The following is a 399242-nucleotide window of genomic DNA, read 5'->3' on the forward strand; positions in this document are numbered from 1 at the left end:
TCTTCAATCGTGATATGGTCGTAGCGCGATCCCATGTGAAAAATCTCCGTGGACGTAAGTCCATAAAAACCCTCACAAATCGCACTTCAAAATAGAATCCGCCCGGCTACAAACATTTATCGTCTAAGATATATTATCAGAAATAACGATGCAGCCGCGACGACCAAATCCCGAACCTCGGCTTCCTATGCCGTGTTTGATCTGGGAAAGTCACCTGGTCGGTTCGCTCGGTTAGATTGGCGCCATGCTCAACAAGGCCACACAGATGGACTTCATCCGTATCCTCCGCTCGCTGGAGGAATTTCTCTACGAGGTGATGACCTGGCTGGTGTTCTATCCTCGCACGCTCCTGCGCACGGCGCTGCGGCCGATCGAGGTTCTGGAGTACTCGCGCACGGAGATGCGCAAACCCGAGGAAGAACAGTTCCAGGACGCCTTGAGCGCGCCGCTCTTTCTGATGCTGACCCTGGTGATCTCGCATTCGGTCGAGTTGGCCATCACGCCCAACGCCTTTCCGGTTGCGACGAAAGCTGGAACTCAACTTTTTGGCTCCTATCAGAATCTCGTCCTTCTGCGGTCGCTGATGTTCGCCGCCTTTCCGCTGATGTTCGCCCTGCAGCAGGTCAAGGACGCGGGACAGTCGCTGACCAGGCAGACGCTGCGCGGGCCCTTCTTCGGCGAATGCTATCCGGCGGCTGTGTTCTGCCTGGTGTTCGGGATCGGCGGCTCGCTGGCCCAGACCTATCCGCATCATCGCCCCGTCGGCCTGGCGATGATGGCCGTTGCGATCGTCTGGTACTTCGCCGTTCAGGTGGTCTGGCTCAAGCGCTTCAACGACCGCTGGAGCCGCGCGGCGCTGATGGCCGCCGCAGCGTTCCTCAAGGCGACGCTGGTGATGCTGACCGTCGCTGTATGCGTCGCTCTGGCCATCAAGGATTAGGGGCCAGCGCGCGGGCGCCGGCCCCTAGTCTGTTCTAGAATTTCCGATCGCCGTCCAGCGGGTCGCACGAGCCGCTGAACTTGGTCAGGCCGTCCAGATTGATGTGGCCGCTACGACGGTCGATCATCAGCTTGGGCCGGTTCATGCCGTTCAGCTTGAACTCGCCGCGGATGATGTCGCGCGAGACCGAGAGGTTGGCGATGTCGTACCAGCCGGCGTCGTTGTCGCCATGGATCGGCGGGACCATGTTCTTGGCCGGACGGATGCGGCCGCGGCCGCCGTCGATCTCGACCGTGACCGAGGTGTCGTAGTCCTGGCGGGTGTATTCGATGCCGCTCTTGGGAACGTAGCGTCGCTTGTCGGTGTCCCACTCGTAGCCGGACCTGTACTGGCTGCCCAGGCGCTGGCCCTCGCCGTAGCAGATCAGGGCGATGTGCTCGCGGTAACCGCCGCCGCGATTGTCCTGGCCATAACCGAACTCGGGCGGGCGATAGCCCCCTCCTCCGTTTCCGCGGTCGCCGCTTCGCTGGCAATCCGGCGCGGGGGTGGAGGCGATCGAGTCGTAGCGGCCGTCGACGGTCGCCACCGACAGGCAGACGCTGCGGCTCTCATTCCACCAGTAGGTCCACTTGCGATCGTCGCCGGTCTGGCCGCCGACATTGACGTAGCCGCGCGAGGCCAGTTCGGCCTCGCCACTGGAGCCACGGGCTCCGACCAGGTCGCGCACGTCCGACGGGGTGACCTGGGCCAGGGCCTGGCCGCCCAGCAGGGCGCCGCCCGCGACGATCAACGAGACCAGAACTGCGCTTCGCATGAGGGGCTCCGTGAGGCTTGCGGCGAGATCGCCGTCCGACAGCTTGACCACGCCTAGGTGACAATCGATGTGCGAAAAAGTCGAGTTCGGCGTCGAGCGCTGCTTTTCGTTGATCGCGGCGCTGTCGTAGTCCAAGGCTCGGCCAGGCTGCGGAGCGATACGGCATGAGCGCCAAGACCAGCGGACGCTTCTGGTTCGAATATGCGGGCGACGACCTGCCGTTCTACGATGGTGAGCCGACGGCTCTCTCGCCGGCCCGGTGGGGACTGGTGCTGGTCGCCGTGGCGCTGGGCTTCGCCGCTCTGATCGCGCCGATACCGCGCCTGCAGGCCGGGCTGGCGGGCTTCGCGCCGGCGCTGTTGTTCTTCGCCATTCCCCTGACCGCGCTGGCGATCGTTGCGCCGCGCGGCTGGACGCGTCTCTTTCGCCGGATTCAGCCGCGCGACGTCTTCTGGATGGTCGCCTTCGCGGTCCTGAACATCGCCATCACCTTCGCGATCGGCTACGCGGTCCAGAAATTCCTGGGCGCCGGCGCCAATCCGATGATCGAGCGGCTGCCGGCCCTGTCGACGCCCGACCGCCTGCTGTTCTTCGCCCGTACGATCCCGCAGCTCTTCGGCGAGGAGGTGCTGACGATCCTGCCGTTCCTGGCGATCGTGACCTGGCTCCATCGCAGCGCGGGGGCCTCGCGGCGATGGGCGATCTTCGGCGCCTGGATCCTGTCGGCGGCCCTGTTCGGGATGGCCCACCTGCCGACCTACGACTGGAATTTGGCCCAGTGCCTGCTGATCATCGGCGGCGCGCGCCTGGTGCTCACCCTGCCCTACGTGATGAGCAAGAACATCTGGGTCTCGACGGGCGCCCATATCGTCAACGACTGGGCGCTGTTTGGCGCGGCGGCGCTTATAGCAGGCCGCCACTAGGCCTCAGCATGCGAAGCGCTGTCAGGTCCCGCAATAGGCGGCGATCACGCCTGAGCACGGATCGTACGGCGCGGCGGTGACCGTCGGCGCGCCGCCGGTGTTGCGCCCTGCCCCGGTGTCGCCCGATGACGTGCTGGCCGCAGCAGACAGATTGGTCAGAACCGTGGCGCCTGTTCCGCCCTCGGTCGAGGCTGTCGTGATGTTCGTCACAGCCGCCTGCGTCGTCGCGCCTGGCGCGTCGCCCCACACCAGAGCGTAGTTGGCCAGCCCCGCCTCCACGGCCGTAGAGACCTGCGCGGCATCCCCGGGCGCAACCCGAACCACGGCGGCAGCCACCTGCCCCGCGACGGATGGATTGGCGAAAGCCACGGCCCCCGCCACCTGCGCCGCCCTGTCGGGAGCGACCTGAACGATGGCGGCTGCGATCTGCGCAGTCGCTGCAGGAGCCGCAACGGCGACCGCCTCCGCGACTGCCGCTGCAGCAGACTGGTCGGCCTGAACCACGGCGACAGCGAGCCGCGTGGCGTTGGCTGGGGACGCCTGGGCGACGGCGGCGACGGCCGCCAGGGCGCCGGACAGGTCGATCCGAGCAGCAGCGACGACCATCTCCTGAGCTGCTCCGGGAGAAACCTGAGCCACGGCGGCGATTACCGACGCCGTCATCTGGGGATTGATCTGCGCGACAGCGGCGCCGGCCACGTTCGCAGGGACGCCGCCGCTCGCAACGGCCTGACTCATGGCGGCCACGACCACCTCTTCCGAGGCACCGGACTCTGCAATGGCGGCCGAGACGGCGGCGGCAATGGCTTGCTGGGCTGCAGCTTCCTGGTCGACGGGATTGTAGCCTTGGGCGGCGGCCTCGGCTGCTGCCTTGGCGCCGACGTTCGCAGCCTGCGCCGCAGCGACCGCCTTGGCGATGGCCGCCTGCAAGGTGCTGGCGGTGACCGGAGCCTGGACTGCCGCAGGCGGCGCGGCGACCGTGTTCTGGGCCCAGACGGCGCCGGCGCCGACGACCGCGAGGGTGGCGGCCAGACCTGTGGCCATGCGATGAGCGCGATGAGAAATCATGGTTGGCTCCAAGTTTTGGCGCTCTTGCTTGAGGTGCCCCGCGCCGATCCCTGAACCTCGTCTAGGCTGTGGAGCTTGATCGCCGCATCCCCCAGTTGGGCGACGCCGTTACAGCGAGAGCTCGCCGCGGGCATACAGCGCCAGCAACTCGCCACGGCTGGAGACGCCGGCCTTGGCGTGGATCGACTTGATCTGGCTACGTACGGTCTCCAGCGCCGAACCGCGGGCGCTGGCGATCTCGGTGACTGCCCTGCCCTCGATCAGAAAGGCCAGGACCGCCCGCTCCGCCGGCGTCAGCAGGTGGGCCAAGGTGCTTTGGGCCACGACCAGGGCCGACGCTCCCATCACCGGCAGGCCCAGGCGCTCGGGCAGCGGCGTCAAGGTCAGGAGCGTCGCGGGACCCGGCGCCTCCCGGCGAATGAACACTTGGCGGCTGGCTTGGGCGGTGACCGGGTAACGCCGCACCGCCGCGCCGATGGCCGCCTGCAACTGGGCGTCATTGCCAGCCTCGCGGGCGTTGAGTCGGCCATTGGCGAGGCGCAGCCCCCGGTCGGCGGCCAGATGTTCGGGCGTCTTGGCGCTAGCGGCGATCACGCGACCGAAGCCGTCGAGCACGAAGGCGGCGGCCTTGACCGCTTCCAGTCCGGAGACCAGCAGGCGCGCGCCGTCTTCTCCGATCACCCTCGCCAGCTGGACGGCTCGGTTGGCTGAAACCAGCGCAGCGTCGAAGGCGCGGCGCCGCTCGGGGTCGACACCGCCCTGGCGGCGGGTGCGCATGACATTCAGCGTCAGCAGGTTGGAGTCGCGGGCCCAGACCTTGCCGCTGCAGACGTGGGGCATGTCGTACTTGGGATGGACGTAGGCCCACAGGTCGGAATGCCGACGCACATGGTCGGAAACGACCTCGTCCGAGGCGATGCTCGACATGATGCGGCTGGTCAGGGAGGCGGCGATCAGCGGGTTGGCCAGGGTCGCGCCTCCGGCCGCCAGCCAGTCGGTGAAGATGGCGTCGTCGACATTGAGCATCATCACCGATGGGATGTGCTCGCCGACCCAGCCGGCCCACTGCACCGAGCAGGCGTCGGTCAGCTCGGCGACGGTCGCCATCGCGGCCGACCATGCCGTCGGATCGAAGGGAGCGGCGGTCATGCTCTGCTCGAACCTGTCCAGCAGAGATGTGAGGTCTGAAGACATGCGAGCGACAGGATCCGAGAGACCAGGCCACGGCGAGAAACCCAGATTTCCTCCCCGAAAACGCGCTTAGAGGCAGCTGGCGGCTTGGTCGTCCCTCAAATGAGGGATGCGCAGCGCGCGCCCGCCAGTGGGGCGCCTGTTTCGCGTCCCGTGATCGTTCTGCGGGAGGCAGAATGCGGCAAGGCTTCATCGCGGTTTTGCCACCCCTTGCTCTGGCCGCGGCGTCTCTCTAATGGGCGTTTGGGGGACCGGCGTTATGCAACGTTTGAGCCGTGAGGCGATCTACGAAGCCGCCTATGACGACGAGGTGTTTCAGGCGCTGCCAGACTTGATCCGGCAGGCTCACGACGCCCGTTCGGTGGTGATGCATTTCGTCGATGCAGGCGGGCTGCACCTGAGCATGGCCCACACCGGGCAATGGAGCGACGACCAGGTCGCGCTGTACGGTAGCCTCGCCGAGAAGGACATCCTGCAGCAGGCCACCGCGCAGATGGGCCGGATGAACCGGTTCTGGAACATCACCGATGACCTGGTGTCGCCGCTGCGCCTGAAGAATTCGGAGATCTACAGCCGCTTTTATCGCCCGATCGGCGACGACACCCGCCACGTGCTTGGCGTCTCCTTCCAGACGCCGTGGGGCGTCGGCGCCATCGGCGTCCACCGTGGGGACCATACCTCGGCTTTCGGTCAAGCAGACGTCGACGCCTTGCAGGATGTCGCCGTCGACCTTCGGCGAATGCTCACCATCCGCAGCCGGCTGATGCTGAGCGCCCAGCGCGAGGCCCAGGCCAAGGCTGTGCTCGATCGCTTCAGCCTGGCCATCTTCCAGGTCGACGCCGAGGCTCGCATCCACGACGCCAACGCCCAGGCCCGGCAATTGATCGATTGGGCTGGGGCGGGCCTGGTCCGAGGCGGCGTTCTGCAGCTGGAGGAGCCGGACATGGGGGCGCTGCGCTGGGCGATCCGTCGCGCCACACGCACGCGTGCGCCGGAAGCCAACATGGTGCGCCTCGCCGCCGGCCAGTTCGCGGGCTGGACGTTGACCGTCACGCCGATGCCGACCATGGGCGGGGCTCGCGCCCTGGTCCTGGTCAAGAGCCTGACGGCGGAACAGGATCTGGCGCAACGCCTCCAAGCCCTGTTCGGCCTGAGTCTGGCCGAGGCTCTGGTTGCGATCGCGCTTTCGCAAGGCGAAGCGACACGGGATATCGCCGTAGCGCGCGGCGTCACGGAACATACGGTGCGCAGCCAGATCAAGTCGCTGATGGCCAAGACCGGGTGTCGCCGCCAGGGGCAGCTGGTGTCGCTGATCGCCAGCCTTCCACCGGTCGCGTTCCGCTGAAGACGGCGCGCCGGCGCAGAAGCTCAAGCGGGACGAGCGTGGATTCCCGTAGGAAATCCACGTTACAGGCTTGGTCGTAAAGGCGCAGTCTGTCCCGTATGTAGAGGCTGGCTATCGCGCTTCGGCGACGCGTTGGGCATAGCGTCGGGCGCTGGGTTTCGGCGTTCGGACGAAGGTTTCGCGGTCCACGGCGACCAGGCCGAACGGCCGCGAATAGCCATGCAGCCATTCGTAGCAATCCAGCAGGCTCCAGTGGAAATAGCCTCGCACGTCGGCGCCGGCCTTGCGCGCCCGCGCCAGGGCGTCCAGAGCCCGGTCGATATAGGCCACCCGGCGCGCGTCGTCGTGCGCCGCGACGCCGTTCTCGGTGACGTAGATCGGCTTGCCGGAAACGCGGGCGGCATAGGCGATCGTCGCCTCCAGCGCCTCGGGATAGAACTCGTATTGCGCTGCGGTCAGCTCCGCGCCCGGCGGCGGCGGCAGGTTGCCCCTTGGGCCGACCAGGGCGCGGGTATAGGTCTGGACGCCCACGAAGTCGCCATGCTCCGCCGCGAGGCGCAGCCAGGGTTCGTAAACCTCGGACTTCTTCCGTTCGGCCAGGTTTCCTTCGCCTACGCCCTGCTCGTCGCCCATGGCCAGACTGATGCCGACAGGGTAGCGGCCCGGGCCCGCCTTCAGCGCCTGAACGCCCAGGGCATGCGCGCGCATGATGGTCGGGTGCAGCGTCTGCATGTCGCCGTACAGGAACGTGCTGAACTTGTCGGAGCCACAGGCGCGGGCCGCCGACTGCAGCATGGCGTTGAACACCGCCATGGTCCGCGCATCCAGGTCATAGCCGGTCGGGGACCAGGTCACCTGCTGGACGACATTGGGCTCGTTGAAGGTCACCGCCCCGGCCAGGCGGTCGCCCAGCGCCTTTCCGACCCGCTCGGCATAGGCGGCGTAGCGATCCGCCGTCTCCATGACCTCGAAGCCGCCCTGCGCGGCCAGCCAGCGTGGCGAGGCGAAGTGATGCAGCGTCAAGAACGGCGCCAGGCCTCGCTCCAGCGCGTAATCGACGATGCGTTCGTAATGGTCGAGCGCGGCTTGGGAGAAAAGGCCTGGTTCAGGCTCGATCCGCGCCCATTCGACGCCCATGCGCCAGGCGTTCAGCCCCAGATCCGCGGTGATGCCGATATCCTCGCGATAGCGATGATAGGCGTCGCAGGCGTCGCCGGACGGTTCGGCGAAGACGGTCGGCTTCACAGTCTCCAGCAGCCAGATGTCCGACCCGACATTGCCGCCCTCGACCTGATGGCCGGCCGTGGCTACGCCCCACAGGAAGGGGGCGGCCTGGCCGGAGGCCGGACGCGGCTTGGCGCGGCTTTCCGCCTGGGCGCCGGTCGGCGCGAGCGCCGCTAGCAGGGTCGCGCCCCCAAGAGCTTGCCGACGGGAAAGGGCCGTATTCGGGATCATTTGCCGGCTCCCTTGACGTGAGGGCCGGCGATGGCGACGGGGTTGGGCCGCGAGCCGCCGGGGAATGGGCTGACGACGAAGCTGTTGCCGAAGATGTTCGGCGCGAAGGGATAGTCGGTCGAGACGATCTGGGCGCCGCTGGCCAGGGCGGCGTCGCGGCGGGCGACGTCGTTGGTCCGGGCCTCACCGGTGTCGATGTCCGACCGCGTCCGCACCAGATAGCCGCGCGAGACCAGATCGCGGATCTCGGCCCCACGGGTCAGGGCGTTGTCGAGCATGACGAAAGCCGCATGGGGCATGCCGGGCCGCCCCTGCACGAAGGCCAGGCGGCCCTCCAGGTTCGGCCGCCCTTGCATGTAGGGCGTAAAGGTCGCGAGGTTCAGGCCCGGCACAATCATCAGGAAGACGATCTTCCCCTTGGCCGCTTCGAGCGTCGGCCAGTTGCCCGCCAGGGCGGCGGCTTCCAGCGTCGGATACGAGCCGCGCAGGTCGTCGGGCGCGATCACCCGGTCGCGGCCGATGATCTCGGCGATCGAAGCGTCCATTTCCGCAAAGGCGCGAGCGTCGAACGGATCGAGCGGCGTCGCCCCCGGGGCCGCGGCGGCCAGGCTCTGGAACTTGGGCTCCAGCAGGATGAAGACCGGCGAATGGCCCGGATTGGCGTCGGACCAGGTCTTCACCTGGCGCAGGCAGATGCGGAAGGTCGGGCAATGGCTGCGGAAATCCACGTCGACGGCGTGCATGACCTTCAGGCCCGGCTCCGCCATGGCGTCCGAGTAGATCGGCGCCAGGTCGCGTTCGCCCTGCTCGCGCAGCAGACGATAGGGCAACGGGTTCAGGAACCGGCCGCCCTCGTGGTCGACGTTCAGGTCGAACTCCAGGCTGCGCAGCCCGCCGCGCAGTTGCGCTTCGATCGGAGGATGAATGTATTCCAGCCCGGCTTGGAGATTTTCGAAGACGCTGTTCGGATGTTCTTCGCGCAGGATGCTCATCACCTCCGGCGGCAAGGTCGTAAGCATCTTGTCCAGCGTGGGCTGCAGCAGCGGCGTCATCACCTTGAAGACCCGGGCATCGGCCGGCTGACTGTAGCTGTTGTGAGTGCCGATCACCTGGATCTGGTTCAGGCGCGGCTGCGGCGGTTCCGCGGCGGTTGCGGGGGCCGTGGCGGCCAGAACCGCGGCGAGCGCCGCGGTCCCTTTCAGAATGGCGTTCATGCGGCTCACCCCTGGATCCGGAAGCGCACGCCGAAGAAGCGCGGATTGGCGCGGATCGCGGTCGGCACGTTGAAGCTCTTGCCGCCGTTGCCCACGTCGCGGACCCAGTTCTGATCCAGCAAGTTCTCGCCGTAGAGCTCGATGCGCAGACCATCCGAGCGTTCGACGCCCAGGCGCAGGTCAAGCAGGCCGAAGGCCTTCTGCATCTCGGTCTCGAGGTTGTCGTTGTTCATGTAGAACTTCGACCGCCAGGCGTAGTTGGTGTTGGCGAACATCTCCCAGTCGTTGGCGACGGCCTTGCGCCAGTCGGCGCCCAGCGAGACCGTATGCTTGGGCGCCATGCGGAAGACATTGCCCGAGCGATCGGTCAGGACGCCGCCCACGACCTCGTAGAACTCGTCGTACTGGCTGTGCAGGAAGGCGTGGGCCGCCGTCAGCTTCAGATCGGGCGAAACCCGCCAGGTCGCGCTGGTTTCCAGGCCGTAGGCCGAAGCCTTGCCGGCGTTGACGGTGCCGACGGTGAGGTCGATGGCCCGGGTCTGGAAGTTGCTGTAGTCGTACGTGAAGGCGGCCGCCTCGATATACAGGTTGCGGCCCAGCATGCCCTTGGCGCCGATCTCGTAGTTGACGATCTCCTCGGTCTTCAGTTCGCTGAACACGGGGCGGGGCGAGCCGCTGACGGGCGCGTTGAACGTCACCTGCGGATAGCCCGAGCGCAGACCGCGCGAGACCCCGGCATAGACGTTCAGGCCGTCGTTCAGCTTCCACATCACCGACGCGCGCGGCTGGATCAGGTCGTACGTGCCGGTGTTGGAGAACTCCTGGCCCAGCGAGTTGCCCAGGCCGTTCGGCAAGGCGATCGGCGCCACGCCGTCGATCGTCGACACCTTGGACCAGTTGCTGACCGTAGCCTTGTCGTGGGTGTAGCGCAGGCCGACGTCCAGGGTCAGGCGCGAAGCGAGATCGTAGCTGATGTTGCCGTAGGCCGACCAGCTGTCGCGATCGTTACGGGTCGAGTTGAGGTTGTTGACCCCTTTGGTCACCGGTCGGAAGACGCCCGGCGCAACCTGGAACTGGGTGACCGGCGTCGTGACGCGCGGGAATCCGGCCAGCAGCAGCTGCTCGTTCAGGGTCAGGTCGACAAGGTTGAAGGTCTTGTCATTGTAGTAGCTGGCGCCGAATGCGGTGCGGAACCGCCCGCCGTCGTCGTAGTTCAGGCGGAACTCCTGACTGAGGATCTTCTGGTCGTCCGCCAGGTTCTTGCCGATGGCGAACTCGTACGACGTGCCGTCGATGTCCCAGGATTCCGCGAAGTCGACCTTGCGCCACGCGCTGATCGAGCGGGCGCTCCAGGCGTCGTTGAGGGTCCACTCGCCGATCAGGGTCGCGCCGGTCTGCTTCCGGCTCTGGGGCGGGTCGTAATAGTTCTGGGCGGCGTCGCTGAACGGACTTCTGTCGCCGCCGGGCGAAGCGATGTTGATCGCCTTGGTCATCGCGGCCGTGTCGGCGTCGGCCTGGTGGTCGACGATCAGGTCGATGGTCGCGTTCGGCGCGGCCTGCCAGCGCAAGGAGGCCCGCGCCGCCCACAGGTCGTCGTCATTGAGCATGCGGCCGTCGACCAGGTTGCGCGCATAGCCGTCGCGGTCACGGCGGCGCACGGCGACACGCAGGCCCAGCTCATCCTTCACGACCGGCACGTTCACCACGCCGGTCACGCTGTAGAGGTTGTAGTTCCCGGCCTGCCCTTCCAGCGACCAGAAGGTCTCCGACGTGTTGGCGCGCTTGGTGTAGACGGCGATGGCGCCGGTCTGGGAGCCGCGGCCATAGAGGGCGCCCTGGGGGCCCTTGGCGATCTCGACCCGCTCGATGTCGAACAGCTCTTTCAGGGCGCCGCGCGAGCGGCTGGTGTCGACGTCGTTGAGGAAGAACGAGATGCCCGGTTCCGACGCGGCGCCGGCGCTGGCCGCCTCGACGCCGCGCATGACGAAGCTGGCCGAGCTGTCGGTCTGCTGCTGCACGAAGAAGCCGGGCGTCCGCAGGGACAGCCGCTCGAAGTCCGTAAGGTTTTCGCGGTCCAGCGCCTCGGCGCCGAAGGCCACGATCGAGATCGGCACGTCGCTGAGGCGTTGCTCGCGCTTCTGGGCCGTGACGAGAACCTCGTCCACGATGCTGACCTGGTTGGCGCTCTGAGCGAACGCTTGTTCAGCCGCCAGAAGGCTGACGCCGCACATGAGAATGAGGCGTGAAGCCGACGAAACTAGGCGAAAAGACACAGGTGAGCCCCTCTGATCGTGTTCGACGCGGAGGCTTATGGCCGTCATTGATGACGGTCGCATAACACATGTGCAAAATCCCATCCCAGCCAAGCCTGGCGCGTCCAAAGGCTGGATAACGATTGTTCAGTTTCTGAGTTTTCTCGAGATCCAACCGCTGAGCTCGGGGGAGATGACCCCGCCCAGACCGCTCAAGGCCCCTGCCCCGGTCATCACCAGCGCTGCGACCTGTCCGTCGAGGTCGTCGATATGGGTGCAGCCATCCTCTCGAAGCGTGTGGACATAGTTCTCACCGCGGAGGCGGCGCAGATCGATCGAATGCTCCACCAGCGTCCTGTCTCTCGCAGCGGCCAGGGCGATGGACAGCGTGCCGCGCACCACGACGGCCGCGCGCCGCTCGTAGGAATCGGGCGCGGGGGCCGGCGATCTTCCCTGGGCGACGAGATAGACCATGGCCAAGGCCGCACGCATCAGGTCCGGGGCGGCGCGGAAATGGTAGGCGACCGTCGATGGCGGAATGCCGGCTCGGTCACCGACCGCGCGATGGGTGACCCCGTCGATCCCCTCATCCAGCAGCACGCCGCAGGCCGCCAAGGCGATGTCGTGACGACGTCCGGCCAGTTGCAGGTCGGAAACCGCGTCCCGGCCCGGGAGATCCATCCTGGGGTTCAGGCGCTCGACGAGCCGCGCAAACGCGCCATCAACGCCCCCGCGTTGCATGGGATCCAGTTGCCGAGACAGACGATCCGCCGCCATGCGGCGCAGCAGCCGGTAGTCGGGATTGTCGCCGAGGGCCAAGCTGTGAACGCCCTCGTCGGCTGTGAAGGCCCAGAGCGCCATGCTCCACATCGAGGCGTCTTCGATGCGTCCGTCCAGCAGGCGGATCCAGAACGCTTCTCGTTCTCGCAGCCAGGGCTGCATCAGCGCCTTGACCTCCTCGTCCTGAGGCGCGCGCAGCATCAGATCCGTCCAGATCAGTTGCGTCAGCCGAGCGTCATCGCGCGAGATGGCTTCCAGATAGTGCTCCAGCAGGGCGGCCAGAGCCTGGGCGTCCAGTCGATCGAGCGGAGCGAACCGCTCCAGCCAGGCCTCGTGCCAGGTACGGTCGCGCGCGCGCTCCCCCGCCACCACATCCGCCAGGATCTGGGCCTTGGCGCCGAGATGGTAGGTCAGTGCGCCGGAGGTGGCGCCCGCCGCTTCGCCCAACCGGCGAAAGCTCATCGAGCGCAGCCCCCCGGACGCCAGCTCGCGACGCGCGACGTCGATCAATCGCTCCGATGAAGGAAGCCCCGGAGGAGTGTTCGAGTCTGAAGCCGACGCCATGTTTTCCGCCACAAGTCAGTGCGCAAGGTAACGAACCGCGACGGTTATTAGGCGGCGAAGGGCGGCCGCGCAAAGACCTGCCGGTTCACGGTGCGGGACGCTCCCGCCAGAACAGCGCGATCCCGGCGCAGGCCAGGGCGCCCAGAATGGGAAACCCCGATATCAACAGGATCAAGCCGTCGCTGCCGGTCGCGCGGTAGTCGAACTGTCCAAGCAAGACCCCAAGGCCCAGACCGCTCACGGCCGGCGCTGTCTTCGAGACGGCTGTGAAGACGCCGTAGATCAAGCCGACCTGCTCGCGTCCCCGCGCAGCCGCCTCGTCAGCCACCGTCGACCAGATCAGCATGTTCAGTCCGCCGCTGGCCACGCCGATGAGGCCCGCCGCGATAGTCGCCTTCCAGGCGGTCTGCGCCGACAATCCAAACACAACGGCGCTGGCCAGGAGGGCGAAGCTCAGACAGATGAAGGCCCACCGCCGTCCAAGACGTCGCAACACGCGCCCCCAGGCCAGTTGCGATAGGAGCACGCCCGACGAGCCGGCGATCGCCAGGGCGCCGGCCCAGACCGGTGAAGCCAGCACATAGGCGACGTAGTAGGGCTCGAGCTTGGCGAAGGCCGACATGGCGAAGGGGAACGCGAACGCGATGCCGTAGAGGGGAAGCAGTTCGACCATCGGGGCCCCCGCCCTCGCCGCCTTCGGGTCGACGGGCGACTGCGCCTTGGACGGCGAGACGTGTTCCAGATCCACGCGCGACAGCGCCCATCTCAGCCAGATCGCCGTGCAAAGTCCGATCATGGCCATGGCGCCGCCCAGCGCTACGAACAGCATAATGCGCTGGCGCGGCGCGGAGAACGCGCCGGAAGCCAGCAAAGGCAGCACGCCCGCCGCCAGGATCAGGGCCGCAAGGCCGCTGACAGCCACCCTCAGAGCGGCCACGCGAGATCGTGACGAGGAATCATGCGTGGCCAGCGTCATCAGGGCGTTCTGAGGCGTGTCGTAGACGCTGTAGCTGACGCGCAGGGCCAGCAGAGCCGCCAGCACCCAGCCAAAACGCAGCGCGGCAGGCGCCAGCGGCGCGGCGAATAGGCCCAGCAGCGCCAGGCTGACGAAGATGCAGCCCCAAACCTGCAAACTTCCGGCCGACAGAGGGTGTGACAGTCGCCGGTGCAGCAGGCGGCCGATGATCACGTCGGTAGCGGCGCTGAGCAACAGGCTGCCGGCCAGCACCGCGCCCATGGCCAGCGGCGACAGGCCCGCGACCTCGGTCAGGAAAAAGGCCAGCAGCAGCGTGCCGCAATTCCAGAACAGGCTTTTGCCGAAGTGCGCTGCGCCGTAGGCCAAGGTCAGATCGCGATGCCGACCGAGAGAGATCGGCGCCGCCGACATGTTCACGCCCCACCCAAGGCTGGTTTCGGAGAACCGCAAGTGGGCGCAGTTACCCCATGGGCGTGATGGGCTCGTGACAGCCCATTATGAACCCGGACGGACGCCGCGGTCAGATCCCGAGATAGGCCCGAGCCAGGGTTTCATCGCCGGCGAGGTCGGCCGCTGCGCCCTGGGCGACGACCTGGCCGTCGGCGATGACGTAGGCGCGGTCGGACACCGACAGCGCCTGCCCCGCCATCTGGTCGACGATCAGCAGGGTCATGCCCTCGTCGCGCAGCCGCCGGAAGGACGCGAACATCTCGGCGATGACCTTGGGCGCCAGACCCAGGGACGGCTCGTCCAGCAACAGGATGCGGGGCTGGCTCATCAGCGCACGGGCCAGGGCCAGCATCTGTTGCTCGCCGCCGGACAGCAGGCCAGCGCGACGGTCCAGCAGCGTGGCCAGCTTCGGAAAGCGCTCCAGCACGGCGGTCTTACGGACCTCCAGGTCGCGACCGTCCAGGAAGGCGCCCAGGCGGATATTGTCGGCCACGGTCAGTTCGGGAAACACCTGCCGCCCCTCGGGCGACAGCACCACACCCTTGCGCACCCGGTCATCGGGCGCGAGGTCGTTGATCACGACGCCCTCGAACACGACCTGGCCGGCGCCGGCCGGATGCAGGCCGCTGACGACCTTCATCAGGGTGGACTTGCCGGCGCCGTTGGCGCCCAGCAGGGCCACGGCCTCGCCTTGGCGCACCTCCAGCTCGACGCCGTTCAGCACCGGCGCGGCGCCATAGCCCGCCCCCAGGCCGACGACGCGCAGGGCGTCGCGGCCACGCGGTCCACGCGGAGCCTCGTGCGCCGCGGCAACCGCTGGGGCGGCGCCGAGATAGGCCTCGCGGACCCGCTCGTCGGCCTGCACCGCCGCCGGCGCGCCCTCGGCGATCCGGGCCCCGGCGCTCAGCACCACGACATGGTCGGAGACCCCCATGACCAGGCCCATGTCGTGCTCGATCAAGCCGACGGCGATCCCGCAGTCGGCCACGGCGCGCAACAACTGACCTAGCCTGGCCTTGTCGGCCTTGGACAGGCCAGCGGCGGGTTCGTCCAGCAGCAGGACGTCAGGATCGGCGGCCAGGGCCCGGGCGATCTCGACCAGGCGACGATCGACATGGGCCAGCCCGGCCGCCAGCGCGCATGGATCGCCCGCGAAGCCGCAGGCGGCCAGCAGGTCGCGGGCAAGCGCGCGTTCGGCCGCCAGGCGCTTTGGTCCGTCCAGCACGCCGCCCAACTGCCCCTTGCGGCAGGCAATGGCGACATTGTCCTCGACGCTGAGACCCTCGAACACCTGCGATGTCTGATAGGTGCGCGCCACCCCGGCCCGGGCCACCTGGCAGGCTGCGCCAGCAGGCAGCGCCGCGCCGCCCAGCAGCGCCCTGCCCTGCGTCGGCGCATAGAAGCCGCTCAGCATGTTCATCACGGTCGACTTGCCTGCGCCGTTCGGACCGATCAGGGCGGTCACACGGCCCGGCGGCAGGATGAAACTGACGCCGTCGACCGCCTTCACGCCGCCGAACGCCATGCCCAGCCCCTCCGCCTCCAAAGCGCGGCGTGAGCGTACGGACAGAACCTCCGCCAGAGGGCGACCGCTGTCGATCGGCTCACCCGCCTGGGGCTTGGCGCCCCACAGGCCGACCAGACCCTCCGCCGCCAGCCACAGGACCACCAGCAGCAGCGCGCCGAACACCAGGATCCGGTAGGCCTCGAACGACGACAACAGCTCCGGCAGCAGCCCGACCACGATCGCGCCGAGGATCGGCCCCAGCCGCGAGCCGGTCCCGCCGATCACCACGACCAGCACGAACAGGATCGATTGGGTCAGGCCAAAGGTCTGGGGCGTCACGAAGCCGGCCATCGGCGCGAACAGCCCGCCCGCCAGGCCTGCCAAGCCTGCGGAGACCGCGAAGGCCGTCGTGCGCACTACGGTGGCGTCGATGCCGATCGAGGCGGCGGCGACTTCGCTGTCGCGCACCGCACGCAGGCCCGCGCCCCAGGGGCCGGCCGACAGCGCGGCGTAGGCGACGTACAGCACACCGGCCACGGCGACCCCCAGCATGGCCAGGCCCCGCCCGTCGAGGACGATCGGCCCAAGGTGCGGAGCGGCGATGTCGAGGATGCCGTTCTGTCCGCCGGTCAAGCCCTTCAGCTCGACGAGGCCGTGCTCGACGATCAGGCCGAAGGCGATGGTGACCATGGCCAGATAGGGGCCCTTCAGGCGCAGGGCCGGCACCGCCAGCAGGGCTCCGACCGCAGCGGCGGCGACCGCGCCCAGCGGCCAGGCGATCCAGAAGCTCAGGCCCAGGCGAGCCGTCAGGATCGCGACGGCGTAGGCGCCCAGGGCGTAGAGGCCGGCATGGCCGAACGACATCTGGCCGCTGAGGCCGATCAGCACGTTCAGGCCGATGCCGACGATGGCCAGCAGCGCGATCTGGCCCAGTACGAAGGCGTAGTAGCTGTTGACCATGGCGGCGGCGGCCATGGCGGCGGCGACTGCCGCCAGCACCGGCAGAAGCGACGAAATCCGGCTCATACCTTCCTCACCTCAGCCTTGCCCAGAAGGCCATTGGGGCGCACCGCCAGGGCCAGGATCACCAGGGCGAAGGTCAGCATCTGCGTGTAGCCGGAGCCAAGGCTCATCGTGATCGTCGACTCTGCGACGCCAAACAGCAGGCCGGCGATCATCACGCCCCAGGCGTTGCGCAGTCCGCCCAGGATGGCGACGGCGAAGGCTTTCAGGCCCAGCACGACGCCCATGTCGGACTGCACGTTGAACAGGGGCGCGACCATGATTCCCGCTGCGCCCGCCAGGGCCGACGAGGCGGCGAAGGCCCCGGCCACCATGGCTGAGACCGGTATGCCCATCAGGCTGGCGGCGTCGCGGTTCTGGGCCGTCGCCAGCATGGCCACGCCCCACAGGGATCGGCGGCTCAACAGGTGCAGTGCGCCAGCGATAGCCAGGGCCACGACTGGGACCAGCAGGTGCAGCTGATAGACGCCCAGCCCTACCCCGCCGATCGTCACCGACGACTGCACCAGAGGCGAGCTCATCGCCCGGGGCTCGCTGCCAAACAGGAACAGGGCGGCGTTGTCGGTGATCAGGCCCAGCGCGACCGTGGCCATCAGCCAGGCGTCGGACCGGCGCGCCAGGAACGGCCGCACCGCAGCCCGCTCGACCACCAGGCCATAAAGCCCACACAGGAAGATGGCGACCGGGATCGCTGCGGCCGAAGGCAGACCCGCCTGTCGCAGGGCCAAGGTCAGCACCGCGCCCAGCATGGCGCTGCTCCCCTGGGCGAAGTTCAGCGCGCCGCAGACCGAAAAGGTGAGATGGAAGCCCAGCGCGATCAGTCCGTACAGACTGCCCAGCGCCAGGCCGCTGATCAGGGCCGGCAACAGGTCCATGGCCGCCTAGACGCGCGAGGGCGAGGCGAGGACGATGTGATCGCCTTCGAACTGCGCCCAGACATAGTCCTGCTGACCCAGAGCATCATGGCTGGTCGCGAACGGTCTTTCGTAGCGCTTGATCAGGCCATCATAGACCTCCACGCCGGCATAGCCGCGCCGGACGGCGTCGCCGTCGGTCGAGCCGGCCTTGGCGATGGCCAGGGCGGTCAGGTGCATGGCGTCGTAGGCGTTGGCCACGCCGACCGCCGGCGTGACGTCGGCCGGCCCCTTGATGTCGGCGTACTTGGCCTTCAGCGCGGTCATCACCCGGTCGCGGATGGGGCTGGAGGGACCGGCGAAGCTGTAGGTCTGGACGAACTTGACGCGGCCAGCGTTCGGCCCCGCCAGCTCGCCGAAGCGTCCGCCGGCGGGCCCCCAGTGCGAGACGACGGGGACGGTCCAGCCCATGCGATCCAGAGATTTCACGACCTGGGCCGAGGGGCCGACCGTGCCGACCAGCAGCAGGGCGTCCGCGCCCGCCGCCCGCAAGCGGCCCAGTTGCGGCGTGACATCGATGTCCGAGGCTTCGAAGCGTTCCGAGCCGGCCGGCGACAGGCCCGTGGCGGAAAGCGCCGCCTGCAGGCCCTTTTCGTTCGACTCGCCCCAGGGGTTGTTCAGCATGATCAAGCCGGGCTTGCGGGCGCTGAACACCTCACGGGCGTAGGCGACCATGGCCTTGTCGACCTCCTCGTCGACGGCCGAGACGCGGAACACGAAGTTGGGGTCGGCGCCGTTGTGGGTGATGGCGGTGCCCGCCGCCCAAGGCACCATGAACGGGGTCTTGGCCTGGGTGGCGATCGGCACGATGGCGCGGGCCACCGGGGTGTCGAGACCACCGACCAGCACCGCGACCTTTTCCTTGAAGATCAGCTCGCGCGCGGCGGTAACGCCCTTGGCGGGGCTGCTCTCGTCGTCGCGGCGGATCAGCTCGACCTGCCGCCCGCCCAGCAGGCCGCCGGCGGCGTTGATCTCGTCGATGGCCACGGTCAGGCCGCGGGAGATCGCCTCGCCCGAGCGAGCCGATTGGCCCGACAGCGCAGTGATCAGGCCGATCTTGATCGGCTCGCCGCCGCCGGGGCGCTTGAGCGCGATCGCCGCCCCGCCCAGGGCCATGACGGCGCCGCCGCCAATCAGAAGAGTACGTCGGGAGGGTTGCGGCATGGGCGCACCTCTAGGATCAGGGCCATACGCCCCTCGCGGCGGCGTCTGACCCCAGCTAAGTCGGCGGTCGACGCAAGATCGATCGCAAAATCGTCGACGATATGAAGATTTATTGGTCGACAGTTGATGTGTGCAAAAAGTCGACAAAAGTCGTTGTCAGATTGCTCGCCATCACGGCAATCTGCGGTCAACGACGTCAGGACGTATCGGTTGGCGCTTGCGCTGAACGCAACCTGGCGGGCCTACAACCCCATCTTCGTTTACCGGCTTACGTCATGACCAAGCAAACCGCATCCGCCGCGCCCCGCAAGTCCGCCGCCAGCGGCAGAGGCAAGGCCACGCGCGGCCCCGCCAAGACCGACATGGGCGGCATCGCGCCGGTCGACGGAAGCGGCGACGTCGAGCAGCGTATCTATCAGTCGGTGTTCGACGGCGTTCTGAATCAACGCCTGCCGCCGGGAACCAAGCTGCCCGAGCCGGCGCTCTGCGACCTGTTCGGCGTCAGTCGCGCCGTGGTGCGCAAGGTGCTGCAGCGCCTGGAACATGACCACATCATCGAGCTGCGCCCCAACCGCGGGGCGGTGATCGCCGCTCCGACGCCGGAAGAGACCCGCAAGATCTTCGAAGCCCGCCGGGCCTTGGAGGCGGCCCTGGTCGAGCTGGCGGTCAAGCGCCACAGCGGCAAGGACATCGACGAACTTCACGCCCTGCTCCGGCAGGAGGAAGAGGCGATGAGCAACGCCTACCAGCCGGCCTGGGCCCAGACCGCGCGCAACTTCCACCTGCGGGTGGCGGCATTGGGCGGCAATCCGATCCTGCTGGGCTATCTGACCGAACTGATCTCGCGCTGCTCGCTGATCGTCGCCCTGTACGAACCGGCCGGCAACGCCGCCTGCGAGCATGAGGAGCATTGCGACATCGTCGACGCCATCTCCAAGGGCGACGCAGCGCGGGCCGTGGCGGCGATGAACGCCCACCTGGTCGGGTTGGAGGATCGCATCTGCCTGGAGCGGCCATCCTCGGTGAAGACCCTGGCCCAGATGCTCAACCTGGCGTGATCGCCGCCCTCCCCTCCAGCCGGACGGTCGCCATGCACGTCGATTTCGCCAAGCTGACCGCCTATCAACGCTACAAGCTGATGGCGAGCCTGATCGTCCCTCGGCCGATCGCCCTGGTCACCACCGTCAACGCCGACGGCGTGGTCAACGCCGCGCCCTTCAGCATGTTCAACATGCTGGGCGAGGATCCGCCGCTGGTGATGATCAGCGTCAACATGCTGGCCGACGGCGCGCTGAAGGACACCGCCGCCAACATCACCGCCACGGGCCAGTTCGTGGTCCATCTGACCGACGAAGCCATCGCGGCCAAGATGCATGCCTGTGGAGAGGCCATTCCCTCACACGAGAGCGAGCTGGACCTGGTCGGCCTGACGTCGGCCCCGTCGGTCGAGGTGGCACCGCCGCGCATCGCCGAGGCGCCCGTCGCCTTCGAATGCGCCCTGTGGGAGACCGTCCGCACCGAGAGCCGACTGATCTTCTTCGGCAAGGTGCTGCACCTGCACGCCCGCGAGGGGCTGGTCGATTCCACAACCTGGCGTGTTAGCCTGCAGGACTATTTCCCGGTCGGCCGCTTCGGGGCCAGCTTCTACGTCACGACTCGCGACCGCTTCTCGTTGGAAGGTGGCGCAGAGAAGGTCCGCGAGACCGAGATCGACCGTCTGTAGTCGACACGACTGCGACCTGATCGTCGACGATCTGTCGCCCTTCCGGCGACCTTCCCTGCCCTTTCAAACCCTCAAAACCGCTTCCGGGCGCCGCTGTTGCAAGCATCAGCCGTTCTCGGGCGCTAAAAATCCGGCAGACATTAACGTCGACGTCATATATTCAAATCGTCGACGATTTAATTTTAGATCATCGACGAAACCTCTGGCTCCCTAAGGACGCGCCCAGGGCGGGCGGTCGGCGAGGCCGGCCCCGCTCCAGGGCGACCGCCGCGTGGGGATACGCGGATCGGACTCGCACAGAGGGGATTTGGCGATGTCGTTTTCAAGAAGGCTTGCGTCCAGCGTCGCGTTCGGGGTGATCGCGATGGCCGTGGCGTCCGCACCGATGGTGGTTCGCGCCCAGGTGATCACCGGCGCCATCCAGGGGCGCCTGACCGACGAGGCTGGCGCGCCGCTGGCCGGTGTCCCGGTCACCATCGTCCACGCCCCGTCGGACACCACGACCAATACGACCACCAATGCCGACGGCGGCTTCTCGGCCCGCAACCTGCGTCCGGGCGGTCCCTACGTCGTGACGGCGAAATCCAGCCAGTACGGCGCCAAGTCCGTCCAGGTCCCGTCGATCAATACCGGCGACGCCTTCCAGCTGAACTTCGCTCTGGAGACCGGCTCGGTCGACGCCGTGGTCGTCACCGCCGCTTCCGTGGGCGCCAAGGACCTGAAGACCGGCCCCAGCTCCAACTTCAGCGCCGCCGAGATCCAGCTGGCCCCCTCCATCAGTCGCGACCTGAAGGACGTGGCGCGGATGAACCCGTTCGTGGCCATCGACTCGACCAACAACAAGGCGCTGATCTGCGGCGGGGCCAACAACCGCTCCAACTCGCTGACCATCGACGGCGTGCGCCAGAACGACGATTTCGGCCTACAGGCCAACGGCTATCCGACCCAGCGCTCGCCCGTCTCGATGGACATCGTCGAGACCCTGGGCGTCGAGATTGCGCCCTACGACGTCAACTACGGCTCGTTCGGCGGTTGCACGCTGAACGCCACCACCAAGTCCGGCGGCAACGCCTTCCACGGCGCGGCCTTCTTCGAGAACACCAACCAGAACCTGCAGGGCAAGAAGTTCCAGTACACCGACTTCCAGGACGGCTCGCTGCAGCGACGCACCCTGGGCGGCAAGTTCTCCGAGAAGACCTGGGGCGTCACCCTGACCGGCCCGATCATCAAGGACCGGCTGTTCTTCACCTTCAACTACGAGAAGTTCGAGCACCTGGAGCCGTCGCTGACCGGCCCGACCGGCTCGGGCATGCCCAACGAGGTGCCTGGCGTCACCGTCGCCCAGGCCGAACAGGTCCGCGAGATCATCAAGTCGGTCTACGGCTATGATCCGCTTGGCTACACCGCCTCAGAGTTCCCGAACCGCGACGAGAAGTGGTTTGGGAAGCTGGACTGGAACATCAACGACCGCCACCGCGCGACGGTGTCCTACCAGCGCACCTATGGCTCCAGCCTCAGCGCCTCGGGCAACACCCTGACCGGCAGTTCCACCTCGCTGGGCTTGCTGTCCAAATACATCGAGCGCGAGAACAATCTCGACGTCTACAAGGCGCAGCTGTTCTCGAACTGGACCGAGAACTTCACCACCGAGCTCAGCGCCTCTTACAAGAAGATGGACAACCCCTCGACGCCGCTCGCGGGAACCGATTACGCCCAGTTCCGGGTCTATCTGAATGGCGCGACCACGGGCCCCAGCATCTATGCCGGCACCGACGCCTCGTACCAGGCCAACGAGCTGACCACCTATCTGCAGCAGTACCGCGCCAAAGGCATCTACACCCTGGGCAATCACAGGATCACCGGCGGCTACGAGCGCGAGGCCCTGAAGATCTGGGACCTGTTCGTCCAGAACGCCAACGGCGCCTATGTCTTCAACTCGATCGCCGACCTGCAGGCGCGCCAGGCCTCATCGCTGGCCTATGCCAACGCCGGCGACAACAACAAGGCTCACGGCGGGGCGACCATCCACTCGACCATGAACACCGCCTATCTGCAGGACGAATGGTCGGTCCTGCCGAACCTGACCCTGAAGGCCGGCCTGCGCTACGACTGGTTCGAGCAGAGCGACAGGCCGCAGAGCAACCCGGTGGTCATGGCCCGCTACGGTCTGGACAACGGCGCCAACCTGGGCGGCAAGCATCTCCTGCAGCCGCGCATCGGCTTCAACTGGCAGCCCGATCCGACCCTGACCGTCTATGGCGGCGTCGGTCTGTTTGGCGGCGGCTCGCCCACCGTCTGGACGGCCAACACCTTCTACAACACCGGCATCGTGCTCGGGAACGTCAACTGCAGCCGCACGGCCACCGCCAGCGCCGCCTGCGTGACCGCCCTGAACAATGTCGACGCCAAGACCGTCAACGCCACCGTCCAGGCCCTCAACACCCAGAGCGCCGCCACCGGCCAGGGCATCACCAACATCCTGGATCCGGACTTCAAGCCGCAGTCGTCGTGGAAGGCCTCGATCGGCGTCCAGAAGAGCTTCGATCTCGGCCGCTATGGCGGCGACGACTGGCGGGTCAGCGCCGAATATATCCGAACCGAGGTCAACGACGCGGTGACCTGGGAGGACCTCTACAGCAAGGCCAATCCCGGCCCCGCCGCGCCGGATGGCCGTCCGACCTTCCTGCGCAACCGCGACAACCGTTACGACATCTTCGTCACCAACACCGGCAAGGGTCACGCCGACCAGCTGGGTCTCGCGGTGGGCAAGCACTGGTCCGGCGGCCTGCTGGACGGCCTCGACGCCCAGCTGTCGCACACCTACATCAACTCCAAGGACGTCAATCCAGGGGTCAGCACGGTCGCGGCCGCAAACTACAACGGCGTGGCCACCGACAATCCCAACAACCCGTCGCTGGCGACCTCGAACTACGAGTTCCGCCATCTGAGCAAGCTGGCGCTGAACTATCGCCACGAGTTCTTCACCGGTTACCGCACGGGCATCACGCTGTTCGCCCAGCGCCGCTCGGGCCTGCCGTTCAGCTACAGCTTCGATGTCGGGGCCAACGCGTCTCAGGCGGCCGACGTGCTGGTCGGCGAGAACGGCGCGAACGCCTCGCGCAACCGCCAGCTGCTGTATGTGCCCAAGACCTCGAACGGCGCGGTCACCGCGACCAGCGATCCGATCATCACCTATGCGCCCGGCTTCGACTTCGCGGCGTTCAACGCCTTCCTGAAGACGACCGGCCTGATCGACTATGCCGGCAAGATCACGCCTCGCAACGCCTTCAAGTCGCCCGAGGTCACCACCGTCGACATCCGCATCAGCCAGGAGGCTCCGGCCTTCTTCCCCCATGCGGCCAAGGCCGAGATCTATGTCGACGTCGAGAACCTGGGGAACATGATCAACAACAAGTGGGGCGTGATCCAGCAGGTCCCCAGCCCCTACGTCTCGTCCAACATCGTCGCGCGCAACTGCCAGTTCACCGGCGTGGGCTGTTCGGCGGGGACAGGCAATTTCTATCAGTACGACCGCTTCACCTCGAAGGCCGCTTCCAGCTTCAACGCCCAGTCCGTCTGGCAGGTGAAGCTGGGCGTCCGCTACAAGTTCTAGAGGCCGACATGACCAACCAGAGCGAACCCATGACTCCTGATCTCTCGCGCCGGGCCCTGCTCGGCGCCGGCGGCCTCGCGGCCGGTGCGCTGGGCCTGGCGGCGACGACCTCCGGCCAGGCGCGCGCGGAGGCCAAGCCCGCCCCGGCCAGCGCCTACTACCTGCGCAACGTCAAGCTGGAGACGGGCTACGAGCGCGAGGGCGACGAGGTGATCGCCACCCGCACCGAGCTGAAGACCCTCAAGATCGACAAGGGTGTGATCGCCGCGATCCTGCCGGCCGGCCAGGCGATCCCGCCCGGCGCGACCGTCTACGACGCTGGCGGCCTGCTGATGCTGCCGTCGTTCCGCGACATGCACATCCACCTGGACAAGACCTTCTACGGCGGTCCGTGGCGCGCGCCTCGCAAGCGCAAGGGCGGCATCGCCGGCCAGATCCAGCTGGAGCATACCCTGCTGCCCCAGATGCTGCCGACGCTGGAGCCCCGCGCAGAAGCCCTGGTGGCGCTGTTGCAAGGGAACGGCACGACCTTCGCGCGCAGCCAGTGCAACGTCGACAAGGTGGTCGGGACCCAGCATGTCGAAAAGCTGAGGGCGGCGCTGGAGCGTCACAACGCCGACTTCGGCCACGAGATCGTCGCCTTCCCGCAGCATGGCCTCGTCAGCATCGGGCTGGAGCAGACGATGCGCCAAGCCATCCGCGCCGGCGCCACCCATGTCGGCGGCATCGACCCCACCGCCGTCGATGGCGGCATGGAGAAGTCGGTCGACACCATGATGCAGATCGCTCTCGACGAGAAAGCCGGGGTCGACATCCACATCCATGAACCAGGCGAGAGCGGCGTCGCCGCGATCAACCGGATCACCGACATCACGGCCAAGAACCCGGTGCTGAAGGATCGCGTCACGATCAGCCACGCCTTCTCGCTGATGTCGCTGGACAAGGGCGCCGCCGCCGACATGGCCCAGCGCTTGAACGCGGCCGGAGTCTCGATCGCCTCGACCGTGCCGTTCGGCGGTCGGGTCATGCCGATCCCGACCCTGCAGGCGGCGGGCGTGAAGGTGTTCACGGGCACCGACAGCGTCGTCGACCACTGGGTCCGTGTTCGGCAGCGGCGACGTACTGGAAAAGGCCAAGCTGGCTTGCCAGCTCTACGGCTGGTCCGACGAGCTGAGCCTCGGCCAGGCCCTGAAGATCCCGACGGGCGGGATCACGCCGCTGTCGCCGTCCGGCGAACAGCTGTGGCCCAAGGTCGGCGACCCGGCCGACTGCGTGCTGGTCGACGCCGCCTGTTCGGCCGAGACCGTGGCGCGGCTGCCCAGGCGCCAGACGGTGCTGCACCGAGGCGTCTTGGCGGCCGGCCAATTCCCGAAGCGGGCCTAGCGCAGGAAGGCGTGGCGACGAGTCGTCGTCACTCCAGCTCGCAGCGGAAGCTGGCGGCGCTGTCCGTGGAGCCCTTGCCGTCCCAACGGGCGGTTTTGGGATAGGCGCACAGCGGCCGCGTCCGCAAGGTCTTGGCCGGCATGCCCAGGAGTTCGGCATAGTCGTTGTCGGTCTTGGCCGCGATGACCTGGTTCGGCGCGGCGCCGCCCTCGACCCAGGCATCCAGCGTCGCCAGCATGTCGAAGCTGTTGGGTCCTGGTCCGCCGAAGCAATGCGACATGCCCGGAACCATGAAGAGCCGAGAAAACGCGTCGGCTGACTTCACCCCCATCTTGCCACGCACGGCGTCGTAGTACTGGATCGTGGCCAGCGGCGTGATCGCCGCGTCCGACCAGCCGTGGAACAGGATCAGCTTGCCGCCCCGCGCCTTGAAGGCCGAGAGGTCGGGATTGTCGGACGCCACCACGGGCGCGATCGCCTTGGCGGCCTTCAGGTCCTTGTCGAGGTTCAGCTGGGCCAGCTGCCAGCCGGTGTCGGAATAGACGAAGTTGGCGAAGAACGAGCGGGCGAAGGACGGGTGCTGGGCTTTCTCGCCGCTGATCCACAGCGGCCAGGCGCCGGGCGTGGCCTCGCCGCCGGCTGGGAAGCCGGGCAGGATCGACTTGCCCCGGGCGTCGCGCGGCCCCTGATACAGCTTGCGCAGGCCCGCGACCTGGGCCGACGTCAGGCAGTCCTTGGTCTGGCCGTCCTGGCATTGGACCACGACGGGATCGAAGCGGCAGCGGCGGGGATCCTCGATGACGCCGTCGACGACGCCGTCCAGCTTGTCGCACTGGGCCAGCGCCGCCTTCTGGACGATAGCCAGGCTGGCGTCGGGAATGCGGCTGGCCGGGTCCTCGTGCACGGCTTTCCAGCTCCAGGCGAAGCTGGCCATCAGCCGGGTCCAGGCGTTGGCCGGCGCGCCAGCGACGATCCCGTCGAAGTCGCCCGGATAGCGCTGGGCCTCCATCAACGCCTCGCGGCCGCCATCCGAGCAGCCGGTGAAATAGGCCCGCCGCGGACCCTGGCCATAGTGCGCGGCGATCAGAGCCTTGGCGAAGAGGGCCGTCTCGTGATTGGCGCGATGGCCCCAGTCGGCGATCTTCTCGGGCTGGTTCAGCGCCCAGTCGGCCGAGCCGCCAGCGCCGTCCTCGGTGTGGCCCATGTCGGTCCCGGCCACGGCGTAGCCGGCCTTGACCGCCGGACGCATGGCCAGGCGCGGCCCACCCAGCGTGCCGCCATATCCGCCGTTGCCGGTGGCCATGAACTTGCCGTTCCAGGTTTCCTGCGGCGGCAGCCAGACCTCGACCTGGATCGACGACGCCGGCGTCGGCTTCAGGGTGGCGTTGACCCGGCAATAGGCGGCGCTGGTCGGCAGCGGGGGGATGCCGAAGACCTCGATCGCCTGCAGCGCGCCGACGCCCATGGCCTTGACCGCGGTGATGGTCGCGCCGGGGATCTTGATGTCGGCGAGGTCATCGCACGGCGTGGCGGCATGGGCCTGGCCGGCCAGCGCCAGCGTTCCCAGAATGGCCAGAGGAGCGGCCAGGTAAGCGGCGCGGTTCATTGGATCACCGTCTCTTGCAGCGAAAGCTTGGTGGGGGCGACCGGCGCATCGGCCGAGCGGGCGGCGATCTCGGCCACCATGGTCTCGTGCGACGCGCGGGTGATGGGGTAGAAGGCGATCAGTCCGGCCGAGGCCAGGCCGCCGGCCAGCGGGATCCAGAACATCATCGCCTTGATGCCGGCCAGGGTCTCGGGACTCTGCGCGGCGTTCGGCACATAGCCGACATGGGTCAGGGCGATGCCGAGGAACCCTGCGCCCAGGCCTAGCGCTGCCTTCTGCCCCAGCACGACCAGGCCGAAGACCAGCGACTCGGTGCGCACGCCGGTGCGCCATTCGCCGTACTCGACGGTGTCGGGCAGCATGCCCCAGAAGCAGACGACATAGGACGCCAGGCCCATGGCCTGCAGGGCCACGGCGGCGAACAACAGGGTCACGCCCTGCCCGTCCGCCAGATGCCACAGCACCAACCCGGCCAGGCCTGGGATTGCGCCGATCAGCCAGGCGGCGCGCTTGCCCGCCAGACGCACCACGACCGCGAAGGCTGGCACGCAGATCGCCGCCGTCAGGGCGCCGATGGCCAGGGCGGCGCTGCCGAGCTTGGCGTCGCCGACCACATACTTGAAATAATACAGCAGGTTCTTGGAGAACATCGTGCCGGCGAAAGCGCTCAGAACCACGGCGCCCAGCACCAGCAGAAGGGCGCGATTGGCGGCCAGGCTGCGCAGGACGTCGCGGACCGGGCGCGGCGGCGGCGCGGCCTCCTCGGCTGTGTCCAGACCGCGCGCGGCCCAGGCGACGGCCAGCAGGCACAGGGCGGCTATGACACCGTAGAGCGCCGAGAGGATCAGCCAGCCCCGGCGCGGCGCTTCGGGCGTCGACAGGGCCTGGGCCAGCGGCAGGGTCAGGGCGGCCACGGCGATCGCCGCCAGGGTGCCGAACACCATGCGCACGCCGGCCATGTCGCCCCGCTGGGTGCTGTCGCGGGTGATGCGGGCGAACAGCGCCGCATAAGGGATCGAAACCACGGCATAGAGGGTGCGGAACAGCAGGTGCGTCAGGGCCGCGAACACGACCGCGCCCCTGGCCGGCCAGACCGGTCCGGCGAACACCGCCACGAACCCGAGCGCCAGCGGCGCTCCCCCCAAAAGCAAATAGGGCCGGTAACGCCCCATGCGCGTGCGGGTGCGATCGACCACCACGCCCAGGACCGGATCCAGCGCTGCGTCCCAGATCAGGGCGGCCATGTAGATGAAGCCGGCGGTCGCCGCCGGCAGGTCCAGCACGTCGGTATAGAAGAACAGCAGGTAGAGCCCGGCCGTCTGCCAATACAGATTGAAGCCGAAGTCCCCGATCCCGATCGCCGCCTTCCGGACAGCCGTCAGCCGAGGGGCGTCGCCCCCCAACGCGCTTACAGCCACGCTTGGCATTCCCTGATCGCCTCCCCCGTTCGGGGCTGGACCAATCGGCGCGCCCCGTTTATTCACCACTTGTATAACGAAACAGACAATGCCTTTGGGGGAGCGGAATGTCAAAGCCGTCTATCGATGTTCTTGGAAGCCGGTTCGTCGACGCGCACGGGCGTCATGCGATCCTGCGCGGGGTCAATCTGGGCGGCGACTGCAAGGTCCCCTGGCCCGACGGCGGCACCGACCGGCCCAGCGACTTTTCCGACCATCGCACGGTCAGCTTCGTGGGCCGCCCCTTCCCGCTCGAGGACGCGGACGAGCACCTGGGCCGCCTCGCCCGCTGGGGTTTCAACACCCTGCGTCTGCTGACCACCTGGGAGGCGGTCGAGCATGCGGGGCCGGGCCAATATGACGAGGCCTATCTCGACTATTTCACCGCCGTCGTGGAGCGGGCCAAGGCTTACGGCCTGTTCGTCTTCGTGGATTTCCACCAGGACGTCTGGAGCCGGATGAGCGGCGGCGACGGCGCGCCCGGCTGGGCGTTCGAGGCGCTGGGCCTGGACTTCACCAAGTTCGACGCCGCCGACGCCGCCCACGTCATGCAGCACCGCTATGACTACGCCAGCGAGGACCGGCGGCAGGAAGACCGCTATCCGATGATGAGCTGGCCGACCAACTACCGGCTGGCTGCGAACTGTATCGCCTGGACCGCCTTCTTCGCCGGCGAGCTCTTGACCCCCGACTGGATGGTCGAGGGCCGCAACGTTCAGTGCTATTTGCAGGACCACTATCTGGGGGCCATGGCCGCCGTGGCGCGGCGGGTGGCGCACCTGGACAACGTCATCGGCTTCGACACCTTCAACGAGCCGGGCCTCGGCTGGGTGGGGCTGCCGACCAGCCAACCGCGCCTGCGCGCGACGCCGGAAGATCCCCTGCCCGTCTGGCCGGGTCCAAGCTGGACGCCGCTGGACGGCCTGCGCGCCGCCCGTGGCCGTAACGTCGAGGTCGCCCGCCTGGGCTGGAGCGATGAGCGCGGCGTTCTGCAGGTGATCGGCCACGATCCGGCCAACGAAGCCGGCGTGTCGATCTGGCTGGACCATGGCCCCGATCCGTTCGAGCAGGCCGGTGCCTGGCGTTGCGACGCGGCCGGCGACGTGGTGCTGGACGAGGACTTCTTCCGGGTGCGCGACGGCAAGGTCATCGACCATGAGGCGGAATGCATGGCGCCGTTCTTCGCCCGGGTGGCCGAGACCATCCGCGCCGTGCGTCCCGACTGGCTGGTCTTCGCCGAACTGTGCCCCTACCTCGTCGGCACAGGCCGGATGTTCCCCGAGGCCATGCCGGCCCGCAGCGTCAACGCCAGCCACTGGTACGACGTCGACATCCTGCGCAAGAAGCGCTTCGACCCTGACCAGCCCACCGATCCGCTGAAGGCCAAGTACTTCAACCAGATGGCCTATATCGCCTGGCTGGGCACGCGCTTCGGCGACGCCGGCGCCCCGACCCTGATCGGCGAGTTCGGCATCCCGTACGATCTGAACCACGGCGACGCCTTCGGGGCCTGGGCCCAGGGAGAGCGCGGCGAGCAGGTCTGGACCGCCCACGCTCAGGCGCTGTCGCTGATGTACGACGCCCTGGACGCCCTGAAGCTGTCTTCGACCCAGTGGAACTACACCGCCGACAACCGCAACGACCTGCGGATCGGCGACGGCTGGAACCAGGAGGATCTGTCGATCTATTCGCCCGACCAGGCTGCCGGCGTCGCGCCGAATGACCCGGACGCCGGGGCGCGAGCGCTGCTGGGCTTCTGCAGGCCCTATGCGCCGCTGGTCCAGGGCGTGATCGAGACCGTGCGCTACGCCGATGATCGCCTGGATCTGGTGATTGAGGCCGACCCGACGATCGATGCTCCAACCGAGATCTTCGTGCCGGAGGTCCGCTTCCCGAACGGCGTCTCGGTCGAGGCCTCGCAAGGCGACGCCAAATGGCGTCACGACCGCGCCGCTCAGAAGCTGCTGGTCTGGGCCGCCGGGGCTGGCCCGTTGTCGATCTCCGTCCAGCCCGCCTAGCCACAAAAAGAAGGCCGGAGGGACGAACCCTCCGGCCATGGGCGCGGCGTGTCGAGCAGGAGGAAACGCGCCATCCGACCCGGCTGCCCGATGGGGAGGGCCCCGGGCCGTCGCCGAACTCAGTACCGAACGTTCAAGGTCACCCCGTAACGGCGGAAGGCGTCGCCGGTCAGGACCTGACTGTAGTCCCCCAGTCCACCGAACGGCGTAGCGAACAGCGCGCTGGGATAGCGTTTGTCCGTCAGGTTCTTGCCCCATACCGCCAGGCGCCAGCGATCGTTCTCGGCCCCGAGCCCCAGGGTCGCGCCCAGGACGCCATAGCTTCTGATCCGGGTGGCGGCCGTGCCGGTGGCGGCGGCGTTCTGCGCGTCGCGCCAGCCATAGTCGGCCGAGGCGTTCAGCTGCAGGCCGTGACCGATCGGACGCTCATAGACCGCCGCCAAGCTGGTCTTCCACTTGGACACTCCGCCCAGCCGCTTGCCCGAGGCGTTGAAGCCGTAGATGCCCGGCGCGATCAGCACGCAGCCCACCGGCGTCGAGATCGGATCGCACGACAGCGGCGCGAACGTGCCGTACTTGGCGTCGATATACGCCGCCGAGGCCATGACCAGCAGGCCTGGGGCCAGGACGGCGGTCAGGTCGCCCTCGAAGCCCTTGGTCTTGAGATCGCCGGCGTTGATCGTGCGGAAGGCCGGCGGGGTCAGGCTGAAGTCGACGGTTTGAGCCTGATAGTCCTCGAACTTGGTCGAGAACGCCGCCAGGTTCAGCACCGCCAGCCCGCCCAGCAGGGTCGTCTTGACGCCGACCTCGTAGCTGGTCGGGATCTCGGGGCCGACCGCCTGCTTGGTCGTGGCGTTGGAGACGCCGGTCTGGTTGAAGCCCGGACCCTTGTAGCCACGCGAGATCGTCGCGTAGCCCATCGCCCGCTGCGCCAGCTGGTACTGGGCGCCGATCTTCCAGGAAAGGTTGGTTTCCTTGGCCGTGTCGTCGAAGACGACGGTTGGGTTGATGCCGATGAAGCCCGGGCGGGTGAACTGGTTGAAGTCCAGGCTGACCTTGTCGTGTGTCAGACGCGCCCCGCCGATCAGCGACAGCTTGTCGGTCAGCTGGAAGCTGGTCTGGCCGAAGGCGGCGTAGCTCTCGGCATCGACCAGGCTGCGGATCGTCGAATTGACGATCGGGATCGGCGTGACGCCGAACGTGCCGCGCTGGTCGGTCACCTGATCGGTCTTCTGGCGGTAGTAATAGAGGCCCGCCACGTACTCCAACCGCTCGCCGGCGGGCGAAGCCAGACGCAGTTCCTGGCTGACCTGGCGCAGGTCCTGGTTGGAGATGTTGGTGTTGAGGATGTTCAGCGGCAGGCTGTCGGAGTCGCCCTCGCTGAAGTCGAAGGCGCGGCGGCCGGCGGTGATCGAGGTCAGGGTCAGGCCGCCCGGCAGGCTCCAGTCGACCTGGGCCGAGAAGCCGTAGTTCTCACGGTCCTTGTACTGTGGGCCGTCGATGCAGATGTCGGTGTTCTGCGGCGAGGCCTTCACCCCGCAGGCCGCCAGGGCCAGGCTCATCAGGCCAAGGCCGGTGCTGTAGGGCGACCAGGCGATCGACTGGTCCTGCTTGGCGTAGTCGGCGGTGATCAGCACGTCGACCCTGTCCGAAGGCCGCCACAGCAGCTTGGCGCGGCCGCCCCATTCGTCGTTGCCATTGAAGCTGCGGCCGTCTCGGGGATTGTGGATCACGCCGTCCAGCTTGTTGACGAAACCGACCACACGCAGGGCGGCCTTGTCGCCCAGCGGCAGGTTCGCGGTCAGGTCGGACTTGTTGTAGCCGTCGCCGCCCAGATTGACGTTGGCGATGGCCTCGACGCGGCCCAGCTTGGGCGCGTTGGTGGTGATGCTGACCAGGCCCGCGGAGGCGTTCTTGCCGAACAGCATGCCCTGCGGTCCGCGCAGGATCTCGACCCGGGACACGTCATAGAAGCTGCCCAGCGCCATTTCCGGCCGGCTCAAAACCACGCCGTCCAGCACGGTCGAGACCGTCGGCTCGATCGAGGTCGAGAAGGTCGAGGTGCCGACGCCGCGCACCGACACGCCGAAGGATGTCGCCTCGAAACTGGGCACAACGAGCTTCAGCTGGTCGATATTGCCGATGTTGCGCCGCTGCAGGTCGGCCTCCCCGACCACGCTGACGGCCACCGGCACGTCCTGCAGCTTCTCCTCGCGCTTCTGGGCGGTGACGACCACCTCCGTGATGGTCAGCGCCTCGGCCGCCTTGCTCTCCTGAGCCTGGGCCTGGCCGGCGGCCAGGGCCGCCAGCGAGCTCCCCAGCGCCAGCGCCGTCTTCAAATGTCTCATGGTACCCCTCCCCTTTTCTTTGTTGGTCTTTGTCAGCGCGCCGGGCTGTCCCGAAGGGCTCCCAGGGCCTTGATGCGCTCTGGCGTCGCCGCCATCGCCATGCCGTCGTTGGTGACGGTCATTCTCTGATCGGTCGCCAGGGCGTTGCGGGCCCAGCCCGGATCGCCGGTCTTGGCGAAGGCGACCCAGGCGTCGGCCCAGCTCTTGGCCATCGCCTGGTCGGCGGCGGTCGGTGGGTCCTTCAGCTTGTCCAAGGTGTCGAAGGCGTAGCCGAGGTCGCTGGAGTGCGGTGCGCCGCGCCAATCCTTGCGCTTGGCCTGGGCCACATAGCCGAAGCTGTAGCTCCAGACCGGCTGGCCGCTCTTGGTCGCCCGTTGCGCCAGGGCATGGGCTGGCTCGACGAAGGTGGCGTCGCCTGGCAGGTCGTTGTTGAGCGCAGACTTCGATCCGTAGATCGCCAGCAGCTTGTCTTCCGGCAGGCCCAACTGGGCGATCGTCCGGCCCGCGAACATGCCCTTCAGGAAGCCGGGGATGATGCCCAGCTCGTCGCTGTTGGCCCCGACCAGCAGCGGGACCTTGGCCTGGCGGCCGGCCGTGAAGCCCTCCACCGCCGAGCCGGTGACCAGTCGGCCGTCGATCACGGGGCCGGAGAAGATCGCCTCCTCCATGTTCAGAAGATCGAGCTTGCCCAGCAGCTTGGCGGCCGGCAGGGCGCGCAGGGTCGCGGCGTCGGCGGCCTTCGCATTCGCTTTCTCCGCGAAGGCGACGCCAATAGCCTCGGCGGAGGCCTTGCCCGGGCGGTCGGCGGCCAGCAGCGGCCAGACATCCCGCCCGCCGCCCGACTGGACGATGGCCTGCTGGAAGAGATCGCGCGCACCGGGGATCAGCATCATCTGAGCGACAGACCCGCCGCCGGCCGACTGGCCGAAGATCGTCACCCGTTTGGGATCCCCGCCCAGCGCCGCGATATTGGCCCTCACCCAAGCCAGGGCGGCCATCTGGTCCATGAAACCGTAATTGGCCTTGGGGTCGTCGGCGTGTTCGGCGCTCAAGGCCGGATGGGCGAAGAATCCGAAGCGGCCCAGGCGGTAGTTGAAGGTCACCACCACGACGCCGCGCCGGGCCAGGGCCGCGCCGTCAAACACCGGCTGGCTGCCCGAGCCCATGACGAAGCCGCCGCCGTGGATCCAGACCATGACCGGCGCCCGCTTCGCGCCTTCCGGCGTCCAGACGTTCAGGGTCAGGCAGTCCTCGCTGACCGGCAGCTTGGTCTGGGTGTCATCCCATCCGACCCGGTTCTGCATGCAATCTGGCCCAAAGGCCTGGGCGTCACGCACGCCGGTCCAGGCCTGGGCGGCCTGCGGCGGCCGCCAGCGCAGGTCGCCGACAGGGGGCAGCGCGTAGGGCACGCCCTTGAAAATCCGCACGCCGTCGTCGACAGAACCGCGCAAGGCCCCTTCTTGCACGCTGACCTCGACCGGCGTCAGCGGAGCCGGCGGCGTCTGGCTCTGTGCGCCGCAGGCGGCGAGTGAGGCGGCAATCGCCAGAAGCGGCGCGACGCGGTGGCGTGTTCGGCTCAGGTCGAGCATGGCGTTTCCCTCGGACTCTGTCGGCCCGTCTCGAGCAACACGTTATGCAGTTGCATAATGAAATGTCGAGACTGATTCACCGATTGGTGAACCAATTTCCATTCCCATGCGACTGTTGCTAGTCTCGCGGCTCTTCGCTTCGAGCCCTCCCACAAGGAAGCCCACTTGAATCTTCGCGCGCGTCAGAAGGCCGCCACCCAGGCCAGCATCCTCCAGGCGGCGCTGGAGATCTTCTCCGAGCAGGGCTTCGAAGGGGCCTCGACACGGGAGATCGCCGCCAAGGCCGGTGTCCACCACGCGCTGATCAAGTACCACTTCGACAACAAGGACGCCCTGTGGCGCTCGGCGGTGACCTATCTGTTTCAGCGTCAGGCCGAGGAGATGGAGCTGCCGGCCCCCGACGATCCGGCCTATCGTTCGTATCGCGACTTCGCCAAGGCGGTGATCCGTTCGGTGGTGCTCTATTCCGCGCGTCATCCCGAGCATGCCCGGCTGATGGTCCAGGAGAGCGTGCGCGACAGCGAGCGCTTCCGATGGGCGGCCGAGGAGTTCATCGTCGAGACCCGCAAGGCCGCCGAAAGCTTCATCTTGCTGTGCCAGCGCGAGGGCATCCTGCCCAAGGTGTCTGTGGCGGCCAGCGTCTACATCTTCGTCGGCGCGGCCCAGCTCTTCTACACCCTGGCGCCTGAGGTGCGGCAGGTCTGGGGCTTGGATCCATCAGATCCCGAGGTGATCGAGGCTCATGCCGAGGCGCTTTCGGCGATTCTTGTTCGCTGACCCCTCGACTTTCGTTATGCACCTGCATAACGTGAACGGCGATAACCGACGCGGCCAGGATGGGCGAAAGCGTCGGGATCGGGGAGAGTAACCATGAAGCGTATGATGTCGGCCGGCTTGATCGCCGCCGCCCTTTGCCTGGCGCCGCTGAGCCTTGCCCAAGCTCGCGAGACGACGCCCGCCCAGCCGCACTACACGCTGGACACCAAGATTGCTGACATCTTCGCCGACCCCAAGGCCCGCGACGTGTTCGGCGAATTCTTCCGCAAGCGCGGCGAGGCCGCTGGCCAGCCCGAAGCCTCGCCTGAGGACCAGGCCAACACCGCCCAGATCATCAAGAACTTCACCCCCCGCCAACTGGCGACCTTTCCGCAGGCCAATCTCGACGAGGACGCCTTGAAGGCGCTGAGCGAGGCCCTGGCCAAGGTCCCTGCCCCGGCCCAGCACGCCGCGCACTGATCCCGTCATGACCGGCCCGACCCGACGCGACGCTCTTTCCGGGGCGGCGGCCCTGGCCGCATGCCTGGCCGCGTCCTCGCGAGCGGCGGCGTCAGTCCTCCCCTTGCCTTCCGCCCTGACCAGCGAGCACGGCGTCGGCCTGATCGGGCTGGAAGCGCCCCGCCCTCGCCTGGCCTGGACGCCGCCGGTCACGCGCCAGAGCGCCTGGCGCGTGCAGGTCGCCGCCTCCGAGGCCGACCTGCTGGCCGGCCGTCTGACCTGGGATAGCGGCAAGATCGTCGACCCTCTGGCGGCGGAGGCGGTCTATGACGGTCCTCCGCTGTCCTCTCGCGCCCGCCGGGTGTGGCGCGTGCGGCTGTGGGACGCCGCCGGCCAGCCCGGCGCCTGGAGCGGGCCGGCTCACTTCGAGATGGGGCTGCTGGCGTCCGAGGACTGGGGCGACGCGGCCTGGATCGGCCGCTATGCCGAGCCGCCGCGCGGCTGGGCCGACCTGACGCTGGATGTCGACTTCACCCTGAAGGGCCGGTTCTTCGACGTCCTGTTCCGCGCCCGTCCCGAAGGCAAGACCTATGGCGAGGCCTATGTCCTGCGCGTCGGTCAGGTCGACGACAAGCCGTCGCTGATGCTGCAGGTCCGGCAGTATCCAGGCGGAACGAGCCCGCAGGTCAAGCTGCGCCGGCTGCAGGTGTGGCCGCTGCCGATCGATCCGAAGGGCCAGCGCCATCGCCTGACCGTTGAGGCCATGGGCGCGTCGTTGCGCTTCAGCCTGGACGGACAGCTGGTCGGCGCGTTGGAGGACGCGACCCAGGCCGAGGGCACGTTCGGCTTCCTGGCGCCGGAGGCTGAAGCCGCCACGATCCATGCCGTCGCTCTGAAGGCCCCTGACCGCTCCGGCTTCGAGAGCCGTTTTGAGGGGGGCGACAATCCCTTTACCGGCGGCGATGTCGGTGCGGACGGGCTGATCCTGGCCTCGGGCGTGCCGGGCAAGGACATCGTCGTCCCGCTGGTCCATCCCGCGCCGCTGCTGCGTCGCGCCTTCGCTGTTCAGGGCGAGATCGCCAGCGCCCGGCTCTACGTCGCGGCCGGCGGCTTCGCAGCGTTGAGCCTGAACGGCGAACCGCTGGGTGAGAGCGCGCTGGCCACCGGCTGGACGGCCTATGACAAGCGCGTGCTCTACCAGGCGCTGGACGTTACCGCCCAGCTGAAGGCCGGCGACAACCTACTGGCCGCCGAGCTGGCGCGCGGCTGGTACGGCGTCGCCGAGCCCAATGAATGGTACTTCCACAAGGCCCCGTGGACCGCCGAGCCGGTGCTGAAGGCGCGGCTGGAGATCGTGCTGACCGACGGTTCGACCCAGGTTCTGGTCACCGACACGACCTGGCGCACCGCCGACGGCCCATGCCTATGGGACTCGATCTATGCCGGCGAACGGCGCGACGCTCGCCGCGATCCGGTCGTCTGGGACGCCGCGCGGGTGGCTCGAGGCCCGACCGGCCGTCTGGTCGCAGCCGTCCACGAGCCGATCGCCCCGCTCGCCCGCCACGCCGCTGTCTCGGTCAAGGAAGTGAAGCCGGACGTCTGGCTGTTCGACTTTGGCCGCATCCGCACAGGCATCCCCGAGCTGTCGGTTACGGGTCCTTCCGGCCGCACCGTGTCGATGGTGCTGGCGGAGAAGCTGCGCAAGGACGGCGCGATCCAGGTCGCCAGCGGCCTGATCGACGCCCAGCTGATGACCTGGCGCTACACCCTGGCCGGCAAGGGGCGCGAGATCTGGCGCCCGGCCTTCGGTTATGGCGGCTTCCGCTATGTTCAAGTCACCGGACTGGACGGGACACCGCCAGCGGACACGATCACCGCCGTGGAGATCCACTCGGCCGTCGCCTCGATTGGCCGGTTCGAGTGCAGCGAGCCCTTGGTCAACGATATCCACGACGCCGCCCGCCAGGCCTTGCTCAACAACCTGCACGCCGCCCAGACCGATACGCCCAGCCTGGAGAAGAACGGCTGGACCGGCGACGCCCAGGCCTCTGCGACGGCCGCGGCGCTGAACTTCGACGTCGTCCGCAGCTGGGAGAAGTGGCTGAACGACTTCGTCGACGCCCAGGCTCCTAGCGGCGAGCTGCCCGAGATCGTGCCCTCGACGCCGCTCTACGGGTTCGAGAACACGCCGGGCTGGAACTATATCTGGGGCCCGACACCAGCCTGGGACGTGGCCGCCTTCATCCTGCCCGAAGAACTGGAACTGCGGTTCGGCGTCAGCGCGTCGGCGCCGGTCCGTGAGATGCAGAAGCGCCTGGCCGACTACACCGCCGGCTTCCTGAAAGCGCCCGAATACCGCTACGACCACGGCCTGGGCGAGTACGCCGCCGCAGGGCCAACCGGTCCGATTGACGCCACTTCGACGGCTTATGTCTTCCACATGCTGAAGGCCACGGGCCAGGCCGAACTGGCCGCCAAGGTCCGCGCCGCCTACAACGCCCGCTACTGGGATGCCGCCGCCCGCCGCTACGTCGCACCGCCCGAGGGCGGCAAACCCGCGCCCTATATCCAGACCATGAACGTGCTGCCGGTGGCGCTGGGCCTCGTCCCGGACGGCCAGGCCAAGGCGGTGATCGATGGCCTGGCCGCCGACATCGTCGCCAAGGGCTACCGGCTGGACGTCGGCGTTTATGCGCTGCGCTATCTGCCGTTGCTGCTTAGCGACCATGGCCACGGCGAGATCGTGTGGAATTTGGTCACCCGCACCGACGAGCCCAGCTGGGGCTTCTGGCTGAAGAACGACCTGCGCAGCATGCCGGAGGGCTGGGGCCTTTCCGCGCGGTCGTGGAACCACCACTACTTCGCCTCGATCAGCAGCTGGTTCTACGAAGGCCTGGCAGGCCTTCGGTCCACTGCGCCGGGCTATGCCGCGCTCCAGGTGCGTCCGGTGATGCCCAAGGGGCTCAACGGCGCCAGGGGGGCGCTACAGACGCCGCGGGGCGAGGCGCGGTCGCGATGGGTGCGAGCGAAGGGCGCGGTCACGCTGGAGGTCGGCATTCCTGGCGCCTGCCAGGCCGAGGTCTGGCTGCCCAACGGCGGAGAGCGCCTGGCCCGTCCACCGTCTGGCGCTCGCTGGCTGGGCCGTCGCGAAGACCATGCCGTGTATGGCGTCGGCCCGGGGACCTGGACCTTCAGCCTGTAGACGTCGTCACAAAACGAACGGGAATGGCGACAGCGATTTGCTGCTCTCCTCGACCAGCAGGGTGCGGTTGATCGGCGCCGCCGCGCGCTGCGGACAGGCCGGGCGCTCGCAGATCCGGCACGAGGGGCCGATCTCGACGGTGATCGGCGCGCCCATGTCCAGGCCGCGCGCATGGACCAGCTTGCCAGCGTACTTCAGCTCGCAGCCCAGGCCGACGACCAGTTCGTCCTCCAGGCCCGAATGCAGGCCCGAGACGCGACGCACGGTGCGCGACAGCGTGAAATAGCGAGCAGCGTCCGGCGTCTCGATCACTTGGGTGACAATGCGGCCCGGGGTCTTGAAGCTGTCGTGAACGTTCCAGCGCGGACAGGCGCCGCCGAAGCGCGAGAACGGGAAGGGGCCGGCGGCAAAGCGCTTGGAGATGTTCCCCGCCGCGTCCAGCCGCATCATGAAGAACGGCACGCCGCGCGCGCCCGCGCGGCCCAGGGTCGTCAGGCGCTGAGCGGCCTGCTCGTAGGACACGCCAAAGCGCGGCCGGACCCGCTCGATGTCGTAGCCGCTGGCTTCCATGGCGCTGAGGAACGGCTCATACGGCATCATGATCGCGGCGGCCAGATAGCCGTCCAGGAACACTTTGAGCAGTTGACGGGTGGCGCGGTCCGGCGCCTTGAAGCGGTCGGTCAGGTCCGACAGCACCGCCTCGCCTTCCATCAGGCCGAGCTGGTAGCACATGCCGAAGAGGCGGCTGGCCGGGGCCAGGGTCTCCGACAGCATCAGGCGCTTGCGGTGATGATCGTAGCGGCGCAGCGAGCCGGTCATCACCTCGACGGGCATGATCCGGGTCTGGACGCTGAACTTGGTCAACAGGCGCTCGCGCACAGCCGGTCCCAGATCCTGCGGATCGGCCTTCAACTGGGCGACGATAGCCTCGGCCAGGGTTTCCAGCTCGGCGAAATGGTTGCGCTGGGCGCCGACCAGGTCGCGGACCCAGTCGGTCGGAGACTGGTCGGAGGCCCCTGCCCCGTCCGGTCGCTCGAAGACGCCCAGATCGATCAGCCGGCCGCGGTCCAGATAGGCGCGATAGAGCCGGCTCATGGCCTCGGCCAGGCCCGGCGACAGCTCGGCGACCTCGGCCGCTTCGTGGCGCGAGACGCCCAGGTCGGCGAACATCTTGTCGGCCAGCACCTCTTCCAGCCCCGCGCCGCCGCCCGGATCGTCGGCCGACAGGCTGCGCAGGTCCAGGTCATAGGCGTCGGCCAGGCGCAGCAGGATCTGAGCCGTCACCGGCCGCTGGTTGCGTTCCAGGAGGTTGAGATAGCTGGCGGAGACGCCCAGTTCCTCAGCCATGCGGGCCTGAGTTACGCCCAGGTCGCGTCGGAGGCGCTTGAGGCGTCCACCGAGGAACAGTTTCTTGTCGTTCTGTTTCTTGTCGAGCACGGCCATTCCGTCAATTTGTCACGACTTTACAGAAATTACAAAGTCGATCTTTGACAAATTGCCTTCAATAGGTTCGACCGCTCCCGCAGTGCAGCGTTAGCTCCATCCCAACGAACTTCCTCTGGGATTGAACAAGATGACGCAGCGCAAAACCTACGCCGAACACCGCGACACCCTGCTGGCGCGCTATCCCGACGGTGTCGCGCCCGGCGGCGTGGACATCGACGCGATTATCCAGCTGAAGCTGCAGAACACCTTCCCGACCCACCTGGACATCGCTCGCGCCATGGCCCCGGTCATGCGCGCCGACATGGCCGCCTATGACGCCGACAGCAGCAAGTTCACCCAGTCGCTGGGTTGCTGGTCGGGTTTCCATGCCCAGCAGATGATCAAGTCGGTCAAGCGCCTGCGCGGCACGACCAAGGGCGCCTACGTCTATCTGTCGGGGTGGATGGTCGCCGGCCTGCGCAATCGCTTCGGTCACCTGCCCGACCAGTCGATGCACGAGAAGACCTCGGTCGTCGACCTGATCGAAGAGATCTACGTCTCGCTGCGCCAGGCCGACGAGGTGGCCATCAACGATCTCTTCAAGACCCTGGACAGCGCTCGCAAGGCCGGCGACCAGGTCGCCGAACAGGCCGCGATCAAGGCGATCGACAACTTCGAGACCCACGTCGTGCCGATCATCGCCGACATCGACGCCGGCTTTGGCAACGAGCACGCGACCTATCTGCTGGCCAAGGAGATGATCAAGGCCGGCGCCTGCTGCCTGCAGATCGAGAACCAGGTCAGCGACGCCAAGCAGTGCGGCCACCAGGACGGCAAGGTCACCGTGCCGCGCGAAGACTTCATCGAGAAGCTGCGCGCCTGCCGCCTGGCCTTCGAGGAACTGGGCGTCGACGACGGCGTCATCGTCGCTCGCACCGACAGCCTGGGCGCTGGCCTGACCCAGAAAATCCCGGTCAGCCAGGGCGAAGGCGACCTGGCCGCGGACTACATCAAGTGGCTGAAGACGGAAGAGATCACCGCAGAGAACCCGCTGAAGGACGGCGAGCTGGCGATCATGAAGGACGGCGCGTTTCACAAGCCCGTGCGCATGGCCAACGGCCTGTTCGCCTTCCAGGACGGCACCGGCCGCGCTCGGGTCATCGAGGACTGCATCGCCAACCTGACGCAAGGCGGCGCCGACCTGCTGTGGATCGAGACCGACACGCCCAACGTCGACGAGATCGCCTCGATGGTCGCCGAGGTGCGCAAGGCCGTGCCGAACGCCAAGCTGACCTACAACAATTCGCCGTCGTTCAACTGGACGCTCAATCTGCGCAAGCAGGTGCGCGAGCAGTGGATCGCCGAGGGCAAGATCCACGCCGACAGCTATCCGGACGGCAATGTCCTGATGTCGGCCGAGTTCGACGGCAGCGACCTGGGCCGCGAGGCCGACGAGCGCCTGGCGCGCTTCCAGGTCGACATCGCCGCCCGCGCGGGCGTGTTCCACAACCTGATCACCCTGCCGACCTTCCACCTGACGGCCAAGAGCATGGACGAGCTCTCGCGCGGCTATTTCGGCGACGACCGGATGAAGGCCTACGTCAATTCGGTGCAGCGCGAGGAGATCCGCCGCGGCGTCTCGGCCGTCAAGCACCAGCACGAGGTCGGCTCGGACCTGGGCGACACCTTCAAGGAGATGGTCGCCGGCGAGCGCGCCCTGAAGGCGGGCGGCCATGCCAACACCATGAACCAGTTCGCCGCCGAATAGCCCCCTACCCCACGCAAGCAAGGAGTAAGTCGATGTCTGTCACGCCATTCGCTCCCGCCTCGATGCCGGACTCCGCCGCCAAGGATCGCGCCGTCGATCGCGTCGCCGAGGCCTCCCACCGTCTGAACGAGGCTGTGCGCCGCGCCATTGAGGCCGGCTACTCGGTCGAGCTGGTCCGCGCCTCGCGCCACCACGACGGAACGGGTAATTGGGGCGACCAGATCGTCCCGACCGTCCGCCCGACCAACGGCGCCGCCTAAGAGCGCCTCGCTACAATAACCGACCAGAGTCCCGACGACGGCTCCCCGGATCTTCCGGGGAGCCGATCTCACCGCCAGGAAAGCTTCCCATGCCGCTCGACATCGCCGCCAACATCCAGGTCACCGGTCCCGTTGAAGGCCGCGCGGTGGAGGTGCTTACTCCTCAGGCCCTGGACTTCGTCGCCGATCTGCACCGCCGCTTCGACGCCCGCCGTCGCGAGCTGCTGCAGGCCCGTCAGGCGCGGCAGGCCCGGTTCGACGCCGGCGAGCTGCCGGACTTTCTGAGCGGGACCGCCCACGTCCGCGCCGCCGACTGGAGCGTCGCGCCGGTCCCCGCCGATCTTCTGGACCGCCGCGTCGAGATCACCGGCCCGGTCGATCGCAAGATGATCATCAACGCCCTGAACTGCGGGGCCAAGGTGTTCATGGCCGACTTCGAGGACGCCACGGCCCCGACCTGGGCGAACGTCGTCGAAGGGCAGGTCAATCTGAAGGACCGCTGGTCCGGCCAACTGACCCATGTCGACGCCAAGTCTGGCAAGTCGTACGCCATGGGCGCGACCCCAGCCGTGCTGAAGATCCGTCCGCGCGGCTGGCACCTGATGGAGCGCCACCTGGAGGTCGACGGCCAGGCCGTGGCCGGGGCGCTGTTCGACTTCGGCCTCTATGCCTTCCACAACGCCAAGGCGACGCTGGAGCAAGGCTCAGGCCCCTACTTCTACCTGCCCAAGCTGGAGAGCCACCTCGAAGCGCGGTTGTGGAACGACGTCTTCGTCCGCGCCCAGGAATCCCTGGGCCTGCCGGTCGGGACGATCAAGGCCACGGTGCTGATCGAGACCATCCCGGCCGCCTTCGAAATGGATGAGATCCTGTTCGAGCTGAAAGACCACATCGTCGGCCTGAACTGCGGCCGCTGGGACTACATCTTCTCGTTCATCAAGCGCCTGGGCCGCACACCGGCGTTCCTGACCCCGGACCGTTCGGCCATGGTCATGGGCAAGGCGTTCCTGGGCGCCTATTCGCTCAAGCTGATCCAGACCTGCCACCGCCGCGGCGCCTTCGCCATGGGGGGCATGGCGGCCCAGATCCCGGTCAAGGGCGACGACGTCGCCAACCAGGCCGCTTTCGCCAAGGTAAAGGCCGACAAGGAGCGCGAGGCCGGGGCCGGCCACGACGGCACCTGGGTCGCCCACCCCGACCTCGTTCCGGTGGCCATGGAGGTCTTCGACCGCCTGATGCCGACCGCTAATCAGCGCGACAAGACGCTGGAAGGCCTGGAGATCACCGCCAGCCAGATGCTGGAGCTGCACGAGGGCGTGCGCACCGAGGCGGGCGTTCGCGAGAACATCCGCGTCGGCGTTCGCTACACCCAGGCCTGGCTGGAAGGCCGCGGCGCCGTGCCGCTCTACAACCTGATGGAAGACGCCGCGACGGCCGAGATCTGCCGCACGCAGCTGTGGCAGTGGATCCGGCTGGGCGCCGAGTTGGACGACGGCCGCGTGCTGACTTCTGAGCTCTTCGTCAGCCTGTTCACCCAGGAGATGGAGGCCTTGCGCCGTGACTTCGGCTCGCCGCGCCTGGAATCCGCCGCGGAACTCTTCACGCGGATGGTGCTGGCCGACGGTCTGGAAGAGTTCCTGACCCTGCCTGCTTATGAAATGATCTGAATGACGTCCCCGGGTCGCCCTAGGCGGCGATCCGGGCGTCCAACGCGGCCAGCTTGACCAGGATCCGGTCCAGGGTCGAGCGCTTCACCGGCTTGCCGTCGCGCAGCTTGGTCCAGGTCGTCTCGCTGATCGCGTAGCAATCGAACAGGTGCTCGCGCGTGATGGCGGGCAGCCGCGAACGCAGGCGCTGGAAGATCTCGCGGGAGATGGTGACGGTTTCAGCCATGACGATCGATGGGGTTAAGGCGGGCGGCGCGGCTTGTACCGCGCTCCTGTGACGATGCTGTTATCCTGTCACGATTTTCGTTCGTTTTTGTGTCCGACGCCAGACAAGTCTTTGATACAACTTCAGAATGCGAAACGCATGCCATCATAGGCCGGCTCAACGCCCGCCGGCAGGCGTGCGGACAGGGCGTTGAAGTCCAGGTCGATGTGCAGGTTGGTGAGGATGGCCCGGCGCGGCTTGGCCTTGGCGATCCACTCCAGAGCCAGCTCGACATGGGCGTGGGTCGGATGCGGCGTCCAACGCAGGGCGTCGACGATCCAGACGTCCAGGTCGGCCAGATCCTTCCAGCTATCGTCGGGAATGGCCCGAACATCGGGGGTATAGGCCACGCCGCCGAAGCGGTAGCCGACGGCGCGTATCTCGCCGTGGTCGACGTCGAAGGTGTGGACGGGGATCTCGCCCGAGGGGCCGTCGATGGCGAAGCCCTCGCCCAGCGGCGGGATCAGGCGCGGTTCCAGGATGGCCGGATAGCCGCCGCGGGTCTCGAAGATGTAGTTGAACCGCGTCAGCAGGCCATCGTGCGTCGCCTGGTCCATCCAGGTCGGGATGCGCTGACGCTGATTGAGGAAGAACGGCCGAAGGTCGTCGATGCCGTGGGCCTGGTCGGCGTGATCGTGGGTGAACAGCGCCGCATCGACCCGCTTCACCCCCGCCATCGCCGTCTGCAGACGCAGGTCGGGCGAGGTGTCGACCACGACCGTCGTATCGTGCAGCGAACCCCCCTGCCCCTTGCGCTGGACCAGCAGTGAACAGCGCGAGCGATGGTTCTTGGGCTCGGCCGGATCGCAGTCGCCCCAATTGCCGTCGGCGCGCGGCACGCCGCCGGACGAGCCGGAGCCCAGGATGGTGAACTCCAGCGGTCCGGTCATGGCCTGGGGATCCGATCGAACAGGTTGAAGAAGGCGTCTTCGGTCCGCTGCTCGGTGTCCGCCCGGCTCCAGCCGCGGATCTCGGCCAGCTTGTCGTAGATGTGCGGCAGATAGGCCGGCTCGTTGCGGCGGCCGCGCATCGGCACGGGCGCCAGATAGGGGCAGTCGGTCTCGACGATAATCCGGTCGGCCGGCATCCCGCGGATGATTTCGCGCACGTCCTCGGCCGCCTTGAAGGTGGCGATGCCCGAGACCGAGAACCACGCGCCCAGCGCCGCGGCGCGTGCGGCCAGCTCGGCGCCGCTGGTGTAGCAGTGCATCAGGATCTTGAACGGTCCGGCCGCGTGTTCCTCTTCCAGGATCTGGCCCATGATCTCGTCGGCCTCGCGGGTGTGGACCACCAGCGGCAAACCGCTTTCACGCGCGGCGATGCAGTGCTGGCGGAACACCTGGGCCTGAACCTCGCGCGGCGAGAAATCGTAGTGGAAGTCCAGACCGCATTCGCCGATTCCGATGACACGCGGACGACCGGCCAGCTCGACCAGGCGCGCGGCGGTCAGCTCGGGGTCTTCCTTGGCCTCGTGCGGGTGCGTGCCGACCGTGCACCAGATGTCGGGCTCGGCCATGGCGATTTCGTGGACCGCCTCGAAGGACGAGACCTTGTCGCAGATGGTGACCATCAGGGCGATTCCGGCTTCGCGGGCGCGGGCGATGACGGCGTCCTTGTCCTCGGCGAACTGGGGCGCGTGCAGATTCACGTGGCTGTCGATGAGCATGCCGCTCAAATCGCCGTCTTGGCCGCCGCGCGCAAGTCCGAGATCACGCTCCAGAAGACATCGGCGCGATCCAGGTTCACGGCTTCAGCCTCACCGGGCCAGCGCGACAGCCGTTCCCAGGCCGCGGCCCAGCGGTCCAGGCCGGGCGAGTTCTTGCCGTCGGCGGCCACCTGGGTGGCGAAGATCCGCACCTGGTCGGCCAGGCGGTCCATCAGCAGCTCGAACCGCGCCGCGCCCTCAGCGCCGCGGAAGGTGTCGGCCATGGCCAGCAGCGCACCCTCATCCAGCTTAGGCAGGCCGCGCAGGATCTCGTTGGCCGCGTCGTCCATCTCCAGGGCCTTGGCGGCGGCCAGCTGCAGCGCCTTGCCCGGCGCGCCATGGGCCATGCGGGCCAGACGTTCGGCGTCGCGGCCGGAGATGTCGGCCATGCGCTCGACCATGTCGGCGGCAGCCGCGATGCCCGGGGCTGGCACGGCCAGGCGGCGGCAGCGCGAGCGGATGGTCGGCAGAAGCTTGCCCGGGGCATGGCTGATCAGGAAGATCACCCCACGCGGCGGCGGCTCCTCCAGCGTCTTCAGCACGGCGTTGGCGGCGTTGACGTTCAGGTCGTCGGCGGCGTCGATGATCGCCACCCGATAGGGCGAGACGGCCGGGGTCGTGGCGAAGAACTCTGGCAGTTGGCGGGCCTCGTCGACCGGGATCGACTTGCGGGCCTTGCCGTCGTCGGTCAGCCGCTCCAGCACCATCAGATCGGGATGCGAGCGCGCGGCGACCTGCCGGCTGACGCTATCGGACGGGGCGGCGCCCAGCAGGCCCATGGACGGCTCGGGCCGCGCGCCGAGCAGGCGGCGGGCCATGCGATAGGCCAGGGTCGCCTTGCCGACGCCTTCGGGGCCGGTCAGCAGCCAGGCGTGGTGCAGCCGGCCGCGCTCCAGAGCGTCGAGGAACGCGGCCTCGGCGGCCGTCTGGCCGTCCAGCCCGTAGACGTCGCGCGGATGGGCCGGGGTATGCATCAGAGGTTCAGCCGCTGGGCGACAGCCGCCCAGATGGCGTCGGTCACGGCGTCCAGCGCGGCGTCGGCGCCGATGACGACGCAGCGCTCGGGCTCCTGGCGGGCGATCTCCAGATAGCCGGCGCGCAGGCGCTCGTGGAATGGCAGGCCCTTGGACTCGAACCGCGCCGCCCCGCCGCGGGCCTCGGCGCGGGCCAGGCCGACCTCGGCGGGCAGATCCAGGATCAGGGTCAGGCCCGGAACCGTACCGGCCAGCACATGGTCCTCCAGCGCCGCGATCAGTGAAGCCGGCGCATCTCCGCCAGCGCCCTGATAGGCCCGGGTCGAGTCGGCGAAGCGATCGCACAGCACGAACTTGCCTTCGGCCAAGGCCGGACGGATCACCCGCTCCACGTGATCGCGGCGGGCGGCGTACATCAGGAGGGTCTCGGTGACGGGCGACCAGCGGTCGGCCTCGCCATTGACCAGCAGTTCGCGGATCGCCTCTGCGCCGGAGCTGCCGCCCGGTTCGCGGGTGACGACGACGTCATGGCCTGCGGTCTGAAGCCGCTCGGCCAGACGGCGGATCTGGGTGGACTTTCCAGCCCCCTCGCCGCCTTCGAAACTGATGAAAGAGCCTTGGGTCACCCGCTTCCATTCGGCTGGAACGCGGGCGATGTCTAGGGCCGAAGGACGGTCGCTCCCTGATATCCCAAGGCTTCGACGCGCTGGCGCAGGCTCCAGGCCTCGCCCTCGGTCTGGCCGGCCGAAACCGTGACGCGATAGAGCGTGCCGCTGGCCCGTTCGATCGTGTCGATCGCGGCCTGGCCGGAACCGGAAAGCTGGCGCACGGCCTTCTCGGCGTTCTCACGGCTGGAGAACGAACCGGCCTGGACGCGATACGCCGACTTGCCGGCGGCGGCGAACACACGGTCGGGCGGATTGATCGACGGCGCAGCGCCCCAGTCCGGCTTCGGCTCGGCGCGCGGCGGCAGGACCTGGACGCGCTGAGTCGGTTCCTGGATGTCGTCGAAGCTACGCGGGGCGTTACGAACCGGCGCGGGCGGCGGTGCGGAGCGTGGCGCCGTGGCGTATTGGCGCGGGGCGTCGAACACCGCCTTGGGCGCAGGGCCCACATACTTCACGCGGACCTTGGCCACGCCGGCGCGGCGATAGCCCAACTGGTCGGCGGCGGCCTTTGACAGGTCGATGATGCGGTCGCCGACGAACGGCCCGCGATCATTGACCCGGAGAATCATCTTCTGTCCGTTGTCGAGGTTGGTCACCTCCACGAGGCTGGGCAGAGGCAGTGTCTTGTGCGCTGCGGACGGGATGTTCATGTCGAACATCTCGCCATTTGCGGTGCGACGATTGTGGAACTGCTCGCCATACCACGAGCCGATCCCGACCACATTGTAGTCGGGGTCTTCCTTCGGATAGTACCATATGCCGTTGATTTGATACGGCTTTGCGGTTCCTCGCAGCGGCTTTCCGTCGCGCCCCACGGTCGAACCGGCGCGTGGCGCGGCGCCCCGGGTCGTGTCGTTGCGGGCCGTGGCGGTGTAGCCGGACTTGCCGGTGCCGTACTTGGGCGTGGCGCAGGCGGCCAGACTGCCGGCGGCCAGAACCATCAGGCCCGCCACCCGCACATTCCGCCACGCCGTGTTGAAGCGCTGGTTCATCCGCTCGCCGTTCAGAGTCTTTCGAGCAGAGATGGTCACTGATTTGTTTTGAAGTCTGGTTAAGGACCTAGAGCGCTGATATAGCCGCCTGCTCCGGACAGGTGGCCGAGTGGTTTAAGGCAGCGGTCTTGAAAACCGCCGTAGGTGGAAGCCTACCGTGGGTTCGAATCCCACCCTGTCCGCCACTCCCTTTTAGCGAAGCGCTGACGCCGTCAGGCGCGTGAGCGCTTCGCGGCTCTGGGTAGGCTGGCCAGCAAGACCTCGTCTGTTTCGTTGCGACTATCGGTGACCAGGACGCGATAGCGGCCGTCGGCGTCGACGCGCACCACCACGTGGCCCTCGACGATCTTTACGCCTGGCAGGAACCGCCCGTTGACGGCCCGGCTCTCGGGCGCGAGGCGCGTGATGTAGACATCGCGGCGGGCGCGTCCTGGCCAGTCGTCGAGCAGCCTCTGCAGCGTCGCCATAGCCGGATGGGTCGCATGCCAAGCCTGGACGACATAGGCGTCGGCGTTCAGCGCGCGGACGAACTGCGGGCCAGTGGCGTCGAAATAGCCGTGGTGATCGGCCGTGGCCACGTCGACTGGGCCGGCGGCCTGAACGATCGGCGTCTCGACGTCGAGCCAAGGATAGGCCCCGTCCTGGGTGTCGGCCATCAGGTCGCCGCCCGTGAAGTAGCGGAACGGACCGAAGGCCAGCACCATGGCGATCGACAGGTGGTTTTCCTCGAGCCTGGCGCCGGCGGTCCGCGCCGATGGCGGCGGATAGAGCGCGCGCGACGCCTCGCCGTCGCCGGTCCAGACCCGGCCGTTGCCGCCGACGAACCGGACCGCGAAAGCCCCTTCGCGGCGAGCCTTGAGCTGCCGAACCGAGCCGACAGCGACCCGCTCGACCCGCCGTCCGGCGCGCAGCCGCGCCTCCAGCCAGGCGCGATGGTTCGCCGCGAACGGCGCCGATATCAGCGGAAGCGGATCGTAGTCTGGATAACCGCGATCGATGACAGTCGTCGCCGGCATCATGGCGTCGACCTCGCTCAGACCCGTCAGCACAACGCCGTCCGCGGCCTTGGGATCGCCCGGCAGCGGTGAGCCGATGTGGTCGGGGTGCACGTGCGTCGCGACCATGTAGTCGAGGGTGTCGCGGCCGGCGGCGCGGGCGTGACGCAGAGCGTAGCGGGCGACCGCCTCCCCGGCCGACCGCGCGCCGTCCGGGCGCAACTCTGTGGATGCGGGCGGCCCGCCGCGCGTGGCGCCGCAATCGATCAGGATGGTCGAGCCATCGGGCGCGAGAATGAAGGTCGCATTGCCCACACCGGTGTCGATGTGGTGGATGTCCAGCGTTCCGGGTGTCCAGGGCGGCAGCGGGCCCAGGCTGGCCAAGGCGCGACCGGGCGCGAGCATCAGGCCGCCCAGCAATCCTCCGATCAGGTCCCGCCGGGGAAGTTGGAAGCTCATGGCGTCTCCAGAGTCGTTGAGGCGGCGCATGCGAAGTTGGCGGCGTCGTTGCTGTCGCCCGCGCCCCTGTAGCGCGGCGCCAGTGGGTAGGCGCAGATCGGCCGGGTCATGGTCTTGGACGGATCCAGCAGAGCGTTGCCCGCACCGATGAATTGCCTGGGCGCGACGTCGTTCTCGACCCAACGTTCGAGCGCCAGAACCAAGTCGTATTGCGGATCTGCGGCGGCCATATCGATAGGCGCAATCGTGGTAGGCCCATCGCCGCCATAACAGTGGCCCATTCCGGGAACCAGGAACAGACGATAGAAGCTGTCGACAGCCTCGGGCCCGGCGTTCCGCGGATCGGGATACTGGGCCATGAACCCCGCCACGGCGTCATGGTACTGGATCGATCGTTCGGCCGGCATGAGGCCGTCCGCCCAGCCATGGTAGTGGATCAGCTTGCCGCCACGGGCGCGGAACGAGCGCAAGTCAGGGCTGGTGGCGTCCACCATCGGCGCGCTCTTGCGGTCGGAAACCGCGATGTCGCGGTCGAAGTCCAGCGTGCGGAAATCCCAGTCGGGCCGCTCGAACACGACCTGGCCGAAATAGCTGGCGCCATAGGAAAACGCGCCCGGCTGCACCGGCGCGATGAGCGCGCCTTCGACGCCGGGCGGATGGCCGGGATAGATTTGCTCCCCCGTGCGCGGATTGCGAGGGCCCTGGTACAGCTTCCTCAGTGTCGCCACCTGGTCGGCGGTGAGGCAGTCGGCTCGCTCGGCGCCGCCGCAAAGCAGGACCGCGGGATCGAAGCGGCAGGCTCTGGGATCAGTGATCAGGCCGTCCACGACGCCGTCGATCCCATCGCAAGCGGCCATGACCGCGCTCTGGATGATCGAGCGTTTTGTCGTCGGGATGACGCCAGGCGCGTCGGCCAACTGAGCCTGCTGCGCCCAGACCAGTCCCGCGCCCCAGCGTGACCAGTCGTTGCCCGGATTGCCGGCCAGAACGCCGTCGAAGGCGTCAGGAAACCGCTGCGCCACCATCAGTGCCTCGCGACCGCCGTCCGAGCAGCCGACGAAGTACGACCTCGCCGCCTCGCGCCCATAGAAGGCCTGGATCACCGCCAGAGCCACGTCGTGCGTCTGGCTGAGCGCACGATAGCCGAAGTCGATCAGCTTCTCGGGATGGCCGATCGCGAACGCCGCCGACCGGACGCCGCGGCCGTCGTCGGTGAGCCCGCCCGTGTGTCCGTTGTCGGTGGCGGCGGCGGCGTAGCCGCGCCGCAGCGCGTCGGCCAAGGGCGCGTGATGAATGGCGCCGGCCCAACCGCCATTGCCGACCTGCTGGTACTTGCCGTTCCAGCCTTCGACGGGCAGCCAGATCTCGATCCCGATCTCGGAATCCCGTGTGGGGCGCGCCACCGCGTTGACCCGGCAATGGGCGGCCAGGGTGACGGTCTGCCGGCTCGAGACCGTGGGCGCGGCGCTGACCTCCTGGCCGGCCGGCGCCAGGACCGCCGACGTGATCTCGACCTTCGCCAGACGCAGACCCGTCAGTCGCGCGCAGTCCGGTCGGCCGGGTTGAGCCTTGGAAGACGCCATCGCCTGGCCGGGAAGCATGGCGGCGGCGCACAGGATCAGAGCGCCAAGGAGACCAGTCCTGCGGAAGCGGTTGTCCATGTCACTCTCCTTCGAAGGGCGGACCGGCCAGGCCGATCCGCCGCATCGTGATCCTATTGATATCTATAGCTGAGCCGCAGGCCGAACGTCCGCGGCGGAGCCAGCCATTCGGCGTTGACCGAATAGTTCGAGATGATCAGCGGGTACTGCTCATTGGTCAGGTTGCGGCCCCACAGGATCAGACGCCAGCGCTCGTCCAGCGCACCGACGCCGACCTGGGCGTTCAGCAGGCCCGTCGCGGGGATCGCCTGCGGGAGCGTGGCGCTGGGGCGATAGCTGTCCTTGTGGGAATAGGACGCGCTGGCCAGCAGTCGACCCCACGCCATCGGCTGGTCCAGATCGGCCGACAGTGAATAGGTGTAGCGCGGCGAGTTGCCCAGCGGGTTGCCAGTCGCCGCCGCCGCGCCCGGGATGACGAACTGATCGTACTCGCCGTGCAGATAGGCGAATGTGCCGCTGAAGGTCAGGGCTCGGATGGGACTGTAGGCGATGTCCGCCTCGACGCCCCGCGCGCTGGCCTGGGCGGCGTTGATGATGTTGCCGACGAAGGTCAGGTTGTTGAAGACGAACTCCTGCTTGTCCTTGTACTTGGTCGAGAAGGCCGCGACGTTGAAGCGCCCTCGCCCCTCGGCGAAGCGCGACTTCAGGCCAAGCTCGAAGGACGCCGAGCGCTCGGGATTGAAATAGGCCCGAAAGGCGCCGATCACGTCGGCCTCGGTGTTGAAGCCGCCGGCCGTGAAGCCCGTCGCATAGCTGCCGTAGAGCGTGACGTCGCGCGTCGGACGCCAGGTCGCCACGCCGCGATAGGTGACCTCAGACCAGCTTTGCGATGCGATCCCGGTGAAGCTGGTGGCCGGCGCGGTCTTGCTGGTCAGCACCTCGCGCGCGTCCTTGTCCTCGTAGGTGTAGCGCACCCCGCCGGTCAGATCGAAGCGGTCGGTGACGTGCCAGGTGGCGTCGGCGAACGGCGCGGCGCTGGTGGTGCGGACATCCTGGTCGTAGAAGTTGTCCATCGTGATTGCGCCGGTGCGCGCGTTGAGGCGGTACTTGCGGAAGCCGCGCTCGGAGTCCTCGTTGAAATAGAAGACGCCGGCGATCAGGCTAAGCGCCTCGCCGTCATAGGTGAGCCGCCCTTCCTGGCTGAAGGCCGAGTCGCGTTCGCGCTCCTCGCCGATCTCCTGAAAGCCGCTGGCCAGGCTCAGATAGCTGAGGCCCGAGCGCGAGAAGATCTCGAAGGTGTCCGAGTAGCGGTAGCCGGTGATCGAGGTCAGCTTGATCGGACCGTCGCCGTAGTCGATCCGCACCGATCCGCCGGCCATGTCGCGTTCGAAGGTCTGGACGACGCCCAGCTGTGACGTGCGCCGATCGGTGTCGCTGCCGGTCAGCGCCGACAGCGCGCGGCCGCCGTTCTTGTCGCGCCCGTAGTCGGCCGAGAGCTGCAGCTTGAAGGCGTCATTGGGCTTGAACAGGAACTTGCCCCGGGCGGCCCAGGTATCGGCGTCGTCTTCGTCGCGGCCCGTCAGCAGGTCCTTGCCGAAGCCGTCGCGCTGCTCGCGATTGACCGAGAGCGACACGGCGGTCTCATCCGAGAGCGGGGTGCTGACATAGCCGGAGAACTCTCGCAGACCGTAGTTGCCGACGCCGGCGCGAGCGTTGGCCTCGACGCCCTGCAGCGACGGTTCTCGGGTCTGCACCAGGATGGCGCCGGCGGTGACGTTGCGGCCAAACAGCGTGCCTTGCGGGCCCTTCAGGACCGATACCGACTGCACGTCCGACAGCGTGATGTTCGAGGCCGAGAAGCGCGGAATATAGACTTCGTCGATGAAGACGCCGACCGGCTTGGTCGCGCCGGCGGCGGAGAAGGTGTTTTCCGCGCCGCGAATGGCGAAGATCGGCTTGCCGTAGCTGAATTGAGCGGCGTTGAAGCCCGGCGTGAACCGCGACAGGTCGCTGACCTGCTCGATATTGCGCCTTTCCAGGTCGCGCGCGCCAAACGCGGTCAGGGTGATCGGCACGTTCTGGGCGTTTTCCGAACGCTTCTGCGCCGTCACCACCACCTCGTCCAGCACCGAGGCCGGCTGCTCGGTCCCGCCGTCCGCCGAGATGCGGGTCGGCGTCGCCGCGCGGCGCAGGATGATGGTCGCGCCATTGTCGCTGGCCACCTCGAGGCCGGTTCCGGTCAGGAGTTTGGCAAGGGCCGAGCGGACGTCCTGCTGGCCGGTGATGGCCGGCGTGCGACGCCCGCGCAGCTCGGACACTGGCGCAGTGATCTGCACCCCGGCCTGGCGCGCGAACTCGGGAATGGACTTCGCCGCTTCTTCGGACGGAACGTTGAACTGCCGCGTCTGTGCGGCGACGGCCGTGGCCGCCAGCAGCGCCATGGTCGCGACGGATGCGCCAAGCCAGCGCTTCGAACCCTTAGTCATCGGTAGCCCCCTGCAGGTCGCGCCCTCCCCTTGAAGAGCGTTCGGGCCTAGACGGGGAGAGGAAGCGGCTTCCTCCGCCTTTTGACCGTGAAATTTCGATGACGGTCAGCGATAGACCCGCACCTCGCCCTCGGAGACTTGCGCATGGGCCCCTAGCGAGAGGGCGATCGACTGGGCGAAGCCGATCGGATCGGTCGCCTGGTAGAGGCCAGCGATCTCCTCGCGAGCGAGTTGGGGGTCGTCGACAATGATCCGGGTGTCGCTGTAACGGGAGAAGGCGCCAGCGGCGACGGCCAGGGTTTCGCCTTCGAAGGCCAGCTGGCCGCCGCGCCAGGCCAGCGCCCTCTGAAGCTCAGGCTCCGAGATCTGAGTCACCGACACGGGATTCCTGGTCGCAGCCGTGACTGCGCCAGCGGTGCTGACGGCCCGCATGTTGACGGCCAGGCGCTGAACCGGTTTGCTGGCGACATCCTCTCGGCGCACCTCGACAACGCCTTCGCGGACCAGGACCTGCACCGCCTCACCGGGCAGGCGTCGCACCGTGAAACTGGTTCCGACGGCGACGGCTTCCGTCTCGCCGGCGCGTACGACGAAGGGGCGAGACTTGTCATGCGCGACGTCGAACAAGGCCTCCCCCTGCAGCAGTCGGAGCTCGCGGCGCTGGTCGCTGAAGCGCACGTGCAGCACGCTGTCGGTGTTGAGCGTCACGGCCGAGCCGTCGCGCAACGCCAGTTGCCGCACCTCGCCTTTTCGCGTCCGGTAGCGATCGCCACGCCACAGAGGCAGGCCTGCCACGGTCGCGGCCGCACACGCCGCCACAAGCCCGCCGCCCGCCAGCAGCAGGCGACGACGCGAGGGCTCCCGATCAGAGGTTTCGGCGAAATCCTGCGGTGTGAACGACGGGCCCAGGGCGACGGCTCGCTCGGTCTGCAAGGCCGTGGCGCGCATGATCGCAAACGCGCCCGTGCGGCGGATGTCGCCCGCCAGCCAGCCGTCCAGGTCGAGCTGCTCCGCCGGAGAAAGGCCGCGATCAACCCTCGCCGCCCAGTCGGCGGCTTCCCGGTCAATCTCCTGTGCGGTCTGCCGTGTCATCCTCAACCCGTTCGGCCTCGACTCGGCCCTTAGACGCAACAACCCTACGGCTTCCTCCGCGACCCAGGAGGACGGACATCTGAAAAATGGCCCGGCTCACATGTTTTTCGACCGTGCTCTCGGGCATCCGCAGCCGCTGGGCGATCTCGCGCTGGGGCAATTGCTCCACCCGTCTGAGCCTGAAGATGGTGCGGGTGGGCTCGGGCAAGGCTGCGATGCCGCGCGCAAGCCGTTGAAGTTCCTGGCGGTCTGAAAGCACGATCTCGGCCGACGGGTCGCTTCCGGCTATGTCGAGAATGTCGGTGTCCGACACCGTGATCGCGACGACCTTGCGGCTGCGCAGGTGGCTGGCGACCACCGACTTGGCGACCTGGAACAGATAGGTCCGCGGATCGCGAATGCCGTCGACGCTGGCCATGCCGACCAGTTTGGCGAAGGCTTCCTGGATGACGTCGTCGGGCTCCAGATCGCCCAACGGTCGCCGCGACAGCCAGGCGCGCAGCTCGGCCCGGTGCGGCAGCACATGCCGCCCCAGCCAGATCGCCCGCTCGTCCGAAACCTTGGTCATGAGCGGCTAAAGAGCTTGGCGCACCGTGTCTGGCAAGGGGGAGGCCTCGCGTCCCTCGACTTAAGGTGTTGTTGAAGGCTTCTTTTTGCTTATGAGCGGGTGAGGCGAAGCACGGCTGGACAGGGCGTACGCGATGGAGTGGTTGCTTATCCTGGGCCTGGGCGTCTGGGTCTATCGACAGGGCCAGGCCATCCGGAGGCTGGAACGGCGGCTGGGCGCGATGGATCCGCTCGAGCAACCCATCCGCGTCCCCGCCGAATCCCCTGCTTCGGCGCCTGCGCGGGAACCCCCTGCGCCGGTCACGGCAGCCGCCTTGTCCGAGCCGCTGGAAGCCGCCCTCGCGCCCAAACCCGAGCCGGTCTTTACGCCGCCGCCAGAGACGATGCGCCCCGAGCGGGTTCTCACGCGGGCTTCGATCGCGACCTGGCTCTCGGAGAATGGTCTCGCCTGGATCGGTGGTGGCGGCCTGGCCCTGGGCGGCCTGCTGCTGGTGGGCTACGCAGCCCAGCGCGGGCTCTTTACCCCCGAGTTGCGCATCGCCCTGGCGGTCATCCTGGGCGGGCTGATGCTGGGCGCCAGCGAGTGGATCCTGCGCCTGAAGCCTTCGATCGCAGGCGGACGTCACCTGCTGGCCGCCGCAGTCTCGGCCGGTGCAGGCGCCGTCACGCTCTATGGCGCCGTCTGCGCGGCGCAGGGCCTCTATCACATGATCCCCTTCGGCGTAGCTGCGGTGCTGGCCGCGAGCATTTCGCTGGGTCTGCTGGCGCTGTCGTTGCGACATGGTCAGGCGCTGGCCCTGGTGGCCATCATCGGCGCCTTGCTGACGCCATCGTTCACGGGGCTGGCAGAGTGGTCGACCCACGCCCTGACCGCTTACGCCATGCTGATCGGGGTGACGGGCTTCTCGATCTTCGCCTTGCGGATGTGGGACAAGGTCGGCGGCGCCACGATGGTCGGCCTGCTGCTACTGAGCGCAGCGCCGCTGGTCGGTCATCACACGCTCTCGACGGTCCTCATCCAGACGCTGGCGGCGATCGGCCCGTTCGCCGGCGTGCTGTGGCGGCGACGCTTCCACGCGAGCGATGATGTCGAGCCGGCCGGGCGGGCGTTCCGCGACCTCCCCGGCAGCGCCCTGATCCTGACCTGCCTGGCTTCTTTCCTCCCGTGGTTCGCTGGACAGACGGACGGCGGGCAACTGCCGTTCGCGGTCGCCTTGTCGGGACTGCTCGTGGTCCTTGGCGCGACCATGGCGGCTCGGGAGGTGATCAGACCGCTGGTGTTCGCCGCCCCGGTCGGCGTGGCCATCGCCTGTGAGCTGGTGGTCATGGCGCTGGGCGCGCGCCTGCCGCCTTTCCCGTCCTGGCAACCCTGGCTTTACACCCTCACCGGCCTGATCCCGGCCGCCGCCCTGTGGGCGGCCCTACGCTTGCCGGCGACTGGCCGCACCCACGTCCTGGCGATCGGCGGTCTGGGCGTCGCCATTCTGGCCAGCCTGACCTGGCCGATCCTGCACGCGGCGGACCGCCAGTTGGGCTGGGCGCCGGCCGCGGCGCTGGCGATCGCCCTTTTCGCGTTATCGCCCCTGATAGCGCGCCGCGTCGAGGACGCCGCCGCCGACCGGGGCCTGTCGCTGTGGCTGGCGGCGGCGGCCGAGCTGGCGTTCCTCGCGATCCATGCAGCGAGCGATCCTCGTTTCGAACCGCTCGCCTTCGCCCTGGCCGCTTTTGCCTTGGCGATCGCCGCCTGGCGCTTGCCCTGGCTCGGCTTGGCCGCCGCCAGCGTCGTTGGCGGTCTGATCGCCTTCGTCGCCATGCTGCGCCCGGAATTCATCGGGGCGACCCTGGAAGGCCGTCTGCACCTTCTGTCGATGCTGGCGCTCAGCGCGACCGCCGCCGCCCTGCTGGCCGGCGCAGCGCGGTTGATCTGGAGAGGCGGCGGCGAGACGGCGCGCCATGAGGCCGAGGCCCAGCGCGCCACCGCCCTGCTGATCGTGCTGCTGGCGGTCTTCGCGGCCGTCCACGTCATCTTTGCCGGCCCGCGCGGACAAGCCGAGGAAGGACTCCTGCAGGCCTCGCTGCGCACCCTGGTCCTGCTCAGCGCGGGCTTGCTGCTGGTTCTGCGCCAGCGCGCCGACGATGGCCCGATCACCCGCTACCGCACCGTGGTGATCGTCACCTTGGGCGTCGCCCACGGCCTTCTGCTGCAGGGACTGGTCTGGAACCCCTGGTGGGGCGCCGGTCAGGCGCCGGCGGGCCCGCCGCTGCTGAACACCCTGATCCTGTCCTATCTCGCGCCAGCTGGATTGGTGACGGCGATCGCCTGCCGGCGCAAACCTGCGGACGACCTCTGGAGGCGGGGCTGGATCATTGCCGCGCCGGTCTTCGCCTTCCTTTGGGCCTTGCTTGCTTTACGTCACGTGTTCCATGGCGCGGCGATCTCGGTTGGCGAGGTCGGGCGCGCGGAAGGCGCGGCCTACGCCATCCTGGCCCTGATCGTCACCCGCGCGCTGCGGTCGCCGCGCCTGGCCCAACTTTCCAGCACCGGCTGGCTGGTGCGCGCTGCGCCGGCTTGCGGATGGATCGCTCTGGCCTCGGCCGCTCTGGTGTTCGGCTTCCGCGCCAGCCCCTGGTGGGGGCCCTTCACCCAGCCGCTCGCGTCCACGGGCGCGGCGGTCCTGCTGTTTGCGCTGTATGGCGCAGCCGTGGTCGCCATGCTTCATCTTCGCCGCGGCGAGACACTCTTTGATCGCGTCGCGCTGGCCGCGGCGGTCGGCACGCTGTTTGCGCTGCTGACCCTGCTGATCCGCTATGCCTTCCACGGCGCGGACATGCACACCGCGACGCCGGGCGGCGGCCTGGAAACCTGGACCTTCTCGGCGCTTTGGGCGGTGTTCGGGCTGGCGGTCCTCAGTCTGGGCGCGGCGCGCAAGGACATGGTGCTGCGATGGGCGGGCCTGGCGGCGCTGCTGTTCACGGCGGCCAAGGTGATCCTGTTCGACCTGGCGCGTCTGGAAGGCGTCACGCGGGCTGCCTCGTTCCTGGCTGTCGGCGCGCTGTTCATGGGCGGCGCCCTGCTGGCCCGGCGCTTGAACGCCAGGCACAGGCCGCCGTCCGAACCGGAGGACGAAATCAGCGCCGAGCGATGACGTCGATGCTCAGTGAGGCGCCGCCGGCGGCGATCTCCAGCAGGCGGTCGATATTCGGATGGGCGCCCGGGCGGTTGCGGGCATCGATCGTGTGCTCGGCGAACACCAGCAGGCCATGTTCGGCCGCCTTGGCGTCCAGAGCGCCGAAATGCTGCTGCAGATACTGATAGACGGCCAGCGAGCCCTGCTTACCCGGCTGGTTCTCGATGCTGGCGACCACGCCGCCGGCGGCGTCCGCCAGATCGATGCGGTCGACGCCGTCGATGGCCGGCAGCTGCTGGAGGTTGTCCTTGAACGTCGCGCTCGGGTGAATCATCGCCAGCTCTTCTTGAATGCCTGAGGTCGTGGCGCGGGCCTGTAGCACCCTCTGCGAACGCTCGCCATGAAACACGCGTCCCTTCACGCGGCGCCGGCTTTTGCGCTAATGACGCCGCTCGAGGACGTTTCGGTCCATTTTTCAACAGACGGCGGACTTACCCCGCCACGCGTTTTCAGCGCCAAAGCTCTTTCAGGACCAGCATGTCGGCTACTCGCACCGCGCTCTACGGCCAGGCCGATCATGATCTGGCGCCCGCCGCGCCGGACGCCGTGCAGCTATCGCCGACCCAAGTCGGCTCGACCGATATCGCATCGCTGGCCGACGAGTCCGTGAGCGCCGTAACCGTCCGCGCGCCCGCGGGCGCGGTCGAGCGACGCTATGTGCTGGCCCAGGCGCTGCGCATCCTGGCTCCGAACGGTCGCCTGACCGCCTTCGCTCCGAAGGACCGAGGCGGCCTGCGCCTGAAGAAGGAGCTGGAGGCCCTGGGCTGCGAGGTCGGCGAAAGCGCCCGCCGTCACAACCGCATCTGCCTGGTCGTGCGTCCGGTCGAAACCAAAGCCTTCGCCGAGGCCATCGCCGCCGGCGCGCCGCGCCAGATTTCCGAGAACGGCCTGTGGACCCAGCCGGGTGTGTTCAGCTGGGATCGCCTGGACGCTGGCACCAACGCCCTGCTGCAGGTGCTGCCCGAATTCTCCGGCGCCGGCGCCGACTTCGGCGCGGGCATTGGCCTGCTGGCGCTGAACGTCCTGGCCGCGCCGAAGGTCACCAAGCTGACCCTGGTCGAGCTGGACCGCCGCGCTGTCGACGTCGCCAAGCGCAATGTCACCGATCCACGCGCCGCGTTCGTGTGGGGCGACGTGCGCCAGACGGACCTGAAGGATCTCGACTTCATCGTCAGCAACCCGCCGTTCCACGAGGGCGGCGGCGAGAACAAGACGCTGGGCCAGGCCTTTATCGCCTCGGCGGCGGCGGCCCTGCGCAAGAGCGGCGTCCTGTGGATGGTCGCCAACCGCCACCTGCCCTACGAGGCGATCCTGGGCGAGAGCTTCAGCAAGGTGCGACTGGTCGCGGAAGGCGGCGGTTACAAGGTGTTCGAGGCGCGCAAGTAATGAGCAAGGCCATGATGGCCCGCCTGGATCGGCTGCTGGCCAATCTGGGCTATGGCAGCCGCAAGGATGTCCAGGCCCTGGTTGCGTCCGGCAAGGTGATGCTGGACGGCAAGGTGCTGAAGGACTCCGGCGCCCGCATCGCCGTCGACGCGACCCTGCCCGAGCGCATGACGATCCGGGGCTTGCCGGTCGATCCGCCCGCCCCGCTGGTGCTGATCATGCACAAGCCGCTGGGCGTGGTGTGCTCGCACAAGGAGGACGGCGAGAAGATCTACGACCTGCTGCCGCGCCGCTGGCGGCTGCGCGATCCGGGCCTGTCGACCGTGGGGCGGCTGGACAAGGACACCAGTGGTCTGATCCTGATCACCGACGATGGCGACTTTCTGCACCGGGTGATCTCGCCCAAGCGCCATGTGCCGAAGACTTACCTTGCGACGCTGGACCGGCCGCTGGCTGGTACGGAGGCGGAGGTATTCGCCGCCGGAACCCTGATGCTGGACGGCGAGGAAAAGCCGCTGCTGCCGGCGCAGTTGGACGTGGTGGATGAGAGGACCGCGCGGCTGACCATCACCGAGGGCCGCTATCATCAGGTGCGCCGGATGTTCGCCGCCGTGGGCAACCATGTGGTCGGCCTGCACCGCGAGCGTATCGGCGGCCTGATCCTGCCTGCTGACCTCGAGCCCGGCCAGCACCGCATCCTGTCAGCCGAAGAGGCTGAGGGAGTCTTTGCTGATGTCTGAGCAGATCCTCGTCGACGCCCGCGGCCATCACTGCCCCGTCCCGACCCTGAAGCTGCGCAAGGCTCACGAGGCCGCGGCGCCGGGCTCGGAACTGGTCCTGCTGGCCACCGATCCGATGGCGCGGATCGACGTGCCGCACTTCGCCGGTCAGATCGGCGCCAGCGTGCTGGAGATCGCCGACCAGGACGGCGGCGTGATCAGGTTCCGTATTCTGAAGGCGGCTTGAGCGCCACGGGGCGCGGGCCTTCCAAGAGGGCCTGAGGTCGCTCGTCCAGGGCGATCTCGACCTCGGTGGCCAGGGCGCCGCCGAAGAAGATCGCGTTCACGCTCCACGACAGCCAGATCAGGAAGATGATCACCGCCGAGATCGAGCCGTAGGTCGCGCCGAGGTGAACGACCTTCTCGACATAGAAGGCGCTGGCCCACGACATGAACACGCACAGCGCCGCCGCCGCCGCGCCGCCGGCGATCGAAGCGCGCCAGCCGACCGTCTCGCGCGACATGGCGTAGCGATAAACGAGGCTCATGCCGATCACGATGCCGAGGCTTGCCCAGGTCCACTCGCTCTGGATCCACGACACGCCCTCCAGCGGCCGCAGGTCGACCGCCGAAGCCAGCAACCGCAGGGCCAGGAAGACGCCCGACATCACGAAGAGCAGGCCGAAGGCGGCGATCAGCACCAGCAGGGCCATGATGTTGAAGCCGAAGAAGCCGCGCTGGTTTTCCTCGTCGTGGATGAACGACAGGCCCGCCAGCAAGGCCTTGAAGCCCCGGTGCGCGGCGTAGCCGCCGACGATCAGCACGACGCCGCTCTGCAGCGAGATGGCGCCGCCCGAGGCCTGGGCCAGATGGCCGAACTCGTCCTGGAACATCGAGCGCGCCCCGGCCGGCGCCAGTTCGGCCAGCTTGGCGGCCTGGCGCGCGGCGGTCTCGGGCGTGAGGAAGAAGCTGTAGAGGCCGATCAGAATCGCCAGGCCGGGAAATACCGCCAGCAGGGCGAAGAACGAGACCCCGCCAACATAGAGCATGACGTCCCGGCCCCACAGACGAGACAGCGCCAGACCCAGCACGCGCAGGATTTCACGGGTCCAGTGGAGCGGGTCTAGGTCGAGGTCGCGCCAGCGGATGCGGTGCAGCGGGTCTTGCATCCGGCGGACCATGAGGGCGCCCGCCTTTAGAGTCAAAGACGCGCCGCCCAGGAAAGGACGGCGCGTCTCCGCAGGACGGGCCTGTGTATCGATCGCCACATCGAGGGACGGATGGCGCAGCGACCGATCGACCCTCGCAACCTAAGACCCGCCGCCTGAACCGCACCTGAACGCGGCGCTCATCCTTCTAGAGGGCGCCGGACGCCTTCAAGCCGGCGATGGCCTCGCTGGAAAAGCCCCAGTCGGCCAGGGCCTCGTCGTTGTGGGCGCCGATCTTCGGCGGCGCGCCCTGGATCGCGCCGGGCGTCGCCGAAAAGCGCGGCGCGGGAGCCGGCTGGGTGACGCCGCCGATCTCCACGAAGGTCTCGCGGGCGGCGTTGTGGGCGTGCTTGGGGGCCTCGTCCATGCTCAGGACCGGAGCGAAGCAGACGTCGGTGGCGTCCATGATCGCGCACCAGTCGTCACGGGTCTTGGTCTTGATGACCACGGCCAGCTTCTCGCGCAGCTCCGGCCACTCCTCGCGGCTCATCTGGTGCTGGAACTGCGGGTCCGTGATGCCGGTCTTCTCCAGCAGCAGCAGATAGAATTGCGGCTCGATCGAGCCGATCGAGATCCACTTGCCGTCCGAGCACTCGTAGGTGTCGTAGAAGTGCGCGCCGCCGTCGAGCAGGTTGGTGCGGCGGCCTTCGTTCCACATGCCGCCAGCCTTGAAGCCGTAGAACATGGCCATCAGCGAGGCCGCGCCGTCGCTCATGGCGCAGTCGATCACCTGTCCCTGGCCCGTCGACCGCGCATGGATCACGCCGGCCAGCAGGCCGAAGGCCAGATAGAGCGCCCCGCCCCCGAAGTCGCCCACCAGGTTCAGCGGCGGCACGGGCTTGGCCTCGGTGCCGATGGCGTGCAGCGCGCCGGTGATGGCGATGTAGTTCATGTCGTGGCCCGCGGCCTTGGCGTAGGGACCGGTCTGGCCCCAGCCGGTCATGCGGCCGAAAACCAGCTTGGGATTGCGCGCCAGCACGACGTCGGGACCCAGGCCCAGGCGCTCCATCACGCCCGGCCGGAAGCCCTCGATCAGGCCGTCGGCGCTTTCCAAGAGCTTGAGGCAGGTTTCGATCGCCTCGGGGTTCTTGAGGTCCAGCGCCACCGAGCGACGACCGCGGGCGGTGATGTCGGCCGGCGACGACCGCCCCTGCCCCTTGCGGTCGATGCGGATCACGTCGGCGCCCAGGTCCGACAGCAGCATGCCGCAGAACGGCCCCGGACCGATGCCGGCGAACTCGACGATCTTCAGTCCCGAAAGCGGCCCCTGGCCCATGATCCATATCTCCCTGTCGGCTCTTCGACGCGGCCGGTCTCGCACACTAGAACGCCCCTGACGTTCGGTCAGGCAAGCCCTTGCTGTTTACCCCCAGCCTGCGGCGTTCCGTACCTTTGACCGCGCCAAGCCTCTGCTATGTTGCCGTGTCGAATCTCGGCGGTCTTTGCATGACCGGTCAGGCGAGCGTTCGGGCGGAGGTTGGTTTGGCGGTTGACGCCCGGATCCTGATCGTGGCGCGCGACGATGTTCGCGCCGGACCGCTGGCCGAAGGGCTGGACCGGTTGGGCTGGCGCACCATCACCGCCCGCGGCCCCTATGCCGCCCTCGCCGCCTTGGGCGACCTGCCGATCGAAGCGGTGATCGTCGATCTGGCCAGCGCCGGTCCCGAGACCCAGACCCTTGCTCGACGCCTGAAGGCCGCCGTCGCCCCGCGTCGCCTGCCGGTCATCGCCATCGGCGAGCCCGAAGGCGACTATCGCAATCAGGCCTTCGATCTGACCCTATCGCCGCCGCTGCACCCGTCGCAGGCCGCTCTGCGGCTGGAGACCCTGGTCCGCACCGCCATCGCCGAGGAAGAGTTCGAGTTGCGGCTCGAGACCTTCGGCGATCGCGGCCGCCGGCTGGAGCAGCCCGAGCCGGACAGCGCGCCCTATCGCATCCTGGCGGTCGGCGAGCCGGCCCCGCAGTTCCTGGCCCTGTCCAACGCCCTGCAGGCCAGCGGCGCGGAAGTAGTCGGCGCGTTCACCGCCTATACGGCCTTCGACTATCTGCACGAGCGGGCCTTCGACTCCGTGGTGCTGTGGGCCGGCGACAGCCAGCAGGAAGCCCTGTCGATCGCGGCCGGCATGCGCCGCAACACCCGCCTCTTCCACATCCCGGCCCTGCTGTATCTGAAGGCCGAGAGCTATGTGACCATGTCAGAGGCGTTCCATCGCGGCGTGTCCGACGTGGCCTCGCCCGAGACGCCCGAAGTCGAGACCGCCCTGCGCGTCATGGAGCTGGCCCGCAGCTTCCGGCGCGGCGAGGCCATTCGTGGCGCCCTGGAGAAGGCTCGCAGCTCAGGTCTGATGGACGCCGCCACCGGCCTGTTCACCCGCGACCTGTTCGCCGCCCATCTGGCGCGACTGTCTTCCGCGGCGCGCGAACGCGCTCGGCCGCTGTCGATCTGCGTGCTGCGCATCGCCGAGAAGCCCGAGACCACCTGGGCCCGTCAGAATGGGTGGCTGGACCGCGCCATTCCGCAGATCGGCTCGATGGTCGGCCGCCTGGTGCGCGTCGAGGACACCCCGGCCCGCCTGGCCACCGAGGTCTTCGCCCTGGCTCTGCCGGCCACCAATCTGAACGCCGCCCGCGCGGCGGCCGAGCGGATCGCGGCCGTGATCGGTTGCACGGCCTTTGACGCCGGCGAAGACCGCCCGCCGTTCGTCTGCGAGTTCGACATCGGCGTCGCCGAGGTCCAGCCCGGCGAAGGCGCGGTCAAGGCCCTGGAGCGAGCCGCCTCCAGCGCGCTCAAACGCGACGCCGGCTGACGTTCCCCGATCGGGCGCCTATATGGAACCCGTCCAGTCGCGTTCCCGAGGAGACCCACGTGAGCCAGCCCCAACCCATGCTCGTCGACGTCGTCGCCGATGTGGTCTGCCCGTGGTGTTATCTCGGCTGGCGACGACTGAAGTCCGCCCTCGCCTTGCGTCCCGACGTTCCGGCCCAGCTCATCTGGCGCGCCTATCAGCTGGATCCGTCGATCCCTGAAGAGGGCGTGGACCGCAAGGAATACATGGCCAACAAGTTCAAGGACCCCGAGCGCCTGAAGGCCGTACACGCGGCCCTGGTCGAGGGCGGGGCTGAGGAAGGCATCGCCTTCGACTTCGAGGCCATCCAGTTCTCGCCCAACACCAACGCCGCCCATCGCCTGATCCGTTGGGGGCTGTCTGCCGGCGTGCAGGACCAAGTCGTCGAGGCGCTGTTCAAGGCCTATTTCGAGCAGGGCCTGGATATCGGCGATCCGATGGTGCTGGGCGACATCGCCGAGGCCGCCGGCATGGAGCGCCTGGTGGTGCTGCAACTGTTGTCCGAAGGCGCGGACAAAGAGGCCGTGGCCCGCGAGCACGCCATGGCGGTTCAGGGGGGCGTGACCGGCGTGCCGTTCGCCATCTTCGCGGGCAAGGTCGCGGTCGTCGGCGCCGAAACGCCCGAACGCATCGTCGAGGCGATTGACCAGGCCCTGGCTTCCGGGGCCTGATCCTCGTCACACCAGAGTCGTCGGGGGACGCATCGTGGATCATTCGAAACAGCAGATGATCAGCTACGCCATCACCGGCGTCGTGATCGGTCTCGTTCTCTTCTTTCGCATACGCCGCCTGAACCAGGAACGGCGGCTGAAGCTGGAATGGATGTGGGTGCTGCCCGCGGTGATGGTCGCGGCGACGGTGGCTCTGCTGATGCAGTTTCCGCCGCACGGCCTGGACTGGTTGTGGCTAGCCCTGGTGTTCGCGGTCGGCGCGGGCATCGGCTGGATGCGCGGCAAGCTGGTCCCGATCAGCATCGATCCCGAGACGCACCTGCTGAACACCAAGCCGTCGCCGGCCGCCCTGCTCTTCCTGCTGGGCCTGTTCGTGGTGCGTTTCGCGGCTCGCGCCTATCTGGAGAGCAACGCCGCCGCCCTGCACATCAGCATCGGCCTGCTGACCGACGGCTTCGTGGTGCTGGCCGTGGGTCTGTTCGGCGTCTCGCGGCTTGAGATGGCCTTGCGCGCCTGGGGCCTGCTGAAGGCGGCCCGGGCGGCGAAGGCGGCGGCTTAGGCTGTGCGTCCTTCGAGGCTCGGCTTCGCCTCACACCTCAGGATGAGGAACTACAGATAACCTCATCCTGAGGCGCCCGCGCAGCGGGCCTCGAAGGACGCACACAGCTTCCGTCAGGCCTTCGCCAGCCGCGCCAGCACCGTCAGGATTTTCTCGGCCGCGTCCAACCGCTGAGCCGGCGTGTCCCACTCGCCCTTGACCACGACCTTCTGGTCCGGGCGGACCTTCCAGATCAGGTGGTTCTTGGCGACGTGCTGCATCAGCCCGAGCGGATTGGCGTAGGTGTCGTTGCGGAAGCTGGCCACCGCACCCTTGGGGCCGACGTCGATCTTGGCGACATTGGCCTCGCGGCACAGGCCCTTGATGGCGACGACCTTGAGCAGGCTGTCGGTCTCGGGCGGCAGCGGGCCGAAGCGGTCGATCATCTCGGCGGCCAGGGCTTCACGGTCGTTGGCCTGTTCGGCGTCGGACAGGCGGCGATAGAGCGACAGGCGCACGTTCAGGTCGGGCACGTACTCGTCGGGGATCATCACGGCCGCGCCGGTGTTGATCTGCGGCGACCAGCCCCGGTCTTCCAGCAGAGCCTCCTGGCCCTGACGCTGACGCAGCTCGGCGACCGCGTCTTCCAGCATCTGCTGATAGAGCTCGACGCCGATCTCCTTGATGTGGCCGCTCTGCTCGTCGCCCAACAGGTTGCCGCCGCCGCGCTGGTCCAGGTCGTGGCTGGCCAGTTGGAAGCCGGCCCCCAGGCTGTCCAGGGACTGCAGCACCTGCAGGCGCTTCTCGGCCGACAGGGTCAGGGTCTTTTCGACCGGCGTGGTCAGATAGGCATAGGCGCGGGCCTTGGACCGGCCGACGCGGCCCCGGATCTGATAGAGCTGGGCCAGGCCGAACATGTCTGCGCGGTGGACGATCAGGGTGTTGGCCGACGGGATGTCCAGGCCGCTCTCGACGATGGTGGTCGCCAGCAGCACGTCGTACTGGCCCTCGTAGAAGGCCGTCATCACGTCTTCCAGCTGGGTGGCCGCCATCTGGCCGTGGCCGACGACGTACTTCACCTCGGGCACCTGGGTGCGGAGGAACTTCTCGATGTCCTCCAGGTCCTTGATGCGCGGCACGACGTAGTAGGACTGACCGCCGCGGTACTTCTCGCGCAGCAGGGCTTCGCGCAGGGTCACCGGGTCGAACGGGCTGATATAGGTGCGCACCGCCAGGCGATCGACCGGCGGGGTGGCGATGATCGACATCTCGCGGATGCCCGACAGCGCCATCTGCAAGGTGCGCGGGATCGGCGTCGCGGTCAGGGTCAGCATGTGCACGTCGGCGCGAAGCTCTTTGAGCTTCTCCTTGTGCTTGACCCCGAAGTGCTGCTCCTCGTCGACGATCACCAGGCCCAGGTCCTTGAACGCGACCTGCTTGGACAGCACCGCGTGGGTGCCGACCACGATCTCGAACTGACCATTGGCCAGGCCCTCGCGGGTCTCGGCGGCTTCCTTGCCGGTGACCAGGCGCGACAGGCGCGTGACCTTGATCGGCCAGCCCTGGAAACGGTCCTTGAAGGTCTTGTAGTGCTGGCGGGCCAGCAGGGTCGTCGGGCAGACAACCGCGACCTGCTTGCCGCTCATCGCCACCACGAAGGCCGCGCGCAGGGCGACCTCGGTCTTGCCGAAGCCGACGTCGCCGCAGATCAGGCGGTCCATCGGCTTGCCCGAGCCCAGGTCCTCGAGAATGTCCTGGATGGCGCTGAGCTGGTCGTCCGTCTCCTCGTAGGGGAAGCGGGCGCAGAACTCGTCGAACACGCCCTGGGGCGCGTCGGTCTCCTCGACGGACTTCAGCGAGCGGGCGGCGGCGATCTGGATCAGGCCCTCGGCCATGACCCGCAGGCGCTCCTTCGCCTTGGCCTTGCGGCCCTGCCAGGCCGCGCCACCCAGTTTGTCCAGCTGGACGCTGTCGGGGTCGGACGCGCCGTAGCGGGTCAGCAGGTCGATGTTCTCGACGGGCAGATACAGCTTGGCCTCGCCGCCGTACATCAGGTCGAGGCAGTCGTGCGGCGCGCCCTGGACGTCCAGGGTCTTCAGGCCCTCATAGCGACCAATGCCGTGGTCGATGTGGACGACCAGATCGCCCGGCGTCAGCGCGGATGCTTCGGCCAGGAAGTTGGCGGCGCGGCGCTTCTTACGCGGGCGGGCCAGGCGGTCGCCCAGGATGTCGGTCTCGGAGATCACCGCCAGCTGGTCGGTCTCAAAGCCGTGGTCCAGCGGCAGCACGACGCGTTGCGGGGCTTTCGGATCGTTGGCCTTGGCCGCCTGCCAGTAGCCGGCATAGGGGATCTTCTTCAGGCCATGGTCGGCCAGCATGGTCCCCAGGCGTTCGGACGAGCCCTCGGACCACGAGGCGAACAGGACGCGCTTGCCCTCCCCGGCCAGCTTTTTCGCATGGTCGGCAGTCGCCTCGAACAGGTTGACGCTGTCCTGCGCCCGCTCGGCGGCGAACACTCGGCCCAGCTTGGCGCCGAGGTCGACGACGTCCAGGCCCTGGGGCTGGAACGGTGTGAACAGGCGGTGCGTGCGGTCGGTGAGCTCGCGGTCCCACTCGGCGGCGGTCAGGTACAGCGCCTCGGGCGCCAGGGGGCGATAGGCCGATTTGCGGTCGGCGCTGGCGCGGGCCTCGTAGGCGTCCTGGATCATGGCCAGGCGCTCGTCGCGAGCCTCGGCGGCTTGGTGATCGACGCCGATCAGCGCGCCGTCCGGCAGGTAATCGAACAGGGTCGACATTCGCTCGTAGAACAGCGGCAGCCAATGCTCGAGACCGGCGCGGCGGCCGCCCTCGCTGACGGCGGCGTACAGCGGATCATCGCCCGGTGCGCCGAACTCCGCGACATAGCCCTTGCGGAACCGCGAGATGCCGTCGGCGTCCAGCAGCGCCTCGCTGACCGGCAGCAGGTCGATTTCCTTCAGCTGCTTGGTCGAGCGCTGGGTCTCGGGATCGAAGGCGCGGATGCTTTCCAGCGTGTCGCCGAACAGATCGAGGCGCACAGGCTCCTCGGCGGCCGGCGGATAGACGTCGATGACGCCGCCGCGAATGGCGAACTCGCCGCGCTCGGAGACGGTGGAGGCGCGGGTGTAGCCGTTGACGGCGAAATAGCGCTCCAGGTCCTTGATATCGACGCTGTTGCCGACCTTGGCGCTGTAGCTGGCGCGCAGCAGCACGTCCTTGGTCGGCACGCGCTGCAGCAGGGCCGGCGCGGCGATGACCAGGATGGCGGCCTTCTTGTCGCCGAGGCCTCGGGCCAGGCGCGATAAGGTCGCCATCCGAGTGGCCGACACGCCCGATGACGGGCCGATGCGGTCGTAGGGCAGGCAGTCCCACGAGGGCAGCAGCACCGCCTCGATCTCGGGGGCGAAGAACTTCAAGGCGTCGATGAACGCGCCGGCGCGGGCCGTGTCTCGGGCCACGAAGGCGGTCAGGCCGCCGCGCGCTCGGGCGATGTCGGCCATCACCAGGGCGTCGAAGCCCTCCGGCGCGCCGGCCAGGGTCAGGCCGCCGGCGGCCTTGGCGATCTGTTTGGCGTCGTAGGCCATGACGTCTCTTCTAAGTGTGCTTTAGGCGCCGTCGCCGATCGGACGCGCGGCGTGCGCTTCGAACCTGAACGCGCGGATCATCGCCAGGACGTCGGTCTCGAACGTTTCGGGCGTCTCTTCCTGGCCGACGATCCAGGCATAGATCTCGCGATCCGGCTGTTCCAGCAGGGTTTCCAAGGTGTCGAACTGCTCGGGGGTGAGGTTCGGGCCATGGACGTCCGCAAACGGACCCAGGATCAGGTCCGCTTCCCGGAAGCCGCGATGCCAGGCGCGAAAACGAAGGCGCTTGAGGCGGGAGTCGTGATCGATAGTCATGTGTCGGCGGATATAGAGCGGTGCTCGCCCAGGCGCCAGCGTCACGGATGCTCGAACATGTCAGCAGAGATCCTGTGCCCTTGCAGAGATTGACTTTGCCGACTTTCGGCCTATTTATCCCCACCTTCGGAGCAGGTCTGGCGAATCCGCGCCGCCCGCTCGCCCAAGCACGGGCGGCTCCGTCAGACCAGCGTGTACATGACCGAATTTACCGACCTCGGGCTTTCGCCCACGACCCTGCAGGCGGTCGCCGACACCGGCTATACCACTGCGACCCCCATTCAAGCCCAGGCCATTCCGGTCGCCCTCGCGGGCCAGGACGTGCTCGGCATCGCCCAAACGGGCACCGGCAAGACCGCCGCCTTCACCCTGCCGCTGATCGACAAGCTGCAGTCGGGCCGCGCCAAGGCTCGCATGCCGCGCGCCCTGGTCATCGCCCCGACCCGCGAGCTGGCCGACCAGGTCGCCTCCAGCTTCGAGAAGTACGCCAAGGGCACCAAGCTCTCGTGGGCGCTGCTGATCGGCGGCGTCTCGTTCGGCGACCAGGAAAAGAAGCTGGACCGCGGCGTCGACGTGCTGATCGCCACGCCGGGCCGTCTGCTCGACCATTTCGAACGCGGCAAACTGCTGATGACCGGCGTCCAGTTCCTGGTCGTCGACGAAGCCGACCGCATGCTGGACATGGGCTTCATCCCGGACATCGAGCGCATCTTCAAGATGACGCCGCCCAAGAAGCAGACCCTGTTCTTCTCGGCGACCATGCCGCCGGAAATCACGCGCCTGACCAAGCAGTTCCTGAAAGACCCTGTCAGGATTGAAGTGGCCAAGCCGGCGACGACCAACGCCAACATCACCCAGCTGCTGGTCAAGGTGCCCTCCTCCGACCCCAAGGCCAAGCGCCTGGCGCTGCGGGCCCTGGTCGAGAAGGCCAACATCGAAACCGGCATCGTGTTCTGCAATCGCAAGACCGAAGTCGACATCGTCGCCAAGTCGCTGAAGGTGCACGGCTTCGACGCCGCCCCGATCCATGGCGACCTGGACCAGAGCCAGCGCACCAAGACCCTGGCGGACTTCCGTTCGGGCGCGCTGAAGATCCTGGTGGCCTCGGACGTCGCCGCCCGCGGGCTGGACATTCCGGCCGTCAGCCACGTCTTCAACTACGACGTCCCGCACCACGCCGACGACTATGTCCACCGCATCGGCCGCACCGGCCGCGCCGGGCGCACGGGCGTGACCTACATGCTGGTGACCCCGGCCGACGACAAGGGCTTCGACAAGGTCATCAAGCTGATCGGCATGACGCCGGACGAAGAGAAGCTCGAGCTCGACTACTCCAACGCCGTGACGGTCAAGCGCGAGGGCGACCGCGATCGCAAGCGCGGCGCTCGTGACCGCGACAAGGATCGTGACCGCAGCGAGCGTCCGGGCGGCCGTGGCCGCAACCGCGGCCGCGCCTCGGAAGAGGCCGCCGCCGAAACTCCGGCCGAGGCCGAAGTTGTCGAAACGCCGGAAGCCGCGCCCGTCGAGGAGCGTCCCGCCCGCGAACGCAAGCCGCGCCGCGAGCGTGAACCGCGTCCGACCGCCCCGGCCTCGACCATCGAAGCCGCCGAGCGTCCCGCACGTCCGGAACGCACCGAGCGTGCGGAACGCCCTGAGCGCGCCGAACGTCAGGATCGCCCTGAACGTCCCGAGCGTCCGGTGCGTGGCGTTCAGCCGATCCGCGACCGCGATGACGACGACCGTCGCGTCGTCGGCTTCGGCAATGATGTGCCGGCCTTCCTGGCGCGTCCGCCCCGCGGCAAGTAACGCTCCACGATCGCAAGATCTTGAAAGGCGCCGGACCCGTCCGGCGCCTTTCTCGTTTGCGGACACGGCCGATGGTCGCGCTTGCGGAACGGTGTTATTCTGAGCTCGTTCTCGGCTTGATCGCGCCGGAGCCCGGCCGGTCGCCCAACGAATGGGAGGACTGCCCATGACCGTCATCGACTTCAACACCGCCAAGGCGCCTGACCCGGCGAAGGAAGCCGACCTGATCGCGCACGAGAAGACCTATCACGGCTTCAACATGCTTCTACGCTGGTCAATGCTGGCGCTCGCGGCCGGGATCAGCGGCCTGACCGTGGCGTTCGCAACGCCCGGCGGCTTCTGGGGCGGCGCGATCGTCTTCGCGCTGGTCTGGGTAGCGGGCTATTACGGCATGGTCCGCCGCGAGGAGAAGCAGCCGCTGGACCCCTGGGTTCCGGGCCGCAAGGGCATCCTATAGCGCCTCGTCGACGAACCGCAGCAGGTCGTCCAGCCGCGGCCGATAAGCGAACCTGAACCCACGGCGCAGTTGGGCCATCGGCGGCGTCCGCCAGCGCGGGATCGGCGAAGCGCAGACATAGCCGCGCCAGTCGACGCCGACCTGGCGGCAGGCCGCCCTCACCCATTGGCTGGTGAAGTTGGTCGGTTGGACTTCCACCACCCGCGCGTCGCGGGGCAGGAAGACGGCGTTGGCCAGGGCCGCGCCGCTGGCGCCGACCACGACCTCGGCGTCGCGCATCAGGGCGATCTGTTCGGCGGCGCTGAGGGTTTCGGGGCTCACGATGACGAAGCCGCGCTTGGCCAAGGCCCGCTCGAACGCCGCCTCGCCGACCATGACCCGCATCGACTGACCGCGCCGCGAGAGATAGACGCGTCGCGCGCCTTGCCCGGCCGGCGCCCGCGCCAGCACGCGCTCGGCGACCTCGGCCAGCAGCGCATTGGGATGGTGCAGGAAGTGATCCATGCAGGTGGCGTAGGTCACCCGGCCCAGGCGCACGGACGGCGCATCGACCTCGGTGATCTCCAGATCCGGAAAGGCCATGGCGATCAGGTCACGCTGCCAGGCCGTCAACGGCGGCGCCAGCACCGGCGTCCCGTCCAGCAGGCCCGCCTTCTCCAGCGCCAGCAGCGACGTCAGGGCGTCGATGACGAAGTGGCCGTAGTTGAACGTGCCGCCCCAGGGCAGGAACACCGCGCCAGCCTCGATGAACGGCGCGTCGACCGGCGGCGTGAAGCGCGCGGCGTTATCGGTGACGCCGGTCAGCGCCGAGAGGTCCGGCGAACCCTGCCGCGCCTCGACGATGGTCGCGTTGTAGAGCGCGCCGTCGGTTCCGATCAGCCCGCCGAAGCGCGGGAACCACCAGGCCTCCCCGATCGCGCACAAGGCTGGCGCGTTGACCGGCGGCGGGGCGTCGATGTCATGCGGCCAGACGCTGGCCTGCGGACCGCCAATCCGTCCGGCCGGCGCGCCGTCTGAGGCGTCGGCCGCCGGCAGCCAGGCGACGCCGCTCTCGCCTTGGACGAAGCGCTCGCGCAGGGCGTCCAGCAGCAGCGGCGGCAGGTCCTGGGCTTCGACGATCAGGCGCAAGGGCAGCGGCGCGGTCATGCGCCGCTTGGAGCATGCCGCGCCCGAGAAATCAAAGCGACCCGACTACTTCTTGATCTGGCCGGCCAGGTACTTGCGGATCCCCTCCCCGTACGGCGGGCGCAGGCCCAGCATCGGGGCGATGTCCTTCTTCAGCTGATGGAAGACCGCCTTGCGGTGGCTGAACTCCAGGAAGCCGTCATGACCGTGATAGGCGCCCATGCCAGCCGGACCGACGCCGCCGAACGGCAGGTCCTCCTGAGCGACGTGGAAAATCACGTCGTTGACCGTCACCCCGCCACTGGTGGTGCGGCTCAGTACCCGCTCCTTCTCGGCATCGTCGGTCCCGAACCAGTAGAGCGCCAACGGCCGGTCGTGGGCGTTCACATAGTCCACGGCCTCGTCGAGCGTCTTGTAGGTCTTCACCGGCAGGACGGGCCCGAAGATCTCTTCCTGCATCACCTTCATGTCGTCGGTGGGGTCCAGGATCAGGGTCGGGGCGATCTTGCGGTGCTCCTGCTGCGAGAGATCCTCGCCGCCGGGATTGATCTCGATGACCCGTGCGCCCTTGGCCCGGGCGTCGTCGACATAGCCCTTGACCCGGTCATAGTGCCGCTGGGCGACCAGGGCCGTATAGTCGGGATTGTCTTTCAGGGTCGGGAAGTAACGGCCGACAGCGGCCTGAGCTTCCGCGACGAAGGTCTCCACCTCTTCCTGGGGCGCCAGGACGTAGTCGGGCGCCAGGCAGATCTGGCCGGCGTTGAGGGTCTTGCCGTTCATGATCCGCGCCGCGGCCGTGGCCATGTCGGCCCCGCGCGACAGGATCACCGGGCTCTTGCCGCCCAGCTCCAGGGTCACTGGCACCAGGTTCTCCGCCGCCGCGCGCATCACGTGCCGGGCCACGGAAGTCGCGCCGGTGAACACCAGGTGGTCGAAGGCCAGACCCGAGAACGCCTCGCCCACTTCGGGCCCGCCGACGAACACCGCGACCTCATCCTCGGAGAAGACCTTGGCGAACATGACCTTGAGCAGCTCGGAGGTCGCCGGGGTGTATTCCGACGGTTTGATCATGGTGCGGTTGCCCGCTGCGAAGATCCCCGCCAGCGGCGCGAAGGTCAGATTGACCGGGAAGTTCCAGGGACTGATCACGCCCACGACGCCCTTGGGCTGATACTGGATGCCGGCCTTGGCCCCGAACAGGCCCAGGATGGCGGGGGTGGTCTTGCGCTTCTGCGGCTTCATCCACTTGGCGACGTTCTCGCGGGCGAATTTCAGCGGACCGATCGAGCCGGCGACGTCGGTCAGGGCCGTGGCTTCGGGCGAGCGCGAGCCGAAATCGGCGTTGATGGCGCGGGCGATCTCTGTCTGGTGGCCGACCAAGAGGTCGATCGAGCGGTTAATCCACTCGATCCGGGTTTCGACGCTAGGCGGACCGTCCCGAAGACTTGCGGCTTTCTGACGCTGAAGAACGACGTTCATGCTGGCGCGATGCGCCTCGGACCCAAGATTCACCGGTGCATTCATAGTCTTAGCTCCCTCCGCCCGAGTGGCGCTGGCCGTGCCGCGCTCATCTTATCGGCGATCACCATGGGCGAGGGAAAGAGCCCGCGCAAGCGAACGTTGTTCGCGCTTAACGCCTCGTAAGACTCTTCTGACTACGGTGTGGCTCCAAGCGATCGGTCTTTCCGTACGGGAAAGTCGAGCCGGGGAAGAAAGATGTCGGACGTCGAAACCATCCTGCGCGGTCCTGAAGCCTACCGGATCGCCTCGCGCGCGGTGGAACTGATGGAGCGCCACCAGGTGTGGCCGACCGCCTTGAATTTCGAGCTATGGACGCACTACGTCGCCGACCCCGACGGGGCCCTGGCGCGTGAGCTGACCCGTCTGATCTCGCTGGGCGAACCGATGACCGAGCTGGTCAGCGAGGAGCTGGCCGCGCACTACCTGCCCAAGGCGCGCCTGAACGAACAGATCCGCGACGCCGGCGACATCCTCTCGAAGGAACTGGAAGCGGTCTCCAAGGCCATCCAGAACGCCCAGAAGACCAACGCCGCCTTCGGCCAGCAGCTGGCCGGCGCCAGCAAGAGCCTGGATGGTTCGACCGACGTCGAGGCGATCAAGACCGTCGTCACCCATCTGGCCGACGCCACTCGCCGCGTCCACAAGGAGAACCAGTCGCTGGAATCGCGTCTGGCCGAATCGACCTCCGAGGTCGAACGCCTGCGCGAGCACCTGGAACAGGTCCGCCGCGACGCCACCACCGACGGCCTGACCAACTTGGCCAACCGCAAGGCCTTCGACGACGAGCTGGACCGCGCCTGTTCGGACGCCGACGAGCAAGGCTCCAGCATCTGCCTGGCTGTGCTCGACATCGACCATTTCAAGGGCTTCAACGACACCTGGGGCCACCAGACGGGCGACCAGGTCATCCGTTACGTCGCCTCGGTGATTGGCCGCGTGGCCGCCCCGCCGCGCTTTGCCGCGCGTTACGGCGGCGAAGAGTTCGCGATGATCTTCCCGCGCGAGGCCGCTTCGATCGTGGCCACGACCCTGGAAGAAATCCGCGTCGAAGTGTCATCGCGCATGCTCAAGCGTCGCTCGACCAACGAGGACCTGGGCGCCATCACCGTGTCGTCGGGCTTTGCCGACCGTCGCCCGGGCGAAACCGGCCACTCGCTCATGGAGCGCGCCGATGCGGCGCTCTACGCCTCCAAGCGCGGCGGCCGTAATCGGGTCACGGCCGCGGAGTCGATGCCGGCCTCGGCCAACGCCGCCTAAGCAAGCTTCAGCAGAAGACCTACCTGTCGCGCCGCTGGTCTCACGATCGGCGGCGTTTCCTTTTTGAAATTTCCGCTAGCCTTCCCAAGCGGCAAAGGCGCCTAGAGTCTCCCCAACGAACAGAGATGGGAGCCCAGGCCGTGGACTATCAGAAGATCCGTGTCTCGACGGAAGGCGGCGTCGCCACCGTCACCCTCGCCGATCCGTCGACGCTGAACGCGGCCAGCCTGGAGATCGCCCGCGAGCTGATCCACGCCTTCTCGGCCATCGCCCACGGCCGTGAAGCCCGCGCAGTGATCCTGACCGGCGAAGGCCGCGGCTTCTGCTCGGGCGCCAATCTGTCGGGCGGCGGCGCGGCCGGGCGCGAGCTCGATGTTGACGGCAAGCCCGACGCCGGCTCGGCGCTGGAAAGCACCTACAACCCGCTGATGACCCTGCTGCGCGATTTCCCGCTGCCGATCGTGACGGCGGTGAACGGTCCGGCGGCCGGCGTCGGCTGCTCGATCGCGCTGATGGGCGACATCATCGTGGCCGCCGACAGCGCCTATTTCCTGCAGGCCTTCCGCCGCATCGGCCTGGTCCCCGACGGCGGCTCGACCTATCTGCTGCCGCGCCTGATCGGCAAGGCGCGCGCGATGGAGATGATGCTGCTGGGCGACAAGATCCCTGCCGCAACGGCTCTGCAGTGGGGCCTGGTCAACCGCGTCGTGGCGGACGCCGACCTGATCCCGACCGCTCACGCCCTAGCGCTCGAACTGGCCCAGGGCCCAGCGGCGCTTGGCACGATCCGCAAGCTGGTCTGGGACAGTCTGGACAGCGACTGGACCGGCCAGTTGCACGCCGAGCGCAAGGCTCAGAAGGTCGCCGGCAAGACCGAGGACTTCCTCGAAGGCGTCAGCGCCTTCCTCCAGAAACGCGCGGCGGCCTTCAAGGGGCGGTAGCGGCGGCCTGCAGATTCAACAGGATTCGAACTGCTTCGTCAGCGCGATCCAGTGGCACGAAAACATGGTCGTGGTTCAGCGCCGCGACCATGTTGCAGGCGATGTTGGTCTTGGCCAGCGCCGAGGCGACGGCGGCGGTCAGGCCCACGCCGTCGAGGGCCGAATAGACGTTCAGCGTGATCAGAGCCATCGGCGCATCGACGGGAAAGCCCGCCGCTGCGGCGGCGTCGCGCTCCAGGATCAGGCTGATCCCTTCTGACTCACGGAACATGGCTAGCGGGTCCAGGGCAGCTCAGTCGCGGTCGCCGGCCGCGCAGAACACGTAGGCTCCAGGCATCAGCTGGGGCGTCATGCCGGCGACCATCTCGCGGGCGCCGCTAACAAGCTGCGTCACTTCTCGGGAACCGCCAGATAGGGCCGGTAGCTCTTTTCCTCGATGATCTCCGAGCCCGCGGCCTCGTTGATCGCCCGCTTGATGGCGGCGCGCTGGTCGTTGTCGATATAGACGCGGCGGGCCAGGGCGACGAAGTCGGGACCAAAATCCTGGCGGCGCTCGCAGTCGCGCTTGCCGTCCTCGATGTCCCAGAGGGCGGCGTTGACGGTCATGAGCGCGTCGGTCAGCCGGGCGATCTCGGCATTGTCGGGCAGGTGCTCGCGGGCGGTGGCCTCCAGCAGAGCCAGCTCCTTGCGAACATTGGCCTCCTTGACCGGATCGCCGATGCGCTGGGCCTTAACCCTCAGGATGGTGATCTTGTCGACCAGTTCGCCCGCCGAGATCGGCGCGAGGATGGACATTCAGGACGCTCCGGAGACCAATTTCTGCAGCGCCAGCCAAGCCGCATCGACCGGCAGAGCGCCCATGCCGCTTCCGTAGTCTTCCGCGACCAGTAGCTCAAGCCGCTCCGCCGCCGGACGGAATTTCACCGACTTGCGACGGTCCTGCTGCAGCGACAGCAGAGGCGCGCCGCCAGCGGCCAGCATGTGACCGGGACCGGCGTCGTTAGCCACGCCAGCCGCCAGGCGTCCGGCCAGGGCGATGACCAGCAGCGGCCCCTTCACCGCGCTGAAGTCGTCGGTGCGGTTGCGCTCGGGCTGGAGGGCCTGAGGAACCTCCCGCGCGGCGATGGCGGCGTCCTCGGCCTCGTCGGGGCCAAAGAAGAACACCGGCGCCCAACCGTTGGCTGCGATCCGGCGGGCCAGCTCCAGATAGTTCTCAAGCGGCCAGCGCTTATCCTGGCCGCCGGCGCCGGGCGCCAAGCCGACAAAGGTAGGGCCGGCTGGCAGCAAGGCCTGCGCGGCCTTCAAGGCGTCGGGATTGTTCAGCGTCAGAGGGCGAGGCGCACCCTGCCCGTCCGTGGCGAGACTCAACAGTCGCGCCAGACGGTCGGTGACGGCGACGGGCCAGTCCTTGCTTCGCGCCTGATGAGCGGCCGAGACGAACCGACCGCTGGCGCCGCGCTTGGCGACGCCGCTACGGCCGACATGCTCCTGGGTGTCTATGACGAGATCGAACTTGCGACCGCAGAACGGCCGGTTCCACGGCAGCATGTCCAGCGGTGCGCCGCCGTTGCGACCTTCCAGGATGAGCTCGTCGATATAGCCCGCCACCACGCTCTTCAGCGGGCCGGCGTAGACGGTTTCGACCTTGGCGGCGCACCAGCTGATGCGAGCGTCCGGGAACGCCGCGCGCAGGCCGGCGATGAAGGGCAGCTTGATCAGGCCGTCGCCGATCACCTCGCCCATCGAATAGATCAGGACTGTCTGGACCATGGCCGTGTGTCGCCGCCTCGCTCGTCACGGTCAATCACGGAAATGTAAGTGAACACTCACTTGCATATTCTGGGCGTTGTGAGAGGGTCTGGCCATGAGCGCCAAGCCCCGCATCGAACGCGCCGCCCTGGAGGCCTTCGTCACCGAAGGCGTCGACGCGGCCACGACCAAGACCATCGCCGCCCGCGCCGGCGTCTCCGAGGGGGCGATCTATCGTCACTGGAAGAGCAAGGACGCTCTGGCCGTGGGCCTGTTCATGGACTGCCACCGGCGCCTGTCGACCTTGATCGGGGGTGAGGCCAACGCCGTCCAAGGCATCGAGGCCAAGGCCGAGGCTGTGGTTCGGGCCTATTGCGCGGTTGCCGACGAGGACTGGCTGCTGTTCTCCTTCCATCTGCTGCAGCTGCACCATTTCCTGCCCTACTACCAGGAGGACGGGCGCGACCCGGTCACCCTGGTCGAGGACATCATCAAGCGCGCCATGATGGATATGCAGCTGCCGCCGGCCGATCCCCGGGTGCTGGCGGCCATGGCCATCGGGGTCATCACCCAGACCGCGCAGAACAAGGCTTATGGCCGCCTGGGCGACGACGCCCTGTCGGTCCATGCTCCCCTGATGACCGCGGCCGTCAAGGCCGTGCTCTTCGCCCGCTAACGAGGTCCCGAATTCATGCGCAGCGCGCTGTTCAACGCCTACTACTGGGTCCTGTCGATCTTCTACGGCCTGTCGGCGGCGCTGGCCGCGTTGGCGCCGGGCCGTGACGCGGTGACCTTCGTGCTGCGGCTCTACAGCAAGCGCATGCTGGCGACGCTGGACACGCTGGCCGGTGTGAAGGTGCAGTTGAAGGGGCTTGAGAACCTGCCGGCCGGCCCCTGCATCATCGCTGCCAAGCACCACAGCTGGGGCGACGGCTTCGTGATGTTCGCTCATGTCGACAACTTGAGCTTCGTGACCGGCGACCACCTGGAGAAGTTTCCGCTGGTCGGGGCGATCCTGAAGAAGTTCGGGGCCATCGTCGTCGACAGCTGCGGCGGCCCAGAAGCCCGCGCCGCCCTCTCCAAGAGCGCCGCCCAGGTCGCGTCGGAAGGTCGTCGGATCCTGATCTATCCCGAGGGCCACCTGGCAGCGCCGGGCGAGCGGTTCCGTTATCGGTCGGGCGTGTACTTCATGAGCAAGGACTTCGACCTGCCTGTCGTGCCGGTGGCGACGAACCTGGGCTGCTTCTGGCGGCAGACCGAGAAGAAGAAGACACCCGGGACCGCCACCGTAGAGTTCCTGCCCGCCCTGCCCCAGGGCCTGGAGAAGGACGACTTCATGGCGCTGATGGAAGCGACCATTGAGGGCCGCACCAACGAACTCATCGCTCAGGCGCGCGGCGAACCTGTCCGATCGTCAGTGTTGGTGGAATGGAACGGTCGAGAGAACGTGGCCAAGGCCGAGCCGGCGCGGGCCTAGACCTCGACGGGGCACTCCGCCGGAACGCCTGCGAATGTGCCTTCAGCCCGGCGTTTGGCGAAATGGGTCTGGGCGCAGCCGCTGGAACACAGCAGGCCGGTGTCGGACCAGTAGAGCGGCGCATCGTCCTCGTGCTTGAAGCGCGGCGCGCCCCACGGCAGGCCACATTCGACGCAGGACGGGGTCTTGGCCAGCATCAGTCCTGAACCTCGGCCGCCGGCTGGATCGTCACGCTCTCGCCGCAGCCGCAGGCGTCGGTTTCGTTCGGGTTGTTGAACACGAACTTCGACGACAGCTTGGTGGTCTCGTAGTCGATCTCGGTCCCGATCAGGAACAGCACCGCCTTGGCGTCGATCAGGATGGTGACGTCCTTGTCCTCGACCACCTCGTCCAGCGGGGCCTTCTCGGCGGCGTATTCGAAGATGTACTCCGACCCCGCGCAGCCGCCGTTCTTCACGCCGACTCGCAGGCCGGCATAGGGCTTGTCGGCCCGGGCCATGATCTCCTTCACGCGCGCGGCCGCGGCGTCGGTCAGGGTGACGACCTTGGGGCGCGGGCGGCGGGGACGTGCGGTGATCGCGGTTTCCATGGCTTTCGAACCGATCAGAACATGTTCAGTTGCAGCTTGGCTTCGTCGCTCATCCGCGAGGAATCCCACGGCGGCTCGAACACCAGCTCGACATTGCACGACTTCAGCCCGGGGATCTCCATGACCGCGTCGCGGACCCAGCCCGGCATTTCCCCCGCCACCGGGCAGCCCGGCGCGGTCAGGGTCATGTCGATGGCCACATCCTTGTCGTCGCTGACATCGACCTTGTAGATCAGGCCCAGCTCATAGATGTCGACCGGGATTTCCGGGTCGTAGACGGACTTCAGCTTCTCGATCAGCAGGTCCGTCAGGCGGTTCAACTCGTCTTTCGACAGGGCCGAAACGGGTTCCGGAGAGGCGGCGGCGTCGGTCATCGTCAGGCTCAACTAAAGAAACTGCGGGCCTTGGCCAGCGCGTCCACGAACGCGTCGGCCTCGGCCTCTGTGTTATATAGGGCGAAGGAGGCGCGCGCGCTCGACGTTACGCCGAAACGGCGCATCAGCGGCTCCGCGCAATGGGTTCCGGCGCGGACGGCGACACCGTAGCGGTCCAGAACCTGGGCGATATCGTGGGCGTGAGCGCCCTCGACCGTGAACGACAGCACCGCGCCCTTGCCGGGGGCCTCGCCCAGGATCCGCACGCCGTTGACGCCGCGCAACTGCTCGGCGACGCGCTCATAGAGGGCGTGCTCATGGGCGAAGATGGCGTCGCGATCCAGGCCGTTCAGCCACTCGATCGCCGCGCCCAGGCCGACGGCCTCCAGAATCGCCGGGGTGCCGGCCTCGAAGCGATGCGGCGGATCGGCATAGGTGATGCGATCCATCGACACCGAGCCGATCATCTCGCCGCCGCCCTGATAAGGCGGCAGGGCCGCCAGGCGCTCGGCCTTGCCGTAGAGCACGCCGATCCCCGTGGGGCCGTACAGCTTGTGGCCGGAGAAGACGTAGAAGTCGACGTCCAGGGCTTTGACGTCGACCTTGGCGTGGACGATGGCCTGGCAACCGTCCAGCAGCACCGGCGCGCCGGCCGCATGGGCCAGGCGGACGATCTCGGCCACGTCGTTGACCGTGCCCAGCACGTTCGACATGTGGGTGACGGCGACCATCTTGGTCTTCGCCGACAGCAGGCCCTTGAAGGCCTCCATGTCGAGGCGGCCGTCGTCGAGCACCGGAATGAACCTCAGCACCACGCCCTTGCGCTCACGCAGGAAGTGCCACGGCACGATGTTGGCGTGGTGCTCCATCTCGGAGATCACGATCTCGTCGCCGGCTTCCAGCGACTGGCCGAACGACGACGCGACCAGGTTCACCGCCTCGGTGGCGCTCTTGGTCCAGACGACTTCATTGGTGTCGGCGTTGATGAAGCGCGCAACGGTTTCGCGCGCCTTTTCATAGGCTTCCGTCGTTTCGTTGGCCAACGTGTGCAGGCCGCGGTGGACGTTGGCGTACGAAGTGCGAGCCAGGCCGACCATGGTGTCCAGCACCACGTCCGGCTTCTGGGCGCTGGCGGCGCTGTCCAGATAGATCAGCGGCTTACCGTGCACGGTGCGCTGCAGGATCGGGAACTGGGCGCGGATCGCCGCGATATCCAGAGCCATCAGCGGACACCGCCCAGCTTGTGCGCGACCCAGGCGGCGGCGATCTCGCGCGCGCCCTCGTGCTCGATGCGGTCGACCACTTCACCGACGAAGGCTTCGGTCAGCATGGCCTTGGCCTCGACCTCGGGGATGCCGCGCTGTTCGGCGTAGAACAGGGCGTTCTCGTCCAGGGCGCCGATCGTGTTGCCGTGCGCACAGGAGACGTCGTCGGCGAAGATCAGAAGCTCGGGCTTGGCGTCGATCTCGGCCTTGTCCGACAGGATCAGGGCATGGTGGCCCATGCGCGCGTCAGTCTGGTCAGCGCCCTGCGCCACCACGATGCGGCCCTGGAAGACGCCGCGGGCCTGGTCGGCAGCCATGCCCTTGGTCAGCTGGCTGGTAATCCCGTCGACGCCGGCGTGGGTGACGACCGTGGTCTGGTCGGCGTGGCGCTGGCCATCCAGCAGATAGACGCCGTCCAGTCGAACCTGCGCATGGGCGCCGGGATGGTTGACGCGGGTCTCGATCCGTTGGCGACGCGCGCCGCCGGTCAGGACGGTCTGGGCGTAGCGAGCGCCGGGCGCGAGCACGACTTCGGCGGTGACGACATTGACCGCCTCGGCGTCGTCCTCGACTAACACGATGCGCTCGACGAAGGCGCCTTCGCCCACGGCGATGTCCAGCAGGACGTCCGACACGTAACCCGAGGCGCGGCCTTCGTGGCTTTCCAGCAAGACCAGGGTCTCGCCGGCCTTGACGACCAGGCTATGGCTCGCGCCCTGCGAGGCCTTGTCGGCCAGGGCGACGAAACGCAGCGCCACGACGCCCGAAGCGGCTTCGGCGTCCGCGACACGGCGGCCGTTGACGAACAGGGTCTCGGTCTCGGCCAGGCCCGCGAACGGACTAGCCGGGATCTTGCCGTCATGCGCCGGCGCGGCGGGCGGCAGCGTCCGCAGCAGCCCGCGCAGGTCGGTCCAGCGCCAGTCCTCGTCGCGCCGCGAGGGCAGCGCGGTCAGGTCGCCGGTCTTGAGGGCGGTCGAAAGGGTCAAGCCGCCACTCCGACGTAGCGGTCGTAACCCTCGGCTTCCAGCTGCAGGGCCAGTTCCGGACCGCCCGAGGCGACGATGCGGCCCGCGGCCAGGACGTGCACCTTGTCGGGTTTGATGTAGTCCAGCAGGCGCTGATAGTGGGTGATCACCAGCATGCCGCGCTCAGGGCTGCGCAGGGCGTTGACGCCTTCGGAGACGATCTTCAGGGCGTCGATGTCCAGGCCGCTGTCGGTCTCGTCCAGGATCAGGAACTTGGGCGACAGCATGGACATCTGGAAGATCTCCATCCGCTTCTTCTCGCCGCCCGAGAAGCCGACGTTCAGGCCGCGCTTGAGCATGTCGAAGTCGATCTTCAGCGCCGCCGCCTTCTCCTTGGCCAGCTTCAGGAAGGCTGGGGCGGCGATCTCGTCCTCGCCGCGCGCGCGGCGCTGGGCGTTCAGCGCGGTGCGGATGAAGGTCAGGGCCGGAACGCCAGGGATTTCAAGCGGATACTGGAAAGATAGAAACAAGCCCTTCGCGGCCCGTTCGTTCGGCTCCAGCGCCAGCAGATCATCGCCGTTCAGCGCCGCCGAGCCCTCGGTGACCTCATAGCCGCCACGGCCGCTGAGCACGTAGGACAGGGTGGACTTGCCGGCCCCGTTCGGGCCCATGATCGCATGGACCTCGCCCGCCGGAACGTCCAGCGTGACGCCCTTCAGGATCGGCTTGTCCTCGACGCGGGCGTGCAGGTTGTTGATAGAAAGCATTTAACCGACGGATCCTTCGAGAGAAATCGCCACGAGCTTCTGGGCCTCGACGGCGAACTCCATGGGCAGTTGTTGCAGCACGTCCTTGACGAAGCCGTTGACCAGCAGGGCCACGGCCTCCTCCTGGGAGAGGCCGCGTTGCTGGCAGTAGAACAGCTGGTCGTCGGACAGGCGCGTGGTGGTGGCCTCGTGCTCGAACACCGACTGGCCATTGCGGGCCTCGATGTAGGGCACGGTGTGGGCCGCGCAGGTCTTGCCGATGAGCAGGCTGTCGCACTGGGTGAAGTTGCGCGCGCCCTTGGCCTTGGGATGGGCCGAGACCAGGCCGCGATAGGTGCTGGTCGACTTGCCGGCGCTGATGCCCTTGGCGACGATCCGCGACTTGGTGTTGGCGCCCAGGTGGATCATCTTGGTGCCGGTGTCGGCCTGCTGATGGCCGTTGGTCACGGCGATCGAATAGAACTCGCCCGACGAGCCCTCGCCGCGCAGCACGCAGGACGGATATTTCCAGGTGATGGCCGAGCCGGTCTCGACCTGGGTCCACGACACCTTGGAGCGGTCGCCGCGGCAGTCGGCGCGTTTGGTGACGAAGTTGTAGATGCCGCCCTTGCCGGTCTCCGGATCGCCCGGGTACCAGTTCTGGACGGTGGAATACTTGATCTCGGCATCATCCAGCAGGACCAGCTCGACCACGGCCGCGTGCAGCTGGTTCTCGTCGCGCATCGGGGCTGTGCAGCCCTCGAGGTAAGAGCAGTAGGCGCCCTTGTCGGCGATGATCAGGGTGCGCTCGAACTGGCCGCTGTCCTTGGCGTTGATGCGAAAATAGGTCGACAGCTCCATCGGGCAGCGCACGCCCGGCGGGATGTAGACGAACGAGCCGTCCGAGAAGACCGCGCTGTTGAGGCAGGCGAAATAGTTGTCCGAGGTCGGCACCACGCTGCCCAGGTACTGGCGCACCAGTTCCGGGTGCTCGCGGATGGCCTCGCTCATCGAGCAGAAGATGACGCCGACGGCGGCCAGCTCCTTCTTGAAGGTGGTGACGACGCTGACGCTGTCGAACACCGCGTCGACAGCGTAGCGGGGCGCGCCCTCGACGCCGGCCAGGACTTCCTGCTCCTTCAGCGGGATGCCCAGCTTGGCGTAGACGGCCAACAGCTCGGGATCGACCTCGTCGAGGCTTTTGGGGCCTTCCTTGGTCTTGGGCGCGGCGTAGTAATAGCTGTCCTGGTAGTCGATCTTGGGGAAGTCGACCTTGGCCCAGTTGGGCTCATCCAGCTCCAGCCAGCGGCGATAGGCCTCCAGACGCCATCCCAGCATCCATTCCGGCTCTTCCTTCTTGGCCGAGATGAAGCGCACGATGTCCTCGGAGAGGCCCTTGGGGGCGAACTCCTGATCGATCTCGGTGGTAAAGCCGTGCTCGTACTTCTCGAGCGCCGCTACGGTATCAACAGTCTCTTTGACCGCGGCCACTACGCCACCTCCCGGCGCCGGGCGCCGATACGCTTCCAGGCGGCGAGCCAGGCGTCGCCACACTTTATCCAATCCGCTTCGGTGCTGGCCCATCCGCCGCTCACTCTGAGAGCGTAAGGAGCCAGATCCGAGCGGCCCATGGCCTCGACCACACGGCTGGCCTTGACCTTGCCCGACGAGCAGGCGCTGCCGGCGCTGACCATCACGCCCGCCAGATCCAGGTTCATGACCTGCACCTCGGAGCCGAAGCCTTCGCCGGCGAAACAGAGGGTTTGGGGCAGGCGTTGCGCGCCCTCCCCGAGCACGACCGCGCCTTCCGCCTTGAGCCGGAAGGCCAAGGCGTCGCGCCAGTGGCCCTGTTCGGCCAGGGAGGCAAGGCCTTCTGGGGCGGCGAGCGCGGCCGCGCCGAAGGCGGCGATGCCCGCCACGTTCTCGGTGCCGGCCCGGCGACCACGTTCCTGGCCGCCGCCATGTTGGCGACGGGTGACGGCGGCGCGCGTGCCGGCGACCAGGGCGCCGACGCCTTGAGGGCCGCCCAGCTTGTGCGCCGACAGCGCCATGGTGTCGGCGCCGAGGCCGGAGAAATCGATGGCGATCTTGCCGGCCGCCTGGACGGCGTCGACATGCAGCCAGCTCTCGTGGGCGCGGACCAGGGCCGAAGCCTCAGCCACCGGCTGGATGACGCCCGTCTCGTTGTTGGCCAGCATCAGGCAGACCAGGGCCTTGCCGGGCGTTTCGAGCGCTTGGGCCAGCCAGGCGAGATCGGCCACGCCATTGCTGTCGACGGGCAGGATCTCGACCGGCAAGCCGGAAACCTTGGCGGTCTCGACCACGGCGTCGTGCTCGACGGCGCTGATGATGATGCGCTGAACGCCTGCGGCCTTGGCGCTGTCGATGGCCAGGGCGTTGGCCTCGGTGCCGCCGCTGACGAAGGTCACAGAACCGGCCGGCACGCCGACCAAGGCGCCGACCTGGGCGCGGGCGCGTTCGACGACATCACGCGCGGCGCGGCCGGCGGCGTGGACGGACGAGGGATTGGCCGGGCTCTCCAGGGCGCGCAGCAGCGCCTCACGCGCTTCCGGCCTCAAAGGGGCCGTGGCGTTATAGTCGAGATAGACCGATGTGCGGTTGATGCTCACTCGGCCGCCATCTCCATGGGGCGACCGCCGATGGCGCCTTGCGGGCGCAGTTCGCCCTTCAGCACATCGGCGACCGACACGCTGGCCAGGTAGCCGTGGATCTGCCGGCCCATCTCTTCCCACAGGTCGTGGGTCATGCAGCGTTCGCCGCCGGCCATGCAGCCCTTGGCCTGGTTCTTCGACAGGCCGCAGCGGGTGGCGCGCAGGGGTTCGTCGACCGCCAGCACGATGTCGGCGATGAAGGTCTCGGTGGCCTTGCGGGCCAGGCGATAGCCGCCGCCGGGGCCGCGGGCGCTGATCACCAGGCCCTTGCGGCGCAGGCGCGCGAACAGCTGCTCCAGATAGGAGAGCGAGATTTGCTGGCGCGCGGCGATCTCGGCCAGGGCCACGGCCCGGCCCTCGCTTTCGTCCTGGCGCTTGGCCAGGTCGGTCATCGCCATGACCGCGTAACGTCCCTTGGTGCTCAGGCGCATCGCCTTACCCCTTGCAGATTCCGCGCGCATCGGCTTTTGCGTGTGCTACAAGCCGCGACTTCGCGCGCGGGCCCTCCAGCCCGCGAACTGGTTGCGATCTAGGAAGACCAAGCGCAGTAGTCAAGTATTCGACGACCCAAATCGTCGGACGACGGACCGCTGACGAGCTCAAGGGAACGACATGCCTGATGTGATTTTGACCGGCGCGTCTGGGCGGATCGAAGGCCGCTATTCTCCGGGCAAGACCGAGACGGCGCCGATCGCGCTGATCCTGCACCCGCACCCCAAGGCCGGCGGTCACATGAACCACCCGGTTTCTGTGCAGCTGTATCACCTGTTCATGAAGCGCGGTTTCGCGACCCTGCGCTTCAATTTCCGCGGCGTCGGCCGTAGCCAGGGTGAGTTCGACGCCGGCATCGGCGAGCTGGCCGACGCAGCCACGGCGCTGGACTGGCTGCAGACTTCCAACCCGGCCGCCAGCCAGACCTGGGTCGCCGGCTTCGACTTCGGCGCCTATATCGGCATGCAGCTGCTGATGCGCCGTCCGGAAACGGACGGCTTCATCTCGGTGTCGCCGCCGACCAATATGTACGACTTCAGCTTCCTGGCCCCCTGCCCGGCCTCGGGCCTGTTCCTCACGGGCTCGGCCGACACCATCACCCCGCCCGTCGAGGTGGAGCGCGTGGTCACCAAGCTGCGGACCCAGAAGGGCATCACGATCGACTACGAGGTCATCGACAAGGCCACCCACTTCTGGGCCGAACACCTGCCCAGCGTCGAGAAGAGCGTCAGCGACTATCTCGACAAGCGCCTGGCGGAAAACCCGATCTAGACGACGTTTTGAAGGCCTCCCTCCGGGGAGGCCTTTTTCATTGTGCGGTGCAGAACAAGCCCCTGGCGTAACGTCGATCTCGCGCCTATGTTTTCATCGATTGATGAATATCAAGCGAGGCGGTGATGCACTACGACATCGTCATCGTCGGCGGGGGCGCCGGCGGACTGGAACTGGCCTCGCGGCTCGGCCGCAAGTTGGGTGGCCGAAATGGCAAGCGGCGCGTGCTCTTGATCGACCGCTCCAGCTTCCACATCTGGAAGCCAACGCTGCACGAGGTAGCCGCCGGCACGCTGGACGTCCACCAAGAGGGCATTTCCTATTCGATCCTGGGCCGCTCGAACGGCTTCAACTTCCTGCTAGGCGAACTGGCGACCTTCGATCCGGCCGCCAAGCGCCTGACGCTGAAGGCGATCCTGGCCGAGGACGGCCAAGTCCTGGCGCCCGAGCGCGCGATCACCTTCACCTATGGCGTGCTGGCGATCGGCTCGGGCTCGAACCTCTTCGGCACGCCGGGCGCGGAAAAGGCGCACCTGCTGGAGCGTACCGAGGACGCCGAAGCCTTCCATGTCCGCCTGCTGGCGGCCTTCACCAAGGCCTCGTTCTCGGCCGACAAGATCATGCGCGTGGCCATCGTCGGCGGCGGGGCGACCGGGGTCGAGCTGTCGGCCGAACTGATCGAGGCCCATCGCGAACTGCTCGGCAGTCTCGGCGACGAGCAGCGCTTCCGCCTGGACGTCACGGTGGTCGAGGCCGGGCCGCGCATCCTCAACGGCCTGCCGCAGAAGATCGCCGACAAGGCTGCGCTGGCTCTGGAGCGCAAGGGCGTCGCCGTCCGCACCGACGCCAAGGTGCTGGCCGTCCATGCCGACCGTCTGGAGACCAGTCAGGGCGACATCCCGGCCGACCTGATCGTCTGGGCGGCCGGGATCAAGGCCGCCGACGCCAACGCCAGCTTTGGCCTGGAGACCAATCGCGGCAACCAGTTCGTGGTCAACGATCGGCTGGAGACCTCTGCGCCGGACGTCTGGGCCTTGGGCGACTGCGCCGCCGCGCCGTGGAAGGACGGTCGCACTGTCCCGGCCCGCGCCCAGGCCGCTCACCAGCAGGCCAGCTATCTGGAAAAGGCCCTGCTGGCGCGCCTGCGCCAGGGCCGGGTCACCGAGCCGTTCGTCTATCGCGATTTCGGCTCGCTGGTGTCGCTGGGCGACGACAAGGGCGTCGGGGCGCTGATGGGCGGTCTGGGAGGGCCGAACTTCTTCGTCGAGGGCCTGATCGCCAAGTGGGCCTACATGTCGCTGCACCTGGACCACCACCGGGCGATCCTGGGCGTGGGCCGCACCGCGACGCTAGCCCTGGCGCGGCTGCTGCAGCAGCGAGTGTCAGGCCGACTGAAGCTGCACTAGGGCTTGGCGATCCGCCCGCCGGTCATCGGCGCTGTCACGCCCGTGGTGCCAGGGAAGCTGATCGGCAGGCCTCTCGCCGTCCGCGCCGCCAGATAGGCGAAGGCTTCGGCCTCGATGGCGTCGCCGCGCCAGCCATAGGCCTCGGCGGCCTTGACCGGCACAGGCGCGCGGTCGGCCAGGGTCTTCATGATCGCCGGATTGTGCCGGCCGCCACCGCAGACAATCAGGGCGCTGGGCGTCTCGCCGCCTTGGCTGAAGGCCCGGAATACGCCTGCGGCCGTGAAGGCCACCAGCGTCGCGGCGGCGTCCTCGGGCGACAGGTGCGCAACCGGGGCCAGGGAGAAGTCGTAGCGGTCGAGCGACTTGGGAACCGGGGCGTCGAAATACGGGCTGGAGAGCAGCGCGTTCAGGGCCAGTTCGTCGACGCGGCCGACCGAGGCCAGCTTGCCGTCCTGATCGAAGCGGGCGATGCCGCGCTCCTGCAGCATCAGGTCGATCATGCCGTTGCCGGGGCCGGTGTCGAAGGCCAGCAGCGATCCATCCGCCCCGATCAGGGTGATGTTGGCCACCCCGCCGATGTTCAGCGCCGCGACCGGCGCGGCCAGGCCCGAAGCCCGCGCGCGGGCGGCGTGGTAGATCGGGGCTAGCGGAGCGCCCTCCCCGCCGGCCGCGACGTCGGCGGTGCGGAAGTCGTAGGCCACCGGACGGCCGCAGGCCTTGGCCAGGCGTTCTGCGTCCAGCAACTGAACGGTGCGACCTACGCGCTCGGCGGTCGGGCGCTCGTGCAGCACCGTCTGACCGTGGACGCCCAGGAGATCGAAGTCGGCCCAGGAAAGGCCGTGCTCCTCCAGGAAGCTCGTTGCGGCATGGAAATGCTCGTCGGCGACGGCTTTGCGAGCCTCGTCGAAGATCGCCGGTTCGGGCTCGCCGCGTGGCCAGGCGCGGGCGATGTCGGTGGTCTTCAGCAGCAGATCGCGGGTCGCCTCGCGCAGCTTGCGCTCGCCCGCCGGGCCGAAGCCCTGGATCTCTTCGCCGTCGGTCTCCAGCACCGCCATGTCGACCGCGTCGAGCGAGGTGCCGGTCATGAATCCCAGGATCTTCATGCGACGTTGACTGCCACGCCCGCCCCGCTGTAGCTAGGCCCCATGATCGACGCTTTCGTCCTGGCTCGCCCTTATTACCGCCCGCTGCCATAGCGGGAGGCCGACCAGACACGTCGCCGCCCCGCCTTGCCGGGGTCGCTCTTTTTCCAGTCGATCATGCGCTCCGGCCCCTCCCCGGAGTATGAAATGAAACCCTCACATTCGGACCCCGCCGTGCTAGACGGCGCCCCATCGCAATCAGAGAGTCGAGCCATGTCCGCCGCCGCGTCCTTCAAGTCGGATTTCCTGCGCACCATGCAGGCGCGCGGCTACATCCATCAGATCACTCATCCGGATGAGCTGGACGCCGCCGCGGCCGCCGGAACGATCGTGGCCTACATCGGCTTCGACGCCACCGCCGCCAGCCTGCACGTCGGTCACCTGATTCAGATCATGATGCTGCGCCGCCTCCAGAAGGCCGGTCACAAGCCGATCGTCCTGATGGGCGGCGGCACGACCCGCGTCGGCGATCCCAGCTTCAAGGACACCCAGCGCCCGCTGCTGACCGACGAGCAGATCCAGGCCAACATCGCCGGCATCAAGCAGGTCTTCACCAACTTCCTGACCTTCGGCGACGGCCCGACCGACGCTGTGATGGTCGACAACGACGAGTGGCTGAGCAAGCTGGGCTACGTGCAGTTCCTGCGCGACTACGGCGTGCACTTCACCATCAATCGGATGCTGACCTTCGACTCGGTCAAGCTGCGGCTCGAGCGCGAGCAGCCGATGACCTTCCTCGAATTCAACTACATGCTGATGCAGGCCACCGACTTCCTGGAGCTGAACCGCAAGTACGGCTGCGTGCTGCAGATGGGCGGCTCGGACCAGTGGGGCAACATCCTGAACGGCGTCGAACTGACCCGCCGCGTCGACCAGAAGGCCGCCTTCGGCCTGACCACGCCGCTGTTGACCACGGCCTCGGGCGCCAAGATGGGCAAGACCATGTCGGGCGCAGTGTGGCTGAACGCCGACCAACTGAGCTCGTACGACTACTGGCAGTTCTGGCGAAACACCGAAGACGCCGACGTCGGCCGCTTCCTGAAGCTGTTTACCGACCTGCCGCTTGAAAAGATCGCCGAACTGGAAGCCTTGGAAGGCGCCCAGATCAACGAAGCCAAGAAGGTGCTGGCCGACGAGGCCACGACCCTGGTCCACGGCGCGGACGAGGCTCGCAAGGCGCGTGAAACCGCCGAGAAGGCCTTCGAACAAGGCGTGCTGTCGGCCGACCTGCCGACCTTCGAGGTTGCGGCTGCGGATCTGGAAGCCGGCATCGTGCTGGCGGCCCTGTTCACCGACGCTGGTCTGGCCGCGTCGCGCGGCGAGGCGCGTCGCCTGGCCCAGGGCGGCGGCGTGAAGGTCAATGACGCGGCCGAGGCCGACGCCAATCGCACGATCACCTCGGCCGACCTCGTCGAGGGCGTGGTCAAGCTGGCCGCCGGCAAGAAGAAGATCGTGTTGGTGAAGCCCGTTTAGTTATCTAGTTTCCCTTGCGGGATATCTGGTTGATTGTCGTCCCGGCAGCGGCTTAGCCAAGGATTCGCGTCCTGGCGGCGCCCGGCCGGGACGGCCGTTCATGTGGAGACGCGTTCGATGCTGCAACCCGGCGACAAGGCCCCCGACTTCGACCTGCCGACCGACACCGGCCGGGTCAGCCTGGCGGGCCTGAAGGGCAAGAACGTCGTGCTCTATTTCTATCCGAAGGACGACACCGCCGGCTGCACGTCCGAGGCTCTGCAGTTCTCGTCGGAAGTCGAGGAGTTCCAGAAGCTGGGCGCGGTGATCGTGGGCGTGTCCAAGGACAGCGCCGCCTCGCACGCCAAGTTCCGCAAGAAGCACGACCTGACCATCGAACTGGCCGCCGACCCGCTGGGCGACATCGTCGAGGCCTATGGCGCCTGGGTCGAGAAGAGCATGTACGGCCGCAAGTACATGGGCATCGATCGCTCGACCTTCCTGATCGACCGCGAGGGCGTCGTCCGCGAGGTCTGGCGCAAGGTTAAGGTGCCGGGGCACATCAAGGCGGTGATGAACGCCGCCAAGGCCATCAAGTAAGCTTCACACAATAAATTCGCCTGGCGCGGGAACCTTCGCTCGCCATCTGTGTTGTATCTCAGCCTCTACCTGTGACCTTTCGGCAGAGCCTCACGCTTAACGCGTGGTCTTGGCGGTTAGGATTCATTAAGAAATGGGGCGCAAGGTGCTATTTCGCGACTCGCGCTCACTTGGGGCGCTAAGAGTCTTGCGCCTTTCCGCTTTCTCGTAGCATATCCCCCAGACCTGAAACGGGGGGTTTCCTGGTACGATGGCGATCAAGCGCTTCAAGCGGCTGCGGCATTCTCTGGAAGCGCTGTTTCCCGAGCGACACATCTATATCCGCTCCGGCGGCGAGATGCGTGGGTACGTCTTTTCCACCACCAAACAGCTTTTGGGCGCGACCTGCGTCGCCGCCGGCGCGCTGTGGATGGGGGTCTGCACCGCTTCGATGATGGTCAACGCCCTGGCGGTCAGCTCGACCGACCAGCAGGTCATCCGCCAAAAGGCCTATTACGAGCGCCTCAACGCCGATCGCCAGGCCCGCCTGAACAGCGCCGTGGCCCAGCTGTCGGCCACCAACGGCTCGCTGGACGATCTGGCCAGCTCGGTCGAGAAGCGCCACGCCGCCCTCGCTATCCTGGTCTCCGACTTCAAGGGCGTGCCCGGCGCCGCCGACGCTCTGAAGGTCGCCAAGCCGCGCCTGCTGGCCGCCAGCCCGGTCCAGCGCATCCAGGCCACGCGCATGGACCAAGAACGCCTGATCGACGCCGCCGAAGGCTTCGCCAAGAGCCGCGCCGAGCGCCTGCGCCTGGCCATGAAGATGGCGGGCCTGGACGCCGGCAACTTCACCAATCGCGGCGCTTCGCTGGGCGGTCCGCTGATCGAGGCCAAGGACCCGCGCGCCCTGGCCGCCGTGCTGGACGTCGACGAAGAGTTCGCCACCCGCATTCAACGCGCCGCCAACGACATGTCGGACATGCGCTCGCTGGGCGCGGCGACCAAGAAGCTGCCGCTGTATCGTCCGACCAGCAATCCGGCCCTGTCGTCCAGCTACGGCGTCCGGTTCGACCCGTTCACGCGCCGGCCGGCCTTCCATTCGGGCCTGGACTTCCCGGGCGCCTTCTACACTCCGATCATGGCCACCGCGCCGGGCGTCGTGTCGTTCACGGGCGTACGTTCGGGCTACGGCAACACGGTCGAGATCGACCACGGCAACGGCTTCAAGACCCGCTACGCCCACCTGGCCACCATCGGCGTCCGCGTCGGCCAGCGCGTGGCGATCGGCAACCGGATCGCCGCCATGGGCTCGACCGGCCGTTCGACCGGTCCGCACCTGCACTACGAAGTCTGGGTCAACGGTAAGGCCCAGAACCCCAATCGTTTCTTGAAGGCTGGTGAGTATGTTCAGCAAGCAAGCTAAGTCGTCCAAGACCCCGGCCCGCATCGAGCCGCTGCCGACCCCGATGGCCATGCCGCCGGTAGAGCCGGCCCGTCGCGCCCCGCCCAAGGTCGCCTCGCTGCTCTCGGCCGACCTGACCATCGAAGGCGGCGTCACCGGCGAAGGCGAGCTGCAGATCGACGGCGTGGTCAAGGGCGACGTCCGCGTCGGCCGCCTGACCGTGGGCGAGACCGGCCACATCGAAGGTAGCGTCTATGCCGAGGCCGTCGAAGTGCGCGGCCGTGTCGTCGGCGCGATCACCTCCAAGCAGGTCCGCCTGCACGGCACCTCGTACGTCGATGGCGACATCACCCACGAGCAGTTGGCCATGGAAACCGGCGCCTTCTTCCAGGGTCGCAGCCTGAAGTTCCAGCGCCCCGCCCCGCCAGTCGCCCAACCGGCCCCGGCGCCGCATCCCGAGACCCTGGCGATCGCCAAGCCCGCCGCCGGCTGAGGCTTCATCAAGGCTAGATACAAGAACGCCCCGGATCGCTCCGGGGCGTTTTCGTTTGTGTCTACGAGAAGCCCTTAAGCCTCGCCGCCATCCCGCGTCGCGCCGACCCGCTGGGCCAGAGAAGCGCCCATGAAGGCGTCCAGATCGCCGTCCAGCACGCCGGCGGTGTCGGAGGTCTCGACGTTGGTCCGCAGGTCCTTGACCATCTGGTAGGGCTGCAGGACGTAGCTGCGGATCTGGTGACCCCAGCCGATGTCGGTCTTCTGGTCTTCCAGCGCCTGCTGGGCGGCTTCCCGCTTTTGCAGTTCCACCTCGTAAAGGCGCGCGCGCAGCATCTTCCAGGCCTCGTCGCGGTTCTGGTGCTGCGAGCGACCGGTCTGGCAAGCCACGGCGATGCCGGTCGGAATGTGCGTCAGGCGCACGGCCGAGTCGGTCTTGTTGATGTGCTGACCGCCGGCGCCCGAAGCGCGGTAGGTGTCGGTCCGCACGTCGGCCGGGTTGATCTCGATCTCGATCGTGTCGTCGACGACGGGATAGACCCAGGCCGAGGCGAACGAGGTGTGGCGACGAGCGCTGCTGTCATAGGGGCTGATGCGCACCAGACGGTGCACGCCGGCTTCGGTCTTCAGCCAGCCATAGGCGTTGGGACCCTTGACCAGCAGCGTGGCGGACTTGATGCCCGCCTGGTCGCCATCGGTCTCTTCGATCAGCTCGGTCGTCATGCCGTGGGCGTTGGCCCAGCGCGTGTACATGCGCAGCAGGATGCCGGCCCAGTCGCACGACTCGGTGCCGCCGGCCCCGGAGTTGATTTCGACATAGCAGTCGTTGCCGTCAGCCTCGCCCGAGAGCAGAGCCTCCAGCTCGGCGCGGCCGGCGCGGTCCTTCAGCGCCTTCAGCTGGGCGCGGGCGTCGTTCAGGGAGTCCTCGTCGGACTCCATGTCGGCCAGTTCGGCGTATTCGACCGCGTCCTTCAGGTCGCGTTCGATCGACTGCACGGCCTCGACCTTGGCGGCTAGGGCGGCGCGGTCCCGCGAAACGGCCTGGGCCTCGGACGGACGATCCCAAAGAGTCGGGTCTTCGACCCGGGCGTTCAGCTCATCGAGCTTTCGGAGGGCGACATCCCAGTCAAAGACGCCTCCTGAGCAGTCCCAGGGACTGCTCGATGTCGGCTGCAGCAGCCTCGACATCCGGTCTCATCACGTTACTCCGTGACAGTGTTGAAGGGCGCGGGAGATAGCGTGCGTCGCCCTCCCGCGCAATGCGCGATCAGGTGGAGACCCCTTAATAGAGCCCACTCAGCGGATCGACCTTCTGCGCCGGCTTGCCCGGCTGCTGCGGAGGCGGCGGCGGGTTGGGCAGACCCGACTGCAGGTCATTATAGGGGATGGGACCGGTCGGCAGCGGCGCGGGCTTGGGCTCGGTACCCGGGCGGAAGGCCTCGCGCACGCCGCGCACCAAAGCGAACTTGGCGTTCTTCGGCGGCTTGAAGTCGACCACGGGCTGACCGTCCAGCGCCACCTTCATGAAGTCCATGAACACCGGAATGGCGTCGGTCGCGCCGGTCTCGCCCGCGCCCAGCGAGCGATTGTCGTCGAAGCCGACGAAGACCCCGACGACCAGATTGGGCGAATAGCCGACGAACCAGGCGCTGCGATACTCGTTGGTCGTGCCGGTCTTGCCGGCCAGCGGACGGCCCAGCGAGCTGACCCGGGCGGCGGTGCCGCGCTGAACTACACCCTGCAGCATCGAGGTGATCTGATAGGCGGTGACCGGGTCCATGACCTGATCGCCCGGCGCGGCGAAGCGCGGGCTCTCATCGCCATTGAAGCCGGCGTCGCAGCGCACGCAGTCGCGCTTGTCGGCCCGGAAGATCACCTTGCCCTCGCGATCCTGAACCAGCTCGATCAGGTGCGGGTCGACGCGGCGGCCGCCATTGACGAACGGGGCGTAGGCGGCCGTCAGCTTGAAGGGGGTGGTCTCCCCTGCCCCCAGCGCCATGGCCAACACCGGATCCATGCTCTTCGTCACCCCGGTGCGCTTGGCGAACTCGACGATCTTCTTCATGCCCACGCCCTGGGCAAGGCGCACGGTCATGGCGTTGATCGACTGTTCCAGGCCCTTGCGCAGCGGCTGGGCGCCGTAGAACTGCTTGCTGTAGTTCTCCGGACTCCAGTCCTGGCCGTTGGCGCCTTTCAGGGTAATGGCGCTGTCGACGATGACGCTGGCCGGCGTGTAGCCGTTCTCCAGGGCCGCGGCGTAGACGAACGGCTTGAACGACGAACCCGGCTGACGCATCGCCTGGGTGGCGCGGTTGAAGTTCGACAGCGAATAGGAATAGCCGCCCACCAGCGCCACGATGCGGCCGGTATAGGGCTCCATGGCCACCAGGGCGCCGTTGACCGCCGGGGCCTGGCGCAGGCGATAGCCGCCGGCGTCGGTCTTCTCGACGAACACCAGGTCGCCGGCCTTCAGGCCCTTGCCGTTCTTGGCCCAGGTGACGTCCTCGCCGACCAGCTGGCCCTCGCCCTCGTTCTTGACCAGTCGGATGCGGCCGTCGTTGGAGGTGACCAGGGCGGGACGCCAATTCGTGCGCTCCGACGGGATTTGCTTGGCCAGGGCGGTCTTCTCCCAGGCCAGGTCGGTCGATTCCACATGGCCCCACGCCCCGCGCCAGCCGTGGCGGCGGTCATAGTTTTCCAGCCCGTCCATCAGCGCCACGCGAGCCGCGGTCTGCAGGCGCGGATCCAGGGTGGTGCGCATGTAGTAGCCGCCTTCGTTCAGGCGCGGACCCAGGGTGGCCATGCCACGCTGGCGCACTTCCTCGACGAAGTAGTCGGCGTCGCGATAGGCGGCGCGCTTGGGCGCGGCCTGGACGACCAGATCCTCGGCCATGGCCTGCTTGGCCTGCTCTCGCGAAACCCAGCCTTGCTCGGCCATCTGACCAAGCACCCAGTTGCGGCGGGCCATCGCCTTGGCCTTGTTGCGGATCGGGTGATAGTTATCCGGACCCTTGGGCAGCGACGCCAGATAGGCGCATTGGGCCAGGGTCAGGTCGGGCAGCGACTTGCCGAAATAGTTGTAGGCGGCCGCGCCGACGCCGAACGAGCGATAGCCCAGCCAGATTTCGTTCAGATACAGCTCGAGGATCTGCTGCTTGGTCAGCGACTGCTCCAGGCGGTGCGCCAGGATCGCTTCCTTGAACTTGCGGCCGACGGTGGCGTCGCTGGTCAGCAGGACGTTCTTGGCCACCTGCTGGGTGATGGTCGAGCCGCCTTCGAGGCGGCGGCCGCGCATGGCGTTGCCGACATTGTTCAGCATCGCGCGCGACAGGCCGCCGACGTCGACGCCGCCGTGCTGGAAGAAGTTGCGGTCCTCGGCGGCCAGGAACGATTGCGCCAGCTGGGCCGGGATCTGGTCGTAAGGAATGAAGATCCGGCGTTCTTTGGAGTACTCGCCGATCAGGGTGCCGTCCCACGCATAGACACGCGTGGCGGTCGGCGGACGATAGTCCTGCAGCTCCCCAGCATCGGGCATGTCGTGGAACAGCCAGGCGGCATAAATCGCGATCGCGAAGCCCGCGACGGCGATGGCCGACAGCACCGCCACGCCCGCGATGGCCATCCATCGTTCGGTGGGTTTCAGATCCACGCGACCTCCGTCGGGCGGATCCCCTGGCCCGCCGCACACACTTCACTAGATCGCTTGGCGCAGAACCGTAAGCGGTTTTGCGGTCGCACCCTCGTTGCAAGGGCGCGCGGCGATGTCCTTGTCGTGATTAGAGCGCGCCGCGAAAAAGGGGAAGCGCGCTCTACCTTTGGGACTAGGACTTGCGCAGTTGCGGGGTGAAATACGCCTCGATCGAGTCCGCCACCGCATCGACCATCCGCTTGCGGCTGGACTTGGTGGTCAGGAACGCTTCGTCGTCGGGATTGGTGATGAAGCCCATCTCCAGCAGCACGGCCGGGATGTCCGGAGCCAGCAGCACGATGAAGCCCGCGTCGCGGTGGCTGCGGCGTAGCAGCGCCGTCTCCTGGCCGACATTGGCCAGCAGCAGTTGAGCGAAAGCCGCCGAGCGGTTCTTGGTGGCGCGCTGCGACAGGTCCAGCAGGATCTGGCTGACGGCGCGATCGCGGCCCGGCATATTGGCCTTCATCAGCCAGTCGTCCTTCTCCAGGACGAGGCCGACGCGATCGGCGCCCTTGTCGGACAGCGTATAGACCGAGGCGCCGCGGGTGCTGGCGTCCGGACCGCTGTCGGCGTGCAGAGAGATAAAGAGGTCCGCATCGGCGCGGCGGGCGATCTGCACGCGCGATTCCAGCGGCACGAAGGTGTCGGTCTCGCGGGTCAGCACGACCTGATAGCGGCCCGAGCGCTCCAGGCGATCCTTGAGCGCCTTGGCCGCAGCAAGGGTCACTTCCTTCTCGTGGACGTTGGCGCCCAGCGAGCCGGGATCCTTGCCGCCGTGACCGGCGTCGATGACGATGACCTTCTTCAGGCGCAGCGGCGCGGCCTTGATCGGCGTGGACGCCTGGGTGACGCGCGGCAGGGTCTGCGGCGCAGCGCTGACGGCGCCGCCCACGGCCTTCAGATCGATGACATAGCGATAGGCCGTCGCGCCGTCGCCGGGCGGCAGCAGGAAGCGGCGGCGGACCTCGGCCTTGTCGGCCAGATCCAGGCGCAAGCGAGCGCCGCCGGCGGCCTCGTCGATGACCCAGCGCTTGACCAGGCCCTGGCCCGAGCCCTGCAGATCGCCGGAAACCACGACATTCGGCAGCGCCATCACCAGGCGCTGGTCCTTCATGCCGTCGGAAAGAAGCTTGCCCACCGCAGCGCGATCCAGGTCGATGACCACGCGGGTCTCGTTGCGGTCGCCGCCGAAACGCACTTTCTGCACACCCGCAGGCGCGGCCGGCCCCTGGGCCGTCGCCACAGCGACGCCAGCCGTCGTCAGGCCCCCGATGATCAGAGCCGCCCGAACCCAGCCCATACGGGCCAAACTGATAAGAACCTTACGCATACCCGCCCGCGGTAGCCGGAACTGGTGAACCGATCGTCAATATCGTTCGGAGGCGGTAGCCAAAGGGTTAAGTCGAGACGCCGATCTCGGGTGCTTTTCTTTTGTGCGGCAATGTGGCTACAGTCCCGCCGCGCGCGTAGTCCGTGATCGTCACGTCTCCGCGCGAGCCGTCTGTGTTTCGAAAGTGGTCCTGAACCCCTTCCGGCGCGGAGGCGGCAGACTAGATAGTGTTCGAGACACGGCCGACCGAGTGGGCAAGACGCCTGCTTCGACGCGGTGTCGCGGGGCTCGCGTCGGGCTCACACGCCCCTTCGGCCCAAGGCTGAGAGTGGCGACGACGCGCCATCCGATCCGCGCAATCCGGCGCGGTAACAAGCACTCCAGTCCGCGCCTGTCGCGGTAAGGACAAAACGAAACCCCTATGGGCTGCGCCGCACCCGTCCGCCTTTGGCATCCGACCTCTCGCAACCGCACTGGCGGAGCGACGGACGGCGACGCGCGCGTCCTTCATTCATATCGGCGCCCGGGCCTCGCGCCCGCCGCGCGCCGTGGAGACTTCCTTAATGTCGAAGAAGATGCTGATCGACGCAGCACACGCCGAAGAGACGCGTGTGGTCGTCGTGGACGGAACCCGGGTTGAAGAGTTCGATTTCGAAAGCCAGACCCGCAAACAGCTTCGCGGTAACATCTATCTCGCCAAGGTGACGCGCGTCGAACCCAGCCTGCAGGCTGCGTTCATCGAGTACGGCGGTAACCGCCACGGCTTCCTGGCGTTCAACGAAATCCACCCGGATTACTACCAGATCCCGGTCGCCGACCGTGAAGCGCTGATGCGCGACGATTCGGGTGACGACGAGGACGACACCCCGATCTCGCGTCGCGCCTCGGGCGGCGATGACGAGGATGACGGCAACGGTCGCGATCACGCCATCGACGACGATGAAGACGACGTCGAAGAAGAACTGGCGCGCCGCAAGCGTCGCCTGATGCGCAAGTACAAGATCCAGGAAGTGATCCGCCGCCGGCAGATCATGCTGGTTCAGGTCGTCAAGGAAGAGCGCGGCAACAAGGGCGCGGCTCTCACCACCTACCTCTCGCTGGCCGGCCGCTACGGCGTCCTGATGCCCAACACCGCCCGCGGCGGCGGCATCAGCCGCAAGATCACGGCGGTGACCGACCGCAAGCGCCTGAAGAGCGTCGTTCAGAGCCTGGACGTGCCGCAGGGCATGGGCCTGATCGTCCGCACGGCCGGCGCCAAGCGCACCAAGGCTGAGGTCAAGCGCGACTACGAGTATCTGCTGCGTCTGTGGGAAAACATCCGCGAGAACACGCTGCACTCGATCGCGCCGGCGCTGATCTACGAGGAAGAAGACCTCGTCAAACGCGCCATCCGCGACATGTACGACAAGGACCTGGACGGCATCTGGGTCGAAGGCGACGCCGGCTACAAGGAAGCGCGCGACTTCATGCGCATGCTGATGCCGAGCCAGGCCAAGAAGGTCTTCAACTACCGCGACCCGACCCCGCTGTTCGTGAAGAACAAGATCGAGGACCATCTGGCCCAGATCTATTCGCCGGTCGTGCCGCTGCGTTCGGGCGGCTATCTGGTCATCAACCAGACCGAGGCCCTGGTCGCCATCGACGTCAACTCGGGCAAGGCCACGCGCGAGCGCAACATCGAGGCCACCGCGCTGAAGACCAATGTCGAGGCCGCCGAGGAAGCCGCTCGCCAGCTGCGCCTGCGCGACCTGGCCGGCCTGATCGTCATCGACTTCATCGACATGGATGAAGGCAAGAACAACCGCACGGTCGAGAAGGTCCTGAAGGACGCCCTGAAGGACGACCGCGCCCGCATCCAGATGGGCAAGATCTCGGGCTTCGGCCTCATGGAGATCAGCCGCCAGCGTCGCCGCACCGGCGTGCTGGAAGGCACCACCCACGTCTGCGAACACTGCGAAGGCACCGGCCGCGTCCGCTCGGTCGAATCCAGCGCCCTGGCCGCCCTGCGCGCGGTCGAGGCCGAAGCCCTGAAGGGTTCGGGTTCGGTGATCCTGAAGGTCGCCCGTTCGGTCGGCCTCTATATCCTCAACGAAAAGCGCGCCTATCTGCAGCGCCTGCTGCAGACGCACGGCCTGCACGTCACCGTCGTGGTCGACGACAGCCTGCACGCCGGCGACCAGGAAATCGAGCGCACCGAGCTGGGCGAGCGCATCGCCGTCGCTCCGGCGCCCTATGTCGAGGAAGATGACGGCTTCGACGCCGACGCCTTCGCCGACGAGGAAGAAGACGACGAGATCATCGACGACGAGGACGAAGACGACGTCGAACGCGAAGACACCGACGACGACGACGCCTCGGCCCGCAAGCAGGCCCGCGACGACGATCGCGGCGACCGCAAGGGCCGTCGTGGCCGTCGCGACCGCGGCCGCGGCCGTGGTCGTCGCGACGAGCGTGAAGCCGACGCCGAGATCGAAGCCGACGAAGACGACGCCGAGGGCGATGCCGACGGCCGCGCCGAGTTCGGTGGCGAGGAAGACGACGACGACCGTCGCCGTCGCCGTCGCCGCGGCCGCCGTGGCGGTCGCCGTGGCGGTCGTGAGGACGGCGATCGTCCGGCCGACGCCTTCGTCTGGATCCGTCCGCGCGTCCCGTTCGGCGAGAACGTCTTCACCTGGCACGACCCCGCCGTCCTGGTCGGCGGCAACAGCGAACCGCGCCGTCCGGCGCCGGAAGCCCGCGCCGAAGTCGAAACGGTCGAACGCGCCGAGCGTCCTGAGCGTCCCGAGCGCGAGGAACGTGAAGGCGGCCGTCGCGAGCGTGGCCGTCGCGGCCGTGACCGCGGTCGCCGTGGCGAGCGCGCCGAGGCCGCCGAGGTCGCTCCGGTCGAGACCGTAGTCGCCGAGCAAGCCGCTGAACCGGCCGAGCCGTTCGAAGCCCCGATCCTGGCTCCGCCCGTGATCGCCGGCCCGCCGGCCGACGTCTGGGTCGAGCTGCCCGAGGCCGAAGAAGCGCCGAAGAAGCCCAAGCGCACCCGCTCGCGCAGCAAGAAGGCCGCCGAGCCGGCGCCGGAAGCGGTCGAGGCGGTCGCCGAAGCCGTGACCGAAAGCGTCGCTGTGGTTCCGCCGGAACCCGAGGCGGCTCCCGAGCCTGTCGTCGAAGCGGCGCCGGAACCGGTCGTCGCACCGGAGCCTGAGCCCGTCGTGGAGGCTGCGCCCGCAGCCCCGGCCGAACCCGATCCGAATGAGATCGGCACGCCGCCCGAAAAGCCCCGCAAGGGCTGGTGGCGCCGCTAGGCTGACCTGAAGATGGCCCGTGCGTCGCCTGACGCGCGGGCCTTTTTCGTTGTGGGGCAAAGCGGAACCCTTGTTCCCTCGCCTTTTGAATCCAAGTTAGACTGGTCGTGGTTCGCGGGGGCGCGATCTGGAGATCATGCGATGACCTCGCGTAGTGGACGTGTTGGACGGCGATTTGGCGTGGCTGCAGCCGCGCTATCCGTCCTTGCGTCCGGAGCCGTCGTCACGTCCGCCTCGGCCCAGTCCCTGATCCGGGACACCGAGATCGAGGAAATCCTTCATCACGACTCCGCCCCGATCTTCGCGGCGGCGGGCCTGGAGCCCAAGAACGTCAGGATCCTGATCGTCGGCGATAAGTCGCTGAACGCCTTCGCCACGCCGGGTTTGCAGATGGGCCTCAACACCGGCCTGATTCTGCAGACCGAGAACCCTAACCAGCTGCGCGGCGTCATTGCGCACGAGACCGGGCACCTGGCCGGCGGCCACCCGATCCGCTCCGACGAGATGATGAAGGCCGGCCTCAAGCCGATGATCCTGACCATGGGCTTAGGGATCCTGGCCGCCCTTGCCGGCTCGGTCGATGGCGGCGCGATGCTGATCGCCAATTCCCAATATGCGGGCGCGCTGGGCGCGCTGGGCTATAGCCGCGAGCAGGAATCGCGCGCCGACCAGGCCGGGGCCGGCTTCCTGGAAGCCACCAACCAGTCGGGCCGCGGCCTCGTCGAGTTCTTCGACAACTTCCGCTACCAGGAGGTCTTCGACCAAGCTCGACGCTTCGCCTATTTCCGTAGCCACCCGCTGTCCTCGGAACGGATCGAGGTGCTGCGCAGCCGCGTCGAGCGCCAGCCGCACTATACCGCCGTCGACACGCCCGAGGATCTGGCCCAGCACGAGGTCATGAAGGCCAAGCTGGAAGGCTTCCTGAACCCTCAGGTCGCCCTGATGAAGTACAAGGAAACCGACACCGGTTTCCCGGCGCGCTACGCCCGAGCCATCGCCTACTACCAGATGAAGGACCCCGACCGGGCCCTCTCCCTGATCGACGGCCTGCTGGCCGACCATCCCGATAATCCCTACCTCTGGGAATTGAAGGGCCAGGTCTTGTTCGAATTCAACCGCGTCGACCAAGCCGAGGAACCACAGCGCAAGTCCGTGGCGCTCAAGCCCGATGCGGCCTTGCTGCGAGTCAATCTGGGTCAGACGTTGATTGGCTTGAAGGACCCGAAGAAGGTCGAGGAAGGCGTCCAGGAGCTTAAGCGCAGCCTGCTGAACGAACCCGACAACTCGGTGGCCTGGCGCCTGCTGGCCCAGGCCTATGACACTCAGAAAAAGGATGGCGAAGCCCGTCTGGCCACCGCCGAACAGTACTATTCGCTGGGCGCGGTCAGCGAAGCCAAGGTCTTCGCCATGCGAGCCCGTGAGCTGTTGACCAAGAACACCCCCGACTGGCGCCGCGCCACCGACATCGTCCTGGCCTCGCGGCCGTCCAACCAGGAGCTGAAGGACCTGGCCAAGGACGGTCTCGCGCCTTCCCCTGCCGGCCACTAGGCCGCCTACCGACCTGAGATTTCCATGACCCTGCTCCGTCGCGCCGCGACCCTCGCCCTCCCCCTGGCCGTCGCCGGTCTGGCCCTCGCCGGCTGCGAGCGGCCCGATCCCAAACCCAGCGATCGGTTCGGCGAAAAGGTCCGCGCCTACCTGCTCGAGCACCCCGAGGTGCTGATGGAGGCCAGCGCCAAGCTGCAGGAAAAGCAGGTCGCCCAGCAGGCTGCCGACGCCCAGAAGTCCATCGGTCAGTACCGGCAGGCCATCGAGCGCGACCCGCGCGACATCGTCATCAATCCGACCGGCACGATCACCGTCACCGAGTTCTTCGACTACCGCTGCAGCTTCTGCCGCCACGCCACGCCCGAGATCGTCGAGCTGGTCCAGAAGAACCCCGACGTGCGCCTGGTGCTGAAGGACTTCGTGATCTTTGGCAACGACAGCGAAGCCGCGGCCCGTATCGCCCTCGGCTCCAAGGACCAGGGCAAGAGCCTGGAACTCTACAAGGCACTGATGGCCGAGAACGCCTTGGACGCCGCCGGCGCTCTGCGGATCGCCCAAGGCCTGGGTATCGATCTGGCCAAGGCCAAGGCCGCCGGCGAGAGCCAGGCCGTCACCCAGCATCTGGCCGACACCAGCGCCCTGGCCAAGACCCTGGGTCTGCAAGGCACCCCGGCCTTCATCGTCGGCGAGACCCTGGTTCCGGGCGCAGACATCAACGCCCTGAAACTGGCGATCGACCAGACCCGCGCCAGCAAGGCGAAGGGCTGAGGCAATCGCCCTCGCCGTGCGACAAACGCAGGGCGAGGGCGACTGGCTTAGATGAGGCCCGCCAGCGGCGAGCTGGGGTCCGCGTACAGGCGCTTCTGCATCCGGCCGGCCAGATAGGCTTCGCGGCCGGCAATGACCGCGTGTTTCATGGCCTTGGCCATGCGGATCGGGTCCTTGGCTTCGGCGATGGCGGTGTTCATCAGGATGGCGTCACAGCCCAGCTCCATGCCGATGGCCGCGTCCGAGGCGGTGCCGACGCCAGCGTCGACCAGGACCGGGACCTTGGCGTTCTCGACGATGATCCGCAGGTTGACGCGGTTCTGGATGCCCAGGCCCGAGCCGATCGGGGCGCCCAGCGGCATGATCGCCACGGCGCCGGCGTCTTCCAGCTTGCGGGCGTAGACCGGATCGTCGGAGCAGTAGACCATCACCTGAAAGCCCTCGGAGACCAGCAGCTTCAGCGAGCGCAGGGTCTCTTCCATGTCGGGATAGAGGGTCTTGGGGTCGCTGAGGACTTCCAGCTTGACCAGGTCCCAGCCGCCGGCCTCGCGGGCCAGGCGCAGGGTGCGCACGGCGTCCTCGCCGGTGAAGCAGCCTGCCGTGTTGGGCAGATAGGTGAACTCGGTGGGCTTGACGTAGTCGACCAGCAGCGGCTGGGTCGGGTCGGTCAGGTTCACGCGGCGCACGGCCACGGTGACGATCTCGGCCCCTGCCGCGCGGGCGGCGGCGGCGTTGGTCGCATAGTCCTTGTACTTCCCCGTGCCGACGATCAGGCGCGAGCGGAAGGTGCGGCCGGCGACGGTCCAGGTTTCGTCGGTGTCGGGAGCCGAGACGGAGTCGGGGGAAACGTGCGCGTTCATGCGGCTGGTTTACGCCCCGTCAGCCGGCGTTTCAAATGTCCAGGATCAGCCGCCGCCGATAAAAGTGACGATCTCGATGCGGTCGCCGTCGGCCAGGGCCGTATCGCCATAGGTCGAGCGCGGGGCGATCTCGAGATTGCGCTCGACCGCCACCTTGCGGGCGTCCAGGCCCAGCTGAGCCACCAGATCGGCGATCGTGACCACCCCGGCCACGTCCCGTTCTTCCCCGTTCAGTAAAAGCCTCATCTCACCTCCGAAGCGAGCCGTGCTTGTGACCCGGCGGAACCGGCTATACAAGACCTCCCGGAATCGACGGCGGAGCCGCATGGTAAAACCGATCCACGTGCTGAGCGGACCCAATCTCAACCTGTTGGGGACCCGCGAGCCTGAGATTTACGGCAAGGACACCCTCGACGATGTCCGGGCGCGCTGCGAGGCGCGGGCGGCTTCGCGCGGGCTTTCGGTGGTTTTCCGCCAGTCCAATCATGAGGGTGTGCTGATCGATTGGGTTCAGGAGGCGCGTGAGTCGGCCTCGGCCTTGATCCTCAATCCGGCTGGCTACGGCCACACTTCGATCGCGCTTCTGGATGCGCTCAAGACCTTGAGCATCCCGGTGATTGAGTGCCACCTGTCCAATCCGGCGGCGCGGGAGGAATTCCGCCGCCACACCTATGTTTCGCTGGCCGCCACGGGGATCGTCTCCGGGTTCGGCGCGGCGAGCTACGAACTGGCGATCGAGGCCGCTTTCGGCCTGATCGGCGTTTAACAACGATATCGCACCGGCGTTTTCCGCCGCCGTCGCGCTACAGAAGAACAAGGTAAGCTTCCATGTCGAACCCCAAGGCCCCCGCCGATCCGGTCGAAGCTCCGGCCATCGACGCCCGTCTGGTCCGCAAGCTGGCGGACATCCTGAAGGACACCGGCCTGTCGGAGATCGAGGTCGAGCACGCCGGCCTGAAGATCCGCGTGGCGCGCGAACTGACCGCCGCGCCCGTCAACTACGTCCAGCAGGCCGCGCCGGCCTACGCTCCGGCTCCGGTCGCCGCCGCGCCGACTCCGGCCGCTGCGCCAGTCGCTGAAGCCGCGCCGGCTCCGGCCGCCGTCCGTGGCGACGCTGTGAAGTCGCCGATGGTCGGCACCGTCTATCTCTCGCCCCAGCCCGGCGCCGACGCCTTCATCAAGGTGGGCGACACCGTTTCGGCCGGCCAGACCCTGCTGATCGTCGAAGCCATGAAGACCATGAACCCGATCTCAGCCCCGAAGGCCGGCAAGGTCGTCGAGATCCTGGTCGCCGACGCCCAGCCCGTCGAGTTCGGCGAGCCGCTCGTCGTCATCGAGTAGCCCGCATGTTCGACAAAATCCTCATCGCGAACCGGGGCGAGATCGCGCTCCGGGTTCACCGCGCCTGCAAGGAAATGGGCATCGCCACCGTGGCGGTCCACTCCGAGGCCGACCGCAACTCCATGTGGGTGCGCCTGGCGGACGAAAGCGTCTGCATCGGCCCCGCGCCGGCCGCCAAGAGCTATCTCAACATCCCGTCGATCATCGCGGCGGCCGAGATCACCGGCGCCCAGGGCATCCACCCGGGCTACGGCTTCCTGTCGGAGAACGCCCGCTTCGCCGAGATCGTCGGCGCGCACGGCTTCACCTTCATCGGTCCCAAGCCCGAGCACATCCGGATGATGGGCGACAAGATCACCGCCAAGCAGGCCGTGAAGGACGCCGGCATTCCGGTCGTCCCCGGCTCGAACGGCGGCGTGTCGACCGAGGAAGAGGCCTTCGCGGCCGCCGACGAGATCGGCTTCCCGGTGCTGATCAAGGCCGCCTCCGGCGGCGGCGGTCGCGGCATGAAGGTCGCCCAGACGCGTGAAGACCTGGCCGAAGCCGTTTCGACGGCCCGCGCCGAGGCCCGCGCCGCGTTCGGCGACGACACGGTCTATATGGAGCGCTACCTCCAGAAGCCGCGCCACATCGAGCTGCAGGTCATCGCCGACAGCCACGGCAATGTGGTGCACTTGGGCGAGCGTGACTGCTCGCTGCAGCGCCGCCACCAGAAGGTGCTGGAAGAAGCGCCCTCGCCGGCCCTGTCCGCCGAAGGTCGCGCCAAGATCGGCAAGATCGTCGTCGATGCGGTCAAGGCCATCGGCTATCTGGGCGTCGGGACCATCGAGTTCCTGTGGGAGAACGACGAGTTCTTCTTCATCGAGATGAACACCCGCCTGCAGGTCGAGCACCCGGTCACCGAAGCCATCACCGGCATCGACCTGGTCCGCGAACAGATCCGCATCGCCGCCGGCCTGCCGCTGTCGTTCACCCAGGAAGACGTCGTCTTCGAGGGCCACGCCATCGAGTGCCGGATCAACGCCGAGAACGCGCGGACCTTCACGCCGTCGCCCGGCACGATCACCGACTTCCACGCTCCCGGCGGCCTGGGCGTTCGCCTGGATTCGGCGATCTACACCGGCTATGCGATCCCGCCCTACTACGACAGCCTGATCGGCAAGCTGATCGTGCACGGCCGCGACCGCGCCGAGTGCATCGCTCGCCTGAAGCGCTGCCTGGGCGAAATGGTCGTCGGCGGCATCGAGACCACGATCCCGCTGTTCCAGGACCTGCTGGTGCAGCCCGACATCCTGGCCGGCGACTACGACATCCACTGGCTGGAACGCTGGATCAAAGCCCAAGAGGCCTAGTCTGAAGTGGCGATGGAAGAGGCCTTCTCGGTCGACGACCTGATCGCCTGCTATGCGCGCGGCGTCTTCCCCATGGCGGACGCCCGCGAAGACGAAAGCGTCTTCCTGATCGATCCCGAGCGGCGGGGCATCCTGCCGCTCGGGGGCTTTCATATCCCAAAGCGCCTCGCGCGCACCGTGCGTACTGGTCCTTATGAGGTCCGCGTCGACACCGCCTTCGAGGTCGTGATCGAGCACTGCGCGGCGTCCAAACCCGGCCGGGTCGAGACCTGGATCAATCACCCTATTCAGCGGCTCTACGGTCAGCTCTACGCCCGTGGCCTTGCGCACAGCGTCGAGACCTGGCTGGACGGCGAGCTGGTCGGCGGCCTCTACGGCGTCTCGCTGGGGGGGGCGTTCTTCGGCGAAAGCATGTTCTCGACGGCGCGCGACGCCAGCAAGGTGGCGCTGGTGCATCTGGTCGCGCGGCTACTCGCGGGCGGCTATCAGCTGCTGGACACCCAGTTCATCACCGATCACCTGATGCAGTTTGGCACGGTCGAGATCAGCCGCGCGGACTATCGCCGGCGGTTGGCCAAGGCCCTGGCGGTTCCGGGCGACTTCTACGGCTTGGCGGGCGGCGCGACCGGCGCGGCCTGCTTGCAGGCGATCAACCAGGCGTCATAGACCGGGTGCTGCAGCGGGTTCAGGCTGGGCGTGCTGGCGTACATCCAACCCTTGTAGACCTGTCGTCCGGGCGGCGCGGCGCGACCGGCCTGGGCCTTGGGCTGGGTGTCGACGACGACATAGGCGGACGTCTCCGGCGCGATCTCGTCCGACGCGGCCGTCTCGCAGGCGCGGACGGTGAAGATCAGGGTCTTGTAGCGGATCGGCTGACCCACCGGGACCTCGAACCGCATGGTCTCGGTCGTGACCTTGTCCAGGGCCTGCAGAATGGCGATCGTATAGCGGCCGCGCTTGGCGGCCTCGACCGGCTTGGCCGGCGCGGTCTCGGCGACCGGCTTGCGCGTGGTCGCGGGCGGCGGCGAAGCCGGCGGATTGGGATTGGCGACGGCCGGCGAGACCTGAACCGGCTGAGCGGCCTTTTGCTCACCTGTCGGCGCGGGCAGCTGGCCAGCCGGACGCGGCGTCGGCGCCACGGGCGCTTGCGGCGCCAGAGGCGCGGTCGGCGGCTGGTACTGGGCGTTCTGACGCGCCAGGGCGGCGCCCGTCACGGCCAGGCCGGACAAGGCCGCGGCTGCGGCGAGCAGGAGCGCCCGGCGGGCCATGCGGCTTATTCCGGCTTCCAGGCTTCGTAGTCGCTGGTGGCGGCGGCGCGTTCGCCGCCACGGGTCAGCGAACCCTTCGGACGCCAGGCATGGACGGTGCCGGTCAGGTTGGGCAGGTGATCCTTTTCCCACGCGCGACGCGGCAGTGGAACCTGGGTCGGCGGCTCGTCGAAGGTGTAGTGCAGCCAACCGCTCCAGTCCGGCGGGACCTTCGAGGCTTCGGCATAGCCGTTGTAGATCACCCAACGGCGCTTGCGCTGATCGTACGAGTCACTGTTGTCGCGGGCTTCGAAGTAGCGGTTGCCCTGTTCGTCCTGGCCCACAAAGATACCGCGGCGGCCGATATGGAAGCGCTGACCCAAGGTCGCGCCATTCCACCAGGTAAAGATCGCTTTCAGCACTACGTTCGCACCCGAAAATCTGAGGGCTCAAAAGGCGTCGCGGCAGGCGCGACGAAGCGGCCGGACTATAGGGCTCCAGGCCCTCAGCGTCCAGCGCCGCCAAGCCTCACCGCACTTCAACATGTTGTGGATTAGGCCGTGCCGACCCACGACATCTATTGAGGCCGATCAACCAAGGTTCTAGGTTGACGTGCGACCTTACGCGCATCCCATGCATCTAGAATCGGGCATTAGGGATTTGGTAAGATTATGAACTGGCAGACCGAGACCAGGAAGTAGCGATGCGCACGACCGCCAAAGCCGCCGGACTGGTTCCCGCCATGGAATGGCGCGATCTCGAACGCGCCGATAGCGTGGTGGTGGTTTCCGCACCACCAGCCTGGAGTGACGCCCGAGTCGAGGCCTGGCTGGACTGGGCTGGTGAGATCGAGCCTAAAGCGCCGCTGGGCGGCGGTCCTGCCCGTTACGCCGAACGCATCGCCAAGATCGGTCTGGCCCGCGGCGTGTTCGGCGACAAGGCGGATGCCGCCGCCTTCAAGGACGCCCTGCTGGCCACCATGCTCTCGGGCATCGCCACCCCGGCTGGCGGCCAGTCGCCCCTGGATCTGCTGCCCGAGATCGTCGAGTTCGAGTTCCAAAGCACGGTCAAGGATCGCCTGGCCCGCCGCCGCGGCCGCGTCCTGGCCGCCCAGGCGGCCGCGCGCCTGGATGCGGCCCTGGCCCAAGTCGCCGACGCTGTTCGCCGGTGCTCGGGCGACGCCCGCGCTTGCATGGACGTGCGCAAGAACCCGGCCCTGGCCCGCGCCGCTCGCAAGGCGCGTGAGCTGGGCGCCGACGACCGCACCATTCTCGACGCCATCGCCACGGCCGACGCGCCACGTGTCGCACCGCTGGAAACCGCGCCTGAGCCTGAGCTGGCCATGATCGCCTCGGCCACGCGCCAGAGCGTGGCGGCCGGCGACGAAGGCGCCGCCCTCGCCGCCCAGGTCGGCTGGGAGACTAGCGCCCTGACCCTGGCCCTGTCCCCGAACGACGCCGAATTGCTGTCGCGCGGCGTGGGCGTCGGCGCGGCGATCGACGCCAGCGCCTTCCTCGACGCCGACGGCTTCGACGTCGAACGCTTCACCTATGTCTGCCACCTGTGGGGCACGGCCCTGGAGCTGGATCGCGACGAGGTTCCTGCCCGCCTGGCCCTGGCTGGGGTCGGCGACTGCCTGCTCAGCCTGGGCTATGCCCAGACGAGCATCGAAGGCCGCGACGGCGCCGCCGCGCTGTGGGCTCTTGCTGTCGGCGCCGCCTTGTCGGCCAGCGCCGAGGCCGCCGCGGTGCTGGGCCACGACCCTGCTTTCGCCCAGGACAAGCAGGGGGTGCTGAAGACCCTGGCCGAACGCCGCGTCCGCGCCGCCGCGCTGCGCTCAGCCCTGGCGACCGAGGCCGCCGCCGCTCTGGCCACCGCCCACGCCTTGGCCCGCAAACACGGCCTGCGCTCGGCGGCCCTGGTCGGTCCATTCGAGGACGCCGAAGCCGCCTTGCGTCTGGGCGGTTCGCCTGTCGGCGCAGCCGGCGCTCAGTCTCCCGTGTCAGTCAGCCAAACTGCCGATGGCTTCCTGCTGCCCACCTTCAGCCCCGCAGCCTTCGAGGCGCTGTCAGCCGAAGGTGTCGACCTGGACGCCGCCCGACGCCACGCCCTGGGCCACGGCTCGCTGGCCGAGAGCCCGGCGATCGACCACGTGATGCTGCAGGCCCGCGGCTTCACCGCCCACGAGATCGAGAAGGCCGAGAACGCCTTGCGTGAAAACCACGGTCTGCGCGACGCTTTCGCCCCGGCCGTGGTCGGCGCGGGCTTCCTGCGCGACGTGCTGGGCGCCTCGGCCGAGGATGTCGCCCGCCGCGACTTCGACACCCTGGCCTTCGCCGACTTTTCGCCGACGGAGATCGCCGTTGCCGAGCGTCACGCGCTGGGTGCGGGCCGCCTTGGCGATTGCGACGCCCTGAACCCAGAGCTGCGCGAAGCCTTCCAGTCGGTGGAGGGCCCGACCTTCGCCGATCGTCTGGCCATGCTGGCCGCAGTCGAGAGCTTTGCCTGCCGGCCCAGCCCGGTGACCATTCCCGTGGCCTTCGACAGCCGTCCAGCCGACGCCGTGCGCGCCCAGGCCGCCGCCGCGCGCGCTGGCGTTCGCGCCCTGCGCTTGCAACGGGCCGAGGCGCCGGCCGACTTCAAGCTGGACCTGCCCGAGGAGCCGACCGCCGAGCCGGCCCGCGCGGCGCCGGTCCGCGAACCCGTCGTCACCGAACGCGTGGTCGAGAAGATCGTCGAGCGCGACCGCTCGCGCCGCCGCCTGCCCGATCGCCGCAAGGGCTATATCCAGAAGGCGGCCGTCGGCGGCCACAAGGTCTATCTGCATACCGGCGAGTACGAAGACGGCGAGCTGGGCGAGCTGTTCATCGACATGCACAAGGAAGGCGCGGCGTTCCGCAGCCTGATGAACAACTTCGCCATCGCCGTGTCGCTGGGCCTGCAGCACGGCGTGCCGCTGGACGAGTTCGTCGAAGCCTTTGTATACACCAAGTTCGAGCCGGCCGGTCCGGTGACCGGCAACGACTCGATCAAGTCGGCGACCTCGATCCTGGACTACGTTTTCCGCGAGTTGGGCGTGTCCTATCTGGGCCGCGACGACCTGGCCAACGGCGACCCTGGCGAGTTCAACGCCGACGGTCTCGGCGCGGGCAAGCCCCTGGACGACGAGGCGCTGGCCGATGTCGAGCTGGATCCGGTGCCGGCCAGTCGCTTCATCTCCAAGGGCTTCTCGCGCGGCACCACGCCCGACAACCTGGTCTTCGCCTCGTTCGGCCGGCCGCGTGTGGAAGGCGCCGATCGCCCCGGCAACGAAGGCGAGATGTGCCCGGCATGCGGCGATCTTTCGTTGGTTCGCCGCGGCGGCATGACCGTTTGCGACACCTGCGGGGCTCAATCGGACCGACCGGGCCCGATGGCGTCGTCTTGAGTTGGCGTTAAGCTTGCTGCGGCAGGGTGAACACGACCCCTTCCGCGTAGGATCTGCGCCAGAATGAAACCGATCGCTCTTCTTTCGGCTCTCGCCGTGCTGACTCTCGCCACGGCGGCGTCCGCCCAGAACGCCGGCCAGATCGCCTCCGTGCGCAAGGGCGCCAACTGTCCGCGCTGCAATCTCTTCCAGGCGGATCTGTCGAACCTGACGCTGAACGGCAAGAACCTTGCGGGCGCGCGCCTGCGTCAGGCCGATTTCTCGACGGCGATCATGAACCGCACCAGCTTCGCCGGCAGCGACCTGCGCGACGTCAACGCCTATGGCGCGGTGCTGACCGGCGCCAGCTTCGCCCGCGCCGACCTGACCAACGCCAGCTTCGTCGGCGCCTATCTGCAGGGGGCGAGCTTCGCCGGCGCCAAGCTTTCGGGCGTCAATTTCTCGGGCGCTGAAATGAACCGCGCGACGGGCCTCACCCAGGGCCAGTTGAACCAGGCCTGCGGCGATGACTCCACGTTGACTCCGCGCGGTCTTTCTATCCCCCGCTGCCGTTAAATCCCCGTCATTACCGCGATTTAAGTGGTCTCTGGCCCGCCGTCGGTTCAAACCGTAACTCACACAGTCGCGTATGGACTGCACGGAGAAGTCGATGTCCCGCCTGGGCGTTTCCATTGCCGCCTTGACCCTGAGCCTCGTGGCCATGACCGGCCAGGCGCAGGCGTCGATGGACGACAAGAACGTCGCCAAGCTCACCTCGTTCGGCGGCATGTGCGTCAATTGCGACCTGGCTGGCCGCAAGCTGATGAACGCCAAGTTCACCGGCGCCAACTTCGTTCGCGCCGTGATGATCGGCGCCGACCTGCGCGGCGCAATGTTCTTCGGCAGCAATTTCACCCGGGCCGATCTGAGCCGCGCCGATCTGCGCGGCGCGGAAATGCGCGGCGCCAACTTCACCAACGCCATCTTCTCCGACGCCAAGATGTCGGGCATCGAGAGCAGCGGCGCCAACTTCACCAACGCCGTCATGATGCGGGTGGACCTGTCGTCCTCCGAACTGCATGGCGCCAGCATGCCCGGCGCCAATCTGGAGCGGGCCAACCTGTCGAGCAGCGAGCTGCAGGGCGCGGACCTGCGCGAGGTCAATGCCCGGGGGGCCAACTTCAGCTCGGCGGAGCTGATCGCCAGCAATCTGACCGGCGGGAATTTCGAGCGAGCCGTCTTCCGCAACGCCGAATTCAACAACGCCAACCTGCGCGGCGCGATCTTCAACGGCGCCGATTTCCGGAACGCAGACCTGTCGGGGGCCAATCTCAGCGCCGTGGATCTGTCGGGCGTGCGCGGCCTGGACCAGGATCAACTGGATGAGGCCTGCGGTGACAGCCGCACCCGCTTGCCTTCCGGATTGTCGGTTCGGTCCTGCAACGGCCGGCCTACACGGATCATGCTGCTGCGCGAGATGCCCAAGGCGCCGCCCGCCCCGCCGGCGCCGCCAGCCGCTCCTCGGCCGCCGCGCTAAGCGCCCCACCCGCCAAGAAAAAGCCCTCCGATCGCAAGACCGGAGGGCTTCTTTGTTTTTGAGCGTTCCGCTCGCCTTTAGACCTTGATGGGCGGGGCGGTGCGGATGTGCAGCTCTTTCAGTTGCTTATCCAGCACATTGGCCGGCGCATTCATCAGCAGATCCTGGCCCTGCTGGTTCAGCGGGAAGGCGATGACTTCGCGGATGGCGACCTGCTCGGCCAGCAGCATAACGATGCGGTCGATGCCGGGGGCCAGACCGCCGTGCGGCGGCGCGCCGTAGCGGAAGGCGTTCAGCATGCCGCCGAACTGCTCCTCGACCACTTCCGGGCCGTAGCCGGCGGTGGCGAAGGCCTTGAGCATGATCTCGGGCTTGTGGTTCCGGATCGCGCCCGAGCACAGCTCGTAGCCGTTGCAGACGATGTCGTACTGGTAGGCGCGGATGGTCAGCGGGTCCTGGGTCTCCAGGGCTTCCAGACCGCCTTGCGGCATCGAGAACGGGTTGTGGCTGAAGTCGACCTTCTTCTCGTCCTCGTTCCACTCGAACATCGGGAAGTCGACGATCCAGCAGAACTTGAACTGCTCCTCGGCGACCAGCTTCAGCTCCGTGCCGACGCGCGTGCGCGCCAGGCCTGCGAACTTGGCGAACACGGCCGGATCGCCGGCCACGAAGAAGGCGGCGTCGCCCGAGCCCAGGCCCAGCGATTCCATCAGGGCTTGCGTAGGCTCGCCCAGGTTCTTAGCAATCGGGCCGCCCCAGCCGCCTTGGTCTTCCGACCAGAAGACGTAGCCCAGGCCCGGCTGGCCTTCGCCCTGCGCCCAGCTGTTCATGCGGTCGCAGAAGGCGCGCGAGCCGCCGGTGGGGGCCGGGATCGCCCAGATGGCGTTCTTGGCGTCTGCGCCCAGGATCTTGGCGAACAGGCCGAAACCGCCGTCACGGAAGTGCTCGGAGACGTCCTGCATCTTGATCGGGTTGCGAGTGTCGGGCTTGTCGCTGCCGTACCACTTCATCGACTGAGCATAGGTCAAGCGCTCGAAGCCCTGGTGCTCGAACGATTGGCCCACATCATTGGTGAAAGTGTGCGTGCCTGAGATCGGCGACACCGGCTTGCCGTTCGAGAACTCTTCGAAGACGCCGTGCATGACGGGCTCGATGGCCGCGAACACGTCCTCCTGGGTCACGAAGCTCATCTCGACGTCGAGCTGGTAGAACTCCAGCGAACGGTCGGCGCGCAGGTCTTCGTCGCGGAAGCACGGGGCGATCTGGAAATAGCGGTCGAAGCCCGAGACCATCAGCAGCTGCTTGAACTGCTGGGGCGCCTGCGGCAGGGCGTAGAACTTCTCGGGATGCAGACGCGACGGCACCAGGAAGTCGCGCGCGCCTTCCGGCGAGCTGGCGGTGAGGATCGGCGTCTGGAACTCGTTGAAGCCCTGCGCGAACATGCGGTTGCGGATCGACTGGATCACACGCGAGCGCAGCACGATGTTCTTGTGCAGGGTCTCGCGACGCAGGTCGAGATAGCGGTGCTTGAGGCGGATTTCTTCCGGATAGTCCGGCTCGCCGAAGACCGGCAGCGGCAGCTCGGCGGCTTCCGACAGCACCTCGACGGCCGAGACGCGAATCTCGATCTCGCCGGTCGGCAGGTTGGCGTTCACGACGCTGGCGTCACGGGCGATGACCTCGCCGTCGATCTTGATCACGCTTTCGGCGCGCAGACGCTCGACGGTCGCAAAGCCTGGCGTTTCCGGGTGCAGGACCAGCTGCGTCAGGCCGTGGTGGTCGCGCAGGTCGATGAAGACCAGACCGCCGTGGTCGCGCTTGCGATGGATCCAGCCCGACAGACGCACCGAAGAACCGGTGTCGGACGCGCGCAGGGCGCCGCAGTTATGGGTGCGATAGGCGTGCATGGAGGTCATGAAAGTCTTGAATACGCGGTGATTTGTAAGGCGCGGACAGGCGCACGTGGGCGCCCTGATGTCAAGGATTCTGGGACCTTTTAGGCCTTTGTCTTGGCGCGCGTTAAACGGCGAAACCGCTTCACACTTTCGCCTAACGCGCTTTAGGCGGCCTCGATAATGGCCAGGAAATCCTTGGCCTTCAACGATGCGCCACCCACCAGCGCCCCGCCGACCTCGGCCGCGGCCAGGATCTCGCGGGCGTTGTCAGGCTTGACCGAGCCGCCGTAGAGGATCGGCGTGACCTTGCCTTGCTCGCCGAACTTGGCGACCAGCTCGGCGCGGATGGCCGCGTGCATCTCGACGATATTGTCGATCGAGGCGACATGGCCGGTTCCGATGGCCCAGATGGGCTCGTAGGCGACGTTGAAGGCCTGGCCCGTCAGGCTGGCCGGCAGCGAATTGCGGATCTGCTCGACGACATAGGTGACGGCCTGGCCGGCCTCGCGCTTTTCGAGCGGTTCGCCGACGCAGACGATCGGCTCCAGGCCCGCGGCCAGCGCCGCCTCGACCTTGCCAGCCACCTGAGCGCAGGTTTCGGCGTGATCCGTGCGACGTTCGGAGTGGCCCACGATCACCATAGTCCCGCCGGCGTCGACGACCATCTCGGCCGAGACGTCGCCGGTATGGGCGCCGCTAGCCTTGCCGTGACAGTCCTGGGCGCCGACCAGCACGGCCCCGCCTTCCACCGTTTCCGCCAGGCGGTGCAGCAGCAGCGCTGACGGGAAGATGGCGACGCGGGCCGCAGCCGGCTTCTGGTCCAGGGCGGCGGCGACGGCGCGGGCTTCGTCGAGAGCGGCCGAAAGGCCGTTCATCTTCCAGTTGCCGGCAACCAGCGGTCGGGGAGTCGTGCTCGAAAGGGTCATGAGCGCCTTCTTGGGGCCACGCTTACCGCGGAAGTCAAGTCCGCGCCGCTTGCCCCCCCGCCTTCGGCTCTACTATACCCGCTGCTCTCGACCGCTTTGCTCGTTCGCTTGGCGGTCCGACTGGAAGGTTTTCGCTCCCATGCTCGCCGGTTTCCGTTCCTTCGCCAAATCGCCGTTCGCGGTGCTGCTGTTTGGCCTGCTGATCGTCAGCTTCGCCATCTTCGGCATCAGCGACGTCTTCAAGGGCCCGCGCGGCTCGGGCGTGATCAGCGCCGGCTCGCGCAGCCTGTCGGCCCAGGACTTCAAGGTCCGGTTCGACAACTATCGCAAGGCGATGGAGCAGCAGAACGGCCAGGCCATGACGCCCGACCAGGCGGTCGAGCGCGGCGTGGACCGTCAGATCGTCCAGGAACTGGCGCTGCAGGAATCGATCGCCGCCTCGATCAGCAAGATGGGCGTCGTCCCGTCGGACGCCCTGGTCGCCAAGATCGTCCACGAGCAAATGAGCCAGCTTGCCCCGGGCCAGCGCCCGTTCGACTCGATCACCGGCAAGTTCGATCCCAAGCTCTATGCAGCGCTGCTGGCTCAGAACAACCTGACGCCCCAGTCCTACGAAGCCTCTCTGCGCGACGAGATCGCTCAAGGCCACTTCTTCTCGGCAGTCGCCGGCGGCCTGAAGGCCCCGCGCATGTACGCCGCCCTGCAGGCCGCCTTCGCCATGGAAGGCCGTAACGTCTCGGCCTTCGCGGTGAACCCGGCTTCGGTCGAAAAGCCCGGTCAGCCGACCGACGCCCAGCTGACCGCGTTCATGAACGAGAATCGCGAGCGCCTGACCCGTCCGGAGACTCGCGTGCTGTCGATCATGCGCGTCAGCGCCAAGGCTCTCGAGCCGACCGTGGCCCTGAACCCTGCCGACCTGCAGAAGGCCTTCGACTTCCGCAAGGACACTCTGGCCAAGCCGGAAACGCGTTCGCTGATCCAGATCGTGGCCCCCGACGCCAAGGCCGCCGCCACCATCTCGCAGCGTCTGCAGAAGGGCGAAGACCCCGCTGTCGTCGCCAAGGCGTTCGGCCGCACGCCGGTGGCCATCGTCGACAAGCCCAAGACCGCCCTGCCCGATCGCAAGGTCGGCGACGCCGCCTTCAGCCTCGCCGCCGGCCAGGTCAGCGCGCCGATCACGGGCGAGCTGGGCGTCTCGGTCATCAAGGTCACCAAGGTCACGCCGGGCGTCGCCGCGTCGCTCGAGTCCGTCCGCCCGCTGATCGAGGCCGAGGTTCGCGCCCAGACGGCCCAGAGCAAGGCCTACGATCAGACCCAGACCTATCAGGACGCTCATGACGCTGGCGCCGACCTCGTCGCCGCCGCCAGCAAGGCTGGCGCCCTGGTCGTCACAACTGCGCCGATCACCGCGCAGGGCGCGGACCAGACCGGCCAACCGATCGTCGGCCTGACGCCGGACATCCTGAAGACCGCCTTCGACCTGTCGCAAGGCGGCGAAAGCGACCTGATCGAAGCCGGCAAGGGCGAATACTACGCCGTCAAGGTCGAGAAGGTCATCGCCGCTTCGATGCCCGCCCTGGCCGAGATCAAGCCGCAACTGACCGCGGTCTGGCTGGGCCAGGAGCTGAGCAAGCGCGTGAAGGCCAAGGCCGACGAACTGGCCGCCCGCGCCAAGAAAGGCGAAGCCCTGACGGCAATCGCCGCCTCGGCCCAGTCGAACGTGCAGAAGGTCGACAACCTGTCGCGCCAGAACGCCCAGCAGCACATGGGTCTGGGCCGCGAGTTCCTGACCTCGGCCTTCAGCGCCAAGCCGGGCGATGTCTTCGTCGCGCGCGCCGGTCCGCAGGGCGAAGCCTATGTCGTGGCCAAGCTGGACGCCGTTCTCGGCGCTCCGACCGCCGACGTCGCCCGCCTCGCCGTCATGGGCCAGGCCCAGTCCGGCAACGCCCTGATGCGTGACCTGGGCGAAGCTTCGCGCGCCGCCGCCAGGACGCAACTGAAGACCAAGACCAACCTGACCCTGGCCCGCCAAGCCATCGGCGTCGACACCGACGCTCTGGCCAAGGCGGAAGCCGCCAAGGGCGGAAAGAAAGCCGAGTAATGAGTCTGGAACCCGCGTTCGACGCCTTTTCGGAAGCCTATGAGTCCGGAAAACCGCAGGTCGTCTGGACCCGCCTGATCGATGATCTCGAGACCCCGGTCTCGGCCTATCTGAAGATCGCCCAGGCGCGTCCCTACAGCTTCCTGTTCGAGAGCGTCGAGGGCGGGGCCTGGCGCGGCCGCTATTCGATCGTCACCCTGAACCCGGATCTCGTCTGGCGCTGCCGCGGCGACCAGGCCGAGATCGCCCAAGGCGACGATATCGCCGCTGGCCGCTACACGCCCCAGCCGGGCGGCGCGCTGGACAGCCTGCGTGACCTGGTCGCGCAGTCCCGCATGGAGCTGCCGGCCGGCCTGCCCCCGATGGCCGCCGGCGTGTTCGGGGCCCTGGGCTATGACCTGGTGCGCCTGGTCGAGCGCCTGCCCGACATCAACGAGGACACGCTGGGCCTGCCGGACGGGATCATGACCCGCCCGCAGATCGTGGCCATCTTCGACGCGATCGCCCAGGAGATCATCCTGACCACGGCCGTGCGTCCGCAAGCCGGCGTCTCGGCCAAGGACGCCTACGCCGCCGCTCGAACGCGAATCGAGGCGGTGATGGCCGATCTGCACCGGCCGCTGTCGCACGACGCTCCGCGTCCTCCGCGCGGTCCGATGGAGTTCACCACGCCGGTCAGCCGCGCCGACTACGCCGACGTGGTGGCCAAGGCCAAGAACTACATCGCCGCCGGCGACATCTTCCAGGTCGTGGCCAGTCACCGCTTCCGCGCGCCCTTCGACCTGCCGCCGTTCGCCCTCTATCGATCGCTGCGTCGGACCAATCCGTCGCCCTTCCTGTTCTTCCTGAACCTGGACGGCTTCAACCTGGTCGGCTCCAGCCCCGAGATCCTGGTGCGCCTGCGCGATGGCAAGATCACCATCCGCCCGATCGCCGGCACCCGTCCGCGCGGCGCCACGCCGGCCGAGGATGCGGCGCTGGAAGCCGAGCTGCTGGCCGATCCGAAGGAGCGCGCCGAGCACCTGATGCTGCTGGACCTAGGTCGCAACGATGTGGGCCGTGTGGCGATGCTGCGCGAGGCGGGCAAGAACCAGCCCAGCCAGATCGCCAAGGGCCCGCAGGTGCGCGTCACCGAGAGCTTCAAGATCGAGCGCTACAGCCACGTCATGCACATCGTCTCGAACGTCGAGGGCAATGCGCCCGAAGGCGTCGATCCGGTCGACGTGCTGATGGCCGCCCTGCCCGCCGGCACGCTGTCTGGCGCGCCCAAGGTGCGGGCTATGGAGATCATCGACGAGCTGGAGGTCGAGAAGCGCGGCATCGGCTATGCCGGCGCGGTCGGCTATTTCGGCGCTGACGGCTCGGTCGACACCTGCATCGTGCTGCGCACGGCCCTGGTCAAGGATGGCATGATGTACGTCCAGGCGGGCGGCGGCATCGTCGCCGACAGCGATGCGGACGGCGAGTACGACGAAACCCTGCACAAATCCCGCGCCCTCAAGCGGGCGGCCGAGGAAGCTTGGCGATTCAGCTGAGCCTTAGGGCTAATATTTTTCGCTAGGGACCGCCGAGCCGGTCGTCCGGGAGGTGCTGGGTGACCGCCGGCGGCGCCAGCACCATCACCGTGGCGAAGCTGAGCGCACAAACCGCGGCGAAGGCGGCGGCGGCCAGCACCGGCGCCATCTTCTGCACACGCTGCTTCTGCCGCAGCAGAGCGCGGGCATAGGCGACGGCGACGGGGTCCAGGGCGGAATCACGCGGGTCCATGCGCACATGATGCTCAAGTCTGCGACCGCTGTAACCGTAACTGAAGGCCGCGCGCGAAAATGCCGCTACACATAGGGCCAGCGCAGGCTAAGAACGAACCGCGAAAGGCGGCGTCATGATCCTGGTCATCGATAACTACGACAGCTTCACCTACAATCTGGTCCACTATCTGAACGAGCTAGGGGCCGAGACCGTCGTCTACCGCAACGATGCGCTGACGGTGCACGAAGCGTTGGGTCTCAAGCCCGCCGCCGTCCTGCTGTCGCCTGGCCCCAAGGCCCCCGACCAGGCCGGCATCTGCCTGCCCCTGCTGGCCGGTGCCCCCGTCGATCTGCCGATCCTGGGGGTTTGCCTGGGCCACCAGGCCATCGGCCAGGCGTTCGGCGGCGAGGTGATCCGCGCCAAGGCCGTCATGCACGGCAAGGTCAGCAAGGTCCGCCACGAGGACAAGGGCATCTTCAAGGGCCTGCCCAACCCGTTCACCGCCACGCGCTACCACTCGCTGGCCGTCCGCCGCGAAGACTTGCCGGCCGACCTGGAGGTCACCGCCTGGACCGACGACGGCGAGATCATGGGCGTGCAGCACAAGACCCGCCCAATCCACGGCGTGCAGTTCCACCCTGAATCCATCGCCACCGAGGGCGGCCACCAGATGCTGGCCAACTTCATCGACCTGGCCGGCGTCAAGCGCGACGCGGCGGTGTGGGTCTAGCCATGTCTGACGCTTTCAAGCCGCTGCTGGCCAAGCTGGCCGACGGCCAGACCCTGGGCGACGAGGACGCCGAGATCTTCTTCGCCGCCTGCCTGCGCGGTGAGCCGACCCCGGCCCAGGTCGCCGCGGCCGTCACCGCCATGCGTTTGCGGGGCGAGACGGTGGGCGAGATCGCCGCCTGCGCCCGCGCAATGCGTCGGGCTGCCGTGCAGTTGGAGCATCCGTACGACGTCATCGACGTCTGTGGCACCGGCGGCGATGGCCTGCACACGCTGAACATCTCCACCGCCGTGGGCTTTGTGGCCGCTGGCGGTGGCCTGAAGGTCGCCAAGCACGGCAACCGCGCCATCACCTCGAAGTCGGGCACCGCCGACGTCCTGACCGCCCTGGGCGTCAATATCGACGCCACGCGCGAACAGCAGCGCAAGGCGCTGGACGAGGCCGGGATCTGCTTCCTGTTCGCCCAAGCCCATCACGGGGCGATGAAGCACGTCTCGCCGATCCGCCAGCAGTTGGGCTTCCGCACGATCTTCAACCTGCTGGGTCCGCTGACCAACCCGGCCGGCGCCAAGCGGCAGGTGGTCGGCGTCTCGGCCCCGCGCTTCGTCGAGCCGATCGCCAAGGCCCTGGGCGCATTGGGCGCCGAGCGCGCCTGGTCGGTGCACGGCTCAGGCCTGGACGAGCTGACCACGACCGGCGAGACCGAGGTCGCCGAATGGCGCGACGGCCGCATGCACCTGTTCACGATCACGCCCGAGGCCGTGGGCCTGCAGCGCGCCTCGCTGGCAGACATCACCGGCGGTGAGCCAGCCTTCAACGCCGCGGCCCTGACCCGCCTGTTCGACGGCGAAAAGGGTCCCTATCGCGACATCGTGCTGCTGAACGCCGCCGCGGCCTTCCTCGTCGCCGACAAGGTCGAGACCCTGTCCGAAGGCATCGACCTGGCCGTCCAGGTCATCGACAAGGGCGCCGCCAAGGCCGCCCTCGCCGGCCTTGTGGCCGCCACGAATACGGAAGTGCCCGCTTGACCGACATCCTTGCGAAGATCGCTGCGTACAAGCGCGAAGAGGTGACAGACCGCAAGCGTCGCCGCACCCAGGCCGCCCTCGAGAACGCAGCCAAGAGCGCCTCATCGCCGCGGGGCTTCAAACAGGCCCTGGTCGACGGCCACGCGCCCGGCAAGCTGTCCCTGATCGCCGAGATCAAGAAAGCGTCGCCGTCCAAGGGCTTGATCCGCGCCGACTTCGATCCCCCGAACCTGGCCCGCGCCTATCAGGCCGGCGGCGCCTCATGCCTTTCCGTGCTTACGGATGGGCCCAGCTTCCAGGGCGCCGACGCCTATCTGATCGACGCTCGCGCGGCGACCACCCTGCCCTGTATCCGCAAGGACTTTCTGGTCGATCCCTGGCAGGTGGCCGAGAGCCGCGCCCTCGGCGCCGACGCCATCCTGGTCATCCTGGCGATGATCGACGATGTCCTCGCCGCCGAACTGATGGCCGAAGCCAAGCGCCTGGGCATGGACGCCCTGGTCGAGGTGCATGACGAGGCCGAAATGGCCCGCGCCGGCACCCTGGGCTCGGATCTGGTCGGGATCAACAACCGCGACCTCAAGAGCTTCGTCGTCGACCTGGCGGTCACCGAGCGGCTGTCGGCCCAGGCTCCGGCCGGCGCCCTGCTGGTCACCGAGAGCGGCGTCTTCACCCACGAGGACGTCGTGCGGATGGAGAAGACCGGCGCCAAGGCCATGCTGGTCGGCGAAAGCCTGATGCGCCAAGCCGACGTCACCGCCGCCACCAAGACGCTGATTGGCTGACGGATCGGGGACGCGCCACCTGGCGTTTTCCCCCTCGTCCGCTCAAAGTTGTCTCAACAAGAAGCCGCCAGGCGAGGAAACGCGTATGCATTGGGTCGCCCGCCTGGTGAATTGGTCCCTCGTGGCCTTCTTCAAGCGCGAGGGCTGGACGATCGAGGGCTCGGCCCCGACGACGACCCGCAAGTTCGTGATCATCGCCGCGCCGCACACCAGCAACTGGGACTTCGTCTATTTTCTGGGCGCGGCCGACGCGCTGAACTTGAAGCTCAGCTTCATGGGCAAGGCCTCGCTGTTCCGCTGGCCGTTCGAAAAGCTGATGAAGGACCTGGGGGGCGTGCCGATCGACCGCTCGCAATCGCGCGACACCGTCCAGGCCATGGCGGACGAGTTCGCCCGTCGCGACGAGTTCATGCTGACGATCGCGCCCGAAGGCACCCGCGGCAAGGCGGGCGGCTGGAAGACCGGCTTCTACAACATCGCCCTGAAGGCCGGCGTGCCGATGGTGCCTGGCTTCATGGACTATGAGCGCAAGGTGGTGGGCCTGGGCCCGGCGATGATGCCCAGCGGCGACTATGAGAAGGATCTGGCGATCCTGGCGGCGTTCTATGCGCCGGTGACGCCCAAGCACCCGGAATTGAAGACCGTTCTCTAGGCCGGGCCGACGCCACGATTTGGCCAAGCTTGCCATCCTACCCTGGCGCGAACTTGGAGGGGCGACCACCATGAGCAAGCCGCGCTGGGCCCAAGGCCTTGTCGAGACCGCCAGGACGGTCGGTCTGGTCATGGCCATCGCTCTCGTCCCGCGCGCGGTCTTCTGCCAGCCGTTCACGATCCCGTCGGAGTCGATGCAGCCCACCCTGCTGGTCGGCGACTACATCCTGGTCTCGAAGTATCCTTATGGCTGGAGCCGCCACTCGCTGACCTTCAGCCCGCCGGTCGGTCATGGCCGATTTATGGAACAAGCCCCTGAGCGCGGCGACATCGTCGTGTTCAAGAAGCCTGCCGACGGACGCACCGACGTGATTAAGCGCGTCATCGGCCTTCCGGGCGACCACATCCAGATGCGCGGCGGCGTGGTCCACATCAACGGCGCGCCGGTCCAGCAGACCCTGACCGGTATCGACACCGACGGCGCCCCCGGGCCCTATCCAATCCCGGTCCGCCACCTGCGCGAGACCCTGCCCAATGGCCGGACCTACGCCACCAACAGCTTCGGCGCCGACACCCAGGCGGCCAACACCGGCGCCTATACCGTGCCCGCCGGGTGCTTCTTCGTGATGGGCGACAACCGCGACAACTCGCTGGACAGCCGTTTCAACCCCGGTTCGACGGCCAAGGGCTACGCTTCCTGCGCCTGGGATGTGGCCCGCGACGCCGACCTGCCGCCCGAGCTGGGCATGGGTTTCATACCGGCCGAGAACCTGGTCGGCCGCGCCGAGCGGATCCTGTTCTCGTGGGACGGCTGCGGCCTGCGCCCGGACCGCATCTTCCGCAAGCTTGCGGCCCCCAAGGTTGGCTGAAGCCCTTCGCATCGCTAGGGTCCGCGCGCTTTTGTGCCGAAAGGGAATCGGATGCGGGCCTTCCTGAGTAAACTGCGTCGTGCGCTGTCGCCCGCGCCTGTATCTTCCATTGACCCGGCCGCCGTCGCCGCCCCGCAAGCCCTGTGGCACCTGGTCGGCGCCGCTGACGCCGACTTCGTCCGCGTGGGCCAGGAGTTCAAGCAGTTGTTCCTGCAGGCTGGCCTTCAGCCGCATCACGCCATCCTGGACGTCGGCTGCGGCATCGGCCGCGCCGCTGCGCCGCTGGTGGACTATCTGGACGAGAACGGCCGCTACTGCGGCTTCGACGTGATGGCCCAGGCCATCGACTGGTGCAAAGCCAACATCGCCGTCGGCGACCCGCGCTTCGACTTCGTCCATGCCGACATGCATAGCGACCGGTACAATCCGGAAGGCTCGCAGCCGGCCAGCGCCTTTGTCTTCCCCTATCCCGACAACAGCTTCGACTATGTCTGGCTGGGCTCGGTGTTCACCCACCTGCTCTCGGCCGACCAGGCCCAATTCGCGCGCGAGATCGCCCGGGTGCTGAAGCCTGGCGGCATCAGCCTCGTTTCCTGGTACCTGATCGACGAGGAAGCCCACGCCAACACTGGCAACGGCCTGATCGCCTTCGACTTCGTCCACCCGCTGGACGGCTGCTGGACAGCGACCCCGGACCTGCCCGAGGCCGTGATCGGCTACGACCTGGCGCCGATCCAGGCCCAGTACGACGCCCTGGGTCTCGAGATCGTCAACCTGGCGCTGGGCGTCTGGCGGCGCGAACCGATCCAGGACCAGGACATCGTCGTGGCGCGCAAGCGGGACTGAAAGCTTTCGTTAAGCTTTTGATTCTGAGCGACATTTGTCTGCTCGCCCAAGCTAGACCTTGTTTTTGCTGGCTTTTCCGAGCCGAGCGCTGCTCGACTTGACATTAACGCGGAACGCCTTGAGAACATTCAAAAGGTTTGCGGTTTGTTCCGCGCTCCAGCCGAGGTCGTCATGCTCACGCGCAAGCAGCACGAACTGCTGATGTTCATCCACGAACGCATCAAGGAGACTGGCGTCTCGCCCTCGTTCGACGAGATGAAGGAGGCGCTGGATCTGGCGTCCAAGTCCGGAATTCACCGCCTGATCACGGCGCTGGAGGAACGTGGCTTCATTCGCCGCCTGGCTCACCGGGCCAGAGCGCTGGAAGTCGTCAAGCTGCCGCAGCAAGCGACGACGGCCGCGCCGCCCAAGGGCCGCGGTTCGTTCCGTCCGCAGGTGTTCGAAGGCGGCGGCGCCCCGCCCGCCCCTGCCACGACGGCGCCCGCCAATGACAGCCGCGAACTGCCGATCCTGGGCAAGATCGCCGCCGGCACGCCGATCGACGCCATCCAGCACGAGCGCGAGCGCCTGCCGGTGCCCGAGGCCATGCTGGGTGGCGGCGAGCACTACGTCTTGGAAGTGCAAGGCGACTCGATGATCGAGGCCGGCATCCTCGACGGCGACTACGTGATCATCAAGAAGGGCGACACCGCCACTTCTGGCGAGATCGTCGTCGCCCTGGTCGGCGAGGAAGCCACCCTCAAGCGCCTGCGCAAGAAGGGTGGTTCGATCGCCCTGGAAGCCGCCAACCCCAAGTACGAGACCCGCATCTTTGGCCCCGATCAGGTCGAGGTGCAGGGCAAGTTGGTCGGCCTGATCCGCCGCTACCACTAGCCCTTCGCAGGCTCGGAAATCGGCCCCGACCTCGCTTGAGGATCGGGGCCTTTTCGTATCAGGCGCCCTGCTCCGCCAGCGCCTTGGCGGCGGTATCGAAGCCCGCCCAGGCCGCAGCCGCCAAGGCCGCGCCGGTGCTGACCCGGCGTACGCCCAGGGCGGCCAGGCTCTGGACGGTCATGTCCGGTCCCCACTGCAGGACATTCACCGGCTTGGGCGCAATGGCCTCGACAATGGCGCGGATATCGTCTTCCGCAGTGACCGCCGGCGCATACAGGCAGTCGGCTCCGGCCTCGGCATAGGCCTTGAGGCGCTCGATCGTCGCCGCCAGGTCCGGCGCGCCGCGCAGATAACCTTCGCTACGGCCGACCAACATCACGTCCTGGCCGGAGACGTCGATAGCGGCGCGGGCGGCCTTGATCCGCGCCACGGCGGTCGGCAGGTCGTAGAGCGCCGAGCCCGACCAGTCCTCGATCGAAATCCCAGCGACGCCAGCCTCGATCGCCAGGGTCACGCTCTCGCCCACGCCCTGCGCCGTCTCAGCAAAGCCCGCCTCGAAATCGGCGTTCACCGGCAGGTTGGTGGCGGCGCACAGCATCCGCAGATGGTCGATGACCTCGTCGCGGGTCACCTCGCCGTCGTCCCTGCCCAGCGCCCAGGCCATGCCGGCGCTGGTCGAGGCGAGAGCCTTGAAGCCCATTTTCTCCAGTCGCCGCGCGCTGCCGGCGTCCCACGGATTGGGCAGGGCGAAACAGCCTTCGGCATGCAGGGCGCGAAAGGCGGCTCGACGAGCGGCAAACGAATGGGTCATGGCGGCGTCTCCAGATGGCGCTGCTGAAGATCTAGCGGGCGCTGATGACAGCGGATGTCAGCATGTGGCTCCAGGGCCGGTCGCCACGCAGCGGCTGGGCCCAGACGATGCGCCAGCCGTCAGGCCGGCGATAGAGTTCGGCCGCTCCGCCGCGCGAAAAGTCTTCGGCGGTCAGCAGCACGGTCTCCGCGCATAACGGTGGAACGCGTTCGGGCGCTGGGCCTCGAATGACCACCACCTCGCTCTTCACGCACAGGCCGGCCAGGGTTTCGGCGTCAGGTGTTCGACGGCTCCAGGCCAGCGAAAGCTGAACGGGCGCACCCAGGGACGGCGCGCAGATCCGTTTGTCGCAAGCGTAGAGGCTCCAGGTGGCTGGCTCCAGACCGCGCCGGCGGGCCCACAGCTCGGCCCCGAACCGCTTGGCGTCGGTGCGCAGTAGGATGGCTGCATCGCCCGAGCGGACGGCGGCGGCAGCGCCGTCGTTGGCGATCCAGGCGTCGGGCGGCGCGGGCCTTGGCCATAGCGCGACCGCCAGCGCTATCGGCGCGCCGATCCAGCGCAAGCGGCCCCGCCACAGGCACAGGATCATCAGGCCCAGGAACGCCACGATCAGCACCTGCGGCGGCGCGCTGGCCACGATCCTCTGCGCGCCGTGGGCGTCGGCGAACCCATTGGCGATACCGACCATGCCGTCCACGCCCCATCCGGCCACCGCCAGGAACGGCCCGCCGAGCCCAAAGGGTTCAAGCAGCGTGCCGAGCGCCAGGAACGGCATGATGACGAACGACGACAGCGGCGCGACCGCCAGATTGGCCGGCAAACCCCATACGGCGACGCGGTTGAAGTGCTGCATGGCGAACGGCGCGGTGGCCAGACCTGCCACCAGGCTCGCCGCGACACTGGCCGCCAGCCAGGTCATCGCCGCTTGCGGCCAGCGAATCCACCAGGGCGTGGAGATCTCCTTCACCGGCTGCGGCCAGGATTCGGCCAGCGCCACCAGAGCCGCCGTGGCGGCGAACGACATCTGAAAGCCCGGCTCGCCGGCAGTCTCGGGTTTCAGCACCAGAATCAGCAACGCCGCCAGCGCCAGGCCATGCAGAGTGATGGCCCGCCTGTCGAACAGGATGGCCAGGAAGGCGACACTGGCGGTGATCGCCGCCCGCTCGGCCGGCGGCGGCGCGCCCGAGATCACCAGATAGCCCAGCACCGCGATCAGCCCCGCCATGGCGGCGATCTTCTTGCCGGGCGCCCGCAACGCCAACCACGGCCAGGCCGCGACGCCCAGGCGAATAGCGGCGAACACGAAGCCGCCGACAATGGCCATGTGCAGGCCCGAGATCGAGATGATGTGCGCCAGACCCGATGCCCGCATGGCCTCGGTCTGGTCCTCGCTGATCCAGGCTTCGTGACCGGTGACCATGGCCGCGCCCAGGCCGCCGCTGCGGGGTCCCATCCGCGCCAGGATTCGCTGGGCGAGACTCCATCGGAAGGCGTTGACCGCCATCGTGATCCGCAGACGCAGGGGCGCCGGATCCAATCGCGCAGGCCCGATGTCTCCGATCACGAAGCCGACCCCGCCGATCGAGTCGAACCAGGCGTCGCGGGCGAAGTCGTAGGAGCCCGGCGCAGCCGGTGGCGGCGGCTGGCCCAGCATGGCCCTCAGTCGCACTGCCTGTCCCGGCGCGGGCGTCTCGTTCTCGCCGATGGTCACACGGATCCGGCGCGGCGTCGCCTCGGCCGCCAGCCCGGAGATCGCCACCGGCGCGATGACCAGCCGCGTCCCGCCTGCGCCGGGACTGACGACGTCGACGACGAAGCCCTCGACGCGCCGCACGATCCGCTCGCCTCCCATCAGGGGCGCGGCGACACGATCGCTACGGATCTTGGCGGCCAAGCCACCCGCCGCGCCAAACGCTATCAGGCCAAGCAGGACAACCAGCCCGGACGCCGCAGCCCAGCGTCGCGCCATCCACCACATCGTCGCCAACACAAGTCCGACGCCCGACAGGATCCAGATCGAGGGCTCGACGGGCGCCTCAAGATAGCCGGCCGCCCCCAGCCCAAAGGCCACCGGGCTCCACAGAAACACCCGCTCCCGGTTGATGGAAAGCTGGGCGCGCGCCGATTCTGCCAGCGCCCGCCAGGACAATCCCGACGGCGTCGCCGCCAGCGGCGTTTCGACAAGTTCCGCGCCTAACATTCAGAAACCGCTGGATTTTTGACAGTTAAGCCAAGTTCGCCGCAATGCGGAAAACCGCTGGTCCCACGCCGAACCGCCGTGCTAAGACGCCCCGCCCAAGCCGTTTTGCGGCTCGCGTTTTCCGCCGCCGTTCCGGCGCTCCGTCCTGAAGCCGTGAAGTCCATGTCGAACTCCTCCCCCACCGGTGTCGTCACGCGCTTCGCGCCCTCGCCCACCGGCTTCCTGCATATCGGCGGCGCCCGCACGGCGCTGTTCAACTGGTTATATGCGCGCCATACGGGTGGGAAGTTTCTTGTTCGCGTCGAGGACACCGATCGCGAACGTTCGACCGAAGCCGCCGTCGCCGCCATCTTCGAAGGCCTGGACTGGCTTGGCCTGAAGTCGGACGAAGAGGTCGTCTTCCAGCACACCCGCGCCCCGCGCCACGTCGAGGCCGTCCAGCAGATGCTGGACGCCGGCCGCGCCTATCGCTGCTGGATGACCGTCGAGGAACTGGAAGTGGCTCGCGAGAAGGCCCGCGCCGAAGGCCGCGCCATCCGCTCGCCCTGGCGCGACGCGCCGGAAGGTGACCTGTCGGCCCCGCACGTGATCCGCTTCAAGGGTCCGCTGGACGGCGAGACCGTGGTCAACGACCTTGTGAAGGGCCCCGTGACCTTCAAGAACATCGAGCTGGACGATCTGGTCTTGCTGCGCGCCGACGGCGCCCCGACCTACAATCTGGCCGTGGTCGTCGACGACCACGACATGGGCGTCACCCACGTGATCCGCGGCGACGACCACCTCAACAACGCCGCCCGCCAGAGCCTGATCTATTCGGCGCTGGGCTGGGACGTGCCGGCCTTCGCTCACATCCCGCTGATTCATGGACCGGACGGCGCCAAGCTTTCCAAGCGCCACGGCGCTCAGGCCGTCGGCGAGTTCGCCGACCTGGGCTACATCGCCGAGGGCATGCGCAACTACCTGGCCCGCCTGGGCTGGGGCCACGGCGACGATGAGGTCTTCAACGACGAGCAGGCGATCAGCTGGTTCGACGTCAAGGACGTGGTCAAGGCGCCGGCGCGTCTGGACTGGGCCAAGCTGAATCACATCAACGCCCAGCACCTGCGGCAGGCCGACGACGCCCGCCTGACGGATCTGGCGTTCGACGCCGCCCAGAAGCGCGGCGAGCCCCTGCCCGACGACGCCAAGGCGCGCATCGCCCGCACCGTCCCGCAGGTCAAGGAAGGCGCCAAGACCATCCTGGAGCTGGTCGATCACTGCGCATTCGCCCTCAAAACGCGTCCATTCCCGCTGGAGGAAAAGACGCAGAAGCAGCTGACCGAAGAGACGGTCGAGCGCCTGAAACGCCTGCGCGACCAGTTGGCCGCCGCGCCGGCGTTCGATGCCGACACCCTGGACACCGTGTTGAAATCCTTCGCGGAATCCGAAGGCGTCGGTTTCGGCAAGTTCGGCCCGGCCCTGCGTGGCGTCCTGACGGGCGGCGCTCAGGCCCCGGATCTGAACAAGACCATGGCCGCCCTCACGCGCGAAGAGAGTTTGGGCCGTCTTGACGACGCCCTGGCGCCGCGCGCATGAGGCGCTATAACGCACCCGCGAAAAGCGAAAGTTGGACTGACCGTTCCAATTATGAAGGGGTCTAAGTATGACCGATAAAGCCACGCTGACGATCGGCGATAAGAACTACGACCTGCCGATCCTCAAGGGCAGCACGGGTCCGGACGTTCTGGACATCCGCAAGGTCTATGGCGAAAGCGACCACTTCACGTTCGATCCGGGGTTCACCTCGACCGCTTCGTGCGAGAGCAAGATCACCTATATCGACGGCGACGCCGGTGTTTTGCTGCACCGCGGCTATCCGATCGACCAGCTGGCCGAGAAGTCCTCGTTCCTCGAGGTCTGCCACCTGCTGCTGAACGGCGAACTGCCGACGGCTGAAGAGTTCGCCAAGTTCGAACACAACATCACCTACCACACGATGTTGCACGCCCAGTTCGACCGGTTCTTCGAAGGCTTCCGTCGCGACGCCCACCCGATGGCCGTCATGACCGGCGCCGTCGGCGCCCTGTCGGCCTTCTATGCCGACAGCATCAATGTCGACGACGCCCGCGAGCGCGAAATCAGCGCTCATCGCCTGATCGCCAAGATGCCGACGATCGCCGCCCGCGCCTATAAGTACACGGTCGGCCAGCCGTTCGTGTCGCCGCGCAACGACCTGTCGTACTCGGAAAACTTCCTGCGCATGTGCTTCGCCGTGCCGGCCGAAGAGTGGAAGCCGAACCCGGTGCTGACCCGCGCCATGGACCGGATCTTCATCCTGCACGCCGACCACGAGCAGAACGCCTCGACCTCGACCGTCCGTCTGGCCGGCTCGTCGGGCGCGCACCCGTTCGCCTGCATCGCCGCCGGCATCGCCTGCCTGTGGGGCCCGTCGCATGGCGGCGCCAACCAGGAAGCCCTGGAGATGCTGGAAACCATCGGCTCGGTCGAGAACATCCCGGACTACGTCCAGGGCGTGAAGGACCGCAAGTACAAGCTGATGGGCTTCGGCCACCGCGTGTACAAGAACTTCGACCCGCGCGCGAAGGTCATGCAAAAGACCGCGCACGAAGTTCTGGCTGAGCTGGGCCACAACAACGACCCGCTGCTGCAGGTCGCGCAAGAGCTGGAGAAGGTCGCCCTGAGCGACCCGTACTTCATCGACCGCAAGCTGTACCCGAACATCGACTTCTATTCGGGCATCACCCTGCGCGCGATGGGCTTCCCGACCAACATGTTCACCGTGCTGTTCGCTCTCGCCCGCACCTCGGGCTGGATCAGCCAGTGGAAGGAAATGTTCGAGGACCCCACTCGCAAGATCGGTCGTCCGCGTCAGCTCTACACGGGCGCCACGCAACGCGACTACGTGCCGGTGGAAAAGCGCTAGGCGCTTCGTCATCGCGACAACGGATCAGGCCCCGCTGCGGCGGGGCCTTTTTCGTTTCTATCGACGCAGGATAAAGCTGAGGACCTCGGCGACGGCGCGGTAGAGGTCCTCGGGGATCTCCTCGTCGACCTCCAGGGTCGACAGGGCCTGGGCCAGGACCGGGTTCTCCTCGATCGGTACGCCGTGTTCGCGCGCCGTCTCGATGATCTTCTCGCCGATGAAGCCCTGGCCCGAGGCCACGACCTTGGGGGCGTTAGGCTCCTCGTAAAGCAAGGCGACGGCGATGCGCGGCCGCGCCGAAGGTCCGCTGATCCCGCTCATGACGCCTGGTCCACGAAATGGCCCAGCGGGCTGGCGCCCTGCGTCGACGGTGCGCCGGAATGGACGGCGACCTCGGGGACCAGCTCGGCCTCACGCAGGGCCGCACCCAGAACCTCTTCGCTCGCACGCAGGCGGGCGATGGTCTCGGCCCGCTCGGCCCACAGAGAGACGCGGGTGCGAGAGCCCGTCAGGGTGACCAGGGCGTGGACGGGACCCATGGGCTCCAGATCAATCGAGAAGCGCGCCTTGTAGGTGCGCTCGATCGGGCCGCCCGCATAGCCGCCGGAGCCGCCGCCGTCGTGACCGATCTCGAACTGTGCGACCGCCACGCCCTGCGGCGTCACGAACGGAAGGTCCAGGTTCAAGCGCGCGCCCTGTTGCCGGATCTCGGGACTATCGACGTCGGGTCGGGCGCTGTCAGGCAGCGAGGCAATCTGCATCAGATCCTGACGCGCCAAGGCGCCGCCGGTGGCTTTGAGGAGGTTGCGCACTGCGTCGGCGATCGGCAGGTCCGGCGCCAACGTCATCGCCGCCGGCTTCTGCCCCGCCATCGGACCGCCGGCATAAGGCGGCGGCGGTGTCGTCGCGCGAGCTGTCTCGGCAGGCGCGCCATAGCCGCGCGGGACCAAAATCTTGGGCTCGGCTGCCGGCGTGTTCGGCATCTGTGTCGCGACGGCCTCTTCGGCGATCAGCCCCAGTTGCACGAGCGCCGACAGGGCGGCGCGAACCGGCTGCTGAGCGGTCGGCGCGGCTTTGGGTGCGGCGACGAAGGCGCCGAAGCGGGCTTCCAGGGCCTCATCCTCGGCCGGCGGAGCCTGGGTCGTAACGGCGCGCGGCGCAGCCTCGACCATCTCGGGTTCGGCTGAGATCGCCGGCGCGACAGCGGGCTGTGAAGCCTTGGTCTCGACTTGCGACGCAGGAGGCGCAGCGGGCGCGCTCGTCTGTGCTGGCGCGCTGGACGGCATGCTGGACTGGGCGCGTGGCGCAGCCTGAGCCGTTGGCGCCGTGGTCGGCCTGGCGCGAGTCGCTAAGTCCGGCGTCTTGGCGAGGTCCGGGTCGGCTTCAGGCGCGCTGGACGATGCCTCCGCCGGCGGGCCGTCGGCTGTAGCCGGGGTGGTCGCCTTGCCCAGCCACGCTGACAGCGCGCCGCGGAAGACCAGGAGGGCGGCCTTCATGTCGGTGGATCGGAGCGGCGTATCGGCGTCCGGGGCCGCAGCCGCCCGGGCCATGTTGGCTTCCAGAAAGGCGCCGGAGCGCTCCACGGCGCGGCGCAGCCCCTGCGGACTGGTCAGGTCGGCGATGGGTGGCGCGCTGGCCAGCAGCGCCCTGCCCGCCTCGCGCACGGGCGCAGGCGTATCGGGACGTTCGACGACCGCGCGAACGTTGGCCATCAGCGGCGCCAGCCCCGACTGACGCGGCGCGGCCTCGGCGGCGGCGACGCGGACGGCGCGAGCCATCAGGGTCTCGGGGGCCTCACGGACGACCGCGCCCTGCACTGGCGCCTGCGGCGTGGCCTTGGCCTGGCTGGTGTCGAGGTTGGCGATCTGGGAGCCGGTCTGGCCGGCTTCCTCGATCGGCGCGCTGGCCTGAGCCGTCGCGCCCGCGGAGCGGCCGACGAGTTCGCTCAGTTGCTGGGTGGTGTTAGCGATGGCCTGGCGCGCCATGGCCTGCAGAAGAGCCACGGAGTCCGGCGACTTCCCGACCGGCAGGGCCGGAAGCACTGGGGTCAGGGGCGTGGTCGGGTCGATGGCCACGACGCGGCTCCGAGCGGAAGATGATTAGAGACTGAGGCCGAGTCGTAAATCAGGCGTTAAGCCTCGTCGCGCCCATTGGTCGCGCACCAAGCTTAACTATTGGAAATTCCGCGTGTTTTCAAAAAGGCCAACAGGGCGTCTGCAGCCGCCTCGGACGGGTCGGGCATGCCGCGCCCCATCTTGTCCAGCGCGACGGATTGCTCGGTCGCCTGACTGCGACGGAGGGCTGGATCGTCCAGCAGGCGCCCAATCTCACGCGCCAGACCCTCGCCCTCACAGGCGTCCTGCAGCAGTTCGGGCGCCACGGACTTGTTGGCGGCGATGTTGAACAGCGTCACCCACTTGGGCTTCATCAGGCGGCGCATGATGGCGTAGGTGATCGCGCCAGTCCTGTAGCCGACCACCATCGGGACGCCGGCCAAGGCCAGCTCCGTGGTGACGGTGCCGCTGCAGGCCAGGGCGACGTCGGCGGCGACGAAGGCGTCGTCCTTCAGGCCCTCGTCCTCGATGACGTGAGCGCGGAACGGCCAGCCGGCGACGCGAGCCCTCACCGCTTCGGCGACGGTATAGGCAGCGGGTACGACGATGGCGAGCTCCGGCCGGTCGGCCTTCAGCCGCTTCACCGCATCCTCGAAGGCAGGCAGCACCCGCTCGATCTCGGACGGACGGCTGCCGGGCAGGACCAGCAGGATCGGGTCGCCAGCCGCAACGCCGATCGGCGATCGCAGCCGTCCGGCGTCAGCGGCGTCGAAGCGCTTGGCCAGGGCGGAGTTGCCGACGAAGACGTTCCTCAGCCCCACGGCGTCGAAATAGGCCTTGTCCATGGGCTGGATCGACAGCAGCAGATCAACGGCCTTGGCCAGCACGCCAGCGCGTTTCGCGCTGTGGGCCCAGACCTGAGGCGCCACGTATTTCACCAGGGCTAGCTCGGGATCCAGTTTCCGCAACGCCTTGGCCAAGCGGATGGTGAAGCCCCAGCTGTCGATCAGGATCGCCACATCGGGCTTTTCCCGGGCCGCCAGAGCCACAGTGTCATCCAGGCGGGCCTTGACCGTCGGATAGGCCTTCAAGCCCTCCCAGATACCCAGGATCGACAGCTGGGCGATGTCGAAGGGGCTCTGCACCCCCTGCTCGGCCATCTTGGCCCCGCCGACGCCGACGAACGTCACCTGGTCGCCCAACCGAGCCCGCAGCGCCTTGGCCAGGCTGGCGCCCAGGGCGTCGCCGGAGGCCTCCGCGGCCACCAGCATGATCTTCAGCGGCACTAGACCCGCCCCTGCGGATCGACCCCCAGCACGAAGAGGCCCAGTTCGTCGGCGCAGGCGATGACCGCGTCGCGATCGACAACCAGCAGGCGGCCGGTCTCGCCGACCACCCCGGCCAGACCCGCGCGAGCGGCGCGCTGGATGGTCGCTACGCCGATAGTCGGCAAATCGACCTTGGTCTCCTGGATCGGCTTGGGCGCCTTGGCCAACACGCCGCGAGGGCGTTCGGCCGAGCCGCGGATCGTCTGAGGCAGTTGCTCGACCCGGCGCAGCATGGCGTCGGTGCCTTCCTGGGCCTCCACGGCCAGGACCAGGCCTTCGCAGACCACGGCGCCCTGCCCGACATCCAGCCGGCCGATCTCGCGCGCCACCAGCAGCGCCTTGTCGATATCGGCCATGTGGGCGTCGGCTGGCGACCACTTGCCCAGGCGCCCCTGAGGCAGGGTCATCTCGCCCATCACCTCGTGGGCGCCCTCGATGTCGAAGCCTTCCTTCTCGAACTCGTCCAGCACCCGGCGCAGCAGGGCGTCGTCGCCCTTGCGCGCGGCGACGATCAGGCCCGGCAGGACCTTGATGCCACGGCCATCGGGCATCAGGGTCGCAAAGTCGGGACGGCTGACATTGCCGGCGAAGCAGACGACGTCGCAGCCCTGCTCTCGCAGCGCCTTGAACACCTTGCCGAACTCGCCCAGGCCGACCTCGACGCCCGGGTAGCGGGCCAAGGATGGCTCGGCGAAGCTCTTCAGCCGCATGACCGAAAAGGCGCGGCCGGCGGCCTCGCAATGGGCCGCCAGTTCGACGGGCAGCGAACCGCCGCCGGCGATGAGGCCAAGCTTACGCATCACAGGAGACTAGACCTCGCGCTCGGGCAGGCAAAGCGGCCGGTTGGCGTCGGCGCGAATGAAGTCGACGATCTCCATCACTTCGGGATTGCCGGCATGGATCTCGGCCACGTCGTCCAGGCGTTCCTGGAAGGTGCCTTCGTCGGCGAACATCAAGCGATAGGCCGCGCGCAGGGCGTTGATCGTCTCGCGCGAGAAGCCCCGCCGCTTCAGGCCCACGAGGTTCAGGCCCTCGAGGTGGGCGTGATTGCCCCAGACCGAGCCGTACGGAATGACGTCCTTGGTCACCGCAGCCAGGCCGCCGATGAAGCTGTAGCGGCCGATGCGGGAGAACTGGTGCGCGGCGGCCAGACCGCCCATGAACACGTAGTCGCCGACCGACACGTGGCCGCCCAGGGTCGCGCCCTTGGCCATGACCACGAAGTCGCCCAGCTCGCAGTCGTGCGCCACGTGCGAGCCGACCATGTAGAGGCCGTCCGAACCGATCCGGGTCACGCCCTTACCCGAGGCCGTGCCGGTATGCATGGTCACGTGCTCGCGGATGATGTTGCGCGGGCCGATCAGGAGTTCGGTGCGCTCGCCCTTGTGACCCAGGTGCTGGGGCGGACCGCCGAGGTTGGCGAAGGGGTGGACGATGCAGTTCTCGCCGATCGTCGTCGCGCCCTCGATAACCACGTGCGACAGCAGCCGCACGCCAGCTTCCAGCGTCACGTCGGGACCGACGATGCTGAACGGACCGATCTCGACGTCCGAGGCGATCTTGGCGGCGGGATCGACGATCGCGCTGGGGTGGATCGTCATGCCTTGGGCCCCGTCTCGACGACCATGGCCGCGAACTCGACCTCGGCGGCGACCTTGTCGCCCACCTTGGCCACGCCCTTGAACTTGAAGATCGTCGAGCGCGCGCGCACGACCTCGACTTCCATGCGGATCACGTCGCCCGGACGCACCGGATTGCGGAAGCGGGCGTTGTCCACCGACATGAAGAAGATGGTCTTGCCCTCGGTGTCGACCTCCAGGCTCTTGCTCATCAGCACCGCGCCGGTCTGGGCCAGGGCCTCGATGATCAGCACGCCCGGCATCACCGGATTGCCCGGGAAGTGGCCCTGGAAGAACGGTTCGTTGACCGTCACGCACTTGATGCCGACGATCGACTTGTGCGGGTTGTAGTCCTCGGCCCGGTCGACCAGCAGGAACGGATAGCGATGCGGGATGCGCGCCAGGATTTCCGCGATGTCGATGTTGGTCTGCACCGTTTGCTCGGCGTTCTCGCTCATGATCCTAGTCCTTCGTCCCTCGGCTGCGCGCCATGCGCGACAGCCATGCGGTCTCCCGGAGCCACCGCTTCAGCGGTCGCGCGGGGAAGCCCGTCCAAGTTTCACCGTCCGGCACGTCCTTGAACACCGAGGCGGCCGCCCCGACGCTCGCGCCCGAGCCGATCTTCAAATGGTCGGCCACGCCAGCCTTGCCGCCGAAGGCCACGCCGTCGCCGACGATCGTGCTGCCCGAGATGCCCGTATAGGCGGCCAATACACAATTGCGCCCGATACGGACGTTGTGCGCGACATGCACGAGGTTGTCGATCTTGGTGTTCTCGCCGACCACCGTGTCGGAGAACGCCCCCCGGTCGACGCAGCTGTTGGCGCCGATCGTGACATTGTCCTGGATCACCACCCGGCCCAGCTGCGGCAGGTCGACCATGCCTTTCGGGCCGGGGGCGGCGCCGAAGCCCGCCTCGCCCAGCACAGCGCCGGCCGAAATCGACACGCGATCACCCAGCAGGGCGAAGCCGATCACGGCATTGGGGCCGATCACGCAGTCGCGGCCGATCAACACGCCCGGACCGATGACGACTCCGGGCGCAATCCGCGTACCCCGGCCAATCCGCGCACCTTGGCCGATCGTTGCGTTAGGCGACAGCAGAACGCCCTCTTCCAGCACCGCGTCAGGATGCACGGCGGCCGCGGACGGGTCATGGCGGCGCGGCGTCAGCAGCAGACCGACAGCGGCGGCCCAGGCGGCCTGAGGATGGCGGGTCAGCAGCGCGGCGCAGCCGGGCGGCAGTGCGTCGGCATGCTCGTGACGCACGAAACAGGCGCCGGCCTGGGTGGTGGCGGCGGCGTCCTTGCGCTTGGCGTCGGAGAAAAAGGTGATCGCGTCAGGGCCGGCCGTATCGAGCGGCGCAGCGGTGGCGATCGAGAGATCAGCCGAGGCCGGATCCGCCAATTCGGCGGCGCCGGCCCGGGCCAACTCGGAAAGCGATGCCGGACCCAGGCTGTCAAAAAAACGCGGGTCCGGCATGGTTCCTCACGGCGAATTCATTCCCCTAGGTAAACCTAAAGGACGCGATTCGCTTACTTATTGGTCGGTTGCAGGGCGCCGGCGGCCGGGGCCTGGTCCAGACGTTCGCGGTCGAAGGTCAGGGTCTTGATGCGGGCGTCGAGGGCGGCGACCACGGCGGCCGTGATGTCCATCGACGGGTTGGCCAGCATGACCGACTCGCGATCCAGCAGGATGCCGCACTTCTGGGCCTGGTAGACCTGCTTGATCGGCGTATCCAGCTCTTGATAGACGCGCGAGAGCGCCTTTTGCTCGGTCGCCTCGACTTCCTTCTGGCGCAGCTGGCCCTTGCGCTGCCAGGCGTTCGCCTTGACTTGCAGCGCGCTGGCCTGTTGCTCCAGGGCGTCCTGAGCCAGCGTGGCCTTCTTGGCGTCCAGAGCCTTGGCTTCGTTGTCGAGCGAGGTGCGCTCGGCGGTCAGCTCGGCGTTCACCTGCTGGATGATGGTCTTCAGGCGCGTATCGACGGCCTTGCCGACCAGCGAGCCGCCAACGGCGCCTTGGCTGGAGAAGATGCAGACGCCAGCGATGGCCGGGCCGTGGGTGACGGCCGGCGCAGCGGCGGCGGCCGGAGCCGTCTGAGCCGAAGCGCTGGTCGCGAGAGCAAGGGCGACGACGCTGGTAGCGGCCGCAGACAGGAACTTAGACATGATTATTGGAACCTTGTGGAGGTGGAGAACCGGAACGTTTCGACTCGGTCGTAGCTTTCCTTGGCCAAAATACGGCTGATATCGAAGCGAATGGGACCCATGGGGGACTTCCAGTCGATCGAGATGCCCGCCGAGGCGCGCAGGCCAAGATTGTCCTTGATGTTCGGATCGAAGACGCCAGGCGACCTCTGACGATCTACATCATCCAGAAGACCGGCCGTACCCACGTCGCTGAACAGGGCGGCCTTGATGCCGTACTGCTCAGGCAAGAAGGTCGGGACGGTCAATTCGAAGGTGCTGATGGCGTAAAGCTTGGCGCCCATCGAGTTGTTCGTGCTCGAGATGTCGCGCGGGCCGATACCGGCGATCTCGAAGCCGCGGAACGAGGTGCCGCCGCGATAGAAGCGGTCGTTGATGCGGACGTTGTCGCCGCCCCAACCCTGGATGTAGCCCACCGAGCCGGTAGCGCTGAACACCAGGTCCTTGGTGAAGCCGTAGTACATGCCGGCGTCGGCCTCGGTCTTTAGATACTTCACGTCGCCGCCGATGCCGGCCAGATCCTGATTCAGGTCGGCGAACCAGCCGCGGGTCGGGTTGATCGGGTCGTTCCGCTTGTCGATGCGCAGGCCGTAGCCGATCATCGAGGTGATGTAGGCGCCGCGCTGCAGGCAGAGGATCTGCGAGACCGAACCGCTGGTGCAGAGGCTGTCGGCCACGCTCACGTCGTCCTGGCGGACCGTGTAGCGCAGGCTCATCGACGAGTTCTGGGTCAGCGGGAAGCCGAAGCGGATGTCGCCGCCCACCGACTTGGTGTCGTAGGCCGCGAACTGCGAAAGGTCATAGCGGAAGGTATACAGGTTCAGGCCGCCGACCAGGTTGCGCCCCAGGAAGCGCGGCTCGCTGAAGCCGAAGTCGATCTGCTGGCGCAGCGAGCCCATCGAAGCGCGGGCGCGCAGGTTCTGACCGCGGCCGCGGAAGTTGCGCTCGGTGATGCCGACGTCCAGCACCAGCTTGTCGATCGAGCTGTAGCCGGCGCTGAACGACAGTTCGCCCGTCGGCTGCTCCTCGACCTTGACCCGCAGGCTGGTGCGGTCGGGCGCGCCGCCGGGGGTGTCCTCGATATTGACTTCCTTGAAGAAGCCCAGGCGACGGATGTTGTTCTTCGAGCGGTCGACCAGCACGCGATTGTAGGCGTCGCCTTCGGCCACTTCCAGCTCGCGGCGCAGGACGTAGTCCAGCGTGCGGGTGTTGCCGACGATGTCGATGCGATCGACGTAGACGCGCGGGCCTTCACGGACCTGGAAGACGACGTCGACGGTCTTGGTTTCGCGATTGGGCACGTAGCGCGGGCGCACGTCCACGAAAGCGAAGCCCGCCGCGCCCGCCGCGAAGGTCAGGGCGTCGGTGGCCTGCTCGATACGTTCGTCTTCGTACAGCTGACCGGCGCGGATCGGCAGGATCTGCGACAGCAGGTTGCCGTCCAGCTTCTTCAGCTCGGTTTCGACGGTGACCTTCCCGAACTTATACTTGGGGCCCTCGTCGAGCGTGTAGGTGACGGCGAAGCCGTTCTTGTCGGTCGCCAGTTCGGCCACCGACGACACGACGCGGAAATCGAAGAAGCCGCGGTTGCGATAGTGCTTACGCAGTTGCTCGCGGTCGTACTCGATGCGGTCAGGGTCGTAATTGTCGTTGCTGGTCAGGAACTTGTACCAGTGACTTTCCTTCGTCACGACCACGTCGCGCAGGTCGTTGTCCGAGTACTCGCTGTTGCCCAGGAAGTTGATGCCCAGAACGCCGCTCTTGGGGCCTTCGGCGATTTCGAACACCAGGTCGACGCGCTTTTGCGGCAGCTCGACCACCTTGGGCGTCACCGTCGCCGAGATGCGGCCCGAACGGCGATACAGCTCGATGATGCGCTGGACGTCGGCCTGCACCTTGGCGCGGGTGAAGATGCCGCGGGGGCGGATCTGCACTTCGTCCTTCAGCTTGTCCTCTTTCAGAGACGAATTTCCCTCGAAGACGACCTGGTTGATGATCGGGTTTTCGACCACCTTCACGACGAGGTCGCCGGCCTGCATCTCGATCTTCACGTCGGCGAACAGATCGGTGCGCGCCAGGGTCTTCAGCGCCAGGTCGAGGCGCTGGGAGTCGACCGTGTCGCCCGGCTGGATCGGCAGATAGGACAGCACCGTGCCCTGCTCGATGCGCTCATTGCCCTGGACGACGATGCGCTGGACGACGCCGGTCTGCGCCTGGGCGTAGGCCTGCTGAGGCGCCGTCAGGGCCGTCGAGCCGAGGAGTAGCGCCACGCCGGTGGCGAAGGCGGCGCTTTGGGCGCGTAGTTTGCTCATTTGACCAATCATGGACGGAGGACGGGCGTTCACGTGAAGAGCCCGCCGATGAATTTGAACACGTCGTAGCGGTTGAGGTCGTTCCACGCCGCGAACAGCATGAAACACAGGATGAAGGCAAGCCCCGCACGGAAGCCAGCCGCCTGGAAGTCCGCGCGCAGCGGGCGTTTGGCGATGGCCTCATACGCGTACATCAGCAAGTGGCCGCCATCGAGAACCGGAATCGGCAACAGGTTCATGAAGCCGATGCTGACCGACAGGCTGGCGATCATGACCATGGATGAGGTGAAGACCCGCAGCGCCATGGTCGCAAGATCAGGCGCGCCCTGGACGCTGGCCTTGGTGACCGCGCCGGCGGTGTGGCCGATGCCGATGATGCCGCTGATCTGGTCGGCCGGCATCTGACCGGTGACGAGGCGCCCGAGATAGAAGGCGATCGTCTTGATCATCTTCCAGATCTCGACGGTGGCGTCGGGGATGGCGCTCAGCAGCGTGGAGCGCTTGAATTTCGAGACCGAAGCGCTTTCGAGGCCCAGCTGACCGGTCTTCATGCGGCCGCTGATCTTGTCCTGGATCTCGACCAGTCGCGGCGTGGCCTTCAGGTGAAGATTCGCATCGCCGCGCTTGACCGTGAAGTCGATGGGCATGTTGGCGCGCAGCGACACATAGCCCTGTAGATCCTGGAAGGTGGCGATCTTCTTTCCGTCCGCGGCGACGATCATGTCGCCCTTCTGGAAGCCGGCCGCTTCAGCCGCGCTGCCGGGCGAGACATTGCTGACCGTGGTCGCGCGCTGGGGTAGGCCCAGGGTGACCATGAAGACGGCCATGATCAGGATCGCCAGGACGAAATTGGCGACGGGGCCGGCGACGGCGATGATCGCCCGCTGCCAGACCGGCTTGAAATGGAAGTAGCGCGAAAGGGCCGCCTCCCCTTCCCGCTCGGCGATCGACCGGCGCATGGCGGCCAGGTCGTCCTGGTCCGGAACACTGGCAGCGTTCTCGTCGCCTGAGAACCGGACGTAGCCGCCCAGCGGGATCGAGGCGATCCGCCATTCGACGCCCTGCTTGTCGCGCCACGAGATCAGCGGCGCGCCGAAGCCGATGGAGAAGCAGTCGATGGCCACGCCGCACGCGCGAGCGGCCCAGTAGTGCCCCAGCTCGTGGATCGTCACCACGACGGACAGCACGAAAACCGTGGACAGGACGAAGATCAAAACGTCGGTCATTTGGTGGCCGGGTCCCCCGGATCAGAGCCGGCGATGCTTTTGCGCGACAACCTCGGCCGCAATGCGGCGAGCGCTGGCGTCGATCATCATCGCGTTTTCGACCGCATCACTTTGTGCGACGGCGAGATTGCCCAGACTGTTCATACGCTCGAGGGTCCCCGCCACTGCGGCGGCAATATCGAGAAAGCCAATCCGCCGGTCAAGGAAGGCCGCAACGGCGACCTCATTGGCGGCGTTCATCGCTGTCGGGGCCCCGCCTTCCAGGCGCAGCGCTTCACGGGCGATGTCCAACAGCGGGAAGCGATCCAGGTCCGGCGATTCGAAGGTGAGCTGGCCGTAGGCGGCCAGGTCCAGCCGAGCGGCCGGCCATTCCAGGCGATCGGGCCAGGCGAAGGCGCAGGAGATCGGGCTGCGCATATCCGGAGGGCCGAGCTGGGCCAGGGTGGAACCGTCCGTGTACTCGACCAGGCTGTGGATCACCGACTGCGGGTGAACCACGACATCGATCTTCGCCTCGGGCGTGTCGAACAGATAGGACGCCTCGATCATCTCGAGGCCCTTGTTCATCATCGTCGCGGAATCGACCGAAATCTTCGCGCCCATCGACCAGTTGGGATGGGCGATAGCCTGCTCGGGTGTCGCCGCAGCCATGGCGGCCTTGTCCCAGGTGCGGAACGGGCCGCCCGATGCGGTCAAAATCAGCCGCGCGACCCGGTGTGCGCAGTCGGGTTGCAGCACCTGGAAGATCGCCGAATGCTCGGAATCCACCGGAATCACCGAACCGCCGGCCGCCTTGGCGATCGCCAGCAGGGCCGGCCCCGCGCAGACCAGGCTTTCCTTGTTGGCCAGAGCGATGACCGCGCCGGTCTCGGCAGCGGCGACGGTGGGCGCCAGGCCGGCCGCGCCGACGATGGCTGACATCACCCAGTCTGCGCCCATGGCCGCGGCCTCGGCCACAGCGGCCGCCCCGGCGGCGGCGCGCACCCCGGTCCCCGCCAGGCCGTCCTTCAGAGCGGCCAGCTTGGTCTCGTCCTCGATCACCGCCACTGCGGGACGCCACTGGCGCGCCTGCGCGATCAACCGCTCGACGTTACGCCCAGCCGTCAAGGCCAGGATCTCGACCGGGACGCCGGACTCCTCGAAGAGGCTCAAGGTCGAAAGGCCGATCGATCCCGTCGAGCCCAGCACCACCACCTTACGGGGTAAGGTCAATGAGCCCATCCCCAGTGGTCCACCAGGCGGATAGCGGCCACGACGATCACGGCGAACATCAGGCCGTCGACACGATCCAACAGGCCGCCATGGCCCGGAATGATGTCGCCGCTGTCCTTGACGCCGAAGCGGCGCTTGAGGATCGATTCCCACAGATCGCCAGCCATGGTGGCCAGGCCGCCCAGAAAGCCGACCAGGGCGGCCGCCGGCCAGACCAGGCGCAGATGGGCCAGATAAGCGACGGCGACGGCGCCCAGGGTGGCGGCGATCAGGCCGCCGATGAAGCCCGACCAGGTCTTATTCGGCGAGATCTGGGGCCACAGCTTCGGGCCCTTCAGCAGGCTGCCGACCACATAGGCGAAGATATCGGCGAACCAGGTGACCACGAACAATAGCAGGGTCCACCACAGGCCGTCCGGCAGCGAACGCAGCCAGACCAGGGCGATGACCGCCGGCGCGATATAGACGACGCCATAAGCCGCGTCCGCCCGACGATCGACGGCCCCGCGCGCGATCAAGCCCGCCAGGAAGGCTCCCGCCAGGACGACGGACCAGGCGATGAAGAAGAAATGCAGGAAGGCGGCGACGACGGCGACTGCGCAGAAAACGCCGACCACGGCGCCGACGGCGCGCGGCGCCTTGGGCGCGCTGATCTTGCCCCACTCGCGCGCCAGCAGCGCGACACAGACCAGGGCGAGGGCCAGGAACCAGAAGCCGCCCAGCCAGACGGCGGCCACGACCGTAGGCACGAGCACGGTGGCCGAAACCACACGCATCCGCAGATTGCCCCAGTTGAAGCGCTTAGCCGGCGACGGCGACGTCATCGGCCGCGATCCCTCCATAGCGTCGGTCACGACGGCGATACTCGGCAATGGCCGCAGCCAGGGCCTCGGGTCCGTAGTCCGGCCACAACACGTCCTGGAAGATCAGCTCGGCGTAGGCGCATTCCCACAGCAGGAAGTTCGAGATCCGGCGCTCGCCGCTGGTGCGAACGATCAGATCCGGCGCCGGCGCGGCAGCCGTCGAAAGATAACGCTCGAACGTCGCCTCGGTCAGGTCCGCCGGCTGGACCTCGCCTCGCACGGCCGCTTCGGCAAAAGCCCGCGCCGCGTCGGTGAGGTCGGCCTGGCCGCCATAGTTGAACGCCACCTGCAGGGTGAAATCGCTGTTCTGGGCGGTGCGCTGCTCCGCACGCTCGATCACCTCGGCGAGGTCGGCCGACAGGCCGGTGCGACGACCGATGATCCGCACGCGAACGCCAGCCCGGGCCAGGCGCTCAAGGTCAGATTCGACATAGGCCTTCAGCAGGCTCATCAGCTCGGACACTTCGTGCGCCGGACGACGCCAGTTCTCGGTCGAGAAACCGAAAACCGTCAGCACGCCGACATTCTGGCTCTGCGCGCCCTCGACGGTGCGCTTCAGGGCGTTGACACCGGCGCGATGGCCCAGGACGCGCGGCATCCCCCGCTGCTTTGCCCAGCGGCCGTTGCCATCCATGATAATGGCCACATGCAGCCGATCCTCCGGCGCGTCGCCCCCAGCGCGCGCCGAAACGTTCTGCAGGCCGGTGGTCAGCGGCATTCGCTTCAACCTTCCCTCGTCGTCTTCCCCAATCCCACCAGGAAGACGATCAAACCTGCATGATCTCTTGTTCCTTGATTTTCAAGGCCTCGTCGATGCGCTTGATGGCTTCGTCGGTCATCTTCTGGACCTCGGTCTCCATCTTCTTCAGGTCGTCCTCGCTGATGACGCTGGCCTTCTCGGCCTTCTTGAGGTCGTCATTGGCGTCGCGACGGATGTTGCGCACGGCGACCTTTTGCGTTTCCGCGTACTTGCCGGCGATCTTCGACAGGTCCTTGCGGCGCTCTTCGGTCAGCGGCGGGATCGGGATTCGCAGGTTGTTGCCTTCGACGACCGGATTCAGGCCAAGATCCGAACTGCGGATCGCCTTCTCGACGGCCGAGACGACGCCCTTGTCCCAGATGTTGACGTTGATCTGGCGCGGCTCAGGTACGCTGACCGAGGCGACCGTGTTCAACTGCACCATCGAGCCGTAGGCATTGACCAGGATCTGGTCGAGCAGGTTCGAGGACGCGCGCCCGGTGCGCAGACCGGCGAAGTCTTCCTTCAGCGACAGCACGGACTTTTCCATGCGGTCCTTGTATCCGGACAGAACGGGCTTTTCGGGAGCGGCCATGGGTCGGGCTCTCTTCTTTGGAGTTTAAGCGGCGCGGTCTTCGGCGACCACGGTGTGGGTCCCCTCGCCTCGCAGGACGTTCAGCAGGTTGCCGCGCCCCTTGATCGAGAAGACCACGATCGGAATATTGCTGTCGCGCATCAGCGCCACGGCCGAGGCGTCCATGACCCGCAGGTCCTTGGCCAGCACGTCCATGTAGGTCAGGCGGTCGTAGCGTTCGGCCGACGGATCCTTCTTGGGGTCGGCGGTGTAAACGCCATCGACGCTGGTGCCCTTGAACAGGGCGTCACACTGCATCTCGGCGGCGCGCAGGGCCGCGGCGGTGTCGGTGGTGAAGAACGGGTTGCCGGTGCCGGCGGCGAAGATCACGACGCGCCCCTTCTCGAGGTGACGCTGGGCGCGACGGCGGATGTAGGGTTCGCAGACCGTCGCCATCGGAATGGCCGACTGCACGCGCGTCTGGACGCCGATGCGCTCGAGCGCGTCCTGCATGGCTAGGGCGTTCATGACCGTGGCCAGCATGCCCATGTAGTCGGCGCTTGAACGCTCCATGCCCTTGGCTGCGCCGGCCATGCCGCGGAAGATGTTGCCGCCGCCGATCACCAGGCACAGCTCGACGCCGGACTTGACGATCTCAGCGACGTCGTCGGCCACCGACTGCACCGTCTTGGTGTCGATGCCGTAGCCCGTATCGCCCATCAGCACTTCGCCGGAGACCTTCAGCAGGATGCGGCGGTATTTCGAGGGTGCGCTGGTATCGGACATGGACCGCTGTTCCTGAGTCGTCGGCACGCACATTACGGTGCGTTCTACAAAAGTGGGATGTGTTTTGCCAACCCGGGCGCGCCTTCTGACGAAGCGCTGCACGGCAGGCGCAAAAAGGGCGCGGCGCGCGCTGAATGCGCGCCGCGCCCTGATTGTCGATCCAGGGCGTTAGAGCCCCGGAGGCAAGGCGATTAGGCCTGGCCGGTCATCGAGGCGACTTCGGCGGCGAAGTCGTCCTGCTTCTTTTCAACGCCTTCACCCAGGGCCAGACGCGTGAAGCCCTTGATGGTGATCGGGGCGCCCAGGGTCTTGCCGGTTTCGGCGACCAGCTGCTCGACGGTCTGGTCCGGGTTCATGACGAAGGCTTGCTTCAGCAGCACGACTTCTTCCAGGAACTTGCGGATACGACCTTCGATCATCTTTTCGATGACCGCCGGGGGCTTGCCCGATTCCAGGGCCTGCTCGGTGAACACGGCCTTTTCACGCTCGATGGCGGCCGGGTCCAGATCGTCCGGCGACAGCGACAGCGGAGCGGTCGCGGCCACGTGCATGGCGATCTTGCGGCCCAGGTCGCGCAGGGCGGCCTTGTCGCCGGTCGACTCGACGGCCACCAGCACGCCGATGCGGCCGAGGTCCGGCGCGGTGGCGTTGTGGATGTACGAGGCGACGACGCCGTTCTCGACCGTGTGCTTGGCGGCGCGACGGACCATCATGTTCTCGCCGATCGTGGCGATCAGGTTGGTCAGGTGGTCCTGCACGCTCTCGCCGCCGGCCAGCTTGGCGGCGGTGATGGCGTCGATCGAGCCGTCGGTGGCCAGAGCCGCGCCGGCGATCTGACGAGCAGCGCCCTGGAACAGGTCGTTGCGCGACACGAAGTCGGTTTCGGCGTTCACTTCGACGGCGGTAGCGGTTTCACCCGCGCCCTGCTCGGCGGTGGCGACGGCCACCAGGCCTTCGGCGGCGGCGCGGTCAGCCTTCTTGGCGGCCTTGGACAGGCCCTTGGCGCGCAGCCAGTCGATGGACGCTTCGATGTCGCCGTTGTTTTCCGACAGCGCCTTCTTGCAGTCCATCATGCCGACGCCGGACTTTTCGCGCAGTTCCTTGACCAGCGCAGCCGTGATCTCAGCCATGGAAAATCTCCAGATTCAAACGGTTAGGACCGGGCATGCAGCCCGCCATACTCATAAAAACGTAGCGACCGGGCTTGTAGCCCGGTCGCATGTCAGGGTCGCGACGGTTCCCGCGGCGGGCCGTGAGGCCGCGCGGGAACACGTAGGAATCAGCCTTCGGCCGATTCCGGAGCAGCTTCGGCAGCGTCCGGGGCTTCCGGAGCGGCTTCGGCGGCAGCCTCGACGGCGGCTTCCGGAGCAGCTTCAGCAACCGGCGCGGCTTCCGGAGCCAGAGCGCGGGCCAGGGCCGGCTCGGTCGGGTTGACGGCGGCGCCCAGGTCGACGCCCGAACCGGCTTGGCCAGCGGCCAGACCGTCCAGGACGGCGTCGGCGATCAGGTCGCAGTACAGTTGCAGCGCGCGGGCGGCGTCATCGTTACCCGGGATCGGATAGGTGATGCCGTCCGGATCGCAGTTGGTGTCGAGGATGGCGACGACCGGGATGTTCAGCTTGCGGGCTTCCAGGATCGCGATCGCTTCCTTGTTGGTGTCGATCACGAACATGATGTCGGGGATGCCGCCCATGTCCTTGATGCCGCCCAGCGACAGTTCCAGCTTGTCGCGCTCGCGCGTCAGCTGCAGCAGTTCCTTCTTGGAACGACCCAGGGCTTCGCCGCCCAGGACGCCTTCCAGCTCGCGCAGACGAGCGATCGAGCCCGAGACGGTGCGCCAGTTGGTCAGGGTGCCGCCGAGCCAGCGGTGATTCACGTAGTACTGGGCGCAGCGCTTGGCGGCCGTGGCGACCGGGTCGCTGGCCTGGCGCTTGGTGCCGACGAACAGCACGCGACCGCCAGCAGCCGCGACTTCACGGACCTTCACCAGAGCCTGGTGCAGCAGCGGAATCGACTGCGACAGGTCGATGATGTGGATGTTCGAGCGCGAACCGAAGATGTAGCGGTCCATCTTCGGGTTCCAGCGGTGCGTCTGGTGACCGAAGTGGGCGCCGGCTTCCAGGAGCTGACGCATGGAGAATTCGGGAAGAGCCATCGGGCCTTAATCCTTTTTCCGGTTGAACCTCCGTGGACACCCCCGCTCCAGACCATTCTGGAAGCGGGACCGGAACGGCGACGTCGGGATGTCTCCCCGATGCTGCCGAACGTCCACGTGTGGAATGGCGGCGCAGATAGTCCCTTACGGGCCTGATTGCAAGTCCTAGTCGTCCGGAGCGGTTTCAGCGCACGGGTTATGCGCCGGCATGGCGAGCACCGGACAATCTATTCGGGGGCGGCTTCTCCCGCGCCCCTCAGCCACCGAGCAGGCCATGTTTGCAGTCTGCCCGGCCCCAACGAAGCAGCAAAACAGATATCAGCAGCGCACGCCTTCGATCGCTCCAGCCCAACACTGTTTAAAGCGACAGGAAATCGATCAGAACGATTTGCCGTCCACCTGCTGCGGCTGCAGTGCGAATACGTCCACTCCATCCAGGCAGCGGACATTGACCGCCACCATCTCCGCGCCGTTCGGCGCCACGCCCCGGCCGAACGATTGGATGCCGCAGGTTTCGCAGAACAGGTGCGAAATCTTGTGGCTGTTGAACTGGTAGGCCGTCAGAGCGTCCTCGCCGCTCTTCAGATCGAAGGCGTCGGCGGGCGCAAAGGCCAGGATCGAGCCTAGCTTCCCGCAGCGCGAACAGTTGCAGCTGATCACCTCATCCAATCCGACATCGACCGCGAAACGCACGCGTCCGCACTGACAGCCGCCTTCATGCTGAGCCATAACCTCTCCCCTCGCCAACAAGTATAGGAAAATATTCCTACACGTCTTCCAGCAGCGCCACCCCCGGCGCGGTCTTCAATGCGCCTCGCAGCGCCGCATCAAGGGTGTAGCGCCCCGGCAAGCGCAGCTCGATCTCGCGACCGCCGCCAATCGCGGCGACAAAGGTCACCTCACCGCCCTTCTGGCCCTGGGCAGGCTCAAGGCGACGCTTCAGCGCCTCCATCTCGGTCGCCGACGGCGACAGGTGAACGCGCAGACCGGCCACGACGTTCTCGATGGCCTTCTCGATCGGCTCGGCATCGTCGCCGAAGAAGCGAACCTCGCCGTCGCGCGCCTTGGCGCGAACCTTGATAACCACGGCCTTGCCCGGCTCCAGCACATCGCGGCACTTCCGCAAGCTCTCTGGCGGGAACAATACCTCGTATTCGCCGGACGGGTCCGACAGCGACACGAAGGCGAACTTCTCACCGCTCTGCGATGCGCGCTCCTGGCGGCGCCGCACGACACCGCACATGCGCAGCGCCTCCATGCCGGCCTCGGCTTGGGCCATGGCCTCGGTCAACAAGGCCACGCGCTTGCGGCGCAGCATGCCGACCACATCCTCCAGCGGGTGACCGGTCAGGTAGAAACCGACAGCCGACAGCTCCTCGTCCAGCAGGTCGACCTGGTTCCAGTTCTCGGTCTTGGCCAGGCGAGGACGGCCAGCGCCCGGATCCGAACCGAACAGGCCGCCCTGCCCGCCCTGGCGGTCGGCATGGCAGCTCTGGGCGTGGGCGATCAGCACGTCGGCCGAGGCCACGATCTGAGCGCGGTTCTTGTGAATCTGGTCGAAGGCCCCGGCCCGCGCCAGGTTTTCGATAGCGCGCTTGTTGACCTGCTTGGGATCGATGCGCTCGACGAAATTGAAGATGTCGCGGAATGGCCCGCCCTCTTCACGGACGGCCACCAGATGCTTCATAGCCTCCAGGCCCACGTTGCGGATGGCGCCCAAGGCGTACAGCACCTCACCGTTCTCGACCTCGAAGTCGGCGCCGGAGACATTGACGTCCGGGGCCCGGACATTGATCTCGAACTTACGCGCGTCCTGATGGAAAACGGCCAGCTTGTCGGTGTTCGACAAGTCCAGGCTCATCGAGGCGGCAAAGAACTCGACCGGCGTGTTCGCCTTCAGCCAGCCCGTCTGGTACGAAATGAAGGCGTAGGCGGCGGCGTGCGACTTGTTGAAGCCATAGCCGGCGAACTTGGCCACGAGCTCGAAGATCGATCCCGACTGTTCCTCGGGAACGTTCTTTTCCTTGGCCCCGGAGACGAAACGGATCTTCTGGAGATCCATCTCCTCCTTCTTCTTCTTACCCATGGCGCGACGCAGAAGGTCAGCTTCACCCAGGCTGTAGCCCGCCAGGATCTGGGCGATCTGCATCACCTGTTCCTGGTAGACGATGACGCCGTAGGTCTCCTTCAGCACCGTTTCCAGCGACGGGTGCAGGGTGTCGACGGGCTTTCGGCCGAACTTACAGTCGACGAAGGTGTCGATGTTATCCATCGGGCCAGGCCGATAGAGCGAGATCAGCGCGGTGATCTCCTCGATCGAGCCGCAGCGCATCTTGCGTAGGGTGTCGCGCATGCCCTGGCTTTCCAGCTGGAACACACCGACCGTCTGGCCCGAAGCCAACAGCTCGTAGGTCTTGGTGTCGTCGAACGACAACTTGCCCAGATCGACCTCGAAGCCGCGCTTCTTCAGATGCTTCACCGCCCGGTCCAGGACGGTCAGAGTCTTCAGGCCCAGGAAGTCGAACTTCACCAGGCCGGCGCTCTCGACCCATTTCATGTTGAACTGGGTGGCCGGCAGGTCCGAGCGCGGATCCTTGTAGAGCGGAGTCAGCTGGGTCAGCGGCCGGTCGCCGATGACCACGCCGGCGGCGTGGGTCGAGGCGTTGCGGAACAGGCCTTCAAGCTGCAGGGCCACATCCAGACAGGCCGAGACGTTGGCGTCTTCCTTCTTGGCCTGCTTGAGGCGCGGCTCGAGATCGATGGCCTGGGCCAGGGTCACCGGCGCGGCCGGGTTGTTGGGCACCATCTTGCAGAGACGGTCGACCAGACCCAGCGGCAGCTGCATCACCCGGCCGACGTCACGCAGCACGGCGCGCGCCTGCAACGAACCGAAGGTGATGATCTGGGCCACGCGATCGCGGCCGTACTTCTCCTGAACGTAGGAGATCACCTCTTCGCGTCGCTCCTGGCAGAAGTCGACGTCGAAGTCGGGCATGGAGACCCGCTCGGGATTGAGGAAGCGCTCGAACAGCAGGCCGAAGCGCAGTGGGTCCAGGTCGGTGATGGTCAGCACCCAAGCAACCAGCGAGCCGGCGCCCGAACCCCGCCCCGGACCGACCGGAATGCCGTGGGTCTTGCCCCACTTGATGAAGTCCGAAACGATCAGGAAGTAGCCTGGGAAGCCCATCTTCTTGATGATGTCGAGCTCGAACTTGAGCCGCTTCCAGTACTCGTCCACGGGCGCGGCCAGGGTCAGGCCATCAAGCCGCATACGCAGACCTTCTTCAGCCTGGTGCGTCAGCTCCTCACCCTCGTCGCGGCCGTCGCCGGTCGGGAAGCGGGGCAGGATGGGCGCGCGCTTGTGGACCATGAAGGCGCAGCGGCGGGCGATATCGAGGGTATTGTCGCAGGCTTCCGGCAGGTCGGAGAACAGCTTGCGCATGTCAGCCGCCGGCTTGAACCAGTGCTCGGGCGTAACGCGGCGACGTTCGTCCTGGCCGACGAACGAGCCGTCGGAGATGCACAACAGCGCATCGTGGGCGTCGTAGAAGCCTTCCTTGACGAAATAGACGTCGTTGGTGGCGACCAGCGGAACATCGTGGTCATAAGCCCAGTTGACCAGGCCCGGCTCAGCCGCCGCCTGCTTGGGCAGCCCGTGGCGCTGCAGTTCGACATAGAAGCGGTCGCCGAACACCCGCTGCATTTCGGCCAGGGCGGTCGATGCCTCGGCGGTCTTGCCGGCGGCGAACAGCGCGTCGACCGGACCGTCCGTGCCGCCCGATAGCAGGATCAGGCCCTCGCTATATTCGATGACCTTGGCCCAGGGCACGATCGGCTCGGGCAGTTCGGCGCTGTCGAGATAGGCGATCGACGACAGCTCGGAGAGATTGAGGTAGCCCTGTTCACTCTGGGCCAGCAGCATGATCGTCGGCGCCCGAGCCCAGCGCTCGGTCGGGCCGCCGCCGATGCCGGTGATAGGAATGGCGCAGCCGATGATCGGCTGGACCCCCGCATCCTTGGCGTAGGACGAATATTCCAACGCCCCGAACAGATTGGCGCGGTCGGCGATGCCCGCCGCCGGCATGCCCGCAGCGGCGGCGAGCTTGCCGATCTGATCGGCCTTGATGGCACCTTCCAGCAGCGAATAGGCCGAACGGACCCGCAGGTGGACGAAGCCCTGTCCTTCCGCGTCCGCCATGACCGATCCTCCGCTACGCCTGTCGACAGACAGGCCTTCTACATGATTCAGGCCACGAGCTGGGCGACCGTGCACATCATCCAGACGAAGCTGGCGACCGACACAAGGGCCAAAGACTCACGCGCGATACGGATCATCGGAACCTCCACAGATTTCTTGTTTTGTTCCATATTCCGCTTTTGTTCTGTTCACAAGATGTTCCGCGACGTTCCACCGCATTTTCTTTCCGCGAGTCATTCGCTTGGCGCCCTCTGGCCAAGCCTGGCGGATCGGTTCAGATCGTCTCCATGCGCTTGATCATCGATACTGACACTGCTGGCGACGACGTCTTCTCGCTGATGCTGGCTCTCACCCGACCCGGCGTCACGGTGGAGGCCATTACCATCGCCCACGGCAATGTCGGCTTCGTCCAACACGCCGAGAACGCGCTGGTCACGCTGGATCGCTGCGGCAAGGGCGACCAGGTTCCGGTCTATCTCGGCGCTCAAGCGCCGTTCAGCCGCGCGCCACTGGATGCGGCCTATGTGTTCGGCCACGACGGCATGAGCGACAGCGCCTTCGCCAAGGCCGCTCAGCGCCCCGCCGACGGCCACGCGGTCGACGAACTGGTGCGGCGGATCATGGATGCGCCCGGCGAAATCACCCTGATCGCTCAAGCGCCTCTGACCAACATCGCCCTCGCCTACCTGCGCGAACCACGCATCGCCAAGGCCCTGAAGCACCTGTGGGTGATGGGCGGCACGGACAATGGGGTCGGCAACGTCACCCCGGCGGCCGAGTATAATTTCTATGTCGATCCCGAAGCGGCCAAGATCGTCGTCAACGCCGGTTTCAACCTATCGATCGCCACCTGGACGCTGACGCTCAAGGACGGCCTCTGGAGCGGCGCGCAGTTGGCCGAACTGGAAGCGCTGGGCACAGACAAGGCGCGCTTCTTCACCGATGTGAACCGCGCCTCTCTGGCCTTCGCTCGCGAGACTGAAGGCCTGGACGGCAGCTTGCACCCCGACGCCCTCACCTGCGCCATCGCCCTGGACGAGAGCCTGATCCTCGAGGCCGAGGACTGCGTCGTGGACGTCGAGACCATGGGTGAGCTGACACGTGGATATTTGTCGGTGTCGCACTCGATCCTGCCTGATATCGAGATCGCAGATCCAGCGCTGAAACGTCGACTACCCAACGCAAGAGTCGTCAAGAAGATCGACCAGGCTGGGTTCTTCGCCGCGATGAAGACTGCGCTGCTTTAACCTATTTTCAGCGGTCCCGCCCCAGAGTTCGTCTCATGGGGAGAACCAAAACCACGGCCTTGAGCCTGGGACTGATCTTGGCGAGCGCCGGCGGCGCGCACGCCCAGGCCGACCTGTTCTCCCGCCAGACCTTCTCCGGCCTGATCGACCTTCGTCTGGCCGCCGCCGACGGCGAGCCTTCGTGGGTTGACGGCCGCCTGGGCAAGGCGCGGTTCGGCAAGGGCCGTCAGGGCCTACGCCTCGGCGAAGCCGCCCTGGTCTGGAACCCGCGCCTTTCCGACACCCTGTCGGCCGTGGTCGTGGCCGAAAGCCAGGACGGCCAACGGCATCTGGTCGATCTGGGCGAAGGCTATCTGGCCTATCGCTCGCGGCCGGGCTCGGCCTTGCGGCTATCGGCCCGGGCCGGCGTATTCTATCCGCCGATCTCGCTGGAGCACGATGGCCTCGACTGGTCTGTGCCGGACACCATCACGCCCTCGGCGGTCAACACCTGGGTGGCCGAGGAGGCCAAGGTCCTGGGGCTGGAGGCCACGGTGCGGCGCACGATCGGCGGTCAGACCTTCAGCCTGACGGCTGGCGCCTTCACCAACGGCGACACGTCGGGCACGGAGCTGACCTTCCGCGGCTGGGCGCTGCACGACATCAAGTCGCCGGTATTTGGCCGCTTCCCGCTGGCGCCGCTCAGCAACTACATGGTTCGCAAGCAGGCCCCGTCGACGACGCCGCTGGCCGAGATCGACGGCCATGTCGGCTATTACGGTCGGCTGGAATGGCGCCCCTCGTCGACGCTGGCCTTCGACCTGTTCGGCTATGACAACGCCGGCGACCGGACCAGCGTCGACGCCAATCGCGAGTGGTCGTGGGAGACCCGGTTCTGGAACCTGGGAATGCGGCTGGACCTGCCGGTCGCCGCCATCAAGGCCCAGGTCATGACCGGCGAGACCCTGATGGGCTATTCGAACGCCAACGGGATCTGGGCGGACATGGGCTTCGAGGCCGCCTACGTCTCGGCCAGCAAAACACTGGGGCCGGGTTCGGCGACCGTGCGCTACGATCGCTTCTCCACGACCGGCCGGACCAACAAGGCGCTGGACAACAACGCTGAACACGGCCGGTCAGGCATGGCCGCCTATCGCTGGGACGTGCGGCCGGACAGTCAAATCGTCTTCGAGGCTTTGCACATCGACAGCTTCCGCCGCGATCGCGCGCGGCTGGGCCTGGCGCCCCAGCAGCGTCAGACCGTACTGCAGGCCGCGTTTCGCCGGCAGTTCTACTAGCTAGAAGGTCTGCGCTTCCAAGTGCCCGTCCTTCAGGGCCAGGACGCGATCCATGTAGCGGGCCAGTTCCATGTTGTGTGTGGCGATCACGGCCGCGACGCCCTGCTCACGGCAGATCTGATACAGCGCCTGGAACACCGCCGAGGAGGTCGCCGGGTCGAGGTTGCCAGTCGGCTCGTCGGCCAGCAGCAGCTTGGGACGATTGGCCAAAGCGCGGGCGATGGCCACGCGCTGTTGCTCGCCACCCGACATCTGGGCCGGCTGGTGGTCGAGGCGGTGACCCAGGCCCAGACCTTCCAGCAGTTCCTTGGCGCGCGCCTCGGCCTCCTTGCGGCTTTTGCCGGAGATGGTCAGCGGCATGGCCACGTTCTCGAGCGCCGAGAACTCGGGCAGCAAATGGTGGAACTGGTAGACGAAGCCGACCGTGCCCAGACGGATGCGGGTGCGTATGCGCTCGGACAGCTTCGAGCAGTCGCGGCCCTCCAGGGCCACGAGCCCGGCGTCCGGGTGCTCCAGGAGGCCCGCCGAATGCAGCAGCGACGACTTGCCCGAACCCGAAGGGCCGATCAGGCCGACGACTTCGCCCGGATAGACATCGATATCGACGCCGCGCAGCACCGGCAGCGGGCCTGCTTCGGTCTTGTAGACGCGCTCGACCCCACGCAGGGCCAGGATCGGTGAGGACTGTATCGGATCACTCATAACGAAGCGCCTCCACCGGATCGAGGCGCGAGGCGCGCCAAGCGGGCGGCAGGGTCGCCAGGATGCTCATCAGCGCGGAGGCCGTGACGATGCCGCCAACCTCCGTCCAGTCGATCTTCGCCGGGATATGCGAGAGCATGTAGACGTCGGCGCTGAACACGGCGGTGCCGGTGGCCCACTCCACGAAATTCTGGATCGGGGTGATGTAGGTGCAGAACAGCGCGCCCAGCGCTAGGCCGCACAAAGTGCCGGCGACGCCGATCGAGGCGCCGGCCATCAGGAAGATGCGCAGGATGGCCCCCTGCCCGGCGCCCATGGTGCGCAGGATGGCGATGTCCTTGCCCTTGTTCTTCACCAGCATGACCAGGCTGGAAATGATGTTCAGGGTGGCGATGGCGACGATGCAGAACAGGATCAGCCGCATCACCTTTCGCTCCACCTGGAGCGCCGTGAAGTAGCTGTGGTTCTTGTCCATCCAGTCGCTGACCAGCGAACCTGGGCCAGCGGCGATCTCGACCGCGCGCTTCAGCTCCTTGGCCTTATCGGGATCGTCCAGCTTGATCTCGACATAGTCGATGGAGGTGTCGCGGCCGAAGAACAGCTGAGCCTGTTCCAGCGGCATGTAGACGAAGGCCTCGTCGAACTGGCTCATGCCGACGCTGAAGACGCCGCCGACGATATAGTTCTTTTCCTGGGTCGAGCTGCCGAACGCCGTCGACGGGCCCGAAGGGGAAATCAGGGTGATGGCGTCGCCGACCTGCACGCCCACGCTCTGGGCCATGCGCTCGCCGATCAGCACGATGTCGCCGCCGTACTCGCCCTGACCGAAGCCGTCGATCGTGCCCTTCTTGATGTTCCCGGCGATCAGCGACATGTGCCGAAGATCGGAGGTGGAGACGCCTCGCACGATGGCGCCCGTCACCTGTGTCGGACCCAGCACCATGGCCTGAGCCTCGACCATCGGCGCGGCCTGGATGACGCCGGGCGCGGCCCGGATGCGACGGATTATGCCGTCACGGTCCGGGCCATTGATGAGTGGCGACTGGGCATAGAGGTGACCGTTGAAGCCGAGGATCCGGCCCAGCAGCTCGGCTCGGAAGCCGTTCATCACGCTCATCACGGTGATCAGGGCGAAGACCGCCAGCGTCACCGCGCAGAACGAGATGATCGAGATCAGCGCCACGCCGCCGTTCTTGCGCTTGGCGAACAGGTACCGGCGAGCGACGGAGCGCTCCCAGCGACTGAAGGGACCGGCGGCGCGGGTGTCTGGCATCAGGCGTTCTTGCTCTTGGTCAGGCCGTCGAGAACCGACTCCAGCGAGGCGGTGTGGCGTTCGCCGGTCTTGCGGTTCTTGATCTCGACCACGCCCTCGGCGATGCCCTTGGGGCCGACGATCAGCTGCCAGGGCAGACCAATCAGGTCCATGGTGGCGAACTTGGCGCCGCCACGAGCATCGGTGTCGTCGTACAGCACGTCCTTGCCGGCGGCGTTGAGCGCGGCATAGGCCGTCTCGCAGGCCGCGTCGCAAGCCGCATCGCCCTGACGCATGTTGACGATGCCGACCTGGAACGGCGCGACGCTTTCCGGCCAGATGATGCCACCCTCGTCGTGGCTGGCCTCGATGATCGCACCCAGCAGGCGCGAGACGCCGACGCCGTAGCTGCCCATCTGGACCGGCGTCTGCTGACCGTCCGGCCCCTGAACCGTGGCCTTCATCGGCTCGGAATATTTCGTGCCGAACGAGAAGATGTGGCCGACCTCGATGCCGCGCGCCGACAGACGGTCGCCTTCCGGCAGCGCGTTGAAGGCGGCTTCGTCGTGCATTTCCTCGGTCGCGGCGTAAAGCGCCGTGCGCTGGTTCACCAGCGGCTGCAGGTCGCCGTTGATCCAATCCAGATCCGGGCCCGGGGCCGGCATCTCGACCAGATCCTTGTGGCAGAAGACGGCGCTTTCGCCCGTCTCGGCCAGGACGATGAACTCGTGGCTCAGGTCACCGCCGATCGGACCGGTGTCCGCGCGCATCGGCACGGCCTTCAGGCCCATCCGCGCGAACAGGTTCAGATAGGCCACGAACATGCGGTTGTAGGACTTGCGCGCGCCCTCGGCGTCGAGGTCGAAGCTGTAGGCGTCCTTCATCAGGAACTCACGCCCGCGCATCACGCCAAAGCGCGGACGGCGCTCGTCGCGGAACTTCCACTGGATGTTGTAGAGGTTCTTGGGCAGGTCCTTGTAGCTCTTGACCGAGGCGCGGAAGATGTCGGTGACGACCTCTTCGGCCGTGGGGCCGAACAGCAGCTCGCGCTTGTGGCGGTCGGTGATGCGCAGCATCTCGTCGCCGTAGTCGTCGTAACGGCCGCTCTCACGCCACAGCTCGGCCAGCTGAATGGTCGGCATCAGCAGTTCGATGGCGCCGGCGCGGTCCATTTCCTCACGGACGATCTGCTCGATCTTGTTGAGCACGCGCAGACCCAGTGGCAGCCAGGCATAGATGCCCGCGGCTTCCTGACGGATCATGCCGGCGCGAAGCATCAGCTGATGCGAAACGATCTGGGCGTCGGACGGTGCTTCCTTCAGCACCGGCAGGAAATAGCGCGACATGCGCATGCGCGTGAAAACTCCGGGAATTCAAGGAGGCCTGAGATAGCCTCTCGTCCGACAGCTTGGCAACGCGCGAGGCTAAACTAAGGCTCCACCGTAGAAAAAAGAGAGGCCGCGCGGATCGCCGCGCGGCCTTGTCAGTCATCGTCGGGGAAGACGCCACAGAGCGAGACCGGCAAGGCCGATCTCCTGAAGTCACCTTACCCATCGAACGAATGTTGGGGCACGGTCATGCGACGGCAGCGCTAACATCGGACCATTTCGCCCAAGACTTGGGCGAAAGCAGGCAAATCGCCCACGCCGCGCCCAAGGCTTGTGCAGTTGCACGTCAGGCGGCAGCCGGGAGGTCGGGCAGACGGATCAAGTGGAAGTGCATGACGAGGAACAGCACCACGAACACCGCCGCCGACACCCAGGTCGTGGTGATGAACTTGCGCTTCAGGTTCGGATTCATCGGCACGCCGGGATCCACACCCGTCGGCGGCGTGACGCCGGCGTCGTAGTAGCTGCGCGTCCCCAGCGGCAGGACGGCGAACAGCACCGTCCACCAGATGGTCATGTAGATGGCGAACCAGGTGATGGGGCTCATATCAGTGAGCTTCCTTTGGAGTCTCCATGAGCTCGACCAGCAGGCCGCCCATGTCCTTGGGGTGTACGAAGATGATCATCGTGCCGTGGGCGCCGATGCGGGGCTCGCCCAGCACGGTCGCGCCCTTGGCCACCAGATCGTCACGCGCTTCGTAGATGTTCTCGACCTCGAAGCAAATGTGGTGCTGGCCGCCTTTCGGGTTCTTGGCCAGAAAGCCGTGGATCGGCGAGGTCTCGCCATAGGGCTCGATCAGCTCGATCTGGCTGTTGGGCAGATTGACGAAGCAGACCCAGACGCCCTGCTCCGGCATCGCCCACTTCTCGGTCACCGAGGTGGCGCCCAGCAGGTCGCGGTACATCTTCAGCGACTCGTCGATGGATGGCGTAGCGACGCCGACGTGATTGAGCTTGCCGATCATTTCCTACCCCTTCTTGTTTTCTAGCCGCCGAACGTACCCAGCGGATCCGGGAAAGCCGAGGGCAGCTGCGCCAGCTTGCTGATCGGCATGTAGAAGCTGCAGCCCTTGCAGGGCTCGGGCACGCCGCAGCCTTGCCAGTCCCACAGGTGACGCACCTTCTCCGAGTTCAGCAGTTCGGCCAAGCTGGCGTCGCGGATGTCCCCCAGCATCAGGGCCGTCTTGCCGTCGAAATCGGCGCAGCCGCAGAACGACACCTTGCCGCTCGACAGCACCTGCAGGCTGATCAAGGGCAGCGCGCATTGTTCGGTGTTCTGCTGCGGCGGCATCCACTCGGCGTCCAGCGGCAGCGGCTTGGAGGTGTCGAACACCGTCCAGTTGGCGTAGGTGCTTGTACCTGGGAGCGACAGCCTGGCCGCGTCGACGCCGGCGCGCTGGGCCACCTGCGCCAGCCAGCCGTCGATCTCTTCGGAGGTGCGGGCGCGCAGGTGGCGGGCGCCCAGGCCGACCTTGTCGACGCCGAAGATCCGGATCAGCCGGCCCAGCGACTCCATGAACTGGTCGTACTGATCCTTGCGGGTCATCAGCGCGAACTCTTCGGCGTCCAGGCCGTAGACCGACACCGTCACCCGATCGAAATAGCCGGCCAGTTCGGCCAATTCCTCGTCGGAATAGAGATAGGCCATGGTGGCGTTGGTGATCGCCGAGACGCGGGTGATCGCCGGGGTGGCGCGCAGCAGCTTCAGGCGCTCCAGGAGCTGCTTGTCCAGCAGCATCTCGCCAACCATTGGGGTCAGGGTGATCGGGCCGCCGCCCAGCGCTGCGTAGTCGGACACGATTTTGGCGAAGATCGCCATGTCCATGCCCTGCTTCTTGCGGGTCTGGATCGAGTACGGGCAGATCACGCAGTCGTTGTTGCAGATGTTGACCGTCTCGATGCTCAACGCCAGCGGCCGGAAACGCCCGCGGTGCGTGAAGTACGAGATGTTCTCCGGCGTGTAGATGGCCGGAAACTTGGCGATCGGATGGCTTCCGAGCTTCTGGCGATACTCCGGCGAGCCGACGATCTCGGCCTTGATGTCGTCGATCGTCGCGCCGTTGGCCATCCAAGCCACGCAGGCGGCCAGGGAGTCGGGGTCAGGCTCGCGCTTCAGCAGCTCGCGATAGAGATGCTGGACGATCTGGGCCGCGTAGCCGTTCCCGTCCGCCGCAGCGGCGGTTGAGGCCGCCTCTGGCTTCTGGGAACGGCGGAAGATCACAGGCGCAGAACCGTCGTCTCGACGACCGGCTTGCGTTCCCAGATGCGGAACGCGGCCTTCTTCACCGCGCGAGAGATGGCGCTCTCAATATTCTCGTCCATTTCGCGCGCGTCGCCCTGCAGCTTCTTGTAGGCGGTCTCGGCTTCTTCAGCGAGATCGTCCAGGGCGTCGTCCAGCGTGTACTCGTCGTCGCCGGTCATGCCGATGCCGCGGACCTGCGGGCCAGAGACGATGCGGTTACGGCCATCGAGCACGATCGACACGGCCAGCATGCCGTTAAACGCCGCGTGACGCCGCTCGCGCAGGGCCTCGCCGTTCTCGGGCGTCATGACGCCGCCGTCGACGTACAGACGCCCGGCCGGCACCTCGTCGATGATCTCCGGATGGCCCGGCGCCAGGCGCACCATGTCGCCGTTGCGCGGGCTGACAGCGTGCGGGACCTGCAGGTCCTTGGCGAAGGCGGCGTGCTCGATCAGGTGGCGACGCTCGCCGTGGGTAGGGACCGCGATCTGCGGACGCACCCAAGCATACATCTGGCGCAGCTCTTCACGGCACGGGTGACCCGAGACGTGGATGCCGGGGGTGTCGCGCTCGGTGTGCAGGCGCACGCCGCGGTCGGCCAGCTTGTTCTGCAGATTGCGGATCGGGATCTCGTTACCCGGGATGACCCGCGAGCTGAAGATCACGTGGTCGCCCTGCCCCAGCTTGACGTGCGGATGGCTGCCGTCGGCGATGCGCGACAAGGCCGCACGGGCCTCACCCTGGCTGCCGGTGCAGAGGAACAGGACCTCGTTCTCCGGCAGGTGCTTGGCCTGGTCGTCGTTGATGAAGGCCTCAAGCCCCTGCAGCAGACCGACCGAACGGGCGGCTGCGGCCATGCGATGCATCGAGCGGCCGGCCAGGCAGACCTTGCGGCCGCACGCTTGAGCCGCGCGGATCACGGTGTCCATGCGCGCCACGTTCGAGGCGAAGCAGGCCACGGCGATCTTGCCCGACAGGCTCTGGATCAGGTTGCCCAGCGCCTTGCGCACATCGGCCTCGGAGCCGGCCTCGCCTTCCTGGAAGACGTTGGTGCTGTCGCAGACCATGGCCAACACGCCCTCGTCGCCGAGGCGGCGGATGGCGGCTTCGTCGGTCGGCGCGCCCAGCTGGGGCTCGGGATCGATCTTCCAGTCGCCGGTGTGCAGGATCGTGCCCAGCGGCGTCTTGATCGCCAGGCCGTTCGGCTCGGGGATCGAGTGCGTCAGGGTGATCAGCTCCAGCTCGAACGGGCCGAGCGAGAACTTGCCGCCCAGAGGCACTTCGGTGATCGGCACGTCGTCCAGGATACCGGCGTCGCGCAGCTTCTCGCGCAGCAGGAAGGCGGTGAACGGCGTGGCGTAGACCGGCGCCTTCAGGCGCGGCCACAGCCAGTGCACGGCGCCGAGGTGATCCTCGTGGGCGTGGGTCAGGACGATGCCGACGATGTCCTTGGCATAGGGCTCGATGTACGACGGATCGGGCAGGATGATCTCGACGCCGGGCGTCGTCTGGTCGCCGAAGGTCACGCCGAGGTCGACGACGATCCACTTACGATCATGCGCCGGGCCGAAGCCATACAGATTGAAGTTCATGCCGATCTCGTTCGACCCGCCCAGCGGCAGGAAGACGAGCTCGTCGCTCTTGGATTTTTTCATCAGGTCTCAGAAATGGTGTTTCGACGATAGATTTCGAGAAGACCCCGTATCGTCAGGTCGGAGTCGAAGTGGTCGATGCTGTCGGTGGCGCCCTCGAACAGGGAGGCGACGCCGCCGGTGGCGATTACGGTCATGGGCTCGCCGCGCTCAGCCTTGATGCGCGAGACGAGACCCTCGATCAGGGAGATATACCCCCAGAAGACGCCCGATTGCATGGCCGACACGGTGTCGGTGCCCACGATCCTGTTACCGGCCGGACGCTGAATGGCGATCCGGGGCAGCTTGGCCGCCGCCTCGTGCAGGGCCTGCATGGAAAGATTGATGCCGGGCGCGATGATGCCGCCCTCGAAGCCGCCGTCCGGCGCCACGATGTCGAAGGTCGTGGCCGTGCCGCTGTCGATGACGATCAGCGGGCCGGGATAGACCATGTTGGCGCCGATGGCGTTGACCAGCCGGTCGGCGCCGGCCTCGGACGGCTTCTGGATCCTGACCTCGACGCCCAGCTTGGCGTTCTCGCCGATCACCAGAGGCTCGACGTTGAAATAGCGGCGGGACAGGTTCCGCAGGTTGAAGATCGACTGCGGCACGACGCTGGAGATGATCACAGCGTCGATGGCCCGGAACCCCAGGCCCTGCATCGACAGCAGCTGCGACAGCCACACCACGTACTCGTCGGCGGTGCGGGTGCTCTCGGTCGCCGAGCGCCACTGCGCCACCCAGGACACGCCATCATGGATGGCGAACATGGTGTTGGTGTTACCCTGCTCGATGGCCAGCAGCATTACGCGACTCCGAAGAAGACGTCGCCAGCGGTAATCCGGCGAACGCGGCCGTCGTCAAGCCTCAGTCTCAGCGCGCCGTCATTATCCAGCCCTTCGGCGATGCCCTCGACGGTCTCGTTGCCAAGACGGGCAGTGCAGGCTTCGCCCAAGCCGTGGGCGCGCGCCGTCCAGGCGTTGGCGATGGCGGGAAAGCCCAGAGCGGTCCAGGTGCGATACCAACGCTCGAACGCGCCGGCCAGAGCCTCGACGGCCTCGGTCGGATGCGGCGGCGGAACTTCTCGATAGGTGGCGATCGAGGTCGCCGGTCGCTCGCTGTCGATCGGCTTGCGGGCCAGGTTCACGCCGATGCCGACGGCCAGCCACAGACCGCCCTGGGGCGAGGCGCCCGACTCGATCAGGATGCCGCTGACCTTCAGTCCGCCCAGCAGCGGATCATTGGGCCATTTCAGGCTGACCAGCGACGCCGGCACGTAATTGGCCAGCATATCGGCTACGGCCAAGGCGGCGACGAACGAGACCTGCGCGGCCTCGGCCGGCGGCTTGTCGGTGCGGAGGAGCAAGGTGGCGGCGAGGTTGCCCTCGCCCGTCTCCCAGGCGCGACCGCGACGGCCGCGCCCTGAAGTCTGGCGCAGGCCGAGCAGCCAAACCGGCCCGGCCTCGCCCGCCTCGGCCCGGCGACGGGCTTCGGCGTTGGTGGAGTCGATCTCGTCGAGGACGACGACGGGCGGGACGCCCGTCACGTCACGCGTGACCAAAGGCGGCCGCAGCGGCCTTGGCGGCCGGATCCAGCCAGACCAGGGCCACGAGAACGACCGGGAACGAGAACAGCGCAGCCGCGAAGCCGACGGCGCGGGCCGAGGGCGACGGCGCATCGACCGAACCGACCGGCGCGTCGAACCACATCGCCTTGATCAGGCGCAGGTAATAGAACGCGGCGACGACCGAGCCGACCAGACCGAGGACGGCGGCCCACTGCAGCATCACGTCACCCGTGCCGAGCGCGGCCTTGAAGACGTAGTACTTCGACCAGAAGCCCGAGAACGGCGGCAGACCCAGGGCCGACAGCGAGAACGCGGTCATGGCCAGGGCGATGCCGGGACGTTCCTTGATCAGGCCGGCCATGTCCTCGATGGTTTCCATCGGACGGCCGTCGCGGTTCAGCGCCTGCAGGCAGGCGAAGAAGCCGGTGACGTCGACCATGTACAGCACCATGAAGACCAGCATCGATTGCAGGCCGACCTCGCCGCCGGCCGCGACGCCCAGCAGGGCGTAGCCGACATTGGCGATCGAGGAATAGGCCCACAGGCGCTTGAGGTTGATCTGGGCCAGGCCGGCGAAGGCGCCGACGAAGACCGACAGCAGGGCGGCGATGACCAGGACCTGGCGCCATTGCTCGACCGAGGCCGGGAAGGCGTCGCCCAGCACGCGGGCGAACATCATCATGGCGGCCAGCTTCGGCGCGGCGGCGAAGAAGCCGACGACCGGGGTCGGGGCGCCTTCGTAGACGTCCGGGGTCCACATGTGGAACGGCGCGGCCGAGACCTTGAACGCCAGGCCGCAGATCAGGAACACCAGGCCAAACAGCAGGCCCGTGCCGTGCGTACCGCCGTGGGCGGCGGCCAGGGCGATCTGGTCGAAGCGGGTCGAGCCGGTGAAGCCGTAGATCAGCGACGAACCGTACAGCAGCAGGCCCGACGACAGCGCGCCCAGCACGAAGTACTTCAGGCCGGCTTCCGAGGCCTTGGCGTCGTCACGGCGGAAGGCCGCCAGGACGTACAGGGCCAGCGACTGCAGTTCGACGCCGACATAGAGGCTGATCAGGTCGCCGGCCGAGGCGGTGACGCCCATGCCCAGGGCGGCCAGGATCACCAGGACGGCGTATTCGAACTTCTGGTCGTCGCGCTGGGCCAGCCAGCGGTCGCCCAGCACGATGGCGATGGCGCTCGACAGATAGATGGCGACCTTGGCGTAGGTCGCTGCGGCGTCGGCCGCATAGACGCCGTTGAAGGCCGAACCGTGCGGACCCAGCACCGCCGTGGCGGCCGCCGCGATCAGCGCGGCGACGGCGGCCAGGGTGAAGATGCCCCCGACCTTGCCCCGGAAGGCGCCGGCGACCAGCAGGACGAGCGCCGCGATCGCCAGGACGATCTCAGGCAGGACGAGCGTGAAGTTGGCGGAAAAGGTCATAGGCTCCTCACCCGCCCACGGCGGCGCGCCAGGCGCCGACGAGGCCGTCGACGGACGTCGCGGTCAGGTTGAACACGAGATTGGGATAGATGCCCAGCACCAGGGTCATGATGATGAGCGGCACGAACAGCGTGATCTCGCGAGCGTCCAGATCCTTGATGGTCTTCAGCTCGGGATTGGTGATCTCGCCGTACATAACCCGGCGGTACAGGGTCAGGGCGTACATGGCCGACAGGATGACGCCCGAGGCCGACACGATCGCCGTCCAGGTCGAGGCCTGGTAGACGCCGGTCATCGTCAGGATTTCACCGACGAAGCCCGAGGTGCCCGGCAGGCCGACATTGCCCATCGTGAACAGCAGGAACACGAAGGCGTAGTGCGGCATGCGGTTGGTCAGGCCGCCGTAGAAGGCGATCTCGCGGGTGTGCATGCGGTCGTAGACGACGCCGACGCAGAGGAAGAGCGCGCCGGAGATCACCCCGTGGCTCAGCATCTGGAACAGAGCGCCCTGCTCGCCTGCCGCATTGCCCGAGAAGATGCCCATGGTCACGAAGCCCATGTGGGCCACCGACGAATAGGCGATCAGCTTCTTGATGTCGGTCTGACGGAAGGCCACCAGCGAGGTGTAGACGATGGCGATGGCCGACATCGCGAACACCAGGGGCTGGAACAGCTCCGAGGCGTTGGGGAACATCGGCAGGCTGAAGCGCATGAAGCCGTAGCCGCCCATCTTCAGCAGCACGCCGGCCAGGATGACCGAACCGGCCGTCGGGGCCTCGACGTGAGCGTCGGGCAGCCAGGTGTGCACCGGCCACATCGGCATCTTCACCGCGAACGAGGCGAAGAAGGCCAGCCACAGCCAGGTCTGCAGCCACGGGGCGAACTTGAACGTCATCAGCACCGGGATCGACGAGGTGCCGGCGATGCTGATCATCGCCAGGATGGCGGCCAGCATCAGCACCGAGCCGAGCAGCGTGTAGAGGAAGAACTTGTAGGCCGCGTAGATCCGGCGCTTGCCGCCCCAGATCCCGATGATCAGGAACATCGGGACCAGGCCGAACTCGAAGAACAGGTAGAACAGCACCAGGTCCAGCGCCGCGAACACGCCGATCACCAGGGTCTCCAGGACCAGGAAGGCGATCAGGTACTCGACGACCCGCTTCTCGACCGACTTCCAGCTGGCCACGATGCAGATCGGCAGCAGGAAGGCGGTCAGCAGGACGAACAGCACCGAGATGCCGTCGACGCCCATACGGTAGTGGATGCCCGCGAACCAGGCGAAGTCTTCCACGAACTGGAAGCCCGGGTTCTTCGGATCGAACTGGAGGGTCAGGACGAGCGACAGAACGAACGTGACCAGGGTCGCGACGAGCGCGATCCATTTGGCCAGGGTGTCGGTCTTTGCGCTCTCGCCCTTGAAGGCGCGCGCGGCGAGGATCACCGCGACGCCGACGATGGGCGCGAAGGTCGTAAGGCTGAGAAGGCCGCTCATTAGCTCCGTCCCCCTCAACGGAAGGCGTACAGGGCGAAGGTCAGCAGGCCGGCGACGCCGAGCAGCATGACAAACGCGTAGTGATAGACGTAGCCGGTCTGCAGCTTACCGGTGCGCTTGCCGACCTCGTAAGAGACCGCGCTGACGCCATCCGGGCCGAGGCCGTCGATGATCTTCTGGTCGCCGCCCTTCCAGAACAGGTCGCCGAGGAACTTGGCGAACCGCACGAAGGTGGCCGCGTAGAGTTCGTCGAAGAACCACTTGTTGTAGAAGAAGACGTAGAGCGGACCCTTGCGCTCGGCCAGTTTCAGGCCCAGGCGCTCGTTGCCCTTGATCAGGTAGACATAGACCGCGATCAGCAGGCCCAGCAGCGAGGCGATCAGCGGGCTCCACTTCACCCAATTCGCAACCTCGTGCGCTTCATGCAGCACGTGGTTGGTCGGGGCGGTGTAGATCGCACCGCGCCAGAACTCTTCCTGGTGGTGGCCGACGAAGTAGCCGGTGAACACGAAGCCGGCGGCGACCGCGCCGATCGACAGCACGACCAGCGGGAACAGCATCACCCACGGGCTTTCATGCGGCTTGTGATCGTGGCCGTGGCCGTGATCGTCATGGGCCGCGTGGTCGTCATGAGCGTGCGCGTCGGCGGCATGAGCGTCGTGACCATGAGCATCATGGGCGTGAGCGTCATGGCCGTGGTCGTCGTGACCCCAGCGCGCCGTGCCGTTGAAGGTGAAGAAGGCCAGGCGCCACGAGTAGAACGAGGTCAGGCCCGCCACCAACACGCCGATCACCCAGGCGAACATCGCCAGCGAATTGTGACCGCCCGCCGCGAACGCGGCTTCGATGATGGTGTCCTTCGAGTAGAAGCCGGCGAAGCCCAGGTGCAGCGGCGGGAAGCCGAGGCCCGTGATGGCGATCGTGCCGATCGTCATGGCGATGAAGGTCACCGGCAGCAGCTTGGCCAGGGCGCCGTAGCGACGCATGTCCTGCTCATGGTGCATGCCGTGGATCACCGAACCGGCGCCCAGGAACAGCAGCGCCTTGAAGAAGGCGTGCGTGAACAGGTGGAACATGGCCGCCTGGTAGGCGCCGACGCCGGCCGCGAAGAACATGTAGCCCAGCTGCGAACAGGTCGAGTAGGCGATGACGCGCTTGATGTCGTTCTGGGTCAGGCCGACGGTCGCAGCGAACAGGGCCGTGATCGCGCCGATGACCGTGACGATGTTCTTGGCGACGGGCGCGTATTCGAACATCGGCGACAGCAGGCACAGCATGTAGACGCCGGCGGTGACCATGGTCGCCGCGTGGATCAGCGCCGACACAGGGGTCGGGCCTTCCATGGCGTCCGGCAGCCAGGTGTGCAGGAAGAACTGCGCCGACTTGCCCATCGCGCCGATGAACAGCAGGAAGCAGGCGATGTCGATCAGCGGCCAGGTGTGGCCGGCGAACTCCCAGGTGCGGCTCGCGCCGGCCTGGATCATCGGGAACAGCTCGGCGAACTGGATGGTGCCGAAGGCCCAGTAGACGGTCATGATGCCGAGGGCGAAACCGAAGTCGCCGACCCGGTTGACGACGAAGGCCTTGATGGCCGCGGCGCTGGCCGAGGGCTTCTTGAACCAGAAGCCGATCAGCAGGTACGAGGCCAGGCCCACGCCTTCCCAGCCGAAGAACAGCTGCATGAAGTCGGCGGCGGTGACCAGCGACAGCATGGCGAAGGTGAACAGCGACAGATACGCGAAGAAGCGCGGCTTGCTGTCGTCCTCGGCCATGTAGCCCCAGGAATAGATGTGCACGAGGGCCGAGACCGTCGTGACCACGATCAGCATGGTGGCCGACAGGGCGTCGATGCGGATCGACCAGTTGGCGACGAAGTCGCCGACGTGGATGAACGGCAGCAGGTGGACCGTAAAGGCCTCCATGTGCCCCCAGGTCCACTGGCTGAACGTGTACCACGACAGGCCGCAGGCCAGGATCAGCGCGCCGGTGGTGACCGACTGCGAGGCCACGTTGCCGATACGACGGCCGAACAGGCCGGCGATGATTGCGGCGATGACCGGCGCGAATACGAGGATGGTTACAAGCGTCTGCATGACGTCGCTTAGCCCTTCATCATGCTGGCGTCGTCAACCGCGATGTCGCCACGGTTGCGGAAGAAGGTGACGAGGATCGCCAGACCCACGGCCGCCTCGGCGGCGGCGACGGTCAGGACGAACATGGCGAAGATCTGGCCCGCCACGTCGTGCAGGAAGGCCGAGAACGCCACCAGATTGATGTTCACCGCCAGCAGGATCAGCTCGATCGACATCAGGATGACGATGATGTTCTTGCGGTTCACGAAGATGCCGAAGACGCCGATCGTGAAGAGGATCGCGGCGACGACGAGATAGTGCGGAAGGCCGATCATTCGGAGATCCCCTCACCCGGCTTGATCTGAACCAGCTCCATGCCGGTCTTGGGCGTGCGGGCGACCTGAGCGCCGATGTCCTGGCGCTTGACGCCCGGCTTGTGGCGCAGGGTCAGGACGATGGCGCCGATCATGGCGACCAGCAGCACCAAGCCCGCCAGTTGGAAGAAGAAGACGTAGTCGGTGTAGAGCACGCGACCGATCGCTTCGGTGTTGGGGACGCCGCCCGGCGAGGCGTTCGGCAGCGGGTTCTTCGAGGCCGCGCCGTTGTTGGCCACCGTGGCGGCGACGAACACCATCTCCAGCGTCAGAATGCCCCCGACCAGACCGCCGATCGGCAGGTACTGGGCGAAGCCCTGGCGGAGCTCGGCGAAGTCGACGTCCAGCATCATGACGACGAACAGGAACAGCACCGCCACCGCACCGACGTAGACGACGATCAGCAGCATCGCCAGGAACTCCGCGCCCAACAGGACGAAGAGGCCGGCGGCCGAGAAGAAGGCGGTGATCAGGAAGAGCACCGAGTGCACGGGATTGCGCGCCGACACGACGAGAAGACCCGCCGCGATGGTCACGAATGCCAGCAGATAGAAAGCGATCGCCTGCAAGGCCATTGGCCCAGGTGCTCCCCTGAAAACTTAAGTCCAATGACGAAAAACCGAGTGGTCAATCGCCGCCTAGGATTCGTCCGACCGTTTAGCGGTAGGGCGCGTCCAACTCCAGATTCTTCGCGATCAGGCGCTCCCAACGGTCGCCGTTATCGAGAAGGCGTTCCTTGTCGTAGTAGAGCTCTTCGCGGGTCTCGGTCGCGAACTCGATGTTCGGACCTTCGACGATGGCGTCGACCGGACAGGCCTCCTGGCACAGACCGCAGTAGATGCACTTGACCATGTCGATGTCGTAGCGGGTCGTGCGGCGGCTGCCGTCCTCGCGCGGTTCGGCTTCGATGGTGATGGCCTGGGCCGGGCAGATGGCTTCGCACAGCTTGCAGGCGATGCAGCGCTCTTCGCCCGACGGATAGCGGCGCAGCGCGTGTTCGCCCCGGAAGCGCGGCGACTGCGGGCCGCGCTCGTTCGGGTAGATCACCGTCTTCTTCGGCGCGATCAGGTACTTCATGGCAAGGCCAAAAGCCCCCGCGAAGTCCAGAAGGGCCGCGCCCTTGGCCGCTTGAGTGATGCGCTGGAACACCAGAGCTCTCCTAAAACTTTAAACGAGGGAGGAGGCGACGCCCCTTCCCTGCTCTCTATTCGACTGCCTCAGGTCCCCGGGCGGGGAATGACGCAGGTGTAGTTCGACAGCTGGGCGGGATCTCCCCCGTCCTGCTTGGCCCGGATCGCCCCGCCTTCGGACTGGCACTTCTCGCCAGCGCGTCGCAGGTCGTCATAGGCCACCACCCCTTCGCCCAGAGAGTATGAGCGGACCGGCGCCGGACCTGTCGTTGCACAGGCACAAAGCGCCAGGCCCGTCAGGCCCAGGGTTATGAGGGCGGGAAGGCGCATCAGGCCGCCGGACCGAACACGCGCCAGGCGGCGACCGCGGCCACCAGCACCAGCGAGGTCGGCAGGAACACCTTCCAACCCAGGCGCATCAGCTGGTCGTAGCGGTAGCGAGGCACGATGGCCTTCGCCATGGCGAACATGAAGAACCAGAAGCAGATCTTGGCGTAGAACACCAAGGCCAGCATGAAGTTGACCAGGAACGGCGGCCAGTTGGCGGCGAAGTCGATCGGGAAACCGGGGTTCCAGCCGCCGAAGAACAGCACGCTGATCATGGCGCACATCAGGACGATGTTCGAATACTCGGCGACCATGAACAGCAGGTACGGCGTCGAGCTGTACTCGACCTGGTAACCCGCCACGAGTTCGGATTCGGCTTCCGGAAGGTCGAACGGCGGGCGGTTCGTTTCGGCCAGGGCCGAGATGTAGAACATGCCCATCGAGACGATCATCACCGGCAGCAGCACGATGTTGTGCAGGCCGCCGCCGAAGACGTTCCAGTTCCAGATCCAGCCCGACTGCTTCTCGACGATGGTCGAGAGGTTCATCGAACCGGCCAGCAGGATCACCGTGATGATGATCAGGCCGATGGAGACTTCATACGACACCATCTGCGCCGCCGAACGCAGCGCGCCCAGGAACGGATACTTCGAGTTCGAAGCCCAACCGCCCATGATGATGCCGTAGACGCCCAGCGAGCTCATCGCCAGCAGATAGAGAATGCCGACGTTGAGGTTCGACACGACCCAGCCCGGTGCGAAGGGCACGACGGCCCAACCCACGAAGCCCAGGATCAGACTGACCAGCGGCGCCAGCAGGAAGATCGCCTTGTCGGCGCCGGCCGGAATGACGATTTCCTTCAGCACGAACTTGAAGAAGTCGGCGAAGGACTGCAGCAGACCGAAAGGACCCACGACGTTGGGGCCTTTGCGCATCTGGACGCCGGCCCAGATCTTGCGGTCGGCCAGCAGCAGGAAGGCCAGGCTGAGCAGAACCCAGATCACGACCAGCAGAATGCCGCCGGTCGTCAGGCCAAACCAGAGAAGCGGAGAAGTCGAGCCCACGGTCTACTCCGCAGCGATCTTGGCGGCGCCGGAAGCCACGGCCGCGCATTCGGCCATGGTCACGCTGGCGCGCGCGACAGGATTGGTCAGGTGGAAGGCCTTGATGGCGCTTTCGAACGGCGCGTCCGAAACCTCGCCAGCAACGCCCAGGGCGTCGATATCGAACGAGGTTGCGACCGAGCCCGGCGCGAAGTCGATCTGGCCGAAGGTCGGGTGGTCGGCGAACAGCTTGGCCCGCAGTTGGTCCAGGCTGTCGTAAGGCAGCTTGTGGCCCAGCACTTCCGACAGCGCCCGCAGGATCGACCAGTCTTCCTTGGCCTCGCCCTTCGGGAACACGGCCCGCTTGCCCATTTGCACGCGACCTTCGAGGTTCACGTACAGACCGTTCTTCTCGGTGTAGGCGGCTCCCGGCAGGATCACGTCGGCCTTGTGCGCGCCGGCGTCGCCGTGCGTGCCCAGATAAATCTTGAAGGCGCCGGTGGCCGCCGTTTCGCACTCGTCGGCGCCCAGCAGGAACAGCACGTCCAGCGCGCCCGGCTTCAGCATGTCGGCCGTTGCCAGACCGCCCTCGGCCGGGACGAAGCCCATGTCGAGGCCGGCGACGCGCGCGGCGGCGGTGTGCAGGACGTTCCAGCCGTTCCAGCCGTCACGGACGACCTTGATGGTCTTGCCCAGGCCGGCCGCGGCCTTGAGGATCGCCGCGCCATCGGCGCGGGCCAGAGCGCCCTGGCCGATGATGATGGCGGGACGCTCGGCGGCCTTCAGGGCGGCGACGAAGTCGCTCTTGCTCTTGGCCAGGCCCGACAGGGTCTGGGCGCCAGCGCCGAGATAGTCGTAGTCGAACGTCAGGTCGGCCTTTTCGCCGATGACGCCGAAGCGGGTCTTGCCGGCGATCCACTGCTTGCGGAAGCGGGCGTTCAGGACCGGCGCCTCGAGGCGCGGATTGGCGCCGACAAACAGGACGACGTCAGCGTTCTCGATGCCGGCGATCGTCGAGTTGAACAGCCAGCCCTCGCGCGGGCCTTGGCCCAGGGCCGCGCCGTCCTGGCGGCTGTCCAGGTTCTTCACGCCCAGGGCGGTGAAGAGGTCCTTGGTCGCCTTCAGGCTTTCGGCGTCCTGCAGGTCGCCGGCGATGACGCCGATGCGCTCAGGCGCAGTCGTCTTGATCTTGGCGGCGACGGCGGCGAAGGCTTCCGACCACGTGGCGGGCGCCAAACGACCGGCGGCGTCGCGGACGTATGGACGGTCCAGGCGCTGACGACCCAGGCCGTCGACGGCGTAGCGCGTCTTGTCCGAGATCCACTCTTCGTTGACGTCGTCGTTGTTGCGCGGCAGCACGCGCAGCACGGCCGAGCCGCGGGCGTCAACGCGGATCCACGAACCCAGGGCGTCCATGACGTCGACGCTCTCGGTCTTCTTCAGTTCCCACGGACGGGCTTCGAAGGCGTAGGGCTTGGAGGTCAGGGCGCCGACCGGGCACAGGTCGATGACGTTCGCGCTGAGCTCCGACGTCACCGCAGCGCCCAGATAGGTCGTGATTTCAACGTCTTCGCCGCGCGAGATCAGGCCGATTTCCGGCGAGCCGGCGACTTCGGTGATGAAGCGGACGCAGCGCGTGCACTGAATGCAGCGCGTCATCACGGTCTTGATGAGCGGGCCCATGGCCTTCTCTTCGACCGCGCGCTTGTTCTCTTCGTAGCGGCTGTCGTCGCGGCCGTAGCCGACGGCCTGGTCCTGAAGGTCGCACTCGCCGCCTTGGTCGCAGATCGGGCAATCCAGCGGGTGGTTGATGAGCAAGAACTCCATCACCCCTTCGCGGGCCTTCTTGACCATCGGAGTCTTGGTGAAGATCTCCTGGCCCTCGGCAGCCGGCAGGGCGCAAGACGCCTGCGGCTTCGGCGGGCCGGGCTTAACCTCGACCAGGCACATGCGGCAGTTGCCGGCGATGGACAGGCGTTCGTGGTAGCAGAAGCGCGGGATCTCTTCCCCAGCCAGTTCCGCGACCTGCAGAACCGTCATGCCGGGTTCGAACTCGACCTCGACGCCGTTGACCTTGGCGATAGCCATTCTTGTTACTCCGCCGCGATCAGCTTGGCGCCCTGCACGTGCAGGCGACCGCTACGATAGGAAGCGATCCGCTCCTCCACCTCGTGGCGGAAGTGGCGGAACAGGCCCTGGATCGGCCAGGCGGCCGCGTCGCCCAGGGCGCAGATGGTGTGACCCTCGACCTGGGTCGTGACGTCCAGCAGGGTGTCGATCTCTTTCGGATCGGCCTCGCCGGTCGCCATGCGTTCCATGACGCGCCACATCCAGCCGGTGCCTTCGCGGCACGGCGTGCACTGGCCGCAGCTCTCGTGCTTGTAGAAGTACGACAGACGGGCGATGGCGCGGACCAGATCGGTGTCCTTGTCCATGACGATGACGGCCGCGGTGCCGAGGCCCGAGCGCAGGTTGCGCAGGGCGTCGAAGTCCATCGGCAGGTCTTCGCACTGCTCGGCCGGGATCATCGGAACGGACGAGCCGCCCGGGATGACGGCCTTGAGGTTGCCCCAGCCGCCGCGAATGCCGCCGCAGTGATCTTCCATCAGCTGACGGAAGGGGATGCTCATGGCTTCTTCGACGTTGCAGGGCAGGTTCACGTGGCCCGAGACGCAGAACAGCTTGGTGCCGGCGTTGTTGGGACGGCCAAAGCCCGCGAACCACTCGGCGCCGCGACGCAGAATGGTGCCGGCGACGGCGATGCTCTCGACGTTGTTGACCGTGGTCGGCATGCCGTACAGGCCCGCGCCGGCCGGGAACGGCGGCTTCAGGCGCGGCTGGCCCTTCTTGCCTTCCAGGCTTTCCAGCAGGGCCGTCTCTTCGCCGCAGATATAGGCGCCGGCGCCGTGGTGGACGTAGATGTCGAAGTCCCAGCCGTGCACGTTGTTCTTGCCCACGAGGTTGGCCTCGTAGGCCTGCTTGATCGCCGCTTCCAGGCGCTCACGCTCGAACACGTACTCGCCGCGGATGTAGATGTAGCAGGCGTGAGCCAGCATGGCGCGCGAGGCGATCAGGCAGCCCTCGATCAGGAGGTGCGGGTCATGCCGCATGATCTCCCGGTCCTTGCAGGTGCCCGGCTCGGATTCGTCGGCGTTGACCACGAGGTAGTGCGGACGACCGTCCTTCACTTCCTTGGGCATGAACGACCACTTCAGCCCGGTCGAGAAACCGGCGCCGCCCCGGCCGCGCAGGCCGGAGTTCTTCATGTTGTCGATAATCCAGTCGCGCCCGGCGTCCAGGATGTCCTTGGTGCCATTCCAGCAGCCGCGCTTCTTCGCGCCCTCGAGGCCCCAATCCTGGAGACCGTAGAGGTTCGTGAAGATGCGGTCCTTGTCTTCGAGGATACCGACCATGACTCAGCTTTGCGGATCGAATGGATGGGCGCGCACATAGCTCGCCCGACGAATGATGACATAGACGAAAAGCAGCCAAGCCACGCCGATGATGACGAGGCCGGCGCCAACCGCCAGAGGCGGCGCGCCCTCAACGGTGCGGCCCCAGATCAGCAGGAGCACACCCATCAGGCTCGCCACGAAGCCGACGCCGCGTTCGCGACGACCGATGCTCCGGATAGTGTCGGCATAGGCCGCCCGGCGCAGGTTCAGGGCGCTGTCGTCGATCATGACGAGGCCCCTTCCCGCTTGGTCGCGCGCATCCAGCCCAGAATGAACCAGATCTGCGCGCCCAGGCCGCCGGCGACCGCCAGAAGGAAGACCGGCAGCAGCCAGTCGACCTTCAGCGACACCGCGCCAAAGATCGCCGCGCCGGCCAGCACGAAGCAGACGACGGTGATGGCGAGCATCACGGTCAGGCGCTTCTTCTGGATGGCGGCATCGGCGGTCATGTTAGGCGGTCGGCTCCGGCTTTGCCTTCGTCGCCTTCGGCTTCTCGGGCAGGTTCGGAATCTTGATCTTCTTGGCGTACGAGCCGTCGTACAGCTTCGGATCCGTCAGGGTGTGGATGGTGCCCTTCGGCTCCGACGCACCGCGGCCATCGTAGCTGCCCGGCTTCGGGGCCTTGCCGGCCGCGAAGTCGTCGAGGATCTGGGCCAGGCTCTCCGGCGTCAGGTCTTCGTAGTAGTAGTCGTTGATGGCGGCCATCGGCGCATTGCAGCACGCGCCCAGACACTCGACCTCTTCCCAGCTGAACTTGCCGTCCGCCGAGACGTGGTTGGCGTCGCCGATCTTGTCCTTCAGCACTTGCTTCAGGTCCAGCGCGCCGCGCAGCTGGCACGGCGTGGTGCCGCACAACTGCACGAAGGCGACCTTGCCGACCGGCTGCAGCTGGAACATCACGTAGAAGGTGGCCACTTCCAGCACGCGGATGACCGGCATCTCGAGCTGCTTGGCGATCTCCTGGATCGCCGGCTCGGAAATCCAGCCTTCCTGCTTCTGGGCCAGCCACAGCATCGGGATCACCGCCGACTGCTTGCGGACGGCGGGATACTTGGCTTTCCACCAGTCGGCCTTGGCCTGGCTGTCGGCCGAGAAGGCGAAGCTGGCGGGCTGTTCCTTGGCGAGACGACGTACGCTCATCGTGCGAAATCCACGCGGACGATCTTGTCGTCCTTGAAGGTGTAGATGGCGGCGACCTGGAACGGCGCATCGCCGTTGCCGCGGTCGACATGCTCGTGGTCGATGACGGTCGAGCCGACCACGATGCGGTTCAGGAGCTTGGCGTTGTTCTTGGGGAACTCGGCGAAGGTCTTGGCGTAGAAGGCGCGGTAGGCGTCGAGGCCCGTGCGCGCCACGTCGCCGTTCAGGCCCGCGACGACGACGTCGTCGGCGAAGTGGGCGCAGTGCGCATCCAGATCCTGGGCGTTGTAGGCGTCGAGTTGCGCCTGGGCGATCGTCTCATAGCTCATCGGTCGACCTCGCCGAACACGATGTCGAGCGAACCCAGGATGGCCGAGACGTCGGCCAGCTGGTGGCCGCGGTTCATCCAGTCCATCGCCGCTAGGTGCGAGAAGCCCGGAGCCTTGATCTTGCAGCGGTACGGCTTGTTGGTGCCGTTGCTGACGACATAGACGCCGAACTCGCCCTTGGGCGCTTCGACAGCCGCGTAGACCTCGCCTTCCGGCGTCTTGAAGCCCTCGGTGTAGAGCTTGAAGTGGTGGATCAGGGCTTCCATCGAGCGCTTCATCTCGGCGCGGCGCGGCGGGCTGACCTTGTTGTCCTCGGTCAGCACCGGGCCCGGCGTGCCGCGCAGCATGGCGACGGCCTGCAGGATGATCTTCGTCGACTCACGCATTTCCTGCATGCGGCAGAGATAGCGATCGTAGCAGTCGCCGTTCTTGCCCAGCGGGATGTCGAACTCGAACTCGTTGTAGTTCTCGTACGGCTGGTTGCGGCGCAGGTCCCAGGCGATGCCCGAACCGCGCACCATCACGCCCGAGAAACCCCAGGCCCAGGCGTCTTCCTTGCTCACGACGCCGATGTCGACGTTGCGTTGCTTGAAGATGCGGTTGTCGGTGATCAGGCCTTCGATGTCGTCGCAGATCTTGGGGAAAGCCTTCGCCCAGGTCTCGATGTCGTCGATCAGTTCGGGCGTCAGGTCCTGGTGGACGCCGCCCGGACGGAAGTAGTTGGCGTGCAGACGAGCGCCGCAAGCGCGCTCGTAGAAGATCATCAGCTTCTCGCGTTCCTCGAAGCCCCAGAGCGGCGGCGTCAGGGCGCCGACGTCCATGGCCTGGGTCGTCACGTTCAGCAGGTGATTCAGGATACGGCCGATCTCGCAGAACAGCACGCGCACGATCTGACCGCGCTTGGGCACTTCGACGCCCAGCAGTTTCTCGATGGCCAGGCAGAACGCATGCTCCTGGTTCATCGGCGCCACGTAGTCGAGGCGGTCGAAGTACGGGATGTTCTGCAGATAGGTCCGCGCTTCCATCAGCTTCTCGGTGCCGCGGTGCAGCAGGCCGATGTGCGGGTCGACGCGTTCGACGATTTCGCCGTCCAGCTCCAGCACCAGGCGCAGCACGCCGTGCGCGGCCGGGTGTTGCGGGCCGAAGTTGATGTTGAACTTGCGGACGGGCGTTTCCGGGATCGCCGGAACCGTCGGTTCGTCGCGGAAGAAGTCGGTGGATGCCGCCGGAGCGTTCGTACCAGTCATGGCTTTATGCCTTCTCCGCCTTCTCGTCGCCCGGCAGGGCGTACTTGGCGCCTTCCCACGGAGACAGGAAATCGAAGGCGCGGAACTCGGTGATCTTCACAGGTTCGTACACGACGCGCTTCAGCTCGTCGTCGTAGCGGACCTCGACATAGCCGGTCATCGGGAAGTCTTTCCGCAGCGGATGGCCGTGGAATCCGTAGTCCGTCAGGATCCGGCGCAGGTCCGGGTGGCCGTCGAAGAACACGCCGTACATGTCGAAGGCTTCGCGCTCGAACCAGTCGGCGACCGGGAACACCGGCGTGACGCTGGGAACGGGCGTGTCTTCGTCGGTCTGCACCTTCAGGCGGATGCGGACGTTCTTCACCATCGACAGCAGGTGATAGACGACGTCGAAGCGCTGGGCGCGCTCCGGATAGTCGACCGCCGTCAGGTCCACCAGCTGGTGGAAGCGGCAGGCCGCGTCGTCCCGCAGGAAGGTCAGGATCGCGACGACATCAGCGGCCTTGGCCGTGATGTTCAGCTCGCCGAAGGCCACCGAATGACCCAGCGCGCCAGGCGCGCGGGCGACGATGTCCAGGCCCAGGGTTTCGAGGTCTTGGCTCATCGCTCGATCGTGCCCATGCGACGGATCTTCTTCTGAAGCTGCAGCACGCCGTAGACCAGAGCTTCGGCCGTGGGCGGGCAGCCCGGCACGTAGATGTCGATCGGCACGACGCGGTCGCAGCCGCGCACGACGCTGTAGCTGTAATAGTAGTAGCCGCCGCCATTGGCGCAGCTGCCCATCGAGATGACGTAGCGGGGCTCCGGCATCTGGTCGTAGACCTTGCGCAGGGCCGGAGCCATCTTGTTGGTCAGCGTGCCGGCGACGATCATCACGTCCGACTGACGCGGGCTGGCGCGCGGCGCGAAGCCGTAACGCTCCAGGTCGTAGCGCGGCATGGCCGAGTGCATCATCTCGACGGCGCAGCACGCCAGGCCGAACGTCATCCACATCAGCGAGCCGGTGCGGGCCCAGGTGATCAGATCGTCGGCGGCGGCCGTGATGAAGCCCTTGTCGGCCAGCTGTTGCGAGACGCCGTCGAAGAACGGGTCGTGCAGCTTGGGGTCATAGCCCTGGACCGTCGAGCGGCCGCCCGACAGCGCGGGGACCGAAGAGGCGTTGGCGGGAACGATCACTCCCATTCGAGGGCGCCCTTCTTCCATTCATAGATAAAGCCGACGGTCAGTACGCCCAGGAAGGTCATCATCGACCAGAAGGCGAATTGCGCCGCTTCCTGCGGCAGCTTCATCAGCGTGACCGCCCAGGGGAACAGGAACGCCACTTCCAAGTCGAAGATGATGAACAGGATCGACACCAGATAGAACCGGACGTCGAACTTCATGCGCGCGTCGTCGAACGCATTGAAACCGCATTCGTATGCGGACAGTTTTTCCGGGTCCGGAGCCTTGGGCGCGAAGATGGCCGCGGCCAGGATGAAGACGATGCCGATAATGGCCGCGATCCCTAGGAAGATCACGATCGGCAGGTACTGGAGAAGGAAGGCGGTCATGACAGCCCTTGGCTTGAATCGAGCGGGTTGTAGCCCAGTGTCGCCAAGGCTTCAAACGCCCGAAGCACATTGAGAAACGATCGCAACTAGTGACGCTTTCCGTAACGTCGATCGTCCGAAATCCTTTGCAACGAATGCGCCCGTAACGCGCCCGCGAAGTCGCGCGCACGCGTAAGGCCAAGCTCGATCCAAAGGCGTCCACAGCCCTAATTGTCGCTTCTTCGATATGGCCGTTGACACGAGTCTTCGGTCGACATATCAGACGCCCCTCGCCGCAGGGCGGGTCGCACTTTCGCTTCGGCGAAGGGATATGCGGATGTAGCTCAGTTGGTTAGAGCGCCGGCCTGTCACGCCGGAGGTCGCGGGTTCGAGTCCCGTCATTCGCGCCACCCCTTTTAAATAAGGGGTTCGGAAAGCGCCCTCCCCTCGGTTTACGGACGACCGTCGCGCCAAGGCGCAACGATGCGGATGTAGCTCAGTTGGTTAGAGCGCCGGCCTGTCACGCCGGAGGTCGCGGGTTCGAGTCCCGTCATTCGCGCCACCGTCCGGTGGTTCTTCTCCTCAAATCGATATTGGTCGAAGCAACGTCTTGAGTTGCCGTCCTTGCGCGCCATCTAGCGCCTATGACCAGCACCGCTTTCCCGCCGTTCTCCGTCCTCGACCTCGCGCCCGTTCCGGACGGTACGCCCGTCGGCCAAGCGCTCCAGAATAGCCTGGATCTCGCACAGCACGCCGAATCTCTCGACTTCCATCGCTATTGGCTGGCCGAGCATCACAGCATGCCGGGAATCGCCTCAGCCGCGACAGCCGTCGTGATCGGTCATGTGGCCGGCGGCACGAAGACGATTCGAGTCGGGTCGGGCGGGGTCATGCTGCCCAATCACGCCCCGCTGATGGTCGCCGAGCAGTTCGGCACCCTGGCCGCGCTCTATCCCGGCCGCATCGATCTGGGTCTTGGCCGTGCGCCCGGCACCGACCAGGCCACCATGCGCGCCCTGCGCCGCTATGCCGGGGCGGTCGATTCGTTCGCCCAGGACGTCGTCGAGCTGCAGCACTGGTTCAAGCCGGCCGATCCGAACCAAAGCGTTCGTGCGATTCCCGGCGAGGGCCAGGACGTGCCGATCTGGATGCTGGGCTCCTCGACCTGGGGCGCGCAGCTGGCCGCAGCCCTGGGGCTGCCCTACGCCTTCGCCGCCCACTTCGCGCCGGACGCCCTGCTGGACGCCCTCCTCCTCTATCGCCGCAACTTTAAGCCGTCGGAGACCCTGGACAAGCCCTACGCCATGGTCTGCATTGGCGTCTGTGCGGCCGACACCGACAAGGAAGCGACTCGTCTGGCGACCTCGACCCAGCAGCAGTTCCTGGCCCTGCGCCGCGGCCGCCCGGGCCTGCTGCCGCCGCCGGTCGACGACATCCGTGAGATCGCCTCCGAGGCCGAGCTGGCCGGCCTGGACCACACCTTCCAGTACTCGGCCATCGGTTCGCCAGAGGCCGTGAAGCGCAAGATCGAGCAAGTGCTGGCTCTGACAGAGGCTGACGAGCTGATGTTCGCCTCGCAGATCTACGATCACGGCGCGCGCAAGCGCAGCTACGAGATCCTGGCCGACATCAAGAAGGGCTAGTGGTCGCGCAGCGGGATCTGGCCGCCAAACGCCGCGTTGCCCGTCAGCCCGCCATAGATCGCACACAGCTGACGGAACACCGCCTCCCAGCCGTGCCGCTCAACGGCGCGCAGGCGCGCGGCAGCGCCCACCGCGGCGAGATCCCGCGCGAATAGCGCCTCGATGGCTTCGGCGAAGGCGGCGGGCTCGGAAGCCGTCGCCAGCTGGCCGACCTCTTCATCGACCGACTCGGCCACGCCGCCGGCGGCGACGCCCACCACGGGCAGGCCGCAGGCCATGGCCTCCAGCACGATCAGGCCGAACGGCTCGTTGTCGTTGGCGTGGACAAAGGCGTCGCAGCTGGCCAGCACGCCCGCCAACTCGGCCGGGTCGCGGACATAGTCCAGGCACAGTGCGCGATCGCTGACCGGCGCCCCGCCGCCGGCGCCGACGAACAACAGCTTGTAGGGCGCGCCCAGGCGCTCCACGGCCCCGACCAGCACATCGAGCCGCTTCTCGCGGGCCGGACGACCGGCGAAGACCAGCAGGCGTTCATCGGGCGCCACGCCCAGGCGGCGACGAAGGCCGTCGCGATCGGCGCGCGAGGGATGGAAGATGTCGGTGTCGACGCCCAACGGGAGGCCGATGGCGTTGTGGACACCGGCCTCGATCAGCCGGCCGGCGATGAAGCGGCTGGGGGCCACGGCCTGGTCGAACTGGCGATAGATCGCCGCCCAGCGCTTCTGGACCGGCTTCTCGGCCCATTCGCCGATGTGCAGCGCCGCGAGGGCGCCGAGATCCGTGTGGCAGAAGCCGACGACGGGAACGCCCAAGGCGTCGCCGGCCCGCAAAGCCGCCAGGCCGGGAGTATAGGGATCGCCAGCTTCGATGATGTCCGGGCGCTGACGAATCAAACGCTCCATCCAGGCCGCCTTGACCACCGGCCAGCGATAGCCGGCCCCAAACGGCAAAGGCGCCGCATAGATCGAGACCCTGCCCTGCCCGTCGTAGGAATCGCGGGCGCCCGGCACCACCAGCGTGTGGCGGACCTCCGGACGATTGGCCGCCAGCCAGGCGCGCTTGGACGCCAGATAGCGACGCACCCCGCCGCTGCGCGGCGCGTAGAGCATGGTGGTGTCGACAAGCCGGGCGCTGCCGTCAGACGGCGGATCGACTCGCAGAGAAAAACCGCGCGGGCCGAACGGCCGGGTCAATCTCGTGTCGGTCACGCCGAATCCTCATCGGTACTGCAGGCCGCCCCATTCGGCCTCGGAACGATAAAGCTTTTGCGACAATCAGGGTTCCTCGCCGTCCCCGGACGATTTTAGGGAAACGCCGCGACGCCCAAGAGCCTCTCGCAACAACACTTCTACCTGAGCATTCACGCTGCGCAACTCGGCGCCGGCCAGCCGCTCGACGGCGGCCAGCACCTCGGGGCGGACGCGCATCAGGAACGCGCGCCGTCCACCCCCCACTCCTTTTGGAGCGCTGTCTGGATCGCTCGCCACGTCAGCCGTACAGCGTGCCGGTGTTGACCACGGGTTGGGCCTCGCGGTCGGCGCACAGCACCACCAGCAGGTTGGAGACCATCGAAGCGCGACGCTCGTCGTCCAGATTGACGACGCCTCGCTCACTCAGCTGGCCCAGCGCGCTTTCGACCATGTCGACGGCGCCGGCCACGATCGTGCGGCGCGCGGCCAGGACAGCCTCGGCCTGCTGACGCTTCAGCATCGAGCCCGCGATCTCGGGCGCATAGGCCAGGTGCATCAGGTGCGCCTCATCGATCGCAACGCCCGCCACCGCGGTGCGCTGCTGCAGATCCTTGCGCAGACGATCGCCGACCTCTTCGGCGTCGGCGCGCAAGGTGGGCTCGCCCTCCTCCGCGTGGTCATAGGCATAGTGAGTGGCGACCTCGCGCAGGCCCGTCTCGATCTGGATGTTCACGAAGGTCGCATAGTCGTCGACGTCGAACAGGGCCTGGGCCGAGTCCTTCACGCGCCAGACGATGTTGGCGGCGATCTCGATCGGGTTGCCGCGCTTGTCGTTGACCTTCAGCGTCTCACTGGTGACGTTGCGCACCCGCAGGCTGATCTTCTTGCGTCCGTACCAGGGCAGGATCCAGCGCAGCCCGGTCTTGCGGTCTGTGCCGACATACGAGCCGAACAGCGTGATGACATAGCCCTCGTTCGGCTGCAGCGTATAGAAGCCGCCGAAGATCAGCAGAGCCAGCGTCAGGAGCACCGCCCCCGACACACCGAAGAGCGCGCCGCCACCGCTCTTGGCCTGCACGATCATCCAGACGCCCGCAGCCAGGATCAGGGGCGCGGCAACCAACGCTATACTGCCGTTCATGCCGCCATGGGCGCGCTCGACAGTGGGGTTGATGGTGCGAACGTCAGTCATGGGGCTCCCTCCAGATTTGCGATCAAAGTGATATCACTTTGATCGCACACTTCAACCCTGAGGGCGCGCAGACGCGCCGCGCGGACGAACCGCGACACAGGATGCTGACTGGAAGGGGGTGGTGGGCAGTGAGGGGATCGAACCCCCGACCCTCTCCGTGTAAAGGAGACGCTCTACCGCTGAGCTAACTGCCCTACTGGGAGGCCGCTTCTAGCGGGCCGGTAAGCTTGCGCCTAGTTCGAAAAGAGCGGCGCGACAACGAAAAGGCGGAACGCCGACCATGGCGCCCCGCCCGTTCTGGACGCGGAAACTGGATCAGCCGTTCAGCGACGACTTCAGGCCTTCGCCAACCTGGAAGCGCGCGGTCTTGGACGCAGGGCGATTCACGGTCTCGCCGGTACGCGGATTGCGGGCGGTGCCGGCGGCGCGGGCGACAGCCTTGAACGTGCCGAAACCGACGAGCCGAACGTCTTGCCCCGATTTCAGGGAGTCGGTCACCGCGTCGATAAACGCTTCCAGAGCGTCCTTGGCCTGGTTCTTGTTGATGCCCGCCTTCTCGGCGATCGCCGTAACGAGTTCGGCTTTTGTGGTCATGTTTTTCTCCCAGCCGAGCGGCGACGTGTTTTCGCTTACGGCGCTTCGCTCTGCGGGGATTATGGCTGTTGAAAAATTGTCGTCAAACGAGAGCGGCGCGGGAAACTCCCGCGCCGCACAAGTTATCACCAATAAGTTACAATCAGTGGGTCAGGACGGCGTCGCTGTCGCCATCGTCCTTCTTGGAAGACCCGCCGATCGGCTCCTCGGCTTCGTTCCATTCGACCGGCGTCAGAGGCCCGGTTAGAGCCAGCTTCAGCACTTCGTCCATGGTCGAGACCGGGATGATCTCCAGGCCGTCCTTCACGCTCTGAGGGACGTCCGCGAGATCCTTCTCGTTCTCCTGCGGGATCAGCACCGTCTTCACGCCCGAGCGCAGAGCCGCCAGCAGCTTCTCCTTCAGGCCGCCGATGGCGGTGACCCGGCCGCGCAGGGTGATCTCGCCGGTCATGGCGATGTCCTTGCGGATCGGAATGCCCGTCAGCACCGACACGATGGCCAGACCCATGGCCGCGCCGGCGGACGGACCGTCCTTGGGCGTGGCGCCGTCCGGCACGTGGATGTGCACGTCCATCTTCTCGAACACCGGCGGCTTGATGCCGAACTGCAGCGAGCGCGAACGGACGTAGCTGTTGGCCGCCGCGATCGACTCCTTCATCACCTCCTTGAGGTTGCCGGTGATCTGCATCCGACCCTTGCCCGGCATCTTCACGGCTTCGATGGTCAGGATGTCGCCGCCGAACTCCGTCCAGGCCAGACCCGTGACGATGCCGACCTGATCGACCTCGTCGGTCTCGCCGTAGCGGTACTTCTTGACGCCCGCGTACTTGGCCAAGCGCTCGTCGTCGATGGTGATCGTGGTCAGCTTTTCGCGGGCCAGATCACGCACCGTCTTGCGCGCCAGGGCGCCCAGTTCCCGCTCCAGCGACCGCACGCCGGCTTCCCGGGTGTAGTAGCGGATCAGGTCGCGGATCGCCTTGTCCGGGACGATGAACTCGGCCGGCTTCAGGCCGTGATCCTTGGCCAGCTTCGGCAGGACGTGGCGCTTGGCGATCTCCAGCTTCTCATCCTCGGTGTAGCCGGGGATGCGGATGATCTCCATGCGGTCCAGCAGCGGCTGGGGCATGTTCAGGCTGTTGGCCGTCGTGACGAACATTACCTGCGACAGGTCGTAGTCGACCTCCAGATAGTGGTCGCCGAAGGTCGAGTTCTGCGACGGGTCCAGCACCTCAAGCAGCGCCGAGGCGGGGTCGCCGCGGTAGTCGCTGCCCATCTTGTCGATCTCGTCCAGCAGGACGAAGGCGTTGGTCGTCTTGGCCTTTTTCATCGACTGGACGACCTTGCCAGGCATCGAGCCGATATAGGTGCGGCGGTGACCGCGGATCTCGGCCTCGTCACGTACGCCGCCGAGGCTCATGCGTACGAACTCGCGGCCGGTCGCCTTGGCCAGCGACTTGCCCAACGAGGTCTTGCCGACGCCGGGAGGGCCGACGAGGCACAGGATCGGGCCCTTCAACGAGTTGGTCCGGGCCTGGACGGCCAGATACTCGAGAATGCGTTCCTTGACCTTGTCCAGACCGTAGTGGTCGGCGTCGAGGATGCCCTCGGCCTCGACCATGTCGATCTTCTTGGTCTTGGCCTTGCCCCACGGGATCGACAGCAGCCAGTCCAGATAGTTGCGGACCACGGTGCTCTCGGCCGACATCGGGCTCATGTTGCGCAGCTTCTTCAGCTCGCTCTCGGCCTTGGTGCGGGCTTCCTTGGACAGCTTGGTCTTCTTGATGCGCTTTTCGAGATCGATCAGCTCGTCGCGCGCATCGTCGGGGTCGCCCAGCTCGCGCTGGATCGCCTTCATCTGCTCGTTCAGATAATACTCGCGCTGGGTCTTCTCCATCTGGCGCTTCACGCGCGAGCGGATCTTCTTCTCGACCTGCAGCACCGAGATCTCGCCTTCCATGAGGGCGAAGACCTTTTCCAGTCGCTTGGTGACGTCGAAGATTTCCAGCAGGTGCTGCTTGTCGCCGATCTTCACCGACAGGTGTGCGGCGATGCTGTCGGCCAGCTTGCCCGGCTCGGCGATCTGCGGGATCGACGCCAGGGCCTCAGGCGGCACCTTCTTGTTCAGCTTCACGTAGTTTTCGAATTGCTCGACGACCGCGCGCGACAGGGCTTCGGCTTCCGGGCCAGCGCCTTCGTCTTCGCTGACTTCGCCAATCTGGGCTTCGTAGAAGGTTTCCTGATCGGTGAACTTGACGACCGCGGCGCGGCCCTTGCCTTCGACCAGCACCTTGACGGTGCCGTCGGGCAGCTTCAGCAGCTGCAGCACGGTGGCCAGCACGCCGACGTCGAAGATGTCGCCCGGCGCCGGATCATCATCCGCCGAGTTTTTCTGGGTCACCAGCAGGATCTGCTTGTCGCCGCGCATCACCTCTTCAAGGGCGCGTACGGATTTATCGCGGCCCACGAAAAGCGGCACCACCATGTGCGGGAACACAACGATGTCCCGGAGCGGCAACACAGGAAGCGTACGTAGTTCGGACATGTGCTCTATACTCCCGGCCTCAGCGCCCCTGGCGCCTGGCCCTGCAGGCCGCCGTAACTTCAGACGATGCGCCTGAGTCGAACGGCCCGTCCGCCCGTGACTGAGCGAATGGTCGCTATTTATGTGGACGTTTTACAACAGGGTTCAAGCGTAGCGGGACGACAGCGGCGACAGGTCGCGCGTAGGCGGTAAAGCTAGGCCCCTCATGCCCCCTGCCCGCTCGTGACAGGCAAGTTGTGCCAAGCACCCGACTTTTCGAGGCTTTTGCTCGCTCAAGCTGCCCGTGGCGCGGACGCCTCACCGGTCGGCCAAAGGCAGCACGCCCCCGTTTTATCCACGAAAAAGGCGCGCCCCCGAAACGGAGACGCGCCCAATTCTTGCGGTGAGGCTCCGGTTTTAGGCCGAAGCAGCCCCGCCCTTCTTCTCGGCGTAGATCAGCAGCGGCTGAGCCCGGCCTTCGACGACCTCGGCATTGACCACCACTTCCTCGACACCCTCGTAGTTGGGCAGTTCGAACATGGTCTCCAGCAGAATGCCTTCCATGATCGAACGCAGGCCACGGGCGCCCGTCTTGCGGATGATGGCCTTCTTGGCGACCTGATGCAGAGCGTCATCGGTAAAGGTCAGACCGATGTTCTCCATCTCGAACAGACGCTGGTACTGCTTGACGAAGGCGTTCTTCGGCTCGGTCAGGATCTTGACCAAGGCGGTCTCGTCGAGATCCTCCAGGGTCGCGACCACCGGCAGACGGCCGATGAATTCCGGGATCAGGCCGAAGCGCTGCAGATCGTCGGGCTCGACGTTCCGCAGGATCTCGCCCGTGCGGCGTTCTTCCGGATCGGTGACCTTGGCGCCGAAGCCGATCGACTTGGCCGCACCGCGCGCCGAGATGATCTTCTCGAGGCCGGCGAACGCGCCGCCGCAGATGAACAGGATGTTCGTCGTGTCGACCTGCAGGAATTCCTGCTGCGGATGCTTGCGCCCGCCTTGCGGCGGCACGGAGGCTACAGTGCCTTCCATGATCTTCAGCAGGGCCTGCTGCACGCCTTCGCCCGACACGTCGCGGGTGATCGACGGGTTGTCGGACTTGCGGCTGATCTTGTCGATTTCGTCGATGTAAACGATGCCGCGCTGGGCGCGCTCGACGTTGTAGTCGGCGGCTTGCAGCAGCTTCAGCACAATGTTCTCGACATCCTCGCCGACGTAACCGGCTTCGGTCAGCGTCGTGGCGTCGGCCATCGTGAACGGCACGTCGATGATTCGGGCCAGCGTCTGGGCCAGCAGCGTCTTACCCGTACCGGTCGGACCGACCAGCAGGATGTTCGACTTGGCCAGTTCGACGTCGTTGTTCTTCGACGCGTGGTTCAGGCGCTTGTAGTGATTGTGCACCGCGACCGCGAGCACCTTCTTGGCGTGACCTTGACCGATCACGTAATCGTCCAGGACTTCGCAGATCTCGCGCGGCGTGGGCACGCCGTCCTTGGACTTCACGAAGGCGATCTTGTGCTCTTCGCGGATGATGTCCATGCACAGTTCGACGCATTCATCACAAATGAACACCGTCGGCCCTGCGATGAGCTTGCGCACCTCGTGCTGGCTCTTTCCGCAGAAAGAACAATACAGAGTGCTCTTGGTGTCGCCGCTCGCGGCTTTCGTCATGATCGCTTCTCACACTATGGCGACTTACGGCTTATCACCGGAGACGCCCCTCCGAGCGCACACACCGCCACCGAAGCAGACAGGATATACGCCGGGAGTTGTCTAATCCTTGACATTCCCCGATCCGGGCTCGCTTCACAAGCCTTGGCGGCTCCTTTCCGCCTGAAACGCTGCGAAGCACCGGATCGTGTCATGACCTCGTCGTCTAATTTGGGCGATTGGCGGCAGGACGCAACCCATACCGCGCCTTGGGCCTTACAGCGGTCGGCGTAACCCCGTATGACGAGAGCCGGAATCGTTGAAACGGAGCGCGGACATCGCGCCCACACGGAAGGATCGATGGCGAAGCGTTCACTGATGGCCAAGGGCTTGAGCGCCTCGCGTCCGATGACCGGCGACCTGGGAGACGAACCTGCTCTGGTGGCGTTCGACTTCGACGGCACCCTGACGGTCAGGGACAGCTTCAACGCCTTCCTGAAGTGGCGCGCCGGCCGCCGATGGACGCGCGGCGTCATCCGCCTCACCCCAGCCCTGGTCACCTACGTCTTCGATCGCAACCGCGCCAAGCTGAAGGCTGCGGCGATCCGCGAGTTCCTGAAGGGCGCCACCGTCGAGCAGATCGAGACCGACGCTCGAACCTTCGCGCAAAATCACGCCGCCTCGCTGCTGCGCCCCGACGCCCTCGCCGTCTGGCGCTCATGGCGGGCCAAGGGCGCCAAGCTGGTGATCGTCACGGCTTCGCCCGAGATCACCGTCGCGCCCTTCGCCCGCGGCCTGGGCGCCGACATGCTGATCGGCACCCGTCTGATGACCAGCGAGGACGGCCGGGTGCTGGGGGGCCTGGACGGCAACAACTGTCGCGCCAAGGAGAAGGTGCTGCGCCTGCGCGAGGTGTTCGGCCCCGACGTCCACCTGACGGCGGCCTATGGCGACACTTCGGGCGACACCGAGATGCTGGCGATCGCCGACGAGAAGGGCTACCGCGTGTTCAGGGGCAAGCCGGCGTCCTAGACCACCCCTCCCCCGCATCAGACAAAGAAAAAGCCGCTGACCCGAAAGTCAGCGGCTTCGTCTTTCCGGGGCGGATACGCCCTATTCGGCGCCCGCCTCGGCCGCGTCGCGGCTGTCGTAGACGTGGTCGACCAGGCCCCAGGCCTTGGCTTCGTCGGCGCTCATGAAGTGGTCGCGGTCGAGGGTCTTTTCGACTTCCTCATAGGTGCGACCGGTGTGCTTGACGTAGATCTCGTTCAGGCGGCGCTTGGTCTTGATGATGTCCTCGGCGTGGCGCTCGATGTCCGAGGCCTGGCCGCGGAAGCCGCCCGAGGGCTGGTGCACCATGATGCGGGCGTTCGGCAGCGCGATGCGCTGGCCCGGCGCGCCGGCTTGCAGCAGCAGCGAACCCATCGAGGCGGCCATGCCCATGCACACCGTCGAGACCGGGCTCTTGATGTATTGCATGGTGTCGTAGATCGCGAGGCCCGACGTCACCACGCCGCCCGGCGAGTTGATGTACATGGCGATCTCTTTCTTGGGGTTCTCCGACTCCAGGAACAGCAGCTGGGCGCAGATCAGGCTGGCCATGCCGTCCTCGACCGGACCGGTCAGGAAGATGATCCGCTCCTTCAGCAGGCGCGAGAAGATGTCGAACGCGCGCTCGCCGCGGCTGGTCTGCTCGACCACCATCGGAACCAGGTTCATCGCCGTCGCCATCGGATCGTACATCATGGGGGTTCGCCCTTTGTCGTGTGTCTTGTTGCGCGAAAGCGAATCAGCCCCCGCGCACCGTCGCTCACGCATATCGCGTGGCGCTTAACAGGTTGCAAGGAGAGGCCCGGTTTCGACGCGTACGAAAAAGGCGCGGTCCTTGCGAACCGCGCCTCGTTTCGTTCAGCTTTCAGCGAGCCTTAGCCGCCGTAGCCTTCCGGCAGGTCGTCTTCTTCCAGGAGCTCGTCCTTGGAGACTTCCTTCTCTTCGATCTTGGCCTTGCCAAAGATCAGGTCGACGACCTTGTCTTCATAGATCGGGGCGCGCAGGGCGGCCTGCAGGTCGGCGCGCTGACGGTACATGTCGAAGACCTGTTGGGCTTGCGGGCCGTACTGGCGGGCTTCGCGCATGATCGCGTCGGTCAGTTCCTGGTCGGTGACGACCACGTCGTTCTTGCGGCCGATTTCCGCCAGCACTAGGCCCAGACGCACGCGGCGCTCGGCGATCTTGCGGTACTCGTCCTTCAGCTGGTCGTCGGTCTTCTCGGCGTCTTCCGGCGGCAGGCCGCCACGGGCCTTGTCGGCCTCGACCTGTTGCCAGATGCCGGCGAACTCGGCTTCGACCATGCGCGGCGGCAGGGCGAAGTCGTGCTTGGTGTCCAGCACGTCCAGCAGGGCGCGCTTCAGCTTGAAGCGCGAGGAGTTGTCGTAGCGGCCCGACAGGTTCGAGCGCAGCAGGTCGGTCAGGGCGGCCAGGTCCGACAGACCCAGGCGCTTGGCCAGTTCGTCGTCGGCCTTGCCGTCGACCGGCGCGCGGACTTCAGTCACCTTGGTGGCGAATTCGGCGTCCTTACCGGCCAGATCGGCGGCCTGGTAGTCTTCCGGGAACTTCACCTTCACGATGACGTCGTCGCCCGCCTTCGAACCAACCAGTTGGTCTTCGAAGCCCGGGATGAACTGACCCGAACCCAGGACCAGCTCGGCGCCTTCGGCCTTGCCGCCGGCGAACTCGACGCCGTCGATCGTGCCGACGAAGTCGATGACCAGTTGGTCGCCGTCCTTGGCCTTCACGGTCTTGCCGGTGCGCGGCTCATAGGTGCGGGCCTGCTTGGCCAGCTCTTCCAGAGCTTCGGTCACTTCGGCGTCTTCGATCTTGTAGACCGGCTTGACCAGCTCGATGGTCGACGGGTCGATCGGCTCGAACTCCGGCATCACTTCGACGGCCAGATCGAAGACCAGATCTTCGCCGCCGTTGACGACCTTTTCCATGTCCGAGGTCGGGTTCAGCTCGGGCTGACCGGCCGGACGCAGCTTGTTGTCTTCCAGGACCTTGGTGGTGGTCTCGTTGAGCGCCTGCTCGATGACTTCGCCCATCAGGCCCTTGCCGTACAGGCGACGAACGTGAGCCGTCGGCACCTTGCCGGGGCGGAAGCCCTTCACGTTCATTTGCGGGGCGACTTCGGCGATACGGGCTTCCAGACGCGTGGCGAGCTCACTCGCGGGCACCGTGACACCGAAAACGCGGCTGAGGCCTTCGCCCGACTTTTCAACGATCTGCATCGACATTCTTATTTCTCGGGTCCGGGACGCCGCGCGCCCGAGCTCCGCCCTAGGGGTCCAAAAGATCGACGCCGCCCGCGAAAACCCGGGCGGCGAAAGAGCGCCCTTATGTCACGACGTAGGCGTGCGTCCAAGAGCAGCGGCGATAAAACTCGTCAGGACTCAGAGAGCCCGCGAGAACAGTGGTGCGGATGAGAGGACTCGAACCTCCACGCCTCTCGGCGCTAGAACCTAAATCTAGTGCGTCTACCAGTTTCGCCACATCCGCGTGGGTCGGGGCTTACGGACTTAAATCCGAGCGCGCAAGCCTGCTTTCGGGATCAGCGTCGCGCGTGGAGTTCGGCCAGGATCGCCGGCGCCAGGCCTGGCAGATCCTCGGCGATCAGGCCCGGACCGTGGCGCGCGCCGCATTCGGCATGGATCCAGGCGCCGGCGCAGGCGGCCTCGAAACTCTCCATCCCCTGAGCGATCAGACCTCCGATGAAGCCAGCCAGCACGTCGCCCGAGCCGGCCGTGGCCAGCCAGGGCGAGCCGTTCAGCGACACCGCCGCGCGGCCGTCCGGCGCGGCGACCACCGTGTCGGCGCCTTTCAAAAGGACCACGGCGCCGGCCCGCTCGGCAGCCGCGCGAGCCGCAGCGACGCGGTCGGCAGAGGCGCCCAGCAGCCCCGGGAAGATTCGCTCGAACTCACCCGGATGCGGGGTCAGGACATCGTCACGATCCAGACAGGCGAACAGCGCCTCCCGGTCGTGACGGAAACTGGTCAAGGCGTCGGCGTCGACGACCAGGGCCGCCCCCGTGCGCGCCAAGGCCTGCAGGTTCTGCGCGGTCGCCTCGCCCACCCCGGCCGCCGGGCCGATGATCATCGCATCAGCGTCCTCAGCGGCGACGGCGAGATCAGCCTCCGTCCCGAACGGCGCCAGCATGACCGCTTCGAGATGTGCGGCATTGACCGCCAGGGCGCCTGGAGGCGACAGCACGGTCACCGCGCCAGCGCCGATCCGCAGAGCGCCGCGCGCCGCCAGTCGCGCCGCGCCTGTGCTCCACATCTCACCGCTGACCACCTTGAGCCGGCCGCGCGTGTGCTTGTGGGCGTCCAGCGCCGGCCAAGGGAAGCGGCGCGCCCAGAGCGCCGGGTCGTTCTCGAACAGCGTCGCGCCGTCCGAAGGCGGCAGACCGATGTCGGCGACGACGATCTCGCCGCACGCCTTGCGCCCCTCGACCAGCACGTGGGCGCGCTTGCGACGGTGGAAGGTCACGGTCAAATCGGCGCGGAACGCCGCATCGCCCAACGGTCGGCCGGTGTCGCCATGGATTCCGGACGGCACGTCGATCGCCACGATCGCCACGATGCCCGGCGACCACTCGCCGCTGGCCCGCGCCAGCGCCGCGACATCGCCTTCCAGCGGACGCGACAGCCCGGCCCCGAACAACGCATCTATATAGAGCGTGCCGACCGACAGTTCGGCCGACAGTGGGCGGACCTCGCCCTTCCAGCGAGCGGCGGCCTTGCGCGCGGCGTCGGTGGCCGGCGGCTGGGCGGCCTCGACCACGACCTGCCAGCCACGCCGGCGCAGATGACGCGCCGCGACATAGCCATCGCCGCCGTTGTCTCCGGGCCCGCACCAGATCACCACGGGCTGGTGAGCGTAGCGAGCGCGCACAGCCTGGGCCACGGCTTCGCCGGCCCGCTCCATCAGGACCGTGGTCGGCGTTCCCCGCTCGACGGCCGCACGATCGGCGGCGGTCATCTCGGCGACGGTCAGGATTTCACGCGGCACGCCCATATCCCCGAAACGCTAGAGCACCTGACTGTGAGCTTCACGCCCCTTTCGCGACAGGATCAAGCGGTCACCCTCGATCTCGAACACCGTAAGGGAGCAATGATCGGGTCGGAACGCCGCCACCTTGGGGTCGCCGGTCGCCGCCGACACCGCCGCGTTCAGAGCCACGAAGTGACTGAACACCGCCGCGCCGCCGTGCTCGGCCAAGGCGCTGGCGACGCTACGGGTCCAGACGACATAGTCCAGATCGCCTGCCACCTCTTCCCAGCGACCGCCAAACGCCTCACGCAGCCAATTCGGCCGCTCGGCCGCCGACAGCGCGGCAGGCGTGGGGATTTCACCAACCCGCGGATCGATCTGGATTTCCACGCCCAGAGCGTCAGCCAACGGCTGAGCGGTCTCGCGGCAACGGCGCAGCGGCGAAGACACGACCCGGTTCGGCCGCTCGCTGTCCGGCAAGGCCAGGATCTCCCGGGCGACCGCTTCGGCCTGCGCCCTGCCCTCTGCGTCCAGCCCCGGATCCTCGTCCGCGCCGCCCCAGGTCGAGGCCGGACGTCCGTGGCGGATCACATGCACGCGGCTCATGCGGCGGCCTCCCGAAGGGCCTTGCGCATCGTCACTGTCGTCAAAGCTTCACGGCCAGCAAGAACCGACCCTTTTGACGCGCCAACCCAGGCTGCGCATTCCGCCGCAAGATTCAGCAATTTACCGGGATAAAGCTGATTTCCCACAAAAGCCCCTTTGCGAATTTGGCCGACATCGAACACGCACCGTGCTTCATCCCGCACTTTCGCCCCCGTTCGAACGGACGTTTAAGGCGATCCTAGGCGTCCAACCGCATGCGGCAAGGCCATTTGGCGGCCATTCCGAAAATGCGCATTTCTCGTGCGACATCTGCACAAATTTCGATCACATGCCCGGAAGTCGATCGCTCGCTCATCTTTGTCGCAAGGGCTCGCTTGCGGCGTTTCGGGCGGCGTGATCGGTGCGCTTCAGCAATGGGCGGTTCGCCGCCGACGGGACCGAGTGGAACCGATGAAGAAGATCGAAGCCGTCATCAAGCCGTTCAAGCTGGATGAGGTGAAGGAAGCCCTGCAAGAGATGGGCGTCCAGGGCATGACCGTGCTCGAAGCCAAGGGCTATGGCCGTCAGAAGGGCCACACCGAGCTGTACCGCGGCGCCGAGTACGTCGTGGACTTCCTCCCCAAGATCAAGGTGGAGGTCGTCGTCGAGGACAGCCAGCTGGACGCCGCATTGGACGCCATCACCCGCGCCGCCCGGACGGGCCGCATCGGCGACGGCAAGATTTTCGTCTCGGACATCGCGGAAGTGGTCCGCATCCGAACCGGAGAAACCGGCCCGGCCGCCGTCTGAGGCGCTGGACCGTCAATCGCTACTGAAAGACACTACAAGGGGATACGGAATGAGCACCGCCAAGGAAATCCTGGACCTGATCAAGGAAAAGGACGTCAAGTACGTCGACGTGCGCTTCACCGACATTCACGGCAAGATGCAGCACGTGACGTTCGACATCGATCTGGTCGACGACGAGTTCCTGACCGACGGCACCATGTTCGACGGCTCGTCGATCGCTGGCTGGAAGGCCATCAACGAGTCGGACATGAAGCTGCGTCCGGACCTGTCGAGCGCCATCATCGACCCGTTCTACCAGCAGACCACGCTGGCGCTGTTCTGCGACGTCGTGAACCCCGACACCGGCACCCCCTACAACCGCGACCCCCGCTCGATCGCCAAGGCCGCGCTGAACTACGTGAAGTCGGCCGGCGTGGGCGACACCGTGTACTTCGGTCCGGAAGCTGAATTCTTCATCTTCGACGACGTGCGCTGGTCGACCGCGCCTCACGACACCGGCTACTCGTACGACTCCACCGAACTGCCGGTGAATTCGAACAAGGCCTATCCGGAAGGCAACATGGGCCACCGCCCGGGCCCGAAGGGCGGCTACTTCCCGGTCAATCCGGTCGACAGCAGCCAGGACCTGCGCGGCGAAATGCTGGCCGTCATGGGCGAGCTGGGCATGAAGCCGGAAAAGCACCACCACGAGGTGGCCCCTGCCCAGCACGAACTGGGCCTGAAGTTCGACACCATGGTCGTCATGGCCGACCGGATGCAGCTCTACAAGTACGTCATCCACAACGTCGCCGCCGCCTACGGCAAGACGGCCACCTTCATGGCCAAGCCGATGTTCGGCGACAACGGCTCGGGCATGCACGTGCACCAGTCGATCTGGCAGGACGGCAAGCCGCTATTCGCCGGTGACAAGTACGCTGGCCTCTCGCAGGACTGCCTGTACTACATCGGCGGCATCATCAAGCACGCCAAGGCGATCAACGCGTTCTCGAACTCGACGACGAACTCGTACAAGCGCCTGGTGCCTGGCTACGAAGCCCCGGTGAAGCTGGCCTACAGCTCGCGTAACCGCTCGGCCTCGATCCGCATCCCGCACGTCGACAGCCCGAAGGCCAAGCGCATCGAAGCCCGCTTCCCGGACCCGATGGGCAACCCGTACCTGACCTTCGTCGCCCTGCTGATGGCCGGCCTGGACGGCATCATCAACAAGATCGACCCGGGCGCGGCCGCCGACAAGAACCTGTACGACCTGCCGCCCCGCGAGCAGAAGAAGATCCCGGAAGTCTGCGGCTCGCTGCGCGAAGCCCTGGAAAGCCTGGACAAGGACCGCGCCTTCCTGAAGGCCGGCGGCGTCATGGATGACGACTTCATCGACAGCTACATCGAGCTGAAGATGGAAGAAGTGATGCGTCTTCAACTGCACCCGCACCCGGTCGAATTCGAGATGTACTACAAGTGCTAATCGCGTAAGCGGATAGAACAACGACGAGGGCCGGAGAGCGATCTCCGGCCCTTTTTCGTCGCATCGCGAAGTCATCGCCGCGCCGGCGAGTAGAATGATTTATTACTTACTGGGCGCCGCATGAACAAAATTGTCGCAACTTCGCAACATAAACGACGTAATCGCCCGAAACGGGCTTAAAACGTCCGTTCCGAGATATCCCGAGAGCCGGGACTTCGCTTATCGCAGCCTCAATAGAAGCGCTGCGAACGCCCCAGTAGAGTCGGCGAGAGCGGCGCCTGCATCATCACAGGATGTCTCTCATGCTTCCCAAGCAATCCCTCCGTCGCACCCTCTCGGTGTCGTGCGGCCTGGCCGCGCTGACGGTCTCGCTGGCCGCCGGCTCGGCCGCCCTCGCCCAGGACTCTAAGGTCGGTGAGATCATCATCACCGCCCAACGCCGCAGCGAAAATCTGCAGGAAGTCCCCGTCTCGGTAGCCGCCATCGGCGGCGAGAAGCTGCAATCGACCTTCGCCGCCGGCGACGACATCCTGGCCTTGTCGGCCAAGGCGCCGGGCCTGTACGCCGAGTCCTCGAACGGTCGCGCCGCCCCGCGCTTCTACATCCGCGGCCTGGGCAACGCCGACTTCGATCTGGCCGCCTCGCAGCCGGTGTCGATCATCCAGGACGAAGTCGTTCTCGAAAACGTCGTACTGAAGAGCTCGCCGATCTATGACCTCGACCACGTCGAAGTCCTGCGCGGTCCGCAAGGCACGCTGTTTGGCCGCAACACCACGGCCGGCATCGTCAAGTTCGACACCGTCAAGCCCAGCGAAGAGTTCAAGGGTCGTGCGGCCGCTTCCTACGGCAGCTTCAACACCTTCACCTTCGACGGCGGCGTCGGCGGCGCCATCGTCCCAGGCAAGGTCGCGGTCCGCGCCTCGGCCCTGCTCCAGCGTCGCGACGACTGGATCGACAACACCTTCACCAAGAAGGACAACGCGCTGGGCGGCTTCGAGGAAAAGGCCGGTCGCCTGCAGGTGCTGTTCACCCCCACCGAAAAGCTCTCGGCCCTGTTCAACGTCCACGCCCGCGACCTGGACGGCACCGCTGCGGTGTTCCGCGCCAACGTGCTGACCAAGGGCTCGAACCAGCTGAACGGCAACTACGACCGCGACAAGGTCGCCTACGACGCCGGCGGCGGCAACCATCAGCGCTACAAGGGCTATGGCGCCTCGGCCAACATCCAGTACGACCTGGGCGGCGCCAAGCTGACCTCGATCACCGCCTATGAGAACACCCATGGCTACAGCCGCGGCGACATCGACGGCGGCAACCCCGCTGGCCCGGGCTTCATCCCGTTCCAGTCGGACACCCAGGATGCGATCCCGAACCTGTTCCAGTGGACCCAGGAAGTCCGCCTGGCCAGCGACACCGACGGTCCGTTGAGCTGGCAGGTCGGCGGCTTCTACTTCGACACCAAGTACGCCATCGAGACCAACCCCTTCTTCATGCCGCCTACCCGTCTGCAGCAGAAGAACAAGGCCTGGGCCGTGTTCGGTCAGGCTTCCTACGCCGTCACCGAAGCGTTCACCCTGACCGGCGGCCTGCGCTACACCGAAGACGACAAGGACCTGAAGGTCATGTTCGGCAACGCCGCACCGGCCGTCTCGGTCTCCGACGACCATCTCTCGTGGGACGTCTCGGCCTTCCTGAAGCTGGACGAGAACGTCAGCGTCTACGGCAAGGTCGCCTCGGGCTTCCGCGGTCCGTCGATCCAGGGTCGCGACATCGCCTTCGGTTCGCCGGCCTCGACCGCCCGCTCCGAGACCATCATGTCGTATGAAGTCGGCCTGAAGAGCGAACTGCTGGACCGTCGCATCCGCCTGAACGGCGCGATGTTCGCCTACACGGTCGACGACCCGCAGTTCAGCGCCGTCGGCGGCGGCAGCAACTCCAACCGCCTGATCAACGCCAAGAAGGGCGAGGCCTTCGGTCTGGAACTGGACAGCGAGTTCGTGATCACCCCGAACTTCGTGGTCACGGCCGGCTACAGCTTCGCCCAGACCAAGATCAAGGACAGCACGCTGGCCGTCGCGCCTTGCGCCGCCTGCACCGTCACCGATCCGCTGAACGCCGCCGGCCAGGCCCTGGTCAACGGCAACCCGTTCCCGAACGCGCCGCGCTACACCTTCGACTTCACCGCGCGCTACTCGTACCCGGTCGCCTCGGGCGAGCTGTTCGCCTTCACCGACTGGAAGCGTCAGGGCTACACGAACCTGTTCCTGTACCAGTCGAAGGAGTTCTACTCGAAGAACGACTTCGAGGGCGGCCTGAAGCTCGGTTACGCCAACAAGGCCGCAGGTTGGGAAGTCGCCGCCTTCGCGCGCAACATCACCAACGAGCACAACATCAAGGGCGCGATCGACTTCAACAACCTGACCGCGTTCGTCAACGAGCCGCGCGTGATCGGCGTCTCGGTCAACGCCAACTTCTAGGACCTTCGGGACCTCGAAACGGAAAGGCCGCGGAGCGATCCGCGGCCTTTTTCTTGGGTTCTAGGCTTTCAGCCCGTGGCCGATGACGGGCGTGGTCTCGAAGCGCTGCGGGAAGCCGGCGATCAATGGCCGGCCCTTGGCGATGGCGGCCTGCACGCCCGGCAGCTTCAGCGAGGCGGCGTGGGCGTCCTTGTCAGTCCAGACCTCGGTGATCCACAGAGCGTCGGCGTTGGTCGGGTCCCGGGCGATCACGTAGGATAGACAGCCGGGCATATCGCCGGTCCCCTCGCCCAGGATCGCCAGCAATTCGTCGCGCTTGCCGGGCGCAGCCAGCATCTGGCCGATCAGTCCATACATCGGTTTGCTCTCCTGAGCCTGTGCGGTGGAGGCGAACGCGGCGGCGGCGAGGCCGCCGGCCAGGGCGTCGCGCCGGTCGAGGATCGTCACGCCTTGCACTCGCCTTGGGCGGCGACGCTAGCCCCGGCGCCGGCAGCCTGGCAGGCGTTGCCATAGGTCTTGCCGTCGCAGCCGCAGACCGGCTGGTAGATCATCGGGCACATATCCGGCTTCTTGCGGCAGACACCCGCCGCGTCGGCGACGGTCCGGCACTGGCCGACCTTCATTTCGCAGGTCAGGCCCGACTGGCACTGGAAGCCGGCGAATCCGCCGCACATGCCGCCCTCGGCGACGGGCGTTCGCGGGCCGCCGGACGGCGGCGGCGTGGACTGCCCCGGCGCGCTGCACGCGGTCACCAGGATCAGGGCGAGGCAGGCGAGCAGACGGCGCATGAGCAATCTCCGATAGCGGGTACGACTTGATAAGCCGGTTCTTTTCGTCTGTCCTTCCCGCCTCTTCGAGAGTCGGGGTTTTTCATGATCAGATGGCGTAGCGTGGCGATGGCCACCAGCCTGCTGGCGATCGGGCTTTCCGCCTGCGCCACCACCGGGACCACAGCGCCCGCCAAGCCGGCCGAGAAGGCCGAGGCCAAGCCGCTGCCCAAGGGCCTGGACGGCCAGGCGTCGAGCGGCTTCCCGTCGACCTATCTGCCCCTGCCCTCGCGCCCGACGGCCTTCGTCGGCGCCACGATCCTGACCGCGACGGGCCAGCAGATCGACAATGGCGTGATCTTCGTCGCGGGCGGCAAGATCGCCTCGGTCGGCGGTCCGGAGACCCCGATCCCGGCCGACATCGCCGTGATCGACGCCAAGGGCAAGTGGATCACGCCTGGCATCATCGACGCCCATAGCCACCTGGGCGTCTATCCCTCGCCCGGCGTCTCGGCTCGCTCGGACGGCAACGAGGCCACCGACCCGAACACCGCCCAGGTCTGGGCCGAGCATTCTGTGTGGCCGCAGGACCCCGGCTTCAACCGGGCCCGCGCCGGCGGCGTCACGACCCTGCAGATCCTCCCCGGCTCGGCCAACCTGTTCGGCGGCCGCTCGGTGACGCTGAAGAACGTCCCGTCCCTGACCATGCAGGGCATGAAGTTCCCCGACGCGCCCTACGGCCTGAAGATGGCCTGCGGTGAGAACCCCAAGCGCGTCTATGGCGGCAAGGGCCGCTCGCCCTCCACCGCGATGGGCAACGTCTTCGGCTATCGCAAGGCCTGGATCGACGCGGCCGACTACAGCCGCAAGTGGGACGACTATCGGTCCAAGCAGCAGAAGGGCGAAAAGGGCGACGCCCCCAAGCGCGACCTGCAGCTGGAGACCCTGGCCGGCGTGCTGAAGGGCGAGATCCTGGTGCACAATCACTGCTACCGCGCCGACGAGGAAGCCGTGATGGTCGATATCGCCAAGGAGTTCGGCTACAAGATCACGATGTTCCACCACGCGGTGGAGAGCTACAAGATCGCGCCTCTCCTGGCCCGCGAAGGCATCTGCTCGGCGACCTGGTCGTCGTGGACCGGCTTCAAGATGGAAAGCCTGGACGGCATCGACGCCAACGCCGCCATCCTGTGGAAGGCCGGCGCCTGCGTCGTCATCCACTCCGACGACCCGATCATGACCCAGCGGCTGAACCAGGAAGCCGCCATCGCCATGACCGCCGGCAACAAGCTGGGCTACGGCATCAGCCGCGCCGAGGCGATCAAGTGGATCACCGCCAACCCGGCCAAGTCCATGGGCATCGACGGCAAGACCGGCAGCCTCGAAGCCGGCAAGGCCGCCGACCTGGTGGTCTGGAGCCGTGACCCGTTCAGCGTCTACGCCCAGGCCGAGCAGGTCTTCGTCGACGGCGCCCTGATCTACGACCGCAAGGACAAGCGCTTCCAGCCCAAGTCCGATTTCGAGCTCGGCCAGCCCGGCCAGGGAGCGTTCAACTGATGATCCGGTCACTGCTTCTCGCCAGCGCCGCCGCTGCGCTCGCCCTCCCCGCAGCCGCTGAAACGATCGCCATCGTCAACGCCCGCATCGAGCCGGTCTCCAGCGCCGCCATCCCGGCCGGGACCCTGGTGATCCGCGACGGCAAGATCGCCGCCGTCGGCGCCAACGTCCCGGTGCCGGCCGGCGCCAAGGTCATCGACGCCAAGGGCGGGGTCGTCACCCCCGGCCTGGTCGCCCCGTCCTCGAACCTCGGCGCGTCCGAGATCGGCGGGGTGCGTGAGACCCGCGACGACGGCACCGGCAACGCCCTGTCGGCCGCCTTCGACATCGCCTACGGCGTCAATCCGATGTCGCCGATGATCGGCCTGGCCCGCGACGGCGGGATCACCAGCTCGGCTGTCACGCCCGTCCTGTCGGGCAGCGGCGCCGGCGCTCACGTCCATGCCGACGACGGCGAGGTCGAGGAGATGACCGCCGGCAAGGACGGCGCGGGCGATCCGCCCCTGTTCGGCGGCCAGGCCGCGTTCATCCGCCTGAAGGCCGGCGCGCCCGATATCGTCGAGGCCTCCAAGCTGGCCGTCACCGTCTCGCTCGGCCAGAGCGGCGCCCGCGCCGCCGGCGGTTCGCGCGGCGCCAGCCTGATCCTGATCCGTTCGGCGCTCGAGGACGCCCGGGCCTTCGCCGCCCGCCGCACCGCGTTCGAGCAGGGCGCGACCCGCGACTTCGGCCTGTCGCGCCTGGATCTGGCCGCCCTGATCCCGGTCGTGCAGGGCAAGGTCCCGCTGCTGATCCGCGTCTCCCGCGCCGCCGACATCCGCCAGGCCCTGAAGCTGGCGGCCGATGAGAAGATCCGCATCATCCTGGAAGGCGCCGAGGAGGGCTGGATGGTCGCTCCGGAAATCGCCAAGGCCGGCGTGCCCGTGATCGTCGACGCCCAGGCCGACCTGCCCGACAGCTTCGAGACCCTGGGCTCGCGCCTCGACAACGCCGCCCGGCTGCACGCCGCCGGCGTCAGCGTGGCGATCAATGGCTCGCGAGACTTCAACAACCTGCGCCAGGAGCGGCTGAACGCCGGCCTCGCGGTGGCCAACGGCTTGCCCTATGCGGCCGCCCTGGCCGGCGTGACCCTGATCCCGGCCAGGATCTGGGGCCAGGACGGCAAGATCGGCTCGCTGGACGTGGGCAAGCAGGCCGACGTGGTGGTCTGGAACGGCGATCCGCTGGAGACGACCAGCTGGCCGCTGAACGTCTTCGTCGCCGGCGTCGAGCAGCCGCAGGACAGCCGCCAGACCCAGCTGCGCGACCGCTACGCCAGCAGCGACCAGAGCGGCTACCCCGCCGCCTACCGCTAGACCGACCTCCGCCCCCGGCTCGCGCTGGGGGCGGATTTCGCTTTTCAGTGGAAGCCGCTCGCCGCATACGAGGCCCCTGCACCCGAATCGCCTAGACTTCCGCCGATGTCCTCCGACAAGACCCCCTCCCTGTTCGACGACGAGGCCCTGGCGCCCGTCCCCGCCGCGCCGTTCCAGGCCAGCGTGGAGCCGCACGTCGAACCGACGCCGCGCCCGATCCCGCCGCCCCCGCCCTCGAAAGAGCCGCCTCCGCCCCCGCCGGCCGGCAAGACCAACGCGCCCGGCGAATACTCGGCCGCCGACATCGAGGTGCTGGAAGGGCTGGAGCCCGTCCGCAAGCGCCCCGGCATGTACATCGGCGGCACCGACGAGCGGGCGCTGCACCATCTGTTCGCCGAAGTGCTCGACAACTCGATGGACGAGGCCGTGGCCGGCTTCGCCAAGACCATCGAGGTCAAGCTCGACGCCGACGGCTATTTGTCGGTCAAGGACGACGGTCGCGGCATGCCCGTGGACCCCCACCCCAAGTACCCGGGCAAGTCGGCGCTGGAGGTCATCATGACCGTCCTGCACGCCGGCGGTAAGTTCACCGGCAAGGCCTACGAGACCTCCGGCGGCCTGCACGGCGTCGGCGCCTCCGTCGTCAACGCCCTGTCCGAGCGCGTCGAGGTCACCGTCTGGCGCGACGGCTTCGAGCACCTGCAGGTCTTCTCGCGCGGCAAGCCGCTGGGCCCGATCGAGCAACTGGGCCCGTCGCGCAAGAAGGGCACCATGGTGCGCTTCAAGCCCGACGACGAGATCTTCGGCGAGGGCGTCGGCTTCAAGCCGGCGCGCCTGTACCGCATGGCCCGCTCCAAGGCCTATCTCTTCCGCGGCGTGCAGATCAAATGGTCCTGCGATCCCTCGCGGATCCATGACCAGACCCCGCCCGACGCGGTCTTCCACTTCCCCAACGGCCTGGCCGACTTCCTGGCCGAGCGCACCAAGGGCCTCAACACCGTCACGCCCGAAAGCTTCTCGGGCCGCATCGAGCGCCAGGGCGAGGCCGGCGCGGTCGAGTGGGCCGTCAGCTGGACGCCCCAGGGCTTCGGCGAGCACGACGGCTTCATGCAGTCGTACTGTAATACCGTTCCCACCCCCGAAGGCGGCACCCACGAGAGCGGCTTCCGCGCCGCCCTGACGCGCGGCCTGAAAGCCTATGCCGACCTCAAGGGCGAGAAGCGCGGCACGATCATCACCGCCGACGACGTGGTCGCCCAGGCCGGCGCCCTGATCTCTGTGTTCATCAAGAACCCGGAATTCCAGGGCCAGACCAAGGAAAAGCTGTCCACGACCGAGGCCCAGCGCTTCGTCGAGGCCGCCCTGCGCGACCCGTTCGACCTGTGGCTGACCTCCAGCCCCAAGAACGCCCAGGCCCTGCTGGAGTTCGTCATCGAGCGGGCCGAGGAGCGCCTCAAGCGCCGCAAGGACAAAGAGGTCACCCGCGCCAGCGCCACCCGGAAGCTCCGCCTCCCGGGCAAGCTGGCCGACTGCGCCGGCGGCGCGGTGGACGGCGCCGAACTCTTCATCGTCGAAGGCGACTCGGCCGGTGGTTCCGCCAAGCAGGCTCGCGACCGCAAGTACCAGGCCATCCTGCCCCTGCGCGGCAAGATCCTCAACGTGGCCAGCGCCAGCGGCGAGAAGTTCACCGCCAACAAGGAGCTGTCGGACCTGATGCTGGCCCTGGGGGCCCAGGGCGGGAACAAGTATCGCGAGGAAGACCTGCGATACGACCGCATCATCATCATGACCGACGCCGACGTCGACGGCGCCCACATCGCCAGCCTGCTGATCACCTTCTTCTACCGCACCATGCCGGACGTGATCCGCCAGGGTCACCTCTATCTGGCCCTGCCGCCGCTCTACCGCATCGCCCACGGCGGCAAGAGCGAATACGCCCGCGACGACGGCCACAAGGACGAGCTGCTGGCCACGGTCTTCAAGAACAAGAAGCCCGAGATCAGCCGCTTCAAGGGCCTGGGCGAGATGATGGCCTCCCAGCTGAAGGAGACCACCATGGACCCCAAGAAGCGCACCCTGGCCCGCGTGACCCTGCCGCGCTCGGAAGAGGCGGTGGAAAGCCTGGTCGAGACCCTGATGGGTCGGAAGCCCGAGCTGCGGTTCCGCTTCATCCAGGAAAACGCCGAGTTCGCGTCGGCGGACCTGGATCTCTGATCCGCCGTGCGTCCTTCGAGGCCCGCTCCGCGGGCGCCTCAGGATGAGGACTTCAGAAAATCCCTCATCCTGAGGTGCGCGGCGAAGCCGAGCCTCGAAGGACGCACGGCGTCTCGGCTTCACGCGGCGAACCCGCTGAAGGTGCATGGGGAGGCGACGGAGCGGCCGGGCGAACCCGGAGACCGTGAGGTTTGTTTGTGTTTCGGCTCGCGAGTCCGCTCCGCCAGGTTGTTCTTGCCCGTGAGGTAGGGGGGCGTGAGCGTTGTGTGCTCGGGACCCCAAGAACCCCCGGACGGGCGCGGACCAACTGGATCGGCTACATCCGTCTCCAGCCCGACAGTCCACGATAGGCGGCTTTAACGGTCACCGCCCTGTCGCTCCGCTGAAGGCTTGATCCCGGAAACTGCCCGTTCGCCAACCGATCTGCCTAAAGAGTACAGACGGAGCGACTTTCGAGCTTCCAGGACCCCCAGCGGCCCCGCTCAACCTATCCCCATCGCCGCTTTGGGCCGGATCCAAGCGCCCTCCCCTTGCGACGGGGACCAAGTGATTATGGGGCCGCGCTGAACGCGGATCATTCGATGGCGCGAGAAATCGACAAGCGATTGATTTCATTGGGTACGAGATCGCGAACGCCGAGCGTTCAGACGCTCCAATGCACGTCCCCCATCGTCATCCCGCGCTTTATGCGCGGGACCCATGGTTCAGCTTCCATGTGAGAACGTGAGCCCGCACTTCACCTGCGGCGGACAGATGGGTCCCGCGCATAAAGCGCGGGATGACGAGGATGATTAGGTGCGAGCCGGCAAGGTCTCACCCGCCCCCTGCTCGGCCCGCATCCGATACGCCATCACCGCCGTATGCCCCAGCCGCTCCACCAGCCGCCAGTTGACGATCGCCCCCAGCGGCGCGCCGACCACGGGGATGAACTGGGCCAGCTTGGCCAGGTCGATATGGTCGCGATACTGCTGCTGGAAGGCCCGCCAGTCGAAGTCGTTCAGGTGGGCCGGATGCGGCCGCGCCTCCCAGTCGTCCAGCGCCGCCATCACCCCGGCCCGATGCGCCGCGTCCGAGAACGCCAGCTCGAAGATATGCAGGATGAACAGGCGCTCGGGCAGCTCTGTCCCGTCATGGCCGAAGATCGCGGCGATCTCGAACAACAGCTTGATCTTGAAGCTCATCAGCAGCGGGAAGTCGGCCGCCGCCAGCAGGAAGCCCCCGGCCCCGGTCACCCCGCCCTCGGCCGCCGCCGCCTTCTTCCAGCCGTCAATCGCCTTGGCCGCCTTGGCGCGGCGTTCGTCCAGCGGCAGCCCGATCAACGGCGACCCCGTCGCGAAGTCCGCCCCCGTCAGCATCGCCCGCGTCATGCCGGAGATCCCGGCCGTGACCGCGGCATGGACCTTCTCGGGGATGAGACGGTTGATCCGCTGCTGCGCGGCGCGAGCGACGCCGTTCAGCGCGCCGGGCGGCTGCAGGATCTCGGCGCGCCAGGCGAGGATGTCGGGAGAGAGAGTCATGCGGCCACTCTAGCGGGTCCGCCCTCGTCCTTCGACAGGCTCAGGATGAGAGCTACTTTAGCCTGAGCCTGTCGAAGGACGAGGTTTCGGTCCCACGCTCGATGTCGGCTCACGATCCAAAGCAAACAGGGTCCAGTAGCCCCTAGTGCCCACCGGTCGACCGGAGGAAATCAAGCGCTAGGCGGAGCGCAGTCCATGCCCCGAGCAGCAACAGAACCCAACTCACCGCATGAACCCAGCCAGAGAAGACACGCTGCGGAAGCAGCGGCACGCGTGCAGCCTCACCTTGGTCCGTCCGAACTCGCTGGACAAACGGAAGGTCTGCGTTGACCTGAAGCACCTCCATCGTGAAGTGCTCCTTGTGACCGAGGTTGGGGACCTGGACGACATAAAAGTTCTCAGGGGTCCGCGTCGATCCGTAATTGACTAGAGGCCACAACTGATAGTGCTGTGGTTCCATCCCGAGGAAGACTTCAACCTCCTTGGCTGGAGCGCGGCCGACGTTGTGTACAAAAATGGTCTGGGTCCGAACCGTTACTGGCGGTGCAGGCGGCTGTCCCTCCGCGCCCGGTCTGGCCGGTAGGGCGAAGTGGAACTCGTGAGAGACGCCCCAGAGCACTTTGGGGCGTGGGTCGAACGCCTTTACCAGCAGCCCCAGGACCAAGAGAATGAGCCCCGAAGCTAGGGAGTTCTGGAACTGAGTTCGGGCAAGAAGATCGATTAGTTCGTGCATATGGGCCTCGGGCTCAGATGCTTAACCTTAGCAGAGCTCTAGAAGAGCGGCATCGGGTTTCGACGTGGGAAGCCTAGGGTTGCCGGCGGGATCACTCAGGTACTTGGACAGCTCATCACCAATCTCTGACGCTCGGACCGTCTGCCCCCACAGCGCTGTGCGTCCTTCGAGGCTCGCCTTCGGCTCGCACCTCAGGATGAGGTATCAGGAACCTAGGGCCTCATCCTGAGGCGCCCGCGCAGCGGGCCTCGAAGGACGCAGAGGCTATCCGCCTCGCCCGAACGGTCCCCATCCACACCCCCTGCCCTTCCATCCCCACGATCCCCAGCCCCGCCGCCTCGCCCTAACCCGCGACGCGGCCTATATGCTTGAGCGCATATTCACCACGCCCGGACCCCCAGGCTTGTCCACCCAGTTCAGACTGCCGCTGGCCGCTGCGCCGACCTATGCTCGGGAGGACTTCGCTGTCTCGCCCAGCAATGGCGACGCCGTCGCGCTGCTGGACGGCTGGCCGGCCTGGCCCGAGGGGCGGCTGGCGCTGGTCGGGCCGGCGGGGTGTGGGAAGACGCATCTGGCCCGGGCCTGGGCGGAGGCCGTCGACGCGGTCGTGATCGAGGGCGACGCGGACCTCCCCGCCCTGCGCGGCCGGGCCGTGCTGGTCGAGAACGCCGACCAGCGCGCTGACGAGGCGCTGTTCCACATCCTCAACATGGCCGGGGTCGATGGCGGGACCGTGCTGCTGACCGGCCGCGAGGCGCCGCTGGCCTGGGCGACGGCGGTGCCGGACCTGCGCTCGCGGCTGAACGCTCTCTCGGTAGCGACGATCGCGCCGCCCGATGACGCGGTGCTGGAGGCGGTGCTGCGGCGGGCCTTCGCGCAACGGCTGCTGAAGCCCGATCCCGACCTCTATCCCTATCTGCTGTCGCGCCTGCCGCGCTCGGCGGCCGAGGCCATCGCGGCGGCCGACCTGCTGGACGAGGCCGCGGCGCAGCAGCGGCGCGAGCTGAACAAGGCCCTGGCGCGGGAAGTGCTGGGGGATTTCGAGGGGGATGAGGAGGGGTAGAGCCCTTCTCCCCCCCGATCTCCCCGGCGAAGGCCGGGGCCCAGATCGAACCCATAGACGCCCGACGGGCCTGCAGGGCGCATCCCGGATCAACCCAAACCGCCCAGGATGGATCTGGGCCCCGGCCTTCGCCGGGGAAACGGGTTTGGGGTGAGCGGCGAAGTCCTTGCTCCGAAAGACTTTGTCGCTCTGTCGTCACTTGCCTCGTTCACCATGGCGGAACACACTCGCGTCTAAAGTGACCCCATGAACGAGATTACCGCCCTGACCGCGCCCGCCATCGCTCCGCAAGCTGAAGATTCCGCGCCCCTGGCGCTCGACGCCGAGCTGATGGCCTCGCCCGAGCGGTTCTTCAATCGCGAGCTGTCGTGGCTGGCCTTCAACCAGCGGGTCCTGGAGGAGAGCAGCAATCCGCGCCACCCGCTGCTGGAGCGGCTGCGGTTCCTGTCGATCTCGGCCAACAATCTCGACGAATTCTACATGGTGCGCGTGGCCGGCCTGAAGGGCCAGGTGCGCGAGGGCGTGCGGGTGGTCAGCCAGGACGGCCTGACGCCGGGCGAGCAGCTGAACCGCATCAACGCCTCGGCCTTCGAGCTGATGGCCGAGCAACAGAAGATCTGGCGCCAGGTCCGCACCCAGCTGTGGGACGAGGGCCTGAAGCTGCTGGACGCCAAGGATATCGAGGGCGAAGACCGCAAGCGGGCCGAGGAGATCTTCCGCAACCAGATCTTCCCGGTGCTGACGCCGCTGGCGATCGACCCGGCCCACCCGTTCCCGTTCATTCCGAACCTGGGCTTCTGCCTGGCGCTGAAGCTGCGCCGGATCGCCGACGACAAGCACCTGTACGCCCTGGCGCCGATCCCCTCGCAGGTGCGCCGGTTCTGGGAGCTGAGTTCCGTCGTCACGCGCGGCAAGAAACGCCAGCGCAAGATCGTGGCGCTGGAAAGCTTCATCATCCTGTTCCTGGAGCACCTGTTCCCCGGCTACGAGGTCGAGGGCCGCGGCCTGTTCCGCCTGATCCGCGACAGCGACCTGGAAATCGAGGAAGAGGCCGAGGACCTGGTCCGCGAGTTCGAGGCGCAGCTGAAGAAGCGTCGCCTGGGCGCCGTGGTGCGGGTCAAGATCCAGACGACCATGCCGCCGGACCTGCGCGACTTCATCATCGAGGGCCTGCGCGCCGAGCCGGAAGACGTGGTGCTGGTCGACGGCAAGCTGGGTCTGGCCCAGATGTCGGAGCTGATCCCGCCGGATCGTCCGGACCTGAAGTTCCCGCCCTTCAACGCCCGCTTCCCCGAGCGCATCCGCGACCATGGCGGCGACTGCTTCGCGGCGATCCGCGAGAAGGACATCCTGGTCCACCACCCGTTCGAGAGCTTCGACGTGGTGGTGCAGTTCCTGCGCCAGGCCGCGCGCGATCCCAACGTGCTGGCGATCAAGCAGACCCTGTATCGAACGTCCAAGGACAGCCCGATCGTGGCGGCCCTGATCGAGGCGGCCGACAACGGCAAGAACGTCACGGCCCTGGTCGAGATCAAGGCGCGCTTCGACGAGGAGAATAACCTCAAGTGGGCGCGCGACCTGGAGCGGGCCGGCGTGCACGTGGTGTTCGGCTTCGTCGACTGGAAGACCCACGCCAAGCTGTCGGTGGTGGTGCGCCGCGAGGGCGACAACAATCTGCGCAGCTACTGCCACTTCGGCACCGGCAACTATCACCCGCAGACGGCCAAGGTTTACACCGACCTTTCCCTGTTCACCTGCGACCCGGCCCTGGGCCGCGACGGCGGCAAGCTGTTCAACTTCATCACCGGCTACGCCCTGCCCGGGCGGCTGGAGAAGCTGTCGTTCTCGCCCCACACGCTCAAGCCCGACCTGCTGCGGATGATCGAGGCCGAGGCGGATGCGGCGCGCGCGGGCAAGCCGGCCGGGATCTGGGCCAAGATGAACGCGGTCGTCGATCCGCAGGTCATCGACGCCCTCTACGCCGCCAGCCAGGCGGGCGTGCAGATCGATCTGGTCGTGCGCGGCATCTGCTGCCTGCGGCCGGGCATCGTCGGCCTGTCGGAGAACATCCGGGTCAAGTCGATCGTGGGCCGCTTCCTGGAGCACACCCGCGTGGTGGCTTTTGCGAACGGTGGACCGCTGCCCAGCGCCCAAACGCGGGTGTTCATCAGCTCGGCCGACTGGATGCCGCGCAACCTGGACCGCCGCGTCGAGAGCCTGGTGCCGATCGAGAACCCGACCGTGCACCAGCAGGTGCTGGACCAGATCATGGTCGCCAACCTCAACGACGAGGCCCAGAGCTGGAAGCTGGACAGCGAGGGCGACTACGCCCGCGACCCGGCCTGGGCCAGCAAGGGCGCGTTCTCGGCCCACGACTACTTCATGACCAATCCCAGCCTGTCGGGCCGCGGCCACGGCGCGCGCGACCTGCCGCGGGCGTTCGACCACGTGGGACCCAAGCGCAAGCGGTGAGGCTCGCCCTCGCCGCTCTGCCGCTCGTGGTCCTGACCGCCTGCGCGCCCGAGCCGGGGCGGCAGGCGGACATCTGCGCGATCCAGGCCCTGCCCGCCCGTCCCGGCGTCGACGCCTTCGGGATCGCGCCGGACATCGAGCAGGCCGCCCAGACGCGAGGCGACGTCTACGGTCCGGGCGTCCTGCCGGGCGGCGGCATCCGCTGGTGGGGCCGCTGCCCGCGCCAAGCCGACACGACCGACATGATCCTGATCGGTCCTGGTCCGTGGGCCCTGACCAAGGGCGGCCAGCGGGCGAACGGGCGGCCGCTGGGCTACGGCACCTGCTATCACCGCGACGACGGCGCCGGCTGGCAAACCGTGGCCTGCCGCATCAATCCGTGAGCGGAAAAGGCTTTCCGCGCGTTTCTTCCCCACGGAAAATGATCAGCAGCGCTTCCACCGTCCGCCGAATAGGCTAAAGCAGCCCCATGCCCTTCCCGGCGCCGCGCGACGCGGCGGTCATCGATATCGGTTCAAACTCGGTGCGCCTGGTGGTGTACCGGCTGGAAGGCCGCGCCATCTGGACCGTCTTCAACGAGAAGGTCCTGGCGGGCCTGGGCCGCGACCTGGCCAAGACCGGCCGGCTGTCGCCTGAGGGCGTGATCCAGACGCTGCAGGCGCTGAAGCGCTTTCGCGCCGTGCTGGAGGCGGTCAAGCCGGCCGAGGTCTTCGCCGTCGCCACCGCCGCCGCCCGCGAAGCCAAGGACGGCCCCGACTTCATCCGCCGCGTGCGCGAAGAGACCGGCTTTTCCGTCCGCGTCCTGACCGGCGAGGAAGAGGCCCACTACGCCGCCGTCGGCGTACTGGCCGGCGCGCCGGACGCCGAGGGCGTGGTCGGCGACCTGGGCGGGGCCAGCCTCGAGCTCATCCGCCTGAACCCCACGGGCGCCGGCCAGGGCGTAACCCTGCCGCTGGGCCCGTTCAGCCTGGCCGGCCCGCAAGGCAGCCCCTTCGATCCCGAGCGCGTGCGCCGTCTGGCCCGCGAGCGGATCGCGCCGGTGGCCGCCGACTTCCGCACCGACACCTTCCACGCCGTGGGCGGCGCCTGGCGCAATCTGGCGCTGCTGCACATGCGGCTGTCGGGCTACCCGCTGCACGTCGTCCACCAGTACCAGATCGACGCCCAGGAGGCCCTGCAGGCCGCCCGCCTGGTCGCCCACCAGTCCAAGAGCTCGCTCGAGCGCATCGAGGGCATGAGCAAGAAACGCTCGGAGACCCTGCCCTACGCGGCCGTGGTGCTGGAGACGCTGATCGAGCACCTGCAGCTGAAGCGTATCGAAATCTCGGCCTTCGGCGTGCGCGAGGGCCTGCTGTTCGAGGCCATGCCGCCGCGCGTACGCGGGCTGGACCCGCTGATCGAGGGCTGCGACGCCCTGGGCGCGCGCCAGGGCGTCGCCGACGACCTGGGCCCGGCGCTGGACGCCTGGATCACCCCGGCCTTCCGCACCCTGCCGCCGCTGTTCGGCGAGCGCGACAGCGTGCTGACGGCGGCCGCCAGCCGCCTGTCGGACCTGGGCGCGCGCCTGCACCCGGACCATCGCGCCGATCTCGTGTTCGAGCAGGTGCTGCGCGCCCCGATCGCGGGCATGGCCCACGACGAGCGCTGCTACCTGGCCGTGGCCGCCCACGCCCGCCACGCCACCAATTTCCACCCGCCGGAACTGGCGACGCTGGAGCGTCTGCTTACCCCAGCGCAGCTAAAGCGCGCCCGCGCCCTGGGCGCCACCATGCGCCTGGCCTGCGACCTCTCGGGCCGCAGCCCCAGCCTGCTGGCCCACTCGCGCCTGACGCTGGACAAGAACCATCTGGTGGTCACCGCCGAACCCGGCTTCGCCGACATCCTGCTGGGCGAACAGACCAGCAAGCGCGCCAACACGGCGGCGCAGCACCTGGGCCTGAAGCCGAAAATCGTCACGGGATAGAGGCCTACGCCGCTGATGTCGGCGATGGGTGGGAAGCCGCCACGGGATAGCGCCGCTTCCTGGAACGGGTTACCGATGGCGACATGCTCTCCAGGTTGATCCGCCTTATCTTTCACAAGACGAAAGCTCCCACTCGGGAGGACGGCTTCGATGTAGACGCGTTCATTGCCTCTACCTCGCCGCTGACGTCCGAAGATGTGTTCCGGAAATTGGCGGCTCTGTTCCACGCGCGTCCTGAAGATGTCATCCATCTCGGGCCAGAACTCTGCGCGTCCCTTTTTAGCCAGTACATCGACGCGCGTCCCCGCGCGATGGCGCTGATGCGTCAGCATCCCCGCCTCGCCTGGCTGCTAGCTTTCCACTCGAACGGAAGAATTCGTGAGCCTGCGCTGCGCAGCGTTGATCGAGCCGCCCGCGACGGCCTCAGAGTTCATCGCCATTAGCCTGCGGCTCAACGATTGGGTTTCGGTCGTACGAGTCTCGGCGCGCGAAGCGGCATCCCGGCTTTTTCCGCTCACCCCTCCCGAGGTCGTGGCCGCCGCTGCGCCTTATCTCTTGGCCCGGCGCTTTATGTGGACCCGTTGGGACGATGAATCCGGAGTCTTGGACGATGCGCTGGCGAGGCCCGATGTCGCCGAGCACCTCAGTGGGAGCATAGGTGAGCTGAGAACTGGCCCAGGCGGGAGCATCTTGAGAATGGCCGCTCGATTTCCGTCGCTAGACCCCTACCTGCCATACTTGGTCCGGCGCGCGCGACATCCGTCGGTAAGGGCGGTGGCTCTCGAAATGCTCGTTTCCAACCAAGCGCGCTGGACGACAGGTTTTGATTGGGCATGGGTCGATAAGACGTATGGAATCCGGAAGCGAATAGCGGTGACCGCTACCCGGCCTCTCAGCCTAACCCACGACGTCGAAACCTTGATCCGCGAGGCGCTCACGGACCGCTTTGCGGCGGTTCGTAAGGTCGCCGCCGATGCTCTCTACGAAAAGCGAGCGACCATAGGCGACGCCATGATGCTCGCCAAATCGATGCTCGACGATCCCAGCCCTGCGGTCAGAGAACGAGCGGAGTTTCTCGTCCGTCGCCTTTCGGAAGTACACTAGACGTCCGCAATGGGTGGTTAGGCGACGCTATGTCATCCCTCGGCGGTCAGCGCTCTTAGCAGCGCTTTCCCAATCTGATCAGACTTGTCAGCGTCCACTGTTAGCGCGTCGCCGGTGGGTTCAAATCCTTTGGACCCCAAGTTACGGGACGGCCGCAGAACCACCCTCCCATCTTGCTGTTCCACCGAAGCGTGCTGCGCCGATTGCATGAACGCTTTTAGGCTCCTGGCCCCTGCTACGGTCGGTACCGGAAACTTGATAGCCTTCCAGTCGGTGGGATGAGGTGTCTCAATCGCCGACCTAGCGAGCGCCCCAAGCAAAGCTTCCCCGAGCGCGACTTGATCGTCGGCCTCATACGCCTCAGCCCAACCGTCCGAAATCCAAACCCCGGCGGTAGTCTGACGTTCGGCAGCGAGCACTATTCTACCGCCAAATAGGTAAGCGCTAGCGCATCTCATTTCCTGATGCTCGCTGAGACAATCTCATCTGACAAGGTCCGCAACGGGTCGTGAGCAGCCACCCCAGCCCCTCCAATAAAGTAACCGTCATTCCGGGCCTTGTGCCCGCCCCCTTCTGTCCGCGTAAGAGGGCATGGGTCTGGTCCCGAGCGATCCGCTCCACGTCAGGCGGATTGAACGAGGGCTTCCGGGCACAAGGCCCGGAATGACGATGTAATTTTAATCGCGCCGCCGAGCACTCAAACGTCCGCGCTGGGGCGGAGGCCCCCTACTCCTCCGCCTGATGCGCCCCGCCGGCCACCTGGGTCGGCGCCAGGGCGGGCGGCTCCATCTCCAGGAAATCGGTGAAGGGCAGCTTGTAGGCGCGGTCAAAGAACTCCGCCTGGAAGCGGAAGGGCAGATTGCCGTCGCTGTTCCACAGCATGACGACGCCGGTCTTGGTCGCCGGATCGAACAGCATCGTCGAGCGATAGCCCGACACGGCGCCGCTGTGACCGATCAGGTGGTGGCCTCTGTAGTCGAAACTGCGCATGCCCAGGCCATAGCCGGGCGACTTCAGCTCGCGAGCGAAGGTCATGCGGCCGAAGGGGCGAGCGGTGGCGACACGCGAGCGCTGCACCTCATCAAGCACGGCCGGCGACAGGATCTCCGGACGCAGCCCCATCTGAGCCTGCATCCAGGTCGCCAGATCCAGAATGGTCGAGTTGACCCCCGCCGCCGCCGGCACACGGTAGTAGGCCTCCGACACGGTCAGCAGATTGCCGTGGCGGTGCGGCCGAGCCCAGTGAGCGGCCGAGGTCAGGGCGGCGTAGCCGAGACTGGCGCCTTTCATACCCAGCGGCTCGAACAGCTTCTGACGCACGGCGGCGTCATACGACTCGCTGGTGCGCTGGGCGACGATCTCGCTGATCGTGTCGTAGGTGATGTTCTGGTAGGCGTGGCAGGTGCCCGGCGCACAGACCGGCTTCAACTGCCCGAGCGCGGCGCGGATCACCGCGGGATCGCGGCCATCCTCCAGCCAGCCGTCATAAGCGTTCTTGCCCAGGCCCGTGCGCTGCGACAGCAGCTGCTCGATCGTCAGGGCGTTCTGGGCGTCGCCGGGCAGGCGCAGGCTGGTGTGGAAGACCTGCAGCGGATCGTTCAGCGACAGCACGCCATCGGCGGCCAGGCGTGCGGTCAGGGTTCCGGCCACGGTCTTGGACAAGGAAGCCCAGCGGAACACGGTGTGGGCGTCGATAGGCTCGCCATTCTCGACCGAGGTCAGGCCATAGCCCTTCACGAACGACAGGCGACCGTCCTCGACCACGGCGACGGCCAGGCCGGTCATCGACGGATCGGTCATCAACTCGGTCAGGCGGCCGTTCAGCGCCTGGTAGTCGATCTGGCCGCGCCACTGCGCTGGACTGGCCGGCAAGCTCGTCAACGCCGCCTCGCCTGCCGCCGACGGTCCGGCCTTCAACGCCTTGACGCGCGGGATCAGCACCCCGCCGACCAGCACGACGCCCACCAGGCCAGCGGCCAGCAGCTTCAGCCGGCGACGACGCTTTGCGGGATCGAAGATGCGTTGAACCGGCACGGCGACTCTCGGAACGGCTAAGGGACTCGGCGAGCCGTCAGTCTATCCCCGATCGGCCGGCTACGCGCCCGGCAACATACGGAAAAGGTGCGCCAAATTGAGGCGGCGGATCGCTCTAGGCCTCGCCGAGCAGCGCGGCGTAGAGGTCCTTCGCGTTCACCGGCTTCTCGACCCAGCCGGTCATGCCGGCCTCATGGCAGGCGGCGACCTCTTCGGGCGAGACCGCGCCGGTGACCGCGATGATGGGGGTTTCGCGGTTGGCCCCGTGGTCGCGCAGGCGGCGCGAGGCCTCCAGCCCGTCCATGCCGGGCATGCGCACGTCCATCAGGATGACGTCGAAGACGCGGTGTTCGGCGAGGGCCAGAGCGGTCGGCGCGTCCTCGGCGGTCTCGACCTCGGCCCCGAAGGCTTCCAGCATCTGGCGAAGGGTGCGACGGTTGATGTCGTGATCGTCCACCACCAGCACCGACAGCGAGCGGTCCGGCGACGCCAGGGCCGCGGCCTCGGCCGTATCGACGATGGGCGGCGCCGCGCCGTCCGGCGCCGGCAGGCGCAGGGTGAAGACGGCCCCGCCCCCGGGCGCATTGGCCGCGCTCAGCTCGCCGCCCATCAGACGCGCCAGGTTGCGGCTGATGGCCAGTCCCAGGCCCGTGCCGCCGAAGGCCCGCGCCGTCTCGACACCCAGTTGCTCATACGGGCTGAACAGGCGTGCGATCTGGTCGTGGGTCAGGCCTGGCCCGGTGTCGCGCACCGTGATCGCCATCTGACGCTGGCCGTCGACGCCGCTGATGGCGATGGAGACCAGCACCTCGCCCTGCGCGGTGAACTTGATGGCGTTGCTGAGCAGGTTGTTGAGCACCTGGCGCGTGCGCATCGGATCGCCGCGCACCCATTGCGGCAGGCCATCCAGGCCGGCAAGCCGCAGCCCGACACCCTTGGCCTGGGCCGTATCGCGCCACAGGTCGACGCCGTCGACGATCAGGGCCGGCAGATCATAGTCGACGACTTCGACCCCCATTCGCCCGGCCTCGATCTTGGACAGATCCAACAGGTCGGTCAGCAGGGTGCGCATCATCAGGCCGGCGTCGCGGATCAGCACGGCGGCGGTGCGGTCGGTTTCGCCCGAACGGCCTTCAGCGTGCTCCAGCGCGGCCGCGCCGTTGACGATCGCGTTGATCGGCGTGCGCAGCTCGTGGCTGACCATGGCGACGAAGGCGGACTTCGCCGCGATCTGAGCCTCGGCCGCGCGGCGAGCCCTACGCTCGGCCTCCATGGCTCGACGCGACCACAGGAACACCATCGACAGCGTGAGGCAGAAAAGCCCGCCGCCCGCCAGGAAGAACGGAAGAATGGGGTCGTCGCGATCGGCGGCGATCAGCGGGGTCGCGACCAGATAGGTCACGTGCGGCGAGGCCGACGCCATGAAGGCCGCGACGCAGCCCTCCGCCCCCATCAGGGCGGTGATGATCGAGCCGCAGAGCAGGAGAATGGCGCCCGCCGCGCCGACGGGCGTGCCGGTCTCCCAGACCGGGATCGCCAGCCATCCGAAGATCACGGCCAGCGCAAAGTCGGCGAAAAGGTTCAGCGCCACGGCCCTGCGCGGCTTCGCCGCGCGCAGGAAGCGGTTGAGGGCCACCACCTCGATCAACTGCGCGACCAGATAGATGCCGGCCCAGGCGAAGACGAAGCTCATGCCGGGCTTGAACAGCGCCAGGAGCGTCAGCACCAGAACGACGAAAAGTCGGAGGGGGACCTGCTTCCTGCGCGAAACGGCAGCTGGCCCGTACGCCTCGGCCAAACGCTCCCAGAACTGACTCAACGCAAACCCCCGCAAGGTCCGCTCGTCCTCACGGAGCGGCCTTCAGCCCACTCTTACGCCAAGAGCGGGCTAGCAGACACTATCAATTCCATATGACACTTCGAATTGACCCCATGGTCGCGGGGCCAATCAGCGGCGTCCCAAGGAGGTTCAGTCGGCCTTGGCCGCTCGACGCACTTCGACCACGCGGACCTTGGAACCGTCCAGCACCAGGGCCAGTTCGCCGCGCTTGATCTTCAGGGCGTCGGCCCCGAAGGCGTCGCGGCGCCAGCCGGCCAGGGCCGGGGTGGCGGCGTTGTCGTCGGCGGCGATCTTTTCCAGGTCGGAGACCGTGGCGATCAGCTTGGACGCGACACCCGCCTCTTCGGCGCGGGCCTTCAGCAGCACCTTGAGCAGCTCGACCACGGCGCCGGCGTTCTGGGGCGGGGGCGGACCGGGCTTGTCGACGACCGGAGCGTAGCCCTCCGGATCGGCCAGGGCGGCCTTGATCGCGGCCAGCAGGTCGGGACCGAACTTGCTGCCGCCGAAGCCCTTGGGCACGCCGCGCAGGTTGTTGAGGGCGTCCAGGGTGGTCGGGGCCTGGGTGGCCAGCTCGTCGATGGCCTCGTCCTTCAGGATGCGGCCACGCGGCTGGTCGCGGTTCTGGGCGGTGCGCTCGCGCCAGGCGGCGACGGCCTTGAACACGGCCAGATATTTCGGAGCGGTCTTGCGCGGACGCAGGCGACGCCAGGCTTTCTCCGGATCCACGTCATAGGCGGCCGGGTCGGAGATGGCGGTCATCTCTTCCTCGACCCAGGCCAGGCGGCCCGAGGTCTCGAGACGCTCGCGCAGGGTCGGGAACAGCGCCGCCAGGTGGGTGACGTCGGCCAGGGCGTAGGTCAGCTGCGCCTCGGTCAACGGGCGGCGGGCCCAGTCGGTGAACCGGCTGGACTTGTCCAGCTCGATGCGCAGCATCTGGCGGACCAGGGCGTCATAGGCGATCTGCTCGCCGAACCCTGCCGCCATGCCCGCCACCTGAGTGTCGAACAACGGACGCGGCATGGCCTTCAGGTTGTTGAAGATTTCAACGTCCTGACGGGCGGCGTGGAACACCTTGAGGATGCTCTCGTCGCGCATGACGGCCAGCAGCGGCTCCAGGTCGATGCCCTCGGCCAGCGGGTCGATGACCGCCTCATGGGTGGGGGACGCGACCTGGATCAGGCACAGCTTGGGCCAATACGTCGTTTCGCGCATGAACTCGGTGTCCACAGCAACGAAAGGCTCGCCCGCAAGCGCATTACAAAACGCCGCCAGCTCGGCGGTGGTGGTGATCGGCTTCATCCGCTGCTAATAGCCTCGCGCACCCCCGAGTCTGCAAGCGTCAAGACGCGCCCAGCGTACCGGGAAAGCAAATTTTCCGCGTGTTCGGAGGGTCTCGTCGCCTTCCGATAGACCAAAGCGAGCCCCAGAGCGCACCATGAGCGATCAGCAGAACGGCCTCACCTACGCCCAGGCCGGCGTCGACATCGATGCGGGCGCCGCCCTCGTGGACGCCATCAAGCCTTTGGCCAAGGCCACGCGCCGCCCTGGCGCGGAGGCTAGCCTGGGCGGGTTCGGCGCGCTGTTCGACCTCAAGGCGGCCGGCTACGAGGACGCCCTGCTGGTCACCACGACCGACGGCGTGGGCACCAAGCTGCGGATCGCGATCGACGCGGGCATGCACGCCACGGTCGGCATCGATCTGGTGGCCATGTGCGTCAACGACCTGCTGGCCCAGGGCGCCGAGCCGCTGATGTTCCTGGACTACTTCGCCACCGGCAAGCTGGACGTCGAGACCGCCAAGAGCGTCGTCGCCGGCATCGCCGAGGGCTGCAAGCTCTCTGGCTCGGCCCTGGTGGGCGGCGAGACCGCCGAGATGCCGGGCATGTACAGCGACGGCGAATATGACCTGGCCGGCTTCTCGGTCGGCGCGGTCGACCGCGACAAGGTCCTTCCCAAGCTGGACAAGCAGCGCGCCGGCGACATCATCATCGGCCTGGGCTCGTCGGGTCCGCACTCCAACGGCTACTCGCTGGTGCGCCGCGTGGTCGAGCGTTCGGGCCTGGCCTGGGACGCCCCCTGCCCGTTCGAGGACGGCAAGACCCTGGCCGAAGCCCTGATGGCTCCGACCCGCATCTATGTGAAGTCGCTGCTGCCCCTGCTGAAGTCGGGCCGCATCAAGGGCGGCGCCCACATCACAGGCGGCGGTCTGATCGAGAACCCGCCCCGCGCCATCGCCGAGGGTCTGGCCGCGGAGTTCGACTGGAACGCCTGGGCCCAACCGGCGGTGTTCGACTGGCTGGCGGAAGTGGGCGGCGTGTCGGAGCACGAGATGCGCCGCACGTTCAACTGCGGCGTGGGCTTCATCATCATCGTGGCGCAGGCCGACGCAGAGCCGGTGCTGGCCGCCCTGCTGAACGCCGGCGAGGACGCCTTCATCTGCGGTCAGCTGGTCAAGGCTTGATGAGCCGTACGAAAGTCGCCGCGCTGATCTCGGGCCGGGGCTCCAACATGGAGGCCCTGGTCCGCGCGGCGCAGGCGGATGACTGCCCGTTCGAGATCGCCCTCGTCCTGGCCAACAAGCCCGACGCCAAGGGCCTGGAGATCGCCGCCGCGGCCGGGGTCGAGGCGCTGTGCGTCGATCAGAAGCCCTTCGGCAAGGACCGCGAGGCCCACGAGCGCGCCATCGACGCGGCCCTGCGCGCGCGCGGGATCCAGGTCATCGCCCTGGCCGGCTACATGCGCATCCTGACGCCGTTCCTGGTCGAGACCTGGGATGGCCGGATGCTGAACATCCATCCATCCCTGCTGCCGGCCTATCCGGGGCTGGACACCCACAACCGCGCGATCGCCGCCGGCGAGGCCGAGGCCGGCTGCACCGTCCATCTGGTCACGGTCGGCGTCGACGAAGGCCCGATTCTGGGCCAGGCCCGCGTGCCGATCCTGGCCGGCGACGACGAGCACAGCCTGTCGGCTCGGGTGCTGGAGCAGGAGCACAGGCTCTATGCCGCCACCCTGGCCGATTTCGTCGAACGGCGATTCTCGGTATAGGCTGGCGACAACCCTGAGACGGCGTGTCGCATCGGCGAGCGTCGTTCGGTCAGAACTTCGTCACTATCTTCGGGCAATGATGGTTTCCATGGACGCCTTCACCGCCGATCTCTTTCGCGCCGCCGCGGACAACAACGCCCTTGTGGGCGCGATCCTGTTCGTCCTGACGCTGCTAGAAGCCCTGCTGGTGGTGGGCCTGCTGATCCCGATCGTCGGCGTCATGCTGGCGGCCGGCGCCCTGGTCGCCAACGGCGCCCTGCATCCGGTGGAAGCCATTCTGTGGTGCAGCGCCGGCGCGGCCGCCGGTGACGCCCTTTCCTATCTGATGGGTCATCGCCTGGGCGGCCGCCGCGCCACCAAGCTGCTGTTCGCCGGCCAGCGCCGCCTGCTGGCTCGCGCCAAGCTCCTGACCCGCCGCCATGGCGTCATCGCCATCGCCGCCGCCCGCTATCTGGGTCCGGCCCGGCCGTTCATCCCGATCCTGGCGGGCATTTCGCGCACCCGCCCGTGGAGCTTCCACTTCGCCAATGTGCTGTCGGCGCCGATCTGGGTGATCTCGCTGCTGGCGCCCGGCTATCTGGCCGCCCGCAATCTGCAGATGTTCGGCAGCGACCCGGCCCTGGCCAGCGGCATCGCCCTGGCGCTGATCCTGGCTGTCGGCGGGGGCGTCATGTGGTTCAAGCGCAGCCAGCAGCCCGCCGCCGCGGCCTAGATCACGGTGCGACGACGACGTCCGACGAGACGTCGTAGTACCGGTTCGACTGCTCGTCCCAGGCATAATCGGCGCTGCCGATCTGCGCGCGGTCATAGCTGGGCGAACCCTTGAACTGGTCCTTGGAGATCTCGGCCCGGAATTCCTTGGCCATCGGATCGTAGCGGACGATCGACCACGGAACCGGGTGATACTTTCCCGATCCACCAAGCAGTCCGACCGCCTCCACGACCAGGAACTCGATCCGGCCCGTGTCGAGATCGACGAAGGTCTCGCGAATGGCGCCCAGCTTTCCGCCGCCCTGCCCGATCAGGTCCTCACCCAGGATGTCGTGGCTCTTGGTCAGGGGCATGGGGTCCTCGCATTCGCATCTGCTTACGAGGACATAGCGCGCCCGCCCGCCGGGAGTTTCCAAACAAAAAGGCCGGAGCTTTCGCCCCGGCCTTCTCGCAGTCGATAAGGCGGAAAGCCTTAGCCGACGATTTCGTCTTCGGTGAAAAACTGGGCGATTTCGATGCCCGCGTTTTCCAGGCTGTCCGAACCGTGCACCGAGTTTTCGCCGATCGACAGGGCGAACAGCTTGCGGATCGTGCCTTCGTCGGCGTTTTCCGGGTTCGTGGCGCCCATGACTTCACGGTACTTGGCCACGGCGTTGTCGCCTTGCAGCACTTGGACCACGACCGGCTCGGCGGTCATTTGGCCGACCAGTTCGCCGTAGAAGGGACGCTCGGCGTGCACTTCGTAGAACTTCTTGGCTTGGGCTTCGGTCAGCTTCACGCGACGTTGAGCGACGATGCGCAGGCCGGCGGCCTCGATCACAGCGTTGACCGAGCCGGTCAGGTTGCGACGCGTGGCGTCCGGCTTGATGATCGAGAAGGTGCGTTCGGTCACGTGTTGGTCTCACAGAAGAGTTGTGAATTAGAAGGTTGCGGGCTTATAGCCGTGCGCCTCCTCCCCGCCAACCCCGCCGCGTAACCTTCATAAAATGCTTCAGATCCGTGACCTGACCTTCAACGCCTGGGGTCGGAAGTTCTTCGACCATGCCAGCGTCAGCCTGCCGCCGGGCGCCAAGGTCGGCCTGATCGGTCGCAACGGCGTGGGCAAGTCGACGCTGTTCAAGCTGATCCTGGGTCAGCTGCACGCCGGCGACGACGAGATCAGCCTGCCCAAGACCGCGCGGATCGGTTCGGTGGATCAGGAGCACCCGGCCACGCCCTTCACCCTGCTGGAGACGGTGCTGGAGGCCGACGAGGAGCGCCACGGCCTGCTGACCCGGCTGGAGACCGCCGATCCCGAGGAGATGGGCGAGATCTGGGGCCGGCTGATCGAGATCGATTCCGACGCCGCCCCGGCCAAGGCGTCCGAAATCCTGGTCGGCCTGGGCTTCACGCAGGAAGACCTGGCGCGGCCGATGAGCGAGTTCTCGGGCGGCTGGCGCATGCGCGTGGCGCTGGCCGCGGCGCTGTTCGCCGAGCCCGACATGCTGCTGCTGGACGAACCGACCAACTATCTCGACCTGGAAGGCGCGCTCTGGCTGGAAGCCCGCCTGCAGAAATATCCGCACACTGCCCTGATCGTCAGCCACGACCGCGAACTGCTGAACAACAGCTGCACCCACATGCTGCACCTGGCCGGCGGCAAGCTGGAACTCTACACCGGCGGCTACGACGATTTCGAGGAGCGTCGCGCCGAGAAGGCTCGCCTGCAACTGTCGGCCAAGGCCAAGCAGGACGCCGAGCGCGCCCACCTGCAGGCCTTCGTCGATCGCTTCAAGGCCAAGGCTTCCAAGGCCGCCCAGGCCCAGTCGCGTATGAAGCGCCTGGCCAAGATGCAGCCGGTGGCCACCACGATCGAGGAGCGCGTCGCGCCCTTCACCCTGCCCTCGCCGCCGCGCCCCCTGCCGCCGCCGCTGATCCGGCTGGAGCGGGCCAATGTCGGCTACGAGGAAGGCCGCTCGATCCTCAAGAACCTCAATCTGCGCATGGACCTGGACGACCGGATCGGCCTGCTGGGCGTCAACGGCGCGGGCAAGTCGACCTTCGCCAAGATGATCGCCGGCGCCCTGGGCGTGCAGGCCGGCGAATTCCACCGCGACAAGAAGATGAAGGTCGGCTGGTTCCACCAGCATCAAATCGAGGCGATGGATCCAGAGGACACCCCGCTGGAGATCATCCGCCGGGCCATGCCGGAGTCTTCCGAAAGCTCGCGCCGTTCCAAGCTGGCGCAGTTCGGCCTCGACTTCGGCAAGCAGGAGACCAAGGTCGAAAGCCTGTCCGGCGGCGAGCGCGCGCGCCTGCTGCTGAACCTGGTGGCGATGGACGCGCCGCACATGCTGATCCTCGACGAACCGACCAACCACCTGGACATCGACAGCCGCCGCGCCCTGCTGGACGCTCTGAACGACTATCAGGGCGCCGTGATCCTTATCACCCACGATCGCTCGCTGATGGAGCTGGTCGCCGACCGCCTGTGGCTGGCCGCCGATGGTACGGTAAAGCCGTTCGACGGCGACATGGACGACTACGCCAAGTTCGTGCTGGACCGCGCCAAGCAAGCCGTGAAACCGACCCAGGTGGCGCGCGAACCGGTCGCTGCGGCGGAACCCGCCAAGAAGAAGGTCGCCGTCGAGCCGCTGCGCCGCAAGGTCGAGTCCGCCGAACAGGTCATGACCCGCTGCACGCGCAACCTGGCCGAACTGGAAGCCCAGCTCGAGGACCCGGATCTCTACGTCAAGAACCCCGGCAAGGTCGCCGAGCTGACCAAGCGTCGTGACAACGCCAAGACCAAGCTGGACGAGGCCGAAGCCGCGTGGATGACGCTGGCGGAGGAATTGGCGGAGGCCGAGGCCTAATCCCCCACTCCGCCTCCCCGGCGAAAGCCGGGGTCCATATGGAAGAGCGCTGGCGTGGGCGCTATCGGCGCCGCGCTCATCCCATCATCTCCGCGCCCCGAGATCTGGGTCCCGGCTTTCGCCGGGAAGTCGGAGAGGTTGTGGTAAACCTCTATCAACCAAGAAGTTTAGCGCTTCCGCGACACCTGGCGTCGCATGGTCGGCTCATGAGCAAGCCCGCCCATCCTCGCAACCACGTCGTGGCCAATCCGGAAGGATTGTCCGCTCACGCCGTCCTGGAGGCTTTCGCCGCCTGGGTGAACGCCCGGATCGGCGAGGCCATGCGCGTCGAGATGGACCTGGCCTTCCGCGACCGTCCTTTCGACGTCGTGATCGGCCGCACCCCGGCCCTGGTCGGCTGGGAGCACAAGTTCATCCAGCCCGGCGCCGCCGCCCCCAAGGGCAAGCTGTGGACCGTCTACCGCCTGCATGACCAGACCGGCCGCCCGGCGCATCTCCCGCAGTCCGGCGACCTGGTCGAAGACCTGACGCCGCTGCTGGGCGAGCTGGGCTATCTGGGGGTGTTCGACGGCGAACCGGCGATGTTCCCGGGCCTGGGCAAGCGCTGATCACTTCGCCGGCGTCAGCCGGATCGTCGACACGTCCGCCGCGCCTGTCGATCTCAGCACCAAGGTGTTGGTCCCCGTTAGCAGCTTCACGACCGCGCCGCTCTTCACCTCTGAGTCGCCGTTGACGACGATTCCCATCGGTCCGGTCCCTACGATGTTCACCGCATACCGTCCGGCCGTCGCCGAGATCGTGTAGCGCAGCCATTCGCCTGCCTTGAAGTCGACGACCTTCAGCCCGCCGTCCGGCGTGCGCGCCAGGTCGACGCCGTCGTTGCGACCCGTGCGGCCGCTGTTCCAAGGCTGACGCTCGCCGCCCGTCGAGACGTGATAGTTGGCCGCGTCGGTGTCGTGATAGGCCGCGCCGATGACGCCCAGATCGTATTGCCAGGCTGGGATCGTCGCGCCCTTCGAGCCGACCGCATGCCGGGCGAACGGCCGGACGCTGGCGTCGTGCGGCTGACGGAACATGGCGTCGATGACGTCGGGATGGGCCTCGTTGTTTTCGAAGCGCACGTCGTGCGAGGCCAGCTTCATCAGCACCGCATAGGCCTTGTCTGCGCTGACCGGGGCCTTGCCCGCCATTTGGGCTTCGCCGGTCAGGGTGGCGACGACGTCGTCATAGGCCGGGTCGACCTTGATCTCGAGCGGCTGGTTGAAACCGATCTTCTTCAGCGGCCAGAAGGCCCAGCCGATATCATGCTTCTCGACCAGGCGGATGGCGTCGGCGAACCAGACGTTGGAGTTCTCGCCGCTCTCGCCCAGCCACAGCGGCAGGCCGGTCTCCTTGCGCAGCTTCAGGTGGGCGGCGATCGACGCGTCGTCATTGACGTTCCAGTACTTGTGGAAGCTGAGCGCCATGTTGGCGTCCCACGGCTTGCCCATGCCCTTGTAGTTGTTGCCCCAGCAGTTGCCTTCGATGACGATCAGGCGGCGCGGATCGATCTCGCGAATGGCGGCCGTGGCCTCACGGTAGAAGGCCCACAGGGCGTCCTGCTTCTCGTCCTTGCAGCCGTTCTTGGCGCCGGATCCGTCGAAGTCCCAGTTGGGCTCGTTGATCAGGTCATAGGCGCCGACCATCGGCTCGTCCTTGTAGCGGGCGGCCAGCTTCCTCCAGAGGGCGATGGTCTTGCGGCGCGCCTCGGGACTGTCCCACAGCGAGGGTTTGGCCGGATCGCGGTCGGAAATCGCTAGGTCATTGCCCTGCCCGTTCGGCGCTGCGTGCAAATCCAGGATCAGGTAGACGCCATTGGCCTTGCTCCAGGCCAACAGGTCGTCGATCCGCTTGAAGCCGTCCTCCTTCCAGGTATCCGCGCCCGGCGTCGGCTCCTGGTCGACGGGAAGCGTCAGCAGGTCGTAGTGGATCGGCAGGCGCACCGAGTTGAAACCCCAGGCGGCCATGGCGTCGATGTCGGCCTTGGTCGTGTGGTTGTCGAGCCAGGCCTCGTGGATGGCCTTCTGGCGCTCAGGGCCCACCAGGTCGGCGATCTTGCCTTGGATCACATGCTGCTGGCCCAGCTTGGCCAGGCGCAGCATGTAGCCTTCCTGCAGCTTCCAGCCACCCAGGCCCATGCCGCGCAGGATCACCGGCTTGCCGGTCTCGTCGACGATGCGGGCGTCCTTGGCCTTCAGCCAACCCTCGGCCTGGGCCGGTGCGGACAAGGCGAGCACAATGGCGGCGCCCCATACCGAAAAGGATTTCGGCGCGAGCCAGGATTTCATGCGGCGTCCTCCCGTCCAGAGGCCGCCTCTTGTGCGGGCGGCTACCGGTCAGGCCACTTGGTGACGCAGATTGACAACGTTGTCTAGATAGGGGCGACGCGAGGTCCGCTGAGCGCGTGAACCAGCGTCGCCAGCAGCGAGGCCACGGTCAGGGGCTTGGGAGTCGCGCCGTCGAACACCGGGTCCAGCGGCGCGGTACGGACGTCGGCGGAGAAGGCGATGATCGCCGCCTTGGCGCTGGGCCCATCGCCCTCGCGGATGCGCTGGGCGGCGGCTGCGCCGTCCAGCTTGGGCATGCGCAGATCCATCAAAATGGCGTCGTAGGCCGCGGCGGCCGCGGCGGCGACGCCGGCCTCGCCGTCGGCGGCCTCGACCACCTGGACACCGACCGCCTCCAGCACCGAGCGGACCAGCTCGCGATTGCCCGGATTGTCGTCGACGACCAGCACCCGGCTGCCCGGCGGCGGCAGCACGATCTCGCCGCCCTCCTCCGGCGCCGGAGCGGCGTCGTGGGGAGGACCTGTCTCGGCCGGAACCTCGAACCAGAAGCGCGCGCCCTGCCCCATGGTGCTCTCGACGCCGATCTCGCCGCCCATCAGTTCGACCAGGCCGCGCGAGATGGCCAGCCCCAGGCCCGTGCCGCCGTGCTCGCGGGTCAGGGCGGCGTCGATCTGGGCGAAGCGCGCGAAGATCAGCGCCTGATCCTCGGCGGTGACGCCCGGACCGGTGTCGGTAACGGTGACCCGCAGGCGCCCCGCCTCGACGTCGTATTCGGTGTCCAGGCGGACCTCGCCGGCGTCGGTAAACTTCACGGCGTTGCCGATCAGGTTCAGCAGCACCTGCCGCACGCGCTCCGGATCCAGATACAGCTCGGGCGGCGCGATCTCGTCGCCGGCCGAGCGCAGCAGCAGGTCCTTGGCGGCCGCGTCGGGCCCCAGCATCTCCAGCACCTCGGAGACTAGGTCGGTGATCTTCACCGGACGCGGATTCAGGGCGATGCGGCCCCGCTCCAGGCGCGAGAAGTCGAGAATGTCGTTGATGGTCGCCAGCAAGGTGCGGCCGCCGGTGGCGATGCGGTCGACGTAGCGCTGGCCGCGGGCGCTGAGGGCGGGCTCGTCGGCCAGCAGGTTGGCGAAGCCGATCACCGCCGTCAGCGGGGTGCGCAACTCGTGGCTCATATTGGCCAGGAACTCGCCCTTCACCGCGGCGGCCTTCTCGGCTTCCTCGCGGGCGGCGCGCAGGTCCATCTCCAGCGCCTTGCGGGCGGTGATGTCGCGGATGATGTCGGTGACGCCGCTGGCCTCGCCGGTGACGGGGTCGCAGGCCAGGGTCGGGCGCGACTCCAGCCAGATGATCGCTCCGTCCTTGCGGAAGACGCGATATTCCACCGTCGTGGTCGGCGGAGCCTGGTCGGCGTTGGCGCAGCTGCGCTGGGCGCGCAGCACGCGCTCGATCGTCTCAAGGTCGTCGGGATGCAGGATGTCCGGATAGCGGCGGCCCAGCAGTTCCTCGGGCGCGTAGCCGGTGATCGCCAGGGCGGCCGGCGAGACATAGGTCATCTGCCCCTGGAGGTCGCTGTGGGCGATGATGTCGAGAGCGCTTTCGGCCAGCAGGCGGAAGCTGGCCTCGCTGCGCTGGGCGGCCGCGCGGGTCTCCAGCAGCGTGGCGACGATGGCGCGGCGATGGCGTTCCAGCGCTGCGACCGGCAGGGTCACGAAGGTGGCGACGACCAGGAACACCTGCAACATCAGCGACTGCGGTCCCGGCCCGACGTCGATCGTGTGGATGGGGCCCAGCCCCGCCATGGTCATCGACACCGAGATCGCCGCCACCAGGGTCGCGCTGATCGCCGCGCCCAGCACTTCCTGGCGCCAGGCGACCAGAAGCATCACCGGCGGGGCCAGGAACAGCAGCGGATAGGTGCTCTGGGTGAAGACGAAGATCGTCACCACGCAGCAGATCAGGATCGACAGCACCCCGTCGCGGGTCAGCGGCCGCTCGCGCAGATAGGTCGGGGCTCGCAGCAGCACCAGGAGACAGGGCGCGATGCTGAGCATCCCCAGCATGTCGCTGAGCGTCCAGCCCGCGAAGTCCGCCCAGGGCGCAGGGCCGACCAGCCAGATGTAGAGGCCCGCCGTGATGGGACCGGTGCACAGCGGCGCGCCGAAGCCGGCCAGCAGGATGAAGGACAGCATGTCCCGGGGGCGGCCCAGATCGATCTCGTCGCCGACCACCCGCCGCACCGCATAGGCCGCCAGCAGGCCTTGCAGCACGCTGGCGCCGCCGATCAGCAGATAGGACCACGGCCCATAGCCCGCATGCCAGCCCGCCACCCAGGACCCTAACAGGCCGCCGACGAAGATGATCGGCCAGCGCCGGTTCGGCGCGGTCAGCAGGATGGCGGCGAGAAAGCCGTTGGACAGCCAGATCGGCGAGGATTGGCCCAGCGAGCGCGGAACCTCGACGCACAGATAGGCCAGCAGTCCAAAGCCGAGGGCGGCGATCAGGCCGCTGAGAAGCGTCGCCTGCCAGTCATTGCCGAGCTTGGGCTGGATATTCGCGCTATCGACCATGCAACAAGCCAACCGGGCGGAAATGTCCGGTGACTCGGCTTATTTCACCCGAGACGCGAAAACGCCAGGAAAGCCTCGGATAACAACGTTATTACCCGCACTTCACTTCCTGAACGATGCCGGTGTCGGCATTGAACAGGATATTCAGTCGATCTGCCCGGAAATCCATCGTCACCGGACAGGTGGTGCAGGCCACGCGCCAGCGCGACGGATCGACCGGGGCCGGCAGGCTGGTGCGGGGCTTGCCGATATACTGCTGGGCGTCCTTCAGACCGCACTGGTCCTTCTCGGCCGGCGGCTTGGCCGGCAGGGCCAGGGCGGGCGGCGCGGTGGGCGTGGTCGGCGGCGGCGGCGGGGCCGGCTCTGGCGCGCTGGAGCACGAGGCCAGAACCAGGCCCAGGGCCAGGATGGATGCGATCCGCTTCATGCCTGCTTCTCCCAACCGCGCTCGGCGCCCTGGCGCCAGTAGGATACCGGATGCCCGGCCTTCTTGAACACCGACCAGCGCCCGCGCGCCTGCGCCAACGCCTCGTCGTTCCTGCCATCGAACAGCAGGATACAGCGGGAAACCCCTGAAAGATCTCCAGGATCCGCCCCGTCGATCAGGAACACCGCATCGCCGGCGTTGGGATTGTGGTCTTCCCCCGTCAGCAGCACCGGCTGCCGCTCAGCCATCGGCTCGCTGGCCAGGCCGTGCGGCAGGAAGCTGTCCTCCCGGAAGGTCCACAGGTGCTGGTCCAGCGCCTCGATGCGTTGCGGATCGCCGCCGCGCACCAGCGCCTTCCAGCCCCTGCCGAGCGTCTTTTCCAGAAGCTCGGGCAGCACCGCCTCGAGCGGCGAGCGCTCGAGGTGATAGAACCAGACCTCGCAGGGGGTAGCGCTCATGCTCAGCCTTCGTAGGCGTCGGCGACGAGGCGGTTCAGCAGCCGTACGCCGTAGCCGGCCGCGCCATCGGGCACGGTCGGATCGGTCGACGGCTTCTTCCAGGCCACCGAAGCGATGTCGAGGTGAGCCCACGGCACGTTGTTGACGAAGCGCTGCAGGAACAGACCGGCTGTGATCGAGCCGGCCGGGCGACCGCCGATGTTCTTCATGTCGGCGATCGGGCTGTCGATCTGCTTCTCGTAGGCGGCCGGCAGCGGCAGGCGCCACAGCGGCTCGCGCTCGGCCTTGCCGGCGGCGAGAAGTTTTTCCGACAAACCATCGTTATTGCTAAACAAACCCGCATAGTCATGACCCAGCGAAATGATGATCGCGCCGGTCAGGGTGGCCAGGTCGATCATGAACTGCGGCTTGAAGCGGTCCTGGCAGTACCAGAGCGCGTCGGCCAGCACGAGGCGGCCTTCGGCGTCGGTGTTGATGACTTCAATGGTCTGGCCCGACATCGAGGTGACCACGTCGCCCGGACGCTGGGCGTTGCCGTCGGGCATGTTTTCCACGAGACCCAGAATGCCGATCGCGTTGACCTTGGCCTTGCGGCCGGCCAGGGCGTGCATGAGGCCGGTCACGGCGGCCGCGCCGCCCATGTCCCACTTCATGTCCTCCATGCCGTCGGCCGGCTTGATCGAGATGCCGCCCGTGTCGAAGGTCACGCCCTTGCCGACGAAAGCGATCGGCTGAGCCGATTTGTCGGCCGCGCCCATCCACTTCATGATCACCAGCTGGCTCTCGCGGCGGCTGCCTTGGCCCACGCCCAGCAGGCTGCCCATGCCCAGCTTGGCCATTTCGGCCTCGCCCAGAATCTCGACTTCCAGGCCCAGGCTTTCCAAGCTCTTGGCGCGGGCGGCGAACTCTTCCGGATGCAGGATGTTGGCCGGCTCGGAGACCAGATCGCGGCTGAACAGGATGCCGTCGGCCAGGGCCGAGAGCGGCTCGAACGCCTTCTGAGCCTTGACCGGATCGGCGGCGGCGACCTTGATCACCTGGATCGACGGCTTCTTCTCGGCCTTCTCGGTCGTGCGATAGCGATCGAAGCGGTAGGCGGCCAGACGCGCGCCGAAGGCGGCGCGGGCGGCGCTCTCGGCGTCGGCGCCCAGCTTCAGGACCAGCTCGGTGACGCCCGAGGTCTTCACGGCCTGGTAGGCCGAGGCGGCGGCGGCTTCGACGGCTTCCGGCTCGACAGCGCCCTGCCCGTCCACGCCGACCAGCACCAGGCGGGCGGCTTCCAGGCCGTGCGGGGCGACGAGGTCCAGGGCCTGGCCCTTGGCGCCGGTGAAGCGACCGCCGGCGATGGCGCGCGCCAGGGCGCCGCCGGTGGCTTCGTTCGCCGCCCGGGCTTCCGGCGAGAGGGCCGCGCCCTCATGGGCCAGAACCGCGATGGCGGCGGTGGCGCCGGCCTGGGTGTCGACGGGGACGAACTCGATACGCATGCCGCGCTCCTGCATTTGGGCGACTTCAGAACGGCGCGTCGCGACGGCGCTGCCGCTGGTCTTGATTAGGCGGCATAGTCCAATGCCGCGCCATAGAAAAGGCTCCGTTCGCCGCCACTGCGGACGGCCAAGTTAGGTCCCTGGTTGTGCCGAGACAAAGCCCCCGTGTAGAACGGCCCATCTTCGGGGTTCGTCCCGCGAATCCATCCGCCCCGAACGACTCTGCATGCGCCTCATAGAACGTTATCTCTTCCGCCAGTTGCTCGGCCCGACGCTTCTGGCGACGGCGGCCCTGGTGGCGCTTGCCTTGTTGGCGCGCAGCCTGTCGGAGTTCGACGTTCTGGTCGAGCAGCGCCAAAGCGCGCTGGTTTTCCTGAAGATCATCATGCTGGCCCTGCCCCAGCTCTTGGCGATCATGCTGCCGCTGGCCCTGTTCGTGGCCGCTCTGGTGGCCCTCAATCGCCTGCACACCGAGCAAGAGATCGTCGTCTGCTTCGCCGGCGGCATGAGTCGCTGGAGCGTGATCTCGCCGGCCATGCGCCTGGCGGTGATCGCCGCCCTGCTCTCGCTGGTCTCGGGCCTGTGGCTGCAGCCCTGGAGCGCCCGCCAGATCCGCGAGACCTCGTTCGAGATCAAGGCCGACGTCGCTTCGACCCTGGTGCAGCCGGGCCAGTTCACCGAGCCCGGCCCCGGCCTGACGGTCTATGCCCAGTCGATCGACCGCGACAACAAGATCCAGAACCTGTTCATCCACCAGGACCTGCCCAACGGCGGGGCCTCGACCTATTCGGCGCGCGAGGCCGAGATCGCCACCCGCCGCGGCGAGCCGGTGCTGATCATGCGTCATGGCAGCAACCAGCAATTCTCCAGGCAAGGAGTGCTGCAGTACACCTCGTTCGACGAGTACACCTTCGACCTGTCCAGCATGGTCAAGCGCGACGAGCTGCTGCACTACAAGATCTCGGACCGCTATCCGCACGAGCTGTTCTTCCCCGACCTGACCCAGGAATGGGAACAGCGGAACAAGGACAAGATGCTGGCCGAGGGCCATTCGCGCTTCGCTAGCCCGCTGTACAACATCGCCCTGATGACCATGGCCCTGGCCGCCGTGCTGGGCGGCTCGTTCAGCCGCATGGGCTATGGCCGCCGCATCGCCGCGGTGGGCGCCGCCGCCGGCATCGTCCGCATCGTCGGGTTCGGCGTGCAGGCCGCGTGCGAGGACGGCGCCTGGCTGAACGTGCTGCAGTACATGGTGCCCCTGGCCGCCATGTGGTGGGGCCTGTCGCAGATCTTCCGGCAGAAGGTCTCCCGTCGCCGCGCCAGCAAGTCGATCAAGCCCGCCCCCGCCTGGACGGGAGCCGCCTGATGACCATGGGCATGCTGGAACGCTACGTGCTGCGGCGCACCATGGGCGCGCTGGTCGGCGCCGTGTCTGTGCTGGGCGCGATGGTGATGCTGATCGCCTTCGTCGACATCGCCCGCAACGTGGGCACCCGCACCGATGTCGGCTTCCTGCAGCTGTTCTACCTGACCATCCTGCAGGCGCCGGCCACGATCCTGGTGCTAGCGCCGTTCGTCTTCCTGTTCGGCACGATGTGGGCGTTCGTCGAGCTGAACCGCCGCAGCGAGCTGATCGCCATGCGCGCGGCCGGCGTGTCGGCCTGGCGCTTCATCATGCCGGCGGCGGCGGCGTCGTTCGTGATCGGCCTGCTGTCGATCACCCTGCTCAACCCGATGACCACGGCCATGACCGCCCGGTTCGAGACCGAGCGCGACAACATGATGAACGGGTACCTGAAGGAAATCCCCAAGGGCACCTGGCTGCGTCAGGGCGACGACAAGACCCAGATCGTCATCCGCGCCCGGGCGCGCGACACGGTGGACGGTTCGGTGCGCCTGCGCGGCGTGTCGCTGTTCGTCTATGCGCTGAACAACAAGGGCGTGATGGACTTCACCCGCCGCATCGAGGCCAACGAGGCGCGGCTGGAGCCCGGCTTCTGGCGCCTGTCGGGCGTGCGCGAGGCGACCCCCGGCGCCGGGGCCATCCGCTCCGACAGCCTCTCCATCCCGTCCAACCTGGACGACCGCAGCGCCTCGGAGCGCTTCAACACCCCGCAGGCCGTAGCCCTGTGGCGCCTGCCCTCGACGATCCAGCGCACCGAAGACGCCGGGTTCTCGGCCGCGCCGTTCAAGCTGCGCCTGCAGCAAGACCTGGCCACGCCGCTGCTGTTCGCGGCCATGTCGGTGCTGGCGGCGGCCTTCTCGCTGCGCCTGATGCGCCTGGGCGGCCTGGCCACTCTGGCCGGCTCGGGCGTCGCGCTGGGCTTCGGGTTCTTTTTCTTCAACGAGCTTTGCAGCACGTTGGGCAAGGCGGACGTTCTGGCTCCGGTTATCGCTGCCTGGACGCCGCCGATCGTGGCCCTTTTGGCGGGGTTCACTTTGCTTTGCTATACGGAAGATGGGTGAGTCATTGCTGCCAGGGTCGTTCATGACTGAAACGCGTCACAGCGCTGTCTGCCGCGCTCTGCTGCTGAGCGGCGCGGCGTGGCTGACGTTCGCCTGCACAGGTGCGGCAAACGCTCAGCAAAGCCTGGTCAACATTCCGCCGGTCCCGGTGGTCTCGGCCGCCCCGTCCGACGGACTGGGCGACGAAGGCTATTACCTGGAAGCCGATCTGCTGATCCGTGACGAGCAGGCCGAGAAGATGACCGCGCGCGGCAGCGTCGAGGCTCGCTATCAGGGCCGGACCCTGCGCGCCGACGAGGTCGTCTACGATAGCAAGACCGGCGCGGTGGTCGCCAATGGCCACGTCCAGATGATCAATCCGGACGGCACGGCCGAGTTCGCCGACCACCTGGAAGTCGACAAGGACATGAAGGCGGGTTTCGCCCGCAACTTCGCCGCCCGCCTCGACCAGAACATGAAGCTGGCCGCCGTGACGGCCGTGCGCCGCAACGAGAACATCCAGGAGCTGAACCAGGCGATCTACACGCCCTGCGAGGTTTGCGCTGAGAAGCCGCGTCCGACCTGGTCCGTGCAGGCCGACAAGATCGTCCAGGATAAGCAGCGCCAGCTAGTCTACTACAAGAACGCCGTCATCCGCCTGTGGGGCGCGCCGGTGGTCTATCTGCCGCTGTTCTGGCACCCCGACCCGCAGGCCAAGCGCAGCTCGGGCTTCCTGTCGCCGCGCATCGACTTCTCGCGCGGCCGCGGCGTCTCGTACCAGCAGCCCTATCTGCAGGTGATCTCGCCGTCGTCGGACGTGGTCATCACCCCGCAGATCAACAGCCAGGTGAACCCGTTCCTGAACGTGAACTACCGCAAGCGCTTCTACTCGGGGATGCTCGAGGCGCGCGGCGGCTTCACCTACGACAAGGACTTCGACATCCGGGGCGACCGCTTCGGCCAGTCCACGGCCCGCAGCTACATCCTGGCCAAGGGCAAGTTCGACATCGACGAAAAGTGGAAGTGGGGCTTCTCGGCCGAGCGCGTCTCGGACGCAGTGCTGTTCGACAAGTACAAGATCAACGACGTCTACCAGCAGCGCGGCCTGTTCACGAGCGACGACCGCCGCCTGGTCTCGCAGCTGTACACCACTCGCCAGGACGAGCGCTCGTGGCTGTCGGTCTCGGCGGTGTCGGTGCAGGGCCTGCGCGTCGTCGGCCTGAACGCCACGACCGGCACGGCCAACGCCTTCGAAAACAGCGGCGCCTTCCCGCTGATCGGTCCGCTGGTCGAGGGCCGCTGGGAGCCGTCCGCTCCGGTCCTGGGCGGGCGCCTGCGCCTGCAGGGCACCGGCGTCATGCTGAACCGCTCGGAGTCGCAGTACGGCGAAGCGCCCTACTTCCTGCCGACCTACAAGGGTCAGGGCGGCGTCGATTCCAGCCGCGCCACCCTGCAGGGCGACTGGCGCACCAGCGCGATCATCGGCAACGGCCTGAAGGTCTCGCCCTTCGCCCAGGCCCGCGCCGACGCCTATGCGATCAAGACCTACGTCACCCCCGCGGCGGCCGCCCTGGGCGACGAGACCAAGCAGAACTACACGCGGGCGCTGGGCGTCGGCGGCGTCGACTTCAGCCTGCCGTTCTACAAGCCGCTCGGCGGCGGCGGCAGCGTGGTGCTGGAGCCCCTGGCCCAGGTGGCTATCGGTTCGGAAAGCTCGCGCGTGCCGACCGTGGTCGCCCGCAACGGGACGACCCAGTACCTGTACAACGAAGACAGCCAGACGCTGGAATTCGACGAGACCAACCTCTTCCAGGCCAACAAGTCGCCGGGCTTCGACCTCTATGAGGGCGGCCAGCGCCTGAACGTCGGCGGTCGCGCGACCGTCAACCTGTCGAAGGGCCGCGGCGGCACCATCCTGGTCGGCCGCAGCTTCCGCACCAAGTTCGATCCGCTGCTGCCGGCCCGCGCCGGCCTGCAGAGCCGATCGTCCGATTGGGTCGTGGCCGCGACGGCCACCCCCATGGCGGGCATCACCGGCTTCGTCCGGACCCGCCTCGACGCCCAGACCCAGGAGATCCACCGAATCGAGACCGGGGTGAACGCCTCGACCGCGCGTGGCTGGGCGGTGGTGCGCTACCTGAAGGACGAGCTGGACACCAACGGCAACCGCCAGGAAAGCTTCGAGGCCATCGCCGAGCTGAAGCTGACCAAGAAATGGTCGCTGACGGCCCTGGGCTCGCGCGACATGGTCTCCGACCTGTGGCGTCGCCGCGACCTGGGCGTGGCCTATCAGGACGACTGCATCCGCATCGACGTCATCTACCAGCAGGAAGATCGCTACGCCTCGACGGCCAGCGGCATTCGGCTGCAGCCTGACCGAACGGTCGTCTTCCGCCTAACGCTCGCCACATTGGGTGATACAGGGTACTAGCTCGAAACTTGAGTAACCGCGCCTGGGGGGCGAGCGGGGCCAACTCGGCGATCGCCGTCTCCAAAAACGTGATAAACGACCCGCGCGCCCGTCAGGGCGATGATTGGGCCTAAAGGAACGACACTATCCATGCGGTCTGCGCGTAGCGTGACGACTTTCGCGGCCGGCGCCGCATCCATCCTCGCCTTGACCGTGGGCGGCTTCGGCCTGCCCGCGCTGGCTCAAGACGCCGCGCCGCCGCTGGTGCAGGCGCCGCAAGCGGCCGCGCCCGCCGCCGCTCCCCGGGGCCTGGCCGAGAGCGTCGCGGCGGTGGTCAACGACGACATCATCTCGACCTACGACGTCATGCAGCGCATGCGTCTGCTGATGGCGACCTCGGGCATGCAGCCCACCGAGGAAAACCTGCCGCAGATCGAGCAGGAAGCCGTTCGCTCGCTGATCGAGGAGCGCCTGCAGATGCAGGAGCTGCGCCGCGTCGAGCGCGAGCAGAAGATCACGATCATCTCGACCGACCCGGAAGTCGACGAGCAGATCAGCGACATCGCCCAGGGCAACAAGATGACCGCCGATCAGCTGAAGCAGCAGCTGACCTCGCAGGGCATCGGCCTGGACACCTGGCGCGCGCAGATCCGCGCCGAGTCGAGCTGGCAGTCGTGGATCCAGGGCCGCTACGGCTCGCGCCTGCGCATCGGCGAAGACCAGATCAAGGCCTACCAGCGCCGCCTGGCCGAGTCGGCCGCCAAGCCGCAGTACCAGATCAGCGAAGTGTTCCTGGACGCCGCCCGCGTCGGCGGCATGCAGGTCGCCGAGAACGGCGCGGCCCAGCTGATCGGCCAGATGCAGCAGGGCGCGCCCTTCCCGGCCGTCGCCCGTCAGTTCTCCGGCTCGGCCACGGCCGCCAACGGCGGCGACGTGGGCTGGGTCAGCCAGGGTGAAATGCCGGCCGAGGTCGACGCCGCGCTGGAACAGCTGCGCCCCGGCCAGCTGTCGCGCCCGATCGCGGTGAAGGACGGCGTCTACATCATCTATCTGCGCGACAAGCGCGCGGGCTCCAAGACGGCCATCGTCGACCTCAAGCAGGTCGCCTCGCCGCTGGCCGCCGACGCCACCCAGGCCCAGGTCGACGCCGCCGCCAAGGTGCTCAACGACCTGAAGCCGAAGATCACCAGCTGCGCGACCCTCGAGGCCACGGCCGGCAAGGTCGACGGCCTGATCGCCGGCGACCTGGGCGAGGCCGAGATCACCGACCTGGCGCCCGCCTTCCAGGACGCCGCCGGCAAGCTGGACGTCGGCCAGATCTCCGATCCGATCCGCACCGACGCCGGCCTTCACCTGATCGCCGTCTGCGGCAAGCGCCAGGGCGGCGCCAACGCCCCGACGCACGACCAGATCGAGAACCGCCTGCGCGGCCAGCAGCTGGCGCTGATCGCCAAACGCTATCTGCGTGACCTGCGCAACCAGGCGACCATCGAGACCCGATAGCCGGTGCCCCAGCGCCCCCTGGCCCTCAGCGCCGGCGATCCGGCCGGCGTCGGCGCCGAGATCATCGCCAAGACCTGGCGCGCCCTGCGCCAGGACGGTCCGCGCTTCGTGGTGATCGGTGACGCCCAATTGCTGGCCTCAGCCGGCGGCGGCATCAAGGTGCGCCCTGTCACGGGTCCGGAAGAGGCTGTCGGCGTCTTCGAAGACGCCTTGCCGGTCATCGACATCCCCGTGCTCTCGCCCGTGGTCGCCGGCCAGGCCTCGCCGGCCTATGCGCCGCAGGTGATCCGCTGGATCGAAACTGGCGTGGGCCTGGCCCTGTCAGGCGCCGTGACGGGCCTGGTCACGGCCCCGATCGCCAAGGCGCCGCTCTACGAGGCCGGCTTCAAGTTTCCCGGTCATACCGAGTTCCTGGCCGAACTGACCGCCGCCGAGCGCTTCGAAGGCGCGCGCGGGCCGATCATGATGCTAGCCGCCGCCGACCTGCGCGCCACGCTGGTGACCATCCACACGGCCATCAAGAACGTCCCCGAGGCGCTGTCGGCCGAGGCGATCGTCAACTGCGCCCTGGTCACCGCCCAGGCCCTGCGCCGCGACTTCGGGATCGCCCACCCGCGCCTGGCCGTCGCCGGCCTCAATCCGCACGCCGGCGAAGGCGGCTCGATCGGCCGTGAGGAGATCCTGGTCATCCAGCCGGCCGTCCAGGCGCTGAAGGATCTGGGCGTCGACTGCTTCGGTCCCGCCCCCGCCGACACCCTGTTCCATCCGGAAGCGCGGCTGCGCTACGACGGCGTCATCTGCATGTACCACGATCAGGCCCTGATTCCGGTCAAGATGCTGGACTTCTGGAGCGGCGTGAACGTCACCCTGGGCCTGCCGATCGTGCGCACCTCGCCCGACCATGGTACGGGTTTCGATATCGCCGGCCGCGGCGTGGCCCGCCCCGACAGCCTGATCGCCGCCATCCGCATGGCGGCCGACATCGCCGCCCGCCGCGCGGCTTACCAGTCCTGACCCGAGTTCCAAGATGAGCCTCGCCGATCTTCCCCCGCTGCGCGAGGCCCTGGAGCGCCACGACCTCCTGGCCCGCAAGAGCTTCGGTCAGCATTTCCTCCTGGACCTGAACGTCACCCGCAAGATCGCCCGCCTGGCCCAGGTCGGTGGAGGCGACACCGTGGTCGAGGTCGGTCCCGGTCCCGGCGGCCTGACCCGCGCCCTGCTCGAGACCGGGGCCCGCGTCGTGGCCATCGAGAAGGACAGCCGCTTCCTGCCGCTGCTGACCGAACTGGCCGAGGTCGCCGACGGCCGCCTGGAGCTGGTCGAGGGTGACGCGCTAAAGGTCGATGGGGCCAAGGCCGCAGGGGGCGGTCCGGCCCATGTCGTCTCGAACCTGCCCTACAACGTCGGCACCCAGCTGCTGATCAACTGGCTCACGGGCCCGTTCAAGCCGCTGTCGATGACCCTGATGTTCCAGAAGGAAGTCGCCGATCGCATCGTGGCGGATACGGACGATGACGCCTATGGCCGCCTGGCCGTGATCTCCCAGACCCTGTGCGAGGCCCGCACGGTCATGGACCTGCCGGCCAAGGCCTTCACCCCGCCCCCGAAGGTCGCCTCGGCCGTCGTGCGCCTGGTCCCCAAGGCCGATCCGCCGCCGGCCGAAATCATCGCGGCCCTGGAGCGCGTCACCGCCGCCGCCTTTGGCCAGCGCCGCAAGATGCTGCGCTCGAGCCTCAAGGCGCTGGGCGGCGGCGAGCTGTGCGAGAAGGCCGGGATCAGCCCCGATGTCCGCGCCGAGGTCGTCGACCTGGCCGGCTTCCTGGCCCTGGCCAAGGCGACGCTGAGCTAGACCTTTACAGACGCGCGCAATGCCCATCATCCTCAACCCAGACTAGTCTGGAGAGGCTGACATGCGCGCGATCAAGATCACGGCTCTTGCGGGCGCGCTGGCGGCCCTGGCTCTAGGCGCCGCGGCTCAGGCCCAGCAGCTGGACGCCGCCGCCCGCGCCGACGCGGTGACCAAGCTGTCGACCGCCTTGCGCGATCGCTACGTGTTCCCCGAGGTCGGCGCCAAGGCCGCCGACACCATCACCGCCAATCTCAAGGCCGGCGCCTACGACCAGCTGGCCGAGCCCGGCGCCTTCGCCAAGCAGCTGACCGACGACCTGGCCGCGGTGGCCCACGACAAGCACATGCGGGTGATGTCGCGCAGCGCCCCGCCCCCCAGGACCGGGGACGCGCCCAAGCCGCCGCCGATCAACGAGGCCGGCATCGTGCGGGCCGACAAACTGCCGGGCGACATCGGCTACATCGAGGTCGTCGCCTTCCCGCCGGCCGAACGGTTCAAGCCCGTGATCGACCGGGCGATGACCGCGCTGGCGGGAAGCAAGACCCTGATCTTCGATCTACGGCGCAACGGCGGCGGATCGCCGGAGTCGGTGGCCTATCTGGTCAGCTTCATGACTCCCGAGGGCGCGCCAACCCACATCAACGACATCGTCAGCCGGACAGCGGGCACGCAGGCGTTCACGCGCAGGAGCTTCCATAGTCAGGCCACGCCCGTCCGCTTCGCCGGCGTCCCGGCCTTCGTGCTGACCAGCGGCAAGACCTTCTCCGGCGGCGAAGAGTTCGCCTACGACCTGCAGGCTCTCAAGCTGGCCACCTTGATCGGCGAGACCACAGGCGGCGGGGCCAATCCGGTGAGCGGCGCACAGTTGAGCGCCGACCTGGGCGCCGCCGTGCCCTATGGCCGGGCCGAGAACCCGGTGACCAAGACCAATTGGGAAGGCGTTGGCGTAAAGCCCGAGATCGCCGTCCCGGCCGCCGACGCCCTCGCCGCGGCGCTGAAGCGGCAGGATCGTCCGGCGACAGGCACGGTGGCCGAGGCTGGCGGCAGCCAGGTCTTCGCCCCGCGCTCGACGCCGACGCCGGGCTCGCGCGAGGCGCTGGAGCACGCGATCAACGCCGCGCGGACCGACAATCCGGATCTCAGCTTCGCCTCGGCCAACGCCGCCAAGGTCTTTCCTCGCCAAGCCGGCATGATGAAGGCCCGCCTGGGCGATCTCGGGGCGATCAAGGACATGACCTTCCGCGGGCCCGACACCATGAACGGCGACGTCTACGACGTGGCCTTCGAGCGCGGGGTGTTCCGCTGCGCCGTGGTGCTGGATGCGCAGGGAAAGCTGGACGGCATCGGCCTGATGGGCCCAGCGCCCGCCCCCTAGGTCGCCTCGAACGCGGTGATGATCGGACATGGCCCGGCCGTCGCGCCACAGGCGTCGGCCAGTCGCGAGAGCGCCTGCCGGGCCGCCTGCAGTTCGGCGATCTTGTCGTCCAGGGCGCCGATCCGCTCGCGCGCCAGAGCCTTGGCGCGGGCGTGGTCCTGGCTGGCGTCAAGCGCCAGCAGCTCGCCGATCTGCTCCAGGGTGAAGCCGGCGGCCTGGGCGGCGCGGATGAATTTCAACCGGCGGACATCCTCGGCGTCATAGCGCCGGACCCCCACGGGCTTGTCGGGCGTTCGAAGCAGGCCGCGGCGCTGGTAGTAGCGCACCGTCTCCACCCCCACGCCGCCCTCGCGCGCCAAGCTCGCGATCGTGCCCCCATGACGTGTTGTGGCCATGCCTTGACTCCGTACCATGGTACGGAACCTACATGGGGTGGGTCCGATCGCGAATCCAGGAGTGAAGCGATGAAGCCCACAGCTGTTCTGTACCGCATGGTGACCTCCAGCCACGTATGTCCCTACGGGCGCAAGGCGCTGCATCTGCTGAAGTCCAGAGGCTACGCGGTCGAGGACCAATGGCTGAAGACGCGGGAAGAGACCGACGCCTTCAAGGACCTGCACAAGGTCAAGACCACGCCCCAGGTGTTTATCGACGACGTGCGGATCGGCGGATACGACGACCTGCGGCGGCATTTCGGGCTGAAGGTCCGCGATCCCAAGGCCCTGACCTACACGCCGGTCATCGTGCTGTTCGCCATGGCCGCCCTGCTGGCCCTGGCCGCCAGCCAGGCCGCCTTCGGTAATTTCCTGACCGTACAGGCCGGCGAGTGGTTCGTGGCCTTCGCCATGGTGCTGCTGGCCCAGCAGAAGCTGCGCGACGTCGAGAGCTTCTCGACCATGTTCCTCAACTACGACCTGCTGGCCCAGCGCTGGGTCCCGTACGGGTATGTCTATCCCTTCGCCGAACTGACCGCCGGCGTGCTGATGGCCGCGGGCGTTCTGACCGGTTTTGCTGCGCCCCTCAGCCTGGCTATCGGCGGGATCGGAGCGGTCTCGGTGTTCAAGGCGGTCTATGTCGAGAAGCGCGAGCTCAAATGCGCCTGCGTCGGCGGCGACAGCAACGTGCCGCTGGGATTCGTCTCCCTGCTGGAGAACCTGATGATGATCGCGATGGCGGTCTGGATGCTGGCGCGGCCACATGTATGACGACTAGGGATGACCCTAACGTCAAAGCCTATTGACGGTTGAGCCGCGTCTCTCCAGCTTGCCTTCGGGAAGAGTGGGGCGAACGTGTCGACCAATAGTGCTGTGAGAGCGCCCTCGACTGTCGCGCGGCGCCTGTTGTTCATGGCGCTTACGCTGGCTGCGCCCGCCATCCTGCTGATGGGCGCGCTGGTGGCCATGCAGTACACCGAGGGCCAGCGTCGCTTCGCCACCCAGCTGACAGCCATGACCCGCGCCCTGTCCCTGGCCACCGACCGCCAGATCGGTCAGGGCCAGAGCGTGCTGCAGGCCCTAGCGGTCTCGCCCGCCCTGGCCGAGGGCGACCTCAAGACGTTCGAGAAGCAGGCCCGTGAGGCCGTGGAAGGCCGCGAAGGCTGGATCGTGCTGATGAGCCGCGACCGGCAGTGGATCAACACCCGCCTGCCGCCTGGCGCGCTGCCGCCCATCGCCCCGGTTACGCCGGCCTCGTGGCGCGAGATGACCACGGGCAAGTCCAACGTCAGCAACCTGATCCCGCGTCACGGCGCCGGCCCGATCGTCGGCGTCAACGTGCCGGTGCTGGTCCAGGGCGAAGTGCGGGTGCTGGGCTACATGCAGCAGCCGGCCGCCTTCCATGCCCTGATGACCGCCCAGGCCTTCCCCAACACCTGGACCGCCAGCATCGTCGACCGCAACGCCGCCCTGGTGGCCCGCTCGCGCGACCAGGAGAAGATGCTGGGCAAGCACGCCAGCCCGGACATGCAAGCCGCCATCGCCCGCGCCTATGACGGCGTGGTCAAGACCCACACCCTGGACAAGGTCCAGACCCTGTCGGCCTTCAGCCGCTCGCCGACCTATGGCTGGACCTTCATCGTCGGGGTGCCGCGGGCCGAGCTGAACCGGGCGGTGCTGACCTCGCTGGGCCCTGCAGTGGCAGGATCGGTGCTGATGATCGCCCTGGGCGTAGCTGCGGCGTTCGGCTTCTCGCGGCCGATCTCCCGCGACGTGCGCGGCCTGGTCGCCGAGGCCGAGGCCCTGGCCGCCGGTCGGCCGCTGGACCCTGCGCCGTCACATCTGCAGGAGATCGCCGAGGTGCGCGGCTCGCTGCAGGCCGCCGCCGACATCCTGCAGGCCCGCGACGACGAGGCCCGCAAGGCCGCCGAACGCCAGCAGCTGATGATCAATGAGCTGAACCATCGCGTGAAGAACACCCTGGTGGTCGTGCAGTCCCTGGCGCGCCACAGCCTGCGAGAAGGCGGCGATCGGGGCCTGGTTCAGTTCAACGACCGCATCCACGCCCTGGCCACGGCCCACGACCTGCTGACCCGCCGCAACTGGGAAGGCGCCGACCTGGGCGAACTGCTGGCCGAAGCGCTGGAGCCCTACGAGACCCAGGTCGCGCTGGACGGCCCCTCCCTGCCCTTGGCCCCCAACGCCGCCGTCGCCCTGGCGATGATCTTCCACGAGCTGGCCACCAACGCCTCCAAGTACGGAGCGCTATCGACGGAAGCGGGCCGGGTTACGGTCGACTGGAGCCTGGAAGGCCGCACGCGCCTGTCGATCGTCTGGCGTGAGCGCGGCGGCCCGCCGGTCTCTCCGCCCAAGCGCAGCGGCTTCGGGTCGCGCCTGATCGCCGCCAGCCTGAAGGGCGACCTGGCCGGCTCGACCGCGTTCGACTACGCGCCCGAGGGCCTGACCTGCACCCTGACCATCCTGGCCGCGCCTCGCGCCGCGCCGCCGGCCGAATAGGCACATCGTCGCAGCGCCTCACTGTCGCCTTGGCTTGGCCACGGAGCATCTGCAATAGCTGCCCCGCGTCTCAAGGGGATTACACGATGGATCTGCCGTTCCTGATCGGAGCCATTCTGGGCTCGGGCCTGTTCATCGCGTTCGGCCGTCCGCCGGCGGAGAAACTCATCGCCTACGTCCAGGACCGCATGCGCGGGAACTAACGTGACCATCAAGGACTTCATTGGGCAAGGCCGCGCAGGGCGGCCAATCGCTCATGGAGTCCCGAAGATGTCCATTCTCGCTTGGCTGCTACTCGGCCTGATCGCCGGCTTCATCGCCAGCAAGCTCGTCAACCGTTCTGGCAGCGGCGTGCTGCTCGACATCGTGCTCGGCATCGTCGGCGCGTTCGTCGGCGGCTGGCTGTTCAACCAGTTCGGCAATGCCGGCGTGTCCGGCTTCAATCTCTACAGCCTGCTGGTCGCCACGATCGGCGCCGTCGTGATCCTGGCGCTGTACCACCTGATCTTCGGCCGTCGCGCCCTCTAAAGCATGCGAGGCTTCGGCGGCGGGTTTCGGCCCGCCGTCAGATCTCTTCTTGCAGGAGGTCGCCCACCAGGTCGCCGATCCACGGGTTGCGAGCCCGCTTCAGACGTTCGGCGTGATAGATGTGGGCCAGGTCCGCGTAGGCGCGGTCGAAATCATCATTCAGAATGACGTAGTCGAACTGCTCCCAGGCGGCGACCTCGTCCTTGGCGCGCGACAGACGACGGTGAATGACCTCTTCGCTGTCCTGGCTGCGCGCGTGCAGGCGGCGGCTCATCTCGGCCAGCGACGGCGGCAGAATGTAGACCAGCACGCTGTCTTGCTGGGCCTGGGCATGCACCTTCATGGCGCCCTGGAAATCGATGTCGAACAGCACGCTTTCGCCGCGCTCCAGCGACGCCATGATCGGCTCGCGCGGGCTGCCATAGTGGTTGCCGTAGACCTCGGCCCACTCGAAGAAGGCCTCGTCCTGGATCATGCCCTGGAACTTGTCCGTGGAGACGAAGTGATAGTCGCGGCCGTCGTGTTCGCCAGGCCGCGGATCACGGGTCGTGGCGCTGATCGACAGGTGAAGATCGTTGTGGTCAGCCACCAGACGGCGGGTCAGCGAGGTCTTGCCGACGCCCGAGGGGGCGACGACCATCAGCAGCAGACCGCGGTGGGGGTGATGGGGCTTATTCAACGTTCTGGACCTGCTCGCGGAACTGCTCGATCACGGCCTTCAACTCCAGACCGATGGCGGTCAGGCTGGTCAGGGCCGATTTCGAGCAGAGGGTATTGGATTCTCGCATGAATTCCTGGGACAGGAAGTCGAGCCGACGACCCGACGCGCCCTCGCCCGTAAGCAAGCTGCGGGCGCCGGCGACGTGGCTGGCCAGCCGGTCCAGCTCTTCGCGAACATCGGCTTTCACGGCCTGGGCGGCGGCTTCCTGGACGACGCGCTCCTCGCTGGCGGCTTCGCCCAGCAGTTCGGTCATGCGTCGGGCGAAGCGTTCCTTCAGCACCGCCGGCTGACCGGCGGCCTCGGCCTCGGCCTGGGTCGTCAGGGCCTCGATGCGGTCGACGGCGCCGTGCAGCACCGGATCCAGGGCCGCGCCCTCTTCCAACCGCGCCGCCTTCAGTCCGTCCAGAGCCTGAGCGATCGACAGGGCCATGGCCGCCTCGACCAGGGCCCGCTCGTCGACGTTGTCCTCGTCCTCGCGCGCCTCGATCACGCCCTTCAGCGCCAGCAGGCCGTCCAGGGTCGGCTTGGCGACCATGCCGGTGGCGACGTAGGGATCGCCGGCGCGCAGATAACGCTCCAGCACCGCGACATTGACCTGGGTCTCCCCGGAGGTCTCGGCGCGTTTGGCCTGGACGTTGACGGTCAGCTGACCGCGCTGGAAGCGACCTTGCGAGCCTTCACGGGCGGCGCGCTCAAGCGTCTCGAAGCTGGGCGGACCGCGGAAGCGGGTCTCCAGATTGCGGCCGTTGACGCTGCGCGCCTCGACCGCCCAGGTCCAGGCGCCGTGCGCGCCTTCGACCCGCGCGAAACCGGTCATCCCCGACAGCGCCATGGGCCTAGTTCCCGACCGGCTTGGCCGGGACCACGGGCACATCGGCGTTGGCGCGGTCGCGCTCGATCTGGCGCCACTTCACGACATTGGCGTTGTGCTGCTCGAGCGTCGAGGCGAACACGTGGCCGCCCGTGCCGTCGGCGACGAAATAGAGGTCGCCGGTCTTGGGCGGATCCAGCACGGCGGCCAGGGCCTGGCGACCGGGATTGGCGATCGGCGTCGGCGGCAGGCCATCGATCAGATAGGTGTTGTACGGCGTCAGGCGCTGCAGCTCAGACATCCGGATGCCGCGACCCAGCGGACGGCCGCGCGAGATGCCGTAGATGATGGTCGGATCAGAGCCCAGGCGCATGCCCGTGCGCAGGCGGTTGACGAACACCGAGGCCACGCGCGGGCGCTCTTCGGCCAGGCCGGTTTCCTTCTCGACGATCGAGGCCAGGGTGACGGCCTCTTCCTTGGTCTGGAACGGCAGGCCCGACTGGCGGTTGGCCCACAGCTGGTTCAGCAGCTTGTCGCGGTCGTCCATCATCCGCTGCAGGACGGCGGCCCGGTCCTCGCCGCGCTGGACCTCGTAGGTCTCGGGCAGGATCGCGCCTTCCGGCGGGGTCGGGGCGCTGCCGGTCAGGAACGGCGAGGCGTTGAGGATGTCCATGACCATGTCCGAGGTGCGGCCCTCGGGAATGGTGATCCAGTGGCGCACGATGCGGCCGTGGCGGATGGCGTCCAGCACCTGGGCCATCGAGGCGCGGCTGGCGAATTCGTACTCGCCGGCCTTCAGCGTGCGGGCCGCGCCCGTGACCTTGGCGGCGGTCATGAAGATCGAGGACGAGCGGATCACCCCGCCCTGTTCCAGGCTGGAGGCGATCTCGGGCAGGCTGGCCCCGCGGCGCAGGACCACGGAGGTCTTGTCGCCGGCCTTCGCGGCGGGACCCGGGCCGTTATAGACCCAGGCCGCGCCCAGGATGGCCACCATGCCGATGACCACCAAAGTCGTGATCGCGCCGAAGATGGCGCGGATCAGCCGTCGCCCCACAGAGGCGGTCTCCCGACGGGAGGTTTTCGCTCTAGGAGCGGCTTTGCGGGGGGGCGACGGCTTCTTGCTCACGAGACCTTCTTGAACACGACGGTGGCGTTGGTGCCGCCGAAGCCAAAGCTGTTGGACACGGCCACGTCGATCTTCATCGGCACGGCCTTGTTCGGCGCCAGGTTCATGGCGACGTTCACGTCCGGGTTATCGAGGTTGATCGTCGGCGGGGCGATCTGGTCGCGGATCGCCAGGATCGAGAAGATCCCCTCGATCGCGCCGGCCGCGCCCAGCAGGTGGCCGGTCATCGACTTGGTCGAGGACATGACGACGTTCTTGGCGTGGTCGCCCAGGAAGCGCTCGACGGCGCCGGCTTCCAGGCCATCGGCCATGGTCGAGGTGCCGTGGGCGTTGACGTAGTCGATGTCCGAGGGCTTGAGCCCTGCGTCCTTGATCGCCGCCGCCAGGGCCCGGCCGCCGCCTTCGCCGTCTTCCGACGGGGCGGTGATGTGGTGGGCGTCGCCCGACAGGCCGTAGCCCACGACTTCGGCGTAGATCTTGGCCCCGCGCGCCTTGGCGTGCTCGTACTCTTCCAGCACCAGCGCGCCGGCGCCCTCGCCCATCACGAAGCCGTCGCGGTCCTGGTCATAGGGACGCGAGGCCTTTTCAGGCGTGTCGTTGAAGCTGGTGGACATGGCCCGGCAGGCGATGAAACCGGCCACGCCGACCTTGCAGACGGCCGCTTCGGCGCCGCCGGCGATCATCACGTCGGCGTCGCCGTACTTGATCAGACGCATGGCGTCGCCGATGGCGTGGGCGCCGGTCGCGCAGGCCGTGACGACCGCGTGGTTGGGGCCCTTGAAGCCGTACTTGATCGAGACCTGGCCCGAGATCAGGTTGATCAGGGCCGAGGAGATGAAGAACGGGCTGATCCGGCGGGGGCCCTTGGCTTCCAGCTCCAGCGCGGTGTCGGCGATGGTCGACAGGCCGCCGATGCCCGAACCCAGGATGACGCCCGTGCGCCACTTGTCCTCGTCGGTTTCCGGGACCCAGCCCGAATCCTTGATGGCCTCGTCGGCCGCGGCGATGCCGTACAGAATGAAGTCGTCCACGCGCTTCTGGTCGCGCGGGCTCATGGTCTGGTCGGGGTCGAACGAACCCTCGACGTCGGGACCGCCGCCGCCGCGTCCATCGACGCGCGGAACCTCGCAAGCCACCTGACACGCGTAGTCGGTCGGATCGAACGCGGTGATGCGGTTCGCACCGGACTTGCCGGCGAGGATGTTCTTCCAGGTAACGTCAACGCCCTGGCCCAGAGGGGTCAGCAGGCCGATACCCGTGACGACGACTCTACGCATGGATCACTCCCAACCTTCGATGCGGGGCGCGGTATGTGGGGACAACGCCCCGCCCACGCCAGCCGCGAATCTTGGCCTCAAACGAAAACCGCCGCGCGCACGATGGCAAGAGCCTGTGCGACGCGGCGGAAATGGTCAGGTTCGACTAGCGAACTCGACGCCTTATTAGGCGGTCTTTTCCGTGATGAACTTCACGGCGTCGCCAACGGTCTGGATGTGTTCAGCGGCGTCGTCGGGGATTTCGATGTCGAATTCCTCTTCAAACGCCATCACCAGCTCAACGTTGTCGAGGCTGTCGGCGCCCAGGTCGTCGATGAAGGAAGCCTTCTCGGTGACCTTCTCGGGATCGGCATCCAGGTGTTCGATGACGATCTTACGCACGCGCTCGAGAATGTCGGACATTCGGTTCAGTCCCTCGTTATGAAAATTTCGGCCCGAGAACAGCGAAGCGAAAACCGCGCTATTCGCAGGAATTGTCGGGCTCCGCCTATCACGTTCCTTTTCGGCTTGCTAGCGGCAGACCGAAGGAGCGAGAGCGGTTTTAGATCATGGCCATGCCGCCGTTGACGTGCAAGGTCTGACCGGTGACGTAGCCGCCTTGATCGCTGGCCAGATAAACGCACGCCGCAGCGATATCGCTCCCCTCGCCCAGCTTGCCGGCGGGAATCGTCGACAGGATGCCGGCCTTCTGCTGGTCGTTCAGGGCGTCGGTCATCGGGCTGGCGATGAAGCCCGGCGCCACGCAGTTGACGGTCACGCCGCGGCTGGCCAGTTCCTGGGCCAAGGCCTTGGAAAACCCGATCATACCGGCCTTGGAGGCCGCATAGTTGGTCTGGCCGGGGTTGCCGGTGACGCCCACGATCGAGGTGATGCCGATGATGCGGCCGGCGCGGCGCTTCATCATGCCCTTGGCGGCGGCGCGAGCCAGGCGGAAATAGCCTTCCAGGTTCACCTTGATGACGGTGTCCCAGTCCTCGTCCTTCATGCGGACGATCAGGCCGTCGCGGGTGACCCCGGCATTGGCGATGACGATGTCCAGCGGCGCGCCGGCGGCTTCCTCGGCCTTGGCGACCAGGCCGTCGACGGCCTCGGCGTCCGAGAGATTCGCCGCCACGTACGACACGCGCTCACCGAACTGGGCGGCCAGCTCCTGCAGAGCCGATTCGCGGGTGCCCGAGAGGACGACGTGGGCGCCCTGTTGGTGCAGAGCCTTGGCGATAGCGCCGCCGATGCCGCCGGTGGCGCCGGTGACGAGAGCGGTCTTGCCGGTCAGATCGAACATTGAGCGGTCTTTCTTAGCTTAAAGCGACTTGGCGAACGCTTCGAGGTCCGCCGGGGTGTTGAGCGGGGTCGCCTCGGCGTCCGGGGCAATGCGCTTGGCCATGCCCGAAAGCACCTTGCCTGCGCCGGCTTCGGCGAAACGCGTGACGCCGCCGTCCGTGGCCAGCCAGGTCATGCTCTCGCGCCAGCGGACGCGGCCGGTGACCTGCTCGACCAGCAGCTTGCGGATGACGTCCGGGTCGTGAACCGGGGCGGCGGTGACATTGGCGACCACCGGCGTGCGCGGGGCGATGATGGTGGTCTTGGCCAGAGCCTGCGCCATCTCGTCGGCGGCCGGCTGCATCAGAGGGCAGTGGAACGGGGCCGAGACGTTCAGCGGAATGGCGCGCGCGCCCAGTTCCTTGGCCTTCTCGATGGCCTTGTCGACCGCGGCCTTGTCGCCCGAGATCACCACATTGCCGTTGTTGTTGTCGTTGGCCACGACGCAGACGCCGACTTCCGAGCCGGCCGCAGCGGCGGCTTCGGCCAGGGCCAGGTCGGTCTTGGGACCGATCAGCGACGCCATCGCGCCCTCGCCCACCGGCACGGCGCGCTGCATGGCCTGGCCGCGCAGCTTCAGGAGACGCGCGGTGTCGGCCAGGGTGATGGCGCCGGCGGCAGCCAGGGCCGAATATTCGCCGAGGCTGTGACCGGCCACGAAGGATGCACGATCGACGCCGACGCCAAATTCCTTTTCCAGGACCCGGGTCACGGCCAGGCTGACGGCCATCAGGGCCGGCTGGGCGTTCTCGGTCAGGGTCAGGTCGCCTTCGGGGCCTTCCTTCATCAGGACCGACAGCTTCTGCTCCAGGGCGTCGTCGACTTCCTGGAAGACCTCGCGCGCGGAGGCGAACGCCTCGGCCAGATCGACGCCCATGCCGACCGACTGGCTGCCCTGGCCGGGGAAAATGAAGGCGATGCTCATGAAGCCCGCTCCGTCTCTTTCAATAGATTCAAGGCCGGGAGGGTTAGGGTAAAGCCCCCGCCCCGGCAAGAGCGACGCGCCGGCTTGCAATCCTTAGGGCGAAGTCCACAGTGCCGGCCGACACTCCTGGAGCCTTCCCATGAAACGCCTGATCGCCGGCCTCGGCGTCGCCGCCCTGCTGACCGCCTCCCCCGCCCTGGCCGCCCTCAAGGTCGGCGACAAGGCTCCTGACTTCAGCGCCAAGGCCGCGCTGGCCGGCAAGGACTTCGACTTCAAGCTCTCGCAGGCCCTGAAGAAGGGTCCGGTGGTGCTGTATTTCTTCCCGGCCGCCTACACCAAGGGCTGCACCGCCGAGGCCCACGAGTTCGCCGAAGCCACGCCAGAGTTCGAGAAGCTGGGCGCCACGGTGATCGGCGTCACGGCCGGCAATGTCGACCGCATCAAGGACTTCTCGAAAGAGCACTGCCGCGACAAGTTCGCCGTCGCCGCCGCCGATGCAGGCCTGATCAAGAGCTATGATGTCGGCCTGGCCATGAAGCCGGAATGGTCGAACCGCACCTCGTACGTGATCGCCCCGAACGGCAAGATCCTGCTGTCGCACACCGACGGCAACTTCATGGGTCACGTCGACAAGACCATGGACGCCGTGAAGGCCTTCAAGGGCAAGAAGTAAGCGAGGCTTTTCGGGTTTCGGCCAACCGCGCGGCTTGAGGGCCGCGCGGCGCGGGAGAGATGATCGGCCATGATCGATCCCGCCCACATCGACCTCTCTGGCCTTGAGCTCGGGTTACGAGGCGTGGCCATCGGCGCCTTCGCCGCCACCGGCGTCTCCCTGGCCGCCAGCCGCAAATTGACGCCGACGCGGTGGGTCGGCGTGCTGCTGATGGCCTGCGCCATCGCACACATGTTCGAGAGCCATTTCTACTACACGACCCACCTTCACTTCAGCGTATTGACCTGGTTTCTGAGTTCGATGGCCGCCGGGGTATTCTGGCTGTTCTGCTCCGTGCTGTTCGAAGACGAGCCGAAGATCCCGACCTGGCGCTTCGCCGTCCCTGGAATAGTGGTCGCGCTCTGGATCCCAGGCGCCTTCCTGCCGCCATCTCCGGCCCGCGCCATCGCCTGGTGGATCTTCGCCGCCTCATCGCTGCTCATCCACCTTCATATCCTGCTGATGACTTGGCGCGGCTGGCGGATCGACCTGGTCGAGCGACGTCGGCATCTGCGCGCGCCGATCGCGGCCGCCGCGACCGGGTACATGCTGGTTCAGACCCTTTGCGACTTCGGCCTGGGCAAAGGCCCCGTCCTGCCCAGTATGGTTCAGGCCTTGGCGCAGGTGCTGCTGGGCGTCGGTTCAGCGCTGGCGTTGCTGAGGGCCGAGCCCGTGCTGGTCCAGGCTGGCGCCTCATCGAACACCGCGCCCGTCGACAAGCCCGCCGAGACCCTGGACCTGACCCCCGCCGACCGCCTTGTGCTGGCCCGCCTCGACAAGGCCATGAACGAGAACGAGGTCTGGCGCGGCGAAGACCTGTCGATCGGAACCCTGGCAGCCCTCGTCGGCGCGCCCGAGCATCGCCTGCGCAGACTGATCAACGGCACGCTGGGCCACCGCAACTTCGCCGACTACGTCAACGGCCGACGTATCGAGGCGGCCAAGATCGCCCTCTCAGACCCCGAACAGGCGCTGAAGTCGGTCTCGACCGTCGCCTACGAGCTGGGCTTCGCCTCGCTGGGGCCGTTCAACCGCGCCTTCCGCGCCGCCGTCGGCGTCACGCCCTCGGCCTGGCGCCAGCAGGCCACCCCTGCGATCGGCCATCTGCGCCTGGTCGAAATCGGCGGACGGGCGCCGAAATCCGACAAACGCGCCTGATTTCGCGTTCGGCGCGACGCGCGCCGGCGACACGGTTTGCCTGGACGGGTCTCTCACCGTTCAGGAGCCCCCTTTATGCTCGACGCCCTCCTCCCCTTCGCCCGCAGCTGGCTCGGCGGCGTCCAGGTCGATGTCACGCGCTACGCTACCTTCGCCATCGGCGTGTGGTTTGTCCTGTGGGTCGTGTTGGCGATCCCCCTGGCCAGCCGCAAGATTCGCGAAAGCCGGCCGCCCGGCCGTCAGCTGCTGATCGAGTTTCTGACCTCGATCCGCTCGATCATGATCTTTTCGACGGTAGGACTGCTGACCTTCGGCCTGCATCGCGCCGGCTGGCTGCCGGGCCCGGATATGGCCAAGACCTGGGGCGCCGCGTGGCTCTGGACCAGCATCATCCTGATGATCATCGCCCACGACGCCTGGTTCTACTGGACGCATCGGCTGATCCACGACCGGCGGCTGTTTCGCACCTTCCATAGGCGCCATCACCGGTCGAACAATCCCTCGCCGTTCACCGCCTACAGCTTCGACCTGGGCGAGGCGGCGATCAACGCCGTGTTCGTGCCGCTGTGGCTGATCCTGGTTCCGACGCCCTGGGCGGCCGTCGGCGCCTTCATGCTGCACCAGATCGTCCGCAACACCATCGGCCACTCAGGCTACGAGCTGTTTCCCGCCGGCAAGGACGGACGGCCGCTGATCCCGTGGCTGACGACGGTGACGCACCACGACCTGCACCACGCCCAGGCGGGCTGGAACTACGGGCTCTATTTCACCTGGTGGGATCGCCTGATGAGCACCGAGCACCCGGACTATCTGAAGCGTTTCGCGGCGGTCGCGGCCCGAAAGGACCGGACGCTGGACGCTACCAGCTCGTCTTCAGCAGCTTGACCATCGCGCGGGCGTCCTGGACGCGCCAGGACTCGCCCGTGGCGTTGGCGCCGCGCACGCTGAAGGTGAACTCGGCCGGAATGTCGAACGGGCGGTTCAGGGCTAGGTCCACGCCCTCCTCGCCGACCGAGCCGCCGCCGAAGGCGATCGAGCCGATCGGCTTGCCGTCCAGGGTCAGGGAGGAGCGGATATTGGCGCGGGTCACCGGGATCGCGCCCGGCACGGCCATCGGCTGGCTGGCGTTCATGTCCATGGAGACGCTGACGAAGTTGGACTTCGGCAGCAGGCCGAAACCGAACGCCTTCGACATCGAAGAGCGCAGGCGCGCCTCGTGTTCGCTCCACGACGCGCCGACCGCCATCGACCGTTGGCCCACCTTGGCCTCGCTGGGCTTCTGCAGCAGGTTGAGATCCACGTCGTAGGTCGGGCTCTCGATCATGCCGGACGAGCGGACGGTCAGATTGACCTTCTCGGTGTCGGTGGAGAGATCCAGCGGCAAGGCGGCCGAATAACCGGTGAAGCGCCCTTCGTAGGCCGACACCGAAGTGACCGGCTTCTGGACGATTTCGGCGCACGTCGGACCGCCACCGGCAAGCGCCGTCGCGAACGCGAACAGAAGATGGCGTGTCCCAATCACCATAAGTGGGCTGCTACCATGATTGAGTATGTGCGCGAACCCCCGAACCCGTCCTTTGTCGGAAGGGCCACACTTTGATGCAGGTTCGGGCCGCAAGCCGCCGCCGCAGCTTGCCTTTGCGGCCCACCTCCTGTAGTAGCGCGCGTTCTCACGGAAGGCGGTCTTGCACGCACCCATCCGGGACCGGGGATTTCCCCGCTCGGCTTGCAGGATCCATCGTGGTCGGCGGACTTCCGTCGTCGACTGCGCCGCCTTCCACAACGGAAGAAGGAAAACATGGCGTTCTACGAACACGTGGTCATCGCGCGGCAGGACATCTCGCCGCAACAGGCCGAAGCTCTCAACGAGCAACTGAAGACCCTCATCGAAGAGAATGGCGGCCACATCGCCAAGATCGAGTACTGGGGCCTTCGCAACCTCACCTACCGCATCAAGAAGAACCGCAAGGGCCACTATTCCCTGCTCGCGATCGACGCCCCGGCGCCGGCCGTGAAGGAAATGGAGCGTCAGCTGCTCATCAACGAAGATGTGCTGCGCTTCATCACCATCCGCGTGGAAGAGCTGGACCTGGAACTGTCGCCGGTTCTGGCCCGTCGCGACCGCGGCGATCGTCCTGACCGCCCGGAACGTTCGGATCGTCCGGAACGCTCGGACCGCCCGCGCGAAGATTTCGCGCCCCAGGCCCAAGCGTAAGGGAGATATAGATCATGACCGATACGACTGCTCCCGAAGCCGGCGCTGCTCCGGCCGCCGCCGCTGGCGGCGCTCGCCGCCCGTTCTTCCGTCGCCGCAAGGTTTGCCCGTTCTCGGGCGCCAACGCGCCGAAGATCGACTACAAGGACGTGAAGCTGCTGCAGCGTTACGTTTCCGAACGCGGCAAGATCGTGCCGTCGCGCATCACCGCGGTGTCGGCCAAGAAGCAACGCGAACTGGCCAAGGCCATCAAGCGCGCTCGCTTCCTGGCTCTGCTCCCCTACGTCGTGAAGTAAGGGAGACACCACGATGAAAGTCATTCTGCTCGAACGCGTTGAAGGCACCGGCGTCCTGGGCGACGTGGTCACCGTGAAGGACGGCTTCGCCCGTAACTTCCTGCTGCCCCGCTCCAAGGCCCTGCGCGCCAACAAGGCGAACCTGGAAGCCTTCGACGTTCAGCGCGCTGACATCGAAGCCCGCAACCAGAAGAACCGTGAAGCCGCTGGCAAGAACGGTGAAGCCCTGGACGGCACCCAGTACGTCCTGATCCGTCAAGCTGGCGAAAGCGGCCAGCTGTACGGTTCGGTCGCGGGCCGCGACGTCGCCGACGTCATCAAGGCTGAAGGCGGCAAAGTCGACCGCTCGATGATCGTGCTGGACAAGCCGATCAAGACGCTGGGCGTCCACGAAGTGAAGGTGAAGCTGCACGCTGAAGTGACCGTCACGGTCACCCTCAACATCGCACGCAGCGCCGACGAAGCCGATCGCCAAGCGCGCGGCGAAAACGTGATCAACTCGCAGTTCGAGGAAGATCGCGCGGCCGAAGCCGAAGCCGCCCAAGACATGGCGGAAGGCGGCGCCGGCTCGTTCGAAGGCGACCACTACGAAGCCTAATCCCGTCAGGGATCGGAGCTTTTCCAGAGAAAACGGCGCGGAGCAATCCGCGCCGTTTTTTTCTGCGCCTTCGCCTAGAAATGCTCAGCTTGTACGCAGCAGCACAAAAACCCATCCTCTGACTGGGGGATGAAGACCCCCACGGGGAGCCGTGGCCGCGCGCCCGCATCCCCGGCGAAAAAGAGGGGATTTCTCATGCGCTACAGAAGCTTGCTGCTGGCCGCCGCCTCGTTGACGGCCTTCTCCGCCACCGCCCACGCCCAGACCGCGCCTGCCGATGACACCAATGTCGAAGAATTGGTCATCACCGGCACCCGCACCGCCGGCCGCACCCGTCTGGACAGCCTGGCGCCGGTCGACGTCATCACCGCCAAGACCCTGCAGCAGCGGGGCTCGACCGAACTGGCCACGGCGCTCGCCGCCACCGTCCCGTCGATCAACTTCCCGCGCCCGTCCAATACCGACGGCACCGACTCGGTGCGTCCGGCCGTCCTGCGCGGCCAAGGTCCTGACCAGACCCTGGTGCTGGTCAACGGCACGCGCCGCCACGCCACGGCTCTCGTCAATCTGAACGGCTCGGTGGGCCGCGGCTCGGCCGCCGTCGACCTGAACGCCATCCCCTCGGTCGCGCTCGAGCGCATCGAGGTCCTGCGTGACGGCGCCGCCGCCCAGTACGGCTCGGACGCCATCGCCGGCGTCATCAATCTGCGCCTGCGCGAAGCCAGCAGCGGCGGCGGCGTCACCGTCACGACCGGCAAGTACTTCACCAGCTTCGACGGCCTGCAGACCGGCCAGAAGCAGAAGCGCCGCGACGGCCTGACCAAGACGGTCTCGGGCTGGCAGGGCCTGAAGCTGGGCTCGGACGGCTTCCTGACGCTGTCGGCAGAGTATGTGGATCGCGACTTCACCAATCGCAGCGACACCGACACCCGGGTGACGCCCCAGCGCGTGACCTCGCGCTTCGGCGATCCCGAGGTCGAGCAGGTCAGCTTCTACGCCAACGCCGGCAAGCCGCTGGGCGAGACCTGGGAAGCCTATGGCTGGTACGGCTATCAGCAGCGCGACGCCGAGGCCTCGGCCACGTATCGCCTGCCCACCGACGCCAGCCAGAATATCCCCAGCGTCTACCCCAACGGCTACCTGCCGCTGATCACCACCAACACCGAAGACGTGACGGCCGCCGTGGGCCTGCGTGGCGAGCTGGCCGGGTTCAAGATCGACACCAACTTCGTTTACGGCAAGAACGACCTGGACTTCGGGGTCAAGAACACCATCAACCCGTCGTACGGCCCGACCTCACCGACCAGCTTCCAGGCCGGCGGCCTGACCTACGACCAGCTGGTGTTCGGCCTGGACGCCAGCCGCGAGTTCGACGTCGGCCTGGCCGGTCCGCTGAACGTCGCCTTCGGCGTCGAGGCCCGCCGTGAAGGCTACAAGATCAACGCCGGCGAAGTGGCGTCCTACGCCCGCGGCACGGTCTCGCCCTCGCTGGCCTTCGGCTCGCGCGGCTTTACCGGCTTCACGCCCAGCAACGCGATCGACGTCGATCGCGACGCCGTGGGCGTCTATCTGGACCTGGAAGGCAAGCTGACCGAGAAGCTGACCGGCTCGGCCGCCATCCGCTACGAGGACTATTCGGACTTCGGCACCAATACGAGCTGGAAGCTGTCGGGCCGCTACGACTTCACCGACGCCTTCGCCATCCGTGGCGCGGCCTCGACGGGCTTCCGCGCGCCCAGCCTGCAACAGCAGTACTTCACCTCGACCTCGATCCTGTACATCAACCAGAACGTCGGCGGCGTGACCACGGCCGTGCCGTTCGAGACCGGCACCTATCCGTCGGTCAGCGCGGTTGGCCGCGCCCTGGGCGGCAAGCCGCTGGAGGCCGAGAAGTCCGAGAACTACTCGCTGGGCTTCGTCTATCACAAGGGTCCGTTCGAGCTGACGGTCGACGCCTACCAGATCAAGGTCGACAACCGCATCGTCCTGACCGAGACCCTGACGGGCAGCGCAACGGCCGCCGCCGGCACCAACGCCCGGGTGATCTTCGACCTGCTGTCGCCGGCGGGCGCGTCGGCCGGCCGCTTCTTCACCAACGGGGTCGACACCAACACCCGGGGTGTCGACATCGTGGCCCGTTACCGCATCACCGACGAGCAGGCCGGCAACTTCGACCTGACCGCGGCGGCCAACGTCAACGACTTCAAGGTCAACCGCACGCCGTCCACCACGGTGCTGCCGACCCCGGTGTCTCTGTTCGCCCGCCAGGCCACCCTGCGCTTCGAGGAAGGCACGCCGCGCACCAAGGTCTCGCTGCAAGGCGACTGGAGCAAGGGTCCGTGGGGCGCCACCCTGCGCACCACCTTCTATGGCGACGTCCTGGCGCCGGGCACCGCGGCCGACGGCAGCGGCGACTGGCACACCGACACCACCGGCCTTGTGGACCTGGAGGCGCGCTATCGCTTCGGCCAGCACACCACCGTGTCGGTCGGCGCCGACAACCTGTTCGACCAGTACCCCGCCCAGGTTCCGCCAAACCTGAACACCAGCGGCGGCAACCCGTTCTCCAGTTTCTCGCCGTTCGGCTTCAACGGCCGCTTCGCCTATGCCCGCCTGGCGGTCAGCTGGTAGTTATCCACAGGCCTTAAAGCCTGCAAACGTTTGGGCGCGGAGAGCGATCTCCGCGCCCTTCTTTCGTCACGTCAGAAGCGGTCGCCGCTGAAATTCAGTGCACTTGCACGCCTGCTGCCCCGTCGAGATATACACAGAACATCCTCAGGTCCGTGGGCCAACTGGGGACTGTTGCCGAACTCTGGCAAACCTTGCCTCAGGCCTCAGGCTATTCTCCGCCGATGTCCCTCGTGCCCGCCCTCGATCTGCTTCCGCCCCCTGCTCCCGAGCCCGCGATCAACGTCGCGCCGCACAACATGGAAGCCGAGCAAGCGCTGCTGGGCATCCTGCTCTACGACAACGCCGCCTATGAGCGGCTGACCGACAGCCTGCAGGCGCGCAGCTTTTACGAGCCCTTCCACGCGCGCCTGTTCCAGTCGATCGAGACCCACGTCCGCAAGGGCCAGCTGGCCGAGCCGATCCTGCTGGCCGACGAGTTCAAGAAGGACCCCGCGTTCGAGGAACTGGGAGGCCTGCGCTATCTCGCCGACCTCGTCGACCGGGCCCCGCCCGCCGCCAACGCCGGCGACTACGCCCGGGTGATCTTTGACCTGTCCCTGCGCCGCGAGCTGATCCGCATTGGCGGCGACATCGCCACGACAGCCCACAGCGGCGTCGGCAAGGACGAAGAGAAGAAGGCCGCTCGCGACCAGATCGAACAGGCCGAACAGCAGCTGTACAGCCTCGCAGAAAGCGGCACCGCCTCGTCGGGCTTCGTGTCGTTCGGCGACGCCCTGCGCGGCGCCGTCGAGATGACCGCAGAGGCCTACAGCCGCGACGGCGGCATGTCGGGCGTCTCCACCGACCTGATGGACCTGGACCAGAAGATCGGCGGCCTGCACCCTTCCGACTTGATCGTCCTGGCCGGTCGCCCCTCGATGGGCAAGACCGCGCTGGCGACCAACATCGCCTTCAACATCGCCAAGAAATACGCCTACGAGATCCAGCCCGACGGCACCAAGAAGACCGTCCAGGGCGGCGTCGTCGCCTTCTACTCGCTGGAAATGAGCGCCGAACAGCTGGCCCTGCGTATGCTGGCCGACGCGTCCGGCGTCTCGGGTGACAAGCTGCGTAAGGGCGAGATCGACGCCTCGGAGTTCGGCCGGGTCCGCGACGCAGCCATGGAGCTGCAGGAAGCGCCACTGTTCATCGACGCCACCGGCGGTATCTCCATCGCCAAGCTGACCGCCCGCGCCCGTCGCCTGAAGCGCCAGCACGGCCTGGACCTGGTCGTGGTCGATTACCTTCAGCTGGTCACCGGCTCGGACCTGTCGTCCAACGCCAGCCGCGTGCAGGAAGTCTCGCAGATCACCATGGGCCTCAAGGCCCTGGCGAAAGAACTGGCCTGCCCCGTCATCGCCCTTTCGCAGCTGTCGCGTCAGGTCGAGCAGCGCGACGACAAGCGGCCCCAGCTCTCCGACCTTCGCGAATCCGGTTCGATCGAACAGGACGCCGACATGGTCTGGTTCGTGTACCGCGAGGCCTACTATGTCGGCCGCGCCGAGCCGCGCGAAGGCACGCCAGAGCACCTGACCTGGCAGGAGGACATGGACCGCCTGCACGGCCTGGCCGAGGTGATCATCGCCAAGCAGCGTCACGGCCCCATCGGCACCGTGCGCCTGTCGTTCAACAGCGACACCACCCGCTTCGGCAACCTGGCCCGCGACCACTACTTCGCCCAGGCGCGGAACATTCCGTCGGACGAGTGATTCCCTGTTCCGATCTCCCCGGCGAAAGCCGGGGCCCAGATCGAACCCAAGAACGCCTCGGGCTTCACCAGGACCTTTGGCGCAATCACGCCAAACGCTCAGGATGAATCTGGGTCCCGGCTTTCGCCGGGAAGGCGGGCTTTGGTGGTTTGACGACCTAGGCTGGGCGGGCCAGGGTTTGCCCTCACTTCCCGCCCCTGACGAGTCGCATGGACTTCAGCCCTCTTCCCACTTCCAGCCTCGTCGGCGCGTTCCTGCTGGCGTTTCCGGCGCTGTTTTCGATCGTCAATCCGGTCGGGGCCTCGCTGATCTTCGACCAGGCGATGGGCGGCCGCAGTCGCGACGAGCGGCGCAAGCTGGCCCGGCAGATCGGCTTCTACGCCTTCCTGGTGCTGCTGGGCTCGCTGCTGCTGGGCGGCTACATCCTGAATTTCTTCGGCGTCAGCCTGGGCGCCTTGCGGGTGGCCGGCGGCCTGGTGGTGGCCATCCGCGCCTGGAGCCTGCTGATGGACCCGCAGGAGCAGGAGGATCGCAAGGCCAGCCAGACCGAACCGGCCCAGCGCCATGAAGACGTGGCCTTCTTCCCGCTGACCATGCCGTTCACGACCGGCCCTGGATCGATCTCGGTGGCCATCGCCCTGTCCTCGCAGCGTCCGACCGAGGGCGCGGCCGTGGCGCCGTTCTTCGTCGGCGCAGGCCTGGCGGCGGCCGTGGTCGCCGTGCTGGTCTGGCTTTGCTACAGCGCCTCGGGCCGCATGATGCGCCTGCTGGGCCCGTCCGGCGCGCGGGTGCTGTCGCGACTGGTGGCGTTCCTGCTGCTGTGCATCGGCGTGCAGATCATCGCCTCGGGAGCCGAGAACCTGATGGCCAAGTTCCTCACCGCCCATCACGCTTAAGGGCGTTGAACGCCAAGGCTGCGTCGGCTACGCCCTCCTCGTGACCGAAGCCCGCCTGACCCTCGACCTCGACGCCCTCGCCGCCAACCACGCGACGCTGAAAGCCCGCGCCGGTAGCGCCGAGATCGCCCCGGCGGTCAAGGCCGACGCCTACGGCCTCGGCGCGGCCACCGTCGCCAACCGCCTATGGCTGGAAGGCGCGCGCAGCTTCTATGTCGCGCGGCTGTCCGAAGGCGTGGCGCTGCGTCAGGCGCTGGGCGACCGTGACGCGACCATCTACGTGCTGGACGGCGCGACGCCGGGATCGGGCGACACGCTGGAAGGCGCCAAGCTGACGCCGGTGCTCAACAGCCTGCCGCAGATCGAGGCCTGGAACGCCCAGGCGCGCTCGGGCCGACTGAAGGCCGCCCTGCATCTAGACACCGGCATGAACCGCCTGGGCCTGCGCCCAGAAGAACTGAAGGTGCTGCTGGGCGCATTCGACCGCCTCAAGCGCCTGGATCTCGAACTGGTCATCAGCCACCTGGCCTGCGCTGACCTGCCCGATAGTCCGATGAGCGCCCGCCAACTGGAGCGCTTCGAAGAGACCACGGCTCTGCTGCCCGGCGTGCGCCGCAGCCTGGCCAATTCCGCCGGCCTGTTCCTGGGTGAGGCCTATCGCTTCGATCAGGCCCGGCCAGGGATCAGCCTCTATGGCGGCGGCCCCGAAGGCGCTCCGCACCCCGACATCCGCGCCGTCGCCACGGTGGAAGCCCCGATCCTGCAGGTTCGCGTCGTGCCCCGCGGCGAGAGCGTCGGCTATGGCGCGGGCTGGACGGCGCCGGAGACCACCCGCGTGGCGATCCTGGCGGCCGGCTACGCCGACGGCGTGCTGCGGTCCAGCCACCCCAACGGCCAGGCCTGGTTCGACGGCGCCCGCCGCCGGATGCTGGGCCGGGTGTCGATGGATCTGATCGCCATCGACATCACCGACTGCGACGCCGCCCGCCCCGGGGCAATGGTCGAACTGTTTGGCCCCAACCTTCCGATCGACGAGGCCGCCAGCGCCGCCGGCACCTCGGCCTACGAGCTCCTGACCCGCATCGCGCCACGCGCCCGCAAGGCTGTCCTGGGCGGCGGTTGACGCCCCAGCCGACGCAACCCTATGTCGGTCACCGATTTGGGGACGTAGGCGATGCTTGAGATCATCCGGGACCTGGCCGGGCGGACGCGCCGCGCCGTGACCCAAGCCGTGACGGTCGAGAACCGCGAGCGGTCCGTGGCGGTCGGCCTCGCCGTCCTGGCGCTTCTGCTCTTCCACCATCTGGTCGGCCTCGGGATCGTCAGCGCCCATTCTCCGTTCTGGCGCGCGCCCAACGCCGACATGGCCGCCATGCTGGCCGGGGCCGAGGCGATCTTCCAAGGGCCCTGGCGCTTTCCCTTCACCCTGTCGGACCGCCTGCTGGCACCGGCGACGATCTCGGTCGTCTATACCGACAGCCTGCCCTGGCTGACCCTGTTGCTGAAGGCGACCGGGGCCTGGAAGATCGTCAATCCGCTGGGCCTGTTCCTGCTGGCCTCCTACGTGCTGCAGCCCTTGGCCATGCTGGCCCTGCTGCGCGCCCTGGGCGTGCGGCAGGTCGTGTTCCAGGTGCTGGGCGGGGTGCTGGCCCTGCTGCTGCCGGCTTGGCTTCTGCGCCATGGCCACGTCGCCCTCACCGGCCACTGGCTGATCCTGCTGGCCCTGGCCGTCTCGGTCGCCAGCGCGCGCGAGGGCCTGACCCGCGGCCGCATCGCGGCCTTCGCCGCCCTGGCCGCCGTCGCCGCCGGCCTTCACGCCTACCACCTGCCCCCGATCGGCCTGGCCTTCGCCGCCGCGCTCGTGTCCGAAGTCGCCCAGGGTCGCGCCCACGCCCTGCGCCGCTCGGCCATTGCAGCCATCGTCGTGCTGGCCAGCCTGGGTGCCTCGGCCTTCGTGCTGGGCTACGGCGCCGCGCCGGCCAAGCACGCTGCGGCCGGGATGATCGGCTACTACTCGATGAACATCCTGGGCCCGGTCCTGCCGCAAGGCTCGGCGCTGTTCGGCCAGACCTACAACGGCGGCTGGTTCACCCACACCTTCGACGCCAGCGGCGGCCAGGCGTTCGAGGGCTATGCGTATCTTGGCCTGGGCGTGCTGCTGCTGGTCGTCTCGGCGATCCGCCTGTCCAAGCCCTCCAGCGCCTGGGTGCGACGCTGGCTCCCCCTGACCCTGGCCGCCGTCGCGCTCACCGTGGCCGCCATCGGCCCACGCCCGTTCCTGGGCATGCATCTGCTGTTCGAAGGCCCGCAGCCGTCCGGACCGCTGGCGTGGCTGGGCCTGTTCCGCGCCCATGGCCGGTTCTTCTGGGGCGCGGCCTACCTGCTGATCGCGGTCTCGACCCTGCGGCTGTCGCAGCTGGCGCGGCCCATCACCGCCGCCGTCCTGGCCGTGGTGGTCCTGGCCCTGCAGATCGCCGACACCAGCCAGATCCGCCTGCAGACCCGCGACAGCTTCGTGCGCGCCCCCGGCCCGCTGCATCCGGTCGAGCTGGAGACCGCCCCGGGTCTGCGAGGCCGTCCCTGGATCTTCGCTCCAACCTTCTACTGCACGACCGACGCCGCCGACCGCCAGGAGATCGCCCAGCTCTCCCTGACCGCCACCCGCACCGGCGGAACGTCGAACGGCGCCTATACCGCCCAGGATCCGGGCCAGGACTGCACGCCCAAAGCCCAGCTGTTCACGCCCGCCGCGCCAGGCGATCGCCGGATCACGGTCGCTCTCGCCGCCAGCCTGGGCGCGGACATCGAGCGGGTCGCCAAGCGCGGCGACTGCCAGCGGCTGCCGCGCGGCCTGATCTGCGGCCGCGACCTGGGAAAGCTTCCGGGGCTGGAGCCTGTGCTGGCGAACCTGCGCGTCCTGGCCACGATCCGCTTCGACACCGGCCAGCCCGCGCCGGAGCTGGTTCGCGGCTGGTCAGCGCCCGAACCGACCGGCGTCTGGTCCGACGGCCTGTCGGCATCCATGCGCCTGGCCGCGCCCGGCGTCCGTCCCGGCGCGCCGCTGGTCGTCGAACTGCACGCCCTGGCCTTTGCCGAACCGCCCGCCAGCCAGCAGCCGATCGCAGTGTCCGTCGCAGGCCGAAAGTTGGCCGATTGGAAGGTCGAACGCGTCGACTGGCGGCCCTACACCGTCATCGTCCCGGCCGAATGGGTCGGATCGGACGGCGGCGTCACCCTGGACTTCGCCATCCCCAACGCCAAGCCGTCCACGCCGCAGGACCCGCGCCGCATCGGCCTGGGCGTCCAGAAGGTCGTGATCAGCCAGCCGGCGCCAGAGCCTTTAGCCGCGCGCCGTTGACGGTCTCGACGGCGACCTTCAGCACGTCGACATCGTCGACCGCGCCATCCGCCGAGATCGCGAACCGGTCGGCTGCGACCATGCTGTAGCGACCTTTCCGAGCCGTCTGGTCCCATTGCTCGGTGATGGTGCGGCCTGCGGCGGTCGAGACCTTCTCGTAACCCGTGGCCGTCTTGCGTTCGCTGACCGCCCCCACCGCCGAGGGCTCGGCGCCCACCGAGCCGATCGCTCCCAGATCGGTGACGCGCAGCTCGAAAACCTGCGCGCCCTTGGCGTAATGACCGATCGCCGTCGTCATTCCGGGCTCGGGGCCGGCCTCGCTGCGCACGTCCACACGCTGGTGATGGCCGACGCTGGCTGGCAGCAGGTTCGGCAGGCCTGCCGGCGCCAGGGCGCTTGTCCCCTTCACGGCAGCCTTCTCGGCGTGGGCGGACACCTTTTCCAGTTCGCGCAGATTGGTCTGCTGGCCGTTGACCTCGACCGGCGCGGTGGAGGCTTTCTCGCCCTCGCGACCACAGGCGGCCAGCATCAACGCCGCGACGGCGACCGCGCTCCAAGCTCGGCTCATGGGCCTCTCCTCTTCTCCACAGGCAAACGCGCCGGGCGCGGCCTTGGCTGCGTCCGGCTTTGGCGCAGCCGGCCACGACCCTGTAGTCTCCCGTCATTCGAGAATCAGGAAATCCCCATGGCTCGCGACAGCGCCGTCTACGCCTGCCAGTCCTGCGGCGCGGTCCAGACCAAGTGGTCCGGACAGTGCCCCGCCTGCCAAGGCTGGAACACCCTGGTCGAAGAGGTCGGCGCCAAGCCGCCCGGCGCGCTGTCGTCGACCAAGGCCACCCGCGTCCGCGGCCTGCAATTCACGGGACTGGAGAGCGACACCGCCCCTCCCCCGCGCATCCTCACCGGCGTCGACGAGTTCGACCGGGTCTGCGGCGGCGGCGTGGTGCCAGGTTCGGCCCTGCTGATCGGCGGCGACCCGGGCGTGGGCAAGTCGACCCTGCTGCTGCAGGTCTGCGCCAGCGCCGCCCTGCGCGGCGTGTCCTGCGCCTACATCTCCGGCGAAGAGGCCGTCGAACAGATCCGCGGTCGCGCCGAGCGTATGGGCCTGGCCAAAGCCAATGTCAGCCTGGCCGCCGAGAGCTCGCTGCGCGACATCCTGGACGGACTGAAGCGCGGCAGCTTCGACCTGGTGGTCATCGACTCGATCCAGACGATGTGGAGCGACGCCCACGAGGCCGGTCCCGGCACCGTCACCCAGGTCCGCGCCTGCGCCACCGAACTGGTGCGCCTGGCCAAGAAGCAGGGCGTGGCGATCCTGCTGGTCGGCCACGTCACCAAGGACGGCCAGATCGCCGGCCCGCGCGTGGTCGAGCACCTGGTCGACGCGGTCCTCTCGTTCGAAGGCGAGCGCGGCTATCCGTTCCGCATCCTGCGCGGGGCCAAGAACCGCTTCGGCGCCACCGACGAGATCGGCGTCTTCGAGATGGGCGACATCGGCCTGCGCGAGGTCAAGAACCCGTCTGCCCTGTTCCTGAACGAAGGCGGCGAGCGCGCGGCGGGCGCTGCGGTGTTCGCCGGGATAGAGGGTTCACGGCCCGTCCTGGTGGAGTTCCAGGCGTTGGTCTCGCCCTCCGCGTACGGAACGCCGCGTCGCGCGGTCGTCGGCTGGGACTCCGGACGCCTGGCCATGGTTCTGGCCGTGCTCGAGTCCCGATGCGGCCTTGGTTTTGGCGACAAGGACGTCTATCTGAACGTCGCTGGCGGCCTGCGGATCACGGAACCGGCGGCGGACCTCGCGGCGGCGGCGGCCTTGGCCTCCTCAGCCCTCGACGTGGCCCTGCCCCAGGACTGTGTGGTGTTCGGCGAACTGAGCCTGTCAGGCGAGGTCCGAGCCGTCAGCCGAATGGAGTCACGCTTGAAGGAAGCCGCGAAACTGGGATTTGGCCGCGCGCTGGGACCGCTCGCCGGCCAGCCTGAGGGCGGCACGGCCTTGCCGGTGGCTGGCGTGGCGCGTCTTGCCGACGCCGTCCGCCGCATCGGCGACGAGATCTGGAGCACCCACGCGTGACGCCGTTCGACATCATCGCCGGACTTCTGCTGCTGGTTTCCGCCGTGATGGGCTGGGTGCGCGGCGCCTCGCGCGAGCTGACCTCGGCGCTGTCGTTCATCCTGGCGGCCGCCGTGGCGCTGTTTGGCCTGCGGATCAGCGGCCCGATCTTCCGAGAACTCATGGACCCGGACTGGGCGGCGACCGCCGCGGCGGTGCTGGTGGTGTTCGTCGTCTTCTTCGTGATCTTCCGCCTGATCGGCGGCCGCATCACCGCCAGCCTGCACGAGACCTCGGCCGGGACGCTGGACCGCGCGGTCGGCGCGACCTTCGGCGTGATCCGCGCCTGCGTGGTGCTGGGCGTGTTCAACCTGCTGCTGCACCTGGCCACCCCGCCGGACCGCATGCCGCGCTGGGTGGAAGACTCGCTGTTCTACCCCCTGTCCGAAGCCAGCGGCCAAGTGCTGAAGGTCTTCGCGCCCAAGGGCAAGGCGCTGGCCGGCAAGCTGGCGCCCGCTATTACCGACGCCGTCCATGCGGATGGCGACAATACGTCCGGCGAGACATCGTCCGGAAAAGGCTATGATACAGACCAGCGTCGCAAACTCGACGACCTGGTGGAGAAATCGCGATGAGCTTCCTGGGCCAGTCGACCGACCGTTTTTCCTCCGCGCCCTGGCGTGACCCGGAAGATGACACCCTGCGCCTGGAGTGCGGCGTGTTCGGCGTGTTCGGCGTTCGCGACGCCGCCGCCATCGCCGCTCTGGGCCTGCACGCCCTGCAGCACCGCGGCCAGGAAGCCTGCGGCATCGCCGCCTTCGACGGCAACCGCTTCCACACCGAGCGCCACATGGGCCATGTCGGCGACGCCTTCACGGGGTCGGACCTGGTGCAGCGCCTGCCCGGCAATCTGGCCATCGGCCACACCCGCTATTCGACGGCCGGCGGCGCGGGCATCCGCAACGTCCAGCCGATGTTCGCCGATCTCGAGACCGGCGGCGTGGCCATCGCCCACAACGGCAACCTGACCAACTTCCTGACCCTGCGCGAGCGCCTGGTGCAGGAAGGCGCGATCTTCCAGTCGACTTCGGACTCGGAGGTGATCCTCCACCTCATCGCTCGCTCGCGGAAGGCCAAGATCGTCGACCGCTTCGTCGACGCGGTCGGGCAGATCGAAGGCGGCTACGCCCTGGTGGCCATCACCAACAAGAAGATGATCGGGCTGCGCGACCCGCTGGGCATCCGCCCGCTGGTGCTGGGCGACCTGGACGGCAAGCCGGTCCTGGCTTCGGAAACCTGCGCCCTCGACATGATCGGCGCCCGCTTCGTGCGCGACATCGAGCACGGCGAGATGGTGGTCATCGAAGAGACCGGCATCACCTCGACCAAGCCGTTCCAGACCAAGGCCGCCCGGCCCTGCGTGTTCGAATATGTCTATTTCGCCCGCCCCGACAGCGTCGTGAACGGTCGCTCGGTCTATGGCGTGCGCAAGCGCATGGGCCGCAACCTGGCCAAGGAAACCGGCGTCGACGCCGACGTGATCGTGCCGGTGCCGGATTCGGGCGTGCCCGCCGCGCTGGGCTTCGCCCAAGAGAGCGGCATCCCGTTCGAGATGGGCATCATCCGCAACCACTATGTCGGCCGCACCTTCATCCAGCCGACCCAGGGCGTGCGTGAGCTGGGCGTGCGCATGAAACACAGCCCCAACCGCGCCATCCTGGCCGGCAAGCGCGTGGTGCTGATCGACGACTCGATCGTGCGCGGCACCACCTCGCTGAAGATCGTCCGCATGGTCCGCGAGGCCGGCGCCAAGGAGGTTCACCTCCGCTCGGCCAGCCCGCCCATCAAGTGGCCCGACTTCTACGGAATCGACATGCCCGAGCGTGAGCAGCTGCTGGCGGCCAACAAATCGCTGGAAGAGATGGCCAAGTTCCTGGAAGTGGACAGCCTGGGCTTCCTGTCGGTCGAGGGCCTGTACGACGCTCTGGAAGCCGGTCCGCGCGACCCGGCCGCGCCGCAGTTCACCGACCATTACTTCACCGGCGACTATCCGACCCGCCTGACCGATCGCGAGATCGCCGAGGGCCGCAACGAGACCAACGACAAGCAGCTGTCGCTGCTGGTCAGCGCCTAAGATCGTCTGACCAGGATGGGGCTGAAGGGCGTTCTCGAGAAGCTGAAGCTCGAGCCGTATGTGCTGGCGCTGTTCGGCATGGTCGTGCTGGCCTCGATCCTGCCGGTGCGGGGCGAGGTCGCGCACGGCCTGGACATCGTGGTCAAGCTGGCCATCGCCCTGCTGTTCTTCCTGCACGGCGCCAAGCTGTCGCGGGAATCCGCCGTCGCTGGCCTCACCCACTGGCGGCTGCACCTGCTGATCCTGGGCTTCACCTTCGTGATGTTCCCGATCCTGGGCCTGGTCTTCAGCAAGATCGGCGTGCTGCCCACGACCCTGGCGGCGGGCATCCTGTTCCTGTGCTGCCTGCCGTCGACGGTGCAGTCCTCGATCGCCTTCACCTCGATCGCGCGCGGCAACGTCGCCGCCGCCGTCGTGGCGGCCAGCGCTTCCAACCTGTTTGGCATCTTCATCACGCCGGTTCTCGTCGGCGTGCTGATGCAGACCCAAGGCGGCGCGGCCGGCGGCTGGGAGTCGGTGCGCGACATCGTCGTCCAACTGCTGCTGCCGTTCATCGCCGGCCAGCTGGCCCGACCGCTGGTCGCGGCCTGGATCGCCCGCCACAAGGAACTGATCGGCTATGTCGATCGCGGCTCGATCCTGCTGGTCGTCTATTCGGCGTTCAGCGAGGCCGTGGTCGGCGGCATCTGGCACAAGATCTCGCCGGGGCAGTTGGCCATCCTGCTGGTGGTCTGCGGCGTTCTGCTGGCCATCGTGCTGGCGGCCACCACCTACGGCGCACGCGCCCTGGGCTTCTCGCCCGAGGACGAGAAGGCCATCACCTTCTGCGGCTCCAAGAAGAGCCTGGCCACCGGCGTGCCCATGGCCAATATCCTGTTCCCGGGCCCGACGGCCGGGGTCATCGTCCTGCCGCTGATGATCTTCCACCAGATCCAGCTGATGGCCTGTTCGGTGATCGCCCAGCACTACGCCAAGAAAGCCCAAGCCGCGGAAGTGATGGCGACGGAAGCTTAAGGAGCCTCCAAGGTTCCCGTTTGGCGCGGCCTGTTCTAGAAACCGCGCCATGACTATCGACTCCCAAAAGCCGCTGGCCGGCCGCATCGCCCTCGTCACGGGCGCCACGCGCGGCATCGGCAATGCGGTGGCCCTGGGCCTGGCGCAGGCCGGCGCGCACGTGATCGCCGTGGGCCGCACCCAAGGCGCTCTCGAGGCGCTGGACGACGCCATCCTGCAGGCGACTGGCGAGCGCGCCACCCTGGTGCCGCTGGACCTGCGCGAAGCCGATGGCCTGGACCATCTGGGCGCAGCCATCCACCAGCGCTGGGGCAAGCTGGACATCGTCATCGGCGCCGCGGGCCTGCTGGGCCCCCTCACCCCGGTAAGTCACCTGGACCCCAAGGGCTGGGACATGGTGCTGTCGACCAACCTGACCGCCAACTGGCGGCTGATCCGGGCCATGGATCCGCTGCTGCGCGCCTCGGACGCCGGCCGGGCCCTGTTCTTCTCCAGCAGCGTCGCCAAGAGCCGCCCAGCCTTCTGGGGCGTCTATGCGGCGACCAAGGCGGCGCTGGAGGCCGTGGTCGACGTCTATGCCGACGAGATGGAGAACACCGCCGTCCGCGCGTTCTGTGTCGACCCCGGCGCCATGCGCACCAAGATGCGGGCCGGCGCCTTCCCAGGCGAGGACCCCAAGACCGTTCCTGCCCCGGAAACGATCGTCCCGTTCATCGTCGACCTTGTGCGCCCCGATCGCGAATCGCCCAAGGGCGTCGTGCGCTTCAAGGAGCGCGGGCAAGAATCACCCTCGATCGACGCTTAACGGCGATCAGGTTCCAAAGTGACCGCTATCAAGCGGCATAAACTTTAGAGTTGTCCTCAGGACAAAAATTCCAACCGGGACGATCATTGGAGAACGTAGTTTTGTGACATTCTGTAAACCGGACCCCAAATTAGGACCTCGTTAACCGCCCCAAACGAGAGCTTGGCTGCAAATTCTCCTTTCTCTTGCAGCTGGGACCCGGAATTAAATGGCGCTGTTCTCCTTCAATCGCGAAGACGGCAATGCGTCGGCCCGCATGGCCGACCTCGAGGGCGTCGTGGCGGCCATCCAGCGCTCGCAAGCCGTGATCGAGTTCAATCTCGACGGCTCGGTGATCACGGCCAACGAGAACTTCCTGAAGACGCTGGGCTACACCCTTCCGGAGATCCAGGGGCAGAGCCACCGGCTGTTCGTCGACGCCGAGTACGCGGCCAGCAACGAGTACCGCGAGTTCTGGCGTCGCCTGAACGCCGGCGAGTTCTTCGCCGACAAGTTCCGCCGCATCGGCAAAGGCGGCCGCTCGGTCTGGATCCAGGCCTCCTACAACCCGATCTTCGACAAGACCGGCAAGCCGGTGAAGGTGGTGAAGTTCGCCGCCGACATCACCGACGTCGAGGTCGAGCGCCACCGGGTCGAGCAGGAGCGCGAGCAGGTCCAGCAGGAGCAGGAGCACGTCGTCTCGGTCCTGGCCCAGAGCCTTGGCCGTCTGGCGCAGGGCGACCTGACCGCCCGTATCGAGGCCCAGTTCGACGGCCGCTACGCCAAGCTGCGCGAGGACTTCAACGCCGCCATCGACAGCCTGAAGGGCGCGATGGGCGCGATCGCCGAGGCCGCCCACGGCATGGAGAGCGGCGCCAACGAGATCGCCAGCGCTTCCGACGACCTCTCCAAGCGCACCGAGCAGCAGGCCGCCAGCCTGGAAGAGACGGCCGCCGCGCTCGACGAGATCACCGCCACCGTGCGCCGCAGCGCCGACGGCGCCAAGCAGGCCTCGGGCGCGGCCTCGGCCGCCAGCGCCGACGCCGACCGTTCGGGCGAGGTCGTCCGCGAGGCCGTCTCGGCCATGGGCGAGATCGAGAAGTCCTCGACCCAGATCAGCCAGATCATCGGCGTGATCGACGAGATCGCCTTCCAGACCAACCTTTTGGCTCTGAACGCCGGGGTCGAGGCGGCTCGCGCCGGTGAAGCCGGCCGCGGCTTCGCGGTCGTCGCCCAGGAAGTCCGCGCCCTGGCCCAACGCTCGGCCGACGCCGCCAAGGAGATCAAGACCCTGATCGCCAATTCGACCGCTCAGGTGGATCGCGGCGTCAAGCTGGTCGGCGAGACCGGAACGGCTCTGGCCGGCATCGTCAGCAAGGTCGGCGAGATCAACGGCCTGATCCGCGAGATCGCCGAGTCGTCGCAGGAACAGGCGACGGGCCTCAACCAGGTCAACGCCGCCGTCAACCAGATGGACCAGGTGACCCAGCAGAACGCCGCCATGGTCGAGGAAGCCAACGCCGCCTCGGCCAACCTGCGCAGCGAGGCCCAGGACCTGGCGCGTCAGGTCGGCCGCTTCCAGATCGGTCAGGTCGCCGCCAGCCGTCGCCCCGAACCCGCCCGCGCGGCGCCAGCTCGCAATGCGGTCGCCGAACAACGCGCTCGCATCCAGACCTTCGCCCGCCCTGGATCGGCCGCCACGGCCGTCGCCGCTTCGCCGGAATGGGAAGAGTTCTAGCGAGCCTGCCTTAGCAGCAGGTTCGCCACGGCCGCCGCCGAGCCGTCCCCCGTAAGCGCGGCGGCCACGACGACGCCGTCGCGCACCGAATAGGCCACGACCGCGCTGGCGCCCGGCGTGCCGCCCAGATGACCTAGCCAGAGGTCCTTGCTCCCGTCCGGCGCAGGGACCTCGACGGCCATGACTCCCAGGCCATAGAAGCTGCCGGCGTCGAACATCGGATAGAGCCTGCCGAACATCGCCTGGACGGTGTCCTGTTTCAGGAGCTCGCCGCCCAGCAGCGCCGCCCAGACCCTGGCCATGTCACCGGCCGAGCCGACTGCCGGTCCCGCAGGTCCGGCCCAGGCCGGTTCGATCGGCGCTTCCTTGGCCGAGACCAGCTTGGCGACGTCTTCGGCCTTGTCGCCCTCCTGCAGCATCCGCAGCGTCTTCAGACCGAGCGGCTGGATGATCCGTGCGTCGACGGCGTCCTGCCACGAGCGACCGTCGACCGTTGCGATGACCTTGCCCAGCAGCGCGTAGCCGGTGTTGGAATAGCGCCAGCGCTCGCCCGGGCAGACCATGGCGCCGTGGCTAGCGATGATCTTGACGTCTTCGTCCAGGGTGAAGGCCCGGCGCGCGGCGCGGGCCTTGAGATCCTCATTGGCGCTGAACAGGCCGCCGGTATGGGCCAGCAGGTCGCGGATGGTCACGACATCGCCATTGGGCACGCCGGCGACGTATTTCGAGATCGGATCTTCCAGCTTCAGCTTGCCGGCCTCGACCAGCTGCAGCGTCACGATGGCGATCAGGCTCTTGCCGGCGCTGGCCCAGAACAGCAGCGGCGGCTGGTCGCCGCTGTCGGTGCGGGTCCAGGCGCCCTTGCCCGGAACCAGCACGGCGGCGGTCATGGCCGGCGCCTTGAGCGCGGCCCTGGCTTGAGCGAAGCCCGTGTCCAGCCGCGCAACGACGGCCGGGTCGAGTTCGGCTTTGGGAGTGTCCGCCAGCAAAGGCGGCGTTACCGGCGCGCGCAGCGGCGCGCCCGCATAGGTCACCGAACTCTTGCAGACGACAGGCTTGTAGTCCTGCGCGCCGGCCATCGCCGGCAGCGCCGCCACGATCAGCGCCAGCCCCAACCCTCGCATCACCCGCCTCCACGTTCAGCCCTCAGAGAGCTGAACGCTTATGGCGAAGTTTAGGCTCAGCGTTTCTTGGCCGGGCCGGTATTGCCGCGCACGGTGCGAGCGCCGGACGTCGGGCGCTTCGGACCGGCCGCCTTGCCGCCGGCGGACTTTGCGCCGACCTTGTAGCTGGGGGTCGTCGAGACCTTCTTCTGGACCTTGGGGCCCAGCTTCTTGACCGACTTGACGGCCGCCTTGCCGGGCTCGGCCGCGACTGCGCCCTCGACCGGTGCGGCCGCGACCTTGGGCGCGGCGGAAGCCTTCTTCTTGACCGGCTTGGCCTCGCGCGGATCGGGCAGGCCCGCCTCGATGGCGGCCTTGGCGGCGGCTTCGTCGGCCAGACGCTTGGACTTCTTGACCGTGTTACGCGAGGCGCGAATGCGCTCCTCCTCACGCTCGCGGCGTTCGAACTCGCGCTTGCCGCGGCCCGAGTGGCCCTTGGCCTCGCCGTCGGCATAGGGGTTGGCGCCCGACTTGATGGTGATCCGCAGCGGCACCCCCGGCAGGTCGAAGCTCTCGCGCAGACTGTTGATCAGGTAGCGCCGATAGTGGTCGGGCATCTGATCGGCGCGGCTGGAGAACAGCACGAACGTCGGCGGACGGGCCTTGGTCTGGGCCATGTACTTGGGCTTCACGCGGCGGCCGCTGACCGCCGGCGGCGGATGGCGTTGCATGGCCATCTGCAGCCAGTCGTTCAGGTCGCGGGTCTTGACCTTGGTCGACCAGTCCTTGTGGATCTTCAGCACGGCCGGCATCAGCTTGTTGACGCCGCTGCCGGTCTCGCCCGACAGGCCCACCACCGGAGCCCCGCGCACTTGGGGCAGCATGCGCTCGGCATGCTCGCGGAAGGCGGCCAGGGTCGCGGCCTGATCCTCGATCAGGTCCCACTTGGCCAGCACGAACACCAGGGCCCGCCCTTCCCGCTCGGTCAGGTCGGCGATCTGCAGGTCCTGGATCTCGAACGGGTGGGTGGCGTCCATGACCAGCACCACGACCTCGGCGAAGGTGATGGCGCGGATGGTGTCCTGGGTGGAGAGCTTTTCCAGCTTCTCCTGAACCTTGGCCTTCTTGCGCAGGCCGGCGGTGTCCACGAGGCGGACCTTCTTGTCGCCCCAGACCCAGTCGACCGAGATCGAGTCGCGAGTGATGCCGGCCTCCGGACCGGTCAGCAGACGCTGCTCGCCGATCAGGCGGTTGATCAGGGTCGACTTGCCAGCATTGGGACGGCCGACGATGGCCAGGCGGATCGGCTTGTCCTCATCGTCGTCATCGCCGGAATATTGATCTTCAGGAACGGCTTCCAGCATGGCGGCGTACAGCTCGGCCATGCCTTCGCCGTGCTCGCCCGAGATCGGAATCGGCTCGCCCAGGCCAAGCTTGTAGGCCTCGCCGATGCCCGATTGGCCAGCTTTGCCCTCGGCCTTGTTGGCGGCGATGATCACCGGCTTGCCGCGGCGACGCAGCAGGGCCGCGAACACCTCGTCCAGTGGGGTGACGCCTTCGCGGGCGTCGTAGATGAACAGCGAGAGGTCGGCTTCCTCGATCGCCAGCTCGGTCTGGGCGCGCATGCGCGCTTCCAGGCTCTCGTCGGCGACGTCCTCGAAGCCGGCGGTGTCGATCAGTTCCAGTTCCAGGTCGCCCAGGTGGCCCGAGGCGTAGCGGCGGTCACGCGTGACGCCAGGCTGGTCGTCGACGATCGCCAGCTTCTTGCCGGCCAGACGGTTGAACAGCGTGGACTTGCCCACATTGGGGCGGCCGACGATGGCGAGTTTCAAAGGCATAGGCGTCCAGTAGTCGATTTTTGCCCTTCCCGCAAAAGAAGCCGGAAAAGCGAACGCCCGGGCCAGCTTTCGCGGACCCGGGCTTCAAGCGTTTCAAAGTATCCGACAGGCCTGAAGACCCGCCAGGAGATCAGCGAATGGCGACCAGTTCGGCGTCGTCCGTGACCAGGTAGATCATGTTGCCGACCGCGATCGGGTTCAGCAGGACCGGCGAGCCGATCTTCAGCGTCTTTTCCTTGGCGCCGGTCTTGGCGTTCAGGGCCACGGCCTCACCGGTGCTGGAGACCGTGATCAGCCGGCCATTGGCCAGGATCGGGGTCGACCACAGGATCGGATGCTTGGCGCGCTTCTTCTTCTGCTTCTTGGACAGGGCCTCGGTGTTGTTAAGGTCCTGGATCCAGTAGACCGCGCCGTTCTCGCGCGAGACGCAGATCACCTGGCCGGCCTTGTCAACCACATAGACGACGTCGCCCGCGGCCCACGGCGTGGTGATCGCGGTGATCGGCAGGGTCCAGCGCGGCTGGCCGGTGCGCAGGTCGGTGGCGGCGAACACGCCCGAGTGGCTGACGGCGAAGACGTCGCCCTTGTAGATCACCGGGCGGCCCGGGATGTCGCGGATTTCCGACAGCGCGTTCGTGCGGCTGGCGCGCGACAGGGCCTCGTTCCACAGGTCGTTGCCGTTGGCGGCGCGGAGAGCCACCAGCTCGCCCGAGGCGAAGCCGGCGACGACGGTGTCGCCGCTGACGGCCGGCGTCGAGGCGCCCAGGATGCGGGCCGGCTCGCTCAGGGCCTGATAGGTCCAGCCCGGCGTGCCGTTCTCGGCGTTGAAGGTCAGCAGCTCGTTGTCGGTCGACACCACGAACACCCGGCCGTCGACGACCGTCGGGGCGCCGTGAATCGGGGTCGAGGACGGCTGGGTCCAGTTCAGATTGCCGTTCGCAGCGTCGATCTGGGCCACGAAGCGGAAGCCCGAGGCGACATACAGCTTGTTGTCGGGACCCAGAGCCACGCCGCCGCCGAAGCCCGAGCGGTCGTTCTTCTGCGGGATCAGACCCAGGAAGCCGCCCTTGCGGGTCGGACCGGCGGCGGGGCGCAGGTCCTTGCTCCAGATGATCGAACCGGACTTGGCGTCGATGGCCGACACCTCGGCGATGCCGTCCATGACGTAGATGCGCTCGCCCGAAGCCACCGGCGGAGCGGTGACGTGGAACTTGCGGCCGCCCTTCTTGCCGAAGCCGCGCTTCCAGGCGACCTGGAAGTCCTTGCCGGCGTCGACATGCTCGACCGACTGCTCGCCATTGCCGCCCGGCAGGCGCCACTCGGCCTGGACCGCCGGTTCGGGCAGGTAGAAGTCGGCGCCCTTCAGGCCCTCGTTAGCCTCGACCTTCTGGTCGAAGGCGATGATCGAGATGCGCTGACCCTGGCTGGCGGTGGACTTGTTCTTGTCCTTGTCGCCGAAGGGATTGAGCTTGGAGACCGTCGAACAGCCGGTGACGGCCATCGAGGCCGACATCAGCGCCACCAGGGCGACGGAACGCTTGGAGATCATCAGGCGGCTCATTGGGCGTTGGGAGCGGCGTTGGGAGCGGGCGCCAGGCTGACCGGCGGGGTCGGCGGCAGGGCGGCGGCGGCCTTGACCGCAGCGGCCAGTTCCTTGGCCGAACCCGAGTCGATCATCTGCATGGCGGCCTGGGCGCGCTGACGCACTTCCTCGGACGTGTTGTCCAGTGAATTGGCCAGGACCACGAAATCGCCGCGCGCGCCGGCCAGATCACCGGCCTGCAGCTTCGCGAACGCCAGGGCTTCCTTGGCGTACACGCGGTACGGGCTCTTTTCCCCCGCCAAAGGCGTCAACCTCGCTTCGATGTCCTTGTAGGACGCCGTGTCCATCAGGGCGAAGGCGGATTTGAGGCGAGCCAGGTCGCCCATCAGCGCGTCCGGCGCGGCCTTGGCGGCCTCGTCGAAATAGCCGACCGCGTCCTTGGTCTTGTTCTCTTCCATGCGGATGTCGCCCATCTGCATCAGAGCCAGAGCCTTGTAGCCGCGCGCGCCGCCGTCGGCGACGGTCTTGAACTGGTCGAACGCCTTGCTCGGACCGTTCTTCTGCGCCGCTTCCAGCGCGGCCTGGTAGCCTTCCGAGGCCTTGTTGGCCTGCGACGTCTTGTAGGAGTCCCAGCCCCAGTAGCCGCCGACGCCGATCACCGCCGCCGCAACGGCCGCCACCACCCAGGGCAACGACTTGGTCGCCAGGCTGCGATAGCGCTCCCCGCGAAGCTGCTCTTCGACTTCGTCAAAAACATCGACCACGAAACGAGGCTCCGAAACAGGCGCTAGCGCCTTGGACGTCGCGCCCGAAATCCGGCCGACATCGCTGGTTTAACACTGATTGTGGCGAGCGGAGGGCCGCCCGTCGAGGCGGCGAACCTATAGCGTGCCGCGCGCCGTCGCAACGAGCCGTTTTAGGGCTTCTTGGCGTAGTAGGTCTCGGCCTCGCCGGGGAAGCTGCGATCCTTGACGTCGCGGGCGTAGTCGGCGGCGGCTCGGGTGATTTCGCCCTTCAGATCGGCGTAGCGGCGAACGAACTTCGGGGTCCAGTCGAACAGGCCCAGCATGTCGTCGGTGACCAAGATCTGGCCGTCGCAGCCGGCCGAGGCGCCGATGCCGATGGTTGGCGGGTCGATGGCTTTTGTGATCTCGCGGGCCAGGCTTTCGGCCACGCCCTCGACCACGACGGCGAAGGCGCCGGCCTCTGCGGTGGCGCGGGCTTCCTCCAGGATTCGCTCACGTTCGGCCGTGTCGCGCCCCTTGGCCTTGAACCCGCCGTCGACCAGCACGGCCTGAGGGCGCAGGCCGACATGGCCCATGACCGGCACGCCGCGCTCGGTCAGGTAGCGGATCGTCTCGGGCACGGTCGGACCGCTCTCGACCTTCACGGCTTGAGCCCCGGTCTCCTTCATGATCCGCACGGCGTTGGCATAGGCCTCTTCCAGCGAGCCCTCGTACGAGCCGAACGGCATGTCGATGACGACCATGGCCTTCTTCGAGCCGCGCATGACAGCCTGACCATGCAGGATCATCATCTCCAGCGTCACGCCGACGGTGTTGGGCAGGCCGTGGACGACCATGCCGACCGAATCCCCGACCAGCAGCAAGTCGCAGGCCGAATCCAAGGCCGCCGCGACCGGCGCGGTATAGGCGGTCAGGCAGACGATGGGCTCACCGCCCTTGCGGCCGGCGATGTCGGGTGCGGCCAGGCGGCGGACGGTCTCTTCACGGTGAGCGGACAGGACGAGGCCTCCCAAACGACGCACTTCAGGGGCGTCGTTGTGGGCTGGATCGTCCCGCCTCGCAACCTGAACGGCGATCAGGCGCTCGCTAAAACTCCTCGACCGCCCGCGTCACCGCGAAGGCCAGGGCGATCACCGCCAGGCCGGCCGCCATCCAGAGCGCCTCGCCACTGGCCGGCGCGCCGCTGACCAGGGCGCTGACCTTGTTCAGTCCCGCGTCGATCTCGCTGGAGAAATTGCGCCCGCTGTTGCGCGACAGCTCCGCCATCTCGCTGGAGAAGCGAGTGGTCAGGATCTGGAACGCGGCGAACAGGCCCGCAGCCGTGCCGGCCAGGCCGATGAAGACCCGCCGCATCGCCCAGCCGCGGTCCAGCTTGCCCGCGACCTCGGCATTGAACAGCGCCGCGTCCGGGAACGACGGCGCTTCGGCGAACAGCCGGCTCAGCTGGGCTTCGAAATCGGGTTCAGCCATGAGCTTCCCTCCTCGCGCCTTCCTCGGGTCGGGCCAGTTTCGCCCGAAGTTTATCCAAACCACGTCTGACATGGGATTTCACCGTGCCGATCGGGATATTCAACGCTTCGCCCGCCTCGGCGTGCGACCAGTCGGCGCCGTAGCAGAGCGAAACGCACAAACGCTCGCCGCGCGACAGCGACTTCAGGGCCTCGTCCAGGTCGATGCGGCTGGCCGCGTCGGCAGGCGTGTCGCGGACGCTCAGGTCCTCGACCGGCTCCAGATTGTCCGAGAAGATCAGCCGCGCCTCGCGCTTGACCTTCTTGAGGTACAGTCGGGCCGCGATCTTCTTGATCCAGGCGCCGAAGGTCCCCTCCCCGCGATACTCGGCCGCCTGTTCGAAGCCGGTCATGAAGGCGTCCTGAGCCAGGTCGTCGGCGGTGGCCGAGTCGGCGCCCAGGCGACGAAGCAGCCCGCGGACGGCCGAGCCGTGCCGTCGCACGAGCTCCCCATAGGCCCGGCGATCCCCGCTCGCCGCGCGGGCGGCAAGTTCGACATCGTGGCCGGTTGGCGGGCGATCCATGCCCATTGCAATCAAACCCCTCCCAAGGTTTTGCGGCTAGACCCGCGGTTCCTTGTGCGGATTGAAGAAGCTCAGAGCGATCAGCGCCAAGCCGATCACGCTGGGAATGATGGCGATGCCCAGCAGCGGGTGCAGGGCCTCCTCCTCGCGAATGCCGATCATGGCGCCAAGCCCGCCGATACCCAGGCCGATGGCGAGCCAGATGACGCCCGAACGCATGTCGCGCAGCGCCGTCGGCGGGCCCTTCACATTGCGGGTCAAGGCTTCGATGACCTCTTGCGGCACCGGCTGGCCCTTCTCGATCGCCGAACGCAGGGTGGCCTGCATCTCCTTGCGATCCCGGCTCTTGAGCCAGACCGGCGTGATGCACACTGCGGCGATGCAGGCGAAAAACGCGATGGGAACGATGACGTCTTCCATGTCGACCTCTGATGCTTGGACGACGCCCCCGCGCCGCCTTCACTAGTAAGAGGCGTTCATGGCCCCGTTTGGAGGCGCCCGCCGCCATGAAACTTTCGTAAGGCGGGAATCAGCGGATCGACAGCCCTAACCGCTTCCAGACCGACGGCCCGCCCGCGAGCATCGCCGCCCCGGCCAGGACCAGGATCGCCGCGACCGGCGCCAGGCTGGGCGCGACGGCCGAGACGGCCAGATCCAGCGCCGGCGCGCAGGCCCAGAGCACCAGGCCGATCACCACCGCCCCAGCGGCAGCGGCGCTGACCCGCTCGAGGAAAAGCTGGCGTTCGGCGCGCTTCATCACCTCGGCGGTAAAGACGTCGGCGAGGCTCTGCCTGGGCTCCTCGCCCAGGAAGGCCGACAGTTGATCGTCCAGGTTCATCGCGAACCTCCCATAACCGCCAGAAGCCGCTCTCGGCCTCGGACAACATGCGACTTGACGGTGCCCAGGGGAAGCCCCAGCGCCTCAGCCGCCTCGGCGTGAGACCAGCCCTGGCCCAGGCACAGCGTGACGCAGGCGCGCTGATCCTCAGGCAGGGTCGCCAGGGCCGCCTCGAGAGCCATGCGGTCCTCAGGCCCGACCTCGGCGGCGGCCTCCAGTTCCTGCTCGCCCCGCCAGGCTTCGTCGCGGGCGGCCGCGCGCTGGGCGCCGCGCCGCTGCGACAGGGCCTTCTTCCATGCCACGCCATAGAGCCAGGCCCGAAAGCCCTCGTCCTCGCGCAACTTCGGAAGCCCCGCCCAGGCCGCCACGAAGGCCTCCTGAGCGATGTCGTCGGCGTCGATCCAGCCGCTCTTGCGGAGGAAACCCCGCAAGGGCTTTTCGTGGATCGCCACCAGCCGGGCGAATGCCGCCTGGGATCCCGCGCGCGCCTGTCTGACGAGCGCGGCGTCCATCAGACCGTCGGTCCGTTCCGGTCGAGCAGCACCTGCACCAGGGTCGCCGCGCACAGGGCCAGCATGACGAAGGCGACGATCACGAACGCCTCGCCGGCGCCGTAGATGTCGGTGGCCGCGGCGAAGGCGAAGCCCGCGCCCAGGATCCCGAACAGCACCACCTGGTACCAGGTGCGCTCGCGGCGGCGGCGATAGCGGGGACGCTCGTCCTCGTCATCGGCCTCGCCGTGCCAGCGCTTGTTCAGGCGGGCCATCAGCTCGGGCGGCGGCTCGCGGCCCGACTGGGCGTAGGTCTTGATCAGGTCCAGGGTCTCGCGATTGGCCCGATACGACAGCCAGCTCTGCCAGGCCCCGTAGACAAACCAGCTCAGCGGGAAGAGCAGCCACCAGAACTGGCGGAAAAGGTCCTCGAACATGTTGGTTCCTAGCGTTGCATCTGAGCGACCAGCGCTGCGGGGGGCTCGCGACCGGCGTCGGCCAGTTCGCGCAGGGTGCGCACCACTTCCTGGCGGGCGCGATAGTCCAGCCAGGCGCGGAAGCCGGCCTGAGCCATGAAGCCCATGGGGAACAGCAGCCACCAGAAGTCGCGGAACAGGTCGGCCATGTGCGGCGGTCCTTCGATCAAGGGCGCGATCATTCGCGCTTTCGAAGGTTAGTCGCCGCCGACCACCGCCTTGGATGCGCCGACATACGAAATAATTTCGGACATCGAGGCGAAAGACACCGTCGGCCCGTGCTGGGCCAGGATCGCCGGCTTGGCGTAGCCCCAACCGACGGCGCCACAGTCGAGGCCCACCGCGCGGGCAGCCTCGATGTCACGGGTCTCGTCGCCGATGCAGATGACCTTGTCGCGCGAGACGCCCTTGGACGTCACCTGCTTGAACTTGCGGGCCTTGCCGAACAGCGACGCGCCGCACGAATAAAGGCTGATCAGGTCGCCCAGCTCCTTACCCAGCACCCGGCGGATCACCGCCTCGCTGTTGGAGCTGACCACCGCGATCTTGACCCCGGCCTCGTGCAGGGTGCGCAGCATGCGAGCGGTTTCAGGAAACAGCGGAATGGTGTGGGCGTCGGCGGCCATCAGCTTCTTGCCGGCGCGCGCGATCAGCGGGAGCTTCCACGGCGAGACGCCAAGATAGCGAATGACCTCGCGGGTGCTGCGCCCGCGCAGCATCTCGATCTCCTCGTCGGTGACGGTCTTGAAGCCGTACCGGCGGGCCATCGGATTGACGGCGCGCATCATCCAGGCGGCGCTGTCGGCCAGCGTGCCGTCGAAGTCGAAGATGACCAGTTCGTACCGCGAGATCACGTCCTCCCCCACGCGCTCAGCCCCTTTTTCGCCCGCGAAACGCGGATGCTCCGTCCAGTGATAGACTGATCCCCCGGAAGTTGTCGTCTTAAAGTTCGCGCGACGAGCGACGTAAGGGGTGGATAAGCCCTCAGCCGAAGACGGCCCCATAGAGATCGGGCTTGAAGCCGACCAGACGGCGATCGCCCAGGTCCAGCACCGGTCGCTTGATCATCGACGGCTGGGCCAGCATCAGCCCGATGGCGTTGTCGGCGTCCAGGTTCTGGCGGTCGGCTTCATCCAGCTTGCGGAAGGTCGTACCCGCACGGTTCAGGATCACCTCCCAGCCGTGCTCGGCCACCCAGGCCTCCAGATGCGGGCGATCGATACCGACGGCCTTGTAGTCGTGGAAGTCGTAGGCCTGGCCCTTGGCCTCCAGCCACTTGCGAGCCTTGGCGACCGTGTCGCAATTCTTGATGCCATACATCGTCGGGGTCATGGCCGCTCCTTAGCCGTTCAGGCCCCACTCGCCCAGCACGATATGCTGGGTTTGTCCCAGCTTGCTCTGCACGAGGACGAAGCGGTCTACGGTCCAGCCGATCGGGTCGATGGCCTGGGCCGGAACGACCTGGCCGTCGTAGAGCAGCGTCACGTGCGGCACGAACTGCTTGTCTGGCTTGAGCTTGGTCCTGGCCATCTTCTCGCCTAGCGCCTTCTGGAAGTCGATCAGCGTCTCGACACCCTCCCCGCCCTGCAGGGTGAAGGGGTTGTTGCCCGGACGGTTGGCGAAGCTGACGGCGCGGTCCAGCGTCACGTCGAACGGCGCGTGGGCCAGGGCCACGCCGGTCTCCCTGCCCCTGGCTACGATGTCATTGGGCAGCCCCACATAGTCGCCCAGGTGATGCAGGGTGATGTGGAAGCGTTCGGTCAGCAGCGGCGCGCCGCGCAGTCCCAGCGCGCCCTTCAGCCGGCGAGCCTCGGCGGCGATGCGTTCGGCGGTCGCCGCGTCCGGGTACAGCAGGAACATCAGCCGATCGGTCGGCGTGGGCGGGTCGAAGCCCGGCAGGCCCATCTGCTGCGTCATGCGTCTCTCCTTGGCGAGCGTCACGGTTAGCCCGCTTCGCGCCGGGATCAAACGCTGCATTACATTTCGTTTACGCGCGTAATCGATCGCTTGACGAGAACGTTTACGTGCGTAATCGTCAGAGGATGGAAACGCACCGCATCAGCGCCGCCGAAAGCGAAGTCATGAAGGTCCTTTGGGCCGACAGCCCCAAGCCGGCAGAGGACGTGCTGGCCATACTGGCCAAGGACCAGGGCTGGGCCGAAGGTACGGTGAAGACCCTGCTCAACCGCCTGCTGAAGAAGGGCGCGATCGCCGCCGATAAGGACGGCCGCCGCTTTCTCTATCGCCCGCTGATCGGTCGCGACGACTATGTCGACACCGAGAGCCAGGGCCTCCTGGACAGACTGTTCGATGGCCGCCTGGCGCCGCTGGTCAGCCACTTCTCCAAGCGCGAGAAGCTGAACCCCGAGGACGTCGCCGAGCTGCGCCGCCTGCTGGAGAAGCTCGATGATGGCCAGTGAGCTCGCTCCCTTCCTGCTGAAGGCCAATCTGGCCGTCGCCGCGGCGGTGCTGCTGGTCCTGGCCCTGCGCCGACCTGTCCGCGCGGCTTTCGGAGCCCGCAGCGCCTATGCCCTGTGGCTGGTGCTTCCCCTGTCGATCCTGGCGCTGCTGATCCCGGCGCGCACGGTCGTCATTCCCTTCGAGTCCGCTCAGGCCTCGCCCATTGCCCAGGCGCCGTCCACCGCAGCCCCGGCAACCGCGGCCGCCCAAGCGCAGACGCCCCTGCCCTGGGCCGAGATCGCGCTTAGCCTCTGGGCGCTCGTCGCCCTGGGCGGCCTGGCGATCCAGGCCGAGCGCCAGCGGCGGTTCGTCCGTTCGCTGGGCCGGCTGAGCGCCGCCGATGGCCTGCTGTGGTCAGACCGCCCCGGCGTCGGTCCGGCGGTGATCGGCGCCCTGGCCCCGCGCGTCGTACTGCCCGCCGACTTCGCCCAGCGCTTCACGGCGCAGGAACAGGCCCTGATCCTGGCCCACGAGCAGAACCACCTGGCCGTCGGTGACGCCCAGATCAACGCCCTGGTCACGGGCCTGCAGTGCCTGTTCTGGTTCAACCCGATGATCCACCTGGGCGCGGCCGCCCTGCGCATCGACCAGGAGATCGCCTGCGACGCGGCCGTGCTGGCCCGCCATCCCAAGACCCGCCGCGCTTATGGCGAAGCCATGCTGAAGACCCAGCAGGCCGCCTGCGCGCCTCCGCTCGGCTGCCACTGGCCAGCCTCCGCCAACCAGCAACTGAAGGAACGCTTCACGATGCTCTCCCGTCACCACGCCCATCGCGGCCGCCACCTGGCCGGCGCGGCGGCCGTCGCCCTGCTGGGCCTGTCGGCCGGCGTCGCCGCCTGGGCCGCCCAGCCGGCGCAGGTCGTCCAGCAATCGCCGCAGCAGGCCAGCCGCGCCATCGCCCGTCACCTTGGCCAGCCGCTGTTCGACGCCGTTCGGGCTCGCGACCTTGCCGCCGTCCAGGAACTGCTGGCTCTCGGCGCGAACGCCAACGCCGTGTTGCCCGGCGACGGCTCGCCGCTGATCGAAGCGGCCCGTCGCGGCGAGAGCCAGATCGTCCAGGCGCTGCTGACCGCCGGCGCCGATCCGAACCTGGCCGTGCGCGGCGACGGAGCCCCGCTGATCCAGGCTTCGATTTCGGGCCATCTGGACATCGTCCAGGCCCTGGTGGCCCGCGGAGCCAATGTCGAGATCTTCGTGCCCGGCGACGAAACCCCGCTGATCAACGCCGCCCAGGCAGGCCGGCTGGACATCGTCACCTATCTGGTCGAACGCGGCGCGGACGTGAACCGCGCGGTGCAGGCCAATCCGGGCGAGATGCGGTCGCCGCTGAGCCAGGCGCAGAAGAACGGCCATGGCGCCGTCGTGAACTACCTGAAGGCCCGGGGCGCGCGGTCCTAAGGACCCGCCCCAACTTTCCCTTACAAATCAGCGAGTTTTTCAACGATGGCGATCATCGACGCCCGGACTCTGCCCAATGCCAGCCGGATCGAAGCCGATCTGGTGATCATCGGCGGCGGCATGGCCGGCATCACCTTGGCCAAGGAGTTGGCCGGCGGCCCGCTGAAGGTCGCCCTGCTGGAGAGCGGCGGGCTGGAGATCGACATGGAGGTCCAGGCCCTCTATGCGGGCTCGGCCGTTCAAAAGGCTCCAGGCCAGCCCGATCGGCCGTTCGATGACTATCCGATCCAGTCGCGGGTGCGGGCCCTGGGCGGCTCGGGTCTGGTCTGGGGCGGCAAGTGCGCGCCGCTGGACCCGGCCGACTTCGCCAAACGCCCGTGGATCGCCCACAGCGGCTGGCCAATCACCCGCCAACAGATGCAGCCCTACTACGATCGGGCCTGCGACCTGCTCGAGATCCCGCGCTTCCCACTGGAGATGGTCAGACCGACCGAACCAGAGCGCCAACCGCTGGCGCTGGATCCGGCCGACGGCTTCTTCCCCGCCCCGCGCGAATTCTCGAAGTTCTCCGGCGGCGCGGACAAGACCGCCTTCGACCGTTTCCGCACGGATTTCGCGCAAGCGCCGAACATCACCGTCTATCTACACGCCAACGTCACCCGCATCCGCCGCGAGGCCGATCGGATCACGGGGCTCGACGTAGGCTGCCTCTCGGGACAGCGCCACACGGCGATCGCCCAGCGCTACGTTCTGGCGGTCGGCGGCATCGAGAACGTGCGGCTGCTGCTGGCCTCAGACAACCTGGGCAACCGGTACGACCTGGTCGGTCGCTTCTTCCAGGGCCACGTGACCTATTCCAACGACGGCGACGCCGAGACCGAGGGCTCGGCCGTGGCCATCGCCCGCAAGACGCCAATGGACCTCTACGCGCCGTCCAAGCGCATGGCGGCCTATTGCGTGATCGGCGCCGATCTATCGGCCCAGCAGCGTCTGAAGACCGGCAACTTCACCGCCACCCTGTTCAAGGCGACCTTCTCCGGTCCCGAGACCAAGGTCGGAGCCGACACCCGGACGATCGGCAAGACCACCGCCCAGGATGGCGACGGCCAGCTTCTCGGCTACTTCGCCATGGCCGAGCACTTTCCCCATCCCGAAAGCCGCGTGACCCTGGATCCCGAGCACAAGGACCCGTTGGACATGCCGCGCGTACGGCTGACCTGGACCTACGCCGCCAAGGATCACGACGACCTGGTGCGCTCGGTCGAGGGATTGTCCGACGCTCTGGGCGCTTCGGGCGAAGGCCGGATGTGCTGGTCGATCCCGCGCGGCCAGTTGCTGGCCATCTCCAGCGCCTCGCGCCATCACATGGGCACGACGCGGATGCACGCCGATCCCAGGAAGGGCGTGGTCGACGCCGACCTGCGTCTGCACGAGGCCAGGAACCTCTATGTCGCCGGCAGCTCGGTGTTCCCCACGTCCGGCATCGCCAACCCGACCCTGACCATCCTGGCCCTGGTCATGCGCCTGGCCGATCACCTCAAGCACGAGACGGGAGCCGCCCGATGACCAGCCGCCGCGACCTGCTGGCCGCCCTGGTGGCGCTAGCCGCTACGCCCGCCATGGCCCGCGAGCCGACGCCGTTTCCCGGTCTCGATCCTGCCGCCGTCAAGCGCATGGGAGAAGCTTGGCGCGCCGCCCATCCCGACATCGCCCTCCGAAAGCTGGAGGCGCGCCTCTTCCCTGGCGGACGCGGCAAGGCCGCCCTGCCCCGGCTGCGCGAGCAGGCCGCGGCCGACTTCCGGCGCGGAGCGGTCTTCGTCTATCGCGGCTGGCGGTTGTCGGACACCGAGGGCGCGCTGTTCGCCCTGCTGTCCCTGGAAGCCTAGGACGCGCGGCGCACGGCCGAGGCCTCAACCCGTGTCCAGGTCTGCGACTTGCACAGGAAGTTGGGCAGCAGGCAGCCCTTGGCGCGCAGCGAGGCGCGGTCCAGCAGGCGCACCTGACCCGAGAAGGTCATGTTCAGGTCGGGCACGAAGACCTTGCCCTTCCATTCGTTGTTGTCCTTGGTCGCGGTGAAGTCGCGCAGCAGCTGCATGCCGATCAGGCCCTGGTTACTGCCCTTCTTGACGTCGGCCTGCGCGTCAGCGTTGGCCCAGACGACATAGCCGCAGGTCTCCTGACCGCAGCCCTTGATCTCGATATGGACACTGCCCTTGGGATTGCGCCAGACGCCATAGAGGTCGCCGGTGTTGCCGGCGGGTTGCGCCATGGCGCCGCCAGTCACGCCCAGGGCGACGATCGCCCCAAGCCACATCGTTCGGCTCATGCAGCCGTCCTTCCGTAAATTCACAATGCGCCAAACCCCGGCCAGAACCTAAGGCCTCGGGAGGTCGGAAGCCAGAGGGGCTTTCCGCCGCAGAGACCAATGCCCCGGCCCGCATCGGGTTTCCGGCAGGGAAGGTTGACGACAGGCGCCGCCGATAGAGAAGCTTCGACAAGACGAAGGAAAACTTGGCTTCAAATCCTACCAATTCGATAGGAGTTTTCGTCGCGAATTGGAACCTGCGGCTCAGACCGCACGCCGACAATGGGGATAAGTCCAGTGATCAAGCGTCTTCTCATCGGGACCGCCGCCGGCGCTCTCGGCGTCACCTTCGCCAGCGGGGCCTATGCCCAGGCGACCAACAACACCGAGTTGGAGCAGGTCATCGTCACCGCCCAGCGGCGCGAGCAATCGGCTCAGGACGTCGGCGTCGCCCTGTCGGTGCTGTCGGGCGAAACCCTGGACGCGCGCGGCGTGACCAACGTCAACCAACTGCAGTTCCAGACCCCCAGCCTGGAGGTGATCCCGGCCTTCGGCGGCGGCCAGCCGCAGTTCCGCCTGCGCGGCGTCGGCTTCGACGACTACGCCACCAACAACACCCCGACCGTCGGCGTCTATGTCGACGAGGTCGCCTATCCGGTGCCGGCCGCCACGCAAGGCGTGCTGTTCGACATCTCGCGGGTCGAGGTGCTGCGCGGGCCGCAAGGCACGCTCTACGGCCGCAACACCACGGGCGGCGCGATCAACTTCATCACCAACCGTCCCACCGACCAACTGTCGGCCGGGATCATCGGTGAATATGGCCGCTTCGACTCGGCCAAGGTCGAGGGCTTCATCTCGGGCCCGCTGTCGTCGACCTTGAAGGGGCGTCTGTCAGCCGTCACCGAGCAAGGCGGCGCCTGGCAGCGTAACCGCACGACCGGCGAGAAGCTGGGCGACGCCGACCGCACCGCCGTGCGCGGCCAGTTGCAATGGACGCCCAGCGCCAGTGTCGACGTGCTGGTCAACGCCCACTACGGCCGCGACAAGTCCGATGGCCAGGGCCTCTATCTGCTGAACGTGCCCGGTCAGACGGGCGATACGCGCTACAACGCCACGGGCTGGGGTCGCTCGGCCGCCTTCGCGCGGCTAGCCGGCGTCACGGCGACCGAAGCCCCCTCGCGCGACAACGAGTCCGGCGGCGGCGCGATCACCGCCAATATCGACCTGGGCTTCGCCAAGCTGACCAGCATCAGCAGCTACGAGACCCTCAAGCGCCGCGAACTGAACGACTGGGACGCCAAGCCGACCTCGGAGTCCGACACCTTCTGGGGCAGCGACGTCGACATCTACTCGCAGGAACTGCGCCTGGCCTCGAAAGACACCGGCCCGCTGAACTGGGTGGCCGGCGCCTATTACAGCCGCCAGACCCTGGACGAGACGTTCCTGACCGACTTCACCCAGAGCCTGGGCTTCATCACCGACACCAGCTACCGCCAGAAGGTCGAGTCGCTGAGCGGCTTCGGCCAGCTGGAATACAGCCTCACCCCGCGCCTGAAGGCGATCGTGGGCGCGCGTTACGAACACGAGGAACGTGACCTCGAGAACTTCGCCACCAAGATCGGCGGCGCGCCGCTGTTCACCAACGGCAATCGCCACACCTCGCTGAACGAGCTGTCGGGCAAGGCCGGCTTCGAGTTCCAGGCCGACGACAACGTGCTGCTCTATGCGAACGTCAGCCGGGGCGTGAAGTCGGGCGGCTTCACCGTCTACAACTCGCCGCAGTCCGACCAGATCAACGCCTTCCAGCCGGAAGTCGTCTGGGCCTATGAGGCCGGCTTCAAGGGCGACCTGGCCCCGAACCTGCGCCTGAACGGCTCGGCCTTCTACTACGACTATCGCAACCAGCAGGTGCTGGCCGTGGTCATCAACCCGACCAACGGCGCCATCGGCCGGATCACCAATGCGCCGAAATCCGAGATCTTCGGGGCCGAGCTGGAACTGCAATGGAGCCCCGCGCCCGGCCTGCAGATCACCCAGAACGCCGGCTTCAAGAAGGGCACCTACAAGGAGTTCGACGACGTCGACGCCAACACCGCGGCGCGTAACCCGACGACCGGTCTGTGGTCGGCCCAGACCATCGACCGCGCCGGTCAGCGCCTGAACTTCCCGCGCCTCAGCTATGGCGGTTCGGTCAGCTATACCTGGGCGGTCGGCGATTTCGACATCCAGGCGGCGACGGACTACAGCTATCGCGACACCGCCACCTCGTTCCTGGGACGGGAGTTCACGGTCGACTCGTTCTGGCTGGCCAACGCCAACCTGACGATCCAGCCCAAGGATGGCCCGTGGAGCCTGGGCCTTTGGGGCCGCAACATCTTCAACGAGAAGTACGACGTGACCCGCAACTACTTCCTGGCCTCGGCCAAGATCGGCGCGGCTGGTCGTCCCGCGACCTATGGCGTTCGCGCCAGCTACGCCTTCTAATCAGGCCGTCGGGGAGAACCGCTCATGCTGAAGATCATCCTGTTGAGCCTGGGCGGCCTCGCGGCCCAGGTGGTGCTGATCGCCTTCGTAGGCTGGCTGGCCCTGCGCGGGCCGGACATCCCCTACGACAAGCTGGAGGCCCAATACGCCTCCAGCGCCTCGCACTATGCCGACCTGCCGGGCGGCGTGCGGCTGCACTACAAGGACGAAGGCAAGCGCGACGGCCCAGTGCTGGTGCTGGTGCACGGCTTCGGCGACAGCCACTTCTCGTGGGAGGGCTGGGTTAAGCGCCTTTCCGACCGCTACCGGATCATCACCGTCGACCTGCCCGGTCACGGCCTGACCCGCGCCCCGGACGGCTACCAGGCCACCGCCGACGGCTATGCCGACCTTATCGACGCCCTGGCCGCGAAACTGGCTCTGCCGCCCTTCGCCATCGCCGGCAACTCGATGGGCGGCGGCGTGTCCTGGCAGGTCGCCACCCGCCACCCGGAGCGCCTCTCCAGCCTGATCCTGGTCGACGCCGCGGGTTGGCCGGCCAGCACGCTGAAGAAGCCGCCATTGGCCTTCAAGCTGCTGCAATATCCGTGGGGCCGGGCCTTCCTGCGCTCGATCGACAACAAGCCGCTGATCCGTTCGGGCCTGCGCGGCCAGGTCGGAGATCCGGCCGTGATCACCGATCCCTTCATCGATCGCTGGGCCGAGCTGCAGCGCGCCCCCGGCCACCGCGCCATCCTGATGTCGATCCAGCCGGGCAAGCACAGCCAGGCGACCAAGGATGTCCTGGCGAGCATCAAGGTCCCGACCCTGATCCTGTGGGGCGAGATCGACCCGCTGCTGGAGGTCGACGGCGCCCACAAGTTCGCCGACGCCATCCCGGGTTCGAAGCTGATCGTCTATCCCAAGGTCGGCCACCTGCCGCAGGTCGAGATTCCCGAGCGCTCGGCCGACGACGTCGCCGCCTTCCTCTCCGAGACCGCCGCCCGCTAGAGTATCCGTTATGCGTACCGACTATCTCGGCAATCCGGTCAGCCCGGGCTCCGACGCGGCCCTGGCGGCCGTCGACAACTTCGTCGACGGCTTCCTCAGCTACGAGACCCGGGCGGCCGAGGTGATCGCCGCCGCCGAGGCCGAGCCGGGCAGCGCCTTGCTGAACGCCTATGCCGCGATCCTATGGCTGCTGCTGGAGGCCCCGGAAGCGGCCGAACGCGCCGCGCCCTATCTCGACCGGGCGCGGGCGGCGGCGGCCAACGACCGTGAGCGAAAGATCATCGCCTTTGCGGACGCCTGGGCAAGCGACGACATTCCAGGCGCCCTGGAGATCGCCGACGCAATCCTGGCCGCCTGGCCGCGCGACCTGCTGATCCTGAAGCTGCGCCAGTATCACGACTTCAACCGCGGCGACTTCCCGGCCATGCTGCGCGTCGCCAGCGCCGCCCTGCCCCACGCGGCCGACGTCGCGCAGTTGCACGGCATGCTGGCCTTCGCCTACGAGCAATGCCACCTGCTGACGGAGGCCGAGGCCGCCGCCAGACGCGCCCTTGAACTCAAGCGCAAGGAGCCCTGGGCCCAGCACGCCATCGCTCACGTGATGCTGACTCAAGGCCGCATCGACGAGGGCGCGGCGTTCCTTGAAGGCGTGCAGGACACCTGGACCGGCCTGAACTCGTTCATGGACACCCACCTGTGGTGGCACCTGGCGCTGTTCCACCTCAGCCAGGGCCGCGAGGCGCAGGCGCTAGCGGCTTACGACGACCATGTCTGGGCCCAGGCCAAGGACTATTCCCAGGACCAGGTGGGAGCCGTGTCGCTGCTGGTGCGGCTGGAGCTGGCCGGGATCGAGGTTGGCGACCGCTGGCGCGACCTCGCCGACCACTTGGCGACGCGCGCCGACGACGTGGTCCAGCCGTTCCTGAGCCTGCAGTATCTCTACGGCCTGGCCCGCGCCGGCCGCCCGGAGGCCGACGCCCTGCTGGCCGCCGTGCGTCGCGCGGCGCTGGAGGCCCCCGACTTCGTCCGCCCCACCTGGCGCGAAGTCGCCCTGCCGGCCGCCGAGGGGCTGGTCGCCCATACGCGCGGCGACCACGCCGCCGCCTTGCGAGGACTACAGGTGGCCCTGCCCCGCCTGGTCGAGATCGGCGGGAGCCACGCCCAGCGCGACCTGTTCGAGCAGATCGTGCTGGACGCCCTGATCGGCTCGGGCCGCCTGGCCGAAGCCCAGCAGGCCCTGGAACTGCGCCGCGCCCACGATCCCGACGGCGTGCCGCTGAACCGCACCCTGGCCGAGATCTACGACCGGCTGGACCTCCCCGCCGAGGCCGCCAAGGCCCGCGCCCGCGTCGACCAGCGCCTGGCGGCCCTGGCGTGAAACTCTCCTCGTTCTTCTCCGGCCTGCTGGCGGCCTGCGCCCTGCTGGTCGCGCCGCTGGCCGTCCAGGCCCAGACCAGCCTCACTGTCGGCTTGCAGCTGGAGCCGCCAAATCTGGATCCCACCTCCGGCGCGGCGGTGGCGACCGACGATGTCGTCTACGGCAACATCTTCGAGGGCCTGGTCCAACTGGACCCGCAAGGCGCGGTCAAGCCGCTGCTGGCGACCTGGTGGGAAGTTTCGCCCGACGGACTGAGCTACACCTTCCACTTGCGGCAAGGCGTGCGCTTCCAGGACGGGACCGCCTTCGACGCCGCCGTCGCCAAGTTCAGCCTGGACCGCGCTCTGGCCGCGACCTCGACCAACGTCCAGAAGCAGGCCCTGGGCGCCATCGCCCGCATCGAGGCGGTCGATCCCCGGACCCTGCGCCTGATCCTGAACCGGCCCGACGGCAACCTGCTGAACGTCATGGCTTTGGGCGACACGGTGATGGTCTCGCCCAAGTCTGCCGGCAAGCTGGCGACCGACCCGATCGGCACGGGTCCCTTCAGGTTCGCCGGCTGGCGGCGCGGCGATTCCGTGACCCTGGACCGCTTCGACGGCTACTGGGGCAAAGGCGCGAAGCTGGCCCAGGTGCGATTCCGGTTCATCGGCGATCCGGCGGCGGCCTTCGCGGCGATCAAGACCCGCGAAGTCGACGCCTTTCCCGACTACCCCGCGCCCGAGAACCTGGCCCAGCTGCGCGCCGATCCGAAGCTGAAGGTCATCGCCGCCGCCAGCGAGGGCGAGGTCATCCTGGGCGTCAACAACCGCACCGGCCCGCTGGCCAACGTGCGGGTGCGCCGCGCCATCCAGCACGCCCTGGACCGCCGAGCGATCATCGATGGCGCGATGTACGGCTACGGCACGCCGATCGGCAGCCATTTCCCGCCGCAGAACGCCGCCTATGTCGACCTCACGGGCCTGCATCCGCATGACATCGCCAAGGCCAAGGCGCTGCTGACGGAAGCTGGCTATCCGAACGGTCTCGCGCTGACCCTGAAGCTGCCGCCGCCCAACTACGCCCGCCGCAGCGGCGAGATCATCGCCGCTCAACTGGCGCAGGTCGGAATCAGGGTGAAGATCGAAAACGTCGAATGGGCCCAGTGGCTGGACCAGGTGTTCGCTCGCCACGCCTTCGACCTGACCGTCGTCAGCCACGCCGAGCCGATGGATTACGACATCTACGACCGGCCCGACTACTATTTCGGCTACTCCAGCCCAGCCTTCCACGCCCTGATGGGACAGCTGCAAGCGGCGACCGACGAAGGCCAGCGCGCCGCGATCCTGGGCCAGATCCAGCGTCGCATCGCCGACGACGCGGTCAACGGCTTCCTGTTCCAGTTCCCACGCCTGGGCGTGTTCGACGCGCGGCTGAAGGACTTCTGGGTCAATTCTCCGACCCGCAGCATCGACCTGGCCAACGCATCGTTCGACGGCGCCGGCGGCGGTGGGATCGCTTCGGGCCGGAGCGGCGGCGGCGCGATCCCTGGCCTCGTCCTGGCCATCGCTGTCGTCGGCGGCCTGGCCTGGCTGACCGCGCGGTTCGGCGCTGTCTGGCTTGCCGGTCGCGCGGCGATCATGGCCGTGACCCTGCTGGCCGCCAGCGCCGTGATCTTCACCATCATCCAGGTGGTCCCCGGCGATCCGGCCGCCTTCATGCTAGGCCTCAACGCCAGCCCCGAAGCCGCCGCCAACCTGCGCCAGCAGATGGGCCTGGAAGGACCGGCGGCGCAGCGATACGCCGCCTGGCTGCTGGGCATGGTCCGCGGCGACTTCGGCGTCAGCTACACCTACCAGACCCCCGTCGCAGGCCTGCTGGCCGAGCGGATCGGCGTCTCCCTGCCGCTAGCCTTGTTGGCCATGATCCTGTCGGTCGTGGTTGGAGCGCCGATCGGGGCGCTCGCCGCCGCACGCCGAGGCAAGGCCGCCGACACCGTCGTCATGGGCCTGACCCAGGTCGGCGTGGCGATCCCAAACTTCTGGTTCGCGGTGCTGCTGGTCATGGCGTTCTCGATCGGCCTGGGCTGGTTCTCGGCCGGCGGTTTCCCGGGCTGGGACGCCGGCCTGTGGCCCGCCCTCAAGGCCCTGACCCTGCCCGCCATCGCCCTGGCCGCGCCGCAGGCGGCGATCCTGGCTCGCGTGACCCGCTCGGCCCTGATCGACACCCTGGCCGAGGACTACATGCGCACCGCCCGCGCCAAGGGGCTTACGGCTAGCCAGGCCCTCTGGCGCCACGGCCTGCCCAACGCTCTGATCCCGATCCTGACCATCCTGGGCCTGCAGTTCCCGTTCCTGCTGGCCGGCGGGGTGATCATCGAGAATGTCTTCTTCCTGCCCGGCCTGGGTCGCCTCGTCTTGCAGGCCATCGGCCAGCGCGATCTGATCGTGGTCCAGGGCGTGGTCATGCTGCTGGTCTTTGCCGTGGTCGCCACCAACTTCCTAGTCGACGTCGCCTATCGCCTGGTTGATCCGCGCCTGAGTGGGAGGGCCGCCCGATGAGCCGCGCCGCGCCCACGCTGGTCATCGGCGGCGCGATCAGCGCGCTGTTCGTCGCCCTGGCCTTGCTGTCGTTCATCTGGACGCCCTATGCGGTCACTGATTTCGACATCGCCCATCGCCTGCAGGGGCCGTCGACCGCCCATTGGCTGGGCCTGGATCACTTCGGCCGCGACGTCGCCTCGCTGATCCTGCTGGGCGCGCGCAACGCCCTGCTGGTGTCGCTGGTGGCGGTGCTGCTGGGCGCGGGCCTGGGCGTGCCGCTGGGCCTGCTGGCCGCCGCCCGAGGCGGCTGGATCGACGAGCTGGTCATGCGCGGCGCCGACGTCGTCTTCGCCTTCCCGGCCCTGATCCTGGCGATCCTCCTGACCGCGGTTCTAGGTCCCGGCGCGCTGAACGCGGTGATCGCCATCGGGGTGTTCAACGTTCCCGTCTTCGCCCGGCTGACGCGCGGCTCAGCGCTGTCCTTGTGGACCCGCGACTATGTCCTGGCCGCCCGCGCCGCCGGCAAGGGCGCAGCGCGGATCTCGCTGGAGCACGTGCTGCCGGGCCTCCTCAGCGTGCTGATCGTCCAAGCCACCTTGCAGTTCTCGCTGGGCGTGATCGCCGAGGCGGGCCTGTCCTATGTCGGTCTGGGCGCGCAGCCGCCCGCCGCCAGCTGGGGCAAGATGCTGGCCGACGCCCAGACCCTGGTCGCCGTCGCGCCGCTGCAGGCGATCTTCCCCGGCCTGGCCATCGTCATCACCGTGCTGGGCCTGAACCTGCTGGGCGATGGCCTTCGCGACCGTCTGGACCCGCGCCTGACGGAGGACCGCTGACATGGCCCTGCTGGAGATCCGCGACCTCTCGGTGTCCATCGGCGAACGCCCGATCCTGCGCGGCCTGAACCTGTCGCTCGAGGCCGGTCAGGTGCTGGGCGTCGTGGGCGAGTCCGGCTCGGGCAAGTCGATGACGGCCCTTTCGATCCTCGGCCTGCTGCCGGCCGGCGCCCAGGTGAGCGGCGCCGTGACCTTCGACGGCGAAGATCTCCTCGTCATGCCCGACCACGCCCTGGCGCGGCTGCGCGGCAACCGCATCGGCATGATCTTCCAGGAGCCGATGACGGCCCTGAACCCGGTGATGACCATCGGCGCTCAGGTCGGCGAAGTGGTGCGTATCCATCGCAAGGCCTCCCGCAAAGAAGCCTTGGCCGCTGCCCGCCAGGCCCTGGATCGCGTCGGCCTCCAGGCCATCCCCCTGACCCGCTATCCGCACGAGCTGTCCGGCGGCCAGCGCCAGCGTGTCGCCATCGCCATGGCCATCGTCCTGACGCCGCGCCTGTTGATCGCCGACGAGCCGACCACGGCGCTGGACGTCACCACGCAGGCCCAGATCCTTGACCTGCTGCGCCAGCTGGCCCGAGAGGACGATGCGGCCCTGATCCTGGTCAGCCATGACCTTGCCGTGGTCGCCGAAGTCGCCGACCAGGTGGCCGTGATGCAGGACGGCCAGATCGTCGAGGCCGGCGAGACGGGCGCGGTGTTCGCCGCGCTCGGCCATCCCTACACCCGCAAGCTGGCCGCCGACGCCGAACGCGCGCCGGCCCGCAATCGCAGGCCCGACCCGGCCGCCGCGCCGGTTCTGGAGGCTCAAACCCTGACCCGTGACTATCCGGGGGCGCGCCGACTGCTGGGCCGCGGCCCGGCTCATCGCGCTTTGAACGCGGTGTCCCTGACGATCCGCCCCGGCGAGATCGTGGGCCTGGTCGGCGAGTCCGGCAGCGGCAAATCGACCTTGCTGCGCGCCCTGCTGGCCTTGGAGCCGGTCCAAGGCGGTCAGGTGCGTTTGGCCGGCGAGCCCTTCACGCCGCGCTCGTCGGCGCGACGCCGCAAGCATCTTCAGATCGTCTTCCAGGACCCTCACGGCAGCCTCGACCCACGCTGGACCGTCGAGCGGCTGGTCGCCGAACCGCTGCACCTGCTGGGCGCGTCCCTTGCCGAGCGCCGCGCCAAGGTCGAGGCCGTGCTGGCCCAGGTCGGCCTGCCGGCCGAGGCCGCAAACCGCTACCCGCACCAGTTCAGCGGCGGCCAGCGTCAGCGCATCGCCATCGCCCGCGCCCTGATCGTCCAGCCCGATGTCATTGCCCTGGACGAGGCGGTCTCGGCTCTGGACGTCTCGGTGCGCGCCGAGGTGCTGGACCTGCTGGCCCGGCTTTCCGACGAGCTGGGCGTGGCCTATCTGTTCGTGACCCACGACATGGGCGTGGTGCGCGGCCTGACCGACCGGGTGCTGGTGCTAAAGGACGGCGTCATCGTCGAACAGGGCCCGACCGCCGAGGTGTTCGCCGCGCCACAACATCCGTACACGGCACAACTGATCGCCGCGACGCCGGATCTGAAGCGCGCGCTGGCTCAGCGCGCCAGATAGACCCCGCGCGCGATCGCTCGAGCCAGGCAGTCGCCGGCCGCCGAACCCAGGCGCGCGATGCGGCGCAGACGCTCGGTCTCGCCGAACGCGACCTCGCCCGAGGCGACTGCGAACACCACGTCGCCGTCGAAGGGCGTATGGGCCGGCCGCACGGCGCGGGAGAGGCCGTCCTGGGCCATCATCGCCAGGCGCTTGCACTCGGCGGGCGTCAGGGCGGCGTTGACCGCGACCACGGCCAGGGTGGTGTTGGCGCCCTGGGTCAGTCGCCCCTGCCCCGCCAGGCGGGAGTCATCGGGCATCGGCTCGATGGCGCTCTGCGGACCGGTCGGGACGCGCCCTCCGAATTCGCCGTCGATCTCGAACGGCCAGGCCCAGAACGTCTGGCCGTCGGGCATGAAGACCGAGCCTACCGGATTGACCGCCGCCAGGGCCCCCACCATCAGGCCATCGCCGAGGTCCAGCGAGGCCGAGCCCAGCCCGCCCTTCACCAGACCCGCCCGCGCGCCACGACCGGCCCCGACCGAGCCCAGCTCGAACGTCTCGCCAGCGGCGACCAGAGCATCCTGCCCCAGGCGACGGTAAGGAGGATCGACGCCCCAGGCCTTGTCGCCGCCATTGGCCAAGTCGTAGAGCACCGCGCCGCCCACGATCGGCGCGGTCGGCGCGCCGGGACGCACCGGAAAGCCTTCGCCCGCCGCCGAGAGCGCCGCGGTGACGCCGTCGGCCGCGCCTAGGCCAAACACGGAGCCGCCACTCAAGGTCAGGGCGTGCAGGCGGGCATAGCCGTTCTCAGGCGACAGGGTCTCGGTTTCACGCACGCCAGGACCGCCGCCGCGCACGTCGACGGCGGCGCTCCAGCCGCCGGGGAAGCGGGCCACGGTCACGCCGCTGGCCACAGCTTCGTCGGTGGCGTTGCCGACCAGCAGCCCCGGGACGTCGGTGATCAGATTACGCGGACCGGGTCGAAGCAAGGCGGCGTCCTTCAAGGGATTCGGCGAGCGAAGCGGCACTCTAGCGGAAAGGCGTGCGGGCGCCCTAGGCTGGCGCCATGAGCGATCTCGCCGACCTGACCGCCAGCGACCTTTCGAGCCTCTATCGCTCGGGCGAGACTTCACCGGTCGAGGCGACGCAGGCGGTGCTGGATCGTATCGACGCCTGGGAGCCTCAGCTCAACGCCCTCTGGGCGCTGGACGCCGAGCAGGCGCTGGCCGCGGCGCGCGCCTCGGAAGACCGCTGGCGCCGTGGCCAGCCAGTCAGCGCCCTGGACGGCGTCCCAGTCACCATCAAGGAACTGATCGCTACCAAGGGCGTGGCCAAGCCTCTGGGCTCCGCGGCTACCGAGCTGATCCCCGAACCCGTCGACGCCCCACCCGCCGCGCGGCTGCGCGAGGCTGGAGCCGTGATCCTGGCCAAGACCACCTCGCCGGACTTCGGCATGCTGTCCTCGGGCTTGTCGAGTTTCCACAGGCTGTCGCGCAATCCGTGGGACCTTTCGAAGACCCCCGGCGGGTCCAGTTCCGGCGCAGGGACAGCGGCGGCGGCCGGCTACGGACCGCTACACGTCGGCACCGACATTGGCGGCTCGATCCGCCTGCCGGCCGGTTGGTGCGGGGTCTACGGTTTCAAGCCCAGCAACGGCCGGGCGCCGATCGATCCGCCCTATATCGGCCGCTGCGCCGGACCGATGACCCGAACCGTCGCCGACGCGGCGCTGATGATGCGCGTGCTGTCCGCCCCCGACTGGCGCGATCACATGAGCCTACCGCCCTCGGACCTGGCCTGGGAGGCTCTGGACGTCGACCCGAAGGGCCTGCGGATCGGCCTGATGCTGGACGCCGGCGTCGGCGCGCCCGTCGAGCCCGAGGTCGCCGAAGCGGTGACGGCGGCGGCGAAGACTCTGGAAGCGGCCGGCGCCATTGTCGAACCCTTCACGCCGTTTTTGACTCGCGAGATGCTGGACGGCCTGGATCTTTTCTGGCGCACCCGGTCTCTCGCCGACCTATCGGCCCTGCCGCCCGAACGCGCAGAACGCGCCCTGGCCTATATCCGCGCCTGGGCCGAAGCCGCGCGCGGCGCCGACGGGATCGCCGTCTATCAAGGCTTCAACCAGATCCAGCGGATGCGCGAGGCCGGCGCCAAGGCTTTCCAGCCGTATGACTTCATGATCTCGCCGACCGCGCCGATGCCCGCCTTCGCAGCCGAGCTGCCATCGCCAACCAATGACCCCGCCAGACCGTTCGAGCACATCGGCTTCACGGTGCCGTTCAACATGACCGAGCAGCCGGCCGCCTCGATCAATTGCGGCTACACGCGAGAAGGACTTCCCATCGGCTTGCAGATCGTAGGCCGTCGCTTCGATGATCTGGGCGTGCTGCGCCTATCGGCGCTGTACGAGAAGCTGAGGCCGGCCCAGCGGCCCTGGCCCAAGCTCTAGGCGGCCAGCCGGTCGTTGGACGAAGCGGGCTCGAAGCGCTCGGCGCGCCAGCGGCCGCAATAGGCGCCGGCGGCGTCATGGACCCGGATCTCGCTCTCGCAGCCCCGCACGGCCATGCGCGCCGCGAAGAACCGCGCCCGGCGCTCGGCCGTCTCGAAGCTGGCGACGACGGCGATCAACTCACCGTCCTCGACGCCCAGGCGCCAGCCGTCGCAGGTGGGTTCGATACGAAGAATATAGGGCACGCGATCACCGTTCGAGCGTCGCGAATGTGGCGACGGGATGGCAACGTGCGATGCGCCCGCGTCGTTCCCGTCGCCATCTTCAGACTTTGCGCGCGCGCTCCAGGATCGCGCCGATGCGCCGCGCCAACTGGTCGATGGCGAAGGGCTTGGTGATGATCTCCATGCCGTCGTCCAGGAACGCGGCCTGGTCTGCAGCCTGCTCCGCATAGCCGGTCATGAACAGGATCGGCAGACCGGGACGGCCCTCGCGGGCGATCTCGGCCAGCTGACGGCCATTCAGCCCCGGCAGGCCGACGTCGCTGATCATCAGGTCGATCGCACGGGAGGACTGCAGGATCGGCGTGGCGTCCCGGCCGCTCTCGGTCTCGATGGCGTTGTAGCCCAGCTCCTCCAGAACCTGGACCACCAGGAGACGCACGCCCGGATCGTCCTCGACCACCAGCACCGTCTCCCCGGCGCCGGCGTGAATCACGCCCTCGCCATCGTCGACAGCCTGCTCAAGCTCTCCTCGGTGGCGCGGCAGGAAAAGACGGATCGTGGTGCCGGCCCCCTCGCGGCTCTGGATGTCGATGTGGCCGCGCGACTGCTGCACGAAGCCATAGATCATCGACAGGCCCAGGCCCGTGCCCTGCCCCAGCGGCTTGGTCGTGAAGAACGGGTCGAAGACCTTGCCCAGCACGTCCGGCGCCATGCCCAGGCCCGTGTCTGTAACGCGGATCTCGACATAGTCGCCCGGCGTGGCGTGATCGCTCTTGCTTAGCTCGGCTGCCGAAAGCTGGACGTTGCGCGCGGCGATGGTCAGTCGCCCGCCACGGGGCATGGCGTCTCGCGCGTTGATCGCCAAATTCAGAATGGCGCTTTCCAGCTGATTGTCGTCGGCCACGGCGGTCCAGACATCGTCAGCCACCTCGGTCGCCAGCCGCACCTGTTCGCCCAGGGTTCGGTTGAGCAGGTCTTCCATCGACCCGACCAGCGTCCTCACGTCCAGCGGACGGCTATCCAGCGACTGACGGCGCGAGAAGGCCAGCAGGCGGTGAGTCAGGGCCGCTGCGCGCTGGCCCGACTGCATCGCCGCCTCCAAGAAGCGATCGGCGTCCTCCATCCGTCCTTCAGCCAGGCGCCGGCGCACCATGTCGATGCCGCCCAGGATGCCGGTCAGCATATTGTTGAAATCGTGAGCCAGGCCGCCGGTGAGCTGGCCCACGGCCTCCATCTTCTGGCTCTGGCGAAGTTGATCCTCAAGCGCCTTGCGCTGCGTGACGTCGCGCCCGACGGCGTAGATGAACTCGCCCTCGACGACCGCCGTCCAGTTGATGCAGCGATAGTCGCCGTCCTTGGCTCGCACCCGGCAGTCGAAGTCGGCCACCGAGCCTCCGTCGCGGATCCCGGCGGTCTGCGCCACCGCGTCGTCCCAATCGTCCGGATGCACCAGGCCGCCCATGGTCACGCCCACCAGATCGGCGGCGTCGTAGCCCAGCAGCTGCGTCCAGGCCGGATTGATCGCCCGATAGATGCCGTCGCGCCCGGAAATGCTGAGCAGGTCGCGTGACAGGTTCCAGATCCTGTCGCGCTCCTGGGTGCTGACCTCGATCCGCGCTTCCAGGGCCGCGGCCAGGGCGCGAAGCCGGGACTCAGCCTGTTTGGTCGCCGTGACGTCATAGATCGCGCCGATGAAGCTGATCCCGCCGGTGGGCGCGGCCTGGTATTCGCCGCGACAGGCTAGCCAACGCTCCTCGCCGGTGTCGGCGCGAGCGATGCGGAACTCATGGACGGTGGGGCCCAGCGGCGTCTGGTCCTCACGCCCGCTGATCAACGGCGGGTCGCCGGGCCGCACGACCGCATTGATGGTCCGCACCGGCAGGCTGTGGGCGGCGTGAAGACCCAGCAAGCGGCAGAACTCGTCGGAGACATCGACCGTGCCGAAGCCACTGAGATATTGGAAGGTGCCGATGCCGCCGGCCGCCTGGGCGATCCGCAGGCGTTCTTCGACCCGCTTCTGGTCGGTGATGTCGGCCAGCACCCCAGAGAAGCGGACCGGTCGTTCCTCGGCGTCCAGGTAGGTGCGGCCGCGAGCCGACACCCATCGGATGTCTCCGTCGACCACGACGCGATAGTCCCGGCTGAAGACCTCGGCGCCGTTCAAGGCGCCGGCTACGGCGATCTTCAGCCGCATGCGATCGGGTGCGAAGACGGTTTCGAAGAACGATGAGGTCGGCAAGCCGAGCGCAGCGGCGGCCGGATCCAGGCCATACAGGCTGGCGAAGCGGGCGTCGGCGACCACGCGGGCGCTGGCGATATCCCATTCCCAGGCCCCGACCGCGCCCGCGCCCGCGGCCATCTGGGCGATACGCAGCCGTTCGCGGGCTGCGGCCGGTTCGCGGGCGTCGCTGGATACTGTGTCGACAAGCTGCGTCATGACGCGGTCAGAACGCCAAGCTGGGCAATAGGTTCAGTCCCCGGATCATCAGCCGATATCGCCCGCTACGCGCTCGATGAAATCGTGGATCAGAGCCCGCAGCGCCTGCAGCGACGGCAGATCCATCAGCATGGCGATATAGCCGCGGATATCGCGGTCGTTGATCGCGAAGTTGATATAGAGAAACAGCACCACGCCGCCGTCCGCATGCTGGCCCGACAGGCTGAACAGCGCCTCGCCGTCACCGCGCATCACCTGCGGCAACGACATCTGCAGCGGCTTCTTCAACATGTTGGCCATGGTCGCCAGGCAGCTGTTGAGAACGACATTGCCGGTCTCGACCAGCGCCTCATCCTCCATCTCGGCGGCCTCGCCCACGGACAGCGCGCCCCCGGTGACCGCATGGACCAGGGCCATGCTGTTGGCCTGCGGGAAGATCAGCAGCGCCCGCCCCGAAAACACGCCCTCGAAGTCCTGGCGCACGGCGACCAGTTCGCCGTTCTCGCGCTCACGGATCAGGGTCGCCGCCCCTTCCCGGCTGACGACCTCGACCGACGGCACCGACAGCAGAACCTGTTCGCCCACCATCTTGCGCAGGCTGCTGGCCGCCCGGCTGACGCCGATATTGACCAGCTCGGTCAGCGCATCGCGCTCGAGTTCTTCCAGGAAGACGGCGTGCAGGCTCATCGGCCGGCCGAACGCAGACGCAGGGCCGCGCCCGAGACGAAGCCGCGCATGCCGTCTTCCGTCACCGGCTTGGCGATGAAGGCGGCGTTGGCGGCGCGGGCGCGGGCGATGATCTCGTCCTGGACATTGGCGGTGGCCACCGCGATCGGCATGTCGGGGAAGCGGCCGCGCAGTTCCTCGGCCAGCTCCAGGCCGTCGCGGCCGGGCATGTTGAAATCGAGGATGACCAGGTCGATCTGCTCGCTGTCGAACAGGGCGATCGCCTCGTCGGCCCCGCTGGCCTCAAGCCGCCGCCATTCGGGTTGCAAGGCCGCGAGGGTCTTGCCAACCACGATGCGGGCCAGCTTGCTATCATCGACGATCAGAACCGTCGTCACCATGTATGCCTCTCCAACAAGCCGCGTCCGAGGACGACGGCGAAACACTCTAGACCTTGGGCCGGCCCGCTGTCGCGCTCCGCGCCAGGGCGGGGATCAACAAGGACGCCAGAAAGGGCTCGGCCGGCTGTCCCACGATTGGGACGCCGAACGCCAGGATCGCCTGGACGACCGCCGAATGCAGGCTTTCGCATGCCGAAACGTCGAGGGTCGCGCCCGGCGACTCGTGTAGCAGCGCCGCCAGGGGCTCGGCGTCCTCTACCCGACAATGGCCCTGCAGGGCGATGACGTCGCCGTCGCGGATGATGTTCATGCCAGCAGCTCCGCCAGATCCAGCACCAGCAGCACCGCGCCGTCGGCGTCCAGGGTAGAGCCGACCACGCCCTGCGCGCCAGCCAGGAGGCCGGTCATGGGCCTGACCACGGCGTCGGTGCGGCTCAGCACCGCGTCGACCGCGAACCCGACCAACTCTCCGTCCGCCCAGGCCACGACCACGCGGCGCGGGCCAGAGGCGTCCGGCGACGAGGCTCCGCCCACGGCCTGGCCCAGTTCGATCAGCGGCACGACCTGGTCGCGCAGCACGAAGGCGTGGCCGGCGCGGATCGGGATCAGGCTTGCGCTCTCCACGCGGGCGACCTCGACCACGCTCTCCAGCGGCAGGCCGAAGCGCTCGGCGCCGCACGCCACCACCATCAGCTTGGCCAGCACGGCGCGGATCGGCAGGGTCATGCGCACGGTGGTCCCGGCCCCGGCGCGGCTTTCGACCTCGACCTGGCCGCCCAGCCGCGTGACGCCCGCCCGCACGGCGTCCATGCCCACGCCACGTCCGGAGACGGCGCTGACCGTATCACGGGTCGAGAAACCCGGGCGGAAGATCAGGTCGACGATGTCTGCGTCGCTCATGACCGCGTCGACGGCGATCAGACCTCGCGCCTCGGCGCGGGCGCGCACGCGAGCGGGATCGACCCCGGCCCCGTCGTCGGCGACCTCCAGCACGACCTGGTCGCCCTCGGTGCGGGCCGACAGGCGGATGGTCGCCTCGGCGGGCTTGCCAGCCGCCGAGCGGGCCTCGGCGCTCTCGACGCCATGGTCGGCCGCGTTGCGCAGCACGTGCAGCAAGGGCTCGAACAGGCCATCGACAACGGCCTTGTCGACCTCGACCTCGCCGCCGGCAATCTCCAGCGAGACGGGCTTGCCCAAGGCGGCGGCGGTCTCGCGCACTAGCCGGGGGAAGCGTCCGAACAGCGGCGCCAGCGGGGTCATCCGCGCCTGTCCGACCGTGGTGTGCAGCGCCTCCACCAGACGATCCAGCTCCAGGCGGCGAGCGCGAAGAGCCAGCCCCAGCGCCTGCCCGCCCACCAGCCGCTCGACCTGGTCGGCCAGCTCGGCTAACCCGCCCTTGGCCACCACCAGTTGGTCGGCCAGCTCGGCAAGGTGGTCGATCCGCTCGGCGTCCACCCGCACGGTGCGCCGCGCAGGCTCGGCGTCCGTCGGGACGGACGGCGCGATCGTCGCCAGCGCCACCTGATCGCGCACCAGCCGAAGCGCGGCCTCGACCCTGGACAGATCAGCCGTCGACAGGGCCTCGATGACGAGGTTGCAGCGGAACGGATCGTAGAGCACGTGATCGTTGACCGGCTCGGCCAGCGACACGCGCAGATCGGCAAGCTCGGGCACGGCGGCGATCACGGCCAAGGGATCATCGCCCGAAAAATAGCTGTCGGCGCGCGGCGTGTAGCGGATGGCGACCCCTGATCGCCCGGTGAAGAGGCCGGCGCCGTCCCAATCGCTCGCCAGGGCCCGCGGGGTCTGCGTCTCGCCGTCTCCCCCCAGATGCACGATCAGCCGCGCGGCGACCGTCTCGGCGTCGGCCGGCAGCGCACCGCCGACCTCCAGCGCATCCAGCCAGCGATCGACCTGATCGATCGTCTCCACCAAGGCCGGAAAGCGCGCCGCGCCGTCCTCGCCGTTGCGCAGGGCGCCCAGCAGGTCCTCGGCGACATGCAGCACCTGCCCCATCGGCCGGAAGCCGAGCAAATCCGCCGACCCCTTCAGGGTGTGGACGGCGCGAAAGCAACGCTCCAGCCGCGCCGGATCCCTTGCGCCGCGATGCAGGGCGGCCAGCTCGACGCCGGCCTCCAGAGTCTGCTCGCGGCCTTCGACCAAAAACTGCGCCAGGAGTTCGTCGATCACGACGGGCCTCCCGGTCGCTGGAAGACGATCGCTTCCTCGAAGCGGCGGGAGACGAAACGGTCGTCGATCCGGCTCATGGACTCGGTGTGGCCAAGACACAGATAGCCGCCGGGAACCAGCCGATCATACAGGTTGGCCGCCGCAGCCTCGCGCGAGGCGTCGTCGAAATAGATCAGCACGTTGCGGCAGAAGATGATGTCGAACACGCCCTGCTCGCTCAAGCCGGCGGTCTCCATCAGGTTGGCGGGGGTGAAGGTCACAGACTCGCGCAGGTCGTCGATGATCTTCCAGCGATGACGCTTCAACGGCTCGAAATAGGCGTCGCGCACGGAGGCCGGCAGACGCGACAACGCCCTCTCGGCATAGACCCCGGCGCGGGCGGCCTCCAGCGCCTGACTGTCGATATCCGAGCCGACGATCTCGATATTGTAGGCGTCGACCATCCGCCAGTTTTCCAGCAGCCACAGAGCGATGGAATAGGGCTCCTCGCCGGTCGAACACGGCGCCGACCAGATCCGCACCTTGTCGCCGGGCCGACGGGTCGAGACGATGTCGGGCAGCAGCGCACGACCCAGACAGGCCAGCTGGTGCTCCTCGCGATAGAAATAGGTCTCGTTGACGGTGAAGGCGTTGATCAGGGCCTGACGCTCGGAGGCGTCGGTCCGCAACCGCGCGAAGTAATCGCCGACATCGTGGCTTCCGGTCGCCGCCAGCCGCTCGGCGGCCCGTCGCTCGATATAGTAGCGCTTGGCGTCGCCGAACCACATGCCGGTGCGCCGGTAAAGGTGCTCGCGGAAGCGGTCGATGTCCCCGTCGGTGAAGGTCATGGCGCCAGCATCGCCGACAGCCGCCCGGCGATCCGCCCGACCGGCTCGATCGCATCGGCGCCGCCCATCCGCACCAGGGCGCCTGGCATGCCCCAGACCACGGCGGATTGCTCGGCCTCGGCGATCGTGCGGCCGCCGGCCTCCCGCAGCGCCGTCATCGCGCCTGCCCCGTCGTCACCCATGCCGGTCATCAGCACCCCGATCAGGCGCTCGGCGGCGACATGGTCCATGGCGCTGCGCACCAGCCGCTCGACGCTGGGATGCCAGCGAAACGCCGGATCGGTCGGCGCGGGCAGCGCCACCAGTATTCCGGCCCGGCGACTGACCACCATGTCGGCCCCGCCGCGCGCCACATAGACGCCGCCAGCCTCCAGGCGCGTCGGCCCGGCCACTTCCAGCACGTCCAGCGCGCACAGACCATCCAGCCGCGCCGCCAACGAAGCCGTGAAGGTCGCCGGCATGTGCTGGGCCACCAGGATGGGCCAGGGGAAATCGCCGCCGACATCCTTCAGCACCGTTTCCAGCGCCCCGGGTCCGCCGGTCGAGGTTCCCACCAGGACCAGCCCGTCCGGCTCGCCGCTGCGTCGTCGGGGTTTAGGGAGGGCTTCGTCGCCACGGCGCGTTCGCAGCCGCTCGACCAGCCGGCGCGGGGCCCCGACCCGCGCCGTGGCCGCAGCGGTCACCTTCTCGACCAGCACAGGCGCCAGTTCGTCGACGGCCAGCGAAATCACGCCGTCGGGCTTGGGCAGGAAGTCCACCGCGCCCAGCTCCAGCGCCGACAGGGTTTCCTCTGCCCCTTCACGGGTCAGGGACGAAACCATGATCACCGGACGCGGACGCTCGATCATGATCCGATCAAGGCATTCCAAGCCGCCCATCCGCGGCATCTGCACGTCCAGGGTCACGACGTCCGGCTCGAAGACCTGCAGCATGGCCAGCGCCTCGACGCCGTCGCGTGCGATCGCCACCTCGAAACCCGCATCCGTCAGGATTTCGCTGAGTACGCGCCGTATCAGAGCCGAGTCGTCGACCACGAGGACCTTGGTCACGAGGGCGTCACCGCCTTGGCAAGGTCGCGCAGCAGGTCAGCCTCGGCGCGTTCCAGCAGCGCCTTTGGATCGATCAGAAGAATGAGTTCGCCCCCGCGCTCCACGGCGCGGTCGAACAAACGAGCTTCAGGACCGGTCAGTTCCGGCGCGGCTAGAAGTTCGTCGACGGCGACCTCAAGGACCTCGCTAGCGGCATCGACCGCGAAGCCCGCCTGCAGGCGGTCCACGGTCACCACGACCACCCGGCCCGGCCCTGCGGCTTGCCCCGACACGCCCAGCCGCATGCGCTGGTCGATCACCGGCACGGCCTTGCCGCGCAGGCTCATCACGCCCTGAACATAGGCTGGGGCCTTGGGCATCCGGCTCAGTTGCTCGGGTGCGCGAACCACCTCGTCCACGGCCCCGATCGGCAATCCGTAGCGCTCCTCGCCCAGGCGCAGGACGATGAAGCGCTCCCGCGCGACGCTGGTCTGGCTCAGCGCCATCTGCGCCTCCTCGTCTGCGGCGGCCAGGGCCAGCCACTGGGTCACGCGCTCGTCGGCCAACAGGCGCTCGGGCGTCAGTATGGCCAGCACGCCGCGGTCGTCGGCCAGCCGCAGCACGGTGTCGATGCGCGCCTCTCCGCCACCACGATTGAACACGCTTGGCGCACGCGACAGCCGGTCGGGCGACGCGCGGACGATGGCTTCCAGACGGTCGACCACAAGGCCCAGGCGCTCGCCCGACAGATTCAGGACCACCAGCCGCTCGCCCCCGTCGCCCGGACGCTCCGGCAGGCCCAGCAATGCGCGACCAGACAGCACCGGCAGCAAGCCGCCGCGATAGGCGCAGACGCCCAGCAGCACCACCTCCGTCCGCGGCAGATCGGCGATGACATCTGGCACGGCGGCGACCTCGACCACGGACTCCAGCGGGAAGCCATAGGCCTGTCCGGCCAGGTCGACGCGGAAGAAGGCCCGATCCTCGGCATGATCCGGCGCCGCCGGCGCCGGCATGGCGGAAGCCTTGGCAGCAGTCCGACGGCCTTCGCCCCGCGCAAAGCGGCCGACCAGCGCCGCCTCCAGCTCCTGCCAGGTCTTGCCGGCGTCCTCGTCAGACAGCGCCTCGACGCCATCGACCGCCAGGCCGACCGGCGGCTCTCGACGCAGGACAACCACGCGAGCGGCATCGCCGGCGGTCAGGCCCAGGAGCTCCGACAACGACACCACGGGCAATACGGCGCCGCGCAGATGCGTGACGCCCAGCAGCCCCTCCGGCGCGTGCGGCATCCGGGTCAGCTTCGGCCGACGGATGACTTCGGCGACGGCCTGGGTCGGAAGGCTGACGCGCGCATCCCCAGCTCGGACCGTTAGTCGTCGCTGGGCGCCCTCGCCCATGATCACGCCGCCGACGTGCGTTGCAGCTCGGCCGCCAGCAGCGCGATCTCCTCGATCGCCGCGGCCAGGGCCTCGGCGCCGTGCGACTGCTGCCGCGCCGCGACCGCGGCCTGGGTCGCGGCCGTGCTGGCCTCTTCGGCCGCCACGGCGATCTGGTTCATGCCGGCCAGCAACTGGGTCGAGGCGGAAAGGACCCCCTCCCCGCTCCTGGCGATCTCGTCGGCGCCGCCCCCCAGGACCTTGGCGTCATCTGCGACCTGGGCGAGCCGAGCCTCGATCTCGCGGTTGCGGTCGATCTCGATCTCGGCGACGACGGCGGTCTGCTCGACCTCACGCCGCACCTTGCCGATCTGCACGCCAATCGCGGCGATCAGGTTCTGCACGGTCTCGGCATTGGCGGCGGAGTCGCGCGCCAGGGTGCGGATGTCGCCCGAGACCACGGCGAAGCCGCGCCCCGCCTCGCCCGCGCGCGCCGCCTCGACCGCGCCGCTGGTCGCCAGCATCGTCGTCTGCACCGCCACCAGCGCCAGACCGTCGACCAGCTTGGCCGTCGTCGCGCACTCCAACTCCAACGCCTCGATCGCGTCCAGCACCACACGGTTCTCGTGCGCCGCCTGACCGACATTAGTCACCAGCGAGGAGACCGCGGCGCGGCTCTCGTCCAGCAGATTTTGCATCGTCTGCGCCCGCTTGGCGCTTTCGGCGGCGTTGGCGCCAGACAGGCGCGCGGCCTTCTCGACCTGGGCCATGGCGGCGCTGGCCTGCTGCGTCGCGGCGGCCTGGATCTGGGCGCCCCGGCTGATCTGATCTATGGCCGCCAGGATCTCGCCCGCCGAACTGGAAAGCTGCTGGATCGCCGCCGACAGCTGCTCGGCCGCGGCCGCCGTTTCCGTCGTGGACTCTTCCCCGTCGCTGGCCCCGTCGATCTGCTCGGCCAGAGCCTCGGTCGCGATCTGGCTCTGCTCCAGGGACTGGTTCTGCTGGCTCACCGCGCGCTGGGCTTCCGCCGCCGCCGACGCCTGTTCCTCGGCCGCGCTGGAGATGCTCTCGGCCCCGCGCCGGATCTCGCCGATCGCCGAAGAGGCCTCGACCGCCGCGATCAGGATGACCTGGCTGTCCTCGCTGAGCTTGGTCATGTCCAGGCGGATGGCCTCGAGCTTGCCCGTCACGCTGCTCGCGGTCTCCGCCTCGGTCTCAGCAGCGGTTGCGGCCTGGCGCAGGCTGTCGCCGACGCCCCGCACCATCGCCGCCATCCGCTCGGCGGAGGCCTGGATCGCTCGCGATCGCTGCTCGGCCGTCTCGGCAAGGGCTCGCACCTCGTCGGCCACGATCGCGAAGCCGCGCCCCCCGTCGCCCGCCCGCGCCGCCTCGATCGCGGCGTTCAGCGCCAGCAGGTTGGTCTGGTCGGCGATGTCGGCGACCCCGACCGTGATCTCGTTGATGCGCGAGGCGTGCTGGTCCAGCAACCCGACCGTCTCGACCGTGACCATCTGCCGGCGTGCGTTCAACAGCACGGCCTTGGCCGACGCCGCCACCGCCCCACCGGACTCGGCCAGCAGCGCCTGCAGCCCCTCGGCCCGTTGCCTCGCCGTCTCCGCCCGTTCGCGCGCGTGGCCGAACAGATCCGCCATCGAATTGACCGCGGCCAAGGACTCATGCGCGGCGCCCGCCGCCTCTTCGGCTCCGCTGGAGATCTGGGACAGAGCTCGCCCCAATTCCTCGGCGGCGCTGGCGGCTTCCGAGAGACCGGTCGTCAGTTCGATGACCGCGGAGCCGATGCGCTGTTCGGCCGTCTCGCGACGCGGCTTGGCCTTGCGGACTGGCGCCGGCTTTGGCGGCGCCGGCGCGGCATCGCTATCGGGCAGGATGCCGCGATGCTTCGCGCGCCCCACAAGCCGCGTCGTCTTCACAAGCGCCATTCGGCAAATCTCGACTCTAGGACAGCCTCGCGCCGCCGCCCATCACGGCCGACACTGTCAGACACGCATCAAAGCACGGTTCGGCGAAGCGGCTCAATGTCCTGTGACGCTTGCCTCCGATGCGGCGGCGCCCATCGACAGCCATGCGCCCCCTGCCTTATCCGGGTATATTAGATCGTTGCGCTGACGGGTCCGCGATTCAGCCCGCCACTACAGAGCTAGCGAACAGAGTGAACTGAAAGGACGACGACATGGCTTTGCTCGACGAGCTCAAAGCTGACCAACTCGCGGCGCGCAAGGCGAACGACCGCCTGAAGGCTGACGTGCTCACCACCCTGATCGGTGAAGCGACGCAGATCACGACCGAGGAGTTCAAGCGCGGCGTGACGGAAGTCACCGACGAGAAGGTCGTCGCCACCGTCGCGAAGTTCCTGAAGAACACGAAGGTGACGCTGGAGAATCTCGCGACCGAACGCGCGCGCCTGATCGAAGCCGGTGGCGATGCGTCGAAGGTGGACGAGCGGACCAAGGCGGCCGAAATCGAGCTGGCGATCCTGTCCTCGTATGGCCCAAAGCAGATGACGGAATCGGAGCTGCGCGACGCCATCAACGATTTCCGGGCCAAGAACCCAGGCGCCAACGTCGGGGCGATCATGGCCCACCTGAAGACCAGCTTCGGCGGTCAGTACGACGGCAAGGCGGCCAGCGCGTTGGCCAAGGCTTAGAGCGAGCCCCCTCCCTGCCGATGCTGAAGTCCGCTCACCGCCGGCGACGAATGGCTAGCCGAGCTTGAACGTCGGCGGGGGCAGGTTCAGGCGGGTGTCGGCCACCGTCTCACCGCGGAAGAAGCGCACCAGAAGGCCCTGTACTTCGGGATGGGCTTCGAAGGCGTTGTGGCCGGCGTTTTCGATGATGACCCGGGATTTCCGCCGAAACTGTGCAGCGACCTCGTCCTGCTCGGGCATCGGCGTGCGGCCGTCCAGCGTGCCGGCGACCAGCAGAGCGGGATGGTCGATGCGGATCGGGGCCCGGAACGTCTGGCCCAGATCGACGCCTGGAACCGCGCCCAGCAGCTGCGGCATCGGAAAGTTCAACGCCGAGCCCACCACGGCCGTCCGCGCCTCGCGCTGCACCCGCGCCAGCCGCTGGGGCGAAATCCCCGAAGCCAGGTCCGTCGCCTCGGGCATGCCCCTCACGCTCAGCAGATCGGCCACGTCGCCCAGGAACGGCCCCAACACGTCGGTCCGTCCAACGTCCAGCGCCAGGTAAAGGCCCGGCAGCATGGCCAGGGTGTTGGGATTGGCGATCAGCCCTCCGGCCAGCATCTGAACGCCGAATCCGCCCATCCGGATCTCGCCCGGAGCGCCGTTCAGCTTGACCTTGGTCAGAGCCGGCTCGGCTTCCAGCTTGGCGTGCACGCGGCGCATCAGGGCGGGAAGATCAGGGATCGCCGCGCGCACGGCGGGATCGGCGGCCAGCAGGCCGTCCACATGCTTCAGGAGATCGTCGATCCGCGCCGGCCGCTTCACCGTCTGGTCCTGGCCCTCAAGGCTGGCCAGGGCCACGCGATTAACCCGATCGCCATGCCGCTTGAGCACGCTCAGCGCCAGGTGCGAGCCGTAGCTGATGCCCCAGAGATCGATCTTCTCGGCGCCCAGATGACGTCGCAGATCGTCGATGTCGTCGGCGTTCTGTTCGGTGTTGTAGCCGGTCATGGCCACGCCGGCCTTGGTCCAGTCGGCCCAGGCGCTCTGGAATTCTTCGCGGACGTAACGGGTCAGCCCCGCCTCATCGAACACCGGAAGCGGACGCGTCGAGCCCGGTCTTTCAGGGATGCTCGAGGACAAGCCCGTGCCGCGCTGGTCGAAGGCGATGACATCGGCCACTTCGCGCAGGGCCATGAAGATCGGAAATCGCGGGCCGGTCGCCGCGCCCGTTCCCTCGCCGCCCGGTCCCCCCGCCAGATAGATGATCGGCGGCCCAGGCTTCGCCGCCGTCGAGGCGAACCGGACATAGCCCAGCCGGATCTTCCGCGAACTGGGGTCGCGACGATCCTCCGGAACCTCGAAGAACCCGCGCTCGGCGTCGGCCTCCTGGCCGCGACGGCTCTTGAAGCGGAACGGGCCGGCCTGTGTCGGCGCAGAGGCTTGAGCAAATGCGAGGCCTGGCGTGAGAAGGCCGGCGGCGGCGAGCAGGGTGCGGCGATTGAGCGATGTCTGGGTCATGTCGCTAGCTGCGTCGCTCGAGCCACTTGGCGCCACAGCGCATCGGTCAATGGCGCCGTTTCATCGGCGAATGGCGGCGCATCTCGGCGAGCGACGGCTTAAGAAGAGGCTCATGTGGCGCATCCTCACTCTCACCATCTTTCTGGCCAGCCTGGCGACCGCAGCGTCTGCGCAAGATCTGTCCTGGGAAGCCTGTCATGGAGTCGCCAGCCCGGTCGGGCCCGTGCTGAGCGACTGTCGCCCTGTCCGGGATTTCGTAGATCCGCAGGGGCGCGAGCTCTGGGTCCGTGCGACGCCCGGCGCCCCCGCCGACACTCAACCCTACGCGCTCTATGTGGCCGGGGTCGCGGCGTCGGAGGCCTGGCTCAATGGTCAGCCCCTGGGTGTCAACGGACGTCCTGGCGGCCAGGCGCGCAATGAGACGCCCGGACGCTATCAAGCGGTCTTCCCGATCCGGGAAACCCTGTGGCGATCCGCCGACAACGTGCTGGTTCTGCACCTGTCCTCGTTTCACGGCGGCCTGCGCTTCGCCCGTCCGATGAGCGCGATGTTCGTCCTGCCCTACCCCTATCCGCAGCGCACGGCGCTGTTGGCGGTGACCTTCGTGGCGGCCGGCGCCCTGCTGGCCGCGGCGTTTGGCTTCGGCGTCATCCACGCCTTGCGACGGACAGGATCCAGCCTGGTCCTGGCGGCCATGTCCGGCGTCGCGGCGCTGCAGGCCGTCATCGAAAGCCTGCGGCCCCTGTTCGACTATCCCTATCCTCTGCACGCTTGGCGCATGAGCGCCATCTGGGGCCTCGCGGCCGCTTTCGGGATTCTGCTGGTCGCCTATGCCGCCGCCAGGTTCTGGCCCAGGGCGCGGAGCGTGCTGATCGGCCTGGCGATCGGCGTCGTTGGGGCCACCGTGCTGTTGCCGGGCTTCGACAACAAGACAGTCTGGGCGCTGATCCTGGGGGTGACTCTGGCGGCGCCGCCGGCGGTCGCGGGCGTGCGCGGCAACATGGCGGGCGCCAGACCGACCCTGGCCTATCTGGCGCTGTTCCTGGCCCTGGCCTTGGTCTTCCCCGAGTGGTTGGCCGACCTGTCGTACTTCGTGCTGGCCGCCGGCCTGCTGCTGCCGCTGCTGATGGTCGAGGTCGTCCGGCTAGGCCGAGAGGATCGGGGTCGAGAGGCCGCCCTGACCCTCGCGGCCAGCCTTCCCGACCGCCTGACCGTGGCGTCGGCGCGTGGCGTCGAACTGGTGCCGATCGACGATATCCTGGCCGTGGTCGGCGCGGACGACTATGTCGAGCTAAGATTGGTGGGCGGTCGCAGCCTGTTGCACGCTGCGCGGCTGGACGGCCTGCAAAGCCAGCTGCCCCAGACCTTCTTGCGTGTCCACAGGTCCGTGATCGCCAATCTGAGCCACGCTCGACGCCTGGAGCGGGACAGCGAGCGCTGGCGGCTACATCTGAGCCAAGGCGCGCCTCTGCCGGTCAGCCGGTCGCGTCAGCCCGCCCTGCGCGAAGCCTTGAACGACGCCTCCCGCACCGAAGGCCTGCCGGCCTAGCCCTCACAAAGACCTGCTCATCGCCGGATGAACGCGATGTTTCGCGCCCCGCCAGCCCAGGCGCCGAAGCTCGTGACCTTCCCGTCGGGGCCGCGCGCGAAGACGAAGGTGGTGACGCCGCGCAAGCGGGTGGTGAAGGCGTCGGCGAAGCTGGGGGCCAGGGGCCATGCGACCCCGAAACGTTGGCGCATGACCAAGCCGCTTCCCTCGCGGGCGACCGTGATCAGCGTCTCCAGTTCGGCGCTATAGTAGGTTCCGAGATAGTCGGCGAAGATGGCCGGGTCGGTCGCTGCCGGGCGCACGGCGACGAAGGTTTGAGCGCCGCCGCCGCGTGTCAGCTTGAATCCTGAAGCGCTTCCATCCTTGCCGACGAAGTGAAGGAGGATGCCGTCTGGGCCTTCGAACCGATCCTGGCCCAGGGGGGCCAGAACGTGGGACGCGCCGCGCTTGAGCACCAGCTGGCCGCCTATCGCCTCCAGCCTGATCAGGTCGCCGGCCACCGGATCACGAAAGAGGCCCTGGTAGCGCGTGAGGTCCTTCGGCGCCTGGACCGTCGCGACCGACTTCGACGCCGCCACCGCGGCCTCCGCTTGAGCGTAACCGGCGGCGGTCAGGGCGCGTCGAGCGATCTGCTCCCCCATCGCGGAGGGATCGATCCCTCCGTTGTTGCACATCAGAGCGATGGAGACGCCCGCCTCCGGATAGCGGCCCAGCCAAGCCTTGTAGCCAGCCGTCGAGCCACTGTGCGAGACCAGCCGGCGGCCATGATCGCGAGTGATCTCCAGGCCCAGCCCGTAGTCCAGCGGCGAGCCGTCGGTCAGCTGCCCCGGGGTCTGCAAGGCTGCCGCCAGCGCCGGGCCGCCACGCAAGGTCGCGGGCTTGTCCAGAAAGGCGTTCCACCGCAGCAGGTCGCCGACCGTGGTCAGCAGGCCGCCATTCCCATAGACGCTGGTGAACGGCATGTTGGCGGCGAAGCCGGCCTCGGTCGGCGCATAGGCGTTGGCCCGCTCGCGAACGACCGTGCGGAAGTCCTCGCGCCAGGTCGTATGGTCCATGCCGAGCGGCCCGAACAGGCGATCCTGGGTGAAGGCCTGCAGGCTGGCGCCGTTGACCCGCTCGACGATCATCGCCGCCAGGACGTAGTTGGTGTTCGTGTAGAGGAACTCGGCGCCCGGCGCGAAGTTCAGGCCCTTCTGGCGCGACGCCAGATCCAGGATCATGGCGTTGGTATGGGCCTGAGCGCCGGGGCCGTTACCCGTCAAGGCCAACAAGCTCCATTGCTCGCGCAGGCCGCTCGTGTGGCTGAGGAGATGGCGGATCGTGATTGGCGTCCCGTAGTCGGGCATTTCGGGCAGATAGCGACGGATGTCGTCGTCGAGGCTCAGCCGGCCGTCCTGAACCAGCAGCACCACGGCCGCGGCGGTGAACTGCTTGGCCAGCGATCCGGTCTCAAGCACAGTCGCGGAGGTCAGAGGCGCGTCGCGCTCCAGGTCGGCCTGCCCCCGGGCGACGATGATCGGCGATGCGCCGGCAAGCTCTACCCCAGCGACGCAGCCTGGGCCGTCCGACGACAGCGAGGCAAGCGCCGTATCTAGGTCGAGGGGCTGGGCGGATGCTTCCGCGCCCGTGCTGGCAAGGAGGCAGGAAAGGGCGAAGAAGGTGATGACTGGGCGCATGGGATCCTCGAACGATCCCTCCCCCCTAGAGCGGCGCACGGAGCCGCCAACGTCCCATCGGCGAAACGCAACCACGGAACGGTGAGCGGCACGTACGCAGCCGGCCGTCCTAGGGATCACATCCTCCAGCGACGGCGAAGCCCTCGCCGGGCCCGCTACGCGAGCCCGAGCGACGAACGCAAATCCGGCAGACGCGGTGTTATGCTACCGCTACTCCCACTCGATCATTGTCATTTCAAGCAAATATATGAATTGACTGATCTTTTAATTTCACGACTTTGTTATCCCGCCGACGAATACGCCGGTATTTTATCTCATTGTTTTACAATGAGAATTAATTTACTTGACCGACGACACGGTCCATGCCGAACCACATCAACACCATGTAAATAGCAAGTAAATCTATACTGCTCAATACTACGCAAAAAATCGCCACAGCCACCCCAAACTACGCCAGCGCCCTCCGCTCGATTGACCGAGCCTCCCTCCTCCCGCTCAACAGCGGACACGCGCGCTCTGGACCATCTAGGGCGCGTCAGCCAGCCGCGACCACGGTGCGTGGATTTCGAGCCGATTTTCAGCCAGCATTTTACCGTCAACGGCCTTAAAGACCCCCGCCGCAGTTGCGCCATCTCCGCGCTTGCACGCGGAACGGCAGCGCCTTAGCATTCCTGTGGCTACAGATTGGAGCACCTTCCTCCCGCCGCTCAGCCCGAGCGAGCCGGACGCCAGAGTAAAACGCCAAATCCCGCTCCAGGGACGGCGGCCCTCTCCTGTAGCCCCAAATCCTCCACTCTGCGCGCGAGCCCATGCAGAACCTAAACCTGCGCCTCCACCACGAAACTTTCGGCCCGATCTCCGATCGTTCCGCCCGCCAGATCCTCAAGATGCTCAGCAAATCGCTGCGTATGGCGCAGATGACGACGCTGGAGAATTTCATCTATTCGCTGGAGCTGTCTCACAGCGACACGCGCTCCCTCATCGACACCCTGCATGGCCACGCCGCCGAGATCCCGGCGTACAACGTGCAGAAGCTGCAGAAGGGCTCGCTTGAGCTCCTCGTGATCTCGGGCGTTGGCCTGGTGATGCTTCTCGCCGAACACGGCCAATCCCGCGGCCTTCCCAAAACCTTTTTCCGCAAGCTCGGGAAGTTCCTCAAGAAGGACTACGCCACCGAAACTGCGGACCACGCCATCACCGACCTGCGCAACCGTGGCCTCGGCAACGACGTCGTCGCCGATGACGTTGAAGTCGTTCCCGACGGCAAGGACATCGAGGTCCGCGTGGAGCTCAAGACGGCCGCCAAGCGCACCAAGCACAAGCGCCGAACCGAACCCACGGCCAAATCGGTCGATGCCTTCGTAAAGGCGGCGGCCAAGGCCTCACCAGATGATGACGCCTAATCCATGCGCCGCTCGCTCTTGCTCAGCTTAGGCATCCTTGCGGCGGCCTTTGCCGCCGCATTCGGCATGCAGCAGGTACAGGCAAGCCTAGTCGTTCCCGTAGTCGCCGTGGCGCTATTCGTCCTCGTGGGAGCCCACCTCGCCCTCTTTCGGTATCTCGTCGGCTCGCTGAGCGAAAAGCTGACACCCGACCGGCTTCGCAAGAACCTTCTCTGGTTCATCGCCTTCGTCCTGCTGATCATCGCGATCTATGCTGGCCTCTACACCGACTTTGGCCTGAAGGCCGGCGACACGCAGGTCACCGACCTCGGCAGTTGCCTGTACTTTTCGGTGATCGTCTGGACGACGGTCGGGTTTGGCGACATCACGCCGGCGACACCGCTCGCGCGCACATTCGCGGCGCTGGAAGCCCTGAATGGCGCTCTGGTTATGGCCCTGTTCGTGGCCACCCTCATCCCAACGATCCAGGCGCTGATCAAAGCGGCGAACACTAAGCCCGAGGCCTGACCAAGGCCGCCTCGCGCATGGCCTTCCCCCAGGCGGGGGGAGGCCCCCTTCCCGGAACGAGAAACGTACGCGCCCTTTCCGCGCGCCATCGAATTTCTGAGCGCCAGGCGAACCTGCCCTACCCCGCTGGAACAAGTTGGCGATCGATGGTATTGCTAATGGCAGGCCGTCTCGCCTGACCTGTCGCCGGGTCAAAGTGGACATCTACCCTAGTGCTGCTCGTCGCCCTCTTTCCTTGGGTCGATGCGTAATCGGCGAACTCGATCCGCGTAAAGAGGCCCGACATGCCACTCATTCAACTCGATGAATCCGTTCAAAAACAACTGAAACGCCGCGTCAAAGATCAGGTCGACGCGCGTTCGGCTCATCTTACCGAAGCCCTGGCCGCGGCTCAGGGCTTCAGGTCCAATGCCGCCCTGCGCGCGAAACTCGAAGACGAACCCGACGCCCACTACGTCCGGTTCGATGAGGAGGCCTTCTTCCTTCGCCTGGAGGCGCTCTCGCCGCAAACGCCCCGCACCACGATCGACGTCAGCCCACTGGCCTTCAAGCCGGTCGGCCATGCGCTTCGCTACGTTCCGGGGATGCTTGAAGACCCGCACCTGACGCTACTGGAGTGGAACCCGTTCTTCGTGCGCTTCCGCTTCACTGGTCTGGCCCAGGAGGTGACGGTCAGTATCCTGATCAAGGGCCTCAACCTGGTCGAGTTCAGGCGCTCGCACGCGATCAAGGCGCCCGGTCAATTGGATTTCTACAATCCCAGCCGGCTGCACGACGATGACAACGCCTACTGCATGCATCGCGCCGTCGAGAGCCTGGCTTCGTACTACCGCAGCGCCGTCAAAGCCGGTCACACGCCGCAGGAAACCTGGCTGAAGCCCGTGTGGGCTTAAAGGCTACGACGCCCAGCCTCGCTCGATTTCGGTCGGGCCGGGCCTGGGCGTCACGCCAACCGGCGCCAATTGAGCACGCCTTCGAACGCTACTCCTGGGTTGCGCCAACAGCGCAGCTCGACTTTGCTGTTCCATCACGGGCCGATTCACCGGTCGCCGCCAGGTTGGGATGCCCCACCCCGTCATGGACTTTCTCGATAAGCAGATCGCGCCCCCGCGGTCCTGGGACAAGTTCGAGGAGCTGACGCGCGCCGTGTTCGCTGAGGCCTGGTCCGATCCAGACGCTCGCCGTCACGGTCGTTCGGGGCAAAAGCAGTACGGCGTCGACGTCTTCGGAAACCCGGCGAACTCCCCCGGCAAGACGTTCGGCGTCCAGTGCAAGGGCAAGAGCGCAAACTACGGCGCTGTCGCAACCCCCAAAGAGTTCGACGCTGAACTGGCCAAGGCGGATTTGTTCAGCCCACCGCTCAGCCATTGGACCTTCGTGACGACGGCGCCCGACGACGGGTCTCTCCAACGCCACGCCCAGGCCGTGTCTGACCAGCGCGTCACCCAAGGCCTCTTCCCGGTGACCGCGTACGGGTGGGAGACAATGCTGTCGCTGATCGCCCTGCAGCCGAATGTGATCAACGCCTTCTATTCTGAGCATTCCGACGCCCTGCAGCAGATCCTGGCGAGGCTGAAGGACCTCCCCTCAAACCGCCAACTCGCCGACCTCCTAGACGCGATGAAGGTGGCCAAGGCGCCGGCGACACCGCCAGTTTCGGCTGTGGACTGGGTTGAGGTTCGGTTCGAGGCGCAGCGCGGCCTCGGCCCAGCCCTGATGGGGCGCCCCCTGGGCCCCGCTGACGTAGCCGCCTGCCCCACCCTGCCCGAGGTGTCGACGCTGCTGGACGATCTGGCTCGTGCAGGCAGCGCCCGCCTGGCCGGGGTCGCCGGCGCCGGCAAATCGATCTGCGCTCTGCAAACGGCCCACACGCTGCGCGCCCACGGATGGCGTGTCATGCGTCTGCTCGACCCGACCGGCGCCATCCCGTCCTTCAACGGCGGCGACGAACGAACGATCTATCTGATCGACGATGCTCATCTCGCCAATCCAGGCCAGCTGCGCGCGCTCGAAGAAGCGACCAACGCCGGGCGCCGGCTTTTGACGACCCACACCTCGCTGGACGGCAAGACCAGCGCTCCAGGGACCGTCCACCTGGACGCCAAGCGCGCGGTCAAGGTCATCGCGGCCGGCCTTCGAGCGACGCCGGACCTGACCCTCGCGGCGGTTCAAGCTGCCGATGACCGCGTCGGTGATGGCATTGGGGAGGAGAGGCTCGACCATCGCCTGGAAGCGGCCGAGGCCGCCGACTTTCCCTGGCAGTTCTGCTTCACCCTGGGCGGCGGCTGGCGCCGAGCCCGGTCGATGGCCGACTCGGCCAGGGCCGCCTCGGCCGACCTCGTCCTGGCGGCGGCGGCGGTTCGCCAGCTGGCGTCCCGGGATGCGCCTTGCGCCCCGCCCCAGCTCCAGGCGCTGATTGGCGCCGAGTTACACCCCGACCAGGTGAAGACCGCGGTCGCCTGGCTTGTCGGCCAGCGCCTTCTCCTCAGCGAAACGGATCTGCGGTGTCCCCACCAACGGCTCGCCGGCGCGCTACTGGATCAAATCCTTGACGGCCAGGCAGCCCAGGGCCGCGCCCTGATTGCCCGGTTGATCACCACGGCGCTGACCGACACCGCCTTGCCGCTCGGCGGGTTTGCCTTGCTGCTGCGAGAGCTGACGTTCGGACGCAGCCACGGACGCTGGAAGTCCCTGATTTCGCCGGACGCGCTCCGCTTTGCGCGATCCCGGGCATGGACCGCGGCGGCGACGGCTGAGATTCGAGAAGCCTGCTGGTTTTTCAACGAATCCAGCTCCGCGCTGCCCGACACCGCGACGGACTTCGAGGCGCATCTCGACGTTTTCGCAGGCTGGGTCGAATCCGCGCCCGAAGGCGCCTGCTACGCCTTGGGCGCCGTGATTAATCGAGGCTCCGAACGCGAAGGCGTCGCGGCGGCCCTACGCCAACGGATTTCAGCCGCCAAGATCGCCAATGCGCTCAATGCGGCTCCAGCGCTCTACGCGTCCGAAATCACCGAGCTCATCTCCGCCCTTCGGTCTTGGGACAACAAGATCTGGACGGGTGAATTCCTTGGCAAGCTGGATCGCAAGCGGTGCTTTGCTCTTGTCTCGTCATGGCCCGCGGACGCCTGGCTTTCGTCGGCCGCGAGCTACTGTCAGCACCTCTTTTTCGTGGACGAGGCCTTGGGCCTCGACCTGGTCGAAGCCCTCCTCCCCGCGATCGCCGAGAGGGTTCGCGCCGACCCGCTGTATGCGTTCCATGAGCTCAGCGACATCGTTCGCGACACGCTTCGCGTGCACGATGTTCTTGAGGTCTATGTCGGCAAGCTTGCGCCTACCAGGCGCATGAAGCAGCTGGCGCGCCAGCTCTGCCGCAACTGGGATCCCCGTGACCTCGCCGCCAAGCTGTCGCTCAGCACGCCGCGAAACTTCCAGACCGCCGCTGGTCTCCTGCTGTTCATGCGAAAGGTCGCGCCCAAGCAGTTCGAAGCAACCGTCCTGGCCATGGATTGGAACGCGGTGGAGGCGACGATCGGCGATGGCTGGGCAAACGAGATCGGCGACGCTCGGATGCTCCTGGGCGTCGCGTCAGGCCTCCCGGCTGGACATGACGCCGTCAAGGCGATGATCGAGCGCAACGAGCCGCGCTACAACTTGCTCTCGCTCCACCTGGCCTACCTCAATCCCGATACGACCATCCGCCATGTCGAAGCTGGCAAGCTGGTGGCGGTCTCGCCCCACCACAGCGTCGATTGGTTGAAGGCCGCCCTGGTCGCGGCCCGGCTGGCGGCTGCGCGGCCCGACCTTCTAGTCCCCATGCTGGCGCCGCACTACGCGGCCATGGCCAAAAACCTCGGGCAGGCCAGCCCCTCGTTCTGGAACGACGCTGCGATCCTGCTGGCGCTGATCGCCGAGCACGATCCCGCCGGGCTTTCCCCCCTATTCGACCAAATGGACCCGGCCCTGGCGGCCATTGCCTGGCGCAACGGCCTGCAGGGGCTCCATGCCTCGCGCCGGGGCAGACGAATGTTCCAGGGCAAGGACGTGGTCGCGCTTCTGGTGCACTACGCCCTGGCGCGCCCCGATGCGATCGGGGACCTGGCTCGCACCTTGCGCCGACAGTTCCCCAAGGCCTCGACGCCGCCCGCCGACCATCTCGAGCCGTTGGATCTTCGAAAGCTCATCGGGTAGCGCGGTCAGCTTGGCGCTGAAAAATTCGAGCGGAAAATTCGAGGGATGGTTGGCCTGGGCCACGTATAGCCCAGACATGAGCACGACCATGACGCCCAAGCCGCAGACCGCCCTCCGACCGAGCCGGCGACTGCTGCTGGCCGCCGGCTTCATCGGGCTTGCAGGTCCTGCTCTCGCCCAACCGCGAGGGCTGACGGTCTACAAGACCCCCTATTGCGGCTGCTGCACCGGCTGGGTCACGCATATGCGCAAGGCCGGCTTCACGCCGACCATTGTCGAGCAAGAAAACCTAGCTCCAATCCGCGCCAAGTTCGGGATTCCCGACAAGCTGGCCTCCTGCCACACCGCCATGGTCGGCGGCTACGCGCTTGAGGGTCACGTGCCGCCCGCCGACGTCGCGCGCCTTCTGAAGGCGCGTCCCAAGGGCCTGGGTCTTGCCGTGCCTGGCATGCCAATCGGCTCGCCCGGCATGGAGCAGCCCGGCGGCGCCCGCCAACGGTTCGACACCTTGCTCGTCCTGGACCGGTCGGGACGCACCAAGGTGTTCGCCAGCCATGCCTGAGCCCACTGATCGGTCGCTCAACACCTCCACCACAGCCATTAGAAGCTCGACTTGCGCTTCATCGAGGCTTTGCGGAGAGCAAAGGACGGCAGACCGGTAGAGCGTGTGGCGCTCCAACCTATGTTACCCAGGTTGGAGCTGGCCTCCCCCTGTGCCTTGTAGGGGGCCGGTCAGGGGCCAGCCCTCTCACGCCGAAACGCCATGACGTGCGGCGTGTTCAGCTCGATCCAATCCACAAGCGCGACCACACGCTCCGACACCTGAAGCCCAAGGTCCGTCAGGCTGTATTCGACATGGGGCGGCACGGTCTCCAGCGCGTGGCGCAATACAAATCCATCCTCCTCCAAGCGCTTTAGAGTCTGGGCCAGCATTTTCTCGCTCACGCCCGTCGCGCTCCGACGAAGCTCGCTAAAGCGCAGCGTCCTTTCGCGCAGGCTGATCAGGCACAACACCCCCCATAGGCTGCTCACGCTCTTGAGCACCTCGCGTGAGGGACAGTCCACGGAGAACAACTCTCCCAGCCTCACCTTTTCGGTGAGCGTGTGACGATCTGCTGGCTCATCCATACTCTGCTCCACTGTGACCCTTGCCGCTGGTCACTAACCTTTGGGTGCGTACTTACCAATAGAAAGCTCCCGTCCTACCTGTCGATCTTCAGCGGCGCCCCGAACGGGTTGTCGGTTCGCCAAGCTCGGCCAAGGCGCACGCAGCCCCTGCCGACCTTCACGCTCCGACCGCCTGCAACGCTGACGACGGCATGCAGAAGGAAGACTTCGCCATGAACAACAAAAGCCTTGTCCTCAGATACATGGACACCGTCTTCAACAAGCGCGACCTGGCCGAGGCCGAAACCTTCTGGTCAGGCGACATGATCCAGCACAACCCCGCCATGCCCAATGGCCTGGACGTGCTGCGCGGCTTCATCTCCAGCCCCGAGCCGGGCCCGACCTATGAGGCGGGACTGGCGATGGAGGACGGCGACCGAGTGATGGTCCACGGCCGCTACACCAACTGGTTTGGCAAGGACATGATCGCCGTCGACATCTTCCGACTGGAAGACGGCAAGGTCGTCGAGCACTGGGACGTCATGCAGGAGGAAGTCCCTGCCGAAAAGGCGGTCAGCGGCCGCTCCATGTTCCCCGCCGAATAAACACAGCCTGCCCCCATGCCCTCGCCGCCCCTTGGGACGGGATCGGCATGTCAGAATGGAATTGAGTAAGATGAAGACGATCCAATTGCGCGCCCCGGGCGGCCTCGACCAACTGGTTATGGTGGACCTTGCCGATCCGGGAACACCAGGGCCGGGACAGATCCGGGTGCGTATCCACGCCAGCTCCCTCAACTATCACGATCTTGGCGTGGTGACGGGCAACATGCCTACGGTGGACGGGCGTATTCCCATGGCCGACGGCGCCGGGGTTGTCGAAGCGATCGGCGACGGCGTCGACGATTTCGCGGTCGGCGATCATGTCGTCTCGACCTTCTTCCCGACCTGGCTGGATGGCGAGCCGGTGGCGGGCAATTTCGCAACCGTGCCCGGCGACGGCGTGGATGGATATGCGCGCGAGTATGTCGTGACCGAGGCTAGCGCCTTCACCAAGGCGCCGCGCGGATGGAGCCATGCCGAAGCCTCCACCCTGACCACGGCGGGGCTGACGGTCTGGCGCGCCCTCGTGGCGAATGGCGGTCTGAAAGCCGGCGAAACCGTCGTGGTTCAGGGAACCGGCGGCGTTTCGGTATTCGCCTTGCAACTGGCCAAGGCGTTGGGCGCAACAGTCATCGCGACCTCGTCTTCCGACGAGAAGCTTGAGCGCGCGCGCCTGCTCGGCGCCGACCACCTGATCAACTATCGAAGCCAACCAGAATGGGCCAAGCCGGTCCTGGAGATCACGGGCGGTCGTGGCGTGGACCACATCGTCGAGGTCGGCGGCCATGGCACTCTGGCCCAATCGATCCAGGCAACCCGGGTGGGCGGCCATATCGCCCTGATCGGCGTCCTCACCGGCGCGGCCGGCCCTGTTCCGACCGCAGGCCTGACCGTGCGCCAGCAACGCCTGCAGGGCCTCATCGTCGGCAGCCGGCAGCATCAAAAGGAACTGGTTCGGGCGCTTGACGCCCTCTCCATTCGCCCGGTGATCGATCGCTCCTTCGCGCTTGCCGACATCGCCGAGGCGTTCGCCTTCCAGCAAAGCGGCGGTCACTTCGGCAAGGTCTGCCTCGAGTACTAACACCTGACGACTGGCGAGGCGGCGGCGCCGTCTCGCCAGCGTTTCTCGCACGCAGCATCGATCGCCAAATACGCTCACCTGACGACACTGTCTTTCTAGAGGAGGCGGACCATGAAATCCAAGCTAGCCAAGGCCTTGCTGGCGGTTGGCGTAATGCTCAGCCCGACATTCGGGCAGGCTCAGACCCCTGCGAAAACCCAACCCGATCACACCATGTCCATGGCGCCTCACGCAGCGATGGGCGCCGGCGATCAGGCAAGCGTCGAAGATCTCAAGCGTCAGGTTGCGGCCATCGCCGCGCAGCGTCGCACCGAAACGGCGAACCTGGCCAATTTCGATGATCTGGATTTCAACGTCTACAGCGGGCAAAAGTGGGACGAGCTCCCCAAGAGCCATGCCGCCGACATCGTCGTCCACATGCCCGATGGGCGCATCACCAAAGGCTTGGCGGCTCACATCGAAGAGCTGAAGCCCATGTTCGTGTTCGCGCCGGACACCCGCATTCGCGAACATCCCATTCGCATCGCGTCCGGCGAATGGACCGCCGTGTCGGGCTATGTCGAGGGCACGTTCTCGCGCCCCATGCCGGCCGCGGACGGCAAGACCATCGCGCCCACCAACAAGCCCTTCAAACTGGGCATGGTGACCATCGGCCACTGGACCCAAGCCGGTGTGATGGACGAGGAGTGGCTGTACTGGGACAACCAGTCACTGCTCAAGCAAATCGGGCTGGCGCAATAGTCGATACACCCTCTCACGCTCGAGCACGTCCATGACCACGAACCGATTGCCGACCTTCTTTATCTCGCACGGCGGCGGGCCGTGGCCGTGGATGCGCGGTATGGCGCAAGGGCCCTATGCGAAGCTTGCCGCATCATTGCAACGCATGCCGGCCGAAGCCGGCGGCAAGCCTGCCGCCATCTTGATGATATCGGCGCATTGGGAAGAACCGGTCTTCACCGTTCAGACCCATCCGGCGCCGCCCATGCTCTACGACTATTATGGCTTCCCCGAAGAGGCCTATCACATCCGTTATGACGCGGCCGGCGCCCCTGCCCTGGCCAAGCGCGTAACCGAGTTGCTCGGCGCGGCGGGCATCGCGTCGGCTCAGGATCCTGAACGCGGCTACGACCACGGCATGTTTGCCCCGATGGCTGTCGCCTATCCCCAGGCCGATATGCCCACCGTCCAACTGTCGCTCAGAGCGGGCCTTGATCCGTTGGCGCATGTCCAATTGGGCAGAGCGCTGGCGCCGCTTCGTGATGAAGGGATCCTGCTGGTCGGCAGCGGACTGAGCTATCACAACCTGCGCAACTTCGGCCCAGGCGCGGCTCAAGCGTCGGGCGCGTTTGATACGTGGCTACAAACAACCTTGATGCAGCCGCCAGAACAGCGCCTGCGCGGGCTTCTTGATTGGGAGCGCGCCCCGTCGGCGCGAGCCGCCCACCCTCGCGAGGAGCATCTTTTGCCGCTGATGGTCGCGCTCGGCGCAGCAGAAGAAGAGATGGCGAACCTCGCCTATCACGAACGGGATTTCATGGGCGGGATTACGGTTTCCAGTTTCCGGTTCGGCCCCACCGCTTAGTAGAAGAGCCCCGCGTTTCGACGCGCAGCATCGCCACAACCGCACGTTCGCAACGCTCCCCATGAAGCGGCCGCGCTCGCCGGCGAGGACCCAAGCAGCTGAGAAATGGCGCTTGGGCAGCGCCCGGCGAGGATTGGACCTCGCCGGGAGCCTTACCGCTATTTCTTGACCAGCGTCAGCGACGCCAGGTTCATCACAAACCGCCCGCCAGCATCCCCCGGGGGCTTCATCACCGCGGCGAAGAGCATCATCGGACCGCTCACGTCGGCAGGAAGCTCGATCGCCCCCTGCGCGGAGGTGTAGAGATGGCTGCGCACGCCGTCAGACTTGGCGATGACGACCGGGTAGTTCGCGAGCGGCGCACCGTTGGCCAGCAAAATGAAGCTCTTGGTCGAAGCATCGCTGGCGACGAACTCGACGCTGTGACCCAAAGCCCGCGTCGGGTCGCTCCCGCCTTCGCACTGCTGGACACAGACGAAGGACTTGGCAAAGCGGGTGGAGATCGCCTTCAGCACCCGCGGGCGCGGCAGGGCCTCGACCGCTTTGACGGCCGCCGGGTCGACTTGGTACTCTTCCATGATCCCGCCGATCCGCTCTTCCGGATACTCCACCTCGCGGGGCACGGCGCTCGCCGACAAGATCGCCAGCCCCGGCGCGCCGCCCTTGAAACGGGTTTTCAGGGATTGCGGACCCAGGCCTTCGACTTCGAAGACGGCCTGCGGGCCGCCGATGACGCCAAGCTGGGCGATGCGCTCAGGCGGCACCGGGTTGGTCAGGCCAGGGAAGCTGCTGCCGATGGTGACATCGACCGTCAGGACGCTGCCGGGCTCGACCTTGAACTTGGCGGGCATGATGAAGAAGTCATGCGCCGATGCGCTCGACGCCAGCAGCGTCGCCAGACAGGCCGCGCCCAGACGCGCCTGGATCTTGGTCGAGATGAGGGAAAATTTGCCGGACATATTCGGTATTCCTGTGTTTCTTGAATAGGTTGGATTTAGAACTTGGCGCTCAGGCCGACGTAGAAGCGCCGCCCGATCAGGTCGTAGGTGGACGGATCGGTGTTGGCGGAGATGGCCGGCGTGTAGACCGGCGGTTCCTGGTCGGTGAGGTTGTTCACACCCGCGCGCAGCGAGATCTCGCCAGTGACCTTCCAGGCGCCGTTGAGGTCGAAGTAGTTCACCGCATCGATGGCCTGAGCCCGATTGTTGAAGTTCTCGACCGCGCCCTGGTAGCGCCACCGCGCGCCGAGGTTCACCGGGCCGTAGAGCCAGTTCACCGACGACAGCAGCTTCCACTCCGGCAGCGTCAGGCCGAAGGCATTGGAGATGGTGCCTTTGCGATCGGTGAACGCGCCGCCCGGGATGTCCTGGCGCTGCCACTTCTGCAGCTTGGAGCCAGTAACGTTGAAGGCCAGCGTGCCCCAATCGGGCGCGCCGAGGTCCACCAGGTTCAGGCGCCAGTCGACCTGGAAGTCGATCCCAGTGGTCTTGAGCGTGCCGAGATTGGCGTTGGTCTCGAAGGTGTTGATGATCTGACCCGAGTTGGGGTCGCGGCTGAACAGCTGGCAGAAGAAGTTGTTCTGGTCGTAGGTCGGGTTGGAGACACCGTCCTGATTGAAGCAGCGCCGCAGCTGTTCGGTTACCGACACCGTGCCGACCACCTGCTTGATGCTGATGTCGTAGTAGTCGATCGACCCCGACAGATGGCCAAGCCACGGACTGGCGAACTGCGACTGCCACGAGACGCCGACCGTGAACGAGTCGGCGGTCTCTTCGCGCAGGTTGGGATTGCCGCCGGTCAGGCCCGAGACCTGGGAGTTGGAGAAGGTGAAGCCGTCGATGACCTGCCCCGGCACGTTCTGGGCCAGACACAGGGTCCGGACCGAGGCCGCGCCGTTCGCGCCAGGCGCGCGATAGGAGCCGCGAACATCGCAAGGATCGCCTGAGAACTGGCGCGCGCCCGTCGAGGAGACCGGCACGCCGATCGAAGGGAACGACAGGTTCTGAGGACCAAACAGCTCGCCGATGGAGGGCGCGCGAACCGCGCGCTGGACGCCGCCGCGCACCCGAAGACGCTCGACGATCTCCCAGCTGGCGTCGGCCTTGTAGGATTGCACCCCGCCGATGGAGTCGTATTTGGAGACGCGATAGCCCAGATTGGTCTCCAGGCGGTGGACGAACGGCAAATCCCGCAGCAGCGGGATCAGAACTTCGCCATAGCCCTCATAGACGCTGTCCGAACCGGCGAGCGGCTGGGCCGAGTTGCCGGCCAGTTCCGGGCCCGTGACGCCGTTGAGCGTGAAGGTGGCCAGCAACAAAGCGTCGGGAACGAGCTTATAGTTCTGCTCGCGATAGGTCCCGCCCAGAGCCAGGCGGACCTGCCCGGCCGGCAGATCAAAGACCCCGCCCTGCAGGTTGGCCTCGAAGACCCGCTGGTCGTTGACCGTCGTGTTCTTGGCGATGCGGCTGATGTAGTTGATGCACGAAGCGCTGAGCGTGGTTTCGCCGAACGGGTTGAAGCCCCCCGCGCAAAGCGAATTGCCGCCGTCGCTGGCGTCCAGCAGACGCTGTGTGGCTGAGCGCGACAGATAGCCGGTATAGGTGGTGCCGTCGTCGACGCGGCCATACGAGAAGTAGGCGTCATAGGTCCAGTCGCCCAGACCCTTCAGGTCGCCGCGAAGCCCCGTGGTGATCTGATAGACGTTGTAGTTCTCGGTCTGCTGACGCGGGCCAAGGATGTTGAAGCGCTTGTCGAGACGGAACGAGCCGGTGGGATCGGGCCTGGAGTTGAGGACCCCGCGCAGCTCGGCCGAAATGAAGGGATTGGTCGACGGGACGCGGAAGCCGGTCGTCGGGCCGGTCGCGGGGTTGGGCGCCAGCAGGTTGCCGCTCTCGTACTGCGAGAACATGAAGTCGGCATAGGCTTCGATCGACGAATTGATCTCGTAGCTCGCCGCGCCGTACACGTTGTAGCGGGTCTGCGGGATGATCAGATAGTTCTGCGGCCCGGTGTTGTAGGTAAAGTCGGTCTGCTGCAGCGGCCCGGGCATGCGGAAGCCCTCGTAGTCGATGCCGCCGGGGCTGATGTAGTCGCGCGCGCCCTGGTAGGCGAACAGCGTGCCGTTGTTGTTGAAGCCGAAGGTGTTGCCTCGGGCCGCGCCAGGAACCGCCGCGCTGATGGCCGCGGCGCTTGGCAGGTTGGTGGCGTCAAAGACCGTCGAGCCCAGCGGCGAGGTGCCCGCGAAACCCGAGATCGACGGCGAACGGCGCGCGGCGTTGAACACGCTGTCGCGTTCGGAATAGCTGAGCGACAGCGCCGCCCGGCCCCGGCCCTCGGCGATCGGGCCGCCCATCGTCAGGCTGACGGCCGTGGTCGCCGCGTCGTTGCGGCTCGACTGGCCGTACTGCAGATCCAGTTGCACGCCCTCGAACCTGTCGTTGACCAGGAAGTTCAGAACGCCTGCCACCGCGTCCGAGCCGTAGGTGGAAGACGCCCCGCCCGTGATCGTCTCGATCGACGAGATCAGCGGCGTGGGCAGCAGGTTCAGGTCGACCACGGAAGAGGCGTTGGACGGCACCACCCGGCGGCCGTTCAGCAACACCAGCGTCCGCACCGTGCCCAGGCCGCGCAGTTGCACGTTCGCCTGGCCGCCGGAATTGGGGTTGTTGGAGGCCGCGTTCGCTGCCGGCGTGAACTGCGGCAGATCATTGATCAGGCTTTCGATATTGATCGAGCCCGTCGCCTGAAAGTCCTCCTGGGTCACGGTGACGATCGGGCTGTTGGCGGCGTAGTCCTTGCGGGCGATGCGCGAGCCGGTGACGATGATCTCGTCGATCCGAGCGGGCTCATCCTGGGTTTGCGCGATCGCCGGAGCGGCCATCAGGCTGGTGGAGGTGACGATCGCCAAGCCGGCGATGACGGAGGTGCCAAAGAGTCGGCAACGAAAAGTGGTGTCGGCCAAAATGCTGTTCTCACGATCTGGATTTGGGCCAAATTGCGCCCCCCTAAATCGCGTACGCAGCGGCAAGAGCTTACCCCTCAGCCCTCGGTTCTCGATCCAAAGCCGCCCTGACCAAGCCGTATCGAGCATCTAAAATTGCCGTTTTCCACGGCACGAATGGCCAAACTAGGGGCTGCCCGCGCCAGGGTTGCAGCGTAAGCTGCATCACGCGGATCAGCCCCCCGGAAGGCCGATCTGGCCGCGCTCAGAGGCCCCTCGCCCCGCGCTGAGGGATTGCCCAGGTTGGCGCGTATTCACCCTCAAGATCGATCGTGTCGGGAGCAAGCGAGCGTGAACGGGCATATGCACGAGCATCACGGGCATGACGCGCTCGCCCAGAGCGCCCCCTCGCCCGCCCCGCGACGGGAAGGCCTGGTTTATACCTGTCCTATGCACCCGGAAATCCGCCGGGACGCGCCAGGCGCCTGCCCGATCTGCGGCATGGCGCTCGAGCCGATGACGGTGACGGCGCAGGCGCAACCCAATCCCGAACTGCGGGACATGACCTGGCGCTTTTGGATCGCGCTTGTCCTGACGCTCCCCGTGTTCGTCCTGGAAATGGCCCCGCACATGGGCCTGATGCTGGTGCACCTACCGCCGAGCGTGTCGGCTTGGGTCCAGTTGCTCCTGTCCTCGCCCGTGGTCCTGGGCTGTGGCTGGCCGTTTTTCGAGCGTGGCGCCCGCTCGATCCTGACGCGTCAGCTCAACATGTTCACCCTGATCGCCATGGGGATCGGCGTGGCCTGGGGCTACAGCCTCACCGCCACCCTGGCGCCGCAGATCTTCCCCGAGGCATTCCGTGGGGCCGATGGCTCGACGCCGATCTATTTCGAGGCTGCCTCGGTCATCACCGTCCTGGTGCTTCTGGGCCAGGTCCTGGAACTGCGCGCGCGCGAGAACACCTCCGGCGCTATCCGAGCGCTCCTGGACCTGACGCCCAAGACCGCGCGCCGCCTGTTTGACGGAGAGGATTTCGAGATCCCGATCGAAGAAATCCAGCCAGGCTTCAACCTCCAGGTTCGCCCCGGCGAGAAGATCCCGGTCGATGGCCGGGTGCTGATGGGCCAGGCGCTGGTCGACGAGTCTCTGGTCACCGGCGAGTCGATGCCGGTGACCAAGACGCCGGGCGACACCGTCATCGGCGGCTCACTCAACAAGACCGGCGCGTTCCTGATGATCGCCGACAAGGTCGGCTCCGACACCCTGCTGGCCCAGATCGTCGCCATGGTGGCCCAGGCCCAGCGTAGCCGCGCGCCGATCCAGCGCATGGCCGACCGGGTGTCGGGCTGGTTCGTACCAGCGGTGATCGCCGCCGCGCTTGCGGCCTTCCTCGTCTGGAGCCTGATCGGCCCGCCGCCACGCCTGGCCTTCGCGCTGGTGGCGGCTGTTTCGGTGCTGATCATCGCCTGCCCCTGCGCCCTGGGCCTGGCCACGCCGATCTCGATCATGGTTGGGGTTGGCCGCGGCGCGCGCGCCGGCGTGCTGATCAAGAACGCCGAGGCGCTGGAGCGCTTCGAAACCATCGACACCCTGGTGGTCGACAAGACCGGCACCCTGACCGAGGGACGGCCAGCGCTCACCGCCATCCACCTGGCCGAAGGCTTTGCCCAGGACGAAGTCCTGCGCCTGGCCGCCAGTCTCGAGCGCGCCAGCGAGCATCCCCTGGGAGATGCGATCCTGCGCGCCGCCGCAGCCAAGGACCTGCCGCTGAGCCATCCTCAGGGCTTTGACTCTCCGCTTGGCAAAGGCGTCACCGGCAAGGTCGACGGCCGCGCCCTCATCATCGGTTCGGCGCGGTTCCTGGACGAGCAAGGCCTTGCCCCGGGCGCGCTGGCGGACATCGCCGAGACCCTGCGCCAGGACGGCGCCACGGCGATCTATGTCGCGATCGACGCGCGTCCGGCCGCCGTCCTGGCCATCGCCGATCCGATCAAGCCGACCACGGCCAAGGCGGTCCAGACGCTGCAGGCCCAAGGCGTTCGGGTCGTCATGCTGACCGGCGACAACCGCACAACCGCACTGGCCGTGGCCAGCAAGCTTGGCATCCAGGAGGTCGAGGCCGACGTCCTGCCGCACGAAAAAGCCCAGGTCGTCGAGCGATTGCGCCGCGAGGGCCGCAAGGTCGCCATGGCCGGCGACGGCGTCAACGACGCCCCAGCGCTCGCCGCCGCCGAAGTCGGGATCGCCATGGGCGCGGGCTCGGACGTGGCCATCGAAAGCGCAGGCGTGACCCTGCTGCATGGCGACCTGCAGGGCCTGGTCAAGGCGCGGCGACTGTCACGCGCGGTGATGGGCAATATCCGCCAGAACCTGTTCTTCGCCTTTGCCTACAACGTCGCCGGCATCCCTATCGCCGCGGGCGTGCTCTATCCGACCTTCGGCTGGCTGCTGTCGCCGGCCATCGCCGCGGCGGCCATGGCGCTCTCGTCGGTCAGCGTCATCGGCAACGCCCTGCGGCTGCGCGCGATCCGCCTCTGAACTCAACCGCGGTCAGTCAGCCGAGGGGCCTCTTACGACACGGCTCGCTATCCAGAACGCGACACGCGATTTTTTTTGAGGGGTATTTGAGCGCGCTGCGTATCCCAACTGAAGAGCATGGATGCGCGGCGACGCCCATAAGGTTCACCCCGCGCTCATTTAGATATAAATCCGACTCAGCGTTGAATTAATTCAACGCTCGATATGTCATGCTTAATTGATGCTCCCAGAAATCTCTCAAATCGGTATAATATTTGAATCCTCGTTCTAGGATTGTCGAATCGATACTGATCAATCAGCGCTTTATTTTGCGATTAGACTCCAATCACTAGCGACTGAAATTGTAGGCGCCAAACTACCCACCGAGCGAATAATTAGATTTACGAAAAATAACCGTTACGTGACGAAAATATTCTGAAATTCGACATTATTTTCCGAAAACTGGCCATTTTTACGCAACCTCCCACCGCAGAAGCACGATCACTCGCACGAATCCACCCAAACAAGCGCGCCAATATGTATATACATAGCTTGACGTTGCGACCGGCGGTTCCCGAGCATGCCCCTCAAGACGCCCTGGTCGGGGCGGGATCGGACACACACACGAGGGGGATCACTCGATGAACCGACAGTTCAAGCGGATGCTATTGGCTGGCGCCATGGCCACGGCGTCTTTCAGCGCATGGGCCGCGCAAGCCCAGGAGGCCAGCAACGTCGAGGAAGTCGTCGTCACCGGCACCCGGATCAAGCGTCAAGACATCAGCGGGGTGGGTCCCGCAACAGTAATCTCGCAGGAACAGGTCGAACGTTCCGGCGTCAACAATGTCGAGACACTGCTCCAGCGCCTGCCGTCCTCGGCCGGTAACGCGGGCAACCAGACCAACGCCTACTGGACCGGCAACGGCTACGGCACGGCCCAAGTCAACCTGCGCGGCCTGGGCATCAACCGGACCCTGACGCTGATCAACGGCCGCCGCGTGGTCAACGGCGGCACCGGCGCAAACAGCGCGCCAGACCTGAACATGATCCCCACGGCGATCATCGGCCGGATTGACGTTCTGAAGGACGGAGCCTCGGCCATCTATGGCGCCGATGCGGTCGCCGGCGTCGTCAACATCGTCACGCGCACCAATGTCGAGGGCCTTACGGTCACGGGCAAATACGGCGTCACCGACGAAGGCGACGGGGCCGAGTACGCCATTGATGGGCTTTGGGGCATGCACAACGATCGCGGCTCGATCACCGCCGCGATCACCTGGCAAAAGACCGAGGCGGTCAACCTGGCCAGCCGCGCGCCGTGCGGCCTGGGCGAGGTCGGCGGCGTCCTGACCTGCGTGTCCTCGGCGTCCACGATCGGCGGGCGGGCCGTCCTGCCCAACGGCCAGCAGATCAATTTCAACCAGACCCCCGGCGGCAACGGGAACTTCTACGAGCCCTACAGCGCCGCCAAGCACAACTTCAACTCCAACCCCTTCCTCAACGCCGTCAGCCCGATCGAGCGCTTCAGCACCGCTTTCCTGGCCGACTACAAGCTGACCGACCGCGTGACGGTGTTTGGCGAGGCGTTCTTCACCCATCGCCAGAGCCGGCAGATCGCCAGCCCCGGCACCCTGCGCAACCTGGCTATCTCGGCCTCCAACCCGACCAACCCGACCGGGCAGAACATCACCCTGGTGCAGCGCCGCCTGGCCGAGCCGGGCGCGCGCATCTTCTCCCAGAACGTCGACACCTATCGCTTCGTGGGCGGCGCCCGCGGCGACCTGGGCGGCGACTGGACCTGGGAAGCGGCGGCCAACTGGGGCCGCACCACCGGCGTCGACGGCATGACCAACATCGCCAATCTCGAGCGGGTGGCCAATTCGATCAATCCGGCCGTCTGCAGCACCACGCCCGGCGCGGCGATTCCGTGCGCGGACTATCTGGGCGCTGGCGACCTGACGCCCGCGGCGTTGAAGTACATCCTCTACAATTCGCGCGACACCGGCGGCAACGAGCAGCGCAGCGTCACCGCCGACGTCTCCGGCTCCCTGCTGACCCTGCCGGCCGGCAAGCTCGCCATCGCCGCGGGCGTGGTCTATCGCGAGGAGAAGGGCTGGCGCGACCCGGACGCCCTGACCGTGCTGGGCATCGCCAACACCAACCAGCAAGACCCGATCTCCGGCCAGGTCTCCACCAAGGAAGCCTATGTCGAGCTGTCCGCGCCGCTGCTGGCCAACCTGCCTCTGGTGCGCACCCTCGAACTCAACGGCGCGGTCCGCTACTCCGACTACGATCTTTTCGGCTCCAACGAGACCTACAAGCTCGGCGTCAACTGGGGCGTGATCGAAGGCCTGCGTCTGCGCGCCACCTATGGCACCGGCTTCCGCATCCCCAGCGTCCCGGAACTCTTCGGCGGCGTGGCCGAAGGCAACCTGACCACCACCGATCCCTGCAGCCGCTATTCCAGCAGCACCAACGCCACCCTGGTGGCCAACTGCCGCGCCAGCGGCGTGCCGGCCAACTACGTGCAGCTAGGCAACACCGTCCTGACCACCGTCGGTGGCAACGCCAACCTGTCGCCTGAAAGCGCCAAGACCTTCACGGTCGGCGGGGTCCTGCAGCCGACCTTCGTTCCGGGGCTTTCGGTCACCGTCGACTATTTCGACATCAAGATCACCGACGCCATCCGCTCGATCCCCGGCTCGACCAAGCTGGCGGTCTGCTACGCCTCGACCAATCTTAGCCACCCGTTCTGCGGCCCGGCCAACTTCACGCGCAGCAGCCTGACCGGCGAGATCAACTTCCTGTCCTCCCAGCCCTCCAACGCGGGCCGCGAACAGATGCGCGGCGTCGACATCGGCGTGCGCTACGACTTCGACGTCCGCGGGCTGGACGCCAGCATCGACTGGAACACCACCTACCTGGACAAGTACGTGATCACCCCGTTCCTGGGCGCTGCGCCGATCGTCTTCGACGGTCATATCGGCGGCGGCAACGGCGGCTATCCGCACTGGCGCTCGAGCGCCAACGCCTCGCTGCGCAGCGAGCACTGGTCGGCCAACTACTCGGTGCAGATGATCGGCAAGGCCACCGACTTCAACGCCGCGCCCAAGGACATCGGCTACCGCACGTCCAACGTCTTCTACCACAACGCACAGTTCGCCTACCGGCTGGGAACGCGCGCGGGCCTGACCGTCGGGGTCGACAACCTCTTCGACAAGAAGGCGCCGTTCATCAAGAGCTGGACCGACGGCAACACCGACACGATGACCTACGATCTGCTGGGCCGTCGCGGCTACCTGAAGCTCACCTATCACTTCGACTAAACAAAGGGGAAAGCCGGCCAGGCCCCGCGCCTGGCCGGCGACTTTCGTTCATGGCGACCGCTAAGAAAACCACGATCCGTTGGCCAGCCTGGGCTCGCAAGACCCACAAGTGGCTAGCGCTGATCATCGGCGTCCAGGCGCTTTTCTGGATGCTGAGCGGCCTTTACATGACCGCCGTCCACATCGACATCATCCACGGCGACGCCCTGGTGCGCCCCGCCCCCGTCCTGCCCGTCGATCCGGCCAGCGTGCGTGACCCCGCAGAAATCCTGGCGCGCTACCCGGCCGCCAGCACGATCAAGCTCGACAGCCAGCTGGGCCAGCCGGTCTTCATCATCGGCGAGGGTAAGAAGCGCGCGCTCGTCGACGCCCGATCAGGGGCCCCAATCTCGCCCCTCAACCAGGCGGCCGCCGAAAATCGGGCGCAGGCGATCTTCGCCGGCCCTGGCAAGATCGTGCGCACCGAGCTGCTCAGCGTCATCCCCAGCGAGATCAAGGGGCGTTCCGCCCCCATCTGGCGCGTGGAGTTCGCCGGGCGCTGGCGCCCGACGCTCTACATCTCGCCCCAGACCGGCGAGCTGGTGGCCAAGCGCCATGATCTTTGGCGCATGTTCGACTTCGTCTGGATGTTCCACATCATGGATTACGAGGCGCGGGTCGACGTCAACAACCTGCTCCTGCGGGTGGCGGCCTGGATGGCCGTGGCCACCTCGCTCACAGGAGCCTGGCTCCTGCTCTTCAGCTTCCGTCGCAAGCGCCGCGTGCGCAAGCCCGCCCAAGGGTGACCTCGTGTTCCTGATCCGCACCCTGCACAAATGGTTTGGCCTGATCCTGGGCCTGCAGTTCCTGCTCTGGTCGATCAGCGGGGCCATGATGGCCATGCTGGACGCCAAGAAAGTCGCCGCCGAGGATAGCGAACGCGCCCCGCCGTCCCTGGCCCAGCCACTGTCGCCGGTCCGCCTGGCGAGCCTGGCCCAATCTCTGGAGGCCCCCATCCTGCGCGCCCGGCTGCGCCCGCTTGGCGAGCACTATGTCTATGAAATCGAGACGCCGCTGGATCTTCGCCTGTTCGATGCGGCCACCGGCGCGCCGGTGACCATCGACGCCGCCCGCGCCAAGGCCTTGGCCCAAGGCGGCTATGCCGGCGCTGGCGCGGTGGCCTCGGTCGACAAGATCGACAAGGTCAGCGGCGAGGTCCGCGGCGTAAAGCTTCCGGTCTGGCGGGTCGCCTTCGACGATCCCGAGCACACCACCCTGTTCGTCGATCCCGGCACGGGGGCGATCCATCATCGGGTCAATGACACCACCCGGACGTGGAACCTCTTTTGGATGATCCACATCATGGACTACCCCAACGGCGCGGGCTTCAACCACCCCCTGATCGTCACGGTCGCGACCGGATGCGCCTGGCTGGCGTTGAGCGGCTTCATTCTGCTGTTTCGAAGCTTCCGTCGACAGGACTTCGCCTACCTGCTGGATCCCATCGACAAACTCCGGGGCCGCTGATGGCGGTCCCGGACACAGACCTCGGCCTTGCTCCGCCCGGCGAAAGCCTGCACGGGCGGATCAAGGCCGACATCGCCGACAAGATTCTCTCGGGCGTCTGGCCGCCCGGTCACCGCGTACCCGCCGAGCACGAACTGATGCGCCGCTACGGCTGCTCGCGGATGACAGTGAGCAAGGCGCTGTCAAAACTGGCCGATAGCGGCCTGATCATCCGTCGGCGGCGGATGGGCACCTTCGTCTCGCGGCCCAGGATCCATTCGGCGGTTCTCAACATCCCCGATATCCAGGCCGAGGTGCGCGCGCGCGGGCAAACCTACGCTTATCGTCTGCTCAGTCGGCGCGTCCGCCCCGTCACCCGGCGAGAAGCCATAGAACTGGACCTGCCCGAAACCTGCGAGGTGCTGGTGCTGCGCTGTCTCCACAGCGCCAACGAGCGCCCCTTCGCCCTGGAGGAGCGTCTAATCAGCTTGGACGCCGTGCCCGAGGCGCAAGATGTCGAGTTCTCGCTGACGCCGCCGGGCACCTGGCTGCTACGCACCGTGCCCTGGACCGAAGCCGAGCATCGCATCAGCGCTGTGCGCCCGACCAAGGCCGCGGCCCAGGCGCTCGAGACCGATCAGGCCGGCGCTTGCCTGCGGTTGGACCGGCGTACCTGGCGGTCCAGCGCGGGCGTCACTCATGTCAGCCTGCTGTTCCCAGGCGACGCCTTCGATTTGGTCGCTCGCTTCACCCCGACCGCGCCCCTGCCCTGACGCGCTCGCCCTGGCGCGATCGCCCCCTGCGACGAAAAAACCCGAACCAGCACGAGGGGCCAGCACGGTGGCCGCGTATGGCCTTACGCAACCTCCTCTCTAGGACTGGATTCCATGAAAGTTCGCGCTCTCCTCCTCACCGTCATGGCCGTCTCGGCCCTGGCTGCCGGCCAAGCCAGCGCCCACGCCAAGCTGGTGTCGTCGAACCCGGCCGCCACCGCCACCGTCGCCGCGCCCAAGACCATCACCCTGACCTTCAACGAAAAGCTGGCTCCCGCCTTCTCGACCTTCGAGCTGGCCATGGCCGACGGCATGAAGGTGCCGGTCAAGACCACCGTCTCCAAGGACCGTAAGTCGATCACCGGCGCGCCGCAGGGCAAGCTGATGCCGGGCGGCTACAAGATCACCTGGCGCGCGGCGGCGGGCGAAGACGGTCACCGCATGGACGGCGTTGTCCCCTTCACGGTGAAGTAGGCATGGAAACGGCGGTCGTCCTCCTGCGGTGGGCGCAGTACACGGCTGGCTTCGTCCTGATGGGCGGCGCGGCCTTCGCGCTCTACGCGCTCCCTGCTCGGGGCCCCTCCAGCGCCGCGGCGCTGGGCTGGCCCCGGCGCATCCTGTGCGGGTCGGCCGTCGCCCTGCTGCTGACGACCGCGCTGGGCTTGATCGCCCAAACCGCGGTCGTCGCCGGCTCGCTGTCCGACGCGCTGAATCTCGAGACGCTCAGCTCGGTGCTTACCGACATGGCCATGGGTCCGTCCTCGGCCATCCGTGCGGTCGTCGCCCTGCTGGCCGCCTTGCTCCTGCTGGCGCGGCGGCCAGGCGCGGCGGCCTGGTTCGTCACCGCTCTGCTGGGTGCGATCGCCACAGCCAGCTTCGCCTGGATGGGCCACGGGGCGGCCACCGAAGGGTCTGGCGCTCTGCTCCACTTGGTAGCGGATATCCTGCACCTGGCGGCTGCGGCGATCTGGATCGGCGCCATCGCCTTTTTCATCGGCTTGACCGCGCGCCGGAGCGAACCCGATCGCGACCAGCTCGCGGCCTTCCACGCGGCCCTGGCGGGGTTCTCCGGCATCGGCTCGAGCCTGGTCGCCGTCCTCCTGGCTACAGGACTGGTCAACAGCTGGTTCCTGGTCGGCCCCGACGGACTCGGCGGCCTCTTCTCGACCCTCTACGGTCGCCTTCTTATGGTGAAACTGGCAGCATTCGGGGCCATGCTGCTCCTGGCTGCGGCCAACCGCTTCCGGCTCACCCCGGCGCTCAACGCGGCGCTGGAGGCGCCAGAACAGGCGCCGGCGGCGGTGGCCGAACTCAAGCGCAGCCTCGTAATCGAGGCAGGCGCGGCGCTGACTGTTCTGGCGTTGGTGGCCTGGCTGGGGCGCCTTGCGCCCATCGTGTCCCAGTAGCCTCCCGCCCCCCGGCGACGCCGGGCAGTCAGGCCGGGAGGCCGAGGGACGTCGTCACCCCTTAAGACGTCCCTCGGCGCTCCTTTGCGGTTCCATCGCGCTCAGGTCCGCCCCTGCGCTTGACGCGGCAAGAGGCCGCCCCTCGGCGGCCTCTTGCCTGCGCGCCTCCGGGGGAAGCTCCATAAAGATCTAAAGCCCGTTGGCGCGCGCCGTCCTGATTGTCGCGGCGCTCAACCTGGCCCATTTCGGCGTCGAGTTCGCAATGGCCGTGCGGATCGAATTGGCCTCGCTGCTGGCAGACGCCGCCGACAATCTACTGATCTTCATCGGCCTGGGCTGATCGATCGCCAACCGCGCCAGGCTTGGACGTGTGTTGGCGCTGATCATCCTGGCTCCGGCCCCGGCGTTTCTATGGACGCTGTGGCGCAAGCTCGGCGCGCCGCGTGGCGGACCTGCTGTCCGCTAACCGATCTGGGCGCGCCGGCGATCAATCTCTTCTGCGCCGTCCTGCTGGCCAGCCATCGCCACCATGCCGGAAGCCTGACCAAGGCCGCCCTCCTGTCAGCGCGCGAGGTCGTCGTCGCGGCCAGGAGCGAAAAGAAAACGGCCAGCGCGCAGCGCTGAGGTGATGACCCGCCAGCGTCCTTCCTGAGACAATCAGATCAGCGGCTCTCGCCGCGGCTCCGCCGGCGGCTGCGGCCTGAAGGGATCATGAGCGCGCAGCCAGTCGCGCGCCGGGCGCTCGACCAGGTGATAGGCAGCCACCGACACCGCCAGGCAAACCCCAAAGACGCCAAGCCAGCCCACGAACGCCCCGACGCCAGAAAGGCTGGGCGCCACTCGGACCAGGGCGTGGAAATAGGCGATGTCGACCGGCAGGTGGGTCATGTAAACCGCGTAGGACACCTCGCCCAGATAGACCATCGCCGGCGCGGTCATCAGCCCGGTGGCGCCGATCTTGGCGGCCTCGGCCAGGCAGAAGATCACGACCGCCAGGGCCGGCCAGATGTAGAGATCGCTTAGTCGCAGGGTAGCGGCGACCATGATCCAGGCCGTGGCGATAAGCGCGCCAGGCCCCGCCCAGCCGTCCGGCAACGTCGACGAGGATCCCAGGCGATGCAACGCCGCCCCCATCAGGAAGCTAGGGATGATCCGTATTGCACCGATCTGGGCGGTCATGTCGGTGAAGAGGACGCCTTCGCGCTTGGCGCCCAGAAACATCGCGACGAACAACAGCAACGCCAGGCCCACCAGCAGACGCGGTCGCGCGCGCAATCCCAGTGACGCCATCGCCGCCAATGGAAAGCCCAGATAGGCGAACCATTCGGCCGAGATCGACCACGAAGGAAAGTTCCACTGCACGGTCGGTGTCGTGCCCCAGGCGTGGATCAACAGCAGGTGCTGGGGCAAAGACCGCAGGTCAAAGGCTACCGGATCGAAGGTCGCGCCCAGTTTCACGGCCACCATCCAGATGGCCAGGGTGGCGGCCAGAGTGACCAGGTGGACCGGATAGACGCGGGCCAGACGCGCCCACAGGAAGGAGCCGTAGTTGAAGCGCTTGTCGGCCACGGCTCGGGTGTAGACGTGGCTGAGGATGAAGCCAGACAGGATGAAGAAAAGGTCCACGCCAAGATAGCCCTTGGCGATCAGGCCGTAGCGATCCAGGCCCAACGCTAGATGATCGCGGAAATGATAGACCAGCACCCAGATCGCCGCGCAAATCCGCAACGACGTAAGCGGACGGATATCCGTTGGATACATTTATCCCCCCGAAGAATCGTGACGGGGCCGGCGGCGTTGGTCGCCGGCCCCGCGTCTTGTAGCTAGAGCGCCTTCAGGCCGACGACAGTCTTGCCCTGCAGCTGGAAGCGGACCTTGGTCCCGACGGCCATCCCCTTGAGCAGCGCCGGGTCCGAGACCTTGAAGGCCATGGTCATGGCTGGCCACTTCAGCGCCGGGATGGCCTCGTGCGCCAGGGTGACGCTGGCGGCCTTGGCGTCGATGGCGCGGATGACGCCGGTGGCTTCGACCGGTGCGCCCGCGGGCATGGCGTGGTCGCCGTGCCCGGCGTGCTGGTCGCCCATGCCGCTCATGCCGGCCATCTGCGCGGCGGCGGGTTGGACGCTCGCGGCCAGGGCGGCGAAGGCGAGCAACGACATAGTACGTTTCATAAGAGTCTCCTTGAGGGGATCGAAGAGGAAGGGCCTAGAACCAGGCCCGCAGGCCGACGACGAAGCTGGTGTCACTCACGTCGCGTCCGGCCGCGCGCGCCAGATCCGCAGTCTTGCCGACCGAACGCTCGTAGGAGACGCCGATATACGGCGCGAACTCGCGGCGGATCTCGTAGCGCAGGCGAAGCCCCAGCTCGGCCGTCGACAGGCCCGAGCCGGTTTCGGTTTCGGGGATGTTCTGGGCCGCGAAGTTGAGCTCAGCACGCGGCTGCAGCAGCAGCCGCTGGGTCAGGCGCAGATCATAGGCGCCTTCGACCCGGGCCAGCACATCGCCTTTGTTCGACAGGAAGACCGCGCCGCTGGCTTCCACCCAATAGGGTAGCAGGGTCTGGAAGCCGGCTGTCACGTAGGTGCGCGACTTGGGCTCAACATCCTGGCGCAGACCAAACTGCAGGTCGGTATAGGGCGCCATGGCGCGTGAGTAGAGGAGTTGCACCTCGCCTGCGTCGACGCCCTTGCGGTCGCCCTCGCCCTCGGTCTTGACCACGAAGCGATTGATGTCGCCACCGAACCAGGCCTCGCCTTCCCAGCGATAACCATCCGCGCCGGAGCGGACCTGGCGCTCCAAAATGCTGGCCATCACCTGCGAGACCTGGGCGCCGCCATGTTCACCGGCCAGCACCTTGCGCGCCCGGACCATCGCGCCCGGATCGAAGACCTTGTCGGCTAGGTAGTCGGTCGCCGCCGGCGGCGCGGGCGTCTCGCGCTCGGCCACCGGGGGCGCGCCCATCTCCATGCCGTCATGGCCGCTCATCGCGCCCATCGCGGACATGTCGTGGCCAGCCGGCATGGTCATGGCTTGGCCTTGCTTGGCCTCGCCCGGCTTCACGCCGTCCATCTTCATGTCACCCATGGTCGACATGTCGTGCCCAGCCATCGGTGCCGAAGCCGCCGGTGCGGCGGGCTTGGCCGCATCCATCTGCATGTCGCCCATGCCCGACATATCGTGTCCGGCGTGAGGATCGGCCGGCTTGACGACCGGAGCCTTCTTGGCGACCGGCGCTGCTTTCTTGACGGGGGCCTTCTTCTTGACCGGCGCGGCCGAAGCGGCCGGCTTCATGTCGTCCATCTTCATGCCACCCATGGTCGACATGTCGTGGCCGGCTTGCTGGGCCAGCACCGGGCTGGCCCAGAGAACGGGCAGAAGAGCCAGAACCGAAACCTTCATCGCGCGGCCTCCCCTTGGGCGTCGCGCACGCTGAAGACCTGAAACATCCCGGCGTGCATGTGGTAGAGCATGTGGCAGTGAAAGGCCCAATCACCGGTTTCGGCGGTGAAGTCGAAGCTGACCTTGCCGCCTGGCAGGACGATCACCGTGTGCTTGCGCGGCAGGTAACCGCGCGGCCCGAAGGTCAGTTCGAAGAAGTGGCCGTGCAGATGAATGGGGTGAGCCATCATCGTGTCGTTCACCAAGGTGACGCGCACGCGCTCGCCGTTGCGGAAGGTGTAGGGCGGCGGCCCTTCACTGAACTTGCGCCCGTCGAACCCCCACATGAACCGTTCCATGTTGCCGGTCAGGTGGATCTCCATCGAACGACTGGGCGCGCGGGTGTCGGGATTGGGCTCCAGGGCGACAAGGTCCTGATAGACCAGCACCCGGTGACCGACGCTTTCCAGACCCTGGCCCGGCTCACCCGTGCGATCGGCCGGCATCGGCGAGATCGTCTGCACACCGGGGCCAAGCTTGACCCCCGGAGCGTTGAGCGGGTTGCGCATCGACATGTCCATGCCGCCCATACCCGACATGTCGCCCATGGCGTCGGAACCGCGCACGCGCGGCGACGCCATGCCCGGCGCGGACTTGGCCATCGCCATGGCTCCGTGGCCCATGGCCGCGTGATCCATCCCGCTCATGTCCATGCCCGGCATCGCCTTGCCGCCCATGTCCATCCCGCCCATGTCCATGGACCCCATGTCCATGCCCATGTCGCGCATGTTGGCCAACGGACGCGTGCGCAGCGGCGGAACCTCCGCGCTCATGCCCAGGCGCGGCGCAAGGGTGGCTCGGCCCAGGCCCGAGCGGTCGACCGACTCCGAGACGATGGTGAAGGCCTTGTCCTCGCGCGGCTGGACGATGACGTCGTAGGTCTCGGCGTTGCCGATCTGAAACTCGTCGATCTCGACGGGCCGCACCGGCAGGCCGTCGGCGGCCACCACGGTCATGCGCAGGCCCGGGATGCGGACGTTGAAGACCGACTGGGCCGCAGCGTTGATGAACCGCAGCCGCACGCGCTCGCCGGGCGAAAACAGGGCTGTCCAGTTGTCCTTCGGGCCGTGGCCGTTGATCAGGAAGGTGTAGGCCGCACCGGTGACGTCGGAGATGTCGGTGGGATCCATCAGCATCTTGGCCCATTCCCGCCGCTCGGCTAGGGTCTGGTCGCGGCCGGCCAGCAGGCCCGCCACGGTCTGGCGCTGATAGTTGAAGGCCCCGCTCTGCTGCTTCATCTTCTTGAAGATGGTGTGGGGGTGCAGGCGGCTATGATCGGACAGCACCACCACGTGCTCGCGGTCGAAGGCAATCGGATCCTCGCCGGCCGGATCGATGATCATCGGCCCGTAGTGACCCTGCTGCTCCTGCAGCCCCGAGTGGCTATGGTACCAGTAGGTGCCCGACTGCTTGACCGTGAACTCGTAGGTGAAAGTCTCGCCCGGCATGATCCCGGGGAAGCTGACGCCGGGCACGCCGTCCATTTCGAACGGGATCAGCAGGCCATGCCAGTGGATCGAGGTCTCCTCGTCCAGGGTATTGTGCACCGATAGCTTGACCTTCTGGCCTTCCTTCAGGCGGATCAGCGGCCCCGGCACGGTGCCATTGATGGTTACAGCGTGACCTTCGACGCCGTCGACCCGGAACGGCGTGTGGCCGATGGTCAGCTTGATCTCCGAACCCGAGAGTGCGGGGGGCGAGCGACCGGCTTCGGCGGCCTTGGCCCAGTCGGGCAGCAGCCCAGATAGCGCGGCCCCGCCGCCCAGCAGGCACAGGCCCTGAAGCAGGCGACGGCGATCTAGAGCCGCATCGGATCGACGCATGATATCCCTTTGGTCGAAGGTCCGCCGCCGGAGAAGCCCGAAGGAGCCGTGGCGCGGTCTTGACGGGGATTACGCAGCGCGGGGGCTCGGCCCTCACCGGCGCGTCGAAAAAGTCTCAGCCCGGCGAAATCCATTCGGCCAGGCGCTTGCGCGCGCGGTAGGCGCGGGTCTCGATGGTCTTGGCGCTGACCCCCAGAAGGTCTGCGGCTTCCTGCTGAGAGTAGCCTTCGAGATAGGTCAGGATCAGCGGCTCCTTGAGCTGGAGCGGCAAGCGGGAGATCGCCGCCTCCAGCCGTGCCAACTGCTGGGCGCGTTCGGTCTGGGCCTCGGGATCCAGCCCCTCGTCGGCATAGTCGGGCGTGCCGGGCGCATCGATCGAACGCTCGCCCAGAATCAACCGCCGCACCACCAAGCGCCGACCATGGTCGCGGCACTTGTTGAGGGCGATGGCGCGTAACCAGGTCGAAAACGGCCGGGCTGGATCGTACCGGTCCAGCGCCTTCCAGGCGGCAACGAAGCTGTCTTGCACCACGTCGCGCGCGGCTTCCTGGTCGCCGACATGGCGTCGGGCGAAGGCGTGCAGTGTCCCCTTGTGGCGACGCATCAGCTGGCTGAAGGCTGGCTCGTCGCCAGCCGCCGCCCGCCGCGCGAGGACGGCGTCCTCGGCTTCGCCGAGCCCGTCGGTCACGGCGCTTCGTTGGTGAGGGCCTCGGTGATGCGGCGATCGAACTTCTCGGCCTGCTCGGGCGTCAACACTTTGCGCATCGCCAAAACGTGCTGGACGGTTTCCAGTTGCAGGGCGCCCATCGCGCTGTGGAAGCGTTCGACAGCGGCCTGGACCTCGGGGGAGTATTCGTGACGGGCCTGGATGGCGGCCGCCAGCTGGGCGTTAGCGGCCCGTAGTTCAGCTTCGCGAGCCTTGCGGCGCACAGAGAAGTCCTGCTCAAGCACGTCGAGCTGGCGATCCTGATCGGCCGAGAGCTTCAGCTCGTGGTGAACCATTTCGTGCAACGAGACCGGCCGACGGGACGGCAGCAGGCCGCAGGAACCGATCCAGGCTCCGCCGGCGCCGGCCAGGAACGCCAGCACGACGGTGAGGATCAAGCCGCGGGTGATCTTGGGCATCATCGACCACCGCCCAGCAGGGTCGAGGGCGCCAGATGCGCGTCAACCGAGAAGGCCGAGATCTCCGACGGCTCGCGCGCGGCCGCCGCAGCCGTGAGGGTGCCGCCCGCGAGGCCTACGCCCAGGGCGGCGATCACGCAGGCCGCGCGCACCGGCAGCAGCGCGCCGGACATACGCCGAGCGTCGCGAGCGCTGTCGATGCGCGCCCAGACCTGGCCTTCGAGGCCATGCAACGGTGCTGTCGGCGATCGCCTCAGCACCTCCAACATTTGATCGAGCTCATCGCTCATGGGTCGATCCCCTGACCTTGACGTCTCACTATACGCGCGCAGCGCGCGGTCCCCTCACATAGGAAACCTCTGGCGCCGTGCTCTAGCATCTTAGCGTCAAATGCGGCGCGCGGTTGCCTCGTCTATCAGGGGGGGGGGGGGCGGACCTCGGGCGGTGCGAAAGCTGGAAGCCGCAGGAGCCGCCACCATCTTCAGAATCGGGCTTGGGCGGTGTGCGGGGGGCGTCGACGTTGGTCGCCCCCCTTGATCGCGTTAGCCGCGACTACAACAGCCCTTGGCCGACGCGGGCTCGCGGAGCGAGGCGACCGTCGCGACCGTCGCGACCGGCTTGGGTGTGTAACCGGCCGCGGTGATGGCGGCCCCGACGGGTCCGGCCCCAGCCCGGGTGTCCACGGCGACCTGTTTGGCCGACAGATCGATCTGGACTTGGGCCTTAGGGTCGAGTGCGAGCAGCGCCGCGGTTATGGCCTTGACGCAGTGGCCGCAACTCATGTCCTCGACAGCGAAACGAAGCATGAAACTCTCCTTGTGATCGGCTTCGTTGCGGTAGATGGGGCTTCCCACGATGGTAAGGTCAAGGACCGCCGCCTCCAGTTCGATGGCCTTTCGACAACCGCTTGACCTTACCATGATGGGAAGGATCATCAGGATCGGGCACGCTCCCAAGGAAAGCCGACGATGCCCGCTTCGACCTTCGCCTCCATTGATATCCCCGTCCTGGGAATGACCTGCGCCAGCTGCGTACGCCGCGTGGAGAAAGCCATCGCCGCCGTCCCCGGCGTCAGCGCGGCCTCCGTCAACCTGGCCACCGAACGCGCCCAGGTCCACCTCAGCAATGGCGGCCAGAGCCAGGCCGTCGTCGAGGCCATCCGCAGGGCTGGCTACGAGCCGCTGTCCAGAACCATCGACCTCACGATCCAGGGCATGACCTGCGCCAGCTGTGTGGGTCGGGTCGAACGTGCTCTAGCCGGTGTTCCTGGCGTGCTCGACGCCTCGGTCAATCTGGCGACCGAGCGCGCGCGGGTCACGGTGCTCGAAGGCTTGGCCCCGACCGCCCTGAGCGCGGCCGTCGCGGCAGCGGGCTATGGGGCGCAGGTCGCGCCGGCCCTCTCCGCCGAGAGCACCGACCGCCAGCAACAGGCGCGCGATCATGAGATCAAGATTCTCAAGCGCGACGTGACCCTGGCCGTGGCTGGAACGTTGCCGCTGTTCATCGTCGAGATGAGCCGCCATTTCCTGCCCGGCGCCCACGCCTGGCTGATGGCCTACCTGCCCGACGCGATCTGGCGGCCGGTCAGCTTCCTGCTCGCCGCCGCCGTGCTGCTGGGTCCGGGCCTGCGGTTCTATCGCAAGGGCGTGCCGGGCCTGCTGCGCGGTGCGCCAGACATGAACGCCCTGGTCGTGCTGGGAGCCAGCGCCGCGTTCCTGTTCTCGGCGGTGGCCACCTTCGCTCCAACCTGGCTGCCGGCCGGCGCCGACCAAGTCTATTACGAGGCCGCCGCCGTCATCGTCACCCTGGTGCTGGTGGGACGGCTCTTCGAGGCCCAGGCCAAGGGCCGCACCAGCGAAGCGATCAAGCGGCTGATGACCCTTCAGGCCAAGACCGCCAGGGTCGAACGCCAGGGCGTGATCCTGGACGTGGCCATCGGCGAGGTCCAGGTCGGCGACATCGTCCTGGTCCGGCCCGGCGAGCGCCTACCCGTCGACGGACAAGTCATCGACGGCGCCTCGTTCATCGATGAGTCGATGCTGACAGGAGAGCCGATCCCGGTGGAGAAGACCGCCGGGGCGCAGGTCACCGGCGGCACGCTCAACAAGAACGGCGCCTTGCGGTTCCGCGCCGACAAGGTCGGCGCGGCCACCATGCTGGCCCAGATCGTGCGCATGGTCGAAAGCGCCCAGGGCGCCAAGCTGCCGATCCAGGCCCTGGTCGATCGCATCACCGGCTGGTTCGTGCCGGCAGTGATGGCTGCGGCCTTGCTGACCTTCCTCGCCTGGCTGGTCTTCGGCGCCTCCCCGGCCCTGAGCTTCGCCCTGGTCAACGCCGTGGCCGTGCTGATCATCGCCTGTCCCTGCGCCATGGGCCTGGCCACCCCCACCTCGATCATGGTCGGAACCGGCAAGGCTGCCGAGCTGGGCGTGCTGTTTCGGCGCGGCGAGGCCCTACAGGGGCTGGCCGACGTCCAGGTCGTGGCATTCGACAAGACCGGCACTCTGACCCTGGGCCACCCGGCCCTCACCGACCTGCTGCCCGCCTCCGGCTTCCAGGCCGACACGGTTCTGGCGCTCGCCGCTGCTGTCGAGGCCCAGTCCGAGCATCCCATCGCCCTGGCCGTGCTCGACGCGGCCCGCGCCAAGGGCCTGGACATCGATACGGCCGAAGGCTTCGAAGCTGCGGTCGGACACGGCGCCCAGGCCGTGGTCGGCGGCCGGCGGGTCCAGATCGGGGCCGATCGCTTCATGACCAGCCTGGCCATCTCGGTCGAGACCTTCGCGCCAGAGGCCAAGCGCTTGGCCGGCGAGACCAAGACCCCGCTCTATGTCGCCATCGACGGGACGCTGGCCGGCCTGCTGGCGGTGGCCGACCCGATCCGCCCGACCAGTTTGGCGGCGATGCGGGCGCTTCAGGCGCAGGGGCTAAAGGTGGCCATGATCACCGGCGACAACGCCGTCACCGCCCGAGCCGTGGCTGATCGCCTGGGCCTGGACGAAGTGGTCGCCGAGGTGCTGCCCGATGGCAAGGTCGCCACAGTGGAGGCCTTGAAGGCCCGGTTCGGACGACTGGCCTTCGTCGGCGACGGGATCAACGATGCGCCCGCCCTGGCCGCGGCCGACATCGGCTTAGCCATGGGCGGCGGTTCGGACATCGCCATCGAGAGCGCCGATGTCGTGCTGATGCGCGGCGATCCGCGGGCGGTGGCCACGGCCCGGGCTCTGAGCCGTGCGGTGATGACCAACATCCGCCAGAACCTGATCTGGGCGTTCGGCTACAACGCCGTGCTCATCCCCGTTGCGGCCGGCGCGCTCTATCCTCTGCTTGGCCTGCTGCTTTCGCCTATGGTCGCGGCCGGAGCCATGGCGCTGTCGAGCGTGAGCGTCCTGGCCAACGCGTTGCGCCTACGCGGCTTCAAGGACGCCGCCAGCCAGGAAGGAACGCCCGCATGAACATCGGTCAGGCCGCCCGCGCCTCAGGCGTCACCGCCAAGATGATCCGCTACTACGACGAGATCGGTCTGGTAGCGCCAGCCAGCCGGACCGACGCCAACTATCGTGAGTATGAAACGCGCGAGGTCAACGAGCTACGCTTTATCAAACGAGCGCGCACCCTGGGCTTTTCGATGGAGGAGATCACCCTGCTGCTGTCGCTATGGCGCGATCGCGGCCGTCCCAGCCGCGAGGTCAAGGCCATCGCCGAAAAACACGTAGCCGCCCTTGATGCCCGGATCGCCGAGATGCAGGCCATGGCCGACACGCTACGTCATCTGTCGCACTGCTGCGCGGGTGACGAGCGACCGGATTGCCCGATACTGGCTGACCTGACAGGCGGAAGCGAGCCCACACCGGCGCGTCACCAGCGGACCGTTCAAAGCCGCGGGCGCCAGCGCGACTAGGTCTTGTCGAGCAGAGACAGCGTACTCTTCTCCATAGCGTCCAGGTTCTCCAGGACATTGAGATTGGCCTCGTACGACCGCATCGCCTGCTTCATGTCCAGGGACTCGGCCAGGCCATTGACGTTGGGGGTCAGGACGTAACCGGCCGCGTTCGCAGCTGGATGGCCCGGTTCATAGGCCTTGGAAAAGGGCGACGGGTCAGGCCGCACGCGGCTCATCTCCACACCCTGGCCATCGCCGAGATCCTTGACCTCGAAGACCGGGATCTGACGCCGATAGGGTTCAGACCCCGGTGTCGATCCCGTCGAATTGGCGTTGGCTATGTTCTCGGCGATCACCCGCATGCGTCCCTGTTGGGCGCGCAAGGCCGAGGCGGCGATCGCAGCCCCGCCCCCGTCCCCATGACCAATCTTGCTCATCATCACCTCCTGGCGGTGGACTGGCGTCAGGCCTTTGCAGCCGGCGACGACACGGTTGAGGGGGCCCCGCCGATCGACGGCCGCAGCGCTCTGGGCAGGGTCATGGCCAGGACCTCGGCTCAGCCGAATGGTCGATGGCGCTGTAACGAACTTCCAGCCTGGCGACGGCCACGCCCGAGACGTTCTTGAGCAGTACGTCGTAGCGCGCCGGCTGGGCGTCCTTGCCCGGCGGCAGCAGGCCGCTCCAGTGGGTGACGGCCCTGGCGATGATCGCGCCGCCGTCATCGAAGGCGATGACATCCAGATGCGCCGCTAGCGGCGGCGCGGCGGCATGGATGCTGCTGGTGACCTTGCCCAGCACCCAAAGCCCCTTCGGCGTGGACAGGGTGGTTGTCGTCAGAATGGTGACCGGCGGCGCGTCCAGGCGGTCGATATGCAGGGGTTCTTGAGCCGCGGCCAAGACTGGAACGAGTTGGGCCAGGGCAGAGCTGAGCATCAGGATCGCCCCGGCGGCGACCAAGGCGGCATTGGGCGGCAGATCGCCTCTCGAGGCGGATGGGCGCTTCCAAAGCCGAGCCATGATCCAGCCTCCCTCAAGCTTCCCCATGCGCGTCGAACCGCGGGCCACAACCCGGCACAACGCCGAGACCGAGGGCCATCGACTCTGTGTACGCAGCCCAGAGCGTTCCCCCTCGCTCATCCCCCGTGCGCTGAGGGTCAGGTCAAATCGACGGCCCGCTCACGCAGGGCGTTGTGGATGGCGGTCGCGGCGATCGCCGCCTCGCCGACGGCGACGCTGATCTGGTTGAGCCCGCGCACCACGTCGCCGGCCGCATAAAGTCCCGGGCGTGACAGCCTTTGATGCCCGTCGACGATCGCGCAACCGCCCGCGTCCAGGGCCAGGTCCAGCGACGCCAAGAGCCTTGTCTGAGGGTCGACGCCGAGCGCGCCGTAGACCGCGTCGAAAGGATCAAGGTCGCGGCCTTGGGGATCGCTGGCCCAAACCGCGCCGCCGGCGAAGCGCAGGGACCCCTGCCGCGTGGCCTCGACTGCCACGCCAGCTTGGCGCAAGTCGACCGCCATCGCCGCGGAGAGGTCGCCACCGTCGCTAAGCAAGGTGACCGAGGGGCTGTAGCGTCGCAGAAACAGCGCTTCGCGGGCGGCATGATCACCGTCGCCGATCACCGCGACGCGTTTGTTGATTGCCTCAAAGCCGTCGCAGATTGGACAGAACCGTAAGACCCCTTGTTGAAGCGCCGCCTGAGCGTCGAGCAGCTGGGGCCAGCGGTCGCGCACCCCGGTGGCGAGCAGCACAGTGCGCGCGTGGACCAGCCGCCCCTTGAAGATGACCCGCCAGTCGTGCCCATCGGCCTCCAGTCCGAGAACCTCACCGCCCCATTCGGGCTTTCCGTAGGGCAGCATCTGGCGTTGCAGCCGCCGCAGCAGGTCGAGCCCGCCGATCCCCTCGGGAAAACCCGGATAGTTGTGACTGCGCGGGATCATCGTCGCGCGGCTGTCGCCACGCTCGGCGATCAGCACCGAACGCCGAAACCGGAGGAGATAGAGCGCGGCGACCAGGCCGGCGGGGCCAGCGCCGATGATCACGCAGTCGATGGGCTCGGACATCAGGCCTCCATGCGGGTCAGGCGTCAGGATCAGGCGGGACGGCGCGAGCGCGGCGTCCGCGCTGGATATACGCGGCCGCCACCCGACGCCCTCGCGCAGGCCAGGGCACAACGCGGACGCGCGGAATGGGTCTGGCGCCCGTGGGTCCGAAGCGCTTTGCTGGCCAAGTGTCGCCATGTCGATTCCTGGCGGCCAGGAGGGGCCCGAGTGTCGGATGCTTTAATGCGGGAGCTGTTGAGCCGCTGGCGGGACGATCCGCGTGGCGCCTATCGCGGCTGGTTTCTGTGGGAAGACCGGTTGAAGAACTTCAGGTCGATCCGGCGCGGCGTCCAGCAGGTCGCCGCCGAGATCGAGACCAACCGGTTCGGCGTGACCTATCGCGGCTCCTCGCTGGAGACCGTCGTCCACTCGATCGCCGAGCAACGGCAGGTGTTCAAGGGCGCCGATCACGCATTCCTGTGGAAGCCCAAGCTGCGTATCCCTGACATCTATGAGAACCCCGATAACCAGCGGGCCTTTGGCCGCTTGCTGGACGCCTGCGTCTGCTGCGACACTGAAGAGCATGTGCTGGCGGAAATCCACCGCATCGACGCGCTCAAGATCAAGGGCCTGGGACCGGCGGTCGCCAACATCCTATATTTCCTGCACCCGACCATCGCCCCGCCGTTCAACACCGCCATTGTCCGGGGCTACAACGCCCTGACCGGGGCCAATGTGAAGCTAGGCCGCTGGGACCAGTATCTGGCCATGCGCCAGGGCCTGATCGCCTTCAACCAACGCCATCGCGACCTGCTGTCCAATGACCTGGGCGCGGTGGCCGCGTTCTGCTTCGACCTGGGCATGGGCCTCTACGCGCCGCCACCGCGCGCCGACGACGAGGCGGCCCGTCAAGCCTTCGTCGCCGACTTGGCCAAGGTCCGCTCGCAAGCCGCCAAGCCCACGCCGGCCGAATCCGACGACCGGACCCATACCCAGATCCAGGGCTGGCTGCGCGATCTGGGGCTAGCGCTGGGCTATCAGGTCTGGATCGCCCAGAACGACCGTGGCCGCCCCTACGGCCCGGGCCGTCTGGGCGACCACTGCCTGCCCAGGCTGCCGGCCGTCCTCGACGCTCGTCCGGGAGCCGAGGCCGTGCGCCTAATCGACGTCCTGTGGCTGGACACGGCCGGTGCGATCGTCGCGCCGTTCGAAGTCGAGCACACCACCTCGATCTATTCGGGCATCGTGCGGATGCTGGATCTGGCGCTAGGCGGAGAAACCACCGGGTTGCACAGCCTCTTCTTGGTCGCGCCCGACAAACGCGAGGCCGATGTCCGCGCCCAGATCGCCCGCCCCGCCTTCAGCCGCATTGCAGACCTCAGCGTTCGCTATCTTCCCTATAGCGCCCTGGAAAAGCACCGCGACGCCATCGGCCAGTTCGGGGCCGGCGTCGCGGCGCTGGAGAAGGTGTCCCACCGGCTTACCTGACCGACGGGTTCAGGTCTGGAGCCAGGTCCTTGGTCAGCAGCTTTCGCGCCCGGTAGACCCGGGTCTCGACCGTCTTGACCGAGACCCGCAGAACATCGGCGGCTTCCTGTTGGCTCATGCCCTCGAAGGCGGTCAACAAAAGCGCCGCTTTCAGCGGCGCGGGGAGCCGGGCGATGGCCCGGCCCAGGCGCGCAGCCGCCTCCTCCTGCAGCACGCAGGTTTCGGCGCTGTCGGCCGGATCGGGCGTGGCCAAGGCCTCGGCGTCATCCAGTCCGCGCGTCCCGAAGAACAGGCGGCGCACCATCATCCGCCGCCCGCGATCACGGGCCTTGTTGATTGCGATGGTGCGCAACCAGGCGCCGAACGAGCGGTTCGGATCGTAGCGCTTCAACGCGCCCCAGGCGGCGATGAAGGCCTCATGCACCGCCTCATAGGCTTCGTCGGCGTCGTCGGTATAGCGGCGCAGCAACCGGTAGAGCCGATCCTTGTGACGACGGACCAGCGTCGCGAAGGCCTGTTCATCACCGGCCGCCGCCCGCTCGGCGAGCACATTGTCGGACGGTTGGCTGTCCACAATCAGCGCATATTTTCGGTCAGGGAACGCACGACGGCCTGATCGAACCGGGCGGCCTGCTGCGGTGTCAGCACCCGGCGCATCACCACCGTGTGGACGATGGTCTCCTTCTGCAGCGCGCCCATGGCCCCATGCACACGATCGATCGCTCGTTGCACCTCGGGGGTGTAGGCGTGAGTCTCCTGAATGGCCTGGGCGAGCTCGATATTGGCCGTCCGCATTTCAGCTTCCAGGCCCAGCCGGCGGGTCTCGTGATCACGCTCGATGTCGGCGATACGTTTCTTCTGCTCGGCGCTGAGCCGCAGGCCGTGATGGACAAGCTCGTGGAGCGCTGGCCGCCGCGCGCCCTCGGTGATCAGCCGCGCGCCGGTCCATACGCCCAGAACGGCGACGATCAACGACAGGCACAGAGTGAGCGCCGTGCTGCGGACCATGCCCACTAGCGCCCCTCCAACAGGCTGGACGGCGCCAAGCGCGCGGCACTGGCGAACAAGCCGTAGTCGCGCTGGGGATTGACCGTGGACGCGGCCAAGGCGCTGCCTGCGGTCAGGCCCATGGCCAAGGCCAGCACCACCGAAGCGATCTGCACGGGCGCCATGGCCGCCTGGACCAGAGCCTCACGGCGCTGCGCCGCTATGCCCCGGCTGATCTCGGCTTCCAGGCCGTCGAGGGATCTGTCAGCTGACCGGGCCGCAAGGCGCCTCATCAGCTCATCCAAAGGCTCGGTCATGTGCGGGGTCCTTCAAGCTCACCCAAATCGGATACGCATCGGCGCGGCCTTTCCCCTGCAACGCTTGCGCGATGGGCGGAATCAGTCAGCGCCTGAGGGAGCCGATCGCGGCTAGCGAGGCCTGGGCTGGGCCGGCGGCTGAGACGCCGCCGCCGTTCCAGGGGGCGGCGCCAGACGTCCGACGACCTTGAAGATGATGCTGCCGGCGATGGGTTGGACCTCGCCGGGAATCTTGGCGGTGAACCTCAGCGCCCAGGTCCCGTCGGTCGGCAGATCAGCCCGAAAACTGTAGATTCCGTAGTCGAGACTGGGCGCAAAGAAGGCGGGCAAGGCCCCGCCGATCTGGCCTTCGGGCGAAAGATCGACTTGCAGGTTGCTAAACTGGACCTGCGGCACGAGGCGATTGTCCAACCGCCAGACCCGCACCTGCAACGGCACGGCAACGCCGCGGACCACCACCGAGGCGATCGGCTCGAAGCGATAATCTGTCGGCGCGGCCTGGCCCGCCGCCGGCCACAGCGCCAGGACAGCCAGGGCAGCTAGGCATGCGATCCGCCAGATCAGCCGTCTTTGCGGTCTCATCGTCGAAGTCCCGCCTCGCGGCGTATCGCCCATCGACCGCCTGAAGGGATTACGCAGGCCCCGCGCCCGCCCCTCACAGCCGCGCACGGCCGATCATCCAATCGCGACCCTGCTCATCACGTCGCATGGCCCATTTGAGGGCTGCCCCCACCCCGGCGCGTATATCGGCCAAGGATCGAGCGGGGTCAGATGCGTCAGAACAAGTCAAAGACAGCTCGCGGGATCGCTGATACGGCTTTTCCCGCCTCTCTGCCGGCGCTGACTTCAGTGCGCTTCCTGCTGGCTCTTGGCGTGGTGCTCTTCCACTATCAGCTACAGTGGTCTTGGAACGCATCGGCCTGGACTGGCCTGTTCAACCGGACGCAGTATGGCGTCGACATCTTCTTCATCCTGTCGGGCTTCGTCCTGACCCACGCCTATCGCCAGCCCCTGGCCGAAGGGACGCTGGACTACCGACGCTTCCTGGTCGCCCGCATCGCGCGGATCTATCCGACCCATCTGCTGGTGCTGGCGTTCGTGCTGGTGATGGTGGGACTGGCGGTGCTGGTCGGCGCCGATTTCGACCAGAGGCTCTACAATCCCCTGGGCCTGCTCATCACGGTTTTGCTGGTTCATGCCTGGCTACCCGAGACCGTGCCCGCCGAGTGGAACGGTCCGTCCTGGTCGCTGTCGGCCGAATGGTTCGCCTATCTGGCCTTTCCTGCTTTCGCCTGGATCGGCGTGGCGCTCGCACGGCGCCCTTGGTGGCTACTGGGCCTGTCGGGCCTGATCTTTCTGGCTGCGGAGTTGAGCTACCAAGCGATGTTTGGCCAGACCGTGGTCCACGCCCAGGCCAACCTCGGCGTCCTGCGCATCGCGCCAGAATTTCTCTACGGCATCGGGCTCTATCGGCTGGGCCAAACCCTGCGCCCGACGCGGATCCAGGCCATCGTGGCGGCATGGCTGTCGGCGACGGCGCTGCTGCTGATGATGCACTTTGGGGCCGATGATCGCCTGGTGGTCGCGGCCGCCGGTCCGCTGATCCTGGCCCTGGCCCTGCTGTCGACGGCGCGCGCCGATCGCCCCGTGTCGCGGCCCTGGATGTTGGCCGCCGGAGAAGCCTCCTATGCGCTCTATCTTCTACACATGCCTCTGTTGATTGGCTGGAAGGGTGTCGTTTCGATCCTGACGGCCCGCCCGAGCACCTATCTGCTGAGCGCCTGGGAGGTGGCCTGCCTGCTGATCCTCAGCACCGCCGCCGCGCTCGCCATCCATCACTACTTCGAAGCGCCCGTGCGCGGCCGATTGCGCAGAGAGGCCGATCGGCTTTGGCCCGCCACGAGCGCTCACGCCGCCAAGGTCGCCTCCCCCGACCCTCAGTAAAAGAGTCCAGATATGCCCAAGTTCGCTTTCCAGCCCGACCGTCGGGCGCTGCTCGCCACAAGTGCCGCCTTGCTTCTCGCCGGCTGCGCCCAGGCCGCGCCGCCAGGACAGTTCGTTCTCTACAAGACCCCGACCTGCGGCTGCTGCACGGCCTGGATGAAGCAGATGGAGCAAGCCGGCTTCAAGGCCACGGTGATGGAGATGGACGATCTCCATCCGGTCCAGACACGCTACGGGATAACGCCCCAGCTAGCCTCGTGCCACACCGGCGTCATCGACGGCTTCGTGTTTGAGGGCCATGTGCCGCCGGCCGACATCGCGCGCTTCCTCAAGGAAAGGCCCAAGGGTCTGGGCCTGACGGTTCCGGGCATGCCGATCGGCTCGCCGGGCATGGAAATGCCCGGCGGCCAGCGCGATCCGTTCGACACCCTGCTGGTGCTGGATCGCGCCGGCAAGACGGCGGTCTTCGCTCGGCACCGGGCCTAGCTCGGTCTTTGGGGGGGGCGAACATGAAGATCTGCTACGTGATCAATTCGCTGGATGGCGGCGGCGGGGCTCTGCCCCTGCCCCGGATCCTGACGCTCCTGCGGGCTGCGGGCCATGAGGTGTTCGTGGTGTCGCTGATGGAGCGCGACGGCTTGGCCCGGCCAGCGCTGGAGGCGACCGGAACGCCCTATGCGGTCATCGGTGGCGCCAAACGCAGTTTCGTGCGCACCGCGCTGCGCCTGAACCGCATCGTCAAGACCATGGCGCCGGACTTGATCTGGACCTCGCTGAGCCACGCGACCGTCACCGGCCAGCTCGTCGGCCGGCTGCAGGGGATCCCAGTGGTCAGCTGGCTGCACAACGCTTGGCTGAAGCCCGCCAACAAGGTGATCATGCGCGCCACCGTGGCTCTGACCCGCCACTGGATCGCCGACTCCGAAACCGTCGCCGCCTTCGGCAAACGCGTGTTGGGCATCGGCGAGGCCAAGATCAGCATCTGGCCGATCTTCCAGGCCGATCCGGACTGGCCCGTGGCCAAGGCCGCGGCCGAGGGCAAGTTCACCATCGGCAGCCTCGGGCGCCTGCATCCCAACAAGGGTTACGACGTCCTGATCGAGGCCCTCGCCCGGCTGCGCGAGACCTCACCGACCCTGGCCAGAACGATCCAAGTGCTGATCGCTGGAGATGGTCCCGCGCGGGCGGATCTGCAGCGCCGGGTCGCCGAACTGAAGCTGACCAATGTCTGGTTCGTCGGCTTCACTGCCCCCGGCCCCTTCCTGGCCTTGCTCAATGGTTATGTGCAGCCCTCCCACCATGAAGGCTTCGGCATCGCCGCTCACGAGGCGATGTGCGCGGGCCTGCCTATCATCGCCAGCCCGGTCGGCGAGATGGCCAACAGCATCAGAGCCTCGGGCGGCGGCGTCCTGGTCGACTATGGCGACGTCGAAGAGCTGGCCGTGGCGCTGGAGAGCTTTGCCACGAGGCCGCAATGGGCCTTCGATTGCGGCCAAGCGGGACGCGCCTGGGTGACGGCTCGCTATTCGCGGTCGGCCTTCGCGACCAATGGCCTGGCCGCGATCCGCGCCACCGGTGTCGGCGTGGCTGGCCTGGGCGTGGCCGGCGCCAGCACAGCTGCCCGTTAGCCGTGATCTAGCGCCTAGCTGGTCCATTACCGCACGATCGGCGCGCTCATCCTCCATCAGGCTCGGAGCTTGAGCTTCCTGGCCGGGGGGTTGGCCTAGGCGCGCGGCAGGGTCAGAGACACGGCCAGACCCGGCCCAGCGTCCTCCAGGCGCAGCGCCGAGACGTGGGCGCGCGCCACCGCGCCGGCTAGCGCAAGACCCAGGCCGTGGCCGGGCTTATGACGGCTCTGCTCCAGCCGCGAGAACCGCTGCAGCACGACCTCGTGCTTGTCGGCCGCGATCCCCGGACCATTGTCCCGGACACAAAGGACCGCGTCGGAGGCCGTCGCGTCCAGGGACACTATGATGAGCGTGCCCAGGGGCGTGTGGCGCGCGGCGTTTTCGATCAGATTGACCAGCAGCTGGGACAGCAGGTGCTTGTCGCCCTCAACCGCGAGGCCATCCTCGATGCGCGCGCGCAGGACATAGCCCGCGGCCTCCACATCCGGACGCAAGGCGTCAAGGCAGCGCTCCACCAGGCCCGACAGATCGACACGTTGGAAACCGGCCCGAACCTCCAGGCTCTCGATCTCGGCGATCCTCAGCAATGCGGCGAAGAGGTCGAGGATTTCCTCGGCGTGGGCTGAAGCGCGCGCCAGAGCCAGCCGCACGCCCTGGTCGCCATCACCGGCGGGCTGGCGCAACGCGGTCTCCAGCACCCCGTGCAGACGCGTCAGCGGCGTGCGAAGGTCATGGGCGATGTCGCTGGTGACCTGCTGCAGGGTTTCCATCAGCGCCTGGATGCGGTCGAGCATGTGGTTGAGGGTGGCGGCCAGCGCGTCGAACTCGTGAGAAGCCGGGTCACGCGGCATGCGGCGCGTCAGGTCGCCGTCCACGATCGCCTGGGCCGCGGCGCTGATCTGGGCCAGGCGCTGCTGGATAACCATCCCGAGGAACCAGGCGCCGCCGACGCCCAGCAGCAACGTGATCGAGAAGGCCCCGGCGAAGACCCTGAGCAGCGCCATATCCGCGGCGTCGATCGGCGCGCGGTCGGCGGCCACAACCAGCCGGCCGCCTCCCGGCAGGGCGGTGGTCAAGGCCTGGGCGACGCTGCGCGCGCCGTCGGTGTCTTCGAAGTCAAGATGCTCCAACCACCCAGGCTCCGGCGGCGAAGCGCGCAGGGTTCCGGCCAGGCGCTCGCCGCGCGCGCCTACCAGGATATAGCCCATCCCCTCGCCTCGCCCCTCCTCTTCGCGCAGGCTAATCGCCGAGATCAAGGCGGACGAGCCGCCGAGACGCCGCGCCGCCAGAAGACCTTGGGTCTGGACCAGGACGCGGTGGCGCGACTGGCGCTCAAGCGCCTCGTGCGACACCCGATAGGCGATCAGGCCCAGGATCAGGGTGGCCAGCGACAGCAGTCCGGCGACCAGAAGAACGAGGCCCGCGGTCGATCGGGGAAAGAGCCGGATCATTCGCTGCGGATCATATAGCCCGACCCGCGCTGGGTGATGATCGCGTCGGTGTCGAAGCCGGCGTTCAGCTTGGCGCGCAGACGGCTGATGTGGGTCTCGACGATGTTGGTGCGCGGATTGAAGCCGAGCTCCCAGACCGCTTCGAGCAGCATGGCGCGGGTCATGAAGCGATGGGGATTGCGCATCAGCACCTCCAGCATCGTGATCTCGCGCGGCTGCAGATCCAGGCGCTTGCCGCCGCGTCGCACGACACGCTTTTGCAGGTCCAGCTCAAGGTCGAGCACCACCAGCGCCCTTTCGGGCCGGGCCACGCTGGCGCGGCGCGCGATCAGGTTCAGGCGCGCGTGCAGCTCTGAGAAGGCATAGGGCTTGATCAGATAGTCGTCGGCGCCGTTCTCCAGCGCCTCGACCCGATCGGCGATCCGGCTCATGGCCGTCAGCATCAGGGCCGGGGTGCTCACCCCACCCGCCCGCAGCATCTTCACGACCGACAGGCCGTCCATGCCCGGCAGCATTCTGTCCAGGATCAGCACGTCGAAGACCTCGTTCATGGCCATCAGCAAGGCTTGCACGCCATTGTCAGTGCGTGAGACGCCATGGCCCACGGCGCGCAAGGCCTGCGCCAGGTGGTCGGCGGTCTCGTCGTCATCCTCGGCGATGAGGATCCTCATGGTCTTGATATCCTTCAGGCGCGCGCCCCCATGCGCGCCCGGCCTCAAGCTGACGCCGACCAGAGCGCGAAGCTCTGGTCGGCGTCGAACCGGTCGGCCTTGTCCGTCGCCCCTCGGGGTCAGAAGCTGGCGGACAGGCCCACCTTCACCGCCGTCGGGGAGCCGGGGGTGAGGTTGGAGTTACTCTGAGCAAACGGGTAGTAGCGCGCGCCAAACAGGTTCTCGGCATTGATCTGCGCCTTCAGCTTGTCGTTGATCTTGAAGTAGGCAGCCGCATCGACCCGCATGTAGCTGGGCATGGCCACGAGATTGTCGCTCGAGGCGAAACGCCGGCCCTGGTAGACGACGCCCGCGGCCAGGCCGAGCCGATCGGTCGCCTCAAAGCGGCTCCACAGCGAGGCGCTGGTCTTGGGCATATTGGCCAGCTGATTGCCGGCCTTGACCGTGCCCGACACGTTGTCGCGGAAGGTCCCGTCCGAGTAGGTATAGGCGCCCACCAGGCTCAGCCGGTCGCTGATCTGGCCGGTCGCGCTCAGCTCCACGCCCTTGGTGCGCTGACGGCCGATCGGCACGGTCGGCGAGGCGGCGTTGTTGGGGTCGCTAAGCGCAAGGACGTTGCTGCGATCAAGCTGGAACACCGCCGCGGCCAGGTTGAGCCCCGGCAGGACATCCCATTTGGCCCCCAGCTCGTAGTTCTTGAACTGCTCGGGATCCAGGTTCTGGTTGCTGATCGACAGGCTGGTCAGTTGCTCGCCGCCGCGCGGCAGATAGGTCTTGGAGTAGCTGGCATAGAGCGAGGCGTTGGCTGCGGGCTTATAGATCACCCCCACGCGCGGCGACCACAGGGTGTCGGTGACGTCGAAATCGCGCTGCTGGCCTACCGGGAAGCCGACCGTACGCCGGTCGGTGACCTTGGTGTGGAAGCGCTCGTAGCGCAGGCCCAGGACCAGCTCGACCTTATCGCCCAGCGCGATCTGGTCTTGCGCGTAGACGGCCGCAAGCTTGGTGACCCCGGCGTTGTCGCCGCTGCTGGCGATCGCGACCCAGCTGATCGGCTGGTTGATGGTCGGCGCGGTCACCGGAACGGTGACAGAGGTCGCTCCGCCCGCGAACCGGCCTTCCAGCCGCAGGTTGCTGGTTTCCTGGCGCCCGAACTCGCCCCCGACCAGGAGCTTGTGGCTCAGCCCACCAAGCACCAGATCGGCGTTCAGGTCGGTCTGGTTGATCAAGTTCTTGCGCTGGGTGCGGTTGTTGTAGGCCGAGATCGGAACCGTGGTCTCGGCCGCGTTGACCGCCCCGGTGAAGACGTTCTGATAGAACTTGTCGTAGTCGGCGTAGCGCGTCCGGTTGCGGATCGACACCCGCTCGCTGATCTGGTGAGCGACAAACAGGGTCAGGGCGTCGGTGTTGGTCCAGGTCGGGCTAGCGGCCGGATCACCGAAGAACAGGCCGCGCGGCGTGCGCAGCGGCTTGGCCGGGCGGGTCGCGCCAGCCGGCAGATAGCGGGCAGGAACGCCGCGATCGGCGATGCGGTCATCCTCGAAGTGCTCGTAGCCGACCTGGACGAGGGTGTCGGGCGTAAGACGCAGGGCCGCCGTTGGATTGAAGCCCCAACGCTCCAGGGACACGCCGTCGCGGTAGCTGTCGCTGTTCTGGTAGACGCCAGCCAGGCGCAGGGCGAGCTTGTCGTCGACTCCGTCGCCGAGATCGAACTGGACACGCTTGTGGTTGAAGCTGCCGGCTTCCAGTTGCACCTCGCGGACGCGCTGCCAATTGGCCATCTTGGTCACGCGATTGACCACGCCGCCGACCCCGCCGCGACCAAAGATCATGGCGTTGGGGCCGCGGAAGATCTCCAGGCGCTCGATGTTGTAGAGATCGCGATAGGTCTGGATGTCGTCGCGGACGCCATCGACGAAGAAGTCGCCGGTAGTGGCGTTGCCACGGAACACCAGGGTCTCGCGGTTGCCCTCGCCCTGGGCGGAGAAGACGCCGGGCAGATAGCGGATGGCGTCGCCGATGCCGCCCGCCGCCTGATCCTGGATCTGCTTGAGCGAGACGATGCTGACCGACTGAGGTGTGTCGATCAGGGCGGTGTCGGTCTTCATCGCCGACAGGGCCTTGCTGACCTTGTAACCCTGGCGACTTTCGGTCTGCCCGGTGATCGTCACGCCGCTCAGTTCATTGGCCTCTTGGGCGCGGGTGGCAGGGCTGGAGGACTGGGCCCACGCCGCGGAGGCGACAAGCGCGGTCCCGCTGACGGTGAGCAGCAGAGCAAGACGAGGAAGGTTCTGGATGCGCATGACGGACAAGCCCCACGTTTTGCAGTTGCGACTGCGAATTAATTGTAGGTGGCGTTTGTCGTCAGCCGACGGAGAAGTCCAGCGGCGTCGAACCAAGCTTCGCAACATGTATAGTTCGCGCAATCGGACAGAGACTCTGGGCGGTTCATCGCACGGTCAGGACGGCTGGATCGGCGCTTGGGCGCTCGGCCGCGAGCGCCTGGGCGACGCAGGTGAGCAACTGGTCCATCGAGAAAGGCTTGGGCAAGGCTACGTCCGCCCCCAGGATACGGGCCATGCGCAGCAGCACCATGGGGTCGAAGGCGCCGATGCCGCCGCTGATGGCGGCGATGCGCACGCCAGGCCAAGTCTCCTTGGCCATGAGAATGATCTCGATGCCGTCCAGATCCGGCATGAAGAGGTCGGTGAGCAGCAGGTCGGGCCGCATGTCCATCAAGGCCAGCGCGCTGCGCCCACCATCGGCCTCGACGCAGGCATAGCCCGCGTCGGTCAGGATCTCGGCCATCAGACCCCGGCAGTCGGGATCGTCGTCGGCGACCACAATAAGCTTCTGCCCCACGGACTTGCCCCTGACGCCTTGCGGCTTTCTAGGAGATACGCAGGCCTGACCTTTTGCCCTCGCCGACGACGGCATTCTGGCCGCTACTTCTTGGCGGGCGGCGCCTTGGACGAGATGTGCAGCTGGACGATCCGCCAGGCCCCGTCGGTCCTGACCAGGACCGTAGTGGTCGCGCCCAAGCGCGAGAGCGGCGTGGGCTTGCCCTTCAGGCGGACCTCATAGCCATAGGTCTCATAGGCCCACGCCACGTCGCCGGCCTGGCGGACGCTGACCTTGCGGTCCTTGACGGTGAAGCTGTCGAACTCGGCCAGCTCGGGACCCAGGTGGTGGTGGAGATAGGTCTCGAAAGAGCCTTCCAGCCGCCCGCCCTCGATGACGATGCTGTCCTTGGCGAACAGCGGCCCCATGCGCGCGGCGTCCTTCTGCAACAACGCCTGGGTGAATTGATCGACCACGGCGCGAACCTCGGCGGACGGATCGGGGGTTTGCGCGCCGGCGGTGTTGGACAGGGCAAGGGCGGCGGCGAGACTGGCCGCAAAGAACATGGACTTCATGACTATTCCTCGAGATTGAACATGGAAAAACCTGCGACCAGCGTCCCCTCGGGCTGGTGAGGGGACGCCGGCGCAGGCCGCCGCCATCAGAAGCGTCGCAGTATCTGCACGCCATACTGACGCGGCTCCCCAAAGACGGAGAGCGGCAATGCCGGGTTGGAAACCCCGGTCGCATCCGTGCCGACCGTCTTGTAGGTGGCGTATCGCGCGTCGGTCAGGTTGCGGGCGAACACCGACATCTCCCAGACGCCGCTGGCCGGCGCGAAGGTGGCCCGCGCATTGACCAGGGTGTTGGGGTCTTCGGAGAACTGCCGCAGATTGTTGGGCTTGAAGTAGACGCGGTCGCGCCAGCCCACGTCGCCGCGCAGGGTCAGGCTATGACCGTCGGCGAACTCGAAGCGGTAGGCCGCCGCGAAGGTCAGGTTCCATTTGGGCGCGTTGGGCAGAGTGTAACCGGCTAGGCTGACGCCCTGGTCGAAATAGCGGTCGTACTGAGCGTCGAGATAGGCGGCAGTGGCGGTTAGATCCAGGCCCGAGACCGGACGAGCGACGATCTCCAGTTCCCCGCCCTTGAGCGTGGCCTTGCCCGCGTTGGTCGTGGTCGCCACCCCGTTGATGTACTCGACCACCTGCAGGTCGGTGTAGTCATAGTAGAAGACGCTGAGATTGGCCCGCACGCGCCGATCCCACAGCATGGATTTGACGCCGCCTTCGTAGCTCCAGATGTATTCGGGTCGGAATGGACGCCCGTCGCCCAGTTGGAAGCCGCCGGACTTGAAGCCGCGCGTCACCGACGCGTAGGCCATGACGTCGTCGCTGACGTCGTACTGTACGCCGAGTTTGGGCGTCCAGGCGCGCCAGGAGGCCTTGGCCGCCTCCCCGCCCGCATCGACGCCGCCGACCTTGGCGCGATAGGCGAAGTCCTTGCGCTCATAGCTGTAGCGCAGGCCCGCGGTCAGACGCGTGCGGTCCATGACCCGATAGGTCGCCTGGCCATAGAGCGCCGCGGCGTCGGTGACATTGCTCTCCGGCAGAGCCAGCTGGCGTCCGGGCTCGAGGATCTGAAGCTGATCGCGGGCCTTTTCGCGCAGGTAGAAGGCGCCGGCGATCCACTCCAGGCGTCCGGCGTCGTTGTTGCTGACCTGCAGTTCCTGGGTGAAGGAGCGCGAGCGTTCCCACAGAGTGATGTTGCGCAGGAAGAGATTGGTGGCGTCGACGTCGAGAACCTGATCGACCGTGCTGGCCCGCAAGGCGGTGATCGACTTGAAGGTCAGCGGCGCGGTGACATAGGTCGCCGTGGCTGATGCCCCGCCATTCTCGACATTGTTGCGTGGCCGGGTGTCGAGGATCAACTCGTCTCGGCCGCGCGGAATGGTCGCGCCCGCCTGGGCGAAGGCGGCCGGATAATTGTCGCGCAGCGAGGGATAGCCGGTTTCGCGGTCGCGGCCGTAGTCGGCGCGCAGCACCACGTCCAGTTGGTCGCTGACCAGGAAGGACAGCGTGCCCCGCACCGCGGCACGGTCGATGTTCTGGTAGTCCTCGCCGGTCTTGGGATTGGAATAGATCCCGTCGCGATCGTTCTTCATCACGGTCAGACGCCCGCGAACCCGCTCGCCGAGCGGTCCCGACACCGTGCCGCTGAAGGTGCGGCGATCGTAGTTGCCCAGGGTGGCGCTGAGGACGCCCTGCAGGGTGGCGGTCGGCGCCTGGGAGGTGATGTTCAGCGTGCCGCCCGCCGAGTTGCGGCCAAAGAGAACCCCTTGTGGGCCGCGCAGCAGCTCGATGCGCTCGACGTCGAACATGTCCTGGTAGCTGGTGGTCGGCCGCGGAATGTAGACCCCGTCATAGTGGACGGTCGAGCTGGGATCGGTGGCCACGCCGAAGGCCGAGGTGCCGATGCCCCGGATGTTGATGATGGCCATGGAGTCGTTGGTGATGGTGATCCCAGGCGTGAAAACCTGAAGGTCTTCGATGGTCGCCACGCCCAGGGCCCGGAGCGTGTCGCCGGTGATGGCGGTCACCGCCACAGGCGTGTCCTGAAGATTGGTCTCGCGTCGTTCGGCAGTGACGACGATCTCTTCGAGCGCGGCGGGCGCCTGGACTTGGGCTTGAGCCCAAGCGCTGGCCGGAATGGCGGCGAGCGCAACGGTCAGGGCGAGCGTCGATGCGCCCCCCAGGCCTTGACGATTGGCTTTCACGAAAATCCCCCAAAAGCGGTTTCTGTCTGGGGTACGCGCTAGCCTCAGCCGCCCCCTCAAGCCGACGACCGCGGTCGATGAACAACGTTCCAACCTGCCTTTTTTGCAAGCGCCGGTCCGCCCGCGCCGGCCCGTACACGAACCTGCGCATGCGATGAGGGAAGTCGCACCCCACTGCGTAAGGCAAGGCAGCGGCGCCTCGCGCCGCCCGCGGTTTTTCCGGAGCAAGGCAGATGCCCGCGACTTCGGCTCAGGGTGGGTTCGTCGATGAAACGCCTATCGCCAATGCCGCCCAGCGCGGTCCCGAGCGCCCCCGGTGAGCGGGGCCGAGGTTCTGGACGTGGCGCGCGAGGCGATCTGGCTGACTATCCAGATTTCCGCGCCGGTGCTGATCGTCGGCCTGGTGGTGGGCGTCGTGATCGGGCTCTTCCAGGCGCTGACCCAGATCCAGGAGCAGACCCTGGTCTATGCGCCCAAGATCGTCGCGATCTTCGTGGCTCTGCTGATCTTCCTGCCGATGATGGCCGCGCTGATGAAGGCATTCATGGTCCAGATCGCCAAGCGCATCGCCGGCCTCTAGCCGTCCACCGCGCCCAAGACGCGCCGTCAACGACACCGCGTCCGCCAAAAACCATGTCCCATAGGGAGGGATAGACCATGAAGCTGTTCGGCTGGGATTTCGCACATCCACGAACCCATCTTGGCATCGTGCTGGTGTTGGGGGCGGCCGCCCTCCTGGCGGTCTTGATCGCCGGCGTCACCATCGGCCTGGGCGTCTACAACATCGGCGCCGACGCGCCCCATACCCGGCCCGTCTACGCCCTGCTCGAGACCCTGCGAAACCGTTCGATCAGTGTCCGGGCCACCGGCATCCAGCCGCCGGACAATCTGAGCGATCCCAAGCGCATCGCCAGCGGCGCGGGGCTCTATACGCAGATGTGCAGCGGCTGCCATCTGGGTCCAGGCCTTGAAAAGACCGAGATGAGTTGGGGGCTCTATCCGCAGGCTCCAGAGCTTTGGCGCACAGCTGGAAGGCCTCCCGGCGAGCAGTTCTGGGTGATCAAGCACGGCGTCAAGATGACCGCCATGCCGGCCTGGGGTCGCACCCACAGCGATGCCCTGGTGTGGGACATGGTCGCCTTCGTGCGACAGCTGCCGTCGATGTCGCCCGAGCAGTACCTGGCCGCCACCCAGAACGCCCCGGCCGACCACGACGCGGTGATAAAGCAGGGCGGCGACATGCCGGACATGCCCGGCATGAAGAGCCCCGAAGGCATGGGCGACATGAAAGGCATGGCCATGCCCTCCGCCCCGGCCGCCGACACGCGACGCCAGCCCTGACCCCGACCGCCGTACTCGCCGCGTCCTTGCGGGGCGAGTACGGAATTTTGCCAACCGTACGTCCGAAATCGGCCTATGAGATGATAATGATTAGCGCTCTCAAATCCACCCTGAGCGGCCTCGTCGCCCTCCTCCTGGGCGCCACGCTCGCGCTCGCGCCGGCCCAGGCCCAGGAAGCCACACCGGCCCAGACCGTCTGGCGACTGCTGGACTATGTGTCCGTCGACTATGCCGGGGCGGTGAAGGACGGCAAGGTCGTCAGCGCATCCGAATATGCCGAGATGAACGAGTTCGGGACGCAGATCCGCGATCGGATCGCCAAGCTGCCCGCGACCACCGTGCAGCCGGCCTTGCTGGGCAAGGCCGAGGTCCTGCAAGCGTCGATCGCCGGCAAGAAGGACCCGGTTCTGGTGGCGGCCCAGGCCCACAGCCTGGCCGCCGATCTGCTGGCCGCCTACCCCACGCCCCTGGCCCCTGCGCGGGCGCCAGACCTGATGCGCGGCGCGGCGCTCTATGCCGAGCAGTGCGCGGCCTGCCATGGGGTCGACGGCCGCGCCGATGGACCCAACGCCGCGGGCCTGGATCCGCCGCCGATCGCCTTCGCCGATGTCGAGCGCGCACGCCAGCGCAGCGCCTTTGGCCTCTACCAGGTCATCCAGCAGGGCCTGGATGGCACGGCCATGGCCAGCTACGCCCACTTGCCCAGCGACGACCGTTGGGACCTGGCCTTCTATGTCGGCCGCTTTGCGTTCACCGACGCCGAGGCCAAGACCGGCGAGACCTTGTGGACCAGCGATCCGGCCGTGCGAGCGCGGTTCGCCAGCCTGCAGGCCCTGACCCAGACCACCCCGGCGGCCCTGGCAGCGGCGATCGGCGAACCCAAGGCCCGGGCCTTGACCGCCTATCTGCGCCGCCATCCCGAGGTTGTGGTCCAGGCCACCGGCGGCACGCTGGACATTGCCCGACGCAAGCTCGATCTCAGCCTGGCGGCCTACACCGCCGGAGACCACCGCCAGGCCGCCGACCTGGCCCTGGCGGCCTATCTCGACGGCTTCGAGCCAGTCGAGCCAGCCTTGCGGGCGCGGGACGCGGCGCTGATGCAACGGATCGAAGGGGCCATGGGCGATGTCCGCGGCGCGATCGGCAGGGGCGCGCCGATAAGCGAGGTGCGAAGCCAGATCGAACGGCTAGATGCGCTGTTCGGCGCGGCCGCCCAAGCGCTCGCCCCGGAAAAGGCCAGTGGGACCTCCAGCTTCGCCGGCGCCCTGACCATCCTGCTGCGCGAGGGGTTGGAGGCGCTGCTGATCGTGGTGGCCATGCTGGCCTTCCTGCGCAAGGCCGACCGCGCCGACGTCCTGCCCTATGTGCATGGCGGCTGGATCGCGGCCCTGGCGGCCGGCGGCCTGACCTGGGCGGCGGCGACCTATCTGATCTCGATCAGCGGGGCCAGCCGCGAGCTGACCGAGGGCTTTGGCTCGCTGATCGCCGCCGTCGTGCTGATTTCGGTCGGGATCTGGATGCATGGCAAGTCCCAGGCCGACGCCTGGCAGGTCTATATCCGCGAGAAGCTGTCCAAGGCGCTCTCGAAGCAGTCGGCCTGGTTCCTGTTCGGCCTGGCCTTCCTGGTGGTCTATCGCGAAGTGTTCGAGACCATCCTGTTCATGACGGCGCTGTGGAGCCAGGGCGGCGGCACGGCGATGCTGGCGGGGATCGCCACGGCGGTGGTCATCCTGGCGGCGATCGCCTGGCTGATGCTGAACTTCAGCAAGCGCCTGCCGATCGGCCAGTTTTTCGCCTACAGCGCCGGCCTGATGGCCCTGCTGTCGGTGGTGCTGGCCGGCAAGGGCGTAGCGGCCCTGCAAGAGGCGGGTCTGATCGACCTGCACCCGCTGCACACCCCGCGCATTGAGCTGCTAGGCCTCTACCCCACCGTCGAGGGGCTCGTGGCCCAGGCGCTGACCATCCTGGCCCTGGCGGCCGGCTTCTGGTGGGGCCGCCGGGCCAAGCTGTCGACGACCTGAGCCCCTGCGCGCGGCGGGCGCCGGTCAAGCGTGCCCGCCCGCCCCGTCCTGGCAGCGCTGGCTCTCGGTCTGGATGGTCACGTGGTGCAGATCGTAGTCGGCCTCCAGCCGCGCGGCCACGGCCTGGCGCACCGCCTCGCCGTCGGCGCCGTCGGCCAGCACGATGTGGACGGTGCAGATGGCCTCGTCCGCCCCCGTGGTCCAGACATGCAGTTCATGCGCGCCGGCGACCCCGGGTGTTTGCGTGATGGCCTTGCGCACCGCCGCCAGGGTCAGACCCGGCGGCGCGCCTTCCAGCAGGATGCGGGTGGTGTCCTTCAGCAGGATCCAGGTGCGCGGCAGCACCCACAGCCCGATGCCGATGGCCACGATGGGGTCGACCCATCGCCAGCCGGTCAGGCGGATGATGATCGCCCCGGCGATGACGCCGAGCGAGCCGAGCATGTCGGCCCAGACTTCCAGATAGGCGCCCTTCATATTGAGGCTCTTATCCTTGCCCGCCGACAGCAGCCGCATGGCGATCAGATTGATGATCAGGCCCAGCACCGCCACGATCAGCATACCGGTCGACTGGACGGGTTCGGGATCGACGATCCGCTTGATCCCCTCAACCAGCACATAGATGGCCACGGCGAACAGCAGGATGGCGTTGAAGGCCGCCGCCAGGATCTCGAAGCGGCGATAGCCGAATGTGAAGCTGTCCGTCGGTTTGCGGCGGCCCACCTGGATGGCCGCCAGGGCGATGGCCAGGGCCGCCGCATCGGTGAACATGTGCGCGGCGTCCGACAACAGCGCCAAGCTGTTGAAGACGACGCCTGCGACAACCTCGGCCACCAGGAAGGTGAGGGTCAGGCCCAGCGCGATCCCCAAGGTCCTGGCGTTGGCGTTGCCAGCGCCGTGGTCGTGTCCTGCTCCCATGCGACGATCTCCGTAAGGGGTGAACGGTGGTCGAACCTGCTCGGTCCAACACGCCGCCGTGAAAATGGGGCCGCCCTACAGGCGGCTTCTAACGTGCGAAATGGGGCGACGCGCGGGCCGCGTGACGCCCAGGTGACGGACCAGGGCCGTGGCGACCTGGCCGTAGGCTTGCTGGACGGACGCTTCATAACGCGCGCGACCGCCGTTGAGCGGCCCGACCCAGCTTGGGACCTCGGCGACCTGGATCAGCCGCGTCCCTCCGGCCGTCGGCTCCAGACGCAGGCGCTCGTAGCTATAACCGGTCAGCCACCGCCCAAAGCGGAAGCTCAGACAGGCCTGCGCCTCCAAGACGTCGATGCGCGCCGGCGTCTTGCGGCGCAACGGATGGGCGTTGGCCACCAGATGCGCTACGCGCGCGCCGCGTTCGGCCTTGCCGATGATCTGGCGATGGGGATGCCAGTCGCGCCAATGGTCGAAATCGACCAGGCTGGCCCAAACCGCGGCGACCGGCGCACGGATCTCGGTTTCAAACGTGACGGTGATGATCATCGCGATCTCCCGGCATAAGACGGTGGGACCAAGCCGGCGCGTCGGGTCGCCCCGACGCGCCGGCCCGACCAGTCAGGCGAAGTGGATACGGTGACCGCCGTAGCGGACCACTTCGACCTTCTCCAGGGTGACCAGACCGATCTCGTCCCCGGTCTCAAGCTCGGCGATGAACGGCGTAAGCTTAGCCTCTTCATCAACGATCTCGACGACGACCGGCAAATTGCGCGCCAGATCAAAGCCGCGTTCGCCGTGCATGACGCTGGAGGCGCCAAAGCCCCGCAGGCCACGCAAAACCGTAGCGCCGGCCAGGCCCGCCGCCTGCGCCCGATCAACCAGCGCCTCGTAGTAGCGTCGATCACCAAGGGTGGCGTTCTCGTCGGTATAGACCCGCAACAGCAGGGCTTGTCCTAGGATCATAGGGTCCTCCTCACGCTTGGGGTTGAACAGCGCTGGCCGGCCGCTCGGACCCACGCGGGCGCAGGACGAAGCGGCAGATGGCCGGCAAGACGAACAGAGTAAGCGCCGTGGCGGTGATGAGGCCGCCGATGACCACAGTGGCCAGCGGGCGCTGGACCTCCGCGCCGGTCCCGGTGGCCAGAGCCATGGGCACGAAGCCGAGCGAGGCGACCAGACCCGTCATCATCACCGGCCGCAAACGCTCCATGGCCCCGTCGATGATCGCCGCCTCCAGCGCCACACCCGACGCCAGGCGCTGGCGGATCGCGGTCATCATCACCAGACCGTTGAGCACCGCCACGCCCGAGAGCGCGATGAAACCAACCGAGGCCGAGACCGAGAACGGGATACCGCGTAGCGCCAAGGCAAACACCCCGCCGGCCAGGGCCAGCGGAATGGCCGAGAACACCGCCGCGGCCGGCGCGACCCCGCCCAAGGCCATGAACAGCAAGCCGAAGATCAGCAGGAAGCAGAGCGGCACGACGAGCGCCAGGCGGGCCTGGGCGGCTTTCAAGTTCTCAAACTGTCCGCCCCAGACCAGCCAGGACCCCGCCGGCAGCTTGATCTGCGCACCGACCTTTTCCTGAGCCTGCCCCACGAAAGAGCCAAGATCGGCGCCCCGCACATTGGCCTGCACAACCACTCGGCGCTTGCCGTTCTCGCGGCTGACCTGGTTGAGGCCTTCCGAGTACGAGAACTTTGCCACGTCGCGCAGCGGCACCGAGGCCCGCGTCCCACTCCCAACCGGCAACATGACCGGCAAGGCGCCCACGGCGTCCAGATCGTTGCGGCTGGCGTCCGGCAGGCGGACCACCACGTCGAAGCGGCGGTCTCCCTGGAAGACGAGACCAGCCTCCCGACCACCCATCGCCACGGCCAGCGTGTCGGCCACTTCCTCAACCGTCAGGCCGTAGCGACCGATGGCGTCGCGGTCGAGCACGACGTCCAGGGTCGGGAAGCCCGAGGTCTGCTCGACCTTGACGTCCGCCGCGCCCTTGACCGTCCGCAGAACCGTGGCGATTTCCTCGGCGGTCTTGGTCATGGCGTCCAGATCGTCGCCATAGACCTTGATGGCCACATCGCCGCGCACGCCGGCGATCAGTTCGTTGAACCGCATCTGGATCGGCTGACTGAACTCGTAGGCATTGCCTGTGAGGCCCTCCAGCTTGTTCTCGATTCGGCCGATCAGCTCGGCCTTGGTCTCACCCTTGTTGGGCCAATCCTTCTGCGGCTTGAGGATGACGAAGGCGTCAGAGGCGTTGGGCGGCATCGGATCGCTGGCGACCTCGGCCGTCCCGGTCTTGGAATAAACGAACGCCACTTCCGGGAAGGTCGCGACCACGCGCTCGATGCGCCGCTGCATGCGCAACGACTGCTCCAGCGATGTCGACGGAATGCGCAGGGCCTGAACGGCCATGTCCTTCTCGTCCAGCTGCGGTGTGAACTCCCGTCCCAGGAAGGTAAAGGTCACCACAGCTGCGGCGAAGATCCCGACCGAAGCCAGGATCACCGGCAGCGGACGCGCCACGACCTTGCGCAGCAGCGGCTCGTAACGCGCCTTGGTCCAGCGGACCGGCGCCACCTCCTTCTCGGCGACCTTGCCCCGGATCACGAGCGCGATCATGGCCGGGATGAAGGTCAGCGACAGCACGAACGCCCCGGCCAAGGCCAGCATCACCGTGATCGCCATCGGCGAGAAAGTCTTGCCCTCCACGCCGGTGAAGGTCAGCAGCGGCGCATAGACCAGGAGGATGATCGCCTGGCCATAGACGGTCGGCGAGATCATCTCGCGGGCCGCCTCGCGGGTTTCCGAAAGACGTTCGGACAGGGTGAGCAGACGCCCTTCATGGTGCTGGCGCTCGGCGAGACGTCGCAAGGCGTTCTCGACGATGATCACCGCGCCGTCGACGATCAGGCCAAAGTCCAGCGCCCCCAGACTCATCAGATTGCCCGATACGCCCAGTTTGTTCATGCCGATGGCGGTGATCAGCATCGACAGCGGGATGACCAGGGCGGTGATCAAGGCGGCCCGGAAGTTGCCCAGCAGCAGGAACAGCACGACGATAACCAGCAGCGCGCCTTCGGTCAGGTTCTTCTCGACCGTCTTGATGGTCGCCCCGACCAGCTTGGAGCGGTCATAGACGATCTGGACCTTCACGCCCGGCGGCAGGCTCTTGGCGACCTCGGCCAACTTCTCGGCCGAAGCCCCGGCCACCGTGCGACTGTTCTCGCCGGTCAGCATCAGCACGGTGCCGACCACGACCTCCTCGCCGTTCTCCGAAGCCGCGCCGGTGCGCAAAGCGCCGCCGACCTTGACCACGGCGACGTCACGCACCCGAACCGAGACACCCTCGCGAGCCGTCACGGTGGCGTTGGCGATCTCGTCGACCGTGCGAACACGTGCGTCGGCGCGGACCAGGAAGGCTTCCCCACCCCGTTCGACGAAGTTGGCGCCGACCGCGAGGTTGGCCGCTTCCAGCGCCTTGGCCAGATCGGCGAACGACACGCCGTACGAGGCCATCTTGGTTGGGTCCGGCTGAACAACGAACTGCTTTTCGAAGCCGCCGATGGAGTCGACACCCGCCACGCCCTGGACCGAGCGCATCTGTGGCCGCACGATCCAGTCCTGCACCTCACGCAGGTAGGCCGCTTGAGCGGTCGGGTCGGCGAGGTGCTCGCCGGTCGAGGTCAGATACGCCCCGTCACTCTGCCAGCCGGGGGCGCCGTCCTGGCGCTTGGCGCCTTTGCCGGCCGGATGCTCGAAGGCCACCGTCCACATCAGGACTTCACCCAGGCCTGACGAAATCGGCCCCATGGCGGGCTCGGCCCCGGCCGGCAGGCTCTGGCGAACCCCCGTCAGGCGCTCGGCCACCTGCTGACGGGCGAAATAGACGTCCGTGCTTTCCTTGAAGACGATGGTGACCTGCGAAAAGCCGTTGCGCGAGATCGAGCGTGTCGACTCCAGGCCCGGAATGCCGGCCATGGCCGTTTCCACCGGGAAGGTGACCAGCTTCTCCACCTCGGCCGGGGCCAAGGTCCCGGCGACGGTGTTGATCTGCACCTGCTTGTTGGTGATGTCGGGCACCGCGTCGATCGGCAGGCGCACGAGATTGTAGACACCCAGGGCCGCGACGAGTGTAACCATGGCGATCACGGCCCAGCGGAAGCGGACCGAAAGGTCGAGGATGCGGCCGATCATCGCGCCCCCTCCCCGCCTTCGGCCGCATGGGCCTTGGCCTGGTAGCGCACCTGGAGCCTGCCCGCCTGGGCCAGGGTAACCGTCGGGATCACCGCTGCGTAGCGAACCGGATCGCGATGACGCAGGCTGGCGGTAAGCAACGCCAAGCGCGAGGGCGTTGTGGCCATCAGCACGCCCCGGTGGTCGAGGGCGCTGATGTCCAGATGGGCGGTGGCCGGCGGCCGGCTGAAGCTGCGGTCCCGGCGGATGAGACCGGAGACCCACAGGCCCTGGTCGGTGTCGCGAGCCGACGCGGTCAGGATTTCGACGCCGCGGCCACCAATCCGTTCAATCGGTGGGACTTCGGCGGCGAAGACGGCTTGAGCCGTCAAGCCAAGGGCGATCGCCCCCAGAAGCATGACCTTAGTCATCATGGCTGGCCTCCCCCTTGCCGAGTTCGGCCTTGAGCAAAAACGCGCCCTTGCCGGCGATCTGCTCGCCAGCGCCTACACCTGAGACGATCTCAACCTGACCCGCGCCGCGTCGACCGACACGCACAGGGCGCGGCTCGAAGCCGTCCTTTGTGCGCACAAAAACGACATCGGCGCCGTTGACCGACTGCACCGCCTCATCGGGCGCGGCCAAGCGGCCGCTGGCCGCGACGACGCCGCCACGCGGCGTGATGCGCGCGCGCAAGGCCTGACCGGGCGTCAGGGCCGGGACTGGCCCGTTCAAAACCAGAACCGCAGTCGCCGAGCGGCTTTCGGCGTCCAGACCCGGCGTTACGCTACGCACCGAAGCCGACACTGAACCCGTCGCGGTCTCGACCACGGCCAGATCGCCTGGCTTCACTCGCTGAGCGTCGCCGACGGGCAGCGCCGCCTGGATCTCGACGCGCCCCGGATCGGCCACGCGGAAGAGTTCCGAACCTGCCGTCACATAGGCGCCGAGCGTGGCGCTGGCGGCGGTGATACGCCCCGAGATCGGACTGGTCACCGCCAGGGTGCGGCCGTTGCCGCTGACGCCGGCGGCAGCGCCCGCGTTGCTGGCGCGACGCAGTTCAGCCTCGGCAATGGCGGCCTCGGCCTGAGCGGCCTCGAGATCTTGACGCGCGGTGATGCGGGCGTCGAACAGCTTGCGTTCGCGAGCCAGGGCTTGGCGAGCGGCTGCGGCCTTGGCGGCCGCAGCGCTGCGCTCGGCGCTCATGGCGGCGGCGTCGCGGCTCTCGATCGCGGCGATCACTTCGCCGGCGGCGACGGGGTCGCCAAGGCGCTTGTTGATCCGCACGATCGCGCCGTCGGCGCGCGCGGCCAGGATCGCCGCGCCATTGGGCGTGGCGACCACAGTGGCCTGGGCCGGGATAGCGGCGTCAAGACCGCCATCGGCCAAGGCCAGCACTTGGATGCCGTCGGCGGCGATCCGCTCGGCGGTCATGCCCACATGGGGTTTTTCACCGGCATGATCTTCCTTGGCCTCAGCGGCGGGCGCCTCCTTGGCCGGCGCTGAGAGTAGCGCCTTGCCGGCCACGGCGCCGGCGCCGGCGGCGATCAGGCTGCTGACCGCCACGGCCGTTAGCAGGGTCTTTCTGTCGTTGGACTTCATGATTAGCTTTCCTATTGGGCGGCGGCGCGGTCGAGCGCGGCCAGCGCCTTGGCGCGCTCTAGGCGCGCGGCGATGAGGTCGGTGCGAGCGGAGGTCAGAGCGCTCTGGGCGTCGAGGACATCGAGCAACGAGAACTTCCCCGCCTCGAAGCCGCGACGGGCAAGATCCACAGCGGTTTCGGCTTGCGGCAGGATCTTGCCTTGCAAGGCCTCCAGCCGCGCATCGGCCGCGACCAGCGAAGCTTGGGCGTCGCGTATCGTCCGAACCGAGCGGGCCAGGGCCAACCGTTCGCGCGCCTCGGCCACGGTGGCGTCGGCGCGCGCTGCGCTGACCGTCCCCTGATTGCGATTGAACACCGGGATCGGCGCGGAGAAGCCGACGATCAACGCGGAGTCGCCGGTCTGCTCGAACCGACGCAATCCGGCCTGGACGGTAAGGTCCGGACGGCCCACGGCCCGCTCGCGGTCGATGACCGCCTCGGCCGTGCGCCGATCGGCCCGCGCCAGGCGCAAGTCCAAGGTCTCGCCCGGATCGACCAGGGCGCGAGACGCCGGGGCTGCCAAAGACGCGTCGACCAGATCGACGACCTCGCCGGCTTCGCCCCATAGGGTCACCAGCGCCCGGCGCGCGGCGGCGGCCTCGGCCTCAGCGGCCGTGACCTCGGCAGCGGCTTCTCTACTGGCCGCCTCGGCGCGCAAGGCCCGAAGCGGCGGCTCGCGCCCCGCCTCGACCAGGGTGGCGGCGACTTTCGAGAGATCCCCCGCTCGTTCGGCGGTGTCGCGGGCCAGCGCCAAGCGATCACGACCGGCCAGAGCCTCCGCGTAGCGCACCGAGACCTCCTGACTCAAATCCGCCCGGGCGATCGAAAGGCCCAGACGCGCGGCCTCGACCTCTGCGGACGCCGCGGCCAAGCGCGTGCGGCGCTTACCACCCAGCTCAAGGCGTTGGCTGACCGACAGTGTCGTCTCTGTTGAGGCAAAGTCGCCGTACTGGCCTGACCCGGCGAAGTTCTCGGCCTGAAGGCCCGCTTCAGGATTGGGCGGAAGGCCGGCTTGACGGGCCCGGCCTTCGGCGGCCGTGACCTGCGCCTGGGCGGCGGTCATCAGGGGTGATTGGGCCTGGGCGCGCGCTAGGGCGTCGGCCAGGGTGAGCGGCTCGGCCAGGACGCGCAAAGGCGCGCCCAGGCCAGCCAGAGCCACAACCGCGCCGATGACGGCGGGCCGGGCATGTCGGAAAAACATGGAAAATCCCAGATTGCGTTGCTGACGAGGGGATCACGCGCGCGAATGCGCGGCCTTGTCAGACGCGGGGAGGTTCCGTGGGACCGTCAGGCTGGTTGGAGGGCGGCAGGCCGCTCGTCTCGGGGGCCAGGACCAGCGGGCGCACCAGCGCGACGGCCGCCATCGCGCCTATGGGCGGGGCGGCCGACAAGCCATGGTGGCAATGACCGTGGGCGCAAACCTCGCCGCCGACCTTGCCGGTCTGGGACCGATCGTCGTGGTCGCTGGTGGCAACAACCTTGCCGACGGCCAACTGCGCGCTGACAGCCGGTCGGCCCTCAAAGCCACAAAGGAGGGAATCGACGGCCGGTACGAGCGTGAAGACGACAAGTACGAGGCCGCAAAGCGCCCCCGATATCGTCTTCAGCCATGTCGCTGTCCAAGCCATGATGCGCCTATAGCTTGGAAGCTTCCAGATGAGAATGTGTTACATAGTCACGTCGGACGGCTGCAGCTCAGAACAACAGGCCCGCCTTCTGCCGCTGCCAAACCATGGTCGCAAGCTCCGACACCGTCCGATCAGCTGGGGATGGGGAACACGTCGAGAATCCGCGTTGAGCGGCCTTTGGATTTCCTTCAGCAAGATGACTGTTCCCCGCGATCGACAGCGAACTTTCTGCGGCGACTATCAAAGCGCGATCGCCCTCCCGAGCACATAGACTGCGGCGCCAATGACCATCACGGCAAACAGCCGGCGTGCCAGCAGCGTGCGCGAAGCCAGGCCGGGGGCCAGGCGCACGCCCGCGACGACGCCGAGGCCGCCGCCCCCGACTAGGGCCACGAACAGAGGTCCGTCCACGAGGCCCGAGGCGGCGTAGCTGAGACTGGTCGCCGCACCAAACAACGTGACCGACACCAGAGAAGAGGCCGCCGCGTTCGCCAGCGTCATGCCGGTGGCCGCCATCAGGCCGGGCGCGATCAGAAATCCGCCGCCGATGCCGAAGAAGCCCGCCGCCAGGCCGGTGGCCGCCCCGGCGGGAACCAGTCTGAGGGCCTTGGCGGGATCGATATGGACGTCCGGATCGCCCGGCGAGCGCGGGGCGCGGAACATCGAAAGGCCGACCGCTGCCATGGCCACAGCGAATCCGACCAGCAGATGACCTCCCGATATGGCCTTGGCAAGGTGCGCGCCGACGAGCGAACCGACCAGACCCGGCGCGCCGAAGGTCAGGGCGCAGGGCCATTTCACGCGGCCCGCCCGCGCCTGGGCGGCAAGGCCCACCGCGGCGTTGACCGCCACCGCCGCCGCCGAGGTTCCGATGGCCACATGCGCGTCCCTGACCCCTACGACGTAGAGCAGCAACGGCGTGGCGAGCACCGAACCACCGCCGCCGAACACGGTCAGCAGCAGCGCGACGACCGCTCCGCTGAGGGCGGCGGCTAAAAGGCTCGGGTCCATGGTCTCACGCCGACGCCGGACGGTTCCAGGGCGCCAGGGCTAGCAGCCGCGCCATCCCGCAGAAACCGCTGATCCCCGCGAACGTCAGGCCCGCGCCGACGAAGCCCGCCACGCCCAGTAACCAGGGCGAGACGGTCAGGCCCAGGATGACGCCGATCAGCACCAGCGATCCGGCGACGATCTGGACCTGGCGCATCATCTCCAGCGGCGCCTTGCGGTCGACCTCGACCGGCAGGCCGGCGCCGTCCCAGGCGTCGAGACCGCCTTCCAGAACGTGCACGGAACCTCCGCAGGCGGCTGCCAGCCGCTCGCCGTTGGCGCCGGTGCGCATGCCCGATCGGCAGGTGAAGATCACCTCGCGCGCGTCGGGCAGACCCAGCCCCTTGGCGTCCAGGGTCGAGAGCGGGCGCGACAGCGCGCCCTTTGCGCGGCGGCGGGCGAACTCGTCAGGCTCGCGGATGTCGATGAGGACAGCGCGGCCCTCGGCCAGGCGCTTGGCGACGTCGTCAGGCTTCAGAGGATTGAGGATCGTGGTCATGGGCGGCGTTCTCCGCTGGAGGGCAGAAGATCTCCGCGAGCGTGCCGACCACCTTGAGGGCGGCGGGATCGGCGATCCGGTACCAGAGGCTCGTGGCCTCGCGGCGCGAGGCCACGACGCCTTCCTCGCGCAGCACCGCCAGGTGCTGCGAGAGCGCCGACTGCGAAAGGCCGACCAGGGGCTGGATCTGCCCCACCGACCGTTCGCCATCGGCGAGCTGGCACAGGATCATCAGCCGCCGCTCGTTGGCCAGGGCGCGCAGGAGCTTTGCGGCCTGCGCGGCGCTGGCCTCGAACTGGCCGACATCGAAACGCGAGAGATCGGACATGAACGCCATATATTAGCTTGATCTAATTTAGCAAGACCTAATATTAAGGGCCTGCTCCTATCGGAGGCTCCGGCCATGCGACCCGACGTTCAAGCGTTTTTCGATCCCGCCACCTCCACCGTCAGCTATATCGTCGCCGATCCCGCAACACGCATGGCGGCGATCGTCGATCCCGTGCTCGACTTCGAGTCCAAGACCGGCAAGCTCTCGACCCGCTCCGCGGACGCCCTGCTGACGGCGGTCGAGGCGCGCGGGTTGACGCTGGCCTATGTGCTTGAGACCCACGCCCACGCCGATCACCTGTCGGCCGCCGACTACATCCGCGGCCAGACGGGCGCGAAGATCGTCATCGGGGCCCGGATCGTCGAGGTGCAGAAGACCTTTGTTCCCGTATTCGAATCCGACGTCGTCGCCGACGGCTCGGTCTTCGACGTGCTGATGAGTGAGGGCGACACGCTGCCGCTGGGCGAGCTTTCGATCGGCGCGCTGCACACACCTGGCCACACGCCCGCCTGCCTAACCTATCTGATCGGCGACGCGGCTTTCGTGGGCGACACGATCTTTATGCCCGACTACGGCACCGCCCGCGCCGACTTCCCCGGTGGCGACGCGCGAACCCTGTTCCGTTCAATTCACAAACTGCTGGCCCTGCCCTCCGAAACGCGGATCTTTGTCGGTCACGACTACCTGCCCGAAGGCCGCTTGGACTACCGCTGGGAGACCACAATCGCCGAGGAGCGGGCCCACAACATCCACGTCCGCGACGGTGCGACCGAGGATGCGTTCGTCGCCATGCGCTCGGCGCGGGACGCGACCCTTCCAGCTCCGACGCTGATTTTACCGTCCCTGCAAGTCAACATCCGCGCTGGCGCCCTGCCCGCGCCCACGCCGGCCGGAAGTGTCTTCCTACGCCTGCCAATTACAATCACTGAGTGAACACCCACTTGTGGCAAAAGCAGGTCTTGCCCACCGTGACGTCGAAACCCTGCAGGGCGTCTCTGCCCCGAACAGCCGCCTCCCCGGCCAGGCCTTTGGCCCAGACTTCGCACGGCAGGCGACCTACGGACGCGCGATCATGGTGATGAGCGATGCCCATCTTCGCAGCCTCGGCCTGATCAACGCACCGATGAGGATCGAGCAGAGGCCCACCCTGGGCCAAACTCCGTCCATACCGCGCGTCCGCCATCACCCCACAGTCCTCATTCCGCTTGGCAACAGCCTGATCCTGCGCCTGAAGGAGGCGGCCGCGCCGGTGGACGACGCGGCCGATCGGCCCGGCCTTGAACCGCAGAGGTCAGCGAACGAGGCAACCGCCGCAGAGCAAGAAGAGATCTCGCGCAGGCGACGGGCCTAGGATCGAGAGAGAAGCTCTCGGCGGGCTCGTCAAGGAGCCGCGCCATGAACCGCCAGCCCGCCGATCCGCGACAAGTTTCCGACACGCCCGTCGCCGGCGCCTACGCCATCGACATCACCCGAGGCCAGCGCCTGGGTCGGGTTTCCTCGGAGTGGTTCAACCGCCCCGACGACGAGCGCTTCCTCTCGCTCGGCGATCTCGAATCCGGCCACATCGATCTTGTTCGAGGGCGACTTTCCACTGGCGAGCGGTCTCAGCTTGAAGACGGTGGACATGAGACCGATCCCTTGTCGACTGTGCGTCCGGCAAGAGAACGCAACTTCACTTTCGGCGAAGCTTGCAGCCCCGACTAGGTGACCGATCGATCACGTGAACGGCCCGGCGACGACGACCTTGGCTCGCAGCGCCCCGTAGTCGCGTTCAATGTCCGCGATCAGGCCTTTGGGGTTGGTGATGTGCCCGTCCGGATCGTAGACGAAATAGATCAGCGAGCGCACATCGGGGTGCTTGGGATAGCGCCCGATATCGATCAGCGCCTCGCCGCCGGTCTTGTTGTCCTTCAGGTCTGGGCGGGTCATCTTGAGTTCTAAGGCCACGCCCTCGGCCTTCAGCAGAAAATCGATCTTGGCGCTGCCGCCCGCCGCCGTAGGGGTAGGCTCCTCCGGCCGGATGTCGTCGAAGAACAGGCCGAGCATGGCGTGCATCAGGTTCTGCACGTCGTACTCGTCCTCAACCACGTAAGCCGGGCGGTCGGCGCGTCGCTTCTGCAGCCTTTTGGCGAAGGCCGGAAAAGACCGGCAGATGTGCACGAGCTTGTCTTCAGCCGCGACCAGGGCGTCAGCCGGCGCTGACGGCGCGTGCGGCAGACCAAAATCCTCCAACTCCTGGATCATGCCCGCCAACAGCGTCTTCGCCGACATCAGTCCATCGCGATAGCGCTTGGCGCTAGGGCCATCTCCTTCGTCGCTAAACGCGAAATTGTTCCTGTAGCTGATCCCCTCAAACTCTGCTTGGTGCGCGCTATCAGGCAGAAAAATCTTATCCAGCACCGTACGCGTGCGTCGCTGCCAAGCCTGAAAGGTCGTGCCGAACCGAACATCATCGACTAGGCGATCGACTACGTCGCGTTGCGCCTTGAGATTGGCGATGGCGTCGTCGAGAGTCATGGCCCGGCCTTGTCAGGAAAATCTGCCCGCTTGCTGCGGGGCGGCGACCCTGGCCCAAGTTGGCGGTCGGAACAACGCTATTGCAGCCCCTGCTGGCGGCCCCGGGGCCCGTCAGTTGATAGGATAATCCGCGACGCTACGGACAATCTCGAACAACTAAGGACCCGACCGCCATCGTGCCGCCTACGCCACAAGGCCAAGGCATGAGCCGCACGCCGAACGCCGAACGCGTCGAGACTTCAGAACCGCTTCCTGACCGACACCGTCACGGTGCGCGGCTCGCCATAGATCAGGCTGGTGGCCGTCACCGCCGGAGTGATCGCCCCGCCGCCGGCCGCGTAGAGTTCATCAAACAGATTGTCGACGCTCGCAGACAGCGTCAGGTCGTCCCGCCCCGGCGGCTGCACCGCCAGGCCCAGGCTCGCCACGGCGAAGGCCTTCTGCTGGCCGTTGCTGTCGTGGGCTCGCTCGACATAGCGAACCCGGCCGCTCTGAAAGACGTCGGCCCACAGCGTCCAGCGCCCCAGCCGCGCGCTGTCGATCGCCCGCCACTCACTCCCCAGCCGCACGGTGTAGGGCGGGGAATAGGAAAAGCGCAGGGCACTGGGATCGGTCGGGGTCAGGCTGGCCAGCAACACCGGAATGGTCAGGCTGGTGAATTCGGCCTGGGTCAGGGTCGCCGAAGCCGAAAGAGTCAGCCGCTCGCCCCGGCGGCCGCGCCAGCCCAGCTCCAGGCCGCTGATCCGCGCGGCCCCGGCGTTGATGATCAGGTTGGGCGGATCGTTGCCCGCGATCGCGTCGCCGTCGAAGTTCTCGGCCGGGAACAGCGCCCGCTGGACATCACGCGACCAGCCTCGGAACAGCGCCGCGTCCAGGCGGTGGCGCCAGTCGCCCGCGCCGCCGGCCCACTTCAGGCCCAGCTCGACGTCGGTGAGGCTTTCCGGGGCGTAGACCTGATAGGCCGTCAGCAGCGGGCCAAAGGTCGGCGCATTGACTCCGCCGGCCCGATAGCCGCGTCGTGCCACAACGTAGAGCGTCAGGTCGGGATGGCCGCGCCAGGTCAGGCCCAAGGTCCAGGTCGGCGCCGAGGACTGAGCATGCCCGGTCTGGCCGCAGGCCGCCTCGGAAATGTCGGGCGTCGGCGCGGCGACCCGCACCTGGCAGGCGCTCGACACGTCGCGTGTATAGCGCAGGCCTCCCTCCAGCTCGAAACCGCCCCGCAGCCGCCGGGTAACGTCGACGAAGCCGGCCAGGCTTTCGCCCCGGCGGTACTGGAACTCGACCTTGGCCGGGTTGGACGGGGTGACGGCGCTGGCCCACAGGGTCTTCTGCACCCCGACCGGCGTTGTCGACATGTAGAACAGCCCAGCCTGCCAGTTGACGGTCTGATCGCTTCCGCTGGCTCGAACCTCCTGAGTGAACTGACCCAGATCGATATGGCGGACGATCTCGTTGAGCGGCAGCGGCGAGCCATCGCTGTCCAGGGCGCTGTCGAGCACGCTGCGCCGATAGGCGGTGACCGAGCGCACGGCGACTGCGCCCTCGCGCCAGTCCAGCCGCAGGGTCGCTCCGTCGTTGCGACGGTCAGAGCGCGGCGCCAGGTCGATATCGGTTTTGCGCGGCCCCCTCGCCCGCTGCAGGGCCAGGGCGATATCGATGTCGCATCCCGCCAAGCCGCAATCGAAATAGGCGGCGTTTTCCGGCAAGCGGCCGTTACCGCCGCCCGTTACGTCCGGCGGATTGGGATAGGTCCCCGACAGGATGGCCGCGCTGCCGGTTTCGCGGGCTCGAAAACCGTCCAGCACCAGCAGCGCCGAGAGCGGTCCGTCTGGACGCCAGGCCAGCGACAACCGCACGGCCGCCTGGTTGCGGTCGTCCAGGTCGCCGCCGACGCCCAGGTTCTCGACCAGGCCCTCGCGCTTGACAGCATAGAGCGCCAGCCGTGCGGCCACGGGCGTGTCGCTCCCCGTCAGGTCGGCGCCGAGCTCGATCTCGCGCAGGCGATACGAGCCTGCGGTGAACCGGGCGTAGTTCTCGCGACCCGGTTCAGTAGTGTGGATCAGCAGCGCGCCGCCCGTGGTGTTGCGTCCGAACAGCACCCCCTACGGCCCGCGCAGCACCTGTACCTCCGACAGGTCGAACAAGGGCAGGATGGAGCCGTTGTTGGGTAGCGGCGCCTCATTGACATAGGTGATCACCGACAGGGCGGAATCCCCGGCAGTGGCTCGGCGCTGACCGCGAATGACCAGGGTCGGCGTCTCGACCGAGACCTGGCCCGCCGATGTCAGACCCAAGGCCGCTCTTCGCAGAGCCAGCACCCCATCACCGCCCAGGCGGTCAAGCTCGGCCGACGAGACCACCGCCACCGAGGCCGGCACGTCGATCAGCCGCTCCTCGCGCCGTCGGGCCTGGACCACGACCGCGTCAAGCGCCTGCCCCGGACTCGCGATAGCCGGCGATGATCCGGGCACGTGGGATGAGGCCCGGGTCGGGCTGGTGGGCATAGCGGCCACGATGGCGAAGGCGCTGGCGCCGATCCGACGGGTCTCCAGGCCGCTGCCGCGCAGCAGGCGCCGCAACGCCTGGTCTGGCTCGGCCAGGGCCCGCCCGCCGGGCGAACGCAGACCCTTAACCGCCTGCGGCGAAAACAGCACATTGACGCCGGTCTGTTCGGCATAGGCCTGCAGAACGCGTTCGAGGGGACCGGCCGGAACGTCGTAGCGAAGGGGCGCTGCCAACGCCGTCGCCGCCTGGGTCAGCAGCACGGCGCAAGCCAGCGCGCCCGCCCTGCGCCTAGTCCGCCGCCGCACTGGAATCCTTGGCTGGCGAAAGGACGATCGCTCCATCAGAGCTCTTGCCCACGCTCAGGCCGTGGACCGCCGCTATCGCTCTGGCGAAGGTCTCGGGATCATCCACCCCGAAGGCGCCGCTGATCTTCAGGGCGCGAGCCGCACCGCGCACCACGATCGGCCGTCCACCCCGCCGGTTGATCTCGGCCGCAGCGGTCTCCAGCGGCTGGCCGTTCAGCACCAGGCGGCCCTCCCGCCAGGCCGTAGCGGCTGCCACGTCGTCGTTGACGACAGCGCCAAGCCCCGGCGCGGTCGTCTGCAAAATTTGTCCTGGCGCCAGCTCGACAGCCGCTCCGTCGGCAGCCTGGCTCACCCGCACCCGGCCGCGCAGCAGGGCCACGCGATAGGCGTCCGGCGCCAGATCGACCTCAAATGCCGTGCCCAGCGCCCGCACCACGCGGCCCGCGCCGCTGACCTCGAACGGCCGGCCAGGATCGTGGGCGACGTCGAAGAAGGCCCGCCCGCGCGTCAACACGATGTCGCGCCGGCTGCGGCCGATGCGGGCGGTGATCGCCGCCCCGCCATCCAGCGTCACATGTGAGCCATCGGCCAGCACCACCGTGCCGCGCCGGCCCGCTTCAGCGACATAGGTGCGCTCGGACACCTCGCTATGCGTCCTGGACCAGATCCCCGCGCCCGCCAGCACCGCAACCCCGACGACGCCGGCCGCCATCAGCCCGAAGGCCCGGCGCGAACGCCGCACGCGGCCCTTGGCGAAGGCCGCCCGGGCCTCATCCATTTCGTGGTCCAGTTCGCTCGCGGCCACCGCGTCGTCCAGAAAGGTCTCGACCTCGCTCATGGCGGCATAGGCGTCGACATGCTCGGCGTCGGCCTCCAGCCACGCGGTCAGGGCCGCTTCGTCGGCCTGGCTCCAACCAGCCAAGCGCCGGCGCTCGCGCCATCCGGCGGCGGCGTCGTAGACGTCGGCCAGGCCATCATCGGCCGGCAGGGACGAGGCCGGCGTCATGGACGGCGAACCCGGCGGGTCAGATGGGCCATGGCCCGGCGCACGTCTTTCTCCACAGTGCTGATCGACACCCCCAGAGCGTCGGCGATGGCCTGATGCCGCAGCCCGTCGATGCGGTAAAGCAGGAAGATGTGGCGCGTCCGCTCGGGCAGGTCGGCCAGGGCGCGGCGAACCTGCGTCAGGGTTTCGCGATCGATCAAGGTCTGTTCTGGCGTCGCCGGCGCCTGGGCGGCCGCCGCCTCCTCGATCTCGGGAAGGGCCAGCCGGCGCACGTGCTGGCGACGGGCGCGGTCGCGGATCAGGTTGGCGGCGGTCTGGAAAAGGTAGGAGTCGAGCCGTTCGACGCTCTCGTTGGGCGGACGTCGGGCGAAGCGCAGGAAGACCTCGTGCACCAGGTCGTCGACATCGGCGCTGCCGCCTACACGCAGGGCGATGAACCGGCGCAACATGCCCTCGTGGCGTCGCACCGCCAGGTCGACGTCGTCGGACCGGACTTGGCCGAGCGAAGCCGGGCCGAAAGTCGCCTGACTTAAACTCGCCTGGCTCGAACGCGACTGACCGGACACCTCGTTCTCCCGCTGTCGGGATGTCCGGCTATGCGAACTTGATCGCTTGACGATGATCGAACCGGTCTGCCCCCCCGACATTCCGCCAGCACGCCCGCAATTTGATCAGAACGCGCCCAATTTGCGGACAGCTTGACCAAGCGTCCGCCCCGGCGCGCGGCAGCGAAAAAAGTCGTAAGGGCGATCTCCCCTCGCCCGTCTTGCGGCCCGGAACCGAGCCACGCCCGGTCCTCAACGAAGGGGATAACAACTTGAACCGCACCGTTCTTTGCACGCTTCGCCGCGCGGCCCTGGCCACCAGCGCCCTGGCCGCCCTGGCCGCCGGAAACGCCCACGCCCAGGAGGCCGAAGCCGCCCAGCCGGCCATCGCCGTCGACGAGATCATCGTCACCGCGTTAAAGCGCTCGACCAGCCTGCAGGACACCCCGCTCAGCATCTCGGCGGTCGGCGAGACCCAGCTCAGCCGCATGGGCGCCACCGGCATCAATGACTATTTCCGCCAGGTCCCGAACCTGTCGCTCGATGGCGGCACGCCGTCCAATCGCCGCATCACCATGCGCGGCGTGCGCAGCGCCGGCGAGGCCACGACCGGCCTCTACTATGACGAAACCCCGCTGACCGGCCCGACCGGCACCACCCAGGACGCCGGCTCGACCACCCCAGACATCAACCTGTTCGACGTCGAGCGCGTCGAGGTGCTGCGCGGCCCGCAGGGCACGCTGTATGGCTCCGGCTCGATGGGCGGCACCCTGCGGGTGATCTTCAACAAGGCCAACACCAACGAGTACGCCGGCGCCGTCGAGGCCCAGGCGACCACGACCAAGGGCGGCGAAGGCGGCTTCTACGGCAAGGGCATGGTCAATGTGCCGCTGATCGAGGACAAGCTGGGCGCGCGCCTGGTGCTCTATCGCGAGGAGCGCGGCGGCTATGTCGACAGCGTCCCCCTGAAGAAGAACGACATCAACGGCTCGACCTCCAGCGGCGGCCGCCTGATGGTGACCTACACCCCAACTGAGGACCTGACGATCCGCGCCACCGCGGCCTTGCAGAACGAGGAAGTCGACGGCCAGGCCAGCTGGTCGGCCGCCGCCGGCCGATACAAGTCCGACCGCAAGACCATCGCCCAGAGCAACTCCAAGCTGGCGCTCTACAACGTCACCGCCGAGTGGGACCTGCAGTTCGCAACGCTCACCGCCACCTCGTCCTACTACAAGTGGAAGATGCTGCGGAACAGCGACTGGACCAACAACATCGCCAACAACCGCACCAGCAGCGCCGCCTGCGGCCGCTATTTCGGCCTGTCGGGCACGACCTGCTCCAGCGCTCAGCTCAGCCAGTACACCGCCTGGGCGGACTCGCGCGGCCCGGCCGTCTCCTGGCAGCCGATGAGCCTGGAAACCTGGACCCACGAAGTTCGGATGGCCGGCAGCCTGTTCGAGGACAAGCTCGATTGGACCGGCGGCGTCTACTACGAGACCCGCAAGGACCACGTCGACAGCATCCAGACCCGCGCCGACGCCACCACCGGCATGGCCGTCACACCGTTCGACGCCCTGGGCGCGCGCTACATCGACAACGACGTCAAGCAGACCGCCTTCTTCGGCGAGTTGGCCTATCACGTCACCGACGCCCTGACGGTGACCGGCGGCGCCCGCCGCTTCGACTACAACAAGACGGTCTCGGGCGCGGTGACTGTCGGCAACGTCATCTCCAACTCGCCGATCACCGCCTTCAGCCAAGTCGACGCCAGCGCCAAGGGTTGGGTCCAACGCCTGAACGTCGCCTATGAGTTCGACAAGTCGCTGATGGTCTACGCCCAGGCCTCGAAGGGCTTCCGTCCCGGCGGCGCTAACAACATCCCGGGCCTGACCAGCGGCCTGGTGGCCTTCGCCCCTGACAGCCTGTGGAACTACGAGGCGGGCGTGAAAAGCGACTGGTTCGACCGCCGCCTGACCGTCAACATGTCGGCCTACCAGATCGACTGGAACAACATCCAGGTCCAGGCCCAGGCGAACGTCGGCGCCAACTTCTTTATCATCACCAACGCCGGCGCGGCCCGCATCCGCGGCGTGGAGCTGGAAACTACCCTGCGGCCAATGACCGGCCTGACGCTCGGCGCCGCCGTGGGCGTGTCCGACGCCAAGCTTACCGAAGACATGACCAACTCGTCGGTGACGGTGTCTGGCTCGACCGGCCTGTACGGCGACCGTTTGCCCTTCGTGCCGAAGTTCAATGGCTCGCTGAACGCCGACTACACCTGGCCGGTGGCCGACGGCTTGAACGGCCTCATGCACCTCGACGCCAGCTACACCGGCGGCACGGCCTCGCAGTTCCGTCCGACCTACGTCTATTACGAGAAGGTTCCGGCCTACACGGTCGTGGGCGCTCGCGTGGGCGTCGAGGGCGATGGATGGGGCGCCTACGCCTTCGCCCAGAACCTGACCAACTCGGTCGGCCCGGTCTCGATCACCTCGGCCGCCGGCGCGCTGGACCAAGTCGTGAGCCTGACGCCCCGCACCCTGGGCGTGATGGTCCGCCGCACCTTCTGATCCCGTTCATCCAGTACAAAGATCATTTCATGAAAACCCGCATCACCTCGGCGGCCCTGACCGCGCTCCTCTGCGCCGTCGCAGCGCCCGCCCTCGCGCAGGAAGCCGCCAAGCCGGCAGCCCAAGTCGACTTCGGCAACGTCCGCCCGCCGGCTCCAACCTCGCCCTTCACCAAGCAGGCCAAGGCCCTGCTGGCCAGCAAGGGCTTCAAGACCGCCAAGGCGACTCTCGCTGTCGGCTACGACCAGACCGTCGCCGACATCGTCACCCTGACCGAGATTCCGGCCCCGCCCTTCGGCGAGGCCGAGAAGGGCAAGGCGTATCTGGCCATGCTCGCCAAGGAGGGGCTGACCGATCTGGAGACCGACACGGCCGGTAATGTCATGGGCCTGCGCAAGGGCACGGGCGGCGGCGGCCTGCTGGTGGTGGCCGCCCACCTCGATACCGTGTTCCCGGCCGGCACCAACACCAAGGTCCGCCGCGACGGCGACAGGCTCTACGCCCCCGGCATCGGCGACGACACCGTCGGCCTGGGCTCGATCCTGGCCATCCTGCGGGCCATCAACGCCGCCGGCATCCAGACCAAGAGCGACATCCTGTTCGTCGGCGACGTCGGCGAGGAGGGTCCGGGCGACCTGCGCGGCATGAAGGAGCTGTTCTTGAAGGGCCGTTACAAGGACAAGATCGACGCCTTCATCTCGCTGGAGCCCAGCGGCCCTACCGTGATCGTCAACGGCGGCGTCGGCTCCAAGCGCTACAAAACCACCTTCAAGGGCCCGGGCGGCCACAGCATGGGCGACTTCGGCACGGTCAACCCAGCCTACGCCCTGGCCGACGCCGCCGGCCAGTTCGGCAAGCTGAAGGTCCCCAGCGACCCGCGCACGGTCTACAATATCGGTCTGCTGGAAGGCGGCACCTCGGTCAATTCGATCCCGTTCGCGGTATCGATGACCGTGGACATGCGCTCGTCGGGTAAGGACGAGCTGAAGGCCGTCGAGGACGCCTACCTGGCCATCCTGCCCAAAGCCGTCGAAGCCGAGAACGCCGCCCGCTCCACCAAGCGCGGCGTCATCAGCCTGGACAACAAGATGGTCGGCGATCGCCCCGTGGGCGAGACCCCGGTCACCTCCCCGTTCGTGCAGCAGCTGGCCGCCGTCGGCGACGCCCTGGGTAAGCCGATGGGCTACGTCGCCGGCTCGACCGACGCCAATATCCCGATGAGCCTGGGCAAGCCGGCGGTAACGCTGGGCGCCGGCTTCGTGACCTTCCGCGGCCACTCGCTGGAGGAAGGCATGGAGGTCAACAAGGCCCGTGACGTCGAGAGCATCGCCACCACCATGGCCCAGATCCTGATGGCCGCCGGCGCGCGCTAAGCGACAGGACAGTCGGCGGCGCATTGCGCCGCCGACTGTTTCCGCCCTCGCCGCCACTGTCACCCCTGCAGGCGGGATAGTCGGCGGTACAGCCGGCGTATGAACAAGCCATCGGATCAACACTGGCCGTTCGGATCAGACAGCGGTGCGACTGGCCCAAGCGTCAGCGCCCAGGGGGATAAGACGAGGTGCCACCTCGGCTTGCACGCTGCAACGGTAGCGTCACGGCGCAACCGATAGGCCCGGCCTTGGACCGCGGAGGCCAGCGAACAAGGCAGCCGCCGCAGAGCAAGAGGAGATCTCGCGCGGGCGACGGGTTCAGGATCGAGAGAGAGGCTCTCGGCGGGCTCGTCAAGGAGCCCCGCCATGAACCGCCACCCCGCCGATCCGCGACAAGTTTCCGACACCCCCGTCGCCGGCGCCTATGCCGTCGACATCACCCGAGGCCAGCGCCTGGGTCGGGTTTCCTCGGAATGGTTCAACCGCCCCGACGACGAGCGTTTCCTCTCGCTCAGCGATCTCTACAGATCCGTTCGCGGCCGCGCCGAGCGGGCCCGCACGCGCGTCGTGCAAACCGCATCCCTGCGCGTTGAGGCCGGGCGCGACGATCCCGAGCGCCTCAGCCTGATCCTCCCAGGCGCCGACGATCGCATCACGCCGACCCACTGGTCATTCACCCAGTTGTGCGGTCTGGTCGGCGCGCCGGCCGGCTATCTGCGCGGCCTGCCAGCCCCCCTGGCCGGGGTCAATCTGCAGCACGGCCTGATCGATCACCGCCCTGAGCTGATCAAGACCCTGGAGGCCGATGACGGCCGTGTAGAGCTACGCGCGGTCACCGGTCCCGACTACGGCCGGATCTGGGATCACGAACTGGTCGAGGCTGTCATGCGCATCGCCGGCGATGGCACGGGCGACACCCGCTGGAAGGTTCCTGGCCTCCTTGACTGGTCGACCATGACCCACAACCCCCATGTGGAGGTCACCAAGGACACCACCACCCTCTATGCCAGCGACCGCGACGTCTTCCTGTTCCTGGTCGACGACGCCCACCCTATCGAGGCCGGCAGGCTGCCCAATGGCGAGCCGGACCTCTACTTCAGAGGCTTCTACTGCTGGAACAGCGAGGTCGGCTCCAAGACCCTGGGGATCGCCACCTTCTACCTGCGAGCCGTCTGCATGAACCGCAACATCTGGGGCGCGGAAGGCTTCCAGGAGCTGTCGATCCGCCACAGCAAGTTCGCCGCCCGCCGGTTCGCTGGCCAGGCCGCCCCAGCCCTCGAGCGCTTTGCCACCTCGTCATCCCGTGACTTCGTGGCCGGGATCACGGCGGCGCGCGAAGCCGTCGTCGCTCGCAAAGATGAGGATCGCGAGGTGTTCCTGCGCAAGCGCGGGTTTTCCAAGACCGACACCGGCAAGATCATCGCCACGGTCCTGGCCGAGGAAGGCCGCCCGCCGGAATCGATCTTCGACTTCGTCCAAGGCATCACCGCGGTCGCCCGCCAAAAACCGCACCAGGACGCGCGTCTGGAACTGGAGGCCAAGGCCGGGCGGCTGCTGGCCTCGGTCGGCTAGACCTCGGCCCGGCGATCCGGATCAGCGAGATCACGGTGATCCGGATCGCCGCTCAGCCGTAGACCCGTAGCGCCGGCGATCTGGGGCGTCGTGTTTCCGCCGATACGGATTTGCGGACACTCGCGCTTTGCGAAGACCCGCAGCTGCGGGTTTACGGGTCGGCGAGGCGGCGGATAGGCGCATGCCCGGACAAGCGGACCGCCGCTTAAGGCGGATCCGCGCAACCTCGCAGATCCGCTCATCCGCCGCCCCGCCGATCAGGCTTGTCGGCGAACGAACCGGACGCGCTCGGCGCTGGTCTCCAGGAACGCGTCGTAGCCCGCCTCGCGCCAGGCCCGAACCTGCACGTGCGCGCCCTTTGGATCGATCTCATTGGCCCACCACTGCGGACGCTGGGCGCTCTTGGGCAGCATCGCGCCGAGGATCCGCTCGATCTCGGCAAAATCCAGCTGCACGCGGTCGGTTCTCAGCCGACGAAGATGGCCGCCCAGCGGATCGTACTTGCCCATAGGCGTCTCCTTGCGCCCCGGCGCCGCCCGCGCAAAGCCGCCAAAACGCCGCGCCCAGCCCGGCCGCCCTCGAGGAAGAGGGCGGCCGAAGGCTCGTGACGGGCGTGCCGTTCGAGAAGAGGTCTCGAACCGCCCGTCATGGAGCAAGTCCATGTCCAAGTCCAAGACCCCCACCCTTCAGCTCAGCCGCTCGCGCGACATCCCGTTCGACAAGCTGGTGCTGAGCCAGTCCAATGTTCGTCGCACCAAAGCCGGCGTCTCGATCGAGGAACTGGCCGAAGACATCGCACGCCGCACCCTGCTGCAGAGCCTCAGCGTACGGCCCGTTCTCGACGAGGCCGGCGCCCAAACCGGCATGTTCGAGATCCCGGCCGGCGGGCGTCGCTATCGCGCGCTCGAGCTGCTGGTCCGCCAAAAGCGCCTCGCGCGCAACGCCCTGGTACCGTGCGTGATCCGCACCTCGGGTCTGGCCGAGGAGGACAGCCTGGCCGAAAACACCCAGCGCGCCCCGCTGCACGCCCTCGACCAGTTCCGCGCTTTCCGCCTCATGGCCGACAAAGGCCAGCCCGAGGAAGAGATCGCGGTGGCCTTCAACACCACCGTCGCCGTGGTTCGCCAACGGCTGCGGCTAGCGGCCGTCGCACCGGCGCTGCTGGACTTCTACGCCGACGACGCCATGACCCTGGATCAACTCATGGCCTTCACGGTCAATCCCGACCACGAGCGCCAGATCGCCGTCTGGGAAACCATCCAGAAGACCTACAACCGCGAGGCCTACCAGATCCGGCGCATGCTCACCGACGGCGCGGTGCGCGCCAGCGATCGTCGCGCCCAGTTCGTGCTGACCGAATACCAGGACGCCGGAGGGCCGATCCTGCGCGACCTCTTCGAGGCCGACCAAGGCGGCTGGCTGAAAGACCCGGGCCTTGTCGAGCGCCTGGTGCTGGCAAAGCTCGAGCGCGCGGCCGAACGGGTGCGGGCCGAGGGCTGGAAGTGGGTCGAGACCGCCATCGACTTTCCTTACGGCCACACCTACGGCCTGCGTCGCCTCGACGGCGAACCCGCCCCGATGGACGAGGCCGAGACCGCCACGCTCGCCGCGCTCAAGGCCGAGTACGAAGGCCTCGAAGAAGCCCACGACGGGGCGGCCGACTATCCCGAAGCCGTCGACCAGCGTCTGGGCGAAATCGAGACTGCCATGGACGCTATCCGAGCCCGCCCGACCTGCTACTCGGGTGAAGAACTGGCGATCGGCGGCGTCTTCGTCAGCCTTGCCCCGGACGGCCAGCTACGCCTCGAGCGGGGCTTCGTGCTGCCCGAGGACGAGCCTCCGATGGTTGGCGAAGATCCCGAGCCGGGCAAAGGCGACAGCGTCGACGACGAGGCGGCGTCCGATGAGGCCGCACCCGACGATGACCCGGCCGCCGAGCGCGAGGAGGACGCCGATCCGGGCCGCCCCCTGCCCGATCGGCTGATCACCGAGATGACCGTTCACCGCACGGTCGCTCTGCGCCAGGCCCTGGCCGAAGCGCCCGACGTCGCTTTCCTGGCGGCCCTGCATGTCCTGGCGCTGCAGGTGTTTAGCCGCGGCGCCTACGACTCCTGTCTGGAGATCAGCGCCAAAAGCGTCAGCTTCGCCATCCAGCCTTCGAACCTGGCCGAAACCCCGTGCGCCATGGCGCTGGAGACCCGGCGCGAGGCCTGGGCCAAGCGCCTGCCGGCCGATCCGGGGCGGATGTGGGAGACTGTGGTCGCGCTGGACCCGGCCGAACGCTGGGCGCTGTTTGCGCTGTGCGTCGGCCTCACGGTCAACGCCACCAGCGAGGCCTGGAACCGCCGCCCCCGCGCCCTGGCGCACGCCGACGATCTGGCCCAGGCCCTGTCGCTGGACATGGTCGCGGCCGGCTGGGCGCCCACCGCCGAGACTTTTCTGAGCCGCCTGACCAAGGCTCAGATCGTCCAGGTGGTGACCGAGGCCAAGGGTGCGCCCTCGGTCGAACCGCTGGCGGGCCTGAAGAAGGACGAGATGGTCGCCACGGCTGCGGAGACCATGGCCGGCAGCAACTGGCTGCCCAAGGTCCTGCGCACGCGCGCCGCTTCGCCGGAGGGTGAAGCGGCGGCTCTGGAGGGCGCAACGGCCGTGGGCTCCGAGACGCCATCGAGCGATCCTGATGACCGGTCGGCCGCCCCCCACGTCTTGGCCGCCGAATAGGTCCGACGCACCCCACCCACGGACCTGACTTTGGACCCGCCGCCACCCCGGCGGGTCCCTTTTTCTCTTTTCGGGAGGCGTCGATGACGCTCACCGCCGCCGACCTGGCGCGCCGCCTGGCCGATCGCGCCGAAACCGTCTGCCGCCACTATCTCTCCAATGGCCGTCGCGAAGGCGCCTACTGGCTCGTGGGCGACGTCGATAACGCACCGGGGCGCAGCCTCTATGTTCGCCTGACGGGCCCGCCATCAGGTCGCGGCGCTCAGGGACGCTGGATGGACGCGGCCACCGGCCAGCATGGCGACCTCCTCGACCTCATCGGACTGAGCCTCGGACACACCCGGCTTGGCGAAACCCTCGACGAGGCGCGCCGATGGCTGGCCTTGCCCGACGACCTTGCCGGCGGCGAGCCCAACCCTCGCCCCTCGCGGCGTCGCTCGCACGGGTCGAGCGAACGGGCCGCGCGCCGCCTCTACGCCATGGCCTCGCCGCTACTGGGCACCCTCGGCGAAACCTATCTTCACGCCCGAGGCCTTGACGCCCGACGCGCCGCCGCCACGCTCCGCTTTCACTCCGGCTGCTATTATCGGCCCGCGAGCACCGACGCCCCAGACACCGCGACGGCCTGGCCGGCGATCATCGCACCGGTGACCGATCTGGCCGGACGCCAGACCGGAGCCCACCGCACCTGGCTCGATCGGCAAGGGCGCGGCAAAGCGCCCATCGCCACGCCCCGGCGCGCGATGGGCGCCCTCGCCGGCGGGGGCGTCCGCTTCGGCGTGGCGCAGGACGTCCTGGCCGCGGGCGAAGGGCTCGAGACCATACTGTCGCTGGGCGACCTAGCCCCCGCCCTTCCGCTCGTCGCCGCACTCTCCTCGGCGCACCTGGCCGCCCTGGCGCTGCCGTCTTCGCTTCGGCGCCTCTATGTCGTCGTCGACCCTGATCCGGCCGGCCGCGCGGCCGCGCTCGCCCTGGCCCAGCGCGCCGGGGCGGCGGGAATCCAGACGCGCGCCCTAGGCTCGGACGTGGACGACCTCAACGACGCCTTGCGCCGCATGGGTCCACGCGCCCTGACCGCCCACCTCGCCTCGCAGATCGCCCCCGAGGACCTCACCCGCTTCTTGCCACGCGTCTAGACGCCGCCCCCAGCGCCCGGTTGGCCGTGGAAGGGTTCGGGCGGGCGCCCGCCGGACGTTGGACCATGCCGCGGCCTCCCGGCGAGACCAGGCCACGCCCACGGCCTTCTAGAGGGCGATCTAGGCGGGCGACGTCGACGGCGCGCAACGCCGGAGCGGGACTGTTTTCCGCCGCCGAGCAGAGCTCGGCTTTGCATCGCCAGACAAAACAGTCCCGCCCCGGCGTCCTCCGCTGCGCTCCGGCCGCAAGCGGTGCCCGCCGCCGCCGCCGCCCGAGAGGGATCGCCACGAAGGCCGCGATGGGCGCGGCCTGATCCCCCAGGAGGACGCCGCCATGGCCCTCGATCCCGGCTTCGACACACCCGAACCCTTCCACGGCCAATCGGCCACCGGCTATGCGCTCGACGCGTTGGCCCTCTTCGGCTCGCCGCCCCTCGACGCCGACAGCGATCCTCGCCCGCCGGCAGACCCCTTGGCCCTTACCGGCGCCGCAGCCGACGTCTTCGACGCCCTCGTCGCCACGCTCAGCGACACGCGCCTGGAGCCCCTCCTGCCCGAACTGCTCTGGTCTGCGGTCGATCTCTTTCACCGCGCCGCCGACCGGCTGCAGCGCCGCCTGGACGACAACGAGGACGCCCAGAAGCTCAGCCAGCAACGCCAGGACGGCTCGGAGGTCGCCTCCGTCGAGCTCGAACGGCTCCTCGCCGAAGGCCAGCGGCTCCTCGACCAGCGCGATGGCCTCGAGCATCTTCGCGACGCGGCGGCGGCCGAATTCCTGCGCCACACCGGCGCGGGCTGGACGCCCAGGGCCGGCTCGCGCGTCAACCGCGCCGCCCTGACCGCGACAATGATCGACAGCCGCGACTTCCTGGCCGCTCGACGACGCGCCGAGACCCAAGTCCTGGCGCCACCCGGCCCGAAGATCGCTTTCACCGGCGGCTCGACCTGCAACGACCACGCCCGGATCTGGGAGGCGCTAGATGTCGAAGCTATGAAGGTTGTTCACCCGGAGGCGGGCTTGAACGAAGCTGGGGTTGCGACACTCCACTTCCAGAGCCGGAAGCCCCCGGATGAACATCCATCACAATGCCC

360 protein-coding genes, 5 tRNA genes and 6 pseudogenes are annotated in these 399242 nt (G+C 67.4%); 159 read left to right on the forward strand and 212 right to left on the reverse strand.

Annotated elements, in window-relative coordinates:
- Positions 1 to 244: 244 nt before the first annotated feature.
- A complete protein-coding gene (locus E1H18_RS18485; RefSeq protein WP_172271243.1) occupies positions 245 to 940 on the forward strand; it encodes a hypothetical protein in 696 nt (231 codons plus the stop codon).
- Between the two features lie 34 nt (positions 941 to 974).
- On the opposite strand, the gene E1H18_RS26900 is transcribed toward E1H18_RS18485, so the two are convergent.
- Entirely contained in the window at positions 975 to 1754 is a 780-nt protein-coding gene (locus tag E1H18_RS26900) for a hypothetical protein (protein WP_241736101.1), read from the reverse strand.
- 164 nt (positions 1755 to 1918) lie between these two features.
- On the opposite strand from E1H18_RS26900, the gene E1H18_RS18495 reads away from it, so the two are divergent.
- Positions 1919 to 2677: a CPBP family intramembrane glutamic endopeptidase gene (locus E1H18_RS18495; RefSeq protein ID WP_172271245.1), complete on the forward strand. Its 759-nt coding sequence runs from the start codon at positions 1919 to 1921 to the stop codon at positions 2675 to 2677.
- 21 nt (positions 2678 to 2698) lie between these two features.
- On the opposite strand, the gene E1H18_RS18500 is transcribed toward E1H18_RS18495, so the two are convergent.
- A complete protein-coding gene (locus E1H18_RS18500) occupies positions 2699 to 3745 on the reverse strand; it encodes a hypothetical protein (protein ID WP_172271247.1) in 1047 nt (348 codons plus the stop codon).
- Between the two features lie 108 nt (positions 3746 to 3853).
- Complete coding sequence (locus E1H18_RS18505; RefSeq protein WP_172271248.1) at positions 3854 to 4894, reverse strand: helix-turn-helix transcriptional regulator; 1041 nt, start codon at positions 4892 to 4894, stop codon at positions 3854 to 3856.
- A gap of 301 nt (positions 4895 to 5195) precedes the next feature.
- Between E1H18_RS18505 and E1H18_RS18510 the strand changes: the two genes are divergently transcribed.
- A complete protein-coding gene (locus E1H18_RS18510; RefSeq protein WP_172271250.1) occupies positions 5196 to 6281 on the forward strand; it encodes a hypothetical protein in 1086 nt (361 codons plus the stop codon).
- Positions 6282 to 6392: 111 nt separating this feature from the next.
- Here E1H18_RS18510 and E1H18_RS18515 read toward each other — a convergent pair whose 3' ends face one another.
- The 8 genes from E1H18_RS18515 to E1H18_RS18550 form a co-directional block, all read right to left on the reverse strand.
- A complete protein-coding gene (locus E1H18_RS18515) occupies positions 6393 to 7736 on the reverse strand; it encodes a glycoside hydrolase family 1 protein (RefSeq protein WP_172271252.1) in 1344 nt (447 codons plus the stop codon).
- Positions 7733 to 8950 carry a Ca2+-dependent phosphoinositide-specific phospholipase C gene (locus E1H18_RS18520; RefSeq protein WP_172271254.1) on the reverse strand — a complete coding sequence of 406 codons (1218 nt, stop codon included), beginning with the start codon at positions 8948 to 8950 and terminating at the stop codon, positions 7733 to 7735. Before E1H18_RS18520 ends, E1H18_RS18515 begins: the two co-directional genes overlap by 4 nt.
- Positions 8951 to 8955: 5 nt before the next feature.
- Positions 8956 to 11223, reverse strand: coding sequence for a TonB-dependent receptor (locus tag E1H18_RS18525; protein ID WP_172271256.1), 2268 nt, complete (start codon positions 11221 to 11223; stop codon positions 8956 to 8958).
- Between the two features lie 126 nt (positions 11224 to 11349).
- The gene (locus tag E1H18_RS18530) at positions 11350 to 12492 is read right to left on the reverse strand and encodes a TetR family transcriptional regulator (RefSeq protein WP_172271257.1); all 1143 of its coding nucleotides are present in this window, start codon (positions 12490 to 12492) and stop codon (positions 11350 to 11352) included.
- Positions 12493 to 12631: 139 nt separating this feature from the next.
- A complete protein-coding gene (locus E1H18_RS18535; protein WP_206679094.1) occupies positions 12632 to 13972 on the reverse strand; it encodes an MFS transporter in 1341 nt (446 codons plus the stop codon).
- Between the two features lie 70 nt (positions 13973 to 14042).
- On the reverse strand, positions 14043 to 16505 hold the full coding sequence (locus E1H18_RS18540) for a branched-chain amino acid ABC transporter ATP-binding protein/permease (RefSeq protein WP_172271266.1): 2463 nt from the start codon (positions 16503 to 16505) through the stop codon (positions 14043 to 14045).
- Positions 16502 to 17377: a branched-chain amino acid ABC transporter permease gene (locus E1H18_RS18545; RefSeq protein ID WP_172271267.1), complete on the reverse strand. Its 876-nt coding sequence runs from the start codon at positions 17375 to 17377 to the stop codon at positions 16502 to 16504. Before E1H18_RS18545 ends, E1H18_RS18540 begins: the two co-directional genes overlap by 4 nt.
- Before the next feature lie 6 nt (positions 17378 to 17383).
- Positions 17384 to 18580: an ABC transporter substrate-binding protein gene (locus tag E1H18_RS18550; RefSeq protein WP_206679095.1), complete on the reverse strand. Its 1197-nt coding sequence runs from the start codon at positions 18578 to 18580 to the stop codon at positions 17384 to 17386.
- A 275-nt stretch (positions 18581 to 18855) separates the two neighbouring features.
- On the opposite strand from E1H18_RS18550, the gene E1H18_RS18555 reads away from it, so the two are divergent.
- The 4 genes from E1H18_RS18555 to E1H18_RS18570 all read left to right on the forward strand — a co-directional run bounded on the left by E1H18_RS18555 (position 18856) and on the right by E1H18_RS18570 (position 25403).
- Positions 18856 to 19638, forward strand: a complete 783-nt coding sequence (locus E1H18_RS18555) for a GntR family transcriptional regulator (RefSeq protein WP_172271268.1) — start codon at positions 18856 to 18858, stop codon at positions 19636 to 19638.
- Positions 19635 to 20303 (forward strand): flavin reductase family protein, encoded by a 669-nt coding sequence (locus E1H18_RS18560; protein WP_206679096.1) that lies wholly within the window; start codon positions 19635 to 19637, stop codon positions 20301 to 20303. Before E1H18_RS18555 ends, E1H18_RS18560 begins: the two co-directional genes overlap by 4 nt.
- A 313-nt stretch (positions 20304 to 20616) precedes the next feature.
- On the forward strand, positions 20617 to 23916 hold the full coding sequence (locus E1H18_RS18565) for a TonB-dependent receptor domain-containing protein (RefSeq protein WP_172271269.1): 3300 nt from the start codon (positions 20617 to 20619) through the stop codon (positions 23914 to 23916).
- 29 nt (positions 23917 to 23945) lie between these two features.
- Positions 23946 to 25403, forward strand: a complete 1458-nt coding sequence (locus E1H18_RS18570; protein WP_206679097.1) for an amidohydrolase family protein — start codon at positions 23946 to 23948, stop codon at positions 25401 to 25403.
- Here the strand turns inward: E1H18_RS18570 and E1H18_RS18575 are convergent.
- Together E1H18_RS18575 and E1H18_RS18580 are read right to left on the reverse strand one after the other, a co-directional pair.
- Positions 25328 to 26905, reverse strand: a complete 1578-nt coding sequence (locus tag E1H18_RS18575; RefSeq protein WP_172271270.1) for a tannase/feruloyl esterase family alpha/beta hydrolase — start codon at positions 26903 to 26905, stop codon at positions 25328 to 25330. The two genes, E1H18_RS18570 and E1H18_RS18575, sit on opposite strands and share 76 nt — an antisense overlap.
- Entirely contained in the window at positions 26902 to 28323 is a 1422-nt protein-coding gene (locus tag E1H18_RS18580; RefSeq protein ID WP_370526548.1) for an MFS transporter, read from the reverse strand. Before E1H18_RS18580 ends, E1H18_RS18575 begins: the two co-directional genes overlap by 4 nt.
- 107 nt (positions 28324 to 28430) lie before the next feature.
- Here E1H18_RS18580 and E1H18_RS18585 point away from each other — a divergent pair, with 107 nt between their 5' ends.
- Entirely contained in the window at positions 28431 to 30380 is a 1950-nt protein-coding gene (locus E1H18_RS18585) for a cellulase family glycosylhydrolase (RefSeq protein ID WP_172271272.1), read from the forward strand.
- 119 nt (positions 30381 to 30499) lie between these two features.
- Here E1H18_RS18585 and E1H18_RS18590 read toward each other — a convergent pair whose 3' ends face one another.
- On the reverse strand, positions 30500 to 32728 hold the full coding sequence (locus E1H18_RS18590; protein WP_172271274.1) for a TonB-dependent receptor: 2229 nt from the start codon (positions 32726 to 32728) through the stop codon (positions 30500 to 30502).
- Between the two features lie 32 nt (positions 32729 to 32760).
- Positions 32761 to 34317 (reverse strand): carboxylesterase/lipase family protein, encoded by a 1557-nt coding sequence (locus E1H18_RS18595; RefSeq protein ID WP_172271276.1) that lies wholly within the window; start codon positions 34315 to 34317, stop codon positions 32761 to 32763.
- Positions 34318 to 34482: 165 nt separating this feature from the next.
- Here E1H18_RS18595 and E1H18_RS18600 point away from each other — a divergent pair, with 165 nt between their 5' ends.
- The 3 genes from E1H18_RS18600 (at position 34483) to E1H18_RS18610 (ending at position 38734) form a co-directional block, all read left to right on the forward strand.
- The gene (locus E1H18_RS18600; protein WP_172271277.1) at positions 34483 to 35094 is read left to right on the forward strand and encodes a TetR/AcrR family transcriptional regulator; all 612 of its coding nucleotides are present in this window, start codon (positions 34483 to 34485) and stop codon (positions 35092 to 35094) included.
- A gap of 93 nt (positions 35095 to 35187) precedes the next feature.
- A complete protein-coding gene (locus E1H18_RS18605) occupies positions 35188 to 35553 on the forward strand; it encodes a hypothetical protein (RefSeq protein WP_172271279.1) in 366 nt (121 codons plus the stop codon).
- A gap of 7 nt (positions 35554 to 35560) precedes the next feature.
- Positions 35561 to 38734: an alpha-L-rhamnosidase gene (locus E1H18_RS18610; RefSeq protein WP_172271281.1), complete on the forward strand. Its 3174-nt coding sequence runs from the start codon at positions 35561 to 35563 to the stop codon at positions 38732 to 38734.
- 6 nt (positions 38735 to 38740) lie between these two features.
- On the opposite strand, the gene E1H18_RS18615 is transcribed toward E1H18_RS18610, so the two are convergent.
- Positions 38741 to 40177, reverse strand: a complete 1437-nt coding sequence (locus E1H18_RS18615) for a short-chain fatty acyl-CoA regulator family protein (RefSeq protein ID WP_172271283.1) — start codon at positions 40175 to 40177, stop codon at positions 38741 to 38743.
- A gap of 130 nt (positions 40178 to 40307) precedes the next feature.
- Here E1H18_RS18615 and E1H18_RS18620 point away from each other — a divergent pair, with 130 nt between their 5' ends.
- From E1H18_RS18620 to aceB, 3 genes are all read left to right on the forward strand, one after another.
- Positions 40308 to 41927, forward strand: a complete 1620-nt coding sequence (locus E1H18_RS18620) for an isocitrate lyase (RefSeq protein ID WP_172271284.1) — start codon at positions 40308 to 40310, stop codon at positions 41925 to 41927.
- 32 nt (positions 41928 to 41959) lie between these two features.
- The gene (locus E1H18_RS18625) at positions 41960 to 42187 is read left to right on the forward strand and encodes a hypothetical protein (protein WP_172271286.1); all 228 of its coding nucleotides are present in this window, start codon (positions 41960 to 41962) and stop codon (positions 42185 to 42187) included.
- A gap of 89 nt (positions 42188 to 42276) precedes the next feature.
- A complete protein-coding gene (gene aceB, locus E1H18_RS18630) occupies positions 42277 to 43854 on the forward strand; it encodes a malate synthase A (protein ID WP_172271288.1) in 1578 nt (525 codons plus the stop codon).
- Positions 43855 to 43873: 19 nt separating this feature from the next.
- On the opposite strand, the gene E1H18_RS18635 is transcribed toward aceB, so the two are convergent.
- From E1H18_RS18635 to E1H18_RS18660, 6 genes are all read right to left on the reverse strand, one after another.
- Positions 43874 to 44080: a hypothetical protein gene (locus E1H18_RS18635; protein WP_172271290.1), complete on the reverse strand. Its 207-nt coding sequence runs from the start codon at positions 44078 to 44080 to the stop codon at positions 43874 to 43876.
- Between the two features lie 122 nt (positions 44081 to 44202).
- Positions 44203 to 45009 carry an MBL fold metallo-hydrolase gene (locus tag E1H18_RS18640; protein ID WP_172271291.1) on the reverse strand — a complete coding sequence of 269 codons (807 nt, stop codon included), beginning with the start codon at positions 45007 to 45009 and terminating at the stop codon, positions 44203 to 44205.
- Positions 45006 to 45794 carry a TatD family hydrolase gene (locus tag E1H18_RS18645; RefSeq protein ID WP_172271293.1) on the reverse strand — a complete coding sequence of 263 codons (789 nt, stop codon included), beginning with the start codon at positions 45792 to 45794 and terminating at the stop codon, positions 45006 to 45008. Before E1H18_RS18645 ends, E1H18_RS18640 begins: the two co-directional genes overlap by 4 nt.
- Positions 45791 to 46801, reverse strand: a complete 1011-nt coding sequence (locus E1H18_RS18650) for a DNA polymerase III subunit delta' (protein WP_172271841.1) — start codon at positions 46799 to 46801, stop codon at positions 45791 to 45793. The genes E1H18_RS18645 and E1H18_RS18650 overlap by 4 nt, the downstream gene beginning before the upstream one ends.
- Positions 46798 to 47424, reverse strand: a complete 627-nt coding sequence (gene tmk, locus E1H18_RS18655; RefSeq protein WP_172271295.1) for a dTMP kinase — start codon at positions 47422 to 47424, stop codon at positions 46798 to 46800. Before tmk ends, E1H18_RS18650 begins: the two co-directional genes overlap by 4 nt.
- A gap of 32 nt (positions 47425 to 47456) precedes the next feature.
- Entirely contained in the window at positions 47457 to 48458 is a 1002-nt protein-coding gene (locus tag E1H18_RS18660) for a septal ring lytic transglycosylase RlpA family protein (RefSeq protein ID WP_172271843.1), read from the reverse strand.
- A 95-nt stretch (positions 48459 to 48553) separates the two neighbouring features.
- On the opposite strand from E1H18_RS18660, the gene E1H18_RS18665 reads away from it, so the two are divergent.
- Positions 48554 to 48643: transfer RNA gene (locus E1H18_RS18665), tRNA-Ser, on the forward strand.
- 27 nt (positions 48644 to 48670) lie between these two features.
- Here the strand turns inward: E1H18_RS18665 and E1H18_RS18670 are convergent.
- From E1H18_RS18670 to E1H18_RS18690, 5 genes are all read right to left on the reverse strand, one after another.
- Positions 48671 to 49912, reverse strand: a complete 1242-nt coding sequence (locus tag E1H18_RS18670; protein ID WP_172271297.1) for a ComEC/Rec2 family competence protein — start codon at positions 49910 to 49912, stop codon at positions 48671 to 48673.
- A complete protein-coding gene (locus E1H18_RS18675; protein ID WP_172271298.1) occupies positions 49909 to 51573 on the reverse strand; it encodes a tannase/feruloyl esterase family alpha/beta hydrolase in 1665 nt (554 codons plus the stop codon). Before E1H18_RS18675 ends, E1H18_RS18670 begins: the two co-directional genes overlap by 4 nt.
- A gap of 53 nt (positions 51574 to 51626) precedes the next feature.
- Entirely contained in the window at positions 51627 to 53999 is a 2373-nt protein-coding gene (locus E1H18_RS18680; RefSeq protein ID WP_172271300.1) for a TonB-dependent receptor, read from the reverse strand.
- A 105-nt stretch (positions 54000 to 54104) separates the two neighbouring features.
- Positions 54105 to 55091 carry a FecR family protein gene (locus E1H18_RS18685; protein ID WP_172271302.1) on the reverse strand — a complete coding sequence of 329 codons (987 nt, stop codon included), beginning with the start codon at positions 55089 to 55091 and terminating at the stop codon, positions 54105 to 54107.
- Positions 55063 to 55659: an RNA polymerase sigma factor gene (locus tag E1H18_RS18690; protein WP_172271304.1), complete on the reverse strand. Its 597-nt coding sequence runs from the start codon at positions 55657 to 55659 to the stop codon at positions 55063 to 55065. The genes E1H18_RS18685 and E1H18_RS18690 overlap by 29 nt, the downstream gene beginning before the upstream one ends.
- Positions 55660 to 55792: 133 nt before the next feature.
- On the opposite strand from E1H18_RS18690, the gene E1H18_RS18695 reads away from it, so the two are divergent.
- A complete protein-coding gene (locus E1H18_RS18695) occupies positions 55793 to 58804 on the forward strand; it encodes a DUF2339 domain-containing protein (RefSeq protein WP_172271305.1) in 3012 nt (1003 codons plus the stop codon).
- Here the strand turns inward: E1H18_RS18695 and E1H18_RS18700 are convergent.
- Complete coding sequence (locus E1H18_RS18700) at positions 58788 to 59120, reverse strand: DUF2322 family protein (RefSeq protein ID WP_172271307.1); 333 nt, start codon at positions 59118 to 59120, stop codon at positions 58788 to 58790. The two genes, E1H18_RS18695 and E1H18_RS18700, sit on opposite strands and share 17 nt — an antisense overlap.
- Positions 59121 to 59323: 203 nt before the next feature.
- On the opposite strand from E1H18_RS18700, the gene E1H18_RS18705 reads away from it, so the two are divergent.
- The 3 genes from E1H18_RS18705 to E1H18_RS18715 are packed head-to-tail and all read left to right on the forward strand — an operon-like array spanning position 59324 to position 61198.
- Complete coding sequence (locus E1H18_RS18705; protein ID WP_172271309.1) at positions 59324 to 60232, forward strand: class I SAM-dependent methyltransferase; 909 nt, start codon at positions 59324 to 59326, stop codon at positions 60230 to 60232.
- The gene (locus E1H18_RS18710; RefSeq protein WP_172271310.1) at positions 60232 to 60972 is read left to right on the forward strand and encodes a pseudouridine synthase; all 741 of its coding nucleotides are present in this window, start codon (positions 60232 to 60234) and stop codon (positions 60970 to 60972) included. Before E1H18_RS18705 ends, E1H18_RS18710 begins: the two co-directional genes overlap by 1 nt.
- Positions 60965 to 61198, forward strand: a complete 234-nt coding sequence (locus E1H18_RS18715) for a sulfurtransferase TusA family protein (RefSeq protein WP_172271312.1) — start codon at positions 60965 to 60967, stop codon at positions 61196 to 61198. Before E1H18_RS18710 ends, E1H18_RS18715 begins: the two co-directional genes overlap by 8 nt.
- On the opposite strand, the gene E1H18_RS18720 is transcribed toward E1H18_RS18715, so the two are convergent.
- Positions 61170 to 62132, reverse strand: coding sequence for a YihY/virulence factor BrkB family protein (locus E1H18_RS18720; protein ID WP_370526549.1), 963 nt, complete (start codon positions 62130 to 62132; stop codon positions 61170 to 61172). The genes E1H18_RS18715 and E1H18_RS18720 overlap by 29 nt on opposite strands.
- Positions 62133 to 62307: 175 nt before the next feature.
- Positions 62308 to 63435: a CaiB/BaiF CoA-transferase family protein gene (locus E1H18_RS18725; RefSeq protein ID WP_172271316.1), complete on the reverse strand. Its 1128-nt coding sequence runs from the start codon at positions 63433 to 63435 to the stop codon at positions 62308 to 62310.
- Between the two features lie 206 nt (positions 63436 to 63641).
- On the opposite strand from E1H18_RS18725, the gene E1H18_RS18730 reads away from it, so the two are divergent.
- The 4 genes and pseudogenes from E1H18_RS18730 to E1H18_RS26905 all read left to right on the forward strand — a co-directional run.
- Positions 63642 to 64967 (forward strand): diguanylate cyclase domain-containing protein, encoded by a 1326-nt coding sequence (locus E1H18_RS18730; RefSeq protein WP_172271318.1) that lies wholly within the window; start codon positions 63642 to 63644, stop codon positions 64965 to 64967.
- 59 nt (positions 64968 to 65026) lie between these two features.
- Positions 65027 to 65677, forward strand: coding sequence for a DsbA family protein (locus E1H18_RS18735; RefSeq protein WP_172271319.1), 651 nt, complete (start codon positions 65027 to 65029; stop codon positions 65675 to 65677).
- A gap of 34 nt (positions 65678 to 65711) precedes the next feature.
- Positions 65712 to 66236 carry a CcdC protein domain-containing protein gene (locus tag E1H18_RS18740; protein ID WP_172271321.1) on the forward strand — a complete coding sequence of 175 codons (525 nt, stop codon included), beginning with the start codon at positions 65712 to 65714 and terminating at the stop codon, positions 66234 to 66236.
- Between the two features lie 5 nt (positions 66237 to 66241).
- A pseudogene (locus E1H18_RS26905) lies at positions 66242 to 66338 on the forward strand (hypothetical protein); the annotation flags it as partial.
- 11 nt (positions 66339 to 66349) lie between these two features.
- Here the strand turns inward: E1H18_RS26905 and mfd are convergent.
- Together mfd and E1H18_RS18750 are read right to left on the reverse strand one after the other, a co-directional pair.
- On the reverse strand, positions 66350 to 69817 hold the full coding sequence (gene mfd, locus E1H18_RS18745) for a transcription-repair coupling factor (protein WP_172271323.1): 3468 nt from the start codon (positions 69815 to 69817) through the stop codon (positions 66350 to 66352).
- 21 nt (positions 69818 to 69838) lie between these two features.
- A complete protein-coding gene (locus E1H18_RS18750; protein WP_172271325.1) occupies positions 69839 to 70132 on the reverse strand; it encodes a succinate dehydrogenase assembly factor 2 in 294 nt (97 codons plus the stop codon).
- A 198-nt stretch (positions 70133 to 70330) separates the two neighbouring features.
- Between E1H18_RS18750 and E1H18_RS18755 the strand changes: the two genes are divergently transcribed.
- Complete coding sequence (locus E1H18_RS18755) at positions 70331 to 71938, forward strand: DEAD/DEAH box helicase (RefSeq protein ID WP_172271326.1); 1608 nt, start codon at positions 70331 to 70333, stop codon at positions 71936 to 71938.
- A gap of 166 nt (positions 71939 to 72104) precedes the next feature.
- A complete protein-coding gene (locus E1H18_RS18760) occupies positions 72105 to 72395 on the forward strand; it encodes an aa3-type cytochrome c oxidase subunit IV (RefSeq protein WP_172271328.1) in 291 nt (96 codons plus the stop codon).
- Here the strand turns inward: E1H18_RS18760 and E1H18_RS18765 are convergent.
- Both E1H18_RS18765 and E1H18_RS18770 read right to left on the reverse strand, forming a co-directional pair.
- Entirely contained in the window at positions 72390 to 73541 is a 1152-nt protein-coding gene (locus tag E1H18_RS18765; protein ID WP_172271330.1) for a DUF563 domain-containing protein, read from the reverse strand. The genes E1H18_RS18760 and E1H18_RS18765 overlap by 6 nt on opposite strands.
- A 45-nt stretch (positions 73542 to 73586) precedes the next feature.
- The gene (locus E1H18_RS18770; RefSeq protein WP_172271331.1) at positions 73587 to 75044 is read right to left on the reverse strand and encodes a coniferyl aldehyde dehydrogenase; all 1458 of its coding nucleotides are present in this window, start codon (positions 75042 to 75044) and stop codon (positions 73587 to 73589) included.
- Between the two features lie 192 nt (positions 75045 to 75236).
- On the opposite strand from E1H18_RS18770, the gene E1H18_RS18775 reads away from it, so the two are divergent.
- Both E1H18_RS18775 and E1H18_RS18780 read left to right on the forward strand, forming a co-directional pair.
- Complete coding sequence (locus E1H18_RS18775) at positions 75237 to 76298, forward strand: GGDEF domain-containing protein (protein ID WP_172271333.1); 1062 nt, start codon at positions 75237 to 75239, stop codon at positions 76296 to 76298.
- Between the two features lie 140 nt (positions 76299 to 76438).
- A complete protein-coding gene (locus tag E1H18_RS18780; RefSeq protein WP_172271335.1) occupies positions 76439 to 77239 on the forward strand; it encodes an enoyl-CoA hydratase/isomerase in 801 nt (266 codons plus the stop codon).
- Here the strand turns inward: E1H18_RS18780 and E1H18_RS18785 are convergent.
- From E1H18_RS18785 to E1H18_RS18795, 3 genes and pseudogenes are all read right to left on the reverse strand, one after another.
- A pseudogene (locus E1H18_RS18785) lies at positions 77226 to 77633 on the reverse strand (ACT domain-containing protein). The gene E1H18_RS18780 and the pseudogene E1H18_RS18785 sit on opposite strands and share 14 nt — an antisense overlap.
- On the reverse strand, positions 77630 to 78034 hold the full coding sequence (locus E1H18_RS18790; RefSeq protein WP_172271336.1) for a DUF6165 family protein: 405 nt from the start codon (positions 78032 to 78034) through the stop codon (positions 77630 to 77632). The pseudogene E1H18_RS18785 and the gene E1H18_RS18790 overlap by 4 nt, the downstream one beginning before the upstream one ends.
- Positions 78035 to 79009, reverse strand: coding sequence for a glycosyltransferase family 9 protein (locus tag E1H18_RS18795; protein ID WP_172271338.1), 975 nt, complete (start codon positions 79007 to 79009; stop codon positions 78035 to 78037).
- Positions 79010 to 79103: 94 nt separating this feature from the next.
- Here E1H18_RS18795 and E1H18_RS18800 point away from each other — a divergent pair, with 94 nt between their 5' ends.
- Together E1H18_RS18800 and E1H18_RS18805 are read left to right on the forward strand one after the other, a co-directional pair.
- On the forward strand, positions 79104 to 79664 hold the full coding sequence (locus E1H18_RS18800) for a TetR/AcrR family transcriptional regulator (protein ID WP_172271340.1): 561 nt from the start codon (positions 79104 to 79106) through the stop codon (positions 79662 to 79664).
- 15 nt (positions 79665 to 79679) lie between these two features.
- The gene (locus tag E1H18_RS18805; protein WP_172271341.1) at positions 79680 to 80465 is read left to right on the forward strand and encodes a 1-acyl-sn-glycerol-3-phosphate acyltransferase; all 786 of its coding nucleotides are present in this window, start codon (positions 79680 to 79682) and stop codon (positions 80463 to 80465) included.
- Here E1H18_RS18805 and E1H18_RS18810 read toward each other — a convergent pair.
- The 9 genes from E1H18_RS18810 to E1H18_RS18850 are packed head-to-tail and all read right to left on the reverse strand — an operon-like array spanning position 80462 to position 87507.
- Complete coding sequence (locus tag E1H18_RS18810) at positions 80462 to 80662, reverse strand: hypothetical protein (protein WP_172271343.1); 201 nt, start codon at positions 80660 to 80662, stop codon at positions 80462 to 80464. The genes E1H18_RS18805 and E1H18_RS18810 overlap by 4 nt on opposite strands.
- The gene (locus E1H18_RS18815; protein ID WP_172271345.1) at positions 80662 to 81054 is read right to left on the reverse strand and encodes an iron-sulfur cluster assembly accessory protein; all 393 of its coding nucleotides are present in this window, start codon (positions 81052 to 81054) and stop codon (positions 80662 to 80664) included. The genes E1H18_RS18810 and E1H18_RS18815 overlap by 1 nt, the downstream gene beginning before the upstream one ends.
- Before the next feature lie 14 nt (positions 81055 to 81068).
- Positions 81069 to 81428 carry an SUF system Fe-S cluster assembly protein gene (locus E1H18_RS18820; RefSeq protein WP_172271347.1) on the reverse strand — a complete coding sequence of 120 codons (360 nt, stop codon included), beginning with the start codon at positions 81426 to 81428 and terminating at the stop codon, positions 81069 to 81071.
- 8 nt (positions 81429 to 81436) lie between these two features.
- Positions 81437 to 82651: an aminotransferase class V-fold PLP-dependent enzyme gene (locus E1H18_RS18825; protein ID WP_172271349.1), complete on the reverse strand. Its 1215-nt coding sequence runs from the start codon at positions 82649 to 82651 to the stop codon at positions 81437 to 81439.
- Positions 82651 to 83679: a Fe-S cluster assembly protein SufD gene (gene sufD / locus E1H18_RS18830; protein ID WP_172271351.1), complete on the reverse strand. Its 1029-nt coding sequence runs from the start codon at positions 83677 to 83679 to the stop codon at positions 82651 to 82653. The genes E1H18_RS18825 and sufD overlap by 1 nt, the downstream gene beginning before the upstream one ends.
- Entirely contained in the window at positions 83676 to 84425 is a 750-nt protein-coding gene (gene sufC, locus E1H18_RS18835; RefSeq protein ID WP_172271353.1) for a Fe-S cluster assembly ATPase SufC, read from the reverse strand. Before sufC ends, sufD begins: the two co-directional genes overlap by 4 nt.
- A complete protein-coding gene (sufB, locus tag E1H18_RS18840; protein ID WP_172271354.1) occupies positions 84426 to 85895 on the reverse strand; it encodes a Fe-S cluster assembly protein SufB in 1470 nt (489 codons plus the stop codon).
- Positions 85895 to 87034 (reverse strand): aminotransferase class V-fold PLP-dependent enzyme, encoded by a 1140-nt coding sequence (locus tag E1H18_RS18845; protein ID WP_172271356.1) that lies wholly within the window; start codon positions 87032 to 87034, stop codon positions 85895 to 85897. The genes sufB and E1H18_RS18845 overlap by 1 nt, the downstream gene beginning before the upstream one ends.
- Positions 87031 to 87507: an Rrf2 family transcriptional regulator gene (locus tag E1H18_RS18850; protein WP_172271358.1), complete on the reverse strand. Its 477-nt coding sequence runs from the start codon at positions 87505 to 87507 to the stop codon at positions 87031 to 87033. The genes E1H18_RS18845 and E1H18_RS18850 overlap by 4 nt, the downstream gene beginning before the upstream one ends.
- Positions 87508 to 87688: 181 nt before the next feature.
- Between E1H18_RS18850 and E1H18_RS18855 the strand changes: the two genes are divergently transcribed.
- On the forward strand, positions 87689 to 88339 hold the full coding sequence (locus tag E1H18_RS18855; protein ID WP_004615265.1) for an alpha/beta hydrolase: 651 nt from the start codon (positions 87689 to 87691) through the stop codon (positions 88337 to 88339).
- A 125-nt stretch (positions 88340 to 88464) separates the two neighbouring features.
- On the forward strand, positions 88465 to 89745 hold the full coding sequence (locus E1H18_RS18860) for an NAD(P)/FAD-dependent oxidoreductase (RefSeq protein ID WP_172271359.1): 1281 nt from the start codon (positions 88465 to 88467) through the stop codon (positions 89743 to 89745).
- Here E1H18_RS18860 and E1H18_RS18865 read toward each other — a convergent pair.
- Positions 89742 to 90848 (reverse strand): anhydro-N-acetylmuramic acid kinase, encoded by a 1107-nt coding sequence (locus tag E1H18_RS18865; protein ID WP_172271361.1) that lies wholly within the window; start codon positions 90846 to 90848, stop codon positions 89742 to 89744. The two genes, E1H18_RS18860 and E1H18_RS18865, sit on opposite strands and share 4 nt — an antisense overlap.
- A 42-nt stretch (positions 90849 to 90890) precedes the next feature.
- Between E1H18_RS18865 and E1H18_RS18870 the strand changes: the two genes are divergently transcribed.
- The 5 genes from E1H18_RS18870 to E1H18_RS18890 all read left to right on the forward strand — a co-directional run bounded on the left by E1H18_RS18870 (position 90891) and on the right by E1H18_RS18890 (position 94813).
- On the forward strand, positions 90891 to 90941 hold the full coding sequence (locus E1H18_RS18870) for a hypothetical protein (protein ID WP_024265744.1): 51 nt from the start codon (positions 90891 to 90893) through the stop codon (positions 90939 to 90941).
- Between the two features lie 93 nt (positions 90942 to 91034).
- Positions 91035 to 92360, forward strand: a complete 1326-nt coding sequence (tyrS, locus tag E1H18_RS18875) for a tyrosine--tRNA ligase (RefSeq protein WP_172271363.1) — start codon at positions 91035 to 91037, stop codon at positions 92358 to 92360.
- Positions 92361 to 92477: 117 nt separating this feature from the next.
- A complete protein-coding gene (locus E1H18_RS18880) occupies positions 92478 to 92939 on the forward strand; it encodes a peroxiredoxin (protein WP_172271364.1) in 462 nt (153 codons plus the stop codon).
- Between the two features lie 250 nt (positions 92940 to 93189).
- A complete protein-coding gene (locus E1H18_RS18885; protein ID WP_172271366.1) occupies positions 93190 to 94341 on the forward strand; it encodes a peptidoglycan DD-metalloendopeptidase family protein in 1152 nt (383 codons plus the stop codon).
- On the forward strand, positions 94322 to 94813 hold the full coding sequence (locus tag E1H18_RS18890) for a polymer-forming cytoskeletal protein (RefSeq protein WP_172271368.1): 492 nt from the start codon (positions 94322 to 94324) through the stop codon (positions 94811 to 94813). Before E1H18_RS18885 ends, E1H18_RS18890 begins: the two co-directional genes overlap by 20 nt.
- A gap of 74 nt (positions 94814 to 94887) precedes the next feature.
- On the opposite strand, the gene prfB is transcribed toward E1H18_RS18890, so the two are convergent.
- From prfB to E1H18_RS18905, 3 genes are all read right to left on the reverse strand, one after another.
- Positions 94888 to 96010, reverse strand: a protein-coding gene (gene prfB, locus E1H18_RS18895; protein WP_172271369.1) for a peptide chain release factor 2 whose coding sequence is annotated in 2 segments (ribosomal slippage) — positions 94888 to 95940 and positions 95942 to 96010 — 1122 coding nt in all. Because the reading frame shifts where the segments join, the coding sequence is not laid out codon by codon here.
- 84 nt (positions 96011 to 96094) lie between these two features.
- On the reverse strand, positions 96095 to 98461 hold the full coding sequence (locus tag E1H18_RS18900; RefSeq protein WP_172271371.1) for a PBP1A family penicillin-binding protein: 2367 nt from the start codon (positions 98459 to 98461) through the stop codon (positions 96095 to 96097).
- Positions 98462 to 98633: 172 nt separating this feature from the next.
- A complete protein-coding gene (locus E1H18_RS18905; RefSeq protein WP_172271372.1) occupies positions 98634 to 99830 on the reverse strand; it encodes an N-acetylmuramoyl-L-alanine amidase in 1197 nt (398 codons plus the stop codon).
- 421 nt (positions 99831 to 100251) lie between these two features.
- Between E1H18_RS18905 and E1H18_RS18910 the strand changes: the two genes are divergently transcribed.
- From E1H18_RS18910 to E1H18_RS18925, 4 genes are all read left to right on the forward strand, one after another.
- Positions 100252 to 100470, forward strand: coding sequence for a hypothetical protein (locus tag E1H18_RS18910; RefSeq protein ID WP_172271373.1), 219 nt, complete (start codon positions 100252 to 100254; stop codon positions 100468 to 100470).
- Complete coding sequence (locus E1H18_RS18915) at positions 100394 to 103123, forward strand: ribonuclease E/G (RefSeq protein WP_172271374.1); 2730 nt, start codon at positions 100394 to 100396, stop codon at positions 103121 to 103123. Before E1H18_RS18910 ends, E1H18_RS18915 begins: the two co-directional genes overlap by 77 nt.
- 141 nt (positions 103124 to 103264) lie before the next feature.
- Complete coding sequence (locus E1H18_RS18920) at positions 103265 to 104671, forward strand: M48 family metallopeptidase (RefSeq protein WP_172271375.1); 1407 nt, start codon at positions 103265 to 103267, stop codon at positions 104669 to 104671.
- Positions 104672 to 104695: 24 nt separating this feature from the next.
- A complete protein-coding gene (locus tag E1H18_RS18925; RefSeq protein WP_172271376.1) occupies positions 104696 to 105439 on the forward strand; it encodes a DsbA family protein in 744 nt (247 codons plus the stop codon).
- A 47-nt stretch (positions 105440 to 105486) separates the two neighbouring features.
- Here the strand turns inward: E1H18_RS18925 and E1H18_RS18930 are convergent, their stop codons facing one another.
- Entirely contained in the window at positions 105487 to 106299 is an 813-nt protein-coding gene (locus E1H18_RS18930) for a thiazole synthase (protein WP_206679098.1), read from the reverse strand.
- A gap of 45 nt (positions 106300 to 106344) precedes the next feature.
- Complete coding sequence (thiS, locus tag E1H18_RS26515) at positions 106345 to 106545, reverse strand: sulfur carrier protein ThiS (RefSeq protein WP_184719450.1); 201 nt, start codon at positions 106543 to 106545, stop codon at positions 106345 to 106347.
- A 79-nt stretch (positions 106546 to 106624) separates the two neighbouring features.
- On the opposite strand from thiS, the gene aroQ reads away from it, so the two are divergent.
- The 4 genes from aroQ (at position 106625) to aat (ending at position 109658) form a co-directional block, all read left to right on the forward strand.
- On the forward strand, positions 106625 to 107065 hold the full coding sequence (aroQ, locus tag E1H18_RS18935; protein WP_172271377.1) for a type II 3-dehydroquinate dehydratase: 441 nt from the start codon (positions 106625 to 106627) through the stop codon (positions 107063 to 107065).
- Positions 107066 to 107127: 62 nt separating this feature from the next.
- Positions 107128 to 107640 carry an acetyl-CoA carboxylase biotin carboxyl carrier protein gene (gene accB, locus E1H18_RS18940; protein ID WP_172271378.1) on the forward strand — a complete coding sequence of 171 codons (513 nt, stop codon included), beginning with the start codon at positions 107128 to 107130 and terminating at the stop codon, positions 107638 to 107640.
- Positions 107641 to 107645: 5 nt separating this feature from the next.
- Positions 107646 to 108992, forward strand: a complete 1347-nt coding sequence (gene accC / locus E1H18_RS18945) for an acetyl-CoA carboxylase biotin carboxylase subunit (RefSeq protein ID WP_172271380.1) — start codon at positions 107646 to 107648, stop codon at positions 108990 to 108992.
- Between the two features lie 12 nt (positions 108993 to 109004).
- The gene (aat, locus tag E1H18_RS18950) at positions 109005 to 109658 is read left to right on the forward strand and encodes a leucyl/phenylalanyl-tRNA--protein transferase (protein ID WP_172271382.1); all 654 of its coding nucleotides are present in this window, start codon (positions 109005 to 109007) and stop codon (positions 109656 to 109658) included.
- On the opposite strand, the gene E1H18_RS18955 is transcribed toward aat, so the two are convergent.
- Both E1H18_RS18955 and E1H18_RS18960 read right to left on the reverse strand, forming a co-directional pair.
- The gene (locus tag E1H18_RS18955; RefSeq protein WP_172271383.1) at positions 109595 to 110260 is read right to left on the reverse strand and encodes a DUF2155 domain-containing protein; all 666 of its coding nucleotides are present in this window, start codon (positions 110258 to 110260) and stop codon (positions 109595 to 109597) included. The two genes, aat and E1H18_RS18955, sit on opposite strands and share 64 nt — an antisense overlap.
- A 5-nt stretch (positions 110261 to 110265) precedes the next feature.
- Entirely contained in the window at positions 110266 to 110661 is a 396-nt protein-coding gene (locus E1H18_RS18960) for an NADH:ubiquinone oxidoreductase subunit NDUFA12 (protein ID WP_172271385.1), read from the reverse strand.
- 281 nt (positions 110662 to 110942) lie between these two features.
- Here E1H18_RS18960 and E1H18_RS18965 point away from each other — a divergent pair, with 281 nt between their 5' ends.
- The 3 genes from E1H18_RS18965 to E1H18_RS18975 all read left to right on the forward strand — a co-directional run bounded on the left by E1H18_RS18965 (position 110943) and on the right by E1H18_RS18975 (position 115182).
- Positions 110943 to 113666 carry a ribonucleotide reductase gene (locus E1H18_RS18965; protein WP_172271387.1) on the forward strand — a complete coding sequence of 908 codons (2724 nt, stop codon included), beginning with the start codon at positions 110943 to 110945 and terminating at the stop codon, positions 113664 to 113666.
- A gap of 63 nt (positions 113667 to 113729) precedes the next feature.
- Positions 113730 to 114221 (forward strand): pentapeptide repeat-containing protein, encoded by a 492-nt coding sequence (locus tag E1H18_RS18970; protein WP_172271389.1) that lies wholly within the window; start codon positions 113730 to 113732, stop codon positions 114219 to 114221.
- Positions 114222 to 114315: 94 nt separating this feature from the next.
- Entirely contained in the window at positions 114316 to 115182 is an 867-nt protein-coding gene (locus tag E1H18_RS18975; RefSeq protein WP_172271390.1) for a pentapeptide repeat-containing protein, read from the forward strand.
- 77 nt (positions 115183 to 115259) lie between these two features.
- Here E1H18_RS18975 and aspS read toward each other — a convergent pair whose 3' ends face one another.
- A complete protein-coding gene (gene aspS / locus E1H18_RS18980; protein ID WP_172271392.1) occupies positions 115260 to 117098 on the reverse strand; it encodes an aspartate--tRNA ligase in 1839 nt (612 codons plus the stop codon).
- Between the two features lie 143 nt (positions 117099 to 117241).
- Positions 117242 to 118003 carry a triose-phosphate isomerase gene (gene tpiA / locus E1H18_RS18985; protein ID WP_172271394.1) on the reverse strand — a complete coding sequence of 254 codons (762 nt, stop codon included), beginning with the start codon at positions 118001 to 118003 and terminating at the stop codon, positions 117242 to 117244.
- 139 nt (positions 118004 to 118142) lie between these two features.
- On the opposite strand from tpiA, the gene E1H18_RS18990 reads away from it, so the two are divergent.
- Both E1H18_RS18990 and trpE read left to right on the forward strand, forming a co-directional pair.
- Complete coding sequence (locus E1H18_RS18990; protein ID WP_172271395.1) at positions 118143 to 120104, forward strand: peptidylprolyl isomerase; 1962 nt, start codon at positions 118143 to 118145, stop codon at positions 120102 to 120104.
- A complete protein-coding gene (gene trpE / locus E1H18_RS18995) occupies positions 120104 to 121639 on the forward strand; it encodes an anthranilate synthase component I (RefSeq protein ID WP_172271397.1) in 1536 nt (511 codons plus the stop codon). Before E1H18_RS18990 ends, trpE begins: the two co-directional genes overlap by 1 nt.
- 22 nt (positions 121640 to 121661) lie before the next feature.
- Here the strand turns inward: trpE and E1H18_RS19000 are convergent, their stop codons facing one another.
- Positions 121662 to 121871 (reverse strand): hypothetical protein, encoded by a 210-nt coding sequence (locus E1H18_RS19000; RefSeq protein ID WP_172271399.1) that lies wholly within the window; start codon positions 121869 to 121871, stop codon positions 121662 to 121664.
- 115 nt (positions 121872 to 121986) lie between these two features.
- Between E1H18_RS19000 and E1H18_RS19005 the strand changes: the two genes are divergently transcribed.
- From E1H18_RS19005 to lexA, 7 genes are all read left to right on the forward strand, one after another.
- The gene (locus E1H18_RS19005; protein WP_172271400.1) at positions 121987 to 122583 is read left to right on the forward strand and encodes an aminodeoxychorismate/anthranilate synthase component II; all 597 of its coding nucleotides are present in this window, start codon (positions 121987 to 121989) and stop codon (positions 122581 to 122583) included.
- 2 nt (positions 122584 to 122585) lie between these two features.
- On the forward strand, positions 122586 to 123611 hold the full coding sequence (gene trpD, locus E1H18_RS19010; protein WP_172271402.1) for an anthranilate phosphoribosyltransferase: 1026 nt from the start codon (positions 122586 to 122588) through the stop codon (positions 123609 to 123611).
- On the forward strand, positions 123608 to 124396 hold the full coding sequence (gene trpC, locus E1H18_RS19015; protein WP_172271404.1) for an indole-3-glycerol phosphate synthase TrpC: 789 nt from the start codon (positions 123608 to 123610) through the stop codon (positions 124394 to 124396). The genes trpD and trpC overlap by 4 nt, the downstream gene beginning before the upstream one ends.
- 85 nt (positions 124397 to 124481) lie before the next feature.
- Entirely contained in the window at positions 124482 to 125048 is a 567-nt protein-coding gene (locus E1H18_RS19020) for a lysophospholipid acyltransferase family protein (RefSeq protein WP_172271405.1), read from the forward strand.
- Between the two features lie 70 nt (positions 125049 to 125118).
- Positions 125119 to 125916, forward strand: coding sequence for a signal peptidase I (gene lepB / locus E1H18_RS19025; RefSeq protein WP_172271407.1), 798 nt, complete (start codon positions 125119 to 125121; stop codon positions 125914 to 125916).
- Between the two features lie 51 nt (positions 125917 to 125967).
- Positions 125968 to 126762: a class I SAM-dependent methyltransferase gene (locus E1H18_RS19030; RefSeq protein ID WP_172271409.1), complete on the forward strand. Its 795-nt coding sequence runs from the start codon at positions 125968 to 125970 to the stop codon at positions 126760 to 126762.
- A gap of 171 nt (positions 126763 to 126933) precedes the next feature.
- Positions 126934 to 127635, forward strand: a complete 702-nt coding sequence (gene lexA / locus E1H18_RS19035; RefSeq protein ID WP_172271411.1) for a transcriptional repressor LexA — start codon at positions 126934 to 126936, stop codon at positions 127633 to 127635.
- Positions 127636 to 127693: 58 nt separating this feature from the next.
- Here lexA and E1H18_RS19040 read toward each other — a convergent pair whose 3' ends face one another.
- Together E1H18_RS19040 and E1H18_RS19045 are read right to left on the reverse strand one after the other, a co-directional pair.
- Positions 127694 to 128446, reverse strand: a complete 753-nt coding sequence (locus tag E1H18_RS19040) for an isocitrate lyase/phosphoenolpyruvate mutase family protein (RefSeq protein WP_172271412.1) — start codon at positions 128444 to 128446, stop codon at positions 127694 to 127696.
- A gap of 31 nt (positions 128447 to 128477) precedes the next feature.
- Positions 128478 to 130646 carry a ComEC/Rec2 family competence protein gene (locus tag E1H18_RS19045; protein ID WP_172271414.1) on the reverse strand — a complete coding sequence of 723 codons (2169 nt, stop codon included), beginning with the start codon at positions 130644 to 130646 and terminating at the stop codon, positions 128478 to 128480.
- Positions 130647 to 130808: 162 nt separating this feature from the next.
- On the opposite strand from E1H18_RS19045, the gene gltX reads away from it, so the two are divergent.
- Positions 130809 to 132221 (forward strand): glutamate--tRNA ligase, encoded by a 1413-nt coding sequence (gene gltX, locus E1H18_RS19050; protein ID WP_172271415.1) that lies wholly within the window; start codon positions 130809 to 130811, stop codon positions 132219 to 132221.
- Between the two features lie 67 nt (positions 132222 to 132288).
- Entirely contained in the window at positions 132289 to 133569 is a 1281-nt protein-coding gene (gene gltA, locus E1H18_RS19055) for a citrate synthase (protein WP_172271417.1), read from the forward strand.
- Between the two features lie 57 nt (positions 133570 to 133626).
- On the opposite strand, the gene E1H18_RS19060 is transcribed toward gltA, so the two are convergent.
- The 20 genes from E1H18_RS19060 to sidA form a co-directional block, all read right to left on the reverse strand.
- A complete protein-coding gene (locus tag E1H18_RS19060) occupies positions 133627 to 133890 on the reverse strand; it encodes an EscU/YscU/HrcU family type III secretion system export apparatus switch protein (protein WP_172271419.1) in 264 nt (87 codons plus the stop codon).
- A complete protein-coding gene (locus E1H18_RS19065) occupies positions 133887 to 135644 on the reverse strand; it encodes a flagellar hook-length control protein FliK (protein ID WP_172271421.1) in 1758 nt (585 codons plus the stop codon). The genes E1H18_RS19060 and E1H18_RS19065 overlap by 4 nt, the downstream gene beginning before the upstream one ends.
- Positions 135645 to 135736: 92 nt before the next feature.
- Entirely contained in the window at positions 135737 to 136894 is a 1158-nt protein-coding gene (gene lpxB, locus E1H18_RS19070) for a lipid-A-disaccharide synthase (protein WP_172271845.1), read from the reverse strand.
- Positions 136895 to 136908: 14 nt separating this feature from the next.
- The gene (locus tag E1H18_RS19075; RefSeq protein WP_172271422.1) at positions 136909 to 137751 is read right to left on the reverse strand and encodes an LpxI family protein; all 843 of its coding nucleotides are present in this window, start codon (positions 137749 to 137751) and stop codon (positions 136909 to 136911) included.
- A 9-nt stretch (positions 137752 to 137760) separates the two neighbouring features.
- Complete coding sequence (lpxA, locus tag E1H18_RS19080) at positions 137761 to 138552, reverse strand: acyl-ACP--UDP-N-acetylglucosamine O-acyltransferase (RefSeq protein ID WP_172271424.1); 792 nt, start codon at positions 138550 to 138552, stop codon at positions 137761 to 137763.
- Positions 138549 to 139028, reverse strand: a complete 480-nt coding sequence (gene fabZ / locus E1H18_RS19085; RefSeq protein ID WP_172271426.1) for a 3-hydroxyacyl-ACP dehydratase FabZ — start codon at positions 139026 to 139028, stop codon at positions 138549 to 138551. The genes lpxA and fabZ overlap by 4 nt, the downstream gene beginning before the upstream one ends.
- Positions 139029 to 139032: 4 nt before the next feature.
- On the reverse strand, positions 139033 to 140052 hold the full coding sequence (gene lpxD, locus E1H18_RS19090; protein ID WP_172271428.1) for a UDP-3-O-(3-hydroxymyristoyl)glucosamine N-acyltransferase: 1020 nt from the start codon (positions 140050 to 140052) through the stop codon (positions 139033 to 139035).
- Positions 140053 to 140105: 53 nt separating this feature from the next.
- On the reverse strand, positions 140106 to 140738 hold the full coding sequence (locus tag E1H18_RS19095) for an OmpH family outer membrane protein (RefSeq protein ID WP_172271429.1): 633 nt from the start codon (positions 140736 to 140738) through the stop codon (positions 140106 to 140108).
- Between the two features lie 2 nt (positions 140739 to 140740).
- Complete coding sequence (bamA, locus tag E1H18_RS19100) at positions 140741 to 143101, reverse strand: outer membrane protein assembly factor BamA (RefSeq protein ID WP_172271847.1); 2361 nt, start codon at positions 143099 to 143101, stop codon at positions 140741 to 140743.
- 17 nt (positions 143102 to 143118) lie between these two features.
- Positions 143119 to 144315, reverse strand: a complete 1197-nt coding sequence (locus tag E1H18_RS19105; protein WP_172271431.1) for an RIP metalloprotease — start codon at positions 144313 to 144315, stop codon at positions 143119 to 143121.
- 21 nt (positions 144316 to 144336) lie between these two features.
- Positions 144337 to 145536, reverse strand: coding sequence for a 1-deoxy-D-xylulose-5-phosphate reductoisomerase (gene dxr, locus E1H18_RS19110; RefSeq protein WP_172271433.1), 1200 nt, complete (start codon positions 145534 to 145536; stop codon positions 144337 to 144339).
- On the reverse strand, positions 145524 to 146369 hold the full coding sequence (locus E1H18_RS19115; RefSeq protein ID WP_172271849.1) for a phosphatidate cytidylyltransferase: 846 nt from the start codon (positions 146367 to 146369) through the stop codon (positions 145524 to 145526). The genes dxr and E1H18_RS19115 overlap by 13 nt, the downstream gene beginning before the upstream one ends.
- Positions 146329 to 147108, reverse strand: a complete 780-nt coding sequence (gene uppS, locus E1H18_RS19120; RefSeq protein WP_172271435.1) for a polyprenyl diphosphate synthase — start codon at positions 147106 to 147108, stop codon at positions 146329 to 146331. Before uppS ends, E1H18_RS19115 begins: the two co-directional genes overlap by 41 nt.
- Positions 147109 to 147157: 49 nt before the next feature.
- A complete protein-coding gene (gene frr / locus E1H18_RS19125; protein ID WP_172271436.1) occupies positions 147158 to 147724 on the reverse strand; it encodes a ribosome recycling factor in 567 nt (188 codons plus the stop codon).
- 24 nt (positions 147725 to 147748) lie between these two features.
- Entirely contained in the window at positions 147749 to 148489 is a 741-nt protein-coding gene (gene pyrH, locus E1H18_RS19130; RefSeq protein WP_172271438.1) for a UMP kinase, read from the reverse strand.
- Between the two features lie 191 nt (positions 148490 to 148680).
- Entirely contained in the window at positions 148681 to 149619 is a 939-nt protein-coding gene (gene tsf / locus E1H18_RS19135; RefSeq protein WP_172271440.1) for a translation elongation factor Ts, read from the reverse strand.
- Between the two features lie 149 nt (positions 149620 to 149768).
- On the reverse strand, positions 149769 to 150644 hold the full coding sequence (rpsB, locus tag E1H18_RS19140) for a 30S ribosomal protein S2 (RefSeq protein ID WP_172271441.1): 876 nt from the start codon (positions 150642 to 150644) through the stop codon (positions 149769 to 149771).
- 378 nt (positions 150645 to 151022) lie between these two features.
- A complete protein-coding gene (locus E1H18_RS19145; RefSeq protein ID WP_172271443.1) occupies positions 151023 to 151373 on the reverse strand; it encodes a GFA family protein in 351 nt (116 codons plus the stop codon).
- A gap of 37 nt (positions 151374 to 151410) precedes the next feature.
- The gene (gene dnaE / locus E1H18_RS19150) at positions 151411 to 154842 is read right to left on the reverse strand and encodes a DNA polymerase III subunit alpha (protein WP_172271445.1); all 3432 of its coding nucleotides are present in this window, start codon (positions 154840 to 154842) and stop codon (positions 151411 to 151413) included.
- 47 nt (positions 154843 to 154889) lie between these two features.
- Positions 154890 to 154979 carry a cell division inhibitor SidA gene (gene sidA / locus E1H18_RS19155; protein WP_156136740.1) on the reverse strand — a complete coding sequence of 30 codons (90 nt, stop codon included), beginning with the start codon at positions 154977 to 154979 and terminating at the stop codon, positions 154890 to 154892.
- A 150-nt stretch (positions 154980 to 155129) separates the two neighbouring features.
- Here sidA and E1H18_RS19160 point away from each other — a divergent pair, with 150 nt between their 5' ends.
- Together E1H18_RS19160 and E1H18_RS19165 are read left to right on the forward strand one after the other, a co-directional pair.
- Positions 155130 to 156089, forward strand: coding sequence for a nucleoside hydrolase (locus tag E1H18_RS19160; RefSeq protein WP_172271447.1), 960 nt, complete (start codon positions 155130 to 155132; stop codon positions 156087 to 156089).
- A 35-nt stretch (positions 156090 to 156124) separates the two neighbouring features.
- On the forward strand, positions 156125 to 157366 hold the full coding sequence (locus E1H18_RS19165; RefSeq protein WP_172271448.1) for a hypothetical protein: 1242 nt from the start codon (positions 156125 to 156127) through the stop codon (positions 157364 to 157366).
- Here the strand turns inward: E1H18_RS19165 and E1H18_RS19170 are convergent, their stop codons facing one another.
- From E1H18_RS19170 to E1H18_RS19300, 27 genes are all read right to left on the reverse strand, one after another.
- Positions 157367 to 158068 (reverse strand): ABC transporter ATP-binding protein, encoded by a 702-nt coding sequence (locus E1H18_RS19170; protein WP_172271450.1) that lies wholly within the window; start codon positions 158066 to 158068, stop codon positions 157367 to 157369.
- Entirely contained in the window at positions 158061 to 159341 is a 1281-nt protein-coding gene (locus E1H18_RS19175; RefSeq protein ID WP_172271452.1) for a lipoprotein-releasing ABC transporter permease subunit, read from the reverse strand. The genes E1H18_RS19170 and E1H18_RS19175 overlap by 8 nt, the downstream gene beginning before the upstream one ends.
- Positions 159341 to 160672, reverse strand: coding sequence for a proline--tRNA ligase (proS, locus tag E1H18_RS19180; protein ID WP_172271454.1), 1332 nt, complete (start codon positions 160670 to 160672; stop codon positions 159341 to 159343). The genes E1H18_RS19175 and proS overlap by 1 nt, the downstream gene beginning before the upstream one ends.
- A 322-nt stretch (positions 160673 to 160994) precedes the next feature.
- Entirely contained in the window at positions 160995 to 161255 is a 261-nt protein-coding gene (locus tag E1H18_RS19185) for a DUF1467 family protein (RefSeq protein ID WP_172271456.1), read from the reverse strand.
- 1 nt (position 161256) lies between these two features.
- The gene (gene mce / locus E1H18_RS19190; RefSeq protein WP_172271457.1) at positions 161257 to 161673 is read right to left on the reverse strand and encodes a methylmalonyl-CoA epimerase; all 417 of its coding nucleotides are present in this window, start codon (positions 161671 to 161673) and stop codon (positions 161257 to 161259) included.
- Between the two features lie 20 nt (positions 161674 to 161693).
- On the reverse strand, positions 161694 to 162929 hold the full coding sequence (locus E1H18_RS19195) for a radical SAM protein (protein ID WP_172271459.1): 1236 nt from the start codon (positions 162927 to 162929) through the stop codon (positions 161694 to 161696).
- The gene (locus E1H18_RS19200) at positions 162926 to 164605 is read right to left on the reverse strand and encodes a ribonuclease J (protein WP_172271461.1); all 1680 of its coding nucleotides are present in this window, start codon (positions 164603 to 164605) and stop codon (positions 162926 to 162928) included. Before E1H18_RS19200 ends, E1H18_RS19195 begins: the two co-directional genes overlap by 4 nt.
- Positions 164605 to 165387: a type III pantothenate kinase gene (locus E1H18_RS19205; RefSeq protein WP_172271462.1), complete on the reverse strand. Its 783-nt coding sequence runs from the start codon at positions 165385 to 165387 to the stop codon at positions 164605 to 164607. The genes E1H18_RS19200 and E1H18_RS19205 overlap by 1 nt, the downstream gene beginning before the upstream one ends.
- Positions 165387 to 166142: a biotin--[acetyl-CoA-carboxylase] ligase gene (locus E1H18_RS19210; RefSeq protein ID WP_172271464.1), complete on the reverse strand. Its 756-nt coding sequence runs from the start codon at positions 166140 to 166142 to the stop codon at positions 165387 to 165389. The genes E1H18_RS19205 and E1H18_RS19210 overlap by 1 nt, the downstream gene beginning before the upstream one ends.
- The gene (nuoN, locus tag E1H18_RS19215; protein ID WP_172271466.1) at positions 166129 to 167574 is read right to left on the reverse strand and encodes an NADH-quinone oxidoreductase subunit NuoN; all 1446 of its coding nucleotides are present in this window, start codon (positions 167572 to 167574) and stop codon (positions 166129 to 166131) included. Before nuoN ends, E1H18_RS19210 begins: the two co-directional genes overlap by 14 nt.
- A gap of 7 nt (positions 167575 to 167581) precedes the next feature.
- On the reverse strand, positions 167582 to 169084 hold the full coding sequence (locus tag E1H18_RS19220; RefSeq protein ID WP_172271467.1) for an NADH-quinone oxidoreductase subunit M: 1503 nt from the start codon (positions 169082 to 169084) through the stop codon (positions 167582 to 167584).
- Positions 169081 to 171159, reverse strand: a complete 2079-nt coding sequence (gene nuoL / locus E1H18_RS19225) for an NADH-quinone oxidoreductase subunit L (protein WP_172271468.1) — start codon at positions 171157 to 171159, stop codon at positions 169081 to 169083. The genes E1H18_RS19220 and nuoL overlap by 4 nt, the downstream gene beginning before the upstream one ends.
- Before the next feature lie 8 nt (positions 171160 to 171167).
- Complete coding sequence (gene nuoK, locus E1H18_RS19230; RefSeq protein ID WP_172271469.1) at positions 171168 to 171473, reverse strand: NADH-quinone oxidoreductase subunit NuoK; 306 nt, start codon at positions 171471 to 171473, stop codon at positions 171168 to 171170.
- A complete protein-coding gene (locus E1H18_RS19235; protein WP_172271470.1) occupies positions 171470 to 172087 on the reverse strand; it encodes an NADH-quinone oxidoreductase subunit J in 618 nt (205 codons plus the stop codon). The genes nuoK and E1H18_RS19235 overlap by 4 nt, the downstream gene beginning before the upstream one ends.
- A gap of 82 nt (positions 172088 to 172169) precedes the next feature.
- Positions 172170 to 172661, reverse strand: coding sequence for an NADH-quinone oxidoreductase subunit NuoI (nuoI, locus tag E1H18_RS19240; RefSeq protein WP_172271471.1), 492 nt, complete (start codon positions 172659 to 172661; stop codon positions 172170 to 172172).
- A 68-nt stretch (positions 172662 to 172729) separates the two neighbouring features.
- The gene (locus tag E1H18_RS19245) at positions 172730 to 172972 is read right to left on the reverse strand and encodes a hypothetical protein (protein WP_172271472.1); all 243 of its coding nucleotides are present in this window, start codon (positions 172970 to 172972) and stop codon (positions 172730 to 172732) included.
- Positions 172972 to 174033, reverse strand: a complete 1062-nt coding sequence (nuoH, locus tag E1H18_RS19250) for an NADH-quinone oxidoreductase subunit NuoH (RefSeq protein ID WP_172271473.1) — start codon at positions 174031 to 174033, stop codon at positions 172972 to 172974. Before nuoH ends, E1H18_RS19245 begins: the two co-directional genes overlap by 1 nt.
- A gap of 3 nt (positions 174034 to 174036) precedes the next feature.
- Complete coding sequence (gene nuoG / locus E1H18_RS19255) at positions 174037 to 176100, reverse strand: NADH-quinone oxidoreductase subunit NuoG (RefSeq protein WP_172271474.1); 2064 nt, start codon at positions 176098 to 176100, stop codon at positions 174037 to 174039.
- 5 nt (positions 176101 to 176105) lie between these two features.
- Positions 176106 to 177425, reverse strand: coding sequence for an NADH-quinone oxidoreductase subunit NuoF (nuoF, locus tag E1H18_RS19260; RefSeq protein ID WP_172271475.1), 1320 nt, complete (start codon positions 177423 to 177425; stop codon positions 176106 to 176108).
- 3 nt (positions 177426 to 177428) lie between these two features.
- Positions 177429 to 177695: a hypothetical protein gene (locus E1H18_RS19265; protein WP_172271476.1), complete on the reverse strand. Its 267-nt coding sequence runs from the start codon at positions 177693 to 177695 to the stop codon at positions 177429 to 177431.
- Entirely contained in the window at positions 177692 to 177916 is a 225-nt protein-coding gene (locus E1H18_RS19270) for a hypothetical protein (RefSeq protein ID WP_172271477.1), read from the reverse strand. The genes E1H18_RS19265 and E1H18_RS19270 overlap by 4 nt, the downstream gene beginning before the upstream one ends.
- 1 nt (position 177917) lies before the next feature.
- Positions 177918 to 178607, reverse strand: coding sequence for an NADH-quinone oxidoreductase subunit NuoE (gene nuoE / locus E1H18_RS19275; protein ID WP_172271478.1), 690 nt, complete (start codon positions 178605 to 178607; stop codon positions 177918 to 177920).
- Positions 178604 to 178936 carry a nuclear transport factor 2 family protein gene (locus E1H18_RS19280; protein WP_172271479.1) on the reverse strand — a complete coding sequence of 111 codons (333 nt, stop codon included), beginning with the start codon at positions 178934 to 178936 and terminating at the stop codon, positions 178604 to 178606. Before E1H18_RS19280 ends, nuoE begins: the two co-directional genes overlap by 4 nt.
- Positions 178933 to 180183, reverse strand: a complete 1251-nt coding sequence (locus E1H18_RS19285; RefSeq protein ID WP_172271481.1) for an NADH-quinone oxidoreductase subunit D — start codon at positions 180181 to 180183, stop codon at positions 178933 to 178935. Before E1H18_RS19285 ends, E1H18_RS19280 begins: the two co-directional genes overlap by 4 nt.
- A gap of 4 nt (positions 180184 to 180187) precedes the next feature.
- Complete coding sequence (locus E1H18_RS19290; RefSeq protein ID WP_172271483.1) at positions 180188 to 180787, reverse strand: NADH-quinone oxidoreductase subunit C; 600 nt, start codon at positions 180785 to 180787, stop codon at positions 180188 to 180190.
- Positions 180784 to 181386 (reverse strand): NADH-quinone oxidoreductase subunit B family protein, encoded by a 603-nt coding sequence (locus tag E1H18_RS19295; RefSeq protein ID WP_172271485.1) that lies wholly within the window; start codon positions 181384 to 181386, stop codon positions 180784 to 180786. Before E1H18_RS19295 ends, E1H18_RS19290 begins: the two co-directional genes overlap by 4 nt.
- Positions 181356 to 181733 carry an NADH-quinone oxidoreductase subunit A gene (locus E1H18_RS19300; RefSeq protein WP_172271487.1) on the reverse strand — a complete coding sequence of 126 codons (378 nt, stop codon included), beginning with the start codon at positions 181731 to 181733 and terminating at the stop codon, positions 181356 to 181358. Before E1H18_RS19300 ends, E1H18_RS19295 begins: the two co-directional genes overlap by 31 nt.
- A gap of 312 nt (positions 181734 to 182045) precedes the next feature.
- Between E1H18_RS19300 and E1H18_RS19305 the strand changes: the two genes are divergently transcribed.
- The 3 genes from E1H18_RS19305 to E1H18_RS19315 all read left to right on the forward strand — a co-directional run bounded on the left by E1H18_RS19305 (position 182046) and on the right by E1H18_RS19315 (position 183355).
- Positions 182046 to 182122 (forward strand) — tRNA-Asp (locus E1H18_RS19305).
- A gap of 75 nt (positions 182123 to 182197) precedes the next feature.
- Positions 182198 to 182274, forward strand: a tRNA-Asp gene (locus E1H18_RS19310).
- Between the two features lie 82 nt (positions 182275 to 182356).
- The gene (locus E1H18_RS19315; RefSeq protein WP_172271488.1) at positions 182357 to 183355 is read left to right on the forward strand and encodes an LLM class flavin-dependent oxidoreductase; all 999 of its coding nucleotides are present in this window, start codon (positions 182357 to 182359) and stop codon (positions 183353 to 183355) included.
- Here E1H18_RS19315 and E1H18_RS19320 read toward each other — a convergent pair.
- The 6 genes from E1H18_RS19320 to clpX form a co-directional block, all read right to left on the reverse strand.
- The gene (locus E1H18_RS19320; protein WP_370526551.1) at positions 183352 to 184563 is read right to left on the reverse strand and encodes a glycosyltransferase family 4 protein; all 1212 of its coding nucleotides are present in this window, start codon (positions 184561 to 184563) and stop codon (positions 183352 to 183354) included. The two genes, E1H18_RS19315 and E1H18_RS19320, sit on opposite strands and share 4 nt — an antisense overlap.
- Before the next feature lie 280 nt (positions 184564 to 184843).
- Complete coding sequence (locus E1H18_RS19325; protein WP_172271490.1) at positions 184844 to 185737, reverse strand: SPFH domain-containing protein; 894 nt, start codon at positions 185735 to 185737, stop codon at positions 184844 to 184846.
- Positions 185738 to 185856: 119 nt separating this feature from the next.
- A tRNA-Val gene (locus E1H18_RS19330) sits at positions 185857 to 185931 on the reverse strand.
- Positions 185932 to 186052: 121 nt separating this feature from the next.
- Positions 186053 to 186331 carry an HU family DNA-binding protein gene (locus E1H18_RS19335; protein WP_172271492.1) on the reverse strand — a complete coding sequence of 93 codons (279 nt, stop codon included), beginning with the start codon at positions 186329 to 186331 and terminating at the stop codon, positions 186053 to 186055.
- A 142-nt stretch (positions 186332 to 186473) separates the two neighbouring features.
- On the reverse strand, positions 186474 to 188873 hold the full coding sequence (gene lon / locus E1H18_RS19340) for an endopeptidase La (RefSeq protein ID WP_172271494.1): 2400 nt from the start codon (positions 188871 to 188873) through the stop codon (positions 186474 to 186476).
- A gap of 396 nt (positions 188874 to 189269) precedes the next feature.
- A complete protein-coding gene (clpX, locus tag E1H18_RS19345) occupies positions 189270 to 190532 on the reverse strand; it encodes an ATP-dependent protease ATP-binding subunit ClpX (RefSeq protein ID WP_172271495.1) in 1263 nt (420 codons plus the stop codon).
- Positions 190533 to 190871: 339 nt separating this feature from the next.
- Between clpX and E1H18_RS19350 the strand changes: the two genes are divergently transcribed.
- Positions 190872 to 191543 (forward strand): HAD-IB family hydrolase, encoded by a 672-nt coding sequence (locus E1H18_RS19350; protein ID WP_172271497.1) that lies wholly within the window; start codon positions 190872 to 190874, stop codon positions 191541 to 191543.
- Between the two features lie 81 nt (positions 191544 to 191624).
- Here the strand turns inward: E1H18_RS19350 and E1H18_RS19355 are convergent, their stop codons facing one another.
- From E1H18_RS19355 to E1H18_RS19380, 6 genes are all read right to left on the reverse strand, one after another.
- Positions 191625 to 192257 (reverse strand): ATP-dependent Clp protease proteolytic subunit, encoded by a 633-nt coding sequence (locus tag E1H18_RS19355; protein ID WP_370526552.1) that lies wholly within the window; start codon positions 192255 to 192257, stop codon positions 191625 to 191627.
- A 179-nt stretch (positions 192258 to 192436) separates the two neighbouring features.
- Positions 192437 to 193795 (reverse strand): trigger factor, encoded by a 1359-nt coding sequence (tig, locus tag E1H18_RS19360; protein WP_304515723.1) that lies wholly within the window; start codon positions 193793 to 193795, stop codon positions 192437 to 192439.
- A gap of 183 nt (positions 193796 to 193978) precedes the next feature.
- A tRNA-Leu gene (locus E1H18_RS19365) sits at positions 193979 to 194063 on the reverse strand.
- Between the two features lie 52 nt (positions 194064 to 194115).
- The gene (locus E1H18_RS19370) at positions 194116 to 195576 is read right to left on the reverse strand and encodes an NAD(P)H-hydrate dehydratase (RefSeq protein ID WP_172271500.1); all 1461 of its coding nucleotides are present in this window, start codon (positions 195574 to 195576) and stop codon (positions 194116 to 194118) included.
- An 18-nt stretch (positions 195577 to 195594) separates the two neighbouring features.
- Positions 195595 to 196164, reverse strand: a complete 570-nt coding sequence (locus tag E1H18_RS19375; RefSeq protein ID WP_172271502.1) for a histidine phosphatase family protein — start codon at positions 196162 to 196164, stop codon at positions 195595 to 195597.
- Positions 196161 to 196346, reverse strand: a complete 186-nt coding sequence (locus tag E1H18_RS19380) for a hypothetical protein (protein WP_172271504.1) — start codon at positions 196344 to 196346, stop codon at positions 196161 to 196163. The genes E1H18_RS19375 and E1H18_RS19380 overlap by 4 nt, the downstream gene beginning before the upstream one ends.
- Positions 196347 to 196614: 268 nt before the next feature.
- Here E1H18_RS19380 and E1H18_RS19385 point away from each other — a divergent pair, with 268 nt between their 5' ends.
- The 3 genes from E1H18_RS19385 (at position 196615) to E1H18_RS19395 (ending at position 200889) form a co-directional block, all read left to right on the forward strand.
- Entirely contained in the window at positions 196615 to 196953 is a 339-nt protein-coding gene (locus tag E1H18_RS19385; protein ID WP_172271506.1) for a P-II family nitrogen regulator, read from the forward strand.
- A 49-nt stretch (positions 196954 to 197002) separates the two neighbouring features.
- Positions 197003 to 198412: a type I glutamate--ammonia ligase gene (glnA, locus tag E1H18_RS19390; protein ID WP_172271508.1), complete on the forward strand. Its 1410-nt coding sequence runs from the start codon at positions 197003 to 197005 to the stop codon at positions 198410 to 198412.
- 302 nt (positions 198413 to 198714) lie between these two features.
- Positions 198715 to 200889, forward strand: coding sequence for a TonB-dependent receptor (locus E1H18_RS19395; protein WP_172271509.1), 2175 nt, complete (start codon positions 198715 to 198717; stop codon positions 200887 to 200889).
- Between the two features lie 60 nt (positions 200890 to 200949).
- Here the strand turns inward: E1H18_RS19395 and E1H18_RS19400 are convergent, their stop codons facing one another.
- Both E1H18_RS19400 and E1H18_RS19405 read right to left on the reverse strand, forming a co-directional pair.
- Complete coding sequence (locus E1H18_RS19400; RefSeq protein ID WP_172271511.1) at positions 200950 to 201336, reverse strand: antibiotic biosynthesis monooxygenase; 387 nt, start codon at positions 201334 to 201336, stop codon at positions 200950 to 200952.
- The gene (locus E1H18_RS19405) at positions 201333 to 201677 is read right to left on the reverse strand and encodes a Kazal-type serine protease inhibitor domain-containing protein (RefSeq protein ID WP_172271513.1); all 345 of its coding nucleotides are present in this window, start codon (positions 201675 to 201677) and stop codon (positions 201333 to 201335) included. The genes E1H18_RS19400 and E1H18_RS19405 overlap by 4 nt, the downstream gene beginning before the upstream one ends.
- Positions 201678 to 201761: 84 nt before the next feature.
- Here E1H18_RS19405 and E1H18_RS19410 point away from each other — a divergent pair, with 84 nt between their 5' ends.
- From E1H18_RS19410 to parE, 3 genes are all read left to right on the forward strand, one after another.
- Entirely contained in the window at positions 201762 to 203213 is a 1452-nt protein-coding gene (locus E1H18_RS19410) for an amidohydrolase (RefSeq protein ID WP_172271514.1), read from the forward strand.
- Positions 203213 to 204565: an amidohydrolase family protein gene (locus E1H18_RS19415; RefSeq protein ID WP_172271522.1), complete on the forward strand. Its 1353-nt coding sequence runs from the start codon at positions 203213 to 203215 to the stop codon at positions 204563 to 204565. Before E1H18_RS19410 ends, E1H18_RS19415 begins: the two co-directional genes overlap by 1 nt.
- A gap of 105 nt (positions 204566 to 204670) precedes the next feature.
- Positions 204671 to 206779 carry a DNA topoisomerase IV subunit B gene (parE, locus tag E1H18_RS19420; protein WP_172271524.1) on the forward strand — a complete coding sequence of 703 codons (2109 nt, stop codon included), beginning with the start codon at positions 204671 to 204673 and terminating at the stop codon, positions 206777 to 206779.
- Here parE and E1H18_RS27380 read toward each other — a convergent pair.
- Positions 206733 to 206926, reverse strand: a pseudogene (locus tag E1H18_RS27380) (hypothetical protein). The gene parE and the pseudogene E1H18_RS27380 sit on opposite strands and share 47 nt — an antisense overlap.
- 552 nt (positions 206927 to 207478) lie before the next feature.
- On the opposite strand from E1H18_RS27380, the pseudogene E1H18_RS26910 reads away from it, so the two are divergent.
- A pseudogene (locus tag E1H18_RS26910) lies at positions 207479 to 207565 on the forward strand (hypothetical protein); the annotation flags it as partial.
- Positions 207566 to 207570: 5 nt separating this feature from the next.
- Here the strand turns inward: E1H18_RS26910 and E1H18_RS19425 are convergent.
- Positions 207571 to 208296: an EcsC family protein gene (locus tag E1H18_RS19425; RefSeq protein WP_172271526.1), complete on the reverse strand. Its 726-nt coding sequence runs from the start codon at positions 208294 to 208296 to the stop codon at positions 207571 to 207573.
- Positions 208297 to 209170: 874 nt separating this feature from the next.
- On the opposite strand from E1H18_RS19425, the pseudogene E1H18_RS19430 reads away from it, so the two are divergent.
- From E1H18_RS19430 to E1H18_RS19460, 7 genes and pseudogenes are all read left to right on the forward strand, one after another.
- Positions 209171 to 209289: pseudogene (locus E1H18_RS19430) on the forward strand (hypothetical protein); the annotation flags it as partial.
- 143 nt (positions 209290 to 209432) lie between these two features.
- Positions 209433 to 210092 (forward strand): chromosomal replication initiator DnaA, encoded by a 660-nt coding sequence (locus E1H18_RS19435; protein ID WP_172271527.1) that lies wholly within the window; start codon positions 209433 to 209435, stop codon positions 210090 to 210092.
- Between the two features lie 246 nt (positions 210093 to 210338).
- Positions 210339 to 212564 (forward strand): RNA degradosome polyphosphate kinase, encoded by a 2226-nt coding sequence (locus tag E1H18_RS19440; RefSeq protein WP_172271529.1) that lies wholly within the window; start codon positions 210339 to 210341, stop codon positions 212562 to 212564.
- Positions 212561 to 212947 (forward strand): hypothetical protein, encoded by a 387-nt coding sequence (locus E1H18_RS19445; RefSeq protein WP_172271531.1) that lies wholly within the window; start codon positions 212561 to 212563, stop codon positions 212945 to 212947. The genes E1H18_RS19440 and E1H18_RS19445 overlap by 4 nt, the downstream gene beginning before the upstream one ends.
- 86 nt (positions 212948 to 213033) lie before the next feature.
- Positions 213034 to 214527: a Ppx/GppA phosphatase family protein gene (locus tag E1H18_RS19450; protein ID WP_172271533.1), complete on the forward strand. Its 1494-nt coding sequence runs from the start codon at positions 213034 to 213036 to the stop codon at positions 214525 to 214527.
- A gap of 95 nt (positions 214528 to 214622) precedes the next feature.
- A complete protein-coding gene (locus tag E1H18_RS19455; protein WP_172271534.1) occupies positions 214623 to 214970 on the forward strand; it encodes a hypothetical protein in 348 nt (115 codons plus the stop codon).
- Positions 214971 to 215313: 343 nt separating this feature from the next.
- Entirely contained in the window at positions 215314 to 215631 is a 318-nt protein-coding gene (locus E1H18_RS19460; RefSeq protein ID WP_172271536.1) for a hypothetical protein, read from the forward strand.
- A 726-nt stretch (positions 215632 to 216357) separates the two neighbouring features.
- Here the strand turns inward: E1H18_RS19460 and E1H18_RS19465 are convergent.
- From E1H18_RS19465 to rnd, 3 genes are all read right to left on the reverse strand, one after another.
- Positions 216358 to 217665 carry a serine hydrolase gene (locus E1H18_RS19465; RefSeq protein ID WP_172271538.1) on the reverse strand — a complete coding sequence of 436 codons (1308 nt, stop codon included), beginning with the start codon at positions 217663 to 217665 and terminating at the stop codon, positions 216358 to 216360.
- A 115-nt stretch (positions 217666 to 217780) separates the two neighbouring features.
- Positions 217781 to 219391, reverse strand: coding sequence for a response regulator (locus tag E1H18_RS19470; RefSeq protein ID WP_370526553.1), 1611 nt, complete (start codon positions 219389 to 219391; stop codon positions 217781 to 217783).
- Positions 219392 to 219634: 243 nt separating this feature from the next.
- Positions 219635 to 220804, reverse strand: a complete 1170-nt coding sequence (gene rnd, locus E1H18_RS19475) for a ribonuclease D (RefSeq protein ID WP_172271542.1) — start codon at positions 220802 to 220804, stop codon at positions 219635 to 219637.
- 136 nt (positions 220805 to 220940) lie between these two features.
- Here rnd and purM point away from each other — a divergent pair, with 136 nt between their 5' ends.
- From purM to E1H18_RS19490, 3 genes are all read left to right on the forward strand, one after another.
- Positions 220941 to 221966, forward strand: coding sequence for a phosphoribosylformylglycinamidine cyclo-ligase (gene purM / locus E1H18_RS19480; RefSeq protein WP_172271543.1), 1026 nt, complete (start codon positions 220941 to 220943; stop codon positions 221964 to 221966).
- Positions 221963 to 222553, forward strand: coding sequence for a phosphoribosylglycinamide formyltransferase (gene purN / locus E1H18_RS19485; RefSeq protein ID WP_172271545.1), 591 nt, complete (start codon positions 221963 to 221965; stop codon positions 222551 to 222553). Before purM ends, purN begins: the two co-directional genes overlap by 4 nt.
- Before the next feature lie 88 nt (positions 222554 to 222641).
- Positions 222642 to 223265: a DedA family protein gene (locus E1H18_RS19490; RefSeq protein ID WP_172271547.1), complete on the forward strand. Its 624-nt coding sequence runs from the start codon at positions 222642 to 222644 to the stop codon at positions 223263 to 223265.
- Between the two features lies 1 nt (position 223266).
- On the opposite strand, the gene E1H18_RS19495 is transcribed toward E1H18_RS19490, so the two are convergent.
- Both E1H18_RS19495 and ndk read right to left on the reverse strand, forming a co-directional pair.
- Positions 223267 to 223617 carry a PRC-barrel domain-containing protein gene (locus tag E1H18_RS19495; protein ID WP_172271549.1) on the reverse strand — a complete coding sequence of 117 codons (351 nt, stop codon included), beginning with the start codon at positions 223615 to 223617 and terminating at the stop codon, positions 223267 to 223269.
- Positions 223618 to 223736: 119 nt separating this feature from the next.
- Positions 223737 to 224156 (reverse strand): nucleoside-diphosphate kinase, encoded by a 420-nt coding sequence (gene ndk, locus E1H18_RS19500; RefSeq protein WP_172271551.1) that lies wholly within the window; start codon positions 224154 to 224156, stop codon positions 223737 to 223739.
- 94 nt (positions 224157 to 224250) lie between these two features.
- On the opposite strand from ndk, the gene E1H18_RS19505 reads away from it, so the two are divergent.
- Positions 224251 to 226116 carry an ABC-F family ATP-binding cassette domain-containing protein gene (locus tag E1H18_RS19505; protein ID WP_172271553.1) on the forward strand — a complete coding sequence of 622 codons (1866 nt, stop codon included), beginning with the start codon at positions 224251 to 224253 and terminating at the stop codon, positions 226114 to 226116.
- 206 nt (positions 226117 to 226322) lie between these two features.
- Entirely contained in the window at positions 226323 to 226724 is a 402-nt protein-coding gene (locus tag E1H18_RS19510) for a hypothetical protein (RefSeq protein ID WP_172271555.1), read from the forward strand.
- Here the strand turns inward: E1H18_RS19510 and E1H18_RS19515 are convergent, their stop codons facing one another.
- From E1H18_RS19515 to E1H18_RS19535, 5 genes are all read right to left on the reverse strand, one after another.
- Entirely contained in the window at positions 226725 to 228443 is a 1719-nt protein-coding gene (locus E1H18_RS19515) for a cellulase family glycosylhydrolase (protein WP_172271556.1), read from the reverse strand.
- A gap of 83 nt (positions 228444 to 228526) precedes the next feature.
- Entirely contained in the window at positions 228527 to 231016 is a 2490-nt protein-coding gene (locus tag E1H18_RS19520; protein ID WP_172271558.1) for an ATP-binding protein, read from the reverse strand.
- Positions 231017 to 231107: 91 nt separating this feature from the next.
- Entirely contained in the window at positions 231108 to 231443 is a 336-nt protein-coding gene (locus tag E1H18_RS19525) for a peptidase inhibitor I78 (protein ID WP_172271560.1), read from the reverse strand.
- Positions 231440 to 231901, reverse strand: a complete 462-nt coding sequence (locus E1H18_RS19530; protein WP_172271561.1) for a DNA polymerase III subunit chi — start codon at positions 231899 to 231901, stop codon at positions 231440 to 231442. The genes E1H18_RS19525 and E1H18_RS19530 overlap by 4 nt, the downstream gene beginning before the upstream one ends.
- A gap of 2 nt (positions 231902 to 231903) precedes the next feature.
- Positions 231904 to 233385: a leucyl aminopeptidase gene (locus E1H18_RS19535; RefSeq protein ID WP_172271563.1), complete on the reverse strand. Its 1482-nt coding sequence runs from the start codon at positions 233383 to 233385 to the stop codon at positions 231904 to 231906.
- Between the two features lie 226 nt (positions 233386 to 233611).
- On the opposite strand from E1H18_RS19535, the gene lptF reads away from it, so the two are divergent.
- From lptF to E1H18_RS19570, 7 genes are all read left to right on the forward strand, one after another.
- Positions 233612 to 234751, forward strand: coding sequence for an LPS export ABC transporter permease LptF (lptF, locus tag E1H18_RS19540; protein WP_172271565.1), 1140 nt, complete (start codon positions 233612 to 233614; stop codon positions 234749 to 234751).
- Positions 234751 to 235851 (forward strand): LptF/LptG family permease, encoded by a 1101-nt coding sequence (locus E1H18_RS19545; protein WP_172271566.1) that lies wholly within the window; start codon positions 234751 to 234753, stop codon positions 235849 to 235851. Before lptF ends, E1H18_RS19545 begins: the two co-directional genes overlap by 1 nt.
- Positions 235844 to 238261, forward strand: coding sequence for an LPS-assembly protein LptD (locus tag E1H18_RS19550; protein ID WP_172271568.1), 2418 nt, complete (start codon positions 235844 to 235846; stop codon positions 238259 to 238261). The genes E1H18_RS19545 and E1H18_RS19550 overlap by 8 nt, the downstream gene beginning before the upstream one ends.
- Positions 238262 to 238390: 129 nt before the next feature.
- A complete protein-coding gene (locus tag E1H18_RS19555; RefSeq protein ID WP_172271570.1) occupies positions 238391 to 239743 on the forward strand; it encodes a peptidylprolyl isomerase in 1353 nt (450 codons plus the stop codon).
- A 3-nt stretch (positions 239744 to 239746) separates the two neighbouring features.
- A complete protein-coding gene (gene pdxA / locus E1H18_RS19560) occupies positions 239747 to 240757 on the forward strand; it encodes a 4-hydroxythreonine-4-phosphate dehydrogenase PdxA (RefSeq protein WP_172271572.1) in 1011 nt (336 codons plus the stop codon).
- A 13-nt stretch (positions 240758 to 240770) separates the two neighbouring features.
- Complete coding sequence (gene rsmA / locus E1H18_RS19565; RefSeq protein ID WP_172271574.1) at positions 240771 to 241592, forward strand: 16S rRNA (adenine(1518)-N(6)/adenine(1519)-N(6))-dimethyltransferase RsmA; 822 nt, start codon at positions 240771 to 240773, stop codon at positions 241590 to 241592.
- A gap of 61 nt (positions 241593 to 241653) precedes the next feature.
- Positions 241654 to 242967, forward strand: a complete 1314-nt coding sequence (locus tag E1H18_RS19570) for a S41 family peptidase (protein ID WP_172271576.1) — start codon at positions 241654 to 241656, stop codon at positions 242965 to 242967.
- Here E1H18_RS19570 and E1H18_RS19575 read toward each other — a convergent pair.
- Positions 242964 to 243362 (reverse strand): MerR family DNA-binding protein, encoded by a 399-nt coding sequence (locus E1H18_RS19575; protein ID WP_241736102.1) that lies wholly within the window; start codon positions 243360 to 243362, stop codon positions 242964 to 242966. The genes E1H18_RS19570 and E1H18_RS19575 overlap by 4 nt on opposite strands.
- A 69-nt stretch (positions 243363 to 243431) precedes the next feature.
- On the opposite strand from E1H18_RS19575, the gene E1H18_RS19580 reads away from it, so the two are divergent.
- The 3 genes from E1H18_RS19580 to E1H18_RS19590 all read left to right on the forward strand — a co-directional run bounded on the left by E1H18_RS19580 (position 243432) and on the right by E1H18_RS19590 (position 246446).
- Complete coding sequence (locus E1H18_RS19580) at positions 243432 to 244172, forward strand: glutaredoxin (RefSeq protein WP_172271579.1); 741 nt, start codon at positions 243432 to 243434, stop codon at positions 244170 to 244172.
- Between the two features lie 84 nt (positions 244173 to 244256).
- A complete protein-coding gene (locus E1H18_RS19585) occupies positions 244257 to 245918 on the forward strand; it encodes an HWE histidine kinase domain-containing protein (protein ID WP_172271581.1) in 1662 nt (553 codons plus the stop codon).
- Between the two features lie 270 nt (positions 245919 to 246188).
- Positions 246189 to 246446 (forward strand): GlsB/YeaQ/YmgE family stress response membrane protein, encoded by a 258-nt coding sequence (locus E1H18_RS19590; protein ID WP_125157860.1) that lies wholly within the window; start codon positions 246189 to 246191, stop codon positions 246444 to 246446.
- Between the two features lie 37 nt (positions 246447 to 246483).
- On the opposite strand, the gene gmk is transcribed toward E1H18_RS19590, so the two are convergent.
- The 7 genes from gmk to fabD all read right to left on the reverse strand — a co-directional run bounded on the left by gmk (position 246484) and on the right by fabD (position 252626).
- Positions 246484 to 247125: a guanylate kinase gene (gene gmk, locus E1H18_RS19595; protein ID WP_172271583.1), complete on the reverse strand. Its 642-nt coding sequence runs from the start codon at positions 247123 to 247125 to the stop codon at positions 246484 to 246486.
- Positions 247118 to 247999 carry a YicC/YloC family endoribonuclease gene (locus tag E1H18_RS19600; protein ID WP_172271585.1) on the reverse strand — a complete coding sequence of 294 codons (882 nt, stop codon included), beginning with the start codon at positions 247997 to 247999 and terminating at the stop codon, positions 247118 to 247120. Before E1H18_RS19600 ends, gmk begins: the two co-directional genes overlap by 8 nt.
- 4 nt (positions 248000 to 248003) lie before the next feature.
- A complete protein-coding gene (mltG, locus tag E1H18_RS19605; RefSeq protein WP_172271587.1) occupies positions 248004 to 249104 on the reverse strand; it encodes an endolytic transglycosylase MltG in 1101 nt (366 codons plus the stop codon).
- The gene (gene fabF / locus E1H18_RS19610; protein WP_172271589.1) at positions 249101 to 250381 is read right to left on the reverse strand and encodes a beta-ketoacyl-ACP synthase II; all 1281 of its coding nucleotides are present in this window, start codon (positions 250379 to 250381) and stop codon (positions 249101 to 249103) included. Before fabF ends, mltG begins: the two co-directional genes overlap by 4 nt.
- A 165-nt stretch (positions 250382 to 250546) precedes the next feature.
- Positions 250547 to 250783 (reverse strand): acyl carrier protein, encoded by a 237-nt coding sequence (locus tag E1H18_RS19615; protein ID WP_004615098.1) that lies wholly within the window; start codon positions 250781 to 250783, stop codon positions 250547 to 250549.
- 139 nt (positions 250784 to 250922) lie between these two features.
- Positions 250923 to 251663, reverse strand: coding sequence for a 3-oxoacyl-[acyl-carrier-protein] reductase (fabG, locus tag E1H18_RS19620; RefSeq protein ID WP_172271591.1), 741 nt, complete (start codon positions 251661 to 251663; stop codon positions 250923 to 250925).
- Between the two features lie 18 nt (positions 251664 to 251681).
- Positions 251682 to 252626 (reverse strand): ACP S-malonyltransferase, encoded by a 945-nt coding sequence (gene fabD / locus E1H18_RS19625; RefSeq protein WP_172271593.1) that lies wholly within the window; start codon positions 252624 to 252626, stop codon positions 251682 to 251684.
- A 139-nt stretch (positions 252627 to 252765) separates the two neighbouring features.
- On the opposite strand from fabD, the gene E1H18_RS19630 reads away from it, so the two are divergent.
- From E1H18_RS19630 to E1H18_RS19640, 3 genes are all read left to right on the forward strand, one after another.
- Entirely contained in the window at positions 252766 to 253299 is a 534-nt protein-coding gene (locus E1H18_RS19630) for a peroxiredoxin (protein ID WP_172271595.1), read from the forward strand.
- Between the two features lie 69 nt (positions 253300 to 253368).
- Positions 253369 to 254496 (forward strand): AraC family transcriptional regulator, encoded by a 1128-nt coding sequence (locus E1H18_RS19635; RefSeq protein WP_172271597.1) that lies wholly within the window; start codon positions 253369 to 253371, stop codon positions 254494 to 254496.
- A 75-nt stretch (positions 254497 to 254571) separates the two neighbouring features.
- The gene (locus E1H18_RS19640; protein ID WP_172271599.1) at positions 254572 to 255381 is read left to right on the forward strand and encodes a sterol desaturase family protein; all 810 of its coding nucleotides are present in this window, start codon (positions 254572 to 254574) and stop codon (positions 255379 to 255381) included.
- On the opposite strand, the gene E1H18_RS19645 is transcribed toward E1H18_RS19640, so the two are convergent.
- Positions 255356 to 255922: a hypothetical protein gene (locus E1H18_RS19645; protein ID WP_370526555.1), complete on the reverse strand. Its 567-nt coding sequence runs from the start codon at positions 255920 to 255922 to the stop codon at positions 255356 to 255358. The genes E1H18_RS19640 and E1H18_RS19645 overlap by 26 nt on opposite strands.
- Positions 255923 to 256294: 372 nt before the next feature.
- Between E1H18_RS19645 and rpsF the strand changes: the two genes are divergently transcribed.
- The 8 genes from rpsF to E1H18_RS19685 all read left to right on the forward strand — a co-directional run bounded on the left by rpsF (position 256295) and on the right by E1H18_RS19685 (position 266238).
- Positions 256295 to 256711, forward strand: coding sequence for a 30S ribosomal protein S6 (gene rpsF, locus E1H18_RS19650; RefSeq protein WP_172271603.1), 417 nt, complete (start codon positions 256295 to 256297; stop codon positions 256709 to 256711).
- Between the two features lie 14 nt (positions 256712 to 256725).
- Positions 256726 to 257007, forward strand: coding sequence for a 30S ribosomal protein S18 (rpsR, locus tag E1H18_RS19655; RefSeq protein WP_172271605.1), 282 nt, complete (start codon positions 256726 to 256728; stop codon positions 257005 to 257007).
- Positions 257008 to 257020: 13 nt separating this feature from the next.
- Positions 257021 to 257605, forward strand: coding sequence for a 50S ribosomal protein L9 (rplI, locus tag E1H18_RS19660; protein WP_172271607.1), 585 nt, complete (start codon positions 257021 to 257023; stop codon positions 257603 to 257605).
- Between the two features lie 195 nt (positions 257606 to 257800).
- Positions 257801 to 260236, forward strand: coding sequence for a TonB-dependent siderophore receptor (locus E1H18_RS19665; RefSeq protein WP_172271609.1), 2436 nt, complete (start codon positions 257801 to 257803; stop codon positions 260234 to 260236).
- Between the two features lie 221 nt (positions 260237 to 260457).
- The gene (locus E1H18_RS19670; RefSeq protein ID WP_172271611.1) at positions 260458 to 261984 is read left to right on the forward strand and encodes a replicative DNA helicase; all 1527 of its coding nucleotides are present in this window, start codon (positions 260458 to 260460) and stop codon (positions 261982 to 261984) included.
- Positions 261985 to 262193: 209 nt separating this feature from the next.
- Complete coding sequence (locus E1H18_RS19675; protein ID WP_172271613.1) at positions 262194 to 262880, forward strand: MarC family protein; 687 nt, start codon at positions 262194 to 262196, stop codon at positions 262878 to 262880.
- 40 nt (positions 262881 to 262920) lie between these two features.
- Positions 262921 to 264003, forward strand: a complete 1083-nt coding sequence (gene alr / locus E1H18_RS19680) for an alanine racemase (protein WP_172271615.1) — start codon at positions 262921 to 262923, stop codon at positions 264001 to 264003.
- Positions 264004 to 264054: 51 nt separating this feature from the next.
- A complete protein-coding gene (locus E1H18_RS19685; RefSeq protein ID WP_172271617.1) occupies positions 264055 to 266238 on the forward strand; it encodes a hypothetical protein in 2184 nt (727 codons plus the stop codon).
- On the opposite strand, the gene E1H18_RS19690 is transcribed toward E1H18_RS19685, so the two are convergent.
- Positions 266198 to 266806: a hypothetical protein gene (locus tag E1H18_RS19690; protein ID WP_172271619.1), complete on the reverse strand. Its 609-nt coding sequence runs from the start codon at positions 266804 to 266806 to the stop codon at positions 266198 to 266200. The genes E1H18_RS19685 and E1H18_RS19690 overlap by 41 nt on opposite strands.
- A gap of 117 nt (positions 266807 to 266923) precedes the next feature.
- On the opposite strand from E1H18_RS19690, the gene radA reads away from it, so the two are divergent.
- From radA to E1H18_RS19720, 6 genes are all read left to right on the forward strand, one after another.
- On the forward strand, positions 266924 to 268306 hold the full coding sequence (gene radA / locus E1H18_RS19695) for a DNA repair protein RadA (protein WP_172271621.1): 1383 nt from the start codon (positions 266924 to 266926) through the stop codon (positions 268304 to 268306).
- Complete coding sequence (locus tag E1H18_RS19700; RefSeq protein ID WP_172271623.1) at positions 268303 to 268920, forward strand: CvpA family protein; 618 nt, start codon at positions 268303 to 268305, stop codon at positions 268918 to 268920. The genes radA and E1H18_RS19700 overlap by 4 nt, the downstream gene beginning before the upstream one ends.
- On the forward strand, positions 268917 to 270419 hold the full coding sequence (purF, locus tag E1H18_RS19705; protein ID WP_172271625.1) for an amidophosphoribosyltransferase: 1503 nt from the start codon (positions 268917 to 268919) through the stop codon (positions 270417 to 270419). Before E1H18_RS19700 ends, purF begins: the two co-directional genes overlap by 4 nt.
- Before the next feature lie 15 nt (positions 270420 to 270434).
- Positions 270435 to 271433 carry a bile acid:sodium symporter family protein gene (locus E1H18_RS19710; RefSeq protein ID WP_172271627.1) on the forward strand — a complete coding sequence of 333 codons (999 nt, stop codon included), beginning with the start codon at positions 270435 to 270437 and terminating at the stop codon, positions 271431 to 271433.
- Between the two features lie 49 nt (positions 271434 to 271482).
- On the forward strand, positions 271483 to 272238 hold the full coding sequence (locus tag E1H18_RS19715) for an SDR family NAD(P)-dependent oxidoreductase (RefSeq protein WP_172271629.1): 756 nt from the start codon (positions 271483 to 271485) through the stop codon (positions 272236 to 272238).
- Between the two features lie 208 nt (positions 272239 to 272446).
- Complete coding sequence (locus E1H18_RS19720; RefSeq protein WP_172271631.1) at positions 272447 to 273955, forward strand: PAS domain-containing methyl-accepting chemotaxis protein; 1509 nt, start codon at positions 272447 to 272449, stop codon at positions 273953 to 273955.
- Here E1H18_RS19720 and E1H18_RS19725 read toward each other — a convergent pair.
- The 15 genes from E1H18_RS19725 to E1H18_RS19795 all read right to left on the reverse strand — a co-directional run bounded on the left by E1H18_RS19725 (position 273952) and on the right by E1H18_RS19795 (position 284939).
- Positions 273952 to 275079, reverse strand: coding sequence for a serine hydrolase (locus tag E1H18_RS19725; protein WP_172271633.1), 1128 nt, complete (start codon positions 275077 to 275079; stop codon positions 273952 to 273954). The genes E1H18_RS19720 and E1H18_RS19725 overlap by 4 nt on opposite strands.
- Positions 275080 to 275135: 56 nt before the next feature.
- Positions 275136 to 276896: a ribosome biogenesis GTPase Der gene (gene der, locus E1H18_RS19730; protein WP_172271635.1), complete on the reverse strand. Its 1761-nt coding sequence runs from the start codon at positions 276894 to 276896 to the stop codon at positions 275136 to 275138.
- 130 nt (positions 276897 to 277026) lie between these two features.
- A complete protein-coding gene (locus E1H18_RS19735) occupies positions 277027 to 278457 on the reverse strand; it encodes a PQQ-like beta-propeller repeat protein (protein WP_172271637.1) in 1431 nt (476 codons plus the stop codon).
- Positions 278454 to 279203: a tetratricopeptide repeat protein gene (locus tag E1H18_RS19740; protein WP_172271639.1), complete on the reverse strand. Its 750-nt coding sequence runs from the start codon at positions 279201 to 279203 to the stop codon at positions 278454 to 278456. The genes E1H18_RS19735 and E1H18_RS19740 overlap by 4 nt, the downstream gene beginning before the upstream one ends.
- Before the next feature lie 152 nt (positions 279204 to 279355).
- The gene (gene panB, locus E1H18_RS19745; RefSeq protein ID WP_172271855.1) at positions 279356 to 280183 is read right to left on the reverse strand and encodes a 3-methyl-2-oxobutanoate hydroxymethyltransferase; all 828 of its coding nucleotides are present in this window, start codon (positions 280181 to 280183) and stop codon (positions 279356 to 279358) included.
- An 88-nt stretch (positions 280184 to 280271) separates the two neighbouring features.
- Positions 280272 to 280655, reverse strand: coding sequence for a hypothetical protein (locus tag E1H18_RS19750; protein ID WP_172271641.1), 384 nt, complete (start codon positions 280653 to 280655; stop codon positions 280272 to 280274).
- The gene (locus E1H18_RS19755) at positions 280648 to 281232 is read right to left on the reverse strand and encodes an RNA polymerase sigma factor (protein WP_172271643.1); all 585 of its coding nucleotides are present in this window, start codon (positions 281230 to 281232) and stop codon (positions 280648 to 280650) included. The genes E1H18_RS19750 and E1H18_RS19755 overlap by 8 nt, the downstream gene beginning before the upstream one ends.
- Before the next feature lie 21 nt (positions 281233 to 281253).
- Positions 281254 to 281637, reverse strand: coding sequence for a DUF6249 domain-containing protein (locus E1H18_RS19760; protein WP_172271645.1), 384 nt, complete (start codon positions 281635 to 281637; stop codon positions 281254 to 281256).
- A 109-nt stretch (positions 281638 to 281746) separates the two neighbouring features.
- Complete coding sequence (locus E1H18_RS19765) at positions 281747 to 282055, reverse strand: hypothetical protein (protein ID WP_172271647.1); 309 nt, start codon at positions 282053 to 282055, stop codon at positions 281747 to 281749.
- Positions 282052 to 282567 carry an RNA polymerase sigma factor gene (locus tag E1H18_RS19770; RefSeq protein ID WP_172271649.1) on the reverse strand — a complete coding sequence of 172 codons (516 nt, stop codon included), beginning with the start codon at positions 282565 to 282567 and terminating at the stop codon, positions 282052 to 282054. Before E1H18_RS19770 ends, E1H18_RS19765 begins: the two co-directional genes overlap by 4 nt.
- Positions 282567 to 282983: a hypothetical protein gene (locus tag E1H18_RS19775; RefSeq protein WP_172271651.1), complete on the reverse strand. Its 417-nt coding sequence runs from the start codon at positions 282981 to 282983 to the stop codon at positions 282567 to 282569. Before E1H18_RS19775 ends, E1H18_RS19770 begins: the two co-directional genes overlap by 1 nt.
- A gap of 8 nt (positions 282984 to 282991) precedes the next feature.
- Entirely contained in the window at positions 282992 to 283204 is a 213-nt protein-coding gene (locus E1H18_RS19780; RefSeq protein ID WP_241736103.1) for a hypothetical protein, read from the reverse strand.
- A 15-nt stretch (positions 283205 to 283219) separates the two neighbouring features.
- Complete coding sequence (locus tag E1H18_RS19785; RefSeq protein WP_172271653.1) at positions 283220 to 283888, reverse strand: HAD-IA family hydrolase; 669 nt, start codon at positions 283886 to 283888, stop codon at positions 283220 to 283222.
- Between the two features lie 118 nt (positions 283889 to 284006).
- Positions 284007 to 284354, reverse strand: a complete 348-nt coding sequence (locus tag E1H18_RS19790) for an ArsC family reductase (RefSeq protein ID WP_172271655.1) — start codon at positions 284352 to 284354, stop codon at positions 284007 to 284009.
- A gap of 9 nt (positions 284355 to 284363) precedes the next feature.
- Positions 284364 to 284939, reverse strand: coding sequence for a 2'-5' RNA ligase family protein (locus E1H18_RS19795; RefSeq protein WP_172271657.1), 576 nt, complete (start codon positions 284937 to 284939; stop codon positions 284364 to 284366).
- Between the two features lie 125 nt (positions 284940 to 285064).
- Between E1H18_RS19795 and E1H18_RS19800 the strand changes: the two genes are divergently transcribed.
- From E1H18_RS19800 to E1H18_RS19815, 4 genes are read left to right on the forward strand one after another with little or no spacing between them, the layout of a single operon-like run.
- Positions 285065 to 285442 (forward strand): BlaI/MecI/CopY family transcriptional regulator, encoded by a 378-nt coding sequence (locus E1H18_RS19800; RefSeq protein ID WP_172271861.1) that lies wholly within the window; start codon positions 285065 to 285067, stop codon positions 285440 to 285442.
- A complete protein-coding gene (locus E1H18_RS19805; RefSeq protein ID WP_172271859.1) occupies positions 285432 to 286880 on the forward strand; it encodes a M56 family metallopeptidase in 1449 nt (482 codons plus the stop codon). The genes E1H18_RS19800 and E1H18_RS19805 overlap by 11 nt, the downstream gene beginning before the upstream one ends.
- A 45-nt stretch (positions 286881 to 286925) precedes the next feature.
- On the forward strand, positions 286926 to 288446 hold the full coding sequence (locus E1H18_RS19810) for a GMC oxidoreductase (protein ID WP_172271659.1): 1521 nt from the start codon (positions 286926 to 286928) through the stop codon (positions 288444 to 288446).
- Positions 288443 to 288766 carry a hypothetical protein gene (locus E1H18_RS19815; RefSeq protein WP_172271661.1) on the forward strand — a complete coding sequence of 108 codons (324 nt, stop codon included), beginning with the start codon at positions 288443 to 288445 and terminating at the stop codon, positions 288764 to 288766. Before E1H18_RS19810 ends, E1H18_RS19815 begins: the two co-directional genes overlap by 4 nt.
- On the opposite strand, the gene E1H18_RS19820 is transcribed toward E1H18_RS19815, so the two are convergent.
- The gene (locus E1H18_RS19820; protein WP_172271663.1) at positions 288763 to 289206 is read right to left on the reverse strand and encodes a DUF2147 domain-containing protein; all 444 of its coding nucleotides are present in this window, start codon (positions 289204 to 289206) and stop codon (positions 288763 to 288765) included. The two genes, E1H18_RS19815 and E1H18_RS19820, sit on opposite strands and share 4 nt — an antisense overlap.
- 276 nt (positions 289207 to 289482) lie before the next feature.
- On the opposite strand from E1H18_RS19820, the gene E1H18_RS19825 reads away from it, so the two are divergent.
- Genes E1H18_RS19825 through E1H18_RS19850 form a run of 6 tightly spaced genes read left to right on the forward strand, consistent with a single transcriptional unit; the run spans position 289483 to position 298980 of the window.
- Positions 289483 to 291669: a TonB-dependent receptor domain-containing protein gene (locus E1H18_RS19825; RefSeq protein WP_172271665.1), complete on the forward strand. Its 2187-nt coding sequence runs from the start codon at positions 289483 to 289485 to the stop codon at positions 291667 to 291669.
- Positions 291670 to 291693: 24 nt separating this feature from the next.
- Positions 291694 to 292659 (forward strand): alpha/beta fold hydrolase, encoded by a 966-nt coding sequence (locus E1H18_RS19830; RefSeq protein WP_172271667.1) that lies wholly within the window; start codon positions 291694 to 291696, stop codon positions 292657 to 292659.
- Between the two features lie 10 nt (positions 292660 to 292669).
- The gene (locus E1H18_RS19835; protein WP_172271669.1) at positions 292670 to 294037 is read left to right on the forward strand and encodes a tetratricopeptide repeat protein; all 1368 of its coding nucleotides are present in this window, start codon (positions 292670 to 292672) and stop codon (positions 294035 to 294037) included.
- Positions 294034 to 296577 (forward strand): ABC transporter substrate-binding protein, encoded by a 2544-nt coding sequence (locus tag E1H18_RS19840; protein WP_172271671.1) that lies wholly within the window; start codon positions 294034 to 294036, stop codon positions 296575 to 296577. Before E1H18_RS19835 ends, E1H18_RS19840 begins: the two co-directional genes overlap by 4 nt.
- Positions 296574 to 297392: an ABC transporter permease gene (locus E1H18_RS19845; protein WP_172271673.1), complete on the forward strand. Its 819-nt coding sequence runs from the start codon at positions 296574 to 296576 to the stop codon at positions 297390 to 297392. Before E1H18_RS19840 ends, E1H18_RS19845 begins: the two co-directional genes overlap by 4 nt.
- Before the next feature lies 1 nt (position 297393).
- Positions 297394 to 298980: an ABC transporter ATP-binding protein gene (locus E1H18_RS19850; RefSeq protein WP_172271675.1), complete on the forward strand. Its 1587-nt coding sequence runs from the start codon at positions 297394 to 297396 to the stop codon at positions 298978 to 298980.
- Here E1H18_RS19850 and E1H18_RS19855 read toward each other — a convergent pair.
- The gene (locus E1H18_RS19855; RefSeq protein ID WP_172271677.1) at positions 298965 to 299951 is read right to left on the reverse strand and encodes a P1 family peptidase; all 987 of its coding nucleotides are present in this window, start codon (positions 299949 to 299951) and stop codon (positions 298965 to 298967) included. The two genes, E1H18_RS19850 and E1H18_RS19855, sit on opposite strands and share 16 nt — an antisense overlap.
- Positions 299952 to 300028: 77 nt before the next feature.
- Here E1H18_RS19855 and E1H18_RS19860 point away from each other — a divergent pair, with 77 nt between their 5' ends.
- Positions 300029 to 301414 carry an amidase gene (locus tag E1H18_RS19860; RefSeq protein WP_172271679.1) on the forward strand — a complete coding sequence of 462 codons (1386 nt, stop codon included), beginning with the start codon at positions 300029 to 300031 and terminating at the stop codon, positions 301412 to 301414.
- Here the strand turns inward: E1H18_RS19860 and E1H18_RS19865 are convergent.
- The 11 genes and pseudogenes from E1H18_RS19865 to E1H18_RS27390 all read right to left on the reverse strand — a co-directional run.
- A complete protein-coding gene (locus E1H18_RS19865; RefSeq protein WP_172271681.1) occupies positions 301411 to 301659 on the reverse strand; it encodes a hypothetical protein in 249 nt (82 codons plus the stop codon). The two genes, E1H18_RS19860 and E1H18_RS19865, sit on opposite strands and share 4 nt — an antisense overlap.
- A 79-nt stretch (positions 301660 to 301738) precedes the next feature.
- A complete protein-coding gene (locus E1H18_RS19870) occupies positions 301739 to 304075 on the reverse strand; it encodes a PAS domain-containing sensor histidine kinase (protein ID WP_172271683.1) in 2337 nt (778 codons plus the stop codon).
- A gap of 48 nt (positions 304076 to 304123) precedes the next feature.
- Complete coding sequence (locus E1H18_RS19875) at positions 304124 to 304762, reverse strand: chemotaxis protein CheX (protein WP_172271685.1); 639 nt, start codon at positions 304760 to 304762, stop codon at positions 304124 to 304126.
- Positions 304759 to 305142: a response regulator transcription factor gene (locus tag E1H18_RS19880; protein ID WP_172271687.1), complete on the reverse strand. Its 384-nt coding sequence runs from the start codon at positions 305140 to 305142 to the stop codon at positions 304759 to 304761. The genes E1H18_RS19875 and E1H18_RS19880 overlap by 4 nt, the downstream gene beginning before the upstream one ends.
- 46 nt (positions 305143 to 305188) lie before the next feature.
- Positions 305189 to 305452 (reverse strand): hypothetical protein, encoded by a 264-nt coding sequence (locus tag E1H18_RS19885; protein ID WP_172271689.1) that lies wholly within the window; start codon positions 305450 to 305452, stop codon positions 305189 to 305191.
- Positions 305449 to 307332, reverse strand: coding sequence for a chemotaxis protein CheA (locus E1H18_RS19890; protein ID WP_172271691.1), 1884 nt, complete (start codon positions 307330 to 307332; stop codon positions 305449 to 305451). Before E1H18_RS19890 ends, E1H18_RS19885 begins: the two co-directional genes overlap by 4 nt.
- Positions 307329 to 308159, reverse strand: a complete 831-nt coding sequence (locus E1H18_RS19895) for a protein-glutamate O-methyltransferase CheR (protein WP_172271693.1) — start codon at positions 308157 to 308159, stop codon at positions 307329 to 307331. The genes E1H18_RS19890 and E1H18_RS19895 overlap by 4 nt, the downstream gene beginning before the upstream one ends.
- Positions 308156 to 309208 (reverse strand): chemotaxis-specific protein-glutamate methyltransferase CheB, encoded by a 1053-nt coding sequence (cheB, locus tag E1H18_RS19900; protein WP_172271695.1) that lies wholly within the window; start codon positions 309206 to 309208, stop codon positions 308156 to 308158. Before cheB ends, E1H18_RS19895 begins: the two co-directional genes overlap by 4 nt.
- Positions 309205 to 310584, reverse strand: a complete 1380-nt coding sequence (locus tag E1H18_RS19905) for a chemotaxis protein CheW (protein WP_194248097.1) — start codon at positions 310582 to 310584, stop codon at positions 309205 to 309207. The genes cheB and E1H18_RS19905 overlap by 4 nt, the downstream gene beginning before the upstream one ends.
- Positions 310585 to 310586: 2 nt before the next feature.
- A complete protein-coding gene (locus tag E1H18_RS27385) occupies positions 310587 to 311333 on the reverse strand; it encodes a methyl-accepting chemotaxis protein (protein ID WP_370526561.1) in 747 nt (248 codons plus the stop codon).
- Positions 311334 to 311681: 348 nt separating this feature from the next.
- Positions 311682 to 312503 (reverse strand): annotated as a pseudogene (locus tag E1H18_RS27390) (methyl-accepting chemotaxis protein); the annotation flags it as partial.
- A 257-nt stretch (positions 312504 to 312760) separates the two neighbouring features.
- On the opposite strand from E1H18_RS27390, the gene E1H18_RS19915 reads away from it, so the two are divergent.
- Entirely contained in the window at positions 312761 to 313228 is a 468-nt protein-coding gene (locus E1H18_RS19915) for a GatB/YqeY domain-containing protein (protein WP_172271701.1), read from the forward strand.
- Positions 313229 to 313282: 54 nt separating this feature from the next.
- Here E1H18_RS19915 and E1H18_RS19920 read toward each other — a convergent pair whose 3' ends face one another.
- Complete coding sequence (locus E1H18_RS19920) at positions 313283 to 314728, reverse strand: alpha/beta hydrolase (RefSeq protein WP_172271703.1); 1446 nt, start codon at positions 314726 to 314728, stop codon at positions 313283 to 313285.
- 112 nt (positions 314729 to 314840) lie between these two features.
- On the opposite strand from E1H18_RS19920, the gene E1H18_RS19925 reads away from it, so the two are divergent.
- Positions 314841 to 316277, forward strand: a complete 1437-nt coding sequence (locus E1H18_RS19925; protein ID WP_172271705.1) for a LytTR family DNA-binding domain-containing protein — start codon at positions 314841 to 314843, stop codon at positions 316275 to 316277.
- Between the two features lie 17 nt (positions 316278 to 316294).
- On the opposite strand, the gene E1H18_RS19930 is transcribed toward E1H18_RS19925, so the two are convergent.
- Positions 316295 to 317953: a serine hydrolase gene (locus E1H18_RS19930; protein ID WP_172271707.1), complete on the reverse strand. Its 1659-nt coding sequence runs from the start codon at positions 317951 to 317953 to the stop codon at positions 316295 to 316297.
- A gap of 809 nt (positions 317954 to 318762) precedes the next feature.
- On the opposite strand from E1H18_RS19930, the gene E1H18_RS19935 reads away from it, so the two are divergent.
- The 5 genes from E1H18_RS19935 (at position 318763) to E1H18_RS19955 (ending at position 324616) form a co-directional block, all read left to right on the forward strand.
- Complete coding sequence (locus tag E1H18_RS19935) at positions 318763 to 319356, forward strand: hypothetical protein (protein WP_172271709.1); 594 nt, start codon at positions 318763 to 318765, stop codon at positions 319354 to 319356.
- 3 nt (positions 319357 to 319359) lie between these two features.
- Positions 319360 to 319863, forward strand: a complete 504-nt coding sequence (locus tag E1H18_RS19940; protein WP_172271711.1) for a potassium channel family protein — start codon at positions 319360 to 319362, stop codon at positions 319861 to 319863.
- Positions 319864 to 320147: 284 nt separating this feature from the next.
- The gene (locus E1H18_RS19945) at positions 320148 to 320756 is read left to right on the forward strand and encodes a hypothetical protein (RefSeq protein WP_172271713.1); all 609 of its coding nucleotides are present in this window, start codon (positions 320148 to 320150) and stop codon (positions 320754 to 320756) included.
- Positions 320757 to 320940: 184 nt separating this feature from the next.
- Positions 320941 to 324054, forward strand: coding sequence for a hypothetical protein (locus tag E1H18_RS19950; protein WP_172271715.1), 3114 nt, complete (start codon positions 320941 to 320943; stop codon positions 324052 to 324054).
- Between the two features lie 76 nt (positions 324055 to 324130).
- Positions 324131 to 324616 (forward strand): DUF411 domain-containing protein, encoded by a 486-nt coding sequence (locus E1H18_RS19955; RefSeq protein WP_241736105.1) that lies wholly within the window; start codon positions 324131 to 324133, stop codon positions 324614 to 324616.
- 170 nt (positions 324617 to 324786) lie between these two features.
- Here the strand turns inward: E1H18_RS19955 and E1H18_RS19960 are convergent, their stop codons facing one another.
- Positions 324787 to 325182 carry a helix-turn-helix domain-containing protein gene (locus E1H18_RS19960; protein WP_172271717.1) on the reverse strand — a complete coding sequence of 132 codons (396 nt, stop codon included), beginning with the start codon at positions 325180 to 325182 and terminating at the stop codon, positions 324787 to 324789.
- A gap of 212 nt (positions 325183 to 325394) precedes the next feature.
- On the opposite strand from E1H18_RS19960, the gene E1H18_RS19965 reads away from it, so the two are divergent.
- The 4 genes from E1H18_RS19965 to E1H18_RS19980 all read left to right on the forward strand — a co-directional run bounded on the left by E1H18_RS19965 (position 325395) and on the right by E1H18_RS19980 (position 328429).
- Positions 325395 to 325766: a nuclear transport factor 2 family protein gene (locus E1H18_RS19965; RefSeq protein WP_172271865.1), complete on the forward strand. Its 372-nt coding sequence runs from the start codon at positions 325395 to 325397 to the stop codon at positions 325764 to 325766.
- A 70-nt stretch (positions 325767 to 325836) separates the two neighbouring features.
- Positions 325837 to 326844, forward strand: coding sequence for an NAD(P)-dependent alcohol dehydrogenase (locus E1H18_RS19970; protein WP_172271719.1), 1008 nt, complete (start codon positions 325837 to 325839; stop codon positions 326842 to 326844).
- Between the two features lie 111 nt (positions 326845 to 326955).
- Positions 326956 to 327585, forward strand: a complete 630-nt coding sequence (locus E1H18_RS19975; protein WP_206679099.1) for an ester cyclase — start codon at positions 326956 to 326958, stop codon at positions 327583 to 327585.
- A 31-nt stretch (positions 327586 to 327616) separates the two neighbouring features.
- A complete protein-coding gene (locus tag E1H18_RS19980) occupies positions 327617 to 328429 on the forward strand; it encodes a class III extradiol ring-cleavage dioxygenase (protein WP_172271721.1) in 813 nt (270 codons plus the stop codon).
- A 158-nt stretch (positions 328430 to 328587) separates the two neighbouring features.
- On the opposite strand, the gene E1H18_RS19985 is transcribed toward E1H18_RS19980, so the two are convergent.
- Positions 328588 to 329388 carry a DUF4198 domain-containing protein gene (locus tag E1H18_RS19985; protein ID WP_172271723.1) on the reverse strand — a complete coding sequence of 267 codons (801 nt, stop codon included), beginning with the start codon at positions 329386 to 329388 and terminating at the stop codon, positions 328588 to 328590.
- 35 nt (positions 329389 to 329423) lie between these two features.
- Positions 329424 to 332309 carry a TonB-dependent receptor domain-containing protein gene (locus tag E1H18_RS19990; RefSeq protein WP_370526562.1) on the reverse strand — a complete coding sequence of 962 codons (2886 nt, stop codon included), beginning with the start codon at positions 332307 to 332309 and terminating at the stop codon, positions 329424 to 329426.
- A 423-nt stretch (positions 332310 to 332732) separates the two neighbouring features.
- On the opposite strand from E1H18_RS19990, the gene E1H18_RS19995 reads away from it, so the two are divergent.
- The 9 genes from E1H18_RS19995 (at position 332733) to E1H18_RS26525 (ending at position 342500) form a co-directional block, all read left to right on the forward strand.
- Complete coding sequence (locus tag E1H18_RS19995) at positions 332733 to 334907, forward strand: copper-translocating P-type ATPase (protein WP_172271869.1); 2175 nt, start codon at positions 332733 to 332735, stop codon at positions 334905 to 334907.
- A gap of 620 nt (positions 334908 to 335527) precedes the next feature.
- Positions 335528 to 338212: a TonB-dependent receptor domain-containing protein gene (locus E1H18_RS20000; RefSeq protein WP_172271736.1), complete on the forward strand. Its 2685-nt coding sequence runs from the start codon at positions 335528 to 335530 to the stop codon at positions 338210 to 338212.
- Between the two features lie 50 nt (positions 338213 to 338262).
- Complete coding sequence (locus E1H18_RS20005; RefSeq protein ID WP_172271738.1) at positions 338263 to 338997, forward strand: PepSY domain-containing protein; 735 nt, start codon at positions 338263 to 338265, stop codon at positions 338995 to 338997.
- A 4-nt stretch (positions 338998 to 339001) separates the two neighbouring features.
- On the forward strand, positions 339002 to 339718 hold the full coding sequence (locus E1H18_RS20010; RefSeq protein ID WP_172271740.1) for a PepSY domain-containing protein: 717 nt from the start codon (positions 339002 to 339004) through the stop codon (positions 339716 to 339718).
- Positions 339718 to 340470, forward strand: a complete 753-nt coding sequence (gene hutC / locus E1H18_RS20015) for a histidine utilization repressor (protein ID WP_172271741.1) — start codon at positions 339718 to 339720, stop codon at positions 340468 to 340470. The genes E1H18_RS20010 and hutC overlap by 1 nt, the downstream gene beginning before the upstream one ends.
- A gap of 114 nt (positions 340471 to 340584) precedes the next feature.
- Positions 340585 to 340944, forward strand: a complete 360-nt coding sequence (gene copC / locus E1H18_RS20020) for a copper homeostasis periplasmic binding protein CopC (protein WP_172271742.1) — start codon at positions 340585 to 340587, stop codon at positions 340942 to 340944.
- Positions 340945 to 340946: 2 nt separating this feature from the next.
- Entirely contained in the window at positions 340947 to 341876 is a 930-nt protein-coding gene (gene copD, locus E1H18_RS20025) for a copper homeostasis membrane protein CopD (protein ID WP_172271743.1), read from the forward strand.
- A 199-nt stretch (positions 341877 to 342075) separates the two neighbouring features.
- Positions 342076 to 342216: a hypothetical protein gene (locus tag E1H18_RS26520; protein WP_206679100.1), complete on the forward strand. Its 141-nt coding sequence runs from the start codon at positions 342076 to 342078 to the stop codon at positions 342214 to 342216.
- A gap of 71 nt (positions 342217 to 342287) precedes the next feature.
- Complete coding sequence (locus E1H18_RS26525; RefSeq protein WP_206679101.1) at positions 342288 to 342500, forward strand: hypothetical protein; 213 nt, start codon at positions 342288 to 342290, stop codon at positions 342498 to 342500.
- 33 nt (positions 342501 to 342533) lie between these two features.
- On the opposite strand, the gene E1H18_RS20035 is transcribed toward E1H18_RS26525, so the two are convergent.
- From E1H18_RS20035 to E1H18_RS20070, 8 genes are all read right to left on the reverse strand, one after another.
- Positions 342534 to 343637 carry an acyltransferase gene (locus E1H18_RS20035; protein WP_206679102.1) on the reverse strand — a complete coding sequence of 368 codons (1104 nt, stop codon included), beginning with the start codon at positions 343635 to 343637 and terminating at the stop codon, positions 342534 to 342536.
- A 62-nt stretch (positions 343638 to 343699) separates the two neighbouring features.
- Positions 343700 to 344047 carry a copper-binding protein gene (locus tag E1H18_RS20040; protein ID WP_241736107.1) on the reverse strand — a complete coding sequence of 116 codons (348 nt, stop codon included), beginning with the start codon at positions 344045 to 344047 and terminating at the stop codon, positions 343700 to 343702.
- 34 nt (positions 344048 to 344081) lie between these two features.
- Positions 344082 to 345275, reverse strand: coding sequence for a copper resistance protein B (locus tag E1H18_RS20045; RefSeq protein ID WP_172271745.1), 1194 nt, complete (start codon positions 345273 to 345275; stop codon positions 344082 to 344084).
- Complete coding sequence (locus E1H18_RS20050; protein ID WP_172271746.1) at positions 345272 to 347137, reverse strand: copper resistance system multicopper oxidase; 1866 nt, start codon at positions 347135 to 347137, stop codon at positions 345272 to 345274. Before E1H18_RS20050 ends, E1H18_RS20045 begins: the two co-directional genes overlap by 4 nt.
- Before the next feature lie 115 nt (positions 347138 to 347252).
- On the reverse strand, positions 347253 to 347825 hold the full coding sequence (locus E1H18_RS20055; protein WP_370526556.1) for an RNA polymerase sigma factor: 573 nt from the start codon (positions 347823 to 347825) through the stop codon (positions 347253 to 347255).
- Positions 347822 to 348265 (reverse strand): Spy/CpxP family protein refolding chaperone, encoded by a 444-nt coding sequence (locus E1H18_RS20060; RefSeq protein WP_370526557.1) that lies wholly within the window; start codon positions 348263 to 348265, stop codon positions 347822 to 347824. The genes E1H18_RS20055 and E1H18_RS20060 overlap by 4 nt, the downstream gene beginning before the upstream one ends.
- Positions 348262 to 348552, reverse strand: a complete 291-nt coding sequence (locus E1H18_RS20065) for a hypothetical protein (RefSeq protein WP_172271747.1) — start codon at positions 348550 to 348552, stop codon at positions 348262 to 348264. Before E1H18_RS20065 ends, E1H18_RS20060 begins: the two co-directional genes overlap by 4 nt.
- A gap of 252 nt (positions 348553 to 348804) precedes the next feature.
- Positions 348805 to 349197: a heavy-metal-associated domain-containing protein gene (locus tag E1H18_RS20070; RefSeq protein WP_206679103.1), complete on the reverse strand. Its 393-nt coding sequence runs from the start codon at positions 349195 to 349197 to the stop codon at positions 348805 to 348807.
- 33 nt (positions 349198 to 349230) lie between these two features.
- Between E1H18_RS20070 and E1H18_RS20075 the strand changes: the two genes are divergently transcribed.
- A complete protein-coding gene (locus E1H18_RS20075; protein WP_172271749.1) occupies positions 349231 to 351717 on the forward strand; it encodes a heavy metal translocating P-type ATPase in 2487 nt (828 codons plus the stop codon).
- Positions 351714 to 352163, forward strand: a complete 450-nt coding sequence (gene cueR / locus E1H18_RS20080; RefSeq protein WP_172271751.1) for a Cu(I)-responsive transcriptional regulator — start codon at positions 351714 to 351716, stop codon at positions 352161 to 352163. Before E1H18_RS20075 ends, cueR begins: the two co-directional genes overlap by 4 nt.
- On the opposite strand, the gene flgC is transcribed toward cueR, so the two are convergent.
- The 3 genes from flgC to E1H18_RS20095 form a co-directional block, all read right to left on the reverse strand.
- On the reverse strand, positions 352160 to 352582 hold the full coding sequence (gene flgC / locus E1H18_RS20085) for a flagellar basal body rod protein FlgC (protein WP_172271753.1): 423 nt from the start codon (positions 352580 to 352582) through the stop codon (positions 352160 to 352162). The genes cueR and flgC overlap by 4 nt on opposite strands.
- 100 nt (positions 352583 to 352682) lie before the next feature.
- Positions 352683 to 353162: a hypothetical protein gene (locus E1H18_RS20090; RefSeq protein ID WP_172271755.1), complete on the reverse strand. Its 480-nt coding sequence runs from the start codon at positions 353160 to 353162 to the stop codon at positions 352683 to 352685.
- Positions 353163 to 353299: 137 nt separating this feature from the next.
- Complete coding sequence (locus E1H18_RS20095) at positions 353300 to 354208, reverse strand: NAD(P)/FAD-dependent oxidoreductase (RefSeq protein WP_172271757.1); 909 nt, start codon at positions 354206 to 354208, stop codon at positions 353300 to 353302.
- 222 nt (positions 354209 to 354430) lie between these two features.
- Here E1H18_RS20095 and E1H18_RS20100 point away from each other — a divergent pair, with 222 nt between their 5' ends.
- Complete coding sequence (locus E1H18_RS20100) at positions 354431 to 355675, forward strand: type II restriction endonuclease (RefSeq protein WP_194248098.1); 1245 nt, start codon at positions 354431 to 354433, stop codon at positions 355673 to 355675.
- Here the strand turns inward: E1H18_RS20100 and E1H18_RS20105 are convergent.
- The 4 genes from E1H18_RS20105 to E1H18_RS20120 form a co-directional block, all read right to left on the reverse strand.
- Entirely contained in the window at positions 355668 to 356249 is a 582-nt protein-coding gene (locus E1H18_RS20105) for an RNA polymerase sigma factor (RefSeq protein ID WP_370526558.1), read from the reverse strand. The two genes, E1H18_RS20100 and E1H18_RS20105, sit on opposite strands and share 8 nt — an antisense overlap.
- A gap of 2 nt (positions 356250 to 356251) precedes the next feature.
- On the reverse strand, positions 356252 to 356683 hold the full coding sequence (locus E1H18_RS20110) for a Spy/CpxP family protein refolding chaperone (protein WP_194248099.1): 432 nt from the start codon (positions 356681 to 356683) through the stop codon (positions 356252 to 356254).
- A 5-nt stretch (positions 356684 to 356688) separates the two neighbouring features.
- Positions 356689 to 356955, reverse strand: coding sequence for a hypothetical protein (locus E1H18_RS20115; RefSeq protein WP_241736108.1), 267 nt, complete (start codon positions 356953 to 356955; stop codon positions 356689 to 356691).
- Positions 356956 to 357090: 135 nt separating this feature from the next.
- A complete protein-coding gene (locus E1H18_RS20120) occupies positions 357091 to 357561 on the reverse strand; it encodes a hypothetical protein (RefSeq protein ID WP_172271765.1) in 471 nt (156 codons plus the stop codon).
- A gap of 267 nt (positions 357562 to 357828) precedes the next feature.
- Here E1H18_RS20120 and E1H18_RS20125 point away from each other — a divergent pair, with 267 nt between their 5' ends.
- The 3 genes from E1H18_RS20125 to E1H18_RS20135 are packed head-to-tail and all read left to right on the forward strand — an operon-like array spanning position 357829 to position 360551.
- Complete coding sequence (locus E1H18_RS20125) at positions 357829 to 358923, forward strand: acyltransferase family protein (RefSeq protein ID WP_370526559.1); 1095 nt, start codon at positions 357829 to 357831, stop codon at positions 358921 to 358923.
- Between the two features lie 12 nt (positions 358924 to 358935).
- The gene (locus E1H18_RS20130; RefSeq protein ID WP_172271769.1) at positions 358936 to 359409 is read left to right on the forward strand and encodes a DUF411 domain-containing protein; all 474 of its coding nucleotides are present in this window, start codon (positions 358936 to 358938) and stop codon (positions 359407 to 359409) included.
- Positions 359410 to 359432: 23 nt separating this feature from the next.
- Positions 359433 to 360551 carry a glycosyltransferase gene (locus E1H18_RS20135; protein ID WP_172271771.1) on the forward strand — a complete coding sequence of 373 codons (1119 nt, stop codon included), beginning with the start codon at positions 359433 to 359435 and terminating at the stop codon, positions 360549 to 360551.
- 95 nt (positions 360552 to 360646) lie between these two features.
- On the opposite strand, the gene E1H18_RS20140 is transcribed toward E1H18_RS20135, so the two are convergent.
- The 6 genes from E1H18_RS20140 to E1H18_RS20165 form a co-directional block, all read right to left on the reverse strand.
- Positions 360647 to 362002 (reverse strand): HAMP domain-containing sensor histidine kinase, encoded by a 1356-nt coding sequence (locus E1H18_RS20140; RefSeq protein ID WP_172271773.1) that lies wholly within the window; start codon positions 362000 to 362002, stop codon positions 360647 to 360649.
- Positions 361999 to 362673 carry a response regulator transcription factor gene (locus E1H18_RS20145; protein ID WP_172271775.1) on the reverse strand — a complete coding sequence of 225 codons (675 nt, stop codon included), beginning with the start codon at positions 362671 to 362673 and terminating at the stop codon, positions 361999 to 362001. The genes E1H18_RS20140 and E1H18_RS20145 overlap by 4 nt, the downstream gene beginning before the upstream one ends.
- Before the next feature lie 119 nt (positions 362674 to 362792).
- Positions 362793 to 364976 (reverse strand): TonB-dependent siderophore receptor, encoded by a 2184-nt coding sequence (locus E1H18_RS20150; protein WP_172271777.1) that lies wholly within the window; start codon positions 364974 to 364976, stop codon positions 362793 to 362795.
- 145 nt (positions 364977 to 365121) lie between these two features.
- Complete coding sequence (locus E1H18_RS20155) at positions 365122 to 365535, reverse strand: response regulator (RefSeq protein WP_172271779.1); 414 nt, start codon at positions 365533 to 365535, stop codon at positions 365122 to 365124.
- A gap of 83 nt (positions 365536 to 365618) precedes the next feature.
- On the reverse strand, positions 365619 to 366089 hold the full coding sequence (locus E1H18_RS20160) for a nuclear transport factor 2 family protein (RefSeq protein WP_172271781.1): 471 nt from the start codon (positions 366087 to 366089) through the stop codon (positions 365619 to 365621).
- A gap of 86 nt (positions 366090 to 366175) precedes the next feature.
- Positions 366176 to 368287, reverse strand: a complete 2112-nt coding sequence (locus E1H18_RS20165; protein WP_172271783.1) for a TonB-dependent receptor — start codon at positions 368285 to 368287, stop codon at positions 366176 to 366178.
- 316 nt (positions 368288 to 368603) lie between these two features.
- Here E1H18_RS20165 and fliQ point away from each other — a divergent pair, with 316 nt between their 5' ends.
- The 3 genes from fliQ to E1H18_RS20180 all read left to right on the forward strand — a co-directional run bounded on the left by fliQ (position 368604) and on the right by E1H18_RS20180 (position 371649).
- On the forward strand, positions 368604 to 368867 hold the full coding sequence (gene fliQ, locus E1H18_RS20170; RefSeq protein WP_062099998.1) for a flagellar biosynthesis protein FliQ: 264 nt from the start codon (positions 368604 to 368606) through the stop codon (positions 368865 to 368867).
- A 77-nt stretch (positions 368868 to 368944) separates the two neighbouring features.
- On the forward strand, positions 368945 to 369628 hold the full coding sequence (locus E1H18_RS20175) for a cytochrome c (RefSeq protein ID WP_172271785.1): 684 nt from the start codon (positions 368945 to 368947) through the stop codon (positions 369626 to 369628).
- 86 nt (positions 369629 to 369714) lie between these two features.
- The gene (locus E1H18_RS20180) at positions 369715 to 371649 is read left to right on the forward strand and encodes a cytochrome c/FTR1 family iron permease (RefSeq protein WP_172271787.1); all 1935 of its coding nucleotides are present in this window, start codon (positions 369715 to 369717) and stop codon (positions 371647 to 371649) included.
- A gap of 24 nt (positions 371650 to 371673) precedes the next feature.
- Here the strand turns inward: E1H18_RS20180 and E1H18_RS20185 are convergent, their stop codons facing one another.
- The 10 genes from E1H18_RS20185 to E1H18_RS20230 form a co-directional block, all read right to left on the reverse strand.
- On the reverse strand, positions 371674 to 372567 hold the full coding sequence (locus tag E1H18_RS20185; RefSeq protein ID WP_172271789.1) for a cation diffusion facilitator family transporter: 894 nt from the start codon (positions 372565 to 372567) through the stop codon (positions 371674 to 371676).
- 75 nt (positions 372568 to 372642) lie between these two features.
- Entirely contained in the window at positions 372643 to 373116 is a 474-nt protein-coding gene (locus E1H18_RS20190) for an SRPBCC family protein (RefSeq protein WP_172271791.1), read from the reverse strand.
- 72 nt (positions 373117 to 373188) lie between these two features.
- A complete protein-coding gene (locus tag E1H18_RS20195) occupies positions 373189 to 373533 on the reverse strand; it encodes a DUF190 domain-containing protein (protein WP_172271793.1) in 345 nt (114 codons plus the stop codon).
- A 10-nt stretch (positions 373534 to 373543) separates the two neighbouring features.
- Positions 373544 to 376771, reverse strand: coding sequence for an efflux RND transporter permease subunit (locus E1H18_RS20200; RefSeq protein WP_172271795.1), 3228 nt, complete (start codon positions 376769 to 376771; stop codon positions 373544 to 373546).
- A complete protein-coding gene (locus E1H18_RS20205; protein ID WP_172271797.1) occupies positions 376768 to 377184 on the reverse strand; it encodes a hypothetical protein in 417 nt (138 codons plus the stop codon). The genes E1H18_RS20200 and E1H18_RS20205 overlap by 4 nt, the downstream gene beginning before the upstream one ends.
- Complete coding sequence (locus E1H18_RS20210) at positions 377174 to 378352, reverse strand: efflux RND transporter periplasmic adaptor subunit (protein WP_172271799.1); 1179 nt, start codon at positions 378350 to 378352, stop codon at positions 377174 to 377176. The genes E1H18_RS20205 and E1H18_RS20210 overlap by 11 nt, the downstream gene beginning before the upstream one ends.
- A gap of 11 nt (positions 378353 to 378363) precedes the next feature.
- The gene (locus E1H18_RS20215) at positions 378364 to 379593 is read right to left on the reverse strand and encodes a TolC family protein (RefSeq protein ID WP_172271801.1); all 1230 of its coding nucleotides are present in this window, start codon (positions 379591 to 379593) and stop codon (positions 378364 to 378366) included.
- A gap of 667 nt (positions 379594 to 380260) precedes the next feature.
- On the reverse strand, positions 380261 to 381031 hold the full coding sequence (locus E1H18_RS20220; protein ID WP_172271803.1) for a sulfite exporter TauE/SafE family protein: 771 nt from the start codon (positions 381029 to 381031) through the stop codon (positions 380261 to 380263).
- 4 nt (positions 381032 to 381035) lie between these two features.
- On the reverse strand, positions 381036 to 381569 hold the full coding sequence (locus tag E1H18_RS20225; protein ID WP_172271805.1) for a rhodanese family protein: 534 nt from the start codon (positions 381567 to 381569) through the stop codon (positions 381036 to 381038).
- Positions 381538 to 381897 carry a helix-turn-helix transcriptional regulator gene (locus E1H18_RS20230; protein WP_172271807.1) on the reverse strand — a complete coding sequence of 120 codons (360 nt, stop codon included), beginning with the start codon at positions 381895 to 381897 and terminating at the stop codon, positions 381538 to 381540. Before E1H18_RS20230 ends, E1H18_RS20225 begins: the two co-directional genes overlap by 32 nt.
- Before the next feature lie 75 nt (positions 381898 to 381972).
- Between E1H18_RS20230 and E1H18_RS20235 the strand changes: the two genes are divergently transcribed.
- From E1H18_RS20235 to E1H18_RS26530, 3 genes are all read left to right on the forward strand, one after another.
- Positions 381973 to 382833, forward strand: a complete 861-nt coding sequence (locus E1H18_RS20235; RefSeq protein ID WP_172271809.1) for an MBL fold metallo-hydrolase — start codon at positions 381973 to 381975, stop codon at positions 382831 to 382833.
- 139 nt (positions 382834 to 382972) lie between these two features.
- Positions 382973 to 383251 carry a hypothetical protein gene (locus E1H18_RS20240; RefSeq protein WP_206679104.1) on the forward strand — a complete coding sequence of 93 codons (279 nt, stop codon included), beginning with the start codon at positions 382973 to 382975 and terminating at the stop codon, positions 383249 to 383251.
- 44 nt (positions 383252 to 383295) lie between these two features.
- Positions 383296 to 383604, forward strand: a complete 309-nt coding sequence (locus E1H18_RS26530) for a hypothetical protein (protein WP_206679105.1) — start codon at positions 383296 to 383298, stop codon at positions 383602 to 383604.
- Between the two features lie 12 nt (positions 383605 to 383616).
- Here the strand turns inward: E1H18_RS26530 and E1H18_RS20250 are convergent, their stop codons facing one another.
- From E1H18_RS20250 to E1H18_RS20270, 5 genes are all read right to left on the reverse strand, one after another.
- Positions 383617 to 384417, reverse strand: coding sequence for a hypothetical protein (locus E1H18_RS20250; RefSeq protein WP_172271813.1), 801 nt, complete (start codon positions 384415 to 384417; stop codon positions 383617 to 383619).
- A 239-nt stretch (positions 384418 to 384656) separates the two neighbouring features.
- A complete protein-coding gene (locus E1H18_RS20255; RefSeq protein WP_172271815.1) occupies positions 384657 to 386516 on the reverse strand; it encodes a TonB-dependent receptor domain-containing protein in 1860 nt (619 codons plus the stop codon).
- Positions 386517 to 386519: 3 nt separating this feature from the next.
- Positions 386520 to 387182, reverse strand: a complete 663-nt coding sequence (locus E1H18_RS20260; RefSeq protein ID WP_172271817.1) for a TonB-dependent receptor plug domain-containing protein — start codon at positions 387180 to 387182, stop codon at positions 386520 to 386522.
- 28 nt (positions 387183 to 387210) lie between these two features.
- Positions 387211 to 388233, reverse strand: coding sequence for a FecR family protein (locus E1H18_RS20265; RefSeq protein WP_172271819.1), 1023 nt, complete (start codon positions 388231 to 388233; stop codon positions 387211 to 387213).
- Positions 388230 to 388799 carry a sigma-70 family RNA polymerase sigma factor gene (locus E1H18_RS20270; RefSeq protein WP_172271821.1) on the reverse strand — a complete coding sequence of 190 codons (570 nt, stop codon included), beginning with the start codon at positions 388797 to 388799 and terminating at the stop codon, positions 388230 to 388232. Before E1H18_RS20270 ends, E1H18_RS20265 begins: the two co-directional genes overlap by 4 nt.
- A 251-nt stretch (positions 388800 to 389050) precedes the next feature.
- Here E1H18_RS20270 and E1H18_RS20275 point away from each other — a divergent pair, with 251 nt between their 5' ends.
- The 3 genes from E1H18_RS20275 to E1H18_RS20285 all read left to right on the forward strand — a co-directional run bounded on the left by E1H18_RS20275 (position 389051) and on the right by E1H18_RS20285 (position 394293).
- Positions 389051 to 391348 carry a TonB-dependent receptor gene (locus tag E1H18_RS20275; protein ID WP_172271823.1) on the forward strand — a complete coding sequence of 766 codons (2298 nt, stop codon included), beginning with the start codon at positions 389051 to 389053 and terminating at the stop codon, positions 391346 to 391348.
- A gap of 29 nt (positions 391349 to 391377) precedes the next feature.
- Positions 391378 to 392721, forward strand: coding sequence for a M20/M25/M40 family metallo-hydrolase (locus tag E1H18_RS20280; protein ID WP_172271825.1), 1344 nt, complete (start codon positions 391378 to 391380; stop codon positions 392719 to 392721).
- Positions 392722 to 393087: 366 nt separating this feature from the next.
- Entirely contained in the window at positions 393088 to 394293 is a 1206-nt protein-coding gene (locus tag E1H18_RS20285; protein WP_172271827.1) for a DUF932 domain-containing protein, read from the forward strand.
- A gap of 257 nt (positions 394294 to 394550) precedes the next feature.
- Here the strand turns inward: E1H18_RS20285 and E1H18_RS20290 are convergent, their stop codons facing one another.
- Positions 394551 to 394802: a hypothetical protein gene (locus E1H18_RS20290; protein WP_172271829.1), complete on the reverse strand. Its 252-nt coding sequence runs from the start codon at positions 394800 to 394802 to the stop codon at positions 394551 to 394553.
- Positions 394803 to 394953: 151 nt separating this feature from the next.
- Here E1H18_RS20290 and E1H18_RS20295 point away from each other — a divergent pair, with 151 nt between their 5' ends.
- From E1H18_RS20295 to E1H18_RS20305, 3 genes are all read left to right on the forward strand, one after another.
- Positions 394954 to 397014 carry a ParB/RepB/Spo0J family partition protein gene (locus E1H18_RS20295; RefSeq protein WP_172271831.1) on the forward strand — a complete coding sequence of 687 codons (2061 nt, stop codon included), beginning with the start codon at positions 394954 to 394956 and terminating at the stop codon, positions 397012 to 397014.
- A gap of 83 nt (positions 397015 to 397097) precedes the next feature.
- The gene (locus E1H18_RS20300; RefSeq protein WP_172271833.1) at positions 397098 to 398150 is read left to right on the forward strand and encodes a toprim domain-containing protein; all 1053 of its coding nucleotides are present in this window, start codon (positions 397098 to 397100) and stop codon (positions 398148 to 398150) included.
- 334 nt (positions 398151 to 398484) lie between these two features.
- The coding region (locus E1H18_RS20305) for a hypothetical protein (protein ID WP_172271835.1) at positions 398485 to 399242 on the forward strand (758 nt) is incomplete at its 3' end.

The organism is Caulobacter sp. RHG1 (assembly GCF_013181195.1).
Classification (GTDB): Bacteria; Pseudomonadota; Alphaproteobacteria; order Caulobacterales; family Caulobacteraceae; genus Caulobacter.

Coding starts and splice junctions, on each gene's coding strand:
- E1H18_RS18485 (WP_172271243.1), top strand. CDS start 245: ATGCTCAACAAGGCCACACAGATGGACTTCATCCGTATCCTCCGCTCG.
- E1H18_RS26900 (WP_241736101.1), bottom strand. CDS start 1,754: ATGCGAAGCGCAGTTCTGGTCTCGTTGATCGTCGCGGGCGGCGCCCTG.
- E1H18_RS18495 (WP_172271245.1), top strand. CDS start 1,919: ATGAGCGCCAAGACCAGCGGACGCTTCTGGTTCGAATATGCGGGCGAC.
- E1H18_RS18500 (WP_172271247.1), bottom strand. CDS start 3,745: ATGATTTCTCATCGCGCTCATCGCATGGCCACAGGTCTGGCCGCCACC.
- E1H18_RS18505 (WP_172271248.1), bottom strand. CDS start 4,894: ATGACCGCCGCTCCCTTCGATCCGACGGCATGGTCGGCCGCGATGGCG.
- E1H18_RS18510 (WP_172271250.1), top strand. CDS start 5,196: ATGCAACGTTTGAGCCGTGAGGCGATCTACGAAGCCGCCTATGACGAC.
- E1H18_RS18515 (WP_172271252.1), bottom strand. CDS start 7,736: ATGATCCCGAATACGGCCCTTTCCCGTCGGCAAGCTCTTGGGGGCGCG.
- E1H18_RS18520 (WP_172271254.1), bottom strand. CDS start 8,950: ATGAACGCCATTCTGAAAGGGACCGCGGCGCTCGCCGCGGTTCTGGCC.
- E1H18_RS18540 (WP_172271266.1), bottom strand. CDS start 16,505: ATGAGCCGGATTTCGTCGCTTCTGCCGGTGCTGGCGGCAGTCGCCGCC.
- E1H18_RS18545 (WP_172271267.1), bottom strand. CDS start 17,377: ATGGACCTGTTGCCGGCCCTGATCAGCGGCCTGGCGCTGGGCAGTCTG.
- E1H18_RS18550 (WP_206679095.1), bottom strand. CDS start 18,580: ATGCCGCAACCCTCCCGACGTACTCTTCTGATTGGCGGCGGCGCCGTC.
- E1H18_RS18555 (WP_172271268.1), top strand. CDS start 18,856: ATGACCAAGCAAACCGCATCCGCCGCGCCCCGCAAGTCCGCCGCCAGC.
- E1H18_RS18565 (WP_172271269.1), top strand. CDS start 20,617: ATGTCGTTTTCAAGAAGGCTTGCGTCCAGCGTCGCGTTCGGGGTGATC.
- E1H18_RS18570 (WP_206679097.1), top strand. CDS start 23,946: ATGACTCCTGATCTCTCGCGCCGGGCCCTGCTCGGCGCCGGCGGCCTC.
- E1H18_RS18575 (WP_172271270.1), bottom strand. CDS start 26,905: ATGAACCGCGCCGCTTACCTGGCCGCTCCTCTGGCCATTCTGGGAACG.
- E1H18_RS18585 (WP_172271272.1), top strand. CDS start 28,431: ATGTCAAAGCCGTCTATCGATGTTCTTGGAAGCCGGTTCGTCGACGCG.
- E1H18_RS18590 (WP_172271274.1), bottom strand. CDS start 32,728: ATGAGACATTTGAAGACGGCGCTGGCGCTGGGGAGCTCGCTGGCGGCC.
- E1H18_RS18595 (WP_172271276.1), bottom strand. CDS start 34,317: ATGCTCGACCTGAGCCGAACACGCCACCGCGTCGCGCCGCTTCTGGCG.
- E1H18_RS18605 (WP_172271279.1), top strand. CDS start 35,188: ATGAAGCGTATGATGTCGGCCGGCTTGATCGCCGCCGCCCTTTGCCTG.
- E1H18_RS18610 (WP_172271281.1), top strand. CDS start 35,561: ATGACCGGCCCGACCCGACGCGACGCTCTTTCCGGGGCGGCGGCCCTG.
- E1H18_RS18615 (WP_172271283.1), bottom strand. CDS start 40,177: ATGGCCGTGCTCGACAAGAAACAGAACGACAAGAAACTGTTCCTCGGT.
- E1H18_RS18620 (WP_172271284.1), top strand. CDS start 40,308: ATGACGCAGCGCAAAACCTACGCCGAACACCGCGACACCCTGCTGGCG.
- E1H18_RS18625 (WP_172271286.1), top strand. CDS start 41,960: ATGTCTGTCACGCCATTCGCTCCCGCCTCGATGCCGGACTCCGCCGCC.
- aceB (WP_172271288.1), top strand. CDS start 42,277: ATGCCGCTCGACATCGCCGCCAACATCCAGGTCACCGGTCCCGTTGAA.
- E1H18_RS18635 (WP_172271290.1), bottom strand. CDS start 44,080: ATGGCTGAAACCGTCACCATCTCCCGCGAGATCTTCCAGCGCCTGCGT.
- E1H18_RS18640 (WP_172271291.1), bottom strand. CDS start 45,009: ATGACCGGACCGCTGGAGTTCACCATCCTGGGCTCCGGCTCGTCCGGC.
- E1H18_RS18660 (WP_172271843.1), bottom strand. CDS start 48,458: ATGAACCAGCGCTTCAACACGGCGTGGCGGAATGTGCGGGTGGCGGGC.
- E1H18_RS18670 (WP_172271297.1), bottom strand. CDS start 49,912: ATGAGCTTCCAACTTCCCCGGCGGGACCTGATCGGAGGATTGCTGGGC.
- E1H18_RS18675 (WP_172271298.1), bottom strand. CDS start 51,573: ATGGACAACCGCTTCCGCAGGACTGGTCTCCTTGGCGCTCTGATCCTG.
- E1H18_RS18680 (WP_172271300.1), bottom strand. CDS start 53,999: ATGACTAAGGGTTCGAAGCGCTGGCTTGGCGCATCCGTCGCGACCATG.
- E1H18_RS18685 (WP_172271302.1), bottom strand. CDS start 55,091: ATGACACGGCAGACCGCACAGGAGATTGACCGGGAAGCCGCCGACTGG.
- E1H18_RS18690 (WP_172271304.1), bottom strand. CDS start 55,659: ATGACCAAGGTTTCGGACGAGCGGGCGATCTGGCTGGGGCGGCATGTG.
- E1H18_RS18695 (WP_172271305.1), top strand. CDS start 55,793: ATGGAGTGGTTGCTTATCCTGGGCCTGGGCGTCTGGGTCTATCGACAG.
- E1H18_RS18700 (WP_172271307.1), bottom strand. CDS start 59,120: ATGATTCACCCGAGCGCGACGTTCAAGGACAACCTCCAGCAGCTGCCG.
- E1H18_RS18705 (WP_172271309.1), top strand. CDS start 59,324: ATGTCGGCTACTCGCACCGCGCTCTACGGCCAGGCCGATCATGATCTG.
- E1H18_RS18710 (WP_172271310.1), top strand. CDS start 60,232: ATGAGCAAGGCCATGATGGCCCGCCTGGATCGGCTGCTGGCCAATCTG.
- E1H18_RS18715 (WP_172271312.1), top strand. CDS start 60,965: ATGTCTGAGCAGATCCTCGTCGACGCCCGCGGCCATCACTGCCCCGTC.
- E1H18_RS18720 (WP_370526549.1), bottom strand. CDS start 62,132: ATGGTCCGCCGGATGCAAGACCCGCTGCACCGCATCCGCTGGCGCGAC.
- E1H18_RS18725 (WP_172271316.1), bottom strand. CDS start 63,435: ATGGGCCAGGGGCCGCTTTCGGGACTGAAGATCGTCGAGTTCGCCGGC.
- mfd (WP_172271323.1), bottom strand. CDS start 69,817: ATGGCCTACGACGCCAAACAGATCGCCAAGGCCGCCGGCGGCCTGACC.
- E1H18_RS18750 (WP_172271325.1), bottom strand. CDS start 70,132: ATGACTATCGATCACGACTCCCGCCTCAAGCGCCTTCGTTTTCGCGCC.
- E1H18_RS18755 (WP_172271326.1), top strand. CDS start 70,331: ATGACCGAATTTACCGACCTCGGGCTTTCGCCCACGACCCTGCAGGCG.
- E1H18_RS18760 (WP_172271328.1), top strand. CDS start 72,105: ATGACCGTCATCGACTTCAACACCGCCAAGGCGCCTGACCCGGCGAAG.
- E1H18_RS18765 (WP_172271330.1), bottom strand. CDS start 73,541: ATGACCGCGCCGCTGCCCTTGCGCCTGATCGTCGAAGCCCAGGACCTG.
- E1H18_RS18770 (WP_172271331.1), bottom strand. CDS start 75,044: ATGAATGCACCGGTGAATCTTGGGTCCGAGGCGCATCGCGCCAGCATG.
- E1H18_RS18775 (WP_172271333.1), top strand. CDS start 75,237: ATGTCGGACGTCGAAACCATCCTGCGCGGTCCTGAAGCCTACCGGATC.
- E1H18_RS18790 (WP_172271336.1), bottom strand. CDS start 78,034: ATGTCCATCCTCGCGCCGATCTCGGCGGGCGAACTGGTCGACAAGATC.
- E1H18_RS18795 (WP_172271338.1), bottom strand. CDS start 79,009: ATGGTCCAGACAGTCCTGATCTATTCGATGGGCGAGGTGATCGGCGAC.
- E1H18_RS18800 (WP_172271340.1), top strand. CDS start 79,104: ATGAGCGCCAAGCCCCGCATCGAACGCGCCGCCCTGGAGGCCTTCGTC.
- E1H18_RS18805 (WP_172271341.1), top strand. CDS start 79,680: ATGCGCAGCGCGCTGTTCAACGCCTACTACTGGGTCCTGTCGATCTTC.
- E1H18_RS18810 (WP_172271343.1), bottom strand. CDS start 80,662: ATGCTGGCCAAGACCCCGTCCTGCGTCGAATGTGGCCTGCCGTGGGGC.
- E1H18_RS18815 (WP_172271345.1), bottom strand. CDS start 81,054: ATGGAAACCGCGATCACCGCACGTCCCCGCCGCCCGCGCCCCAAGGTC.
- E1H18_RS18820 (WP_172271347.1), bottom strand. CDS start 81,428: ATGACCGACGCCGCCGCCTCTCCGGAACCCGTTTCGGCCCTGTCGAAA.
- E1H18_RS18825 (WP_172271349.1), bottom strand. CDS start 82,651: ATGGCTCTGGATATCGCGGCGATCCGCGCCCAGTTCCCGATCCTGCAG.
- sufC (WP_172271353.1), bottom strand. CDS start 84,425: ATGCTTTCTATCAACAACCTGCACGCCCGCGTCGAGGACAAGCCGATC.
- E1H18_RS18850 (WP_172271358.1), bottom strand. CDS start 87,507: ATGCGCCTGAGCACCAAGGGACGTTACGCGGTCATGGCGATGACCGAC.
- E1H18_RS18855 (WP_004615265.1), top strand. CDS start 87,689: ATGCCTGATGTGATTTTGACCGGCGCGTCTGGGCGGATCGAAGGCCGC.
- E1H18_RS18860 (WP_172271359.1), top strand. CDS start 88,465: ATGCACTACGACATCGTCATCGTCGGCGGGGGCGCCGGCGGACTGGAA.
- E1H18_RS18865 (WP_172271361.1), bottom strand. CDS start 90,848: ATGAAGATCCTGGGATTCATGACCGGCACCTCGCTCGACGCGGTCGAC.
- tyrS (WP_172271363.1), top strand. CDS start 91,035: ATGAAACCCTCACATTCGGACCCCGCCGTGCTAGACGGCGCCCCATCG.
- E1H18_RS18880 (WP_172271364.1), top strand. CDS start 92,478: ATGCTGCAACCCGGCGACAAGGCCCCCGACTTCGACCTGCCGACCGAC.
- E1H18_RS18885 (WP_172271366.1), top strand. CDS start 93,190: ATGGCGATCAAGCGCTTCAAGCGGCTGCGGCATTCTCTGGAAGCGCTG.
- E1H18_RS18890 (WP_172271368.1), top strand. CDS start 94,322: ATGTTCAGCAAGCAAGCTAAGTCGTCCAAGACCCCGGCCCGCATCGAG.
- E1H18_RS18905 (WP_172271372.1), bottom strand. CDS start 99,830: ATGCGTAAGGTTCTTATCAGTTTGGCCCGTATGGGCTGGGTTCGGGCG.
- E1H18_RS18910 (WP_172271373.1), top strand. CDS start 100,252: ATGGGCTGCGCCGCACCCGTCCGCCTTTGGCATCCGACCTCTCGCAAC.
- E1H18_RS18915 (WP_172271374.1), top strand. CDS start 100,394: ATGTCGAAGAAGATGCTGATCGACGCAGCACACGCCGAAGAGACGCGT.
- E1H18_RS18920 (WP_172271375.1), top strand. CDS start 103,265: ATGACCTCGCGTAGTGGACGTGTTGGACGGCGATTTGGCGTGGCTGCA.
- E1H18_RS18925 (WP_172271376.1), top strand. CDS start 104,696: ATGACCCTGCTCCGTCGCGCCGCGACCCTCGCCCTCCCCCTGGCCGTC.
- E1H18_RS18930 (WP_206679098.1), bottom strand. CDS start 106,299: ATGAACGCGCACGTTTCCCCCGACTCCGTCTCGGCTCCCGACACCGAC.
- thiS (WP_184719450.1), bottom strand. CDS start 106,545: ATGAGGCTTTTACTGAACGGGGAAGAACGGGACGTGGCCGGGGTGGTC.
- aroQ (WP_172271377.1), top strand. CDS start 106,625: ATGGTAAAACCGATCCACGTGCTGAGCGGACCCAATCTCAACCTGTTG.
- accB (WP_172271378.1), top strand. CDS start 107,128: ATGTCGAACCCCAAGGCCCCCGCCGATCCGGTCGAAGCTCCGGCCATC.
- accC (WP_172271380.1), top strand. CDS start 107,646: ATGTTCGACAAAATCCTCATCGCGAACCGGGGCGAGATCGCGCTCCGG.
- aat (WP_172271382.1), top strand. CDS start 109,005: ATGGAAGAGGCCTTCTCGGTCGACGACCTGATCGCCTGCTATGCGCGC.
- E1H18_RS18955 (WP_172271383.1), bottom strand. CDS start 110,260: ATGGCCCGCCGGGCGCTCCTGCTCGCCGCAGCCGCGGCCTTGTCCGGC.
- E1H18_RS18965 (WP_172271387.1), top strand. CDS start 110,943: ATGCGCACGACCGCCAAAGCCGCCGGACTGGTTCCCGCCATGGAATGG.
- E1H18_RS18970 (WP_172271389.1), top strand. CDS start 113,730: ATGAAACCGATCGCTCTTCTTTCGGCTCTCGCCGTGCTGACTCTCGCC.
- E1H18_RS18975 (WP_172271390.1), top strand. CDS start 114,316: ATGTCCCGCCTGGGCGTTTCCATTGCCGCCTTGACCCTGAGCCTCGTG.
- aspS (WP_172271392.1), bottom strand. CDS start 117,098: ATGACCTCCATGCACGCCTATCGCACCCATAACTGCGGCGCCCTGCGC.
- tpiA (WP_172271394.1), bottom strand. CDS start 118,003: ATGACCCTTTCGAGCACGACTCCCCGACCGCTGGTTGCCGGCAACTGG.
- E1H18_RS18990 (WP_172271395.1), top strand. CDS start 118,143: ATGCTCGCCGGTTTCCGTTCCTTCGCCAAATCGCCGTTCGCGGTGCTG.
- trpE (WP_172271397.1), top strand. CDS start 120,104: ATGAGTCTGGAACCCGCGTTCGACGCCTTTTCGGAAGCCTATGAGTCC.
- E1H18_RS19000 (WP_172271399.1), bottom strand. CDS start 121,871: ATGGACCCGCGTGATTCCGCCCTGGACCCCGTCGCCGTCGCCTATGCC.
- E1H18_RS19005 (WP_172271400.1), top strand. CDS start 121,987: ATGATCCTGGTCATCGATAACTACGACAGCTTCACCTACAATCTGGTC.
- trpD (WP_172271402.1), top strand. CDS start 122,586: ATGTCTGACGCTTTCAAGCCGCTGCTGGCCAAGCTGGCCGACGGCCAG.
- E1H18_RS19020 (WP_172271405.1), top strand. CDS start 124,482: ATGCATTGGGTCGCCCGCCTGGTGAATTGGTCCCTCGTGGCCTTCTTC.
- lepB (WP_172271407.1), top strand. CDS start 125,119: ATGAGCAAGCCGCGCTGGGCCCAAGGCCTTGTCGAGACCGCCAGGACG.
- E1H18_RS19030 (WP_172271409.1), top strand. CDS start 125,968: ATGCGGGCCTTCCTGAGTAAACTGCGTCGTGCGCTGTCGCCCGCGCCT.
- lexA (WP_172271411.1), top strand. CDS start 126,934: ATGCTCACGCGCAAGCAGCACGAACTGCTGATGTTCATCCACGAACGC.
- E1H18_RS19040 (WP_172271412.1), bottom strand. CDS start 128,446: ATGACCCATTCGTTTGCCGCTCGTCGAGCCGCCTTTCGCGCCCTGCAT.
- E1H18_RS19045 (WP_172271414.1), bottom strand. CDS start 130,646: ATGTTAGGCGCGGAACTTGTCGAAACGCCGCTGGCGGCGACGCCGTCG.
- gltX (WP_172271415.1), top strand. CDS start 130,809: ATGTCGAACTCCTCCCCCACCGGTGTCGTCACGCGCTTCGCGCCCTCG.
- gltA (WP_172271417.1), top strand. CDS start 132,289: ATGACCGATAAAGCCACGCTGACGATCGGCGATAAGAACTACGACCTG.
- E1H18_RS19060 (WP_172271419.1), bottom strand. CDS start 133,890: ATGAGCGGGATCAGCGGACCTTCGGCGCGGCCGCGCATCGCCGTCGCC.
- lpxB (WP_172271845.1), bottom strand. CDS start 136,894: ATGCTGGTGGCCGCGGAGGCCTCCGGCGACGCCCTGGGCGCCAGCCTG.
- E1H18_RS19075 (WP_172271422.1), bottom strand. CDS start 137,751: ATGCGTAAGCTTGGCCTCATCGCCGGCGGCGGTTCGCTGCCCGTCGAA.
- lpxA (WP_172271424.1), bottom strand. CDS start 138,552: ATGACGATCCACCCCAGCGCGATCGTCGATCCCGCCGCCAAGATCGCC.
- fabZ (WP_172271426.1), bottom strand. CDS start 139,028: ATGAGCGAGAACGCCGAGCAAACGGTGCAGACCAACATCGACATCGCG.
- lpxD (WP_172271428.1), bottom strand. CDS start 140,052: ATGCCGGACCCGCGTTTTTTTGACAGCCTGGGTCCGGCATCGCTTTCC.
- E1H18_RS19095 (WP_172271429.1), bottom strand. CDS start 140,738: ATGTCTAAGTTCCTGTCTGCGGCCGCTACCAGCGTCGTCGCCCTTGCT.
- bamA (WP_172271847.1), bottom strand. CDS start 143,101: ATGATTGGTCAAATGAGCAAACTACGCGCCCAAAGCGCCGCCTTCGCC.
- E1H18_RS19105 (WP_172271431.1), bottom strand. CDS start 144,315: ATGACCGACGTTTTGATCTTCGTCCTGTCCACGGTTTTCGTGCTGTCC.
- dxr (WP_172271433.1), bottom strand. CDS start 145,536: ATGGGCTCATTGACCTTACCCCGTAAGGTGGTGGTGCTGGGCTCGACG.
- E1H18_RS19115 (WP_172271849.1), bottom strand. CDS start 146,369: ATGGAGGGATCGCGGCCGATGACGTCGCCGTCGCCGGCTAAGCGCTTC.
- uppS (WP_172271435.1), bottom strand. CDS start 147,108: ATGCCGCTGACCACCGGCCTGCAGAACGTTTCGGCGCGCGCTGGGGGC.
- frr (WP_172271436.1), bottom strand. CDS start 147,724: ATGGCCGCTCCCGAAAAGCCCGTTCTGTCCGGATACAAGGACCGCATG.
- pyrH (WP_172271438.1), bottom strand. CDS start 148,489: ATGTCCGATACCAGCGCACCCTCGAAATACCGCCGCATCCTGCTGAAG.
- tsf (WP_172271440.1), bottom strand. CDS start 149,619: ATGGCTGAGATCACGGCTGCGCTGGTCAAGGAACTGCGCGAAAAGTCC.
- rpsB (WP_172271441.1), bottom strand. CDS start 150,644: ATGGCTCTTCCCGAATTCTCCATGCGTCAGCTCCTGGAAGCCGGCGCC.
- E1H18_RS19145 (WP_172271443.1), bottom strand. CDS start 151,373: ATGGCTCAGCATGAAGGCGGCTGTCAGTGCGGACGCGTGCGTTTCGCG.
- dnaE (WP_172271445.1), bottom strand. CDS start 154,842: ATGGCGGACGCGGAAGGACAGGGCTTCGTCCACCTGCGGGTCCGTTCG.
- sidA (WP_156136740.1), bottom strand. CDS start 154,979: ATGATCCGTATCGCGCGTGAGTCTTTGGCCCTTGTGTCGGTCGCCAGC.
- E1H18_RS19160 (WP_172271447.1), top strand. CDS start 155,130: ATGCGCTTGATCATCGATACTGACACTGCTGGCGACGACGTCTTCTCG.
- E1H18_RS19165 (WP_172271448.1), top strand. CDS start 156,125: ATGGGGAGAACCAAAACCACGGCCTTGAGCCTGGGACTGATCTTGGCG.
- E1H18_RS19170 (WP_172271450.1), bottom strand. CDS start 158,068: ATGAGTGATCCGATACAGTCCTCACCGATCCTGGCCCTGCGTGGGGTC.
- E1H18_RS19175 (WP_172271452.1), bottom strand. CDS start 159,341: ATGCCAGACACCCGCGCCGCCGGTCCCTTCAGTCGCTGGGAGCGCTCC.
- proS (WP_172271454.1), bottom strand. CDS start 160,672: ATGCGCATGTCGCGCTATTTCCTGCCGGTGCTGAAGGAAGCACCGTCC.
- E1H18_RS19185 (WP_172271456.1), bottom strand. CDS start 161,255: ATGAGCCCCATCACCTGGTTCGCCATCTACATGACCATCTGGTGGACG.
- mce (WP_172271457.1), bottom strand. CDS start 161,673: ATGATCGGCAAGCTCAATCACGTCGGCGTCGCTACGCCATCCATCGAC.
- E1H18_RS19200 (WP_172271461.1), bottom strand. CDS start 164,605: ATGAAAAAATCCAAGAGCGACGAGCTCGTCTTCCTGCCGCTGGGCGGG.
- E1H18_RS19205 (WP_172271462.1), bottom strand. CDS start 165,387: ATGCTGCTGGCCATCGAGCAGGGTAACACCAACACCATGTTCGCCATC.
- nuoN (WP_172271466.1), bottom strand. CDS start 167,574: ATGACCTTTTCCGCCAACTTCACGCTCGTCCTGCCTGAGATCGTCCTG.
- nuoL (WP_172271468.1), bottom strand. CDS start 171,159: ATGCAGACGCTTGTAACCATCCTCGTATTCGCGCCGGTCATCGCCGCA.
- nuoK (WP_172271469.1), bottom strand. CDS start 171,473: ATGATCGGCCTTCCGCACTATCTCGTCGTCGCCGCGATCCTCTTCACG.
- E1H18_RS19235 (WP_172271470.1), bottom strand. CDS start 172,087: ATGGCCTTGCAGGCGATCGCTTTCTATCTGCTGGCATTCGTGACCATC.
- E1H18_RS19245 (WP_172271472.1), bottom strand. CDS start 172,972: ATGCGCCTTCCCGCCCTCATAACCCTGGGCCTGACGGGCCTGGCGCTT.
- nuoG (WP_172271474.1), bottom strand. CDS start 176,100: ATGGCTATCGCCAAGGTCAACGGCGTCGAGGTCGAGTTCGAACCCGGC.
- nuoF (WP_172271475.1), bottom strand. CDS start 177,425: ATGGTCGGTATCCTCGAAGACAAGGACCGCATCTTCACGAACCTCTAC.
- E1H18_RS19265 (WP_172271476.1), bottom strand. CDS start 177,695: ATGATCGACGACAGCGCCCTGAACCTGCGCCGGGCGGCCTATGCCGAC.
- E1H18_RS19270 (WP_172271477.1), bottom strand. CDS start 177,916: ATGACCGCCGATGCCGCCATCCAGAAGAAGCGCCTGACCGTGATGCTC.
- nuoE (WP_172271478.1), bottom strand. CDS start 178,607: ATGAGCGTACGTCGTCTCGCCAAGGAACAGCCCGCCAGCTTCGCCTTC.
- E1H18_RS19280 (WP_172271479.1), bottom strand. CDS start 178,936: ATGAGCTATGAGACGATCGCCCAGGCGCAACTCGACGCCTACAACGCC.
- E1H18_RS19285 (WP_172271481.1), bottom strand. CDS start 180,183: ATGACTGGTACGAACGCTCCGGCGGCATCCACCGACTTCTTCCGCGAC.
- E1H18_RS19290 (WP_172271483.1), bottom strand. CDS start 180,787: ATGAGCCAAGACCTCGAAACCCTGGGCCTGGACATCGTCGCCCGCGCG.
- E1H18_RS19295 (WP_172271485.1), bottom strand. CDS start 181,386: ATGGAAGAAGGGCGCCCTCGAATGGGAGTGATCGTTCCCGCCAACGCC.
- E1H18_RS19300 (WP_172271487.1), bottom strand. CDS start 181,733: ATGACCGCCTTCCTTCTCCAGTACCTGCCGATCGTGATCTTCCTAGGG.
- E1H18_RS19315 (WP_172271488.1), top strand. CDS start 182,357: ATGACCAGCACCGCTTTCCCGCCGTTCTCCGTCCTCGACCTCGCGCCC.
- E1H18_RS19325 (WP_172271490.1), bottom strand. CDS start 185,737: ATGACTGACGTTCGCACCATCAACCCCACTGTCGAGCGCGCCCATGGC.
- E1H18_RS19335 (WP_172271492.1), bottom strand. CDS start 186,331: ATGACCACAAAAGCCGAACTCGTTACGGCGATCGCCGAGAAGGCGGGC.
- lon (WP_172271494.1), bottom strand. CDS start 188,873: ATGTCCGAACTACGTACGCTTCCTGTGTTGCCGCTCCGGGACATCGTT.
- clpX (WP_172271495.1), bottom strand. CDS start 190,532: ATGACGAAAGCCGCGAGCGGCGACACCAAGAGCACTCTGTATTGTTCT.
- E1H18_RS19350 (WP_172271497.1), top strand. CDS start 190,872: ATGGCGAAGCGTTCACTGATGGCCAAGGGCTTGAGCGCCTCGCGTCCG.
- E1H18_RS19355 (WP_370526552.1), bottom strand. CDS start 192,257: ATGATGTACGATCCGATGGCGACGGCGATGAACCTGGTTCCGATGGTG.
- tig (WP_304515723.1), bottom strand. CDS start 193,795: ATGCAGATCGTTGAAAAGTCGGGCGAAGGCCTCAGCCGCGTTTTCGGT.
- E1H18_RS19375 (WP_172271502.1), bottom strand. CDS start 196,164: ATGAGCCGCGTGCATGTGATCCGCCACGGACGTCCGGCCTCGACCTGG.
- E1H18_RS19385 (WP_172271506.1), top strand. CDS start 196,615: ATGAAGAAGATCGAAGCCGTCATCAAGCCGTTCAAGCTGGATGAGGTG.
- glnA (WP_172271508.1), top strand. CDS start 197,003: ATGAGCACCGCCAAGGAAATCCTGGACCTGATCAAGGAAAAGGACGTC.
- E1H18_RS19395 (WP_172271509.1), top strand. CDS start 198,715: ATGCTTCCCAAGCAATCCCTCCGTCGCACCCTCTCGGTGTCGTGCGGC.
- E1H18_RS19405 (WP_172271513.1), bottom strand. CDS start 201,677: ATGCGCCGTCTGCTCGCCTGCCTCGCCCTGATCCTGGTGACCGCGTGC.
- E1H18_RS19410 (WP_172271514.1), top strand. CDS start 201,762: ATGATCAGATGGCGTAGCGTGGCGATGGCCACCAGCCTGCTGGCGATC.
- E1H18_RS19415 (WP_172271522.1), top strand. CDS start 203,213: ATGATCCGGTCACTGCTTCTCGCCAGCGCCGCCGCTGCGCTCGCCCTC.
- parE (WP_172271524.1), top strand. CDS start 204,671: ATGTCCTCCGACAAGACCCCCTCCCTGTTCGACGACGAGGCCCTGGCG.
- E1H18_RS19425 (WP_172271526.1), bottom strand. CDS start 208,296: ATGACTCTCTCTCCCGACATCCTCGCCTGGCGCGCCGAGATCCTGCAG.
- E1H18_RS19440 (WP_172271529.1), top strand. CDS start 210,339: ATGAACGAGATTACCGCCCTGACCGCGCCCGCCATCGCTCCGCAAGCT.
- E1H18_RS19450 (WP_172271533.1), top strand. CDS start 213,034: ATGCCCTTCCCGGCGCCGCGCGACGCGGCGGTCATCGATATCGGTTCA.
- E1H18_RS19460 (WP_172271536.1), top strand. CDS start 215,314: ATGCTCGTTTCCAACCAAGCGCGCTGGACGACAGGTTTTGATTGGGCA.
- rnd (WP_172271542.1), bottom strand. CDS start 220,804: ATGAAGCCGATCACCACCACCGCCGAGCTGGCGGCGTTTTGTAATGCG.
- purM (WP_172271543.1), top strand. CDS start 220,941: ATGAGCGATCAGCAGAACGGCCTCACCTACGCCCAGGCCGGCGTCGAC.
- E1H18_RS19490 (WP_172271547.1), top strand. CDS start 222,642: ATGGACGCCTTCACCGCCGATCTCTTTCGCGCCGCCGCGGACAACAAC.
- E1H18_RS19495 (WP_172271549.1), bottom strand. CDS start 223,617: ATGCCCCTGACCAAGAGCCACGACATCCTGGGTGAGGACCTGATCGGG.
- E1H18_RS19505 (WP_172271553.1), top strand. CDS start 224,251: ATGCTTCAGATCCGTGACCTGACCTTCAACGCCTGGGGTCGGAAGTTC.
- E1H18_RS19510 (WP_172271555.1), top strand. CDS start 226,323: ATGAGCAAGCCCGCCCATCCTCGCAACCACGTCGTGGCCAATCCGGAA.
- E1H18_RS19515 (WP_172271556.1), bottom strand. CDS start 228,443: ATGAAATCCTGGCTCGCGCCGAAATCCTTTTCGGTATGGGGCGCCGCC.
- E1H18_RS19520 (WP_172271558.1), bottom strand. CDS start 231,016: ATGGTCGATAGCGCGAATATCCAGCCCAAGCTCGGCAATGACTGGCAG.
- E1H18_RS19525 (WP_172271560.1), bottom strand. CDS start 231,443: ATGAAGCGGATCGCATCCATCCTGGCCCTGGGCCTGGTTCTGGCCTCG.
- E1H18_RS19530 (WP_172271561.1), bottom strand. CDS start 231,901: ATGAGCGCTACCCCCTGCGAGGTCTGGTTCTATCACCTCGAGCGCTCG.
- E1H18_RS19535 (WP_172271563.1), bottom strand. CDS start 233,385: ATGCGTATCGAGTTCGTCCCCGTCGACACCCAGGCCGGCGCCACCGCC.
- lptF (WP_172271565.1), top strand. CDS start 233,612: ATGCGCCTCATAGAACGTTATCTCTTCCGCCAGTTGCTCGGCCCGACG.
- E1H18_RS19545 (WP_172271566.1), top strand. CDS start 234,751: ATGACCATGGGCATGCTGGAACGCTACGTGCTGCGGCGCACCATGGGC.
- E1H18_RS19550 (WP_172271568.1), top strand. CDS start 235,844: ATGGGTGAGTCATTGCTGCCAGGGTCGTTCATGACTGAAACGCGTCAC.
- E1H18_RS19555 (WP_172271570.1), top strand. CDS start 238,391: ATGCGGTCTGCGCGTAGCGTGACGACTTTCGCGGCCGGCGCCGCATCC.
- rsmA (WP_172271574.1), top strand. CDS start 240,771: ATGAGCCTCGCCGATCTTCCCCCGCTGCGCGAGGCCCTGGAGCGCCAC.
- E1H18_RS19570 (WP_172271576.1), top strand. CDS start 241,654: ATGCGCGCGATCAAGATCACGGCTCTTGCGGGCGCGCTGGCGGCCCTG.
- E1H18_RS19575 (WP_241736102.1), bottom strand. CDS start 243,362: ATGGCCACAACACGTCATGGGGGCACGATCGCGAGCTTGGCGCGCGAG.
- E1H18_RS19580 (WP_172271579.1), top strand. CDS start 243,432: ATGAAGCCCACAGCTGTTCTGTACCGCATGGTGACCTCCAGCCACGTA.
- E1H18_RS19590 (WP_125157860.1), top strand. CDS start 246,189: ATGTCCATTCTCGCTTGGCTGCTACTCGGCCTGATCGCCGGCTTCATC.
- E1H18_RS19600 (WP_172271585.1), bottom strand. CDS start 247,999: ATGGCGCTGTCGGGGATGACCGGTTTCGCGCGGGTCGAAGGCGCGCAC.
- fabF (WP_172271589.1), bottom strand. CDS start 250,381: ATGCGTAGAGTCGTCGTCACGGGTATCGGCCTGCTGACCCCTCTGGGC.
- E1H18_RS19615 (WP_004615098.1), bottom strand. CDS start 250,783: ATGTCCGACATTCTCGAGCGCGTGCGTAAGATCGTCATCGAACACCTG.
- fabG (WP_172271591.1), bottom strand. CDS start 251,663: ATGTTCGATCTGACCGGCAAGACCGCTCTCGTCACCGGCGCCACCGGC.
- fabD (WP_172271593.1), bottom strand. CDS start 252,626: ATGAGCATCGCCTTCATTTTCCCCGGCCAGGGCAGCCAGTCGGTCGGC.
- E1H18_RS19630 (WP_172271595.1), top strand. CDS start 252,766: ATGAAACGCCTGATCGCCGGCCTCGGCGTCGCCGCCCTGCTGACCGCC.
- E1H18_RS19635 (WP_172271597.1), top strand. CDS start 253,369: ATGATCGATCCCGCCCACATCGACCTCTCTGGCCTTGAGCTCGGGTTA.
- E1H18_RS19640 (WP_172271599.1), top strand. CDS start 254,572: ATGCTCGACGCCCTCCTCCCCTTCGCCCGCAGCTGGCTCGGCGGCGTC.
- rpsF (WP_172271603.1), top strand. CDS start 256,295: ATGGCGTTCTACGAACACGTGGTCATCGCGCGGCAGGACATCTCGCCG.
- rpsR (WP_172271605.1), top strand. CDS start 256,726: ATGACCGATACGACTGCTCCCGAAGCCGGCGCTGCTCCGGCCGCCGCC.
- rplI (WP_172271607.1), top strand. CDS start 257,021: ATGAAAGTCATTCTGCTCGAACGCGTTGAAGGCACCGGCGTCCTGGGC.
- E1H18_RS19665 (WP_172271609.1), top strand. CDS start 257,801: ATGCGCTACAGAAGCTTGCTGCTGGCCGCCGCCTCGTTGACGGCCTTC.
- E1H18_RS19670 (WP_172271611.1), top strand. CDS start 260,458: ATGTCCCTCGTGCCCGCCCTCGATCTGCTTCCGCCCCCTGCTCCCGAG.
- E1H18_RS19675 (WP_172271613.1), top strand. CDS start 262,194: ATGGACTTCAGCCCTCTTCCCACTTCCAGCCTCGTCGGCGCGTTCCTG.
- E1H18_RS19685 (WP_172271617.1), top strand. CDS start 264,055: ATGCTTGAGATCATCCGGGACCTGGCCGGGCGGACGCGCCGCGCCGTG.
- E1H18_RS19690 (WP_172271619.1), bottom strand. CDS start 266,806: ATGAGCCGAGCTTGGAGCGCGGTCGCCGTCGCGGCGTTGATGCTGGCC.
- radA (WP_172271621.1), top strand. CDS start 266,924: ATGGCTCGCGACAGCGCCGTCTACGCCTGCCAGTCCTGCGGCGCGGTC.
- purF (WP_172271625.1), top strand. CDS start 268,917: ATGAGCTTCCTGGGCCAGTCGACCGACCGTTTTTCCTCCGCGCCCTGG.
- E1H18_RS19710 (WP_172271627.1), top strand. CDS start 270,435: ATGGGGCTGAAGGGCGTTCTCGAGAAGCTGAAGCTCGAGCCGTATGTG.
- E1H18_RS19715 (WP_172271629.1), top strand. CDS start 271,483: ATGACTATCGACTCCCAAAAGCCGCTGGCCGGCCGCATCGCCCTCGTC.
- E1H18_RS19720 (WP_172271631.1), top strand. CDS start 272,447: ATGGCGCTGTTCTCCTTCAATCGCGAAGACGGCAATGCGTCGGCCCGC.
- E1H18_RS19725 (WP_172271633.1), bottom strand. CDS start 275,079: ATGCGAGGGTTGGGGCTGGCGCTGATCGTGGCGGCGCTGCCGGCGATG.
- der (WP_172271635.1), bottom strand. CDS start 276,896: ATGCCTTTGAAACTCGCCATCGTCGGCCGCCCCAATGTGGGCAAGTCC.
- E1H18_RS19735 (WP_172271637.1), bottom strand. CDS start 278,457: ATGAGCCGCCTGATGATCTCCAAGCGTTCCGTCGCCCTGGTGGCGCTG.
- E1H18_RS19750 (WP_172271641.1), bottom strand. CDS start 280,655: ATGGCTGAACCCGATTTCGAAGCCCAGCTGAGCCGGCTGTTCGCCGAA.
- E1H18_RS19760 (WP_172271645.1), bottom strand. CDS start 281,637: ATGGAAGACGTCATCGTTCCCATCGCGTTTTTCGCCTGCATCGCCGCA.
- E1H18_RS19765 (WP_172271647.1), bottom strand. CDS start 282,055: ATGAACCTGGACGATCAACTGTCGGCCTTCCTGGGCGAGGAGCCCAGG.
- E1H18_RS19770 (WP_172271649.1), bottom strand. CDS start 282,567: ATGGACGCCGCGCTCGTCAGACAGGCGCGCGCGGGATCCCAGGCGGCA.
- E1H18_RS19775 (WP_172271651.1), bottom strand. CDS start 282,983: ATGTTCGAGGACCTTTTCCGCCAGTTCTGGTGGCTGCTCTTCCCGCTG.
- E1H18_RS19780 (WP_241736103.1), bottom strand. CDS start 283,204: ATGATCGCGCCCTTGATCGAAGGACCGCCGCACATGGCCGACCTGTTC.
- E1H18_RS19790 (WP_172271655.1), bottom strand. CDS start 284,354: ATGACCCCGACGATGTATGGCATCAAGAATTGCGACACGGTCGCCAAG.
- E1H18_RS19795 (WP_172271657.1), bottom strand. CDS start 284,939: ATGACGCAGCAGATGGGCCTGCCGGGCTTCGACCCGCCCACGCCGACC.
- E1H18_RS19800 (WP_172271861.1), top strand. CDS start 285,065: ATGGAAACGCACCGCATCAGCGCCGCCGAAAGCGAAGTCATGAAGGTC.
- E1H18_RS19805 (WP_172271859.1), top strand. CDS start 285,432: ATGGCCAGTGAGCTCGCTCCCTTCCTGCTGAAGGCCAATCTGGCCGTC.
- E1H18_RS19810 (WP_172271659.1), top strand. CDS start 286,926: ATGGCGATCATCGACGCCCGGACTCTGCCCAATGCCAGCCGGATCGAA.
- E1H18_RS19815 (WP_172271661.1), top strand. CDS start 288,443: ATGACCAGCCGCCGCGACCTGCTGGCCGCCCTGGTGGCGCTAGCCGCT.
- E1H18_RS19820 (WP_172271663.1), bottom strand. CDS start 289,206: ATGAGCCGAACGATGTGGCTTGGGGCGATCGTCGCCCTGGGCGTGACT.
- E1H18_RS19830 (WP_172271667.1), top strand. CDS start 291,694: ATGCTGAAGATCATCCTGTTGAGCCTGGGCGGCCTCGCGGCCCAGGTG.
- E1H18_RS19835 (WP_172271669.1), top strand. CDS start 292,670: ATGCGTACCGACTATCTCGGCAATCCGGTCAGCCCGGGCTCCGACGCG.
- E1H18_RS19845 (WP_172271673.1), top strand. CDS start 296,574: ATGAGCCGCGCCGCGCCCACGCTGGTCATCGGCGGCGCGATCAGCGCG.
- E1H18_RS19850 (WP_172271675.1), top strand. CDS start 297,394: ATGGCCCTGCTGGAGATCCGCGACCTCTCGGTGTCCATCGGCGAACGC.
- E1H18_RS19860 (WP_172271679.1), top strand. CDS start 300,029: ATGAGCGATCTCGCCGACCTGACCGCCAGCGACCTTTCGAGCCTCTAT.
- E1H18_RS19870 (WP_172271683.1), bottom strand. CDS start 304,075: ATGACGCAGCTTGTCGACACAGTATCCAGCGACGCCCGCGAACCGGCC.
- E1H18_RS19875 (WP_172271685.1), bottom strand. CDS start 304,762: ATGAGCCTGCACGCCGTCTTCCTGGAAGAACTCGAGCGCGATGCGCTG.
- E1H18_RS19880 (WP_172271687.1), bottom strand. CDS start 305,142: ATGGTGACGACGGTTCTGATCGTCGATGATAGCAAGCTGGCCCGCATC.
- E1H18_RS19885 (WP_172271689.1), bottom strand. CDS start 305,452: ATGAACATCATCCGCGACGGCGACGTCATCGCCCTGCAGGGCCATTGT.
- E1H18_RS19895 (WP_172271693.1), bottom strand. CDS start 308,159: ATGACCTTCACCGACGGGGACATCGACCGCTTCCGCGAGCACCTTTAC.
- E1H18_RS19905 (WP_194248097.1), bottom strand. CDS start 310,584: ATGGGCGAGGGCGCCCAGCGACGACTAACGGTCCGAGCTGGGGATGCG.
- E1H18_RS27385 (WP_370526561.1), bottom strand. CDS start 311,333: ATGGCCCAGGTCGAGAAGGCCGCGCGCCTGTCTGGCGCCAACGCCGCC.
- E1H18_RS19920 (WP_172271703.1), bottom strand. CDS start 314,728: ATGACCCAGACATCGCTCAATCGCCGCACCCTGCTCGCCGCCGCCGGC.
- E1H18_RS19925 (WP_172271705.1), top strand. CDS start 314,841: ATGTGGCGCATCCTCACTCTCACCATCTTTCTGGCCAGCCTGGCGACC.
- E1H18_RS19930 (WP_172271707.1), bottom strand. CDS start 317,953: ATGCGCCCAGTCATCACCTTCTTCGCCCTTTCCTGCCTCCTTGCCAGC.
- E1H18_RS19935 (WP_172271709.1), top strand. CDS start 318,763: ATGCAGAACCTAAACCTGCGCCTCCACCACGAAACTTTCGGCCCGATC.
- E1H18_RS19940 (WP_172271711.1), top strand. CDS start 319,360: ATGCGCCGCTCGCTCTTGCTCAGCTTAGGCATCCTTGCGGCGGCCTTT.
- E1H18_RS19945 (WP_172271713.1), top strand. CDS start 320,148: ATGCCACTCATTCAACTCGATGAATCCGTTCAAAAACAACTGAAACGC.
- E1H18_RS19950 (WP_172271715.1), top strand. CDS start 320,941: ATGGACTTTCTCGATAAGCAGATCGCGCCCCCGCGGTCCTGGGACAAG.
- E1H18_RS19955 (WP_241736105.1), top strand. CDS start 324,131: ATGAGCACGACCATGACGCCCAAGCCGCAGACCGCCCTCCGACCGAGC.
- E1H18_RS19960 (WP_172271717.1), bottom strand. CDS start 325,182: ATGGATGAGCCAGCAGATCGTCACACGCTCACCGAAAAGGTGAGGCTG.
- E1H18_RS19965 (WP_172271865.1), top strand. CDS start 325,395: ATGAACAACAAAAGCCTTGTCCTCAGATACATGGACACCGTCTTCAAC.
- E1H18_RS19970 (WP_172271719.1), top strand. CDS start 325,837: ATGAAGACGATCCAATTGCGCGCCCCGGGCGGCCTCGACCAACTGGTT.
- E1H18_RS19975 (WP_206679099.1), top strand. CDS start 326,956: ATGAAATCCAAGCTAGCCAAGGCCTTGCTGGCGGTTGGCGTAATGCTC.
- E1H18_RS19980 (WP_172271721.1), top strand. CDS start 327,617: ATGACCACGAACCGATTGCCGACCTTCTTTATCTCGCACGGCGGCGGG.
- E1H18_RS19985 (WP_172271723.1), bottom strand. CDS start 329,388: ATGTCCGGCAAATTTTCCCTCATCTCGACCAAGATCCAGGCGCGTCTG.
- E1H18_RS19990 (WP_370526562.1), bottom strand. CDS start 332,309: ATGGCCGCTCCGGCGATCGCGCAAACCCAGGATGAGCCCGCTCGGATC.
- E1H18_RS19995 (WP_172271869.1), top strand. CDS start 332,733: ATGCACGAGCATCACGGGCATGACGCGCTCGCCCAGAGCGCCCCCTCG.
- E1H18_RS20000 (WP_172271736.1), top strand. CDS start 335,528: ATGAACCGACAGTTCAAGCGGATGCTATTGGCTGGCGCCATGGCCACG.
- E1H18_RS20005 (WP_172271738.1), top strand. CDS start 338,263: ATGGCGACCGCTAAGAAAACCACGATCCGTTGGCCAGCCTGGGCTCGC.
- hutC (WP_172271741.1), top strand. CDS start 339,718: ATGGCGGTCCCGGACACAGACCTCGGCCTTGCTCCGCCCGGCGAAAGC.
- copC (WP_172271742.1), top strand. CDS start 340,585: ATGAAAGTTCGCGCTCTCCTCCTCACCGTCATGGCCGTCTCGGCCCTG.
- copD (WP_172271743.1), top strand. CDS start 340,947: ATGGAAACGGCGGTCGTCCTCCTGCGGTGGGCGCAGTACACGGCTGGC.
- E1H18_RS26525 (WP_206679101.1), top strand. CDS start 342,288: ATGGACGCTGTGGCGCAAGCTCGGCGCGCCGCGTGGCGGACCTGCTGT.
- E1H18_RS20035 (WP_206679102.1), bottom strand. CDS start 343,637: ATGTATCCAACGGATATCCGTCCGCTTACGTCGTTGCGGATTTGCGCG.
- E1H18_RS20040 (WP_241736107.1), bottom strand. CDS start 344,047: ATGAAACGTACTATGTCGTTGCTCGCCTTCGCCGCCCTGGCCGCGAGC.
- E1H18_RS20045 (WP_172271745.1), bottom strand. CDS start 345,275: ATGAAGGTTTCGGTTCTGGCTCTTCTGCCCGTTCTCTGGGCCAGCCCG.
- E1H18_RS20050 (WP_172271746.1), bottom strand. CDS start 347,137: ATGCGTCGATCCGATGCGGCTCTAGATCGCCGTCGCCTGCTTCAGGGC.
- E1H18_RS20060 (WP_370526557.1), bottom strand. CDS start 348,265: ATGATGCCCAAGATCACCCGCGGCTTGATCCTCACCGTCGTGCTGGCG.
- E1H18_RS20065 (WP_172271747.1), bottom strand. CDS start 348,552: ATGAGCGATGAGCTCGATCAAATGTTGGAGGTGCTGAGGCGATCGCCG.
- E1H18_RS20070 (WP_206679103.1), bottom strand. CDS start 349,197: ATGATCCTTCCCATCATGGTAAGGTCAAGCGGTTGTCGAAAGGCCATC.
- E1H18_RS20075 (WP_172271749.1), top strand. CDS start 349,231: ATGCCCGCTTCGACCTTCGCCTCCATTGATATCCCCGTCCTGGGAATG.
- cueR (WP_172271751.1), top strand. CDS start 351,714: ATGAACATCGGTCAGGCCGCCCGCGCCTCAGGCGTCACCGCCAAGATG.
- flgC (WP_172271753.1), bottom strand. CDS start 352,582: ATGAGCAAGATTGGTCATGGGGACGGGGGCGGGGCTGCGATCGCCGCC.
- E1H18_RS20090 (WP_172271755.1), bottom strand. CDS start 353,162: ATGGCTCGGCTTTGGAAGCGCCCATCCGCCTCGAGAGGCGATCTGCCG.
- E1H18_RS20095 (WP_172271757.1), bottom strand. CDS start 354,208: ATGTCCGAGCCCATCGACTGCGTGATCATCGGCGCTGGCCCCGCCGGC.
- E1H18_RS20100 (WP_194248098.1), top strand. CDS start 354,431: ATGCGGGAGCTGTTGAGCCGCTGGCGGGACGATCCGCGTGGCGCCTAT.
- E1H18_RS20110 (WP_194248099.1), bottom strand. CDS start 356,683: ATGGTCCGCAGCACGGCGCTCACTCTGTGCCTGTCGTTGATCGTCGCC.
- E1H18_RS20115 (WP_241736108.1), bottom strand. CDS start 356,955: ATGAGGCGCCTTGCGGCCCGGTCAGCTGACAGATCCCTCGACGGCCTG.
- E1H18_RS20120 (WP_172271765.1), bottom strand. CDS start 357,561: ATGAGACCGCAAAGACGGCTGATCTGGCGGATCGCATGCCTAGCTGCC.
- E1H18_RS20130 (WP_172271769.1), top strand. CDS start 358,936: ATGCCCAAGTTCGCTTTCCAGCCCGACCGTCGGGCGCTGCTCGCCACA.
- E1H18_RS20135 (WP_172271771.1), top strand. CDS start 359,433: ATGAAGATCTGCTACGTGATCAATTCGCTGGATGGCGGCGGCGGGGCT.
- E1H18_RS20140 (WP_172271773.1), bottom strand. CDS start 362,002: ATGATCCGGCTCTTTCCCCGATCGACCGCGGGCCTCGTTCTTCTGGTC.
- E1H18_RS20145 (WP_172271775.1), bottom strand. CDS start 362,673: ATGAGGATCCTCATCGCCGAGGATGACGACGAGACCGCCGACCACCTG.
- E1H18_RS20150 (WP_172271777.1), bottom strand. CDS start 364,976: ATGCGCATCCAGAACCTTCCTCGTCTTGCTCTGCTGCTCACCGTCAGC.
- E1H18_RS20160 (WP_172271781.1), bottom strand. CDS start 366,089: ATGAAGTCCATGTTCTTTGCGGCCAGTCTCGCCGCCGCCCTTGCCCTG.
- E1H18_RS20175 (WP_172271785.1), top strand. CDS start 368,945: ATGAAGCTGTTCGGCTGGGATTTCGCACATCCACGAACCCATCTTGGC.
- E1H18_RS20180 (WP_172271787.1), top strand. CDS start 369,715: ATGATTAGCGCTCTCAAATCCACCCTGAGCGGCCTCGTCGCCCTCCTC.
- E1H18_RS20185 (WP_172271789.1), bottom strand. CDS start 372,567: ATGGGAGCAGGACACGACCACGGCGCTGGCAACGCCAACGCCAGGACC.
- E1H18_RS20190 (WP_172271791.1), bottom strand. CDS start 373,116: ATGATCATCACCGTCACGTTTGAAACCGAGATCCGTGCGCCGGTCGCC.
- E1H18_RS20195 (WP_172271793.1), bottom strand. CDS start 373,533: ATGATCCTAGGACAAGCCCTGCTGTTGCGGGTCTATACCGACGAGAAC.
- E1H18_RS20200 (WP_172271795.1), bottom strand. CDS start 376,771: ATGATCGGCCGCATCCTCGACCTTTCGGTCCGCTTCCGCTGGGCCGTG.
- E1H18_RS20205 (WP_172271797.1), bottom strand. CDS start 377,184: ATGATGACTAAGGTCATGCTTCTGGGGGCGATCGCCCTTGGCTTGACG.
- E1H18_RS20210 (WP_172271799.1), bottom strand. CDS start 378,352: ATGAAGTCCAACGACAGAAAGACCCTGCTAACGGCCGTGGCGGTCAGC.
- E1H18_RS20215 (WP_172271801.1), bottom strand. CDS start 379,593: ATGTTTTTCCGACATGCCCGGCCCGCCGTCATCGGCGCGGTTGTGGCT.
- E1H18_RS20220 (WP_172271803.1), bottom strand. CDS start 381,031: ATGGACCCGAGCCTTTTAGCCGCCGCCCTCAGCGGAGCGGTCGTCGCG.
- E1H18_RS20225 (WP_172271805.1), bottom strand. CDS start 381,569: ATGACCACGATCCTCAATCCTCTGAAGCCTGACGACGTCGCCAAGCGC.
- E1H18_RS20230 (WP_172271807.1), bottom strand. CDS start 381,897: ATGTCCGATCTCTCGCGTTTCGATGTCGGCCAGTTCGAGGCCAGCGCC.
- E1H18_RS20235 (WP_172271809.1), top strand. CDS start 381,973: ATGCGACCCGACGTTCAAGCGTTTTTCGATCCCGCCACCTCCACCGTC.
- E1H18_RS20240 (WP_206679104.1), top strand. CDS start 382,973: ATGGTGATGAGCGATGCCCATCTTCGCAGCCTCGGCCTGATCAACGCA.
- E1H18_RS26530 (WP_206679105.1), top strand. CDS start 383,296: ATGAACCGCCAGCCCGCCGATCCGCGACAAGTTTCCGACACGCCCGTC.
- E1H18_RS20250 (WP_172271813.1), bottom strand. CDS start 384,417: ATGACTCTCGACGACGCCATCGCCAATCTCAAGGCGCAACGCGACGTA.
- E1H18_RS20265 (WP_172271819.1), bottom strand. CDS start 388,233: ATGACGCCGGCCTCGTCCCTGCCGGCCGATGATGGCCTGGCCGACGTC.
- E1H18_RS20280 (WP_172271825.1), top strand. CDS start 391,378: ATGAAAACCCGCATCACCTCGGCGGCCCTGACCGCGCTCCTCTGCGCC.
- E1H18_RS20285 (WP_172271827.1), top strand. CDS start 393,088: ATGAACCGCCACCCCGCCGATCCGCGACAAGTTTCCGACACCCCCGTC.
- E1H18_RS20290 (WP_172271829.1), bottom strand. CDS start 394,802: ATGGGCAAGTACGATCCGCTGGGCGGCCATCTTCGTCGGCTGAGAACC.
- E1H18_RS20295 (WP_172271831.1), top strand. CDS start 394,954: ATGTCCAAGTCCAAGACCCCCACCCTTCAGCTCAGCCGCTCGCGCGAC.
- E1H18_RS20300 (WP_172271833.1), top strand. CDS start 397,098: ATGACGCTCACCGCCGCCGACCTGGCGCGCCGCCTGGCCGATCGCGCC.